Source organism: Parabacteroides distasonis ATCC 8503 (assembly GCF_000012845.1).
GTDB lineage: Bacteria > Bacteroidota > Bacteroidia > Bacteroidales > Tannerellaceae > Parabacteroides > Parabacteroides distasonis.
The window spans coordinates 2,425,858-2,867,500 of record NC_009615.1 but is presented as its reverse complement, the minus strand read 5'-3'; the positions used below and the strand labels follow the sequence as shown (position 1 = coordinate 2,867,500).

The window sequence follows — 441,643 nt, the reverse complement described above, 5'->3', positions numbered from 1 at the left end:
GCAAGGTTTTTACACTAAAAGGCTTTGGGGAAATTTAAATTATATAATGTAGATTTGAAAAATCTCTCTCCGGGAGTACACGAATTCGAGTATCTTTTGGAGAACAAGTTTTTTGTGGACATTGACGGAACCGAGGTCCAGAAGGGCAAAGTGAAGGTTCATCTTACCGTAAAACGGTCGTCAATGATGTTTGAGATGAACTTTCAGATAGAAGGGGTTGTTGTTGTTCCATGCGATAGATGCTTGGACAATATGGAAATTCCTATTGATACCCACAATCGTCTGGTGGTAAAATTCGGCAAGGAATATGCCGAGGAAAGTGATGAGGTTGTCGTGATACCGGAAGAGGAGGGCGCTATTAATTTGGCGTGGTTCCTGTATGAGTTTATCGCTTTGGCGGTTCCCATGAAGCATGTACATGCGCCGGGTAAATGTAATAAGGCAATGTCGTCTAAATTGAAGAAACATACCGCCAGAAGTTCGGATGAGACCGAAGACGATTTTGAGGATGACATGGGAGGTGATGATTTGGCGTTGGAAGATGACGGAAACGCTAGTCCTGCCGATCCTCGTTGGGATGCTCTGAAAGGTTTGCTAGAGAATGATAACAATTAAATAAATAAAACAATGGCACATCCTAAAAGAAGACAAGGTAAGACAAGAACAGCCAAGAGAAGAACTCATGACAAGGCTGTAGCTCCAACAATGGCAATTTGCCCGAACTGTGGCGCATGGCACATCTATCACACAGTATGTGGTGAGTGCGGTTATTACAGAGGTAAATTAGCGATTGAAAAAGAAGCTGCTGTGTAAGTTTGTCAACTTATATGGTTTGATGAACAAAAGAAATAGCCCTAAAAGTTTTTTTAGGGCTTTTTTTTAATTGGGATAAGTAGTCCTTTTATTTTTAAAGTTATGGATAAGATAAATGCGGTTATCACAGGAGTGGGTGGATACGTTCCTGAAGATGTATTGACGAATGAGGATATTTCCAAGATGGTCGATACGACGGATGAGTGGATCATGACTCGTGTGGGTATTAAGGAGCGCAGGATATTGAAAGGGGAGGGCGTAGGACTCTCTTACATGGGTATACGGGCCGTGAAGCAATTGCTCGAGAAAACGAACCTGAATCCGGAAGAAGTAGAGGTTGTCTTGACCGCTACGACTACCCCGGATCATCATTTCCCGACAACTTCTTCTATCATCGCTTATCATACAGGTTGTAAGAATGCGATGACTTTTGATATGCAAGGTGCGTGCGCAGGCTTCTTGTATGCTTTGGAGACGGGCGCTAATTATATTCGCTCGGGGCGTTATAAGAAGGTGGTTGTCGTATCGGGTGATAAGATGACATCTATTACAGATTATCAAGATCGTTCTACTTGTCCTTTGTTCGGGGATGCTTGCGGAGCGGTCTTGCTGGAGCCAACTACCGAGGAGTTCGGTGTCTTGGATACTATTTTACGGACAGACGGCGTAGGCTATCCGCATCTGATCATGAAATCGGGCGGCTCGGCTTATCCTCCTTCTCACGAGACGGTGGATAACCGTGAGCATTTCGTTTATCAAGATGGACGTGTGGTGTTCAAGTACGCGGTTTCTTATATGGCGGACGTGGCCGCTGAGATTGCGGAGAAGAATGGCTTGACGCATGATGATATCGCGTGGATCGTTCCTCATCAAGCGAACTTGCGGATTATCGACGCTACGGCGAAACGCTTGGGCGTAGATATGGATAAGGTGATGATCAATATCCAGAAATACGGCAACACAAGCGCCGGTACGATTCCTATTTGTCTATGGGAATGGGAGAATCAATTGAAAAAAGGAGATAACCTGATCCTCGCCGCTTTTGGAGCGGGCTTTACGTGGGGAGCGGTTTATCTGAAATGGGGGTATGATGGAAAAAAAGCATAAATCGGGTTTTGTCAATATCGTTGGAAACCCAAACGTAGGTAAGTCTACGTTGATGAATCGTTTGGTCGGGGAGCGGATCTCTATTATCACCTCGAAGGCGCAAACGACAAGGCATCGTATTATGGGTATCGTGAATACCGACGATATGCAAATCGTGTATTCTGACACGCCGGGAGTCTTGCGGCCGAATTATAAGTTGCAGGAATCCATGCTTAATTTCTCTCAATCCGCCTTAGGCGACGCCGACGTGCTGTTGTACGTGACGGATGTCGTCGAGACGATTGATAAAAATAATGAGTTCCTAGCACGGGTACAGAGTATAGAGTGTCCGGTTCTCTTGTTGATCAATAAGATCGACCAGACCAATCAGCCGGAGCTGGAGAAGCTCGTGGCCCAGTGGAAGGAATTGCTTCCGAAGGCCGAGATCATCCCGATCTCCGCGCTTTCGAATTTCAATATAGATTACGTGAAGCGTCGGGTGGAGGAGTTGATGCCTGATTCCCCGCCTTATTTCGAGAAAGACGCCTTGACCGATAAACCGGCCCGTTTCTTCGTGACAGAGATCATTCGTGAGAAAATCTTGTTATATTATCAGAAGGAAATACCTTATGCGGTAGAAGTGGTCGTCGAGTTGTTCAAGGAAGATGATGAGCTGATCCATATCAAGGCGCTGATCATCGTGGAGCGTGATACCCAGAAGGGGATCATCATCGGGCATCAAGGGCAAGCATTGAAGAAAGTAGGTGCTATGGCCCGGAAGGATATCGAACGTTTCTTCGGAAAGAAGGTGTTTTTGGAAATGTTTGTCAAAGTGGAAAAAGACTGGCGTAACCGTGACAACATATTGAAGAACTTCGGTTATCAGCTGGACTAATAATAGCATACGAAAGGAGAATTTATGGGAAATATAGTAGCGATAGTGGGGAGACCCAATGTAGGTAAGTCAACCCTTTTCAACCGGTTGACGGGTACCCGTCAGGCGATCGTGAACGAGGAGGCTGGTACTACCCGCGACCGTCAGTACGGCAAGGTGGAGTGGACCGGCAAGGAGTTTTCGCTGATTGACACAGGCGGATGGGTGGTTAACTCGGAGGATGTTTTCGAGGAGGAGATCAACAAGCAGGTAAAAGTGGCTATCGAGGAGGCGGACGTGATCTTGTTCGTCGTCGATGTATTGAATGGCATCACGGATCTGGACATGGAGGTGGCGCAGATCTTGCGTCGTTGCAAGCGGCCGGTGATCGTGGTGGCGAACAAGGCGGATAATTATGATCTGCATCCGGCCTCGGCGGAGTTTTACTCGTTTGGCTTGGGAGAGCCTTTCTGCATCTCGGCCATCAATGGTTCTTATACCGGGGATTTGCTGGATAAGATCGTGGCGACGTTGCCCGAGGAGAAGGTGGAGATACTGGAGGAGGAGTTGCCCCGTATCGCGATTATAGGACGCCCGAACGCGGGAAAATCTTCTCTTATCAATGCTTTTATTGGCGAGGATCGTCATATCGTTACCGATATCGCAGGCACGACCCGTGATTCCATCTACACGAAATATAATAAATTCGGCTTGAACTTCTATTTGGTGGATACGGCGGGTATCCGTAAGAAGGGGAAGGTGAATGAGGACTTGGAGTATTACTCGGTGATCCGTTCGATCCGCACCATCGAGAACTCGGATGTCTGCGTGCTGATGTTGGACGCTACGAGGGGTATCGAGAGCCAGGATATGAATATCTTCTCGCTGGTGCAGAAGAATAAGAAGGGATTGGTGGTTTGTGTGAATAAGTGGGACTTGATCGAAGATAAGAGCCAGAAGGTGATCGACTCGTATACGACCGCTATCCGCGAGCGTCTGGCTCCGTTTACCGACTTCCCGATCTTGTTTATCTCCGCTCTGACGAAACAACGTATCCTGAAGGTGCTGGAGACCGCCAAGGAGGTTTACGAGAATCGCTCCAAGCGTGTCCCTACGGCCAAGCTGAACGAGGTGATGCTTCCGATCATCGAGAATTATCCTCCCCCAGCATGGAAGGGTAAGTATATCAAGATCAAATATATCACCCAGCTCCCGGCGGGCAGCGTGCCTTCTTTCGTGTTCTTCTGTAACTTGCCGCAATGGATCAAGGACCCGTACAAACGTTTCCTTGAGAACAAGATCCGCGAGAACTGGGATTTTACCGGTACGCCGATTAATATATTTATCCGGGAAAAGTAAATACTAGATACAAAAAAGCCGCTTCCTGTAACGGGGAGGCGGCTTTTTCTATTTAGAATAGGTCGGAATGCGTTCCGATATCGGTGAAAAGCAAGATTAGCTCCGTGTCATCTTGGCTCCATATCAGCAGCCAGTCTCCTTGGATATGGCATTCCCACAATCCTGCGTATTTCCCGGATAGCTTATGCGGGTGGTATTGGGAGGGAAGGGAACCGGTATTTTTGAGGATTTCTACAGTCTCTAATAAGAGGTTTATATCCAAGTGCCGCTTCTTGCACCGCTTGATGTCACGTTCGAATTTGGAAGTGGTATGTACGGTATAAGTCATAGCTCTAGCATTTTTTGCTTGAATGCCTCAAAGTTCTCGTATTTGTGTATCCTTCCTGCCTTCACGTCCTCCAAGGCTTCGTCCAATCCGGATTTCTTCTGTGCCTTCACCTTGCCTTCCAGCGAAGTGATGAATTTCTTCAAGATGTCGGCGTATTTCTCGGGGATGGTTACCTCGAATGTCTTTAATGATGTCGTTGTCTCCATATCGCTCTGTTTTAGGAATTTCCTTCGCAAATATACGGAATAAAAAGAGAAGGGGAATTGTTTTCCTTCTCTTTTTATTTCCCGCTTCCGCGTCGGGGGGAGGGACGTGACGGTTAGATCTCGTCCGGGCTCTCGGAGTCTCCGCCGGGCGTAGGCTCGGGTGTAGGCTCGGGAGCGGGCGCCGGTTTCTTGGAGGCGGCCATGCGCTGGTTGTAGGCGGCGGTGGTCTCGGCGATCAGCTGGTTGAGGGCGGCGATGAAGGCGGTCGCTTTCTCGGACGGCTTCGCTACGCCATAGGACTGAGCCAGCAGGGTGAGATCGTCATAATACACGTCGATCCGCTTGCGCAGGTTGGCGCCGCTTTCCTTTTTGGAGATGGTCCGGTTTTGGACGCGTTGCTGCGACAGGCGGTCGTAGGCGTTATTCTCTTTCTCCAGCTCGGCGAGGTAAGCGTCGAGGCCGAGCGTGGTGACGTACGGCTTGTTCTCGTCCTTGCGCAAATCCAGCAAGAGGCCCTTTATCTTGGCGGTCTCCTGCGCCATGGGGAGGCGGGCGATGCCGTTATAGGGTTTGATGATCTTGTATAGATACTTGCCCGCGTCACGCTCGGCTTCCAACGGGAGGGTACCGGCCCGTGAGATGCGGGTGATGATATAGATGGCGAGGTTGTCGCGGTTGGTATCGTGCAAGGTCATTTGCTCGGTCTCCTGCGAGATGCGGCTCTCGTCCACCACGTCGGCCATGGCGAGGAGGTCTGCCTCGTAGGTCTCGAGGAATTCTTTGGTGAGGCCCAGCTCGGGGATGCCGTCGCTGCCGGTCAGCAGGGAGATCTCGTCGGGGGACTCGGAATCGCCGTCACCGCTATTTCCGTTGGCTAGGTCGAGGACGTGGTTCATGAAGGAGAGGTACTCGGCGTTGTTGAAAAGAGAGAGCGGAAGTGTCTTGATTTTTGTGTAAGTACTCATGGTAAATTTGATTTAGAGTTTAAAAACTTCTCTAAGTTAGGGATATTTGCTGAATAAGGGCTTCTTAGGCCTAAAAAATGGGGATTGAATGGCGCGAATAATCATCTTAGGCCTAAGAAATGGCTTTTCAAGGGTGAAAATAGGCTTTTTAGGCCTAAGAAATGGTTTCGCGGCCTTGAAAGTCCCTTCCTAGGCCAAGGAAATCACTTTTCACGGTTGAAAAACTATCTTTTAGCCCTAAGAAGTCATTTTTCACCCTTCGAGGGCATTTCTTAGGGCTAAGAGACATTAAGAATCTGATTGTTTTGCGAATGTTTTAAAAAAACACGATCTTCGCGATGTATTGGAAAAATAACGTAGAAGCGTTTCGATATTATCTTGCATTGAAATCTGGACAATTTCAACCCAACAAGATAATGAGAAAGTAGCTCCTGCGCTTGTGCTTGTTATATACTTATCCTAAAGGTGAATTATATGCAATCATAAAGCGTGGGACTATTGTCTTATTATTGTTGGGTGGGCAGTCCAGAGCCTCAATGCAGTGATAAGCGATGGTTCTCACGCTTCTTTTATTTATGAAAAGACCGAACAGGGGAACAGGTTTGGAATAAGGAGTTAGAAGTTATGAAAAAGGCTTTACTGCTATTGATGGGGTTCTGTTTGTGTTTAACAATACGAGCCCAAGTTGTAACCTATGTGGAAATGAAGGAAAGTGGCTCATTATTAAACTTGCTTACAGATGCCGAAATTGAGCGAACTGAGAAAATCGTTATTAGCGGGAATGGTTTAGAGGAAAAAGATTTCGCTGTATTGAAAGCTATGCTGATACGGCATGCTTTAAGGGAAGTGGATATTGAGAATACAAGTACCCGTGCTATTACGGAAAGAGCTTTTGAGGGATGTTCAAATTTAAGTGCGATAAAACTGCCTAAATATTTGGTGAATACAGGTTGGTATGCTTTTGAGGATTGCTCTGGGCTTATGGATATAGAGCTTCCTGTATCGGTAGAGACAATCGCTAATTCTTTTAGAGGGTGCTCTTCTTTAACCTCGATTACATTGGGTCGTCGTGTTAAGTCTTTAGACTCGCAATCCTTTTATCTATGTAGTAATTTGAGGGAAGTGCATTGTAAGGGATCTATTCCTCCAAGTTGCAAACAAGATTCTTTTAAGGGACTCTATGAGACCTGTACCCTTTATGTCCCGGAGGGATGCAAGAGGGATTATACCTTTGCGGATGGATGGCTTAACTTCGGGAACATCCGCGAGGAATATGTGGAGCCTGCGCTTTCTTTGCGAGTTAACTTGGAAGGGGGAACATTCGCTTGGCAGCTTTACCCTCTTTATGACGGAAATGGAGGAATCATTGTAAATCATTTTTATCCGGGACAAGATTATCTCATCGATGTTGAGAAGGGTGAGACCATCGTATTTCATATCGCTGAAGAAAATACATATTTTTCGAACTGGAAGATAGATACGATCCTTTTGAATGGAGAGGACATAACCTCGCAAGTGACGGAGAATGACCTGCTTTATTTGAATATAGATAGGGATTCTAAGTTGGAGATCGTGATGAAAGACCTGTCCGTAACCTCAAATGATGTGATCGAAAACCCACAGGATATAAAGATCTCGACGTTGGATAATAAGGTTTTGATACAAAATATCACGACCGGAGAGCGAGTGAATGTTTACAATGTCTTAGGTGTCTTGGTGCATTCAGTGGTTGTAGAAGCTATGGATTATGAGGTACAACTACCCAAGGGTGAGATTTATCTTATACAAATCGGAAAGAAAACAGTAAAGTTGAAGCTTTAAATGAATCGTTATAAAATGTAAGAAAGCGTGATTACCGTTATCCGATAAGGACCTCCCTTTCGAGAAGCAGTCAGACTTTTCAAAAGGGAGGTTTATAGCAAATACAGGCTTTGTCTTAAGCCTCCACCCCATTCCTGTACAAGTAATCCGGAGCGAAATCTGCCCCATTGTACCATTCGAGCGCCCAGTGTGTGAGCCCGAACTGGACGAAATTCCGGAGGTCTTTCAATGGCTCGAAAAGTTTCCCTTTCAGTAAAGGGAGGAAGTTCACTAATTTCACCTTACCGTTGCTAAATTCCAATCGCATGGTATAGCCCTTTACATATTCCACGCCAGTGACGCATATTAAATCTATATCTTCAGTCATAACTTTTTCTCTTTTAAATGGGTCTTAGGGAATTTTCATCACGAATATATGGAATAAAAAAGATAAGGGTACGAGTTCGTCTCTCTTTTTTGTCTTTCTTTCATCCACATTTCCTTGAAACCCTTGGAATCCCCATTTATAATCGTACCTTTATGTCTCTTTACCTTAAAAATTAAAAATAATCATGTTTACGCCATCAATGACAAACGAGGAAATAGAGGCAGTGGCCTATAAGGACTTTCTGGAGATCCGGGGAAGAGTGGAAATCGCGAAGGATAAATTCGTACAAAGGGTGAGATGCACGCCCCCGGGATTTTGGGCCTTGCATTCCTTACAGGAGACACATACCCTTCAAACCCGCTCCAAGAATACATGGACTGTATATTTCTATTATTTGTACACGACACCGGCCGGTGCCGTGAAAGTCTCATCTATGATTTACACCTCCCTGCCGGGAGATGAAGGCACGGATTACCTGTTTATGAATAATCTCGACCGCTTCCGGCTGGAGAGGGTGAGCTCGCATTTCTCGCAACAATACGAGGAACGCTATATCGACCCGAACCAGATCCAACTGAACGGCCTTCTGCCCGCTATCTATTTCATGAGGACTGCCGGCGACCGGAAGATCGCTCCCTACACTCCCGATACATGGACCGAGGAAGAGAAAAAGGACAAATATCTCTTCGTGTCGGAGCAAGGGACCATGGAGGCGAAGCTGGAGGGGCGTGTGGAGACCTACCTTACTTTCAGGAAGCCGGAACACTCGGGTGATTAAATAAGTAGAGGGCGAGGTTGATACCCCGCCCTCCCGATAACTAGGTAGATACCTCCGGGCTTATCTTTTCAGAAGATCGATCCTCTTGCCGGGCAACAGTACCGCATGAACCTTCTCCGTTACCCGCCCCTTCACGTTGAAGGAATCCCTTAGGCGGATGTCGGCGGCGGAGGAGCCGATCTGCGCCTCATATTTACCGGATTCTACGACCCAATGACTGGCGCTCTCGTCGAAGGAGGCCAGATCCGTATCTTTCACCTTGAAGATGATCTCACGGCTCTCCCCCGGCTGGAGGAGTTGGGTCTTGGCGAAACCTCTCAACTCTTTAGCCGGTTTATCCATGCTCTTGCCGGGGGCGGAGATATATAGCTGGACCACTTCCTTCCCGGCTACCGGGCCATTGTTCGTGATCGTGCAACTGATGCTGTAGTCCGTATCGCCCATGAACACTTTCAAGCTCGAATAATTGAAAGTCGTATACGACTGTCCGTAGCCAAACGGATAGGAGACGGGCACGCCGAACGTATCGAAGTAACGGTAGCCCACGTAGATACCCTCCTCGTAGTTGGTATAGTCAATATTCTTACGATCCGTATGCTCCGGGCCTCCTCCCATGAAGCCGGCTAACATTTCTTTCAGGTCGATACCCGAAGCGTCCGGGAAATTCTTCGTGGAGGCTACGTCGGCGATGCTCACGGGGAAAGTCATCGGGAGCTTACCGGAAGGATTCACCTTTCCGGACAGGATATCGGCTACCGTGTTACCTCCTTCCTGCCCGGCTTGCCAAGCCAATAGGATGGCGTCCGGTTCCGATTTCCAGCTGGCGGTCTCGATCACGCCCCCGATATTCAAGATTACGACCACCTTCTTCCCTTCCTTATGGAAAGCGTCGGAAACCGATTGGATCAACGCTCGCTCATTCTCCGTCAGGTTGAAATCTCCCTCGATCTTCCGGTCTTGGAACTCTCCCGAGCTACGGCCTATCGTAACGAAGGCGATATCCGCCTCTTTCGCCTTAGCGGCCAGCCCTGCGGCATCCGGTACGAACTCCGGGATACGAGGGTGGTTGAAGAAAGCGGCGGCGGGACTCGTGTCTTTCGGCTGTTTCGCCTTTTCCTCGGTACTGTATTTCTCGTATAAGGCTTTCACTTCGGCGTCCATGGTATAACCGGCGTTTTCCAGACCTTCCACGAGGGATACGGTATAAGCCTCGTTCACGTCGCCGCTGCCGGTGCCTCCGGCGATAAAATCGTACGAGGTGGTACCGTAAGCCGCTATCTTCTTGATACCCGGGGCCAGCGGCAAAGCATTATTCGTATTCTTTAATAAAACCATACCTTCGGAAGCGGACGCACGGGTTACCTCGGCGTGAGCTTTTAGGTCCGGTTTGTCGGAATAGGCGTATTGGGCAAAGCGGGGGGCTTGAAGGATCAGTCGTAATACACGGGTTACGTCCGTATCCACGTCGTCGATAGAGAGAGAACCGTCCTCAAGCGCTTTTAGGAGGGCCTCTTTCTGGTCCGGCCGTCCGGGCATCAGCAGATCGTTTCCGGCGTGGATCTGGGCGGGGGCGTTCTTGCCGCCAAACCAGTCGGTCATGACAAGGCCGCTAAAACCCCATTCGTCACGGAGGATGGTCGTTAATAAATCACGGCTTTCGGAGGCATACTCACCATTTATCTTATTGTAGGAAGACATGACCGTCCACGGGCTTGCCTCTTTTACGACCATCTCGAAACCTCTTAGGTAAATCTCCCGCAAGGCACGAGGGGTGAGGCGGGCATCCGTTCCCGTCCGGTTGGTCTCTTGATTATTGACGGCGAAATGCTTGATGGAGGTTCCCACGCCATTGCTTTGGATACCGTTTACCATCGCTGTCGCTATCCGGCCCGTCAAGTAGGGATCTTCGGAATAATACTCGAAGTTACGTCCGCAGAGAGGGCTTCGGTGGATATTCAGCGCGGGGGCCAAGAGTACGTCGCAACCGTATTCTTTCACCTCGTCGCCCATGGCGTTGCCTACGTTTTTGACCAATGCGGTGTTCCATGTGGAGGCTAGCAAGGTAGCGACCGGGAATGCCGTGCAATAATAGGTCGCCTCGTTCCCCTTGCGAGTCGGGGAGATACGTAATCCGGCGGGACCGTCGGCCACTACGATAGCGGGGATTCCCAGACGTTCGATCGGGAAGGTCGTTCCGGCGGCTCCCGGCACTATATTTTGCGTGCTGCCGACTACGGCTGATTGGCCGCCGAACCCGGGCATTCCGGTTCCGACTAACAGGGATACTTTCTCTTCGGCAGTCATGGCGGCTACGATTTTCTCGATAGGATCTTTACCCAATTGCGGCAAGGTTTGGGAGTGCCCTACTTGCATGGCCATCGTAAGGCATGCGCCCATTAATAGTTTGTTCATATAGAATGGTTTTTGTGTTTTTCAGTGCCCCAAAAGTAGGCGAAGGAATCGAGGCGGACAAAGAAAAAGAAAGGTATCGGAGGTAAGGATTTCGTTTTTTGATGAATATCAAACATTGTAGGGGTTTGATGATATATTTAGGGGACGCCGACTGCGCAGTCGGCGTCCGGTACTATTTATAATGTATTCAGAAGTTTATGAATCTCATTAACCATCTGCGTAGCGGATTCTTGTGTCTCGGATAAACCTTCCGGAGTGATCTTGGCAACCGTCTTGTTCAACTTCTCGAGTTTGCCTTTAGCTCCTTTCGTTGTCAGCTCTTCCCGGAGGATGCGGATCTTCTCGCAATCTTGTATACCCTCGACCAAACGTTCGAAGCGAATGCTACTGCGTGGACCGGGATAAATACTGTATGTATCGCCTGCCGCCCAAGTGCGGAAACGCGAGTCACGCAGAGGATCGGCGGTCCAGCTATTAACTGCCCAACGTAGATAACCGTCGTAACCACCGGCTACGGCGTGCAAGACCGTCCATGCCGCTTCCGCCGGGTCGGAGAAGGTGAAGGTATTCGGGAACGCTTCCGCGCAACAGGTATAAACGGTACTGATCTGTCCCGCTTTATCACGGGCAGCCTTTACGTCTTCTGGGAATTTATGCCCATAGGGAATACTTAAATAGTATAAGTCCGATTGAATTTCCGGATGATAATTTCCGGCCAGCGTGATCTTGAACTCCGGATCGGCTTGCTTGATAACCTTGATCGCCTCACGCATCGCCTCCATCGGACGCTCGTCCATAGAGATGGCGGTTTTCTCGAACCAGCCTTTCTCGCGAAGGTGGCGGGAGAAATCTTTTAGGAAAGTACCCCAATAGTCTGCGTAAGCGGCGTCACCCGGTTTCGTGTTGAGAAATTGTACACGATTTGTCGCCTCGTCGTAATAATCGAAAGATAAAGCCCAAGGGATCATGGTGTAGCAACTGATCATATCATCGATACCGATCTCGTTCATCATGAATTCCACCCATTTGTCGAAGACGGCGTAATCATATGCCCAAGTGCCGTCTATCTTCTTGATCCGGGTGATCATGCTGTCGAAATGATCCTCGGTCTGTCCGGCCCAAGGTTTATGCATGATACTGGTGGTGATAGCGCGCTGTCCGGCGTTCGCCAACATCTTCATGATCGGGCGCATAGCGTCGAAATGCTCTTTACTCCAAAGAGGAACTTGGTAGTAACGGGCCACGGAATACGGGTTCTGCCATAAGTCCAGATGGAAAGCCCAGTCCTTCGGGGCGGGAAGTGTGCGGTTCAATACGTCCACTTCTATTTGTAATTCCATGGGGGAGGCATTTTTTCCCGTGACGGTCAATGTCCCTTTATATTTACCGGCTTTCGCGGATTGAGGTACCCAGATATTCATCCAGATCGGCTGGGTGGTGCGTGCCTTGATATCACGGATCTTTACGATATCCAATACATCGGCTACGACGGAGGAATCCCATTCCGCCTTATTCTCTCGGTGGCCGCAACCGCCTTTACGGTCTTTATTCAACTCATCGGTCATGACGTAACGGACAAAGTTCGTCGTGATAGCGGAGGATGGGATGATGGAAGAACCGCTCTTTAAGTCGCTCACGGTGATAGAGGCATCCTCGAGTCCCACCTTGGTCCATAACACGGCTTGTGCGTTTACCCGTTCCCCTTTCCATGCTTTCGTCTGCCAGCGATTGCTTTTCTTGACATCGGGAATACTGAGTTTCGGATATCGTATATCGGTCGTGCCCCAGCTTAATTGGGTTGGGGCCGATAACTTGTCCCAGATCTCGTCGCTGTCATGCGGTTTCGTGTCGGTCAATTCCGTATAGTCGCCTAGCGGGTATTTCTCGGATTGCTGGGCTACGGTAAAAGAACTTAGTGCCAGAAAGGCACAAAGGATGAAAGTGTTTTTCATACGATTGCTTATTTTAGAATATTAACTAGGGCAAAGATAGGAATTAGTTGACAGTTGTCAACTGTCAACTAGCCTTTTATAGTGGCATACGAGCAGATTCCCCTCATCATCGTATAAGTGCATCCCGTTGCCTTCGCAATAACGGAACATCTTACAATCCGCGCATTCCCCTTTTTTAGCCCACTGGCGGTTACGATACGGTTTAAACTCATTATTCCAGATATCAATGAAATCGTCTTTATAGATGTTCCCTTGGTGGAAGTTCGCCCGTATACTGGGACAACCGGAGATAGCGCCATCAGCGAGGACAGAGGCCGTATTGATACCGGCGTTGCATTGGAAAATCGAGTCTCTCACCTCTGCCTCATAATTCCCGAGGAAGCCCTCACAGCCGTAGCTAACGTGTATCTTACCCTCTTTCCGGCAGAAGCGGATGAAGTTCATGAGCCATGTGAACTGCTCGTTCGTCAGTTGCAAATCGGTCTCAGTCGCGGCACGTCCAACTGGGAAGATCGTAAAGATACGCCACCGTTTTACGCCCATCTCGATCAAAAAATCCTTGAAGAGCATCAAATCTTTGAAGTTGTGTTGGTTTACGCAAGTCACCACATCCCAGATGATCTCCTTTTCCTCGGCCAACATACAGATGGCATTCAGTGCCTTCTCGAAACTTTTAGGATTACGGCGAAGCCAGTTATGCGCTTCCTCGAAACCATCTAGGCTGATAGTCGCCGAGTGCAATCCGGAAGCCAAGAGCGAGTCGAGCCGTTCCCGGGTCATCAGATAACCATTGGAGACGATCCCCCAAGGATATCCCCTGCGATACAGTTCCAACCCGCATTTCTCGATATCCTTACGAACCAGCGCCTCGCCTCCGGTAAAGATGACGAGCACTTTGTTCGGCTCGACGTAAGGCGTGATATCGTCTATGACTTTCAGGAAGTCTTCGACAGGCATATCCGGGACAGAGGCCGAGACATGGCAATCGCTCCCGCAATGACGGCAGGATACATTACAACGAAGCGTACACTCCCAAAAGAGTGTACGCAATTCATGTAATTTAGCCCTGTTCTTCTTGATACTTCGAAAAAGCTCTAGGGCGATACGTTTTTTGATGTTTGGGCGTTTGTCCATATGTGTTATTTTTGTGGGCTGGAATGTACAAGCTGAAAGTTAACCTCTTTCGATCCTCTCCCAATCAGCATCCCTTCCCCGTCTATTAATTCAATTTCGCCGAAATTTACAACAATAGAATCAGTTTTCCAAGGATATTGAGGATCAGAAAAGGATGGTGATAGGCGTGCGTAAAGGGTATGTTCAGTTGCCGGAGCTTGATCATAGGTAAACTGATAGCGCCCGGTCTCATCTGTGACGGCAGGAAAACTGGTGATATCTTCATCTATATTAGGCGTATAGGCCGGAGAGGTATAGATTGTTACGCCCGGAACAGGCCAACCATCTTGATCGGTTACTCTCCCGTAGAAGGTATATAAGGTATAAGGTTCCGTGTGTGTATCGATGTATTCTTTTAGTTGGATTTGGATTTCCTTGGAAGCGCTTCCAAGAGACCAGCCTTCTCCTCCGGAAAAATCATTGCTGTCGAAGGTGACCGTTATCGTATCGGAAGCATATATCGCCTTATTCTTATCCCAATCGATATCCTCTATAATTAATCGATATTCCATGAAAGGGAAATCGGTTTTGCTAAAAATGAAATCTCCGTTTGTATCTGTCTGGAGGGTATCGGTATGTAACCATCCCTGCGGATGAGACTCTCCGCTCGGGTTGATGCGGACTTGTAGGTCGGGGATTGGCTCTCCTTTCATGTCTGTTACTTTCCCTTTTATTTGGAAATTGGCATGGGGACTACCATATTCGCAAGGTATCTCTCCATTCTCACCGCAAGAGAATCCTATGATGGCCAATAATCCGGTTAATAGACAGTTGATCTTTCTTAATAGTTGCAAGTTGATGTTTTCCATGATCTGATCGTTTTTATTTGTTTGCACTATATATAGATGCGAATATACGCAAAATAGTTGCTTACCGTCCGGTATTTGTCTTTTCTCTTTATATAATAGGGGTTGATATAGCTGTACTTTTTGTATCTTTGCCACTTCAATGTAACAGATCAATTTATGAGAGATTTCATACGTATTTTAAAGCGTTTCGTTCCCCCTTACAAAAAGTATATGGTTCTGAACATCGTGTTCAATGTACTTTCCGCTATCTTGAACCTGTTTTCTTTCGCCTTGATTATCCCGATCCTTCAGATCTTGTTTAAGATGGATGAGGGGAATTACACCTTTATGGATTGGAATTTTAACGCGGGAAGCTGGGAGTCGTGGAAAGCCTTGCCGGAGTTGATCAAAAATAACTTTTTTTGGTATGTATCCGATCTGATAGAGGTACACGGCGGTTCGTTCGCCTTGATTATGTTGGGAATCTTCCTGATCGTGGCGACTTTCTTGAAAGTGGCGACCATGTATCTGGCTTTTTATACGATGATCCCGATTCGAACCGGAGTCGTTCGTGATATCCGTAATCAGATTAACAAGAAGATTACGCAGTTGCCGTTGAGCTTTTTCTCCGAGGAGCGAAAAGGGGATATTATCGCCCGTGTATCCGGAGACGTGAACGAGATTGAGACATCCATAATGAGTTCATTGGACATGTTATTCAAGAACCCGATCCTGATCGTGATCTATCTGGTGGGTATGATCGCTATCAGTTGGCAACTTACCGTATTCGTCTTGATCCTGTTGCCGTTGGCGGGTTACGTAATGGGACAAGTCGGTAAGAAGTTGAAACGGAAGTCCTTGGAAGGACAGCAACAATGGGGATTTCTGATGAGCCAGATCGAGGAGACATTAGGCGGACTTCGTATTATCAAGGCTTTTAACGCCGAGAAGAAGATACAAGACCGTTTCGAGCGAAGCAATGATACTTTCCGTCGGTTGACAAACCGTATCTATCGCCGCCAACAAATGGCGCACCCGATGAGCGAGTTTTTGGGAACCGTTACGATCGCTATCGTACTTTGGTATGGAGGTACGCTGATCTTGAGTGCGAATAGCCCGATCGACGCTCCTACGTTTATTTATTATCTGGTTATTTTCTATAGCATTATCAATCCTGCGAAAGATCTAAGTAAGTCGGTTTATGCGATCCAGAAAGGTCTGGCCTCCATGGAACGTGTCGATAAGATATTGAAGGCGGAGACGGATATCCATGATCCGGAACATCCGAAGAAGATCGCCTTGAAAGAGAAAATCAGTTATAAAGATGTCTGGTTTAAATATCAGGAAGCTTGGGTCTTGAAAGGAATCAATCTGGATATCCGGAAAGGAACAACCGTGGCTTTGGTCGGTCAATCCGGTTCGGGCAAAAGTACCTTGGTGGATCTATTGCCTCGCTTTTATGATGTGAATAAAGGGAATATTCGTATTGATGATACGGATATCCGTGAGGCCACCCTTTTCGATCTTAGGGGATTGATGGGAAATGTCAATCAAGAGGCTATCTTGTTTAACGATACCTTCTTCAACAATATCGCTTTTGGAGTGGAAGGAGCTACGATGGAACAGGTGGAGGAAGCCGCCCGCATCGCTAACGCTCACGATTTTATCATAGCGAGTGAGAAAGGTTACGATACCAATATAGGTGACCGAGGTGGAAAACTGTCTGGTGGACAACGCCAGCGAATCAGTATCGCCCGTGCGATCTTGAAGAATCCCCCGATCTTGATCTTGGATGAGGCCACATCCGCCTTGGATACGGAATCCGAACGTTTGGTACAAGAAGCGTTGGAGAACTTGATGAAGAACCGTACGACCGTAGTGATCGCCCACCGTCTCTCTACGATCCGTAACGCAGATGAGATCTGTGTGATGCATGAGGGTGAGATCGTAGAACGGGGCAAACACGAGGAGTTGTTGGCTTTGGATGGCTATTATAAACGACTATGTGATATGCAAAGCTTTTAGGGTGATACTGTAACCCGGGTTGCAGTGGATCGCCTCTTCGGCTTTTGATGGAAAAACAATAACAAGGAATAATCGTATGAATATGAAAGGACTTTATTTGATTTTGTTATCGTTCCTTTTCGGTTGTAATTTGCCGGATATGCAGACCGGGAAGGAGGTCTCATATTATTTTGATCAACCAGCGCAGATATGGGAAGAAACTTTGCCTTTGGGAAACGGCCGTATCGGTATGATGCCGGATGGTGGTATTGAGCGGGAGAATGTTGTCCTGAATGAGATCTCCCTGTGGTCCGGAAGTAAGCAAGATACGGACAATCCTTATGCGTATTATTCTTTGGCGAATATTCGTCGCCTTTTATTTGAGGGACGGAATGACGAGGCACAGGATTTGATGTATAAAACTTTCGTCTGCAAAGGGACCGGAAGTAATCTGGGTGACGGTGCGAACGCTCCGTATGGGAGTTACCAATTATTCGGAAATCTAGTGCTGAAATATACGTATCCGAATGAATCGGATTCTATCGCTGAGTATCGCAGGCGGTTGAACCTAAGCGAGGCTATCGCTTCCGTCTCTTTTAAAAGGGGGAATGTGAATTATCAACGGGAAATGTTTACCTCTTTTTCCGGGGATCTGGGAGTGATTCATTTGGTAGCGGATACGGATCGGGCTTTGAATTTCTCATTGGGTATGAATCGTCCGGAACATGCGACGATCTCTTTGGACGGAAAGGACTTGCTGATGCGGGGACAACTGCCGGACGGGGTGGATACGTTGGAGATGAAAGGGATGCGTTTCGCCTCTCGTGTCCGTATCGTCTTGCCGAAGGGAGGAGATTTGGCTACGACAGATAGCTGTCTGTCGGTGCGAAGTGCCTCGGAAGCGATTATCTTGGTAAGTTTAGGTACGGATTATTTCGATAAAGACGGCGCCGGACAATCCTTGGAAAAATACTTATCGCAAGCGGAATCTAAGGATTTCTCCACCTTGCGCCGGGAACATACACTTGCTTATCGCTCCCTGTTCGATCGGGTTTCTCTGGATTTGGGAAGAGGCGAAAGGGATCATCTTCCGATCAATGAGCGTTTGGCCGCTTTCGCTCAAGATAAGAACGATCCGGGATTGGCGGCTTTATATTTCCAGTTCGGTCGATATTTATTGATTTCCTCGACCCGGCAGGGATTACTGCCCCCGAATTTGCAAGGCTTGTGGTGTAATACGATTCATACGCCTTGGAACGGGGATTATCACCTAAATATTAATTTACAGATGAATCATTGGCCAGCGGAGGTCACGAACCTCTCCGAGTTGCACCTTCCGCTGATCGAATGGACGAAACTGCAAGTCCCTAGCGGCGAACGCACGGCCAAGGCTTTTTATAACGCACGGGGATGGGTTACCCATATTTTAGGTAATGTTTGGGAGTTTACCGCCCCGGGCGAACATCCATCGTGGGGAGCGACGAATACATCCGCCGCATGGCTATGCGAGCATTTGTATACGCATTATCAGTATACATTAGATAAGGCGTATTTGAGGGATGTTTATCCGACGATGAAAGGGGCTGCCCTATTCTTTGTGGATATGTTGGTGCAAGATCCCCGAACTAAATATCTAGTGACGGCACCTACGACCTCTCCGGAAAACGCTTATAAAATGCCAAACGAAAGTGTCGTGAGTATTTGTGCCGGATCGACGATGGATAATCAGATCTTGCGGGAATTGTTTACGAATACCATTGAGGCCGCCGGAATTTTAGGTGTGGATAGCACGTTCGCTGCTGAGTTGGCGGCGAAGCGAGATCGCTTGATGCCTACGACGATCGGTAAAGACGGCCGTATTATGGAATGGCTCGAGCCGTATGAGGAGGTAGAGCCTACCCATCGTCATGTCTCTCATTTATATGGGCTTTATCCCGGGAATGAGATATCGATAGAGCATACGCCAGAGTTGGCTGAGGCGGCTCGTAAATCCTTGGAGGTCCGTGGTGATCAAAGCACGGGCTGGTCGATGGCTTGGAAGATTAATTTCTGGGCTCGTTTACAGGATGGCGATCATGCTTATAAATTGTTGGGTGATTTGTTACGTCCTTGCGTAGATGAGCATACGAAGGAGGTGAAGGGAGGAGGTTCTTATCCTAATTTGTTTTGTGCCCATCCTCCTTTCCAAATCGATGGTAATTTTGGAGGCACGGCGGGTATCGCGGAGATGCTGATACAGAGTCAAACCGGATTGATCGAGTTTTTGCCGGCTTTGCCTTCCGCTTGGAAAAACGGAAGCTTTAGCGGTTTGAAAGTCCGGAATGGCGGAGAGGTGTCGGCTAAATGGACGGAAGGTCTGCTGACGGAAGCTCGATTGAAAGCGATCGTTCCGGGTATTTTCCGGATCAAGCTTCCGGCAAATTCAGCGAACCTAAGTCTCAAGAAAAATCAGAAACCAGTATCTTTACCCGTAATCGATGGAATGCTAACGGTGGATTTGCAACAAGGAGACGAATTGATATTAATAATGTGAATAATATGCCAATATGCCAATGTGCCCTGCGAATATATCCATTTAATTGGCATATTGGCACATTACCCACATTGGCACATTATTCAATATAGTGGTAATCTATAAATGAAACCGATCGAAAGGCGTGCGGTGTCGTCCAGAGAGGCATCGAGCGCCTTCGCTCGTTCGGATAGGTTATATTTTTTACCTATGGCGGTCAAGAAGATATGTAGATTATCATCGGCCATCGGATAGAACTCAAGCCCTCCTTGATACCCCCATGCCGTACGGTATTTACCTTTCTCGTAAGCATCGTAGGCTTTATAGATCGATGCGCTTTCATACATTCCTTTCGCGAATAGTTGCCATTTGGGATGGAAACGATACTGTATTTCCCCCACCAGCGAAAGATAATCGATGTTTTGCATACGAACCGGTGGTTCCGGTTCCTCCTCTCCGGAGACTTCGGGCTGGGTCAATTCGGTCAATAATCCTAATGGGTCTAATTTTCCTCGTGAATACATGACATCGAAATAAGCATAGACCGGTCCGGCCTCTATACTTTGACCGGTAAAGACGCTATACATATATTTCCCTTGGGCTTGTTCCGCAGCGGATACGGAGTACCGTAAATGAATCAACTCATCCAGAAAGTTACCGTTCCAGTTCAATGTGTAAAACAAGGGAACTCTCGGTTTCTTAAATCCTTCCGGCGGACGTCCATACTCATCTTCCATCGATCCCATACGACTGTTCGTCACCTGTAAGCGGATCTCTTGCGACTCATTCGGCTGATACCCCAGCCCGATTCCCGTAAGGTAGCAAAGGGAGTATTCATTCATATCGCTATACTCATAAATAAGCAAAGGATTCTCGTCGTACTCAAAACCACCGTAGAACACATCTTGTTTTCCGGCGGTTAAGGTAAAACGCTCATTCAGTTTATAGCCGATATACGCATATTCGATCGACTCATTCAAATTCTCCAAGGCTTGTCCCTCATAACCGCCATTCAGCGTTTGGCGATACCAATAGAATAACCGATCGTTCACCTCTCCGGTAACATCAATTTTGACACCCCTGAAACGAAAGGCGGCTTCATCCAGCTTCCCCGAGAAAAAGTCTGCGTTGAATCCTGCGTGCATCTCCAAGTCCAGATTGAAAACCTTGTTGCGTTTCGGAATCTTAGTCGCGTATTCAAAAAGAGATACCGAAGAAGAATCCCGCTCCGGGATAGGAGAATTTGTCTGAGCGTAAGACGTTAACGCGGAACCGCTCAATAAGAAGGCCGACAGCCAAGCCACTGTGAGTCGTTTCATTTACTGATGTTGATTGTTAAAGTGGCCGCGAAGATACGAATTATTGCTCGGTTTTGCCCATATGCTTCATGACTTTAGCGTCCAGATAGAAAATGAGCTCTTCCGCTATATTCGTACAATGATCTCCGAAACGTTCCATTTTCCGGATAACACCGGCCATATATAACCCTGCCAACGCACTACCTTTATGCTCCTCTATATATTTGGCGATAATAGCGGTAGAATTATGATTGATCTCATCGATCAAATTATCCTTCAAGAAGATACGGGAAGCGATCTCTGAGCTTTCTTTCTCAAAAGCCTCTTTGGTGAGTGAGATCATGCTTAATAACTCCGACAGCATTTCTTCTACCCGGGTTTCCTTGACCAGTTGCGGGTCAATCGGTTCCCCCTCGGGAAGGTTTCCGGCGAAACGGGCGATGCTTTCGGCGAAATCTCCCAGACGCTCTAGGTTTGTATTAATCTTATACATCGCCAATACGAAACGTAGGTCGATCGCTACCGGCGCATATAAAGCGATGATATCCTCGCAATCACTGTCGATCTTTAGCTCGAAAGCGTTTACCCGGCGTTCCCGGCTGATTACCTTATAAGCGAGTTCCTTATCTCCGGTAAGCATAGCCTCCCCTGCGTTGTATAATTGCTGGTGAACCAATGCCCACATCTCGCTGATACTATTTTTTAAAGAATGAATCTCCTGCTCTATAACCTTCATATTCTTCTAATTTTCAATTTTTAATTTTCAATTACCCAAACCGTCCGGTAATGTAATTCTGTGTAGACTCTTTCTCCGGATTGGTGAAAATCTTCCGGGTATTATCATATTCAATCAATTCCCCTAAATAGAAATATCCGGTCTTGTCGCTAACACGAGCCGCTTGTTGCATATTATGGGTAACGATTACGATCGTATAATCATTTTTCAGCTCATGTATCAAATCCTCGATCTTGCTGGTTGAAATCGGGTCCAATGCGGAAGTCGGCTCATCCATTAATAGGATGGAGGGCGAGATCGCCAAGGCACGGGCGATACATAAACGTTGTTGCTGTCCGCCGGAAAGAGCGAATGCCGATTCTTTCAGTTTATCCTTTACCTCGTCCCAAAGGACGACCTGCTTTAAAGTCTTGACCACCGTCTCCTCAATATAATTCTCATCGTTGACACCGTTTACCCGCAGGCCATAAGCGACATTCTCATAAATCGTCTTAGGAAAAGGATTCGGTTTCTGGAAAACCATCCCCACGTTTTTACGTAAGCGATCCACTCTCTCGCTTTTCGTATAAATATCCCTTCCATCAATCAGGATCTGACCTTCCATGCGAGTGTCCGGAATCAAATCATTCATGCGGTTGAACAGGCGGAGGAAAGTAGACTTTCCGCAACCGGACGGTCCTATGAAAGCGGTGGACGTATTCGGCTCTATCTCCATGGAAATGTTCTTCAATGCATGGAAATCCCCATAATAAAAGTCTACGTTTTTAGCATCAATCTTTATCATAATTGTCTTATTTTTTTAATTCATTTTTACCTTCTTGGCGAAATAACTACGTAAAGCGTTCGCTAAAAGGTTTACTAATAATACGATGACGATCAGCACGAGCGCCGTGCCATAAGCCATCCCCCGGGAAGCCTCGATATCTGTACCGCTTGTAGAGATAACATATAAGTGGTAAGGTAATGCCATACATTGGTCGAAAATACTTTTCGGCAATTGCGGCAAGAAATAAGCGGCCACCGTAAAAAGGATAGGAGCGGTCTCTCCGGACACACGCCCGATCGAAAGAATCAATCCCGTAATAATATTGGGGAACGCCATCGGTAGCACGACCCTGCGGATGGTCTGCAACTTCGTAGCCCCTAACGCTAGGCTACCGTGACGGAAAGAATCATCGATACTTTTCAAAGCCTCTTCCGTCGTGCGGATGATAAGTGGCAAGGACATCAGCGCCAAGGTAAACGAACCCGCTATAATAGAGTCTCCCCATCCCAAGGTACTTACGAATAGAGACATACCAAATAACCCGAAAACAACGGATGGGACACCGCTTAGGTTATTCGTCATGATACGGATGAAACGGATGAGTTTCCCGTTTGTGGCGTACTCGTTCATATAGATACCACTCATGATGCCGATGGGAAAACTAATCAAGCTACTTCCGATCACTAAATAGAGTGTACCTACGATAGCCGGAAAAATCCCCCCGGAGGTCATGCCCTCTTGGGGTGCTTGTGTCAGGAAATCCCAACTGATCACGCTCGCTCCCTTTAAGATAATGAATCCCAGTATTACGAATAAGATCACTACGACCAAATAACTCAGGAAAGAAAAGAAACCGAAAGCAACCTGTTGAGAGGCCCGTTTCCTCTTGTCTATATTCCCTAAATGTTGAATAGGTGCCATATCTTTAATTAAATTTTACGTTTGGATGAAATATATTCTACGGCGATGCTCAACCCCAAGGTGATGAGGAACAACACGGCTCCCAGCATAAACAAGGCTTGGTAATGCGCTCCACCTGCGGGAGCCTCACCTAATTCCGCTGCTATCGTGGCAGGAATTGTCCGTACCGGTTCGAAGAACGAGGTAGGGATAACGGCGGCGTTTCCGGTTACCATCAATACGGCCATCGTCTCACCGATCGCACGTCCTATACCTAATACGACAGCGGACGTGATACCGGATATGGAGTAGGGGATTATTACTTTGTAGATGGTTTGCCATTGCGTGGCTCCCAATGCCAAGCTGGCCTCTTTCATGGCTCGTGGGGTAGTTCGCATGGCATCTTCCGCTACCGTGATGATGGTCGGCAACGCCATGATCGCTAAAACCACGCTTCCGGCGAAAGCGGTCTCGCCTACCGGAAGGTCTAAGGTCTTTTGGATAAGGGGAACGATCACCACCAATCCGAAGAAACCATAAACGACTGAGGGAATACCTGCCAATAACTCGATAATAGGCTTTAGCAAATTACGGGTTTTTGTATTGGCAATCTCTGCCATATAGATCGCTACCGCTACTCCGAAGGGGAGGGATAAGGCGATCGCGCCTATACTTACTAAAAGTGTGCCTAGTAATAGAGGGATCAAGCCAAAGATCGGAGCGGGAGCGGAGGTAGGATACCATTTCGTCCCTCCAAAGAACTCCGAAGGTTTGATCGTGGCTCCCGATATGATTTTTCCCGTAAAGTTCTCCGACTTGTATTGTTCCGGAAAGAATGCGATAATCCCCGGCTCTTTATGGATAAGTTCATTGATTTTCTCGGGAACATATTGAAATTCTTCACCTAGCTCTTCTTCCGTATAATAGTTGGTTAGGTCCGAGAAACGGAAGACAAGTATATCTTGATTTTCTCCGTTTAAATCTTCCCAATTGGTGATATTGGCATCGAAGACATCCATGATTTGCTCGGGAGACAAATGTTCGACTGGATTTTCCTGATTCACAGCCAATATATATCCTTCCTCTACCTCCGGGCTGTTAAAAAGACCTGCGGCCTCTTTAAATAAGAAGACAATGATCAACAAGATCGTAAAGCTACTGACGCTTCCACTGATCAAGAATCCTCCTTCCACTAATTTTTCTATAAACTTTCTCACAATCTTTGCCTATTTATTCTGCTGCAAAGAAAGAGCCTCTATATTAAGGAGAGATTAAACCCGCTTGAAAGAATTGTTTCAAAATTATTACAAATGTATTACGCATTGTCTGCTATGAGAATAGGGCATGAGTTCGGTTGAACCCATGCCCTATGAATTATGCCTGTAATATGTTTGTATTACTTATTATACTTGCTCCAATCCACATTGTGCATATCGCCGCTGGCCGCTAGTTCCTCATGGAAAGCGAAACAGCATTTCAGGTTTTGAGGCGTATGTCCCTTGATACCCATAGCGAGGTATTCTTCCAATAACGGTTTGTAATCCGGATGAACACAATTGTCGATGATGCAACGAGCGCGTTGGATCGGAGATTTACCGCGTAAGTCCGCTACACCATATTCCGTGATAATGATCTTCACGGAGTGCTCGCTATGATCCAAGTGAGATACCATCGGTACGAACGCGCTGATCTTACCCTCCTTCGCTGTAGACGGAGTCGTGAAGATCGATAACATAGCCGAACGGGTAAAGTCGCCGGAACCACCGATACCATTCATCATACGAGTACCGGATACGTGCGTAGAGTTAATATTACCGAAGATATCAGCCTCCAAAGCCGTATTGATAGCAATCAAGCCTAAACGGCGGGCAACCTCCGGATTGTTAGAGATCTCTTGCGGACGAAGCAATATCTTATCCTTGAAGAAATCGAGATTTGCGTAGATCTCACGGATTACCTCATTACTTACGGACAAAGAGCAACCGCTGGCGAATTTAACGCGACCTTGTTTCATCAATTCGATAACCGCATCTTGAATAACCTCAGTATATACATTGAATGCGGGGATAGACTCATTAGCTCCCATGCAGCCCAAGACTGCGTTAGCCACGTTACCTACACCACTCTGCAATGGAACGAATTCTTTCGGAAGACGGCCGGCCTTGATCTCGCTAACCAAGAAGTCCGCAACGTTTTTACCGATCGCCATCGTAACATCATCCAGCGGAGAGAATTTTCCACCTTCATTCGGCTCATCGGTTCTTACCACACCAACGATCTTAGCCGGGTCTACTTTTACACAATCGTTACCGATCCTGTCAGAAGGAGTGTAGATAGGGATCTCACGGCGTAAAGGAGGATCAGCCGGCTCGTAAATATCATGCATACCGCGGATTTCTTTCGGGTGACGGCAGTTCAACTCAACGATGATACGGTCTGCCATACGACAGATAGTAGGTAAGATACCAACACCTGAAGTCGGAACGATCTCACCATCCTCAGTAACATCGGCAGCCTCTACGATTGCGACATCAATCTTACCCAAGAATCCGTAACGCAAGCTTTGTGCCAATTCAGACAAGTGCAAATCGAAATATTGTGCCTGATGAGCGTTTAATGCGGCACGTAAGTCTTTGTTAGATTGGTACGGTGTACGGAATTTGATGGCGTTAGCGCGAGCCAACTCTCCGTCTAGCTTATCACCAGTAGAAGCGCCGGTAAACATACCGATTTGAAAAGGGTTACCTTTAGCGTGTTCTTCCGCTGCCTTCCGGGCGATAGCTCCGGGAACGACTTTCGGGCATCCTGCGGGTGTAAAACCACTGAAACCGACATTGTCATTATGATGCACATAAGATGCGGCTTCTTCAGCTGTAATAAATTTTAATGCCATGATAATTAGTTTTTATGTTTTTAGGTAAATACTTACTGTTCAATATTTCGGGCGCAAACTTACATAAAATTACGCTGAATCGAATATAAGTGTGGCGTAAATTAATACTTCCGGTTTAGAATCTCCGCACAAATGATCGCTTTCTTCAATTCCTCGATGTCTCTGAAGGTATCTTCTGGCATAAGCCCCGGTTCTTCCTCGATAGCACTCATCCTTACGGATGGCTGGGTCGCGATATGATTCGGGATATTCTTCTCGGCGGAAAGGAATGGAGATGAGGCAGGCGATGAGGTTACGACTTGCGGTTTCTCAACCTTTGACTTTACCTGCTTTTGTCGGGGAGCGGGCTTAGGTTTTTGCGTTTCCTTTTGCATATCCTCCAATATCTCCCAGAAGCCTTTTCCTTCTGTAGGCTGGTCATTAGGCACAATTTCCCTGTCGGGTTGCCCCAATATATCGGGGCGACTCTTCTTCTTTTTGTCTTTCGAACTGAATAAGCCACTGACGGCGGCGATAATCAGGAAAACAATATATAACCAATCTCCTACGTTATCCATAAACTTTGATTATTTTTGCACCTCCAAATGTAAGAAGAATAATTGAGAAGTGAAAAGATGGGAGTATATAAAACATCAGATAGGTATAAAAGTAAATAAGGGTAACTTCACAGCCACCCTTATTCGATTTAACCAAAACCTTAACTATGAAAAAATTTACGTTTTTCGAATGCAAATATAACGGTGGGATTCGAACTATGCAAGCGTTTGCGTAATTATTTTTAAGAATCTTGCTTATTTAAATTATATTAACATATAGTATGGTAAATCAAGAAAACGGTGTGGACTTAAAATCCGCTACCCAAAGCGATGAACGAAAGTTGTTTATCGAGACCTACGGCTGTCAGATGAATGTGGCGGACAGCGAAGTTGTAGCTTCTATCATGAAGATGGATGGCTATAGTATGACGGAGAATATCGAGGAGGCGGATGCCATCTTCGTGAATACTTGCTCCGTACGCGACAACGCCGAACAGAAAATCTATGGGCGGCTACAGTATTTCCAGTCTTTAAAACGGAAAAAGAAGTCCTTAATTGTCGGTGTATTGGGATGTATGGCCGAACGAGTGAAGGAAGATCTGATCCATGTGCATCATGCCGACTTGGTGGTAGGACCGGATTCTTATCTGGACTTGCCGAACTTGGTGGGAGCGGTAGAGCACGGAGAGAAAGCGATCAACGTGGAGCTTTCTACCCAAGAGACCTATAAGGATGTTATTCCTTTGAAGTTACCGGGCGTACATATCTCCGGTTTCGTGTCTATTATGCGCGGTTGTAATAATTTTTGTACGTATTGCATCGTACCTTATACAAGAGGACGCGAGCGTAGCCGGGATATCGAGAGTATCTTGAATGAGATACGGGATATGCACGAGAAAGGCTTTAAGGAAGTTACGTTGTTGGGACAAAATGTAAACTCCTATTCTTTCGAGAAAGAAGGTGAGACCATAACCTTCCCGATCTTGTTGGATCGTGTGGCGAAAGAGGTTCCCGATATGCGAATTCGTTTTACGACCTCCCATCCGAAGGACATGAGCGATGATACCTTGCGTGTGATTGCCGCGAACGACAATATCTGTAAGTTTATCCATCTGCCTGCCCAATCCGGCAGCAGTCGCATCTTGAAGGTCATGAATCGTAAATATACCCGTGAATGGTATCTGGACCGTATAGCGGCGATCCGTCGTATCGTACCGGATTGCGCTATCTCGACTGATTTATTCTGCGGTTTCCATTCCGAGACCGAGGAGGATTATCAAGAGACTTTATCCTTGATGCGTGAAGTGGGATATGATAGTGCTTTCTTATTTAAATATTCCGAACGTCCGGGTACATATGCCGCTAGCCATTTGGAGGATAATGTACCGGAAGAAGAGAAGGTACGTCGTTTGCAAGGTATGATCGATTTGCAAAATAAGTTGTCCGAGGAAAGTAACTTGCGGGATATAGGCAAGACTTTCGAGGTTCTGATAGAAGGATTCTCGAAACGTTCCCGTGAGCAATTGTTCGGACGAACCAGCCAAAACAAGGTGGTTATCTTTGACAAGAAGAACTATCATGTAGGTCAATTCATAAAAGTCAAGATCCATAAGGCTTCCTCGGCAACCCTGTTCGGGGAACCTGTGGAGGAATAAGAAAAAGAAAACGCCAATACGTTCCATTTCGAGCGATATTGGCGTTTCTCTTATTATCTTCTATCTTTGGAATATCTCCGGGTATTTGTTGATGAAATAAACCGGCGTGCAACTCCATGCGTGGCAATAACTATTGATCGGGAAAAATCCGTAAGGTGATAATTCGTCATTGTTCGGATCATATACCTCCCAGAATGTATCGGCTCCTTTATTCACCATGCCGCCCCAATAACTGGTTAAGAGCGAACGGGCCTCTTGCCGCATTCCACATTTCAACAAGGCTTCCATTACATAATGATAAGCGTACGGACATCCCGGATAGCATGCGTCGGGCATCGATAGGACGGTGGCCATCGCTTTTGCTCCTTCCTTGGCGGTAAGCGTCTCCGATAGGATCATCCACACTTGTGATAGGTAAGACACCTGACGGTTAGGGCCGCTTACGATCACCCCGTTCTTTTGGTCATAGAATGTTTTCCGGGCGGCTTTCTTTATCTGGCCGGCGATACGAGGCCAGTCTCCAGCCTCCTTCTCTTTTCCCAGCATTTTAGCCAGCTCATAGCTTTTCTCTAATGAGAATGCCGTAAGTCCCTGCATGGATGCTTGGCGATCATAATTATCTTTCCAGTCGAATACCAACCAATAAATCGGCTTCTTTTGCATATCGTAGATCCAATCGTCCGAGTATTGACGCAAGGCCATCTCTATTTGGCGGACCACTACCGGCCATAAGTCCAAGGCGACCTCCTTGTCTCCGGTCTCTTTCAGGTATTCCAGCAACGCTACGTTATACAGCAGGGAATAGTCCAAGCAATGCGTACCGTTTTGCGGATGAGGGGTCGGTGTCTCCAATACGGTGGCGTGCAGCAGTCCTTCATCATTGGCTAGAGCCGCTAATAAATAGAGGCAACGTTTCGTCAAGTCGTGGTTTTTATACGACCATGCGTTCGCTAGCGCCTCCAGATACAAGTCTCCGATCCATAACCGGCGATCCCGTTTCGGGCCATCCTCATAGACGGTCTGCATACATTCTTTTAATGTAAGCAATCCTACCTCATTGATTTTACGGATCAAGGGATCGGTCGTGGAAGCCAGTGGCAATGGAGCCGTCTTAGCCGATGTCTGCGCACGGAACGTTAGCTTGTCGAAGGCGAAATCGAAACTGGAAGCGCCTAGCAACTCTATCTTGAGATACCGAAAAGACACCCTTCTGGGGATGGAGGCCTCGATGGGTACGGTCATTAACGTCATCACCTCATCTTGTAGCCAAGCCCTTGACAGACCGCCCGGATAAGGGTCGAAAGGCGTGTTCAATTCCGAGGGAACTTCGGCGAACGTGAATTTGATACGTACCGGAGCGTCCGAAACCTGTTGGCTAAGGAGCTTGAGCGAGAAATCCAAATACCCCGTCAGATGCTCACCGAAGTCAACTATAACCGATGGATGTTTCTTCAGGGACTCATTGAATAACAGATCCGTGCTTCCTTCGTCCCGCATGCGCCAACCTTGGTAGGCTGACGCATCTTTGATGGAAGTGACCCGTTTGACCGGCTTATGTTCCGTATAGGTTAACACTGGCTTGCAGGCCTCACTCTTTTGAAGCCATGAAGCGCTTTCTTTGAAATAACGACTTTGTGCTGATAGGGTGAATACACCGACACAGCATAGTAAACTTAGCAGGATTTTCATATGTGCTCTTTTCATGATGCGAATATAAGAATAACTTCGTTAATATCCGGGATTTTGTTTAAGCTCGCTGTTCAAGTCGATTTCTCGCAGAGGTATGGGCAACAAGCATTTATCTGGGTTGAACAGATAAGCGTTCGCCACGGGTTGAACACCGTCGGGCCAATAATAAGATTCGGGATTTGCCTTTATCTTTTGTCCATGTCGTGTCATGACTTCCACGGCTCGTCCCGTTCTCAGAAGGTCTGTCCAGCGTTTGTTCTCGAATGCCAGCTCGATCCGTCTCTCTTGGTAGATAGCCTCTCTCAACGCATCTACATTCTGGGATTTGACAGGAGCTAATCCCGCCCTTCCCCGGATACTTGCTTGCCCGAAGGTGTCATTCAGATAATGGATAGCCTCGTCCGGCCTATTCTGCTCGTTGATAGCTTCCGCCAGAAAGAGCAATACCTCTGCGTACCTGTAGACCGGCCAGTTGTCATCCGTGTAATAGGGCTTTATATGCTCATGAAAATATTTTTTGATAAAAGGATAAGCGGTTATTCCCGGAGCTGGCTCATAGTCAACTATACTTTTCACGCCGGTAGCGTCGAGGGCGTAGCTATCGGTGAGCTTACCTTCCACCATACCGATGGATGCGTCCAACCGTTTGTCTCCCTTTTCGTATGCGTTGATTAGATCGATCGTAGGGGTGTTAAACCCACCATGGTCTACGTTGGAAGGACAAGGATTAGGGGTTGTTCCCGTGATGGCAGACGGATTCGTCATATAGGGCAAGAATCTGTATATGAAATCACTTTGTTGTCCTAATGAGGCGTCTTGCATGTATTGGATCTCGAAGATAGATTCCTTATGGTTCTTGTTCGAGATGGAATAGATGGAGCCGTAATCCGCTAATAACTCATACTCGCCTGAGGATACCACCTCTTTCAGCGTTTGTTCTGCTTCCGCCCATCGTTTTAGTACCATGTATACGTTTCCCAATAAGGTCTGTGCGGAGCCTTTGGAAACTCTTCCTACCTCTTGCCTTGATTTTACAGGTAGGAGATCACTGGCTTCTTGTGCGTCTTTCATGATTTGCTCATATACTTCGTCTACGCTCGCACGGGGTTTAAATGCCTCCTCATACACGGTAGAGGGTGTCGTATGCAGAGGTACGCCGCCAAAGTATTGTACTAGGTTGAAATAGCAGAATGCCCGAAGGAACAAAGCTTGTCCTTTGAGGTTGCTTTTTGCTTCTGCGTCAAAATCCGCTTGGTCTATTTCTGAGATAATCCGGTTACATCGTCCGATGATTACGTAGCAGTTATTATACTTCGTACCGACATTACCATTGGTGGATGTCTCAAGGAACTGATCCGGATCTTCTCCGTCTAAGGATGATTTGGCGATATGGATGATATACGTCGTATTATCCGATTTGGCCTCTCCCAGATTCCACTCTTCCGTGTTGTACATGTTCCGTAAAGGTTCGTAAGCTCCATTTACGGCTTGCCTGAAATCCTCCTCGTTCTGGTAGAAGTTCTCGGCGGTGATCTCGCTATACGGCGTAAGATTCAAGAAATCACTACAGGAGGCACAACTACATCCTAAAGCGATGCTTATGGCTATATTGAATATCGTTTTCATATATTTCGTATAATTAGATAGTTAGAAGTTAACATTTAAACCCAACGTAATGGTCCGTGGAACGGGATAGGTGGTATAATCGAATCCTTGTTGCAAGCTATTCGCCGTTGTTCCCGTATTGCTGATATTCACCTCGGGATTAGCGCCGATGTAGCTAGTGAACGTATATACGTTCTGGAAACTGACGTAAGCTCGTAATCCTTTAATGATATCCCGGTTTCTTAACGGAACTTGGTAGCCTAAGGTGATATTCTTGATTGTCAAGTAGTTTCCGTTATAAAGAAAACGGGAACTGAACCAGTCACGTTCTGGTGCCGTGGTACCCATCTTGGTCGTTCCATAACGGCCGTTACCCGGATTCTCCGGTGATTTCCAGCGATTGTCTACCGCTTTATACACGTTGAACACACCATCCAGATTTCCAGCGAACTGATCTACCATATTGGCTAACTCAAAACCAAAACCGCCGGATACGACAATTGACAAATCGAAATTCTTGTAGGTGAACGAGTTTGTCATGCCTACTATCCATAAAGGGACCGGATTGCCGATGATATCGCGGTCATCCCCTTGGGTAACTTTGCCATCCCCGTTCACATCCTTGAAGCGAATGGTTCCGACATCGGCTTGTGCGTGTTTCGGGTATTTGTCGAATTCTTCCTTGTTCTTGTAGACCCCTTCCCATACTAAGCCGTAAAACTGTCCGATCCGTTCCCCGACTTGCGTGATGTTGTTACCGATGATCGGGGCGTCATCTACACCCAGTTGCAAGCATTTATTGTCATTGTAAGATATGTTCAGGTCGGTAGTCCATTGTAATTTGCCTGTCAGGTTCTTGGAGGATACGCTTAATTCATGTCCCCAGAACTTCAGTTTGCCTGCGTTCGACTGGATGTTGTAGAAGCCGGAAGAGATCGGTACCTCTAGCGAGAACAGCAGGGCGTCCGTTCGCTTGCTATAGTAATCGTACATGATGGATAAGCGATTATTGAAGAAACCGACATCCAGACCGACATCGACTTGCTTATTCCTTTCCCAGCCCAGATTCGGGTTTCCCATTCCCGAGATGCTTCTGCCGCTGGCCAAGGCGTTATTGAAGTTGCTGTTCGTGGTGGTGATCGTCGCCAAATGCGTATAGTTACCGATCTGGTCGTTTCCCACGATACCGTAACTGATACGGGCCTTGAGGAAAGAGATCGTTTTCTCCAATGGTTTCATGAACTCCTCGTCCGAGAGTATCCAGCCCGCCGATACGGATGGAAAATTACCCCAACGATTGTTCTTACCGAAACGGGAGGAACCATCCCTACGCATCGCTGCGCTTAAAAGGTACTTTCCTTTGTAATTATAGTTTATACGGCCGATATAGGATAAAAGGGACCATTCGTTTATGTTTCCATCCGCCGTGATGGTAGGGGCGGCATTGAATGTCGATATTTTATCGTCGGGAAAGTTCGTTCCGGTCACCATCGTATATTCGCTATGGTATTTTTGTGCGGATATGCCGAACAGGAGATCAAAGGAATGATCTTTTATCTGCTTGCTGTAGGTGGCGGTATTCTCCCACAGCCAAGTGTAGAATAGATTATTGGATTCCTTCGCCTCGGGGATCTGATAGGGAGCCTTATAGATCTCTCCAGAGGTGGAGGGCTTGAACGAGTTCCATTTATTCTGTGTCAAGTCCGCGTTGATGCTGGTCTTTACTTTTAAATCTTTGACCGGCTCTACCTCCAAGAAGGCGTTTGCGATCAGATGGGTGTTCTGGGTCTTGTTCTTGTTGAGGCGAACCACATTATACCAGTTCGGGTTATCGAACAATCCCGGCCCACTGGCCACAAGCGGAATACTGCCATCCTCATTCTTATAGGGTGCGAGAGGTGTTGTCAACATAGCTCCTTGCAGGATGGAACCTTTATCTTCCGTCCAGTTACCGTCCGATTGCGGGCTATTATTGATGGAGAAGCTAGGCGCTAGGTTCACGCCTACCTTGACGATCTTCGAGAATACGTATTCAGTATTGGCTCGTGCGGAGAACCGTTGGTAATTAGAGTTTGTCAACACTCCGTCTTGGTTGAAATAGCTGGCTACGGTGGATGATTTAAACTTCCCGTCTCCGTTGCTGTACGACAAACTGTAATTCTGGATAGCGGCGGGACGGAATAATACGTCATACCAATCCGTGCCTTTACCCAGCGCTTCGGGATGCTGGTAAGCGGGATCGACCGCCAATCCGTTCTCTTCAGCGATCTCTTTCCTGAACCGTGCGTATTCGGAGGCATCCATCATATCCGGCCTCCCTTTCTCGGGTACGTATTGTATGCCTCCATATACGTCGACGCTTAGTTTTTTCCCTGATTGGGCAGTCTTTGTCTGTATCAATACGACTCCATTGGCAGCCCGGGAACCGTAAAGTGATGTGGCAGAAGCGTCTTTTAGCACACTGATACTTTCTATCTCGTCTGGATTGATCGTGCTGATATCGCCCACGATAGGCATTCCATCCACTACATAAAGGGGCGTGGTTCCTCCGGACAGTGACGCTTGTCCCCTGATTCGCATGGTCATTCCTTGTCCGGGTTTACCGGATACTTGATTGATTTGGACACCGGCGAACTTGCCTTGCATCTTTTGCGAGATCTGGGCTACGGGCATATCCGCCATCTCTTCCGACTTGATGGATTGCACGGAGCCGGTTACCGCCCGCTTGATCTGTGTTCCGTACCCGACTACTACCACTTCATCGAGCTTCTGCGTGTCTTCCCGCAGCTGTACCTTGATATGATTCTCTCCTGCGCCGACCATAACGTCCTTGCTGTTATAGCCGATAAAAGATACTTGCAGGGTTTCACCATCCGATAATTCGATCGAGAATTTACCATCTAGATCCGTGATTGTCCCATTATTGGTACCTTTCACCACTACGTTCGCCCCGATGATAGACTCTCCGTTGGCGTCAAGCACGACACCTGTCACTTTTCTTGTTCTCTGTTGAGTTACGGAATCATCGTTCCGCTCCGTATACGGGTTCTCTTGTGATGGATTTGTAGCGATAGCCAATGCCGGCGATACGCAGAGGAAGAGCAAAGACAATGATCCCATCGCCACATTCCAAGTTCTCATTTTACTTTTCATACTTTTCATTTGTTCATAATTGAATAGATAATGTTAACTACATACGATAAGTCTGATAGATTCAGATTAACTAATACATTATTAGATATACTCCATAGGCTATATGTTATAAAGTTATTAAGTACCGTAGGAACTCAATGGGTAATTTATGTATAGGATATTAGAGGAGAGTGGTTTAGGATTGATTGCGGATCTGTTATGTCATTTATCTAACAAGAAATGTCATTTTTGTAACCATTTGATTCTTATTACTTCCCATCTTTGCCATATCGAAAGAGAGAGATAGTAAGGATTTAGTTCCTACGGAACTGTGGTTTTTTCTTGCGTATTATTTTTATAGTACACGTACGTAAATTATGTTTATAGCTTCCCTTTTCATAATAGCGACAGCTTACCTTGATTTTTATTAGCCGTTCTTTTGGGTTCTTAATGTATTGTACTGATATTTTTCTGGAGTGGTACCTTGAGTATGAAATGAAAAAACTAAATCATCTACCATATCTGCCATTATCTATATAAGTATCTAATTATAAGAAATTTGTTGAATGGTGGTAGATAATAAACATCTACCACTATCAGCTTGCATCTACCACTATTTACTGCTTTTCAACCACTAAATGCAGCCGTTCACTATTCGCTAACCACATTACTCGTTCTGCGAGGGTATGCCAACAGGTTGCCTGCTTGGTTATTTGTATACCTTGTGTACTGATTTAATGTATTGAATAATAGGTATTTATAGTTTTTTAGGCATAAAACAAAAGTTTTCATAGCGGAAAACTTTTGATTTGTGCTTACGAAACTTTAGTTTTCCCTAGAAGAAACTTTAGTTTTCTCTAGGAGAAACTCTTTGTTCCCCTAAGGGAAATGTCTTTCAAAAATAACACGTTTTCTTATCCAATGCAAAGAAAAAGTATCAATGTCAAGTATAAGTGGTAGATGTTGAATGATAATTGTAGATGTCAGGCTATCTACAACCTATATGTAATGCTTTGATTTATAAAGCATACATGGCGTAGTGGTAGATATTGTAGATGTTTTCATAAAATCAATATTGTAGAATTCCTTTTATCTCAATTATGTATAGTTGCAGTCTGATATTTGGTTAGTTATGCTATTCCACATGCTTTAAGAAGAGAATCTTATAGCTTGTGATGATATAAAGTTTTTATGGTAGAAAATTTTGTTTACGTAAAAATATTTGATCTATAAGTATTCTGTAATAGATAAAAACGCCTAATCTAAACGATCGTTTATTCTAGGCGTTAAAGATAGGCTATATTTTTGAATAAAACAAAATCCAGAGAAACTTTTAAAAATTGATTATCAACGCATAAACGTAAATATGGACGCTTATGCGTTGAATTCAATAAAACGCCAGAATAAAATGATCGTTTAGACTAGTCGTTTTATAACCGATGATTTCGCATAACTGCTTGTAAATGATGATTATGAGAAGACTGATGTGCTGGAAGCTACAGAGTTTATGAATATAGGGTAAATGTTTTAAATAATTGAATATTACTAACTTATAAAAATTAATCGTATGAAAAGAAGACTACTTTTTTTGTTCGCCGTCTTTATGGTGGGTGCAAGTGTGGGGTGGGGACAAATGATCCCTACATACTACAAAGTGGCTGTAGGAACAGGTGGTGATGGATCATCTGCTGGTTCACCCATTTACAAGGCAAACTTGGAAGCAGCATTGTCTGATGCGGCATTATCTTCATTAGATAGTGTGATCATATTGTTACCTGAAGGGGAATACTCGGCTAATGCAGCTCCTTATTCTATCACCAAATCATCATTGGCTATCATTGGTGAAGGTGATACCTCAACAGTTACAATTAAGTCTCCGGTAGATATTGAGCTAACAAACGGAGGGAATGTGTCTTTCCAAAAGGTACATCTAACAGCAAAAACATCGACTGGACGAGGAGTTGTCGATATTAAATCCTCTAAAACGACAGTGTCTTTCAGTGAGAGTAAGATAACGATAGAGGGGCGGGGAACGGGTGATAGTGGTTCCGGGGCTTGTTTCGGTATAGTGTCTCAATTAACTGTAGATGAGAACACCGTAAACTTTATCAACTCCCGTATGTATATGTCTGAGGGTTTTGAAAGAGGACTTGCATTTCGTGATGGTGGAGGCCATACACTCAATTTTATAGGAAGTAAGATGGAGGGGCCTTCAGCTAAAGGTTTATATCCTTACGTGATCGGCATTTGCTCATGGGTGGGAGGAACTGATAATACTAATCCGGTAACTTATAATATAAGGAATTCTGTAGTAGATGTGAATTATTATGCAATATTTGCCATCAACCAAGCGGGGTACACAAATGCCGTAAATATAACTATCGACAATTCCAGTGTAACTGCTTGGGCCGCACTTTTTCTAAGAGGTGATTTAGTAAATGAAGCCTACCCGCATAATGTAGCGATCTCTAATACTCATTTGTATGGACGTTCTTACCAAAATGGGCCAAGTGATGGATTTGGAACTGTCGTTTTGGATAATTGTCAAAATTTGACTATGACGATGGACTCTAAAAGTTCTATCGTTTCAGAGAATAAAGCACCGATAGATAGCCCCATCACCTATATGTGTGTGGCTGATGTCCGTAAGAATACTTCCGGTACTTGGACGTTTAAATCCACCGATGGCTCTAAGGCTTTAATCCAATCCAAGAATGACAAATATGCTCCTACATTATTTTTTGATGATGCAGGAACAAATTTGGAGGTTTTAGGGGTTGAAAATGTTGAGTTTAAGACTGAAAACGAGAAGCCTTGCATTGTCTCGATTCATAAGAACGGGACTTTGAACAATGCGGCATCCAGTTTAGACGTATTATTGACGAATATGATTTTAGAAGAGGAGGATAAAGTGATTTTCCCGGAAGGAGAATATACTTTACCAATGACGCTGCCTCTGGATAAATCAATCACGCTTCAAGGAGCTGGGCAAAGTCAGACAATTGTAAATGGGCATATTTCCGTTAATTCACCATCAGGAGGCTCAGTTGCATTGACCGTAAGCGATATGACCTTAAAAGGAACTGATAATTCCTCTGCGCATGGGCTTATTGGTATGATTGGAACGGGCAAGGATATCGTAAAGTTAACCAATTGTAAGTTAGATGGTGGTGCGGTTACCGCTCAAACCGCTGCCGTAGGTGTCCGTATGGAATCAGTGGGAGCGGAGTTAAGCTTGACGAATACGGATATCGATGTCAATTATTATGGAATAGGCTTACGGAATAAAGAGCAAGTCTTAGATATTACGGGAGGAACCTTTACCGCATGGGGGGCGATCATGACATCAGCCGGAAGTATGAGTCCAAGTGATGGTACATTAGCTAATACGAATACCCGGATAACGGCGAAAGATGCGACATTCATCAGTAGGACTCTTCTGAATGGGAAAAGCAATAGTTATGGAGCTGTTATTCTTCAGGAAAAATACAACGGAGTTACAGCTGATTTCACGAATTGCGAGTTGCGAGCGGTAGATGGATTAGATCCTTTGATAAATGCTACCCAAGCTACGGCTACGGATATACGTTCGTATGGAAATACGATCACATTTACAGGTTGTACGTTGTCTTCTTTGGAAGGAACGAATAATCTCCCGGATGGAAGTAACGGATATTTACATGCCGGAGTTATTCGGCTAGGTTGGAGTGGAACGGATGATAAGTCGGAATTTGCGGATAATACGATAACGATCAACAATTCTACATTGAATGGCAAGGAAGGAGAGAACTGGGTCTATTCACATCGCGAAAAGGAGGCGAAAAAATACGACAAGCTGACGATCAATGGAACTGTTTATGATCCGGCCTCGGGTCTTATTTGTTATGGAGAGCCAGATATTCAGAATAAGATTGATAATGCGGTAGCGGGAGAGACGATTTCTGTTCCGGCGGGAGAACATGCGGGTTTCAATGTCACTACCGCTGATGTCCGGATAAAGGGAGTTTATGGAAAAACGATTATTAAAGGAACGAAGAAGTATACGGGTTCTTCCATAGCTTGTATCTCTGCGGATAAGGTGACTTTGATGAATCTTTCTTTCAAGAGTTCAACGGATGGCTCGAATCGTCCAACAGCATTGTTTGTCGGTGGAGGTACGGTGGAGATTGATAGTTGTATTTTTGAGGATAAGCTACTCCAAACAGGTTTATATTCGGAACCGGGTAGTACTCTTAAAGATGCGACCTTGTTGGTTCATAACAGTACTTTTAATGTATATGATAAGAATTTGTTGATCTCAGCGGGACGACTTAACGCTACGGTCAAGAATAATGTTTTTACGGATAGTGATATTTCGGTAGCGAAGAATGACGGCTCGAATGTCGTTGAATCAAATGAGTTTCATAATTGTGTCGTGAAAGTTGAGGATGGTGTAACATTCCAATATAATAAGATGTACCCGGGCGACCAGACATATGTATATTCCATTCGTCCCAATAATTTAGAGGGAACGGTTGTTGCGCCGAATAATTATTGGGGAAGTGATAATCCGGATTTTTCTGCCTTGATTGATAAAAGCAGGGCACCGAACGGATCTGTAGATTATTTCCCCTATTATTCGGATGTCGCTTTGGGTACCTTAATCTATAAGATGGTAACGATTTCGGAAGATACGGTCTGGGCCACTCCGCATCCAAATCAAAAGGTCACCGTCTTGGATGGCGCGACTTTGACGTTGTCTGTTCCAATGTCTTTAGATACCGTTACCATGAGAGAAGGCGCGCAAATAAAGTCAAATCTTGCGGATCAAACAGGAAGCGTGACCACTAAGTCTCTTCGTTTCTCTCCGGATCTCTCCGGTATTGAGTGGAAGGCGTTAGGAATGCCATTAGCCTCTGCCGTGATCAAGAACTCTACGGAGGAGGAGATCTTGGCTCCAAGTGTTCAAAATGTTGATAATGGTATCTGGTTCGCAAGGTTGAAGGATAATAAGACTCCGGAGTTCGTGGTGGATGAGAGTGCTTTTGGCATGGCTGGTCTTTGGGCGGCTAATGGCGATACCTATACGATCTCTTCTGAAGGAGCTTTTGAATTCAAGACTTTGGAAGAACCTGCCGCTCCAACTGAAACAGGTACTTTCTTGATGTGCTCGAATCCGAATACATTTACGATTACCTTGAAACAATCTGCTTATATATTGACAACGGATGGAACCTCTTTCGAGCAAGAGGCAAATCCGGAGATCAAGCCTTTCCAAAGCTTTGTCTTGACAGACGCCAAGACATTGAGTACGCTTCGCTCTTTACGTATCGGCGATGGCGTGGTTACGGGTAACCAGACGATCGAGCCGGTAGATGGTTATTACGTGACTACTGATCGTGGCGCTATCGTGATCCACACGCCGGAGCCTATGGACGTGGTAATCATCGGAATGAATGGCAAGGTCGCTTATCGTGGCGAGGTTACGGACGGACAGCGGATCATGGTTTCTTCGGGCATCTATGCCGTGAACGGTCAATTAGTAAGGGTTAAATAACGATTAAAACAAAGATAAACATGAAAAAGAGTATATTAGCGATATTCCTTGCTGTCATTGCGATGGCACAGGTACATGCGCAAGATTCAGATTTACGTTCCGCCCCGGATCTTCCGACGTTCAAGGTGACATTGAATTATAGCTCGGCGAATACGGATCAAGGAACCATAACCAGTACGGTAGCCACAGGTTCCAAGGTGGCATATAATAGTAAACCCGTTTTCACGATCACGGCGAAGCCCGGATATGTCCTGTCGGATATAACGATGAATACGGCTACTATTGGCACGTTGCCGAGCGGTACTTTTCAAAATGATAATACGACCACTTATTCCTATACTTCCACCGCTTTAACCGGTAGTACGGAAATCAAGGCGGTGTTCAAGGCGAAAGAGCAGGTGACGGTCACGATCTCTCCTGAGTATGCCACCTTGGATGAGATAAGGGCGAAGGTGAATTTGCCCAAGGTTACTTTTGACCCGGTTATTACGGGGTATAAAGTACAATACAGGGAGGATGGCTCTGCTGCTTTGACGGATGAGCTACCCGAAAAGGCTGGACTTTATTATGTTGTCGTAACCAAGTCGGAGACTGATACGCAAGTCGCCATAAACAAGGAGATTCTATTCAAGGTACAACCGTCCCATACGCTTTCCTACTCGTTTGAGGAGGCGCAAGGATCTGTAACCGCTTCTATGGATGGCTCCATTATCGCCAGTGGTGATGAGATCGTTTATAATAAGCCAGCCGTATTGAAGATTACCTCCAAGCCCGGTTATGTGTTGAGCAGACTTACCGTAGATAATAATGAGGTGACTTTGCCGAAAGGAACTTTTAATTCTTCTACGAATGAGACTTCCTATGTGGATTATACGACATCGGCGTTGACCGCTTCTACGGTTATTGACGTGCGATTTGCCGCGAAGAAAACCGTATCTGTAACAGCCAATCCATTATCTGCCACGAAGGATGAGGTTTTGGCTGGTAAGAATCTTCCGGTTATCACATTTACCCCCAATACGATAGCGGGGCAGAAGGTTCAATATAAGAACGCTTCCGGAGCTTTATCCGATAAACTTCCTGCGGCGGATGGTGTTTACACGATCGTCGCGACCAGTCCCGAGACTGCGGAATATGCCGCCTTGAAGGATGAGAACATGAAGTTCACGGTATCTAAAGCGAATGTATTAAATTATAACGTGGAAACGGCCGGACAAGGTACGGTTACCGCCAAGATGGGCTCTACGGACATGGCAAGCGGTAGCGAGATCATTAACGGCCAACCTGCCGTATTTACAATTATCGCTAACCCCGGATTTCTATTGAATAAGATTGTTGTGAATGGAACTGCGGTATCAGCCTTGCCAAAAGGCGCGCTTAATAAGGATAACACCATCTCTTATACCTATACGACCGCCTCGTTAACCGCCTCTACGACCTTATCGGTAGGTTTCGCCGCGAAGAAAACGATTTCCGTGAGTGTAACAGGTTCTTCGGCGACAAAAGACGAGATCGTGGCCGGGAAGAATTTGCCGGTTATTAAGTTTACGCCGGAAATAGCGGGACAAGCGGTTCGATATCGTGCGGCCGATGGTTCGGAGACTTCCACATTACCGCAGATAGTCGGAGCTTATAAGATCGTCTTATTTAGTCCGGAGACCATGGAGTATGCCGCGTTAGAGGATTCCTCTAAAACGTTTACGATCCGTAATGCCAATACCTTGGCTTACGCTGTCGATGGTGGACAGGGTACGGTTACCGCCAAGATGAACAACAAGGACATCATGAGCGGTGGTGAGATCGCTTACGGTAAGTCCGTCATTTTCTCGATCGTATCGAATGCCAACTATAGGCTAGGGGCTATTAAGCAAGCCTCTTCGGACGTGGATATCTCGAAGATCAAGGGAACGTATGCTAATGGAAATACCTCTTACACGTACACGACTCCTAATCTGATGAGTGGCGATAGCTATACCTTTGCGTTCGTCTCCAAGGATACGGTGAGGTTCGTGGCTAACAACCTTGTCCAGACGGTCGGCTCCATCAAGCCGGTCACGGTAACAAGCGCTGTCGGGGACATCAAGATCGAATATCAATTGAGCGGTACGGCTTGGGTTACGACATTGCCTTCCACGCTGGCTGTGGGTTCTTATAAGGCTCGTTTGAGCCGTGCGGAGGACTTGACATACCGTAGCCTCTCTGATACGGTTACGTTAGTGGTGGAGAGCAAGAAAGAGGTGGAGAGTTTGGTGTTACCTACTCCGGGTCGTATTGAGGAAGGACAGGCTTTATCGGCGTGTACCTTGATCGATGGAACTTCTTCCGGATCATTTATCTGGAAAACTCCGAACGAGATCGCTTCTCCGGATAAGAAAAAGTACGACTTGATATTCGAACCGAATGATCCTGTTCTCTATGCGGCTAAAGATACGTTTATAACCTTGAACGTAATTCCTGTTTATTCTATGAATGTTACCGCCGGTAATTTCGGTACTGTCATCTTGGAGGGGCGTACCGCAAATGATAAATACGCGAGAGGCTCGGTTTTGAAAGCGACAGCCGTCGCGGATAAGAATTACCGGTTTGCCGGTTGGAGTGATGGGAATACATCGGCTACACGGGAGTTGCAAGCGAATACGAACTTGGATATCGTAGCCCGTTTCGATTCGATCGTTTATGGCGTGACGTTTACGAATCCGATGAATGGTTCCTTGAAGGTCTTCGCGAATGGCGTGGAGGTAAAGAATGGTGCTGAGTTTTTGCAGGGAACCTTATTGACTATCACGGCGACTCCGGATCCGGGCTATATGGTTCAGTCCGTGAAGGTGAACGGGGCTTTGGTGAATAACGGTTCTTATACTTTGATACAAGCCGCTGATATATCGGCCGATTTCCTTCAAAAAGAACCGGATAAACATTTGGTAAAGGTTGGGGAGTTGAAGAATGGTAGCGTGAATCTGATCGAGGTGGATACGAAGGCACCCGTTACTCCCGGTGAGGCTATCTCTGAAGGTGTGAAAGTGAAGGTGATAGGAAATGCGGATTATGGCTATGAGCTGGCATCCGTGAAAGTGGAAGGCGCGAATTATAATGAGGCTGATGGCTCATTTATGGTTGGGACCGGAGATGTTACGGTGAACGCGAGTTTCCAATTGGTGAAATATCAAATAACCTCGGCGTTGAATATCCCCAATGCGGGTAAAGTCGTATTGAAAGATAAGGCCGGTAAAGAGGTGGCTTCTGGTTCTAAGGTTCCTTATATGACTCAACTGACCGCTTCTGTTGAGACGGAAACGGGATATCGTTTTATGAATATGATGGTGAACTCTTCCGAGATCAAGGATGGAGACGTATTCACCGTTTCTGGCCCTATGGTTGTTACCGCTAATTATGTGGAGAAGAAAGATTTGGCTTCGCTGATTGATAAGACGACGCAAACGGTAGTCTATAATAAGCAATACCGGAATTTCGAGGTTAAGATTACGGGCTATTCCGGTTTGGACTTTAAGGTCGCATATTCCCGGAGTGGGGTAGAAATGACAGAGAATCCTAAATCGGCCGGAACTTATAAAGTTCGGATTACCCGTGGCGAGGATGATTTATTTAAAGCCGTGGATGTAACTGCCGAGCTGATTATCAAGAAGGCTGGTATGGCATTGCTGAAAGAACCGACTATAGAAGGGGAGGATTATTCAAAGATTGACGCTAAACTTACTCAAGACTTCGAGGATGTGGAATGGAATCCTTCTACACAAAAATCGGCGCTTCGTGCGAACGTGACTGGAAGCCCGACAAAGGATCAGGTAAATATTCTGCGCTTTACCCCACTTGACAAGAGTAATTATGAATCGGTAGATTATTCAATGCCGGTTGGTGAAGTAAAAACGTTTTCTTTAAGTGCCTCAAATACGGAGGTTACGAATGGAGGCTTGGTTATTCGCGATTATTCTAAAATTCCGGAGAATACGGTTTTAAAGTTGCGAGCGGTAGCTCCTAGCGAGAATCAGCGTTTTGATTCTTGGAGTGATAATGTCTCAAGCGCCGATAGAAAGAACCCAGAGATAACGGTTACTTTGGCGGCTGATGCGACATACACCCCGAATTTTGTGGATAAACCTAAAATAGCGGCGAACCCTTTTGACTTGGAGTTTGTTTATGATGGTTCCGTAAGGCTTGTGGAATTGAAAGACATTTTGAGCGGTAGTTATCCGACAGATGTAAATATTAAATATTCAAATACGGATGGATCGGTTGCTACCCCATTGAACGCAGGTACTTATCTTGTGACTGTAACACGTACCGGGGACGAGAACTGGCGATCTTTCGAGGCAACCAAGAAATTAGTGATAAAGAAAGCGAAGGTCGTAGAGGTAGTAGCTCCTACCGCATCTACGATCACGGAAGGTCAGTCCTTGTCGGAATTCCTATTATCCGGTGGTGTTGCGAAAGGTGCCGATGGAACTACCATATCCGGTAAATTTGAATGGGCTGATGCGTCAGCTATATTGAAACCCGGCGATAGCCAGAAAAAGGAAGTGATCTTCACGTCGTATGATCCGAATTATGAGGATGCGACTACGAATGCGGAGGTTACGGTGAAAAGTTCGGATGCGTTAGTTGTCACGTTCGCTCAACCGGAAAATGGTTCTTTGAAAGTCTATATGTTGAAAGGTGAGGGCGAGAAGACCGAGATAACGAGTGGAACCGCTGTGGCGAAAGCGACTAAGCTAACCATTGAGACAGAAGCCAATCCGGATTATGAATTGGCCGTTATTCAAATAGGCGAAGAGAAGTATACGACTTCGCCTGTAGAGATTGAAGTCGATAAGTCCTTGGCTATTATAGCAGAGTTCAAGCCGGTTTCTACACCTCCGGGAACAGATGTGGCTGTTACGGGAGTTTCTTTGAATATCACGTCCAAGGCATTGGCCGTAGGTGAATCTTTTGCCTTGCAAGAGAAAGTTACCCCTAATAACGCCACTATGAAAACCGTCTCTTGGAGTAGCAGCGACGAGACGGTGGCTACTGTTGACGCGGATGGTGTCGTTACCGCATTGAAGATCGGTACTTGCAAGATTACCGTGGCTACCGATGATGGAAACAAGACGGCGTCTTGTGTGGTAACTGTCTCCGGTACGGTAGGTATCGAGCAAATCATCGACGATCATCAAATCTATTGCGAGCGAGGTGCGATAACCGTTCATCCGGCCCGTCCAATCTCGATCCGTATCATAGCGGTGACTGGAGTTAGCCTGTATGGCGACTCAATTATCGGACCTACCCGCATCCCGGTATCGACAGGAATCTATCTGATAGAGATCAACGAGAATGGCAAGCATATAACAGTGAAAGTAAACGTTCGCTAACAACCTTATTTTAAGAAACTAACCCTTGAGTCTTTAATGTTGGGGAAGGCCGCTAGGAATACTCAGTTCCGGCGGTCTTCTTTTTTATCATTGTATATGTACGAATAGCCTTTGTTAGAGTTGTAGAGGTTAAATATTCTAAAACCCTTTCGGCTTACTTATTTTATTCGTTCTTTTGCAAGAAAATTGGGAGGTGTGTTCTCTGTACGCATCTCCTTAATTTATTTAACGTTAATAAGTGAGAGTCTGATGGCTGAAAATAAAAAAGTTAGTTCTGTTTCTTTCTTTAACTCCCGGCTTACGTCTGTTATTAGTATCTCCTTGGTACTATTCTTGCTAGGACTCATTCTATTGATAGGGATGTTGGGTAATAAACTCTCCGTTTATGTGAAAGAGAACTTATCTTTCTCCATCGTGCTGAAAGATAACCAAAAAGAAACTGAGATAAAGAAAATGCAGAAGAGCTTGGATGCTCTTCCTTTTATAAAATCAACCGAGTATATATCGAAAGAGCAAGCCGCAAAAGAGTTGGAGGAAGAACTGGGCGAGAATCCGGAAATCTTCTTAGGCTTTAACCCTTTACAGGCCTCGATTGAGGTGAAACTGCATTCGGAGTACGCCAACCCCGATAGCCTCCAAGTGATAGAGAAGAAGATTAGAAACTATACGTCGGTCTCGGAGCTGCTTTACCGAAAGGATATGATGGAGATAGTCCATAATAATATGAAGCGGTTGGGCTTGATCCTGCTTACCTTGGCGGCGGTACTGATGATTATCTCGTTCGTGTTGATCAGTAATACGATTCGCCTGTTGATTTATTCCAAACGATTCTTGATTCATACGATGAAGCTAGTGGGGGCTACTTCCGGCTTTATACGTAGGCCTTTTGTGAAATATAACATAGTAAGTGGCATTTTCGCCTCTATCTTGGCAATATTGATGCTAACCGGAGCGTTATATTATTTGCAAAATGAATTGAAAGGTTTTATCCAGATATTGGATATGCAAACATTATTATTGGTTTATGTGGCAGTGTTTGCTTTAGGTATTGTCTTGTCCGTGATCGCAACCATTTTTGCCGTGAATAAATATTTGCGGATGGGGGTCGATAAGTTGTATTATATTTAATGTACGAATAATAAAGAGTTGAGAAAGATGGCTAAAAGAGATTTTGCTTTCGGAAAAGAGAATTTTATACTGATTGCGGTAGCGGTTGCCTGCATCGTGCTTGGTTTCATATTGATGAGTGGTGGAGGTTCCGGGGATAATACGTTCAATCCCGATATATTCAGCGCCCGCCGTATCGTGGTAGCTCCGGTGGTTACGGTTATCGGTTTCGTGATGATGATTTTTGGAATCTTGAAGAATAGCAAAGATAAAGAAGTAACAGAATGAGTTGGTTTGAGGCCTTGATACTGGGTATCGTACAGGGATTGACCGAATATCTGCCGGTGAGCAGTAGCGGTCATTTAGCGATTGGCTCAGCTTTGTTTGGTATAGAGGGAGAGGAGAATCTTGCGTTTACGATCGTCGTGCATGTGGCGACCGTATTCAGTACGTTAGTGGTTTTATGGAAGGAAATCGATTGGATATTCCGTGGTTTATTTAAATTTCAGATGAACGCAGAGACGAAGTATGTGATCAATATCTTGATTTCCATGATTCCGATCGGGATCGTTGGGGTATTCTTTAAAGATACGGTAGAACAAATCTTTGGATCGGGTTTATTGGTCGTTGGTTGTATGCTGCTATTGACGGCGGCTTTGCTGGCATTTTCGTATTATGCCAAACCACGCCAGAAAGAGTCGATCTCGATGAAAGACGCTTTTATTATCGGTCTGGCTCAGGCTTGCGCCGTGATGCCGGGTTTGTCTCGTTCCGGATCAACGATCGCTACCGGTTTGTTATTGGGAAATAATAAGGCGAAACTGGCCCAGTTCTCTTTCTTGATGGTAATTCCTCCGATCTTAGGAGAGGCGTTGCTGGATGTGATGAAGATGGTGAAAGGTGAAGATGTGGCTGGGGACATTCCTGCGTTATCATTAGCGGTAGGTTTCATGGCCGCTTTTGTTTCCGGTTGCGTGGCCTGTAAATGGATGATCAACATCGTGAAAAAGGGGAAACTGATTTATTTCGCTATCTATTGTGCGATTGCGGGATTGGTGACAATTGCTTGTACATTACTTAAATAAAGAATGGATTTTATAGCTGGAGAGATTTTATATTTTAATAAACCGCTAACGTGGACTTCTTTTGACCTAGTTAACAAATTTCGCTATAAGCTAAGTCGGAAACTGAAGGTAAAGAAGATTAAAGTTGGACATGCGGGGACACTGGATCCCTTGGCTACAGGTGTGATGATCGTTTGTACCGGAAGGGCTACGAAGCGAATCGATGAGTTTCAATACCAGACGAAGGAGTATATCGCTACGTTGAAGTTGGGAGAGACTACCCCGTCTTTCGATTTGGAGAAAGAGATAGACGCCGTGTATCCCACGGAACATATAACCCGTGAGCTCGTGGAGGAGGTTTTAAAGACATTCGTGGGTACGATCCAACAGATTCCCCCGGTGTTCTCCGCTTGCAAGGTGGAAGGTAAGCGTGCTTATGAGCTAGCTCGGAAAGGAGAGGAGGTTGAACTAAAATCCAAGACATTGGTTATAGACGAACTGGAGTTGCTGGAGTGTGATTTGCCTGTTATAAAGATACGGGTGGTATGTAGCAAAGGTACCTATATTCGTGCGTTGGCTCGTGATATCGGGAAGGCCTTGGGTTCCGGCGCTCATTTGATTGGCTTGGAACGGACTCGCATCGGAGAGGTAACCTTGGATATGTGTATGTCTCCGGAGGAGATCGATGATTTCTTAGAGCAGAATGTGGTAAAAATAGAAGAAGAAAAATAAATAGAGTGCATTATGAAGCTTTCGAAATTCAAATTTAACTTACCGTCGGAATTAATCGCTTTACATCCGGCGAAGAACAGAGATGAGTCGAGGTTGATGGTCGTTCATCGTGATACGGGTGAGATCGAGCACCGCGAATTCAAGGATATTCTAGACTATTATGGAAAAGGTGACGTGTTTATCTTTAATAACACGAAAGTTTTCCCCGCTCGCTTGTACGGTAACAAGGAGAAAACAGGGGCGCGTATCGAGGTGTTCTTGTTGCGCGAGCTGAACGAGGACTTACGTTTGTGGGACGTATTGGTGGATCCGGCTCGTAAGATCCGTATCGGTAATAAGTTATACTTTGGCGAGGATGATTCCATGGTCGCGGAGGTAATTGATAATACGACTTCGCGTGGTCGTACGCTCCGTTTCTTATATGACGGGAACCACGACGAGTTTAAGAAGGCTTTGTATGCCTTGGGCGAGACTCCGCTGCCTAAGTATATCGAACGTGAGGTGGAACCGGAAGACGAGGATCGTTATCAGAATATTTTCGCTGCGGAAGAAGGTGCGGTTGTGGCTCCTGCTGCGGGATTGCATTTTAGCCGTGAGTTGATGAAACGTTTGGAGATCAAGGATTGCCAGTTCGCTTTCTTGACATTGCATTCGGGCTTGGGTAATTTCCGTGAGATCGACGTGGAAGATTTGACAAAGCATAAAATGGATTCTGAGCAAATGGTCGTAAATGCCGATGTAGTGGATATCGTGAACAAGGGAAAGGATGAGGGGCACAAGGTTTGTGCGGTCGGAACTTCCGTGATGCGTGCGATCGAGACGGCCGTAAGTACGGATGGTCATCTGAAAGAGTTCGAGGGCTGGACGAATAAGTTTATCTTCCCTCCGTATGATTTCAGCGTGGCTACCAGCATGGTGACAAATTTCCACATGCCGTTGTCTACATTATTGATGATGACAGCTTCTTTCGGTGGTTATGAGTTGATCATGGACGCTTACGATATCGCTTTGAAAGAGAAATATCGTTTCGGTGCTTACGGCGACGCTATGCTAATCCTTTAATCCGGTTTCTATGGCGACAGCTTACCTTGGATTAGGTACGAACGTAGGTAATAAACGAGGAAATTTGGTGACAGCGGCGGCGCTGCTGGCTGAAAGGGTGGGAGATGTTCTTGCCCTTTCTGATATGTATGAGACGGAGCCTTGGGGATTTGAATCGGACAACACTTTCTTGAACGCCGTGATCGTCATGACGACGGAACTTTCCCCTATGGAATTATTAGATGCTACCCGTTTGATCGAGATCGAGATGGGACGTATCGAAAAAAGTGACGGTGCGTATCATGACCGTATCATCGATATCGATCTGTTAATGGTGGATGAGCAAATCCTGCATACGGAGCGGCTGACGCTACCGCACCCTCTGATGCACAAACGGTCGTTTGTAATGGAACCGTTGGCAGAAGTAGCTCCGTCGGTGAAACATCCTGTGTTTGGCAAGACGATGCGTGAACTTTTATCCGAATTATAAGTTTTAATTATGAACTACGAGATTTGAGTTATGAATAAAGAAATTAATAAAGCGATGACGCAAGGGATCGTCTTCAAGAAAGCGAAAGGCGAAGCGGAAGATCCGAATGGTAAGAAAATCAAGTTCTCTGATTTCTTGAAAGGGACACATGGCTCTGATTCAGCGAAATGGAAGGCCGGTTTTAAATATAAAAAAGCCTTACGTAATTCCAAAAAGAAGAAATAATTTTCAATTTTCAACTTTCAATTCTCAATTATTGCGTATCTTTGCGAATGAATTGACGTGGATAGATTTGTATTGCTTGCAACCACGGGAAAAAATGCTAAAAACATATCCTTTTCGTTGCCGTCCGGCAGAAAAATCCTTCCAAGTTCAATTCAGTCATAGATTAATAACTAACGAGCATTGTCAATTGCGACCTGTGGTTTATCCCCTAATTCTCAATTTTCAATTCTCAATTTTCAATTTAAAACGATGAGTTATTTATTCACCTCCGAATCGGTGTCTGAAGGGCACCCCGATAAAGTAGCCGATCAAATATCGGATGCTTTGCTGGATGAGTTCTTGGCGTATGACAAGAATTCGAAAGTTGCTTGCGAAACCCTTGTTACAACCGGACAGGTTGTCTTGGCTGGAGAAGTTAAATCAAGTGCGTATGTGGATGTGCAGGAAGTGGCACGTGGCGTGATCGAGAAGATTGGTTACACGAAAAGCGAGTACCAGTTTGAAGCGAAATCATGTGGTGTGTTCTCTTCTATCCATGAGCAGAGTGGCGACATCAACCGTGGCGTAGAGCGTGCGGATCCCTATGAGCAGGGTGCCGGCGACCAAGGTATGATGTTCGGTTATGCTACTAATGAGACTGAGAATTATATGCCTTTGGCGTTGGACTTATCTCATAGTTTATTATGGGAATTGGCGAAGATCCGTAAGGAAGAACCGGATTTGATGCCTTATTTGCGTCCGGACGCTAAGAGTCAGGTTACGATTGAATATGATGATAACGGTAAGCCATTGCGTATCGATACGATTGTGGTATCCACGCAGCATGATGAGTTTATCGGTCCGAAAGGTATTTCACAGAAGGAAGCGGATGAGGCTATGCAAAAGAGGATCGCCTTAGACGTGAAGAAGATATTGATACCTCGTGTGAAGGCTCAATATCCGGCTCATGTACAGGCTTTGTTTAATGATAATATCATTTATCACGTGAACCCGACCGGTAAGTTCGTGATCGGTGGTCCTCACGGTGATACCGGTTTGACCGGCCGTAAGATCATCGTGGATACATACGGTGGCAAAGGTGCTCATGGCGGTGGTGCTTTCTCTGGAAAGGACCCTTCTAAGGTAGACCGTTCGGCTGCTTATGCCGCTCGTCATATCGCTAAGAATATGGTTGCCGCCGGTGTGGCGGATGAGATGCTGGTACAGGTGTCTTATGCGATCGGTGTGGCTAAACCGATGAATATTTTCGTGAATACTTTTGGCCGTGCGAAGGTGAATATGACGGACGGAGAGATCGCCGCGAAGATCTGGGATATCTTCGATATGCGTCCGAAAGCGATCGAGGAGCGTTTGAAATTGCGTAACCCGATTTATTTCGAGACCGCTTCTTATGGCCATATGGGACGCAAACCCCAGACGGTGACGAAGACATTCTCTTCCCGTTATTTGCAGAAGCCGGTTACTTGTGATGTGGAGTTATTCACATGGGAGAAATTGGATTATGCAGATAAGATCAAGGACGTGTTTGGTCTATAAAAAATAAGTGGAAAAAGTAAGCTGGCTTAAATGGCGAAGTATGTTAAGATACTTTGCCATTTAAGTTAAGATACTTAGCCGATGAAGTTAAGATACTTTGCCAAGTATGTTAACTTACCCTTCCTCTTGGAGCATTTCTACTTCTTTTACTTTCCTGAACAGGTCGGACGCAAAGATGAAATCGTTCAACGCTTGGTTATTAGAGGTGATTACCTGCTCTTTTGTTCCTTGCCATTCCTTCACGCCTTCCTTAATAAAGATGATATTATCACCAATATTCATCACGGAGTTCATGTCGTGGGTATTGATAACGGTCGTCATATTGTACTCCACCGTAATGTCGTGAATCAAATCATCAATCAATAGAGAAGTCTTGGGGTCTAGTCCGGAGTTCGGCTCATCGCAGAACAGGTATTTAGGATTTAGGGAGATCGCTCTTGCGATGGCGGCACGTTTCATCATACCTCCACTGATCTCGGAAGGATATAGATGTCCAGCCTCGGACAGGTTTACACGTTCCAAACAGAATTCCGCACGTTTCCTGCGCTCTTTCGTTGAGTCTTTAGAGAACATATCTAAAGGAAACATTACGTTTTCCATTACCGTCATGCTGTCGAATAAAGCGGAACCTTGGAACAACATACCCATTTCCCGGCGTAGCATATTTAACTCATGCTTGTTCATCGTGATCAAGTCTCTGCCGTCGTATAATATCTGTCCGGTATCAGGTTTCATTAACCCGATGATATTCTTGATCATTACCGTTTTACCCGAACCGCTTCGTCCGATGATCAGATTCGTCTTACCATCCTCGAACGTCGTACTTATATCTTTCAAGACGACACGTCCATCGAAAGACTTCGTTATATTCTTAACTTCGATCATTTTTAAGTAAGCATTAAATGGGTTAATATTACGTCGGCAAGTAAAATCATGATACTGCTCATGACCACGGCATTCGTACTTGCCTTACCTACCTCTAGGGCGCCTCCCTTTACGTTATAGCCAAAATAGGCGGCGATGGATGAGATGATGAACGCATATACTACGGATTTGATAATAGAATACCAAATGTAAAACTCGTTGAAGTAGAATTGCAAACCGTACTCGAACGAGGAAGGAGTCATTCCCGTACTCGTTGAGTAACTGGCGAATATGCCGCCCATGATACCGGTGAACATACTGAAGATAACCAATACCGGAATAAAGATCATCAAACCGAGCATTTTCGGAAGGATCAGGAAGTTGGCTGAATTAACACCCATGATTTCCATGGCGTCTATCTGCTCGGTGACTCGCATGGTTCCGATCTCGGAGGCGATATTACTGCCTACTTTACCCGCTAGGATTAGTGCCATGATAGAGGAAGAGAATTCCAGCAAGATAATCTCACGGGTGGTATAGCCGATCGTAAACTTAGGAATCAAGGGGGAACTGATATTCAAGGAGATCTGGATGGCGATAACCGTACCGATAAAGACCGAGATGATTATGACAATCCAAAGAGAGTCCACGCCTAGCTTGTATATCTCTTTGATCAATTGCTTAAAGAACATACTCCACCGGTCTGGAAGTGTTATACTCTTCATCATCAGTAGGGTATACTCACCCATTCTGTGTAATGCTTTATTCATTTTTATCTTGATAAATTTCTGATTTCAATTTGCAAAGATAGCGTAAAATCCACTAATAACCATATAACATCTTAGAAACAAGATTGGTTTTATTTGTAAATCCTATGGTATTAAAGTTTGCCACATCCCTCTTTTTTAACTATGTTTGTTTTCTTAAATACTAAAAAATACTTTTATGAAGCGAATTCTTTTAGGAGTGATCGGCTTGCTGTGTTTATGTGTGGCTTGCCTGCGGAAGGATCTTTCTTTTAAGCCGGGGGAAGTTTGGCCGGATGATAAAGGGGTACATATAAACGCTCATGGTGGCGGTATTCTACGGGTTGGGGATACTTATTATTGGTTTGGTGAACATAAAACGGAGGGCTCGGCTGGAAATCTGGCTCAAGTAGGCGTTCATTGCTATTCGTCGAAAGATTTATATAATTGGAAAGACGAGGGAATCGCCTTATCGGTCGTGCCGGATGATACGACGAGCCATATTGTTAAGGGATGCGTGTTGGAGCGTCCGAAAGTGATTTATAATAAAAAGAATGATCAATATGTAATGTGGTTTCATTTAGAGCCGAGAGGTGCTGGCTATTCGGGAGCATTGAGTGGAGTGGCTGTCAGTAAAAACGTGGCGGGGCCTTACTCGTTCGTAAACGCTTTCCGTCCGAATGCCGGTTTTTGGCCGGTTAATGTACAGGAACTACATAAGCAACCTTGTACGTTTTCCGCAGATCTACGTTTTAGCGGTGGAGAGTTACCTGCCCATCCGGATAGCTTGAATTTATTGGGGCGTGACCAAATCTCCGGACAAATGGCTAGGGATATGAACCTTTTCGTGGATGACGATGGCATCGCTTATCATATTTATTCCTCGGAAGAGAATAGTACCTTGCATATATCGCAGCTGACCGATGATTATACGAGTTATTCCGGTAAGTACGCCCGTTTCTTCCCGGGGCGTTTCATGGAAGCTCCAGCCTTGTTCAAACAGAAGGGGAAATATTATTTGATTATGTCCGGCTGTACGGGCTGGGCTCCGAATGCGGGACGATCGGCGGTCGCTTCCTCGATTTGGGGACCTTGGAAGGAATTGGAAAATCCGTTTAGGGGAGAGAACTCGGAGGTGTCGTTTTATTCTCAGAGCACGTACGTATTGCCTGTACCCGGCCATGCGGATCGCTTTATTTATATGGGAGATCGTTGGACTCCGGAGAACGCTATAGACGGACGTTATATCTGGCTTCCTATCCGATTCGAGGGGGAGCAACCCGTGATCGAGTGGCGATCTGAGTGGAGTTATTAAATTCTCTTATCGCTTTTTTGCGAATGTATGTGATGTAGATCTGCGGATTATCACGTACATTCGCGTTAAATTTTTAAGTAGCTTATGTCAGACGAACAACGAATGGTGCTCCGTACGGAGGACTTGGTAAAGAAATATAGGACTCGTACGGTCGTGAATCATGTATCGATTAACGTGAAACAGGGGGAGATCGTTGGTTTGCTTGGTCCGAACGGAGCGGGAAAGACGACCACCTTTTATATGACAGTAGGTTTGGTCACTCCTAACGAGGGTAAGATCTTCTTGAATGACATGGAGATTACGAAATTCCCGGTCTATAAGCGGGCTCGCAACGGCATTGGCTATCTGGCGCAAGAGGCTTCGATTTTCCGGAAAATGACGGTGGAAGATAATATCCGCTCGGTCTTGGAGATGACGGGACGTAGCGTTGAGTACCAAAAAGAGAAACTGGAAAGCTTGATTTCAGAGTTCGGTTTGAATAAGGTTCGTAAAAACTTGGGAGACCAACTTTCGGGTGGAGAGCGGCGTCGTGCGGAGATTGCCCGCTGTCTGGCGATCGATCCGAAGTTCATTATGTTGGATGAGCCTTTCGCCGGTGTAGACCCGATCGCCGTACAAGATATCCAGACAATCGTGGCTCGCTTGAAACATAAGAATATCGGAATCTTGATTACCGACCACAATGTGTACGAGACATTGAGTATTTGTGACCGGGCCTATCTCCTGTTCGAGGGAAAAGTCCTTTTCCAAGGAACCGCCGAACAACTAGCCGAGAACGAGATCGTGCGCGAGAAATATTTGGGAAAAGACTTTGTGCTGCGTAAGAAAGACTTATAGCAGTCGTTTCAATCGCCTGTTTACCAGTATGAACAGCAGGAAAGATAAGGCGGCGATAAGACAAAAGTCCAAAAGATGCTCGGCGGGAATATCGCCTGTGATAAACTCGTTATCCTTGAGACGACTGTCCGACATCCCTATTACGGCGAAAGCATTATTGACAAAGTGGGCGAACACCGGTATCCAGATGCTCTTGCTCCAATAGAGTAGATAGCCGAAATAGGCTCCGAGTATCATCCGGGGCAAGAATCCGTAAAATTGTAAATGGAAGGCGCTAAATAGTATGGCGGCGACCCATATGATCGTATGAGGGTTGGAGGTCCATTTCCCGATCACTCGTTGCAAGGCTCCTCTGAACAGGAACTCCTCGGTTATCCCGGCCGTAACGGCGATAACGATAAGGTTGGCCAGGATTACCCAAACGCTATCGCTGGATAACAGGATCGTCGTCAGTTGTTCGGCGAGGGTTTCTTGCGCCCGCATCCATTCCTCGATAGGAGCCATAAACGCGGGTAACTCCATCTGTTTGTTGAGCAATCCTAGCAAATTGATAACCGGAGAAAATAAGAACACGCAAACTAAGGTGAGAATCCAGATCCTGCCGTCTGTGATTTTCTTGACTGATAGATAATGGCAGGGATTGTCACTACATATCCAAGCCATGGCGATAGATGGTAGCAAAAAGGTACAGATCGCCGAGATGAACTGAATGAGCCTCATTAAATTAGCGTCTTGGGTTATATCAGCCTGTAAACCGTGGGTCGCAAGTAATAAGCCCGTGGATATAATAGATGATAAAATGGCTCCAGCCAATAAGAATAGCAAGAGGATCAAAAGTTGGATTATCGCCGGACGGGTAGCATATATTCCTTTTATTCTCATAATGATTCATTCAAAGGGTAAATAATTGCCGCCAAATATAAACAAAAGAATAAAAACAGATCAAAATTTGCACGATTAAAAGAATAAGTCTAATTTTGCGACCTAAAATTCGATACGACTATTAATTAAATAAATCATTCAGAATGAACGTTTCGCTTAAAAACAATGATGCCGTAAGCGGTATCGTGAAATTAGAAATAGTGAAAGCTGACTATGCTGATCAGGTAGACAAGAGCCTGCGTAGCCTTCGTCAGAAAGCCAATGTACCGGGTTTCCGTAAGGGCATGGTTCCTATGGGCATGGTTAAAAAAATGTACGGAAAGCACGTGCTGGTAGAGGAGATAAACAAATTAGTTTCTGAGAATCTGTTCAAGTATATCCGTGAGAACGATTTGCATATCTTAGGCGAGCCGATGCCTAACGAGACTGAGCAAAAGCCGTTGGATTTCGATAAGGAAGAGGATTTCGAATTCTGTTTTGACGTGGCTTTGGCTCCGGAGATCAATATCGAGTTGAGCAAGAACGATAAACTTCCGTTCTATCAAGTCGCTATCGATGAAGAAATGCTAAATAACCAAGTAAACGCTTATCGCTCAAACTTCGGTTCTTACGACAAGGTAGACGAGGTTGAGGAAAAAGATATGGTAAAAGGTACGGTAGCCGAGCTTGAGAATGGTGCCCCGAAAGAAGGTGGTATCGTTGTTGAGGATGCTGTCTTGATGCCTATGTATATCAAGGATGAGGAAGAAAAAGCTAAATTTATCGGTGCTAAAGTAAATGCCGTAGTGGTATTCAACCCGAATAAGGCTTACGAGGGTGCTGAGGCAGAGATCGCTTCTTTCTTGAAGATCGATAAAGAGAAAGTGGCTGAGACTACAGGCGACTTTAGCTTTGAGATCAAGGAGATCACCCGTCATAAAGACGCAGAGATGAACCAAGAGTTGTTCGACAAGGTATTTGGCGAGAACGTGGTTACCAGCGAGGAAGAATTCAAGAACAAGATCAAGGAAGCTTTGGCAGAGCAATTCGCTCCTCAGAGTGACTTCAAGTTCTTGACGGATACTCGTGATATGTTGGTTGAGAGAGCTGGCGAGTTGAATTTCGCTGACGATTTATTGAAACGTTGGTTGCTTGCCGCTAACGAGAAGAATACGAAAGAGAAGATCGACGAGGACTTCCCTCAGATCCTTCAGGATTTGAAATATCAGTTGATCAAGGAGAACTTGGTTAAGAAGAACGGCTTGAAGGTTGAGGACGCTGACATCGAGAACTTCGCTAAACGTGTGGCTAAGGCTCAGTTCGCTCAATACGGCATGTTGTCTGTACCTGAGGACGTACTTGACAACTACGCTAAAGACATGTTGAAAAATAAGCAAACACTTCAGAACATCATCGACCGTGCGGTTGAGGAGAAATTGGCTGCTTGGTTGAAAGAGCAAGTGGAACTTGATGTTAAGGAGGTAACCGCTGACGAGTTCAACAAACTTTTTGAATAAAAAGATCTTTACTCGGCCTCTTAGGAGGTTGTTTTATATCAAAAAAGGGATTTCTCTCTAAAAATATCTTAGCGGATAGCGAAATAAATTGTTTCTTTCAGAAATTTATTTATAACTTTGTTTTTCCGTTAAGTCACAGAGGGAAATCCCTTTTTACGTCTTCTCGGTAAATAAAAGATAGGAGAAAATATGGAAGATTTTAGAAAGTATGCTACAAAGCATTTAGGTATGAGTGGTACGGCTCTGGATAGTTATATGAACATCTCCAGTAGCTATATCTCCCCGACAATTATAGAGGAACGACAGCTGAATGTCGCTCAAATGGATGTCTTCTCTCGGTTGATGATGGACCGTATTATTTTCTTGGGCACGCAAGTGGATGATTATACCGCTAACGTGATTCAAGCGCAGTTGTTGTATCTGGATTCCAGTGATCCCGGAAAGGATATCTCTATTTATATCAATTCGCCGGGTGGCTCTGTATATGCGGGCTACGGCATTTATGACACGATGCAGTTTATCTCCAGCGACGTATCTACGATTTGTACGGGTATGGCCGCCTCTATGGCGTCTGTCTTATTGGTGGCGGGAACCAAGGGAAAACGTTTCGGCTTGAAGCACTCCCGTGTAATGATCCATCAACCGCTTGGCGGCGTACAAGGACAGGCTTCAGACATCGAGATTACCGCTCGCGAGATCTTGAAGGTTAAGAAAGAACTGTACACCATAATCTCGGATCATTCAGGTAGACCCTATGAGGAGATCGAGCGCGATGGCGACCGTGATTTCTGGATGACCGCGGAGGAAGCGAAAAAGTATGGCATGATCGACGATGTTTTAACACGTAAATAACAAAAACAACAATAAGAAACTATGGCCAAAACAACAGGCGATACATGTACGTTTTGCGGCAGGAGTAGCCGTGATGTTAATTTGCTTATCAATGGGATCTCTGGTTGTATTTGCGATGATTGTGCCCGGCAGGCGTATGAGATCGTAAAGGAGCAGACAGGAGGTAAGAAAACTTCTTTTGGTTTGAAGCAGAAAGATCTGCCTAAACCGGAAGATATCAAGACTTTCTTGGATCAGTACGTGATCGGGCAGGATGACGCGAAGCGTTATCTGTCGGTATCGGTGTACAACCATTACAAGCGTTTACTTCAAAAGGTTACCGCCGATGATGTAGAGATTGAGAAATCTAATATTATCATGGTGGGCGCTACCGGTACGGGCAAGACTTTGTTAGCCCGTACGATCGCTAAGTTATTGCATGTCCCGTTCGCTATCGTGGACGCTACGGTACTTACCGAGGCAGGTTACGTGGGGGAGGATATTGAGAGTATCTTGACCCGGCTATTGCAAGCGGCGGATTATGATGTGGAGGCGGCCCAACGGGGTATCGTCTTCATCGATGAGATCGATAAGATCGCACGTAAGAGCGATAATCCGTCTATCACTCGGGATGTCAGCGGTGAGGGTGTACAGCAAGGTTTGCTGAAACTTCTAGAAGGATCGATCGTGAATGTGCCTCCTCAGGGGGGACGTAAGCATCCGGAGCAAAAGATGATTGCGGTGGATACGAAGAATATCCTGTTCGTTTGCGGTGGTGCTTTCGATGGAATCGAGAAGAAGATCGCTCAACGCTTAAATACCCGTGTGGTCGGTTATTCGGCTAGTTTGGATACGGCTACCGTAGACCGGAATAATTTACTGAAATACATCACCCCGACTGATTTGAAGTCGTTTGGCTTGATCCCGGAGATTATCGGTCGTTTACCTATCCTCACGTATCTGAATCCGCTGGATCGTGATACGCTTCGTAACATCTTGACCGAGCCGAAGAACTCCATTATCAAGCAATACGTCAAATTGTTCGAGATGGATGGCATTAAGCTGACGTTCGATGAGAAAGTCTATGAGTTTATCGTGGATAAGGCGCTTGAGTTTAAGCTGGGTGCCCGTGGGTTACGTTCAATCGTAGAAGCCGTGATGATGGACGCTATGTACAGTATGCCATCTCAAAAAGTAAAGGAACTCCATGTAACGTTGGAGTATGCGAAAGAGAAATTTGAAAAATCGGACGTGAACCGTTTACAGGTCGCGTAAACGTAGGCGGTTTACTATAAATAATACGAAGTATGGCAAAGAAGGATCATTTAACAGAAGAGCTAAATCGGCACTTTGGCTTCGGTACCTTTAAGGGGAACCAGAAGGCTATTATTGAGAACGTGCTGGCCGGGAAGGATACTTTTGTATTAATGCCGACGGGGGGAGGTAAATCTCTTTGTTATCAATTACCATCCATACTAATGGAAGGAACCGCGATCGTGATATCTCCGTTGATCGCTTTGATGAAGAATCAGGTGGACGCGATGCGGAATTTCAGTGAGGAAGATGGGGTCGCCCATTTTATCAATTCCTCTTTGAATAAGTCGGCTATCGACCAGGTGAAATCGGATATATTATCAGGACGTACCAAGTTGCTGTATGTAGCACCGGAGTCCTTGACCAAGGAAGAGAACGTGGATTTTCTGCGTCAGGTAAAGATCTCTTTCTATGCGGTGGACGAGGCGCATTGTATCTCGGAATGGGGACATGATTTCCGTCCGGAATATCGAAGAATCCGTCCGATTATCAATGAGATCGGTAAACGTCCGTTAATCGCTCTGACCGCTACCGCTACACCTAAGGTGCAGCACGATATCCAGAAGAATCTGGGTATGATAGACGCTACAGTCTTTAAATCATCCTTCAACCGCTCTAATTTGTATTATGAGGTTCGTCCGAAAGGAACGAATATAGACCGCGAGATCATTAAGTATATTAAAGCCAACGAGGGTAAATCGGGTATCGTATATTGTTTGAGCCGTAAAAAGGTGGAGGAATTTGCCGACATCTTGAAAGCCAACGGGATAAAGGCGTTGCCTTACCATGCGGGAATGGATTCGCAAGTACGTTCCGCCAATCAGGATGCCTTCCTGATGGAACAGGCGGATGTGATCGTGGCTACGATCGCTTTCGGTATGGGTATCGACAAGCCGGATGTCCGTTATGTGATTCATTACGATATCCCGAAGAGCCTAGAAGGTTATTACCAGGAAACCGGTCGTGCCGGTAGGGATGGCGGAGAAGGCCAATGTATCGCTTTCTATGCTTATAAGGACTTGCAAAAATTGGAGAAATTCATGCAAGGAAAGCCCGTGGCCGAACAGGAAATCGGCAAACAGTTGCTTTTAGAGACTGCAGCCTATGCCGAGACTTCCGTCTGCCGGAGAAAAGTGCTATTGCATTATTTCGGTGAGGAATACCTGGAAGATAATTGTGGTAATTGTGATAATTGTTTGAACCCAAAGAAGCAGGTGGAAGCGAAGGAATTGTTAAGCGCGGTACTGGAGGTTATCAGTACGTTGAAAGAAAAGTTTAAGGCAGATTATATCGTAAATATTTTGGTAGGTAACGAAACCTCCGAAATCCAAAATTACAAGCACAATGAATTAGAGGTCTTCGGTTCCGGACAGGACGAGGATGATAAAACTTGGAACGCCGTTATTCGTCAGGCTTTAATCGCTGGCTATTTAGCGAAGGATATTGAGAATTATGGTTTGCTGAAAATCACGGAAAAAGGTAAGGAGTTCATGAAGAAGCCGGTATCGTTCAAGATTACCGAGGACAATGAATTCGAGGAAGAGGAAGAGGAAGTTCCGGTTCGTGGGGGCGCCTCTTGTGCGGTAGACCCGGTTCTTTATTCCATGATGAAGGATTTGCGTAAGAAATTATCCAAGCGGTTGGAAGTTCCGCCTTTCGTGATTTTCCAAGATCCCTCTTTGGAGGCTATGGCTACTACTTATCCGATCACGTTGGACGAGTTGCAGAATATCCCGGGAGTGGGCGCTGGTAAGGCGAAACGTTATGGCAAGGAGTTCATTGAGTTGATCAAGAAACATGTAGAGGAGAACGAGATTGAGCGTCCGGAGGATTTGCGCGTACGTACGGTCGCTAATAAGTCCAAGTTGAAGGTCTCAATCATTCAGCGGATCGACCGTAAGGTGGCGCTGGACGAGATCGCGTTGACTAACGGACTTGAGTTCACCGAGCTTTTGGATGAGATCGAGGCGATCGTATATTCCGGTACACGTATCAATATCGATTATTTCTTGAATGATGTGATGGATGAGGATCATATCGAGGATATTTACGAGTATTTCAAGGATTCGGAGACCGACGGTCTGGAAGACGCCATTGAGGAATTAGGCGGTGACTATACGGAAGAGGAGATTCGCTTGGTCCGTATCAAGTTCTTGTCTGAAATGGCAAACTAATGGGAGGGTGGCCCGGTTCCACTCTAAAGAAAAAACAAATAAAGAAGCTTATTGTTCCTTCCGAAAGAGATTTATTTTTCCTTCGGAAGGAATTTTGTTTTCGTTCGGATGAAAGTTTATTTTCTTCCGAATCGAATTTTTAATTTCTCCCGTATCAATTTATTGCGTGAAAAGTCGTATATTTGCGCGCAATAATTTTTAAAGCATAAGTTCTATGTCATTTATTGCAGACAGGGTAGTTATGGATGGGTTAACGTTTGACGATGTATTGTTAATCCCAGCTTATTCGGAAGTTCTTCCTCGTAATGTCGATCTCACGACAAAGTTTTCACGTAATATCACATTGAATATACCGATGGTGTCGGCCGCTATGGATACGGTTACCGAGGCCAAGTTGGCTATCGCTATCGCCCGTGAGGGAGGTATTGGTGTGATTCATAAAAACATGACGATCGCCGAGCAGGCAAAGCAGGTCCAGACCGTTAAACGTGCGGAGAATGGAATGATCTATGATCCGGTGACTATCACGAAGGGCAAGCGTGTGGCGGATGCCTTGGCAATGATGGCTGAATATAAGATTGGCGGTATTCCCGTGGTGGATGAAGGCGGGTATTTGGTAGGTATCGTGACAAACCGTGACTTGCGTTTCGAGAAGGACATGAACCGTTCTATCGACGAGGTGATGACGAAAGAGAATTTGGTCGTAACCGGACAATCTACGGATATGGAGGCCGCCGCTCAGATCCTTCAGGAACATAAGATCGAGAAGTTACCGGTGGTCGATAGCCATAATAAGTTGATCGGCTTGATTACCTATAAAGATATAACGAAAGCGAAAGATAAACCGAAGGCTTGCAAGGATTCGAAAGGTCGTTTGCGTGTAGCTGCCGGTGTAGGCGTTACGTTCAATACCTTCGAGCGTGTAGCCGCTTTGGTGGATGCCGGGGTGGATGCTTTGGTGATCGACACGGCACATGGTCACTCAAAAGGTGTGGTGGATGTCTTGAAACAGATTAAGGCGCAATATCCGCATATTGATTGTGTGGTCGGTAATATCGCTACGGGCGAGGCTGCTAAATATTTAGTGGAAGCCGGGGCGGACGCCGTGAAGGTAGGTATCGGTCCGGGTTCGATTTGTACAACTCGTGTGATCGCTGGTGTGGGTGTTCCCCAGTTGTCGGCTATTTACGATGTGGCGAAGGCGTTGGAAGGAACTGGTGTGCCTTTGATCGCCGACGGTGGCTTGCGTTACTCCGGTGATATCGTGAAGGCGATCGCCGCTGGTGGATCTTCCGTGATGATGGGATCTCTGTTGGCGGGTGTAGAGGAGTCGCCGGGCGATACGATTATCTTCAATGGCCGAAAGTTTAAGTCTTACCGTGGAATGGGGTCGTTGGAAGCTATGCAAAAGGGGTCCAAGGATCGGTATTTCCAAGATGTGGAGGACGACGTGAAGAAGCTGGTTCCGGAGGGAATCGCTGCCCGTGTTCCGTTTAAGGGTTCTTTGTATGAGGTCATTTACCAAATGGTAGGTGGTTTACGTGCGGGAATGGGTTATTGCGGGGCTCATAATATCGAGGAGTTGCATAAAGCTCGTTTTACTCGAATCACCAACGCAGGTGTGCAAGAGAGCCATCCGCATGACGTAGCGATCACGCAAGAGGCTCCGAATTATAGCCGCGGTGAATAGTAATACAAGTTTTACGTTTTATAAAAAACACTAATTTAATGGGATAGCATACTTTTCTTGTCGGCTCTCCGTTAGATTAGTGTTATTTTTGTAATGTATATTCGTGCTATGGTAAAAGAATTTTTGATGAAAAAGTTACTTATTTCATTAGGGGTATTCGCTTGTGTGACAGTTAACGCTCAAACCGCATCCGATTCGGTCGTTATGACGGTCGCTGGAAAACAAGTGCCTTTATCTGAATTTATTTTTATCGCGGAGAAGAATGGAGAGGTGGATTTATCGAATACAAAGTCCGTCAAAAACTATGTCGAGCTATTTAAAAATTTTAAGCTAAAAGTAGCGGAGGCGGAATCTTTAGGGATCGACCAGACATCCTCATTCAAAAGTGAGCTGGATGGATACCGGGCTCAGTTGATCGATAGCTATATGTCGGATAAGGAGGGTGAGAAAGCGGCTGCCCGTGCGGTATATGACCGTGGGGATCACTCGGTAGAGTTGACCCACATCTTATTCCGTTTGCCGGAGAAGACGGTCTCCAAAGATACGGTAGCTGTATATCAAGAAGCCATGCGAGTATACGAACGTCTCCAGAAAGGAGAGGATATGGAAACAGTCGGAAAAGCTTTGGCCGAGAAGGATAAGGAGCATGTCGCTTGCGAATATGTACGTTGCTTGCTCCCGATGCAATCCCTAAAAGTGTTTGAGGATGCCGCCTATTCCTTGCCGATTGGCGTGGTGTCTGAACCGGTTCGCACGAAATTAGGATTTCATTTGATAAAAGTCCATAGTCGTAAACCCAATCCGGGGCGGATACATGTCGCTCATATCTTGATCGCCTTCCCGAAAGATTCCGCTATTCAGGACTCATCGGCTTTTCTGGCAAAAGCGCAAGCTATCTATAAGCAAGTACAAGAGGGAGCTGATTTTGGCGAGTTAGCGAAAGAATATTCTGGGGATGCTGCTTCCGCTAAGAAAGAGGGAGTATTACCTTGGTTTGGGGTAGGCGAGATGGTCCAGCCTTTTGAGCAAGCCGCTTTTGCGTTGAGCAAGCCGGGTGATTTATCCGAGGTGGTGGAAACTCGTTTTGGTTACCATATCATTAAGTTGATCGATAAGAAGGGACGCCCTTCGTTTGAGGAAGAGGAAAAAGCTTTGTCGAGACGTATGGGGCAGGGTGAACGTAACTTCGAGTTATATAAAGCTTTCGACGATCGTATGAAAAAAGAATACGGATACGTTTTCTATCCGGAAGCCTATGCGGAGCTGCAAGCGTTATGTAATGATTGTTTCCCCACGGACGAGGCGTTTTATGAGAAAGCGAAGGATATGAACAAGACGCTTATGCAATTGGATGGAAAGGATTTCCCGCAAGCGGAGTTCGCTTATTATATCCAACGTTGTCCGTTCTCGACAAAAACGTATGCGGGTGATTTTATGCAAGAGATCTATGATTTGTTTATCCGCGATATCGTAACGACCGCCGAGCGTAAGAATCTGGAGACAAAACATCCGGAGATCCCTCATTTGATGCAGGAGTACCGGGATGGGATTCTGTTGTTTGAGGTCAGCAACCGGGAGATCTGGAGCAAACCCTCCGCCCAGCAGAAGGTGTTGGAAGCGAAGTGGATTGCGGATTTGAATAAAAAATATCCGGTGACTGTCAACTGGAAATTATTGAAGAAACTAAAGAAATAAAATAAAGATAGATATGAGGATAGTCTTCATGTTCCTAACGTTCGTTGTGTTGTTGGGTGCCTGTAAAGGTTCTCAGCCAGCTGATACTACGGATGTCTTGGTTAGCGTGAAAGGACGTACCCTAAATCGTTCGGAGGTGAATAAGCTAATACCCCGGGGGATTTCCTCCGCAGATAGTCTGTTGCTGGCCGAGGGCTTTACCAAGAAATGGGTAAAGGATGTATTGGTGTACGATGTGGCTTTGCGTAACTTAGGGGATGAGAAAGAGGAGGTCGATAAATTGGTAGAGGAGTACAGGCGTTCCTTGGTTCGTTACCGTTATCAGGAACGATTGGTGGAGGAGAAGCTGAAAACTGATATCCGGGAAAGTGATAAATTAAACTATTACGAGGAAAACCAGAAAAAGTTTATCTTGGATAAAGGCTTGATCAAGGGATTATTCTTGAAAATCCCGGTTGATGCCCCGGGACTTACCGACGTCAAAAAGTGGTACAAATCCACAGATGTGGCCTCTTTAGAAAAAATTGAGAAGTATAGTGTGCAAAATGCCACGATTTATGAGTACTTTTACGACAAATGGGTTGATTTCGATGAGGTAATGGATAATATACCGATCCATGTGTCGAATCCGAATGCGTTTCTGAAGGCGAATAAGTATGTTGAGGTGGCGGATAGCAGTTATTGTTATCTGTTGAATATCAAGGAATATTTACCTTTCGGCAGTGTGGAGCCATATGATTATGCCAGTTCGCACGTCACGGAAATGCTGGTCAACCAACGAAAAGTTGAATTCTTGAAAAAATTTGAAGACGAGTTATATAACGATGCGATCCGGAGCGGTGACGTGGAATTCCATTCCGAGCCGTGATCTCTAATTTTATAAATGGGTAGACATGATGAAAAAGATTTTAAGTGTATTCTTTCTTGCCTGTTGTTCTTGCATTGTAATGGCGCAAGACAATGTGATCGATGAAATTGTGTGGGTGGTAGGAGATGACGCTATTTTACGTTCGGATATTGAGACGCAGCGTTTGTATAATCAAAATGAGGGGGTCCGTTTGGATGGCGACCCGTATTGCGTGATCCCGGAGCAGATGGCGATACAGAAACTATATCTGAATCAAGCTAAGATCGATAGTATTACCGTGAACGAGAACCAAGTGATCCAGAGCGTGGATCAATGGATGAACATGGCTGTGAACCAAATCGGGTCTCGCGAGAAATTGGAGGAATATTTCGGTAAGAAATTTTCCCAGATCAAGGATGAGCGTAAGGAGATGGTGCGGGAGCAGCAGGTAGTGCAACAGATGCAGCATCAATTGATCGGCGAGATCAAGCTGACACCTTCCGAGGTGCGTAAATATTTCAGCCAGTTGTCTCAGGATAGCCTGCCGAACATCCCTACGACTGTAGAGGTGCAAATCGTTACCTTGGAACCGAAGATTCCGTTTGAGGAAACAGACGCCATCAAGGCCCGCTTACGTGATTTCACGGAGCAAGTTAATTCCGGTAAGATGGAATTCTCTACGTTGGCTCGTTTGTACTCGGAAGATCCGGGTTCGGCGTCTCGAGGAGGGGAGTTAGGTTTCATGAGCAAGACACAGCTGTTGCCGGAGTTCGCGAACGTTGCGTTCAACTTGAAAGACCCGAAACGTGTCTCCCAGATCGTACAGACGGAGTATGGTTACCATATCATCCAATTGATCGAGAAGCGTGGAGACCGTATCAACTGCCGCCATATCTTATTGAAACCGAAGGTTTCCGATAAGGAGTTGGCGGATGCTACCACTCGTCTGGATTCATTGTACAATGATTTGCAGGCGAATAAGTTCACGTTTGAGGAAGCCGCTACATTCGTCTCTTATGACAAGGATACACGTAATAATAAGGGTTTGATGGTAAACCAAGATTACGAGAGCAGCAATATGGGAACCCCTAAGTTCGAGATGCAAGAACTTCCGCAGGAAATCGGTAAGGTGGTATATGGCATGAAAGTCGGAGAGATCTCCAAGCCTTTTACCATGTTGACGAACAAGCAGAAAGAGGTAGTAGCTATTGTTAAGCTGAAAGCTCGGACGGAAGGACATAAGGCGAATTTGGCCGATGACTTCCAAGCTTTGAAAGCGATCGTAGAGGCTAAGAAACGTGAGGAATTATTGAACGACTGGATCACGAAGAAACAAAAATCAACCTACGTGCGTATTAGTGACGGTTGGAGGAATTGTGATTTCAAATATCCGGGTTGGATTAAGGAATGAGACTAATTAACAGGTTATTTCTAGCGCTCTTATCGTGTGCTTTATCGGTTGGCGTATTTGCGCAAACGCAAGATAGCACGGTGGTAGCCGCCAAAGATAGTGTCGCTCCCAAGAAGACGAAGGTCTTTTTGGAGCATGCGAATACGCTTTCGTTCGATAAGGAGAGGAACGCCGAGGCTCAAGTACTGAATGGTGATGTTTGTTTTCGCCATGATAGTTCGTATATGTATTGCGATAGCGCATATTTCTTTGAGCAGACCAATTCCTTGGAAGCGTTTAGTAATGTCCGGATGGAACAAGGGGATACCTTGTTCGTGTATGGAAATTACCTGTTTTACGATGGAAATACCCAGATCGCTTATTTGCGGGAGAATGTCCGCATGGAGAATGGGCAGGTTACCCTGTTTACGGATAGCTTGAACTATGAGCGAATCCCGGATATCGGATATTATTTCGACGGAGGTCTGATTGTCGATTCCTTGAATCAGCTCTCTTCTTTTTATGGGCAATATTCGCCTAGTACGAAATTGGCTATCTTCAATGATAGCGTCCGTCTGGAGAATGAGCAATTCACGTTGTATTCCGATACCTTGCATTATAATACGGACTCGAAGATCGCCACGATCCTCGGACCATCCATAATCGTCTCGGATAGCGGCACGATCTATTCTTCCAGAGGTTGGTACGATACCGTGAATAATACCTCTTTGCTATTGGATCGTTCTCAGGTGGTTTCCGGCGACCGTATCTTGACGGGCGACTCTATCGCCTACAACCGGGAACTGGGTTTTGGGGAAGCGTTCGGTAATATGAGTCTGCAAGACACGGCGCAGCATGTCATGCTGGAAGGCCAATATGGCTTTTACAATGAGAAGAGCGAGTATGCTTTCGCTACGGATAGCGCCCGTTTCTTGGAATTCAGCCAAGGGGATACATTGTTTCTGCATGGTGATACCTTGAAGATGACTACGGTGGACTCCCTTTACCGGGAAGTAAAAGCTTATTACGGCGTCCGTTTCTATCGGACGGATATGCAAGGTGTTTGCGATTCGATGCAGTTTAATACAAGAGACTCTATATTATATATGTATACGGACCCTATCGTTTGGAATGAACAGTATCAGATCTATGGGGATACGATCTTGATATTTATGAATGATAGCTCGATCGATTTCGCTCACGTGAAGCAATTCGCTTTCGCAATACAGCAAATCGATTCTACCGCATTCAATCAATTAAAGGGAAATGACTTGAAGGCTTATTTCGAGGGACAGGTCGTGAATCAGATCGATGTGTCGGGCAACGCCGAATCTATATTTTTCCCCTTGGAGAAGGACGGTTCGATGGTCGGCATGAACGAGACCAAAAGCGGTTTCCTTACGATCTGGCTAAAAGACAATAAGTTGGATAAACTGAAAATCTGGCCGACTCCAACAGGTACGATGACCCCTATTCCTGATTTGAAGCCCGACCAGAAATACTTGAAAGACTTTTATTGGTTTGATTATATCCGTCCTAAAGACAAGGATGATATTTATCAGGTCGTGAAAAGAAAAGCTCAAGATGCTCCGAAAAGAAGCAATAAATTCGTACATTAGCGTCGTATTCATAATTAATAGGTAAAGCTATGGCACTTTTCTCGTTTTATAACATGCGCAAGCCGCGTCAATTTGATCATAAGCCTATTTATTGGGACCCCCATAAGGAAGCCTTGGAGGAACGTATAAGCAAGGTCAAACGTGAAATGGGTGTAGAGGAGCCGTTGGAGGAATATAAGCCGCATATCAAGGGAACTTTCATTGAAGGTACCTCGCATCTGAAGAAAAGCGTGGGGCGAGGCGAGGATTCCCGGGCTCGTAGGTATAAGAATGTGAAACTGGCGGTGGCCTTGGCGGTCTTGGCTGCTTTCTTTTGGTATTTGTTCTGGTAATGAGCGATATCATTCATTTACTTCCGGACCATATCGCCAATCAAATCGCGGCGGGAGAGGTGATTCAACGTCCGGCCTCTGTCGTTAAAGAGTTGGTCGAGAATGCGGTGGACGCTGGCGCTTCCAATATCCAAGTGAACATTAAGGATGCGGGTAAGACATTGATACAGGTGATCGATGACGGGAAAGGTATGTCCGAGACGGATGCTCGCATGGCTTTTGAGCGGCACGCTACTTCTAAGATTTCTACGGCCGAGGATTTATTCTCTTTGCATACGATGGGTTTCCGAGGTGAGGCATTGGCCTCTATCGCCGCTGTCGCCCATATAGAGTTGCGTACCCGGGCTAGAGGGACCGAGCTTGGCACTTGCCTATCCATCGCGGGTTCCAATCTGGAGAGTATCGAGCCGGAGGCTTGTAACGAGGGAAGTATCTTCTCGGTAAAGAATCTTTTCTTTAATGTTCCCGCCCGCCGGAAATTCTTGAAGTCGAATGAGACGGAATTCCGGAATATCATCAATGAGTTCGAGCGAATCGCCTTGGTGAATCCGCAGGTGGGTATGTCTCTTTATCATAATGATGCGGAGATATTCAATCTGCCCGAGTCGGGGTTACGTCAGCGCATCATTAATATATATGGTAAGAGTTTAAACCAGAAGTTGCTCTCTCTGGATGCCCAAAGTTCCATGGTGACTATTTCCGGTTTCGTGGGGCGTCCGGACTCGGCGAAGAAGCGAGGGGCATTGCAGTTTTTTTTTGTGAATGGTCGTTATATGAAGCATCCTTATTTCCATAAGGCGATCATGCAGGCCTATGAGCAATTGATTCCTGCCGGGGATATGCCGAATTATTTTGTTTATTTCACGTTGGATCCCTCCTCGATCGATGTCAATATCCATCCGACAAAGACGGAGATTAAGTTTGAGAACGAGCAACCGATCTGGCAGATCTTGATGGCCGCTACCCGGGAGGCGTTGGCTAAATCGAGCGCTATCCCTACGATTGATTTCGATGTGGAGGACGCGATCGATATTCCTGTTTACAACCCGGTCAAGAAAAGTGAGCCTAGTACTTATAAGGCCCCGAAAGTGCAAGTGGATTCCAGTTATAATCCGTTTGACACTACTTCCTATAAAAAACCGGAATTCGATTGGTCTAAATTATATCAAGGGTTTGAGAACGACCGAGTGGCTGTCCAACGGGAGTCCGAGACTTTCGAGGATGCCCCGATCGAGGAATTGCCGGCCGAGGCTTCGGATCCGGAAAAACTGTTTACGGAGGTAAGCAATCCTTGCTATCAATATAAAGGGCGATATATCGTGACATCCTTGAAATCGGGTCTGGCGATTATTGACCAGCATCGTGCGCATGTGCGTATCTTGTTTGACCAATACCTGTCGAATATCCGTCAGCAACAAGGTGTATCCCAACAAGTCTTATTCCCGGAGATCGTAGAGTTTACCGCTGCCGAGGCGGCTGTACTGCCTTCCTTATTGGAGGATTTGTGCTTCGTCGGCTTTGATCTGAGCAATCTGGGAAATGACAATTACGCGATCAATGGCCTGCCCGCCGGTATAGAGAACCTTGATCCGGTAAATTTGGTAAAGGATATCGTGGACCGGGCGATCGAGACCGGATGCGCAGTGCATGAGAAAATCTGCGAGGCCATCGCCTTGTCTTTAGCCAAAGCCGCCGCTATCCGTCCCGGCAAATCCTTATCCTTGGAAGAGATGGATCATCTGATCGCCTCCCTGTTCTCTTGTTCGGACTCGAACCTGACCCCGGATGGAAAGACGATTATCTCCATGCTGACAGATGAGGAGCTGGAGAGAAGATTTAAGTGCTAGGGATGATTTCGATGACATAGGTTTCACGGCTGCATTTACATTTAGGTTTCCTGGACATGCGGCCCGGAAGCAGGCGTGGAACACATCTTCCTCGATCGGACGTTTATAGAAAGCCTCATTCGATCGCATGATCGCCTCCTCCTTTGCGGAGGTGAACCAATGGCGCTCTCCTTTTTGTAACTCGTTTTTCAGCTGGGCGTAGATTTGATCATGCTCGATACCTTCGCAATTAATCTTGCTTTGCACCTCCACGCATAGGAAACGGCGGCTTCCCGTGGGGTCGCTTAATAGGTTCTTCTGGTTCGTAGTGCCAATAAATGAGGCTAGGCGGGGTAGGGGGGGAATGCTTGGCGTGTGCCTTGCGTACGTTCATTCCGGCCATCTGCATCCAATTTTTCAGTAAAGCCATTTTACGGTCGGGCAACCGGTCGAACTCATCGAGGTTGATGAGTCCGAACAATCCAAGCTTCTGCTCCATTTGCGTCGAGGCGCTAAGGTCTACGCTATCCGTGTAATAGCGGACTAGCGAAGAAGGCATCAGCGACTTGCAAAAGGTAGACTTCTGACATCCTTGACGCTCGCTGACTAAAATGGGAGCCAAGCTATTTGCGTGCATTCGGTCCGAACCCATCCATTGCGAGGCCAAGGCGAGCATCCAGCGATGAAACCCCTCCACCCATAACGGTTCTGAGGAGACCCGTCGTGCCAGATCGCTTACCCGGTCTTTCCCGTCCCATTCGGGTAACCACTCCATATATTGCCGGAAAGGATGATACTCTTTTACTTCTTTTGAATATACGAAACGATTCACATCCCGATCCCTGCAATCGATCCCCGTCCGTCTTGCCTCCATGCAAATGCTATTTAGGTCACGTTGCGTCACCGGATAGAAGCGATCCGTTTCCAATTGTTTGTATCGATATTCAGTCTCCTCGCTCAACAAGTTGAAGTGGAATTCGATCCGTTCTTGGAGGAAAGTCTCCAGACTCTTTTGAAGGATAGAGTTGCTGTTGCTCGATCGTTTCGCTTTACCTTCGTTTGGGTGTGGTACGGTGATCGACCCGTCCGGTTTTAAGAAGCGAAGCCATAATTGGCCTAAAAAATCCAATACAGTTTTCATGACGCTATGTTTTAGAGGTTGTTTTTACTGTTTCATTTTGCGGATATAAGCTGTTAACTTGCGGTTTTCCAAATGTTTATATTGTCATTTGAAATAAAAGTAATCTGTGCGAAATACTAGGGAAAACTATTGTTTAAGTGGTATGGATGTAGTACCTTTGTTAAGTGCTTATAATCTTTTCACCTATGTGAAAAGAACGTATCACAATCATGAAACGATCGTTTCACATAGGTGAAAAGATCATATCACCCTTGTGAAATGACTAATAGCATACGATGTTTCGATGAATAACCTTTTAATCTCATACTAGATATATGGCAGCAAAATATGACTTTTACAAGACTCCGGTATCGAAGGACAGCACGAAGCGTCCTCGTTTTCACGCACGTATCGTATCATCCGGCACGATCGATACGGATGATCTGGCCAAACGTATCCATGGACGGTGTACCGTCACGCCGGCAGACGTAGCCGCCGTGCTTATCTCTTTAAGCGAGGTGACAGCGGAATATTTGCGTGAAGGAAAACGTGTACATATCGATGGGTTGGGGTATTTGCAAGTCACGTTGCAATGCCCGGCCGTACAATCCACGCACGAGATACGTGCGGAGTCCATCCGTTTCAAGTCCGTGGCTTTCCGTCCCGAGGTAGAGCTGAAAGATAGCTTGAAGACGATGACGCTGGAACGAGCCAAGTACAAATCCCATTCCCGCCAATTGGAGCCTGATCGTATCGACCAATTGCTCGCGAGTTATTTTGCCGAGCATGAATATATGACCCGTGTCGCCTTCCAGCGGCTTTGCGGCCTGACGAGCAGTACGGCCAGCCGCCGCCTGCATCAATTTGTCGAGGCGGGTAAATTGCGTGATATCGGCACCCGCCACCAGTCGCTTTACGTGCCAGTGAGGTAAATAGAGATAGTGAATGTTAAATATTAATAAATACGGCTAGGGCCTACCTTGCCAAACGGGAACAAATATGTACCTTTGCACCGTTTTTAGTGCGGAGTATACGAAAAAAACAGGCACAACTTATTGATTGTCCGAAAATAATGCGTAACTTTGCGGCTCGAAATAGGAAAAGATTAGATAAATAATAATAACACATTCAAAGTTTAAAAAAAGAAAGAAATGCCTACAATTCAGCAATTAGTTAGAAAAGGAAGGGAAACTTTGGTGGAGAAGGGTAAATCACCCGCATTGGACGCTTGTCCTCAAAGACGTGGCGTTTGCGTACGTGTTTACACTACGACTCCGAAGAAACCTAACTCTGCAATGCGTAAAGTAGCGAGAGTACGTTTGACAAATGGTAAGGAAGTTAACTCCTATATTCCGGGAGAAGGACACAACTTGCAAGAGCACTCTATCGTATTGGTACGTGGTGGTCGTGTAAAGGACCTTCCGGGTGTGCGTTATCACATCGTACGTGGTACGTTGGATACAGCGGGTGTTAACGGCCGTACGCAAAGACGTTCCAAATATGGAGCTAAGCGTCCGAAACCGGGTCAAGCAGCAGCTGCCGCAAAAGGTAAGAAGAAGTAATTAATTACATGCCTTCAAACTGAGATTTAAATTTAAGTATTAAAACAGGTTTGAGTTATTTGGATAGGCTATAAGGTTGAGTAAATGGTTCAGCGGAACCGTTGAAGACAAATTAAAGGCAACCAACGACAAGAACAAATTTTTGAAAACAAAATGAGAAAAGCAAAACCAAAGAAAAGACAGATCCTTCCGGATCCTGTTTTCGGTGATGTAAAGGTTACGAGATTCGTTAACCATTTGATGTATGATGGCAAGAAAAATACTGCCTTCGAAATTTTCTATTCCGCTTTGGAAACCGTTAAGGGCAAATTGCCTAACGAGGAAAAGTCCGCTCTCGAAATTTGGAAAGCTGCGCTTGATAACATTACTCCTCAAGTCGAAGTTAAGTCACGCCGTGTAGGTGGTGCTACATTCCAAGTCCCTACTGAAATCCGCCCGGATCGTAAAGAGTCAATTTCTATGAAGAACCTTATTATCTTCGCTCGTAAACGTGGAGGTAAGACTATGGCTGACAAGTTGTCTGCAGAGATTGTAGATGCTTTCAATAACCAAGGTGGCGCATTCAAAAGAAAAGAAGATATGCACCGTATGGCTGAGGCTAACCGTGCGTTCGCTCACTTCAGATTTTAATTTTTAAGGCAATAAAAAGAATATGGCAAACAACGATAAGCAATTGATGTTCACTAGGAACATCGGTATCATGGCTCACATTGACGCTGGTAAGACAACGACTTCTGAACGTATCTTGTTTTACACAGGTTTGACACACAAGATCGGTGAGACTCATGATGGTACTGCTACAATGGACTGGATGGCGCAGGAGCAGGAGCGTGGTATCACGATTACTTCCGCTGCTACGACTACATTCTGGAACTATTTGGGCAACCGTTATAAAATCAACTTGATTGACACTCCGGGACACGTTGACTTCACGGTTGAGGTTGAACGTTCTCTTCGTGTATTGGATGGTGCTGTTGCTACATTCTGTGCCGTAGGTGGTGTTGAGCCCCAGTCTGAGACTGTATGGCGTCAGGCTGATAAATATAATGTACCTCGTATCGGTTACGTTAACAAGATGGACCGCTCGGGTGCTAACTACTATGAGGTAGTACGCCAATTGAAGGACGTATTAGGAGCTAATCCTTGTCCGATCCAGATCCCTATCGGAGCTGAGGAGACTTTCAAGGGTGTTGTCGACTTGATCAAGATGAAGGCTATCTTCTGGCACGATGAGACTATGGGTGCCGAGTATAGCGTAGAGGAGATCCCGGCAGACTTGCAAGCTGAGGCTGAGGAGTGGCGCGACAAGATGCTTGAGGCTTTGGCTGAGTGCGACGACGCTATCATGGAGAAATACTTCGATGATCCTTCTACGATCACGGAAGAGGAGATCATGGTTGCTATCCGCAAGGGTACGTTGGCTATGCAGATCAACCCGATGACTTGTGGTTCTTCTTTCAAGAACAAAGGTGTACAGACTTTATTGGATGCAGTTTGCGCGTTTTTGCCTTCTCCTGAAGATACTCCGGCTATCGAGGGTACGGATCCTTCAGATCCTGATAAAATAATCACTCGTAAACCTTTGTTCGAGGAGCCATTGACGGCGTTGGCATTTAAGATCGCTACCGACCCGTATGTAGGTCGTTTGTGCTTCTTCCGTGTATACGCAGGTTCTATCAACGCTGGTTCTTATGTGTTGAACACTCGTTCCGGAAAGAAAGAGCGTATCTCCCGTTTGTTCCAGATGCACTCTAACAAGCAGAACCCGATGGAGGTGATTGGTTGTGGTGATATCGGAGCAGGTGTTGGTTTCAAGGATATCCGTACAGGTGATACGCTTTGCGACGAAAACCATCCGATCACATTGGAGTCTATGGAATTCCCGGAACCGGTTATCGGTATCGCTGTAGAGCCTAAGACTCAGAAAGACATGGATAAGTTGGGTATGGGCTTGGCTAAGTTGGCCGAGGAGGATCCTACTTTCCGCGTACAGACAAACGAGGAGACAGGTCAGACCGTTATTAGCGGTATGGGTGAGCTTCACTTGGATATCATCATCGACCGTTTGCGTCGTGAGTTCAAGGTTGAATGTAACCAAGGCCGTCCGCAGGTTACTTATAAGGAGGCTATCACGCAGCCGGTTGAGCTTCGCGAGGTTTACAAAAAGCAATCTGGAGGTCGTGGTAAGTTCGCTGATATCATCGTTCGTATGGAGCCGGCTGACGAGAGCTTCGAGGGTACTTTGCAATTCATCGATGAGGTGAAGGGTGGTAACATTCCTAAGGAATTCATCCCGTCCGTACAGAAAGGTTTCGAGAAGGCTATGAAGAACGGTGTGTTGGCAGGTTATCCGCTTGACAAGCTGAAAGTGACTTTGATCGATGGTTCTTTCCACCCGGTAGACTCAGACCAGTTGTCTTTCGAGATCGCCGCTATCCAAGCGTTCAAGAACGCTTCCGCCAAGGCAGGTCCTGTATTGATGGAGCCGATCATGCAGATGGAGGTTGTTACTCCAGAAGAGAGCATGGGTGACGTTATCGGTGACTTGAACAAGCGTCGTGGACAAGTTGAGGGTATGGAGACTAGCCGTACGGGAGCCCGTATCGTGAAGGCTAAGGTTCCATTGGCTGAGACATTCGGTTATGTGACAGCTTTGCGTACGATTACTTCAGGTCGCGCTACATCTTCAATGCAGTTCTCACACTACGCTCAAGTATCCTCTTCTATCGCTAAGCAAGTATTGACAGAGGTGCAAGGTCGCGTTGATTTGATCAAATAATATTTAGAAACATATAATAAATATGAGCCAAAAGATCAGAATTAAATTGAAGTCTTACGATTATTCTCTGGTAGACAAGTCTGCCGAGAAGATCGTAAAGACGGTAAAGGCTACAGGTGCTATCGTTAGCGGTCCTATACCTCTTCCTACGCACAAACGTATCTTTACAGTGAACCGCTCTACTTTCGTTAACAAGAAATCTCGTGAGCAGTTCGAACTCTCTTCTTATAAGAGATTAATCGATATCTATAGCTCAACTGCGAAGACAGTTGACGCTTTGATGAAGCTAGAATTACCTAGCGGTGTAGAAGTAGAAATTAAAGTGTAAGTTTTTAACAATTAGTGAAATGCCAGGATTATTAGGAAAAAAAATCGGAATGACATCCGTTTTCAGTGCCGAGGGAAAAAATCTTCCATGCACTGTTATCGAAGTGGGTCCTTGTGTGGTTACACAGATCAAGACTTTGGAGAAAGATGGCTACGAAGCTGTACAGTTGGGTTTCCAAGAGAAGAAAGAGAAGCACACGACACAGCCTGAGATGGGTCACTTCAAGAAAGCCGGTGTAGCACCTCAAAGACACTTGGCCGAGTTCAAGAATTTCGAAACTGAGTACAAGTTGGGTGACGTGATCACTGTAGATTTCTTGGAAGACGCAGGTTTCGTGGATGTAGTGGGTACATCAAAAGGTAAAGGTTTCCAAGGTGTAGTAAAACGTCATGGTTTTGGTGGTGTAGGTCAGACTACTCACGGTCAGCATAACCGTGCTCGTAAGCCGGGTTCTATCGGTGCTTGTTCTTACCCCGCAAAGGTATTTAAGGGCATGCGAATGGGCGGCCAGATGGGTAACGAACGTGTAACCGTTCAGAATCTTCAAGTGATCAAGGTAATGCCGGAACACAACCTTTTATTGGTAAAGGGATCTGTTCCAGGAGCAAAAGGTTCAATCTTATTAATTGAAAAGTAATGGAACTGAGCGTATTTAATATTAAAGGTGAAGATACCGGAAGAAAGGTAACTTTGAACGATGCGATCTTCGGCATTGAACCCAACGATCATGCTATTTACTTGGACGTAAAGCAGTATTTGGCAAATCAACGTCAGGGAACGCATAAGTCTAAAGAGAGAAGCGAAGTATCTGGTAGTACACGTAAGCTGATCCGTCAGAAAGGTGGTGGTGGCGCACGTCGTGGTGATATCAACTCTCCGGTGTTGGTTGGTGGTGGCCGTGTATTCGGTCCGAAGCCTCGTGATTATGAGTTCAAGCTGAACAAGAAAGTAAAATCTTTGGCTCGTAAGTCAGCATTGAGCTACAAGGCAAAGAACAATGCGATTGTTGTCGTAGAGGATTTCACAATGGAAGCTCCTAAGACTAAAGAATTTATAACAATTGCTAAAAACTTGAAAGTGGCTGATAAAAAGTTACTTATGGTTTTACCGGAGAAGAATAATTTAGTATATTTGTCCGCTCGAAATTTAGAGAAGGCAAGTGTAATAACTGCTTCTGAACTAAATACATACGCTGTGTTAAACGCTGTTAATTTGGTTTTAACGGAAAGTTCAGTCGCTGTTGTTGAACAAAATTTTAAAGCATAAGGAGTAGAATAATGGGAATTATTATTAAGCCTATAGTAACTGAGAAACAAACAGCGATCACAGAGAAATTTCCGAATCGCTATGGTTTTCGTGTTTCTCCTGATGCCAACAAATTGGAGATTAAGAAAGCTGTAGAGGATATGTACAGTGTTACAGTAGTTGATGTTAACACCATCAACTACTCTGGAAAGCGTAAAAGCCGTTATACAAAATCAGGTATCATCAACGGCAAGCAAGCTGCTTTCAAGAAAGCGATCGTAACGTTGAAAGAAGGAGAAACAATTGATTTCTTTAGTAATATCTAAAAAGAGAAATGGGAATACGTAAATTAAAGCCCACGACACCGGGGCAGAGACACAAAGTTATTGGTGCATTTGATAAAATCACTGCAAGTACACCAGAGAAGTCTCTTGTAGTAGGTAAGAAGAGTACAGGTGGACGTAACAACACTGGTAAGATGACAATGCGTTATATCGGTGGCGGTCACAAACAAAAGTACAGAATTATCGATTTCAAGAGAAACAAAGATGGCATTCCTGCGACAGTAAAGTCTATCGAGTATGATCCTAACCGTTCATCTCGTATCGCTTTGTTGTATTATGCGGACGGGGCAAAGAGCTATATCATCGCTCCGAACGGATTGGAAGTTGGCCAAACAGTGGTTTCAGGTAGCGACGCCGCTCCTGAGGTAGGTAATACTTTGCCTATGGCAAATATTCCCGTTGGTACTATTATTCACAATATTGAGCTTCGTCCTGGACAGGGTGCCAAAATGGTACGTTCCGCAGGTGCATTCGCTCAGCTGACTTCAAAGGAAGGCGCTTATGCGATTATTAAGATGCCTTCTGGTGAAACTAGAAAGATTCTTGCGGCTTGTAAGGCTACAATTGGCGCAGTTGGCAATTCAGACCATGCTCTTGAAAAATCAGGTAAGGCCGGTCGCTCTAGATGGTTAGGTCGTCGTCCTCGCAACCGTGGTGTTGTTATGAACCCGGTTGATCACCCAATGGGTGGTGGTGAAGGTCGTTCTTCCGGAGGTCATCCTAGATCCCGTAATGGCTTATATGCTAAGGGCTTGAAGACTAGAGCTCCTAAGAAGCATTCTTCAAAGTATATTATTGAAAGAAGAAAGAAATAATCTGATTAATTAAGTAAACTATGAGTCGTTCGCTAAAAAAAGGCCCGTATATTAATGTAAAGCTTGAGAAGAAAGTTCTGGCAATGAATGAGTCAGGAAAGAAAGCCGTAGTTAAGACATGGGCAAGAGCTTCAATGATTTCGCCTGATTTCGTAGGCCATACTATTGCAGTTCATAATGGAAATAAATTTATTCCTGTTTTCGTAACCGAGAATATGGTAGGCCACAAGTTGGGAGAGTTCTCACCGACACGTACTTTCCGCGGTCACGCCGGTAACAAGAAGAAATAATATCGGTAGTAACAGGAATTCAGGAATCTGAAAATAAAAAGAATCGAATAAAATGGGTGCTAGAAAAAGAATATCAGCTGAAGCAAGAAAAGAAGCCCAAAAGACCATGTATTTCGCGAAGTTGAACAATGTTCCTACCTCTCCTCGTAAGATGCGTTTGGTAGCAGACATGATTCGCGGTATGGAAGTATTCCGTGCGCTTGGTGTTTTGAAGTTTTCTAACAAGGAAGCTGCAGCAAGAGTAGAAAAATTGCTTCGTTCAGCAATCGCAAACTGGGAACAGAAAAATGAACGTAAAGCAGAAGCAGGAGAGTTATGCGTATCTTCAATCAGCGTTGATTGCGCTACTACGTTGAAGAGAATGCGTCCGGCTCCTCAAGGAAGAGGTTACAGAATTCGTAAACGCTCGAACCACGTAACTCTGTTTGTTGATACACTTAGTAAAAACGATAGTCAAAATTAATTTGTAGATGGGACAAAAGGTTAATCCGATTAGTAATCGTTTAGGAATTATCCGTGGTTGGGATTCCAATTGGTATGGCGGTAAGAATTACGGGGATACTTTGCTGGAAGATAGCAAAATCCGTAAATATTTGAATGCCCGTCTTGCAAAAGCTAGTGTATCTCGTATCGTTATTGAACGTACGCTTAAGTTGATCACGATCACTGTTTGTACGTCACGTCCGGGTATCATCATCGGTAAAGGTGGTCAGGAAGTTGATAAGTTGAAGGAAGAGTTGAAGAAGATCACTGATAAAGAAGTGCAGATCAACATCTTCGAGGTGAAGAGACCTGAATTGGACGCTGTTATCGTAGCAAACAACATCGCACGTCAGCTTGAAGGTAAAATCGCATATCGTCGTGCGGTAAAGATGGCTATCGCCTCTACCATGAGAATGGGCGCCGAAGGTATAAAGATTCAAATCTCTGGTCGTTTGAATGGCGCTGAAATGGCTCGTTCGGAAATGTATAAGGAAGGAAGAACTCCGTTGCACACTCTTAGAGCAGATATCGACTATGCTTTGGCTGAGGCCTTGACAAAAGTTGGTTTGCTGGGTGTTAAGGTTTGGATCTGCCGTGGTGAGGTTTATGGCAAGCGCGATCTTGCTCCTTCTTTCACTGCTGCCAAGGAGACAGGCCGTAGAAACGACAATGCCGGTGGCAACAGAGACAAGAACTTCAAGAGAAAAAGAGCTAATCGTTAAACGTTAGAATTTAAGTAGAGATGTTACAACCAAAGAAAACCAAGTTCAGAAGACAGCAGAAAGGTCGCATGAAGGGCGAAGCTCAACGTGGCAACCAGCTGGCCTTCGGTTCTTTTGGAATAAAGTCATTAGAGAATAAATGGATTACCGGTCGTCAGATCGAGGCTGCCCGTATCGCCGTTACACGTTATATGCAACGTCAGGGGCAGGTTTGGGTTCGTATCTTCCCGGATAAGCCAATCACGAAGAAGCCTGCAGAGGTTCGTATGGGTAAAGGTAAAGGTAATCCTGAGGGATTTGTTGCGCCTGTTACTCCGGGTCGTCTGATTTTCGAGATCGAAGGTGTTCCCTTTGATATCGCTAAGGAAGCGTTGCGCCTTGCCGCACAAAAACTTCCGGTTACAACCAAGTTTGTTGTGAGACGTGATTATGACATGCAAAATCAAAATGCGTAATTGTTATGAAGATTGCAGAAATTAGAGAACTAAGCACGAAAGAGTTGCTAGAGAGAGTAGATGCAGAGGTTGCGGCCTATGATCAGAAGAAGATTAACCATAGCATCTCGCCTATGGATAATCCTTCTCAGATTAAACAGCAACGCAGATTGATTGCGCGCATGAAAACAGAATTGCGCCAGAGAGAACTTAACAACAAATAATTGAGCCTGATGGAAACTAGAAATTTAAGAAAAGAAAGAACGGGCGTGGTAACGAGCAACAAGATGGATAAAAGCATCACGGTTGCCATTAAATGGAAGGAAAAACACCCCATTTATGGAAAGTTCGTTAATAAGACGAAGAAATATCATGCTCACGACGAAAATAACGAATGCAACATTGGCGATACCGTAAAGATTATGGAGACTCGTCCTTTGAGCAAGACTAAAAGATGGAGATTAGTTCAAATAATCGAAAGGGCTAAGTAAGATGATACAACAAGAATCAAGACTAGTAGTAGCAGATAACAGTGGAGCTAAGGAAGCTTTGTGTATCCGTGTTTTGGGCGGAACGAGAAAGCGTTATGCCACTGTAGGTGATGTGATCGTAGTAGCAATCAAAAGCGTAATCCCAGCTAGCGACGTTAAGAAGGGTGCTGTTTCTAAGGCTATCATCGTTCGTACTAAGAAAGAGATCCGCCGTCCGGATGGTTCTTATATCCGTTTCGATGATAACGCTTGCGTATTATTGAATGCCGGTGGCGATATCCGTGGTAGCCGTATCTTCGGTCCGGTTGCCAGAGAGCTTCGTGCAACAAACATGAAAATTGTATCACTTGCACCTGAAGTGCTTTAATCTCGTAAAATTTAAAGTAATGAGTAAATTACATATCAAAAAAGGCGATATAGTATTTGTTAATGCCGGCGAGGACAAAGGTAAGACAGGTCGTGTTTTACAGGTACTTGTAAAAGATAATCGTGCGATTGTCGAAGGTATTAATGTGGTATCAAAGCATACCAAGCCTAATGCGAAGAATCCTCAAGGAGGAATCGAAAAGAAGGAAGCTCCTATTCATCTTTCTAACCTTAACGTGGTTGACCCGAAATCTGGTAAAGCTACACGTATCGGCCGTAAGTTGAATGAGAAGGGTGCTTTAGTGCGTTATTCTAAAAAATCAGGGGAGGAAATTAAGTAATGAGCAATACTGCCAGTCTTAAGAAAGAATACCAAGACAGAATTGTTCCTGCCTTAACGAAGGAGTTCGGTTACAAATCCGTGATGCAGGTACCTGTTTTGAAGAAAATCGTGATTAATCAGGGATTAGGTATGGCTACGGCTGACAAGAAGATCATCGATATCGCTATCAGCGAGTTGTCTACGATCACTGGTCAAAAAGCTGTCGCTACCGTATCTAAAAAGGATATCTCTAACTTTAAGTTGCGTAAGAAGATGCCGATCGGTGTGATGGTGACATTACGTCGTGAGCAGATGTACGAGTTCTTGGAGAGACTTGTTCGTGTCGCTCTTCCTCGTATCCGCGACTTCAAGGGAATTGAGAGTAAGTTAGACGGAAGAGGCAATTATACACTCGGTATTCAGGAACAAATCATTTTTCCTGAAATAAATATCGATAATATTACCAAAATATTGGGAATGAATATTACCTTTGTGACCTCTGCGAAAACAGACGAAGAAGGTTATGCTCTTTTGAGAGAATTTGGATTGCCTTTTAAAAACGGAAAAAAAGACTAAGTAGTTATGGCTAAGGAATCAATGAAGGCCCGTGAGGTTAAAAGAGCAAAGCTTGTTGCTAAGTATGCCGCTAAAAGAGCTCAGCTTAAGGCAGAAGGTAACTATGAGGCTTTGCAGGCTTTACCTAAAAATGCTTCTCCTGTACGTTTGCACAACCGTTGCAAGATTACAGGACGTCCGAAAGGGTATGTACGCCAGTTCGGTATTTCTCGTATCCAATTGCGTGAAATGGCATCTAATGGTTTAATCCCGGGTGTAAAGAAAGCAAGTTGGTAAGAGTTTTTTTAGTTTAAATATTGTCCGGGTGGCCGGATCAATTTAATTAATTATTTATATGACAGATCCTATTGCAGATTATTTGACAAGATTGCGTAACGCAATCAAAGCGAAGCACAGAGTTGTTGAGGTGCCGGCGTCAAATTTAAAGAAAGAGATCACTAAGATCCTTTTCGACAAGGGCTACATTCTTAATTTTAAGTTTGTAGAGGATGGTCCTCAAGGTACGATCAAGATCGCCTTGAAGTATGACCTAGTAAACAAAGTTAATGCGATTAAGAAACTTGAGAGAGTTTCTACGCCCGGTTTGCGTAAGTACACTGGTTACAAAGAAATGCCGAGAGTATTGAATGGTTTAGGTATTGCTGTTCTTTCTACTTCTAAAGGTGTGATGACTGACAAAGAGGCCCGCGATCTGAAGATCGGTGGCGAGGTATTATGTTACGTTTATTAATTAGGAGGGAAGAAGAATGTCAAGAATAGGAAAATTACCAATTCATGTACCGGCTGGTGTTACAGTTACAATTAAGGATAATGTAGTAACAGTTAAAGGCCCTAAAGGTGAACTTGTACAGGAAGTGAATCCTGATATTAACGTTACTTTGGAAGACGGAGTTATCCATTTAACAAGACCTACTGATGATAAGAATCATCGTGCGTTACACGGTTTGTATCGTTCTTTGATCAACAACATGGTTGTTGGCTGCTCAGAGGGATATAAGAAGGAGCTTGAGTTAGTAGGTGTTGGTTACCGTGTTTCAAATACAGGTCAGTTATTGGATCTTTCTTTAGGTTATACTCACAATATCTATTTGCAGTTGCCGAAGGAAGTGAAAGTTGAGACGAAGTCTGAGAGAAATAAGAACCCTCTTATTATCCTTGAATCGGCTGACAAACAATTATTAGGTCAGATTTGTGCGAAGATCCGTTCATTCAGAATGCCTGAACCGTATAAAGGTAAGGGTATTAAGTTCGTAGGTGAAGAGATTCGCAGAAAGTCTGGTAAGTCAGCAGGTAAGTAATCTACGTAAACTGAAATTATCATGACAACGAAGCTAGAAAGAAGATTAAAAATAAAAGCAGGCGTACGCGGCAAAATCTCAGGAACTACTGAGCGTCCGCGCCTGACTGTGTTTAGAAGCAACAAGCAAATCTACGCACAGGTGATAGATGATACTACAGGCAAGACTTTAGCCGCTGCTTCATCTTTGAAATTAGATGTTAAGGCTCCGAAAAAGGAGATCGCTGCTAAGGTTGGTGAATTAATCGCTAAAGGCGCTCAGGAAGCTGGCGTTCAGACAGTGGTTTTCGACCGTAATGGTTACCTGTATCACGGGAGAATTAAAGAATTAGCAGATGCTGCACGTAACGGCGGCCTTAAATTTTAATGAAGATGGCAAATAATAGAGTTAAATCGACCAACGACTTAGAGTTGAAGGACAGACTGGTTGCAATCAACCGTGTAACTAAGGTTACAAAAGGTGGACGTACATTCAGTTTTGCTGCTATCGTTGTAGTAGGAAACGAGGATGGTATCGTTGGCTGGGGATTAGGTAAAGCCGGTGAGGTAACGACAGCTATCGCTAAAGGTGTAGAAGCTGCTAAGAAGAACTTGATCAAGGTTCCGGTACACAAAGGTACGATCCCTCACGAACAATTAGCTAAATTCGGTGGTGCTCAAGTGCTGATTAGACCGGCATCTCACGGTACCGGTGTTAAGGCTGGTGGTGCTATGCGTGCCGTATTGGAGAGCGTAGGTATTACAGACGTTTTGGCAAAATCTAAAGGTTCTTCCAACCCTCATAACTTGGTGAAAGCTACTATCGCTGCGCTAGGTGAGTTGAGAAGCCCGTTCGATGTTGCTCAGAACAGAGGTGTTGCTGTTGAAAAAGTATTTAGAGGTTAATTAGGGGGGGATAAGTTTATGGCGACTATTAAAGTAAAGCAAGTTAAAAGTAGAATTAAATGCCCGAAAGACCAAAAGAGAACGCTTGACGCACTAGGGCTGAGAAAGATGAACCAGATTGTAGAGCATGAAGCTAATCCGGCGATCTTAGGTATGGTTGAGAAAGTGAAACATTTGGTTTCTGTAGAAAAGTAATAATTGGTTGAAAAAATAAATTATACGATATGAATTTATCAAATTTAAAACCGGCTGAAGGATCTACCAAGACCAGAAAAAGAATCGGACGTGGTCCGGGTTCAGGATTAGGCGGAACTTCAACAAGAGGTCATAAAGGTGCCAAGTCTAGATCTGGCTACAAGAACAAGATTGGTTTCGAAGGTGGTCAGATGCCTATTCAAAGACGTTTGCCTAAATTCGGTTTCAAGAATATTAACCGTGTAGAATATAAAGCTATTAATATCGATACTTTGCAACAAATGGCAGAGGCTAAGCAATTGACTAAGATTGGTATTAATGAATTGATGGAGGCTGGTTTCATCTCTTCTTCTCAAGTGGTTAAAATTCTTGGTAACGGTAGCTTGACCGCTAAGTTAGAGGTTGAGGCTCACGCTTTCTCTAAGAGCGCAGAGGCAGCTATCCAAGCCGCAGGTGGAACAGTCGTTAAACTCTAAGTCATGAGAGCTGTTGAAACAATCAAGAATATCTGGAAGATTGAGGATCTGAGAAATCGGATCCTCACCACTCTTTTATTGGTGGCTATATACCGTTTTGGTACGTATGTAGTGCTTCCGGGTATCGATCCCAAAGCGTTAACCGCTTTACAGGAGCAGACAAGAGGCGGATTGCTTGCACTGTTGGATATGTTCTCAGGTGGAGCCTTTTCTAACGCATCTATTTTTGCGTTGGGAATCATGCCATATATCTCCGCTTCAATTGTTATGCAGTTGTTAGCCATCGCAGTTCCTTCTTTCCAAAAATTGCAGAGAGAGGGTGAGAGTGGCCGTAGAAAAATCAATCAGTGGACTCGTTACTTGACGATAGCGATCTTGTTATTCCAAGGTCCTACTTACTTGGTGAATTTAAGCGTTCAGCTTAAGGCTGCCGGCGCTGCTTTACCGGGTGGTATTTGGTTCACGATCTCATCTACGATCATCTTGGCTGCGGGAAGTATGTTTATCTTATGGCTAGGTGAAAGAATTACAGATAAAGGTGTTGGAAATGGTATTTCATTTATCATTTTAGTTGGTATTATAGCCCGTCTGCCGCACTCTTTGTTCCAAGAATTCGTTTCTAGAACAAGTGAGAAAACCGGTGGTCTGGTTATGTTCTTATTTGAGATGTTGTTCCTTTTGCTTGTTATCGCTGGTGCGATCTTATTGGTACAAGGTACTCGTAAGGTCCCCGTGCAATATGCGAAAAGAATTATCGGTAATAAACAATATGGTGGCGCGCGTCAGTATATCCCTCTGAAGGTGAATGCCGCTAACGTAATGCCTATCATCTTCGCTCAGGCGATCATGTTTATTCCTATCTCAATTGTAGGTTTCTCTAGTACGGGAGAGCAGAGCGGTTTTTGGGCTGCTTTCATGGATAATACGGGATTTTGGTACAACTTCGTGTTTGCGGTGTTGATTATCCTGTTTACGTATTTCTATACGGCTATTACGATCAATCCGACCCAGATGTCAGATGATTTGAAGAGAAACAATGGTTTTATTCCGGGTGTGAAACCGGGTAAGAATACCAAAGACTATCTGGATACCATTATGGACCGTATTACTTTGCCGGGTGCTTTTTTCCTTGCGTTGGTTGCTATCATGCCCGCTTTCGCTAGAATTGCCGGTGTAAGTATGGAGTTCTCCCAATTCTTTGGTGGTACATCTTTGTTGATTTTGGTTGGTGTGGTGTTGGATACATTGCAGCAAGTTGAAAGTCATTTGCTAATGCGTCATTATGACGGTTTGTTGAAGTCAGGAAGAATTAAAGGCCGTACAGGCTCTGTTGCCGCTTATTAATAGAATGATCTATTTAAAGACAGATGAAGAGATTGAGTTGATGCGTGAGGCTAATCAACTGGTAGGTAAGACACTTGGCGAGGTAGCTAAGCATATTGTCCCCGGAGTCTCCACACTTCAACTTGATAAGATTGCGGAAGAGTTCATTAGAGATAATGGTGCTGTTCCGGCTTTTTTGGGATATGGTGGTTTCCCTAATTCAATATGTGCCTCAGTGAATGATCAGGTGGTGCATGGTATTCCTTCTTCTAAGATGATCTTGAAAGAGGGTGACGTGATCTCTGTGGATTGTGGGACGATATTGAATGGTTTTGTCGGTGACTCCGCTTACACTTTCTGTGTAGGTGAGGTTGCGCCGGAAGTGAAGAAATTGTTGAAAGCGACGAAGGATTCACTTTATTTAGGTATCCAATGTGCTGTTGAAGGTCACCGTTTGGGTGATATCAGTAATGCGATTCAGACTTATTGCGAGTCTCAAGGTTACTCTGTCGTAAGAGAGCTGGTGGGACATGGTATAGGTCGGAAAATGCATGAGGAACCGGAAGTGCCTAATTATGGCAGACGTGGATGCGGACCGTTATTGCGTAACGGAATGTGTATCTGCATCGAGCCGATGATCAACATGGGAAGCAAGAACGTTGCATTTGAGAAAGACGGATGGACGGTTCGCACAAAGGACAGAAAGCCTTCTGCTCATTTCGAGCATTGTATCGCTATACGTCCGGATGGTCCCCAGATCTTATCTTCATTTAAGTTTTTAGAGGAAGTTCTAGGAGAAAACGCAATTTAATTGGATTTATATGGCTAAACAATCAGCAATAGAGAAAGATGGAGTAATTGTAGAAGCATTGTCAAACGCGATGTTTCGTGTAGAATTGGAGAACGGACATGAAATTACCGCTCATATCTCAGGAAAGATGCGTATGCATTACATTAAGATCCTTCCGGGGGATAAGGTAAGAGTAGAAATGTCTCCGTATGATCTATCGAAAGGTAGAATTGCTTTTAGATACAAATAAAATTAAACACGATATGAAAGTAAGAGCATCTTTAAAGAAGCGTACACCTGAGTGCAAGATAGTAAGAAGAAAGGGTCGCTTATACGTAATTAACAAGAAAAATCCTAAGTATAAACAACGTCAAGGATAATTTATTATTTTTGCAAAATAATCTAAGTAAGTAATATGGCTATAAGAATAGTTGGTGTAGACTTGCCACAAAATAAAAGAGGAGAAATCGCTTTGACTTATATCTATGGTATTGGTCGTAGCGCTGCAAAATCCGTATTAGATAAGGCTGGGGTTGATCGTGATATCAAAGTTAAGGATTGGACAGACGATCAAGCCGCAAAAGTTCGTGAAGTCATTGGCGCTGAGTACAAGGTTGAAGGTGACCTTCGTTCAGAAGTTCAGTTGAACATCAAGCGTCTGATGGATATTGGTTGCTACAGAGGTGTTCGTCACCGTGTTGGTCTGCCTTTGAGAGGCCAAAGCACAAAGAACAACGCTCGTACTCGTAAGGGTAAGAAGAAAACTGTTGCAAATAAGAAAAAAGCTACTAAATAATAAGAGTTAATATGGCAAAGAAAACAGTCGCAGCAAAGAAGAGAAACGTAAAAGTTGACGCTTACGGTCAAGCTCATATTCATTCTTCTTTTAACAACATTATTGTGTCTTTAGCGAATAGCGAAGGACAAGTAATCAGCTGGTCTTCCGCTGGTAAGATGGGATTCAGAAGCTCTAAGAAGAATACTCCTTATGCAGCTCAGATGGCAGCACAGGATTGCGCTAAAGTAGCTTATGATCTTGGTTTAAGAAAGGTGAAAGTATTCGTTAAGGGTCCGGGTAACGGTCGTGAGTCCGCTATCAGAACGATCCATGGCGCAGGTATCGAGGTAACAGAAATCGTTGATGTTACACCGCTTCCTCATAACGGGTGTCGTCCTCCGAAAAAGAGAAGAGTATAATTAATTATAGTTTCTTAAACATTGAATCCGGAATTGTGAATAGATTGCATATTGACCTTATCCTCTCTGTAATCGCGGCTGCACGGTTCCAGATTCAAACAGAACATTTAAAAAAATAAAAAAATGGCAAGATATACTGGACCAAGAACAAGAATTGCCCGTAAGTTTGGTGAGGCAATATTCGGTGCGGATAAAGTTCTTTCTAAGAAGAACTATCCTCCTGGACAACATGGTAACTCCAGAAAAAGAAAGACTTCTGAATACGGTATCCAGCTTCGTGAGAAGCAAAAAGCAAAATACACTTATGGCGTATTGGAGAAGCAATTTAGAAACTTATTCGAAAAAGCTTCACGCTCTAAAGGTATTACCGGTGAGGTGCTTCTTCAATTGTTAGAAGGCCGTCTTGACAATGTGGTTTATCGTTTGGGTATAGCCCCGACAAGAGCCGCAGCTCGTCAGTTGGTTTCTCATCGTCACATTACAGTAGACGGAAGTGTTGTAAACATTCCTTCTTACTCTGTAAAACCCGGTCAGGTTATTGGTGTTAGAGAAAAATCTAAATCCATGGAGGTTATTGCCGACGCATTGTCAGGTTTCAATCACAGCAATATCCTTGGATTGAGTGGGATCAGTCCTCAATGAGCGGAAAATTACTGCATCTGCCGGAAAGAGCTGACATTCCTGAAAACATTAAAGAGCAGTTGATCGTAGAATTGTATTCTAAATAATAATTGATTTCCATGGCGATATTAGCATTTCAAAAACCCGATAAAGTATTAATGTTGGAAGCGGACAATTTCTTCGGAAAGTTTGAATTTCGTCCGTTGGAACCCGGCTATGGTATTACAATAGGTAATGCTTTACGTCGTATTCTCCTGTCGTCACTTGAAGGTTTTGCTATTACATCCATTAAGATCGACGGGGTTGACCATGAATTTGGTACAATCCCGGGTGTTATCGAGGATGTGACAAACATTATCTTGAATCTGAAGCAAGTTCGTTTCAAGCATATCGTAGACGACATCGAGAATGAAAAAGTGAGTATTACTGTTTCGGGTTCGGAAGTGTTCAAAGCCGGTGATATTGGTAAGCAACTGACTGGATTCGAGATATTGAATCCTGATTTGGTTATTTGCCGCTTGGATCCGACCGCAAGTTTCCAGATTGAATTGACTATTAATAAAGGTCGCGGTTATGTACCCGCAGATGAGAACAGAGACCCGAACGCAGATATACATGTGATCGCTATCGACTCTATCTTCACTCCGATACGTAACGTAAAATATTCAATCGAGAACTTCCGTGTTGAACAGAAGACGGACTACGAGAAGTTGGTTCTTGAAATAGCCACAGATGGTTCTATTCATCCGAAGGAAGCGTTGAAGGAAGCAGCGAAGATTCTGATTCATCATTTCATGTTGTTCTCAGATGAAAAGATTGCGATCGAGACAGCGGATACTGAAGGCAATGAAGAGTTCGATGAAGAAGTACTTCATATGCGTCAGTTGCTTAAGAGCAAGCTGGCTGATATGGACCTTTCCGTTCGTGCATTGAATTGCTTAAAGGCCGCAGATGTTGAAACACTAGGTGAGTTGGTTAAGTTCAATAAGAATGATTTGTTGAAATTCCGTAACTTCGGTAAAAAGTCGCTCACTGAACTTGATGAACTGCTTGAGAGCTTGAACCTTTCATTCGGTATGGATATCACAAAATATAAATTAGATAAAGAGTAAGTAAACGATGAGACATAATAAGAAATTCAATCATTTAGGTCGTACAAATACTCACCGTGACGCAATGCTTTCGAATATGGCTTGTTCTTTGATCAAGCATAAGAGAATCTTTACTACGACAGCAAAGGCAAAAGCGCTACGTAAGTATGTAGAACCACTTATCACGAAGTCTAAGGAGGATACAACTCACTCTAGACGTGTGGTATTTAGCAATTTGCAAGACAAATTTGCTGTAACAGAGTTGTTCAAGGAAATTGCTCAGAAGATCGGTGATCGTCCGGGTGGTTATACCAGAATTATCAAGACTGGTAACCGTTTAGGTGACAACGCAGCTATGTGCTTTATTGAGTTAGTAGACTATAACGAAAATATGTTGAAGGATACAGCCGCTAAGAAAGCTCCTAAAACAAGACGTTCTCGTAAAAAAGCAACAGCATCGGTTGCAGAAGCTCCTACAGCTGAAGCAGCTAGCGAGGAAAAAGCAGCTGAATAAGCAAGTTTTTTATAATCATATAAGAAAAGCGATTCGTACACACGGATCGCTTTTTTTGTTGAGGTATAGTGCAAATATAGCAGTGTAAAGAAATATGAAGTTTATAATTGTTTTTATTGTATGCTTTGAAGAGCCTCCTGCGCTACCTTATTAGAAGGATCGATCTCTAAGACCTTATTCCAGTATATTTTTGAATTGTCCAGATCTTTTTGAGGTAATAGAAATAGCCCAGATAACGATAGTATTCCGCTAGTTTCACTGCTTTTGAGAGATTCTCTAAAGATGGTTCATATTGCTGAGTCGCATTTAATAAGCGGTCTTGGTATAAATAATCTTGCCAAATGAACTTTCCATTAGGCGTGTTGAAAAATCCAGAGGTTTGTTGTATGCCATTATCATAATCTTTCGTCTCGAAAGCGTTGTACAAATTCAGACGTTGCGGTAAGAAATTATCCGGTTCAGTGGAAAGCCCTTTTGCGATGACTTCTCCATCCTCTTGATCAAAAGAGTATCCGGTATGGTGATTATCATCAATATGATCTTCACAAGAAGAGCACAGGCAAGCTTTATATTCCGGAGGGACAGATGCGGTATCCGCATAAATGAACTCCCCTTTGCCAAACAGCAGGAATAAATCTAGAAGAGTCAATAGTGGTAAGTACCTTTTTCATCTTAGTATGAGTATATTCTTTCATAAACAACAAAAGCTTTTTTTGAAAGGTTTAGGCAAATAGTAAAAATCATCTATTAAAAGATTGAAAAACTCGATAGGCTTCCGCAAACATTCCTTGCTTGGCTATTGTTATATTTGTGAAAAAGAAAAGTAAGACATCATTGAACAACTAATAAAACAAATATAGTAATATGGAAATTGTAAAAGTAGTAGGTAGAGAGATCCTTGATTCACGTGGTAACCCGACAGTAGAAGTAGACGTACATTTGGCTTCCGGCGCATTCGGTCGTGCGGCTGTACCTTCTGGCGCCTCTACCGGTGAGAACGAGGCTATCGAGTTACGCGATGGCGATAAGAATCGCTACGGTGGCAAAGGCGTTCTCCGTGCCGTGGATAATGTAAATAAGGTAATCGCTCCCGCCATTTTAGGAATGAGCGCCTTGAATCAAAGAGAGATAGACCATAAGTTGCTGGATTTGGATGGTACAAAGACAAAATCAAATCTAGGAGCTAACGCTATGTTAGGTGTATCGCTTGCCGTAGCGAAGGCAGCGGCTAATTATCTGGATCTGCCTTTATATCGTTATATCGGTGGAACAAATACCTACGTGTTGCCGGTTCCTATGATGAACATTATCAATGGAGGTTCTCACTCCGACGCTCCGATCGCTTTTCAGGAATTCATGATTCGTCCGGTAGGTGCGAAGAGTTTCCGTGAGGGGCTTCGTATGGGCGCAGAGGTTTTCCATGCGTTGAAGAAAGTATTGCACGATCGTGGCTTGAGCACGGCTGTAGGTGATGAGGGCGGTTTCGCTCCGGCATTGGATGGTACGGAAGATGCCTTGAATTCTATTATGGCCGCTATCAAAGCCGCTGGATATGAGCCGGGCAAGGATGTGACGATAGCCATGGATTGCGCTGCTTCCGAGTTTTATCACGATGGTGTGTATGATTATACGAAATTCGAGGGTGAGAAAGGCGCTAAGCGTAACGCCCAGCAACAAGTCGCTTATCTGAGTGAGTTGGTGAACAAATACCCGATTGATTCTATCGAGGATGGTATGGACGAGAATGACTGGGCCGGTTGGCAAATGCTAACCTCCACGCTAGGCGGAAAATGCCAGTTGGTAGGTGATGACCTATTCGTTACAAACGTAGAGTTCTTGAAGAAAGGTATCGAGAAGGGTTGCGCAAACTCCATCTTGATCAAGGTAAACCAGATCGGTACATTGAGCGAGACATTAGACGCTATCGAGATGGCCCACCGTAATGGCTATACATCCGTGACTTCCCACCGTTCCGGTGAGACAGAGGACGCTACGATCGCCGATATCGCCGTAGCTACCAACAGCGGACAGATCAAGACCGGCTCATTGAGCCGTTCCGATCGTATGGCGAAATACAACCAGTTGCTTCGTATCGAAGAGGAATTGGGTTCCTTAGCTGTTTATGGTTATAAGACTTATAAGAAGTAATTTTCATTATTTGCTTGAGAAATGGGGGAGTTCACCTATCAAGGTGGACTGCCTTTTTCTTTTTAGTGGAAAAAACGAAGCAAGCCTACTAATCAATAGCCAGCCTGCTCCAAACATTTAATGATTATAAATCTATTGCCCTAAATAAGAGAGTGAATGTTGTATCTCATCTCTTGAAACTGAGAAATCCTTGTTCTCAGTCAGTCTATTTAATACGAGTGTGCCTATATTTCTTGCGCTTTCCTCATTCGGGAAAGCGGTTACCGTATCAATAGAGGGAATGGTGGGTTGGTAAATCAACACCTTTCCGTTCATCCTAATCTGGTACCCCCAGCCATCCCCCGATTGAAACGTTTGCAACTCCAGTTGCCGCCCGGGAGAAGACCCCATTTCTTCACCCCGGAAAAAAGATAAATAAAACAGTAATACCGGCAGTACCACTAGGCCCGGTACGAACCAAGCCCGTCCTTTCTTAGTATTCATCATCGTCATATTCATTCGGGTGAAATTCCCAAATATCATCAAATTGAGTGGTACCACTTTTGCCGGATACTACGAATCCTTTCTCGCCAGAGGAGAAAGATGCTGTCGCCGTACGGGCAGTTCCCTTGAATTTAGCCACGTTTTCCCATAGATCGGTGGCCGGATAATATTTCCAAGTGTCGCTACGTAGGCTTCCGCTCTCACCGCAAGTCAGATAAGCGGCTCCATCAATCACGAAAGCAACCCCGTTCGTACGTGTGATCGTATAATCATCGTCATAATCCTCGTCCGAGGAATCCGATATATCCCTAAGTTGGGTCCATGATTCCGTGCTGGGATCGAATTTCCAGAAATCGTCTACATATTCGCCGTTATTTTGTCCGCAACATACATAAGCGATTCCATTTATCACGAAGCTGGTAGCGCCCTGACGCTTTGTCCCGCCGATACTGATCGTTTGCGTCCAGCTATTTGCCACCGGATTAAAGGCATAAAAGTCTTTTAGGTAATTCCCGTCGTATCCGCATCCGATATACGCTTTACCGTTTACCCCGAAGGCCACAGCTCCATATCGGCCCGAGCCGGGGAAATCCGCTTTCTGTGCCCACGTATTGGTGGTCGGGTTAAATTCCCAGAAGTCGTTCAAGTAATTGGTACCGTCGTATCCGGTTCCCAGATATCCCTTTTCATCTACCGCCATAGCTACGGCCGAATTGCGGGCGGTTCCGGGAAAGTCCGCCTTTTGCGTCCAAGTATCTCGTTCCATATCATATTCCCAACAATCCGATAAACGATTTTTTCCGTCGTTTCCGCAAATCAGATATCCTTTGTTACCGATCGTGAAAGAGGAGGCGTAATTTCGCGCCAATCCGTCCATGTCAGAGACACGGTACCACTTACCGATCAAATCATCGTCATCGTCATCACTGCAAGCGCTGATGATGACAGGAAGAAAAGCGATCAAGAATACAAGAATCCTTTTGTGTATCATTCTAACTACGTATTTTGTTTTTACGGAAGCAAAAGAACGAGGGTTTTACGAGACCCACAAATTAAATCGGTAAACATACGGTTTTTATCGGTGAATAAGCCGGATTTATAGGTTAGGGCCTCGAATGGTTTTGAAATCGGTTTCATCTTCAGTATCGGGCCGTTTACAGAGGAAACCGGTGGGTTCATGGGTTTATCTTGCCGGGTTTTGCGCTAAATACGTTCTTTGCCATCGGATTGATAAAAGATTATTTGCTTATTAAATAAGAAGTATGGTTAGAACATTCTTTGCTTTGGGGTGCTTGATGCTCTGTCTGGGACTGTTTTCCTGTTATGACGAGAACGGTACGTATGGCAGCGATCTGGTGGACTCCGCTTTCCGTAACGTTCGTATAGATACCAGCACGGTCGTAGTGACCTCGGTATTGATCGACTCGTTGGAGACATCCGGTAAGAACGTCGCTTTGGTAGGCCGGTACAAACATTCATTATGGGGAGTCGTCTCGTCGCATAGCTTTATCGCTTATGAGAGACCGAGCTATGGGACTGATCCGGACGAGACGGTCGTACTGGACTCGCTAGTCCTGTCTCTCGCTTTCGATGGTCGCTTTGTAGGAGACACGACCCTCCAACAAACCCTCTCGATTTATCAGCTAACGGAGAAGATTGTCTTAAACGATAACGGGTACTTATATAATAATAGCAGTGTCTCTTACGCTCCCGAGGCTTTGGCGGTCTGCTCATTTAAACCGAAGCCGAAGGGCGGGGAGAAACTGGAAGTCCGTCTTCCCGATGCGCTAGGGCAAGACCTCTTGTCCCGTTTTCATGCGCAGGATCAAGCGGTGTCCGAGGATCGCTTTGAGGACTATTTCAAGGGGGTGGCGATCGTGCCGGACTTGGCGGGAAGCGAGTCTCTGCTGACTTTCACGGTAGCCGATTCCTCCGCCGCTTTAGTCCTGCATTATCATTTATCCGATGAGCTTTCCACGGAGAAGGAATTATGGTTCTTCCCAAATACGGATACCCAGTTCAATCATATCGACCATGACCGTAGTGGAACGGATATGGCAGGATATCCGATGAAAGGAGTGGAGATACCTTCGGCTGAGCTTAGTAACCGGGGCGTATTATTCGGAGGCTTGGGTTGGTATACCCGTCTGGAATTCCCGTATTTGAATAATCTGATGCAACAAGGCACGCAAGTGGAGATCGAGAGCGCTTTACTTAAGATTTATCCCGAGCAAGGCACTTATTCGGATTACAATACCTTGCCGGACAGCCTCTACCTTTATATCGCCGATGAGAATAATGTGGTGACGGATGCCGTGACCGATTATCTCGGTTCCGAGGTTCAACGAGGTACGCTATCGGAAGACAATACGTTTAACGAGAACACCTATTATTATTTCGACGTGACTCAATTCATGCAAGAGGAGCTAGGTGCCTTTGGCATGTATAAACATAATCTTCAGTTGGTTTTTAATAGTGATGATTACACCGGCACGTTCAAGAACTTGACGTTTAACGATCAGGGAGGACGTAACCCGGTCACCCTACAACTCATTTATAAGGTCTATGAAAGTTACTAGATACCTTCTTTACCCTTGCCTCTTGATGGCGGCAAGCGCATCCGCGCAGAATGCGATGACTTCCTCACCTTACTCGATGTTTGGACTGGGTGAGATGGCTTCCGGTTTATATGGTCAAAATACCTCGATGGCGGGTGTCACTGTCGGCATGCGGGAAGGGATGCTGATGAATATAGAGAATCCTGCCGGATTGACGGCGTTGGATAGTTGTAAGTTGTTCGCTGAGGCATCTGCCTTCGTGAAGAATGAGCGATACCGCTCAGACGGGAGCTCTAGCAACGCATTCACCGGGAATTTCTCCGCTTTCTCATTGGGAGGGCGTATCATGCGACGGTGGTATATGTCCGCCGGGGTAACTCCTTATAGTTTCGTTGGGTATTATTTTAAGTCCTCGCAAGAGTTGGAAGGATCTCCCGGTACCTTTGTAACCAGTACGTTTTCGGGGACAGGCGGACTTTCCAAGGCTTTCCTCTCCCAAGGTTTTTCATTGACCAAGCATCTATCAGTCGGTATGAATCTTAATTTTATCTTCGGAAATATGACACTGAATGAGATACAAAGTGCGATGACAGTGTCAAGGGAGATGTCCGGCCGCTCTTTTTACGCCGATTTCGGTTTACAATATCATCGTCCGATCGCCCGGGAAACCTTTCTAACGGTCGGCGCCATTTACGGTTATAAGCAACGGATCTCATTGAAAAATACGGTGACGGTGACGGGAAGCAGCACGGAAACCCCCTATAACCAGAAAAGGGTGACACAATATCTACCTCAATATATAGGCATCGGTAGCTCATTGGCGCATAAAAAATGGACGTATGCGTTGGACTATCTATTCCGGCAATACGGGGTATTGAACTCGAGCGATAGCCGGGTAAAGTTCCGGGATTCGCATGAGCTACGCTTGGGCGTATGCTATTTCCCGAATGGATTTAGCTCCAGCAGTTATTGGAAACGGATGTCTTATAAAGCGGGTGTTTCTGTTTCCACGCCTTACCTGCGGTTGAAAGGACAATCCGGCGGGGCGTATCGGGTAAGCGTTGGCTTGGGATTACCCGTCCTGAATGGCCGTATCAATACGGCGTTTTATTACGATCGTCTCCAATTGCAAGGGAATGCGTTGCGAAGAGATATCATGGGCTTTACGGTGACCTATACATTAAGCGAGAAGTTCTACCAAGTGAAGCTTTAGTTTTCTGCCTATGAAACTAAAGTTTCTTCACTAGGAAACAAAAGTTTTGTCACGGAGAAACAAAAGTTTCTTCCGCATGAAACTCTTGGTTACTCTTGGAGAGCCAGATTATTCATCAAGGCGGGCAGGTACGAATCGCTGATAGGGATCAGTTCCTCCCCGATACGTATCCGCTTGCGCTCGATATAATTAATGTGGGAGAGGGATACGATGTAAGAACGATGTACCCGGCAAAAACGATTCCTGTCCAGAAACTCCTCGAACCGCTTCAAGCTGACTTGCGTGAGCAGGGGCTTGCCATTGATACGGTGTACCTTTACATAATCGCCGTATCCCTCGAGGAAAAGGATCTCTTCCCGGCGAAGGCGAATGATCTTGCTGCCCTCCCGGACGAAGATGGGGCGTTCGGTTTGCTCCTTGCTCAGCACTTGGTGGACATCGGCCAAAGCCTTGTCCAGTTTCTCGAAATATCCCATGAGCGTGTTTAGGGTCGAGGCGTCTCCGTCGAAAGTGATACATTTCAGCATAGTGTTTTTACCTTTATTTGTTGTACCGCGAAATAACAGGAAAGTTCGGTAAAGAAAGGTTAAGCGCCGATTAGTGGTATAATCGGGTCGGTGAATCGCCTTACGGGAGGGGGTGAAAAGACATTATTCCTCTTCCCTCAGAATCCATTTCTTGAAGATCGGGGTCTTGGCCTTGCTGATGATGATACGTTCGGGAACCGGCAAGGTGAGGTTGACGGACAGGCGGCTCCCGAACCAAAGATCTATATCCTTGATGGCGTTGCGTGAAATGATGAATTGACGGTTGGCCCGGAAGAAAAGCCTCTCGTCCAGTTGCTCTCCCAACGCGTCGAGGGTACGGTCTACGGGATGTTGCTTCCCGTCGGAGGTATAGGCGGTAACCTTCTCGTTGGCCGTATAGAAATAAAGGATCTCCTCAACCGCCAACGGATAGAATTTATCGGCCAGCATGATCAACAGGCTCTTGATCGTGTGGCGACTCTGGATCGTACGGTTCGTTTGCCGGATATGCGCCAGCCTTTCCTCGGTATCGAACAGCCGTAATTTATTCAAGGCCCTTTCCAGCGAGGCCAGCGTGACAGGCTTCAGTAGATAATCGATACTGCTTACTTGAAAAGCCTGTAACGCATACTCATCGTAGGCGGTCGTGAAGACTACTGGGGCATCTATCTCCACCTGCTCGAATATCTTGAACGCCGATCCGTCCGCTAAATGGATATCCATGAAGATGATATCCGGATGAGGCGATGTCCGGAAGAAATCCACGCTCTCCTCGATACTCTCCAACTCGGCGATCACTTCGATCTGAGTAACCGTATTTTGCGCCAAGATCGCCTTTAGGCTATTAACGGCGGTAGTCTCATCTTCTATAATAACTGCTTTCATGAGTGAATGGGTTTATTAAGTAAAGGAAGCGTGACCTTGAAATATTCCTTGCGGTTGGAGATCTGGATGTCCTTTCCGGTAAGCATCCGGTAGCGCCCCCATAGGTTCTTCAATCCGATACCGCTGCCTTTGCTATCTTCCGACTTAGGATGTATTTTATTGGATATGATTAGTTTGTCCTCATGGGTGGTATAGATATCGATCTGTAGTGGGTATTGCTTGCTGATAACGTTGTGCTTTACGGCGTTCTCGATCAGGGGGAGTACGCTCAATATCGGCAGATACCAAAGCAAGTAAGGGGTATCCGCTTGGATGGAGAAGAATAGCTTTCCCTCGTAGCGCACGCTTAGCAGATAGGTGTACGCCTTTACGAATTGAAGTTCTTCCGCTAGCGTAACCAGCTCTTTCTTGTTGCTTTGCAAGATATACCGGAAGACGTTGGATAGCTCATCCAGATAAGCCAGCGTCTGTTGTTTCTCTCCGCTCTGTATCAAGGCGTTCAATCCATTTAAGGAGTTGAAGAAGAAATGCGGGTTGATTTGTCCCATCAAGGCGTTATAGGAATTCTGTAGCTTCTCGGTCTTCAATTGCTCATATTCCAGTTTCATTTGCTGCTTGCTGCCCAGCAGCCGGATCAGTATGGAGCTTAGCATGACCGTGAGGAAGACGAAAAGATGCTCCGTCATGAAAGAGTTAGGGACCGTGAAAGGATTGGGCGGTACCGGTATGTCCCGATGCTCGGCAGGCCTGATGGTTTGCGTAGCCATCCTGTCCCGGTTGATGCGGATCATGATATCCCGGGTAGCTGGCTGAGGTCCGTCTTCTCCCAGCCATTCTACAACAATGGCCGTGTACAAAACCGGCGACAGATGAAACATGCCGTAGGCGATGCTGATACAAGTTACGCAAACCACCAATACCCTTTTATACTCTTTCCTGCGGAAAAGCTTGTCCCCGAACTTATACATCAAGCTGTTGACAATAAATAAGATGAAGGAGAACACGAAGAACCAGATTAGCAAATAATACATGGTGCGATCCGGAGGCTGGATACCCATGCTCGGGTTTCCGGTCTCGAACTCATATTTACGCATCAGAAGGGCGAAGTTCACGAAAATACTAAGCAAGACGGATATCGTGAAGCCGATCAATAAGTCATTTCTTTTTAATTGTAACATAGATAAACCCTTTGTCTGCTTACAAAGATAGGGCTTCCTTATCCGAGCGGGAAAAGGAATCGACGAAACGGATAAAAATATCGGTGAATCGCCCGGGCTTCCGAAAATAATGTACCTTTGCCGGAAATTAGGATCTCTGTCGCTATGACGAAATGGTTTGCCTACATATTGCTGGCCAGTGTCTGCCTGTTGCTTTCCTGTGGCGGTAAATCCGTACGGGAGAAATTTGCGGAAGCGGACCGGTTGGTAAACGAGAATAACTTAGATAGCGCCGCTTGGCTGCTGGAGGAGCAAATAACGCTTTCCGCTCTTTCGGATAGCGATAAGGCAGAGTATGGACGGAGGCTCGCTTGGCTTCATCTCTTGCAGGGGCGCAGCTTGGTGAACGACTCGCTCATCGACTACTCCGTGGATTATTATAAGGAGCATGCCTCGGAGCCTTTACTTTCCGCTTATTTCGTAAAGGCTATTTACATGGGTGATTCCCGGAAGGGGTTGGAACAAAGGCGTGCCTTGTACCGAGAGGCGATAGATTCCGCTTATTCCCGTTCGGATTCGACCTACCTTGTACGTTTTTATGACCGATTGACTTCCTTGAGTTTTGGTGAGGGGTTGTATCGGGAAACAATCGCAGAGTCGAAGGAATGGGAAGCCTCGCCAAAAGCTGGATTTAAGGAGATGGCCTATTATATGGCCGGGTTGAGTTATAGCCGCTTGCGAATGAGGGACTCGGCGGATTATTATCTTCGTTTGGCTGCGGACTCGGCCTTGGCTAAGAATATCGAATGGTATGCCCATCATTTTGCCCGTAATTATGCGGATTTCTTGTATGACTTTAATCCCAAGGCTTCTATCAGATATCTGCGTTTGCTGAAGGAACGTTATCCGGAACGAGAAATCTTGGGATCCTATGTTATGCCTTGGATCAATCTAGGGGAGCTGGATTCTGCCCGGAAGTATATCGAGAAGAATACGTTAGACTTGGAGCGTAGTCACAGCGATGATATAGCCTCGCATGCGCTTAATTATGCCTATCAATTTATATTGGGCGTAAAGGAAAATAAGCCGGTCGATATTTCCCGATTAGGGCAATATTGCGATTCTTTGTATACCGTGAAATCCCAAACGGAGAAGGCTGAGCGGGAACGATTAGTCGATCAAAATCGTTTACGCCGAGAAAATCTTCGCTTGGAAATGAGCCGGCAGCGTACGTTCTCTATCTTAGTGATCGTTTCCTTGCTTTCCATATTGGTAGCTGGTGGAGTTTCCTTATATATCCGTAACCGAAGGAACCGTTTGATTGATATGGAGGAGCGTTTGGAAGCCTTGCGTCAGCTCTTGAACGAGTCCAAGCAATCCGTAGCGGAGGAGGAGAAACCCGATAGTGCCTTTTTCCGTAAGGTCTTGTTGCAGCAATTGGGTGTTATCCGCTTGATGGCGACTACTCCCACGCAACAAAATAAGGAATTGCTCCAGCAAATGACTCGTATCACGAATGAGGATGTCCCGGTAGATACGCTTTTGGTATGGGATGACCTGTATCCGATTATCGATGCGGTCTATGATAATTTCCATACGCATCTGGTCCGATTGTCTGATGGGCGTTTGCTGGAAAAAGAGATCCAGCTTTGTTGCTTGCTATGCGCCGGCTTCTCTACCAAGGAAATCAGTGTGGTTACCCAGCAAAGCGTCCGTACGATCTATCAGCGCAAGACGGACATCCGCCATAAGCTGGATATGGATGAGAAAGAGGATATCATCGGCAATATAAGTGCTCAAACGGCAAATATAAACTTTTCTCTCTAAGTCGTTCGCTAATACTTTGTAAATCAGTGTATATGCATAATGCCTTGCACTTTAGTTTCTTGCCTGTATAAATCGATTTTAGCTGTTTCCCTCCTTACATTTGTCTCGAATCAAATTTGAATTTTATGAGAAGACAAGTATTATTTGTGGGATTGATTTGCGTTGCCTTTTTGGTAAACGCGCAAGAGGAGAAAACGATCGATTTGGATGAGGTTACCATTCAAGCCTCTTCGATTATAAGGAAGAAAGACCGTCAACTTATATTCCCCTCTAAAGACCAAGTGCAGCGCTCGATGGATGGCTTGGATTTGACAAGGCGGATGTCTTTACCTCGTCTATGGGTAGATCCGAATACGAAAAGTATCTCTATGGCGAATGGAAACGTTCAGTTGCGTATAAATGGCGTGTTGGCTTCTTCCTTAGAAGTCGCGGCCCTCTCGCCGGAGGATATCAAACGGGTGGAATATCACGATAACCCCGGCTTGCGATATGGGGAAGGAATCGATATCGTCTTGGATTATATAACGATCAAGCGGACTTCCGGAGGAAATCTCGGCGTGGATTTAAGCCATCAATTAAACACGTTTTGGATGGCAGATTATATATATGGTAAGTATAACCGAGGACGTTCGGAATTCTCTTTATCCAGCTTTGCGAACGGACACCGGTATAAAGAGGCATGGCAAGACCGGACGGAAATCTTTCATACCCCAGATGGTACCTTCCAGCGAACACAGGAAGGAATCCCCGGGAGGGATTATGAGATGTATTGGACTACGACGGCGAATTATAACTACACGAAGGATGATGATTATTTCTTGAACGCTAAGCTGAATTTTTATTATTATGACTATCCGCATAACTATAGCAGTGCCCTTTTAAGGAATAGCGAGAGCAAGATGACGACCGATCTTATCGATAATAATAAATCCTTGAATACCCGTCCCTCGCTCGACTTGTATTATTTCCGGAAATTACCACGTAAACAATCATTGGCTGTCAATGTCGTGGGAACTTATTCGAATACCGATAGCCGTCATACCTACCGGGAAGAACTGGAAAGTATTCCTTTGACAGATATTTATACGAAAGTAGATGGAAAGCGCTATTCGGTAATCGGAGAGGGTATCTACGAGAAAGAGCTAGAGACCGGTCGTATTTCCGCCGGTTTGAAACATACGCAGGCTTATACGGACAACGTATATTCCGGTTCCGGTGATTATACGACCCATATGACGGAATCTGAATCGTATATGTATGCGCAATACGTAGGAACTTGGAAGAAGTTGGTTTATAACGTAGGTTTGGGCGCCTCCCGTAATTATCTATCGCAAGAAAACTCGGGCTCTTATAATCGGTGGTATTTCCGCCCGCAGGTAACACTTACTTATACTATCAATGAGGTATTATCCGCTCGTTATCGGTATACCCTGCGCAATGTAAACCCATCCTTGTCTGAGTTGAGTAACGTGGAGCAATGGATTGATTCCTTACAGGTTCGTAGAGGTAATCCGGGTCTATCCCCTTTCTTATATCATAACAACGCTGTGGAATTTCATGTGAATACGGCAAAGGTCAAGGCCGGCTTTACTTTCTCTTACCAATACCAGCCCCGCATGGTCATGGAAGAGACCCTGTATGACGTTAGCCGGGGACTTTTTATCCGTACCTACGATAACCAACGGAGTTTCCATCGTTTTACGCCGGAACTGTATTTGAATTATTCACCCTTCAGCGATTATCTGCGCATGAATATCTCCGGAGGCTTGAACCATTTCCAATCGAATGGAAATAGCTATTCGCATACATACACGGATCCCTTCTATGTGATCTCTTTGAATAGCGATGTGAAGAACTTTAATTTTAACCTGTTGATTTATAAGAGAAGCTATAGTTTTTCGGGTGAGACCAGTCGTGAGGCCGATCGTTTTAATAGGTTGGGTATCGGTTATAGAATCGGGAAGGTTCAGTTAAGCGCTTCTTTCTCTACCCAATTTACCTCATCCGCCCGTTACCGGAGTAAGAACCATTCAGCGATCGCTCCCTATGTGACCGATCAGCGTTTTGGTGATATTTATCCGGGCTTCGAGATTGGATTCTCTTACCACTTAGATTTCGGTCGCAAATACAAATCCGTGGATCGTAAGTTATATAATTCAGATAATGAATCGGGTATATTGAATAGTCGGAAGTAAGTTACATCTATATTGTCGATTACGTGTTCGCGGCTTTCAGTATGCAATATATCATAATTGGGTAGGATATAGTTCTCTATCATTCCTACCCGTTTCATGCGTGCGAACACCTCTTGATAAGGCTGCCCCAATTTGCGTGCGGTTCCTTCTATACAAAAGGAAGCGAACGCTAGCTCTATTTCTGTTTGCGATAGTTCGATTTGTTTATCCATTTTTCCATGTCGCTTAGGTGAATTTGCTTCAAATGTACGTAAAAAGCGGCTCATGCGATAAAATCCGTGGATGAAATTATCTATAAATGGGAATTCCGTAGAGGTAGTACTTACTTTACCGATGAAGTATATCTCCTGTGGAACTTGAAGTATATCTCTTATAGGGAAGGGAGTGGTATCTCGTGAAAATGACTTTTGATGAACCCTTGTTTTAGAGCATATCCAAATTATCTGTCAGCGATATTCATTCATGAATCGTGGGCGACTTGGATATATGATTTCTTTCAATGCCCATTCTAAGGTTCTTATAATGCCCATCGTAAGCTCCTTTGAATGGGCATTGTTAGATGCTTACGATAGGCATTGTAAGAAACGATAAACAAAAAGCCATCCGGCATTCCGCTGGATGGCTTTTCGTATGGCAATAGAATCGGAGAGATTAGACTCTCTTTTCTTTGATTCTTGCTTTCTTACCGGTAAGGGCACGCAAGTAGTACAATTTAGCACGACGTACTTTACCGACTTTGTTAACCGTGATGCTTTCGATAAACGGAGATTCGATCGGGAAAATTCTCTCTACACCTACGTTCTCAGACATCTTACGAACTGTGAAACGTTTTTTGTCGCCGTGACCGGAGATACGGATAACAACACCGCGATACTGCTGGATACGCTCTTTGTTACCCTCTTTGATACGGTAAGCTACCGTGATCGTATCACCACTCTTGAATGAAGGAAGTTCCTTCTTCGTAGCGAACGCTTCTTCTGCAATCTTAATTAAATCCATTGTTTATAGCTTTTTAATTGTAATTTATAATGAAACGCAATTTAACGGGCTACATTTCCCGACAGAGATTACGTAAAGCGGGTGCAAAGTAACGAAATAAATATTTGATTCGCAATAGATAGATGCTTTTTTGCTCGCTATTTGATTAAATCTTTTATGTCTACCAAGGATTCAAACCATTGACATCCACCAGCGATTCCCGTTCCTCCTTCCACATTGCTGTAGATTCGGACAGGCTCGGCCAGACCTACATTCGTAAGTCCGCCCATGATACCTTCATTCTTGATGTTTTGTAAAGATAGCAGATATTGGTAATAGGGTTCGGACAGGGAATATAAACGAATATGGCGTTTGGTATAATATTTAGTATCGGACCTAAGTTGTTCTTTTACTTGCAACGTGTATTCCTTCCCGTCGAACAGCTCGTCGGAAAATACCCGTCCCCGCCAATTTACCATCGAGGAGCCGAAAACCTCATCCAAGATACCTTGTTGCTGTGTGAATACGGGATCTACAGAGAAGTCCAACAGGACACCAAGATGGTCGTCATCTCCCCATATCTGTAGAGAATAGTAATTTGATTTACCCGGGGTATCTTGGAAAGTGATTTGATAGATAAGCACATCGTTTTCTTCTATGTAGGAGATATTCCCATCTCCATCGACAAGGGTACCGCCGTTGCCGGTAGCTTCTTTACGGGGAATTATGCGCAGGCCTTTGATTTCGGTCTTGGAAGGAATCTTATCTTCCGCCGAGGCTGTTCCATATTCCGGGGTGGAAGCTACAATCTTTACGGTTTGTCCGGGCTGTGGAACCGTATTCGATATATAAAGCGTATCTGTTACCCATCCACCTCGATCCTCTCCGAGCCAACGAGAAGATTTCCAATAGGAATATTCTTTCCAAGGCATCTCCTCCTTGAAGATCCCGTCTATGTATAATTCCACCTTGGCGTTTCGAATCGTCACGTCCGGCTTGCTCTCTGAGTGAAACCATGTGCGGGATATGCTGGCCATTACGACTGTATCCGGCGAGAAGGCCGAGTTGATCACCATTTTCGGTGTAGTACGATATTCCTCTAGGTCAAACTTCCTGTAGCAGGAGGTTAGGAGCAGGCTGGATAATAAGATTGATAAATAGAATATAGGTTTCATGTTCTTTAGAATTTATAAGTATATGATATAGACGGAATGATCGGTAAGAGCGATAACGTCTCGAAATAATGGCTGTAGTTTATCCAAGACCGCTTATGGATAGTTATCGGGTTCATCTGGCAATAAGCGTTATATACGCTGATATTCCAGATACCGAGATGGCCGTTCTTTTTAGGTCGATAAATATTAATCCCCAGATCTAAGCGGTGGTAAGCGGGGAGACGTACGTTATTACGCTCCGTGAAATAGTCCAAGCCTCCTTCCGGTAAGAGCGGAGGGACAGGAGTGAGGCCCAAATCCTCGTAATTCTCGAATGCCACCGTAACCCGGTTTCCGGTCATGAAAGTCCAGCTTCCTGTTAGTTCCAATTTCTCGTTGATCTTCCAGTTTGCGACGATATTCAGCTTATGGCGGTTATCGTATTTCGCGGGGAAACGTTTGCCATTATTAATCTCGTCGAACTGCCGGTCGCTCCACATTAGTCCGTATCCGATCCATCCTGTTATACGCCCCGTCTCTTTCCGGGCGATAAACTCCGCTCCATAGGCCCACCCCTTACCGGCGGCCAGTTTCTCCTCCCAACCGACGAACGAGGGTAAGAAGTTGTAACCATCTTTATAATCCAGTAAGTGATTCATCCATTTGTAATAACCTTCCACCGAGAAGGAATAGTTCTTGTGCAGATTGTAATAAGCGCCAACGGATACTTGATCACTCACCAATGGTTTTAATTTCTTGCTGACCGGCATCCACATATCGGTAGGGAGACTCATATAACTTTCGCTAATCTGATGTACGTATTGATTCATCCGGGCGTATGAGGCCTTAAGGCTTAGATCCCTCGTGAGCAGGAAGCGTACGGATAAACGAGGGTCTAAGGAGACATATGTCTTCTTTTGTATATTGTACATGTTCAGGCGTAATCCGGCGTTAGCCCGGACAATGGGAGATATCGCCCAGTCATCTTCGGCGAAAACAGCCAACTCATTCGCTGAAAGGCGCTCGTCTCCGGTAGTTCGTTTGGTCGGAGACAAATTCTCGGAGGTCTTTTCCTCGATATATTCCGGGCTGAAACGATGGTAAAGATAGTCGGTACCATAACGGATATGATGTGCCAAGGTAGGAATATAGTCGAAGTTCGCATGGACTCCGAAATCATTGATACCGTTTCGGGTTGAGGTCTCGATAAACCGTGAAGAATAATCTTTGTCACCCTCGGTTCCGTAGTATTGTGAAGTCTCTTGTTTTAGTTTGGATTGATAATGGGAATAAGCCAAGGTGACGGTACCGAACATCTTGTTGTTAAACACATACGACCAGCCGGAAGACAATGCGATGTTACCCCAGCGCATCTTTCCAAAGTCCTTGTTCTCGAAAGGGGTTATATTATCACCTACGGAGAACTCAGAACTTCCTCCTTTTAGGAAATCCTGTCCGAAATAGAAATTAACGTAAGCTTGGCTCCGGTCATTGATATGGTGGTTCACTTTTAGGTTCAGATCGGTAAAAGCATAGCGTGCGCTGAATTTCTCCCCCTTCTTTTTCTGAATTTTATTGTAGATCGCCAAACCCGGTGCGGATAAGGCATCCAGCCAAGAGCGACGGAAGGAGGCGTTGAACGAAGTCCGGTCTTTAATGATCGGCCCTTCGAAATTTAAGTTACCGGAGGTCAATCCTAGCATAGCGCTACCATGGTACTCTTTCATATTGCCATCTTTAGTATGCACATCCACTACGCTGGAAAGCCTTCCCCCATAGCGGGCGGGGAAAGCGGATTTATAAAAATCCACATCTTTCAAAGCCTCGGCGTTGAAAGCGGAGAAAAGTCCTCCGAGATGATTGACCTGATACAGTTGGATTCCGTCTATCATATACAGGTTCTCGTCTCCATTCCCCCCACGGACATACATCCCGGCTAATCCTTCCGTTCCGGCTGATACGCCGGGTTGGGTTTGCAGGGCTTTGATCACATCAGCCTCACCGAATAAGGTCGGGATGGTCTTGATCATCTTCCGGGTTATTTTAATCGTTCCCATCTGAGGGGCTTGTATCGGGTTTTGTGTGTCATTACTACCGGTAACGACAACTTCGGCCAATGCCTCACCGCTTTCCAGCAGAATTTCCATCACGGTATCCCGTTCGAGCGGTTGGAATGTATGTGAGAAACGTCCGTATCCGATGTAGGAAGTCTCCAGACGGACTACCCCGACCGGTAAGGTTAGACTGAAGAAACCGTGGTTATTGGTAGCTGTGCCCCTTTGTGTGCGAGAGTCATAAACGGAGGCCCCGATTAGATATTCTGTAGTCGCTTTATCCCGTACGAATCCGCTGATGGTTACTGAGCGGGGGAGTTTCTTCAAGATGATGTGGGTACCGTTTATCTGATAAGACAGAGGGAGCTTTTGGAATAGCCGGGTAAGGCATTCCGATATGGATTGGTTATCAGATTTGAATGTAATCCGGGAAATACCTTTGAGAATAGAAGGATCGTAGGAGAATGTCATGCCTGTTTGATGCTCTATTTTTTTCATGATTTCTTGGATCGGTTCTTGTTTAGCCTCGATACTGAGAGTCGGCGCCTGTCCCCAAGCGCTTGATTGAAAGCCGAAGATAATCAAGATTATGAGTAGTATTAGCTTCATGAAGTACTTCCTTTTTTATTACGAGACAGGAAAGATAGTAAAAACCCCTATCACAATTCACGTTACTATTGCGATATTTTCTTATTTTTGGAGAGTAATAATGATAATGTTGTGATGAGACAGATTGGTATCTTGCTTTTGTGTTGTATTTCCCTTTTATCGAGTGGGGCGCAAACAGTCCCGAACCTTTATCGTGCGGTGGATCAGGAAAAGATGAATCATTGGGTTGATTCCGTGTTTGACGCTATGAGTTATGATGAACGGATCGGGCAGTTATTTATGGTTATAGCGAATCCTAAATCCGATAACCGGAATATGCAACGGCTTATGCGTTACGTGAACGATATCAAGATCGGGGGCATCTTATTCCATAAAGGGGATCCGGTGACGCAGGCGGAGGTGACCAATCGTTTGCAAAAGGCTTCCCGGATTCCGATGTTGGTCTCTTTGGATGGGGAGTGGGGACTTTCCATGCGATTAAGTGGAACCACCCGTTTCCCGAAAAACATGATGCTAGGCGCTATCGAGGACAATGCCTTGATCGAGGAATATGGAAAAGAGGTGGGACGGCAGTGCCGGGAAATGGGAATTCATATAAATTTCGCTCCGGATATGGACGTGAATAGCAATGTGGATAATCCCGTGATCGGCCTGCGTTCGTTTGGCGAGAATCCGGAGGCTGTGTCGGAGAAAGGTATTGCTTACGCAAGAGGATTGGAAAATACGGGCATCTTGTCTGTCTCCAAACATTTCCCCGGACATGGAGATACTTCCGAGGACTCGCACGAGACATTACCCGTTGTGCGCCATAACCGGGCCCGCTTGGATAGCGTGGAACTTCTTCCTTTTAAACGTTATATATATGATGGGTTCGGCGGGATAATGACGGGACATCTTTACGTTCCAGCTTTGGATAAAAGTCATAAGCCGGCTTCTTTCTCCAAGGCGGTAGTGACGGATCTATTACAGAAAGAACTCGGTTTTCAAGGTCTGTGCTTTACGGATGCTTTAGCGATGAAAGGGGCTTCCACAAAGAAAACGGATAATCCTTCGGTGAAGGCTTTGCTTGCGGGGAATGATATCTTGCTCGCTCCGGCCGCTCCAATCAATGATTTTACGGCCGTGAAAGAGGCTATTGAAGAAGGGGTATTGGATCTGGAAGCGATCGAGGCCAAGTGCTTGAAAATATTAAGGTACAAATATATCGCTGGATTGAATGCCTATAAGCCGGTCGAAACAAAAGGCTTATCGAAACGTTTGAACTCTCCGCATGCGGCATGGATGGCGGCGAAGTTGAATTCGGAGGCTATTACTGTTTTGAAGAATGAGGATACGATCTTACCTCTTAAACAGTTGAATAAGAAAAAGATCGCAGCGCTCTCGATTGGAGACGGGGTTGGTAATGAGTTCCAGAAAATGCTGGGCGAATATGATTCGATCGCTTGCTTTAGTATCGGACGGCGTTCTACGGCTACCCAAGTCCAACAGGTTTATAATAAATTGCAAAAATACGACGTGATCATTTGTGGCGTGCATACGATTCGCATTCCCGAGAGTTTAGCGTTGAGGCAGTTGGCTGCGAAGAAAGAGTTGGTCTATACTTTCTTTACCTTACCATATGCTTGTAAGGAATATAAGAAGTCGATCGAGAAGGCGAAGGCGGTCGTGTTGGCTTACGAGGGCACTCCCTTAGCGCAGGAATATGCGGCCCAAGTGATATTCGGTGGTATTGCGGCGAAAGGGAAACTTCCGGTTTCAATTCCGGGATTGTATTATGCGGGTACTGGTATTTTTACGGAGAAGACTCGTTTGGGGTATCACCAGCCAGAAGAGGTGGGAGCGAATCCGGACCGTTTGGATGTAATTGAGTCGATCGTTAAAGAGGGATTGGATGAGAAGGCTTATCCCGGATGCCAAGTGTTGGTTGCGAAGGACGGCATGATTATCTATAATAAATCGTTTGGTTATTTTGATTACGAAAGTAGGCAGCCGGTCACGGAGGCGTCAGTTTATGACTTGGCTTCGGCATCGAAGGCGGCGGGGACTTTATTGGCAGTCATGAAAGCGTATGATGAGAAGAAATTCACCTTGAACAATAAGATCTCCGATTTTATACCGGAGTTGAAAGAGTCTAATAAAAAGGATTTATCGATAAAAGAGTTACTATATCATCAATCGGGAGTGACTCCAACTATTAATTTCTATCTGGATGCTATTGATAAGGATAGTTATAAAGGCAGTTTATATAGTTCGGCGAAGAACGCCACGCACCCGGTTCGTTTTGACGCTAAAACGTATGTCCGGAATGATTTTAAATATCTTCCGGATATAGTATCAGATACACGGAAACCCGGATTTACGACTGAGGTAGCCCGTAATTTCTATGTGAGTGATTCCTTTAAAGATACGATCCTTCAAGATATCAAGAAATCCCGTTTGGGTACGAGAGGTAGGTACGTATATAGTTGCGTGAATTTCATTATGCTGAAAATGATGGTGGAAAATCTGATGAAATCTCCGATGGACCAGCTTCTTCGGGATGATTTCTACAGCGGGTTAGGGGCTTGGCATACCACTTATAATCCGTTGAAGCGAATGGATACCTTGCAAATTGTACCTACGGAACAAGATGGATTTGTCCGCCGCCAATTGCTTCGCGGATATGTACATGATGAGGCAGCCGCTTTTCAAGGGGGTGTTTCTGGAAACGCCGGATTATTTTCGAATGCGAATGATTTGGCGAAGGTGCTCCAATTGATGCTAAACCAAGGGACTTATGGCGGCGAGCGCTATCTTTCTTTGGAAACCAGCCGTTTGTTTACACAAAGCAAGAGCCCGACTTGCCGTAGAGGGTTAGGCTTTGATAAGCCGGTGATTGGTAATCCGAAAGCCTCGCCTTGTGGGGCTTTGGCTCCCGCCTCGGTCTATGGACATACAGGATTTACGGGTACTTGTTTTTGGGTAGATCCGGATAACCAGCTTATTTATATATTTTTGAGTAACCGGGTGAATCCTAGCCGGGCAAATAATAAACTGGGATCGCTTGATATACGTACTCGCATACAGGATGCGATCTATAAGGCGATTGATAGGAAAAGCCAAAAAGATTCGTAATTTTGTGACAGTTTTAACAGATAGGTATTAATTAAAAAGCAGGTATATGTTATACGGACACGGTGATGATTTTTATAACGCAAAGAACGAGGTAAAGATAAACTTTAGCTCGAATGTGTGGCACGGAGCTAATTTAGATAAACTGAAGGAACATTTGATCGAGCATTTTGATAAGCTGACTCGTTATCCGGAGCCGGACGCCGCTACTTTGAAAAGATTGTTGGCCCGCCGGTATGAGATCAAGGAAGAGAATATTGTAGTGACGAATGGCTCGATCACGGCTTTTTATTTGTTAGCGCAAGCTTGGCGAGGTGCGAAATCCATGATCGCTATTCCTTCTTTCTCTGAATATGAGGACGCTTGCCGTTTGCATGAGCATGAGATCTCTTTCTTCCCGACATCGGACGATTTATCAGAGTTATCCTTGGAGGGACAGGATTTCTGTTGGATTTGTAATCCGAATAATCCGGATGGAAAGCTGATCCACCGTACGGAGCTTCTCCGTTTGATCTCGGCGAATCCGCAGACTACCTTCATTATTGACCAGGCATACGTGGCTTTTACGACGGAAGACATGCTAAAGCCGAGTGACGTGAAAACGCATAAGAACTTAATCCTTGTCCAGTCTATCTCGAAGGCCTATAATATCCCCGGCTTGCGTATCGGTTATCTGGTCGCTTCTCCGGAGATTGCGGAGAAAGTGAACAAGTATATCATACCTTGGTCGGTAAATGCTATCGCTATCGAGGCAAGTAAATATATCTTGATCCATCCGGCGCAATTTACGTTGCCGATCCGTAAATGGCAGCGTGAGACAGCGGATTTTATTTATCAATTAAGTAAATTGGATGGCTTGGAGGTAATCCCGACCTCTACGACTTTCTTCCTTGTCCGTTTGAAGAAGGGTACAGCCGCTGATTTAAAGCAATTCCTTTTAGATAATTACGGGATCTTGATCCGTGACGCTTCGAATTTCCGGGGCTTGGATGAGACTTATCTACGGCTCTCTACCCAGAAGTCTGATGAGAACCAGATCTTACTTGAAGGGGTGAAGGTTTGGTTGGAGCAACAATAAATTGAGGACGAGAAACTTCCGGAGGTATGTGGGTATTTCCGGAAGTTTTTGTTAAAATAGCCAACCAATGAACAGGGGCAAGTAGTCTTTCAACTCTGTCTTTAATATTTCAATCGCCTTATTTTTATATCTTTCTACTGTCCGTATGGATATTTGCATATCCTCCGCGATCTCGCCGTAACTCTTATTCTCAAAGCGATTCTTCTCGAATACATATCGATAGTTTTCAGGTAATTTAGCAAGTGCCTCTCGAAGTAGGGTTTGTAATTCTTCCCAAGTATAAAGCTCCTCGCCACTTTCCGCATAGATAGGGATTTGCTCTTGAGAGAATTGGTCTACATATTCTTCGTGATTGCGTTGCAGATAGTTGAGACTGTGGTTCTTGGTAGCTGTGATGAGATAATTGCGCGCGGAAGTTCTTATTACGATGCGTTTACGATTTTCCCAGATGGAGGAAAAAACTTCCTGTACGATATCTTCTCTCGTTTCCCGGTCAGAGATAAAACGTTTGGTATATATGCAAAGAGCCGGATAATATAACTCAAATAAACGTTGGAAGGAGAGCTTATTATCCTCGGTCGTGATTTGCCGTAAAAGGAAATCGATATCAGTCATTGTTGGATTTCTTTCCATAATGAGACAAATGTATATATTTTTAGAATATATTCCCCTTTGTTTCACAAGCTAAAATCCTTGCTTTTTGTGCAATTGGTGAGGAGGGCCCACACATATATACGTGTTGGGCAATACCTGCTTAGGTGATTTCCTTGCTTTATTGTGGGGTACAAGAGGAAGAAAAATATAAAAAAAGTCGTTTTGCTGTCGTGTTTTTGTTTTGACTGTGTCTATATAGAAAAAGACAATCATATATGCGAGAAAGCGGAGACGAAAAAAGTACATTACGGCAGATTGAGAAGATTAAAGCTCTGTCTGAGGATATGCTAGAATACCAAGCGATAGATGTGCATAAGGCTTGGCAAAGCATGGAACGTCGTGCTAAGCGGAAAGCCTCTATGAGGATGTTTTCGTTGTTTTTTACCCGTGCCGCAGCTATTCTTGTAGTACCGTTGCTCATATCCTCGTTATTTTTTTCTTATTTATATTATACCACAGGTAGGAATGTTAAGACGGGGGCATCTGTGGTTTTTGCGGAGATTAGTTCCATGCCTGGTACAATTACCCGTTTGGTGTTACCTGATCAATCTGTTGTTTGGTTGAATGCCGGCAGCCGCTTGGTTTATCCATCGGTCTTTGATGAGAAAGAACGTAAAGTTCAGCTCTTTGGTGAGGGCTATTTTGAAGTTGAAGCCGATCCGGAACATCCTTTTAGTGTGTCTACCTCTGAGGGATTGCGGGTAATAGCGTATGGAACGAAGTTCAATGTGAATGCCTATGACGATGAACCTTTTATCGAGGCTGTGCTGGAAAAAGGAAAGATCGATGTTATCCGGAACGATGAACGGATCCGCTTGGAACCGAACAAACAGGTCGTGCTTAATAAGGAAAGCGGTGTGTTCCGTGTTTCTGCTGTCAATTTGGATGAGAAGATGGATTGGAGAAAGGGGCGGATGGTATTTCGAAATACTCCTTTAGAGAAGGTACTAAAGCGACTGGAAAAACGATATAATGTGGAGATCGTACTGCATAAGAACTCGAATGCGGAGTATAAATACCGTGCGACTTTCACAAATGAGACCTTGGAGCAAATATTGGATTATCTAAAACAGACTGCCCCTATTGAATGGTCTGCCCGACAACTTTCCTCTCATTCGGATTCCACGTTTGTCCGGCAGAGGATAGATGTTTATCAACGATAAAAAATCATTTCAAAATAAATTTTGTGTAATCACTAAATCTACATGCTTATGAGTGCATTTCATTTACGTAAGAGGAATCTTACTCGGTATTTACCTCAATCGAATCGTATCTTAAATCTTGGTACGGCATTTACATTCTTGACTGCCTTCCAGTTATATGCAGGTACCTCTTATTCACAGACAACAACACTTTCCTTGTCGTTGAAAAACGCTACGTTGGAGCAAGCGATCGATCGGATAGAGGAGGAAACGGGTTATTCATTCTTGTATGCGGATCATGTTTTGGATGTGAGTCGTATTGTCAATTTAGAGGCCAATAATAAGGATATTAATTTGGTTTTATCCCGGGTTTTCGATAATATGAATGTCGATTATAAGATTGTAGATAAGCAGATTATCTTATCTCGTAAATTAGAGTCTATTCCTTTGGCACAGCAACAAGGACGCATGGTACAAGGAGTCGTGTTGGATTCGAACCAAGAACCAGTAATCGGCGCTAATGTATTGGTGAAGGGAACGACTGTCGGTACGATTACAGATATTGAGGGGCGTTTCACGTTGGAAGTTCCGAATAATGCTGTATTGGTTGTTTCTTATATTGGTTATTTATCTACAGAGCTGGTACCCGGTTCAAAGACGGATTTGACCATTTCGTTGAAAGAGGACTCACAAAACTTGGACGAGATTGTGGTCGTAGGTTATGGTGTATCGCGTAAAAAAGATCTTACGGGTGCGGTTTCGGTCTTGAAGATCGATGACTTGAAAGATACACCGGTTTCTAGCGTAGATCAAATGATGCAGGGTAAGCTCTCCGGAGTGAACGTGATGCCGGATAATATGCCGGGTGGAGGAGTTGCGGTGCGTATTCGCGGTTTCAGTACGATCCGTAACAATGATCCGCTTTATATCATTGATGGTATTCCTGTGGATGGTGGTATCAATTTCTTGAATCCAAACGATATCGAATCTATGCAGGTGTTGAAGGATGCTTCCTCTGCCTCTATCTATGGAGCTCGTGCCGCTAATGGTGTCGTTATCATCAATACAAAAAGAGGAAAAGAGGGTGAATTTAATGTCAATTTAGATGCTTACTTTGGTGTACAAAAAGCGGCGAAACAATTGAGGATGTTGAATGCGCAACAGTTTGGCGATATGTTGTGGCAGGCAATGAAAAATGATGGAAAAACTCCTTCGCATGATATCTACGGAAATGGTGATCAGGCAGTTGTTCCTGAATATTTGGATAGTGATCATTTAATCCCTTCCGATGACGTGGATTGGGTCGATGAGATTTTACGTGCGGCCGTAGTACAGTCTTATAATCTCTCTTTTACGAAAGCGGATAAAAAATCTAATCAATTATTCTCGTTGGGATACTATGATCAGCAGGGATTGGTTAAGTTTAGCGATTTTAAGCGTGTGAGTGGTCGTTTTAATTCCGAGTATAAATTGTTTGATGATCATTTCCGTATAGGAGAAAATATCTCTCTTTCTCATTCTTGGGGAACTAGTGTCTCTAACAATGCCGCCTTGGGAGGAACTTTGTATGAGGCTTATAAATTCCAGTCTATCACGCCCGTGAAAAATCTGGAAGATGAGTATGCCGGAAATGTATTCTCGGATATTCCGAATCCTATGGGTAAATTGTATAGGAACAAGGATAATCAAGATAAGAAGAGCCGTTTGGTAGGTAATTTGTATGCCGAGTTGCATTTGTTCGATGGGCTTATGTTTAAGACCTCTTTTGGTGTTGATTACAATAATCTGTATAGACGTTCTTTCAGTCCAAAATATGATGAGTTGAATGCCTCGGAGAAATTAAGTAGTTTATCCAACCGAAATGCTTGGAATTTTAACTGGGTATTCACGAATACCTTGACTTATAATAAGACATTTGGCGACCATACGATCAATGCCTTATTAGGTATGGAGTCTTTGAGAAATAGATATGAGTATTTTACAGCTTCAAGAGACGGTTTTCCGTCAGACGATCCTAACTTCCGTTTTTTAGATGCGGGAGATGTAGGAACCCAGAAGAACTCGGGTGCTGCTACGGAGTATAGTATGGTCTCTTATTTCGGTAAGCTCGATTATAATTATCATGATCGGTATTTGGTGGCGTTTACTTTGCGTCGGGATGGTTCATCTCGTTTAGGTAATAACAAATGGGGTAATTTCCCTGCGGCATCAGTTGGATGGCGCATTAGTAATGAGCCGTTTTTTGATGTTGAGGCAATTAGTAATTTGAAAGTACGCGTTGGTTGGGGACAGAATGGAAACTCGGATGTTCCGTCGTATGCGACGATTGACTCATATAAGAGTAATTCTACGAACTCGAATTACCCGATTGATGGAAATCAAAGTGGTGTAGATCTAGGATTGGTGCAGACTCGAAACGGAAACGTTAATTTGAAATGGGAGACAACCACACAAACGAATGTCGGTGTGGATTTGGGTTTTTTGAATGGTGACTTGAATTTGACTTTGGACTATTTTAATAAAGATACCAAGGACTTATTGTGGCGTAGAGCCTTACCTGCCTCGATCGGGGGAACAAATATGACTGTTTGGGATAATGTAGGTAAGATGAACAACAAAGGTTTTGAGATGGAGATAAATTATCAAAAGCAAATCAATCAGGATTTTGGTTTCTCTGTCGCATATAACTTCTCTGTTATCAAGAATAAAATGACCGAACTGAATGGGGTGGATTATATAGGTCTTTCCAGTAGTGAACTTCACGGACGTAATTTCGATCAAGAGACTTCTCGTTCAGCGGTAGGACAACCGATCGGATCCTTCTTCGTGTATGAGGCTGATGGTCTGTTCCAAAGCGATGCGGAGATCCAAAACTATAAGAATGATAGAGGTGAGTTATTACAACCGAATGCGAAACCGGGTGATATTCGCTTCAAGGATTTGAATGGAGATGGCGTTATCAATAGTGATGACCGCGATTTCAAGGGAAGTCCGTTGCCTGATTGTAGCATGGGGTTGACGTTGGGTTTCAATTATAAAAACTTTGATGTTAGTGCCTTCTTCCAAGGTGTATTTGGTAATGAGGTCTATAATTTGACGAATTATTTGGGTGAGTTTTATAACCAAGCTCAATATAATAAAAATTCTACGATCTTGGATGCTTGGCGTCCGGATAATACGGATACGGATATACCTCGTGTCACATTGGATGATCCGAATAATAATATTCGTCCTTCTACCTATTATATCCATAATGCCTCTTTTGTCCGTTTAAAGAACTTAAAGGTGGGGTATACACTACCGGATAAAGTAGCATCTAAGTTGAAGTTGAAACGTACGTATATTTATTTGCAAGGACAGAACTTGTTTACCATAACGGGATATGAAGGTATTGATCCGGAGGTTGGTTTGCAGAGTTATTCTTCTGAGAACCGTAATTTGGATATGGGGGTGGATCGTGGAGTGTATCCATTACCAAGAACATTTACTTTAGGGGTTAACGTTAGTCTTTAACATAAAAAGAGATATATACAATGAAAAAGATATTTTATTTTGCGGCATCAGCGTTGATGATGTGTTCTTGTGCGGACTCATTCCTTTCTGAGGAGCCTGTGGGTGAGTTCTTGCCCGGACAGGTAGAGAGTGAGGAAAATATAGAGGGTATCGTGACCGGTGCATATGCTGTGTTGGATGGGTATTATGCCTCTGATGCGATTAATTCCGGTTGCTCAAACTGGCAGTTCGGGGATGTTGTCTCTGACGATGCGTATAAAGGTGGCGGCGGTACCGGTGACCAGAACCAAATCCATTTGATGGAGATCTTTAATGCGAATCCCACAGGGATTGACTTTGAAGCTCGATGGGCTGCTCTTTATGAGGGAATAAAACGTTGTAACCAAGCGATTCGTTTATTGAATGGTAGTGAGGTTAAAAACAAGGAACAGCGTTTAGCTGAGATGCGCTTTTTGAGGGGGCATTATTATTTCAACTTAAAAATCATTTATAATCAGATTCCTTGGATCGATGAAACGTTGGTGGATCCAAATGAATACAATAAGAAATCGAATATCGAGTTTTCATCCGATCAATTGTGGGAGAAGATTTTAGAAGAGTTCTCTGCTGCTTATAAAGTATTGCCGGAGAGCCAAGCGGATTATGGCCGGCCTACTAAAATGGCAGCTAGAGCTTATATGGCAAAGGTTTATTTATATCAGTCCAAGTGGAAAGAATGTTTGGAAGCTTGTGATGAGGTGATTCAATCTGGAAAATATGAGCTATTCCCTGATTTCCGGAATGTGTTCTTGCCTGAAAATGATAATTGCTCGGAGATTATCTTTGCGATCCAGCTGTCCATTAATGATGGTTCTCCCAATAATGAGAACGGAAGTTATGGCGATCGCTTGTTGCCTCCGGGAGGTCCTTATCCTGTATATGGCTTTTTGCGGCCGACTCAAAATTTGGTAAATGCTTATAAAACGGATGTTAAAGGCTTGCCTTATAATGATGGTAAAGATGTGTCAGAGAATGACTATGTAGATGTTCGTTTGGATCATACATTAGCTAGACCAAATATACCGTTTATGGATGTACAATTGTATGATTGGACTCCTAGAGAGGCTAGTGTGTATGGCCCGTATAGCCCGAAGAAGCGTTTGGTTTCATTGAATTCTACTTATTATTCGCCGATATGGCCTTATGTGAATGCTTTGAATTTCTATGTGATTCGTTATGCGGATTTGTTATTGTGGAGAGCTGAGGCTGCTATTGAGACAGGTGATTTAGAGACTGGGCGTAAGTATATCAATATGATTAGGGAGCGTGCGAAAAATACTCAGCATGTCAAGACAATGGATCAATCACAAGATGCTGCTAATTATAAGGTAGGGGTTTATGATGAGCCTTTTAAATCAAAAAATGAAGCCGTGCAAGCGTTACGTATGGAGAGACGTTTGGAGATGGCGCATGAGGGAATTCGTTTCTTTGATTTGGTGCGTTGGGGTGTCGCGGATGAAGTTATCAACGCTTATATCGCCAAAGAGAAAGTGTTCCGTTCCCACTTGCAAAATGCTCATTTCGTAAAAGGTAAGCATGAGTATTTCCCGATACCTCAGTCTATGATTGATATTTGTGGTACGGAAGTAATGAAACAGAATCCGGGTTATTGATAAATTAAATGAAAGAAAAGGCGGTGTGTCAAATAGTTTAATATCCATTTGATGCACCGCTTTTTCACGATGTAATAAAAAATATGAAGCAGCTAGGAGTTATTTTATATCTATTGTGTTTGACTACCTGTTATGAGTTATGGGCAACCCCTCATAATGTCGCTTATCAAGCTAAAGTTTCCTGTTCGTCTGCCTTGAGCCAAGAGCAGGAAGGTAAGTATGTGATAGATCAGGTGATTCGTATTTCCGGAAAGGGAGAATGGGTAGCCAAGACAAAATTGGATGCGCGTGGTCGGGTGTATCCGTATCCTTGGATACAATTAGATTGGGATCATGCGATTTATACGAATAAGGTTATTTTATACGATCGGGTGGATGAGCGAAGCCATTGTGCTGCGGGTACCTTGTTCTTTAGTGACGGTAGTTCGGTAACGGTTAATTTGATTCCCAATGATGGAGCGCCAAGGGTGGTTGAATTTGATACTCGGAAGACGGAATGGATTCGTTTTCAAATGACGGATGGAGAAGGACAAGATTTAGGGCTGTCTGAGATAGAGGTGTATCCTGCTCCTGAGTCTTATCCGGATTATATCTCTTGGGTGAATCCTTATGTCGAGACCGCTAAAGGTCGATATTTTTTCTTTGTGACCGGAAGTTTGCCTTTCGGTATGATAAGTTCCGCTCCATTAACCCGCAATATCAATCAAGGAGGAGGAGGTTATAATTATAATTCTACTAAGGTTTTAGGCTTCCCTCAAATTCATAATTGGATGATTTCAGGATTGTCTTTGATGCCGGTGAAAGATGAGGTAGATGTTTGCAGAGGAGATAAGGTTTGGCGTTCTTCTTTTTCTCATGATGATGAGATTGTCCAACCTGGTTATCACCGTTTGTTCTTGGATACTTATAAAATATGGGTAGAACAGACGGTTACGGATAGGGTAGGACTTTATCGTTTTACGTATACGCAAGATGGTTTGGCGAAGGTCTTGGTAAATCTGGGAGGTCATATAGCTACTTCTACTTTGTTGAACGCTCATGTGACAAAGGTGAATGATACAGAGATCTCCGGATATTTTGATACGGCTGGTCGTGTATGGGGAGGTGTCGATGTGGCTAAAGTTTATTTTGTTGTTCAATTTGATAAACCTATGGATGCTTTGAACGGTTGGGTTGGAGATAGAAAGGAAACGGATATCAATAGTTTGATAGGTTCTCCAGAATTAATTACCGTGCCTAAGTCTTCTTTTAAACAATCTCCTTCTTCTGGCGTAGAAGCTTGTTTTGGATCTTTTAAGGCTGGTGATGAGCTATTGTTGAAGACCGCTATCTCTTATGTGAGTGAGGAAAATGCCCGTGAGAATATAGAGCGGGAATGTCAACATTGGGATTTTGATCAAGTTAAGAGTGCGTCCGAGCGTATTTGGAATGAGTGGTTGGGAAAAATTGATGTGCAAGGTGGTTCTTTTCAGCAAAAGACCAAGTTTTATACCGATTTGTGGCACGTATTGTTGGGGCGTCATAAGATAGATGATAGCAATGGCGAGTATCCGGATTATTTGTCCGGAGGAGAACGTATTGGAAAACAAACAAGGATACATACGATTGCTCCTAAATTCCAAGTACGGACTTTGCCTAAAGATAAAACAGGAAAATCAAGGTTTCATATGTATAATTCAGATGCTCTATGGTTGACACAGTGGAATTTAAACACGTTGTGGGGACTGGCGTATCCTTCTGTTTTAGACGAGTTTTCCGCTTCTTTTATCGAATATGACAAGAATGGAGGTCTATTACCTCGTGGGCCGTCCATAGGGTCTTATACTTATATTATGACGGGCTGTCCGGCTACCTCCTTGATTACTTCCGCTTATCAGCGGGGGGTGTTTCATAAATGGTTGCCCAAGGAGGGATATGCGGCTATGAAAAGGAATCATGAGAAAGGTGGTATGCTTGCCTTTGATATGGATAAAGAGTTGGAGTTCTATATTAAACATGGATATTGCCCAGAAGAGGCTGGCTTGACTATTCAATGGGCCTTTGAGGATTGGGCTTTGGGAGAAATGGCGAAAGCTATGGGAAAACTCAAGGATTATAATTATTATAGAAATCGTTCCTTGGGCTGGCCTGCGTCTTGGCATCCGGATTTGAGGTTGATGATGCCTAGAAAAGAAACAGGAGAGTGGGTCCATTTGGATCCTTTGTCCGAGCGTGGGTTTGTACAAGCCAATGCTTGGCAGGCTACTTTTGGATTATCTCATGACATTGAAACATTGGCTCGTTTGATGGGAGGTAATGACAGCTTAGCTACTCAATTGAATTATGTGTTTGAGATGTCGAAAAATGCAAGATTCCTGTCTAGTTATGTTAGTTATGCCAATCAACCCGGTTGCTCGAATGCGCACGTTTTCTCACATGTAGGAAAGCCTTGGCTGACTCAATATTGGGTGCGTCAGGTCGCTAAACAGACCTATGGTGATATTACGCCAGAGCGGGGCTACGGCGAAAATGATGAAGATCAAGGACAGATGGCTGGAATAAGTGCACTGATGGCTATGGGATTATTCAGTTTGGATGGAGGCTCTGCCTATAATCCGATGTATGATATTACAAGCCCTGTTTTCAATGAGATTACGATTCGATTGGATTCTCGGTATTATAAAGGGAACGAGTTTAAGATTAAAGTACATGATAACTCCCCAGAGAATTGTTATATCCAGAAAGCTTCTTTGAACGGAGAGATGTATCATAAATATCAATTGCCGCATACCGTATTTGAGCAAGGTGGCCTTTTGGAATTATGGCTTGGCGATAAACCAAACAAGGAATGGGGAACTCAATAACGATTTGGGCATATCTCTCAATTTGCATGATGATTCAAAAAAAGGATGTGCGTAACAATGAGGCACATCCTTTTTCATTTCCTTTTAAATCTAAGTAGCGTGTATTATTCTACTCGTTTGTTGATTACGATATGACCAAAATAGCCAAGGAGAACCAATCCCAGACCTGTAAGTAGAATACTATTTGTCATACCACCGGTGAAAAACGGTACAGCCAAAACTGCCGCACCAATAATGAGTACGATCACTCCTAGATTTTTAATTAACTCATTCATGGTTATAGATATTTTATAATTATTTTCTTTTCTACCGCAAATAAAGCAATAATAACCCGATCGTGAAAATATTTTCGGAGAAAAATAATGAAACGATTGAAATTAGCTTCTATATTTGTGTTATAATATAGTTACGTATGGGAAGAATACTTTACATAGTTTATTTGTGGCTGTTTTTTGTACCTGTATTTCTGGTACTGACTATACTTACGGCTGTGACGGTTATCATCGGTTGTCTATTGGGGGGAGAGAAAATCTTCGCTTATTATCCGGGTATGATCTGGTCTCGATTGACTTGCTATCTGGCGCTTTGTCCGGTGACGGTAAAAGGGCGTGAGCATATAGACCGGAAACAATCGTATGTTTTCGTAGCAAATCATCAAGGTGCGTTTGATATTTTCTTGATATATGGTTTCTTAGGCGTTCCCATTAAGTGGGTGATGAAGGCGGGTATCGCTAAAATTCCATTTGTCGGGGCCGCTTGCCGTGCCGCCGGTTTTATCTTTGTCGATAATTCTACGCCGAAGGCTGCCGCTCGTAGTGTTTTGGAGGCGGAGCGTTGTCTTCGGAACGGGGCTTCCGTGGTTGTTTTCCCGGAAGGTTCGCGTACGTATACCGGGAAAATGATCCGTTTCAAGAAAGGGGCTTATCAAATGGCGCTAGATCAGCATTTGCCTATTATTCCGATCACCTTAAACGGGCCGTTTGATGTCTTGCCGATCGGGTCGTTGAATGTCCATCGTCATCGGATGGAGATGGTGATCCATCCGGCGGTTTCTACCGAGAATATAGACACTTCCCACAAAGGAATGCAAGCGTTCGCTGATCAGACTCAAGAAATCATAGCATCTGCCTTGTGGGAAGAATATAAATAATTTAGGTTATTATTTCCAGCTTTTCAAGATGCCACGTTTCGCTACTTTCAGGCTGAATCCGAAGTTATCGCCGAACATGGAACCGGCATCAGCTGCCAAAGACCCTGTAAATTCCCATCCCGATAAACGGGGATGTTGATAAGAGATATCTAAAAGTCCGGAAGCTCCTCTTTTCTTGCTAAGGAAAGGGGTGGCATGTCTACCCCAACTATTCATCACGGTGACTAATACCCGATAAGATACTTGTGAGGAGATAGCGCCTTCCGCACCGAAATGCCAGTCACGAACACGGTTGTTCTTGAATCCTAATGAACCGTTCTCGTTATACTCCGGACTTGGGATCAGAGGAGAACCTATCGCCCGGTTAAAATAAGAGGCTCCGGTAGTGTATTCTCCGTTGTTATAATAATCATCACCACCGCCACCTACGCCGGGATGTAGGTCGTGATCAAAATCGATGAAGTGGAACTGTCCGCTTTGGTCTCTTGTAACCAGATACTCCACGACCACCTTACGCAACCACGGGAATTTTGGTAAATCCAATTGTCCTCCCCATAATCCGTCGGTATTGTTTACGAATATCATACCGGATTTATCCTCGAAGAAATGTTGGTAATAGGCGGATACTTGCCAGTTAGGTTGTGTAAAAGCCAATTTGAAATCGTAAGAGCCATAATGATTACCCAGTACGTTGATTTGATCGGAGACTGTTGCGTCGCCACCCCCTTCGCTGCCGCAAATAACCCGGATAAGGTCCTTGATGGATTGAGGCTGCTTTCCGATCTTAGGATTGGTTGAGGTTCCTCCCCATTGTGCCCAATGCTGTACTCCGATTACACCGGATAACGGGAAGTCATTGCGTGTATCCTTAATCTGTACAAATAATGATTTATGATGCCATAAAACGTTATCTACATAAGTCTGCTTATTGTTTGTGAAGTTAGCCAGATAATCCTTGTCGAAAGAACGACCGACGGCAAAGTCTCCTTTGACTTGCATCCAGCCTTTAGTTAAAGGAACGACGGTAAATTCCGGAATGCTGATGTTCACTTCCGGAATCGGGCGGGCATTGGCGGATTGCACGATATCGCCCGAGCTAAGCCAACGATCCCAAAGTGAATTATAGCGTTCCTTGCTTCCTACACTCAATAGCAAGCATTTGTAACCTAACTCGGCATATATTTGTTGGATAAAGAAATTGCGATGACGAGGAACTGCGGCCACTACGTCTAATCCGGCTCCCCAGCGAAAACCTTTGCCAAAAGTTTGATTATGGAATACTCCCGCATTCAAATATCCGTTATTCGCTTCCAAAGGAACAATTCCGTATCGATTGCTAACCATCCAGAAAGGGGCATTGTCGCCACTAGCTACCGATCCGAATATTTCGGCCTTGTAGGTAGTCGCTTCCGGAGTTGTCTCTTCTTCTTGAGCGAAACTAGCCGTTGCCATCCCCAGACAAGTCAGACCTATAAAAATTGATCGCACTGATTTCATGTATATATAAATGTTTTGTCTGGGCGCAAAGGTAAGGATTTATATGTTTGGTGCAACCATTATTGTTTCTTTAACCACTCGAATATAGTTTGATAGGCATCGTTCCGATAGGGCTTTTGAGATAGGATCAGATCGTGGATGCCGTTTGGAATGGTATCTCTCGTGACTTTGTCTCCTAGTTTCTCCCCGTATTTTTGAATGTCTTGAACATCCAAGACGATGTCGGAGGTCATGTATTCCTCATGCCATGTCTCTGTCTCCGGAAAAGATTTGTTGGAAGACATCACTAGTATCGGACAATCCAGTTTTAGCCCTTTTTGTACCGTCTGTTGCGCTTCTTGTATGGCTTTGATCCATCCGGCTTTTTTCGGATGCCCGAATATCATTTTCCAGTTCGTATCAAATTCCCATTCTCCTTTATACTGCTTAAGCAGGCTATAAGCGTAATTCGGATCACCCAAACCTTGTACGGTAAGATTCGGAAATAGCCTCCCGACAAACGCAACGGTTGGCAGTACGACTTTCTCCATAAACCATCCGAAATTCCAATCTAGAAAAGGGCTGTTCAAGATAAGCCCGTCTATCGGTAACTCCCCTTTCTTGCTATTCAAATAATAAGGTGTGATCAACCCGCCCGTAGAATGCGCCATTAATAATATCCGTTCATTACCTTCGGACCGGATGGTGGCTAAAGCGGTATCGATATCAGCGAAATACTCTTTTAGGCTCTTGCAAAAGAACGGGTTTTGATTGGGTAATATCGAACGTCCGTATTTCCGCAAGTCCATCGCATAGAAATTATATCCGTGAGCGTTTACGCTATCCCCTAATTGTTTCTGGAAAAAATAGTCATTATAGCCATGGATATACAGCACGGCCTGTTTTACGCTATCCAGTTGAGGTTTCTTGACCAGTGTGCAAACTACCTTCCCCTCATAATCATCCGGCATCTGGAAGGTACGGCGTAAATAACCATCTCCCAATACATCGGGTACGTATTGGGCATATACCTCGCATAAAATGAAACAGAGGAATATAATAAGATTTATTTTTCGAGACATAAATATATTGTTTCTATTTTATAACTGTATTTGCAAAGATAGGGTTTATCAATCAATGGTAATTAACCAAGATCATAAAATAAAAAATGACAGATAAGCATGAAAAACGATAGGATAAACGTAAATATTGCAACTTATACGTAAAAAGCACTATTTATGGTAAGTCGTTAATTTTTTATCTTAACAATAAATATTTTACTTTGTTGGAAAATGGAAGCGTGTATGGAACCGGAAATAACAGTAATAATCATAGATGATGACCTTGGATCGATTCAAAAATTGCAAAACGATCTATTGGCCTTCTCGGAAATAAGGATATTGGATACAGCGACAACGGCGGAATTGGGCAAGAGGCATATCCTTAAGTATCAACCGGATTTGGTGTTTTTGGATGTGGAACTTCCGGACATGTCTGGCTTTGATTTGCTGGATGATATACGGGATGATATTCTTCCGAACTTGAGAGTCGTTTTCTATACGGTATACGATAAATATATATTGGATGCCCTACGTGCCTCTGCGTTTGATTATTTGTTAAAACCTTATTTAATTGATGAGTTAGCGGCACTCATCGAACGTTTTCATACGACAGAACCTGCGGATGTTGCCTGCATGGAGAGATCTTTGCGGAAAATATTGAATCGGGATAGTCGATTTGCGATCCAAACCGTCTCGGGTCTTTTACTAGTCCGTTGTGAGGAGATATTCCTGTTTCAGTTCTTGGGAGACCAACGTTGCTGGCAGATTGTCTTGACTTCCCGTACTACTCATAAACTAAAAATGAGCACGACAGCGAAAGATTTGTTGTCTATCAATAATACGTTTGTTCAAATAAGCCAAGATTGCATTGTGAACTTGACTTATTTGATGTTCATCGAGAATAAGACCTTACGATGCGAGTTCTATCCCCCCTTCCAAGAGGAGGAGAGGATCGCCTCGCATCGCTATTTTAAACAACTGAGAGAACGGCTGGATATTATTTGATGGTTACTCTTCTTTTCTCCCTAATTTTATCTGTTTTGCAGGGTGTAATAGGCTTCTGAAGTGAATAACTAACGGCTTGTCGAGTGAATAACTAACGGCTATACCTAGCCGCTAGTTAACGGCTTGGGAAGTGAATAACTAATCACTTGAGAAGCCTTTTGCAAGCGATTAAGTATGTTGTCTAAATAATTCATTTTCACCGCATAAGGAATTTACATTTCAAGTCGTAAATTATTTACTTCAGTAACGGATAGTGCCTACTAAGATTTGCTTATTTTCTGACATTTACATACAAGAGAGTCAATATATTCTAGCCATCCAATCCGCGAAAAAGTAGTCATATACCCTATAAAAGCCATCTTCCTGTGTTATCAAATCATTTTTCAACAGAGGTTTGACCGCAGATTGTACAGAACTGGCTGAGGGTAGCTTGTATTTTTTGATAAATGCTGATGACGTGAGACCTTCTGCTCTGCCCTCTTTGGCGATAGCTTGTAAAACAAGTTTTTGTTTGGGAGCAAGATTGGCAAGTAGATCCTTGTAACTACTTTCTTGTGTTAGAATCACATTCTTGCGGGCTATTTCTATCTTATCCATACCACAACGCTCACCTTCTTCGGTCAATGCGAAAAGTTCGTTCATTATCATTTGCACAAACCAAGTATAGCCATCGAACATCCGATAAACTTCTTCTATTACGGATTTGTCGATAAGCTTTCCCCTTTGCTCAAAAAGCCGGTTGGCGAACTCCACATAGATATGAATGGGTATTGGCTCAAGTCCTATACTAATAGCGCTTTGATAAAAAGGCTTGGAAGAGGAATTAAACATATTACTCATCAAATGGCGTTTACTGCCGGAGAAGATAAACATAGTCTGCTTGCATTGTTGAATCTTGGTTCGCAACAACGCTTCTACATTTTTCTCCTCATAGCCGCCAATTTGTTGGAACTCATCGATCGCCACGATACATGGTTTATCTGCGGTCTCTAGATAAGCGAAGATCTCATCAAGTGTTGTTTGTGGTGCTTGAATGTCTCCTAGCCCAATATCAAAACAAGGTTCTCCGGTTACCATATCCAGTTTAAAACCCGCACGCAATGAGGTTATGATTTGAAAGAACCGTTCCGTCCAAACCGTTTTCTTTGGCTTCAATTCGTCATAGATGGCTTTTCCTAATAGATATACGAACTCTGTTAATGAAGTAGTGGCATAAATATCCACAAAGAACGCATGATAATTTTTTTCTATCGATTCTTGATGAAAAAGATGTTGGATCAATCCGGTCTTACCCAAACGGCGTGGAGAAATCAATGCGACATTACGTCCGTTCTCAATCTGTTTAATCAAGAAGCTTGTCTCTCCCTCACGGTCACAAAAATATTTGTCTGATACATATCTACCCACGACAAAAGGATTCATCATTGCGATTGTCTCCATAATATAAATACATTTTATTGCAAATATAATAATTATATCCATAATAAAGAAAGGAAACGGTATGTTTCACTTGCACGTGTGGGAGTCCGTATTAAATAATTTGATATAGAGTGATTTAATTCGATTATTTATATATCTTCGCATTGTAGAAACCGCCGTTTCGGAAACAGCGGTTTCGGAACTGTGTATTATTGCCATGCGTAAAGATTAATCTTTAGTATCGAAAGAATGGAAAAACAATCATTTATCGCTCTAGTAAAGCGTTATTATCCTTGGATCTGCAGTATGGAGAAGGCTGCTTTTCGTATACATGATGATGTGAATCAGAAATATGATCATGTGTTGCCTTATGGATTTCATCTGAAAATGACGGTATCGTATGTCTCTCGCTACGGATATCTGGTAGCTGAGACCGAGGCGGATATACTGATTTTGTATGCCTCTGCTTTTCTGCATGATACGATAGAAGATGCACGGATGACCTATAATGATGTCGTGAAATTCCTGAAAGAGTTCAAGGGGGGAGGCTTTGTCTTGCCAGAAGGCGTGAGACAGCACTTGGAAGACCAAGTTCCGGAAATCGTATACGCCTTAACGAATGAAAAAGGACGAAACCGGGGAGAACGGGCGAATGACCTGTATTATCAAGGAATACGGCAGACTAAATTCGCTTCTTTTATAAAAATGTGTGATCGGCTGGCGAATATCCAATATACGATGATGTTTGTTTTTGCGAACCGGATGTTGGATGTTTACCGTAAAGAGTATCCGGAATTTATCCGATCGATCAGTGAAGGTGCGGTTACACAGGTGCCGGATGCCATGAAGGAGGAAGCGGAACGTCTGTTAAATAGCGAATCGTATATTATATAGTCTCCTCGAATGTCTTTTTTTCAGAAATCCATACGGAGCGATGAAGATCTGCTCACCTCATTGAGGCAGGGGAGCGAGGATGCGTTTACTGTTATTTATGAGCGGTATCATAAATTATTGTATGTGTTGGCCTATAAATATTTGAAAAGTACATATTCTTCGGAAGATGCCGTACAGCAAGTTTTTCTGAAATTGTGGGAGGCACGTTCCCTACTGATGGTGAACGTGAATTTAAGGAACTATCTCTATACAATGCTAAAGAATCACGTATTAAATGAGATCCGGAATAATAATAGCGCCGTAGAGAAAAATTATGAGATCGTACAATCAGCGCCGGAATATGAGGATGAACTGCTTATAAAGATAGAGGAACAAGATATGATGTCTCATTTTTACCAAGCGATCGATCATTTGCCGGAGCAGAAACGCCAAGTCTGTCTGTATAAGCTGAAAGGGAATCTATCTAATCAAGAAATCGCCGATAAGATGAATATCTCGGTCCCCACGGTAAAAACACATTATGCGCAAGCGATAAAAATACTGCGGGCACATTTCGAGAGACTATTTTTATTTCTTTTATATTTGTGGAACTCATCCTATTGATGGCTTTGCGTGTCAATTGATAAAAGAAAATGAATATGAAAATACCCGATCTATCGATCATAGAGAAAACGCTAAATAATGAGGCTACTTCCGAGGAGTCTTGTGAGGTTGTTCGTTGGTTTAAGACCCCGGAAGGACAGGCATGGCTTGCTGAGCGTATCGATCAGGATGAGAAAACGATTCATATGGGGGAGGAAGAGGCATGGATCGACCATCCGATACCCTCAGCCGTAATGTATCAGAATATTATGCGGCAACTCCGCCGACAAAAAATACGCCGTTTTATAGCGTATGCGGCTGCGGTCTTTATACCGATCGCTTTAATTATAGGACTTTTCATACGCATAAACTCACAAGTGGATTTGTTGGCGGATGATGGCTATGACGAGGTGTACGTACCTAATGGGGAACGCATGCAAGTGCTTTTTCAAGATGGGAGTAAGGTCCATTTGAATTCGGGAAGCCGTATTCGTTATCCGAAAAAATTCGGTCTCTCCGAACGTAAGGTTTATTTGGAAGGAGAGGCTTGGTTCGAGGTCGCCAAGAACAAGAATCGGCCTTTTATCGTGGATCTTTCTTATATGGATATAAAAGTGTTGGGTACTACCTTTGATGTGAAAGCCTATCCGGAGGAAGAAGCTATATTCGTCGCTTTAGAGACAGGATCTATCGAGTTGAAATCAAGATCCTTCAAATCTTATCAATTACGCCCGGGAGAAAAAGCGGTTTATAACAAGGCTTCCGGACGTTGTGAGGTACTCCGTTCCCACGATGTCAAGATGTATTCGGCATGGAGACGTAATGTGCTCGTATTTAAGAGCGCCCCTTTATCGGACGTAATGAAAACATTGGCTCGAACTTATGATATATCCTTTGACGTGAAGGATTCTGCCGCTTTGCGATATACGTATACGATAACGACTGATAGCGTCAATTTGACCACGGTATTAAAAGAATTGGAAAAAATCACGCCTGTACTATTCGAGGAAAAAGGGGGCAAGATAGAAGTCCGGATGAAAAAATAAAAAAATTAGCTATAACGACTCATCCTTTTAGATTTGTCGTGTGTCTATTTGATAGGAGAGCAGGAAACAGAGTGTTAACCTTAAAATAGATATGCGTATGGATTCCTCATAAATAGATAACATAAGAACAGCCGAAAAGCTCCTACCCTTTTCGGCTGCCGGTCGTATTAAAAATAAATTTCTAATACCAACTATTAAAATCAATACAAATATATGAAAGAAAAGCAAGAAAGCCCTCGGCGTAGGTGCCTTTTAATATTAATTGAGAAAATACCGAATGCCATGAAGTTAACCTTTCTATTTTTAGTCATATCCTTGCTGAGTTTCACGGCTACCGCCTCGGCTCAGCGGGTTTCTATTGTGCTGGACAATGCGAAAGTGGAGAAAGTTTTAGCTACCATCACCCACCAAACCGGGTTGAGTGTTGCGTATAGCAAACAAATCGTAGATTTGAATCGGAGAGTGAGCGTTAATTTTACGAATGCAGAATTGACAAATGTATTGGATAAAATAACGGAGGGCACGTCATTAAGTTATGAAGTTAAAAATGGAAAGATCTACTTATTTGAAAAACCTCTAGCGAATGCGGTCACCCAGCAAGCCAAAAAAATAACGGGTGTTGTTGTCGATTCAAAAGGGGAACCTATCATTGGAGCGAATGTTGTGGAGAAAGGTACTACAAATGGTACGATAACAGACTTTGATGGTAAATTTATTTTGGAGGTATCGGATAATGCGACACTTCAATTTTCTTATATCGGCTTTATGCCAACAACTGTCGCTATTGCGGGACAGACTTCATTGAATGTACGTTTAAGGGAGGATACACAGGCTTTGGAAGAGGTTGTGGTTGTTGGTTATGGAACCCAGAAGAAGGTGAATTTGACGGGTTCTGTTTCTTCAGTCAAATTTGATGAGGAATTGGCGAACCGTCCGATCACTGATGCTTCTCAAGCACTTTCCGGAAAGGTTTCCGGCGTGTGGATCAGCCAGAATTCGGGTAAGCCGGGAGATGATGGAGCGCAATTGAGAATTCGTGGCTGGGGTACATTGAATAATTCGGACCCGTTGGTGATTATTGACGGAGTAGAAGGGGTATTCAGCCAAGTAAATCCGAGTGACATCGAAAGTATCACAGTCTTGAAGGATGCGGCTAGTGCGGCTATTTACGGATCAAAGGCCGCTAACGGTGTCGTTTTGGTTACGACGAAGATGGGAAAGAATAATGAGAAAACCCAAGTAGAGTTGAACTCTTACGTCGGAATGCAGCAGATCGGACGTCATTTTGATTTAGTGACGAATAGCGCCGAGCATATGACTATGGCGAATCAAGCTTTGGTGAATGGGGGAGAGAACCCTCTTTTCTCGGAAACATTGATCTCTAATTTCGCTAATGGAACAGATACTTATAAATACCCGAATACGGATTGGTATGACTCTCTTTATCGGAATGCTTTAATAACAGGGCATAATTTATCCATTCGCGGTGGATCGGAGAAACTATCTTCCTTCTTGTCTTTGAACTATTTGAGTCAGGAAGGTATTTTGATGAACTCTAAGGCGGAGCGGTTCGGTATCCGGGCAAATGTGGAGTATAAAGTGAATTCATGGTTGAGAGTTGGCGCTCGTTTGAATTATACTCGTAGGAATTCCCAAGAGCCTTTTGATTTGTTCCGTGTATTCGAACAGCAACAAGGTGCGGCTCCTTTCATCGCTCCATATACCCGGGATGGCCGTTTCGGTTCGGTAGAAGCGATTAAGGATGATGGTACTTTATTGTATACGACTTATCAGCCGGTTATAGACGCTTCGAACGGGGCGACTAAAACATCCAAGGATTATATGGCTGTAAATGCTTTCGCTACCGTAGATTTTACGAAAGACTTGAACTTACAAGTAACATGGGCCTCTAATGGCAATTGGAAAATGGTTGATAAATATAATGAGACCCTTTATGGATATACGGATTCTGGCATAGAGACGATACCGAAAAATTACAATCGTGATGGTATTGTGTTGAGTAGAGAGCAAGTATCGACTATGCGTAATAATTTCCAAGCGACATTAAACTATAGCAAGCGATTTGCGGATAAGCATTATGTTGCCGCTATCCTTGGTACCCAATTGGAGAATTACAGTATAAAGAACGTATTTGCCCGAAGAACCAACCCACCCAAAGAAGGATTAACCCAAGTGGATGCGGGAACGGAAGGTATCAAGGGAGAGGGAAATTTTGAAGGTCTACGCATGGCATCTTATTTTGGTCGATTGAATTATGCCTTTGCGGATAAATATTTATTTGAGATGAATCTCCGTGCCGATGCCTCCTCTCGTTTTAAACGGGGAAATCGCTGGGGTGTTTTTCCGGGCTTCTCTGCAGGATGGCGTTTGAGTGAAGAGGCGTTTATTAAGAACCTGAATCTGTTTTCTAATTTGAAACTACGTGCGTCGTGGGGACAATTAGGCAATCAAACCATTGAAGGATATTGGCCTTATTTAACAGTGATCTCCCAAAATTATGACTTGAGTTATAATTATGGAGGCTCATTGGCTCCGGGTGCTGCCGTAACCGCTTTGGTGGATGAGGATATTACTTGGGAAACTACCTCTTCCTTGGATATTGGCGTGGATTTGGGCTTCTTAGGTAATAAGTTGAATATAGAAGCTGATTACTTCAATAAAAAAACAACCGATATTATCGTTCAATTGCCAATACCAAACGTATTAGGGGATAAGACCGCACCGTTTGAGAATGTGGGCGAGATGAAAAATAATGGTTTTGAGTTAGTCGTGAATTATGATAATCTTGAGACGAGCAGAGATCGCCTTGGATTTAACGTAGGACTAAACTTTACGTATATCGATAATAAAGTAACGAAATTTCAAGGTGGAAACTCTCCGGACCAGCTTTATTTGATTCGTGAGGGATATCCGTATAAGGCTTTGTATGGCTATAAAGCGGTTGGCATCTATCAATCGGACGAAGAAGCCGCTCAACATATGCATAGCAATGGGCTTAAGCCGGAAATGGGAAATCTGAAATACGAGGATGTTAATAATGATGGAAAATTAGACTATCAAGATAAACAAGTACTTGGTAATACGATTCCTAAAATTACGTATGGACTTACTGCCGGCTTACGCTATAAAGGGTTTGACTTAAATATCTTATTCCAAGGTTTGGGACAGGCGAATGCGTTTACGAAGAGCGGCATGACCCGTATGCAATACGAATGGCTGACTATTTCTGATAAATGGCGGGATGCGTGGAGCCCAGAGAATCCGGACTCAAATATACCGATGCTTCGGTTTGACTCTTCATGGGACACGTATGACTCCTCATTTTGGGTACATCGTATCGATTTCTTGAAATTGAAGAACTTACAATTAGGTTATGCGTTCCCTGAATGGATTACCTCAAAGCTAAAAATGCAACGGTTGTATGTATATGCGAATGCCCAGAACCTGTTTACGATTATGTGGAAAAAAGGGTATGAAGGATATGATCCGGAAAGAAATACGTTTGATTCGGGTACCAATTATTACCCGACTCCGAGAATATTTACATTTGGTATAAATCTTAATTTCTAAAAGTATGAAACAGTTATTAGCATATTGCTTATCAATTATACTATGTGTCTCTTTCACGGGATGTATGGAGAATTATTTGGATTTGTATCCTGAGGATAAGATTACTTCGGCGAGTTTCCCGGAAAATGAATCGGATATCAAACTCCTTTTAAATGGTGTCTATGCTCAATTGAGGGAAAAAGAGGTTTATAATCAAGGCTTGTTTGGCTTTGGCATAACGGATGGAGCTACCCCTAACGCATTTAACTGGGGAACGGATGAGGTTTTTAATAAGTTGGGTGCCGGGCGATTGAGCTCTAGTGACGGAGGAGTCGTAACGTATCGTTGGAAAAGATGTTACGAGATAATCTCCCGGGCAAACTATTTGTTGGCCTGTATGGATTTAGTGGATTTATCGGAAGAAGCGAAAGCCAAATATTCAGGTGAGACTCATTTTCTACGGGGACTGGCTTATTCCGTGCTAGCGGAAACCTATGGTGGGGTACCTATTATATTGACGGACATTTCCACGGAAGAAGCTCGTAGCTTGAAGCGGGCGAGTTTGGAGGAGACTTGGCAACAAGCGCTGGATGATTATGAGGTTGCGATCACCAATCTGGGAGTGGATGCTCCTGAGCCGGGGCGTGCTACCAAGGGGGCGGCTTTAGGTATGAAAATGCGAGCCTACTTATACCAAGGTAAATACAAGGAGGTTCTGTCTTGTGTCGAGCAAATTGATGCGTTGAAGAAATATGGTCTATTCCATAGTTATGAGGGTTTGTTTGATCCGGCTAATGAGAACAATAAGGAAGTATTGTTTGATATCCAATATATTGAAGGCGAGAATTCGCAAGGTTCCTATATTGACCAGTATTGCGGAACGGGTACCGGAAGTTGGACCCGTGGAAGCCGTTATGTCCCTACGGATGATTTGGTAGCGGCTTATGAGACGATCGACGGCTCTCCTGTAGATCCCGAGAATCCTTATGAGAACCGGGATCCTCGTTTAGGTTTCACGGCTGTACTTCCGGGTTCTTATTTCTTGGGCTATCGTTTCCCTAATTACCTGTATCCGGGAGGTGCGTTTAATCATGCCGGTAATCGGTTGAAACATTTAAGTACCCGTAAATATCGGATTCAGGATGAGTCAAAGCTTCCTCCTTCCGGGCAGTCTTATATCAATGATATCATACTGAGATATGCGGATGTCTTATTGTCAAAAGCGGAGGCGATTATTGAGACGAATGGAAATGTGGCGGATGCGATCGCTATCCTTAACCGGATCCGTACGGAAAGGGATGACGTTAAGATCTCTTTGCTGCCGACATCTATGAGCCGTGAGGAGGCTCGTGAGAAAGTGAGACATGAGAGACGGATTGAGTTAGCATTAGAAGGACGTTATTGGTCAGATGTAAAACGTTGGAAAATCGGTAAGGAACTTTACCCTATGATTATTAAGGATCATGAGGGTAGCGTGATCGAGACGAAGTTCCCAAATGGCTATTTGGAATATTACGATTTATTACCGATTCCTGATAGCGAGCGTTCTTTGAATCCGAATTTGGATCAGAATCCGGGTTGGTAATGTGCAACTAAAAGAAAAATGAAATGAAACTTATATCTAACATAATATCGGTATTAGCCTTTTCAGGAGCGGCCGTGGCTACTCAAGCGGCGGAAAGGCCAAATGTGATCATCGTATTTATCGATGATTTCGGATATGGGGATTTAGGTTGTTACGGGAGTACGAAGCATCGTACTCCCCATATCGACCAGATGGCTAAAGAGGGAATACGACTGACCGATTTTTATGTGGGTTCGAGCGTGAGCACACCTTCCAGATCGGCTTTATTGACAGGGTGTTATCCAAGGCGAGTCTCCATGCATGTAAATGCGGACCCTACACCTTTGATGTCCAAAGGGAGGCAAGTGCTATTTCCAGCTTCGCATAAAGGCTTGAATCCCGGTGAGATAACGATCGCCGAGTTGATGAAGGAGCAGGGATATGCGACGGCTTGTATCGGGAAATGGCATCTAGGGGATCAATTGCCATTTCTTCCTACCCGGCAGGGTTTCGACTACTATTATGGTATTCCTTATAGTAACGATATGGATCGTCCGTATTGTCCGTTACCCTTGATGGAACAGGAGGAGGTAATAGTGGCTCCTGTCGGTCATGATTCCTTGACGATTCGTTATACCAATAAGACTGTGGAGTTTATAAAGTCTCATAAGGAATCTCCGTTCTTTATTTACTTGTGCCATAATATGACTCATAATCCGTTAGCGGCTTCTCCCGCTTTCAAGGGAAAGTCTCAGAACGGACTCTATGGAGATGCGACCGAGGAATTGGATTGGTCGATGGGAGTCTTGCTTGAGACTTTAAAGGAGGAAGGATTGGATCAAAATACCTTGATTATCTTTACTTCCGATAATGGTGCGGATGAACACTTCGGTGGTACGAACCGTCCGTTGAGAGGCCAAAAGGGTACGACGTATGAAGGTGGGTTCAGGGTGCCTTGTATAATGAGATGGCCCGCTAAAATACCGGCGGGACAGGAGACTGATAATCTGGTGACTTCGATGGATTTCTTACCGACATTGGCGCATTATTGCAGTTATGCGGTTCCTTCCGACCGGGTGATAGATGGGCATAATGTGTCTGGAATCTTGGAGGGAGAATCGATGGCATCGCCCACGGAGACTTTCTATTATTACCAGAAACAACAATTACAGGCGGTACGTTGGGGAAACTGGAAGTATCATTTACCTTTGAAGGAACGTATCAAAGGCCCTCACTTCCCGGATACGGAAGTCGGTGAAGCTCGTTTATATAATTTGGCGAATGATTTGTCGGAAACAACCAATGTCATCGATAAACATCCCGAAGTAGTGACGAAGATGAATCAATGGATCGAACAGGTTCGTAGTGATATGGGAGATTGGGGATATGAAGGCCGGAACCAGCGTCCTGCCGGTATTATAGATGAACCTTTTCCCCGTTTACTTAAATAAAAAGATACGCATATGAAAACACTGAAATCATTGTCTGTTTTAACAGCGGCGGTATTATCGAACAGCTTGAGCTTGAACGCTGCCTCGGATGCGGCCAATAAGCCTAATTTTGTAATCATATTCTGTGACGATATGGGATATGGGGATTTGAGTTGCTATGGGAATCCCACGATCCGCACACCGAATATAGACCGTATGGCTTGTGAAGGAATGAAGCTGACCCAGTTTTATGTGGGGGCCGGAGTTTCTACGCCAAGTCGGGCCGCGTTAATGACCGGACGTTTGCCGGTTCGAAATGGATTATATGGAGATCGGGTAGCCGTACTTTTCCCTAACTCAAAGGCTGGGTTAGGACAAGATGAGGTCACGATCGCCAAGGTTTTACAACAAAGTGGGTATGCGACCGGCTGTGTAGGCAAATGGCATTTAGGAGCGTTCTCTCCCTATTTACCGACGGATCATGGTTTTGATACCTATTTCGGCATACCTTATTCCAATGATATGAGCCCCGTTCAGAATAAAGGCGCGCATGCCCGGAATTTTCCACCGACTCCATTGATAGTGGATGGTAAGCAAATCGAATCGGAACCGGATCAGGGAGAATTAACCCGTCGCTATACGGAGAAAGCGGTATCGTTCATCAAGAATCATTCAAAGGAGCCTTTCTTCCTTTATTTCGCTCATACCTTCCCGCATATCCCATTGTACACGAATGCCCGTTTCGAGGGAACGAGCAAACGAGGCCTGTACGGAGATGTGGTTGAGGAAATAGACTGGAGCGTTGGTGAAGTGTTGAAGGCTCTGCGTGAAAATGGCTTGGACGAGAATACGTTTGTTATTTTTACCAGCGATAACGGCCCTTGGCTGACGGAGCATGAGAATGGCGGTTCCGCAGGTCCGTTGAAGGATGGCAAGGGTACTTGGTGGGAAGGTGGCTTCCGGGTTCCGGCCATTTGTTGGATGCCGGGAAAAATCAATCCGGCGATCAACGATGAGATTATGACCTCGATGGATTTATATCCGACTTTCCTCTCGATGGCGGGTATCGAGCAACCGAAAGATCTTGTATTGGATGGCGTGAATCAAACCGGATTATTGTTTGAGGAAAAGCATTCCGCCCGTGATGAGGTTTATTATTGGTGGGGCAGTGAGTTGATGGCGATCCGTAAAGGGGAGTGGAAGTATTATTTTAAGACGATCAAGGACCAATATCTGCGAACCTGTAAGATCGAGACTCCGGCAGAACCCTTGTTGTATAACGTGGAGACAGATATCTCAGAGCGATTCAATCTGGCGGATAAGCATCCGGAGATCGTGAAATTACTGATCGAGGCCGGTGAGAAACATAAGAAAGGAATGAAGATCAAGCCTTCCGTATGTGATATGATGTAATGGGACATTTAAAAACACTAGATTAGATGAATAAATATATACTAACAGCGGCTTGCGGATTGGCTTTTTCCGCAGCTTCCGCACAAACAAAGGCTTTGCCGGATAGCCCGAATATCCTGCTGATTTTGGTGGATGATTTGGGATATGGCGATTTGTCCTGTCAAGGAGCCGCCAAGGACATTCAAACTCCACATATCGATAAATTATTAAATGAAGGAGTTCGTTTCACGAATTTCCATGCGAACTGTCCGGTCTCCTCTCCTAGTAGAGCCTCGTTATTAACCGGTCGTTATCCGGATATGGTAGGTGTACCGGGAGTTATTCGTACGCATAAAGAGGATAGCTGGGGGTATCTGTCGGAGGATGCCGTATTATTACCCCAGATGTTGAAGAAAAGAGGCTATCATAATGCGATGGTTGGAAAATGGAATCTAGGATTGGAGTCTCCGAATACCCCTACGGAAAGGGGTTTCGATTTCTACCGGGGATTTTTAGGGGATATGATGGATGATTATTATACCCATCGTCGTTTTGGAAATAATTATATGCGTGAGAACTTGAAAGAGATCGATCCACAAGGACATGCTACAGAGATTTTCTCTGATTGGGCGATCCGTTACCTGTCGGATATGAAGCAAAAGCAAGAGCCTTTCTTCTTGTATCTAGCTTATAATGCCCCACATACCCCGATACAACCTCCTCAGGAATGGCTGGAAAAGGTGAAAAAGCGTGAACCGTCACTTCCGGAGAAGCGTGCTAAGATTGTCGCCTTGATTGAGCATTTGGATTACAACGTCGGACGTGTGTATGAGGCATTGAAGAAAAATGGCCAGTTGGAGAATACGATCATTATATTTACCTCTGATAATGGAGGACAGGACGATGCGGGTGCGAATAACGGCCCGTTCAGAGGTGCGAAGCAGGATATGTACGAGGGAGGGATCCGGGTAGCCGGAGGTATTTATTGGAAGAACCAGATCCGTCCGGCGGTACGTGATAATTTCGTCATGCTTTCGGATATGTTCCCGACCTTATGCGATCTGACAGCCGTGCCTGTATCGCATGAGATCGACGGTATCAGTATCTTGCCTCTTTTACGGGGTGAGGAACAAGATACCGGAGATCGAATGGTGCATTGGGTGCGAAGGGAAGGTAATTCCCGATATGGTGGTAAAGCCTATTACGCATCTCGCTATAAAGATTATAAGATCTTACAAAACACACCTTGGGAACCTATCCAATTCTTCAATCTGAAAGAAGACCCTAAAGAGCAAAACCCGATCGCAGAGCGTTCTTCCGCTGCCTATAAAAACTTGTTCAATGGCTTGATGGAGCATATCCGCCAGACGGGTATGATCCCTTGGCAAAGTAAGCGATATAAGTAACCTTTTCGTATTATTTCAATGAACACGTGTATAATGTATTTTGCGTTATACACGTGTTTTTCTATAAAATCTCTTCTAGCTAATCTGAAAATCGAATGTTTTTGTGTATGTTTGCGTCAAATCTGCGGGAGTTATTTCTACATGATCTATATGAAAATATCCGATGAGGGGCTTTGGGAACTGTGTCTGAAGGGAGATATGAGAGCTTTCCGTGAGCTGTATTGCCGATTTTACGCCTTATTGCGCAATTATGGTATCAAGCTACTTCCTGACAAGAGCTTGGTGGAAGATTGCGTACAGGATATTTTTATCAAATTGATTCAAAACCACGAGACTTTATCTCCAACTGTAAATGTCAAAGGTTACTTACTCAAGACTTTAAGGCATAAGTTGTATGATACGATCGAGAAAAACAGGAAGATGGAGGACATCTCTCTTTATGAGGATACTTTCCAAACAGATGAATTATTTTCTCGTATCTCACTGGATACGACGGAAGCGGACGAACGGGTTAAACTCTTAATGAAGGCTTTGACAAAACTTTCCCCCCACCAGAGAGAGATTATTTATCTTTATTATGTAAATGGATTGGGACACGATGAGATTGCGGAGATCTTAGGTATAAATTATCAATCGAGTAAAAATTTATTATCCAGAACGCTTAGTAAGTTAAGAAGGTGGTTTTCCCTGGACGCTTTAATAATGGGGGGCATCCATTATGTTTTATTCCCTATGCTTACATAAGCGAAAATATCTACCATATCTACAACTATGTCTTATATGCCCTATAAATAAGTATATTACATGGTGGTTGTAGATATAAAAATATCTACAATTATCACTCTTGACCTACCATGTTTTAAGGTGAATGGCAAGAAAGCAATTTATCACTTAGGCTTGTGAGTAGGGAATGGAGTCTTTAAGAGTTGTTTCCCTTAGGGAAAACAAAAGTTTCGTACTGAAGAAACTTTTGTTTTATTATAGGTAAACTAAGGTTTAGTGTACGGAAAACTTTTGTTTGATACTAAGAAAAACTGTAAATATCATATTATTAGTGATTTATGTATATTGGAAGGATACCGGGTGTCGATATATAGCGAGTGTGGAAGATCGTGCTTTTCAAAACACAAGAATATGAAAAATTGTGTTTTTTTCCGCAAAAGTGAGTACCAAAATCAAATTGATCCGTAATAAGAATAAAAATGTAACCTGTGAATAAGAAACGAGACATATTTGAAAAAGATTTATTCCGGCAAGCTGGAGAGGATTTATGGCGTAAAGTCCGAGAAGTGGAACAATTGGATTCCAAGTTCGCTTTATCCTCATGGCAGAAGGTCGAGGAACGTTTGAAAGCTCCCCGTAAAACCTTTGTTTTACGCATACGCTATCTAGCTTCTTCTGTGGCGGCGGCGGTCGTGTTACTCCTTGCCATAGGATGTTATTTCTGGATGGTGGGGGATGATAAATCCTCCTTGCCATTGGCTTTGTTGGAAGAAAAGAGCATAGACTCTTTGCCGGACGATGAGATTGTGCTGGTGGAAAATGGAAGCTGGGTACAGCTTAAAAATGGGGCTACAATTACGCATGATAATATAGGTAAACCAAGTGTAAAAGACTCTCAGATAAAGAAGAAAGTATTAGCTACTAAGACTGGAAATTTGAATCAAATCATAGTACCGAAGGGCAAGCGGGCAAATATTATATTTTCAGATGGTACCCAGATATATGTAAATGCCGATACCCGTGTGATTTATCCGGCCGTGTTTGCTAAAGATAAACGAGAGATCTTAGTTACGGGAGAAGCCTATTTGGATGTTACCCCAGATTCTTCCCGCCCTTTTATCGTAAAGACAAATGCGTTTAATGTAAAGGTACTCGGTACCCAATTTAATGTTTGCGTCTATGGAGATGAGCCGAAGGCTTCCGTTGTATTAGTCGAAGGCCGGGTGGAGGTAGAGAATGATAAGCATGTTAAAGAGGTGCTAGCTCCTAACCAGATGATAGAGTTGGGAAATAAAGGGGTATCTATTAAGGAAGTGGATGTGTTTGAGTATATCTGTTGGAAAGATAATCTGATGCAAGTGAACGATCGTAAGGTTGGGGATGTCTTAAATAAATTAGCCCGATACTATGGGCGTACGATTGTGTTTGATAAAGAGATCGCGGAAATACCTCTTTCCGGTAAACTTGATTTGCGAGGAAGTTTGGAAGATGTTGTTGAGATTATTTGTCAATCTCTATTCTTGCGACAAGAGACGGATAAAGAGAATAATATAATCATATTAAAATAGATTGCCTATGTAAAAGAACTATTTGGTGAAAAGACTTTGTGTTAAAAAGAAAAATTGACAAAAAGAACCGGAAGATACCGTCATATCCACCGGTTCAAAGACTTCGTTTAATCAATTAATTATGTATTAAAGAAAAAACATTACAAATGTATGAAAAAAAAAGATGATTTCTGTAGAGAATCGAATCATTTTCTCAAAAGTGTTTGTTTAGCCTTATGCTTGATCAGTTCTGGAGGCTCTGCGGTGTACGCCGCTACCTTGCAGACGGAACAAACCACGTTGACAGTCCGTATGAATAATTGTACCATAAAGGATGTATTTGACCACATTGAGAAAAATAGTGAGTTTGTTTTTGTTTATCATGGCGCTAATATCGACTTGCATCGCAGGGTAAATTTTGACGTACGGGATAAGTCCGTTGAGGTTATATTGGAAAGGTTATTTAAAGGAACGGATGTTGAATATATTATCAACAACCGACAAATTATCGTACGAAGGAACGAGAAAAAAGAAAACTCGTCCCTTTCTATTCAGCAAGCTAAAAAAATCACGGTCACTGGTATTGTGAAAGATACTCATGGGGAACCTCTCATTGGTGTAAATGTACTGGTGAAGGGGAGTAGAACGGGTACGATTACGGATATGGACGGACATTTTTTATTAAATGAGGTAAGTCCGAATGCGATGGTCTCTATTTCTTATATAGGGTATAAGACAGAAGAAATAGCCTTGAATAATCGTTCTAGCCTAACGATTACACTGACAGAGGATAGTGAACAACTGGATGAGGTTGTCGTTGTTGGCTATGGTACTCAGAAGAAAGTGAATTTGACAGGATCTGTTTCTTCCGTGAAGTTTGATGAGGAATTGGCAAACCGGCCTATAACGGATGCCTCACAAGCCCTTTCTGGTAAAGTGTCGGGTGTATGGATCAGTCAAAATTCGGGAAAGCCGGGGGATGATGGCGCTCAGTTAAGAATCCGGGGTTGGGGTACGCTGAATAACTCGGATCCGTTGGTAATTATTGATGGAGTAGAAGGCGTTTTTAGTCAGATCAATCCAAGCGATATTGAGAGTATCACCGTGTTGAAGGATGCGGCTAGCGCAGCTATCTATGGATCGAAAGCAGCGAATGGAGTCGTTTTGGTAACGACGAAGATGGGTAAAAATAATGAGAAGACGCATGTGGAATTGAACTCATATGTAGGTGTACAACAGTTGGGGCGGAGATTTGATCTGGTGACAAATAGTGCGGAGTTAATGACCATGGCAAACCAAGCCTTGGCTAATGGTGGCGAGAGTCCTTTATATCCCGAGTCCTTGATCTCTGATTTCAAGAATGGCACGGATCCTTATAAATACCCGAATACGGATTGGTACGAACACGTTTATCGGAATGCTCTAATTACAGGCCATAATTTATCAATTCGAGGTGGTTCGGAAAAATTATCTTCTTTTTTGTCCTTAAATTATTTGAAGCAAGAGGGTATTATTACGAATACAGATGCGGAGAGATTCGGTATGCGGGCTAATCTGGAATATAAGGTTAATTCGTGGTTGAAAGTTGGCGCTCGTTTAAATTATATACGCCGGAATTCTCAAGAACCGTTTGATTTATCGCGTGTATTCTTTATACAATCGGGAGCAGCCCCTTTTATCGCTCCTTATACGAGAGATGGACGTTTTGGTTCGGTTGAGGCGATTGCGCAGGATGGAACTTTATTGTATGATAACAGGAACCCGTTAATTGATGCTTCCAATGGCGCTACCAAGACGACTTTGGATTATATGTCGTTAAATGCGTTCGCTACTGTTGACTTTACGAAGGACTTGAATTTGCAAGTCACTTGGGCCTCTAATGGCAATTGGAAAATGGTCGATAAATATAATGAGACCCTTTATGGATACACGGATTCCGGTATAGAGACAATGACCATAAATTATAACCGGGATGGCTTGGAGATGAGTAGAGAGCAAATATCTACTATGCGTAATAACTTTCATGCGACCTTGAACTATAGCAAGAAGTTTGTGGAAAAACATTCGGTCGCGGGAATCTTGGGTGCTCAATTAGAAAATTATAATATTAAGAACGTATATGCACGTAGGACGGATCCCGCTAAAGACGGATTAACCCAAGTGGATGCGGGAACGAATGGCATTCAGGGCAAGGGTAATATGCAAGGATTACGTATGGCTTCTTACTTCGGTCGTCTAAATTATGCTTTCGCTGATAAATATTTATTCGAGATGAATCTTCGTGCGGATGCCTCCTCCCGTTTCAAACGAGGTAATCGATGGGGTGTTTTTCCCGGTTTCTCAGCTGGTTGGCGGTTGAGTGAGGAAAGCTTCATTAAGAATGTGAATATTTTTTCTAACATGAAATTGCGAGCTTCTTGGGGACAATTGGGTAACCAGACGATCGAGGGGTATTGGCCTTATTTAACTGTTATCAATCAGAATTATAATTTAAGTTATAATTATGGAGGTTCCTTGGCTCCGGGTGCGGCTGTAACAGCCTTGGTTGATGAGGATATTACTTGGGAAACAACTTCTTCTCTAGATATTGGTCTGGATCTGGGCTTCTTAAATAATAAATTAAGCATTGAAGCGGACTATTTCAATAAAAAGACTACCGATATTATTGTTCAATTACCAATCTCCAATATCTTAGGTGATAAGACAGCGCCTTTCGAGAATGTTGGGGAGATGAAAAATAACGGTTTTGAATTGGTTGCGAATTATGATAATTTGGAAGCCAGTAGGGATCGATTGGGATTTAATGTAGGATTTAATTTTACTTACATAAATAATGAAGTAACAAAGTTCCAAGGTGGTAATTCTCCGGATCAACTGTATTTGATCCGTGAGGGATATCCTTACAAAGCGTTGTATGGTTATAAAGCGATTGGCATTTACCAATCGGATGAAGAAGCGGTAGAGCATATGCATAATAATGGCTATAAGCCTGCCATGGGTAATTTGAAGTATGAGGATGTAAATAATGATGGAAAATTGGACTATCAAGATAAGCAAGTATTAGGAAATACGATTCCGAAGATCACTTATGGTATTTCTGCAGGGTTGCGTTATAAGGGATTTGATCTGAGCCTCTTGTTTCAGGGTTTAGGAAAGGCGAATGTCTTTACTCAAAATGAAATGACTCGCTTAGGATATGAGTATATGCGAATCGCGGGCTTTTGGAGAGACGCATGGACACCAGAGAATTCAGGTTCTAGTATCCCTATGCTTCGATATGACTCTACTTGGGATCGATACGACTCCTCATTTTGGGTACATCGGATTGACTTCTTGAAATTGAAGAACTTACAATTGGGTTATGCATTTCCGGAAAGGATTACTTCAAAGTTGAAAATGCAACGGCTTTATGTATACGCTAATGCTCAGAATTTATTTACGGTTATGTGGAAAAAAGGCTATGAGGGATACGATCCGGAAAGAAATACGTTTGATGCGGGAGGTTCTCCGTATCCGACACCGAGAATATTCACATTTGGTTTAAATCTTAATTTCTAAAGCTATGAAACGTTTAATAATATATTGTTTGTCGTTTTTGTTATTGATCTCTTTTGGTGGTTGTATGGAGAATTATCTGGATTTGTATCCGGAGGATAAAATCACGGCCGCTAACTTTCCGGAAAAAGAATCGGATATTAAGTTACTGTTAGATGGAACGTATGCTTGTCTAAGGGAGACCGCTGTCATAGATCAAGGTTTGTTTGGGTTTGGAATGACAGATTGTGCGACTCCCAATGCATATAATTGGGGAACTGTCGAGGTTTTCAATAAATTGGGAGCCGGACGTTTGAGCTCTAGTGATGGCGGTGTCGTTACTTTTCGTTGGAAAAGATGTTATGAAATGATCTCTAGGGCTAATTATTTATTGGCTTGTTTAGAAAAAATAGAATTAGCGGGGGAGGCGAAAAAGTTGTATGTTGGCGAGGCTCATTTCTTGAGGGGATTGGCTTATTCGGTACTTGCGGAAACTTATGGGGGTGTTCCTGTCGTACTTTCAGAAATCTCAACATCGGAGGCTCGTAACCTAAAGCGTTCCAGTCGAGAAGATACATGGCAACAGGCGTTGGATGATTATGATGTCGCCATCGCTAATTTAGGTGCGGATGCTCCGGAGAAAGGACGTGCTACGAAAGGCGCTGCCTTGGGTATGAAAATGCGTGCGTATTTATATCAAGGTAAGTATAAGGCGGTTTTGGAATGTGTAGATCAGATTGATGCTCTGAAGAAATATGGCTTGTTTCATAGTTATGCGACATTGTTCGATCCGGCTAATGAAGGAAATAAGGAGGTTCTATTTGATATCCAATATATAGAGGGTGAAAATTCACAGGGTACTTTTCTGGATCAATACTGCGGAACGGGAACCGGTAGTTGGACACGTGGTAGTCGCTATGTTCCTACAGATGATTTGGTGGCGGCTTATGAGACCGTGGATGGGAGCCCTATTGATCCGGAAAATCCTTATGAGAACCGTGATCCTCGTTTAGCGTTCACGGTTGTGCTTCCGGGCTCTTATATTTTAGGACATCGTTTCCCTAGTTATTTGTATCCGGGGGGAGCTTTTAATCATGCGGGTAATCGATTGAAACATTTGAGTACTCGTAAGTACCGGATTCAGAACGAGGCGGATTTACCTCCCGCCGGCCAGTCTTATATTAACGATATTATCTTGCGATATGCGGATGTGCTATTGTCGAAAGCGGAAGCGATTATTGAATCTGGTGGAAATGTTTCGGAGGCGATCGCTATATTAAACCGGATCCGTACGGAACGAGATGACGTGAAAATTTCCCCATTGCCTTTGTCCTTATCTCGGGATGAGGCCCGTGAGAAACTAAGGCATGAAAGAAGAATAGAATTGGCGTTGGAAGGTCGTTACTGGTCGGATGTGAAGCGTTGGAAAATAGGAAAGGAGCTTTATCCGATGATTATAAAGGATCATGAAGGAAGCGTGATTGAGACAAAATTCCCGAACGGCTATTTGGAATACTATGATTTATTACCTATTCCTGATAGTGAGCGCTCTTTGAATCCAAATTTAGAGCAAAATCCGGGTTGGTGATTTAGAGAATATATTTATTAGAATTTAGATTATATAAAATGAATTATAAAGAGATCTTTGTTGCGGTTAATAGTGCCGCATTGATGTTGTCAACCGTAAGTTGTGACGCAAAAGAGGAAGCTGTTCCTAAGCCGAATATCATAATTTTATTAGCGGATGATTTGGGATATAATGATGTCTCTTGTTATCGAAATGAGAATTTTCCGCAGCAGTCGGATAGCTTTCCTACTTCCCAAACTCCGAATTTGGACTTATTGGCCCGGCAAGGTATTCGCTTTACGAATTTTTATTGTGGTGCGGCTGTTAGCTCTCCATCTCGTGCGGCTCTAATGACCGGTCGGAATTGTACTCGTACAGGGGTTTATAATTATCTGGAGCAAAACTCACCGATGCATTTGAGAGATAGTGAGGTTACTATAGCAGAAGTACTGAAACAAGCAGATTATGCGACGGGGCATTTTGGAAAGTGGCATTTAAGTTCGGGACGTCCGGATCAACCTTATCCCAATGATCAAGGTTTTGATTATAGTTTTTATGCCTTGAATAATTCAGTCCCGTCTCATCATAATCCCACGAACTTTTTCCGGAATGGAGAACCGCAAGGTGAGATCGAAGGTTATTCCTGTGATATTGTGGTAACGGAAGCACTCCAATGGCTAGACAAGAATAAACAGGAACCTTTCTTCTTAAATGTTTGGTTCAATGAGCCTCATTTTCCAATGGAGGCCCCGGAGGAGTTGAAGAAAAGGCATGCTATTAATCCTGAGTATTATGGGTGTATCGAAAATATGGATATAGCGATTGGTAAATTAATGAATTATCTAAAAGAACAGAATCTGGAAGATAATACGATTGTCATATTTGCTTCTGATAATGGTTCTCAGTGGGATTATTCTAATTTGCCATTTCGGGGAGAGAAACATTTTAATTATGAGGGAGGATTGCGAGTTCCATGTATTGTTAGATGGCATAAACATGTACCAACCGGTGTGATTAGTGAGTTTAACGGTTGTTTCACGGATATATTACCAACGTTAGCGTCTTTAGCGGATGCTCCGGTTCCTACAGATCGTGTTATTGATGGTATGGATATTTCTCCGGTGTTTTTGGGGAAAGCTGAAACGTTGGAAAGAGAAAACCCTTTGTTCTTTTTCCGGTATATTCATGATCCTATTTGTATGATACGTGAAGGCGACTGGTGTCTACTGGGATACGATGAGCCTCTACCATGGGCTTTTAGTTTGGATGAATTAGCGCTTGGTAAAGTGAAGCCTTGGTATTTGACAAAAGAACATATGGAGTTCGCCAAGAAGGTGTTTCCAAAATATTTTGAGTTATATAATTTGAGAGATGATCGTGAGGAACGAATAGATGTGGCAGATAAACATCCTGAAATTGTAGCGAGACTGAAATCAAAGATGTTGAAACTTAAGCAGGAAGTTGTAGCTGAAGGTGGAGATTGGTTTGCGGAAGACGTGGATGAAAGATGACAAAGTTGCTTGCGTGTCAAATGATATGAGAAAATAAGTCCTAATAACTTGTTTAAAATTCATAGTTATGATTTTCTTGAGACATAGTTATGTTTTGAGTATTTCATAACTATGTTTTTCCGGGTCATTTCAAAGGAAAAAAGTGCTCTTTTTTTGTTATTTCTATAAAGATATTTACCTTTGTCTCTATGTTAAGGATAATAACACATATTGAACGCTTATTGCTGACGCATGATTGTGTGATCTTGCCGAAGTTTGGTGGTTTCGTGCTGCAAATCTTGCCGGCGACGTATGAGGAAGAGGAACATTCGTTTCGGCCGATGCGTAAAGAGGTTATGTTCAATGTAACGCTACAGCATACAGACGGCTTGCTTTCCGAGTCGTATATGCAGACGTATGGCGTTGATTACCGGAAAGCTCAATTGATGCTGGAAGAGGATATCGAGGCTTTGAATGTTTCTTTGGAACAAGACAAGCGGATAACATTGGGGCGAATCGGGACTTTCTCTATAGGAGAGGAAGGGCAGACCATTTTTACGCCGGGCGATTCTGGGGTATTTAATGCGGATTCGTATGGTTTATCATCGTTTCATTTTCCGGTTTTGCGATCGTTGGAGGAAGAGCGGGAAGAGGTTGCCTTACTTACGGGTAAGAAAAAGAAAGATGTGTTCTATATCCCGGTTAGTCGTAAGTTGATTCGGGTTGTTGCGGCGTCAGCTGCTGCTGTCGCATTATTCTTTGTGGTTTCGACTCCGGTGAAAGAAGTAAACCTGTCCGCTTATACAGCTAGTTTTGTTCCTACGGAGATGATAAATTATAGGTTTGAGGAACCGATTTCTCAGCTGGAGGAAATTCAAGTATCCCAAGAGGACGAGATGGTAGCGGAGGTAACTCCCAAAATAGAAGCGACTAAGGAGACAGAGATTGCCAAAGCGGCTTCTGCTCCTGAGGTAAAGAAAGAGCTTGTTGCTCCCGCTCCGAAAGTGAAATCCGTGGCACCAAAGAAGATGTATCATATCGTGATAGCGAGTTTCCCGACAGAGGAGCAGGCGAATGAGTATATATCCGGTGTAGACCGTGCGCAATGTAAAAATGTAAGCAAGGTGGTTCGTGATGGTAAATATCGTATTTATGCGGATAAGTTTAATAACCGGGCGGATGCCGAGAGCTACATGGCGACACTTCGAAAAATAGAAAAGTATAAAGATGCTTGGCTGTTCATTAGCCGTTAATAAAAAAGCCTGATCTTTCGATCAGGCTTTTTTTATGACTTGTCGTCGTTTTGTGGCCGGGGCAGTCTTTTCTTCTTCAACCGTCCTGCCTTTCGTAAGGCTTGGTCCAGAATGTACTGGATTTGGCCATTGGTGCTGCGAAATTCGTCCGCAGCCCAAGCTTCGATAGCTTCCATCATATCAGCGTCCACCCGCAGGATGAAGCTTTTGACAGTATTATCTTTTTTGGCCATATACTAGTATTAATATTAAATTCTTACATTAATGATGTAGAGTCCCGGTATTTACGACAGGTTGCGCTGCCTCGTCAGCACAAAGGACAACCAACAGATTACTGACCATTGCGGCCTTTCGTTCCTCATCCAGTTCCACAATATTGTCTTTATCCAGTTTGTTCAAGGCGAGTTGAACCATGCTAACCGCTCCTTCCACGATCCGTTCTCTGGCGGCGATAATTGCTTCCGCTTGCTGGCGGCGTAACATGACTCCGGCGATCTCGGAAGCATACGCTAAGTAATTGATACGGGCTTCCAATACCTCAATACCTGCTATCGCCAGACGGCTGTTTAATTCCTCCTCCAGCTTTTGAGCGACCTCCCCGTCATCGGACCGTAAGGTCACGGGATCTTTGCTCTCGTTATAATCATAGGCATACATGCCAGCGATCTTACGGATGGCGGCATCACTTTGTATCTGCACGAAATTCTCATAATTCTGCATTCGTTGGGATAATTCAGAGGATTCTCCCATTGATATGAATGATTTATTCGAAGAGATACTAATGGACGAAGAATCGATGTCGAACATCGCTCTATAAGTATCCTTGACTTTCCATACCATCACGGCCCCGATCATAACAGGATTACCGACCTTATCGTTAACCTTGATAGGAGGGACATCTAAGTTACGGGCACGTAACGTGATTTTCTTTTTGCTGTAAAGTGGATTGACCCAGAAAAATCCGTTATCAGTAATTGTCCCTTTATATTTTCCGAAAAAGAGCATTACTCGGGCATTGTTGGGCTCGATTTCCATGAATCCCAATAAACAAACCACTAACAGGCAGAGTCCGACGATGCCGGTGATTACGCTCCAAGTCCCGTTGGTGCCTGCGATTAAATAGCAGCAGAGACCCGATAGAGCCAATAGGAGAAAAAGAGCAATAAACCCCGAGATTCTCAGTCCGTTGAATGTCTTTTCGGTTGCTTTCATGATGATTTGTTTTTGATATTAATTTGATATCACAAAATAAGTGATTTTTATGGAGACTGCCAAATATTTTGAGGGATATTATTAGAGTGATCTGTAAATATTTTCATAGCTTTGTCTCATCTAAAAATTATATACTTGGACTTTCAGTTAGACACGAACAATAAGGAGTTTCAGGATGCCTTGCAACTGATCACCCACACTCGCCAGTCTGTTTTCCTGACAGGGAAAGCAGGGACCGGCAAGTCTACTTTTTTGAAGTATATTTGCAATCATACGAAGAAAAAGTATGTGGTGCTGGCTCCTACCGGAATAGCGGCCATAAATGCGGGCGGCGTTACCTTGCATTCCTTTTTCAAGCTCCCTTTTCGGCCGATGTTGCCGGATGATCCGGATTTAAGTTTGTCTCATGGTCGTATCTTTGAGTTTTTTAAGTATCCGAAGGAGAAACGGAAAATTATCGCGGAGGTCGATTTGATCATCATTGACGAGATATCGATGGTGAGGGCGGATATTATTGATTGTGTAGATCGTATCTTGAGGGTCTATTCCGGTAATATGCGATTGCCTTTTGGCGGAAAGCAGCTATTGTTCGTGGGAGATGTCTTCCAGTTGGAACCGGTTGTTCCGTCGGATCAAAAAGAGATATTGAGTTTGTTCTATGCGAGCCCTTTCTTTTTCTCGGCTCGTGTGTTCAAGGACATTAATTTAGTGCCGATCGAGTTGCAAAAAGTGTATCGCCAGACCGATTCTGTTTTTATCAATATATTGGATCGGATTCGTAATAATGCCGCTAGAAAACAGGAGTTGGATACGTTGAACGGTCGTTATTTTCCGTCTTTCGAGCCTCAGAATGAGGATATGTATATCACGTTGGCCACTCGCCGGGATCAGGTTGATTTTATCAATGAGAAGAAGTTGGCCGAGCTTCCCGGAGAAGAGTACGTCTCCGTGGGAAAGATCGAGGGGGATTTTCCAGAATCCTCACTACCTACCCAGCTGAATTTATCCATCAAGGAACAGGCGCAGGTTATTTTTATCGATAATGATTATGAGCGTCGTTGGGTGAACGGGACGATCGGTATGGTATCGGGTATCGATGAGAATGGAAATGTTTATGTCTTGCTGGAGAGCGGTGTAGAACATTTGGTCGAACCTACCTCATGGCGAAATTATAAATACAAATATAACGAGAAAGAGAAACGGATCGAGGAAGAGATTGTCGGTACGTTCGAACAATTGCCGATTCGTTTGGCTTGGGCGATCACGGTGCATAAGAGTCAAGGCTTGACTTTTAGCCGGGTGGTAGTTGATTTGACCGGAGGGGTATTTGCCGGGGGACAAACCTATGTGGCGTTGAGTCGTTGTACTTCATTGGAAGGATTGGTGCTAAAAAGCAAGATCTCTTCCCGGGATATCTTTATCCGGAAAGAGATCGTAGAATTCAGCCAAATATTCAATAACCAAGCATTAATAGAGAAAAGTATCAAAGAGAGCGAGGCGGAATTGCAATATGGTCGGGCGGCTCAGGGTTTTCGGCAGGGTAATATGAAAGAGGCGGTCGAGGCTTTTGCCGCCGCCGTATCTAAACGGAATGAATTGGATAATCCGATGGTACAACGGCTGCTTCGTTTGAAATTGCAAGCCTTGAATAGTCAAAAGGCACAGATTAAGGCTCTGAGGGAAGAATTGCATTCGCTTCGTGAGACCCAGAAAGAGTATGCACATGAATATTACTTGATGGGTAACGAGTGCATAACGAAGGCCCATGACGCGAATGCCGCTATTCGTTGTTTTGATAAAGCCTTGAATTTGAATCCGAATTATGTGGAAGCTTGGGTACGCAAAGGGGTTACTTTATTGGATATAGGTGAGGACTACGACGCTCAGGTTTGTTTAAACAAAGCGGTAAAATTAAGTCCGAAATCTTTTAAGGCCCGCTATAACCGTGGAAAATGCCTATTGAAGCTCAAATATTACGATGAAGCTATTCTGGATTTCCAGCAGGCGGTAAGTATCAAACCTAAACATGCGGCTTCCCACGAATATCTGGCGGAGGGTTTCCGGGCGATCGGAGAGGACGAATTAGCCCAGCGGCATCAAGATATAGCGGATGCCTTGCGAGGGGGAGAGGATATATGATGAAATAGAAAAGGCGAGAAAATTTATTTCCCGCCTTTTTTATGGAGTTATATCTCTTGATTAATTAAAGATGTAACGGATACCAACCTGCATTTTCCAGCATTCAGTATAGATACGGTTATAAGAATAAGTCTCAGTCGGATATTCACCATTGATCTTATACATGGAGAAAATTGGAGTCTTGTTATCATCCATGCCTTCATATTTCAAGATACGGCAACCGTTGGAAGAAGATGCGTTCTTCATTACACCCCATTTCGAGTTGATCATATTACCGATATTCATGAAATCAAGGCTCAATTGGAAATGATGTTCGGTTTTACCTGCCTTGAATGAGAAATCTTCCGTGATACGAAGGTCGAAACGATGTACCCAAGGTGCACGTGCGGCATAAGCCTCAGCGTATTCTCCCTTGTGATTCTTTAAATAAGAATCTTGGTCTACGAAGTTCCAGAAAGCGGTTCTATCTGCTTCATTCTTGAATTTGATTTCACTATCATCTTTCGGGATATACATCATATCATTATTGATACCGTCACCATTCATATCATTTGTATAAGCGAAGCTATATCCGGAAGCGGAATAACCGGAATAGAACAGATTTAAGCTTGTTTTTCTGAGCAGACCTTTATGGCGGAAGGGCAGATTATAATTGACCGCTGCGATTACCTTGTCGGGCACTACATACCGTGAACGTTGTACGGTCGCGAAATTCGGTCCGTCTATCGTTAACATTCCCTGCCATGTAGATACAGGGTCGCTACCCGGAAGACCGGAAATTTCTTTGGATTCCGTGTGCGTATAAGCCAACATCATGTTCAAATCCTCTACGGGTTGAGCGTTAATCGTAACATTGGCGGTATAACCATGTCCTTTGGATGTGTTAGTTAATACAACCGCATTCTTACCGGATACATACGTATAATCAGATGGATAAATCAAACGGTTATCCGCTCCGTTAAAATGTTCCCAATTTGACGGGTCCTTGATGTTGATATTCTCAAGGGTTACGGCATTGATGTTCTTGTTATAGATGAACTCGCCGGTTACGGATAATGGGAAGGAAGTAGGGAGCTGATAATCTACAGCCAAGGAGGTTTTCCATATTTGTGGCATCTTGAAGTTGTCCTTTACGCCAGAGATCTTAGAACCGGCAACCGGATTCTCTATCGTGGTAGGAAGGCCGAATTTCTTGATCGCATCATCTACATTCGTAATCATGCCGCCAGCCAATTGATCCAGACGGGAATCATGACTTACCGCAATTCCATTCTCATATTTTGTGCCGAATACTACGGCATTTTGTACCATATTCGAGTTTGTCGGCATATTCGTAAAGAATACCAAGGGTAAACGTCCGGTAAATATACCTGTACCACCACGTACTTTTAAGGAATTATCCTTGAACACATCCCAAACGAAACCTACACGAGGGGATATTTGCATTCTAGACTTAGGCCATTTGCCGGTGTCGATATGTTTGCCTCCGAAATCAAGATCGTAGATTGCGTCGTTTCTTTGAAGATCGCTATTGTCGAAAATTAAATCATCGAAACGTATACCATAAGTTAACTTCACGTTCGGGCGAATGTTCCACTCATCCTGTGCGTAGAATCCGATCTGGTTAAAAGTAACCTGAGCTTTCGGGTCGGAAACACCGTTGTAACCGTATGTCCATGCGAACGTTTCAGGAGCGGCACCGTTCAAGAAATCATCTAAGCTGCTGTAACGATAATATCCCGTGCCGTTGCGCATATAAGCATTGCTAGCAAGTTGGTGCTCGAAACTGATACCAGCTGTGATCTTATGGTCGCCGGCAAAGTAAGTGAAGTTATCGATAACACTTGTGATCTTGTTCTTCACGCCGTTGTTGTAAGTAAATAATTCATATCCGGCACTCATATAAGGCTCCATAATTTGGTTACCTTCCGCATCTTTACCTGCCAAGATATCAATGAAGGGGAAAGGGGAAGAGTTGGTTCCGCGCATATCCTCGATATCCGTATAAGTGAAAAGTAACTGATTGGAAATCTTATCAGAGAAGCGACTGTTCAAATCAGCGGATACGGAAGACACTTTATTGTCTTGGGAATACATGCTGTTAGCAAAAGACATGGATTGGTAACCTACACGGCTTGTATTATACAGACGAGAGCCGGAACCACCATCCATAGAGTTAGCGTTAGGAGCGTTCCATGCGGTATTCTTTGTATAGTTGTACCGTACGCTCAATTTATGGCCATTCGTGATATTCCAGTCGATACGACCTAGCAATTTCAAATTCTTTTCGTCTGCGGGGAAGTTCGTGGCTGATCCTGTATCATAACCATATTTATCTCTTAAGAAATCGGATACCTTTTGCATGTCGGAGAGTGTAGTGCGAGATATGTAGTTATTCTCGTCCGGTTGCTCTCCTTCAGTACGAGCTCTCCATTTGATCACTTGTTGCGGTTGTTTTTCCACTTCTACATTGGCGAAGAAGAATAATTTATTCTTGATGATCGGACCGCCGAACGTAGCTCCGTAAATCGTTTTGGATTCCTTAGCACGTGCGCCCAAGTCTTCTCCATCGATTGAGTTTCCTCGCATATTCTGGTTCTGGAAGTAAGTGTAAGCGGAACCTTTGAATGTGTTTGTACCGGATTTGGTGATAGCGTTGATACCGCCACCAATGAAGTTTGTCTGGCGGACATCGAACGGGGCGATTACCACTTGTACTTCCTCGATAGCGTCCATAGAGATCGGGTTACCGCCTCCGGGAAGATTATCCGAAAGGCCGAAGTTGTTATTAAAGTTCGCTCCATCTACCGTAAAGTTCGTGGAACGGCCATCGCCACCGGCAAAACTCATGTCGGAGGCATAAGGAGAAAGGCGTGCGATATCGGAGATACTACGGTTAATGGTGGGTAAAGAGGTGATCTGTGACGAGGAGATATTGGTTGTCGCACCCGTCTTTTCCGTATTGAACTTCGTTTTCGCCGCTGTGATTACGATCTCGTCCAAGGTCTCGGAAGATTCTTTCAACTTAACATTCAAGTTGTAGTTCTCTCCCAATTGCAGGGTAATGCCGGAATAAACGGCAGATTGATAACCAACGTAAGAGATCGTAACTTTGTATGGACCTCCTGTACGCATACCTTGTAAGGAAAAGCGTCCGTCAACGTTTGTGATCGTACCATAATTTGTCCCAGAAGGTTCGTGAACCGCCAAAACGGTCGCACCAATAACGGGTTCATCTTGAAACATAACTGTTCCACTCATACTGGCTGTTGTTACCTGCGCTTGTGTCGGGATGACAAACAAGAAACTCAGTACAGCTAAAAGGAATAGCGTCTGTAAATGTCTGCTCATAATTTAAAATAGTTAATGTAATAAAAACTTTCGCAAAGTTATGGGTTATTTTTTAATATCATTGTATGTTTCTTATTTAATACTTGTTTCATATTCATGAAGTTGCTGTGACGGGGCGGAATTGAGTAATGTCCTTATTCGGAGATGGATGGCTTGTATTGGCAAAACAAGAGGGTTCTTTATGAAATTTTTAATTTGATGATTCTTAACTAACATTCCCTGTTGGGCGGTGATTTAAAAGAATTATAGACGCTTTTCCTGCATATTGTTGGATTATGGATGTGGTTGGTTGAAAATAATAATCTGGAGATCTGTGTGAGGAATGTTAATGCTATGAATATTATATATAGTTTGTGACAAAAAGAGATATCTAATCCCTATCTTTGCGGCGATATACAAAAATGTTATAATTATTTTAAATATAAATACTTCTTGTATGAGGAAAACTTATCTACTTTTAACGTTACTTTTGTTGTGCGTGGGAATATCCATACATGCTCAGGTGACGACGGCGAGTATGAGTGGTAAAGTCACGGATACATCATCGGAAGCGATGATCGGAGTGAATATCAAGGCTACGCATACGCCAACGGGTACCGAATACTACACGATTACCCAGCCGAATGGTTCTTATTCTTTTAACAACCTTCGTATCGGAGGCCCTTATGTGGTAGAGTTCTCTTATATTGGATACAATACGGAGAGCCGGACAGGAATAAACTTGGTTTTGGGTGAGGATCTGAAACTGAATGTAGTAATGCGGGAAGATACCCAAGCTCTCGACGAGGTAGTCGTGGTTGCGGATAAGAACCCCATTATTTCAGGAAGTCGTACAGGTGCGCAGGAAATCATCACTCGTGAGAAGATGGATAAGCTGCCTACGATTAACCGTTCTTTGGATGATTTCGTGAAATTAACCCCGATGAGTAGCGGTAAGAATTTTGGCGGTGTCTCTTACCGTTTTAATAATGTAACGGTGGACGGTGCCTCCTTTAATAACTCGTTTGGTCTGGCTTCTGCTCTTGGAGCTTCCGGTACGGAACCGATTTCTTTGGAGGCGCTCGAGCAGGTACAGGTGATGATCGCTCCTTTTGATGTTCGAAATGGAGGATTCACGGGTGCGGGTATTAACTCCGTAACGAAATCCGGTTCGAATGAGTTTCATGCTTCTGTATATATGTACACGAAGAGTCCGTCTATGATGGGATATCGTGTGAAGGATGAGACGATTGGTGTTTCAGAGTTCTCTAATCACCAATACGGTATCAGTTTATCCGGTCCGATCATTAAGAATAAGTTATTCTTCTTCATCAATGGTGAGATGGATCGTCAGGAGGAACCGATTTCTTATACGACCGCTAATTCTGCGGCGGATGCGACAGTCTTGCAGGGTTTATCTGATTTCTTAGGTGATGAGCTTGGGTATAATCCGGGTAAATTCGACGTGAATAAGACAAATACTCAAGCGGATCGAATCACGGCTCGTTTAGACTGGAATATCAACTCAAATAATGTGTTGAGCTTAAAATATTATTATTTGAAATCGTTTAATACGAATAACCCTTCTACTTCCGGTGCGCCGAATAACGGACGTGGACCGAATGCGTTCGCTATTCCGTTCTCTTCTTCTTTCTACCGGACGAATAATAACTTCAATATTTGGATGGCTGACTTGAATACGACCATTAATGACCGTATGTCTAATTATTTGAAGATCGGTTATTCCCGTTTGCGTGATTATCGCGATATGGATGGTGGTTACTTCCCGCAAGTGGATATCTTGGATGGTGATAACAATGCTTATACGACTTTCGGAACCGAGGCAAACTCCTATAATAACCAGTTGAACAGTGATATCTGGCAGATACAGGATAACTTCTTGATGAATTTTGGCAAACATCAGATTACGGTTGGAACGCAAAGTGACTATCGCGCCTTTAAGAATGGTTTCGCTCAAAACTATCCGGGTTCTTGGGTATTTAACTCTGTCGATGATTTTAAGTTCAACGTATTGGCTACAAAACAATACATGGCCGCTCATAACGGAAGTGTACAAGGATTTGATATCCGTGAGTTTAATCCGAAAGATTTTGGATTTGGTTCCAATGTGACAGGTATTACGAATTCTTCTTCTACGGGGTACCAGTACTATGCGCAAAGATATTCGATGACGGATGATTTTCCATTCGCCGAGATAAATGTATTCCAGTTAGGTTTGTATGCCCAAGATAAGTGGACGGTAAGTGATAAATTGAACTTGACGTTAGGTTTACGTATTGATGTTCCGTTCTTTATGACTGATTTGCAGTCGAATGATAAAGTCGCCGCCGAGACCTATCGGGATGGCATCAAGATCGATGTTTCTAAATATCCGAACGCCAAACCTCAGTTCTCTCCTCGATTCGGTTTTAACTACAAACCGTTTGACGATGAGAATGGAAGTTTGCAGATCCGTGGTGGTACGGGACTCTTCACGGGTACTCCACCTTATGTATGGATCAGTAATCAAGCCGGCAACAATGGCGTTTTGTTTGGTGACTTGAATGTCCGGGTGGTAAAGGACAAGAATGACAATATCATTAGCGATGGCAGACCTTCGCTAGGTTTTACCGGAAATATGGATACTTATAAACCGGCTGAAGGTAGCGCTACCCGTTCGGATATAGCGATTACGGATCCGGACTTTAAATATCCGAGCTTATGGAAAAGTAATATCGCTGCCGATTATAAGTTTGGTGATGGCTGGGTAGCTACCGTAGAGTTGCTGTATTCAAAAGACATTAACGCTATTTATCATGACAATATCGGATTGTATCGGACCGAGCAATTTGTAAATGACGGTGGAGCGGGTAACGCACGTCCATATTATAATGGCTATTATAGCGATAGGGAAGGAAATCAAAAGGCCGCAAATCATGTCGTGATGCTGCGTAATACCAGCAAAGGACATTCGCTTTATACGACCTTCCAGTTGCAGAAAAACTTTGTTGATGGAATCTTGAAGGGATTGTATTTGAATGGATCTTACTCTTTCGGGCAGTCTAGAGGTGTAACAGACGGAACATCGTCTGTGGCGACTTCCGCTTGGAAGTACCGTGCGGCCTTGGACGGAAATGCGGAAGAAGTAGGTTATACGGCAGGTTCTTTTGATGGTCGTTTGTTATTGTCCGCTTCTTATACGGCTAACTGGAGTAAATATGCGGCAACAAGTTTTGGTTTGATCTATCAGCGTTATCGTCCGTTCCGTTATTCTTATTGTTATAATGGTGACGCAAATGGCGATTCTCAGTTCTCCAATGACTTGATGTATATCCCCGCGAATTTTGACGAGGTAAAAGATCATTTGTTACCGGGCGATTTCGATAGCCAAGAAGATGCATGGAAAGCGATGAATGCCTTTATCGAGCAAGATCCTTATTTGAGCAAACATAGAGGTGAGTATGCCGAACGTAACGGTGCTGTCGCTCCGTTTGCGAATCAGTTGGATTTGAGTGTTTCTCATGATATAAAGATTTACCAGAAGAATGGTCGTTCACATACCTTGCGCTTTAGTTTCAATATCGCCAACTTCTTGAATTTGTTGAATCGTAACTGGGGTGTGGTACAAACAACCGTTTTGGGTAATCAGCAATATCAGTTCTTGACGATCCCGAAAGGACAAGGCCCGAGTGCGGCGAACAACTATACGTTGAAGTATACGATGGCGAAAGATTTGGACGAAACCTTCAAGGATAATTTGAACGATGTGTCTCGTTGGCAAATGCAATTCGGTATCAAGTATATCTTCTAAAAAAAATCTTTCATTAGATAAAATTTAATAATTAGAAGAGGTTCACTATCTTTGTGGACCTCTTTTTTAATTTAATGATATGTGGAATAATCGTATTGAGTTCTTACTCGTTAGTTTCTTTTGTATTTGTTCATTGGCTTTTACCGGTTGCCAAACGAAAAAACAATCGGATCGTTATGTCGTAGTTTTATCAATGGACGGTTTCCGCTCTGATTATCCCTCACGTGCTCATACTCCGACGTTGGATTCTTTGGCGAATGTAGGGGTTCGCTCCACGTTTCGCCCATGTTATCCCAGCGTGACTTTCCCGAATCATTATAGCATGGCTACCGGATTGCATCCGGATCACCATGGTTTGGTAAATAATTTCTTTTATGACGCGGAGCTTGATAGCTCATACCGTATGGGAAACCTGGATCCGCGATTTTATGGTGGAGAACCTATTTGGAATACGGCGGAACGCCAAGGGGTTCGTACCGCTTCCTTCTATTGGGTCGGTAGCGAGGTGCCTTTGGCGAGTGGCCAGCCTTCAATATGGAAGCCGTTTGATAAATCGGTTTCTTTTTCAGATCGTGCTGATTCCGTGATCTCTTGGCTGAAGTTGCCGGAAGATATACGTCCTCATTTGATTATGTGGTATATGGAAGAGCCGGATGCGATAGGTCATTCCGCTACCCCGGATTCCTCGGCAACCTTGGATGTGGTAGAGAACTTGGATAAAGTCTTGAATCATTTCTTCACGGAAGCCCGTAAGCTGGATATTTTCGATAAGATCGATTTTATCGTTCTCTCGGATCATGGAATGGCCACCTATTATCCCGAGAGATATGTGAACTTGAATGATTATCTACCCCGGGATAGTTTCGATTATGTCTTTGATGGCGTTCCTACATTATTATATCCGAAGAAAACCTATGTGGATACTGCCTATGCGATTTTACAGAAAGTGCCGAATATAACCGTATGGAAGAAAAACGAGATCCCAGAGAAATTGGTTTACGGAAAGAATCCTCGAGTTAGTGATCTGGTTGTTTCTCCACATATTGGAACGTATGTGCAATTCCGCGAGAAATCATCTCCCCGTTATGCGGCGACACATGGTTACGATAATTTTACACCGGAGATGGAGGCTATATTCTATGCGGCAGGTCCCTCGTTCAAGAAACACGTAGAGGTTCCGCAAATGGCGAACGTGAACCTCTATTTGATGATCGCACGCTTATTGAATATACAGCCCGCCCCGAATGATGGAGATAGCGCTGTCGTTCAGCGGTTATTTAAATGATAGGACTTCGCGCTACTTTCTAAATGGAGATTTACTGCACGGGCCTTGCAGTACTACTGTAAAGCCGGTTGCAGTAATTGATGCCTTATTGATGTTCGCATGTCATCTTACGCATGAAAGCGAGACTGCCTTTAGCTAGCTCATCTGCGTTGTATTTAGATGGACGCCAAAGAGATACGGCTACCGCCATGCCGGGAACGGAATTGGAGAAATTCTCCAGAACTAAGTTTCCATTGAAATCGATTTCTTGTAGTCCCCGGAACAAATCATCCCAGCGTACGTTTCCTTCACCCAGCATTCCCCGGTCGCTTTCAGTCATGTGAATATGGCGAAGTCGGCTGCCTGCGGCGATAACCGGTTCATAGAAACTAGTCTCTTCTATATTCATATGGAAAGTATCCAGATGCAAAGATAAATTCGGAGCGTCTACGCATTTGATAAAGCGCAAGACTTCCTCCGCGGAGGTACACATATAGCTTTCATAGCGATTGATCGGCTCTATACCGATCGTGATTCCGGATCGGCCGGCGTATTCGGCAACCTCCGCCCATACCTCACAAAGCGTATTCTCTTCTTCCCGTGTTCGCTGTTTGCCGGAGAAGACCCCGATGCCGGAATGTAAGACCCCTCCCAAGTAATCAACCTCCAGTTCGCTCGCTTTATCCAGCGCCGCCTTGATCAGGCGAGTCGCTTCCTTGGGATAAAAAGGAATATGCGCTTCTTGGGGAAGGTTGAGAGAACAAGTCGCCTTCAATCCGTGTTGTTTCAATTGTCGCTTTACGGTTGGAGCGTCGAACTCCATGGAAGGAGGCAATAAGATTTCCAGTAAATCAAAACCGGCGGCAGATGCTTGCTGGATGGCGAAAAGACCGCCTTCTGGTGTCCACATAGGTGGTATCCAAGAAAGGATGGAAGCTCCGAAAGTAGGATTCATAATCGTATTGTTTTTATTCGTTAGGGTTACAAAGTAAGTACTTTTTTGAAGATTTCATTGCGAAGAAAGTGAAATCCTTCGCAATGAAATATCATAAATGTCATTTAAAAATAAAAGTTGGTACCCGGACAGAAGATAGGGTGGCTGCTGGTGTTATCAATTTCAATCTTATTTTCTCTAGCGAGCCAACCGATAGCGGACCATAGATCCGCATCTGTTAGAGCGGATTTTGCTCTCAACGCCTCAAAACTCCAATGTTGGCCATCTGAAAGCAAATTCCAGATAGCTCCTGCATTTAATCCGATCGATCCTTTTGTCATGATAAAATCTGTTTTTATGTTTATGGTATATAGTGCTTATATTGTTATAACAGATAATATCCGGTAAAAGTATGTTGCGTTGAGATAAATAATCTAAAAAACAAAAATCTCTTGATGCGTTGAATTTTATTCCTTGAAGTCAGCGAATATGGATTCATCGTATACATTGTGTTCCTTTTTATCGTGGAATGGATACCATACTTGGGCAAAGAACGGATTTCCTTTAGCGATCTCGTCGTAATTCCAAGGGAGCGGTAAACATTCCGGGCACCAATGGCCTCCTAATAATACTAATGTGGGAGAGGCCTTAAAACGGTGACCGAATTGGCATTCCCAATCGAGCGGAGTCGATAAGTCTCCTTTTGTCATGGCCGGGGACAAGCATTTTCCTCCCCTGAATTCTGCGGCTTTACGCATATCCTCGATATCCCATTCCGACTTCGGCTTACTTTCATCATAACCATGATCCAGAAAGACGGGTGTTTCGGAGGGGCGTTTTGTCCGGATCTTATCCCAACCCGGGATTGCTTGCCAATCCTCATACGAGCCAAAATAGGCGGATATACGATCTTGGTGTCTGTTCTTGATCCAGTTACGGGTTCCCAGTCCCGGCTTTTTAGCGATGGCTCCCATACCCAGTTTTATGAAGATAGGAGGGACGATCTTTGCTAGGTGGAAATACCAAGGGACTTGGCTGGCCATCCATTTAAAATAATCGTCGCAAGTTTGGTTACTGCGGAAATGCAGATATCCTTCTAATAGATCTGAATCGGTATACCATTGTCCGTGGAAATTACGGATAGCGAACCAGTTCGGTTCGAATATTTTCTCCGGGGCGGGACAGCCGATCGCTTTTAACAATTTACTCTCAAACTCATAATTCGTCAGGCGGAAAGATGGGCCGCTACTAATGTTATAGAAACGGTTCCAAAACTCATCCGGCACCTCTTCCTCGCATACATTCGCTAGTAAGCGACCGGAATCCTCGGCGGTAGCCCATTCCAGCACGCCGTCTAGCGGTACGTGGAATGTGATTGGGTCCGAACCCTTGAATAATAATTCGGGGCATAAGATACCGGTTTGGCGAAGGCACGCCCAATGTTTAATACCCGACTCCACGAAAATACGTTCGGCTATTGTCTTTGAGATGGCATAATGATCATAGACACTTATATTGATCGGATCTCCCGTACGTCCCCAATGAACCGGTGCGTTACGGTGGCCGGTTTGCGCCACGGAGCCGATATAGACTACCTTGATCTGATCTGCGTTCGGTTGCGCTTTTACGGCATCCACGATGTGTTGAGCGGCGGTCGTGTTTACTTTCAAGGTCTTTTTAGGGAAATAATCCGCCGCCGGCGAAACCATTCCACCTACGTGTAATACGTAGTCCGCCCCCGTTACTCCATTTAAGACATCTTGATAACTCGTCAAGTCTCCCCAAACGATACGGATCCCTTGCATAGCCTCATAGGTGGCCAACTTCTCTTTATTGATTTTGCTCGGACGAGCCAAGAGTGTTATATTAAAACGATCTAGCCGTTTGGACAACTCGACCAATCCGGCATGGCCCATCGTCCCGGTGGCTCCGGTCAGAAAGACGGTCTTTTTACTTTTCATGATATAATTTAAGTGTATAATAAAAATCTTAGGATACTATCGGGTAGCGAAGGTATATAAAAAAAAGCTCCCAACCAATAGGTTGAGAGCTTTTGTAGTGGATACGAGAATCGAACTCGTATTACATGCGTGAGAGGCATGTGTCCTAACCGTTAGACGAATCCACCATTTAGATGTCATTGTTTTTGTTTGACGATGCAAAGGTAGATATATTTTTTAATTCTGCAATAGTTGGACTGAGTTTTTTTGAAGAAAAAGTGTGTTTTTTATCAAAATGCCAAGAAAACGGGGAGAATACCACTAAAAGGCGTTAAAAGTAGTTGCGATTTCATTGTTTTTTCATTGTCGGTACTGTTTATTTATTCTACCTTTGCCATCTGTAATTGAACAAAATAGTATTGAACATTACTAATACCAGTTTAATAAACAACTAATATTATGGCAGAACTTAAAGAAAAACTTTTCTCAGAATTCGCACCTGTGTCTACTGAAGAGTGGATGGCGAAGATAACGGCCGACCTGAAAGGGGTACCGTTTGAGAAAAAGCTTGTTTGGAAGACAGGCGAAGGATTTAATGTAAATCCTTTCTATCGTGCAGAAGACATCGAGGGTTTAAAGACTACAGAGTCTCTTCCCGGTGAATTCCCTTATGTTCGTGGAACGAAGAAAGACAACGATTGGAAGGTACGCCAGAACATTGAAGTTTGCTGCTTCAAGGGTGCTAACGAGAAAGCACTAGACCTTTTGACGAAAGGTGTTACTTCTCTTGGGTTCATCATCAAAGGTGATGAGGTGAACGAGGAGAACATAGCTACTTTATTAGAGGGTATTTGTCCGGCTTCCGTAGAATTGAACTTCAACACTTGCAACTGCAAAGCGGAGAAGTTGATCGGTATCTTGGCTGACTACTTCAAAGGCAAGGGTGTCGACGCAGAGAAGTGCTACGGTTCTGTAAACTATGACGCTTTCAAGAAACCTTTAGTAAAAGGTAAAGAAAACAGTGAGTGGGTAGAAGGTGCCGCAGCTGTGCTCAAAGCTGGACAGGCTTTGCCTAACTACCGTGTATTGGCTGTAAATGCGTTCCTTTTCAACAATGCTGGCGCTTACATTTCTCAGGAATTAGGTTACGCCTTGGCTTGGGGTAACGAATTGATGGCAAAACTAACCGAGGCTGGTTTCACCGCTGACGAGGTTGCCAAGAAGATCAAATTCAATTTTGGTATCAGCTCTAACTACTTCATGGAAATCGCTAAGTTCCGTGCGGCTCGTTGGTTGTGGGCCGAGATCGTAGCCGCTTATAAGCCGGCCTGCGAATGCGCTTGCAAGATGGTTGCTCACGCACAGACTTCAGAGTGGAACATGACGGTTTACGATGCTCACGTAAACTTGCTTCGTTCTCAAACTGAGGCTATGTCTGCCGCTCTTGCTGGCGTAGACTCTATCACGGTTCGCCCGTTTGATAAGATTTACCAGACTCCGGACGATTTCTCCGAGCGTATCGCACGTAACCAACAATTATTATTGAAGGAAGAGTGCCACTTGGATAAGGTCGTTGACCCGTCTGCCGGTTCTTATTATGTAGAGGTATTGACGAATTCCTTGGCCGATGTCGCTTGGAAGTTGTTCTTGGAGGTTGAGGAAAAAGGAGGATTCTCCGTTGCCGTGAACGCAGGTGAGATCCAAAATGCCGTTAACGCTTCGAATGTAGTTCGTAAGAAAGCGGTTGCTACCCGTCGTGAGATCCTGTTGGGTTCTAACCAGTATCCTAACTTCACGGAAGTAGCTGCCGATAAGATTCAGGAAAAAGGTTCTTGCTGTTGTGGCGGTGGTCATTGCGGCGAGGCAACGATCCCGGCTCTTGATTTCTCTCGCGGCGCTTCCGAATTCGAGGCTTTGCGTATGGCGACAGAGAAGAGTGGCAAGACTCCGAAGGTATTCATGTTGACGATCGGTAACTTGGCGATGCGTTTGGCTCGTTCACAGTTCTCCGCTAACTTCTTCGCTTGTGCCGGATATAAGATAATTGATAACTTAGGCTTCGATACGGTTGAGGCTGGTGTTGAGGCTGCAGTCAAGGCGGGTGCTGAGATAGTGGTTCTTTGCTCTAGTGATGACGAGTATGCTGAATTCGCTCCTGCTGCTTACAAGGCTTTGGCCGGACGTGCCGAATTCGTTGTAGCCGGAGCTCCTGCTTGCGCGGACGACTTGAAGGCTCAAGGTATCGACCAGTTCGTAAATGTAAAGAGCAATGTGCTTGAGACATTGAAAGCATTCAACGCTAAATTAGGAATCGCTTAAGTATAAACAATTATGAGACCAAATTTTAAAAACATAGATATAAAGAATGCCGGATTCGCAGCTACAAACGCTGCCGAATGGGCAAAAGCCAATGGTATCGAGCCCAATTGGAAAACACCCGAGCATATCGAGGTGAAACCTGTATATACAAAAGAAGACTTGGAGGGTATGGAGCACTTGAACTATGCTTCCGGTCTGCCTCCTTATCTACGTGGCCCGTACAGCGGTATGTACGCTATGCGTCCTTGGACAATCCGTCAGTACGCGGGTTTCTCTACCGCTGAGGAGTCTAACGCTTTCTATCGCCGTAACTTGGCTTCCGGTCAGAAAGGTTTGTCCGTTGCGTTCGACCTTCCGACTCACCGTGGTTACGATGCCGACAACGAACGTGTGGTTGGTGATGTAGGTAAAGCGGGTGTATCTATCTGTTCCTTGGAGAACATGAAAGTGTTGTTCGATGGTATTCCTTTGAACAAGATGTCTGTTTCCATGACCATGAATGGTGGTGTGCTTCCGGTATTGGCATTCTATATCAACGCAGGTTTGGAGCAAGGTGCTAAGTTGGAGGAAATGGCCGGTACGATCCAGAACGATATATTGAAAGAGTTCATGGTACGTAATACCTATATTTACCCGCCTGAGTTCTCCATGAAGATTATCGCTGATATCTTCGAGTATACCTCTCAGAAGATGCCGAAGTTCAACTCTATCTCTATCTCCGGTTATCATATGCAGGAGGCTGGTGCTACGGCTGATATCGAGATGGCTTATACGTTGTGCGACGGTATGGAATATCTTCGTGCCGGTATCAACGCCGGTATCGATGTGGATGCGTTCGCTCCCCGTTTGTCATTCTTCTGGGCTATCGGTGTAAATCACTTCATGGAGATCGCCAAGATGCGTGCGGCTCGTATGTTGTGGGCGAAGATCGTGAAGAGCTTCGGCGCTAAGAACCCGAAATCATTGGCATTGCGTACACATAGCCAGACTTCCGGTTGGTCATTGACCGAGCAAGATCCGTTCAATAACGTAGGACGTACTTGTATCGAGGCTATGGCCGCTACATTAGGACATACACAATCTTTGCATACGAACGCATTGGATGAGGCGATCGCTTTGCCGACCGATTTCTCCGCTCGTATCGCTCGTAATACACAGATTTACATTCAGGAAGAGACTAAGATCTGTAAGGAAATCGACCCGTGGGCTGGTTCTTACTATGTAGAGTCTTTGACGAATGAATTGGTACATAAAGGTTGGGCGTTGATCCAAGAGATCGAGAGCATGGGTGGTATGGCGAAAGCCATCGAGACAGGTCTTCCTAAGATGCGTATCGAGGAAGCGGCCGCTCGTACACAGGCTCGTATCGACTCAGGTGTTCAGACCATCGTTGGTGTTAACAAATATCGTTTGCCGAAGGAAGATCCGATCGATATCCTTGAGATTGATAATACAGCCGTACGTAACGAGCAGATCGCCGCTTTGAAGGAGTTGCGTGCTAACCGTGACGAAGCCGCTGTTCAAAAAGCTTTGGCTGATATCACGGAGTGCGTGAAGACGAAGAAGGGCAATTTATTAGAGTTGGCTGTTAAGGCTGCCGGCTTGCGTGCGTCATTGGGAGAGATCTCCGATGCTTGCGAGGTGGTTGTAGGTCGTTATAAAGCAATCATTAGAACTATTTCAGGCGTGTATTCATCAGAAACTAAGAAAGACGCAGACTTCCAGAAAGCTTGCGAGCTTTGCGAGCAATTCGCTAAGAAAGAGGGCCGTCAGCCTCGTATCATGATCGCTAAGATGGGTCAGGACGGACATGACCGTGGCGCTAAGGTTGTTGCTACCGGTTATGCTGACTGTGGGTTCGACGTAGATATGGGACCGTTGTTCCAGACTCCGGCCGAGGCTGCCCGTCAAGCTGTAGAGAACGATGTTCACGTAATGGGCGTTTCTTCTTTGGCCGCTGGTCATAAGACGTTGGTTCCGCAGGTTATCGAGGAGTTGAAGAAATTAGGTCGTGAGGATATCATCGTTATCGCTGGTGGTGTAATCCCGGCTCAAGACTATGACTTCTTGTATAAGGCTGGCGTTGCCGCTATCTTTGGCCCGGGTACTTCCGTATCGAAGGCAGCTTGCCAGATCCTAGAGATCTTGTTAGGCGAATAAATAGCGTTTAAACCTTGCGGTTTTTTAATAAAGAGAGGCTGGACAATTGATTTTGTCCGGCCTTTTTTAGTATTGTATACGGGTTTATGTACTTTTGTAGCGATTATTCAATTAAAAAGGGAAAGAATCATGGGAATCGTTATAGGTATAGACGTGGGAGGTAGCACGACCAAGATCGTCGGTGTGGAGGATAAGAAGATCAAGAACCCGATGTTCGTGAAAGCTACCGATCCGGTAACCTCTTTATTCGGGGCCTTCGGTAAATATATTTATGATAATAACATCTCACTCTCGAATATAGAGAAAGTGATCTTGACGGGTGTAGGTAGCGCCTATATCGATCAACCTTTATATGGCTTACCAACCGCGAAGACGGATGAGTTCCTCGCAAATGGGCTAGGGGCGCAGTATAATACGGGACTGGATAGCCTGTTGGTGGTCAGCATGGGAACGGGTACCTCTTTTGTCAAGGTACAAGGCTCCACGGTCGAGCATATCGGGGGATTGGGTATCGGTGGCGGAACCATCCTCGGCTTGTCTAAGCTATTATTGAAAACGCATGACTTTCACCAAATAGCGTCTTTGGCTGAGCATGGTTCCCTGAATGATATCGACTTGCATATCCGGGATATTACGCCGCATCCGCTACCCGGCCTGCCGCTAGACGTGACAGCCTCTATTTTTGGAAAAGCGGATGCGAACGCTAAGGTTGAGGATATCGCTCTCGGTATCGTTCATATGGTCTTGCAGACTATCGGGCAAGGAGCTGTTTTCGCCTCGTTAAATGGCGATATCAAGAATATCGTGTTGATCGGTAACCTGACTCGCTTGCCGCAATGCCCGGATATTTTCCCCCGTCTGGAGGAGATGTGCGATGTCCATTTCAAGATACCGGAGTATGCCGAGTATCGCACGGCTATCGGGGCGGCTTTATGTTATATCAGGAACCGGGAATATAGGGATATTTTTTGTGGAAAGTGTTAGGCTACATCAAAACTTTATGTATCTTTGCTACATGCTTTGTTCCCTTTCGGCAATCGCCGGATAGGGATTAAAAGGGAATCGGGTGAGAATCCCGGACAGTCCCGCTGCTGTAAGCTTCATAAACGGGTTGAGCAATACTGTTGCCACTGTTCATTCAAGTGAATGGGAAGGCGCTTAAGACCGGAAGTAAGTCAGAAGACCTGCAAGGCGTGTATATTTTCGACGGCTTCGAGGAAAGGCCGGAAGAGAACGCAAGAACCGTATCCGGTTTTTACTATTCTTTATCCAAGGTTTTCTTATCAAGTCGTCTCATGGTTTCGGATAATTATTTTGCCATAATAATTAGGGAAAGAAGCATGAATCTGACCGACGGGATGAGCTCCGTATGTAAGATGCATGCTTTCTTTGAGTTTAAAGGACTGGGGTATTCCGTGAACACTCTATAGAGAATATTTGTTTATTATTAGAAAAGTGCGTTTATTTGCAACGAGTAATTAACAAAAGAAGTATGAATATGAAGAAAATCGTGGGATTTCTTATGGTTGCCTTGTTAGCGTTGATGGCGCTTCCGGCGAACGCTCAGCTTAAATTCGGTATCAAGGGAGGTGTGAATATATCGTCTGTCCATTTCAACTCGGACGTGTTGAAAGCGGATAACGTAACCGGCTTCCAAGTGGGGCCGATGATCGAGACGACTTTGCCGTTGGTGGGTGTCGGGATCGATGCGGCCGTGTTGTATTCGCAAAAAGGTTTGGAGACGACTTCGGTTGGCGGGGTTAAGACTTCGATGAAGACGGATTATATCGATGTTCCGGTCAACTTGAAATGGAAATTCGGCTTACCGATCGTCAAAGCGTATCTGGCAGCCGGTCCGTATATCGGTTTCCGTGTAGGCGGTGATAAATTTTGGGATATCCCGGGTTCCGTAGCGGATCAGGTGAAGGCGAAGAATTTCAGCGCAGGCCTTAACTTCGGTGCCGGCGTGGAGTTGATCAGCCACTTGCAGGTGGGTTTCAATTATGGTCTGGGACTGACTGATAACTATAGCATTGAGAAGGTGAACCTCTCCGACGGTGCCGGAAAGAATCGTGGATGGTCTATCACGGCAGCGATCTTGTTCTAAATAGGTGAAAATAAAATGAGAGAGGCTGGGCTTTAGAAGTCCGGCCTTTTTTGTTATTTTTGGGCTCGTAATGAAACACCTGTTTGAATGAAATATGCGGACGTCATACTTCCCCTTCCTTTGGAGAATAGCTATACCTATCGGATACCCGAAGATATGGAAAGAGCCGTGACTCCCGGTTGCCGGGTGATCGTGCATTTCGGGAAGAAACGATATTATACGGCCATCGTCATGGAGGTACACGACCGGGAACCGGTATCCGATTTTGAGACGAAGGAGATCTACGCTTTGCTGGATGCCACTCCGGTGCTCCGCCGTCCGCAACTCCGTTTCTGGAAATGGATATCTTCTTATTATATATGTAAGCTGGGCGACGTGTATAAGGCGGCCTTGCCTTCCGGCTTAAAGTTGGAAAGCGAGACGGCGGTTACTTATAATGAGGATTTCGAGGCTACCGCCCCCTTGCGCCCGAACGAGCAAGCGGTACTGGATGCCTTTAGCGGGGTTTTGAAATTGACGATCTCGGAGTTGGAGAAGAAGACCGGTCTCCGAAATGTTGTCCCGATCGTCTCTTCCTTGATGGTGAAAGGGGCGGTCGAGGTGAGCGAGGAGCTAAAGCGAGGATTCGTTCCCAAGACACAGGCGTTTATCCGTTTGGCCGAAGCTTACTGGGATGAGACGAAATTGCAGGCGGTGTTCGAAGAATTGAAAAGGGCGAAGAAGCAAGAGCTTCTGTTGGTCAGCTTCTTGGATTTAAGCCATACCTTGAATCCCGCTTTATCGAAGGAGCTTTCCAAGAAAGAGCTATTGGAACGCAGTGGTTATACCTCTGCGGTATTGGAGGGTCTGCTGAAACGGGGTATCTTGGAGAGTTACGAGAAAGAGGTGGGTCGTTTACAAGTATCCGTCTGCCGCTTGCAAGAGCCGAATCCGCTCAGTCCGGCGCAAGAGAAAGCCTACGGAGAGATCCATGAGGCTTTCAAGACGAAGGAGGTTTGCTTGCTTCATGGCGTGACTTCCAGTGGTAAGACCGAGATATACGTCCGTTTGATCCATGAGGTCTTGCGGCTGGGGCGGCAGGTTTTATATATGTTGCCGGAGATCGCTATCACGACCCAGATCACGGAACGGCTGGCGAAATTATTCGGGGATAAGCTATTGGTCTACCACTCTAAGTTCTCGGACAACGAGCGGGTGGAGGTCTGGAACAAGCTGCTGCATAGCGACGAGCCTATGCTGGTATTGGGGGTCCGTTCTTCCCTCTTCCTTCCGTTTAAGGACTTGGGCTTGATTATCGTGGACGAGGAGCATGAGAATACGTATAAGCAGCAAGACCCGGCACCCCGTTACCATGCCCGTAACGCTGCCATCGTCTTGGCGGGTATGCACGGCGGTAAGACCTTATTGGGTTCCGCCACCCCTTCCATCGACTCTTATTTCAACGCTACGGCGGGGAAATACGGTCTGGTCGAGCTATCCACCCGCTACGGTGATTGCTTGATGCCGGAGATTATTACGGTGGACGTGAAGGAGCTAAAGCGCAAGAAGATTATGAAAGATACCCTTTTCTCCCCCCTGTTGGTGGAGAAGGTGCGGGAGGCTTTATCCCGGGGTGAGCAAGCGATCTTGTTCCAGAACCGCCGGGGATTCGCCCCGATGATCGAGTGTCGGGGGTGCGGGTGGGTGCCTCATTGCGTGAATTGCGACGTTAGCCTTACCTACCACAAGGCGCATAATCAGCTGGTTTGCCATTATTGCGGTTATACCTACCGCTTGCCGCAGGTATGTCCAGAGTGTAAGGGGACGGAGTTCAAGATGCAAGGCTTCGGTACGGAGAAGGTAGAGGAGGAGATCGCTGGGCAATTCCCAGCGGCGAAGGTGGAGCGGCTGGATTTCGATACGGCCCGTACCCGCACGGCTTACGAGCGGATCATCTCGGATTTCGAGAAGGGGAAGACACAAATCTTGATTGGTACCCAGATGTTGTCGAAGGGATTGGATTTCGGGAATGTCAGCGTGGTCGGAATCTTGAGCGCCGATAGCCTGATGAATTTCCCAGACTTCCGGGCGCACGAGCGGGCTTATCAATTGATGGTACAGGTTAGCGGACGTGCCGGACGACGGGATAAGCGGGGTACGGTGATCTTGCAGACTACTCAGCCGGAGCATCCTTTGATCCGTATGGTGCAGCATTTTGCTTATAAGGAAATGGTGAGCTTGCAATTGAGCGAGCGTAGTATGTTCCGTTACCCGCCTTACTACCGTTTGATCGTCTTGATCCTTCGGAGTCGGAATGAGGAGGCTTTGCAGGAAATGTCTGCTTTATACGCCGAGAAACTTCGTGCTCGTTTGGGTGAGCGGGTGTTGGGGCCGGTTACGCCGCCTATCACCCGGGTACAGACGCTTCATATCAAGAAGATCGTCTTGAAGATCGAGATATCCGCCGGGATCGCTCCGCTTCGTGAGATATTGGAGGGTATTCATACTGAGATGCAAGGATATGTACCGTTTAAGCAGTTGCTGGTTCATTATGATGTGGACCCGGCTTGAGAATTGAAAATGGAGAATTGAAAATTGAAAATTAATGGAAAGGAGCTTAGTGATGAAGGAGGAGAAGGTACGGTTGTTGTTTGTGTGCTTGGGGAATATATGTCGCTCTCCGTCGGCGGAGGCAGTAATGAAGAGGTTGGTGAAGGATGCGGGATTGGGAGATCGGATTGAGATCGATTCCGCCGGGATCACCGGGTATCATGAAGGAGACCGGGCGGATTCACGGATGCGGGCGCATGCGGCCCGTAGGGGATATGTGTTGGATTCGATCTCCCGTCCGGTACGTCAGTGGGACTTCCATGACTTCGATTTGATTATCGGCATGGACGACCAAAATATAACGGACTTGAAACGGATGGCTCCCGATCTGGAATCCGTCGCTAAGATACATCGGATGACTGAGTTCTCCCGGAATAAGTTGTACGATCACGTCCCGGATCCTTATTATAGCGGTGCCGAGGGTTTCGAGCTGGTCTTGGATCTATTGGAAGACGCTTGCGCCGGGTTGTTGGAATATTGTAAAGACCATTTGTCTTAAGTTCGGGGCGAAGCCGGATCAGTAAAGAGGTTGTTACGGCTATCGTTCAACTTCTTTTACTAACCATTTGATTTCGTTATCGGTAATACTTTCACGCTCTTCCTTATCATAAATATAAATGAGGTTGATAATCCCTTCGGTATCATTAACGGTATAGGTATAGGTGATGACTCGTGCGCCATGACTTTTTCCTTTGTTTTTACTGCCTATAGCCATACGGATCTTACGGATGCCACAGCCTAAATCAATTCCTGCGGAAGGGTTGCTGCTTAGCTCATTTTGTAACGCTTGAAGGTCTTGTTTTAGCGAATGATATTTCTTTGCCAATCGCTTCAGCTCTTTCAGAAAGTGCTTTTGCGGTATGATTCTATAATTCATCTATGACCTCCTGCAATGTTTTTTGATATGTGCCGTTTTTACGAGACTCTTTTACGTCGATTAAGCCTTGCCGGATTCCGGCAAGTACCTCTTCCTTACTAATATATTCAGTCTCTTCAGTCTGTGCTTCCTTTTGCTGCGCAAGACGGCGGATGGCTTCTACGGCTTTACGCATCAAGGTCTCATCTTCGGCGATGATACTGAGTTGGCGGAATAATTCTGCGTTGAGTTCTAATGCTGTCATATCTTTATCCTTCTTTTGTCTCTGGTTTTCAATGGCAAATATACGAAATAGAATCAGTTAGACAATGCTTCGGTAGTTTATTCTTGTGACTGTCTTTATTCTATTCCCGTCCCGGATCCTTATTATAGCGGCGCCGAAGGCTTCGAGCTGGTCTTGGACTTATCTATCGTAAGGTTGCTAGAATGCCCATTGTAAGATGCTTATAACTGCGATTACAAAGAACCTGACAATGGGCATTCTAGCAACCTCTTTTTGTGAGAGCGGCTGTCATCGCCGCTCTCACTCGTGAAACCTTGCCTATCGGATTATCACTTTCTTCGTTATCTCATTGGATAGGCGGACGATATAGATACCGCTAGCCAAGCCATCTACACGATTGTCTCCGGCGGGAAGCCGTACCGTGCGGACTACGTTTCCGGTGAGGGCGATCACCTGCGCTGTCACGGAGACCGGCGTACGGATCAGCAAGGCACCGCTCTCGGCACGGATCAAGGTAGCGTTTTCCACTAGCTCGATACCGGTCGTGGTATTTCTCACGATACCGGTGATCGCCACGGTCAGGTTGGCGGAAATATCGGTGATCGTGTACTTGCCGTTTGCGTCGGGAATGAGGGCGTTACCGTTCACGGTCACTACAGGGACGGACTGGTCGTAGTCTGCGTCCAAGATGAGGGTGAAGGAGAAACCGTCGCCTTCGGTAACCGTATGCGCTCCGGCTGCCGGGGTGATGGAGGCTCCTACCAAGGCGGGGAGGGTTACGGTATAGGTTGTGGGCTGTGGCGTGGGGGGCGTTACGGGAGGAACGTAAGGCGTTACGGCAGCCGGGGCCGTGGCGAACGTCGTGGTCGTGGTCGTGCCGCCGTCTCCGGTTACGGTGGCGGTAACTAGGCAACGATACTGGCCTACGGTTCTCGTCCTGTAGGTATTCGAGGCGTTGCGCAGCTGCGAGTCGTCCGGGGCGGTAGACCATGTGCCGGCCTGTGCGTTGAAAATCTGCCATAGATACGTCAAATCCATGGCGGTGCCTTCGGGGGCGGTTATGCCGGCCTTAAGCTCCGCGTAGCTGTCAGTGGATGGTATCGGGGTACTTGCCGCCGGGTCTATCCGTTCGAGGGTGATGTTGCCGGGGAGTGTCACGGTGGGCACTCGTGCGGTAAGATCCGTGAAATGGCCCTTGTTGGTGACCGCGGTGTTGACAAGGTCGCCGGCATTCTCGCCGGGGGTGAGCGTCAATTCGTTGCCGGGCTCGATCGTGACCGCACCCAGACTGTTCGTGCCGCTCAAGGTGAGGTTGGTCTTCCCGGTCCCGTTGATGAGGGTGGTCGCGGAGGTTACCTCGTTGAGCTTTATTGTCATATCGGTATCGGCGGGAGGGGTGAGGGTGAGTTTGTTTATGATCTTGCCCTCCTCTCCGTTGATCTCTCCGTTGAAGTAGTTGTCGGTACCATCATCTTGTTGGAACTTGTTCTCGTCCGTTATCGTGATCTCGCCGTTGTCTTCCGGTATGATAGGGGAGGCTTCGAGGTAGACCTGCGTGGTGCCGTTCATCACGTACCCATTGCCTTTCACGCCATCAGGCAGCGGTGTGGCTGTCCATTCGAAGGGGTTCTTCTTGCCGGGCGTGAGGTCGAGGGTAGCGCCGTCTTTCAGTTTCCACGAGATCGGGCTATCTATCACGTCGCCTCTGTCGGTGGTGAAGGTGAACTTGGGCCATGTGGCGGCAAGAGCGGCCAGAATCTCTTCGGCGGTCATGATGGTGGTGACGATCCGGGTCTCGTCCGGCCCTCCTACCACCTCTGCCAGCTCGCTCTCTTTCCATTGGGCGGTGAGGGAGAGATCGCCGGTGGAGCCTTTCGCCACGGTCGCTACCGTATTCCCGTCGGTGTCTTTCCAGCCCTCGAAGGAGAGGTAGGTATTGGCGTGTGTCGGCGTGGGGAGGGTGAACTCGTCCGATACTACGGTATATTGGGTGGGGCTGCCTTGCGGGAGGGTGCCGCCATTCGGGTCGTAGGTGATCGTGTAGCGGATAAGCTCGGCCTCGGCGGTAACCGTCGTCGGCTGGGCGGGCATCGTGAAGCTACGCTGTGCGGTGTAGCCCTTGTCGTTTGGTGCCAGGGTCTCTGCGGTCGTAGCGTTGCCGTTGTAGGTGATGGAGCCTACCGTCAGTTGGTAGCCTTCCTGCGGGACGAAGAAGAGGTCTACCTTGGTCCCGTTGTAGACGGTCTGGCCGGAGGATACGGCGGTGTACGTGCCGGCGGCGTTCATGATCATTACGTCCAGCGTCGCTCCCTCGGCGGGTTGCTGGATGGTGAGGAGGTATGGGAAGACTGGGTCGGAAGGTTGCGCCTTCGTGCTCGTCTCCGGGGCTTGCGCCATCGCCGGCTGCGCCAGCAGGGCGAGCGTAGCGGCTAGCAAGGATAGGATATATCTGAATGTTCTCATATTTGTATCTGTTTTAGTGTATATAATATAATGTATGCTCTACAGGACGACCTTGATTGCGGTACCGCCTTGGCGGACGAGATAGATGCCGGAAGGAAGGGCGATCGTCGTCTCGCCGCGCAAGAGCGGCAGGTAGCACTTCAAGGTCCCGCTGACGTGGTATACGGCAACTTTCTCGGCATGGTCGGCGCTGAGGTGCAAACGTCCGTCGGCGGTCCATGCGCGGAAGCTGTTGTCCGCCGGGATCTCGGCCAGCTCCGTACCCGTGACGATACCGTCCAAGCGGAGGCTCTTCAGCAGGGCTTGGGTGGCGGCATTGGCCACGACATAGCTCTCAAAGGGTCGCAGGGTAACCCGGTCCTTCAGCTCGAAGCGGCTGCCGTCGTCGCTGAGGACGTATATGTTTCGCATCTCCACATTGTACGAGGCCCGATTGCCCTTGAAGAGGAACACGCCCGTGTTGAGCGGCTCGGCGGGGCTGGTAGGCTCGATGGGGGAGTCGGGGCTGTCCTTGAAAAGGTAGATATTGCCGTAATTGAGGCGCAGCGTGTTTGTCTCCGGGCCTTCGCCGGCGATCAGCACGGGGTTACCCGCGGCGAGTATATGCAGGTTGTCGGGATCCGCCGGCTGCCAAGTCTGGTCGGTGGCGTCGGGATATCCGGTACGCACGTAGCAGGGGGTTCCCGCGTCGCTAGCCAATTTGTCGGCGGTATTGGATGCTAGCGTGGTAGCCCGCCATTGGTTGCGGTTGGGGAAGAGGTGGGTGAAGCGGGCCGCTACGAGTCCTAGCACACCGTCATCGGCGAACCGGATCTGCCCGCCGTCCTGCAGCTCGAGATCATTCACCAGTGGAAATACTCCATTTTCTCCTATCTTCCCTACCGTAAGGACACCCTTCTCGGTGACGCGCAGCCATTGGCCCGGCATGCTCGCGTCGAAGGCCGTCTCCTTGTCGATCACGATCCAGACGGGCGGGACTTCGCGCAATCCCGTGTAGCTTGTCAGCCCGTCGGGATGGGCGGCGGGGAAGGTGCTGAGGTAGGTTTGCCCCGGGTCGTCGGAGCGGTAGCCTTCCTGTTTCAAGCCCGTCGACTGATTCTCTAGGTAGAAGGAGAGCGGGTAGTTCGTGGCTATGCTCTTCATGCCTGTAAGATTGAAGGTCAGACCATTCGGATTCTCCGCCGGTTCCGCCGGTTTGAGGTAGATGTAGCCAGACGGAGATTCCGGCCATGTGAGTTGGACAAGGCCCTTCACGGTGCCGCCGCCTTCGGGGTGGATGGCCTGCTCGGCGGCTGTCAGCGCCAAGGTGTTATCTGGGTCGGCGGGCGTCGGGATGAGGCAGGTGGCTCCCGTCTCTACCCGGAGCGCGTGGGTTCCGGACAGGAGGGCGTTGTAGGTGTTGTTTTGGAGCGTCACCGTCCCGCTCGCTACCGTGAGGGCCGTGCCCGTCGGGAGCTGGAAATTTACCTTGTCCAGCGTAAGCGTAGCCTCGCCCTCGGCATGGATGGTGGCGGGGATGTTGATGTAGGATGAGCTGCCGTTTGTCGTCACCGTCCCGTCGAACATCTTCTCGTCGCAGTACCATCCGTCCGCGGGGTCGAAGAAGAGGTCGATGCCGGTGCGGGTGCTGCCGTAGCCGTAGTCCTTGGAAAGGTCGAGCGGCTGCGGGGTGGGGCGGGTGGCGGTGGCGCCGGAGTATCGGCAGTATGCCCCGTCTGTCCGGAAGAAGGGGTAGTCTCCGTCTTTATAGGAAGACCCGCTGTAACGCCTGCCGGCATATAGCCGCTCGCCGTCGAGGGAGGCGGTATACCGCGTATCGGCCGCGGCGAGGAAGGCGTAACCCCAGCAGGTCCCGTCGGTCGCGAAGGTGGCCGCCGGCTCGTCGTCGCCTGCCGGGGTGACGGACAGCGTCCGGCCATCGGTCGGGGCGGTATCGAAATCCAGTTCGATAAAGCCGCTTACATAGGTGCAGAGCGCGTTCGCTTGCAGGTGGATCCGTGCGTTATCCCCGAACGTGATCGCGTCCGGCGAGGTATTGTCGTTTTTAAAGGCTGAGCCACCTGTTTTACTGATGACATGTATCTCTCCGTCCAGATGCATCCGGGCATTCTGGAAGTTGGAGATGGCGCCGATGCTGAGCGGCGCTTGGGCATAGACCGTGAGCGTACCCGTGCCCGCGGGAGATCCGTTTAGGATACCTTGGCTTATCTCCTGCGCATCGGCTACGGTCAGGGTGAGCGTGCCTAAGTTATAGATGAGGTCGCTCATGATCTCGATCCGGTTCTCCCCCTCGATCCGGAGGGTCGGTTCCGCGCCGGCCTTGATATAGAAGAGCTGGTTGAAACTTGAGGTTATGACGGCGTCTTTCAGCGTCAGCGCCGGTGGGTTGCCGCTGTCGGGATCGGCGGAGGTGAGTACGCTGTCGGAATCGGTGGAGGGGTGTATGACGAACTGCCGGCCTACCTCGGGCATCGTGCCGGTGATGGTACCGTTGAAGGGGGTGCCGGTGGTCGGGGCCTGCGTGTCGGATGCCCCTACTTTGTACACCCACGTGCCGTTTAGGTACGCGAGGTTGATGTACCAGTTATTGTTCAGGGTGCCCGGCAGGGTGGCAAGGTCGAGTGCCCCGGGAGGTTCCGCTTGCGCGCGGGCCGCTGTCGGGAGGGTGGCGATCAGTGTCGCGACACTGATCAGCAAGGCGAATATTCGCCTTGCCGGTAGGTGGATGTCATGTAATGATGTTCTCATGTTCTATGTGTATAATAGGGTTTATAAATCGGTTGTTTTTTCCGGCAGGTCCGGTAGCCCCTGTCCGGCAGGCTTGGCAGCCGTTGTCCTCGATGCTTGGCAGCCGTTGTCCGGACATGCCGGACAACGTTGTCCTCAGATCTCGTCCGGACTCTCGCTGTCGCCCCCACCGCCTTCTCCTACGATAAGGATGATGGGGAAGGTGTAGGTGCGGGGCTCTTTTACGTTACGGCTTCCGCTGTATTGCGTGGTGAGGCTCACGGTGTACTGCCCGTCGGCCAGCGTCGGCATCTGCACGATCACCTGCGAGGGCGAGTTGGCGATCACCACGGGTGCCTTCATCGGCGCGGCCCCTTCGGTGGTGGGGGTGAGGTAGACACCGATGGAGGGATCATCACCCTGTATCTTCAGGTTCACGCCACCCAGCACGAGGGCTCCGCCGGAGCTGAGCTGCCCGTTGATGGCCTTGGAGGTGGAGTCGGTCACGGTATTGATCACCGGACCTACGGCCGCCACGCCGTTCACCACCACCTTCACCAGCTTGAGGGTCTCGCGCAAGAGCTTGCCCATGGTGTAGGTGATGCCGAGGGCGTGCTTCCCGGGTTCGAACTGCGCCTTCTCGCCCTCGAAGGCCCCCTGCACGTTGACGAGGTATTGGCCCACGCCGTCCACCACGCTCTTGCCCTCGGCGATGGCCTGCACCTTGTGGCTGTCGGCCATATCGAGGATGTTGAGGATCGTGCCGTGTTGGTACTCGGTACGCGCAGCCACGATGCGGGCGGCGATGTCCGTGTTATACAATGTCCCGGTGATGCGCGGCTTGGCGGTGTAGTCGCCCTTGCGCTCGGTGAGCAGGTTATCGTACAAGTCTGTGTTGAGAATGATTTGTTCTGCCATGGTATTCCTTTATTAAGTGATTACTGCCAGCAAAGAACGGGGTTCGGGGTAAGAATGAGAGGACAAATCCGGGAAAAAAGAGGACAGATCTCGGAAAAATGCTCATTGTTGCGCCTGCCGCCGGTATTGGGCGGGGGTGACTCCCAGTATTTTCTGGAAGATACGCGAGAAGGTGCGGGAGCTGGTGAAGCCCGCGCCGACAGCGATCTCTTCCATGCTCCGGCTGTCGCCCGGCATCAACAGCTCGGTACGGGCGTGGTTCACCCGGTAGCGGTCGATGTATTCCTTGAGCGTGATGTTCAGCTTGTCCTTGATGGAGGTGGAGAGATACTTCTCGTTGGTACCGAGGGCACGTACTAGGTCTTGCCGGCTGAAATTCGGGTTGAGGAAGGGTGAGGAGCTGGCCATATAGTTTTGCGCTTGCTGGAACAACTCGTCCTCCTCGATTTCCAGCAACCCGCCGATAAGATCCTCCAGGTCCATCCGGTTGGGATCGGTATCGGCGTCGGCTTGCGGGGCGAGGTTGAGCCGCAGGTATAGTTGGTCGTACGTATAATGGTAGTTGGCGTAGTGGATCGATACCGAGGCGTAGAAGAGGGCGAACACGAAGTTGACCGCCGTGTTATAGTAATTATTCGGGAAGAAACAGAGGCTCACGGCGGCGATGCCGATACCCAGCGCCCATAGGAAGGCACGGGTTACCCAGCGCAATTCCAGTCGCTCGGGTGATTGGGGTATCTGTTTCAGGTTACCTAGATAGATCGCCCGCTCCCGGAAGAAAAAATGTGTATAGCCCCCTAGCTGGACAAGGTACACGAGGCACGTGAGCGTACGTATCAGCAGGGGCGGGTTGCCAAGATTATCCCACCATACGTCGAAACGATACGTATGGACATCCTCCCGGAAGAGACAAGCGATCGTGTACGCTACGGTAAGCGCGATCGTAGGCATGGCGTGGAGGAGGATATTCCTCCGGGTCACGTTCTTTCCCCTGAATAAGAGGGTGAGCAGGAACGTGAACAGCAACGCTTGCGAGGCGCTGATCAGCAGGATGGGGAAGTAGAACAACTCCATGATGGTTCGCTCGTCCGTGCCGGAGGACAAGATGAAGATATGCCCTATGCCTACCAATGCCGAGGCCAAGGCGAGATACTTGCAGGCCGTCCGGTACTTGGGGATCGTGCTTTCCTGCAAGGTCTTCAGCGACAACAGCAGTCCGCTGACCAGAAGGCAGGTAAAGGCTACGATCCCTGTCGAGGCTAAGTAGAGTAGGTGGTCGTTCATGCTGGTTCGCTATTGTTTTTTCAAGTCCGGATAGCTGATTCGGGTATGGAACATGGTTTTCAGTTTGTCTACGAATACGCTCTTTATGGTCTCCACGTCCTTGAAGGTCAGCGGAGCGCTCTTTAGCAAGCCGTCGGCGATCTGCCCGTCGATGATCTTGTTCACCAAGGCGCTGATACTCTCTTCGGTATGTTCCTTCAAGCTGCGGGAGGCGGCTTCCACGGAATCGGCCATCATCAGTACGGCGGTCTCCTTCGAGAAGGGATTCGGGCCGGGGTAGGTGAATAGCTCGTCGTTAATCGGCTTGTCCGGGTATTGGTTCTTGAAAGAGTTGTAAAAATACTTCGCCTTGCCACGCCCGTGGTGCGTACGGATGAAGCTGATAACCGCCTTGGGTAACAGGGCCTTCTCGGCGATCTTCACGCCCTCGGTGACGTGGCTGATGATGATCTGCGCGCTTTGGTCGAACGATAACTGGTTATGCGGGTTCACGCTCGATTGGTTCTCGGTGAAGAAGACGGGGTTGCTCATCTTCCCGATGTCGTGATAAAGGGCGCCGGTACGTACCAGTTGGGCGTTGGCGCCGATCTTGGCGGCCGCCTCGGAAGCGAGGATGGATACCTGCAAGGAGTGCTGGAACGTGCCCGGGCAAGTCTCGCTAAGCTTCTTCAAGATCGGGTTGTTGATGTTGGACAGTTCCACCAAGGTGATGTCCGATACGTAGCCGAACGTCTTCTCCAGCATATATACCAATACGTAGGTGAACATGACGAGGATGAAGTTGATGCCGAAATAGAGCATCATCATCCAGTTGATCTTATTCAGGTTCGCCTCTTGGAACAACGTGAGACTCATGTAGCAGATGGCGTACGAGAGGAAGATGAAGAATGCGCACCGGATCAGTTGCGAACGTTCGCTCAGGTTTCTCAGGCTGAACGTCACGACCATGCCCGCTATGGTTTGTAGCAACAGGAACTCATGCGGGAAAGGTACCATCAACGAGCAGATCAGCACGATGATAAGGTGCGTGAAAAGCGCCGTCCGGGAATCGAAGAAGGTACGTACCACGATCGGTACGATGGCGAACGGCAATATATATACGTTGAATAACGCGTAGGTAACACATAGTTCCGTAAGGATGCAGCTCACGAATATGCAGAGGATCAAGAATAGTACGTTCTTCCGGTTATGGAATATTTTCAAGCGGAAAGACCATAGGTAGAGCCAGAAACAGAACATCAGTCCGAAGACGAGCACGAATTGCCCGGCCAGTATGATGCCTTGTGTCTGCGTGCCCCCCGTCTTGGCCTCGTGTATGGCCTTTAGGGAACGGAGCACGTTGTAGGTATGGTTGTCGATGATCTCGCCCCGGTCTACGATACGCTCTCCGGCTTGTACCATACCGTTAGCGATCGATACGCTCTGTAGCATATCCTCCTTGATCTTGTCGGACATGTCGGCGGCATAGGATATGTTCTCGGTGAGGTAGTTATTGATGTCACACGATTGCAGGATCGATTTGTCCAGCCGCGGCGGGCAGTTGTTGATAATGAACTCGTAGGCGGTGCGCACGGTGAAGAAATCGCTCACGTAGCGGGGCTGCGCGACGGCGTTCTCCAAGAGGTTGACACGGGAGTATTCCTCTTTCCGTAGCTCGTCCAGATCCTGCGACGAGATGATACCGTTCTTGTATAAGTTGATCAGGCTGCTCTCTATATACTGCATGTAAGCGGGGGATACTTTGCTTCGCAAGTTATTGCCGTTATTGTAGTTGGCACGCAGTTTCTCGACCTCTTGCTTCTGGATGTCGGGGTTCATGCGGTAATAAGGCTCGAACTTACGGAGTACGCTGTCTTTCTCCGCTTTTACCTCGTCGTCGGTCTTGTAGATCGGGAAATCGCTCGGGGCGGTGAGTAATCCATATCTCCAAGGCTTGCCCTCATAGAACTGATAACGGAATTTTCCCTCCCGAGGGAAGAAGTAGGCGATAAGTAATGCGGTCACCACGAAGTAGACCACGGTCGGTATATTGTAATTCTTCTGTTTCATATAGATTCCTTTTTGCGTCCGAAATATACGTAAAAAACTTCACTAAGCGGAAAAAAAGGCGTACTTTTGCCGCATTATTATAGAATGTAAGTATTATGACTCAAAGAAAAGTAAGAGTACGCTTCGCACCTAGTCCTACGGGGGCGCTGCATATCGGAGGTGTCCGCACGGCTTTATACAACTATTTATTCGCTAAACAGAATGGCGGTGATATGATTCTCCGTATCGAGGATACGGATTCCCAACGCTTCGTTCCCGGGGCGGAAGACTATATCATCGAGGCCTTGACTTGGCTGGGTATCAAGTTCGACGAGGGCGTGAGCTTCGGCGGCAACTACGGTCCGTATCGCCAGAGCGAGCGTCGTGAGATCTACAAGAAGTATGTCGATCAATTGCTGAACGATGGCCATGCTTATATAGCGTTCGATACGCCTGCCGAGTTGGAGGAGAAACGGAAGGAGATCGCCAATTTCCAATACGACGCCTCTACCCGTTCGCAAATGCGCAACTCGTTGACGCTTTCTCAGGAAGAGGTTCAGAGCCTGATCGAGTCAGGTCATCAGTACGTAGTTCGTGCCAAGATCGAGCCGAATGAGGATATCCACGTGAACGACTTGATCCGTGGCGAGGTCGTTATCAACTCCTCTATCTTGGATGATAAGGTATTATATAAATCGGCCGACCAATTGCCTACTTACCACTTGGCGAATATCGTTGACGACCATTTGATGGAGGTTACCCATGTGATCCGTGGTGAGGAGTGGTTGCCGAGCGCGCCGCTTCACGTATTATTATATCGTTTCTTCGGTTGGGAAGATACGATGCCTAGTTTCGCCCACCTGTCGTTGCTGTTGAAACCGGAAGGTAATGGTAAGTTGAGCAAGCGTGACGGCGATCGTCTGGGCTTCCCTGTATTCCCCTTGGAATGGCACGATCCGAAGACGGGTGATGTCTCATCGGGCTATCGTGAGAGTGGCTACTTCCCCGAGGCTGTCGTAAACTTCCTCGCTTTGTTGGGTTGGAACCCGGGTAACGATCAGGAGGTGATGAGCATGGATGATTTGATCCGTTTGTTCGACCTGTCTCGTTGCAGCAAGAGCGGCGCTAAGTTTGATTATGAGAAAGGCAGATGGTTTAACCACCACTATTTACTGGAGAAGAGTAACGCGGAGATCGCCGACCTGTTCTTGCCGATCGTGGAGAGCCACGGTATCCAGACTACCCATGCTTATGTAGAGAAAGTAGTCGGCATGATGAAAGGCCGTGTCAATTTCGTGAGTGAGTTATGGGATCTTTGCTCTTTCTTCTTTATCGCCCCGACGGAGTACGATGAGAAGACTCGCAAGAAACGCTGGAAGGAAGATTCGGCTGTTCAATTGGGTGAGTTTATCGAGCAACTGCGTGCCCGTGAGCCGTTCGACGTAGAAGGTACCGAGAACGAGTGCAAGGCTTGGATCGAGAGCAAGGGATATCATTTGGGGAATATCATGAACGCCGCCCGTCTGGCCTTGGTTGGCGAGGGCAAGGGCCCCGGCATCTTTGATATTACCGAGGCTTTAGGTAAAGAGGAGTCTATCCGCCGTATCCAACGGGCTATCGAGATATTAAAATAATCATGTACAGTTTAGCAATACATCTCTACGCTTTTGTAGTCGCTTTGATCTCGCCTTTCCATAAAAAGGCGAGACTGATGCGATTCGGGCAATGGAAAACAAATTCCATACTTCGTGAGAAAATCGACCGGAACGCTAAATACATCTGGTTCCATGCCTCCTCGTTGGGTGAATTCGAGCAAGGGCGCCCTATGATCGAGAATATCAAGGCGGAACATCCGGAGTATAAGGTGTTGCTGACTTTCTTTTCTCCCTCCGGTTATGAGGTACGGAAGAATTACAAGGGAGCGGACGTGATCTGCTACCTTCCTTTTGATACGCCTTTCCGGGTGAAGAAGTTCCTGAATCTGGCGAATCCGGCGATCGCCATATTTATCAAGTACGAGTTTTGGGGGAACTATTTGCGTGAGTTGCGGAAGCGGGGAATACCGGTTTATATCATTTCCGCTATATTCCGCCCCGACCAGCTATTTTTCCAATGGTTCGGAAAACCGTACCGGAAGATGCTATCTTATTTTAATCATCTTTTTGTTCAGGACGAGCGTTCGATGAAACTCTTGAACGAGTTCGGTATCACGAATGTGACGGTGACCGGCGATACCCGTTTTGATCGGGTGTTGGATGTCCGTAAGCAAGCTCGTGAGCTTCCGTTTATCGAACGTTTCTTGGAAAGCAAGGAGGGTAAGAGGCCGATCGTGATGGTGGCCGGCAGTTCATGGCCTCAAGACGAGGCGATCTTTATCCCTTATTTCCATGAGCATCCGGAGATGAAGTTGATTATCGCCCCGCATGAGATTCACCGGGAACATCTCCTTTCTATCGAGGCGATGCTAAAACGTCCGTCCGTCCGTCTATCGGAGGCGCATGAGGATGATCTGGCCGATAAGGATTGCTTGATCATCGACAGTTTCGGACTCTTATCTTCCATTTATCGCTATGGACAGATCGCTTATATCGGTGGTGGTTTCGGAGCGGGTATCCACAACACGTTGGAAGCCGCCGTTTATGGGATGCCGGTCTTATTCGGCCCGAGATACCATAAGTTTAAGGAGGCGAAGGATCTGATCGCCGTAGGTGGTGGTTTCTCCATCACAGACGATTCCTCTTTCCGAACGAAGATGGACGAGTTATTGACCGACCCGACAGCCTTGGAAACCTCCGGGCAAGCTGCCGGTGATTTTGTGAAAAACAGTGTAGGAGCGACGGATCAAATCTTGCGGCAAATCCATATCCGTTAATAGATAAAGCCGGGTTTGCTATTCGAGTGATTGTATGCCCAGACTCTTTTGATATAGCAATGGAATACGGATGAGATAGATGTACGGATTGGTAATTGAACGATTCGCGTTGTCTATCTCATCCGTGTTTTATTTTAATCCTCTTCAGCGAACATCGGGTCCCAAGCGGGAAGGCGAGTCGGTGTTTGTTTCAAGATCTCTTTTACTTGATCCGTGATGTACTTTTTGTTGACTACCAGACGGAACATATACTCATTAAACCATTGGTCTGTCATGATGAGGTGGCCGGCGTTCGCTCCGGGACCCCAACTATTCTCAACCATCCATTTCTTCGGCTTTCCATTCGCGTCGAGGTCAACTGCCATCAAGGTCATGGCGTGTGAGGAACCGCTGGCGAATGTTTGGATACGTTGTTTCTTATCCATGCCGAAAGTCGTACCCAGCAATGAACCGTAATCGTAGAAGTTTACATCCAGAATACCTCTGTCACGATCGAAGAACTTGCCCACGTCGCAAGAGAAATACATCATGGTGCTGTCCTTGATGGAAGCGATAGCCATTTGTTTGATATCCTCGATCGGAAGGTTTACGTACGTCCAGTTCTTGCCATCGTAAGCGTGGCGGTCGTAATCGATCTCATACAACTTATAATAATCGCGGCTCGGATCGTTCATCAACATGACATAGTTGTTTTTCAAATCGTCCCCGATATATTCTTGGAAGAAGGACTGAGGCGTATATTCCTTCGTCTCTACCGGATTCCCTTTAGCGTCTTTGCGAGTCCACGTGAATTTCGTAGGCGGCTCTCCCAAGTTCAATACGAGCATACGGTAAATCGTACCTAGCATCTCTGTTTTCTTTTTCTCCAGATCCGCTACGGTCGTGCCTTTGGTCGTAGACAGGTCACGAAGTTGCAAGCCGTATTCTTTCAGCTTTAATCCGATCAGGTTGCTCATGCGTCCGGTACTGTTGCTGCTGTTGGTCTCTACCATGACTTCGGCGGGAACCACGCCATATTTGGTCAAGATATCGGAGACACCCGTGAACTGCCCTCCGTCTCCGATCGGGTTCTTGAATAACCATTCCACCATCTTGTCGTCCATTGGTTTCAGACGAGTATCGATGATGCCCTGTAAGAAAAGGTTCGCTTTCTCCAATTGATCCCAGAAGAAAGAATAATTCTGGGAGAATTGAAAGTCTCCCATGTCATATTTGGCGATGGCCTGCGCACGGAACACGTTCAATCCCGTGAAAAGCCAGCAACGGCCCGAGGAACGTTGGTTGGAGATCCCTTTGCTCTCTACCTTATTGGAGAAGTAAGTATCCAAATTGTTCTTGCTCTCCCCATTAACGGCAAGCTTGTTGATGTCGTTATTGGTGATCGCGTTACGGATCGCCTTATCGGTCGGCGTTCCTTGATAAGACTGTTTGATTTGCTGCAACATCGTGGGTGAGATGCCTCCACCACTTTGTTGTCCGTGAGCCGATAGCGTGATGCCTAAAGCCAAGGCCGCTATCCATAAATTCTTTTGCTTCATGATATTTTAGTTGATTAATAAATTGTGTTATTTCTTTTTAGGCCATACCAGACCGTCTTGCCGGATATTCCATACCGTACCGTCTGGTGCGGGTAGTGATATCTCATACATGGAAGGTGTCGTATGTATTTCCAGTTGATTGGCGATCTCTTGCGGGCATAGCTCGTTTGCCTTCAAGTCGTTGATGTTATCGGCATAATGTCCGAAGGTCGCGGCGAACTCATTCTGACGGTAATATAAATTACGCAAGATCCATTTCGTCTCCTCCGAAGGATGTTTTACGAAAGGAGTCTCACCTTCTCCCGCAATCTTATCCGATATTTGAACATAACCCCAGTATTCGGGCATATGGATATTGATTACCCCGGTAGGCGCCCATACCCAGTTGTACTCGCGAATCTTATCCTCTCCTTGGATAGGGACTTTCACGTATTTACCGTCTTTCACGTCCGTTGTCCATTCCACACGAGAGAAGTTCACACGGATCTGCTCGCCGATTTCCGGCTTTTCTTTTCCTCTGTCCATTTGGAATACGGAAGTCCAAGGAATGAATACCTCTACGCTCCATGATTTATCCGTGTCTTTCGGGTTATTCAGCGTACCGTCCACATAAACAGCGGATTTCATTCCGGTAAACTCCCAGTTATTCAATACTTGCGGATTATCCCGATAGGGGCGGGTTAAGAACAAGTCCCATTCCGTACCCAAGGCGTTCACCTCGTACTCCAGATAATTATGGGTGTCGTTCGTAGGATTCAAGAAGATCTCGAAGTCGTTGTCATGGAAGATCACGGCGTCGTGTTCCGTGATGGTCGCCCATACGTGCGGCTCCTCCATAAGGACGGCGAAGTACATTCCGTTATCATCGTAAGTCATCTTGGCCCGGGTCTGGAAGTGAGGGGCCGGGCGTTTGTCGCCTTCGATATCTACGAAGTCGCTGGTCCAAGGTATCGCGTCCCATTCCCCGGGAGAAAGCTTTCCGTCGATCTTGATAGGAGCGGGGGCCTTGTAGCAAACATACGTCGGCGGATTGAACGGTGGTTGCGGCATATACGTGATGTCCGGCTTTTGCGTACTGGGTTTCTGTGCGCAAGAAAGCAATAGGAGTGCCGCCAATGGCGCTGTCGTTAAAATCGTTTTTCTCATGTGCGTTTATTTTTAGATCGTTTGATAAATAGATTCTTATTGAAGTAAGTCCATCGCCGCGTCCAACCATGTATTTATATCGTCCGGATAATGTTGGTCGGCGGTATAAGTATCGCTGCGTTTGTGCCCGAGTCTTACGATCACGGCGTTCTTTTCCGGGAGCGTGAAGACGTATTGCCCCAAGATTCCTCTCATATAAGGGATCTTCATCCCTTTGTAATCGAGAATCCAGTATTGGAATCCGTAACAATGGTTGGGTTTGCCGAGATCCTTATAGACAAGACGGGTATCGGGGCTTGTCGCTTCCGCCAAATAAGCGGGAGAGATCAATTGCCGGTCATCCCATTGGCCGTTGTTGAGTAATAATTGTCCGAAGCGGGCGAAATCACGGGCGTTACTGTTGAAACAGCAATAGGCTTTTTCCATGCCGTCCTTCCGGTCGAGGCTCCAAAGGGCGCTTTCCTCGGCGTGCATCGGAGTCCATAGTTTGCGGGATACATAATCGCTGAGTTTCTCGCCGGTAGCCTTCTCCACGATAAAGCCCAGCAGTTGTGTCACGCCGCTTTGGTAGATAAAGTTTACGCCGGGCTCGTCGATCTCTTTCATCCCGAAGGCGATTTCCTGTAGGTCATCGCCATAATACAACTGGGTGGTAGGAGAGAAAGGAGAGCTGTAAGCCTCGTCGAAATCCACGCCGGCGCTCATGGTCAGCAAATGGCGAAGCGTTAGGGCTTTTCCGTCGTATCCCTTGAATTCCGGGAAAAAGTCGCTTACCGGTTGATCGACATCCCGGATAAATCCATCGTCGATAGCGCAGCCGATCGCTAACGAGACGATGCTTTTCGCCATCGAGAAGGAGTTGCTATGCGATTCCGGCGAGTAATCTTCCCAATATTGCTCGAATAGCAATCGATTGTCTTGGATGATTACATAGGCAACCGTACCCAGCTCCTCAAACCGGGGAAGATAACGCTCTGGAATACTTTTCGTATTGTAAGCTTCCGATAGTTCCCAAGGGCGGGGCGAACCTGCTTTTACGACCCGGTTCTCGAAAATCGGATATTGATCGATCTTGGGTAACAAATGGATAAGGGCCCTACGTAGATAATAATTGGAGGGTAACGCCAGATATCCGCCTATTCCCAGCATAAAAATAAACACTATCCATCCCACTCTTCGGGACAAATAGTGTTTATTGGCTGGAACCCTATTATTTGAATCATTTTTCATGTAACCCTTTGGTTGTTACTTTACAGATACAAATATATGGTTTATAATTCAAATAATCAAATACATGCTATTATTCTTTATACCAAGAAGAATACATATGATAGTTCTTGGCTATCTTTTGGTTGATCTCTTTCGCTTGCTCGGGATCTACCTTCTTGACGAACTTAGCGGGAACTCCGGCGTAGATACTGCCCGGCTCGACGATCGTCTTGCTTAATACTACGGAACCTGCGGCGATGATCGCTCCCTCGCCTACTACGGCGTGATCCAATACCACGGAGCCCATTCCGATCAAGGCGCCATTGCAAATCTTCGCCCCGTGGATCGTTACGTTATGGCCGATGGATACATCATCGCCGATCTCGATCGTCGATTTCTCATATAAGGTGTGAAGGACGGAACCATCCTGTACGTTTACGCCGTTGCCGATGCGAATCGAGTTCACGTCGCCGCGAAGCACGGTGCCAAACCAGATACTGCAACCTTCACCGATCTCTACGTCACCTATAATCGTGGCGTTGTCTGCTAAAAAAGTGTCTTTACCGATCTTCGGGGTAAAGCCACGAACGGATTTAATTAATGCCATTTTTAGTTGTTTAAATTTCTGTTGTTTTCTCTTTCAGCCAAGCTTTCTCCTCCTCGTTCAAGAACGGGCTGATCTTGTCGTAGACCATTTGGTGGTACTTGTTCAGCCAAGCGTGCTCACGGACAGAGAGCATGGGGATGATAATCAAGCTCGTGTCGATGAAACAAAGCGTCAGCGTATCGAATCCTAGGAATTTCCCGAATTCCGTTTCGCTGTCCTCACGTACCAAGATCATGTTCTCCGTACGGATACCGTATTCGCCGGTACGATACATGGCCGGCTCGTCGCTGATCACCATTCCGGGCTTCAAGGTCACCGGGTTCTCCTCCATGCGGATGCTTTGGGGGCCTTCGTGTACGTTTAGGCAATGGCCGATACCGTGACCGGTTCCGTGCAAGTAATTAATGCCGGAATCCCATAGCGCCTTACGGGCAAGGATATCGATCTGAGAGCCTCGTGTTCCAGCGGGAAACTTGCTTTTCGCCAAGCTGATCGTACCTTTCAATACACGGGTGAAATCCTTTTTCATCTGCTCCGTCGGCTCTCCAAGGGCGATCGTGCGGGTGATATCCGTCGTACCGTCCAGATATTGCGCACCGGAATCGATCAAAAGCAATCCCTCCGGTTTCAAGGTCGCGTCCGTCTCCGGCGTAGCGGAATAATGAACGATCGCTCCATGCTCGGCGTAACCGCAGATCGTGCCGAAGCTATCCATGATGTATTGCGGTTGTTCCGCACGTAAGGCTGTCAGCTTCTCGGCGGCGCTGATCTCTGTAACTTGGGCTCCTTCCGCCATTTTTTTCTCCAGCCAGATATAGAATTTTGTCAAGGCGACGCCATCTTTTACCACGGCGTTTTGGAATCCCTTGATCTCGGTCTCGTTCTTGATGCTCTTCAAGTGATTGGCGGGGGAGATCCCTTCCACGATCGTACAGCTTCCCGGGATCGCATCGTATAAGGAGACGTTCGTCTTGTTCATATCCACGAATACCCGGCTGTTTTCCGGTAGGCGGGACAGATACCTCTGGATCATGGAGTATTCGGCCAGCGTAACCCCTTCTTTCTTCAAATGCTCGGTGATCTCGGCGGTCAGCTTCTCCGGCTTGATGAAAAGCACGCTCTCGTCCTCCGATACGAAGGCGTAGCTGACTACGACCGGGTTATAGGTCACGTCCGTACCCCGGATATTGAATGTCCACGCGATCTCGTCCAAGGCGGCGAGGATCAAGCAATCGGCGCCCTCGCTCCGCAACTGGTTATTGATTAGTTCTAGTTTCTCGTGCACGGAGGCTCCGCTTAATGCTTCCGGCATCTCGAATATCGGGTTTCCGGGAACGGCGGGACGGTCCTTCCAGATACCCTCGATCAGGTCGGCCGAGGTATCCAGCTTGATTTCTTTACGGCTTAGTTTATTTGCCAAGGCACTCGCTTCGGCGGCGCTATAGGTTTGCCCGTCCAGCCCTACGGCCTGTCCGGCGTGTAACTCATGCAAGAGGAATTCCGTGATAGACGGTGTCTCCGGAAGCGCCAACTTATAGAGTTCGATACCGGAACCTTCCAGTTGGCTGGCCGCTTGCAGGAAATACCGGGAATCGGTCCATAAGCCCGCCTTGTCTGCGGTGACCACGATCGTTCCCGCCGAGCCGGTGAAGCCGGATATCCATTCTCTCGATTTCCAGCGATCGGCCGGATACTCGCTTAGGTGCGGGTCGGAACTGGGTATGATGTAAGCGTCAACCTTCTGTTGTCTCATAGCCTCCCGTAGGGCGGCGATACGTTCAGGAATGTTTGTTTTCATCGCATTTTATTTTAGTCAACATTAATACTCGCAAAGTTAATGAATTATTTTGGATTTGTCTCGCCGGAAACCGGCTCTTCTACCTTATAATATAGATGGGAAGTACCTAGTTTTTCCCACCGCAGTTTCCCTTCCTCTACCAGCCGCCGCAAGTCGAGGGAAGCCTTACTTCTGGAGCATCCGCAGAGCGACATATACTTCTTCTGGTGGATAAAAGGGTTCGTCTCCAGATAACGGAATACCTCTTGCTCGCATTCCTTGGCGGAGGGATATGCGGGATCGCTAACCGTGTACTCGTCACGAAACACCGGCATGGTCTTCAGCCGGTCTCTTAGTTCCTTGGACGATCTGAACTTCACGTCCTTAAAATGGATGGATTCCGCCCGGACCTCATTCTTTTCCATGACGGGCCGGCTTTTCAGTGAGACGCTGAAAGTACCGATCCCCTCTAGCTCCACGTTATAACCGAACATGAGAAAGTCCACCATCATGTCTTGGAAGAGCTGCAAGATCCCTTTCATATCCGCGGGCGAGAAAGAAGACCGTGACTTCGCTCTATTGATGAACTCATCCGTATGTATCGTCCCGCAAGAGACCAAACGAGGATGTAGGGGTAATGACTTCCCGGATTCCTCTGGATTCGGGTTGGGATTTCTGACTAGCTTGTAATTTGCTGACATCTGTGCTGTGTTTAAATGGTTATAGATCTTTTGTCTGATTCTTCTGGATCGCTTACCCGTTTCTATAGGCGAGCTTAGCGGTTTCTTCAAGAAGGATTCATCTTCCAACAGCCGTTGCATGATCATGCACCAACTGTTGGACGATCATCTACCATCCGTTAGATGATCGTCTAACAGATGGTGGATAATGAATACTTCAGCTTCAAAGGTACAATATATAAAAGAGAAAAGGGTAAGGATTCCGGATAAAAGAGCTAAAGGTTATGATAAACGTGTATGGGCTCACAGCCTTGTGGTCCACAACCTTGTGAACCGATCCCTTTAAATCAAGTTAAAGATAAGGCACCCAATAGATATCAAGGAATAATTTGCTAGCTTTGTAGAAACAAATAAGAAGTGCCATGAGGAATCTGCTTTATCTTTTTGTCTTTGCGGCTCTGCTTCTCGGCTTGAGCGCATGTTCTTCTTATTATTATTCGATGTTGAACTCGAATGACCCCGTCGGGGAGAAGAATGAGAGAGGTGATTTTGTGCAGGAAAACGATACGGTACGTATCTCTTATCGTTTCTGGGGAGAGAACGCCCCGGTTACTATTACCATTTATAATAAACTGGATGAACCCTTGTACGTGGATTGGGGGCGGTCGGCGCTGATTATCGATGACGTGGCTACCACCTACGACCCGAAAGTGGCCTCGGTGAGAGGCGAGAGCTCTAGCGTGGCATCCGGTAGCTCCTTTCATTGGAGCGATAGGAGCAGCAGCGGGTGGAGCTACTCGGAAGGTTCCTTCTCCGGTGATGTGAGTTTGCCAAAGGGCGTTGAGTTTATCCCGCCGCATTCCAAATTAGTCAATACGCCTTTGCAATTAGCCAACTTCCCGTTTAACGAGATCCCGAAAGAAGAGTATGTAAAGGAACAAATGACAACGAAAGCAAACACAACCGTAAATATCCGAGTGAAGGATTTTACAGAAGAAGATTCTCCGCTGAGATTCCGTAGCTACCTGACGTTGTTCGCCGGAGGGACTAATGGGAAGCCCTTGAAGCATTCCTCTTTTGAGCGGAACTTCTATCTGGCGAAATTGATCAAGGTCGGCGACGTGGCTCCCCAGTATTTCGATGAGGGACAGCAGCAATCCGGCGATTTCTTTTACGTGAAAGAGACTCATGGGGCTACGGCAGGCCTTGTCGTAGGAGCGATAGCGGTTACCGCCGCAGGGGTGGCGATAGAAGCTACGCTGGGTCCCGTGAACTATTAATATATTCATATCGAATGATACAAACTCTATCTGATTTAAAGACCGTGCGTTTCAACGAGCAAGCGGACGGTGTGATCATTTTGGACCAAACTCTGCTGCCGGGTAAGGAAGCGTATCTGACCCTTACCACTGCCGAGGAGATATGGGACGCTATCTATAAATTAAAGGTACGTGGAGCACCTGCTATCGGGGTAGCGGCCGCTTATGGTATCTATGTCTGCGCCCGTCGGATCGATACGGCGGAGAAATCCGTTTTCGTGAATGAGTTTCGGAAGATCAAGGAGTATCTGGCCGGTTCCCGTCCGACAGCGGTGAATCTGGTGGCGGCGCTGAACCGGATGGAGCGGGTATTGGTCGCTCATCCAACCTTGTCTGTCCCGGAATGGAAAGAGCTATTATATAAGGAAGCGATCGCGATCCGGGAGGAAGACGCCGCCGCTTGCCGGCAGATCGGCGAGAACTGTCTGGAGCTACTCCGTCCCGGGATGGGAATCCTTACGCATTGTAACGCCGGACATCTGGCGGTCTCGGAGTATGGCACCGCTTTGGCGCCGATTTATCTGGGGCAGGAGAGAGGTTATGGTTTCAAGGTCTTCGCCGACGAGACCCGTCCTTTGTTGCAAGGCGCCCGGCTCACGGCCTATGAGCTAAGCAGGGCCGGCGTGGACGTGACGCTGATTTGCGATAATATGGCCTCCGTCGTCATGCGGAAAGGCTGGGTGCATGCCGTGGTCGTAGGTTGCGACCGTGTAGCCGCCAATGGCGACGTGGCGAATAAGATCGGCACGTCTGGAGTGGCTATCTTGGCCCGGCATTACAAGATCCCCTTCTATGTATTAGGCCCGACATCCACCATCGATGGCTCGTGCCCGGACGGCGATTCCATTGTAATAGAGGAACGTAACCCCGATGAGGTCACCGAGATGTGGTATTCAAGGCGTATGGCCCCGAAAGACGTGAAAGTCTACAACCCCGCCTTCGACATTACTCCCCACGAGCTAATCACGGCTATAATTACGGAGAAAGGCATCTTTTATAAAAATAATCGCTGAAAGTTTTGCTAATCCCGAAACAATCAGTAATTTTGCCGCTCAATTTGAGGATATAAATAATTAAACAATATAACAATTTAAATTATGATCGTAGTTCCATTAAAAGAAGGCGAAAACATCGAGAAGGCGCTTAAGAAATTCAAGAGAAAGTTCGAGAAAACAGGTGTAGTCAAGGAATTGAGAGGCCGTCAGGCTTTCGAGAAACCGTCTGTTACGAAGAGAAAGCAGACTATGCGTGCTATCTACGTACAGCATTTGCAACAAGTAGAAGAATAATTATAGCTTCCGGGCTTGTTTTATTGAATTCTTATTCCTATTTTCGTTGCATGAATGTTGATGCAACGAGAATATGCTGATCGATGACTTTCTAAACTATCTCCGGTATGAGCGGAACTATTCCAATTATACGATTGGTGCCTATTCGAAAGATTTGGACCAATTCCAGAGGTATGTAAGAGAGCATCGAGAAGGTGTATTCAACCCCGGGGAAATCGACTCGGATTTCGTGAGAAGCTGGATCGTCAGTTTGATGGACGAGAAGCTCTCTCCCGTATCGGTAAACCGGAAATTAAGTTCTTTGAAATCTTTTTTTAAGTTTCTCATGAAACGGGGCATTGTCTCCGCGAATCCGTTGAGATTGGTGAGCGGTCCGAAAACGAAGAAACCCTTGCCTTATTTTATTAAGGATAGCGAGTTGGAGGCGTTGTTGGACGGGGACGGATTTGATGAGGATTTTGAAGGTGTGAGGAATCGGTTGGTCATTGAGATGCTATACGATACCGGGATGCGCCGCTCAGAGTTAATCGGCATACGAAACGTGGATGTGGATTATGAGGCGATGCAGGTCAAGGTAACCGGAAAGCGGAACAAGCAGCGGTTGATTCCTTTTGCGGAGGGTTTAAAAAACTTAATGCTTGCATACACGGAAGTCCGTGATCGTGAGGTTGAGGCAGCCGGTGAATGGTTTTTCGTTCGAAAGAACGGGAACCAGTTGTCGACGGGGATTGTTTATAATATAGTAAAAAAGCAATTGTCGGAGATACCCATGCTGGCGAAACGAAGTCCACACGTGTTACGACATTCATTTGCAACGAGTATGTTAAACAACGGAGCCGAGCTGAACGCTGTGAAAGATTTATTAGGTCATAGCAGTTTAGCGTCTACCAGTGTTTACACGCATACAACCTTTGAGGAATTAAAAAAAGTGTATCATGCTCATCCAAGAGCAAAAAAAGAAGGAGGTTATTATGGACGTTAGAATTCAAGCAATTCATTTCGACGCAACTGCACAGTTGGAGGCGTTTATTCAGAAGAAAGTTTCTAAATTGGAGCAATACTTCGATGGTATTATATTGGCAGAGGTTACATTGAAGGTGGTTAAGCCTGAGACGGTGAAGAACAAGCAGGCCAGTATAATGTTGTCCGTGAAGAACGGGGAATGTTTCGCTGATAAAATAAACGATACTTTCGAAGGGGCGATAGACGATTGTGTTGAGGCTTTGGAGAAGCAACTGGTTAAATTCAAAGAAAAAATCAGAGCCAAATAAAAAAAACGGTAGATAAATTTGGTATGTAAGAAATAATATCTAAATTTGCAGCCGTTTCGCCGTGGTGACGAAACGGCTGCTTTTAGAAGTATCGCCTCTTTAGCTCAGTTGGCCAGAGCACGTGATTTGTAATCTCGGGGTCGTTGGTTCGAATCCGACAAGAGGCTCAAAAGAATGTATTGGAATGGGCAGTTACCAGAGTGGCCAAATGGGGCTGACTGTAACTCAGCTGGCTTTCGCCTTCGGTGGTTCGAATCCATCACTGCCCACACGAATGAAACAAATGAGAGAATCGGTTGGTTCATTCGGTCTTGCGGAAGTAGCTCAGTTGATAGAGCATTAGCCTTCCAAGCTGAGGGTCGCGGGTTTGAGCCCCGTCTTCCGCTCTTATAAGTTGCCTGTGTAGCTCAGCGGTAGAGCACTTCCTTGGTAAGGAAGAGGTCCCGAGTTCAAGTCTCGGCACCGGCTCAATTGAAAATTGAACATGATCATTAATCAAATAAAGAACAATTAAGTTATGGCAAAAGAGAAATTTGACAGATCGAAACCACATGTGAACATTGGTACGATTGGTCACGTTGACCACGGTAAAACAACTTTGACAGCTGCTATCACAACAGTATTGGCAAAGAAAGGTCTTTCAGAGTTGCGTTCATTCGATTCTATCGACAACGCTCCTGAAGAAAAAGAGAGAGGTATCACAATCAACACTTCTCACGTAGAGTATCAGACTGCAAACCGTCACTATGCTCACGTAGACTGTCCGGGTCACGCCGACTACGTAAAGAACATGGTAACTGGTGCTGCTCAGATGGACGGTGCTATCATCGTAGTTGCTGCTACTGATGGTCCTATGCCTCAAACTCGCGAGCACATCCTTTTGGCTCGTCAGGTAAACGTTCCGAGATTGGTTGTATTCATGAACAAGTGTGACATGGTTGACGACGAGGAAATGTTGGAATTGGTTGAGATGGAGATGAGAGAGTTGCTTTCATTCTATCAATTCGACGGTGACAACACTCCGATCATCCGTGGTTCTGCTCTTGGTGCATTGAACGGTGATGCTCAATGGGAAGATAAAGTAATGGAGTTGATGGAAGCTTGTGATACTTGGATTCCTCTGCCTCCGCGCGAAATCGACAAGCCGTTCTTGATGCCGGTTGAGGACGTATTCTCAATCACGGGTCGTGGTACTGTTGCTACAGGTCGTATCGAGACAGGTATTGTTAAGGTTGGTGAGGAAGTTCAGATCATCGGTCTTGGCGCTGCTGGTAAGAAATCTGTTGTTACAGGTGTTGAGATGTTCCGTAAGTTATTGGATCAAGGTGAGGCTGGTGATAACGTTGGTTTGTTGCTTCGCGGTATCGATAAGAATGAGATCAAGCGTGGTATGGTAATCTGCCACCCGGGTCAGGTTAAAGAGCATTCTAAGTTCAAGGCTGAGGTTTATATCTTGAAGAAAGAGGAAGGTGGTCGTCACACTCCGTTCCACAACAAATATCGTCCTCAGTTCTATATCCGTACATTGGATGTAACTGGTGAGATCACTTTGCCGGAAGGAACTGAAATGGTAATGCCGGGTGATAACGTAACGATCGAGGTTGAGTTGATCTATCCGGTAGCATGTAGCGTAGGTCTTCGTTTCGCTATCCGCGAGGGTGGACGTACAGTAGGTGCAGGCCAGATCACAGAATTAGAGAACTAATTCAAGCATTAGATAATGTTATAGCCAGTCTTTTTAAGGGCTGGCTATTTCTACGGAAGTAGCTCAGTTGGTAGAGCACTGGTCTCCAAAACCAGGTGTCGGGAGTTCGAGCCTCTCCTTCCGTGCTAAAATCTATAGATTCGATGAAAAAGATAATTACTTATATTAAGGAATCTTATAACGAACTTGTTTATAAAGTTTCTTGGCCTACGAGAGCAGAGCTTTCCAATAGTGCGGTTGTTGTTATGTTTGCTTCCCTTATCATCGCCGCATTGATCTTTGTTGTTGACGGGGCCTTCGAGGCTGTTATGCGTTTCTTCTACAACCAAATTTTCTAATCAGTTAAGGTATGTCTGATATCCAAAAGAAATTTTATGTTCTGCGTGCCATCAGTGGCAAGGAGAACAAGGTACGGGAATATCTAGAGGCTGAGCTGAAGAATACGGATCTGGGAGAATATGTATCTCAAGTCTTGATTCCGACTGAGAAAACCTTTACGGTACGAAACGGTAAGAAGGTCATGAAAGAAAGGGCTTACTTGCCGGGTTATGTGCTGGTCGAGGCTGCTTTGGTCGGTGAGGTTGCTCATCGATTGCGGAACATTCCGAATGTGATTGGTTTCTTGGGTGGTTCTGATACCCCCGTGCCATTACGTCCTGCGGAAGTGAATCGTATCTTAGGTACGGTTGACGAGTTGCAGGAACAACAAGAGGATCTGGATATCCAGTTCTATGTTGGCGAGAGTGTGAAGATTACTTTTGGACCGTTCAGCGGTTTCACGGGTATAATCGAAGAGGTCAACGCCGAGAAAAAGAAACTTAAGGTGATGGTTAAGGTCTTCGGACGCAAGACTCCCCTTGAGTTGGGTTATATGCAAGTTGAGAAAGAATAGTACTCTGGTTACGAAAAGTGCTACCTTTCTGTTATTGATGTTATATATCTAAAAAATTTTAGAAACAATGGCTAAAGAAGTTGCTGGACAAATCAAATTGCAGATTAAAGGAGGAGCAGCAAACCCTTCTCCCCCAGTAGGACCTGCTTTGGGTTCTAAGGGTATTAACATTATGGAGTTTTGCAAGCAATTTAATGCCAAGACCCAAGACAAGGCTGGTAAGATATTACCTGTTGTAATTACTTACTATGCCGATAAGTCTTTCGACTTTGTCGTTAAAACTCCTCCTGTGGCAATCCAGTTGTTGGAAGCTACTAAGAAGAAGAGCGGTTCCGCTCAACCTAACCGTGCTAAGATCGCTGAGATCACATGGGATCAGGTGAAAGCTATCGCTGAAGACAAATTAGTCGATCTAAACTGCTTTACTGTCGAGTCGGCCATGAGAATGGTTGCGGGAACAGCCAGAAGTATGGGTATCACTGTTAAAGGGACATTCCCGGGTAATAATTAATAAACTTCAATTGAGATGAGTAAACTTACAAAGAATCAAAAGTTGGCTTTGGGCAAGATTGAAGCTGGGAAAGCATATACATTGAAAGAAGCTTCAGCTTTAGTGAAGGAAATTACTACAACTAAGTTTGACGCATCCGTAGATGTTGATGTCCGTTTAGGTGTTGACCCCCGTAAGGCCAATCAAATGGTGAGAGGCGTGGTTTCATTGCCTCACGGAACTGGTAAGCAGGTTAGGGTTCTCGCATTATGTACTCCGGACAAGGAAGCTGAAGCTACTGCCGCTGGAGCTGACTATGTTGGATTGGATGAGTATATTAATAAGATTAAAGGCGGTTGGACTGACATTGATGTTATCATCACTATGCCTTCTATCATGGGTAAGATCGGTGCTCTTGGTCGCGTATTAGGCCCTCGTGGTTTGATGCCTAACCCAAAGAGTGGTACGGTTACCAATGAGATCGGAAATGCGGTGAAGGAGGTTAAGCAAGGTAAGATCGACTTTAAGGTAGATAAGAGCGGTATCGTTCACACATCTGTTGGTAAGGTGTCTTTCACTCCGGAACAGATTCGTGACAATGCTAAGGAGTTTATTTCAACTTTGATCAAGTTGAAACCTACTGCGGCTAAAGGTGCGTATATAAAGAGTATTTATCTTTCTAGTACTATGAGTGCGGGTATTAAAATTGACCCCAAATCAGTTGAAGAAAACTAAAAAACAATTGAACAATGAGAAAGGAAGATAAAGGAACTGTTATAGGTCAATTAACTGAAACATTAAAGGAATATCCTAATTTCTATTTGACGGATATCGAGGCGTTGGACGCTGAGAAAACCAGCAAATTGAGAAGAGAGTGTTTCAAGCGTGAGGTTAAGTTAGTCGTTGTAAAGAATAACTTGCTTAAGAAAGCGTTGGAGAACATTGAAGGTGACTTCTCTGATCTTAACGTAGCTTTGAAAGGCAATACGGCTGTGATGTTCTCACAAGTCGCTAATGCTCCCGCTCGCCTGATTAAGGATTTTACTAAGGACGCTAAAAAAGGTGTAGTCGCTAAACCGGCTTTGAAGGCTGCTTACGTACAAGAAAGCTTCTATGTAGGTGCTGAGAATCTTGAGGCATTAGTAAATATCAAGAGCAAAAACGAACTTATTGCCGATGTTATCGCATTGTTGGAATCTCCGGCGAAGAACGTTATCTCTGCTCTTCAGTCATCAGGACAAACTATCCATGGTCTGTTGAAGACTTTGGAAGAAAGATAATTTTTCATTAAAACATTACACAGATAAATAATCATTTAAATCATACAAAAATGGCAGATTTGAAAGCTTTTGCAGAACAATTAGTAAACTTGACCGTTAAAGAAGTTAGCGAATTAGCTACTATCCTTAAAGAAGAGTACGGTATCGAACCTGCTGCTGCAGCTGTTGCTGTTGCTGGTCCTGCTGCTGGTGGTGCTGCTGCCGCTGCAGAAGAGAAGACTTCTTTCGATGTTGTATTGAAAGCAGCTGGTGCTAATAAATTAGCTATCGTTAAGTTAGTTAAAGAATTAACAGGTCTTGGCTTGAAAGAGGCTAAGGATATGGTAGATAGCGCTCCTAGTGCAATTAAGGAAGGTATCGCTAAAGCTGATGCTGAGGCAATGAAGAAACAGTTGGAAGAGGCTGGAGCTGAAGTTGAGCTTAAATAGTATTTATAACCTGGTTTCCAGGTGATTTGGTTAAGAGTCTCCGACTACGAAGACTCTTAACCTTTTTGTGTCTATAATTTCAATAAGTTCAATAAATTCCTTACTAGATGTCTTCAACAGCTGAAAACCAAAGAGTTAATTTTGCTTCGATAAAGAATCAGTTCCCGTATCCAGACTTTCTCGAAGTTCAATTGAAGTCGTTCCAAGACTTTCTTCAACTTGACACTCCTCCTGAAAAGAGAAAGAAGGAGGGATTGTATAAGGTATTTGCCGAGAATTTCCCGATTGCGGATACCCGTAACAATTTTGTGTTGGAGTTCTTAGATTACTATATAGATCCGCCTCGTTACTGTATCGATGAGTGTATCGCTCGCGGGTTAACCTATAGCGTGCCTTTAAAAGCGAAGTTAAAACTGTACTGTACGGACCCGGATCATGAGGACTTCGATACGGTGATCCAAGATGTATACTTAGGTCCGATCCCGTATATGACGGACAGAGGTACTTTCGTGATCAACGGCGCCGAGCGTGTTGTCGTGTCTCAGCTGCACCGTTCTCCGGGCGTATTCTTCGGACAAAGCACGCACGCAAACGGAACGAAGTTGTACTCCGCACGTATTATCCCGTTCAAGGGGTCATGGATCGAGTTCGCTACGGACATCAACAATGTGATGTACGCTTACATCGACCGTAAAAAGAAATTGCCTGTAACTACTCTTTTGAGAGCTATTGGTTTTGAAAGCGATAGAGATATTCTTGAAATCTTCAACCTTGCGGAAGAGGTGAAGGTGACGAAAGCAAACCTGAAGAAGTTTATCGGACGTAAGCTGGCCGCTCGTGTTTTGAAGACTTGGGTGGAGGATTTCGTAGATGAGGATACCGGTGAGGTGGTTTCTATTGAACGTAACGATGTAATCATCGACCGTGAGTCTGTATTGGATAGTGACAATATCGAGGCTATCTTGGATTCAGGCACGCAAAATATTTTGTTGCATCGTGAGGACCAGAATCTGTCCGACTATGCTATCATATATAATACGCTCCAGAAAGACCCGAGTAACTCCGAGAAGGAAGCTGTGTTGTATATCTACAGACAGTTGAGAAATGCGGAACCGGCTGATGAGGCTAGCGCACGCGAGGTTATCACGAACCTGTTCTTCTCAGAGAAACGTTATGATCTGGGTGAGGTGGGACGTTACAGGATCAACAAGAAGTTAGGCCTTACTACAAGCGCTGATGTTAAGGTCTTGACTAAAGAAGATATTATCGAGATCATCAAGTACCTGATCGAGTTGATCAACTCGAAGGCTATCGTGGATGATATCGACCACTTAAGCAACCGTCGTGTACGTACGGTTGGCGAGCAATTGTATAACCAGTTCGGTATTGGTTTGGCTCGTATGTCACGTACAGTTCGTGAACGTATGAACGTTCGCGATAATGAGGTGTTTACTCCGATTGATTTGATCAACGCGAAGACGATTTCTTCCGTGGTTAACTCTTTTTTCGGAACGAATGCCTTGTCTCAGTTCATGGACCAGACGAACCCGTTGGCGGAGATCACGCACAAGCGTCGTTTATCAGCCCTAGGTCCGGGAGGTTTGTCTAGAGAGCGTGCCGGATTCGAGGTTCGTGACGTTCACTATACGCACTATGGTCGTCTTTGTCCGATTGAGACCCCGGAAGGTCCGAACATTGGTTTGATCTCTTCTTTATGTGTATACGCTAAGATCAACGATCTTGGTTTCATCTCGACTCCGTACCGTAAGGTGGCAGATGGAAAGGTCGACTTCTCTGAGGAAGGCTTGCAATACTACACGGCGGAGGAAGAGGAAGAGTTGACAATCGCTCAAGGTAATGCTCCATTGGATGATAACGGTAAGTTTATCCGCGATAAGGTGAAGGCTCGTTTCGAGGCTGACTTCCCTGTTGTCCCTCCTTCTGAGATTGACTTGATGGACGTGGCTCCGCAGCAGATCGCTTCTATCGCGGCTTCACTGATCCCGTTCTTGGAACATGATGACGCTAACCGTGCGTTGATGGGATCTAACATGATGCGTCAGGCGGTTCCTTTGTTGCGTACGGACGCTCCGATCGTTGGTACCGGTATCGAGGCGCAGGTTGCTCGTGACTCTCGTACTCAGATTATGGCTGAGCGTGAGGGCGAGGTTGTGTTCGTTGATGCTACTTGTATCAAGATTAAATATGACCGCACGGAGGACGAGGAATTCGTTAGCTTCGAGGATGCGGTTAAGACATATAATATCCCGAAATGGCGTAAGACCAACCAAAGTACGACAGTCGATTTGAAACCGACCTGTCATCGCGGACAACGTGTGAAAGCCGGCGATATCCTTACCGAGGGTTACTCAACCCAGAAAGGCGAGCTTGCTTTGGGACGTAACGTGAAGGTGGCTTACATGCCTTGGAAGGGTTATAACTATGAGGATGCTATCGTGTTGAACGAGCGTATGGTTCGTGAGGACTTCTTTACGTCTGTCCACGTTGACGAATACATCCTTGAGGTACGTGAGACGAAGCGTGGTATGGAGGAATTGACTTCCGATATCCCTAACGTCAGCGAAGAGGCTACCAAGGATTTGGATGAGAGAGGTATCGTTCGTGTAGGTGCTCGCATCGAGCCGGGTGATATCTTGATCGGTAAGATCACTCCGAAAGGTGAGTCTGATCCATCTCCGGAGGAAAAGTTGTTGCGTGCTATCTTCGGTGATAAGGCGGGTGATGTGAAGGATGCTTCCTTGAAGGCTACTCCGTCTTTGCGTGGTGTGGTTATCGAGACCGCTTTGTTCTCGAAGGCTGTCAAGAAACGTAAATCCAGATTGACTGATAAGGCGATCTTGCCGAAGTTGGACGAGGAATACGAAGAAAAGATGGCTAGCTTGAAGACTTTGTTAGTTGATAAGTTGTTAGTGCTTACAAACGGCAAGGTTTCTCAAGGTGTTAAAGACTATATGAATACGGAGATTATCGCTAAGGGTGCTAAGTTTACCCGCAAATCTCTGGAAGAATTGGATTATAACTCCATCCAAGTAAGCAAGTGGACGGCAGACGCTCAGAAGAATGAGTTGATCAAGCAGGTTATCTTGAATTATTTGAAGAAGTACAAGGAGCTTGACGCTGAGTTGAGACGTAAGAAGTTCGACTTGACGATCGGTGATGAGCTGCCGACAGGTATCGTACAGATGGCTAAGGTTTATATCGCCAAGAAACGTAAGATTCAGGTAGGTGATAAGATGGCCGGTCGCCACGGTAACAAGGGTATCGTATCAAAGATCGTTCGTCAGGAGGATATGCCGTTCTTGGAAGACGGTACTCCGGTGGATATCTGCTTGAACCCGCTGGGTGTGCCTTCTCGTATGAACTTGGGACAGATTTTCGAGGCCGTGTTGGGTTGGGCCGGACGTGAGTTGGACGTTAAGTTCGCTACTCCGATCTTCGATGGCGCGACTTTGGATGATTTGAATGAATGGACAGACAAGGCTGGTATTCCTCGCTACGGTAAGTCTTACTTGTATGATGGTGGTACTGGTGAGCGTTTCGACCAACCTGCTACGGTGGGTGTGACTTACTTCTTGAAGTTGGGCCACATGGTTGACGATAAGATGCATGCCCGTTCAATCGGTCCGTACTCTTTGATTACGCAACAGCCGTTAGGTGGTAAGGCACAGTTCGGTGGTCAACGTTTCGGAGAGATGGAGGTTTGGGCACTGGAAGCCTTCGGTGCCGCTCATGTTCTTCAGGAAATTCTTACGATTAAGTCTGATGACGTTGTAGGACGTTCCAAGGCTTATGAGGCGATCGTGAAGGGTGATCCGATGCCACAGCCGGGTATCCCTGAATCTCTGAATGTATTATTGCACGAGTTGAGAGGACTTGGTTTGAGTTTCACTCTGGATTAATTCAATAACAATAAAGAAGTAGGTGGGCTACGGCCCGTCTACTTTATCTATTGATAACTCTTTATAAATAAATAATATGGCCTTTAGAAAAGAAAACAAGATAAAGAGTAACTTTTCAAAAATAACCATCGGTCTGGCATCCCCTGAGGAGATCCTAGAGAACTCCAGCGGTGAGGTTTTGAAACCGGAAACAATTAACTATCGTACGTATAAGCCTGAGCGTGACGGTTTGTTCTGTGAGCGTATCTTTGGTCCGATCAAGGACTATGAGTGCCATTGCGGTAAGTACAAGCGTATCCGTTACAAAGGTATTGTCTGCGATCGTTGTGGAGTGGAAGTTACGGAAAAGAAAGTTCGTCGTGAACGTATGGGACACATCCATTTGGTGGTTCCTGTTGCCCATATTTGGTATTTCCGTTCTTTGCCTAATAAAATCGGTTACTTGCTAGGTCTTCCTACCAAGAAACTGGATTCCATCATCTATTACGAACGCTACGTCGTGATCCAGCCGGGTTGCGTAGACACGGTCGGTGAGTTAGACCTATTATCTGAGGAGGAATATCTGGATATTTTGGATAGCCTTCCAAGAGAAAATCAATTGCTAGAGGATACGGATCCGAATAAGTTCATCGCTAAGATCGGCGCTGAGGCTGTTTATGATCTGTTGGCTCGCTTGGACTTGGATTCTCTTTCTTATGAGTTGCGTCACCGTGCGAACACGGACACATCTCAACAGAGAAAGAACGAGGCCTTGAAACGCCTTCAGGTGGTTGAGTCTTTTCGTGCGTCCAGAGGTCGTAACAAACCGGAATGGATGATCATGAAGGTGATCCCGGTGATCCCTCCCGAACTGCGTCCGTTGGTTCCGTTGGACGGTGGCCGTTTCGCTACTTCTGACTTGAATGATTTATATCGTCGTGTTATTATCCGTAATAACCGTTTGAAACGATTGATCGATATTAAGGCTCCGGAAGTGATCTTACGTAATGAGAAACGTATGCTTCAGGAGGCCGTGGACTCTTTGTTTGACAACTCTCGTAAATCGAGCGCTGTTAAGACAGACGCCAATCGTCCGTTGAAGTCCTTGTCCGACAGTTTGAAAGGTAAACAAGGTCGTTTCCGTCAGAACTTGTTGGGTAAGCGTGTTGACTACTCCGCTCGTTCGGTTATTGTCGTAGGTCCGGAATTAAAGATGCACGAGTGCGGTTTGCCGAAGAATATGGCTGCCGAGCTTTATAAGCCTTTCGTTATCCGTAAATTGATCGAATGCGGTATCGTGAAGACGGTGAAATCTGCCAAGAAGATCGTTGACCGTAAGGAACCGGTTGTTTGGGATATTTTGGAGTACGTAATGAAAGGTCACCCGGTATTATTGAACCGTGCCCCGACATTGCACCGTTTGGGTATCCAAGCGTTCCAGCCGAAATTGATCGAGGGTAAGGCTATCCAGTTGCACCCGTTGGCATGTACGGCATTCAACGCCGACTTCGACGGTGACCAGATGGCTGTTCACTTGCCGTTAGGTAATGAGGCTGTTTTGGAAGCTCAAATGTTGATGTTGGCTTCACACAATATCTTGAACCCAGCGAATGGTGCTCCTATTACCGTACCTTCTCAGGATATGGTGCTTGGTTTGTATTATATTACCAAGTTGCGCAAGGGTACACAAGGCGAAGGTTTGACTTTCTATGGTCCGGAAGAGGCTACGATCGCTTACAATGAGAAGAAGTTGGATATCCATGCTCCGATCCATGTTTACGTGGAGGATTTGGATGAGAACGGCAACTTGGTGAAGACGATGGTTGAGACTTCCGTTGGACGTTTGATGGTAAACGAGTTCGTTCCGAAAGAGATTGGTTATGTAAACGAGGTGTTGGGCAAGAAGTCTCTTCGCGACATCATCGGTCGGGTAATCAAGGCTTGTGGTGTGGCTCGTACCGCTCAGTTCTTGGACGATATCAAGAACTTGGGTTACTATATGGCATTCAAGGGTGGTTTGTCCTTCAACTTAGCGGACGTTCTGATCCCGCCTGAAAAGGATGAGTTGGTTCAGAAGGGATACGATGAGGTTGAGCAGATCATGGCTAACTATAATATGGGTTTCATTACCAACAACGAGCGTTATAACCAGATTATCGATACTTGGACACACGTTAATAGTAACTTGTCTAATATCTTGATTAAGCAATTGACGGCGGATAACGATGGATTCAACTCAATCTATATGATGATGGATTCCGGTGCCCGTGGTTCGAAGGAGCAGATTCGTCAGTTGTCCGGTATGCGTGGTTTGATGGCGAAACCGCAGAAGAGTGGTGCAGAAGGTGGTCAGATTATCGAGAACCCGATCCTTTCTAACTTTAAGGAAGGTTTGTCCGTGTTGGAGTACTTTATCTCTACTCACGGTGCTCGTAAAGGTTTGGCCGATACCGCTTTGAAGACTGCCGACGCCGGTTACTTGACTCGTCGTTTGGTTGACGTCTCTCACGACGTGATCGTAAACGAGGAAGACTGTGGTACATTGCGTGGCTTGGTTTGTACGGAATTGAAGAATAACGAGGAGGTGATCGCTTCCTTGTATGAGAGAATCTTAGGTCGTGTATCTGTTCACGATGTGATCCATCCGATTACGGGCGAGGTTATCGTTCGTTCCGGTGAGGAAATCCGTGAGGATGCCGCTAAGGCAATCCAAGACTCTCCGATCGAGAGCGTCGAGATTCGTTCCGTATTGACTTGTGAGTCTAAGAAGGGTGTCTGCGCTAAGTGCTATGGACGTAACTTGGCTACGAACCGCATGGTTCAGAAGGGTGAGGTTGTCGGTGTAATCGCCGCACAGTCTATCGGTGAGCCGGGTACACAGTTGACGTTGCGTACATTCCACGTCGGTGGTATCGCATCCAACATCGCTACAGAGAATAGTATTACATCTAAATATGATGGTATTTTAGAGATCGACGAGCTTCGTGCTGTTGAGGCGGTAGACGAGGTGAGCGGAAAGAAACATTTGGTAGTAGTAAGCCGTTTGGCTGAAATGCGCATTGTTGATCCGAACACGAAGATTGTGTTGTTGACTCATAATATACCTTATGGTTCTAAGTTGTTCTTCAACAACGGTGACTCAATTAAGAAGGGTGACGTGATCATCGAGTGGGACCCGTTCAATGCCGTAATCGTGTCAGAGGTTTCCGGTAAGATCGAGTTCGAGAGTTTGGTAGAGAACGTGACTTACAAGGTTGAGAGTGATGAGACTACCGGTTTGAAGGAGAAGATCATCATCGAGTCTAAGGATAAGACGAAGGCTCCGGCCGCTCATATCGTGGATGAGAATGGTAATTACTTGAAGAACTACTCTTTGCCGTTGGGCGCTCACGTCGTGAAAGACAATGGTGATGTAGTGAAAGCTGGTGAGGTTTTGGTTAAGATCCCTCGTGCCGTAGGTAAGGCCGGTGATATCACCGGTGGTCTTCCTCGTGTAACCGAGTTGTTCGAGGCTCGTAACCCGTCTAACCCTGCTGTCGTATCTGAGATCGACGGAGAGGTAGGATTCGGTAAGATCAAACGTGGTAACCGCGAGATCACCGTAACGTCTAAGTTGGGTGAGGTTAAGAAATATATGGTTCCTCTGTCTAAACAATTATTGGTTCAGGAGAACGACTATATCCGTGCGGGTATGCCGCTATCAGACGGTGCTACCACTCCTTCGGATATCTTGGCGATCAAAGGTCCGACGGCTGTACAGGAATATATCGTGAATGAGGTTCAGGATGTATACCGTCTACAGGGTGTGAAGATCAACGATAAGCACTTCGAGGTTATCGTTCGTCAGATGATGCGTAAGGTAGAGGTGGTTGATCCGGGAGATACTCGCTTCTTGGAGCAGCAGATTGTTGATAAGTTGGAGGTAATGGACGAGAACGATCGTATCTGGGGCAAGAAAGTTGTTACCGATCCGGGAGATTCTCAGACATTGCAGGCCGGACAGATCGTGACTGCACGTAAGTTGAGAGATGAGAATAGTATGTTGAAACGCCGTGATCTTAAGTTGGTCGAGGTACGTGACGCTATTCCGGCTACAGCCAACCAGATCCTTCAAGGTATCACACGTGCCGCTTTGCAGACGAACAGCTTTATGTCCGCCGCATCTTTCCAAGAGACGACGAAAGTATTGAACGAGGCTGCTATCAACGGGAAGGTAGATCGTTTGGAAGGTTTGAAAGAGAACGTTATCTGTGGTCACTTGATTCCTGCCGGTACCGGTCAGCGTGAGTTTGATAAGCTGATCGTAGGCGCAAAGGATGAGTTCGATCGTATCTTCGCTAATCGCAAGAACGTGGTTGATTTCAATGCCATGGACAAAGATGATGAAGAATAGGAACGTTTAATAAACTATAAAGAAAGGCCGGCAGAGCAATCTGTCGGCCTTTTTTGTTCTTCCTTATTTGCTTAATAAATGGATAAACTTTATTTTTGCGAGGTAACAAAGACCATAGATAAATACTGAGACATATAAGAAACATATAATAATCAATATCATGAAGAGAATTTTACTTTGTTTAATGGTGGCTTTATTTGCCACTGGTTGCTTATTCGCTAAAAACAACGATGAGAAAATGAATGTAATGTCTTATAACATCCGTTACGATAATTCGGGTGATAAGGATAATCAATGGAAATTCAGAAGAGATTTCGCTGCTGATTTAGTGAAATTCTATGAGGCGGATGTGTTCGGTGCGCAAGAGGTCTTGAATAATCAGCTGAATGATTTGCTTAATCGTTTACCGGAATACGCTTATGTGGGTGTTGGTCGTGAGGATGGCAAGACGAAAGGGGAGTACGCTCCGATTTTCTATCGTAAGGATCGTTTCTCCGTTGAGAAAAGCGGTAATTTCTGGTTAGCCGAAGATATAAATGCCATTGGTAAGAAAGGTTGGGACGCCGCATGCGAGCGCGTAGCTACTTGGGCGATCTTGAAAGATAAGAATACGGGAAAGAAATTCTTCTTCTTGAATACGCACTTGGATCATATGGGGAAAGTGGCTCGTCATGAAGGAGCTTCATTGGTGCTGGAGCAAGCGAAGAAATTATCCGAGAATTTGCCTATAATCGTGACTGGCGATTTCAATGCCGTGCCTTCTGATGAGCCGATACAAGTATTGACTAATCCGAGTGATCCTCGTCATTTGACTCATTCCCGCACGATCGCAGGGTTTATTTACGGCCCGGAATGGACATTCCATGATTTTGGAAAGATCCCTTACGACAAGCGTGAATGGATTGATTATATCTTCGTGAAAGGGAATATCAAGGTATTGCGTCATGGTGTATTGACTGAAACGTTGAATAACCTGTTCCCATCCGACCATTGCCCGGTAATCAGTACGTTGATACTCGAATAAAAAAGCTTTGTGTGTATGGGGAAAGTAGACGTATTGAAGGAAACTACCCCGCTTTCATCAGAAGATTGCTTCTTGGTCATGCAACGCCCGAAATCGGGGTTTAATTTTCCGTTACATGTACACATGGAGTTTGAGTTGAACTATCTGGAGAATGCCGCTGGCGCTATTCGGATAGTTGGCGATTCGGTCGAGGAAATCGATGATCTGGATTTGGTGTTGATCGCGGGAGGAACGAAGCATGCTTACTCGAACCATAAGTGTCCGTGTAATGGGATCTTTGAGATAACGATACAATTTCATAAATCGTTATTTGATAGCTTAATCAATAGACGGCATTTCAAGACCATGAAGGATATGTTTGATAACGCTTCCAGTGGTCTTGTTTTCAGCCGGGAAATGATACTTGGCATTCAAGATAAATTAAGAATGTTGTCGAACGATAACAAGCCGGATTCTTTCAAGAACCTGTTGCGTTTGGTCGAGATTCTTAAGATTCTATCTTTGGATAAAGCAGCCCGTCGGTTGAATGCCGTGAACACGGTAAAGAACTATAATAATAACGATACCGATCGTTTAGATAGTATCATGTTATATTTACACGAAAATTATCAAAAACGTATCACCTTGTCGGAAGTGGCTAAGTTAACAAATATGAGCGATGCCTCATTGATGCGTTTCTTGAAGAAGTGGACGGGAAAGACATTTATCGATAACTTGAACGAGATCCGGGTAGCTGAGGCGGTATGCCGTTTGACCGATACAAGTGACAGTATTTCTGAAATATGTTACAGGTGCGGTTTTAATAATCTATCGAATTTCAACCGGGTATTCAAACGGCGTAGGGGGAGTACCCCTACAGAGTACAGGGAGAAATATTCCCGTTCGAGGTTTATAATTTAAAACATGATTTAAAGCATGTTTACATTGATTTGTGTCAAGTGTTGATGATATAGTATTATTTATTGCACATATAGTATTTGGTGGTCTTTGCTAAAGCCCTTACTTTTGTAAAGTTCAAGTGAAAGAGATTAGCACTTAGACAAAACAAACCTTAACTAAAACGCCAAAACCAATTATATCAAACACAAAAGGTATTTTTACATTGGTCTAAAGAATTGAGAATTAAAAACACAACTAGAAAACGACTGCCTGAGAAGGTAGTCGTTTTTGCATTTATAGTCTTCAACCCCTTTGTAACCCGGAATAAATATGTATATTTGTCTTCGCAATTTTTAATCACCATAAATTTAAAAGAAGAAAGTATGGAAAACAACAAACCTGCCAATAACGAGATTCAGATCGAGTTATCTGAAGAGATGGCACAAGGAACTTACGCCAATTTGGCTATTATATCTCATTCAAGCTCTGAATTTATCCTAGATTTTATCCGGGTGGTTCCGGGAGCTCCTAAGGCACAAGTCAAAAGTCGCGTAATCTTAACTCCGGATAACGCTCAACGTTTGTTATTCGCTTTGCAAGACAATATCAAGAAATTTGGGGAGCAACTTCAAGCAGGAAATAATAATAACAAAACAGCTAATTTTGAGGACTTCGCAGGTCCGACAGGAGAGGCTTAATAGATTTGTTTTCAGCCATAGAAAGAGTACTTTTCTACAAGAGTAGGGGAGTACTCTTTTATTGTTGGGATGGCTCGTTTACATTGAAAAACCTTGATGCCTATTCTTAGATGCTTACAATGGGCATTCTAAGGTGTTAAGAATGCCTGTTATAAACACCTGAGAATGCCCATCGTAAAGAATACCCTATCTCTCTATCCTAAAGATTAGATAATCCCATCAATATTTTCTTCAATACGGTTTGCGCGGAGATCTCACGGTTCGCGGCCTCGGGGATTACGATACTTTGCGGACTCTCTATCACGTCATCGGTAACGATCATATTGCGACGAACCGGCAAGCAATGCATGAAATAAGCGTTATTCGTAAGTGCCATTTTCTTTGCGTCTACGGTCCAGCTACGATCTGTGCTGATTACTTGTCCGTAATTCGGATCTTTATAAGCGGACCAGTTCTTTGCGTAAATGAAATCCGCTCCTTCAAAAGCCTTCTTCTGATCGTATTCCACTTTAGCGTTGCCTACGAATCTAGGATCAAGCTCATAACCTTCCGGATGAGTGATAACAAACTCATAATCTGTAGCGTTCATCCATTCGGCAAAGCTGTTTGGAACGGCTTGCGGCAATGATTTCGGATGAGGAGCCCAAGTCATGACTACCTTCGGACGAGCTGTTTTCTTATATTCCTCTATCGTGATCAAGTCGGCGAAACTTTGCAACGGATGGCGTGTCGCCGCTTCCATGCTAAATACCGGCCGGTCGGAATGCTCGATGAACTGACTCAATATCTTTTCGTTATAATCATCTTCTTTATTCTCAAAGCGTGCGAAAGAACGGACCCCGATCACATCGCAGTAACAGCCCATTACAGGAACAGCTTCCAGCAAATGCTCCGGTTTATCACCATCCATGATAACACCTCGCTCTGTTTCCAGCTTCCATGCACCTTGGTTAACGTCCAAAACGATCGTGTTCATACCTAAGTTCATGGCAGCCTTTTGGGTGCTTAAGCGGGTACGTAGGCTTGAGTTGAAAAATATCATCAACAACGTCTTGTTTTTTCCCAGTTCACTAAACTGGAAACGATCTTTCTTGATCTCGAAAGCTTCATTAAGCGCTTGTTTCAAGTCACCTAAATCCTGTACGCAAGTGAAATGTCTCATATCTGTTACAATAATATTTTGTTAAAGGCAAAGATAATGACTACTTGTCAATTATCCTTTAGAAAGACCAAGGAATTGTTTAAGAGATCGTATCCGGAGGTGTTATGGGTAGTTTGAAACTGAAGGTAGAACCTTTCCCTTCCTCCGAGTTCACCCAGATGGTACCTCCCATGGCGGTGACCAGACCTTTACAGATCGAAAGCCCTAACCCGGTGCCCGGCTGGAATTCGTTCAATTGCACGAATCGTTCGAAGATATGTCCCAGTTTGTCCTTCGGGATGCCGTTACCTGTATCGGACACGTAAAATTGCACGCTGACCGGATACAACGATTGGTATCCGAAATGAATTTCTCCTTTCTCCGTATATCGGAGGGCGTTAGAAAGTAGTTTTTTCAAGATAAGCATAAGCTTATGTTTATCCGTGTGAAGAGATACGTTTGGAGAATCATCCAAGATTAACCGTACGTTTTTGGATATGCGGGGAGAGGCGTATTCGTATACATCGTGCATGATAGCGAGCGGATTTACATCCTCATATGACCAATTGATCGTATTGGACTCGATTCTGGACATCTCGAGCGTGTCATTGATTAATTCGAGCAAAGCCGTGTTATTTTCTTTAATCATGGAAATATACTGTTCACGCATTTCCGGATCATCTTCCAGTCCTAACATATCGGAGAAGCCGACGATGGCATTTAGCGGAGTCCGGATCTCGTGCGTCATATTTGCCAGAAACGTAGATTTCAATAGGGAAAGATCCTTGGATTTCTGATGATCTGCGATAGCTAGCTCGTCGTTTTCCTTTTCGATAATGCTACCTATAATGACATGTGGGGTGCCGCTTTCATCAATATCCATGCTTTTACCCGATATTTCATACATCTTATAAGTCCCGTCTTGATTCCTCAGGTGGAAGGTGACGTTGTGAGACGATAATTTCTCGTCCCGGATTTTATTGAACAGATAGAAGAAATCCAAACTATCCTCGGGCTTACGTACGGATGATAAAGCCCTGCATATAAACCTGTTTTTATCTAATAGAGTATTGGTCGTGCCGTAGAATTGAAAACAGCGGTTACAATGCCTTTTGTCGCAAGTGGAGAAACGGTCGAAGCTGAATGAGTAAGCGGCTAATTTACCGTCTTCCAACGCTTGCCGCATCAATATCCGGCTCTCGTTCAATTGTCCCATCAATAGTTTATTTTCCCTGTCAGTTTCTTTTTCTCCCTGCTGCGTAAGCCAAAGCGTATACCCGCTAAGCCCCTGTTCATCGGTATAGATGGGTTCTACTTTAAACGTGACGGGCTCTTCGCATATAATTGCGTCACCTTTTCTTAAAGATGACTTCAAGGAATCGGTTAGTACGATGTTATTAAATAGATGTTCTATAATAAAGTCATGCTTATCCGCCAAGGAAAAATGAGCGAACATCGCCTTATTCAAGTCTATCAGATTTCCTTCCGTATCATAGATAGCCCCTCCTAAAGGACAGGAATAGAATGTATTTGAAACTAAAGTGTTGAAAATATTTGAATCTATTACTGTTGACATTATTCGTTTAGATTTAAGTGTTGTTCAAGAAGAAAGAGACAGGCGAGTTCCTATATTCTCGTCTGCCCGTCTCCTTCTATGATGTATTTATAAGTCGTTAATTCAGGAAGCGCCATCGGTCCCCGGGCATGTAGCTTTTGGGTACTGATTCCGATCTCCGCCCCGAATCCGAATTGGGCCCCATCAGTAAAGGCGGTAGATACATTTGCGTATACGCAAGCGGCATCTACCAATTGCTGGAAGCGCCGGATAGTTTCCGGATCTTCGCTGATTATGCTTTCGCTATGTTTTGAACTGTAGCGGGCGATATGTGATAGAACCTCGTCTAAAGAGGATACGGTACGGATACTCATTTTGTAATCGAGGAACTCGGTACCGAAACTGTTTTCGTTAGCCTGTTGTAAAAGCGTCTCCGGATAATGTTCGGATAGAGCGGCATAAGCCGGTTCGTCCGCATAAATGATTACGTTGCTGTCCGGAAGCTTTTCACAGATATACGGAAGATCAGATAGACGTTCTCGGTGGATGATTAAGCAATCCAAGGCATTACATACGCTGACCCTCCGTGTCTTTGCGTTATTTACGATCTCACGTCCCTTGCCTTTATCTCCGGAGCGATCAAAATAGGTATGACAGATACCAGCGCCAGTCTCGATCACCGGAACTTTCGCATGTTCCCGGACAAAGTGAATCAAGGAACTGCTTCCACGAGGAATGATTAAGTCAACCAAGCCGACCGCTCCCAGTAATTCCGCCGTAGCCTCTCGATCCGGAGGTAGTAAAGTGCATACAGCCGGATTTATACCCTGACGCTCCAATACAGAATGGATGATGCGTACCAAGGCTCGGTTAGAGAAGTCCGCATCCGATCCACCCTTTAGTACGCAAGCATTACCGCTTCGGAAACATAAGGAAAAAACATCGAAGGTAACATTCGGACGAGCCTCATAGATCACGCCGATCACCCCGAAAGGCACGGTTACTTTTCGGATAACCATTCCGTTCGGGCGGATAGTCTCACTCAAGACCTTATTTAATGGAGAAGGTAATGTCGATACATTCTCCATATCGGCGGCGATACCTTGTAGCCTTTCCTCTGTTAATTTCAGCCGGTCGTATTTCGGGTTCGCTGGGTCCATACGTTCCAGATCTTGGCGATTCGCGGCGAGTACCTCCTCCGTATGAGTCCGTAGAACCTGCGCTGTCTCCTTTAAGATCCCGATAATCGTTTGATCCGATAGCGTTATCAATTGTTTAGCCGCATCCGATGCCTGTCGCAGCATATCTTTTACATTCATACTTTTTAATCCAGATATAGATAATCATAATGTATAAGCGGTTTTAAATCCCGTTGCCCTATTTGCTTACGTGCTTCCTCGCTGTCATAGGCGGTACAGCCTACGCCGATTTGCACGCCTTCCTCATTCATTATCTTTACGATATCATCTTTTTCGAAATCACCCTCGATGCGGGTTACTCCAACCAATAATACGCTAGTCGCTTTCGGGGCGGTCAATGCCTCCTCGGCTCCTTTATTGATATGTATTTCCCCTTTGGCGAAACCCTCGGAGTGGGCGATCCATTTCTTTACGCTGCTGACGGGTTTCGAGGCCGGAATGAAACGGGTGCAGACCGTGTCGCTATCCACCGCCAATAACATCGGAAGGATATTATCCTTTTTGCCGTTGGCGATGATAACCGCAATACCTTCGTCCGCCACTTTTTGGGCGATATGACATTTCGTCAACATACCTCCCCGTCCAAAGGATGATTTGCTAGTCTGTACATATTCCGACAAATCTGTTTTCCCACATTCGATTTCCCGGATCACGGAACTATCCGGGTCCGACGGATTTCCATTGTAAATCCCGTCTATATTACTGAGAATCACCAAGGCATCCATTCCCATCATCGTAGCGATCAAGCCGGATAACTCATCATTATCCGTGAACATCAGCTCGGTTACGGATATCGTATCATTCTCATTTACGATGGGGATCACCTTGTTTTCAAGCATTACCTCCATGCAATGCTTCTGGTTCAGGTAATGCGTACGACTCCCGAAATTCTCTTTTGTAGTAAGCACTTGCCCGCAAGTCATGCCATGCTCCCGGAATAACTCGTAATACCGGTTGATCAACTTGGCCTGTCCTACCGCCGAATACAGTTGCCGGGCTGATACGGGATCCAGCTTTTTGCCGGCTTTTATCTCGCTTCGTCCAGAAGCCACGGCACCGGAGGAGATCAAGACGATCTCCATACCTTGCCGGTGCAAGTCCGCTACTTGGTCAACCAACGCGGACATGCGGGTGATATCTAGCGTCCCATCCTTGCGGGTCAGGACATTGCTTCCTATTTTTACAGCGATCCTTTTCAAGAAAGTTATGATTTATTATTTATTATCTTTATCCCGGATCTCTACCCGTCGGATCTTTCCGCTGATTGTTTTCGGCAGTTCGTCCACGAATTCGACAACACGGGGATATTTGTAAGGAGCGGTGACACGTTTCACGTGATTTTGCAATTCTTTGACCAAGGCATCACCCGCTTTATCCTTATAATCCTTCGCCAATACGATCGTGGCCTTTACTACCTGTCCGCGGATCTCGTCGGGGACACCGGTGATAGCACATTCCACTACCGCAGGGTGAGTCATCAAGGCACTTTCCACCTCGAACGGCCCGATACGATAGCCGGAACTCTTGATCACGTCGTCCGCGCGGCCAACGAACCATAAGTAACCATCCTCGTCACGCCAAGCCACGTCTCCCGTGTAATACAGGCCATCGTGCCAAGCTTCCCGGGTACGTTCTGCGTCCCGGTAATATTCCTTGAATAACCCGATAGGCTTGCCATTTGTTGTGTGGATCACGATCTGTCCTTGCTCGCCATCCTCCGCACGGCTTCCGTCCGGACGCAATAAATCGACATCGTACTGCGGGTTGGGAACACCCATAGAGCCCGGTTTCGGCTCCATCCACGGGAAAGTGGCGACTGTCAGCGTAGTCTCTGTCTGGCCGAAGCCTTCCATCAATTTAATGCCGGTCAACTTATAGAACGTGTCGAACACGGCGGGGTTCAAGGCCTCGCCGGCGATCGTACAATATTGTAAAGATGATAAATCGTATTTAGTCATATCCTCACGAATTAAGAAACGGAAGATCGTAGGAGGAGCGCAAAGCGAGGTGATCCGGTAATCCTGTATCATCTGCAACATATCAGCAGGCGTGAATTTCTCGTGGTCGTAAACAAATACGGTCGCTCCGGCGATCCATTGCCCATATAGCTTACCCCAAACTGCCTTGCCCCAGCCCGTATCTGCGATCGTCAGGTGAAGGCTGTCCTTATGCAAGTTGTGCCAGAAACTACCGGTCACGATATGCCCCAGCGGATACGTAAAGTCGTGGGCCACCATTTTCGGGTTTCCAGTCGTACCGGAGGTGAAATACATCAAAGAGATATCGTCATTGCTATTTGGGTGAGACGGGCGGACGAAAGGAGCGGCGTTTTGGATACCCTGTTGGAAATCCTCGAAACCTTCCGGTATTTCCGGCCCTACGGATACAACACTTTTTACGGTCGGTGAGTCCGGCAAAGCCTCTATGATATGTTTCGTTATCACTTCCTCTCCGGCGCAAACGATCATCTTGATATCGGCGGCATTCGCACGATAAACGATATCTTTCTTGGTCAGTAAGTGTGTAGCCGGTATCACGACAGCCCCTAATTTATGCAATGCGATGATAGAGAACCAGAACTCATAACGGCGTTTGAGTATCAGCATCACCATATCGCCATGTCCGATCCCCAAGGATTGGAAATAAGAAGCCGTCTGGTCCGTATACCGTTTCAAGTCGGCAAACGTAAAATCAATATGCTCTCCATGATCGTTTGTCCAACATAACGCTTTCTTATCAGGTTCTTCCTCCGCCCAAGCGTCTACCACATCATATCCGAAGTTGAAGTTCTCCGGAACCTTGATCTTGAAGTTTTTAATAAAATCTTCTTGCGACTCAAACGTCGTTTTATCTATAAATCTTTCTAACATGCTGTTGATCGTTTATAAAATGACGGCCAAGAAACTGACCTTTTCCCCATCCAGCGCTTTCATACCGTGAGGAAGCTCTGAGTTAAAATAAATACTATCACCTTCTTCTAAGATAAGATCTTTATTGTTGATCTGTAGTAACAGACGTCCTTTTAATACCATATTGTATTCTTGCCCCGGATGGGAATTGAGATACATCGGCTCATCCTCTGGTTTGGGATGTACGGTTACCAAGAAGGGGTCCGCTTTACGTCCGACGAAACCGGCGGCCAATGATTGGTACTTATAGGCTTTCGTACGCTCTACGGCAACACCTTTTCCGTTACGAGTAATAAAGTACGTACTCATTTTAGGCTCGTCGCCAAACATCAACGTGGTTAATTCTACGCCATAAGCCTGTGAGATCTGGTGCAATACGCTAACGGAAATATCAACCGTGCCGCTTTCCAGCAGCAAATATTGCTCAGTCGTGAGGTTGCAGACCTTTGCCATTTCTTCCGGCGTAATCTCCAGTGCGTCCCGTAATCCGGCCAGACGCTCTGCGATTTGTTGTATCTGTTCGTTCATTTTGCTGAAGTTATTGTATTATGTCGCTCCAAAGATAGGAATAAAAAGCAAAAAGAAGGTGAAAGCCCTTGTTTTCTTTTCTAATTAACAGGTATGGATAGGATGGTTGAGGATTATAATGAATAGGCGCTTCATTTGCTTCCGGATGGAGAATGGTGATTTATATATATGGGCGATTATCATTTTGACATTTTGTAAACTCAAGTGCCGGAGAGTCGCATATTCCGGACGGAGGTACACCTTGTTGCTAAAAACGGGAAAAAATAACAGCAACTACTTGTTCCCTTGATTATTATCGAAAAAAGGGTGTTTATTCTAGCTGAAGGAATTCATCCTAGTTCATATTTATTAGAGCGCAAGCCTTGTTTTTATCCGGATCGGAGCGTATTTACATACGGTTATATCGCTTCATGAGACTAAATGTATCGCTTTACGTCTCCTATTGTATGGGATAACGCCGCTAGTCGCATCACTTTACGCCGGTATCCGTGTGAAAAAGCAAGGCTTTTTGAGTGGAAAATGGCCTTCAAACGTGCTTTTTACCATCTTCTAGTATCTGATTGAGCCCTTTTTAAAAAGAGATGTGTCAGAACTATTCCATTAATTTAAGCAAATAGATAGGATTACCTCATCAATATAATCTCCTTCACCTCATGATCCTTGATAAGGGCATACATGATATGTCCGGCAATTATAAGCTATTCGGCATTTTTCTTTAGCCATTCTAACCGGCGCTGATCCGGGAGGTGTTTTACCTTGAAATGCTCGAATGTCACATTAAATCCTTTCCCGTCGGGACAAGCGGCCATAAACCCGACTTGTACGGGGATATTGTCTTGTAGCCAAGCGTTACGCATAAGGGTGTATTCCTTATCATCGAATGAGTAGAAGATCTCCACGGCGTCCAATCTCCGGACAGCTTTTATCCATACATAAGGGATCGCTTTGTCTAAGGTGATAACGCTCCAGTCGGAGGTCTTATGCGTAACGACCGCGCTTAGGTTGTATTTACCATCCACGAACTCTATACCGGCTTTTATATAATTTTCATGATTGATGCGAAGCATCAGGCCGGCTTGGTCAAAACGCTGCTTGTAATCGCCGGTTATCTTGACTTTCACTTCGAATTCACCCCCATAAGTCGCATAATAAAAAGGAGCGTCATCTACCGTAAACCCGTAATGGGAAATCCTCCAATAGTCACTTTGGGGAGTGACCTGCATGGAAAGTGACTTGTCTTTAATCTCCCATTGCTCCGGCTCGTTGAACCATTGCATCTTATCTAATGATTGCGCCCCGCAAAATTGCAAAGAGGCGACAATAACAAAACTCAGTAATACTAATTTTCTCATTTTACTTCTTATTTCTTATTTTGATTCTTTCTATTCCCGTAAGAAGTTAATGTTATTAACCTTATCTCCGCAAAGGTAACGTGTTATTATAGATCGCGCAATGATTCTGTGATTTTATCTAGGAAGGAAAAGTAAGGGTTAATGTGTTTTCGTCTATTCGTATTTGATAACCTCGACCGGGCAGCTTTCGGCAGCCTCTTTAATACCCGCCTCGAAATCATCGAAATTAACTCCTTCGTTTACACGTGAACGATCTGTAACAGTGAATACTTCCGGGCAAATGCCCTCGCATGTACCGCAAGCGATGCAATCCTCTTCAATCCAAACTCTTTTAATTGCCATAATTTTATTCCTTTAAGATGATTAATATGTTAATGTAACAAACAACTTTCGCGGATTGTTTTCGGGAGAGGTCTTTTAGATCATTGTATAGACCGTGAAATGAGCTTATCTTTGGTTGATATATATTAACGTTTACACGCCACTGTTTTAAAATAAATTTGCTACGTTTACAGCAGAAAGTTTCATTGAATAACCATTTAAAAAATCTGAAGTATTATGGATAATGCTATTTTTAGATTTCCTAAACCCATTAATGAGCCGGTAAAAGCGTATGCTCCCGGATCAAGTGAAAAAGCATCCTTAAAGAAAGCGTTGGCGCAGATAAGTTCCGAGGAATGGGATATACCTCTGGTAATTGGCGGAAAAGAGATCCGTACGGGTAATACCGGTAAGGTCGTTATGCCTCATGATCATCATCATGTATTGGCTACTTATCATAAGGCGGGCGAGAAAGAAGTACAAATGGCTATCGACGCCGCCATGAAAGCGCATAAGGAATGGTCAGAACTTCCATGGGTGGAACGTGCGTCTATTATGCTTCGTGTAGCTGAGTTGTTGGCTACGAAATATCGTTATATCCTGAACGCTTCGGTTATGTTGGGACAGAGCAAGAATCCGTTCCAAGCGGAGATCGACGCTCCCTGCGAATTGATCGATTTCTTGCGTTTCAGTACCTTCTACGCTAGTCAAGTATATGCCGATCAACCCTATTCCGAGACGGGTATATTGAATCGTATGGAATACCGAGCCTTGGAAGGTTTCGTGTTCTCGCTCACGCCGTTTAATTTTACGTCGATCGCTTCCAACCTGAATATGGCTCCGGCTATGATGGGTAACGTGGCGGTATGGAAACCGTCTACTACGGCGATCCATTCGAACTATTTCTTGATGAAGGTTTTCCAAGAGGCCGGCTTGCCCGATGGCGTAGTGAATTTCATCCCGGGACAGGGTAGCGTGATCGGTAAGGTGATTACGGGTAGCCGTGATTTGGCGGGATTCCATTTTACGGGCTCTACCTCTACGTTCAATACCTTGTGGCGTCAGATCGGAGAGAACTTGGGGCATTATAAATCTTATCCGAAGATCGTAGGCGAGACAGGTGGCAAGAACTTTATCTTCGCTCATCCTTCCGCTCCGGCGTTGGATGTGGCTACCGCTATCGTACGCGGCGCGTTCGAGTATCAGGGGCAGAAGTGCTCGGCGGGTTCCCGGGCCTATATCCCGGCTTCTCTCTGGAAAGAGGTGAAAGATTACGTGGGCGATATGCTGAAAGAGATCAAGATGGGTGACGTGCAGGATTTCACGAACTTTGTCAATGCCGTGATCGATGAGGCTTCGTTCGATAACATCATGAGTTATATCGATTATGCGAAACAGTCTCCGGACGCAGAGGTTCTTTTTGGTGGTAACGGGGACAAATCTGTAGGTTATTTCGTGGAGCCAACGGTTATCCAGACCACGGACCCGATGTTCAAGAGCATGGTAGAGGAAATCTTCGGGCCGGTGATTACGATCTACGTATATGACGACGCTAAATATGAGGAGACTTTGGAACTTTGTGATCGTACTTCTCCGTACGGATTGACGGGTTCTATTTTCGCCCGTGATCGCTATGCGATCGATAAGGCATTCAATACCTTGCGCTATTCGGCCGGTAATTTCTATATCAATGATAAACCGACCGGCGCCGTGATCGCCCAGCAACCGTTCGGCGGTTCCCGTGCGTCCGGAACGAATGACAAGGCCGGTGGCCCGCTGAACTTGATTCGTTGGACGAATCCTCGTTGTATCAAGGAATGTTTGGTTCCTCCGACGAGCTACGGGTATCCGTTCTTAGGTGAGAAATAATTGTCATAATTAAGAAATACCAACTGATTGTGGGGGAGACGGGGCGTGCCCCGTCTCTACGCTATGACGTTACCTTTATCTACATACAATATGTTAGACTTTAACAATACCGAGATCGCTTTCTCGTCGAAGTCGCGGGGAGAACTACAAAATGCTTACTGGCTTTTTAATACGATAAAATATCCTTGGTTGGTAAAATGCGCTAAAGTAGCCACGAGTATAGCCTTGAAAATACATTTCCCGCTGGCTTGGGCGGTGAAGCCTACCTTATATAAACAGTTCGTTGGGGGAGAAACTTTACAAGACTGTTCCGCAGCCATCAACCACTTGATGAAATACAACGTGAAATCGACGCTCGATTATTCGGCGGAGAGCGAGCAGACCCCGGAGGGCATACAGGCGACTTTCGAGGAAACCTTGCGCTCGATAGATTTTGCGAAAGGAAATACGAATCTGGCCTATGCCGTATTCAAACCATCCACGATCACGACCGATGAGTTACTGGCCAAAGCTTCCGAGAAACGGGAAGAGCTTACGATAGACGATGTCCGGCATTTCCGCGAGTTCCGCGAGCGTTTTATGGCGCTTTGCCAACGGGCTTACGATAACGACGTACGTATTTTAGTGGATGCGGAGGATTATTGTTTCCAAGATGCCATTGATGCGTTGACCGATGAGGCGATGCGTAAGTTCAACAAGAAACGTGCGATCGTATTCGCTACCTTGCAAATGTATCGTCATGACCGGATGCCTTATCTGCGTCGTATCTACGATGATGCCGTGGCGAAAGGTTATATTGCGGGCGTGAAATTCGTGCGCGGGGCTTATATGGAAGCGGAGCGTGCCCGTGCGGCGGCGTTGGATTATCCCGATCCGATTTGTAAAGATAAGCAGGCCACGGACGAGAATTATGATGCGGCGGTCCGTTTCACCATGGATCATTTAGATCGTTTTGAGATGTTTATGGGAACTCATAATGAGGAGAGTAATTATAAGTTGGCGAAATTGATGGACGAGAAGGGGATCGCCCGCGATGACTCCCGTGTTTTCTTTGCGCAGCTATTGGGAATGAGCGATAATATTTCCTTCAATTTAGCCCATGCGGGATATAACGTAACCAAATACGTACCGTACGCCTCGGTAAGGGATGTACTGCCGTATTTGATCCGGCGTGCGGAAGAGAATACTTCTGTCGCGGGGCAGACCAGCCGGGAACTCCGGATGTTGGAGATGGAAATGACTAGGCGGAAAGAACATAAACCTGCCGAGGGCAGGTAAAGTAGTTTGTCAGCATATTTCGGGGCGTATTGGTGCTGGCAAACTACTTTGTCTGCCTATTTTTATTTACTGGCCTTCAGTCCCCGGATCACGGAAGAGGTAAAACCGGAAAGTTCCATCTCATTTAGACCCTTGATCGTGATTCCGCCCGGAGTTGTTACCTTATCGATTTCCATCTCCGGGTTACTTTTGTTCTCGAGCAATAAATCAACGGCGCCTTTCACGGTATGCACCACGATCTCTTGCGCTTGTTTCGGATAGAAACCCAATTCCACGCCGCCTTCTATCGCCGCGCGGATATAACGCAAGGCGAAAGCGATGCCGCTGGAAGCCAATGCTGTTCCTGCGCCCATCAACCGTTCTTCTACCAACATGGCGTTGCCAAGCTCGTTGAAGATATGGATGATTAGATCCGTTTGCTCCTTGGAGGCGTTGCGGGCGGAAACGAAAGTCATGCTGCTCATCACCTCGATAGCCGTGTTGGGCATGATCCGGAAGATCGTGGGAGTAGCCAGACAATCGAAGTCTGTATTCTTGGTCAAATAAGTATTCAACAGGTCGAAAGTCACGCCAGCCGCTACGGATACGATGATTTGTTTCTCGAAGTCGAGCACCGACTTAATCTCATCTATAATCATTTCTACACGCCAAGGTTTAACGGCGATGATGATGATATCAGCGTTTCGTGCCGCTTCCACGTTATCATGGGTCAAGATAAAGTCCGGATCGATCTTTCTCATCTTCTCCAAGGTCTCGTCCGATTGGGCGGTACAAGTGATATCAGAGGCTTTGAACATGGTTCCTTTCGCTAAACCTCGGGCGATCGCTCCACCGATATTACCCGAACCGATAATAGATATTCTCATTTTGCAGATAATTAGTTATATATTATGTTTTCTGAAGAGGCAAACTTAGATAAAATATCTCAAATACGTACGACTTTGTAGAGTTAGCTACGGATAAAAAACTTACATTTGCGGTCGATACGGACTTAATACTAATATAAATATATAAAATTACATGAAAAAGACAATTCTAGTTTCAAGCATGCTATTCGCTCTGACTATGTCCGCTACGATCCAAGCGCAAGACACGGAGAAGAAGGTGAGTGAGGAGGGATTCGTGTTCACGACCGTGAAAGAGAACCCCATTACATCTGTTAAGAACCAAAATCGTGCGGGTACGTGCTGGTGCTACTCCTCGTACTCTTTCTTGGAGTCGGAGTTGCTTCGTATGGGAAAGGGCGAGTATGACTTATCCGAGATGTTTACGGTATATAACACCTATCTGGATCGTGCCGACGCTGCTGTGCGTACGCATGGGGATGTTTCGTTCTCGCAAGGTGGATCTTTCTATGATGCGCTTTATGGAATGGAAACATTCGGCTTGGTTCCGGAAGAGGAGATGCGCCCGGGCATGATGTATGCCGATACGTTGAGTAACCATACCGAGCTTTCCGCCTTGACGGACGCTATGGTGGCCGCTATCGCCAAGGGAAAGTTACGCAAATTGCAGTCTGATGAGAATAACGCCATGTTATGGAAGAAGGCGGTCGCTGCGGTACATCAGATCTACTTGGGGGTTCCTCCTGAGAAATTCACGTATAAAGGGAAGGAATATACACCGAAATCTTTCTTCGAGTCTACAGGTTTGAAGGCTTCGGATTATGTCTCATTGACTTCTTATACGCATCATCCGTTCTATACCCAGTTCCCGCTAGAGATTCAGGATAACTGGCGTCACGGTATGTCGTATAACTTGCCGCTGGATGAGTTTATGGAGGTCTTTGATAATGCGATTAATACGGGTTATACGATCGCTTGGGGTTCCGATGTGAGCGAATCTGGTTTTACTCGTGACGGAGTGGCCGTTATGCCTGATGATGAGAAGGTACAGGAGTTGAGCGGTTCCGATATGGCTCATTGGTTGAAATTGAAACCGGAGGAAAAGAAGCTGAACACAAAACCGCAACCTCAGAAATGGTGTACCCAAGCAGAGCGTCAGTTGGCTTACGATAATTACGAGACGACAGACGACCATGGTATGCAGATCTACGGTATCGCCAAGGATCAAGAGGGGAACGAGTATTATATGGTAAAGAACTCTTGGGGAACCAACAGCAAGTATAACGGTATTTGGTATGCTTCCAAGGCGTTTGTCCGTTATAAGACCATGAATATCGTGGTTCATAAAGATGCCTTGCCTAAAGCGATCAAAGCCAAGTTAGGTATCAAATAACCGATCTGCCAAGGAGGGTTCAAATAAAAACTAAACCCCGATAGCTTCCGGCGATCCGGTAAGTCTATCGGGGTGATCTATATATACAAAGATGTGCTGCCTATAAATTTATTGGACAAGTCTTAGCGTGTAGTTAAGATCTGCCGCCGCTTTTTGCAACGCGTCGTTCATCAAGGTCAAGTTATCCCCTTCTACTAGGAAATAGATGACGGGTTCGCCATCACTGGGAATCAACTCGTAGATTACTGCGCTAGCGTCATCGGGAGTTCCGTGCTTTACTTTTTGTTTACCGGTTGTAATGGCTTTCTGAGGAGCTTTCTTCGCCGCTCCGGTACTTGAGGCTACTGCTTCCGGTACGGTATAAAGAGCATCCAACTCGAATACGCCTTCCTCGTCTGCGTTATCTTGTTGATAATACAAGGTTAAGTCATAATCTACGTTCACGCTATCCGGAGAAGTCAGGGTTCCCTTATACTTTTTTTGGATAACCGGTCCCTTTTTAGGATCAGCCTTCAAGGAATCCCTCATATTCACGGGCTTTGCCGGTTGGGTCGCCTTAACAGAATGGATCAGTGGCAAAGACGGAGCGTCCGGAGCCGCCGACATTATGGCGAATTCTTCTTCCTCTACTTCTACGGGTACATCCTTTTGGGCTTGCTTCCCGCTACATGCGGCCAAAAATGCCATAGCCGCTACTGCGATAAAATACTTTTTCATTACCATTATTTATTTTATTAGTGACGTTTGGACATATAACATAAAATCCCCCACGATTTGTTTCGTGAGGGATCATTTTTAACTATTTACCGTGAAATATTTATTTCTTGGAAGGCTCTACCCAGTCATCCGGATAGGGAGCGGTCGGGATCGTGGAAGCGCTTCCGTCTCGTCCGGCGAAATAGTGCGGTGACATGATCTCTACGCCAGCCTCATTGAATACGTCCTGTATGTTTTGATGCAGGTCGGAATAGATATCTCCGAGTTTATCGGCGTCCTTTATATAAGCGTTGATTTGATAACAGGGATAGTAATCGCTTAGTTCGGTCTCCAATACGAAAGGCTTCGGCTCTGGCAATACCCCGGTGGTCTGGCGGGCGGCATTAATCAATAATTGATGAACTTGCCGCCAAGGTACGTCGTAGCCGATCGTAACCGTGCTGTGGATGATTAATCCGTATTGCCGTGCGGATACGCTATAATTTGTTGTATGGGAGGACATGATAAAGGAGTTCGGGATGGTCACTACCTCATTCTTAGGGGTACGTAAACGGGTTACAAACGGAGTCTTCTCGATCACGTTGCCAGTCGTCTCGTTTAGTTGGATACGGTCACCCAATTTAAAGGGCCTCATATAAGTAATGACCAGCCCTGCGATGATATTTCCGATCACCGTACTGGAACCCAACGATATGATCAAACCGACAAATACGGATATGCCTTGAAATACCCCCGAGTCCGATCCCGGCAGATAAGGATAGATCATGGCGATCATAAAGGCGTATAGCAGGAAACGGATGATATTAAACGTCGGTTGCGCCCAATCCGGGTAAAAACCTGATATTTTCAGGTTCTCGCTCTCTATCTCGTTGGCTATGTATTGGATTCCTTTTACGATGTATTTGATGCAGTAATAGATCACCAAGATGATAAACAAGTTCGGAATATAGGAGGCTACCGATTTAAAGATCATCTTTACCGGCTCCAACAAATAGGAGAATATCTTCAAGGCTAGATCTTCTGTTTGCGGGAAGATAGCGAAAAGGATCGGTACACTGATGGTTAATTGGATTAGTAACACGATCCATCGTATTACGTTGGTGAAAAACATCAATACACGTCCTTGGCGATGTGTGTTGAGAAATTCATAATCCCGGATGGTAATAGATCTGAGTCGGTTCTGCTTTAACCAGATAATTTTCCTGCGTAGCTTCTTAAACAGATAGTTGGTCAGCTTAAACAGGAAATATTGGATGATAATTACGAGGATGAACAATAATACCCGTTTCGCTATCTGCAAGATACTATGTTGCTCCCTTAACTCTTGTATCTTGTTTTGGATAATCGGTTGATATTGTTCAGCGAGGGCTATACGACTGAGATTTTGCCATAGGGCATCTTGATCGGTGATACTTAGGATAACCTTGTCTCCGTACATGATATCCGTTACGTATTCGCTGTCATAGATATAGATGGAATCCTTCTTCAAGGAATGCGAGGTCCCGATCTTTACCATGATATTGAGGATGTCCTCAGCCCGGTCAACCGGGGTGCGGCCTCCGCGCTTGGCGTAAAGGTGAAATAAGGTATCCCCCTCCACGACTACAGGTACGCCGGGAGTCAGTGCCCGAAGGGAATCGATACGGTTTCGTTGCTCGGACCTTTTTAGGGAGTCGGCGGTAGCGTTGCTGTTTTTCGTGCTTTCCAGCTCGTCTTTCAGTAAGATCTCGTTTAGTTTCATCTCTTGCAACTGGAGGGCTAGCTCCTGCATCTTGATGGAATCCTTCCGGTGCTGCTCATCGAGCGAAAGCGTATCGGTTGGGGTAACTGGTTCCTCCGGATCATTGCCTAATGTCGTAGACAATAGTTCTTCGGCCTTTTCCCTTAATTGGGCGTTGGACACCGTTGGCAGGAAACTGATTCCTGCCAAGATCACTAATCGCAATAAAAATTGTTTCATCGAATCGTGGATTAACTATTTACCACCGGCCGGAAGATGTTCCAGCCAGTATTTAGCCATTGTCTTACGTAGGTGAAGAGTTGTTCCTTCCCTTTCGTTGATGCTATGGCTACGCATCGGGTAACTGATTTGCGTAAACATCTTTCCGTTCTTGATCAACTTGTTCACCAGCATCTCGCAATTTTGGTAATGCACGTTATCATCTCCCGTACCATGAATAAGCAGCAGATTACCTTCCAGTCCCTCGGCATAGGTAATCGGGGAACCTTTGTGGTAGCCTTCCGGATTGTTCTGCGGAGTATTCATGTAACGTTCTTGGTAGATCGTGTCGTATAAACGTTGGTCGGCTACAAAAGCGATCGCTATACCAGTATGGAATATTTTCGGATAACGGAACATGCAGTTTAAGGTCTGGCTACCACCACCGCTCCATCCGGTAATACCGATCCTGTTGGCATCGATAAACGGATATTGACGGGTCATATCCAGAATACCCCTGCTCTGGTCTTCGGAAGCGAAAGTACCCACTTCCCCGTAAATACATTTCCGCCATTCACGTCCACGGGGAGTATTCGCACCCCGGTTCTCGATACTTACCACGATATAACCTTGGTTCGCCATATATTGTTGCCATAAATCTCCGTTACCCCATACATCTTGTACGGTGGCGCTCGCCGGCTCGCCGTATACCTCTATGATAACCGGGTATTTCTTGGATGCGTCGAAATCGACAGGTTTTATCATCCATGCGTCCAAGGTTAGATTGCCGGACTTGACCTTGATAAATTCTTTCGGGTTTAATCCTAAGGCGGCGTATTGGTCCTTGGCTTGGGCATTATCCTCAAGCATGCGTACGGATTGATGTTTCGGGAAAGAAACCATGTCGATAACGGATGGGGTAGAGGCGTTACTATACGTATGTATGGCCCATTTGCCGGTGGGTGACATATTGTAGCGGTGCTGTCCGGATTGTTCCATGGGGCTTACACGCTCCACTTCCCCATTGCCGAATGCTTTAGCCCGGTACAAGTAACGTTGGGTGAAATTGTCCGGGGAGGCGATGAAATAGACCCAGCCCTTTTGTAGATCGGTCCCGACCGGCGAGATATAATCAAAATCACCTTTGGTGATGGGTTGTATCTCTTTTCCGTCCCGGCTTATCCGGTATAAGTGTCGCCAGCCACTACGCTCGCTTTCCCATGTGAAATAGCGGTTGTCCTTTAACCATTGTATGTTATCATTCGTGTCCAGCCATGCGGCATCCGTATCAGTGAAGATATTATTCAGCGAGTTATCGGATATCTTGGCGATCCATACCTTATTTGTATTCTGCGGGCGGTTTAGTTGCTGTATGAACAACTCGTCGCTTTCGGGGATGAATTCCATACGGGGCAGGTAGTTGTTCCGGGGATCTCCGGGTATGGCGATCCAAGTGGTGTTCCCGCCGGTAGAGGAAACGTAGCCTACTTTTACGGCTGAATTGGTGGTTCCTGCCTTGGGGTATGGGAAATGGATTACCTTTGCGTAGATGGAGTCTACATTATTAATAATGTCGAACACTCCCGTTCCTTTCGTATCGCTTTGCCAATAGGCGATATGCTTTCCGTCCGGGCTCCAGCGGAAACCATCCCGGCAACTGAACTCCTCCTCATATACCCAATCGAAAGTTCCGTTGACAATCGTATCGCTTCCGTCTTTTGTTAGCTGCGTGATTTTCCCGGAGTCTATATCTTCTACATATATATTATTGTTGGAAACATAGGCCACACGTGTGCCATCCGGAGAGAATTTAGCGAACATCATGGAGGATTCCGGCATTCCTTTTCCCAATTGACGTAAAGCGCCGTCCTTTAGGTTTAATACCCAATAGTCACCCCGGGTATCATAACGCCATACCCGTTGGGTATTGTTATAAATCAAGACTTTCTCATTATCCGCACTCCAAGAGATACTACGTGCGGGAATAGGCTTTCCTGTAGATTTGTCTGTCAATAGGGATGAGGGGATAATGACTTCACGGGAGTTATCTTTTGCTTGATAGGCGACGATATCCGTGCCTCCGGTTTGCTTATTATTTTCCAAGCGGCTATAACGTTCACCGTCTTTTAGCCAAGTCATGCTTCCGATGCCTTTTGTTTGTATGACGTTACCGGCAACGATATCCTCAAGATTCAACGCTTTTTGTGCCATGCTTATACCTCCCGACAGAAGGCTGATCGTGGCGATCGCTATTAATTTATTTAGTTTCATGTTGTATTAGTTGGTTACTACTATATTTATGCAAAGAACGGAAAGTTAGTTGATATAACAAAATGGATTTGTATATTCGCGCCTCGGAAATCAAGAATAATTATAATTTAATTTTATATAGAAATCGGAATGAAAGCACTTTCAATGTATGTATGGTCACTTTTAGTGATCATGATGATGGGACTTACTTCTTGTGGGGATGATGATGAGCTTCAATTCTCGGAAGAACAATTGGCTTATATCAACAAAAACAAGGAATACATCTGGGAAAAGAAAACAGAGAAAGATGAGATGGGTGAATTAAGATATAAGCAAGTTGTTCTAGGGGGTGATACCGCCTTATACCGGATCATTCGGAAAGAAAATGAGTGGACAACAACACCCACGATGACTTCCGTGGTCTATTTGCTAGGTCTGGAAGGGAAGTTTATAGATGGACAGGTCTTTCAAAAGAAACTGGATAGATCAAGTTTTTCTATGAACGGCATTATCCCGGGCTTAAGCGGTGTCTTATTGAATATCCATCTGGATGAGACCGTGGAGGCGATTATCCCGGCTTCGCTAGGTTATGGATATGGAGATTATAGCGGTATCCCCGGAGGTTCTACTTTAATCTTTACTTTTACCTTGGATAAGGTCGAATGAATATTATCAGACTAAAGGCACATTTGGTTTGATCTGACTTTTATCTTTATAAGATTTGGCACGGTTACTTAATTCCGCCAACGGGTTAATAGTATAAGTAGGTGTGGTGTAATTGCTTTATTTTGAATATGTATACGATTTGTTCGTAAATATTCGATAGTTTCGTTGCTTATCTCCTTTTTTCTTTTTAATTTGGCGGATTATAAACATAATCTTGATATTATGAAGACTGCCATTGTTCCTTTCTTGTTGCTTCTGAATGTTCTTGTCGCTGTAAATGCACAGACTAAGGATTCTGTTATCTTGGTGAAAGATAGTATTACGGTAAAATTGCCGGATGTCTACGTTACTTCCGAGCGTCCTTTGGTTACGGTTACGGACGATGCCTTATCTTTCGACGTGCCTAACTTGATCATGGCCAAACCGGTGAATACTGCATTTGATATTTTAGGAGAGATTCCCGGATTGGTGAAAGAAGGGGACAACGTTAGTATCATCGGCGTCCCTGCTACGAACATTATTATTAACGGACGTAGAAGCTCAATGTCATTGTCCCAGATTGTAGAGCTTCTGAAATCTACCTCGGCCAGCAAAGTAAAGAGTATAGAGCTTTTGTATAGCTCTCCTCCAAAATATGGCGTAAAAGGAGGTAGTATAAATATCATTATGGAGAAGAAAGTGAATGAGGATTTAAGTGCCGATATCTCTTTGACCGGAAAGCAAGCTTTCTACTTCTCGCCAACCGGATTAGTGAATTTATCCTACTCCAAAAAGAAATATAGTCTGGATCTATCTTATTCCGCTAATTATAACCATTCCCGTTCAACCGAGGATATGAACGCCTATCCTATCGTGAAGGATCGCCCTTATGAGATCCTGCAAGAAAATACGGCGGTAGGTCGTTCTATGAACCATACGATTGGGGCGAGTGCCAATTGGTTTATGGATAAGGGGCGTGAGGTGGATATTTCTTATTATGCCAAGATAACGGATTCTAATTCCAAACGATATTCGAACACTCTATTTGTGGGTATTGAGAATGCGGAAAGTAATAATAAGTTATCGGGCCCGAAGAATCTTCAAAATGTACGATTGAATTATGCACATTCCAAGAACTTGAGCGCAGGGGTGGATTATACCTATTATAAGGATCGCAGGGATCAATATATGATCTCGGATTATCCCGATACGAAACAAGAGGTGGAGGCTACCTCCCGGCAAAATATCCATTTGGCGAATGTATTCGTCAACTACGAACGGGTATTTGGAAAAGGATGGAAAATTAACGCGGGCACGAATGTGCAGTTATCCTTTACGGATAATAGCTCCTTTACCTACCAAGATAAACAGGAGGATCTGTCAGCTACGTTTGCCCAAAAAGAAAAAGAGTATACGGCGGGATTGTATGCCGGTTTCTCTAAGCGTTTTGGCAAGAAACTGGTGTTGAGCGCTTCTCTTTCGGCGGAGTATAATAAGGCGGTGATTGATTCGGCGGGCCGGAAGTGGACCTTATGGTCTGGGGTAAATCTCTATCCACAATTGAACTTGAGTTATACGATCGATCCATCGAATATGCTTCAAGTCAATTTTTCCAGCGATAAGAAGTATCCGGCGTATTGGGCCATGAGCTCGAATGTTTCTTATTTGAATGTGTATAGTCAGGTACGGGGAAATCCTTATTTGGAACCGGAACGTATTTATATGGCTAGGGCTAATTATATCTTGAAAAAGAAATATGTTTTTGGACTATTTGCCAATCATCATGTGAATTATATTCGCCAATTGTATTATCAAGATACGAAAGCGTTGAGAGCCTATTACCAATCGGTTAATTTCGATAAGCATAATACTTTCGGGGCGATGGCAGTTATCCCGTTTCGGATCGGTGGGGTGGTTAGCTCACGGTTCGTGGCATCGGGCTTCTTAATTCAAGATGAGGGAGTGTTTATCGATATTTCGTTTGATCGGAAAAAGTTATTCGGGCAGTTGATGTTGTTCAATACGTTTACTTTATCAAAGAAGAAGAACTTATCGCTGGAAGTGAATGCTCGCTATAGTGCGCCTTCGATACAAGGTATCTATGATGTGGATGGTAATTATAATGTATCGGCAGGGCTTGTCTGGAATCCGATACCGAAAAAGTTAAGTGTAATGCTGCGAGGTGAGGATTTGTTAAAGGGCTTACGTGCGAAAACGCATATTGATTATCCCAGCCAGAAGAGTGATATGACGATCTATTCGGATACTCGTTCAGTATCGCTCACTTTAAAGTAAACGCAGCAAGAAAAAGCAAGGTTGATGATAATACAGCAAAAATGCAGTCTATTAAGCAGTTAGGTGTTTAACTCATAATACTGCATAAGCTGAAAAAGGAGGTCCGATAAAAACTGCGAAAGACTTCAGTTCCCATATCGTTACTGATATAACGGGAATAAGAAACGGCACAACGGGTTCTATTTCAGCAATTTGCACAGTTTTTCATACCTGAGGACAACTCGCTTGATATTAACTTTGTAACGATCAAAAAAGTATGAAAACGAGTATGAGCAGATCGACTTTCAAAATCCTCTTCTACGTGAAGAAGGGCAGCGAGAGAGCCAACGGCTATCTCCCCCTGATGTGCCGTCTTACGGTGGACGGTGAAATCAAGCAGTTCAGTTGTAAACTGGACGTACCTCCGAAACTTTGGGACGTGAAAACGGCACGTGCCACGGGCAAGAGCGCCGAGGCGCAGAAAATCAATGCGGCGGTTGACCGGATACGCGTGGACGTGAACCGCCGTTACCAGGAACTGATGCAGTCCGACGGCTATGTCACCGCCGCCAGGCTGAGGGACGCCTGCCTCGGGTTGGGCGTGAAACGCGAGACGCTGTTGAAACTCTTCGAGCAGCACAACGGGGAGTTCATCAAGAAAGTGGGACACAGCCGCGTGCAGGGAACATACAACCGCTACCGTACCATATACAGGCACCTTTGCGAGTTCGTCCCGAAAGTATACCGCCGTGACGACATTCCCCTAAAGGAACTCAACCTGACGTTCATCAACAACTTCGAGTATTTCCTGCGTACGGAGAAGAAATGCCGCACCAATACCGTATGGGGTTACATGATCGGGCTCAAGCACGTCATCTCCATCGCCCGCAACAGCGGTGCGCTTCCCTTCAACCCCTTCGCCGGGTACATCAACTCCCCCGAGAGCGTTGACCGGGGCTACCTGACAGAGCGTGAGATACAGACGCTGATGGAGGCCCCGGTGAAAAGCGGGACCTGCGAACTGGTACGCGACCTCTTCATCTTCTCTGTGTTCACCGGACTGGCATACGCGGACGTGAAGGCGCTGACGACCGACCGGCTCCAGACCTTCTTCGACGGCAACCTCTGGATCATCACCCGCCGGCGCAAGACAAACACCGAGTCCAACATCCGCCTGCTGGACGTTCCCAAGCGCATCATAGAGAAGTACAAGGGGCTGTCCAAGGACGATCATGTATTTCCGGTACCGAGCAACGGCAGATGCAACACCATATTGAAGGAACTTGGCAGGCAGTGCGGTTTCAAGATAAGGTTGACCTATCATGTTGCCCGACATACGAACGCCACCACCGTGCTGCTCTCGCACGGTGTGCCCATCGAGACCGTAAGCCGTCTTTTGGGGCATACGGATTTGAAAACCACCCAGATATATGCCCGGATAACCAACCAGAAGATCAGCAGCGACATGGAAATCCTGTCCCATAAGCTGGAAAAGATGGAGAAGGAAATATGCGATGCCATATGAGGAAATGGTATTTATGAAACGGACGATTTTCCCCTTCCTCATCAAAGTTCGTCCGTCCCTGCGGAACTCCGCGTTTTCCCTTCGGTTTCCGGCAGAAAATTTCCGCATGGTGAAATTTTCTACCGGAAAAACGCTCCGAAAGCGCAGGGACGGACGTAAAAGGGATTCAGAAGGCGAAAACTGCGACCGACGTAGTGCATGTGCGACAAGGAAAAGAACTGTCCGGGAGCCCCTTTTCATGCCGTACCCCGGCATGAGACCGCTTTCCTCTCCGGCTGTGGTGAAGGCTCTCCTGCTCCCTCTGCATTGCATATGCGGGTTGTTCCGCCTGTATCCACGTCAGCCGGTATTGCCTGCCCTTTCCTTGGTAGAAACGGCTTGTCGCAACAGGCGGCGTGACACAAACTTTTCCGGATATGGAGGAACATTCCGAAAAATACACCGTACATTTGTACATCGAACCAATAATAACCGAATAACCGTTAAAAGAACATGGCTAAAATTAAAGTCCAGAATACAGAAGTGACAGTCATCACGTACAATGACAAGGATTATATCTCCCTGACCGACATGGTCCGCAATATGGAAAACGGTCCCGCCCTTATTGAAAAGTGGTTGCGTAACAAGAATACCGTCGAGTTTCTGGGCATATGGGAGGAGATGTACAATCCGGATTTTAATTCCCCCGAATTCGAGGGAATTAAAAACGAGGCCGGATTGAACCGTTTCATCCTTTCCGTCAAACAATGGGTGGAAAAGACCAACTCCAAAGGTATCATCGCCAAGGCCGGACGCTATGGAGGGACTTACGCACACAAGGATATCGCGTTCGAGTTCGCCACGTGGGTATCCCCTCAATTCAAGCTGTACCTGCTGAAAGAGTTCCAGCGGTTGAAAGAGGAGGAGCAGGCCCAGCTCGGCTGGAGTGCGAAACGGGAACTGTCAAAGATCAACTACCGCATACATACCGATGCCATCAGGCAGAACCTGATACCGGTGGAAGTCACCCCCGCACAGGCCGGCATCATCTATGCGGAAGAGGCGGACGTGCTCAACGTAGCCATGTTCGGGATGACCGCCAGGATGTGGCGTGAGCAAAATCCCGGTCTGAAGGGCAATATCCGTGACTATGCCTCCATCAATGAACTGATCTGCCTCTCCAATATGGAAAACCTGAACGCCGTATTCATAGACCAGGGCATACCGCAGGGCGAACGGCTCGTGAGACTGAACCGGATAGCCATCCAGCAAATGCGTGTGCTGGAAGATGATGGCGGACGAAAACTGCTTGAATGAGAATTCCGGCAGGCAACGCATCGGCATGTCCGTAAACGGGGCAAGGAGGTGAAATGCCGCCTGATCCACATTCATGCATGGGATATGGGATACTGAAGCTACGGAACGGCTTACGGCCTGATATCAAGTGTCATAACCGTTCCGTGGCGGGGTATTGTCCGGAACACATTCCCGAATGAGGTCTTCCATGATTTTAAAGGACTCCGTATTTCGAAAGGAACAACGTACACATACAATTTCTCCGGAACGGTCAACCTTCCTGTCACTTCCCTGTAATCCTCCCCAAAATCAACACTGCCGTATAAACTGCATGAAAGCCCGGACACGCTTCCTGTTTCCAATCCCATTTCCGCTCCTTCTGCAATATCACGTATTGCCGTTCTCATTCCATATCCTTGAATATTTCTCCAAGCATGCCGAAGACAGAAAAGCTGCATGGTATTTTAGATTCTCACCGGACAGGCAATAGACAGAAGGAATCCGTCATCCTCATTTCTTGCGGCAAAAATAGTTGTTTTTCAGGCCGGTCCCGCAAGGCGGCCCTGCGGGCTGGTTGCTCGTGAAAAAATCTTCCTCACGCTTCGCGTGAGCGTATTTTTTCACGGCAAGCCTTGCCGGAGACCGCCGAAAAACAAACTGGAGGAAGCACAAGAAATAAGAATGCCTACCCGTGTAGGCCATGTATAACTCCAAAAAATATAAGGCTATGGCAGACAAGAGCGCAGAAAAGGAAAGACTGTTCAACGAGTGGTTCACAAAATCCTATGACAGGTTGAGAGGAACGTTACGCCGGTACGGAATGCTGGACGAGGACAATTTCCATGACACCTACCTTTTCGTAAGAAGGCAGGTGCTGGTTCCCGGAAAGGACATAACGGACTATGACGCGTATTTCATCGGATGCTACAAAAAGGCGGCCCTGGTAAAGATTAAAAGGGAGAACCGGTATGCACACCCTGAAGATGATTTCTTCCTCCGATGTGGCGAGGAGGCAAAATTCCTTTCCGAGGACGACCTGAACGGGTGCGAGCGGCTGGTGAGAGACATACTGCGTTTCGTAAGGCAGAAGTTCTCCTACGAGGAATACCGGATGTTCATGCTCAGGTTCTATGAAGCGCAGTTCTCGTTCAAGGCGCTGGCGGAATGCATGGGTATCTCGGCATCGGCCATATCGCAGAAAGTATGCAGGATAGTGGACGCAGTACGTACCCACAGCGGTTTCGCATGGAGAAGTCAGATGCTGGCGGTGGAAAGCTTCATGTATTGAAAAACGAAAACAGTTTAACCGATAAAAGAAGGATAATTATGGCACTGATAGTATACAACAGGGAAAATTCCCGTCCGCAGGAAGTCACATACAAGGGTAAGCGGACCATCAACCTTGACAGCAGGGGGACTGTCTATCTGTCAAAGACGATGTCAATCGAATTGGGAATCCTCGGCGGCGGACGGGTGAACTTCGCCCACGACGACGAGACGGGTGACTGGTATATCTGCCGGGCCGACGACAGCGAGGGGTTCATCGTCTGGAAGGACAAAAGATGCGCAAGGTTCTCGGCGGGGTTTATCGTGCAGAGGCTCATGCGGCAGGCGAAGGTGGAGAGGAAGAGCGTGCAGTTCATGATGGCGAGGATGCCGGTAGAGATTGGCGGAGTGGCCTATTACAAGATACTGCTCTCGAATCCGATACTCAGATAGAGACATGGACCGGAGGAGTCCGGCTGTATATGACATGACGGAGACAGGCGCATCCGACGGGACAAAAGCCCGGAGGATGTGCCTGTTTTTATGTGCCGTCATGTTTACACACGGACATGCGGTTGTCACCGGCCGGCATAAGGTCACTCCGAAAAGACCGGGAAACGGCATTGCCGGAGGATAATGATACCGGTACGGAATGTGCCGCCATTACGGGAATGGATCGTCCCACCGGTACACGAACGACCCGCCCCAATTTCAGAATAACATAATGACATAATAAAATAAGGGTCTTTTTTTATAATGGAATCCCCGTATCTTATTGCCATACCGGAAAAATGTTTCCATGTCCCGCCATGTTATGCCAATGTTGTCATCGGATCATAATTCATAAAGAGAAATACTCTGTGTATAAATACTTTATGAGCAAATTAAAGTCGTTCATCCGATGGAAAGAAAACGAAGGGGCGACCGGTATGACAACCGACCGCCCCTTCATTCACGATCCCGTACGGAACATTTCTAAAGTTCCTCCGGCCTGGTTCTCGCCTCCCTGTAGCAACTGTCAAGCAACTTTTCGATGTCGGACGAACGGTACAGTATCTTGCCGCCCAGCCGGGTGAAGGCAAGCAGGCCGCTGTCACGGTACTGTTGCAGGCTGCGGCGGCTCACTTTCAGCTTTTCAGCCAGTTCGCGGTCCGTATAGAAGTTCTCGCCCGCCATCGCCGGTGACCTGCCGGCAAAGAGACGCTCCATGGAAACGGAGAGACGTTCGACGGTGGAGAAGAACTCTCTTATATGCTCGCTGCTCTCACGGGTGAGCAGACGGTTATCGGTATTCATCATAAATCTCATCTGTTTGTTGGTTTGACATTTACTTTTTCAGTTTCTCATATATCGGCCCCACCCCATGACATGGAGGGTATGGGGGCATCCCTCCGACATGAACCGGCACTCTTTCGTACCGATACGGATATGGCATCCCTCCCCGTCTATCCTGTAGAGCGAGAAGCTTCCCCGCCCGTACTCCGCGTCACGGCTGTAGGCCAGCAGGCGGTAGTCCCCGCTGGAATCCCTGAAGATGTAGAAATCGGGACTGCCGTCCAGACTTTCCCAGCCGCCTGCCAGACTGCCGGGAGAAAGTATCATCCTTTCGTTTCCCATGGCTTTTCAAATTGATTTTCCCATGCTTTCAGCCCGCTTGCGGCGCTCCTCCACTATCCGGATGATGCTTTCCACGTCCCCGGGCTTGTAATAAGTCTTATGGCAGATCTGTGTATATGCCAGCGTGCCGTTGTCACGCAGGGTCTGCAGGGTTCTCGGGCTGACCTTCAGCAGCAGGCACACCTCCTGGTTGTCCAGCCATTTCTTCTCTTCCATGTCACCGTACAGCCGGCAAAGGGTGTCCAGCCGGTCCGCAAACGTCCGGAAGGCCGAGAGCATCGCCTCGAAGGTCCTTGCTTCAATGTTCACTATTTCCATAATTAATGTAATTTCAGGTTTGACATCTGTTTCATTCTCTTTTCGGATCCGGATTCCGTGCCGCAATTTAGTGAATTCCGGCGGAACATCCTGAATTTCAAGACAGGATGACTACCTTTGACACCATATGCGTACTTGTTTCATCCGCAAAGTAAATGATTGTTCCCGGATATGGTTCCGGCCCTTCATCAGATGTCATTATATGTCATCAGATGTCATGGAAGTCTGATTTTAACATTCATTTGCTTTTAGTAAACAGACGTTCAGATCCGTTCCCGAAGAGTGGAAAATTTCCGGTGCGTATATTTGTGAAGTCATCACCGTCAGACTGATCCAACAATATGAATAACGCGGCAAACCCCGCCAATCGGACCCGTCCGTTTCACACCGTCTGTTATTATCGTTTTATTTGCTTCCGACAACCGGGCAAACGGGTAGACCGTGCCCACAGTATCAACCATCTAAAATCCATGTACAATGAAAAGTGAACCGACTGAAAAACCGAGAAGAAAGAAAACGGCGGTATCCGAAACCGCAGACAGAAAGAACGGCCGTAGTCCCGAGCCCGGCCACGACGAGTGGTGGGAAAGACTCATGATGGAACCCGGTCTGGGGGAATCCACCGGTATGGATGCGGAACCGGTGATTCCATCCGGGACTGATGCGGAGGAGGTGTCCGGGGAGGCGGGAAGAAAGGACACCCCGCCGGAACCGGAAGACCCCGTGAGAAGAAGGACGAGCGGCAGGCAGCGCAGGGCCTCGCTGGAGGAGTACCGGGAAACGTACCTCACCGTCCCGAAGATCAGGAACCGCAAGACGGTGTTCGTCAGTGAGGATGTGAGGGACGAACTGGACGCTGTCGTCCGCAGGCTCGGCGGGCGTGGCATGAGCGTTTCCGGACTGCTGGAGAACCTTGCCAGGGAGCATCTTGCCGCCTACCGTGGGGACATCGAGCAGTGGAGAAAAATCTGACAGCCTGTTACCGGGCGTGGAGTATACCCGATGTATGCACCGTTCCCTGTATACCCGCTTCAATGTGGAAAATGCGGGGGGATTTTTCTGTGGGGGGAGCATCCTAAGTTCATGTGCAAGAAAAAACGAAGAAAAAATGCAAACAGGTGCAAAAAATAGGCATAAAACAGTCCGGACTCCCCTAAAAAGGGAGTTTACAGGTCCATTTGGAACATCACGGAATGGAATTTTTCCGCTCGTCGGGACGGGTGGTCCCGCCCCTTGCCGCTCAGGCGTTCCCCGACCGATGATCTTTTATGGGAGAGAATTAAACGTCCATATATCTTTTAATGTCAACAAACGGCGTGCCTCGTTTGACAACGGCAAAAGCACGGGATACAAGCTTGTTTCTGATTATGTTGATAACAGACATTTTAGGCTTTCCTTCAGCCAGTCTGCGGTGATAGTACTCCTTCAACTCCGTATCGGTATGGATCGCACAGATAGCGGACAGGTGCAGCATGGTCTTAAGCCGCTTGTTGGCTATAGGACTGACCTTGGTCTTCCCCTTCACGCTCGTTCCGGACTCATGGTCGAAAGGCGCAATGCCGGAGAAGCACGCAAACTTACGCCAGGTATCAAAGCGAGTAAAATTATGGGTGTACACTATCATGTAGGACGCAACAATAAGACCGATCCCCTTTATGCCGGTCACGAGCTTATAAGTGGTCCATAGCCTGGTATCGCTCTTTAGGATGGCCTTTAATGATCTCTCCACATTCCCGATTTCCTCTTTAAGCTTGGCAATCGTATTCCTGTAGCCGCAGAAGAGTTCCGGGAAATCATCGGGTTGCATGACCCTCAGGGATTCATTGTAGGTAATGATGTATCCACGCATGTTCTTGGCAAGTTTGTCCCTGAGAGTCAGCAGGGAATGCAAATTGCGTATTTTCCGGGCTGGCAGTCTGCTAATATGGAGTTTGTCTTCATAACGGAGTGAGAAATCCGCAATGCGCATGGAGTCGACCATGTCGTTCTTGCCTCTGGTCAGGCCTAACGAGTTCTTGATTTCCAATGGCGGGATCATGGAATAAAACAGGCCGTTCTCCTCAAGGAAAAGGGCCAGCAGCAAGGAATACAGACCGGTATGTTCAAAACAGAACAGGATGGTGTCAGGGGCGGTACGAGACTGTTTTTTCACCCACTGGAAGAGCGAGGTGAAACCTTTGGAATTGTTCTTGAACTTCCTGTGAAGCTTGCGTTCCAGGATAAAGGCATCCAGTGTCAGTTTGGATACATCAATTCCGACATGAATCTTGGTTGATAAATCTTTGACCAGCATAAAATTAATGATTTAATAAGATTAATAATGGTTGCTCATGACTAAAGCTATTAACAGACCCGAAGTCTCAAATCCTAACTGTGTTCTGGGCAACGGATGTAAGCCGGCTACAGGGACAAATGCTCCCATGGGTCTTTCACCTCGAAGGTTATTTTGTTCACCCTGTAGCTGCTTACAATATATAATTTTTAAGAATCAACTTATGGCTTTGACACGGCTATGTGTCGTGATCGGTTGACATGTAATGGAAACCGGTCATTATTACTGCAAAGTAATAGCAAGGTTATGTTTCCGGATTCCCGAAAACCCTTGCTCCCCCGCGCCCGGCGGTTGCAGGGAGGGCAAATCCACTCCCGCCGGTCGCAGATTTTGGAATGAAAGAAGTACGGACGAAAAAGAAAAAACATATGACAAAGGATATGAATGGGATGAAGAAAAAACGCGGCCGTCCGGCACTGGGCAGGACGCGGAAGCTGACCAAGGGAGTGACAGTGAAGTTCTCCCCCGTCAGCTACGAGGCTCTCAGGTTCAGGGCAGGGAAGTCCGGCCGGAGTCTGGCGGTCTATATCAGGGAGGCGGCACTGGCGGCCACCGTTACGGCAAGGCATACGCCTGAAGAGAACGCGCTGCTGCGCAGCCTGGCGGGAATGGCGAACAACCTGAACCAGCTGACAAAGCTCTCGCACCAGACAGGCTTTTACAGGACAAGGCTGCTGATAGACGGGCTGCTGGGAAAGCTGAAGCGGATCATGGACGATTACAGGCCTAAAGGTGGATAGCCTCATGATAGGAAAGATCAAAAAAGGCCGCTCGTTCGGCGGCTGCATACGCTACGTGACGCAGAAGGACGACGCGAAAATCATCGCCTCGGAAGGCGTGCTGCTGGGAACGGCAGAAGAGATGGCGCGAAGTTTCCGGTGGCAATGCCTGCTGAATCCGGACGTGACGAAGCCGGTGGGGCACATCGCGCTCAGCTTCAAGCCGGAGGACGCACCGAAGCTGACCGATGCCTTTATGGCAAGGGTGGCGGAGGAATACCTGGAGCTGATGGGGATACGGAACACGCAGTTCATCGTGGTGAGGCATCACGGGACGGACAACCCGCACTGCCACATCGTCTTCAACCGGGTGGACTTCGACGGGAAGGTGATTTCCGACAGCAACGATTTCAGGCGCAACGAGAGGGTGACGAAAATGCTCAAGGAGAAGTATTCGCTCACCTATTCCGAAGGCAAACAGGCCGTTAAAACGGAAAAACTGCACGCTTCCGAAAGGGTGAAATACGAGATATATCGTGCGGTTAAGGAAGCTTTGAGAAGTGCAAATACATGGAAGGAATTTCAAAATAAGCTCTTAAAAATGGGCGTGGAAATGGAATTCAAGTACAAGGGAAATACCAGTGAGGTGCAGGGCATCCGCTTTATAAAGGACGGTCTGTCATTCAAGGGAAGTGAGATTGACCGCAGTTTCTGCTGGTCAAGGCTGGATGCGGCATTGGAGCATAACCATGTCACGTCCCTGGAAAATGACGTTTCCCAAAAGCAACCGTACCATGAACAAAGTCATGGTTCTATTATTGATAACCTGGTCGAAGTCACCGGTACGGGTGGCGTGTTCATGCCGTCGGTGGCACCGACGGAGGACGAGAAAGAGGCGGAACGCCTGCGGAAAAAGAAGAAGCGCAGGAAAGGAAGGAGTTTGTAAACTAGTATGTATAACGAAAAAACTTTGAAAGATGAAACAGGAAAACTATCTGGAAGGCATCTACGGATGCCTTGAAAGGATCGAGAAGAAAGTGGAGGCGCTGCCCGTGGAAGGCACAAGCCCCACAGTTGAAAACCGGACCATTTCCCCGGAAGGGATTGCGGAACTGAAAATCCGTCTGGAACGCCTGCAATCCGCAGTGGAGAAAAACAGTTCGGAAATAGCAGCGGTACGTAGCCATACCGCCCGGTTGTCGGAAGGCAGGCCGTTGTCTGCCGAAACGTTTGCCGGGGAAATGGAAAAGACAAGGGACTGCCTGCGGCAGGACAGCCAGGCGGTAAAGGAAACGGTAAGACGGCTGGATGAGAGAATGGTCCTGTTAAAAAAGGAACCGGAGCACAAACTGGTGACCTACCGTCTGGAAAGCGCATCCAAGGCGGTGGTAACGACAGCTTCAGCACTGATCCTGGCACTGGTCGTTTCCGTCTGGGCCAACTGCAACCAGTACCGCACGAACCGGCTTTTGAAGGATGCCGATTTGAAATACCGAGCCATCAGGATCTGCCTGCCGGGAGATGATCCCGACATCGCCTTCCTTGAGAAGCATTTCACCATCGAGCGAGACGAGGAAAAGATCCGGCGTGTGGAAAGGCTGGTGACCGCTTTTGAGGACTCGGTCAGGAACCGCATCCGTAACCATGAAATGGCGGCCTACAAGGACAGTCTGGCGCACCGGCTGTTCAGGGAGGCACAGGAAATCAGGAAGCAACTGGACAATCCTAATTCAAAATGACTGCACTATGGCAACAATCAAAACCAAATTCAGGTCCTCGTCCGTGGAAGGCAGGGAGGGGACGCTCTATTTCCAGGTCATCCACGGAAGGGTGGCGCGCCAGATAAACACCGGTTACAGGCTGTTCCCTTCGGAATGGGACGGACGCACGTCGGAAATCATACTGCCGGTATCCGGTGATGCCAGAAGAAGCCTCCTGCTCGCGTTAAAGGAGCGGATGGAAAAAGACATCCGCCGTCTGGAAAGTATCATCGCCGGACTGGAACGTTCCGGCGGTACCTATCCCGCCGGCAGGGTTGTCGAACTTTTTCACAACCCGCCCCCTGAGGACAGCCATAATTTCATGGCCTTCGGAAAGAGGCTCGTGGAGGAACTGGAGCGTGTCGGCAAGAAGCGCACCGCCGAGAGGTACACCACCGTACTGAACAGCTTCACGCACTTCCGGGGCAGGGACGGCGACATCCCGCTGGAGGATATCGGCTCCACCCTCATGCTGGAATACGAGGCATGGCTGAAGGACAAGGGGATATGTCCGAACAGCACCTCCTATTACATGCGGAACCTGCGTGCCGTCTACAACCGTGCGGTGGACAGGGAACTGACGGTACAGCGCAGCCCTTTCAAGCATGTCTACACCGGAATAGACAAGACCGTAAAACGTGCTGTTCCATTGAAAGCGGTCCGCATGATACGTGACCTGGACCTGCGCCTTTCCCCGGGCATGGAATACGCCAGGGACATGTTCATGCTGAGCTTTTATACTCGGGGCATGTCGTTCGTCGACATCGCCTACCTGAAAAAGGCAGATCTGAAGAGCGGCGTGCTGACCTACCGCAGGCGGAAGACCGGCCGGCGTCTGTCCATTAAATGGGAGAAGCCCATGCAGGAGATCCTGGACAGGTATGGCCACAATGACAGCCCCTACCTTTTTCCGGTCATCAGGGATACGGCCAAGGATGCCGTGCGGCAGTACAGGAGCGCAGCGCATTTCATCAACGGAAAACTCAAGGAACTCGGGAAACGGCTCGGGCTCGGCATGCCGCTCACCATGTATGTAGCGCGCCATGCATGGGCGAGTATTGCCAGAAGCAAGAATGTGCCGCTGGCAACCATCAGCGAGGCGATGGGACATGATTCGGAAAACACGACCAGAATCTACCTCGCCTCGCTGGACACCTCACAAGTGGACAAGGCAAACGACATCATACTCAAATCCTTATAACGGGGACGGATGCGGCACGTAGAATAACGGACAAAGGCTGTGCCGTTCCTGCTTCTCTTTTTAAGAGAAATATTACACATTGCAAAGATAATCAAAATATGGGAAAGTACCCGTCCGTATGATAAAAAACTGTTTTCTCCAAAGGAAAATGTTTCAAATGCCGGCATGATTGTTGAACAGATCACTTTCAGGATTTATATATAATTCTGATTGTCAGATGCTATCCCTTCCCGATATTTCTCTTAAAAAGAAAAGTACCGGAAAAGATCCATGAACTGTCAATACAGCGGCAGGATACCGTTGGAGATATTCTTATTGACAATTTAAAACCGGATGTTTTTAAAAATGGATTTTGAAGGCGTTTTGTAATACAATAAAAATTGTTGAGCATACGGCTCGTTTTCTTGGCAAGAGAAATATTACAATGCGCAAAGTTACGTAAAATATTGAAAAAACAATAGAAAACGGGTAATAAAATTAACCAAAACATTCATACAGAGTGTATTTGCTTAACATATGTCGGATAAGTATCATAATGCCGTTCCGTATTTCTATCTGTCCGTCAGTCATTTACGTAAAATATGATCCCCGTATATTTCTCTTGCCAAGAGAAGTAGCGGCAGAAGCCCCGGAAATGAGGTCTGTACACTTTGTCAAAAGTATGGGACTGACAGTGGATATTATGAATAAAGGAAATGTAATCCGTTGTAATACATACCAATATACGAATTGGCATGAACTAGGGGTATATCCTCACCTATAAAATAGTCCCGGCAATATGGGTATGAGTTTTTCTACGGCGGAAGAAAAAAAGCAGGTCCGCTGGTTCGTCATGCGCGCCTACAAGAATGAGAAAATGGCGGAGGACAGGCTGAAGGACAAGGAATACGGTCTAGAATATTTCATTCCGAAACATTACGCCGTAAGGACTTACCACGGGGTGAAGTCGACAAGGCTAGTGCCGGTCATACCGAGTCTGGTTTTCGTCCACGCCAGCCACTCGCAGATCACCGAATTCAAGAAACGGTACAACTTCCTGCAATTCGCCATGTGGGAAAAAAGCACGGGTATGGAATATATCACCGTGCCGGACGACCAGATGGACAGTTTCATCCAAATAGCTTCCCTGCATGAGAAGGATACGGCCTATTATAAGCCGGATGAAATCGACGTACGGAAAGGTACCCGTGTATGTATTCACGGCGGCAAGCTTGATGGAGTTAAGGGTGTGTTTATGCGGGTAAAAGGGAAACGCAACCGCCGAGTGGTCGTAATGCTTGAGGGGATTATGGGGATATCGGCTGAGGTTCATCCCGATTTGATTGAAGTCATTTCCTGATATGGAAAAGTCTGGAATCCTCATTCACGGTTTTACGCAAATAAAAAACAATATCTGAATATATGTATTTTTGGATTGTAAATTGTTCACTGGCATTTTTGCTTTGTGTTCTCTGTGCGGGTATCGTCATTCCCCAGATTCTGCTAATCGCTTTTCGCAAACAGCTGTTCGACCTTCCCGATGAACGGAAGATACATCATTGTGCGGTGCCCCGATTGGGTGGTATCGCGTTCAAGCCGGTAGTCTTTTTCACAATAGCCTTATTACTGGGAATCAATATGGTACTGGGACATTCGGAAATGTTGTCTGAAATCGGAAACGATGTACGGCCTTTGGCTTTTGCTTTCTGCTCCATCATGGTACTATATCTGGTTGGCATGGCCGATGACCTGATCGGCATCCGTTATCGTGCCAAGTTTGTCATCCAGATTCTGTGCGGCGTGATGCTTATCGCCGGTGGGGTATATATCAACAACCTATACGGTATCCTAGGCATTCATGTGGTGCCGTTATGGTTAGGGTATCCCTTGACCATTTTAATCGTGGTCTTCATCATCAATGCCATCAATCTGATTGACGGCATTGACGGATTGGCTTCCGGGCTATGCGGTGTCGCCTGCCTGTTTTACGGTCTGACTTTTTTCATGCTCCACCAGTATGTCTATGCCATACTGGCGTTCGCCACATTGGGAGTGTTGGTATCGTTCTTCTATTACAATGTTTTCGGAAATCCCGAACATGGCCGGAAGATCTTCATGGGCGACACGGGTAGCCTGACCGTCGGCATGATGCTCTGTTTTCTCAGTCTCAAACTAATTATGTGCGGAACGGATGATAATACAGGATATATAAACCCGATGGTGCTGGCTTTCTCACCCCTGCTGGCTCCTTGCTGCGACGTGGTCCGAGTCTACCTGCATCGGGTACGCAACGGGAAGAACCCGTTCCTGCCGGACAAGAATCATATCCACCATAAGCTGCTTGCTCTCGGAATAAAGCAGCGCAATGCCATGATTATCATTGTTTCCGTGTCAACTATATTCATACTGTTCAATATTCTTCTGTCCCTTTATCTCAATGTGAACTGGATCGTGCTGGGCGATATCCTGATATGGACTCTTGCCAACATCAGGCTGACGAAATCTATCGGACAACTTCAATCGGAACAGAAAACCAACAAATAAAAATCAATAAAATATGAAAATCAGATACATTTTATTCTTATTGACCGTGGCTTTCCTGCTGGGATCATGTGCCACACCGGAAGTCGCTTATTTCACGGACCTGAAACCGGGTACCGCAGAGCAAGTCTTGAACCCGCTGGAAATCCGGGTGCGTCCCGAAGACAAGATCTCAATACTGGTCAACAGCAAGGACCCCTTGTTGATGAACCTTTTCAATCTTCCGATCATATCCAGGCAGATCGGTACGGCATCGGGAACATCCAATAGCCAGGGGATATCAGGATATACGATCAACAAGGATGGAGATATCGATTTTCCAGTGTTGGGGCATATCCATGTGGCGGGAATGACACGCGAGGAAATCGCCTCGTATATAAAAGAGGAACTGGTTTCGAAGAATCTCGTGAAAGACCCCGTTGTTACAGTTGAGTTCATGAACCTGACCGTTTCCGTGTTGGGTGAGGTTGCCAACCCCGGACGTTTCAATATCGACAAGGACAAGCTGACGCTTTTGGACGCTTTAAGCATGGCCGGAGACCTTACCGTCTACGGGAAACGGGAGAATGTCTTGGTACAACGGGAGGAAAACGGCAAACAGACCTTGTATCAGGTCAACCTGAATTCGGGATATGACCTTTATGCCTCTCCCGTGTATTATCTGCAGCAGAACGATATCGTTTATGTGGAACCCAACTCGATGAAAGCACGGCAGGCGACTGTCAACGGCAATAACGTCCGTTCTGCCTCCTTCTGGATGTCGTTGGCCTCATTGCTGACCACCATTACCGTGTTGATCGTAAAATAACATAGAATCAGATATGATGACTATAAACCCAAAAAATACAAAACCGGGACAGCAAGATGATTTCCTGCGGATACAGGATCTGTTGTTCCTGTGCCTTGCGAAGTGGCAGTGGTTCGTCTTGTCTTTAGTGGTAACGGTCGGTGCCGCTACCGTCCATCTGTTACGTACCCCTGCCGTATATACACGTACCGCTTCGGTATTGATCAAGGAAGATTCCAAAGGCAAGTCGGTTTCCTCGGATCTGGAATCCTTCTCGGAGTTTGGGCTGTTCCAATCCGGAACAAATGTGAATAACGAACTCATCACCTTTCAGTCGCCGGCTTTAATGACCGAGGTGGTTAAACGGTTGCGTTTGGATATGAATTACTTCGTTCCGGGAAAATTCCACCGTAAGGTGGCCTATGGACTGACATTACCAGTGGATGTAACGATAAGTGACTTGCCTGAAAATGAATCAGCCGGTTTTACGCTGGAAGTACAGCCGGACGGCACGTTATTCCTATCCGACTTCACACGTAACGGGACGGAGCTTGACGGAAAGGATATAAAGGGAAGCTTGCTTGACTCCATTCCTACACCATTGGGAAAAATCATTATCCATACAACACCCAATTACGTGAAAGGCGAGGCATATATATTGTATATAAGCAAATCCAGTTTGTATAATGCTGTAAACTCCTACTCGTCCAATCTGTCCATTTCATTGAATAATGAGAAAGCGTCGGTTATAGACTTGTCCCTAAAGGATAACTCCACTCAGCGGGCGGAAGATGTATTGAGCATGTTGATTTCCGTTTATAACGAGAACTGGGTGAAGGACAAGAACCAGATCGCTGTCAGTACCTCAATGTTCATCAATGAGCGTCTGGGCGTAATCGAACAGGAGCTGGGGAACGTGGACGAGGATATTTCCTCCTACAAGTCAGAACACCTGTTACCCGACGTGCAGGCGGCATCGAGCATGTACATGGCGCAGAGTAGTCAGACCAACGCACAGATCCTGGCCTTGAACAACCAGCTCTACATGACCCGCTATATCCGGAACTATTTAGCCAACGATGCCAACCGCACTCAATTGCTTCCGGCCAACTCCGGCATAGAAAGTGCCAATATTGAATCGCAGATCGCCGAATACAACAAACAACTGTTGCAGCGTAACAGCCTGGTTGCGAACAGCAGCGCAGAAAATCCGCTGGTCGTGGATATGGATCAGGCTCTGGCATCCATGCGTGGGGCGATAATCAGGTCTATCGACAATCAGATAGTAACCTTGAATTCGCAGATAAAAAGTTTGCGGCAGACGGAGCAACAGACAACATCACGTATAGCGGCCAACCCTACACAGGCCAAATACCTGCTTTCGGTGGAACGCCAGCAGAAGGTAAAGGAGGCTCTTTACCTGTTCCTGCTGCAAAAACGCGAGGAGAACGAACTCTCGCAAGCATTTACGGCCTATAATACCCGCATTGTCACTCCACCGCACGGCAGTATGTTGCCGACATCTCCTGTACGCAAAAACATCTTTATGGTCGCATTTGCTCTGGGGCTGCTCATTCCGGTAGTCATCATCTTCATGCGCGAGAACATGAATACCCGTGTACGGGGAAGAAAAGACCTGGAAAACGTGACCGTGCCGTTCATCGGTGAGATTCCGCTGTTCACAAGAAAGAAGAAAGGGATATTCGGAAAGAAGCCACAGGAAGTCAAGGCCGTTGTCGTCAAGGAGGGTAGCCGTGACATCATCAACGAGGCATTCCGCGTATTGCGTACCAACCTGGAGTTTATGACCGGCAAGGACAAGACATCGAATGTCATTATCGTGACCTCGTTCAATCCGGGCAGCGGCAAATCGTTCCTGACCATGAACATCGCCGTGAGCTTTGCCATCAAAGGGAAGAAAGTGCTGGTAATCGACGGTGACCTGCGTCACGGATCTGCGTCATCCTATATCGACTCTCCTGCCAGGGGATTGAGCGACTATTTGGGAGGCAGTATCGATAACCTGAACGAAATCATCGTATCCGATCCGAAGCAAAAATCTATGGATATACTACCCGTGGGGACGATTCCTCCCAACCCAACGGAACTATTGTTCGACGAACGCCTGAAGCAGGTGATAGATACCGTAAGGGGGCAATACGACTATGTGCTGATCGACTGTCCGCCCATCGAACTGGTGGCCGACACGCAGATTATCGAGAAGCTGGCAGACCGTACCATTTTCGTGGTTCGTGCAGGATTACTTGAACGGAGTATGCTTGCTGAACTGGAGAAAATCTACGAGGAGAAGAAATACAAGAACATGTCCCTGATCCTGAATGGAACCGAGGGAAGCGGTGGTCGCTACGGATACCGTTACGGCTACCGCTATGGTTATCACTACGGTTACGGTTCGGGATACCATTATGGCTCGGATAAAAAACGGGGGGGGTAAATGGTTGGTTGTCAAATAATTAAAAAAAATAGATATCCTATACAAAAAACAGACATTGTCGTGTGGTGTTTTAGGAAACGTATCCCACTGAAAGATAGCGGTATATTCGAGGGGTTTACCGACTGGCATTCGCACATCCTGCCGGGTGTGGACGACGGGGTGCAGACGATGCAGGAATCCTTGCAAGTTCTCTCCCATTATGAGGAGTTGGGTATCAGCGAGGTTTGGCTGACACCCCACATCATGGAGGACATTTCGAACCGTACGGAGGATTTGAAACAACGGTTTATGGAACTGAATGCCGCCTATCAAGGCAAAATCACTCTTCACCTTGCTGCGGAAAACATGCTCGACAACCTGTTTGAAGAGCGGCTCGCGAAGAATGACCTGCTTCCTTTGGGGAAGGAAGGGAAACACCTGTTGGTGGAAACCTCTTATTTTAACCCACCGATGGGGTTGAACAACATCCTGCTCCGCATCAAGTCGAAAGGCTATGTCCCCGTCCTGGCACATCCCGAACGGTATGTGTATATGGATGAAAGTGATTACCGGCAACTGAAAGGGATGAACGTACTCTTCCAGCTCAATTTGTCCAGCATCGTTGGTGGCTACGGGTCGGAAGTCAAAAAGAAAGCCGAATGGCTGTTGAAGAACGGCTTCTATTACTTGACTGGCAGTGACACTCATTGTCTTGCAGCTTGGGAAACAACCATAGCGAGGAAGTCAACTAAAATCGAAGACTTGCCACTGAAAAACAGGGGCATGCTTTTGTAGGTTCCAAATCGTGATGACCCACAATCAATGCTTTAGGGAATCTGCGGTGCAAGTCCGCAAGCAACCGTTCCAAAGCCTTCTTTTGGGCAGGTGTTCGGGTGTCCATAGGAGTTTTGCCATCGGCAGCCAAACCACCGATATAGCATACCCCGATGGAATGACGGTTATGGTTCTTGCAATGTGCTCCAATCATTTCTTCGGGTCTGCCCGCTTCGATGGTGCCGTCTGTAGGAATCACATAATGGTAGCCGCAGCCCAGCCAACCGAGGGAGCGATGGTAGCGGTCGATGTCTGCCATGCGGAGTGCGCCTAATTGATGTATTTTAAACTATTCTTATGTTTGGTGATTTTTTGAGGAATCATGAAATGATTAATAAATCTTCATTGCAGCATATTGCTTTTGGAACTCCTATTGTTGCAAAATATTCATCCAACAGGTATCAATTTGCTATATATGCTGAGGGAGAAGTAATATTTCAACGATGTTTCAAAATGGCTTCTTTGATATTCTTTAGTATAGAGAAGGTTTCAGTTAAAAGATTTGCAATCAATGCAGAGATATATGAATACACGCCACAGTTTAATTATGAATAGGTCTATTGCTTATAATAATGCCTCTTATTTCTATAGTAAAGGAAAAGGTAAAGCAATGCCAGCACTAGTTGAATTACGAAGTGTTTTTGGTGACGATTTTGCTTTGATTTGCATGGTTGGCAACGAAACTTTTTTTAAAATGTTTCATCAATCTAAAATAGGACAACAATACCAGCATCGGTTTATGATAGGTGGTCTCTTTCCTGCTATGCATCATTTGATAGTTATCGAAGAAGAACATGTTATTCATTTCTCTAGAGGTGATACTCTATCTGTTCCACATATAATAAAGGAAGACTTACATGAAGTAAGCAATCGGGCATTTCAGAAGTGGAATAGTAAGCTTAAAAGAGTAGATTCTAAGCATGAAGATTTAAATAGCAGGATTATTGCTCGGAATAGGGCTTTGTTAGTGTTTGCAGGCTTTATAGATTTTGGCGAATACAATCTTGTAAGCAATAATTGTGAACATTTTGTTAGCTGGTGTAAAACTGGGAAATCCCATAGTAAGCAAGTCCAAGATTTTTTTGTAGATGTAGCGCTAATGGGTTTGAGTTTTATAGCTCATCGCCCTCAGTTAGCAGCTGTGGTCCTGACAAAAAGATTCAGGTGAGCTGATTCTTTTATGGGTGGTTGAAAATAAAAATGATGGTTCTTGCATCAATTTGTATAGGTATGAGCTAAGAATTAGAGATAATAATTAAACCAATTTATTAAAGATGGACAACATAAAAATCGCCGTAATAGGCTTGGGTTACGTAGGACTTCCTCTTGCCCGACTGTTTTCAACTAAGTTTGCCACTGTTGGCTTCGATATGAACCAGGCACGTGTAGATGCTTTGATGACCGGTCATGATGCAACTCTCGAAGTTGATGATTGTTTGCTTCAGGATGCTATTGCAAATGGCTTCAAGTGTACAACTGATTTGGAAGAAATTCGCGATTGTAATTTCTACGTGGTAGCAGTTCCCACTCCGGTTGACGATAACAATCGTCCCGATTTAAAGCCGCTTTGGGGTGCCAGTGAAACTGTAGGAAAGGTCATTTCGAAAGGCGACATTGTAGTTTACGAATCAACAGTTTATCCCGGTGTAACCGAAGAAGAGTGTCTTCCCGTTGTAGAGCGCATATCGGGTCTGAAATTTAATGAAGATTTTTTTGCCGGTTATTCGCCCGAACGTATCAATCCGGGAGACAAGGAGCACACGGTGGAGAAAATCAAAAAAGTGACTTCCGGTTCTACTCCGGAAATAGCTGATATTGTAGATAGTGTGTACAATGCTGTATTGGTAAATGGAACGCATAAAGCCCCTTCAATCAAAGTGGCCGAAGCTTCGAAAATTATCGAAAATTCACAGCGCGATGTGAACATTGCCTTTATGAACGAGCTTGCCAAGATTTTCAATGCTATGGGTATTGATACGCATGATGTGATTGAAGCAGCAGCAAGCAAGTGGAACTTTATTAAGCTCAACCCTGGACTCGTAGGTGGTCATTGTATCAGTGTTGACCCTTATTATCTCATTCAAAAAGCACAGGTATATGGTGTACTTCCACGCATTATGTTTTCTGCTCGCCGCTTGAATGATGGTATGGGTGCATACGTGGCTAACCAAACCATCAAGTGCATGAACAAAAAGGGTGTGATGGTGAAAAATGCCAAGATATTGCTGATGGGTGTTACCTTCAAAGAAAACTGCCCCGATGTGCGCAACACCAAAATTGTAGATATTTATACTACTTTGCAGGAGTATACCAACAATGTTACGGTGTACGATCCTTGGGCCAATGCCGATGTGGTAAAACATGAATATGGCATAGATATAACCACCGAACTTCCCATCGAAAAATTCGATGCTGTTATTCTGGGTGTAGCCCACAAGCAGTTCCTTGAACTAGACGTGAAATCGCTTGTCAAAGAAGGTGGTGTAATCTACGATGTTAAAGGCTTATTGCCCCGTGATATTGTGGACGGACGATTGTAATAGATAAAGGCTTGCCGTCATACAAGTGATAAAATTGCATTTTATGTGACTCAATCCACTGACAGCAACTAAAACGTCAATACATGGCAAATGTTTCTGAATTAAAAGCAAAAGGGCTGAAAGCGACAAGTTGGAATTTCCTTAATATAATGGTGAATCAATTAAGGAATTTCATTGTTTCGTTAGTACTTGCCAGATTACTTACCCCCGCCGATTTCGGTTTGGTAAGTATGGCTATGGTACTCAATTCAATCCTTGATTTTTTGGTGGATTTCGGCTTTAGCAGTGCTGTAATTCGTAAAAAAAGCATTTCCATTATAGAAACTTCTACTATCTTTTGGATAAATATCTCTGTAGGAGCCCTTTGTTCTCTCCTCGTTTTTGGCTGTGCTCCTGTATTTGCTTGGTTTTATGATATGCCGGCTCTGAAAAGTATTGTTTATGTGACCTCATTATCATTTTTTGTCAGCTCTTTCGGAACCCTGCAAACCGCATTGTTTCAACGGGAATTGAATTTTCGTAAGCCTTTTGTCGCTAAACTTATTTCTGGAATCTTTTCCGGTATTTTGGGAATAACACTCGCATTGTGTGATTTTGGGGTATGGGCACTTGTATTCTCAAATCTTTCCGGTTGGTTGCTCTATTCCATCTCAATATGGTTTATGTCCTTTTGGAGACCCAAACTCGTCTTCCAACTCAAGGCTGTATCAGATATGGTAACATTTGGATGGAAGATGACATTGGCAACATTCATGAGTAGGGTCATTCGCCAACTTGACACATTTATTATCGGAAAAAGCTTTACAGCATCATCTTTGGGACTCTTTAATAGAGCTCAGTCATTAAATCATTTAGTAGTTGACTATTCTTTTTCATCCATTCGAGGAGTTATGCTTCCTTCGTTAAGTAAGCTGCAAGACGATTTCCCAGCTATGCGATACTCTGTTTTGAAATTAATAAATGTAATTTGTTTCCTAACATTTCTAATGTCTGGAGTAATGTATATTTGTGCCTCTGATATCATTCTATTACTCTACGGAGACAAATGGGTAGATGCGATTGAAATATTCAAGATAATAGGTCTATTTTCAATTTCATTATGTTTACCAGTAGTATTCGACACTGTAATGACGGCAACAAATAGAATGACTTTATACCTTTGGATAAATATAGTATCAAATATTATTACTTTTATTGCAGTTTCAATTGGACTTCATTATGGTTTAATGGGCTATATTTGGGCTGTATCAATAGCGAGTGTTGTCAAAATAATTCCTACATTATTTTCTACAACTGCCTGTATTAAACTATCAGTGATTAAACAGTTAGAAGCGATACTTAGATATGCTGTACCATTTGTTCTAATTTTGCTTTCATGGAAATTTATTGATTTTAATACAGGGTATTATGTGTTTAATATCGTTCTGAAAGGAGGTCTATTTTTTATTATTTATATTTTGGTAAACTTATTGTTAAAAAACGATGGTTTACATATATGTTGGTCTTTGATTCGAAAATTCTGGAATAGCTATTTTGCCCAATGAAACAATTAATCCATTCTTTAATACGTAGTACAATTTATCGATATATCAGTCATATAAAGCATAGTGTAACAATTTTCAATTTTCATCAAGTCAGTGCTGCTTTTGATCCAAAAAGACATTTAACTACAACATGGACTTCTTTAGATAAGTTTATAAAAGCCATGAGATACTTATCAAATCGCTATGAGTTCATATCACTTTCAGAAGCACAAGCCTGTCTTAAGAATACATTGGACAAGAATTATGCAGTACTTACTTTTGATGATGGGGATTCTTCGTTACTTGAAGTGATGCCTATATTGAAAAAGATGCAAATTCCCGCAACATTTTTTATAAACACAGATTACTTGGATGATGCCCAATATAGCTGGGTCGATGCCCTGACATATTATAAACAAAACAAGATTGACGCCCCTCAGGAAGTTATAAAAGGTTTGAACTTGTTACGTAACACAGTAAATGTAAACGAATATAACAAATATAGAACTATCGTTGAGGAATATTACAATTCATTTGGATTAAATCTATCAAAATATTTGACAACTGCGCAACTTTTCGGAATAAACGATACGCTATTCAGTATAGGCCTACATGGAGCTGAACACGAAAGGTTCGGTATGATGAGTCGTGAGTGGAATGAGCAGAATATTAAACGTAATTACACAATTCTTAAAGAACATCCCAATTATGTCCCTGTTATAGCTTTTCCATTTGGAAAACCAAATGATTGGAACAATGATGCAGTTTCAATCGCTTTAAACCTGAATTTAAGCATAGTACTCCATAATGGCGGTACAAACTTCCATAACAGTATCATGCTTAATCGTATACCATCTGATGGTGGCTCTTTTTCCGAAGCAAAATTAGGTCTTAATTTACTAACATAGATTCATTCATGAAGTCATTGCTTTTTTTTACAGATACATTTCCCTTAAGTGGTTTAACAGAGCCCTCCTTTATATTGCCGGAAATACAAGTGATGGATAAATCGTTTGATAGAATCACAATACTTCCGGAAAACAAAGCCTCCAATGGAGAAAAAGTCAATTTACCGGAGAAGTTCTGTATAGACCAAACTTTCTGCAATCAAGACTTGTCATGCAATAATTTAATCCTTTTACGACATTTGTTCAAGCCATTTGTCCTGCAATTGTTATTCAAAGAAAAAAAACGAATAAAAAACAGGTATCAATTCTTTTCTTTTCTTAGATATATCAACAAGGCGCTTTTTTATAAAGCATATATTAATAGATTATTGATAAATGGAGAAATTGACTCCCAAAATACTGTTTTCTATTCATTTTGGTTTTCAGAAATTACCTTTGCGTTAGCAATGCTATGCGATAAATATCATTTGACTTTTTCTTGCAGAGCGCATGGATACGATTTATATGATGAAAGAGTCGTATTCCGTTCCCATGCAATCAGAGCATATACACTAAGTAAGATACTACATGTATACCCATGTTCAGAACAAGGCTGGAATTATATGAAAAAGCAATATCCTACCTACAACGAAAAAATATCTGTTTCATATTTGGGATGCGAAAAGATATATAATACATTCAATCCCACATCAGAAGATCATAAAACTATTACATTTTTCACATGTGCCAGACTTCATTCAGTAAAGCGGCTGCCTATGACCTACAACATATTGGCAGATGTTGCAAAATATTTTAAAGACATACATGTCTGTTGGCAGATTATAGGTGAAGGAGATGAACGCAGTAAATTAGAAACACTCATTGTCCAAAATCACGTACCAAATTTTACGGTAAGTCTTTGTGGAGCAAAGTCTAATGAAGAGGTACATAAAATCTATTCAAAAAAACATATAGATTGGGGGATATTACTTAGTGAGTCGGAGGGGTTAAGTATTTCTGTTTGTGAACAACTTGCATATAAAATACCTGTAATAGTGACCAACGTTGGTGGTTTGCCTGAAGTTGTTGATGAATCAAATGGAATTCTATTATCGCCTGAACCAACATCAAACGAACTTATTTCTAAATTGACAAAATACATTAATAATGCAGAGCTTTATGATACAATCTGCAATAATGCATATAATAAGTGGTCAAATAATTACAATTCCAATAAAAACAGGGTAGAATTTATGAAAATGCTAAGCGTTAAACGATAGGTAACTTGCCAATAGAACTATATATATTTAGCAAAATGTCAATCATATAGATATAATTAATTGTTATGAAAAAGTATAAAATAGCTGTAGCTGGAACAGGTTACGTCGGTCTCAGTATTGCTACTTTGTTGGCGCAGCACAATCAGGTATTTGCAGTAGATGTAATCCAATCTAAAGTAGATGCTATCAACCAAAGGAAATCACCCATACAAGACGAATATATCGAAAAATATTTGACCGAGAAACCATTGGATTTAACTGCTACGTTAGATGGATCAGAAGCCTACAAAAATGCCGATTTTGTCGTTATTGCCACCCCTACCAATTACGACTCAGCAAAAAACTACTTCGATACATCTCATGTAGAAGAGGTAATCAAACTAGTAAAACAAGTGAATCCTACGGCAATCATGATTATTAAAAGTACTATTCCTGTAGGTTTTACTGAAAAAATCAGAAAGAACTTGAATACCGAGAATGTCTTGTTCTCACCCGAGTTTCTGCGAGAAAGTAAAGCGCTATATGACAACCTATATCCGAGCCGTATTATTGTCGGTCGTCCCGAGAATGATACACGCCTTGATGATGCAGCCCATACATTTGCAACATTGCTACAAGAAGGGGCTATAAAAGAAAATATAGACACATTGTTTATGGGGTTAACCGAGGCTGAAGCGGTTAAATTGTTTGCAAATACCTACTTGGCTCTACGAGTCTCCTACTTCAATGAATTAGATACGTATGCTGAGATGAAAGGACTGGATACAAAAGCTATTATCGATGGTATCAGCCTTGACCCACGCATAGGCACACACTACAACAATCCAAGTTTTGGTTATGGTGGTTATTGTCTACCGAAAGATACAAAACAGCTTCTGGCCAACTATGTGGATGTCCCAGAAAATCTCATTGGTGCAATTGTGGAAAGTAATCGAACTCGTAAAGATTTCATTGCCGACCAAGTGCTTCGGAAAGCCGGTTATTACGATTACTACAACCGTGGCGATTTCAATCCAATGAACGAAAGACATTGCACCATTGGAGTATATCGCCTGACAATGAAATCCAACAGCGACAACTTCCGTCAGAGTAGCATACAGGGTGTGATGAAACGAATTAAGGCAAAAGGAGCTGAGGTAATAATATATGAACCTACACTTGAAGACGGCAGCACTTTCTTTGGTAGCAAAGTAGTAAATGATCTCACAGCTTTTAAAGCACAATCCCAGGCCATTATTGCCAACCGTTATGATAATTGTTTAGACGATATCAAGGAACTTGTTTATACCCGAGACATTTTCAAAAGAGATTAATTTTGATATAGATGAAAACTTCACCATTGATTTCTGTAATAGTTCCTCTATATAACACAGAGAAATATATCGCTGAGTGCATAAAAAGTATAATAAGCCAGACATACACCAATCTTGATATTCTGGTAATCAATGATGCCTCAACCGATAATGGACGGACAATTGTTTATCAATTTCAAGAACAAGATTCTCGTATACGGATTATTGACCTAAAAGAAAATGGTGGAATTGCCAATGCACGCAACACCGGTCTTGACAATGCAAACGGAGAGTTTATTGCATGGTGCGATTCTGACGATATATACCATCATAGTTTTATAAATACCATGTATGACATTCTATGTAAAACGGAGGCTGATTTTGTAGAGTGCCAATGTGTATCAGGCCAAGATTTTAATTCCCAATTGTTTGACAACATCAAAATTGACAATATAGAATATGCTATTGGAGGGAAAGATGAATTTTTAAAAAGATTTGCCTCACATCAACTGCAAACATCGTTATGGTCCAAACTTTTCAGAAAAGAAGTTTTTGCTGATTTCCGTTTTCCATCAAATAGATTGTACGAAGAAAATCTATTCTATTTCCATTATTATCCTGTTTTGAAAAAAGCAGCATACATTACTTCCCCGTTATATTTTTACAGGTCGCGTGCCGGAAGTATTATGAAAACATTAAGAGAAAGGGAACTACAACAGGAATTGCAACTTTCCTGTGATTTTTTAAGATTTGCCAACTCTTTGCCTAATGGATATAAAAACGCTTTTCGGGCAAAAACTCTCAAATTGCTGTTAAATATTTGGCAACGTTCAGTTACAGCCGATATTCCGATCGTCAAAAAGTGTAGATGGCGCAAAGAGATATCCAATATAATAAACACTATAGTGTTACAACATCTGAATTTAAGTAATAAAGAACGGACTTTGCTCAAGATTCATAATAGTACAATTGTTTATTTGGCATATATGCTATACAATAAATTGAAATAATATACGAAAATTACTATAATCTAGCAATATAGATAAACAATTGCATTAAAAAAGCATATGAAATCCCCATTAGTTTCAATACTTATTCCACTATATAATGCCGAAGATTTTATCATCGAGACCCTCGAATGTTGTGTTAATCAAACATACAAAAACATTGAGGTTATTGTAGTTGATGATGAAAGTAAAGATAATTCCTATGCAATAGCAATGGAGTATAGCAAAAGCCATCCTCAGGTTAAAATATATAAGCAAGTTAATTCAGGAGCTTGTCGTGCAAGAAATTTTGCTTTTGAGAAAAGTGTGGGTGATTATGTTATTTATTTAGATGCAGATGACCTCATCAGTACGCAATTCGTTGAGCAACATATTTCTGTTTTAAGAAAAACCGACGGTAATTGCATGAGTTTTTGTTCATGGGGAAAATTCGCTAATAGTACGGATAAATGTAACTTTTTTGACATAGGAATATACAGAGATTATCCTCATGGCTTTGACTTGCTACTTGATATGTGGGATAGAGGTGTAATGCTTCAAACCTCATGTTACATGACTCCTCGTAAGTTGGTAATACAATCAGGTGGCTGGGACGAATCTGTAATCAAAAATCAAGATGGTGATTTTTTTTCTCGTGTTTTAGTTTTATCAAAAGATGTTAAATATGTACCAGACGTTAAAGTATATTACCGTACTGGGAATTATGCGAGTGTGAGCAGAAATATGAGTGAAGCAGCTGCATCTTCTATACTTTATACATTATGCAGCTATCGAAATACTATCTTCACGTATGAAAACAGTAAAAGAACTCGCTCTATACTCAGCATGAAATATACAAATTTCATTTATATTTATGGAAACTTATATCCCCATCTTTATAATTTAGCAAAACAAGAAATCAAGTCTTTAAATACGGGATATGTTCTTAAACACGTGCCACATCGAGTGAAACAAATATCTCAAATAATAGGTTTTGACAACTTCATGACTTTACGCAAATTGCTATTCAAAAAGTAAATAATAACACTATTTTACATGAAACGTATATTATACATAGGAATCTATAACGACGGCTCTACATCTAAGATGAGGGCAGACATAATCAATGAAATACTATCCGATTGGGAAATGGATGTGATAAACACGGATATACCCAAACGAAATATGGGGCGATTGTGGCAATCTATTGGAGCTCGATATAAAAAAGGGCCCTTAGTTAGTAAAATTAATAAATATGTATTGGAGAACCTTTGTAAAAAATACTATGATTTGATATGGATAGACAAAGCTATATATTTGACCCCAAAAACGACTCAAGTTCTCCGCAAATATACCGGCAAATTAGTACATTATACTCCCGATACAGCTTTTAGCTACAACCGCTCTATAAATTTCTACAATAGTATGCCATTATATGATTATATGGTAACAACAAAAAGTTTTGAGATGGAGGATTATATTCATGCAATGGGCAATAACAATAAAGTTTTGTACGTTACTCAAGGATTTAATAAAAATCTACATCGACCCATAGTGGAATGGAAGCATAAAAAAGGAATTGCATTTATTGGACGTTATGAAGATAACCGTCGAGAATCCATTGATGTTTTGTTGCAAAATGGTATTAACATAACATTAGCCGGCCCAGGTTGGGAGAAATTTGCAAAATTACATCCATCTGAACATCTGAATTATCTGGGTTCTGGAATATTCGGAGATGACTATGTACATGCCATTAGTAGCAGTCTCTACGCTTGGGGATCCATATCAAAATGGTTCCCTGAGAAGCATACTACACGCACATTCGAGATACCTGCCTGCAAAACCGCTTTGCTCACTGAGCGCAACGATGAGATTGAAGGATTCTTTGCCGAAGACGAAGTTATCTATTATGACGGAATTGAAAATTTGATATCGAAAGTAAAATACTATAACGAACATCCGCTGGAACTTAAAACTCTTATTGAGAAAGGCTATCAAAAAGTACAGACCGGTGGATTTGATTACGAATCAATTATAAGAAATTTGCTAACAAAAATAATATGAATACAGAATTATTGACATCTATTATAATTCCATGTTATAATGCGGAAAAGTATATCCATAAATGCCTTGAAAGTTGTTTGAATCAAAGACTTGATTATAATACTTTTGAAATCATAGCAATTGATGACGGAAGTGAAGACAACACTCTGAATATCTTACATGAATTTGCACACAATAATCCACAACTACATATGCAAATTCTTACACAAAAAAATGCCGGACAATCCAGAGCACGCAATCATGGGTTGGAATATGCACATGGGAAATATATTTTATATTTAGATAGTGATGACTTTTTTGTAGATAACACCATATCTGAAATTTTATATACAGCCATTGACAACCAACTGGATATGCTTTGGTTTGACCATCAACACGTAGATGAAAATTACAACTTATTGCCATTGCCACAGGCCGACTGCAAAAAACATGTTCCTACTGATATAATGTCTGGGATAGACTTTATTAAAAAGGCATTTAACCATTCAGGCATGGTGTGGCAGTTTATATTTCGTAAAGATTTTCTTATTAAGAACAATATCCTTTTTTTTGATGGTATAATAATGCAAGATATTGTATACACGCTTCAATGTCTGTACAAATGTAAGAGAGTACAATATTATCCTATATGTGCATATAACTATTTGATACGATCAAATTCTGTGACGAGAGATATGCTAAAAAAAAGAAAACGCTCATTGGATGGTATGAAAGTAGCGGCACTACTCAACGATACATTTGCAACCTCAAAAGATAACGATTTACGGCTTTGGATAAATGATTTTATGAATGGTATCGTGCAATTTAATTTAAGGAGATTAGTGAAAAATAATGATAATACAGGGTATGAACTTTGCATTTCAGAACTAAAGCGATATAATCTTCTTCCATTACCAATGTCATTTATTTGCAGACAGATTTTTTTGACTAAAATATTAAATTTCAGCCCAATACTATATAAACAGGTAGTAAAGTTATTACATTAATTATAGTACAATCTACATTTGTTCGCTTTATGGATAAACTGTCTATTATGCATTATTTCCCGATAGATTATTTCCCTCCGGTGATGAATCTAATTGATGCACTGGAAGACAAAGTAGATATAAGTGTATCGACTTTGCAAAAGTCAAACACATTGACTGAATACAGCAGTAAAAGAGCAAAGATTTATCGCCGCTTCAAGGAAAACAAAAAGAGAGGTTCTCTCTTTGTCTTGGCTCAGTATATCCTCTTTAGCTTATTTACGCTGTTTCAACTTATACGGTAGAAGCCTGATGTGGTGCTTTATTACGAATCAATTTCGGCTTTTCCGGCTTATTTTTACAAACGCTTCATTTGTCGTAAGGTAAAACTCTGCATTCACTACCACGAATACATAACACCTTCCGAGTATGATAGACCTGGGATGAGATTGGCTAAGACTAATCATAAATTCGAAATTTCCTATTTATACCGTACGGCAACATGGATTTCCCAAACCAATGAATATCGTAGAGAGTTCTTTATGCAAGATTATCCCGATGTATCCAAAGTTTCATGCAGCCTTTTGCCTAACTATCCTCCCCAAAAATGGTTTAGAAAGGAAAAGCAGCACACCAACGAGGTTGTGAAGTGTGTATATGTTGGTTCGTTATCTTTGAAGAACACTTACGTATTGGAGTTCTGCCAATGGATAGCAGAACAACATGGCAAGGTACAGTTTGATATTTATTCATTCAATTTCCATAAGAATACGCTTGATGCCATAGAGAAACTTCAATGTCCGTATATTGAATTTCACAAAGAGGGTATAAAATACTCAGAGATACCTGATTTGTTTGACCTATATGATGTGGGGGTATTGCTATACAAAGCAAGCTCTATGAACTTTAAATATAACGAAACCAATAAATTCTACGAGTATCTCATTTGTGGCTTGGATGTGTGGTATCCCAAAGAAATGACTCTTCTTCATGAAATGGATAAACGTATGTTTGCTCCGCAAATAATAGAGATGGATATTGCTCAGGGAATATTTCCTAAATTAGAGTTATCGCCAAGAGAGGTTGATAACTCTTCATATGATAAGTTTAGTGAAAAGGTGTATGAGTCTTTTATGAAATTTTTGGATAAGCAACAAGACTAATATTAGCATGAATAAATTTTAAAATTGAATAGAATGACTATAGATAAGGGACTTGGTTATCTTATTATAATTATATGTGTATATTGGGCTTATACTCAAGGAGGTATCTTCGGAAGTTTGGGCGTTGGTGCTGTCGGATTTGTTGTATATGACTTTATTACCCAAAAAAAAGTTTGGTTGCCCATAGGAGAATTGGCTTTGTTATTAGGTGGACTACAGTGGGTAATTTCTCCATTTTTCTCATATATGACAGAAAATAATGTGTATAGTATGTCACAGCCTTGTAACGAATATATGATGTACACCGTTCCTATGTATATTGCATTTTTGATAGGTTATTATGTATTCAGACCTTCGTTGCTACTAAGCAGGATAGATTTGATAAAATATTGTAGTACTGCTGAAAAACTGAGTACTATACTTGTATGTATTGGTCTGTTATTTATATTTTTACCTGCATCGATTTCCGCATTATTGTTTATTAAAACATTGGCTTCTTATCTTTTCTTTATTGGCTTTATTATACGAATGTATGTGAATCCCGAAAAATCTACAATGTATTTGTTGCTTGGATTAGGCATACAATTGTTAAATAGTATTCGGGCAGGAATGTTTCACGAACTGCTAATTTGGGGCATTTTTATGATTATGACATGGTTTAATGTTAATGAAGTTCCACTTAAAAAAAGGATATTTATTTTTATCATGTCATTTGTGGGTATTTTTTTATTGCAAACAGTAAAAGCTTCTTATCGCCAAGCTATATGGTACAATGGTTACACAGGAAGTAAAGTGGAATTATTCTTCTCTTTACTGGTTAATAATGCCATAAATATAAATGAAGTCCGGTCGGAAAAAGAAGAAACAACTATTGCTCGTTACAATCAAGGATGGATAATCAGTCGTATATATAACAATATTCCGCAAAATCATGATTTTTTAGGAGGACGAACTTATGTGGAGGCTCTTAATTCTGCTATTTTACCTCGATTTTTATTTCCAAACAAAAAAGGTGCAGGTGCACAGTCAAGGGAAGATTTTATAGAAATGACAGGTTATCATTTATCAAGAGGGACATCAATGGGATTAAGCATTTTAGGTGAATCTTACGGAAATTTCGGTCTTTTAGGAGGGGCTGTTTTCATGTTCATTTGGGGGGTATTTATAGCCAAGTTTATATCTTTCATAGATAGATTGTCCATGAAGGATTTTTTGTGGATTATGTTCCTTCCCATTATTTGTTTCAATTTGATTAAAGCTGAAATAAGCATGATGTCAGTTCTGAATTGGACAGTAAAATCAGTACTATTTGTAGGGGTTGTAATTTATTTACTGCGCCATTTGGTTATGCAGTTGCAACCAATAGTTGAAAAAGAAGACGATGATATATATTTTGGAGAATAATGATAACATGTTTTTTTCGAAAGAAACGCGAAGGGGTCAACAGTATTGAAATGGTATTTTCAACGATTGAGAGCCTATTGCCGTTGCATACTTCTATTCAATTGCCCTACGAAGGGGCATCTCCTAAAGTTTTATTTGGGAATATTCTTTTTGCCCATCGGAACAAAGCGAAGATTAACCATATAACAGGGGATGCTCATTATATAGCTTTAGGGCTGGGAAGAAACACTGTCTTAACCGTTCACGATGTGCAATCGGCATTGCAAATCAATAATCCTCTGAAACGTTTATATGTTAAATTGTTTTGGTTTTGGCTACCGGCATTGATGGTAAGGCGTATCACTGTAATTTCAGAATTTACAAAAAACGAGCTCTCAAAAATCATTCCCTTTGCAAAGAATAAGATACTTGTTGTTCATAATGCATTTAATCCGACAATAAAGTATGTAAAAAAAATAAAGGATAACCGCCCTGTTATTCTTCACATGGGTACAAAGCCCAACAAAAATCTTGAACGTGTGGTAGAAGCGTTGAAGGGAATGGATTGCTTGTTAATCATTGTGGGTAAAATGAGCGAGAAGCAATTGTTGTTATTGGAAAGTTCTACTATCGATTATGAAAACCATTATGATGTTGGCTATGAAGAGATAGTCCGATGTTATCAAAGATGTGATATAGTGAGTTTCCCTTCCGTTTATGAAGGATTTGGAGTGCCGATATTGGAGGCAAATGCAGCTGGCAGACCGATTATTGCCGGAGATATTCCTGTATTGCATGAAGTGGCTAATGATGCAGCTTGTTTTGTAAATCCATATAGTGTTGATAGTATCAGAAGTGGCTTTGTCAAAGTGATAGAACATGACGAATACAGGAAGGAATTGATAGCAAAGGGATTGAAGAATATAGAACGTTTTTCTCCGAAAGCAATTGCTGAAAAATACAACGAAGTTTATAAAGAATTGAGTGATGAGTAAAGTATTGATTTTTATTGATTGGTTTGCTCCGGGATATAAGGCGGGAGGTCCGATTACATCCAATGTAAATATCGTGGAGCACCTGTCGGATAAATTAGATTTTTATGTAATAACAAGCAGTTTCGACTATCATGCAACGGCACCCTATAAAAATATTCAGGAAAATAAGTGGGTTGATTGGCAAGGAGCAAAAGTCATGTATATCAATCCGTCTTGTTTATCGTGGAAAATATTGAAAAAGGCTGTTGAGGAAGCTGCTTGCGATGTTTGGTACATCAATGGTATGTATTCACGGTATTATAGCCTATATCCGTTGTTGCTTGCGAAGATTCTAAAACCAAAGAAAGTGATCGTTTGTGCCAGAGGTATGTTGTCTCCTCATGCTTTGGCTGTAAAATCAGTAAGTAAAAAGATCTTTTTGACTTTAGCTAAGACTATAAATCTTTACATGAATGTCATTTTTCACGCCACGAATGAAGAAGAGAAGGGATATATACAATCTGCTATATCTAAGAAAAACATTGTGGATGTAGCCGAAAATCTTCCCCGAAAGATGGACTTGCAGGCAAATGGATGTGTCAAGGTAAAGGGTGAGGTTCGATTAGTGAGTTTTGCACGTATATCGTCGGAGAAAAACACATTGTTTGCATTAAAAGCATTGAGAAAATGTAAAGAGAAAGTTGTGTATCATATCTATGGGCAGATAAATTCAGAAATCTATTGGCAGGAATGCCAAAAGGCAATAGCTGAATTGCCAACGAATGTTACTGTCGAATATAAAGGTTGTGTTTCTCCTCACGACATGCAGAAAATATACACCCATTATCATGCCCTGTATCTTCCTTCTACTGGTGAAAACTATGGCCATGCTATTTTAGAAAGTTTTATGAATGGATGTCCGGTTGTGATTAGTAACAAAACACCATGGCTGGATTTGGAGAAAAAAAATATTGGTTGGGACTTGCCTTTAGATGAAAATCTATATGCATCGGTTATAGACCACCTTTCATGTATGGACAATAATGAGTATTTGCAGATGAGAAGTTGTGTTATAGCTTTTATCAGTGCATATCTTAGCAATGACGAAACCCAAAAACGCTATCTGAATATGTTTCAATTATAATAAGAATGGTACAAACAGATCTTTCCAAGTATGATAATTCATGGTTCCATATTGGTGCCAGACGATTGAAAGCTGTCACTTGGTATTTTATCAATGCTTTATTTTTAAATTGTAGTTGGAACCCATCATCGGGGCTAAAGGTAAGACTACTACGGATTTTTGGAGCAGATATAGGTAAGGGAGTTGTAATAAAGCCCGGGGTCAATATTAAATATCCATGGAATTTATCAATCGGTGATTACTCTTGGATTGGAGAAAATGTATGGATAGACAATTTAGTTCGAGTAACCATCGGTTCCAATGTCTGCATAAGCCAAGGGGCTATGTTGTTGTGTGGTAACCATAATTATAAAAGACAAACTTTCGATCTTATAGTAAAATCTATTGTTATTGAAGATGGTGCATGGGTCGGTGCCCAGTCCACTGTTTGTCCCGGAGTAACAATGCATTCACATAGTGTTCTTGCTGTCGGTTCCATAGCCTCTAAAGACTTAATGTCATATTCGATATATCGCGGGAATCCTGCGGTCAAAGTCGCAGAACGGGTAATGATTGAATCGTAAACAAACTCTTCACCTTCACCAAAAATTAATTCAATTTAATCTGATGAAAATATCAATAATCACTGCTACATGGAATAGCGGTGCGACTTTGCGTTACACAATGCGAAGTGTATTATCACAATCTTATCCGAATATAGAGCATATCATCGTGGATGGCGGTTCAACTGATGGCACAATGGAAATTGTACATGAATTAGAATCTGAATATCAAGGCAAATTACGTTACATTAGCGGGAAAGACAAAGGAATATACGATGCCATGAATAAAGGTATCGCAATGGCGACAGGCGATATCATAGGAATACTTAATAGCGATGATTTTTATACCAGCGATATTGTGCTTTCAACAGTGGCATCCGCATTTGAAGACGGTAACATAGATGCTGTTTATGGCGATATACATTATGTACAAGACAATGACTTGCAAAAATGTACCCGTTATTACTCCTCGAAACTTTTTCATCGCCGTTGGATGCGTCTCGGCTTTATGCCCGCCCATCCGAGTTTTTATTGCCGCAAAGAAATATATGAGAGATACGGAGGCTTCAATTTGTCATATAAAATTGCTGCTGATTTTGAATGTCTGTTGCGATTCATATTCGTCCATAAAATACGGCTCCGATACATCCCAATGGATTTTGTAACAATGCGTACAGGGGGAGCATCGACCAGCGGATTATCCAGTCATAAACAAATTTTACGAGATCACCAACGGGCATTCAAGGATAGTGGAGTTTACAGTAATGTTTTGCTGGAATCGTTGAGATACATTTACAAAATATATGAGATCTTCGAAACTAAAGTTTCACGAAATAATACATCGCAAATTTGATATTTATATGAAGACAGCTTTAATTACCGGTATCACCGGACAGGACGGCTCATATCTTGCTGAATTGCTTTTAGAAAAAGGATATGACGTGCATGGTACTATACGTCGTTCATCGGTAGACTTCCGTGAGCGTATCGCACATTTGGAAGGGCATCCTAACTTCCATCTCCACTATGCCGACCTGGGCGACTCGATGAGCATCTTACAGGTGGTGAAAAAAGTAAAGCCAAACGAAATATACAACCTCGCCGCACAGAGTCATGTACAGGTGTCGTTTGACTCTCCGGAGTTTACCGCTGATGTCGATGCCACTGGCGTACTACGCATTTTGGAAGCTGTACGACAGTGCGATCTGACTGAAACCTGCCGTATCTATCAGGCTTCCACGTCAGAACTATACGGCAAGGTGGAAGAAGTACCCCAGAATGAGAATACTCCTTTTCATCCCTACTCTCCCTATGCCGTAGCAAAACAGTATGGGTTCTGGATTACCAAAGAATACCGCGAAGCGTACAACATGTTCTGCTGTTCAGGTATTCTGTTCAACCACGAGTCGGAACGCCGCGGAGAAACGTTCGTTACCCGTAAGATAACCCTCGCCGCTGCACGTATTGCCCAAGGCAAACAGGATAAATTATATTTAGGTAATTTGTCATCGCTCCGTGACTGGGGCTATGCCAAGGATTACGTGGAATGCATGTGGCTGATCCTCCAAAACGACAAGCCGGAAGATTTTGTCATTGCCACCGGCGAGCAGCATTCGGTACGTGAGTTCTGCCAATTGGCTTTCCGTTATGCCGGAATCGAACTGTGTTTTGAGGGTGAAGGTGAAAACGAAAAAGGCATCGACTGCAAGAGCGGTAAAGTACTTGTCGAGGTTTCTCCCGACTTCTACCGCCCAACCGATGTGGTAAATCTTTTGGGAGACCCGTCGAAAGCGAAACGTGAACTGGGTTGGAATCCGCAGAAGACATCGTTTGAGCAACTTGTAAAAATCATGGTGGATGCCGATCTGGCAAAAGTGGCCGTGGAGCGTGCATCGCAACAGGTAAGAACCAACCTTGCCGAATATCTCGAAAAAGGAATCGTAAAATAATCGAGAAAACAATGGAGAAGAACGCAAAAATCTATGTAGCAGGACACCGTGGAATGGTAGGCTCTGCCATTGTACGGGAACTGCAACGCCAGGGATATACGAATATCATCACACGCACGCACAAAGAATTGGACTTGACTCGCCAGGAAGCCGTGGAACGCTTCTTCGCCGAAGAAAAGCCCGAATATGTATTCCTCGCCGCAGCAAAGGTGGGCGGTATCATCGCCAACCAATCGGCATTGGCGGACTTCATGTACGAGAACATGATACTGGAGATGAATGTCATCCACTCGGCATGGCGCAATGGTTGCAGGAAGCTGGAGTTTCTCGGTTCATCGTGCATATACCCGCGTATGGCACCCCAGCCGATGCCTGAAAGCTGCCTGCTAACCTCCGAACTGGAAAAGACCAACGAGGCATACGCATTGGCAAAAATCTCTGGATTGAAATACTGCGAGTTTCTCAACCGCCAGTACGGCACGGACTATATCAGCGTGATGCCCACCAATCTCTATGGGCCGAATGACAACTACCACCCCGAGCACAGCCACGTGTTACCGGCGCTTATCCGCCGCTTTCATGAGGCGAAGGAAGCGGGCTTGAAAGAGGTGACCTGCTGGGGTGACGGTAGCCCGTTGCGAGAGTTTCTCTATGTGGATGATTTGGCCAATCTCTGCGTATTCTTGATGAACAACTATTCGGGGTACGAGACAGTAAACGCCGGAACAGGAAAGGAACTGACCATAAAGGCACTGACAGAATTAGTGGCAAAGATAATCGGCTACACCGGCGAGATACGCTGGGACACCTCACGGCCGAACGGTACCCCCCGCAAGCTGCTTGACGTTTCGAAAGCGACTTCGCTCGGATGGACATACAAGACGGAACTGGAGGAAGGCATCCGTCTTTCCTACGAGGATTTCTTAAACAACCCGATGAGGGCGGAAAGATAACTTTCACAACATAATCATGCAAATCATACTCTTATCCGGCGGTTCAGGTAAAAGGCTGTGGCCGCTTTCAAACGAATCCCGCTCCAAACAATTTCTCAGACTGCTTCCTTCCCCGGACGGAGGCAGGGAATCTATGGTACAGCGTGTCATACGACAGATCAAGGAATCGGGACTTTCCTGCCCGGTTACAATCGCTACAAGTGTATTCCAAAAGGATGCCATCACCAATCAGCTCGGTGAGGATGTGACTGTCGTCACCGAACCTAGCCGTAGGGATACCTTCCCCGCAATCTGTCTCGCTTCCGCCTATTTGGAGAAAACAGCGAAATGCGACAAGAATGAAACAGTCATTGTTATGCCATGCGACCCGTATACGGAAGAGCGTTATTTTCAAACTATAGCGGAAATGGCGGAAGCAGTGCAGAATAATGTGGCTGATCTTGTACTGATGGGCATAAAGCCCACCTATCCGTCCGCCAAATACGGTTATGTGATACCTCAAAAGCATCGCAAAACAGACGGAATATATGAAGTGGAGCGTTTTATGGAAAAGCCGGATGTCGCCACTGCTGAAAGATTTATCGCAGATGGCGCATTTTGGAACGGCGGCGTGTTCGCTTTCTGTCTCGGATATATGATTGACATCGTAAAGAGCTATCTCGCATACGATACTTTTGAGGAGGTACGCCTCCGATATGAGGAACTGCCAAAGATCAGCTTTGACTACGAGGTGGTGGAGAAAGCGAAGTCTCTGGCTGTCGTTCCATACGACGGGGAATGGAAAGATCTCGGCACATGGAACGTGCTTACCGATGAACTGAAAGAGCGTTGCATCGGTAACGTGGTGATGGACGAGAAATCTGAAAACACCCATGTGATCAACGAATTGGAAATACCTGTCATGTGCATCGGTGCCAAAGACATGGTAATAGCCGCTTCATGCGATGGCATCCTGGTTTCAGAGAAAGGCAGGAGCGAGCACATCAAGACATATGCGGACCGCTTGCAATGCCGCCCGATGTACGAGGAGCGTCGCTGGGGAGAATATAAGGTTATCGATACGGTGAGTTTTCCTGACGGATATGAGACCCTTACCAGGCAGTTAAAGATAAAAGCCGGTAAGAGCATAAGCTATCAGGCTCACCGCTATCGCGATGAAGTCTGGACATTCATTGATGGCGAGGGTATGCTGGCTCTTGATGGGAAAATGACTAGAATCGGCCGTGGAGACACCGTCTGTATCAGGAAGGGCATGAGACATGCCGTCAAGGCCATGACCGATCTGCTCTTTATTGAGGTACAGTCAGGAGATCTGCTCGTGGAGGAGGATGTCGAAAGGTTCGATTGGAACTGGAAATCATAAAAAAAGGAATCAATAGGTCATGATGAAAAAATGGTATGCCCTGAAGGTTTTCTATAACCGTTTTTCGGAAATCAAGGCCACATTGTCACGTGACGGGATTGAGAGTTATATCCCGATGAAAACCAGAAGCTATCCGCAACCGGATGGGGAAGTCGTGATCAGGCGGGTTCCGCTTGTCGCCATGTTGATGTTCCTGCGTTGCGATGATGACTATATCTCTTCCTTGAATTCGATTCTCGATGAGAAAGCCATGGTGTATCATCGTCCCGGTACCCAGATTCCAGCTTCCATTCCGGATGAAGAGATGGACATGTTCATCATGCTCACTTCTTCCATGGAGGACGGTTTCGAACAGATACCGTATGATGACAATCTCGTGAAGAACGCCGAAAAATACCGGGTGACAGGTGGGGAATATGCCGGAGTAGTGGGATATTACAGACGTATCAAAAAGAACAAGCGGCTGGTTATTCCTTTTGAAGGCTTGCTGATATTGGTCGCCACCAATTATATTCCCAAATGTTATTTACAGGAAATAGTATAGTGATAACCTGTGCAAGCAGATATAGAGTCTAATTTTATGAGTAAACACGCATAAAATCAGAATTCGGATATGTACATAACTGCCAGCAATTCCAGACACCTTTAAAAGATGTTGTTACCAAGTTTCGCAGACATGGAAATGAAATCGTCACTGCATATTCCTTTAAAGGAAGGCAGCTTGAATATATGAAGTATGGCTACAATTCAAATAACCTTTATACCCCAACCGAGAAACATAAAATACTTCTTGATTGGGGTCATTTTTTATATAATTTCCGGTCGTGTAATCGCCGGTAGAAGCAATATACAGGGATTTCGAATACGCCTTTTTCGGTAACTACAAATCGATTATGCGATTTCCCTCACTTAATCCCTCAACCTCCCTCTCTTGAATTTTTCCAATCCTTTCTCCCAAATATTTTTTATTTTTCCCTTCGGGATTTTTCTTTAATCCAAAAAATATTCTTACCTTTGTTCAAAGAAGAGTTATACTCATGAGTATGAGGCTGTAAAATATTGAAATTAGCACAATCTCCAAATCGTTACCCGAAACTTTTTAAAACTTCTATAAGCGTTTGTCTTTCAAATCAATCTGTCAATAAGATAAGAATTTAAAGTATACATTGGGCAAGATGAACCGGAAGAATAAGAAAGAGATCGATTCTTCACGGTTTGGTCAATAATGTTCTTATGGAATCCATTCGATAACGCCTGTGACTGGATGTTGTTTTTTCCAGTCCTCTAATTCTGCATACGTACGCACGCCGTCTTGAATGACTGCTAGGTAATATTCCACGCCCATGATTTTCGCTGTATCCGGTGTCTCATATTTCAGTTTTAAGATGGCCTGTCGAGTCTCGTCAGTCAGTACGGCGGTTATACGTTCGGCCATTTTCTCGAAATAACCGTCATAACGGGAACCTTTTACGATATGGATCATATCAATTTGCCAGAGTTCGTTATTCGGATCTTGGAACCATGCGTGCCATTCTACACATCGTTCTTCCGTATCGAGCGAGTTTCCGTATTCGATTCGTTTAATGAGCGGGTTCTCCGCTAGCCGGGCCATCGCTTGGAAGCTGTCGGATATACGGAAGGGAGAGGTGTAAATATGGAAGTCGATATCCTTATGTTTCATGAGTAGTCCCATATTTAAGGAGCCTACTAAGTTTATTTCCGCCCCGACAGATTTCCAGATATTTATAATGTCGGTTTGCCGGATCACTTCCCAAGCTCTTTCTTGGTTTCTTTTCGCTAATTCTAATAGATGTTCCATGATTTAAATAATTTGGGATGCGAAGTTAAAAAAAGAAATGGAATAAGGAAATAGCTATTTATAGCTAGGTTGATATATTATATAGGTGTACTATTTTCAGTTGTAGAGACGGAGCGTGTCCCGTCTCTACAAGTTGTACAATATATATTTATCTTTTGGATAACCTGAATAACTCACCGATCCATAAAACTAGAGAGGAAGATCCGATAATAATCGCCCAATCTCTCAAGGACAAAGGTATTACGCTAAACATCTCGCCTCCAAAAGTGACGATCAGGTATTGACCGATCAAAATCAGTAATGCAACTAGCAAGAAACTTTTACTATCCTTTAAATTGGCGAAAGCGGAACGTCCTTCCATAAAAGCCTTCGCGTTAAACATATTCCAGAACTGTAGCATCACGAAGAAGCTGAAGAACCATGATAAGTCGTGTGGCGTTAAGCCGTCTTGCGCATGGAAATAGAACAACAAGCCCATCAAGATTACGACAAATGCGAATCCGACACCGAAAATATTGTAAGCCATCGGGCGAGTGATAATGAAATCTCCATCCTTACCGCTCCGGCGAGGTTTATCTTTCATCACTCGTTCATTCGGTGGGAGAGAGGCCAATGCTCCGGCTGCGAATGTATCCATGATCAAGTTTACCCATAACATCTGCGTGATGGTCAAAGGTGATTCCGTACCTAATAAGGAACCTAATAATACGATCAGACAAGCGGCAACATTGATGGTCAATTGGAATAACAGGAATTTCTGGATATTCCGGTACAAGGAACGTCCCCACATCACCGCACGGGTAATGCTACTGAACGAGTTATCGATAATCGTGATGTCGCTGGCTTCCTTGGCGACGGAAGTACCGTCTCCCATGGAGAGGCCGACTTGAGCAGCTTTCAAGGCTGGGGCATCGTTTGTCCCGTCGCCGGTAACCGCTACCACAGCGCCTTTTTGCTGTAATAATTGTACCAAACGCTGTTTGTCCGTAGGACGGGCACGACACATGATCTTCAAGTCTAAGACACGCTCCAAGGCCTCTTGGTCGCTAAGCGCCTCGAATGCGGGACCTGTTATAATGTTCCTGTCGCTATCATCCGTTTTCCACGTACCGATCTGCCGTCCGATTTCTTTGGCCGTACCCGGTGTATCTCCCGTAACGATCTTCACGTTGATACCTGCGTTCAAGCAACTTTGAACAGCGGGCGGCACGTCCGCACGTACCGGATCGGAGATCGCTACAATACCTAAATACGTTAAATCTGTATCATGCAAACGACCCTCTACGAAGAAAGTCTCATCCTTTCCATCCTCGATAATTTGGTAAGCGAAGCCAAGCGTACGCATCGCTTGGTTCTGGTAATCCAATAATTGTTTTTCGATGCCGGCTTTACATTCCGCCACCGGTTTGCAAGTTCCGTCTATCGCCACCCGGTTACTTTTGGCCAGTACGATTTCGGGAGCACCTTTCACGTAAAGTACCTTCTTGCCGAGTAACGGTGATTGTACGATTGTAGCCATATATTTCCGTTCCGTAGAGAAGGTCAATTGATCTAGAATCGTAGCGTTCTCTCTTAATTCCAGATAATTTTGGTGTTGTCCGTTCAACCAGAGTAAAAGGGCGGCCTCCGTCGGGTTTCCAAGGGTTTTTACCTTTTCTTCCGAGAAATCGAGGAATGCCGTGGAGTTCGTGGAGATACCTTCTTTGATCAGGTTACTTAACTCATCCTCCCCAAGCTTTTGTTCTTTCAGGTTGTAGAAATTCGTTTGGTAGACTTGCATTTGATTCTGTGTCAACGTTCCGGTTTTGTCCGTACAAATTACGGTAGTTGCTCCCATGGTCTCGCAGGCATGCATTTTGCGGACAAGATTATTCGTCTTCAACATACGGTTCATGCTTAGGGCCAAACTTAGCGTGACACTCATCGGTAATCCTTCCGGAACGGATACCACGATCAACGTAACCGCTACCATAAAGTAGTTGAGGATATGGGCGATGATGTCCATCGCCGGCATCCCGGGGAAGCTATCCGATAAAAGGAATTTTACGGTCAAGGCGATGAACGTCACTCCGGCGATCGTATATCCGGCTTTGCTGATCACTCCGGCCAAACCTTTCAATTGGATCTGTAAGGGAGTCTCTACATCGCTCTCGATTTGCGAGCCTTCGTAGACCTTACCGTATCCGGTAGCATCACCCACTTTTTCCACTTGCATGACGCCATGTCCGTCCACGACCGTCGTTCCTCGCATGACTACATTGGACGGATAAGTCGCTTCCGTATCGAAATCCGCCTCGTTTGTTGTCTTGCTAATAATCGGTTCACCGGTTAGTGTGGATTCGTTGATCTGTAGGGAAATGGCTTCAAGCAAATGTCCATCTGCGGGAATTTCCTCACCTGTCTCCAAAACAACGATATCGCCTACGACGACCTCTTTTTTCGGTATTTGGCAGATATTCCCGTCACGGATTACCTTCACTAAAATATCATCATTGACTGTATTCAAGATATCGAATGCCTTGTTCGCTTTCACCTCGAAGAAAAAGCCCACGCAACTGGCAAGCATGATAGCGAAGAAAATGCCGATCGGCTCCAAGAAGGCCGTAAAACCTTTCGCCTCAGGTCCCCAGCAATGTACGCCAGCGATTATCATGGACAAGAGCCATGCCACTAATAATATACGAATAATAGGATCTTCGAATTTCTCCAAGAATTGGCTCCATAACGAAGCTTTCTGGGGCGGGGTAAGTACATTCTCGCCGTGAAGGCGCCTGCTCTCTTCTACTTCTTGTTTGGTTAATCCTCGGTACTGATGTTTTTTCTCCATAAATTTATTAATCTGATTAAGAAAATAGGATAGCAAATTACGTAAAGTTATACGACATATACAAGGGTTTAACCTTTTTGCATATATTTGTGTTGTATAACAAATTAATTTTTAATTAAAAGATGAAGAAAGTACTATTCATGTTATTGGTTATGTTCGCTTTGAGCGCCTGCCAATCAAAGGATTCATATGTGAAGGAGTTTAGTGATTTTGTAGATAAGGTGGAAATGGAGGCCGCTGATTATACCGATAAGGACTGGAAGAAGGCGGATCTGAAATTCTCGGATCTATCCACGAATCTTTACGCCAAGTTCGAGGAAGAGTTAAACGCTGATGAGAAAGCGGAGATCATTAAATTGCAAGCGACATACGCCGGATTGAAAATGAAAGCGGGCGTGAAAGACGCTGCCAAGAAAGTGGATAAGTTCTTGGATGGTTTGAAGGAAGGAACAAAATAACCTCTAATACGAAAATAAGATGAACAGAAATTGGGTGTATTCGCTATTTGCTTTATGGATCGTCTGCTCGTTCGCTTGTACGCAGCCTAAACCTGTGGCGAATGTGGAAGTTCAGAAAGAGAATTTCGTATTCTCTATAAAAGGGACAGACACATTGTCCTTGGACAAGTATGAGTTGCCTTCTATATCGCCCGCCTCAAAAAAGCCTGTGATGATTTTTGCTTTTGGCGGTGGGTTTAAAGGGGGAGATAAGGCGGATAAAGGATATATTCCCTATTTCGAGTTCCTCGCCCGAAACGGATTTGTGGTCGTTTCTACGGATTATCGTACCACCTTGAAGAATCTGGATCCTTCTAAAGTCTCTTCTCCGATGGACTTTATCGCGGCCTTGCAGCATGCGATCGATACGGCGGTAGAGGATTTTTATGATGCTACCGGTTTTGTGATCAACCAAAGCTCGGATTGGAACATCGATGTGGAGCAGATCGTAGCGAGCGGTTCGAGTGCCGGGGCGATTACGGTATTGCAGGCAGAGTATGATTTATGTAACGGACATGAGTTGGCGAAAAGGCTACCGGCAGGTTTCAACTATGCCGGTGTGATCTCATATGCCGGTGCGGTCTCTGGTGTGCTTCCTCCACATTGGGAAAAGATGCCTTGTCCGATTATGCTATTCCATGGCGATGCGGATAAAACCGTTCCTTTTGAACAAGCCGCTATGGAGAACCTCGGCGGTTTATGGGGATCATCCGCTGTAGCGAAAAGTCTGGAAAATCTTCAAGCTTCCTATTATTTTTATAAGGTAGAGAATGCGGGGCATGAGATCTCTGGGCTCCCTATGTCCCGGAACCAATACGATATCATGAGCTTCTTGAGCCGTCAAGTCTTAGGCGATGAGAATTTAGCGATCACGACAGACGAACGTGTTCCCGGTGATACGATCGTACGGAAAGATTTTACCGTACAGGATTATATCTTGGATAATTTGCGTTAATATGATAATGAAATATAAACAGCCTTAATTTGACCTTTTTAGATTAAACTATTCACCCGAAGGATTGTCTTTACTATATAGAGTGATTAATAGTGTGTTTAGTTTATTAAGGTTATGAGATTAACAAGGTTAGTTGGATTTTTAGGGATTGTCCTTTTTTGTGCAGGGCAATCCCTTTTTGCTCAAAGTAAGCAAGAGCGGAAGGAGCAAAAAGAGAGAGTAGTGAGGGAGATCGTGGATAGCGGTCGTATTAAGATCGATGTGGATCGTGCCGTACCGATGGCCGGGAGATCCGTCAATCTTACTTCCCCCTACTCATTGGAAATACATGGTGACTCGATCCTGTCTTATCTTCCTTACTTTGGACGTGCTTACTCTGCTCCTTATGGTGGTGGAGAGGGCTTGACGTTTAAAGAAGTGGCGACAGAGAAGGAGCAAACCTCTGAAAAGAAAGGTAGTTCCGAAATCAAGTTCCGTGTAAAGACCAAAGAGGATGTATACATGTTTCGGGTGGAAGTCTATCCGAATGGCTCGGTGACAATCAATGTGACACCCGTGAATAAACAGGCTATTACCTTTTATGGTGATGTCGCCTTAGACTTGAAATAGTCGTCCTTGCCGTGTATCTCTTTCCTCGATCCGCTTATTTACCTTAGCGGTAAATTCGAAATTCTTTAAACCCCAATCCGGTGCGATCAGTAGCTCTTTGGGGGATTGTGATACGAACCTCTCTACTACGATAGAGGGGTTCAGTCGTTCTATGAAGTCAATCACTAATTCGATATATTCATCAGCCGTATATAAATGGAAATCAGAAGGATCTTCCTTGAACTCTTTCGCCATGCGGGTATTCTTGATTAGCTGCAATTGGTGCAGTTTAAGTGTCGTGATCGGGAGGCGTGATAAGACATCCGCATGGTGTAATGTTTCATCCCTACTTTCTCCCGGTAGTCCGAGTATCAGGTGTGCCCCGGTGTAAATACCTTTTGCCGCCGTACGACGGATAGCGGATTCCGATTCTTCATGGGTATGCCCTCTGTTTATGCGGACTAAGGTCTTATCAAGCGTACTTTCCAATCCATATTCAATCATGACGAATTTTCGCTGGGAAAGCTCCGCAAAATAATCCAATAAACCTTCCGGCATACAGTCCGGACGAGTGCCGACAATCAATCCTTCTACTCCGGGATAGGCAAGCGCTTCCTCATATTTGAGAATAAGAGAGTCTAATCGGTCGTATGTATTCGTGTAGGCTTGGAAGTAGGCCAGATACCGCATATCCGGATATTTGCGGGAAAAAAAACGTACGCCTTCCTCTAATTGCTCGGTAACGCTTTTCTCCGTATGACAGTATTCTGGACTGAATGTTTGGTTATTACAATAGGTGCAACCGCCCCATCCTTTAGACCCGTCTCGGTTCGGGCAGGTGAAGCCTGCGTTTATGGAAATCTTCTGAACCTTGAATTTGAATAGATCCCGTAGAAAATCCCCAAATTCATAATATCGTTTAGTTTTTTTCATAAGACAAAGATACGATTTCTCGCAATTTGAATCACTTTTTTATGCTAACTTCGCGTTTCAATCTGAAATAAAGAGTATAAATGAAACGATTAGGTTTTAGTTTATTGCTTTCGTTGGCCGTATTCGGAAGTGTGGCCGCACAAACCGGAAGCAAGCATGTTGACTTAAAAGAAATAACCGATGGGAAATTTCGTCAAGTGACGGCTATCGGAGAGATGCGATCCCTGCCGGATGGAGAACACTACACAGCCATGAACGCCGATAAGAGTATGATCATTAAATATTCCTATCGTACGGGAAATCCTGTGGATACATTGTTTAATGCCCGTAAAGCTCGTGAATGTACCTTTACGGATTTTGATGGATATACAATCAGCAGCACCGGGCATCATATCTTGGTTTGGAGGGATACGGAGTCTATTTATCGTCGCTCTACCAAGGCTGTGGTTTATGATTATGACGTACGTCGTAATTATGTGAAGCCTATTTCCGATGCCAAGGGTAAGCAAATGATCCCGACATTCTCGCCGGATGGTCGTATGTGCGCTTATGTACGGGATAATAATATTTGGATACGTAAGTTTGATTTTGATACCGAGGTACAAGTTACCAAGGACGGTGAGTTGAATAAGATATTGAATGGTATCACGGATTGGGTGTATGAGGAAGAATTCGCGGTGACAAATCTAATGGCGTGGTCTCCCGATAGCGAGTATCTGGCCTTTGTCCGTTTTGACGAGTCCGAGGTGCCCGAATATTCTATGCAGATGTATGGTGAGGGACTTTATCCGGGGTATTACGAATATAAATATCCGAAGGCCGGGCAGAAGAATTCAAAGGTCTCCGTACATTCTTATAGCGTAGTCACCAAAGACACGAAAGAGATGAAGGTCCCGGTAGAAGGCGACTTCTATATTCCCCGCATTACTTTCACGCAGAATCCGGATCAGTTGGCTATCATGACATTGAACCGCCAGCAGAATGTATTCAATATGTATTATGCAAATCCGAAGAGCGGTGTGTTCCGTTTGATCTTGCGTGAGGAAAATAAATGCTACGTGGATTCTGATTGGTTGACTTCCATCCAGTTCTTGAACAATGGGTTTACCTATGTGAGCGAACAAGATGGCTATTCCCATATTTATTTGTATTCCCCGACAGGTGTTATGCAACGTCAGGTAACTCAAGGGAACTGGGATGTCACGAAGTTCTTGGGCGTGGATGAGAATACGAAGACTTTCTATTACGAGTCTGCCGAGGAAAGCCCGATCCGCCGCTCTATCTATAAGATCGACGCGAAAGGCGTGAAGACAAAACTCTCCACGGAAGAGGGTATGAACAAGGCGGTCTTTAGTGACAATTTCGCTTATTTCGTGAATACCTATTCCAACGCGAATACCCCGGCGAAGATTACAGTGAATGAGACGAAGACCAAAAAGGAACTACGTGTCCTGCAAGATAACGCTGCGTTGAAGAGTAAACTGAAGGAATATGCTTTTGCCAAGAAGGAGTTCATGAAGGTACATACGGCCTCGGACTATGAGTTCAACGCTTGGATCGTAAAACCCGCTGATTTTGACCCGTCGAAGAAATATCCGGTGATGATGACGCAATATAGTGGCCCTAACTCCCAGCAAGTATTGGATCAATACGGTTTCGATTGGGAGCAATATCTGGCCTCAAATGGTATTATCGTGGTATGTGTGGATGGTCGTGGAACCGGTGCCCGTGGTGAGGCATTCCGTAAATGTACTTATTTGAGAATGGGCGAGCTGGAATCCAGAGACCAAGTGGAGGCTGCGCAAGCGTTAGGCAAGTTACCTTATATCGATAAGGATCGTATCGCGATCTGGGGTTGGAGTTTCGGAGGTTATAACACGTTGATGGCCTTGAGTACCGGAAACGGAACGTTTAAGGTGGGTATCGCTGTAGCTCCTCCGACGGACTGGAAATATTATGACTCCGTTTATACGGAGCGTTTCATGCGTACCCCGCAAGAGAATTTCGAGGGCTATGCGGCTACCTCTCCGTTACGCCGGGTGAAAGACTTACAAGGCAAGTTATTGCTGGTTCATGGAACCGCCGATGATAATGTTCATTTTATGCAAACAATGGAATATGCCGAGGCTTTGGTTCAAGCCAATAAGCAGTTCGATATGCATGTTTATAAAGATCGGAATCATAGCATATATGGTGGTAATACCCGTTACCATTTGTATACGAAGATGGCTAATTATTTATTCAATAATTTGTAAGACATGGCGCAGCATTTAAGAAAGCCGGATTGGTTGAAGATCCGGCTTGGCGGAAATGAGCAATTCACGAAGACAAAAAGTATTGTTGAATCTCATTGCCTTCACACAATATGCACAAGTGGTAAATGCCCGAATATGGGTGAATGTTGGAGCCGGGGAACAGCTACATTCATGATCGGTGGTGAGATCTGTACTCGCTCTTGTCGTTTTTGTAATACGCTAACGGGTAAACCTCTTCCGTTGGACCCGAAAGAGCCTGCGAATGTAGCGGAGAGCATCCGTTTAATGAATCTCAAGCATGCGGTGATCACGTCCGTTGATCGTGATGACTTACCAGACTTAGGCGCTTCTCATTGGGTAAATACGATCCGTACGATCAAAGAGGTGAATCCTCAAACGACCGTGGAAGTCTTAATCCCGGATTTTCAAGGACGATTGGATCTGGTTGATCAGGTCGTGGATGCGGCGCCTGAGATTATCTCCCATAATATGGAGACTGTACGCCGTATCAGTCCGCAAGTGCGTAGCGCCGCTAAGTATGACGTGAGCTTATCCGTTTTGCGACGAATCGCTGAGCGGGGTGTGGTAGCCAAGACTGGTATCATGGTCGGACTGGGGGAGACTGAGGATGAGGTGCTTGAATTAATGGATGATGTTTTGCAGGCGGGTGTTTCTGTTTTGACAATCGGGCAGTATTTACAGCCCTCTCGCAAGAATATTCCCGTCTCTGAATATGTGACTCCTGAACGCTTTGAATATTATAGACAACAGGCCGTTAACAAAGGTTTTAAGAAAGTAGAGAGCGCTCCGCTGGTGCGCTCGTCGTACCATGCGGAAAAGCATATATGATTCATGAACTTTTGACAATCTTTGTTGTTATTAATATAAAAGTGGACTAAAGGGGGGGAAGGAATGAACAGAGTAAAGAAAGGTCTAGATAATCAGGCGATAGGTTTATTGCCGTTGTTGTTGTTCATGTTTTTGGACAATTATTTTTCTTATTTATTATCCTTTATAATTGGGGTTACTTTCTGTTTTGTTTGTATTTTTTTGTTTCAAGTGTTGAGTAAGGATAAGGTGTACCAATTTATGCTTCTGCCATCGGCGGGCACATTGGTCTTATATTCCGTATTTCTTTGTCTCAAGCTTGAACCTGTGTTGTTTATATACTCTCCTCTTATCACGGAAGTATTACTGGTCGTGGCGTTAGCGATCGTGGGGTTCACGAGGAGAACGGTCATACAACGTATACGCGATTCGAAACGTCCCTCTTTTAAACGTACTTTGCTTCGTACTACCTTGAACGAATTTTATTTCCTCGCTCAGTTGGTACAGAACCTGTACACGTTGCATCTTTTCATCATCTTGTTATATAGCATCTTGCCGGAAACGATGCAGAATATGCGTACCGAACGTTTCTTATACCGGGAGTTGGGATTGGTAATCGGTGTTTTGGTCATTGTTTATGAGCAAATACGTTTGTCCTTGATGCAAGGTAGCTTGAAAAAGGAAATGTGGGTTCCCGTATTGAATGACAATGGGAAGGTGATCGGTTGTATCGCACGTTCGGTCAGCCGCTCTTTACCGAAGAAATACTATCATCCGATCGTGCGTATCGCCGTTGTTTATAATGGTATGTTATATCTGGTGAGACGAAGTAAGGATGAGTTTGTCTCTCCGGATACGATGGATTATCCGTTCCATAATTACGTGCTCTTCCGACATAGTATAGATAGCACGGTCAAAGAGACTCTCGGAAGTTTGGCGCAAGATAAATCAATTGCTCCACGCTTCCTGATCCGTTATACATTTGAGAACGAGAAGGTGAAACATTTGGTATCTCTCTATGTTATTTGTTTACGTACGGAAGAGCAATTAAATCAATGTAAGCGCCGTAGCGGAAAGCTTTGGACAGCGAAACAAATCGAGGAGAACTTGAGTTCCGGGGTATTTAGCGAATATTTTGAGAAAGAGTTCGCTTATTTGCAAAATACGATTCTTTTCGCCGAGAGTTTCTGTTGCGGTAACTAATCATCTTATAATGCCCGATTCCCTAGCTCTATAACTTCCAAATCTTTGATATCCTTTCCCTCAATAACGAAACGTAATAAGGTACGTACTTGATGAAAGCCACTTTTTCCAGCCGCTCCCGGATTCATATGCAGACACTTCAAGCTTCGATCGAATACTACTTTCAGGATATGCGAATGTCCGGAGATGAATAGATTTGGCCGTGTATCGTATAATTCTTTGCGGATCTCGGGATTGTAGCGGCCCGGATAACCTCCGATATGAGTCATCATAACGTTCACGTCTTCTACCTTGAAATGAGCTACTTTAGGATATTGCAGGCGAATGGCTTGTCCGTCTATATTTCCGTATACGGCTTTGAAAGGTTTCAAAGCCTCGAATTTCGCGGCCAAAAGATCGGAGCCTATATCGCCCGCATGCCAGATTTCATCGCAATCTTTAAAATATTCGGCGTACTTATCATCCCAGTACGCATGGGTGTCTGAAAGCAATCCAACTTTAATCATAACAATTTCTTTTATTGCTCGAAAGTATCTATATTTACACGCCTAAGATAAGAATATTATGGAGAATTCATATCAATATTTTAAACGGGACTTAAGCTGGTTGTCGTTTAACTACCGTGTCTTGCTGGAAGCGGAAGATGATACGCTGCCTATTTATGAGCGTATTAAGTTCCTTTCTATCTATTCCTCGAATCTGGAAGAATTTTATGAGATCCGGGTTGCGGAACATCGGGGGGTAATCATGAAAAAGAATTATTCGGAGGAGAGCGCAGCTGAGGCGGAAGAGACCTTGGCGGCTATCACCCGGGAGGTTAACCGCCAGCAACGGGACTATTACCGTATTTTCTCGGAAAAGATATTGCCGGAATTGAATCGCCAGAATGTTTACTTATACCAGAATGAGAAGCCGGAACCTTTCCATGAAGAGTTTGTCCATAATTTCTTTAATGAGGAGGTTTTCCCATTCCTGTCGCCGGTCATGATTCAAGCCGGTGATATACGTACGTTCATCCGGGATCGTCGGCTTTACCTTGTGATCCGTATGATTAAGCGGAGCAAGCGGATGAATGAGCCGGGCTTCGTACCCGAGTATCATTATGCGTTGATGAAGATTCCTTATGCGAAAGTTCCCCGTTTTATCGAGTTGCCTCCGCATGACGGGAAATATTATATCATGTTTATCGACGACATTATCCGTGCGAATTTACAGAATGTTTTTCCCGGTTATATTATTGATGGCTGTTACAGCATCAAGATTTCCCGGGATGCGGATATTTATTTGGATGATGAGAGCCGGGCGAATATCGTGGAGAATATCCGTAAGAAGGTGAAGAAGCGCAAGATCGGAGCCTTGAGCCGTTTTATGTATGATCAAGCGATGCCGGATGATTTTCTGGCTTTTGTTTGCGATGCCTTTGGTATTACGTCGGAGGACTTGGTGTTAGGTGGACGATATAATAATTTGCAGGACTTGATGAAATTGCCGAATCCGGCAGGAAAGCATTTGGAGCAGCAGCCACCGGTGCCTATGCGTGTGCCTTTCCTCGATGAGATGGGGTCGGTATTCAAGGCCGTGAAGAAGCGGGATATCTTATTGCATTTCCCTTATGAGTCATTCGATTATTTGATCCGCTTTTTGATGGAGGCGGCCTTTGATCCGAAGGTGGATGAGATCAAGATTACCCAGTATCGAGTGGCAGAGAATTCGGCCGTGATTAATACGCTGGTCAGCGCTGCCCAGAATGGTAAGAAAGTGACGGTATTCGTGGAATTGAAAGCCCGTTTCGACGAGGAGAATAATATGAGTACGGCAGAGCGTATGGAGCAGGCCGGTATTCGTATCATTTATAGTATTCCGGGCTTGAAAGTACATGCGAAGGTCGCGGTCATTCTTCGGAAGGATACGTCCGAGGGACTTAAACGGCGTGATTTTGCCTATTTGAGTACCGGTAATTTCAATGAGAAGACGGCCAAGATCTATTCGGATATGGCGTTATTGACTTCGAATACGGAGATTATTACGGATATCAATAAAGTATTCGCTGTTTTGGAAGGGCGTATGAAAGAACCTACTTTCCGCCATTTGTTGGTGGCCCGTTTCAATATGGTCTCGGAATTGACAGGTAGGATTCGGCGGGAGATCGAGCATGTGCGGGAAGGCCGAAAAGGACGGATCATATTAAAGATGAACGGACTGCATGACCAACATATGATCGAGGAACTCTATCATGCGAGTGAGGCGGGGGTAGAGATCGATCTGATTGTTCGGGGGATTTGTTGCCTGGTACCGAACCAACCTTATAGCGCTAACATCCGGGTTACTCGTATCGTGGATATGTTTTTGGAGCATTCACGGGTTTGGTATTTTCTGAATGATGGTCAGGAGGATCTTTTCCTTACCTCGGCTGATTGGATGCGTCGGAATTTGAACCGACGGATCGAGACGGCTTTCCCGATCCTCGATCCGGATCTGAAGAGGGAGATAATCGATATCTTGAATATCCAGCTAAGTGACAACGTGAAAGCTTGTTATTTGGATGGCGAGTTACGTAATAATTTTAAGTGTGATGATAATCCGGTAAAAGTGCGTTCGCAATTGGCTATCTATGATTATTTGAGAAATAAATCCATACGGTAACCGGGATGGGGGAGTTTTGGGGATTTGTTGATTGGGGGGCTGGTTGCTTAGCCTTGAGCGTGGCGGTGGTATTTAGCTTTTTGTTGGGAGTACGTACGGGACGTATCCGGGAGAGAAATGAATCTGTCCGTTCTCGCATTCGGCAGAATAAAGCGAATATGTATCGCTATAAACAACAATTAGCCTCCTATCAAGAGCAAGTCGTACGCTTGGAGCGGGAACGGGATTCTCTGGTCATCCGCTCGGAGGCTTATGACCGGATCGAGACGGAGCTGACGGCCTATCGCCAGAAGATGGAGCAGTTGGAGAGAGAGATCCTTGTTCTTTCCGGCGATAATAACTTATTGGACAATGCTACCGGAAAAGTAGATGTGGATGTACCTAAGCTTTTATGTGCCCTTAAAGATGATCCTCTCCATGTGAATCCAAGTAAAGAGGAATGGGCTGAGATTATTGGTATGACCGATCTTCTGTTTAATAACTTCTTAACCGATCTGAGAAATAAATACAGTATTACCCGCCATGAGCAGGAAATATGTTGCTTGATCAAATGGAATTTCTCCCGAAAGGAGCAACTAGCCGTGTTTAATAATACTCCGGATGCGTTAACCAAATCGAAAGGCCGTTTAAAAAAACGTCTAGGCTTGGATGAAAAGACGGATTTGGATGCCTATGTCCGTTTATTATAAAGCTTAAAGTTATTTTGTTTGTCGTGATTGTCCGGCAATATTATCCGTTTATCTCCCATTGCGTGGTTTATATGTGTGATTATTAGTTGTTTGATGTTCGCTTGTTTTGTCCGGTACCATTTCTTTCCTCTTTACGATCCTTCCTGTACTTTTGCGGTGTGTGATTTAATTTTTAAGAACGAATAATCAGGAATGCTATGAGAACACAAACTGTACTACTATGGATCAGCCTTAGCCTAATGGTGGGGCTTTCCGCTTGTGATTGGACTTCGTCCTCTCCGGTGGCCTCGCTACGGCGGGCTACCGGATGGCCTTTCGAGGTGGTGGTTGTAATGGATCGAGACGCATGGAATGGTGAGGTGGGGGAGTTGCTGCAAGAACAATTGCGAGCGCCGATACCTGCTTTGCCTCAAGCGGAAGCATCTATGCGTGTCACCTATTCGGAGCCATCGGGCTTTTCCGGTTTATTACGATACGTACGAAATATCTTGATCGTATCCGTAGATCCTAACCGGTATACGAAAGCTGGAACAAGAGAGAGTCCCGATGAATGGGCCAGCGGTCAGAATGTTGTGACTCTGTATGCTCCGACTACCGCTGCTTTAACCGAGTTCCTTTTATTAAATGAAGGACGGTTGGTCAACCATTTCAATCGAGTGGAAAGGGAACGTTGGATAGTTGGACTTTCTAAGAGCCATAGCAGTTGGATCAATGAGAAGTTGAAGTCCCGTTTCGGTATCTCGCTGTTCGTGCCGGAAGATATGTCGGCCTATAAGGAAGAGACCGATTTCTTTTGGGGCTCGAATAACGCAAATCGGGGACGGACTGATATCTTGGTATATAGTTTTCCCTATACGGCTCAAGAGGCATTTACCGAAGATTATCTGGTCGCTATGCGTGATTCTGTAGTGAGGCGGAACGTACCGGGCTCTTTCCCGAATTCTTATATGAAGACAGAGAAGCGCTTCGAGCTTTCTTACGAGCCGATCACCTACCGTGGCGAATACCGCGGCGTATTGCGTGGTCTTTGGCGTATGGAAGGAGATAAGATGGGCGGCCCGTTTGTCAGCCATGCCCTGCTCGACAAGAAAAAAGGGCGGGTTATTGTAGCGGAAAGCTTTGTCTATGCCCCGGAATCAAAAAAGGCGAACTTGATCCGCCGGATGGAGGCCGCCTTGTTTACGTTGCGATTCGTGGATTAGGATTGATTCTCTCACGTATATAGGCGTAACCTCATGCGTATATACGCATCGGCCTACACGTACGTAAGTGTGGTCTTATACGTATATACGTGTGGCTTTATGCCTATATAGTGGTCTTATCGTCCTAAAAATAGTTTGATTTCCTCCGGAATATATCCCGTCCGTATACGCCACTCTTGCGGATACAGGTTATTGGCCCGGTTGCCAAGGTTCTTTACAAAACCTAGCGGAAGTCTTTGGTAGCGTACCAACACATATCCTTTATCTATGCCGGAGGGTAAGACGAGCGCCTCTTTCTTTAAGAATTTAATAGCGTCTTCCCATTCCAGTTCCACGGATGGAAATGCGTTGGGAGTTAAGGCAGTACTTAAAGCCAGCTCTTGAGACGGGATAAAGTCTTTCCCTTTCGCTTCTCCTAGGCAAATACCGGCGGAAAGTACCCGTAAAGGCTTGGCATTGATGAGTGAAAATAGATCCGAATGGGCTTTGGGATACGCTCGAAGGAAACTGCCGTTCCATTCGAGAGAAAACGAAGTTTCATCCGAAAGGAACAGACGGGCCTCCTGTGGGATGGACGGAGCGGCTTTTCCCCGCTCTTTTTTCCCTTTGGACTTGACACGAATCTCCTCGATCTCGCCTTCCGCTTTCCGGAGGGCGGCGAGGAAAAAGCCTTCGCCCCGTGTCTTATGCGGGAAGAAGCGGTAAACCGGATGTTCAAACCGGAGGGCGCCGGTGATCTGCCATTCCTCTTGGGTAGGGATAGGCAATGCCTCGGCTCCCAGCTCCTCTATTATATAATGTATGTTCTCCTCATCCTCTTCCGTATTATAGGTACATGTACTGTAGATCAAGATACCTCCGGGTTTCAAGGCGTTCCAGATATCATGGATGATGCGCCGCCCACGGGAGGCGCAAAGCCGTACGTTATCTACGCTCCATTCGCCTGTGCTATCCGTATCTTTCCGGAACATGCCCTCACCGGAACAAGGTACGTCGGTGACGATCACGTCGAACAGATGAGGCAATGCCTCTCCGATCTCCTCCGGGTCATTATTGATAACGATCGTGTCCGGGTGGCCCCATTTAGCGATATTCTCGGCCAATACATAACTCCGGCTGCGGATCACCTCATTGCTCACTAACAGGCTTCCATCCGGCAATAAGCTCGCCAGATGCGTGGACTTGCCACCCGGGGCGGCGCATAAATCCAGGCAACGTACCGGCTCTTTCACGTATGCCTTGATCGCTTGTTCCAGAAACATGGAAGACGCTTCCTGCACGTAATAGGCCCCCGCATGGAATAGAGGATCGAAGGTGAAAGACAACCGTTCCGGCAAATAAAAACCGCTCTCGCACCAAGCGACTGGAGCACCTGCTTTGGGAGCGGGAGTCCCTTTCATCGGGTTGATACGGATACTTACGGGAACATCAGCGCTTAACGCTGCCTCTAAACGATCGAACTCCTCGCCAAGTAAAGCCCGTGTACGGGTAATAAAATCAATAGGAAGTGCCATGATTATTCTGTTAGTTTGCGGCAAAAATACTACTTTCGCGGAAAACAAACAGTATGCGAGCATCTCTTTTCCTTATACCAGTTACCTTGGGCGATACGGAACATCGCCGTGTTTTACCAGAGTACAACCGTGACGTGATCTTATCCATCCGGCATTTTATCGTGGAAAACGTGCGTACGGCACGCCGTTTCTTGAAAAAGGTGGAGCCGGGGATCGTGATCGATGACTTGACATTTTATGAGCTGAATAAACATACCTCCCCGGAACAAGTAGCTGGTTATCTGGCTCCTTTGGCGAAAGGCGAGAGCGTAGGCGTGATCTCGGAGGCGGGTTGTCCGGCGATCGCTGATCCGGGTGCTGACGTAGTAGCTATCGCCCAACGGAAGGATTATCCGGTGGTACCGTTGGTGGGGCCTTCGTCTATCTTGATGTCGGTGATGGGATCGGGCTTTAACGGACAGAGTTTCGCTTTTCACGGTTATCTGCCGATTGATGCTTCCGAGCGAACGAACACGATCAAGAAATTGGAGGGAAGGATCTATTCCGAGCATCAGACGCAATTGTTTATCGAGACTCCTTACCGGAATAATAAACTGGCCGAGGAGTTGATCCGTACGTGCCGTCCGTCTACGAAACTGTGTATCGCCTCGAATATAACCTGTGAGGATGAGTATATCCATACTCGCCCGGTCAAGGAATGGGCGGGTAAAGTTCCCGATCTGAGCAAGAAGCCTACTATTTTCCTAATCTATAAATAAGAGGATTGATATGAGTTATCAAGCGCACGAGACAGCGGTAATCGATGCCGGTTGTGAGATCGGGGAAGGAACCCATATCTGGCATTTTTCCCATATCATGACGGGATGCGTGATTGGCAGGGCGTGTAATATCGGCCAGAATGTAGTCGTATCGCCGGGCGTGGTCTTAGGGAATAACGTGAAGGTACAGAACAATGTGTCTATTTATACGGGGGTGATTTGCGAGGATGATGTGTTCTTGGGGCCTAGTTGCGTGTTTACAAATGTAACCAATCCGCGTAGCGCTATCTCTCGGAAAGACCAGTATAAGGAGACGGTGATTGGCAAGGGGGCCTCGATCGGAGCTAACGCTACGATTATTTGTGGACATACGGTCGGGCGGTATGCCATGATCGGTGCCGGGGCGGTGGTAACGAAGGATGTTCCGGCTTATGCGCTGGTCGTAGGAAATCCATCCCGCCAGATCGGTTGGGTAAGCGAGTACGGCCATCGCCTTGTATTTGACTCCGAAGGATTCGCTACTTGTCCGGAAAGCGGCCAACGTTACCGCCTACACAATCACCAAGTTGTAGAGACGGGGCGTGCCCCGTCTCCCACAGACTGATAATATCTTAAATTACTATTTTGCAGGGATGAGACGGGGCACGCCCCGTCTCTACAATACAGACAATATTAATATTCTATACAAACATGAAAACATCTTTTTTCAAGCAAGGGTTCTTAGCGATAGGGATAGCCTGCTGCATGCAGCTTTCCGCCGTGGAGAATCCTGTAGACTACGTGAATACGTTAGTCGGTACCCAATCCAAGTACGAATTATCTACCGGAAATACCTATCCGGCCACGGCCATGCCTTGGGGTATGAACTTCTGGACTCCCCAGACCGGCGAGATGGGCAACGGCTGGACCTATCGTTACGACGCGGATAAGATCCGGGGATTCAAGCAAACCCATCAACCGAGCCCGTGGATGAACGATTACGGGCAGTTCTCCATTATGCCTACTACCGAAGGCTTGGTCTTCGACGAGGAGAAACGGGCTAGCTGGTTCTCTCACAAAGGGGAAGTAGCTACACCTTATTATTATAAGGTCTATCTGGCCGATCATGACGTGACTACCGAGTTGGTTCCGACGGAACGTGCGGCTAAGTTCCGCTTTACATTCCCGGAAACCAAGAAAGCGTATATCGTCATCGACGCTTTCGATAAAGGCTCTTATATAAAGGTATTGCCTGCGGAACGTAAGATCATCGGTTATTCCACGAAGAACACGGGCGGTGTTCCCCGTAACTTCAAGAATTATTTCGTGATCCAATTCGATAAGCCATTCACGTTCTCCTCTACGGTTAAGAACGGGGCGATCCAGTTGGATGAGTCGGAGGTGAAGACAAACCATGCCGGCGCTATCATCGGTTTTGAGACAAAGGCCGGCGAGGTGGTGCATGCCAATGTGGCTTCTTCTTTCATCAGCACCGAGCAGGCCGAGTTAAACTTGCGTGAGGTGGGAGATACTGGTTTCGATCAGCTAGTGACCAAAGGGAAGGAAATCTGGAACCGGGAATTAGGTAAGATCGAGGTAGAGGATACGAACATCGATAACTTGCGTACTTTCTATTCTTGCTTGTATCGTTCCTTGCTTTTCCCCCGTAGCTTCTATGAGATCGATGCCAAAGGGCAAGTCATGCATTATAGCCCTTATAACGGTGAGGTCTTGCCGGGCTATATGTTTACCGATACCGGTTTCTGGGATACATTCCGCTGTCTTTTCCCCTTCTTGAACCTGATGTATCCGGAGATGAACCAAAAGATGCAGGAAGGTTTGGTGAACGCTTATAAAGAGAGCGGTTTCTTGCCGGAATGGGCAAGTCCGGGCCACCGGGATTGCATGGTCGGCAATAACTCCGCTTCCGTGGTAGCTGACGCTTATATCAAAGGCTTGAGAGGATACGATATCGAGACGCTTTGGGAAGCCTTGAAGCATGACGCGAATAGCCAACTGCCGAGAACGGCTTCCGGTCGTGTCGCTTACGAGGAGTATAATAAACTGGGTTATGTACCGAATAATATCGGTATCGGACAAAACGTGGCTCGTACCTTGGAATATGCTTATAATGACTGGACGATTTATACCTTGGGCAAAAAACTTGGCAAGCCGGCAAGCGAGATCGATATCTTCAAGCAACGGGCTAACAACTATAAGAATGTGTACGACCCAAAATATAAGTTGATGGTCGGACGCTCTGATAAGGGCGAGTTCAATCCGACTTTTAAAGGTACGGACTGGAGCCGTGATTTCTGCGAGGGAAACAGCTGGCATTGGAGTTTCTGTGTTTTCCACGACCCGCAAGGCCTGATCGACTTAATGGGAGGAAAGAAGGAATTCAATCATATGATGGATTCCGTCTTCAAGATGCCTAGTCGTTTGGGTATGGATAGCCGCGGTATGATCCATGAGATGCGTGAGATGCAAGTAATGAACATGGGACAATACGCCCATGGCAACCAACCCATCCAGCATATGGTGTATCTATACAACTATTCCGGCGAGCCTTGGAAAGCCCAATACTGGGTGCGCGAGATCATGCATAAGCTCTATACCGCTGAGGCGGATGGTTATTGCGGCGATGAGGATAACGGACAGACTTCCGCATGGTATGTATTCTCTGCCTTAGGCTTCTATACCGTATGTCCGGGTACCGACCAATATGTATTAGGTACCCCTTTGTTCAAATCCGTAAAACTCCATCTGGATAACGGAAAGCAGGTGTTGATCCAAGCGGACAAGGCTGATCGGGAGAACCGTTACATCAAGGGTATGAAAGTAAACGGCAAGACATATACCCGCAATTTCTTGACACACGAGCAGTTGCTAGGTGGTGCGAAAATTCAATACCAAATGAGCGATACCCCTAATAAACAGCGAGGTACTCAGGATAGTGATCGCCCCTATTCTTTCTCGTTGGAATAAGAAAACCATGATGCCCATTGTAAGCCTGTTACAATAGGCATTCTAAGCACCTTACGATGCCCATTGTAAAGACCTTACGATGGGCATTGTTGTTTCTTGTAGACTACCGCTTAAAATAATAGCGGGCGGGAATTGTTTTTTATTAGTGATTGATTACCTTTGTAGCGACTTATCCGTCTTTCTTAAATCCTTTTATTTGTTAGATGTATGGCAAACTCAAAAGAGATGACGGGGGGAGCTGTATTCCCTCTTCTATTCAGTTTCACGATGCCGTTATTGCTAGGGAACTTACTTCAGCAGACTTATTCTCTGATCGATGCCGCTATCGTTGGTAAATTTCTAGGTATTAATTCGCTGGCTGCCGTAGGAGCCAGTACCTCGGTGATTTTCTTGATTCTGGGATTCTGTAACGGATGTTGCGCCGGTTTTGGCATCCCGGTAGCTCAGAAGTTCGGGGCGAGGGATTATGCGACGATGCGCCGTTACGTGGCGGTGGGGTTGCAATTGGCTACGGTGATGTCCGTGGTGATCGCCGCTGTCTCCGGTTTCTATTGCCGGGATATCTTGCGGGGGATGCAGACACCCGGGAATATCTTCGATGGGGCCTATGATTATTTGTTTGTTACTTTTATCGGTATTCCTTGTACATTCTTCTATAATTTGTTGGCAAGTATCATGCGGGCTTTGGGAGATAGCAAGACTCCGTTCTGGTTCTTGCTGTTCTCTACGGTCTTGAATGTTTTCTTGGATTTATTCTGCATCTTGGGGTTAGGATGGGGCGTGATGGGAGCGGCTATCGCTACGGTTTTCTCGCAAGGGCTTTCCGCCATTCTATGTTATTTATATATGCTTCGGAAATTCCCGATCTTACGGGCTACTTCCTCTGAGGACCGAAGGTTCCATGCCGGGCTGGCCCGTACCTTGTTGGCGATGGGGGTTCCGATGGGATTGCAATTCTCTATTACCGCCATTGGCAGTATCATGTTGCAGAGCGCCAATAACGCCTTGGGCACGGCCTGTGTCGCTGCCTTTACTTCCGCCGCCCGTATCAAGATGTTCTTCATTTGCGCTTTTGAGAGTTTGGGTATCGCCATGGCTACGTATTGCGGACAGAATTATGGGGCGGGAAAGCCAGAGCGTATTTTGCAGGGAATTAAGGTAAGTGCGTTGATGATGCTTACGTATGCCGCCGCTACATGGATGATCTTGATGCTGGGGTCTCGTTGGCTGGCCTTGTTGTTTGTGGCTCCATCTGAGGTCGAGATACTGGACTATACGGAGCAGTTTTTGCATATTTCTTGCTGGTTCTTCCCGGCTGTCGGGCTACTGTGTATCTTGCGTTATGCGATACAAGGGGTAGGTTTCAGCAACCTTGCGATGCTCTCGGGTGTTTCAGAGATGATCGCACGTATCTTGGTGAGCTTGTATGCGGTTCCCGCTTTTGGGTTCTTAGGCGTTTGCTTCGGTGATCCGTTGGCTTGGGTCGCCGCTGACTTATTCTTGATACCTGCGTTTTTGTATGTTTATAAAAAGATAAAGAAAAGATTAGATGATGAGAAAGTATCGGTGTCCGCAGTGTGATATCCCTTCTATGTATGTAAAGAATGCAGACGGGGAACGTCTTTTAGTGTATGTTTACGAGAATGGGGAGGTCGTTCCCAAAGATCCTGCCGCAGATCTGTCCGGATTTGACTTGACAGAGGTATTTTGCCTAGGATGCTCATGGCATGGGGCACCTAGGAAATGCCGGTGATTTTTGTATCTCTATCCTCTCGGAAGTGATAGGATGCGTGAATGCTAGATATTCAGCGTGCAGATAGAGCCGTTCCGCCTTTCGTCCGTAAAGCTCGTCGCCAAGGATGGGGCAATGAAGACCTAGGGGATGGGCGGCGTGTACCCGTAGCTGGTGGGTACGTCCGGTCTGGGGATAAAAGGCGATAAGGGTTTTTCCTGAAGTCCGTTCCAATACCCGGTAGTGCGTGAGGGCAGGTTTCCCGAATTCTTCGCTTACGATTTGTCGGGGTCTGTCCAATGGATCGGGGCATAGCGGGAGACGGATCTCACCCTCATCTTGGGGAACTTCGCCCTCTAATAAGGCGATATACCTTTTCTGGATGGTTCGGTTCTTGAATTGGGCTTGCAGGTTCTGATGCGCTTCTTTGGTCTTGGCGGCGAGTAGTAAGCCAGATGTCGCCATATCCAAGCGATGTACGATAATTGGGCCGGTGGCTTCCGGGTAAAGGATCGATAGCCTTTGATAGACGGAGTCCGCGTCTCCCTTGCCGGGAACGGAGAGCATACCTTCCGGTTTATTGATGACCAACAAATAGTCGTCCTCATAAAGGATATCCAGTTTCGTCTCCCGGTGAGAGTCCGCCAATAACGGATTCTCATCTACCCGCAATCCCTGTAGCATATGATGGAGGATCGGCTCGCATTTTCCTTTGCAAGCCGGATAATAATACCCATGGTGCCGAATCTCCGTCTTGGGAGAATCGCCCCACCAGAACTCTGCCATGGCGATCGGTTCCAACTGATGCTGGTAGGCGTATTGTAAGAGTTTAGGGGCGGCGCACTCACCCGCTCCGGCAGGCGGCGTACCTTGTGAGGTAGGAGCGAACAGTTCGCATAAGTCCTTCACCTCGCCCCGGGCGTTCAGGATTCGGAATTGTTCGAACAACTTGCGTTGCAAGGTCGCCGACCGTCGCTTGCGTTCTTGCTTCAGTTGCTCGATCTCCTGCTCAAGCCGATCCACCTTAGCTTGATCCTCCTCCAGTATAGACCGCAATGATTTCTTGGTTAGCTTGTGAGCGGCTTTCATGTGTTGGCTCTCTTTAATAAGAAGTGCGGTCTCTTCTTCCGTGAGAGGGAATTGCCGAAGTCGGTCGCGCTCCTCTTTCCTCTTTTTCATCAAGTCTTTTGCGGCCTGTAATACGAAATCGCAGTATTCGATCGTGCTTTGTAACCTCGACCGTGCGTCTTCGAGAGCTGGAGAGGCTTGCTGGGTTCGGATACGGGCATTGATCTCATTGATCTGCTCCTCCTCTTGCCGGAAGAAACCATCCGGTTGTAATAGGTCATAGATCGGGGGGACGAAGAAAGGATGTACATTCTTCCCCGCTAGGTTACCGGAGAACGCAGCCAGATAGCCGACCTCTCCGGCGGGAGTACGAACCACCAATACGCCGAACATTTTTCCGGTTTGTAACTCTTCCCGCCATTCGGTTCGTTCTTTCAGGTATGCCTGCGTCTCCTCAGCCGCTATTACGCATAGAGGATGCGGTGTATAGTGAAAAGGATACGTGAATCGTTCCGGTAAGGGGATCGATTGTATCGGTTGGGCAAACGTGTGAAACTTAGATTCCATCATTCATTTTTTAATAGACAATAAGCGTAAACGGCCGGTGCCGTAGGATCTCCCTCTTGATACAATCCCGGACGGGAGATACGATCCCATTGGATCAACGACCGGGTCTCTTTCGCGGAGAGAGCTTCGCCGACGATCTCGTTCCATGCTTGTCCGTCCTTACTCCAGTAGAACGTGCTATGCGTACCGTCGGTCACTTTCATCTGTAGATATAAAGGCGAGGCGGGAAGAGGAAGATCGGCCAATTGATGTTCTTTCCCCTCTAAGATATATTTCAATATCAAACGGTCTCCTGCGCATCCGCAGGTGATTAGGTTATTTGCGTCTCCGTACATCGTGATTCCTTTCCAACTGTCATTCCGGTTTACGATCGCTGTTTCCAACGTGTAATTCGGGGAGGTTGGGCGTAAACAAAGTGCCGCTCCGGTCTTTACGCCGGGTTTCGGTGTTCCGGATAGAGATAGTTTACCGTTCTTGATCTCGGTCTTGACATCCGTGTAAGGATAGTTCCAACTCCATTCGGGACGCAAGGTCGCACCGGTGAAATCATCCGAGAAATCGAATACCGGCACTTGTGCGGACTCGGCAAATGGCATGGGTTGCGTGCGGCTCGCGTATTCCCCGGTTACGAAGTGAGGCCAATGATCCTCACCCATTCTCACCTCTTGCAGGTAAGGTTGGCGACCTTGGTAGAAGCCGCTTCCCGGCTGGTAAGCGTGGCATAGGTAATACATGCGTCCGTCCGGTGTAGTCGTAATCGTTCCGTGACCGATGGAGAGAACCTCCTTGCTTCCGTGCAAGATCGGGTTTCCTAGGTATTTCTCGTAAGGACCTTCCAGCTTCTTCGAGCGAGCCACGGATACGGCGTAATCGCTCTGCGGGCCGCAACAGCCTCTCACGGAGTAGATGATATAGTAATATCCGTCTTTCTTGAACCAATGCTGACCTTCCATACCTTGACGCTCATCGTCACGCAGCAGGCTGAAAGGCTTTCCGTCTAGGCGAAGCCCATCGTCCGTCAACTTACAGGCCAATAACTCTATGGGTTGGTTATCCAATCCATAAGCCTTCCAACTGATGTAAAGTTTGCCTTTATCCTCCAAGATAAATGCGTCTATCGCTTCCTTCCCGAACTCTACCACCGGGCCGTGATCCTTGAACTTGCCCGTAGGTGAATCCGCCACGGCAACACCGATGCACGAGATGTTATCCGATTGCTTCCGGGCCGTATAATAGACATATACCTTCCCTTTATGCTGATACCATTCCGGAGCCCAGAAAGAGGACTTAGTCCATTCCGGCTTCTCGTCGAATACATGTCCGGTTTGCTGCCAGTTCACCAGATCGGTAGAGGTGAAAACCGGATAATAGGGGGCCCATTCCGAGGAGGTGCCGGTGATATAGTAAGTCTGATCGATCCGAATAATGGAAGGATCGGCTACGTCACCGTGGATCACGGGATTGGTAAAATAGGATTCTTGTTGCGCTAGTCCTGTGGCCAAGGAGGCGGCACAGAAGAATAGTGTGAAAATCTTTCTCATGTTTTATCGTATTTTTTTTAAGATGTTCTTACGTACGGTTCGCAAAGAGATTTGTAGTAAATCGGGTTCCGCCAGATCGAGTAGTGTCTTATACTCCTGTAATAGCTCTGGAATGGGACGGCATAACTCATATCCCAGTTTCATGCAAAGCGTTTGCACACCGGGTAATTCCTTCGCTGAAAGCATCCGGTCTAGGCAGAAGTTCAGGAAATCCACCCGTGGGGGATTCGCTTGAGGCTGTCGTAAAAGCAAATTCAATAGAAGACGTCGTTTACCGGGATGCTTGCAGACCAGAATCTCGTTTATCAATTCATCTTGTTTATCGTATAGCCATTTATTCTCATCTGCGGAAAAATGGCTACAGGCCCATAACGCTTGATAACCGATGGTCTCGTCCGGATCGAAGATCAAACCGTATAGTTCCGATTTCCGTTTCTGGCTTCCTTGCACATATCGCAATATCTCATGGATATCCTCTATGTGGATGCGGTCAGATAATCTCTCTCTTAAATCCATTTACAACATTGAATCTTATATCTTTCGATCTTTTATGCCGTAAAGTTATAGTCTTTTTAGCAAACTTTCTCTAATTCTCTTACTTTTGTTCCCATTCGTTTCATCGGCGTATACTTCATCCCATGCGTCACCTGCTCCTCACAGACAGGCTCGAATCCGAGCTTTCTGTAGATGGGGATTGCGTAAGAAGAGGAGTTAACCGTCATTTCTGATACGGGCTGATTTAAGATCGCGGTCTTGAACAATTGTTTACCGATTCCTCTTCTATGATAAGACGGTTTGATAAAGAATAAGGAGATATGTTTTCCCTCGTTTTTTGTCGCGATTACGCCAATTAAAGACTCTCCATCGAAGGCTCCGTAGAAGGTTAATTCATTTACTAGTTGCTTATTATAAATGAAATTCTTGAAAGTTTCCAGCCCCTCTTCATCGAAATCCTTTCTTCCGCATTCGATGAAAACGTCCAGAGATAAGTCTAATGCCTTATCGTATTCATTTGCCGGTAATTGTCGAATTTCCATAGATATGTTATTCTTTTTGATTCTCTTCTAGTTTCTTATCTGCTACCAATTCAAAATGATGCGCATCAATGAATTGTCCGTTTTTGTAACAAGCCTTTCTGAAAATGCCGGTCTTCCTGAATCCAGCTTTTTCTAATACTCGCATGGAGGCCGGATTATATTCGTAGACCGTGGCGAATATACGAATAACCTCCGTATGCGCGAAATAATACTGGATGGCCTCGGTTAACGCATCCGAAACAATTCCTTGATTCCAGTATTTCTCACTAATCCAATAACCCACTTCCGCATTGAAACGCTCTACGTCCGTACCTCTCACAAAACCAATGTTACCAATAGCCTCGCCACCAACCGTAATACAAAAATCCGATATATCTGTTTTCTCCTGCGCTTGTTTGATGAAGAAGCGGGCATTCCCTTTTGTATAAGGATAAGGTAATCCATCCCGGCAGTTATCCCAGATTTTCTTATTGTTCAAATGGAAGGCTAGGGATTCGGTGTCTTGATCTTCCCAGCTCTTGAGCGTATATAAATCCTTTATTACTACAATCATAAGATGTTGTTTTTACGGGATAAGGACGGATTCTCAAGATAATAGCACAGGTGGTCATATATTTGCCCATTATACATTAACTCCGCTTGGTGAAGCAGCCCTTCGTATATAAATCCATTTTTCTGTAATACACGTTGTGAACGTTGATTATGAGGATAGCAATTGGCCGTGATCAAATGTAAACCCATTTGGGTGAATCCGTAATTCAATACGCTCTTCACTGCCTCGCTCATGAAGCCTTGTCCCCAGTATTTCTCATCCAGCCAATATCCCAGCATGCGGGCATGCGGATTCTCCCGCTTTGGATCGGGAATGATGCCAATGGAGCCAATGACTTGTTTTGTCTCTTTTGATACGATAGCCCAAACCCCTTCTTTCCCGATAAAAATGGCATTTAGAACATCGATTGTCTCCTCGATCGTTTCGAGAGGTTTCCATCCTGCGTTATTGCCTAGGTTTGGATTCTTACAGCTCTCAAAAACATCAGGAGCATCGCTTTCGCTGAAAGGACGGAGCACAAGACGGTTGGTTTCTATATTCGATGTTTGTGTCATATACGGATGTTTATTTAGTCGAGATAGATCATTTTCTTGGTCATCCCACCGTCAATCGTAATATTCTCGCCATTAATGAAATCGTTTTCCTCTTGACAGAGAAATAAGCACATACGGGCGATATCCTCCGGCTTGCCCACCCGTCCGGATGGATGTTGAGCATGATCCTCCGGACGAAGCTGGTCGTAATTGTTATTCTGTATCCAACCGGGAGCGATAGAGTTTACCGTGATATGCCATTCCGAGAGCGATAAGGCCAACGCATGCGTCAAAGAATAGATACCTCCTTTAGAGGCGGCGTAACCCTCGCTACCGGGTTCACTCATCAAGTAACGGGTAGAGCAGATGTTGATAATCCTGCCGTATGGATTGGGGGTCTCGAGAGATTGCCGATGGAGCGCTAATCGCCGGGAAGTGATGAACGCGGGACGTAGGTTTATGGATAATATCTTATCAAAATCCTCTACACTCGTTTCCGTGATGGATGAGAACTGGCTGATACCCGCGTTATTGATGATGATATCGATATCGCCCCATTCCTCGATGATCTTTTGCAGGCAATCCTCCAATGCGGTCTTATCGCTAACGTCCACGGGAAAGAATTGAGTTCCGGTTTGTAATGCGGTCTCTTTTCCTGATGCTTCGTTTTTATCACAGAACGCTACTCGATGGCCGGCTCCCCTGAACGTTCTCACGATGGCTTTTCCGATCCCCTCGGCCCCACCGGTAATGAAGACTCTTCTTGTTTTATGGAGTGTCTTCGTATTGTGACTGGTTCTTGTCCCGGAGGTTTTCCGGACTTGATATTGCTCGTATTTTTTTTCCAAATAGTTGTCTGCCATGATCCATTATTAGTTGAAAGAACAAATATAGTGTTTAACTAAATAGGTTGTGCGCTTGTTTATAAGGTAAAGATCATTTAGAATCATGAAAATAGCGATTAGCGGTGCGAGTGGATACATAGGACAGCATCTTACTCTTTTTTTCACGGAAAAGGGTGATGAGGTGGTTCCTTTAGGAAGGAACCTGTTCAAGGAGGAGAATTTCGATGAGCTATGCCATCGTGTGGAATCGTGTGATGTGGTCATTAATCTGGCGGGTGCTTCCATTAATAAGCGCTGGACAAAAGCGTATAAGCAAGAATTATATGATAGTAGAATCCGGACAACCCATCAGTTGGTAAATGCCATAAATACCCGGGATATTCTCCCAAAGTTGTTTATATCAACTTCTGCCGTAGGCTATTATCCCACATCCGGAGAATATGACGAATATAACAATCGGCAAGGTGAGGATTTCTTGGCCCGGTTATGTGGCGCATGGGAAAAGGAAGCGCGGGCGTGTTTGCCGGATGTGCGGCTTGTGATTGCCCGGTTCGGGGTCGTACTCTCGGAGGATGGCGGGGCATTGAGACAGATGCTTCATTTGCAACGTCTCTCCCGGATAGGTGTGGTGATAGGCGATGGCCAACAGAGTTTTCCGTGGATCAGCGTGCATGATTTGTGCCGCTCTTTTGATTTTATGATACAAAATAGTACGTTGAGAGGAGTGGTCAATCTTGTCTCTCCGCAATGCATCACCCAAAAGCAACTGGCATATGCGCTGGCGAGAGCGGATGGAACCCGTTGGGTTATGCCTTTGCCTACATTCATTTTCCGACTGATGTTCGGTGAAGGAGCCTCGTTTGTAACGGAGGGGCAAACGGTTCATCCTACGAAATTATTGGAGTCTGGTTTTACATATGATTATCCGACAATAGAAAAGCTTATGAATATAACAGATCATCGTACCGTGCAGGCACTGGATGTCCGCCGGTATATGGGACGGTGGTATGAGATCGCCCGTTACGAGAATCATTTCGAGAAAGGTATGACGGATGTTACGGCTACTTATACATTGCGATCGGATGGAAGAATCCGTGTGGAAAACGAGGGGTTTAAAGATGGAATCCATAAAAAAGCAGTAGGCCGGGCGAAACAGCCAGAACCAGAAAATAGCCCGGGTAAATTGAAAGTCGCTTTCTTTTTATGGTTCTATTCAGATTATTATATCTTCGAACTCGACGAACATTATCAGTATGTTGTGGTAGGCAGCAGTTCTGACAAGTATCTCTGGATTTTGAGTCGTGATAAATCCTTGCCGGAAGCGGTTATGGAAGATTTGCTTGGCAAGATAATGAAACGAGGATATGATATCTCTAAATTGGTTTATAACAGAATTTGATTACATAGTTTCCAAAATTAGTATTGATAGTAATCTAGGCTACTATCAATACTAATTGCTATTACCCTGTCATTTATTTCAATTGTTTTCCATCGGAAAAGGCATTTCCTACCTTTTCGCCCACTCTCAAATAGTCGTTGTTGAATGGATCAAAGATGATGGGAGCGGCTTTAGCTACATTCACCTTGCCGTTCTCATCAAGTACACGCTCGTCAACACTGACATTTACGATCTCGCCACGGAGTATGCAAGTATCCGGATCGTAATCTTTCAATTTACATTCGATAGCCACGGCCAATTCGTCGATCAACGGAGCATCTACGAAGTCTGATTTTGTAGCGTGAAATCCTGCTTTGGCAAACTTGTCGGTAACTTTATTGCCCGACACGATGCCTACATAATCACAAGCCACGACATGATCGGCATCTGCCATGCTTACCGTGAAAGCTCTACGCTTCAGGATATTCTTAACTGTCTTGTGACCGGCGCTAAGACACATGCTGATCTCATTCATCTCACTGATACCGCCCCAAGCGGCGTTCATCGCATCGGGAGTTCCATCTTCTCCATACGTGGCGATAATAAATACGGGTTGCGGATAGCTCAAAGGCTTCGCACCAAAATTCTTTCTCATAATCATTTATTTTTTAGTCCAATTCTTGATATCTTCTTCTGTCGCTCCGTTCATCAACTTCCCTTTTTGCCAGTTCACATCCGGATAGGCTTTCCGCAATTCACTCTCTGCGTTCGAGATATTGCTGCTGCCTGATGTGGCGAATGGGATAACGGTTTTGCCCGAGAGATCGTATTTCTCCAAAAAGGTGTTGATGAGTCTTGGAGCTTGATTCCACCAGATGGGAAATCCTAGGTAAACGGTGTCATACTCCGCTAGGTTCTTCAAATCATCGATAAAGGCCGGTCGTGATGTCGGATCGTCCATCTCTACGCTGCTGCGTGAGGATTTATCCCGCCAGTTCAGATCGGCGGAGGTATAGCTTTTCTCAGGTTGGATCTTGTGAAGATCACCGCTGACAATAGACGCGACTTGTTGGGCCGCTTTTTCAGTATTTCCCGTTGCCGAGAAGTAAGCCACTAAAACTTTTGTCCCTTCGGCAGCCTTTTGCGCATAAGAGGCGATACATACCATTGAGACCATGACCATGAATAATACGATTCGTTTCATACTTCTTGAATTTTTGTTGTTTTTATATTCATTACGAGAATGCTATGTATTTATGGCGATAAAGATAGGAGAGAAAAATGAAACAGTTTGTACCCAAATTACTGATATATCTGATATTTTTGGCGATACGATCCTTATCTTTGTAAGGCGATTAACAAAAAGAAGGAAGTATCATGCTTGCGTACACTTATATTGAACAAGGGAAATTTGAATTGCGGGAGAAACCGATACCGGAAATAAAGGATTCACGGGACGCTATCGTACGAGTGACTTTGGGTAGCATTTGTTCTAGCGATCTTCATATTAAACACGGTAGCGTACCACGTGCGGTACCCGGAATAACCGTTGGGCATGAGATGGTTGGTGTGGTGGAAAAGGTGGGTGCCGATGTTACTGCAGTCAAGCCGGGTGACAGGGTGACCGTGAATGTCGAGACCTTTTGCGGAGAGTGTTTCTTCTGCCGGCGTGGATATGTCAATAATTGTACCGATCCCAATGGCGGTTGGGCGTTGGGCTGTCGTATCGATGGGGGGCAGGCGGAGTATGTCCGGGTTCCTTATGCGGATCGAGGCTTGAATCGTATCCCAGATACGGTCAGTGATGAGCAGGCTTTGCTGGTCGGTGATGTGTTAGCGACAGGTTTTTGGGCTGCCCGCATCTCGGAGGTCTCAGAGGAGGATACGGTTCTCATTATTGGCGCTGGTCCTACGGGGATCTGTACTTTGTTGTGCGTGTTGTTGAAGAAGCCACGACGTATTATTGTTTGCGAGAAGTCTCCGGAAAGGGCCCGGTTCGTTCGTCAGCGTTATCCAGAAGTCTTGGTGACAGATCCCAAAAACTGTAAGGAATTTGTTCTTCGTAACAGCGATCATGGCGGTGCGGATGTCGTATTGGAGGTCGCGGGGAGTGAGGATACCTTCCGCTTGGCATGGGATTGTGCCCGTCCGAACGCCATTGTCACCATCGTAGCCCTCTATGATAAACCTCAGCTTCTTCCTTTGCCAGACATGTATGGCAAGAACTTGACGTTCAAGACTGGTGGGGTGGATGGCTGCGATTGCGCCGAGATTCTTAACCTAATAGAAGAAGGTAAGATAGACACGACGCCTCTTATTACCCATAAGTTTCCATTGAACGAGATTGAGGAGGCTTACCGTATCTTCGAAAACAGGTTGGATGGGGTTATAAAGGTGGCGATTGAGGGGAATCTCATCAAACCTGTCTTTGTTTTGCCGCATACACTTTGATTCTCTCCTCGCAACATTGTCGTGTGATATCCCGGAGCAGTTCTACTTTGGGGATAAGCGCCTCGATATCTTCTTTAGTGACGCGGAAGTGTAAATTATAACGAGCCTGAACGTATGCGTCCTGCAGCAAATCGAAAAGTCGTTTTTCTTCTTCCGTATCCCGGGGAAAGGCTTCGGATGACTCTAGGGAATGCGTTTTGGCTCTGCCGGATAACGTTATTAGGCTATGCTCTTTGGGACTATACAATGTAAAAGTCAAGATTATGCTGTTGTAATAATTCTCACAAGCTTGATGCAAATGAAAAGAACATATTTTATATCTCTCGTCGTTTTTGTCATACATTGCATTTCGTAAAAAATCATTCGCACGTTCAAACCTGTCGTTGTAATACTCCTCCGCCAACTCTTTTATCTCCCGATAGTTCAGTTTACGACGGCGGGCCAACTTATAACGGCCGCTGTTGTAAAGCATGATACCTTCTCGCTTGATATCGGTATAGAAATATCGGTTTTTATCGATGGCTTTATTCAAGTCGTCGATGCTTTCGTCTATAAATTGTACGGTGGTGGATGCGTATCTGTTCTTCCCTTTGTAGTAATTATCGGTGGCCTTGCTCAAGATGTGATTGATAATATATCTTTGGAAACGGGTATTGGTAACTACCAAAATATCATAATCGCTCATAAAACAGGTGCGGATACCGTATTCGATGCGTTGGTCGTAGTCAACGTATGTATTCCGGGCATAACTTCCGTAGAGAATGATCATCTCGCAATCGGGAAGTACTTCCAGTACGCACTCTACAATTCTTCTGAGGTCATCCCGTTTTTGTTCGGGAAGGTAATTGATGGATGTTTTCATTCTTTGTTTATCTATGCAAATTGTTTGTAATCACTTTTTACTTTCAATGAACATTGTTCTGTCCCGATAGCCTTTACGATAGCTAAAAGCGGTGCGCTGAACTGTTCGGTTAGCTTGTTCGGTACTTGTTCGGTCGACTTGTTCGGTTGGCTGTTGTGGGGTCATGATTTTCTCCCATCATTAAGTTTCTGAAAAATGCGATCAAGAAACTCATATCCGGTTCAACGTCTTTTCGCACATTTCTATAATTCGCACGAACCAGCGCATTGCGAAAGTACCAAGAGTTGTCGGCAAACAGATCATTGTTCACGTCAAAACCGATGCTACGCAAATGCTTTATAGCTGTATCTTTTAAATAATCGGATGTTTGCAAGCCATCTACAGCTTGTAAACCAATGGCTGTTTTCCAAGCTGAAGCCTTTTCTTTTTTGTCGGGCTCACTACCACGGATGTATGATTCGAAATCTATGTCCATATGTATCCAATCATGATTATAAACAGGCAATAAAGATATAAAATATCCTGCTATGTGATAGTGAAAAGATGAAGAAGTTGTATTGGCTCGGTCTTTTACGTATTATGAGTTTCCTGTAACATTGAATTTATAAAAATATCTACAATATCTACCACTCTATTATATACTTTTTGTAAATGAGAGTATTATCTGTTGGTTGTAGATCTCCAAACATCTACAATTATTATTCAATATCTACCATTTATTATTGATTTTCATGCAATTTTCTTTTCGCATGAAGGAAAAAAGTGTTATATTTGAGGAATACTGAAAATCTAAAAGATATGATAGAAAAACTCGATTACGCTATGGTGCCGACAGGCTTTGTACATTGTTTTAATGGAAATTGTAAGAACGCCAACCGCTGCTTGCGGCATCAAATCATCCGTTTTATCCCCGATACGCTTTGGGCGGTGAGTGTCGTGAATCCCGCACGTACCAGTCCTACCGGAAAGTGTGCGGCTTTCATGGCGGATACTCCCGTGCAATACGCTGTCGGCATGGATCACCTATTAGACCAGATACCTTATCTGGAGGCGAAACGCATCAAGCAACGTCTGTTGATGACATACGGTAAGAATAAGTTTTATCAGTTTAAGCGCAAGGAAAGAACCTTCTCGCCTGAAGACCAACAGTATATCCGTCAGGTCTTTCGGATGTACGGAGTAAAGGATGAGCCAGTCTTTGATGCTTGGCTGAGTGGCTACCGATGGACGAAAGGATAAGAGCTGATAAGAGTTTCCCTTAGGAGAACAAAGAGTTTCTCTTAGGGAAAACAAAAGTTTCTCCTAGAGGAAACAAAAGTTTCTTTAGTAAGAAACTAAAGTTTTCCCCTAATAAAACTTTTGTTTTTCTATAGGAAAAACTGTAAGCATAAGTTATTCAACTTCTTAAATGATATATTAGACATGAAAATAACCAAGCAAACAGCCTATCGACATACCGTCGCGCAGCGGGCGATGCGTATGGAGGAGATCGTGGCATGGGTAAAGGATGAGCGGACGAGGGATAAGCTTGCGCTCTTTCGAGAGAAATTAAGGCGGGCTTATCCCGACAAACGGTATCCGTTTACCCGGAAATTACCTCAGTTGCTCTTTGCCGGAACTTTTCGAAAAGGCGAGTTGAAGGAGTATAATGGCTGGATTTTGCTGGAGATCAATCGATTGAAGAGCATAGAAGAGGCTTTGTCCTTGAAACAAAAAATAGTGGAATATCCGCAGACACTGTTCGCTATGATCGGCTCTAGCGGACGGAGCGTGAAGTTCGTGGTGGCTTATACCTATCCCGACGGGTCGCTTCCCCGTTCGCGTACGGATGCCGAGGTTTTTCATGCGCACGCTTACCGACATGCGCTCAAGACGTATGAGCCTCGCCTTTCTTATCCCATCGAGCTGAAACGTCCGGTGCTGGAGATGGGTTGTCGCCTCAGTTATGATGCCGATGTGTATTACAATCCGGACGCTCTTTCCATTCATCTGGAGCAGCCTGTGGCTATGCCCGACGAAAGCGCCTACCAGGAACGGTTCGAAAAACGGGTGCCGGTACCGGTAGAGAGTGCCGGGCAGACGCTTTATGACCAATACCGTTACGTTGCCATCCAATATGAATTCGCTTTGCAGCGGGCTTTGGAGGAACATGGAAGTTTGAGCATAAAGGTGGATTTCAAACCTTTGTTGGTCACTCTTGGAAGACTTTGTTTCGCGGCTGGGGTAGAAGAGGAGGATTGTGTGAAGTGGACGATGCTCTATCTGGGGAATCTGATCTCGGAAGTGGAGATCCGGGAGACCTTGAGGCAGTCGTATCGGTTAGCCTCCGATTCGGACTTTGGTTGTACGTCCCTTTACAAGCCGGAGCAACTACAGAGCTTGAAAATGGAGGAGTTTATGAACCGTCGTTACGATTTCCGGTACAATCTGATGTCCGGCGGACCGGAATATCGGGAGAAAAACACGTTCTGTTTTGACTATCGCCCCGTGACGGATCGTGTACTGAACAGTATCGCCTTGAATGCCCAGAAAGAAGGATTGCAGCTATGGGACAGGGATGTACGGCGTTTTGTCTTTTCAGATCGCATCCCGGACTATGCGCCTATCGAGGACTATTTGACCCGCTTGCCCGTGTGGGATGGCAAGGATCGCATCCGTCCGCTGGCCGCACGCATCCCTTGCGACAACGTACGGTGGGAACAGTTGTTTTACACTTGGTTCCTGTCGATGGTAGCGCACTGGCAGGGACGTGACAAACAGCATGGCAACAGCCTTTCCCCGCTCTTGGTGGGCGGGCAGGGGTGCGGAAAGTCCACGTTCTGCTTCAACCTGTTGCCACCGGACTTGAATAAGTATTACACGGACAGCATCGATTTCAGCAAGAAGCGGGATGCCGAGCTGTATCTTACCCGTTTCGGATTGATCAATATTGATGAGTTCGACCAAGTGAGCGCGAGGCATCAAGGCTTCTTGAAGCATCTGTTGCAGAAGCCGGTCGTAAATGTGCGCAAGCCTCATGCCACGCAGGTGGAATCGGTGAAACGTTATGCTTCCTTTATCGCTACGAGCAACCATACGGATTTGCTGGGCGATCCTTCCGGCAGCCGCCGTTTCATTTGTATCGAGGTGAAAGGGATGATAGACAATGCCCAGCCTATTGATTATCTCCAGCTCTATGCGCAAGCGGTTGCCGCCTTGAATAATAACGAGCGTTATTGGCTGACGCATGAGGAAGAGGCTTCGCAGATGCAAGCGAACGAGGCGTTTCAACAACGTCCTTTGTTCGAGGATCTGTTTTTTCAATATTATCGTCCCGCTTCGCATAAGGAGGAAGGTTTGAAGATCTCTGCCGGAGAGATCTACCTATCGCTGCAAAAAAAGAGCGGCGTAAAACTTCCGATGAGCAATGTCTCCGTCTTTGGTCGTTTCTTGAAAAAGATAGGGCTTAAGACGCAGTTAGCGAGTAGGGGACGGTTGTATTTAGTGGTCGAAAAGTAGTAAATGATGGTAGATGTAAGTTGTTGGTGGTAGATGTTTTTATTATCTACCACCATTAGATAAGTGATTTATCCCACTTCTGGATCTTCCCAAACACCTGTTTTGTTCATTCGATAGCTTCTCTCTATCTTTGGGGAAGAGTCTGCCTCCAGCGCATAGAGTATTTCACGACAGAACTCCAGAGTGGCAAATCCGTTGGCGGTAATAATGTTTCCGGCTCTGACGGCCGGTTCATTTATATAAAGACTTTCACCTGTATAATTTGGCCCAGCGAATTGTTTGAGGTAATCCAATCCGTTACTGGTATGATTTACATGGTTCAAGAAACCGTGCCTGCCAAGAAAGACGGAGGCGTTACAAATTCCGGCTACCAGCCTCTTCTTCTCGATGGCCTCTTTTACCAGAGGAACAATGGCTTCGGCTTCCGGGGTGAACCAGCTCATGCCACCTATTAATACGATCCCTGCATAATCGGCCGGAATGTCATGGATCCCATAGTCGGGGAGCACCTTGAATCCTCCGATCGATATAACCGGCTCTTTTGTGACTGATACGGTTTTAACTATATATTTGCTTTGACTTCCGGGTTCAACACCTGCATTGAGGTTTGGAGCGATATAAGCCCCTTCCCAGTCGGCAAAGTCTTTTAACAAGACGAATAGAATTTCTTTTTTCATTATTTATTGTATTTATCGAAGTTATACTTCTTTCTAATCTCGTTTTGCTCGTCAGGCGAAAGAGATTTGAAATATCCTTTCCAACCTGGGCAGAAGTTTATGTGCCAACGCCAAAAGCGTCCCATTAATGACTGAGGACTTTTATCGTATTTTTTCCTTAGGGGGCAGTTGTTGCAGTTACTTTTTTGCATGGATGTTACAGAATGCTTGTTGTTTACAAAGGTAGTGCTTTTATTGGAATTGCTTTATTTCAATCTTTGTTTATTATGATAATATACCCCATCTGATATAATTGCCAATATTTATCGTAATTTTGCATTATTCGTGAAGATGGTAGTTGTTATGAGCATCCTCATTGGTTTGAATTGGCAAAGGATAAATGGGCGCAGGTTTATAAAACTACGGGAACTCCATGTAGTTGTTGGATGTGTAGAGGGGAGGAGTACGACCGCAAAGGATATAAGCAAGAGATTTTGCGTATTACCAAAGAATCAGAATATTAGATGTTTAATGAAAAGAAAGAAAAGATGTTGAAAGGTAAAACAGTTCTTGATGGTTTGTAAGTGTTTAATAGAGCCGTACACTGTTATAGGCTCAAAAATCTTACAAACAATGAGTAGAAGTAGAAAGAAAACTCCTGCCAGTACCATTGCGTGCTGTAAATCACAAAAGAAAGACAAACAAATGTGCAATCGTCTTTTCCGTAGTAAGTCCAAGCAATATATTCGTGTAGGTAAGGAACCCCCTTGCAGGCTTCGTGAAGTGATGAATGTTTGGAACTTTGCCGGTGACGGTAAAGTTTACTGGGGATATGATTGGCAAGGAGTTGAGAAATTGATGAGAAAGTAATTAAACATCTTCCCCTTTGCGCTTTCGTACAGAGGGGAAGATTTGCTTAGAAAAGATAATATCTGGTTTACGGAAAAGAATACAGATGGATCAAGTGTACTTTATCCTCTGACAGATTTCAAAGGATTGAATAGAATCAGTTCTCTCCAAAAAGCATACAAGTTCGGTAAATTTGGTGCAGTTCCTAACCTATAATCAGTAACCTTATGAGAAAAGTTCGAAAGAATACAGCAACTAGACAGGTCATTCAAAAAGTTAGCGAATAGTTAATTGGTTCTCAAGAAAATTCAGTATTTTTGCACTCACAATTGAATAAAAACAATTAGCAATTTACAATGCTGCAGAATAGAGTGAACATATTAGTAAACACATTATGTCGAAGCACAGTATGCTTTGAGCGTATGCCGTATGTTCATACTTTAGGCATTGAGTCATTCGGTAAATTCAAAAACACTTTCCAGCGAACGTTTTATAGACAGGTAGGAGTACATTAGATGCAGGTATTCCTATTAAAAAGATAAATTGAAGCCGTTGAAAAGTCCTTACTAAATTTTTCAACGGCTTTGTTTTTGCCCATTGGTGACGTTCGCATTATGTGCTCTACTCCGTCATTTCCGTCCATGGGCATTGAAAACTTCAGTTTTATTAACCAGCGCAGTGATGTGCATAAAAAAAGAAGATTATGGATTACAAATTCAACGGAAGCGGGGTGTTCTTTACATCCGATACCCACTTCAATCATACCAATATCATCAGGTTCTGTAGCAGACCATTCAAGGATGTAGAACACATGAATGAAACACTTATTGCCAACTGGAACCGTGTGGTCGGTCCGGATAATATCGTATTTCATCTTGGCGACTTCTGTCTTGGTGGCTCTGCTGAATGGACAAAGATACTCAAAAGGTTGAATGGGAAAATCTATCTCATAGCCGGTAATCATGACATGAAGAACTTGAGGCAGAATTATACAAAATATTTCGAACTGATCACGATGCAGATGTACATCGAGGTGGATAAACAGAAGATTTATCTGAATCATTGCCCGTTCCTTTGCTATAGCGGCTCATACGATGATACCTGGCAGCTTTTCGGCCATGTGCATACAAGCAGGAATAACACCGGAAAAGATAAGCCTCGCCTTCAAATGCTTTTCTCTACACAATATGATGTGGGAGTTGACAATAACGACTTCACTCCGGTTTCATTCGCACAGGTAAAGGCAATCATAGAGAAACAGGTTGAACTATCAAAGAAATGAGAATACAATACATGAGTGATCTGTACCTATGCCCACTTTTCAGGTAGTTGCACCTTGCCACAAAGATTTGGTGCTGAACAGTGCCTTTGCGAGTGACTATGGGGACTTGATAAGCAACAACCGGATTGATGCCTGGATATACGGTCATTCACATACGAATATTGATGCAGAGATTGGTGGAACCAAAGTATTATCCAATCAGATGGGATATGTTTTCCAGAACGAGCATCTTATGAATGGGTTTGATTCGGGAAAGTATGAAAATAAAGAAGATTTTTTTCGGGATTGGCATTCATTCAACCCGATGGAAACACGCTGGTTTCATGTCGCTTCTTCCATATACATGGAGGGAAGGGCAATCCGGTTTACAGACCGGAAATATACCCGTTTCGTTGTTTCAAATTATTCTTCGTATGTTTCGGATAATAATGAATACTATAACGATGAATGGCGCAGGGAAACTATTACCCGTATTTTTGCCTATCTGCGCAGACTGGTGGATGCCGTTATTGCCGATGCTGATGGCTTCAATGAATATGTAGCCGGCAATCTTCCATATCAGCAACGGACAGGAAAGATAGCACGGAAGGATTTTAACAGGATAGAGCCGCGATTCAGGATTGAGTCGAAAGACAGGGAAACTTCCATAAAAGCTTTGGAAGATTCCGTGAACGGACGTTCTGTGCCTCCATTAGAGACTATGACAATACGACAATATTGCAAATATTTCCGTATAGCGCACGAAGTGTATGAGTCGTTCTACAGAAATTTGCCTGTCAGTAAATACAACCAGACTGAACAGACTTATGGCCCTAATGAATTGCATGGCGTAGCTTATTATAATCGGATGAAGTTTGCAAAAATTGATGAGCAGTACGATATTGATAGTCCGGATGATTTCATCTGGTTTGCCAAGGATCATTATGGAGAACTGGGGCTTTCCCGCCTGAATATCTTTGCATCAGATACAGAACGGTTAGGATGGGTGATTGTCGTTTCCAACAGTTATTCTGCGAATGCCGGTCTCGCCATTGAAGTTGCCACAGCTCTGTATAAGTCCGGTGTTCCATTAATAATCCACGATGCCGACAAGCTTCTGAAGATTCTTGAGGAAGAAGATTATGTCAGGTTGGTTCCTTATTCATACCATAACTATATGGGCTATCAGGAGGAAGGCTCCGTTTATGAGCTACCGGGAATACGAATGTAGTGAAGATGGCGGATCATCTCTGACTGCTGAGCAATACAAAGAGATTGTCTCGTTTGCTGAATGGCAGGAAGAGGAGAGGGTGAAGGTAGACTAATGTCATATTTCATGTGTTAACGCACATCTGGCAATCCGTTTGGTTAGTCAGTAACATGCAAATTATCGGCACTGATTCGAAATAGTGCCGATAATTTGCATAATTCTGATATTTCAAATATGACTTAATCAAATTCTAACTAACAGGCATTGTTCGATGCAATAGAATTCCCTACGATAGATGAAAGAATAAGAAATCTTTCTAATATGATGGATTGGATGAGATATCTTCCATCAGTTTCATTAGGTGGAGATCAAGAATAGTATTCAACAACGAAATAATAAGTTATAGAGTAATGGTGTAAGATTCTATTAGCATATCGAGGATAATTTCAATAAACTTGGTGTTCGTTGATAACAACTTCTAGAGTTGCTGAAATAATTAACGAGAATATTTTTCTAACATTCTAAACGGAATATCATTTGTAGTAACTTTATCTATAGATATTTTGTTTGTATTTAGCTGTATATCATTATTATAACATTTGTATGTATTCACAAATAAGAGATCCAAACAGCTTTATGAAATGATAATTGTCTATGATTTTGCCTAATTTGATAGGAATAAGTCTTCAAATTACATTGAGGGACATAAATTTGTCTCCCGTGTGCGACTTGAGGGGCAAATGGGGGACAAAAAACTGAAAAAATAATTATAACAAGAGAAAATACGAGTGAAAAAAGAAAATGGAGTAATGCTTTGAAGTGACTGATTTAACTCATTTTACGACTTTATATTTTCTCTTTTTATGATTTTGTTTTCATTTGGTTATTTGCCGATGCAGTATGTGTACATCGTTGATTATCAATAGTATAACGCTCTAAAAGGTACAACCAGCAGGTTGGCAAGTATCTGAGAATGTGTAAGTTAGTGATTTTTAGCACCATTCTCGGCTTGTACCTCCATTTTGGAAAGTAAAAGTAAGTGTAATTTCTTGAATATCAAAATGTGCGGTACAAAAACTTGTGAAAAATGGCGTTTTTTGATGAGAAAAGGTACAAAAATGGCTCTGAAAAGGAGGGGACATTATGATTATTTTGCGAAGTACTCAGTCTTTAACCAATAGGTATAAATCGGGTCTTGGAATGAGATTGCATCTGCCTTATTATTCAATGTAACATTCTTGATAAGGGCAGCCTTTGAACAGGATATTGAGGTCGTTGAAGCGATTTGATAGCGATGCATCACTTCGGTCGAACTGATGGTCTTTTCTACGGCTATAAGGGCTTTGAGATAGTTCAATTACTGTGTGGTCAGTGTTTCGGTGATTGTTACAAACAACAGCCTTATGTGGCAGCGGTCGCTATTTCTTAAGATTGTTTAAGTAGTAATAATTTGAACAGAAAAGGAAGTTTCATTTCTTTTATTGTTCAAATTATTGCTATATTTGCAGTATGGATAGACAATTAACTGAAATAGGAACTATTCCTGTAACGACTTCAATCATCGAATCGTTATACCCGGAACTTAAGTCTGCGAATAAAAAAGTGACCTGGCTTGAGAAGCAAGGATTTATCATCAGACTGAAGCGGGGACTTTATGTGGCTAACCCCAAACATTCAGGAAAGACCCTATCGAGTGAGTTGATAGCCAATCATCTCTATGCACCTTCGTATATTTCAATGTCTACTGCACTACGATATTATGGACTTATCCCCGAGGCTGTATATGTTCATCAATCAATGACGGTAAAGCACTCGCGTAGCTTTCAAACTCCGGTCGGCTGTTATGACTACAAACATATCTCAAAAATGGCATTTCCAATAGGAGTAAGGAGTATGTATAAGGATAATTATGCTTTTCTTATTGCATCACCGGAAAAGGCTTTGTGTGATTTGATTGCCAATTCCTCGCAGGTCAATCTTCGCTATATGAAAGATGTGGAAACATATCTTGAACAGGATATTCGTATGGATATGGATGAGTTCAATAAGATGGATAAAACCATATTCGAAGACTACATAAAAGTTGGCAAAAAGGCCGATTCAATTTCGACACTTTTAAAATTCTTGAGACGATGAAAAATGAAATATTCGACAATATGCTCTCCCGTTATGATTTAACAACAGAGCAACAGAAGAGAAACGCTATATTTGAAGTGAACCAACAAGTGATACTTGCTGGCTTGTATGCCGGAGGCTTTTTTGAGTCGGCGGCTTTCTATGGTGGAACTTGCTTGAGAATCTTTCATGGCTTACAGCGTTTCAGTGAGGATATGGATTTTTCATTGCTTACGCAAGATGATAAGTTCGATTTTACGAAATACTTTCCTGCTATCGTTGATGCTTTTACAATGGTAGGCCGTGAGGTTGAAATAAAGAAAAAAGACAAGAGGAATTTCGGAAAGGTCGAATCGGCATTTCTTAAAGATAATACCGATGTGTATGATGTGACTTTCCAAACAGAGAAATCTATAAAGATAAAGATAGAAGTAGATACTTGCCCACCGTTGAACTTCAAGACGGAACAGAAGCTATTGCTTCAGCCATATTCATTTATGACCCGTTGTTTTACACTTCCCGACTTGTTTGCAGGCAAGATGCACGCCTTAGTATATCGTGCGTGGAAGAACAGAGTAAAAGGTCGTGATTGGTACGACTTTGAATGGTATGTACGCCATAATATCCCACTTGATTTTGCTCATTTGGCAGAACGGTGCAAGCAGTTCAACAATGAGAATATCACTCCAGAGTTATTCAAGGAGAAACTCATTGAGCGTCTCTCTTCAGCTGATATAAAACAAGTGAAAGAAGATGTATTGCCTTTCGTGCGCAATCCAAAAGAACTTGATATTTGGTCAAATGATTATTTCGTGCAGTTGGCCGGGATGGTAAGAATAGAATAATACAACATTAAGCTTTCTCCAAGAAATAACTACTAAAGTATTTATAGCTTTAGTAAGCCTGCACCTTTTCTTATTGGCGAAGGCAATCCAAGTAAGGTTATACTTATTCATAGTCTTATTATTTTGCAAAGAACTCAGTCTTCAACCAATAGGCATAAATCGGGTCTTGGAACGAGATTTCACCGGCCTTATTATCCAATATATCATTCTTGATAAGGGCAGCCTTTGAGCGGGATATTGAGGTCGTTGAAGAGATTTGATAGCGATGCATCACTTCAGTCGAGCTAATAGCCTTTTCTCCAGCTATAAGAGCCTTGAGGTAGTTCAGTTGTGAGTGGTCAGTGTTTCGGTGATTGTTACAAACAACAGACTTATGTGACATCGGTCGCTATTTTTTTAAGATTGCCTTAACAGTAATAATTTGAACAGAAAAGGAAGTGTTATTTCTTTTTCTGTTCAAATTATTGCTATCTTTCTATAAACAATATATTGTTTGTTATCTGTAAAATATCAGCCTTATGAATAATATGGTAGCATTTAATATCTCCAACGCCCAATAATGTGACTAAAGCAGATTTCAACAGGAATAAATTCAAAAATTTATCTCTGTAACACATCATAAAATAAAGCAAAACTGCTATATTTGCATATTATATGATATGTTGAACTATGACGAAAAGTACGATGGGTACCAAGTTGCCAAGAAAATTGGAGCAGAAGATGCTGATAGTAGGTGAGCAGATCAGGCTGGCCAGACTACGCAGGAATCTTAGTATTGCCCAAGTCGCCGAACGTGCCACCTGTTCACCTCTGACGGTTTCACGCATAGAGAAAGGTGTACCAACGGTGGCAATAGGCATTTATCTTAGGGTGCTTTATGCGCTTCAATTAGATGATGATATTCTTCTGCTTGCAAAAGAAGATGCAATGGGAAAAGCATTACAGGATTTAAGTCTTAAACAAAGGGAAAGGGCATCAAAAAAAGAATAAGGTATGAAAAGACTCTATGTGTTTGCTGATTTTGATTGGTTGAAAGAACCAAGACTAATTGGAGAGTTAAGTTACGAATCACTTCGTGGCTCTGACAGCTATGGATTTTGTTATAGTAATGAGTGGTTAAAGGATTATGGTAGTTTGTTTCTTAGTGATGATTTGAATAACTATCCAGGGCAGCAATATACAGCTCCAGGTAAGGATATTTTCGGATATTTTTCTGATGCCCTTCCAGACAGGTGGGGGCGTACATTGATAAATCGTCGGGAACAGATTCTAGCAAAGGAAGAGAAACGTCCGGTGCGTCGGCTTTCTTCATTCGACTATCTTATCGGGATTGAGGACTTTTCTCGCATAGGGGCTTTTCGATTCAAGGAGTCTATAAATGGAGATTATATTAATGCAAGCGAAATCTTGCGCATACCACCACTGACAGATATTCGTGAGTTGATTGCAGCTAGTTCCGAAATAGAGAAAAGTGAAGATGAGAACAGGTTACCTGAAATGCGTTGGATTGCTCAACTGGTACAGCCTGGTTCATCTCTTGGCGGAGCACGTCCAAAGGCAAGTGTAATTGACGAGAACAAGATTTTGTATATAGCAAAGTTTCCGTCCCACAAAGATGATTATGATGTTGGATTTTGGGAACATTTTTCACATCTGTTGGCAAAGAAGGCTGGTGTCAATGCTGCGGATACAAGAGTAATCTCTACTAGCGACAAATACCATACTTTGCTTTCTCGACGATTTGACAGAAGGGAAAATGGTAAGCGTATACATTTTGCTTCAGCCATGACTCTATTGGGCTTGAATGATGGTGACAATGCTAATACCGGCCATGGCTATCTGGATATTGTCGATTTCATACTTCAGAATTGTACTAACGTGGAGGATAATCTGCAAGAACTGTATCGCAGAGTTGCATTCAATATCTGCATCGGCAATAGTGATGACCATTTCCGCAATCATGGCTTTCTTTTGACTGCGAAAGGCTGGACACTTTCTCCGGCATACGATATGAATCCTACTCTGAATGAGTTTCAGAGTCTGCTTGTCTCATCAACTTCCAATAAAGCAGAACTGGGTATTTTACTTGATACTTGCGAAGATTATATGCTTAATCGTAAAATAGCGGAAAAGATTATTTCTGAAGTAATTGAAGTCGTAAAAGGATGGCGAGAAATGGCAACACGATTGGGTATTTCCAAAAGAGAGATGGAACTGTTTTCTGAAGTATTGGATGCAAGGAGGAAAGATTACGTTTAATTTACAAAATAGAATATTGTTAGTAATTTATTGCTGTCCACTCTTTTATAGGGCAGTGATGGATAAATTTTATTTATATGAAAAAATCAGATATATTTTGGCAGACATATTTGAGTCTCGAAAAAGAGTTCATTAATGTTTCTAATTTTATATTTATAACGGATGAAATTACTACTCATGAGCATGGTAAAGAAATTACTCAACCATGTAATTCTCAATTGGAGACTTTTTCACCCTATATCGCAGATTTACTTATACGATGTTGCGTCCAGATAGAAGCAATTTCCAAGGAATTGTATTATGACAATGGCGGGACAAAACAACGTGGAGATAAAAACTTGTTTTTTGATGAGGATTGCTTAAAACTTATTGATATAAAATGGGCGATACATGATAAACGAGTTTTGGTTGTTGCTCCATTCTTCAATTTAACCAAAGAAGAGAATCGAATTCTAAGACCATTAAAGAATGCCCATAAAAGAGCTGGTACATTTTGGGAAAAAGCATATCAAGCTGTAAAACATGATAGATTTGCTTCTCTCAAAGATGGTAATATAAAAGCTCTTTTACATTCGATGGCTGCGCTTTATCTATTGAACTTATACTATAGAAACGATTCTTGGATTATTAAATATCAAGAATTATCCAAGACCGATTTTAGTATGGGGTCTTCAATCTTTGCAGTGAAACAACCAGAGGTTGGTCAATTATGGTATGGTAATACTCCAATCGTAGGTGAAAGCCCTTATGTTGTAAGATACCAAACAGAAGATTACAAACGAATTGAGGCAATGCAAAAAGCCGATAATGAAGCATTAAATAATTATTGGCAGCAACAGCCAGAGATCAAGGAGCCAGAATTTTTGGCAATACTTGAAAAAGAAAGGAAAAAACAAGAATTAGATCCTAGTCATAGAATCTTGTATTTTTGGGAGTTGGGTATTTATCGATTAAAAAAAATGTTACCTACACATTTGCCGTTTGAAGAAAGAAAAGAAAAACTTGTCAAAAGTGAGGCTTGGAATTGTTGGATAAATCAACATAATACTCATTTAAAACCTGAAGAAATAACGGAAAATAATATTGATAAGGAGATTGAGAATGTCGGTAGGCGATGGGGCATGGACATAGAAAAGCAGTATAACACCATGAGTTGGATTCATTTAGCGATGAACGGTGCTATATGTAAAGTATATATACCATGATTCATTTTAAATTTAAAGCTACATGTGAAACTTCTTAAATAAGTTGAGCTCTGCAAAGGAACAATATCTGGCGATCGTCTCACTTGTAGAATGGCAGCCAGAGGAAAGGATAATCCTACATTAAAAGAATATGACTACACGCAAATTATCGGCACTATATTATTGAATTAGTGCCAATAATTTGTTTAAAATCGACTTCTATTATGACACATTTGACTAAAAAGATTATTCTTGATGCGATAAAATATAGTGCATCACTAGACAATTCCTTCATCAGTGGATGGTGGATTTGTAATGACGATAATACAGTATTTCTTCCCCTCCTTCAGGTTGCAAGGAGAGTATATAATGATGAGTTTGATTATGCTTATGAACTTGATTATGCCGAGACATTCAAAAAACTTGGGATCAATGTCAGACTAAAAAAGATAGCACGTATTTGTTGGAACACAAATGGTTGGACATGTCCTTCCGGACGAATTGGTAAAAGCAAGAATAAGGACTCATATGAATATAAATACGGATTCGGTCACGAGGAATGGTTATTTGACATTGCCAAGACGATAAATGGTTATCATTATGGACATATTCAAGCAGTTGCTTCTTATAAGGAAAATTTATCTTTTGATCTCTCTCTCTTTACGATAAACGATAAAACAAAACAGCGTTACTGGGTAGGGGAGATTCTTGATGTAGAACCAGTTTTCAATAAAGAGGCAAAGACTATTCTTAGTGAATACAAGAAAAAGGGTTGGTATGCAGAAATGCAGGAACAACTCAAAGACTACATAGAAAAAATACCTAGTGGATTTGCCTTTAATCTCCGATATAGACCTGAAAATCTCCGAAAATTTGATGTTTTGAAGCCTGTTGATAGAAAAGAACCCAATGTTAAAACAAGCTATTATACATCACTTTATAACCTTAAGACAATTTTCAAACTTGAAGATCATTTCGTCTTTCAACCCGGTTTCCGAACAGAAGAAACTGATATAGATGCCAAAAATGGTTCTTCTCGTCGTTCTCATATTTCAAAACGTCATCCAATTATCCAAAAAGCTCTTTACGATTATCTTGTAAAAGAATACGGGAAAGAAAATGTTGGTACAGAAAATCTTACTCCTATTGGAACAGAAATCGATATCGTGGCGAAGCATGGTAATGAATATGATCTTTATGAAATCAAGACAATATCAGATATTCGTCTATGTATTCGTGAATCACTCTCACAACTGCTTGAATACGGTCTATACCATACCGATATCAAGGTCCGTAATTACTATATCGTAGGCAGTATTGTGCTTACTGACGATGCACAGAAGTATTTGAATGCTCTTCGTAAAAAGTATCATATTCCGGTTAATTATATTCAGGTTGATACTGAAAACGAAATACATGAATATAAATTGATATGAAGAGAATCCCATTGATACTAATCTATATATCATAAAATAAAATGAATGAAAATCTTTGTATAGCAATAATAACAACAGCATCTATCTTTGCTGGATTTCTCGTTGCATTCCTTAGTAGTTATCTAACTGCTCGAAATAAGGAATATGACGAGAATAAACTAAAATTTGATACTTTAGGCAGAAAGCTTACACTCTTTAGACAGTTATGTGGATTTATCTGGAATAGCAACTGTTTAAACGAACAAAGAGGTAAACTAAAAGCGAATGAACCTGCATTAGATGAGGATGGAAACGTCAAATCTTTTATGCACGCTATTGATGCCTTACATAGGGACCTGAAGCTAAAACAATATAAACAGAATCCCTACATAGATTATAGCGAGGAGGATTTGGATAGGATTAAAATTTTTGTGAATAGCATTTGGTATAACCTTATTCACAAGAACTATCAAGAGGTGCATTTCAGTCAGTTGCTGGATTGTCCAATGGGCATATCTCCAGGTTATTTCACAACTATTCGAAAAGAACTATCATTTGGTAATAGATTCTCAGATGAAGGAATGGATGATAAGGAATTTGGAAATATCGCCGGAAACGTAGAGTGCGAAGTGATTGAGGATATGGAAGTGTTACAATATGAGATACACAAACCCATTGATTGTGATGTGATTGCAATTATCAGATATACAATTATAGTGTCCGTTTCTGGAATCGGTGTGCCCTTACTGCTGTTGTGGGCAAGGGATTATTTTTTAAATATTGGATGCTGGAATAATTTAATACTACTTATTGTTTTGGCTGTTTTTTTATACAGCATAGTAATGGCAGCAAAACATACCTATAAACATTTTCAGAAAAAAGAGTCAATTAAAGGCAAAACATATAATTTCAAGCAAATGGTAAACAATTCAAAGCACGAGCAAAAGCTCGATAAAATTAAGAAGCATGAAGATGCTTTCAGGGAGTTTTATAATAGTGCTAAGGATATCTTTAGTAAACTACAGAAGTCAGATCCCTTATCACAGCCTTTTGAAGATAGATGCATTCTTCAAGTATGTCCAGGAAGTAGGGCTGGTGGTAATAACCCAGATGTGATAGAAGTCTTCTGGGGTGGGCAGGCAGTAAAAAGAATAGACAAGAAAAACGGCTCCAAGCTACTTACTGAATCTGGAGTAACACTGTTTTTCTACCTTTTGCCAGATGGCCATGTGACAATAACTTTATATCCGGCACAAACAGAGGCTATACGACCATTAGAGGATTGTATTCTTTTACATAGGTTCATCAAAGCTACTTGGCTACTAAAAGAAAAGAATCAGAAATCATTATGGCGAGACTTTATGGCATATACTGAATGTACGTCTCTGATTGGCACTCCTTCAATTTGGCAAAGGTTAAGAATATTCTGGCTAAAGTACTCATGTCCATTATGTATTGATGGCGTGCAGCAGTCTATCAGAGCACATATGCACTTTCAAAAAATTGTTACTTTTGTCTTGACTGTAGGTTTGAGTGGTTTTTTATTACTTGCAGTTCAGCAATGCCATAAAGAAAAAGAGAAAGATTATTCTCCATTGATAGAGCAAACTAATAAGGGCATTGAAGACGTTCAAAAGGGGCAAGATGAAATTTTGAAAGAAATACATTCGATAAGTGCAAACATTGATTCTTTAATGAAGTTTGTTCCTATCTCACAAAAGAAACCTGTTGTAACTAATAAAAATGATTAGATATAGATCTGAAAAACAATTAATTAAGATAGAATAGAGACTGTAAGCTAAAGTGTGTTGGTTGTGTAAAATAAACTGTGTCATGCATTATTTCTCTCCAGAAAACTCATCGGTCGGGGAACGGTCAGCACCAAGGGGCGGGACTACCCGTCCCGAGTGTGTTAAGTAAATGAAAAAAGATATTATAACTTTACAGACACACTTTAGTATTCAGTCTCCCCATCTATTGCCTCTTGTAAATCTCTATACTCGATTTCACAGAGTTCTACAGCGGGATCTTGTCCCATCACTAATTCGGTCCTATCCATTCGAATTGTTAATTTAATGGATGCTGATATTTCCACTTCACTAGTCGTGTACTCTTTGAATAAATAATTATTTTCTTCAGAGTCCCAATAGCTCATTGATTCATCGACGTGTTCGACATCCGCTATAGCATCAACATCAACAAAACAAATAGCCTCAAGGTATTCCTTATTAATTTCAGTCAGTTGTATATCTTTATCACTGAATGAGAGTGCTACTTCTTCTTTAATTGTTACGTCTTCAATTTCTTGCCATTGGACTCGATTATCGTATACACTATAATCAAGAAGGTAATCTGTCAATTGCTCTTTTAGGTCTGCAGCAAATGAAATCTTCCCTTTATGAAAATAGGCATATAGTCTTTCGATATCTCTTTTTTCTGCTTCGGATGTAGCTATCTCTTTCAGGATTCCATTCAAATATTCACCAATTTCTTTTTGGATTAAAACATCGCTTTTGTAGTCAAACATATCACCGTCATGGCTCAAGAGAATAATGTTCTCAATACGATTCTTCTTAGCATATTGTTCAAGAGCACTTAGAACGAATGCATCAGGGAATTCTTTTTGTTTTCCCTTTTTCCCAAAAGGTTTCTCGCTATTAAAGTACTTCTTGAATATCCCTTCGACGTCATTGCAATAGTCGTATCCTATAATCTGAATCCTGGCTTTTGCAATACTTGAGTCAAGAACTGCTGTTGATATTGATTCACTGTCAATTGCAGAAATGATTTCTAGAGCTTTAGATAATTCATCTGGACTACCCATAACCATCATTCTTCGTTTGAATTCATCAACTGGTAAAAGAGTCGCCTCACAAAAATGTTTGCGCCATTCTTCTTTTGTAATCTCAGGTAATAAGATAGTCAGGTGGCCTTTTGCAGCAAGACCAAATAACTTTGACACTCGGCTCGATTCCTTGAGAAATCCTTCTGCTTGAAACACAGAGGTATCTATAAATATATGAGTTCTTTTTTTTAAATCACACATAATAAAAGAAAGAATTAAATAATATGTCTATAAACTATAATAATACTTCTTTATCTTCTTCGCCATCAGCTTACGTCTCTCTGCAAGAAATTCTTCATAATTTGTATGTTCCATTTGTAATATAGTTTCAGGGATACAGTTCTGCTGGAGATTCTTGAGCAGTAATGCTTTATCTGTTATGTTTCCATAAACAGCAATACCGGTTTCGCACTGTTCGAAGACTTTAGAGAAATATATATTAGGAGAATCATCTCGCACAGCCTTATTAACCTGGGTGTCTAAATATGTGTAATTGGCTATCTGATTATATTTTGATTTCTCATTTACTCCATTCTTAATCAAGTATTTTTTAGGGAAAATATGATGTACATCACCAATTACAGTTATAAGGTCATTGACTTTGTATCCACATGTAAACAAGGCATCATCTGCATCATGTATTTGAGATGCCAAATAAAGATTGAAGTATGGACTATTTATCACAGATGTTTCAAGATATTGCACCAAAGCTATATCCCAGAAAGTATCGGAAAGATTCGCAGCTTCCACTTCACTAAAGTAGTTTAGGAACCCTCTTTCTTTGATACGTTTTATATCCATATCCATTACAGTTTCTGGCGATGTTATATATCTACTTGTCAAAGTAGTCATTACATACCATTTAACCACATAATGCTTGATTTGCGTCTTGTCTATATTTGGATCTGCATTCAATAGTAAGTATAGAGTGTAGGCAAAGTCAAGGGTCATTTGAGAATTGATTAACTTGCTGGCAATGAATCCTGCTGACTTGATAGCTAGAACAAAATTAGAGAAAGTGTATTCATTCATAAAATCAATGACACCACTCGTAAGTTGTCCGAATGAATTCTCCGCTATCTCTTCTTTATATTCGCGTGTTTCAAAATCACGTCCACCAAGTAAACTTACAAGATCTTTCATCTTAGCTCTACCAAACTTATACATGAATGCTATACGCAAAATATCATTATAATCTGGATCAAAGATTTCCTCACGATCATCCTTCAACCATTTCAGTTTTGATGCAAAAATAGAATTCATAAATTCTTCATCTTTAATCATATCAGAATACCATTCTGGTTGAACTGATAAGTGAGAGAAGTAATCAATAGCTTTTCGAAGCATATTGCCTCCATAAGTAACATTGGCAGCTATTTTAGACATAGCGAAGTCTGCTTGATTTAGTTTTGCTCCTTGACTATTAATACGAATGAATATTTCTGTAACTTCATCAATAGTCAATTCTTTATCAAGCATGATAACTCCGATTTGTCTGTTCTTTATATCTAATAGTTGCATCAGAATCTTATTTAAAGCGCTGCCTTTTATCTCTTGATTCTCTTCGCAATAATCATTGACAAATTGCCACATATCAAATGTCGGTTTAAATACCTCTGCGATATCGGCAATCCATCTTTTATCTTTCAAAATAGCGTTGTCTTGCACCTTAAAGCGTTCTTCATCGTTTTCCGGATTCGCCAATGGATTAAAGGCAATTTTAACACGCTTTTTCTGAAAGTCAGCATTAATAATGTCCATCCCCATAATGGCAGTCATAAGTGCAGTAACACGTTGCTGACCGTCAATCATAATTTTCTTTCCTTCAGCAAGTGTACCATCTTTGAGCCTGATGTTTGGACTTTGAGAGATGATAAGATACCCTGTAGGATAACCAGTATATAAAGAATCTATCAGATCTCTTACTTGTTTTGGCTTCCATACAAAAGGACGTTGAATTTCAGGAATCGCAATTTCACCTGATTTGATAAAGTTCAGTATTTGCTCTAAGGCAATATTTGATGCATTATATTTTTCAGCCATGTTCTATTCATTATTTAGCTAAATTCTGTTTCGCTTTCTCCATCATTGTGATGATATCGAAATGCAATTTCATAATCTCATTATAATTTTCTTTGTTCTGCGGTATATGAATATATTTAAGATTTTCTGTTATAGGATACATTAAATCTACATAATCATTTGTTTTTAAGAAAAAAGAGGTCGCATCATACAACTGTTGGTATCTAGTTAGTAATATATTACCAGGTGTAGCTTGCAGATCATCACAAACGATGGAACTAACACGTGCGGCAAAGCCTAGTAAAGACTTTTTTTCTACCACAGATAAAATACCGAATGCATTTGAAATACCAGTTCTAGATAAATGTATTTCATTTGAAATGGTCGCTTTATATAATTCTAAATCTTTACGTTGCTTTTCAACTTGATCAATTTGTTGTTTCAAATTACGTAGTTCAAAAAAACTTGTAATCTGAAAACCAACAACTATTGTAGCACAGATACCAATTAATGAAGCTATAATCCCTATGTATGAATCAGTCGTTATAGTCCCATTATTCTTTATTTGCCCCCAGAATGTCAAAGCGACACAAGTTATACTACTTATTATACAAGTTGAATTGAGTATTATATTATTTTTGCAAGCCATACTTATTATATCAAATGTGTCACATTAATTTTCTTATACTTATTTCCCATGCCAAGAGCAAAAGCCATCTGGTCTTTAATAATCAATTCACCTTTCTGAAGTCCGGCTATAGCAGTTCTGATTTCTTGAAGTTCCTGGCCACTCACGCCAAACAAGTCTTTAATGACCTTATCATCAATAGTCTGCTGTTTCATAATCAAAGGATACTGAGCATTGGCATAAAAATCAAAACCTTTTGATTTGAAGCTACTCATGTTCTGAGTGGCAAGGATAATACTCAGACCTTTATTTCGTCCTACAGCAATTAAATTACGCAGGGGGCGATTGTCAAAGTCAAGCATATAGTGAGCTTCATCAATAATAGAGAAATGACGTATTTGTACTACTTCATCATTTACTGCTTGCTTATCCAGTAGCTCATAAATGTTATTAAGTTTAGACATCAGGAAATATACAATAGCTTTGGCAATAGGTCCATCTTTTGGATATCCATCCATCTTAATGATGTAGCTGTCATCAATCAAGGATACTTTATCTTCTGATTCAAAGATATGCGCATTAACCAATTGCTTCAGAACAGAAGAAATACTATCATCATTATTTGCATCTTTCATTCGTGATTGATAGCATTTCAGCATTAATTCAAATGAAATAGGGGTGCCATTTGTCGATTTATAGGCTTCTACAATAGCTTCACTAAGACGGTTGTTCATGTTGGCACTCGCACTTACTCGGTCTATAGAACATAAAGCAGAAGACATTTCTGTAGAATACAGATTGATTTCATTGATAGAGCGTCCTGTGAAATCCTTAAATGGAGTAAAAGGCAATGGTTGTGTCAATGGATCCAGAATACAAGAACGGTCCACATCGAAGAGTGCCAACCAATGGCTATTCTGTATATCGCTGAACTCTCCTTTGTAATCAAACAGAAGGAAGTTCACGGGATATTGTGATTCTGTGGATAACATTCTGAATTGCTGAATCAAAACTGCCAGCAAATTGGTCTTTCCGGAACCTGTGGCTCCCGCAATAATAATCTGTGAGTTAGTAATGGAACGACTATTTATATCCAAAGTTGCTTCCATTTCTTCATCACCATAGTTTCCAATCAGAAGATTTAGAACTGGAATATCTTTTGCCATGGCTACTTTGTTGTTCATTGCGTATAAGAAGGAATCCAGATTGTTGTCAGACATCAGATAGTCACGTCCACGAAGCATTTCTGCTGCGATAATTCGAGAAAGAGTAGCGTTTTGAGTCCAATCAATGTTCAAGTCTGCATATCTTAGTTTTAACAATGCCGAATATAAGGTGCTTAAATCGTGCATTGTGAAAAAACTGGGAGTAATTCTTATGGATGACACTGACAATTGTATGTCCTTGTAATCATCTATGGAACGCTTTGTAGGCAAGCTTAGTCCCACGATAAAGCAGATACGCATTACTTTATTCTGATTCAAGTTTATACGTTTCTCCCGATCAGCCGTTCTGGAAAGATTGATTTTTGATTCAATCAGTTCCTTGATTGGATTGATTGCATCAAACAATCCTTCCATCTGGCGCGTATTTGAAAAATTTATGATGCTCATTTCTTTTACTGATTAAGAGTTAAACCAAAATAACCGTCTTCAACCGTAGTATTCTGTGCTTCTACATTGCGATGAAGTGTATAGGTTTTGGAAATAAACGGTTCCAGTTTGATGTAGTCGCTGTCTGTTCTGATTTCAGAGGTCGTACAAAGCAAAATCGTTTGTTCTGCCAATTGTGGAAAATATTCTTCCATCAAGGCATCACGACTTTCATTATCAAGAACACCCATTACTGTATCAATCATTACAGGTGGATTATAATCTCCCAGGTTTCGCAATACTTTTAATAAAACTTGGATAAAGATTTGTTTGGATGCAGCATTAAGCTGATTCAATGAAATCTCATTTCCGGCAGTATGATAGAGTTTTATATTGAATTGTTCAATGCTGTCGGACAACTCAACTTTGGCTACATGACCTTTATATGAAACCAGTAACTTGTTGAGTTGCTGCTGCATTTCACTTTCAATCTGGGCTTTTTTCTTCTTCAGCAAACTGTCTGCAATCTTTTCAAACAGAGGCTTAAGCTTGACCAAAGTGTCGAATTTAATATCAGGTTCTTGCTGGATTTGTACATCAAACTGATGAATCCGTTTCTCAAGACGTTGAATGTCTGCTTTCAGAGTCGCTTCCTGACCTTTCAGTTTCTCTATCTGTTTTTGAGCGGCTTCATAATTTTGAATTAGATATTCGTTACCACCGGCTTGCGTTTGTTCCAAGGTCTGTTTTTGAGAACGTAAGTTATCCAACGTCGAAAGTTGAATCTCCAGTTCCTGGCGCTGGCGGTCAAGTGCAATGAACTGATTGGAACCAGTTCGTTTTACCAAATTAGATAAAGCGGTTACTTCTGCTTCGTCAAGATAACCAAAAGGATCTTCTTTATTAGTGCTATTTTGGATAGCTACAATATGAGATACGACCTGTTCTTCATCCACAGATTCACTGCATAGTGACAAATCTTTTAAGTAAGTTATAATTTTGTTTGTCACATCTTTCAATGTCTCCAACGGATAGGCACCTGTATTCTCCTTCTGAAGTTGTTCCTTTATGTGCAGGATATTTTTGTAATTTTGGAATAGCTTTCTTAGTTCTTTATAATAAGGACTTTGGGAGAATTACCCGATTTTGAGGTAATGATTTGGCAACTGTGCTATTTGCAGTGTTCTGCTATGAATTGCGTTCAAATAACTCTTCTTGAGTACAAAAATACTAAATCTGTATGTAAACACCAAAAGAATGGAAAAGTATTCTTTTGGTGTTTCATCACTTCGTTTTTATAATTCAGAAGCAGAGATATAATTTTTTGAAATCATATCGTTATCAATAGCTATCAATAAATTATTGACAGCATCGTATGCTTTCTTTGCAAATGTTGAATTTAATAAAATTCTATGATGTTCGTCTAATTGAATAGTTGGATATTTTTCTAAGAATGCACTATTAGGTTTGCCATCTGAATGAACAAAAATGTGTCTAATTTCAAGAAAAGGTAAAGCATCATCTACGAGTTGTTGTTCTATTGTTAGTCCCAATTTGTTCTTGATTTTAGAGATAAGGGTAATAGTACTTCGCTCATTTTCTAATTGCTGGAAAATTTGATCCATAATAGATTGGATTATCTCTCTCTTGGTGCTCATTGACAAAATCTCGTTGGCTTTCATGTTTACATTATGCTCACCGACAAGTCTGCGAGGGTCAACGCCATTCATTGCCCCTTCTTGTAATATGTATCTAATGTACTCAGTAACCTCCTCATACATATCTTTTATAAAAGATACATATATGGTTTTTCTTAGATGGTTTACAACTAACTTTCTACTATTGGCATTATTAGTCCTATTGTATAGCAGTGGATGTTTCTCCATTGTCACTTTATTGAAAATGACATCAGAACCTTTCAGTAATTCCTTGTTCTGAACTATAATCTCAGCGACTTCATTATCCGTTCGGAAATACTCTAAACGGCTTTTAAAACGTCTGTATCCTTTGCTTGACATACCCGTATTAATTTGAGTACAAAAGTAATATAAAATAATGAGACTAAAAAAGGACGAACTATTTTTATATTAGCTCGTCCTTTAGAAATTCAGTTCTTATCTACTCGAATAGTGGGAACTATGAGAACGATGAGAACTGTGTGAGCTATGCGAGCTATGACTGCTGTGAGAACTGTGACTTGCGAGTAATTTAAACTCGGCAGAGGACTGCTCCAGCACCAATGTCTGCTCCTGCTGTTGTTCGATTTGAGTGTCGCTGTTTGTTACCTTAGCAACAATCTTTTCGCTAACAGAGGAACAGTAGCTTGCACCTGCAAGAATTGCAGAAACCGCAAAAAACAAGAGTTTCTTCATTGATACCTCCATTTTTAAGTTAAACATTCAGTTATCTAACACGATATATCGGATGATATATGTTCTATTTTCTTAATGTGCGAACTATGAGCCTGCCTGTTGGATTCAAAAAATCCTGCACATTGCCCTTTTAGCACACATCCGTCACATTCTTCTATGTATATGTCTTTCCAATCTGAAATAGACCGTTGAGCATAGCAACGTATATCTTCGGGAAGTACACATAATTGCGCATTGTAGATATAAGGTTTCATTCCCCTATCCGCAAGTAATAGTACCGCCTCTCGTAACTCATTATTATAGTCATATGGGTCTATCCATAAATTCTCAAAATTCTCTTTTGCCAATCCAGTTGTTTCCATTTGCATAAAAGCTACTTGGGCGACAAAAGGAAAATTATGGTAGATAAAATCTGCAAATTGAGGAAGCCGCTTATAAGTTTGCTTATGGACTACTATACGCAATCCGATGCGCTGACGGAATAATGCCAAATTATATAGTCCTTGAACAGTCTTATAAAATGTTTTTGCGCCTACAATACGATTGTGTTCTTCGGCTATATCTGAGAATAAAGGAATGTCTATTTGCAAATCTTGATGTCTGCACTTGGCTAATTTCATTGCAAATTCTTTGTCTGCAAATTTTACTCCATTCGACAGAATGCTGATAGCTGTTTGAGGTAATTCCTTTTTGATATGGCGTATCAATGTAAAAAGATTATCTCCAATAAGAGTTGGCTCTCCCCCTGTTATACCAATCTCTTGTGTGTTTTTGTCAAACAGTGATATGAGTTGTAAGTTGAAAGGAGTTTTATCTTTCTCTTGTAAGATAGGTGGTTGTGGGCACATGATACAACGATGGTTACAGCGTTCTGTTGCCATCAGCGCATTGTGATTAGAATTTATCTCGTACACAAAAATGATTTCACCTTTTTTATTGATAACAGCCACATCTCCCTCGTTGAAATTTTCAACACTATTAACAACGCAATAAGGCTTGTCTTTGGCAGAGAAAGTTGTTTTCTCCGTGATTGTAGCCAAATAACCGAAAGCAGGCTTGTCGCTATCTTTACAAACCAGTATATCATTGGAACGACCAAACAAATTCCTTTTTCCAAAGGTTATGCGTCCAACTATATCATCTTCAATATTGTATGAAGTACCTTGAATCTGTTTCATAATACAATCAATTTAACCAAGACCAAAAAATTCTATTTATTTCAGGGTCATGCTTTTGCAATAACTCAAATAAGTAGTGTATAATAGCTTTTGTTTTCTTACACATTTCATTTGTGGGTCTAAAACCTATCATATCTCCTTGTTCTGACATATTACGAACAGGGTCAGCTCCGCAATAAGGTTGAAAAACACATTCAGCACAGACAGGCAAACATTCATTACAAGCAGAAGCAATGATATGATGTAGCAACTCTCCGTTAAACATTTCCTGATAAGTATTTTCGTTCACATTACCCAATCTGAAATAGTAGTTTTTAAAGCGAGCCATCATTCGTGCTTCATCCGAAACATACACATTGCCGTCATAATCATATATCACCCCTGCGATACCCACTCCTGCCGGAGATTGCAAATCAACAAATCCTGTTGCAAATGGGGTTAGCATTCTTTTTAGCAACAATGCAGCGAAACCCTCTACAAAGAAAATTCCTTGTTTATTCAATTCTATAATATAATTCAGTCCTTCTTTGTAATTCGCAATAAATTCTTCCACAGGATAGGCTATCTTATCCTTATATTGCTTTGCGAATCCATAAGGATTGAGAGAGCGTAGAAATATATTATTGAATCCCAATCTGATGTATTCGTCTATAATCTCCTTGAAACGTCCCAAACTATATTTGGAAGTAGTCATCAATGCAGAAACACACTCATTATTTCCCCATATATTTCTTATCATGGCAAGATTCTTCTCAAAAATGGCATGGTGGTCTAAATCCTTGTTTTGCAAAGGACGGTTCATGTCGTGCAAATCTTTAGGACCATCAAGAGAAGTGGAAATCATACATTTATGTTTCTTCAAATACTGCACCATATCTTCATTAAGTAGAGTAAGGTTAGTACAGATAACAAAATCCAATTCTCTTTTCTTGAACAAGTTTTGCCATTCAGCTTCTTCGATGATATACTTTACCATATTGAAGTCTGTCGACGGGTCTCCACCTTGAAATTCTATTTTGATACAAGGCGATGGAGATTGAAATATGGTTTTCACTACATTCTTTGCTGTCTTTTTAGTCATATCAGCAGAATGGTCATCCATATTCTTACGGGCAACCTGACAATAAATACAGCTTGAATTACAACGTAGCGTTGGTACAATCATGTGTAACGAAGTGAAATCACGCAAGATGCTTTTCTTCGTTCTAAACTTGGTGGCAAGCATCTGTACCACATCTTCGACCTTGTCAGTTGTTGCTATTTGTTTGGAAGCAAGGTCATAGAATAAATCACTATGTTCATCCAACTCGCCATTAACAAAGGCGTGAAAATCGTCATTTGCCAAGAAGATGTATTCTCCAACTTCATTTGTCAGAAGATATTGATTATCATTGAATCGTTCAAAACGAAACGGTAGTAATTGATAAGCCATAATTCATCATTTTGTTACAGGTTTGAACGCTTCTTGAACTATCATATTACGAATATGCCCAAACTGTGCATTTGTATTATATCGAATCTGTTGGTCTATCAGCTCATTGCAAAATTGCTTAGGAACGTCTTCCGCAACCTTGCTGTTGTCTTTCGACTCAAAAATAACATTCACAAGAGTTTGGTTACAAGTATCCGTTTGCTGGTGGATATAAAACAGGTGGGAAAATTTATAGATAGCTGCTGTTATAACTTCTTTGGCATACAGGCTCGTATCTACAGAAACTTGGAACTTATCTGCTGCAAGCTCCACAATAGGAAATTTAATCTCTGCCATAATCGTACATATGTCTTTGGCAGCCCTCAAAGACCCTTTATTGATGCACGAAGCGTGAACTGCAATGCAACCACATCTAAGTTGGAGGTCGTAGGAAACCTTTAGTACGGATGTAGTAATAGCAGCCCACGCTATAGCGTGAGAACCACTATGCCTTCTCTCGTACTAAGTCCGAAATTTCCTACGTTTCCAACTTACAAGATAAGCATAACGCTTCTTCTTTTTCTCGTATGTCTTGGAAAGGGTTTCCCCAATCCGAATACAAAAGTACAAAAAATCCGTGATAGTTGAATGTTATAACACGGACTTTATTTTGATTTACAATCTAATATCTCGATTTTGTTTCCTTGTCGGCACTCCCAATGCTTCCATAAACTCGTCTTTCTTTCGTCTGAACCAGCTTACGTGTGAAACACCGTCTATCTTGAAATCATAACTTCCGCTTTCATTCTGCTTGATGGAGCAAACGGAATGTTTGGCTTCAAAGTTTTGGTTGAACTCCGAAGAATAGAAGCTGCCACTTACAGTTACATTCTTGAATTCACAAAGTTTTCTGATGGTGCTATCCTTGAATCTCAAACGGTCACGCAAGAATTTAATGGTCGGCATCAGTTTTTCCACATAAGGGAAGTAGCGTTTGACAAAATCCACAAACTCAGACAGTTTACTGTTCTGCTGTTCATAAGCTGTTTTTATCTCTTGTATCTGCTTGGCTTGTTGATGCTCCCTCTGTCGGGCTTCCTCTTCAAGTTCAAGTATGCGGTCTTGTAAATCCTCGTTCCTGCATTCCAATGCTTTCACCTTGTTACTCCCGAAAAGAGAAACCACACTTTCGGCTATGTTGGTTGCTGCTGTTGTAGCTGCGCCTTTCAGCTTCTCGGTCTGCACCTCTTTCTTGGCTCGTTTGAGTTCCTCCTGCGCCTCGGCTTTCTTTTCCTGCAACAGTCTGGTTTCGGTTTCAAGGGTTTCATTTTTCTTTTTCAAGTCCCGATAATACTGCATGGTGGTGGTGTGCCGTGCTTCCGAACCCCGTACCCCACGTTGCAATCCGTATTTCGTCATCACCCTTGCGTAATTGTCGTGGTAGGCAATCAAGGTCTGGCGGTTGAACAGGTCATCGGCACACAAACGGACGGAATTTGTTTTCTTGCGGTACTTGCGCTTACCGTCCGTATGTTCTTTCTTGGCTTTGCGCCTTTCACCCGTCACGATGGGAACAACGGCTGCGTGGATGTGCGGAGTCTTCTCGTCCATGTGCAGATGGGCGGCAACCACATTGTCTTTGCCGAATGTGGCTTGCAGCCATTGGATGCTGTCGCTGCACCATTCATCGAGTTCGCCTTTTTCCTGTATGTTCATCATGTCCTCGTGCGTACCCGACAAAACCACCCGGACAACACGGACTTGGTCGTGTGTGATTTTCCGTTTGATGCCTGCCGTGTTCAACCTGTGGGCAATCGCTTCATCCCTGCCGTGAACGCCATCGGGGTATTCGACAAGCACCCTGTTCAGATGTGTTCTTGTCGGGTCTGCATTTTTAGGTATTATCTTTCTCTCTATATGGTCGGACTGCGTGGTGTCCGATGTACCCTTTGCTTTCTTAATGTCCAATGAAAAATATCCCATATCATTACTGTTTTTGCGGTTATCGTTATGTTTCTTCTCTCTGCCTGTGGCATCGGCTCACAGGGTTTATTATGCAAATGAACCATTGCAGCACTCGGCATAATCCAAACGAGTTTGGCTTCTGCTCTCGTTTGCACAGGGTTTCCAAAGGGATTTCCCTTTGGCTCGATAGGGTGTTTTTAGCGTTACGGAGTAATGCGTGAAGAAAACGCCCTATTGAGCTATGGTATTTCTGTCTAAATACCTTGGGAGAGCGGACGTGCATATTACAGATGAAATCCCCCTTTCTTTTTCGGTGGCTGCATCATCCGCCTTGCGGATTGGACTTGCTTCTTCTCCTTTATCGGCTCTGCCGATTGGGACAAGGGCTTACCGCACAGGTAGTCGTTCAAGTCCTTATAATCACGATAGTACATTGACTTGTCAAGCAGCCGTTCCCCAAACTTCTCTTTCAGCTTCTTGCAGGTGTTCCGTCCTGCCGTGTCGTTGTCAAGGAAACAGCCGACTTGGGTGTAGGTTTCCAATAAGCTTTCCGCTTTCGCAAGATTGGAAACGGAGTTCAGTATGACATAGTCCTGTGTGTCCAATCGCGGGTGTTGCGGATTGTTTCTTACTCGGATGGTAAGGAATGAGAGGTAATCCATGAACCCCTCGAACAGGTAACACATACATCGTTGTCCGTCCTGCTGTCGGATATGGGTGATGTCTTTCGGGGCGACACATCCCTTGAAGTATCTGTTGCGCACTTCATATCCTCCTGCCATGTTCGGAAAGCCGATGGCAAAATAGGGTTTGTCGGCATTCATAAACCGAAGCTCCCTGCATTCTCTTTTGGCAAGTCCGATGTTTATTCCCCTTTCTTGCAGATAGGCTATAAGAGCAGGAGAGGACAACTCACCAACCCTTAATCCCTGATAAGGCTGATTGTCGGAATGCTGTCTGCCAAAAGAGAACGATGCAGGGCGGATGTATGCTGTCCGCTCCTCTATGCGTTTCAGCAGATAGGCTACATCTTCCGAATAGTAAAGTTCCGCTGCCAATGCGAGGATGTTTCCGCCTTTGCCGATGCCGAAGTCATACCATTTTTCAAGCTCAGTGTTTACCTTGAACGATGCGTCCGTTTCTTCCCGTAGCGGTGATTTATACCACAGGTTCTTGCCTTGTTGCTTTACAGGCGTATAGCCCAGACTTTGCAGATAGTCTGCCAGTTTGATTTGCTTTACATCTTGGATTGTCATATTACATACGGTTTTGAAGTTGATGAAAATTTGTTGATTTGATGAACTGTTGATGTAATATGTTTATATACAGACCTGTAAACTTTCAACATCTTCTCAACAAACCGCTCGCCAAAAGAGAAATCCACAAACGGGTGTCGGTGGTCTCTCAACTTCTCTTTTGGCTTGTTGAGATTTTGTTGAGAATGTATATCGTTTATTGTCATTGTATTTATACCCATATTCAACAATTCAACAGAAAAATGATAGTATTACAGGGATTCGAGTTGCTCCCTTGTGACGGTGTAGAAGCGTCCCACCCTCTTTATCGGCTCATAGTGACAACTTCTGTTGTAATTGCCCTGATAGGTGGTGTAGGTAAGCCCGTTTGGTGCAGGTGTTAGTTTCCAGCACTCCTGCACCACCTTACGCACTTGGTGCTTTTCCGCCTTTACCTGCGAGTGCACCAGCAGTACGACAAGGTCGTTAAGGCAGAATGAAACGCTATCCACATCCATTGCAACCATAATGTCAAGCAGCAGTTCCGACATCTCTATCTCCAGCCGATTGCGGTTGCCACGGATAATCTTCTGCAAGGCTTCTGTATGCAGCAATGTGGGGTTGAACCACATCCGGCTTTCCTTTTCGGTGGACAGTTTTCTGTGTTGCAGGAAATGGAGAAAGGCGGGTATCTCCGCTTTCAGCTTTTGCAGGAAGTCGGTATCATCGGACCGCAAGCGGTCTATCTTGCGTACCCAATAGCGTGTTTCCCCTGCGTCTATGATTACGGGCAGATGCTCGTTGTTGGAGCACAGCACGAATTTGGCGAAGAACGCAATCTCGTCACGGTCTTTGCCTTTGGCTTCTACCTTGTAGGAAAGTGTGGTGCTGAGGTTCTTCAACCGTTCGCTGTCCTCCCTGCGGTTGAGCAACACCTCATCCACCACGATAAGGAGCTTACCGGCCCAATCGGAATTGAACTGGCTGCGGAAATCCTCGTTGGTGTTGAAAGTCACGTTGTTCTGGAAAAGGGCTTTCAGAAAGTTCAGGAAGGTGCTTTTGCCCGTGTTGCGTTCTTCCGACACCAACAGCAAGATAGGCAACTTCTGAATCGGTTGCAGGTAGAGCAGTTGCAGATAGTCCATCCCCAACTCGTATTGTTCCCCGAAGATGTGCCGTACCAAAGATTGGATATGCGATAAATCGCCCTCCTGCGGTCGGTGGTCTATCGGTTCGTAGAGGTTAAGGAACTTGCCGACCACGGAACGGTAGCCGATGTGTTCGGGTACGGTGCAGAAGCCGTCATACTTGGGAACGCTGCCGATGTAATCCTTGCCGTAATCCTGTCGCAGGGTCTCGTTGTTCCATGCGATGCGTTTCTTCACATACCCTCCGTTCAGTCTCGGTTGCTCCACAATCTTGTAGAGCGTTGTCCCGACACGGATAAATTCTTCCTTTGCCATGCCGCCATCCGATGGCGGTCTGTGGCTGTCCTGTTGTTCGATAGCTGACATAATCAAATGGTTTTAAGTTTGAAAATTACCAGCTGCAAAAATATAATCAATTATCGGATAGGTTGTTATGCAAAACACGGCAGAATGGTGACAAATAGCCCCCGAAACAAAAACTTTCAATGGCTTGGGGCAGGAAACGGGTTGTGCAAACGGAAAAACTCCCGAAAAGCAAATGTCGGATTACGCTTTTCGGGAGAAAAAATCAGAGCGTCTGTCGTTCTGTCGTACTGACTTAATGAATTACTGACTTACCGAGTGAATAATGTCAGGCATTCAGCTACGAGAAGTATTCGGATTTGGATATACCGTTGGTATTCAGCGAGAAAAAGATGCTTGTTTTCTCTTTTCGCAGGTACAGTCTTTCAAGAACAGCATTGCGTACCCGTTCCGCTCCGAATGTGCCGATATGGAAAGCGAGGGTAACTATCGCTTCAAGGTTGTAAACCTCCATACAGCAATTATCGGATACCCGTATGCTTCGCCTTATCCCGTATTCCCTTAAAATTCCGCTCTTGCAAAGAGCCTTCAGCCCTGCACGGAATGTCGGGGCGGTTACTCCGAACAGGTCGCAAAGTTCCCATTCGCTCATGGCGGTTGCGCTAATGTCGGTCGGCAAGGTGATGTTGCCGTTGCCGTCCGTTGTGATGATGCTTCGTTTCATGGCTATGCTTGGTTATGGGGTTACACTTCCGAACGATGCGTTCAGCTTGTTGCCGAACATCGTCAGGTCATTGTCAAGTTTCTGTGTGGTTATCTTCGCATAGATTTGAGTCGTGACAATGTTCGTGTGTCCCAGAACACGGCTCACGCTTTCAATGGGCATCCCCTTGCTAAGAGCCAGTGTTCCAAACGTATGACGTGCGCAATGGTAGGAGATTTGCTTCTCTATTCCGCATTCCGCCATTACCTTTTTCAGTTGTTTGCACATCGTCCAATAGTTGATTTTCCCGAAAACCAGCTTGTCTTCCGACAGATACTTGTACCGTTCGATTATCTGCAAGGGAATATCAAGCAGCTTCACTTGGAACGGGACATTTGTCTTGTGCCGTTTCGACAATATCCATTTCTCGCCGTTCACCTCCACTATTTCGTCCGTTGTGAGTTCTTTCATATCCACGAAAGACAAGGCGGTGAAGCAGGCGAAAATGAACAGGTCTCGCACCAATGCGAGGGTGGGGTTGTCAAACTCGTGCGCCATGATTCTTTTGATTTCGTCCTCTGTCAGATATTCCCGTTCCTTAACATTCGGGCTGATATGGAACTGCGCAAACGGATTTCTCGGTATCAGTCCGTTATAGTGCGCACGCATGACCACGCCTTTCAGCCACATGCAGTTCAGCCAGATGGTGGCGTTTTTCAGTCCCCGTTCAGCCGTAAGATAAGCCGCAAACTCCTTGATGAAGTCGGGCGTAAGTTCCAGCATGGACATGTCCGTCCGTCTGTAGAATGACTTGATAAAGGCTGCGACATAGTTCCTTGCCCTTACCATTACCTTGTATGTGCCGATGCTGCGGTCTTTGCCGACACGTTTCAGGAAGTTGGCGCAATCCTTGTCAAAAGCCTTTATCAGTGTCTCATACTCGCTTCCTACCCCTTGGTAGGCATTGCGCACCATTTCAGCCGTTACGTATGCCTCTCGGTCGGATATGCGCTGATAGTGCTTGATGATTTGCGCCTTGATGTTGTCCAATGCCAGATTGATGTTCCGTGCTTCGGCACTCTTGCCTTTGGCTCGGTTGCCTTTCGCATCCCAAAGGGTTTTCGGGATGGTCTGCTTGCAACTGAACTGCGCCACAGTACCGTTGATTGTCACTCGTCCCATGATGGGGACAATACCGTCTTTCTCCTTGCTGCCGTTCACGTAGAACAGCACTTTGAATGTACTTCTTGCCATACTCGTTTTTTTGTTTGCAAAGTTAAATATCAACGAGTTAGACCTTGATACGCAAATCGGTGACAAACGGTGCAATAGCATCTCTCATATGTTAAATCTTACTCTTTCACGGGTAATGATTTGCAAACCATTCTTCTTCTTAAATCCGCTTTTCTTTGCGTTTTCCGATTCTTCGGCTTGTCATTATTTGACACCGTAACAACTCTGATATTAAGTCGTTTAGCGCCATTTCTCCCGTTTTTCGAGGTTATTCCAGAGATTTATTGATTTCTTGTGCCAGGTTTGCAGCTAATTTAGGTAAGAATAAATCAATTTCTATATTGTCAACAAATGCTTTCAAGTCCTCAGCATAAGTTGCTGCACGCTTTACAATATCGTCAATTTTACTGGCAAGCTCCTGTATCTTCTTATTGAGGGCAGAAGCTTCCTGGGCACCGTCTTTTGCTCGTTTATATTCCACTTCTACCGACGCAAGATACTTATATTTTGCATCTTGTTCCGCTATACACGTATTTAAGTCTGCGGTCAGCTTGTCTTTTTGTGCGCATAGTTCATTATATTCCTGGGCTTCTTTTTCTGCTTCAAGACGTTGTTGAGCCCATTCCTGTTGTAGCTTTTCAGCAGCACGCTTTAACTGAAGGTATTTTTTGAAGCCCAATACATTCTCAAAATTATCACGAATGGTTTGGGCAAATACATTTTTCTTCAGCAGTTCACTCGATTGCATTGCATCAAACAGGAAATACTGGCTCAGTTCCTGAGGCAGATTGGCTTTGATGATTTTATTGATTTCCTGTTCTGCTTTTACCCGGTCTTTGGGAGTAGTCATTGTACCGTAAACATACATGTTACCGTTCATGTTCAGCGATACGCTTTCCAATGGCTTTCCTTGCGGATTTAACTGATAAACACGCTTTAATATGTACTTCTGTTGCTGACCGAGTACTTTCCCTACAAATGTTATCTGTAAGGAAATCTCAGGTTTGGCTGTGTTTAAGGCTCCCTGATTGAGCAATTCCATGAAATGCTCTTTGTTTTCAATTTTCAGACCATAAAGAGCTCCGCTTATGGCCTCGAATAAAGTAGTCTTACCGCCACCATTTGCACCGCCAATCAGAATAATAGGGCGATCGTCATCGACTGTCAAATCCAGATCAAGTGACAAGTAAGTCTTATAATTGCTTATTTTAATTCTCTGTATCAGCATAATCGTATTTATTGACGTATTTTTTGGATTGCATTACGGATGATGTCTTCCGTTTCATTATCACTCATTTCTATCACGTCAACCTTCTTGGCATGATAGGCCTTCAGAATATCTTCACTTAACCAGTCAAAATCTACACCTTCCGCTTCACAGATTGCTTCTATCATAGCTAAATCATCTTTGCGGATGCCGTAGTGAACAAATTTCGGATCTATACCTTTAGCCATAATCTTTATGCGTTTTCAGGATAAAAAGCATCCCAGTTTAACAAATCAGTAGTATTCTCAATAGGTAGTTTGGAATATAGCCAGTTACTTCCATCTTGAATGATAACTCCTCCATAAAGAGGTGTATCTTTAGTTGAATATTCCTGGATATATTGCAACAAGGCATTATGTTTCTCCGGAGCAGTTACATCACTTCCGGCACTTTTCGTATCGAAAAGATATACATGTCCATTCTTCATACGGATAACGAAATCAATATAAAATAAAGATTTTCCGTATGCAATGGCATAATGTTGTTTTCCTTTGTCCCCATTCTTATACCACCAGTCAATCCATTGTGAATGTTCTTCCAAATATTTCACAAATTCCTTCTCCGGATTAGAAGCTTCGTTAAGTTGTACGAATGGCAGCAAAGCATGATTATTTGCTGTTTCGATATGGTTAGTCTCGCTGTCATATACTCTTTCTTCCGGAATTTCCCAGTTGTATTGTTTTAATTCTCTGGCTGCCGCAGATCTTTTCTTTGCTCGCTCTCTTTTACGGGCATATGTTTCTAAGGCAGTGTCCAGTAAACGGTCAAATTTGGGTCTGTTATCATAATAAAGAACGACCTTCTTGGCATCTGTATCGAAAATTCCAAAATAGTCGGCGAGCATTTCAAGCAGATAGTTGGCTATTTTATCGGCTCTACCTTTACTCTCAAATTGATGTCCCTTACCGCTTATATATGCCATAAATACACGGTCTATTTCAGATGCTTTACGGGCAAAGCGCACTTGATCTACTTTCAATATCTGTTCTTCATTCTGGAAGTGTACATCTTTCGGAATCTCCACATTGATTGTCTTGACATCCAAACGAATTGAATTCTTTACCCGTCTTCTGTTTTCATTTACTAAATCGTCATCACTTTCTGGCAACGGAGTAAATTCATCATTATCATTTCTTAAAGCGGCCAATTCAGCGATAGAAAACAATCCGGCACCTCTTTCCAGTTTCCAGAATTCATCAGCCACTTCATACAATGTTTTTTTGAAGTCGGGTCCTAAATAATTTCTTTCCACATTAGGGCGTTCTGAATAGTAAGCCGGTAGAGATACATTCTCAAGATTTTCACGTCTGCATGCCCTAATCGTATTTTTCAAGATATAGTCGGAATCGGCTGTGACAATCTGAATTTTATCTTTTGCAATGTCGGTATAAACATAACCGATATTAAGCTGTTCTTTCGGATAATGTTTCTGTTCCGGCATTCTCAGAATACGTCCTACAGTTTGTATCGTAAACTGGTCGCTTTGCAATTTTCTGAAGATTAGCAGTACAGCTGCACGAGGGCAGTCCCAACCCAAAGCAATTGCTTCTTTGAATAGCAATACTTGCGTCATATTATCGGGACGTTCCAGTCCGGCGAGATTCTCTTTTTCGTTGGCGAGCCATACGGCCAATAATCCATTTTCGGCGGTTATCCCGCATATAGCTTCCAAATAGGTTTTCACCTGTTCTGCGATAGCTTGATCTTCCGAAGTCATGGTTTCCTTCACATCGTTGGGCAGCTGGATAAGTAATAGGGGATTGATTTTGACGCCCAATTCCTGATAAAGCTCAGCCAACTGATTACGTTTTGCCAATGCCGCCTTAATCAGATTTTCGTTCAGTGTGCGTTCTTCACTGAAATCCAGTTCTATATCAGGATTCAGCACGACTTCTTTCTTAATCATTTCAGCCGCAATAACATCCTGTCGGTAAACTTTTACTTTTTCATCAGGATGAAGTGTCTTGGGAGTGGCCGAAATACGCAGTTCTACAGCCGGATTGATACGTTCCAGCACTGCTGCCGATTTATCGGCAGTTTTTGACCAAAACATGTGTTCCTCGTCTATGATGGCAACAATGGGCAAATCGTATTCTTCTTGTGTCCGTCGTGCAATTTCATACAAAGAAGCAAAGCTTTCGTTTTCGCGTACCATGACATTACTTTCTTTGTTCACACTTTCCCAGTTGACAAACAATATTTCTCCAGGTTGTATGCCTTCACTCTGGTCAATCTCGTCAAACATTACAGGCCGAAGTTTCCGTGTTTCGCCAAAGGCATTCTTTAAGCTGGCATAACTTTGCAGGTGAAGTTTACGAGGTGCAAACCAAATATAGGCAACTTCCTGATAACGGCTGTCACCACGTTCTTTCAATTCGTCGGTTATATTTGCCAAAGCCTGACAGGTCATGACCGTTTTTCCCGCACCTGTTGGCGCTTCAAACACAATTTTGTGTCGTTTTCCACCGAGGTTTAACAGACGGATCGTTTTATCTGTCAGTTCATTGATAGCGTTCTGCTGGTATGGTATATTTTTCATTATTCCTTTTTTATTTTAAGTGTTTATTATGGAATTACCTTTTTCCAGAAGCAATTATTCGAAAATTTCGAATAACTTAAACCACATATCATGTTTCTATCTGATATATGTTTATGCTTCCTCATCGTATTCAAAGTTCAACATTCCATCAAACAGGTCTTTATCTTCTTGAGTGCTTGCCAGCGCATCTTCTTCCGGCATGACTACTGCATCCTTTTTCTTTGGCAAGATTCTTCGGTAAGTATTGTAGATGGCTTGTGGCAGAGCACATAGTTCCACCTTGTCACTGACATCATCAAACGAACCTTCCCAAGGGTCTTCACTGGGTGAGAACACATAAACTTTTATTGGTTGAGGTATGTTCATATCATAGATTATATCAACCAACTCATCGATGGCTTCTTCACGATAAATAATAAGCATTTGCTTTTTCCCGTCATCGAAATAGCGGAAAACATTTTTATAAGTCTTCTGACCTCCAAAGGTATTTTGCTCCGTATAGAGGTTTTCCTTGATACAAAGCATATCTGTAGCAAGATTAACAAGTTTCCTCATATTTTGCATCGAGCGACTGCGACCAACAAATCCGGTACGGTAGTAGCGGAGATTGTTTTTCGTTAATCCCGGAACTTCTTCGTTGTTGAGATCTGTATATCCATTAATTACTAACTGATTTCTTTTATAAGTGATATTTTCACAAATATTGTTTTCATTATTTGTTATGAGGATGCATTGACGATTTCCTCCATCTTCTGCATTAAGTTGCATAGTCGCATGAAGTGTAGTACCACTTCCAGAAAAGAAATCAAGAATATAATTTGCGCTATTATGTGATATAAGTTCTTTTATTAAACTTAATGGTTTTGGGTTTTGAAAAACATCCTTTTCTCTAAAAATATTGGTCAATAAATTACTGCCATCTCCAGTTTCTCCAACATTATATAAGATACTTCTACTTTTTTGAGTCTTTGTTTTGACTTCGGTTTCACTATAATAGTCTTTTTCATACGGTATCCCATTTTTCCATTCTATTAAATTGTCTTTTATTAAAGTTTGCATTTTCTTTACCCCGACTCTCCATCTTCCAGCTTTTCCATCAGGAGCCACTGGATAAAAATCTTCACCGTCGGGATTCTTAATAGGAAAATACATGGAAGGTCTATCTTCTTTATGAGCTGAACTACCCCATTTTTCTAATTTAATGAGATTATAAGATCCTTTTTCATCTTGGTATTTGTAATTTTTTCTGGATTTCTCAATTTGAATATCTTTCCAACAAAATTTATTGGTTGCTTGATAAACTAATATGTATTCATGTTCTGTTACAAAGTATCTGTCCGTTTGTCCACCTCCACTTTTCTTTCTCCATATAAATTGTCCACAAAAATTTGATGGCATAAATATACTATCACATAATATTTTTAAATCTGCTTGTTCATTATCATCAATCGAAATGAATATTACTCCATAATCAGATAGTAATTTTTTTGCTATTCTCAGACGACGACTCATAAATGACAACCATTTAGAATGGCGATAAGAATCTTCTTTGTCTACATAGCTATCATTATATATAAAATCATTATTACCTGTATTATATGGGGGATCTATATAGATTATATCAATTTTACCCTCATGCGTATAAGCTAAGGTAGCAAGGGCTTCCAGATTATCTCCTTCAATCAGAATATGGTTTGGTGCATCTTTATCTTCACTGATAATGGTACGTTCCGGCACCTCTGTCAAGATAGGCAGTTCATCACGAAGACGTTCTTCTACGACTTCGGGCTTATCTTCCCATACCAAACCATAAGTTTTATTCTCTCGCAGCAAACCTAACAGGGCACTACGTTCCTTATCGGTCAGTCCTTCTAAAGTGTTGACACGTTTTATAAGATTGGCTCTATCATTACTGTTCATAACATTACTTGGCTTTACTGTTTTTGAATTCTGACTAACTGAACATCGTCACGTGTAGAGTTCAGCAGTTCTTTAATATCTACATCCAGAACACGTGCTATCTCCAACAGTGTTTCTAGTCCGGGTTGTGATGTGTTTGTACACCACTTTGATACCGTGGCAGGGTCCTTGCCCAATTGTTCGGCCAACCATTTGTTGGTCCGCTTCTTCTCCACAAGCACAACCTTGATGCGGTTTATGTCTTTTTCTTTTTCCATAAGGATTTTCTTTCATTCCATGCAAAGATAAGAAAGCCTATCTATTTTTCATCATTTCAATAGGACTATTTGCAATAAGATTTGCGAATTAGTTCAATTATATAGACTAAAAAGATGCAAAGTCGCAAACTATGCTTATTTTTGTAGAAACATTAAACAGAGTTATAATATGACAACTATTTATTTTGACCAATTTGCTATTAGTGGAATGTCTGAACCCACCAATAATTTATGGTATCAAATTCGTAATATTCTATTTGATCTAAAAAGTCAGAATAAAATATGCTGTTGCACTTCTCCAGAAACAATTTTCGAAACATCGCAAAGGCATTGTATGGGTGTGATTGATAACTATGCTATCATTTCAAAGTTATTAGATAATTGTTATCTGAATGATATTAGAACCATTATTTGTCAGCAAATAGCAAAAGATATTAAAGATATTGAATCCAACCCATTCTTATATGTTAATCATAATTTTACTTCGAATGAATTTAATTCTAGCTTGAAAAAAGTTATTCAATATGAATTCGATTCTAAAGATATTCCTTCTTTTCCCATTGAAATGTCTGATAAGCAAATTACATGTTTTGTAAAAATATTGTATGATAATAGGAAAAGAATGTTTTTTAACTCGATTGAATCGTATATTACTGGTAATCAATCAAATGATATCTACGCTGAAATTTGCCGAATTTTGGTGGAGCAGTTTGATTTTACTAAATTTGATTTTCAAACCTTATTAAATAATATTCAATACGGTGACTTTCGTTGCTGTCCTACATTGAGAATTCAAAATCTGTTAGAACCATATATCTTCGTTTCAGAGAAAGAAGTAAAAAACAATATAACTTTTAAGAATGACCTTTTTGATATAAGGAGGATATCATCGGCTATACCATATTGTGATATACTACTTTGCGATAGTAAATGGAAAAACTGTCTTAGAAAATTAAATATAGATGACGAGTATAATATCAAAGTTTTTTCTGCAAAGTCGGTTGATTTGAAAGAATTTGAGAGCTATTTATCCAGTCTGTAAATAGAAAATAAGAAGTAACAATATTATTTTATACGATTGAATTTCCTTAGTCATTACAACATATTCCTATTTTAAGGGGTCTCTAGGAATTTCGCATCAATAATTAAAATATAGATTTAGTCATATTTATCCTTGGGTTTTAAAGAATATCAGTGGTGTATCTGTCTTATATTGCTAATTATATAGGACTTCTGCTGAGCACATTATACAGTTACACGCTGGAGCTTCGACCAACGCCAGAATTCGCTTTATAAAATATTCTGTATTTCTAGCACAATCTGCTTTTTATCCATATCTTTCCTTGGAAGTTTAGTAATATATTATATTGTTTGCGACCTTTTAAAGGTATAAGCATAGAAAAGAAAAAGGAGAGGAAAATCCGAGGGCACTGAAAAAGTTCCCCACTTGTAATAAGTCTCTCCCTAATACACAAAAAATAGATTGTGAATCCTTTTTCTTTGGGTTCCCAATCTATTTTTATTTTTCAGCTTTTGTGCCACCTATGCAGCCATCTATCTTCTTTTTTGATGGTTGTTTGGCTAAAAATGGATTTTCTGCCTGTTTCTGTAGATACTAATTGAAAAGTGCACCAATATTCCAATTGAAAAGTGCGCCGCCATAGGATAAGTATAATGACCTTTGTATCATCCAAATACAAAGGTAAAATGAAGACTATGGTAGAAAGACAATCAATAATACACATGTATAGAGTATGCGGTTATAGCAAACGGCGTATCTCTCGTGAACTTCATGTCAGCCGTCATACCGTTGACAATATTCTTTCAGAATACGAATCAGCCATCCGTACTGATAATCCGGAAGAGGCTTTGAGTGATTTGCTTACCGTCCAGCCCAAGTATGACAGTTCCAAACGCCGCCCTCGCCGCCTTACACAAGAGATTAAGGACGAGATCGGGTTTTGCCTGAAGAAGAATGCCGTTAAGGTAGCTACGGGGCTTCGCAAGCAGCGCATGCTGAAGAAGGATATCCACCAGTTTCTGTTATCCAAAGGATATACCATCAGTTATGCCACAGTGTGCAGTTATATAAAAAATATAGAGTCATACAAAGAGAAGAAAAAGAGCGAAGCCTTTATCCGGTTGTTCTATGAGCCGGGATGCATTGTTGAGTTTGACTGGGGTGAAGTCCTTCTTTTTATTGACGGTGTCAAGACCAAGTTTTATCTGGCCGTATTCACTTTCGGGCATAGCAATGGCAGATACGCCTACCTTTTCAGGCATCAGAATACGCTTGCCTTCATGGAATCCCACCGCAACTTCTTCAGGGATATACATGGTGTCCCCGCCATGATGGTCTATGACAATATGCGTGTAGCCGTCAAGAGCTTTGTCGGTGGTGACAAGAAGCCTACGGAAGCCCTGATGAAGATGTCCGGTTTCTATTGTTTTGAGTACCGTTTCTGTAATGTACGGGCCGGATGGGAGAAAGGGCATGTGGAACGCAGCGTGGAATATGTCAGGAGGAAAGCTTTCTGCCTGACTGACCATTTCAATGACATACGTTCCGCCCAGGAGCATTTGAACCGAATGTGTACGCAGGTCAACAACGAGCAGGGCAGTCTTTCAACAGCGGAGAAATCATCGCGTCTGGAGGCTGATTTGTCATCGCTGAAGCCTTTTCCCGGCAACCTTGGCTGTTTTGAGGTCAATGAGTACATCGTGGACAAGTGGTCGACTGTCAGCATGAAAAATGTTCATTATTCCGTACCTGATTCCCTTGTAGGAGAAAAAGTACATGTCAAGGTCTACAGTGAAAAAATCGTCATCCTGTACGGGAAGGAGAAAGTGGCCTCGCACCAACGCAGTTATTGTGGTGGCGACTGGTGCATCAAGCTGGAGCACTACTTGCGTACACTTTCCCGTAAACCGGGTGCATTACCTCATTCTGTGGTCTGGCAAAGAGCACCGGAAGAACTGAAAAGACTGTATGACAGCTATTTCAAGAATGACAACAGGGCATTCGTCCTGCTGCTGGACTATGCATGGGAAAATGGTTTTTCCGGGACAGACATCATCAGGGCATGCAGGGAACTGACCGGACGTGGTGTCAGAAAGATATCTCCGGAACAGGTAAAGGCCATGTTGCATGGCAACGCACAGGAAGAGATGGAAGAATCCATGGAGTCGCCTGTTCTTCCGGCACAACAAGAGAATATAGAAAGAGAAGCCGTGGATATGCTTGAAGGCATTACGGCACTCATGACAGGATACAATGAAGCGCATGATATAATACCAACCATTTAAGTTTATAATATATGAAATCAGAAAAAGAAACCATTTATGACTATGCGACAGAACTGAAGCTGCTGGCCTTCAAAGAGGAACTGGAATACACCCTTTCATTGGCAGCCGGAGAAAACTGGAGCCATTTGCATTTCTTGACCGAATTGCTTGGAAAGGAAAGTGTCAGAAGAAGGGAATGTAGAAGAAAATCAAGGATAAAATCTGCGGGATTCCCACAAATGAAGTATCTGCATGAACTTGTCATGGAAGACATGCCCAAAGAGGCACAGATAATATTGCCTGAATTGGAAACACTGGACTTCATCAGGGAGGGAAGAAACATAGTCCTGTATGGAAATCCGGGGACGGGAAAGACTCATATTGCTACGGCTTTAGGAATAAAGGCCTGCCAGCAGGATTTTACCGTATTGTTTACTTCAGTCCCTGTCTTGCTTACCCAGATAAGGGAAGCCAAATCCGCAAAGACACTGCGGGCGTTGCAATTACGGTTTGAAAAATACGATCTGGTTATCTGTGATGAATTCGGATATGTCAGTTGTGACAAGGAAGGAGGAGAACTGCTTTTTAACCACTTGTCCTTAAGGGCCGGGAAAAAAGCTACAATCATTACTACTAATTTGGCTTTTAACAGATGGAATGAAATCATAAAGGACAAGGTGCTTGTAGCGGCAATGGTCGACAGGCTTACACATAAAGCCTATCTGGTAAATATGACCGGACTCTCTTATAGGCTCAAAGAAACACAAAAAATGAGACAAGATAAATGAAGATTTTAAACTTATATGTAATTTTGTAACAAGTATGGATGGAGCTCTTTTCAATTAAAATACGGTGCACTTTTCAATTAGTATCTACAGCGTTTTCAAGGTCGGATTTAACGTGATAAGACGATTGAAAATAGCCTCCTTTGTCTCTTCTCTCAGCAGAAAATCGGCGATGTCATAACCTGCATCCCGTTCTTCTTTTGTCGCATTTCTTTCCATAAAATCGAAGAGAGAAACTTCTATTCCCAGGCTCCGGATCATCTCCATTTTACTATTCCAATAGTCGGTTGCCCCTAGGTCGGGGAATAGTAGAACACGTCGGTTTCTCAATACGCTCATGGCATCCCGATTGAATGCTCCGTTCTTTCCGCCCGAAGCAATCCAGAGGTATTGCGGCAGATAGAAGCTGGATATCAAAGCGCTTTTCTCACTCTCCACAAGGGCAACCGGACGCTGCTGGTCGGAGGACAAAAGGTGTTCACCAAACAGGCATTGCCGGAGATTGAAATTCTCTTTCTTCAAAAGGGAATGTACCCACGTGATGTAGTTGTATGGCTCTTTAATCCGTCTTCCGTTTTCAGGATTGTAGAGCATCACTTTTCCGGTGCGTACCCGTCCGGAAATATCCACCTGCCAGAAGACCGTAGCTCCAGGCCAATGCTTCGAGGTTCCCACATGGTAGCGTAACATCAGCTCTTCGGTAGCCTCCTGCCCGAAATGGAAACTCAGGAACTGAAACAGCTTGTTCGTGTGATACAGCTTTAGGGACTTCCTCATGATTTCCGGCTCAATGAATGAAGGCACAGGAGGCAGACTGATGCGTGGCTTTGACATCGGCACAAACTCTTCTCTCAATCGTTCCTTGGCCATCGGGTTCTCGTCAAAATACATTTTGGGCGTATAGTTGTAGCCGCATTTCTGTTCATGGTTGCATCGCCCTACATAATCGGGAAAACAGATTTGTTTTTCCGTATCGATGTATTTGGCGAAACAACTTTTACGGTGGCAGTTTGGGCATGTGTGCCGGGTGCTGACACCTTTGTATGGTTCTAATGTGAATCTGTAGTTCATTTTTCTTTCTGTTTGGATGTTACTATGCACATTTTCGCAACTTCACAAACCCCTCGGTTGCGAAAATGTGCATAGTAACAGGTTTATTTACTGTATTCTCCATGATTCTCTTTTCTGAATAATGTTCCGATATGGCGTTTTAGAAACATCTTGAAAGCATGCTCTTTCATCCCGTAACTTTCAGCAATGCTGATACCTTCTGCCGTTGTAAATCTGTGAGGCAGATTCAGGTATATGTTGCGGTGCAATTCGCTCAACTGTTCCTGACTGACGGCAGTCTGCACTTTTACGGCTGTTGTCCGAAAATACTCGGCCAGCAGGATGGCACGGTTCACGCTTTCAAGGTCAATCGTAGTCTTATCGCACTCTCCGCAAGTCCATCGGGCAAGCTGTATAATCAGACAAAACCGGATAATGTAGATTTCCAGTTTGCAGTAAATACCGACCAAAGCATCGTTGGTTTCCATATCACATTGGCGGGCATTTTCATGCTGCCAACCGTAAAGCCGTTGCTTGGCGTCTTCATCAAATGGCAGGCATTGAGACTGCAACTCATTATTCTCGTCATGCGGACAATCTTGTGCGATCAGCTTATCGATAATCTGTTGCCACTGGATTTCCAATTCTTCAGGAGTTTCCCGGTCGTTCCATCTGCTTTTCAAGACAGATTCAGGCATCACGAAAAGAATACGATCAATAAAACCGTTACTCGAACGCTCGCCCTTGACCAGTTCGCCTAGAATTTTCTTTTGGATGGTACCGATAACGGAGATATAGGGACGTCTGATAAAAATGGAACTTTGCGTACTCTTGCGATCGGAAATCGTAGGCTTGGCATTGAACACTGAAAGCCAGAACTGTTCTTCCGAACCGTTGTTGTAACGGTTGAAATTCTTGAACCAGGCAGATAGCTCGTCCGACCAAAGGCAGAGTCCTCTAGGATTCTGAGCATGTATCAGGCTCAATCCTTCGGGAGTGATGTCCGAAACAAGAAAGCGTCTGCGCACGGGAGCCTGCGGAAACTCATCCAAACCAGCTTCCATGCGTTCCTTTTTGCTCATGGACATAGTGCGTTCATACTCGGCAGACAATTTCTGATACTCCTGATTCTGACAATAGTCATGTTCAATGAACGGCTGGAAAGCGAAACTCAGCGGATGACTTTTATTGGCTCCAGGACGTCCAATCAGTGCCATGTACAGAATAGGACTTTCCAGCCAGTTGCGCTTCACCTGCACCAGATGGGAGTTGCCAATCCCCACGGCAATGGCTGCAAGGATAGCCGCAGCAACATAATCCACGGGATAGCCCTGACAATCGTGCAAACTGCTGATGATACGCTGAATCCTGATAGGAAAGACTTCTATCGGGAACTTACCGCCGGACATCTTGGCTCCGATGCGCACAGCCTCGCCGATAATACCTTCTGCTGTTAATTTGGAGGTTTCCATAGCCGTGCAGATCAAAAGTTATAACCTCCCTTTGGTTTGCGTTTCGCTCCATGTACTATCTCCGCAGCCTGTTCCTGAAGTGAGATGGCCTGCATCTGCTTGCGTCCTGACTCAATCCATTGCAGCAGCTCATCTTCATAGAAGTAGAGTTTCTTACCTTTTTTATAGGCTGGAATCAGTCCTTTACGCGCAAGCGTGTAAATGGTAGGCTTTGCCTTTCGTGTGATTTTACAGGCTTCGTCAATTTCAATAAGACGGTGTTTGTCGGAAGAAGCCTGCGGTTGCAGTGCCGCCACCATTTGCCGGATTTGTTCCATCTGTTCTGTGAGATAACCTACCGCCTGCGGCAGCTTATCAAATGTGATTTGTTCGTTTGCCATACGTACTCGTTTTTAATTGTTCGCTGGCAAAGGAAATTGGTGTTTTGATGGTGGGAAACATCACCGGAATATAACTGTGAGATAACTTTTGGTGGTGATAGATTGTTTATACTATTTATTTTCATAACTTTGTAACTGACATGCCATTAAATTTATAGAGCTATGAATAGTAAAGAACAAAAATTAGCAGTACTTATTGATGCAGACAATGTTCCATACGCCAATATTAAAGGAATGTTAGAAGAAATTGCAAAGTATGGGATATTAACAATTAAGCGAATATATGGAGATTGGACAAAACCTACAGTTGCAGGTTGGAAATCTATATTATTGGATTATGCAATTACTCCGATTCAACAATACAGTTATACCACTGGTAAAAATGCTACAGATTCTGCCATGATTATTGATGCAATGGATATTTTACATACAGATAAAGTCGATGGTTTTTGTATCGTTTCTAGTGATAGCGACTTCACACGTTTGGCTGTCAGATTACGAGAATCTGGAAAGTTCGTTCTTGGTATGGGGGAGAAGAAAACACCTAATCCTTTTATAGTTTCATGTGATAAATTCGTTTATATTGAAATCCTTGGTGGGGATATAAAAGATACTACGGATAATGAGTCTACAATTGCGCCTAAGGAAGATATTGTTGAATTATTGAAGCAATCAATTAATGATTTAGCCGATGATAATGGGTGGGCATTCTTAGCTAATGTTGGTAGTTTAATGTTGAAGAAAAAACCTGATTTTGATTCAAGAAATTATGGTTTCCTTAAGTTGACAGCATTGATAGAGAAATACAGTGACAAATTCGAAATTGAAAAAAGGGACACTAACATTCCAAGTATTAAGCATGTATATGTAAAGAATAAAATATAATTATTCTATTTTCTTATTCAATATAATTTTACATTTAGATTCTGTATGTGACATTTTACGCTCAATAGTCGAAATTTCCAAGTCACGAAGGGCATCGGCAAAGACCTTTTTGATAAAGATAGCAGTATGAATACGCTTTCTGCCAAAAGCCTTACCAATATTCCAACCAAAGTGCATAATATCAATACTTTTAAGTTGAGAGTCCACCTTTACAGGCGATATCTTTTGCAAGGTATCGCCTGTACTATATTCAGTAATGTATGCGCATAGGCGGTTGAGATCTTCTTCACTCATATAGGCAACCATTGTTTGCTTCGTATAGCTAATGACCTTTTCCAATTTGGTTTGAATAGCACGATTCTTTTTTGCGATAGAATTGGTTCGCAAAACTTCATATTCTGAAGGTTTAGAGATTGTTTCTTCAGCGGTAGGAGCAGACTCAATGATATCAGACGTAGTTTGGTTTGAATCTTTGCTTGTAGGGACTTCCGGAACAGAAACGGTATCATTGTGATTTTTCATCGTTTGAAAAGCAGAGAAACGCAATAGAAAAGTTTCTATGCGTGACAGTAGAAACTGATTAAAAGTTGTCTGTAAACTGGCATAAATCGCCATCAAGACAATTACTGTTGCAAAAAATGCAACACTACTACTGAAATCGTCAACGCCTTTGGATAAAACAAACTGCCGAGCTAAAACGCCAACGACAAGAGTGCCTACCAAGACAAGGGAATAGAGTGCTATATGTTCTATACTTTTCTGATTCATAGTGATATTTGCTAATTGTTTGTGCGCAAATATATGTCATTTCATAAATACCATGTTATAAATCCAAGAAAGTGGCAGCATTTGTCCTCGATATGGTACTTATTTCTATACCATCTATGCCACAATAGAATAAAAAAGAAGAGTCCAACTAGGTTTTAACCACATGTCGGACTCGTCTTACGTTACAGAGCTTTATACTATTTCAGTGAAATCTTATTCGCCGTCTCTCTCTTCTTGGAATTAACCAAATCAGCATAGATTTGAGTAGTGGTGACATTCTTATGCGTTAGCATCTTCGACACTGTGTAAATGTCTGTACCTAAAGAGATTTGGATGACGGCGTATGAATGACGAAAGCAGTGGAAGGTTATGTGTTTTCTGATTCCGGCTTCGGTAATCCATTGTTTCAAGGGATGATGGGTCATGGAGCGGGTTAAGCCTTTGAAGACTTTTCCGGTACTCCATTCGCCGCACAACTCCAGTGCCTCCTGACTGATGGGGAGTGTGGCCTCGGTTTCTGTTTTCTCGGTACAGATACGGATGTAATAGCCTTGGTCCGGGCCAACCTCAAAATCGCGCCAGTCCAGTTTCAGAATATCACTGATACGGAGGCCAGTCATGCAGGCAAACAGGGATGCCTGTTTCAAGACTGGAATCTTGCATGGTGTTGCTGCCAGTTTTTTGACTTCATCAAGTGTCAGATACTCTTTCTTGACTTCTTTCCATTCGATTTTTTCCAGAAAGTCGTTCAAGTTCTCGCGCAACATCTTTTCTTTATAGGCTATCTTCAACAGGGCTCGGAAGGTAGAATAATAACCGGCTGCCGAATTGCGTGAGATGTAAGCATTGGGATGATTGATCTGTTTGCATTTGAGCAGGTAATCCCTGAACTTCTCGCACAGTTCCACGGTGACATCGCCAAAGGTGCATTTGCCGCCGACAAATTTCTCGAAGTGGTTGTAAACACAATCCCATTTCTCATACTTTTCCCGTGCCTTAGTCCGGAAGTAGGCAAGGAAATCGACTTTTTGCTTGTTCTTGTCCAGGAACCCGAATTCTTCATTGATAAGCGACTGGACACGGATACAGCGGATAGCCTCTGCTTTGTTCAACATGTCTTGATTGAACATTCTTTGCTGCTCATTCTTAGGCTTGGCATAGATGTAGATGCCGAGGAATTCCCGGCGACTCATCTTCATCGTATAAGGATTGCGTATGGCAGGATAATAATCCAGATAAAGAGATATGCGGTCGTTACGCAATGGCTTTTGTCTCAAAGTTACGTTGGTGCATGTAAGTGTCATAGCTATATTGTTTTTTGATTAATACTTGTTTTTGTTGCAAATAAAATAGGTGTTCTAATGGTGGTATTTATCACCGGAAAATAACTTTCGGCTCATTCTATCTTTGGAGGCTCAAAGAACTTGTCCAGCTCTACCCGCAGGATCTTGGTATATTTACCGACTTTGATACGGGGAATATTATGGTATTTCACATAATGGTAGAGTTGGTCTCGTGTCAGATTGAATCGCTCCATCGCTTCGGCAATGGTGTAGTATTTGGGCTCTTCTGGAGCTATGAGACCTTTGGCAATGTCCACATGCTTCTTGGAGTAGTACACCATGATGCCAACCTTCTTCTTGGGAATAGCATTCTTTGATACAAAAGAATAAATGGCCGTTAGCGTCATGTCGAACTTCTCTTGCATGTCTTGCGTGCTGTACCATTCCTTGATTTCAGGATCAGGAGCTTTTTTTGCAAAATAGTCATCAATATGCTTTTTGCTCCAATAGGTTTTCCCACGGTTAAATGTCCGGGGTATATTATGCTCTTTAGCTATATGAAATATCCAGGAATCTTTGACACCGAATTTCTCTTTAATCTCATTGGTAGTATAGAAGTCTGTGATAGGAAGAGTGTCTTTAGGTTGTCGTTTCTTGTATGGGTTTCTTTTAAGCATCTCTTCTATATCGCTCTGCCGAACAAATGAAAGCCTACTGCTCAACTTATAAGCAGCAAGATGTCCTGTATAAATCATTTTATAAACAGCTTGCAGTGAAAGCCCCAACAAAGTAGCAGCCTGAGCGATTGACAAATATTCTTTGTCTTTAATATCCATCAAAGGCTTTTCACTCTTAACGATTTGAATCCTTTGCTCTTCCTGCTGAATCCGTTTTGCTCGTATGGCCTGTTTATAAGCCAAATTCGCGCATCTGTGTGAGCAGTATTTCGTAGTTACTTTTTGGGCTACGAATTCTTGACCACACCACTCACAAATCTTTTTAATTCTAATGTTGCTCTTTGCCATTTTACTTGAATTTTTAGGGTTTATTTCTCCTTGATTTCTCCAGTTTTATTCCACCATCTTAAACTATATTCAACCATATTCAACTTTCTCCACGACCTTGCCAACGATAATCCTCGGATTTTCGTGGTGAGGTACACAGGAGGTACAAAAAATGGCGTAAAAAGGCTTAGCAACGATTATCAACGATACTTGAGCAACAAAAAAGGCGCCCGTAAAGAGCGCCATATTAATCGATTATAATCAATCTAACTATTTAATAATCAGGTATTTACTTGCCGATGCAAAAATGCCGAAATATATTCCCCAGCACCTGATCTGTCGTAACCTCTCCTACGATATCCGATAAATGGAATATACACTCTCGTAAATCTTGCGAGATGAAATCCCCGGAAAGGCTGGAGTTCAAACCTTCTTGTACCCTATGTATAGCTTCCAGCGCATGCGTAAGTGCCTCGAAGTGGCGGACATTCGTTACGATGATGTCGCTTTGGTGGAGGGTGGGAATGGAAGAGACTTCCGTGAGGAGTTGTTGTAGCTCTGCGATATGCAGCTTGCTCTTGGCGGAAATAGCGATTTGATGCCAGCCTTCGGTGGGGAAAGAGAAGGTTGGGAGAGAGGATGTGGGTAATACATCGCATTTGTTCATCGCTAAGATAACAGACTTATTTGTTAATCTCGGAGCTATTTCTTGATAGAAAGCCTCGAAATCCTTGAGGTCACGGGTTAAGTCGTACATGAGGATGACGATTTGCGCTTGGTCTAGAGCCTTGAAACTACGTTCAATACCGAGAGCTTCGATCGCATCGCTTGTTTCACGGATACCGGCGGTGTCGATGAAACGGAAGAGTTGGCCGTTGATATTGATCGTATCCTCGATAACGTCACGGGTCGTTCCGTGGATGTCGCTGACGATCGCTTTATCCTCGTTCAACAAGGCGTTTAGTAAAGTAGATTTGCCGGCGTTCGTCTCACCGATGATGGCGACAGGAATACCGTTTTTGATAGCGTTACCTACGCTGAAAGATTGGGCGAGTTTGGAGATGACCTGTTCGATATGATCCGCAAGCGTGCGAAGCTCGCTACGATCAGCGAACTCTAATTCCTCATGGTCACTGAAATCCAGTTCCAATTCCATGAGAGAGGTGAAATGGAGCAGTTGGTTTCGAAGTTCGGCGAGTTCCCTGCTGAAACCACCTCGCATCTGGCTTAGAGCCAAACGATGTTGGCCGGCCGAAGTGGAGGCGATTAAATCCGCAACGGCCTCCGCTTGGCTAAGGTCCATCTTGCCATTCATGAAAGCACGTTGCGTATATTCACCCGGTTGCGCTATACGGCATCCGCTGGAGATAAGGGATTGCAGGATTTGTTGTTGGATATACGTCGAGCCGTGGCAGGTGATTTCCACCGTATCTTCCCCCGTGAAAGAATGGGGGGCACGGAAAACAGCGGCGATCACCTCATCTATGGTTTCGTCATTGTTACCGACGATGGAACCATACGTTAAGGTATAAGCCTTTTGGGTAGATAAACTTTTACCTGCCTTCTTCGGCCGGAATATCCGATCACAAATCTTGAAAGTATCCGGTCCGGAGACACGAATCACTGCGATTCCTCCTACTCCCGGAGCTGTAGATATAGCGCAAATTGTACTCATTCCGTCTATTAAACCGTTATTAATTCATACGCTTGAGAACCCAGTCCGATTTCTTCCGCATAACGTAGGCCGGCTTGCCAGTTCGTATCCGGATGAATCAAATGGAATTTATCCTCTCCCTCAAGGTGTTCGTGAGGATGAGTCTCGGCTAATTTATTACCTCCGATGATAGGAGCGTTGATAACCATATCGGCGCAAGCCTTATCCAAGGCCACCGGATCGAAAGACGCGGCGATCCCCAAATCAGGGATGATGGCGGCATCGTTATGATTCCAGCAATCGCATTCCGGAGATACGTTCATGATAAAACTAATATGGAAATGGGGCTTGTCTGCTAATACGGCTTTCGTGTACTCGTCGATCTTGTAATTCAATCGCTCGGAAGTATCACCTTCGCCCATTACGGCACCGTCGTACTGGCAAAGAGCCACACATTGCCCGCAACCTACACAACGCTCGTAATCAATTTCGGCCTTTCGGTTGTTATTCAAATGGATGGCATCGTGAGCGCAGTGCTTTACACAGATGTTACAGCCTTTACAAGCCTCCGTATCGATACGGGGTTGTGAGGCGCAATGTAATTCCAGTTTACCGCCTACGCTGGCGCATCCCATCCCGAGGTTTTTCAGCGCACCGCCGAAACCGGCTTGCTCGTGACCTTTGAAATGGTTCATGGAAATGATGATATCGGCATCGGCGATAGCGGCACCTATTTTCGGGGCCTTGCAATATTGCCCGTCAATCTCGATTTCCCGGTAGTCCGTACCTTTCACGCCATCGGCGATGATAACGTTGCAACCGGCGGACATGGGATTGAACCCATTTTCCATGGCGCTTTGAAGATGATCGACAGCGTTGGAGCGACGGCCCGAGTATAAGGTGTTACAATCGGTAAGGAACGGTTTTGCGCCTAATTCACGTAACAGGCTTACCAAGCGAGCGGCGTAATTAGGACGAATGTATGCCAAATTCCCCGGTTCGCCAAAGTGGATCTTAATGGCTACAAATTGATTTTTGAAGTCGATATTGGCGATACCGGCACGTTTTACCAGACGTTCCATCTTATCCAGCAGGTTGCTGCTGGGGGTCGTGCGTAAATTAGTAAAGTAGACTTTGGATGTATTCATCTTTTTATTGGTTTAGTGTTGACAAAGGTACGAAAAACACGGAACATTTTTTATATTCGCGTAAAACAGATTTGTATATGGACTTGCTTCAGCGGAATCATCAGCTATTGTTGAAAGGAATAAATTGTACATTCCTGCGTTATTTGCATGCACGGATAGAGTGGGAGGATCGGTTAATCGGCATCTTCGGCTCTCGAGGGGTTGGTAAGACTACCTTGTTGTTACAGCATATTAAGTTGAAATTTGAAGATTCACGGGAAGCCCTGTATGTGAATCTGGATGATTTCTGGTTTGAGACACATTCATTGACCGATGCGGTTAAAGAGTTCCTGCAAGCCGGTGGGCATTATTTGTTTTTGGATGAGATCCATTTCTATTCGGGCTGGATGGAAGAGGTCTCAACTTTATTGGATGCCAACTCCGCCTTAAAGATTGTTTTCGCTACCACTTCTTTGTACTCGCAGACAGAGGTGCGGAACGGGTTAAGGCATGAGGCTGCTTTTTATACCATGCATCCGATGTCGTTCCGTGAATTCCTTTCTTACGAAAGCATTCTGGATAAAGATCCCATTCCGTTGGAAGATATCTTAGCGAACCATCATGATTTGGTAAAGGAGATCAATGCGGAGATGAATATTGTGCCGATTTACCGGAACTATCTGGAACATGGATGTTATCCTTTTTATTGGCAAGACCCGGATATGTATTATTTCCGTCTGCAAGAATTAGTGAGAAAAGAGATTTGCCGGGATTTGCCTTCGGTGGTTTCTATTTCGATGAGTAATCTGGAACGAGCTCAAAAATATTTTATGATGGTGGCTGAGTCGGCTCCTTTACGTCCGAAATCGATTGATGTAACCCGTAAGATAAATATGCTTCGTCAGCAAAGCGATAGCCTGTTGCGTTTCTTCCATGATATGAGGCTTATTTATTACTCGGCAGACCAACTGGGAACCACTCCGGCCAAGCAGAAAGTCTTTATGGGGGATACCAACTTGCTGATCTCTTTTTTCGGAGATAAGGAGAATCGGCAATTGATGTGTGAAACCTATTTCTTAAGCCAGATGCGTTCCGTGGCGAACGTGGAATTCATGGTGAACGGGGATTTCTTGATTGGCGGTAAATATATCTTCGCCGTAGGTGATCCCTTAAGGGGGTATGATCGCCTCCGCTTCGTACCCGACGCTTATGCGGCTATCTACGGATTACCGAAAAGCGTGTTTAACCGTATGCCGGCATGGATATTAGGATTTAGTTATTGAGAATTTAAAAATAGGATTGCTATGTTAGAATGCATGAAGAATAGAAGAAGTATCCGTAAATATACGGATCAGGATATCCCGGAGTCTTTGCTGAATGAATTATTGGAAGTGGCTACTCGTGCCTCGAATACAGGAAATATGCAATTGTATAGTGTCGTGGTTACCCGCGACCCTGCGAACAAGGAGAAACTGGCTCCGGCTCATTTTAACCAGCCGATGATTACGGGGGCGCCTGTCGTACTTACTTTTTGTGCGGACGCGAACCGTTTTGTTAAATGGGCGGAGTGCAGGAAAGCGGAGGCCGGATTCGACAATTTGCAAACGTTTATCGCTTCGACGATAGATGCGATGTTGTTCGCCCAGAGTTTCTGTAATGCCGCTGAGGAAAAAGGCTTAGGCATTTGCTATCTGGGTACGACGGCTTATAATGCGGACCAGATCATTGAGGCGCTTTCTCTTCCCCGTCTGGTTGTCCCGATCGTTACGGTTACGGTGGGTTATCCGGCAGAGCCTATACCCGCTCAAGTAGAACGTTTACCATTGGCAGCTGTGGTACAAAACGAGACTTATACGGACTTTACTCCAGCTTCCATCGATGCCTTGTATGGCGAGAAAGAGGCATTAGAGGTGAATAAACAGTTTGTGAGGGAGAATAATAAGGAAACACTGGCGCAGGTCTTTACGGACGTACGCTATACGAAGAAGAATAGTGAATATTTCTCCGAGGTGCTTTTGAAGGTATTGAAACAACAAGGATTCATGAAGTAAGTCCCAGTACTTCTACCTTATAGTTGATAAAGAGTCCACTCTCGAGTACGCCTGTAATCGACTTGAGGGTGGATTCTGTATTTTCAGGGATGTAGTCCATCCATACGTCAAGGATCATATTGCCATTCTCGGTAATGATCGGTCCATCCTTACCTTGCCCCATACGAAGTTTTATCTCACGGGGGTTCAAGCGATGGAGCCTGTCTTCTACATGGGTGAGGGCTTCCGGAAAAATCTCTACTGGGATCGGGAATTTAGCTCCCAACCTCTCCACTTTCTTGGAAGGATCGACGAGTATATAGGTCTGCGGACTGGAACTGATCAATAGTTTTTCCTTGAACATGGCGCCTCCACGCCCTTTGATCAAGTTAAAATGGGAATCTACCTCATCCGCCCCATCGAAGGTCCAGTCCGGCTTGTGGGAAAACAGGCTGGTAACCGGAATGCCTAGCTGGGCGCAAGTCATCCGGATTTCTAATGAAGTGGGGATCGCCAAGATGGAAAGATGTTCCATTCGGATACGTTCCGCTATGCGAGTCAACGCTAGATAGGAGGTCGAACCGGAGCCAACGCCTATGACTTGTCCGTTTTCGACTTTAGATGCGATAAGATCCGCTATCTTTATTTTATCTTCCTTATGGGAGATCTGATTTCCCCATTCCAACGTATCGATTAATGAATGATCCCACTTCATGGTCTTGATATTATTATATACGGTCTAATACAGTTTCAATCAGTTTCTCCAAAGAACCTTTATAATCCGTATTCATATGATTATCCACACGTCCGGCGATAATACAGCATACGGTCATTGCCCGGTGTCCCATAAGGGCGGCCAGACCTGCTAAAGAGGAGCTCTCCATCTCGAAGTTCGTAATCTTTCGCCCGTTGTAATCGAAAGCCTCTATTTTCCGGTTCAATTCCGGATCGGTCAAGGGCAATCGGAGCTCACGTCCTTGCGGCCCGTAGAAGCCATTGGCCGCAATAGTCGTTCCCCGGATAATATCATTACGGGTGATTTGCTCGATCAACGATGGATCTGCCGATACGACATAAGGCCATATGCCGCTAAGCCGCCAATCAAGCTGCTTTATTAATTCAGACTCCAAGTCTGCGTCACGAACGGTATTACTATTTGCGTAGAAATAAATGACCCCGTCGAATCCGATCGATTTCTCCGCTGCCACATAAGTCCCGATCGGGACAAATGGCTGTAACCCTCCGGAAGTCCCGATACGAACCAGGGAAAGTTGCTTGAATTCCGGCTTGATCGTACGGGTTGAGAAGTCTATATTAGCGAGAGCGTCTAGCTCATTTAATACGATATCGATATTATCTGTGCCGATGCCATGGGATACAACCGTGATACGTTTTCCCTTGTACTGGCCCGTGATGGTATGAAACTCCCGGCTGGAAACCTCACATTCCTGAGAATCAAAATAGGAAGCGACGGTTGTAACCCGTGCGGGATCACCAACAAGTACCACACGATCCGCAAGTTGCTCCGGTTTTAAATGCAGATGGAAAACACTGCCATCTGAATGGATCACTAATTCTGAAGCGGGGATTGTTCTCATATTCAATCAGATAATTAAGTTTATATTATAATCATGAAAGGGCAAGGTATGAACCCTGCCCTTGGAGATAGTTCTATTTATATAACTATTTTAGTCCTTTAATGGTTTTGATGGAGCACCGGTCGGTTTAGCTATCGCTTCACGCATAGAAGTGTCCGCCTCGATGTTCTTCATCTTGTAATAGTCCATTACGCCTAGGTTTCCTGTGCGGAAAGCGTCTGCCATTGCCTTGGGAACTTCCGCTTCTGCCTCGATCACCTTGGCACGGGCTTCTTGAGCTTTCGCCTTCATCTCTTGCTCGAGGGCGACAGCCATCGCACGACGTTCCTCGGCTTTCGCCTGAGCGATATTCTTATCCGCTTGAGCTTGGTCCATTTGCAAGAAAGCGCCGATGTTCTTACCTATATCGATATCGGCGATATCGATGGAAAGGATTTCGAAAGCTGTTCCGGCGTCAAGCCCTTTGCGAAGCACTAATTTCGAGATGGAATCCGGATTTTCCAATACAGTCTTATGGCTTTCGGATGAACCAATGGAAGATACGATACCTTCACCTACACGGGCTAAGATCGTCTCTTCTCCTGCACCACCCACTAATTGCTTGATATTCGCACGAACGGTGACACGTGCCTTGGCGATTAACTGGATTCCGTCTTTCGCAACCGCTGTTACCGGAGGGGTATCGATCACTTTCGGATTTACCGACATTTGTACAGCCTCGAATACGTCACGTCCGGCCAAGTCGATAGCGGTAGCCATCTGGAAAGGAAGGTCGATATTCGCTTTTGAAGCGGAAACCAGCGCATGCACTACTTTCTCGACATGTCCACCCGCTAAATAGTGCGCTTCCAGCTCGTCGCGTGTAAGCGTCTTTATTCCTGCCTTATGCGCTTCGATCATCGCACGAGTGATGATGTAGGGAGGAACCTTTCGGATACGCATCAAGAATAACTGGATCAAGGAGATATTGACTCCCGATACTTTGGCCGAGATCCATAACAGGAACGGCACATAATAGAAAAAGATTGCCAGCAGAAGTACTGCGGCCCCCAATAGGATAAGTGGCAAAAAGGTTATTTCCATATATATAAAATTAAGCGTGAATATTTGTTTCTTCTTTAGGACGGACAATTACGTTGTAACTGTCTACCCTGATCACTACGATCGGCGTGTTCTCATCGATTAATTCGTCTTGAGATTTCGCTTCCACGTTAATACCTTTAATCCGGGCCTTGCCGATAGGGGCTAAGCGTGAGAGCGTGATCCCCTCGTCTCCGGGTTCTATTCCGAGATCCCTGCTGGATGTCAGCTTGGAATCAATATCTGTCTTTAAAGCGATCTTGTTAAAAGACCGGGAACGCAATAACCAAGCGAAGATTACTCCGAATGCAATGATTGATAAGGATAAAGTCAGATGCCCTACCCACATACCTACCGTATAAGCGAAAACGACTCCGCCGATAGCGAAAATAGCCCCGCCTATACCCGCGAGTGTTATTCCCGGAAGAAGGAATATCTCCGCCAGTATCAGTAGGATGGCCGCTACCATGAGGAAGACGATGATGGCTATGTCCAGTAGCATAGTTCTTCTTATTTATGGTTGTTTCTTAGGTATACGATCTCTGCGTTACGTGCCTTTTTCTCCCATTCGTCCGGTTGGCCGAGCAGGTTGTTTAACTTTTCTTCCGTATCAAGAATCGTAGGCTTCAGTTGTTCTCGCTTCGCCTTGTTCCCTTTGATGTAGCTGGCTCGTAAGCTCTCTAGTTTCTCATTTAACTCCTTGATCTGTTTATGGATGGAAACTACTTTCTCATAGTAGTTCTTCGCTTCCGGACTTTGGATATCGTCCAAGGTGTAATAAACGATATCATTATGGATCGGGAACGTGAAATCTTTCTTTATCTCTATACGTCCATAAGGAATCTCGGTATGAGCTAAATGAATAAGCTCTTCGTAATTCGATCCGGGTTTCCATGAATCCTTGATCGAGGCAATAGAGGCCCGGGCACGTTTTAGTTCGATATCCTCGCTATCTACTCGCTCGCGGTTGTCATTCGGAATGAATAGGTATACACAAACTTTTCCTTCCGGTTGATAGCGGTCGGAAACGAACCATCCCAATTGCTTGGCTTCGTCGATCACCATCATGTAATCGTTAAACGGGGAGTTATAGGGCATGCCCAATTGCTCCGGTGTAAGATAAGTATCGGAATTGATGTTGTAACGAGTGACGAATAAATCATATCCGCCCAGAGAGCTGTTCCCTTTGGATGCGTAATAAATCGTTACGCCATCGGATAGCACGAATGGATACCCATCGTCGGCGTCACTATTGATATTCATCGGTAACTGTTTCTCGTCTCCCCATTGATCTATGAGCTTGGATTGGGTAAAAAGACAATTGTGGTTACCGTCTGTCGAGTGGGCGTAATAAATCTTATCCTCCTTCTGGTTCATGTATACCGATGAGTTGCCCGGATCGTTAGTCTGGAAGAAATCTTGGTAAGTGGTCAACGTACCGCTTTCCTCGCTTAAGGTATAGGCTGATAAGAAATTATCTTTATCAACGACCAAGCTATCGATAATCTGGACATTCTCTACCTTATCAAGCATACGGCTTGCTTTGTTCGCCAAGTCCATACGGATCTGGTAAGGCTCCACATCTTGTTTCTTTTTTGTTAGGAGGGTGATGTATTCGTCGAACATCTCCTCGGCTTCGTTAAAACGATAGGTCTGGTAGTATACTTCTCCAAGGTATCGATAAGCGTCTTGTACCCTACGCTTTACGGCGACCTTAAGATGTTTCTCCGCTCCTGCTAAATCTCCGGTCTCGAAACAGCAAACACCATACCATTGATTATAAGAGGCATTGCTTGGCGCTTGTTTCACTAGTTTCTCGAACACAGGTTTGGCTTCTGCGTATTTCCCATCGTTATATAATTTTTTTGCCTGATCAAGACTTTGCGCATGTAGTTGCATTCCTCCGCATATGAGTGTAACTCCTAGCGTATAAAGCAGCTTTTTGGATAACCGTTTCATTTTGTCTATTCTAGATTATATATAGTTATGCAGTTTCAAAGATAAGAATATTTTTGTAGAGGCATACAAATCGAAAAGATAAATATATAATTTTGCGCCCGTAAAGGAAGTATATGGCAAAATTGACAGAGGACGAACGTTTGTTTCGCAAGATAGAGGATAAGATAAAGAGAGCGATTTTCGACTATGGCTTGATCAATGATGGCGACCGGATCTTGGTCGGGTTGTCCGGAGGAAAAGATTCCTTGGCCTTGGTGGATTTACTGGGGCGCAGGTCGAAAATCTATTGTCCTCGGTTTGAGGTCGTGGTAGCGCATATCGTGATGACGAATATCCCTTATTGTTCGGATCGGGAATATCTTAGAAGTTGCGCGGAGGAGCATGATTTGCCTTTCATTGTCCATGAGACAAGTTTCGATCCTTCTACGGACACTCGCAAATCCCCCTGCTTTTTATGCTCTTGGACTCGCCGGAAAGCTTTGTTTGAGATCGCTAAGGCGCATAAATGCAATAAGATCGCTTTAGGCCATCATCAAGATGATATCCTTGAGACGCTGTTGATGAACCTGACCCACCAAGGGGCTTTCGGGACAATGCCTCCCCGGTTGAGAATGGATAAGTTTGATATGGAGATCATCCGTCCGATGTGTCTGGTGGAAGAGAGGGAGTTGATTCAGGTCGCCGCATGGAAAGGGTACCGGAAACAATTGAAGAACTGTCCTTATGAGTCGGGTTCCAGTCGTTCGGATATGAAAGAGCTGCTGAGAAGTCTGGAAGCGATCAATCCGGAGGCTCGTTACAGTCTTTGGGGGAGCATGACGAATATACAAGAAGATTATTTACCTCGAAAAATAAGATAATATGCAAAGTGTTTATACGATTTTATTGTTGATCGTGTCTAATATTTTTATGACATGCGCTTGGTATGGTCATTTGAAGATGAAGCAACAGTTTAGCTGGTTCGAGCATCTTCCTTTGTTTGGCGTAATCCTGTTTAGTTGGTTTCTCGCTTTTTTTGAGTATTGTTTCCAAGTACCGGCGAATCGCATCGGTTTCCGGGATAACGGGGGGCCGTTCAACTTGATTCAATTGAAAGTGATCCAAGAGGTGATTACGTTGGTGGTATTCGTGGCCTTCAGTACCATCGCTTTTAAGGGGGAGTCGTTTAAATGGAACCATGCGCTTGCTTTCGTATTCTTGGTCGCGGCGGTTTATCTGGTTTTCAAGAAATAAAGTCGTTGCGTTTGACTTTTATAATCAGCGGAAAACCTTGATGCCTATTGTAAGATGCTTACAATGCCTATTCAAGCATGTTTATAATGCCCATTGTAAGCACCTTATAATGGGCATTGTTAAAACGCTATATGATCTGTTGGCTCAGATGTGTAAATATAGCTTCGGTCTCATCCGGATGGAACCATGTTATTTCTGGGTCCCGTTTAAACCAAGTCATTTGCTTCCGGGCGTAGACCCGGGAGTTTCGTTTGATTTTCTCCACGGCGAGGTCTAATGTCCATTCTCCGCTGAAGTAATTGAATAATTCTTTATAACCTACCGTGTTCAAGGAATTCAAATGACGGAAGGGATAAGCCCGGCGAGCCTCTTCCAATAATCCTTCGCTCATCATTTGATCTACACGTTGGTTGATGCGGTCGCATAATTCGTCACGATCTCTATTAAGCCCTACTTTGATGATCCGGAATGGACGCTCTTTCTTAATGTTCGTGCGGAAGGAGGAGTAAGGCTTGCCTGTCATCCGGCAAATCTCTACGGCATGGATCACTCGTTTGTAATTATTCCGGTCCACTTCCTCGTAATGAACGGGGTCTGCTTCTTTTAATTCAGCGAGGATAGGGGCTAGTCCCTCGGTTTCAAATTGCATGTATAGGGCATCCCGGATCTCCGGTGTAACCGTCGGGATATCGTCAATACCTTTACATACGGCGTCGATGTACATCATAGAGCCTCCGGTCATTACGACGGTCGGGATCGTTTTATGTAATTCGGATAGGAGGGAGACCACATCTTCCTCGAAGTTGCTGGCGCTGTAATAATCGGTAAGCGAGAGAGTGCCTACCATATAATGCTTGACACGTGCCATTTGTTCCGGTGTAGGGGCAGCCGTGCCGATCGGAAGGTCTTTATAGAGCTGACGGGAGTCGGAAGAGATAATCGGAGAGCCGAAACGTTCCGCCACTTGGAGGCTTAACTCGGTCTTTCCGACTCCTGTCGGCCCAAGTAATATAACGAGGGAATTCATCAAAAGCGCTCGTCGTCGTAAGGATTATCCATCGGGCCTTCGCCTAAACCGTCGAAGCCGCTTTTGTCTAATTCGTCCATATCGTATTCGGAATCCCCGTAAAAATCTTCTCCTACGTCCGTACTGCCGTTCTTAGCCTCGAACTCATCGAAAGAAACTATTTGGGCGGGAGGCGTACCTACCGATTTGCTGCAAATAGGAGCATCCAAGTCTTTTCCCGGAACGATCTCACGAAGTTCCATGAAGAAGGCACGTTCGGTCATATAATCGAAAACGAAAAGTAGTTTTTGGTGCTCGTCTTCCAACAATTCTTCCAGTTGAGTATCGGCCATGACATAGCTGTCTTCCTCGGAAGAGGTATCCATCTCCACTAATGTGATCTCTGTCTTTTTACTCCAGTCATCGTCACATATGAAGAAAGAGGTCATTTGATCCTTTGTATAACCTACAGAGTCGAGAATGGCGTTTTGCAAATCCAAGAAAGTAGACTCGGAATCAATCTTGATCTCGCGCTTGAAGTCATCTGCTTCATCTGATAGGATTAGAAATCTAAATAGCATAGTCGTTTAGTTTTATTATTGCCTCAAAAGTAGTAAAAATATGGATATACCCAATATACGTCGCTATAAATAATGAAAGAGGGTGCGCGTCTGATCCCTGTATGGGATTTCTTCTGAACCTGAGGCGACCGTCGTAGCTTCGTCTTCAACCTTCGTCAAAGAGACGGAACCTGCGGCTGAGATATTAGTGGCAGTTGTCACCTTGAATAGGTAATTGTAATATGGGTAAATAATAAAAATCACAGTATCAGATATCAATCTTTTGCATTTCGCCCGAAAAGACATATCTTTACGACACCGCCCGCTATTGGGCCGTAACTTAAAACCTATCAACTATGGATAAAAAAGAGGAGGATCAACGCATGAAAGAATTAAAAGACCGATACATACGTTTCGATTGGGCGATCAAGAGACTGCTCCGGCAAAAAGCCAACTTCGGTGTGCTGGAGGGTTTTCTCACGGTTTTTCTTGGAGAGAAGATTACCATCGTGGAGCTACTGGAGAGCGAGGGTAATCAACTGTCTGAGGATGACAAGTTCAACAGGGTGTACGCCAAGGCACTTAACGACAAGGGCGAGATCATCATCGTGAAAATATAAAATATTCGCAAGCTATATTATCTCGAACAGGTACTCTATGGCGTAGCGAAAACCATAACCGAGTACATATCACTGGGCGAGGACTACCACAAGGTTAAGAAAATATACTCAATCAACATATTCTACTTCGACATCGGACGGGGAGAGGACTACCTTTATCACGGGCAGAATCATTTCATCGGCGTACATACCAAGGATCAATTGGTAGTCAACACGAAAGAGAGGAGCGTAATTGTCTCCAAGCTATCCCCCGAGATTTTCCCCGAATATATACTCATACGGACCAATAAGTTCGATAAGATAGCCGTCACTCCCCTAGAAGAATGGATGGACTACCTTAAAAGAGGAACAATTCGTCCTGACACCATGACTCCGGGATTAGGCGAGGCTCGAGAAAAATTGAGATACTACTCCATGCCCCCCGAGGATAGATACGCTTACGACGAACACCTGAATGCGGTCATGATACAAAATGACGTATTGGATTCGGCGAAGCTTGAAGGATACCTGGAAGGACTAGCGGAAAGTAGAGCGGAAAATAAGGAGAAAGGTAAGGCGAAAGGACTGGCAAAAGGCGAGACAGAAGCGAACCTCGAAAACGCCAAGAAGATGAAAGCCATGGGGATCGATCTTGAAATGATCCGGCAGATCACGGGAATTACCCTATAAATAACCTTTTGGTGACATAAATAGCGAATCGGCGCAAACCCCTCATTGTAAGATGTGGATTTGCGCCGATTTGTTTTTGGTTGTCCGGATGTTTGTGTCGCTTATTCGTCGATCGAACCTCTTACGATACCCCGGCTGGAAGACTTGATGAAATTGAGGATCAAATCCCGTTCCTCGCTAGGCTCGTACTCGGTCTCGATCGCTTTCAGCGCCTCCGTATTATTCAAGCCTCGGGTATACAGCGTGCGATAGATGTCTTGAATCAAGAATACCTGCTGATTCGTGAATCCCCGGCGACGTAAACCTACGATATTGATACCGCAATAAACGATCGGATCACGGCCGATCAAGGTATAAGGAGGGATATCTTTTCCGATACGAGAACCGCCTTGTACCATCACGTGCTTGGATATACGCGTGAACTGATGCACCAAGGAACCTCCGCTTACGATAGCGAAATCATCAATCTCTACCTCCCCGGCGATTTGCGAAGCGTTACCGATGATAATATGGTCTTTTAAGACGCAATCATGGGCCACGTGCGAATAAGCCATGATTAAGCAATTGCGACCTACCACGGTCTTACCTTTGGAAGCGGTACCCCGGTTGATCGTCACGCATTCGCGAAGCGTCGTGTTATCTCCGATTTCCGCCGTCGTGGTTTCCCCCGCGAATTTCATGTCTTGAGGGATACCGGCAACGACCGCTCCCGGGAAAATATTGCAATTTTTACCAATCCGTGCGCCATCCAAGATAACGGCGTGAGAATATATATGGCAATTATCACCGATTACGACATCTTTCTCAATCACGGCAAACGGATCGATAGTTACATTCTGGCCGATCTGGGCCTCTGGATGAACGACTGCTAGAGGAGATATATTCATTATCGTACTTTATCTTATTATTTGTTTTTTACAATCTGAGCCATGAACTCGGCTTCACTAACCAATTTATCACCAACGAATACATACCCTTTCATGGTAGAGATCCCGCGACGGATCGGTGCCAATAATTCCAGACGTAAGATCAACGTATCGCCCGGAACGACTTTTTGGCGGAATTTCACGCCATCTATTTTCATGAAGTAGGTAGAATAGCGCTCTGGCTCATCTACGGAATTCAAGACTAGCAAACCACCTGTTTGTGCCATAGCCTCAACCTGTAGAACTCCCGGCATGACCGGCTCCTGAGGGAAATGCCCTTGGAAGAACGGTTCGTTGGTCGTGATGTTCTTCACACCTACGATATAGTTCCCGCCAACCTCGATGATCTTGTCAACCAATAAGAATGGATAGCGGTGCGGCAATAATTCACGGATACGGTTGATATCCATCACCGGCTCACGGTTCGGATCGTATACCGGGGCTTGCACCTCGTTCATCTTGATATCCTTGCGGATCATACGAGCTAACTGGTTATTGATCTTATGTCCCGGACGGGTAGCGATCACACGTCCGCGGATCGGCTTACCGATCAAGGCGATATCTCCGATCACGTCGATCAATTTATGACGTGCCGGTTCGTTATCGAATACAAGCGGCTTGTTATTGATATAGCCTAATTCCTGCACGTTCTTGTGAGGGATGTTCAGCATATCTGCCAATTTGTCCAAAGATTCTTGCGGTATCTTCTGGTCGTAGATAACGATCGCGTTGTCTAAATCGCCACCCTTGATCAAGTTGTGGTTGAGCAACATCTCCACTTCGCGTACGAATACGAACGTACGTGAAGCCGCCAATTCTGTCGGGAATTCGCTGAGATCGTTCAACGTGGCGAATTGGTTGGAAAGCACGGGCGAATCGAATGAGATCAATACGTTCACGCTAAACTTATCATCCGGAAGGATGATCAACGAAGAACCGGTTTCTTCATCTTTTACCTCGATCTTGTGCTTTACGATATAATAATCCTTCGGAGCATTTTGCTCAACGACCCCTGTCTTTTGGATTTCCTCAGAGAAGAAGCGAGAACTCCCGTCTAGGATCGGAAATTCGGGTGCGTTTACCTCGATCAAGCAGTTATCAATCTCGTAAGCGTATAAAGCAGCCATCGCATGCTCGATCGTACTTACTTGAACGCCATTCTTGCTAAGCACCGTACCTCGCTGTGTATTAACCACGTTCTCAGCCAAGGCGTCAATCGTCGGTTGGCCTTCCATATCGACACGTTTGATCTTGTATCCATGGTTCTCGGGTGCGGGATTAAACGTAATCTCTATATCTAATCCGGTATGCAACCCTTTTCCTTTCAAGGAGAAACTTGCCGCAAGCGTTTTCTGTTTTTGCATAGGTCTTTATTGTTTATTAATTTCTTTCTTGAGTTGTTCGATCTCCCGTTGCATTTGCCCCAGCGAGCGGTATATATCCGGAAGACGGTTGAAGATCGCGCTGGAACGCATGAAGTTCTTAGCGTTGATCGCCGGCGCCCCGAGCAATGTCGTCGCTTCCTTCACGTCGCTGATAACGCCAGCCTGAGCTCCGAATACGACGTGGTCCGCCACATGGATATGTCCGGCCAAACCAACTTGTCCGCCAAACATACAATGCTTTCCTACTTTTACGGAACCGGCGATGCCGACTTGCGCCGCCATCACGGTATTCTCGCCTACCTCCACGTTATGAGCGATTTGTACGAGATTGTCCAGCTTAACGCCTCGGTGAATGATCGTAGAATCCATCACCGCACGGTCAATTGTCGTATTGGCTCCGATCTCTACATCATCCTCGATAATAACGTTGCCTAATTGCGGGATTTTCTTGTAAGTCTCACCTTCGGGAGCGAATCCGAAACCGTCAGCCCCGACTACGCTACCGGCATGAAGGATACAATTATTGCCGATTATACAATTCTCGTAAACGGTGGCATGCGGATAGAATACGCAGTTATCTCCTACCGTCACGTGATCACCGATATAAGCGTGCGGGTATACCATACAGTTCTTACCCATTTTTACGCCTTCTCCGATGTAGGCGAAGTTACCGACATAACAATCGTCGCTCACGGTCGCGGAAGCGGCGATAAAAGCGGTAGAATCAACCCCCTTCTTTTTGCTCTTCGATTGCTCTACCAAATTTAATAACATCGCGAGCGCCGCATAAGCGTTCTCTACTTTTACAAGTGTGGCTCTTATCGGTTGTTCCGGTTTGAAATCATTATTCACCAAAACAATGCTTGCCTCGGTATTATAAATATGATGCGCATATTTAAGATTCGCCAAAAAGGTCAATGTACCTGGCTTTCCTTCTTCTATTTTAGAGAAGTTGCTGACTTTAACGTTCGGATCTCCTTCAATCGTTCCGTTCAGGAAGCCGGCAATTTGTTGGGCTGAAAACTCCATTACTTATTCAATTATATATGTATCTTCGTTGACTGTCCGCTGTTTATAGACAGTTAGTTTGCAAAAATGGTGAAAATTCTTTATATAGCCTATGCTTTGCAGGGAATAATTCCCTTATCATGTAGATAACCGGCCATTTCTTTCTGTACGGCATGTGCCGCCTCACGGGCTACGTTGGCGAAAGCCTCCGTCTTATCTGCGTAAATAATCGCACGGGAAGAATTTACCAAAAGACCGCATTGGTCGTTCATCCCGTATTGAGCTACTTCCGCCAAGCTTCCACCTTGAGCGCCTACGCCCGGAACTAACAAGAAATGATTCGGGGCCTGTTTACGGATATCAAGGAACATCTTGCCTTGGGTAGCGCCCACTACATACATCATTTGCTCATCGTTAGCCCATTCTTGCGATTTCTTTAGTACTTTCTCGAAAAGACGTTCACCATTTGCGTCTTCCGTCATTTGAAAATCATGTGAGCCTTTATTGGAGGTCAAGGCCAATAAGATTACCCAAGCCTCCGGGTAGATCAAGAATGGTTTTACGCTATCCTCGCCCATATAGGGAGCGACCGTTACGGCATCTACCTTGATATGATCGAAGAAAGAACGGGCATACATCTCGGAGGTATTTCCGATATCACCACGTTTCGCGTCGGCGATGATAAATTGATCGGGATAATTCTCCCGTAAGTAAGCCACAGTCTTCTCAAAAGCCATCATACCCTTTGTGCCGAGGCTCTCGTAAAAAGCCAGATTCGGCTTGTAAGCGACACAATAATCGGCGGTAGCGTCGATGATCGCTTTATTGAATGCGAAAATAGGATCTTCTTCCGACAATAGATGTTGCGGGATCTTTTTTATATCTGTATCTAATCCGACACAAAGGAAGGATTGTTTCTTTTTAATATTCTCGAATAGCTGTTGTTTGTTCATTTTCTTATTCAGTATGAAATGATTGGATGTGTTTACAATTCAGACTCTTTCAGTCGCTCAGCGTTCTCCGCTACGATCAGGTGATCCAAGCAATCTTGAATTTCACCGTCCATAAAGGCTGAAAGATTATAGATCGTGTAATTGATACGGTGATCCGTGATACGCCCTTGCGGGTAATTGTACGTACGGATCTTCGCGGAGCGGTCACCGGTAGATACCATGGTCTTACGCTTGCTGGCGATATCGTCCAAGTATTTCTGGTGTTCCTTGTCATAAATAAACGAACGAAGACGGGTAAGCGCCCTTTCTTTGTTCTTCGGTTGGTCTCGTGTCTCCGTACATTCGATCAAGATTTCCTCACTCACACCTGTAATGGGGTTCTTCCAGACATAACGCAGACGGACACCTGATTCCACCTTGTTTACGTTCTGACCACCGGCCCCACCGGAGCGGAAGGTATCCCATTTAATCTCCCCTTCATTAATCTCAACATCAAATTCATCCGCCTCAGGCAATACGGCAACTGTAGCGGCGGAGGTATGTACACGTCCTTGCGTCTCCGTAGCCGGTACACGCTGTACACGGTGTACACCGGACTCATACTTCAACGTTCCGTATACTTTCTCGCCCGATACCGTGAAGATGATTTCCTTAAAACCGCCGGACGAGCCTTCGCTAAAGCTAGACACGCTTATTTTCCATCCCTTCAGTTCGCAATACTTCACGTACATACGATATAGATCACCGGCGAAAAGGGCGGCTTCGTCACCTCCCGTTCCTCCTCGTATCTCAACGATCGCGTTCTTGTCGTCTTGCGGATCAGCGGGAACGAGCAATAATTTTATCTCTTCTTCCAAAGCGGGAATACGTTCGTTGCAGGTATCCAGCTCCTCACGGGCCATTTCCCGCATTTCCGGATCTTGCTCGGACTCAAGCAAGGCTTTCGCTTCCTCGATCCCGTTCAATACTTTCACGTATTCCGAACGAGCTCCCACAATTTTCTCCAAATCACGGTACTCTTTGTTCAGTTTTACGAACCGTTTCATGTCGGCGATCACCGCCGGGTCGGTAATAAGGGTACCGACTTCCTCGAAACGGCTCACTAATCCGTCTAATTTACCAAGTAAACTATTTTCGGCCATTTATCTTTATTAATAGGTGAAGCGACCTTTCTCGCTTTCGATAATCAATTCATTTTTATCAGCTTCCTCTACGAAGCCCACGATTTGCGCATCAATACCAAAGCTTTTTGAGATGCCGATTACTTCTTCCGCATGCTCGGGAGCGATGTATATCTCCATCCGGTGTCCCATATTGAATACCTTGTACATCTCGCTCCAGTCCGTACCGCTCTGCTCCTGAATCGTGCGGAATAACGGTGGGATAGGGAAGAGATTGTCCTTAGTTACACGCTTGTTCTCTACGAAATGCATGACTTTTGTCTGGGCCCCTCCCGAACAATGTACCATACCATGGATTTGAGAGCGTAGTTTATCAAGCAATACCTTAATTACCGGCGCATAGGTACGTGTAGGCGAAAGCACCATCTTTCCGGCATCGATCCCTAATTCCTCGATCTTATCCGTAAGTTTCAATCCTCCGGAGTAAACCAATTCTTTGGGAACGGCGGCATCGTAGCTTTCCGGATATTTTTTCGCTAAATACTTAGAGAAAACATCATGGCGGGCAGAGGTCAAGCCGTTGCTACCCATACCTCCATTGTATTCTTTCTCGTAAGTGGCTTGTCCGGAAGATGCCAGACCTACGATCACGTCTCCTCCTTGGATATTCTTATTATCGATTACGTCCGAACGTTTCATGCGGCAAGTGACCGTACTATCTACGATGATGGTACGAACTAAGTCGCCAACGTCTGCGGTCTCGCCACCTGTCGCGTAGCAACCAACGCCCATCTCACGTAACTCTGCCAGCAACTCATCTGTTCCATTGATGATCGCCGAGATCACCTCGCCCGGAACCAACAGCTTGTTACGTCCAATTGTAGAAGAGACCAAGATATTGTCTACGGCACCTACGCAGAGCAGGTCGTCGATATTCATGATAAGAGCGTCTTGGGCGATACCTTTCCACACCGAAAGATCTCCGGTCTCTTTCCAGTACATATACGCCAAGGACGATTTGGTACCGGCGCCATCCGCGTGCATAATATTACAATATTCAGGATCACCGCCTAAGATATCGGGGATGATCTTACAGAACGCTTTCGGAAAAATTCCCTTATCGATGTTCTTTATCGCATTGTGAACATCTTCTTTTGAAGCGGAAACGCCTCGCAGGTTATAACGTTGATCACTCATTGTACTATATTATTTGAACCGCAAAGGTAATACTTTTTTATGTTACTTATCTAAGTTTTAAGACATCTCCTTCCTCCGGGATGTAATCTTTGTCTTTTTTATTCATTTTATACAGACTCTTGATCTGGATTCCGTACATCTGCGCAATACTGTGCATAGACTCTCCGACTTGTACCACATGGTCGTAATTCGGCTTGTCCGCTTTCTTCTTTTTCTTTTCCAGATATACGATATCGCCTGCCTGCAACGGGAAGTCCTCAGGCACCTCGTTGAATTTCATCAACTGCTTGGCCTTGAATCCCATGCTTCGGGCGATCTGGTCGAAACTGTCGTTATCCTTAGCGTATACATAGATCAAACCGTGGGTACGATAGACTTGATAATTGAACACCGGAAGATTTTGCTTCTTGGTAGAGGTCTTCTTTTTTCTCTTACCGGAGTCAAAGCGGTATAACTCATAATCTTCGATAACCTTGATTAATTTATTCGCGTAAGCACGATCGGTGGCGTAACCGCATTTTTGTAGTCCTTTGGCCCAGCCTTTGTAATCCTTGATGTTTAATTTGAACAGGCGTTCGTAGCGGGAGCGTTCGGCGAGGAAGCGGGAATGGTCATCATAAGAATCCTCTACTCGTTTGTATTTCCGGAAGCACTCTCCCCGCAGGTCGTCGTCGTGATAGACCCTGCCGCCTCGCCAGTCCGAATGGCATTTGATACCGAAGTGATTGTTGGAGCGTCTGGCCAAGTCGCTTTGCCCAGCTCCGGATTCCAGTAATCCTTGCGCTAAGGTGATACTTGCCGGAATGCGATATTTCTTTTGGTGTTGAATCGCCAAATCACTGTATTTACTGATGTATTTTTGATAGGAAGTCAGCTTCCGCTGGCTTTCCGCCCCTGCGCTTAAACAGACGAGGGACAATAATAATATACCTAAAAAATGAAGGGATAAACGCATAACTGTTCTTTTCGATCCGATTTTACCGGACAAATATATAAAAGAAAATACATATCTACCGGGAATTGATGGGTTAAAAATAGGAGATACGGGCTAGATAATCGTAATGCTCCCCATTTTCTATTTTTTCCGCTTTAAAGCCGGCTTGCCTTGCGTATAGATTCAGCGTGTTGAAATCTATATATAACCAATCAAATGAATCCCCTTTGATACTTTTATATTGCATGCGGAAATCGATCTCTCCGAAATAATCATCCTCGGGGGCGATATCCAGATTCCCGTCTTCATCTTCAAATAAATAACTTAAGTCGCTAGAGTCAAGTAAAAGCTGTCCGTCCCGGGCTAGAACCTCTTTTAAGCGGTGAAAGAAAGCCGGGAGATTTTCCAGTTTACCGATAATCCCGGAACCGTTCATTAAGAGAAGAATGGTATCGAATGGTCCGGTTAAGCTCCTGTCAAAAAAATTCTGTAAGCGGGCGTCTTTTACGCCCCGTTTGTTCATGGCCTCTACGGAAAGAGGGGATATGTCGATAGCGGTAACCTCTTTACCCATTTCCTGTAAAGCCAAGGTGTGGCATCCACTTCCGGCACCAACATCCAATATTTTGCCTGTACTGAGTTGAAGGGCTTTCTGTTCCAAGGAGGGCATTTCTTGGAAAGTCCGGAATAATTGATTCACGGGAATCTCATCTTCATCGAACATGGAGGAGAATACACGGAGTTTACTCGCTTTTCCATGTGCGAGATAATCGATGATAGCGGCGCCCATCGGGTCTTTATCGGATGTAAGAAGCATTGAATGCATATGTCTTTATTCTATATATAAGGTATATTCTATGATGTGGGTGCGAAATTAATATATTCTTTTTATATTTATAGCCTATAAGAATTATAGTTATGTTTCTTTCAAAACATTAAAACAATCAAGAAAATGAAAGAATTGAAATTAGAGACCCGGGTAGAGGTCTATGCGGTAGGAGAATTGGACAATATATATAGGCAATTGTACGAGGCCGCTTTTGAAGCCTCGAAAAAAGCTTATGCTCCTTATTCCAAGTTTCATGTGGGAGCGGCGGTTCTATTGGAGAATGGGGAGATACTTTCCGGAAATAATCAGGAAAACGCAGCCTATCCGTCTGGGCTTTGTGCGGAGCGGACCACCTTATTTTATGCGGGAGCACGTTATCCGGATGCGGCAGTTCAGATTTTGGCGATCGCGGCTATGAAGGATGGGGAACGTGTGGATCTTATCACGCCTTGTGGTGCCTGCCGGCAAGTGATGTTGGAAACCGAGCAACGTTATAACAAACCTATGAAAGTCCTTCTTTGTGGAAAAGAGGAAGCGTATCTCGTTCCGAGCGCAACGGCCTTGTTGCCGTTTTGTTTCAGTAAGTCTGATTTGATCTGATAGAATAAAAAGAGGCAAGAACGATTCTCGCCCTTGCCTCTATATGTAATAATTAAGTTCGATTAGATCCCTAAAGAAGCCTTGATCTGATTGATCTTTTCTTCTGCCGCTTTCTCTGCCTCCGGCAATTCATCGATACTCTTTACCTTGGAGTGAACCTCGCAATAGAATTTGATCTTCGGTTCTGTTCCGGAAGGACGGATAGATACTTTTGTATTATCTTCCGTGAAGTATTGAAGCACATTAGAGGTAGTAGGCATATCTAATGTAACGGTTTCGTTCTCTGCATAGTCCTTACCTTTCAATGTAGAGTAATCGTAGAAATAAGTTACCTTAGAGCCTGCGATCTCTGTCAACGGGTTCTCACGGAACTTTTTCATCATAGCCTCGATCTCCTCCGCTCCACTCTTGCCTTTCTTCACGACAGAGATACCTTTCTCCTTAGAGAAGCCGTATTCCACGTAAATCTTCTGAAGCAATTGATACAAACTCAAACCTTGATCTTTTGCCCAAGCTGCGATCTCGGCTAAGATAACGCAAGCGGAAACAGCGTCTTTATCGCGAACGAAGTCCTCGCAAAGGAATCCGTAGCTTTCCTCGCCACCACCGATATAGTTTTTCTTGCTTTCGTTCTCACGCATAACGTTAGCGATCCATTTGAAGCCTGTATAAACATCGTACATTTCTACGCCATTACGCTCGGCGATCGTCTTGATCGTCTCTGTCGTAACGATTGTCTTTACGATATATTCTTTACCATTGATCTTACCTAACTCTTTCCAGCGAGTGATTAAATAGTAAACGAACATCAAAGCGGTTTGGTTACCATTCAAAAGTACCCATTCGCCTTCGTTATTCTTAACGGCGGCACCTACACGGTCTGCGTCCGGATCGGAAGCCATTACCAATTCAGCGTCAGTCTCTTTTGCTTTCTCTACAGCCATAGCTAAAGCAGCCGGCTCTTCCGGGTTCGGAGAGATAACCGTCGGGAAATCACCGCTAACAACATCTTGTTCCGGTACATGGATAATGTTCGTGAATCCGTAAGCTTTCAAAGCGGCAGGAACCAATTTAACACCTGTTCCGTGAATTGGAGTATACACGATCTTCATATCCTTATGGCGGGAAATAGCCTCCGGAGACAAAGAAATCGTTGTTAATTCCTTGATATATTCATCATCGATCGCTTGTCCGATGATCTCGATCAATTCTTTATTTCCTTTGAATTTAATCTCGCTAGCGTTACGGATCTTGTTAACCTCGGCGATCGTATTCTTATCGTGCGGGGCGATCATTTGTGCGCCATCATCCCAATAAGCCTTGTATCCGTTGTATTCTTTCGGATTGTGAGAAGCCGTCAAGATGATACCGCTCTGGCATCCCAGTTTACGGATAGCGAATGACATTTCCGGAGTCGGACGCAGGTCTTCGAATAAATAAACCTTGATGCCGTTAGCGGAGAAGATATCGGCTGATATTTCCGCGAACTTACGGCTGTTGTTACGGCAATCGTGGCCGATGACAACCTTTATCTGTTCTAAATCCGCAAATTCCTTTTTCAGATAGTTGGATAAACCTTGGGTAGCTGCGCCAACTGTATATATATTCATACGATTTGAACCTACCCCCATGATTCCGCGCAATCCACCTGTTCCGAATTCTAGGTCTTTATAAAAACACTCGATTAACTCAGTAGGATCTTCGTTGTCAAGTAACGCTTGAACTTGAGCACGAGTTTCCGCATCATAACTTTTCGTAAGCCATCCTTGTGCCTTACTTCTTACCATTTCTAATAAGTCGTTGTTTTCCATGTTTATAATATTATTGTGTTTATTGTTGAGCAATCTACTCAATACGATAAATATACAAGAAACAAATATACGAATTTCTTAAAGTAAAGCAATCAAAGGACTTATATTTTGCCTAAAAAATACGATAAATCGTCCTACCAAGTAAACGGATGTGTATAAATCGACTCATTTCCGCAAGCATCCGTTACGATTAATTTAAGTTCATGCTTGCCTCTTTGCAACCTCTCTTTATCGAAGCGATAGGTAATAACCGATTTATTATTCATCTCGAATAAGACAAACTGCCCGTCTATTTCTCCCCGGTAGGTTTGTACCCCGCTTAAGTTATCGGACAAACGGAATATGAAGTTCTGTTTGCTGACCCACGTCTGTTGGTTGATCGGCGTGATAACCGGAGCCTTTGTATCTTGTTGTATCTTATAACTGCCCAATTCCTTGATATTTGCGTCGATCCAGCCATTACGGTATGTACCGCCCATCCAAGAGGCACGTCCGTTTTGTAAGCGAACCACACCATATTGTTGTTTATTCTCAAGCGTATCGCTTTGCAAGAATAGTGATAACTGGGCCGTTCCATGCAAAGGGATTGGCTTATCGTGCAATATGTGGGTGGCTGATAATGAGGTACTATCTTCTTTCACCGAATAGCGGAAGTAGAGGTCATTATATAGATTACCTTTAGGCATGACGAGACGGATGCCTTTAGCGCCGAACCTATTCTCGCTACCCCAATGGAATAATTCTGTATGAGTCGTATCGATCTGGGGGATCTCTTGTTTCTTTCCCTCGATCCAGATGGATAAACGGGTGGCATTGCCGAAAGCGTCAGCAAGTGTATACGTCAAATGATAGGTACGAGGTTCATCTATACGCAAGATTCCCCGGTTTACGCTTTCAAGGAAGCGTAGACGGTTTCCCGGCTCGATGAAACTACGCATATAGAAAGAGCGATGATCTTTCCATTCTTCGTAATCTGTGAATGTGTTCAGATAACGGGTCTCGTCAAATGCGAACTTATCAAGATTACTATGGAAAATCACTTGGCTGTCTGCCGTGAGCGTGATTTCTCGTACGCCATAAATGTTAGTCGTATTATCCATATAATCATAGGCTTTTACAGCGAGCCCTATTTCTCCCCATGCCTCGATTTTTCCAGTGATTGTCTGTTTCCCGTTTTTCGCCGTGACGGGTTTTATCTCAAGCTTCTTGCTTTTGCCGTTTACTACGCCTTTTCCTTCGATGGGGACGATCTGTATTCCTTGGATTTTAGGAGGACGGGTATCGGTTATCCGATCCGAGAAATAATCCAAGGGGTCCATGACTTCCTCGGTCTCGGTGTCTCGTATCTCAAAATGGAGATGAGGTCCACCAGAGCTTCCGGTATTGCCGCTTAACGCTACGACTTCATTTTTCTCGACAGGAAGCAAATCCGGCGTAAGGAAGAGATTTACATTGAAACTTTCTTGTGCGTATTGTTGCTCTTTTACATAATTCGCTATTTTCTTCGAGAATTTTTGTAGATGGCCGTATACGGTGGTCGTTCCATCCGGGTGTGTGATGTAAAGCCCGTTACCGTAGCCCCATGGACTTACGGATATACGTGATACGTATCCTTCTTGTACCGTATGTACGGGTTTACCTTCTACCCCTTGTGTCTTGAAGTCTATTCCGGAATGGAAATGATTACTTCTTAACTCACCGAAGTTTCCGCTCAGTAAGATCGGGAAATCGAAAGGATTCCTAAGTTGCTGGGCGTTTGTGTTGATTATGTGGGAGCCGATGATTGCGAATAGACCGGCTAGATATATGGATCTAATATTCATAGGTATTACGTATTTTGACAGACAAAGATAATCGTTTTCGATGAATTATCTATCTCTTATCCTTTGGTATCGGACTTGTACCTGATTTCATGGGGCGAGCCTTTCTTTTTTCCAATGGCCGTCCGGTTGAAGGGTATATACTATGCGATCATGAAGTCGGTTGGGCCTACCTTGCCAGAACTCGATACGTTCGGGAATGACGGCATACCCGCCCCAGTGAGCCGGACGCTCCACTTCTTTTCCAATCCAACGAGCTGCCTCTCTAATGAAAGCTCGTATAAGTTGCACACGGTTGCCGATGGGTTGACTTTGTGGGGATATACGAGCTCCGATCCGGCTTTTATACGGGCGTTTTTTGAAATATTGATCCGATTCATCCGGGGGGACTTTTTCAGCCGTACCTTCGATATGTACCTGCCTTTCTAATTGATGCCATACAAACGAAAGAGAGATTGCCGGGTTTTGTGCCAGTTGCCTGCCTTTTCGGCTTTCGTAGTTGGAGTAGAAAATAAACTTATCATCATGCAGGTCCTTTAATAAGACGGTACGGGTGGAAGGTTTGCCTTCTGGAGATACGGTCCCTACTAGCATGGCCGTGGGTTCATCTACTTTGCTGTCTATAGCCTCTTGTAACCATTGACTGAAAAGCAAGAATGGGTTATCCGGAAGTTCACTTTCCCTTAATCCTCCTTTTGTGTATTCTTGCCGGATTGAGGCGAGATTTATTTCCATATGTGTTCTGTTTGCTTGTTGACTACATAGCTTTTCTTCTTTAATAGGATAACAAGAGATCGAAAAAAAGGTTTCAAGGTTTTCTTTTCAGCGTTTGATTTGAGAACGTATTAGAAAATCGACTGTTAATGGTAAATGGTCACTAAAACCGCCCTCATATTTAAAGCCGTAATAGGTTCGAAAAGGACGTACCCCCCGCCATGTTTTATCTTTAGTCAATAAAAAATCAGGAGCGAATATGTGGATGCTTTCCGGAATGATATGCATGGAAGACTCTTGCGTGATGAGATCCCGGTTTACGATTATTTGATCGAGTTGGCTCCATTCGCCTTGGTATTTATGACTACCCGGGAATTGAGTTATATGGGGGCTTGCGAACAAATTATAATAGGTACAAGATGTGGAATCTGTGATCTGCGTATTTTCAGGAAAGGCTTGGGCAGCGAATATCTCGGAAATACTTCTGTCTTGAGGGGTATCATTGAAGTCTCCCATAATGAGTATCTGCGGCTTTTCTCGTATCAGTAACAGGGAATCGCTAGATCCCCGTAAAGTGCGGGCCGCGTCAAAACGATCCTTTTCACTTTCTTTTTCTCCTCCGTAGCGGGAGGGGAAATGACACACGAAAACATCTAAGGTATCGCCTGTTATGATCTTTCCATATACGTGTAGGATATCTCGGGTTAATTTGTGTTTGTTCCCGGAAAAACGAATTGGAATGGATTCATGTCGTAAATAAAAGAATTGATCTCGTTGATAAAGAAGAGCGACATTAATACCTCTGGGATCGGGGCTTTGAGTGATAATATATCGGTAATCCTGCCAGCGGAGCGGTGTGCGACGGGTAAGATGAGACAGGACGGAGTCGTTCTCGACTTCGCAAAGAGCTATTAAGGCCGGTGTGCTCCATTCCCCGGCAGCGCTTATTACTTTCGCTATTTGTTGTAGCTTATGATAGTAGCGGCTTTGTGTCCAGTACCGGTTGCCGGAAGGTAGAAATTCATCGTCATTCTTGGTTGGATTATCCCTTGTGTCGAAAAAGTTCTCCACATTATAGGTCATGACCTTGAACGTAGCTTGGGCAAATAACGGAGGGGAGGCAAAGAATAAAAGAAAAAACATAAAAATCTTCATAGTTAAAGCTTTGATTAATTGTTAATATGTAATGTATTCTTATTGGTTTGAATCTTCGGTCTCTTCCTGAACAAACTCGTAGGCTCCTATGGTCGGGCCGTTCGAACTGGTTAGCCGGTTGACACCGTAACGATCGATCGGATAATTCTTCGTTATCTCGGGATCTGCTTTTCCGACTCCGGTAGTCGATACGGAATCTGGCCGGAAATCATAGGTGTATTTATTTTGCTTACCTCCTACTTTCCGATAGGAAGGAGTCTTTTTGATAAACAAGACCTCCTTGAAGTGATCGCTGGAGGATTCTTTGGCTTTAAGCGCACAGTGATTGAACCGATAATCGAAATCTGTACTGCCATCTGCTTTTAATTCGACATCGTAACTTCCATCGATAGTGCAATTGTCAAAATAAGCTTGCGTGATAGGATACGGGCCATTTCCGTCTACTGTTACGTTATTGAGCAAGTATAGGCATTTACTATCCAAAGGAACAGTCTCGCTGGCCATTTCCCTTTTGGTTAAACTCATGTAATTAGCCATCGTACAGTGAGCGAAGTAATATTTACCACCGACTAAAGTGAGTACACTTCCTCCGGCATTGCTGAATTCCGTATTTGTAGCGATAACATCACAATTGATGGCGAAGAATAGATCGCTCCCCATATTCGTGATCTGTGAGTTGTTTATCTTGATCTTTGGGCGGTCCGGGGTGGAAAGCTCGCAATATACACCGGAGGTACCATTACGTACGATTACATTATCCCAGACATTCCCGTAGCTATCCGCCTTAAAGGTAATGCCTCCCCATTGCCCGGGAGTCCGGTCATACGGTAATATATCATTTAGTATATAATCCAAACGATCGCCTCGGAAAGTGATAGGCTCATCCAAGGTGCCTAAAGCGTTCATGGAGCCGTGAACGATCAGGCTCGCTTTATCATGCATATAGAAAGTAGCCCCCTTCTCGATATTCAATGAAACCCCTTTAGCGATAACCAAACTATCGTAGATCAAGTAAGGACGATTGGCCGTGAGGATAGAATCTTTTGTAATCGTAACACCGCCTTTGTAAAGATTAACATCCTGCCCGTAGGCTTCCAATAATACGGATTGACGGATGCCATTCACGGTGAAAAGTACGGAATCCTGTATCAACAGAGGTTGATTGCCACCATTCGGATCGACCGTTACTTCCACGAATACATACATGCTGTCGTTGGCGAGTATCCCTACATTATTAAATGAGCTACCTTTGCGTCCATCCACATTCATGCGGAAGCCGGTAGCCTCTCCACTGGCCAGCATGATGGACTCAATGCTCAGAGGTTCACTATTTTTATTGTAGATCATAAATTGACGGGTGGTAGAACCGATCGTACTGAAGATCGTATCAAAAGCGAGCGTGTCTGTCGAGAAGCTTAGCCGGTAAGTCGGGTTGGTGGAATAATGATCATCCAAACCGTCGCATGCCGGAAGCATGTTCAACAGAAGCGTTGCGAGTATAAATAGCGTTATCGTTAATCTTTTCATTTTCGTAAATGTTAACTGTAAATATCTTGTGTTCTTGTTTTAATAGATAAACAAAATTATCATAAAAAAGTTGCAAGACATTAACATAAAAAAAGAGGATAGACACGGTTATCGTGTCTTTCCTCTTCTTATAACGCAAAAAACGTTGGTTTATTTTGCGGGGATGCTCTTTAATAATTCAAGAAGGTGGCTCCACCATAAACCGACCGTAGCGATCTCGATACGCTCGTTGGGTGAATGTACGTCACGCAAAGTAGGCCCGAAAGAGATCATATCCAGTTTCGGATATTTTTCCAAGAACAAACCGCACTCTAATCCGGCGTGGATGGCCATGATCTTGGCGTCTTTGTTGAATAGGCGTTTGTAAGTCTCCTGTGCGATCTTCAAGATCTTAGAGTCGGGGTTCGGGGCCCATCCCGGATAGCCATCGCCATGTTTTACATCTGCTCCAGCCAATAGGAACGTGGAGGCTACCGTATTGGCGATAGCGATCTTGCATGATTCGATAGAGCTACGCTGGCTGGTACCGATCAAGATCGTATTGCCTTCTTTCATCTTTATGGAAGCAAGGTTGGTAGAAGTCTCTACCAAGCCTTCTATATCGTGGCTCATACCGATTACGCCGTGCGGACAAGCGTGCAAGGCGTAGATTAATTTCTCGGCGGTGGCATTGTCGATATGATACTCCGGACGATCCGTGGACTCCATCGCTAACTGAACGCTCGGGTCTACATGTTTCAACTCATTTTCAACGTCGGCGGCGAAATGGTTCAGCAAGATACGTACATCCTCCTTATTTTCCGGATGCAAGCCGATCACGGCGTGTGCCTCGCGAGCGATTGCGTTACGTAAGTTTCCTCCATCGATAGAGCAAAGAACGAAATCATATTTCTTTTTCAATAAGAATAAGAAACGAACCAATATCTTGTTGGCATTGCCTAATCCTTTGTGGATCTCGCCACCGGAGTGACCGCCATTCAACCCTTTCACATCGATACGGAAATACTGCATCTTATCGGACGTAGGAACTGGCTCATAATGGAAAGTCGCTTGTGTGTCTTTACCTCCGGCGCAACCCATAAAGATCTCTCCCTCGTCCTCGCTATCGAGATTTAACAAGATATCTCCGGTCATGAAACCTTCTTTCAAGGCTTTCGCTCCGGTCAAACCTGTTTCTTCGTCTACTGTGAACAAACATTCGATCGGACCGTGTTGGATATCATCGGAGGCAAGCAAAGCCAACTCGGCCGCTACACCGATACCATTATCGGCTCCCAAAGTAGTGCCGTTGGCACGCAGCCATTCGCCGTCGACGATCGTCTCGATCGGATCATTGTCGAAATCGTGTTTCGTACCGTTATTTTTCTCGCAAACCATATCCATGTGAGACTGCAATACGACTACCGGACGATCCTCCATTCCCGGAGTGGCAGGCTTTGACATTAAAAGGTTGCCGGCTTCATCTTTCTTGATAGCTATTTTATACTCTTTCGCGAATGATTCTAGGAATTCAATCATTTTGCCTTCCTTTTTTGAGGGGCGAGGCACTTGGGTTACTTGATGGAAGAACTTCCATACGATAGTAGGCTTTAAATCAGTAATCTTCATAATGTTACAATGTATTATAGATGTTACTCTAAAGTTAATAAAACCGCAACTGAAAGAGCTTAGTTCGAAAAAAAGTAGAATAAAATGCCAAAAAGACACTTAGTAATCACTTAAACTCTTATATTTGCGTCCACAAATATAGAGAAAATGCTTACAACGTTATTATTTACGGTCATAATTCTTGTTATCAGTGTCGTGTTGCTATCGATAAAAGTGCTGTTGAAAAAGGGAGGAAGGTTCCCGAATACGCATATCGAAGGAAACAGGGCGTTGGGTAAGAAAGGTATATTTTGTGCGAAGACCATGGATCGTATGGCGGTGAAGCAAAAGGGACTCTATGACATCATGAACGAAATAAAAGAATAAAAAAATAAGATTTAAATTGCACTTTATGAAGAACATTAACTACGTTATTAACGGTGTGCTAGCGGTGGCTGTCGTAATCTTGTATATTATGCAATTTTCCGGCAAGAAAGAATCAAGCGTAACAAGAACATTCGCGTCAGCGGGAGACACAACGGCCTTACTTCCGATCGCTTATGTAAATGTGGATTCCCTGTTACTTAATTACAATTATTCCAAGGATCTGAACGAGATCATCTTGAAGAAACAAGAGAATTCCCGTGCTAACATCACCCAGAAAGCCCGTAGTTTACAAGGCGAGATGCAAGATTTCCAGCGTAAGGTAGAAAATAACGCTTTCCTTACCCGTGAGAGGGCGGAGCAAGAGCAACAACGTTTATTGAATAAGCAACAAGAGTTGCAGAACTTAGATAACCAATTGGCTCAAGAGTTGATGCAAGAGCAGCAGAAGTTGAACGAGCAATTACGCGATACGGTTGTTTCTCAATTGAAGGCTTTCAATCTGGGTAGAGGCTATCAAGTGGTATTCAGCAATACGGTAGGAGATAATATCCTTTTGGCTGGCGATTCCTATGATATCACAGGCGAATTGCTGGAATACTTGAATAAGAATTATTCCTCTCCGGCCAAGTAAGCTATTAATAGAATTTATAAAAGAAAGGGTGTATCAAAGGAACGTTTGATACACCCTTTTTTTAACGGTGCTTACCGGGGACTTTATAGAAGATATACTGTATCTGCAAAGTAATATATACTGCGTTGGCCTGGTCAGTATATATTCATCGGTCGGGTCAGTAGCACTGCGTTTTGCGGCCAATTACTCTTTAGGAGTAACGAAAGCGGTATATACCTGTAAGATAGCGGCTACGCTCAAGCAAAGGATCCACTCGGTACGGTTGTTGAACATAAAGCCGGAAGATACGATCATTAGAAGTCCGGCGAATACGTTGAAACGGTGGAGCCGGCGGCGACGAAAGTCCAAGTCCTTAACCGGAAGGGTCAGATAGCAAACGGCTATACCCGCCGCACCGACAGCGAATAAATAAGGGGCGACAGCCCAATGAGTAAGAAACAATATGGCACCGGCTAATACGAGTAATCCCGCTACGCCGAAAATAATCGATCTGATTTGTTGATTCATTTATTTGTCCTTGATAATAAAAACATCCTCGTTCGACCTTTTCATGAAATACTCTTCACGGGCGAAACGTTCCAGTCCCTCCTTGTCCGTATGAAGGTCGTTTAATTTCTTGCTGTTGATCTCGATCTCCTTTTGGTAATGTTTGATCTCTTTCTCCAAACCGCGTATTTTCTCGTCGTACGTATAGCGTTTATACAGGCTGCTATCGCCCACCGTAAAGGTGACGATAAGGAACACGATGGTAACCAACCAATAAGCGTTGATCCACGATAGATACTTTATGTAAAACTCTTTTATGCGTGACATCAGAACATCGTTTTCGCGAAGATAATGAATTATTTTGTTTATCTTTGTCTTATCAATAAAAAGCAGAGAATGGATAATTATATTGTATCGGCAAGAAAATATCGCCCGTCCACTTTCCGGAGTGTAGTAGGGCAGAAGTCTCTTACCACTACGCTGAAAAACGCGATACAAAGTAACAAATTAGCGCATGCTTACCTGTTTTGCGGTCCTCGTGGAGTAGGAAAGACCTCGTGTGCCCGTATCTTTGCGAAGACGATCAATTGCTTGAATCCGACGGCGGATGGCGAGGCTTGCAATGCGTGCGAGTCGTGCCGGGCTTTCAATGAGCAGCGTTCTTACAATATCCATGAACTGGATGCCGCCTCGAATAACTCGGTGGACGATATCCGTACCTTGATCGACCAAGTGCGTATCCCGCCTCCAATCGGTAAATACAAAGTCTTCATTATTGACGAGGTCCATATGTTGACAACCGCCGCTTTCAACGCATTCTTGAAGACATTGGAGGAACCTCCGCATCATGCTCTCTTTATCTTGGCTACGACCGAGAAGCACAAGGTGCTTCCCACGATCCTTTCCCGTTGTCAGATCTATGATTTCTCCCGTATATCCATCGCCGACATGGTGGAGCATTTGCAATATGTCTCTTCGCAAGAGGGGGTAACTGCGGAACCGGAAGCCTTGAACGTGATCGCTCAGAAGGCGGATGGAGGTATGCGCGACGCTTTGTCTATCTTTGACCAAGTGGTAAGTTTCACGAATGGCAATATCACGTATCAAGCGGTTATCGATAACTTGAACGTGCTGGATTATGAGTATTATTTTCGTCTGACAGATGCGATCTTATCCGGCAATGTGCGGGCTTCTTTATTGATCTTGAATGAGATATTAGGCAAAGGATTCGACGGGCAGAATATCATAACCGGTTTGGCTGGGCATTTCCGGGACTTATTGGTATGCCGGGATGAGTCCACCTTGGTGCTATTCGAGGTGGGAGCTTCTATACGGGAACGATATAAGGAGATGGCGAAACATTGTCCGGATCAACTTCTGTTCAAGGCGATAGAGCTAGCGAATACGTGCGATTTGAATTACCGTGCCAGCCGCAATAAGCGTCTTTTATTGGAATTGACGTTGATTCAGCTCTGTCAATTAACACAGGTGGCCGTCGACGATAAAAAAAAAGCGTTAATTGAGCCGATTGCTGGGACGAATCCGTCTTCTCAAGCGGTGAATAGCGGGCAGCCCCAACAGCCGCCTCAAGCTCCTTCAGTTACGGCAGCGGCCGGTGCTCCACAAGTTATGAGTACGCACATGCCGAGCTCGGTTCCTGCGCCACCTCCGTCTACAGCGCCTAATCCGGCTCGTAAAACGGCTCGTCCGATGGGGATCTCCATGAAGGAGATCGGAGTGGAGAAGCCTAAGCAACAAACCGTTCAACAAGCGACAACGAACGTAAAGGAGGTAGTAACTCCCTTTGACAATGATTCCTTGGTTCGTGAATGGGATAATTACGCCGCAACGATTGACAAGAAAGTGTATCTTAAGAATACGATGATCAATTGCAAGCCTACCTTGCAAGAGAATTATTATTTCGAGGTAGCTGTACATAACCCGGGGCAGCAAGAGGAATTGATCAATAATGCGATCCATATCCTGCCATTTCTCCGCCAGCATCTTAATAACAGCCGCATCCAGATGCGTGTCCGGATCGTAGAGGGAAATGAGAAGCACTTGGCTTATACATCCACGGAGAAGCTAGAGCTGCTGATGAAGATAAATCCTACCTTGGGTCGTTTGAGGGATGAGTTTAATTTGACGTTAGATTAAGTAGATGTGCTAAAGATCCCAAGAAGGGATCTTTAGTCTTATTTTTTATTCCTTTGTCTCAAGATAAACCACTTGAGTTTGCAAATACTCCTCAAGTCCATGTTTTCCGTCCGCACCACCGATTCCGGATTTGCGCCATCCCGCATGGAAGCCTTGCATAGCCTCAAAATTCTCACGGTTAATATAAGTCTCCCCGAATTTTAAGGAACGCATTACCTTGAATGCGTTATCCAAGTTTTGTGTATATACGGAAGATGTCAATCCATATTCGCAATCATTCGCCCATGCGATAGCGTCGTTGATGTCCGAATATTCGACAACCGGTAGCACGGGGCCAAAAGTCTCTTCTTGTATGATATCCATTTTCTGCGTAACACAATCCAAAACGGTCGGTTCGAAGAAATATCCTTTTGTACCGATCCTATGACCACCACACAGTAGCCTAGCACCTTGCTGGATCGCTCTTTCTACTTTTTTCTCCATAGACTTCAACGCACTGGCTTCGATAAGAGGTCCCATATCCAGATCCGCGATCTCATTGGGGTTTCCTACTTTTACCTGCTTCATGCCGGCGACTAGTTTTTCCATGAAGGTCTCTTTTATCGCTTTGTCTACATAAACCCGTTCGGCACAATTACATACCTGTCCGGTATTGATCACACGAGAGGCAATAATGGATTTAACGGCGAGATCGACATCTGCGTCCTTCATCACGATAGCCGGGGCTTTACCTCCTAACTCCAGAGAAACTTTCGTGATATTAGGAGCGGCGGCTGCCATGGTCTGTTGTCCGGCTCCCACGCTTCCTGTCAGACTTACCATGCCTACTTTCGGATTCGCCGAGAGTTCATGACCAATCACGCTACCCCGTCCATTTACTAGATTGAAAACGCCGGCAGGCAAACCTGCCTCCTCCACGATCTGCGCGAATACATATGCGTTCTCTGGCGTAAGCTGGCTAGGTTTTATTACGATCGTATTTCCGGTGATCAAGGCCGGCGCGGCTTTACGAGCGACTAGAAAGAATGGGAAATTCCAAGGTAGGATACCTGTCGTTACTCCAATCGGTCTCTTAAATAAGAAAATGTTTTCATGAGGGCGGTCACTGGGAATGATTTCCCCTTCGTACCGGCGGGCCCAGCCTGCCATGTAATCCATATAGTCCGCGGTAAAAAGGACTTCAACATTGGCGAGTCCTTGGGTTTTGCCTCCTTCACGGACGATGATGTCGGTCAGTTCCTTCTCTCTCTTACGGATGCCAGCCGCTATCTTTGTCAGATAAGCAGCCCTTTCTATGGAGGGCGTTCTTTCCCATTGATTCTGCGCTTTCTCTGCGGCATCGATCGCTTTTCTGGCATCTTCAACCGTCCCGTCGGGCATCAGTGAAATAACCTCTTCGGTAGAAGGATTCAATACCTTGATCCATTTCCCAGACTCATTATCAATGAATCTGCCATCTATAAACATTTTCAATTCTTTCATGATACTATTTTTAGGTTGAATAATTTGTTCTTAAAAGTACGGAAAGGAAGGAATGGCAATGTTTTAAAAATGATAATAGTTCTATCAGAAATGATAGTGAATCAAGATAATAGGGTAGATATAGGAAAAACAGCCTCAAGAAGTTGATCTTCTCAAGGCTGTTTTTTTATAGAATGATCGTTTTTCGTTTTAGCAGGCTTTGAAGCTCATGTCCAAGCTCTTCACGGAGTGAGTCAATGCCCCTACGGAGATGAAGTCTACGCCACATTCCGCGTAATCACGTAATGTGTCGAACGTGATACCGCCGGAAGACTCTACTTCGAAACGTCCGTTGATGCGGCGAACCGCTTCTTTTGTATTCTCGATATTGAAATTATCCAACATAATACGATCGATACCGCCTACTTTCATGGCTTGTTCCAACTCGTCGAAGTTACGAACCTCGATCTCGATCTTTAGGTTCTTACCTTTTTCTTTCAGATAGTTTTGCGCACGTGTAATCGCTTGCTCGATGCCTCCAGCAAAATCCACATGATTATCTTTCAATAAGATCATATCGAACAAACCGATGCGATGGTTCATGCCGCCACCGATACGTACGGCCTCTTTCTCGATCATACGCATACCGGGAGTTGTCTTGCGAGTATCCAAAACGTGTGTCTTGGTACCTTCCAACGCCTTGGCGTATTTACGGGTCGTAGTAGCGATACCGCTCATGCGTTGCATAACGTTCAGCATCAACCGTTCGGTCTGCAATAAGGATTGGATCTTACCTTCCACCACGAACGCTATATCCCCTTTTTTCACTTCGGCTCCGTCTTGTATAAAGACCGTCATTTTCAGTTCCGGATCGAAGTCGTGGAAGATACGTTTAGCCATTTCCACGCCGGCCAATACGCCATCTTCCTTGATGATCAGCTGGCTTTTCCCCATCGCTGTCTCGGGGATGCAACATAAGGTGGTATGATCGCCATCGCCAATATCCTCGGCAAACGCTAATTTGATTAAGTCGTCAATAAGTTTGTCCATCTTTTATTCTATTCTGATTGATTGTATAATCGCTGTATTCCCTTCGGCACGGTACGTGATGTTTACACGATACTCACCGGAAGACGTCGGAAGCTTTCCGACAAGGAAACCGCTTTCCTTTTTATCCGCATGATGTACGACCGAGAATCCGGAAGGCTTATTCGAACTGAAAAATGAGGACAACATAGAGACGGCCTCACTTCCGTTACATTTCTTAGAGGAACTGGGCAAGGCTACATCCACCACCTTATCCATAGCACCGGATAGAGAGGAGGCATTTCCTGCCTTGAAAGCATTTGATATACTGGTAATATCCGCCGCCTGCGCACATACGAACGCGAATATCAAGGCGAATGTAAGTAAGAGTCGTTTCATAAGCTTTCTTTATTTTATTGAGTAATTAGTGGCAAAGGTATGTATTTTTCTTGTAACTTAGCCTTTCTAAACATGTAAATGTAAGTAGATGAAGATTGGACTGATTGTGATTGGTAAGACGGATGCCGGTTATTTTGTGGAGGCTATCAATGAGTATAAAAATCGCTTGACACATTATATACCCTTTGAAATGGAAGTCATACCGGATATAAAGAACGTGAAGAATCTCTCTGAGGCGCAGCAAAAGGAGAAGGAGGGAGAATTGATTTTAAAGGCCTTGCAGCCCGGCGATTATTTGGTGTTGCTGGATGAGAAAGGGAAGGAGTTTACCTCCATGCAATTTTCTACTTATCTGGAAAAGAAAATGCATACGGTCCCGAAACGCTTGGTATTTGTGGTAGGCGGTCCTTACGGTTTTAGTGAAGCTGTGTATAAGGCGGCATCGGAAAAGATCTCGTTGAGCAAGATGACTTTTTCCCACCAGATGATCCGACTGATCTTTATCGAGCAGATTTACCGGGCAATGACGATCTTGAATAACGAGCCTTATCATCACGAGTAGTTGCGTCGGTTAACGGCAGTATAGGCGTAGCCCTATACCTATACTGCCGTAAGCTCACGCCTATACTGGCGTAGCCTTACGGCAATACTGGTGTTTTTTTACCCGGATTAATGGACTAATTTCAACCCGACGATCCCTATCAATATCAAAGATAAGAACAATAACCTGAATATATTTGCGGAATCATGGAAAAACAAGATTCCAAGAAGAACAGTCCCTATAGCCCCGATCCCGGTCCAGATTACATAAGCCGTACCGATTGGGATGCTTTTCTGGGCGAGATATAAGAAATAGCCGCTTAAGCCCATGGATAAGATCGATAAACCTATAAACCAAATAAAATATTTGGAATGCATACTTGCTAATTTAAAGCCCAGCGGCCAGCCGATCTCGAATAATCCGGCTATAATTAACAGAATCCAAGCCATATAGAATTAGTCTTAAAAGTTTTCCCGTGTCTTTTGGATCAATAAATAATCCAATAAAGTCATGGCGGTCATAGACTCGACGATAGGTACCGCACGAGGCAATACGCATGGATCATGACGTCCGCGTGCCTTTAATATCGTATCCTCTCCCTCCATATTAACCGTTTCTTGTTCCATCAAGATCGTAGCGACCGATTTAAAGGCTACCCGGAAATAAATATCTTGTCCGTTGGATATCCCTCCTTGGATACCGCCGGAATTATTGGTACGAGTATTGATATGCCCGTTATCATTGAAAAAGCGATCGTTCCTTTCCGATCCGCGGAAGAAGGCGGCGTTGAATCCGTCTCCATACTCGAAGCCTTTCACGGCGTTGATCGTAAGCATCGCATGTCCCAACGCGGCATGTAACTTGCCGAACACAGGCTCTCCCAATCCGACGGGAACCCCTTTCGCCACACAGGTAATAACACCGCCGATCGTATCTCCTTTTGATTTGACCTCAGCGATCAAGGTTTCCATCTCTGAGGCGGTCTTCGGGTCCGGGCAACGTACATCGCTCTTTTCCGTCAAGCTTAAATCATAATCTTGGTAACTACCCGCTAATTTGATCGGGCCGACCTGCGAGGTATAAGCTTGAATCTGTATGCCGTATTGCTTAAGGGCGAGTTTAGCGATAGCCCCAGCCACGCAACGAGCGATCGTTTCCCGGGCGGACGAACGTCCACCTCCACGGGGATCACGGATTCCATATTTCGTTTGATAGGTATAATCAGCATGGGAAGGACGGTAAACCGTTTTCATATTGTCATAGTCCGAGGAATGTTGGTTTTTGTTCCAGATGATGAAACCTATCGGCGTACCGGTTGTCTTTCCCTCGTAGATACCGGAAAGAAACTGTACCTCATCATCCTCTTTACGGGGGGTCGTGATACGGGATTGTCCCGGTTTACGACGGTTCAGCTCTTGCTGGATGAATGCCGTATCTAATTCGATCCCGGCTGGGCATCCGTCGATCACGCCGCCGATACCGGGACCGTGCGATTCGCCGAACGATGTTAATCTATAAATATTACCAAAAGTATTCACCGTTTTGTCTAATTGAAAATTGAAAACTGAAAATTGAGAATCAAAAGCCGATGATTAGGCACTTCTCCTAATTTTCAATTTTCAATTCTCAATTTCCCTTTATTTAGTGGCATCCACCACAACCGCAGCCACCCTCGTGGTTATCGCCACAATCGCTACCGCAATCGTCGCAACCGCAACTGCATCCACCTGCGGGAGCGGAGAAGGCAGCGATCTCTTCCGCTGTCGGTTCGTGTACGTCGATTACCTCGCCGCTGAAATGCAAAGTCTCGCCAGCCAACGGATGGTTGAAGTCCATTACCACGATATCATCCTTCACTTCCAATACGGAGCCGTTCATACGGTTGCCATTAGAATCCATCATCGGTACGGTATTACCTTCCTTGATCATCTCGGCGTCGAATTTACCGTCTACCTCGAAGATATTCTTCGGAAGATCCAATACGTGCTCCTCGTTATATTCGCCATAAGCCTCGGCTGGCTCGATGGAGAAGTTGAACGTGCCACCTACTTCCAGCCCGTTCAAGGCTTTCTCGAATGCCGGAAGCATCATGCCTGTTCCGTAGATGAATTTCAAAGGAGCCTCGACCGTCGCTTTTTCCATTAACTCACGTTCTTCACCTTCGCCAACGTTCAGGTCGTATGTAACCGCAACGTATTTGTTTGCTGTAATTTTCATTTGTCTTGTATTTTAAATATGTATAGAAATGCTCGCAAAGATACGATTTTATTTCTTATCCACCGCCTTTTTAAGAGCGTTCATCGCTTTATCTAAAACAGAGCGGGGGCAGCCAATGTTCAAACGCATATGGCCTTCTCCCCCGGGGCCGAAGATACTTCCGTCGTTCAGCGCTAGTCCGGCTTTGTCTTTGAACAGGTGTACGAGTTCATCTTGACTTAATTCCAGTTCCCTGCAATCCAACCAAACGAGGAAGGAGGCTTGGGGCTGGTAAACTTTTATCTTGGGGAGATGTAGTTTCATGAACTCTTCCACGAAACGTACATTCTCCATGATATACATTCGCATTTGTTGCAACCATTCGGCGCCATAGGTGTAAGCGGCGGTTGTCGCCGTATAAGCGAAGATCGTGCCATCGCCAAACTCTCCGGCCTCAAGGAAAGAGTAAAATTCTTCCCGGATGCGATCATTGGGTACGATTGCGTAGGAAGTCACGATACCGGCGATATTGAACGTCTTGCTCGGTGCCATGAAAGTCACGCTGCAGGAAGCGGCGGTATCCGATACGGAGGCGAACGGGTAATGCGTGTACTGAGGATAGGCCATTTCCGCATGAATCTCATCGGAGATAACCAAAATATTGTGCTTGGCGCAAATCTCGGCCAATCGGACCAAGGTTTCCTTTTTCCAGACGATCCCACCCGGATTGTGAGGGTTGCAGAGGATCAATACCTTGCATTTATCATCTATAATAGATTCAAGATGATCAAAATCCATCTCATAGATGCCGTCTACCATCTTTAGCGGATTATAAACGACCTCGCGCTTCATTTTCTCCGGAACGATGCGGAACGGGTGATAAACAGGGGGCTGGATGATGACCTTATCTCCTTTTTGCGTAAAGCATTGGATAGCGAAAGCGATTCCCTTTACGATTCCCGGGATATAGCTGATCCATTCCCGTTGTATTTTCCAGTTATGTTTGTAGTGTACCCAATTGATGATACTCTCGTAATACTCGTCGGAGCCGAATGTATAGCCGAATATCTCGTGCTCACAACGTTTCTTCAGGGCCTCTACAATAAAGTCCGGTGTGCGGAAATCCATATCCGCCACCCATAGTGGTATCAGATTCTCGTCACCGAACATCTCTTTCAAACGGTCGAATTTCACGCAACTCGTCCCATGCCGTTCGATAACTTCGTCGAAGTTGTAGTGTTTCATATTTTTATTAACGATCAGTTTCTTAATTGTTTTAGGGGTCAAACTTACATAAAAAACTGCGATTTTAAAGCAAAATATGTATAAAGATGATGTTTTTGTATAGTAGGAAACTTTATAAAAGACTTTTCTCTCTAAAAATAAAATCAGTGAATTTGCTTCTTGAAAAATAAGAGAAACAAATTCACCGAATAGTATAAGACATATAGTTTACTTTTGGTCGAAGATACTCTTAGCAATCTTTAATGAAGCTTTATGTGCATTGGCCAACATGGTTAATTCCTGTACAATATCCGGATGTTCTTCTGCTATATTGTATAATTCTCCAGGGTCAGTACCTAAATCATATAAAACAGGTTTATCATATATGATTTTATCCGTTGTTCCATAAGCTGGTCTATAAGAGAAATGGGCTTTATATTTACCTTTTCGAATCGCATATAATTCACTGCCTCTATAAAAGTAAAACACATCGCGTTTACAAGTAGACTTATCTTTTAATACATTTAGCAAGCTGATTCCATCATAATGCCGATCTGAAGGCAATGGAATTCCTGCTATCTCACAAAATGTAGGTAGTAAGTCTAATGTACTAGCCATATCCGTTATATATCCCGGTTTAACCATTGCTCCCCACATAATACATGGAACGCGGAACCCTCCTTCGAACATGGAAGCTTTGCCATCCTTTAACGGACCCGGTGATCCTCCTTCTTGTTTACATAAAAGCCATGGCCCATTATCAGATGTGAAAATAACCAATGTGTTTTTATCTAATCCTTCAGATTTTAATGTTTGCAAGATTTGTCCTACACTCCAATCCAGTTCCTCTACGGTGTCACCATATTTGCCTCTGGCTGATTTACCTTGAAAGTCAGTAGAGGCATATACAGGCATATGAGGCATAGGGTGTGCTAAATACAAGAAAAAAGGAGAATTCTCATTTGATTTAATGTAGCGGATAGCAGCTTCCGTCACTTGTTGCGTTAAATTATATTGTTGGGGCTCTCTTTCCAGTTCTTTTTCTTGTTCATAAATAATATATTCATAAGGATATTTTGTGTTGCCTAATTTAATTTGTTCCTTCCGACTCATATCATTGGAATAAGGATAACCGTAAAAATAGTCAAAGCCGTGACGTAATGGCATGTATTCTGGTAAATGTCCTAAATGCCATTTACCTATGCAAGCCGTATGATATCCGGCTTGTTTCAGCAGTTCAGCGATCGTTAGTTCCTCAGAAGGCAATCCCCCTTTGGAATCAGGAAACAGGACTCTGCGTTGATCTCCATACATTCCGGTACGGACTCCTAGGCGGCCTGTTAATAATCCGGCACGGCTAGGAGAAGAGACTGATGCTGAAACGTAAAAACTACTCCATTTTTGTCCTTCTATAGCCATTCGGTCGATATTCGGGGTTTTTATCGTAGGACTTCCGAAACAAGATAAGTCTCCATATCCCATATCATCACAATTGATAACTATGATATTGGGTTTTGTCGGTTGACTATGCCCGTCATACGAGGCTAAAACTCCTGTAATGTACAGTATATATTTAATTTTATTCATGGATTAATTGTTTATTAAACGACATGGCATTCGTGTCTTGATATTGTTTTTGTAAACGTATAAGCTCCTTTTCCAGTTGATGAGTGATATTCTCATATCCTGTTTTTCCATACAAGTTGTTCATCTCCATAGGATCTTCTTGTAGATCAAATAATTCCCATTTATCGATATCGTTATAAAAATGAATTAATTTATAACGTTCTGTGCGTACGCCATAATGACGTTTAACAGAATGCTCCGCAGGGTACTCATAAAAGTGGTAATAGAGTGATTTACGCCAGTTCTCAACTTTTTCTCCACGTAACAAAGGCAAAAAGGAAATACCATGCATATCGGATGGGATTTGGATTCCTGCTAAATCTAGGATGGTCGGTCCGTAATCAATGTTTTGGACAAACTCATCGATATCTCCTTTCTTTCCTCCCGGCAAACGAATTAATAAAGGAGTCCGGAAAGATTCCTCATACATGAAACGTTTATCGAACCATCCGTGTTCTCCCATATAGAATCCTTGGTCGGAAGTGTAGACAATCATTGTGTTCTCTAATAATCCTGTCTTTTCTAAATAATTCAATAATACTCCAATATTTCTGTCTATGGAATGGATGACACGTAAATAGTCTCGCATATATTGTTGATATTTCCATTCAGATAGTTGCTTACCAGAAAGTTTGTCTTTCTTGAATTTCTGAATGATTGGATCATAATGAGCATCCCAAGCTGCTTTCTCTTCGGGTGTCATACTGTTATACATGCTGCGTCCGGCATTCTCTAACCCTGTAGTTGTATGGATTTCATTTTCTTTATCAGCCATTTTTAAATCATAGACTAAATCCATATCTTTTATGATACTCATCTTTTGCTCATGAGCGGCTTGACGACCGTTGTAGTCGTCATAAAAATTGGCTGGTAACTCGAACGTCGTATCGCTGAAAAGTTGTAAATCACAAGTATCGGGCATCCATGTACGATGAGGAGCTTTGTGATGGAGTAACAAGCAGAAAGGCTTATTTTTATCATGTATATTCTCCATCCAGTCGATTGCTTTTTCTGTGATGACGTTGGTAACATAGCCTTTTGATGGGACCTGTTTCCCGTTTTTGATAAATGGAGCGTTGTAATAAATGCCTTGACCTATTAAAATTTCCGAATAATCAAATCCGGTAGGAGCGGAAGTTAGATGCCACTTTCCGATTATTGCTGTTTCATATCCGGCTTTTTGTAAAAGTTTGGGGTATGTTTGCTGGGAACCATCAAATGTGGAACTGTTATCAGTGAAACCATTAGCATGACTATGTTTACCGGTTAATATACAGGCTCGACTAGGTCCACTGATGGAATTGGCAACAAAGCTATTGGTAAAACGTACTCCCTCGTTTGCCAGTCGGTCTATATTGGGAGTTTGTATGAAGCGTTTATCATAAGCACTGATTGTCTGGTAAGAATGATCGTCAGACATGATATAGATGATATTCATCGGCTTTTTTCCTGCTATCTGCTCTGAATCTGTTTTTTTGATGTTGCAGGAAGTCGTAGCTATTAAAGCAGAGAATGTGAATAATAATTCTTTTTTCATTATTTAGACTTTTATTGTGTTCGTGATTAAGGTATTTGTTTGTTACAGGGTTTTAGCCTAAAATTTGTGAGGAAAGACTTTCTCTTTTATTAGGCTAAATCCTGTAATCAAGTAAATTACCAACCGGGGTTTTGGACCCATTGGTTACCTGTAAGCGATAGCATACGAGGTTGTATGGGCAATAAATAATCTCGTTCCGGATTGAATTGCCATCCGTTAGGATAATGCTTATTATTGAACGGTATGATATAGCGTTTGGAGTCGGAGGGCGTACCTGTTAAGAAAAGATTTTCACCTTCTTGCAGGCTTTCTCCATAAGCGGTTTCCAAAGAGCTCCCTTTGAATAATGCACCTGTTGGAGTTTTTCCAATAATGAGGATGTCTGCGGCGGCCCAGCGCAAGATATCTTGAAGCCGGCTTCCCTCTAAAGCTTTTTCTATGCGTCGTTCTCTTCGTACTGCTTGTATATATTTATCCAATTTATTAAACGGATAATCGGGATCGGTATTGAACTCTCTGTCGAAATCCATCTCGGGCATGCCCACACGCTCTCGAAGTGGCCTTAAGGCTTCTTTTATTTTGCTAGCGTTAGCCGCGCCATCTAATTCTGCCAGAGCCTCAGCGTAGTTTAATAAAATATCGGCGTAACGGAATTGTATAGCTGGCGCTTGGCTTTTGCCTTCCCCATCTATAGTAGGAATATAAGTCGTATTATATTCTACGTATTTTAGGATAGAATAACCTGTCGTATTTTGATTCCGGCTTTCCTCATTCAAAGGAGGAAGTTTGAATACGAATTCTCCATTTGGACGTAAATCTTGTCCTGGCATGCAAATGGTCTGGGATAATCGTGGGTCTCGTAAGTCCGGACTTAATTCGTCCCCGTACATTACCTTCGCTTTGTCTCGTTCGGAACCGACAAAAGGCTTTCCTTCTTTCGTTAAATAATCATCAACAAGAGAAGCGGATGCCCCACAAGTGCCACCTCCTTTATTTAAATAACGTGTTACGGAATGGCCGATGTTATTGGCGGCATCATATTTCTTCCACCATAAAACTTCTGGATTATGTGAGAGATCCAAAGTGATGAACAAGTCTCGATAAGCTGTATTGGGATTGCCTTTTGAGATGTTCCATACCCCTTCGTCTATTACATCTTTAGCGGCATCTGCGGCTTGCCGTAGATAAGAGTTGATTTTCTCATCAGTTACTTTTTTATCATAGAATGGCGTGTTTTTCGCACGATGGTATTTCTCCCAAGTACCTTCAAATAAAGCGACCTCACTCTTAAGCGCTCTTGCTACATCTTTGTGTACACGCATTGTCGAGCTATTGGTTTGAGTGTTTAGATGCTCGATCGCTATATCTAAATCCGCCAATATACTATCAGCGACCTCAAGCCTACTGTTTCGGGGACGTTCCATCTGTTCTTGAATCGGATCTAATACTTTCGTTAACCAAGTGACTTCTCCATAATTAACGAATAACCTATAATAATAGCAGGCTCTGAAGAAATAAGCTTCTCCGATGCATTGCTCCATTTCCGGACCGATCTCCTCGCAATTATCGAGGTTGTTGATTAAGAAGTTTAGACTTCTGATATGTTTATACTCTGTTAATTCGACAGCGGAACTTAATGTGGTTTCTCCCGCAAGACGTGTGTCTATTACATTACTCTGCATATTATCGCTATTCAAGTCTCCAAAGGCGATACCCGTTGGATTTCCAATGCTGTTAGATTGTTCCTTTATGGCAGAGTTTGCCACATCTTTGTCATTAATTTTAAGAGTTGATTCATAAAACTGATTCAGATACTTGGTGATTTCTGTTGTACTGGTGAAAGAATTGACAGAAGACAATTCTCCTTCCGGATATTTATCCATGTCGAAACAGCTACATAGCCCTAATAGACATAGGGAAACCATTGATAGATATATTCTTTTCATAAATAAATTACGCTTTATAGATTAACAATAACTCCGATAGATAACACTTTATTCATTGGATAATTCTTTCCGGCCTCACTGGTATAGTCATTACCTGTAAAAATAGCTTCCGGGTCAAACATGGAAGGAAGCTTGGTAAATGTTAGAAGATTCTCTCCAGAGAAAAACACTTGTGCTTTGCTCAACCCAATTTTCTGGCTCCATGAATTAGGCAGATCATAACTAATTGTCAGATTTTTCAAACGGCAATAAGCGGCACTTTGCATGTATCTGTCACTTTTTTGTGAGGTCTTATTTCGAAACTGATTGATACTTCCTGCTGCTCCTGTATAAGGATTGGGATAATAGGCGTCTGGATTCTCTGGAGTCCAATAATCTAGATGATCGTTGAATACCGTGACTTGTGCATAAGCTCCCGATCCCCAAAAGTAAACGGTTCCTAGATCTGGAGACCAATTTCGTTTTCCTATGCCTTGGAACATCATGCTAAGGGAAATTCCTTTCCATGAAATGGAACCATTAAGCGTATATTGATATCGAGGAGTCGTATTCCCGATAACACACATATCACCCATATCTTCCAATGTGTTATTTCCATTGTTGATCTTTTTGTCGTTATTTAAATCCATATATTTAACATCTCCCGGCATCCATTTTTGACCGGATAAGAAAGATAAATCGTATGTGTTATTATATGTGTCAGCTTCTTCTTGGGTCTGGAGTAGCCCAGAGGCTTTGTATCCCCAAATCTCACCGACTTTCTTCCCTACATACCAATTATCTTGAGGATTGGTCCCTGTCGGATTTTCATAAGCTGTAACTTCGGATGTCGCATCAGCTAAAGAGCCTCCTATTGAATAATGAATATCCTTCCCGATTTTTCCTCGGTATTGCAGGCTAAGTTCCCATCCCCGGTTTCTCATCCTTGCGTTATTCGTATTGGGAGCCTCTGCTCCAAAGAAATCTGCAAGGTCGGCACTTGGTCCTAACATATCTTTTGTATCCCGCTGGAATACATCGAAGGTGCCGGTCAGAGCGTTGTTAAAGAACCCGAAGTCAAGGCCAAGATTCTTACTTTCCACTTTTTCCCAAGTTGTAAAAGGATCAATAACTCCAGGGGCGTTTATGTACATATCTCTTCCATCTTGAAAATACCAATTACCTAACGGCTGGATTCCCATGATTGAGGTAAAAGTATAAAGTCCGGCTCCGCTTTGATTCCCTAATAGTCCCCAAGAGGCTCGTAACTTTAGATTAGATAATACCTCTAAAGATTTTTCCATGAAAGACTCACGTGTAATATTCCATCCTAAAGAGACCGAAGGGAAAAATCCCCATCTATGATCTGAGGCAAAACGAGAAGAACCATCGTAGCGTCCATTCACTTCTAATAAATAGCGTCCGTCATAATCATAGTTAATACGTCCGAAAAATCCTCGGGTAGCCCATCCGTTTCGAGTATCTGTCGTGGATTTTTCTCCTGTGCCAAGATTGAGGCCTGGATTATTGGTGGAGATCATGTCGGTTACAGACTCATATAAATAGCTATATGCGTAATTTTCTTCTTGGTAACCAGCCATAACGGTGAAATTATGTTTATCGGCCAAAGAGAACATATAGTTTGAGTATAGATTAATTGATTGATATTGGCTTAAGGCGGATGAACGGGTGAATTGCCCATTCTCCATCACGCCTAATTCTTGCCTTGTCCCTTTGTATAAGGTCTCGTTATCCGCTCCCGGGATCATCGGGGCTACGTTGAGCGCCTCATAATTCTCATTATTTTGCCGGTACGTATAGTCGAAGAATATTCTCCAGTTCTTGATTGGTTGTGCTTCGAGACCACCAGTCAGTGTCAGATTATTTTTCTGTGTATTTGTATACGTGCCACTTTGTAAATAGGGAATCATTGTAAGCTCCGTAAAATGACCATTAGGATCGATTGGGCTTATGGTAGGACGGAAGCGAGCTAATGAATGATAAAAGCCTTCAGATAAGGCCCCTTTACCAAAAGGTGTGTCATTATCCGAGTTCATGAATTTAGTATTAACTTTCAAATTTAGCCAGTCCGTAATTTGAGAGGCGATATTTGCATTGAAATTTAAGCGTTTATATTTTATGTCCGCATATCTTAAAATACCATCTTCCGTATACATTCCGGTAGAGATATAATATTGCGCTTTTTTGCCACCTCCACTGAGACTCAAATTATGGTTTTGTTTGAATGCGGAGTTCTTATAATGTAAATCAAAGTAATCCACATTGCCCAAACCCTTTGGTGTGTTTTCGAATGCTCCTACTAGATTATTTTCTCCATTAAGCTCTGCCCAAGGATTTACGCTAGCAGGATCTTTCATGTACTGCTGAAGTTGCTGTAATTTTTCCGGGTTATATTGCTTGATTACGTTAGCATTGGTACAAGCTTGATTGAAAAAAGTCGCATAGTCATAAGCATTAGCCATTTCCGGCATTACAGTAGGGGAACTCCATCCTACGGTACCTTGATAACTGATGCGCATCTTACCTTCTTCACCTTTTTTCGTCGTAACTAAAATTACGCCATAAGCGGCACGGGCTCCATAAATAGCTGCGGAAGCGGCATCTTTTAAGACGGAAATCGATTCAATATCATTGGGGTTTACATCTGCCAAATCCATCTCTACACCGTCAACTAATACATAAGGATTCGCTGTGTTCGCTAAATTTCCTTGTCCTCGTAAACTCAAGGCTCCACTAGCTCCCGGGCGACCTGAGTTGGAGTTGGATACGGTTAATCCGGGTACTAATCCTTGTAAACTTTGAGTTGCGTTAGCTACTGGGCGTTGGCTGAGTTCTTCGCCTTTTACGGCAGAAACAGATCCAGTAAGGTTTACCTTTTTCTGTACACCGTATCCAACAACTACTATCTCATCTAACTTCTGGGTGTCTTCCGTCATTGTAACCTGTAAGGAGGTTTCTTCCTTGACTGTTATTTGTTTGTCGGAAAAACCGATATAAGAGATATTTAAGATGGCATTTTCGGTAATTATTAATTCAAATTTTCCATCCAAATCCGTAATGGAACCGTTTGTTGTACCCTGCTCGATTACATTTGCTCCGATGATTGGTAAACCGTCAGGGTCTACAACTGTTCCTGTTATTTTTCTTGTCTTTCTCGGAGCTTGCGGTGAAGAAGATGATTTAACTGTTAATACAATCATATTATTGGCCTCTTTTTTATAGGATATTTCCGTATTGGCTAATAATAGGCTCATGACTTCATCAATGTTTTTATCCTGTACGGATATTGACGTTTTGTGATCTAGGTTACTTAGATCACTGTTATAGAAGAATTTGTATTCCCCCGCCTTTTCTATCTCTTTTAATATGTGACGGATGGATTGGTCTTGTACATCCAGTGAAATTTGGGCATAAAGTGAAGGAGCCAAGATTAAACTACTGAATAGTGCCAGACCGACTGTTTTGATTGACCGTATTTTTATGTATTGTGATACACGGACAAGTTTTTTTTTCATACTTTTGTATTCTATGGATATTAGTACTTGCGCTTGCTATTTGCGAGATACCTAAGCGCGGTTAACTGATTTCTTTTTCGGGGGGAAATGCCTAGCATTTCTACCCCGATTTTTTACGGGCTTTTCATGAAATTGCTATTTACTGTTTTAATACTCTGTTATATAACTCTTTTTTGTCGTTGTTCTCATACAAAATAACCACACTGTCTTTTATCTCGTAGGCTAATGGTGAGGTAAGAGACAATAAATGTAAGATGCTCGCTAGACTGGTATTCCCGGGCTTACCTGTAAAACGATAACTCTTTAAGGCCTCAGATTTAAATACGATCTGGGTATTGTAATAACGTTCCAGCGTATGAGCAATCTCGCTGAATGGTGTTGACTCAAAATTCAATGTATTGTACATCCAACTGGAGTAATCTAGACTATTGTCAACCTTGTTTTTCCCCAGTATGCTAGAGTGTTTATTGAAAATAGCTTGTTCATTAGGCAACAGGTCTACATGGTTATCGTTTGCGGTTACTTCTACTTTCCCGGTCATTAATACAACGGATATGTGCTCTTCCGTGTTATAGTTCTTTACGTTAAAACTGGTTCCTAAAGCTTTTACGGATACCTTTCCCGATTGAACGATAAAAGGACGTTTAGCATCGGGCTTGACTTCAAAATAAGCTTCGCCTTCTAGATTCAGAACCCGTTCATCTGCATTAAAACGGCTTCCATAAGATAACTTTGAATCTGAATTTATCCACCCTTTTGAACCATCAGGCAATGTTATATTCGCTTTTTGTCCTTTCTCGACAGCGACAATCATGTCCATCGGTTCTCGCTGTTTATCCATTGCATAATGATAGGTGACAATACTTGTTGTTATGAGCAATAGGATAATTGCTGTGATACGTAGCGCATAATGGAAAAGTGAAGGGAGAGAAAGACTCATGAATGTCCTTTTCCCTGTTTCTTTAAAAAAGATTTGTTTACGGAGTTCGTCCAGTAAATGTTGTTTTACTGAAGGATCCATTTCCATCGGGGATTGCATCCATATATCATCAGCCCATGTGTCAAAAGCTTTTCGTTCTTTTAGCCATTCTATCAATAGCTTTATTTCCGATGGAGTTGCCTTATTCTCTAGGAACTTGTTAAATATATGTATGTAATCGTTTCTTTCCATTTTCCTCTGTCTTTATTCAGTATACAAATGACAGGGAAGTTTCCGTTATCGCATCCTGCGGATTTAGTATTCGTTAACTATTGAGGAGGCAACTTAAAGCTAAAAGTCCTAGGTCGTATTGGTCTTTTAACCTTTTGCGTAGAAAGGAGATGGCTTTGGTCAGTTGGGATTCCACGGTATTCTCTGATATCTGCAATTGGTCTGCTATCTCCCGGTTGGATAGGTGGGATTGTCTGCTTAGTTTATAAATTCTTTGCCTTCCTTCGGGCATTTGTTGTATTAAAGAATCAACGAATTCTTCTAGGAGATGATATTCTACGACCTCGTCCGTACCTCTGGCATAAGGAGTTCCGGGGTGGTCTATTTGTTGTTCTATATAGAGAATCTCCATCATTTTATGTTGGTAATGGTTAGTTAATAAGTTTTTTGCTATCGTACATAAATAGGCTCCAAAAGACAGTTTTGGGTCTAATTGTTCTCGATTTTTCCATACTTTAAGAAATACAGTTTGTACCATTTCCTCTGCCAAGTAGGAATCCCCATGAGAAATTTTCATGACAAAATTATATAATTTGCCACTCCAAACCGTGTAAAGATATTCAAAAGATGAACGATTACCCTTTCTAAGGTTCTCAATATGCTTGTTCCTCTCTCCCATGGATTAATCCATCAACAACTTTATGAATAGTCGCAATATTAGCTAATTTTCTTGAGGAGGGCAAATTTTATTTAAGAACTAGCTTGGAACTATATAAATTTCCTGTTTCGCTATTGGGGCTTTTTTATGAAATTTGGTGGGGATAGACTTTTCTATGTGAACCTTGTTGACGAAATGTCAAAGTGCTATTATTGCTCTCTGTGGGTGATGAATTATGGGGCCGGGGGCTTGGTCGCACGGGAAAAACGCAAGCATTTGATGGTTGTGTAAATCAGAATGATGTTTGAATGCAGGTGCTGTTGGTCTTTTTTTATGATTGATGTTTGAAGAGCTGTCTATCGGTTGAGTATTTAAGGCTTTCTCTGTCTGAAAGTCATTTTGAAAATGTCTTTGCTTGAGCTGCTTCCAGCGTGGGTTATGCCGGATTTAGTCTTGATTTCAGGTGATTTTCATTCGAATGTTAACAAAATTTAGTCCGATACTAGATGAAATTTCTTCCTTATGTTCTTCGGAGAACTTCCTTATGTTTTTTCTAAAACATTATTATGAATTTTTTCAAGGCTATTTATAGTCTACAAGTGTTAATAAATATGTGATTTGGAGTTTATATGTATCTTTTTTGTCGCTAGAATGGGATTTTCTTATGAGATACGTGTTATCGTAAGTCGTATTATCTGATAAAAATGTTATCTGAAATTTATTCTAGATGACATTTTTCTTTTCGCTGTCCTTAGTAGGAAATCGAAGTTTTTTCTCTTCTATACCTTCCGATTCCTAAGTAATACACTCTTGCTCCTGTTAAAATGCAATACTAAAATGATATTTGCTTGAGAATTGAAAGAAAAATAAAGAATTTTCTTTTAAATCCTTTGCGCATATCAATTATTGTTCTACATTTGCAGCGTCAAACAAACAAAGACAATAAGAAAAGATGATGAACAACGTATTGCATATTATTCTCGTGGTGGTCCTTCTAGTCATTAGTAGGTAAGGAGAAAGGTGTGTAAGAAGTTGTGAAGTCGTAGAGATATTTCTTAAGCCTTTCTCCATATAGGGAAAGGCTTTTTTTATTATAAATAATTCAAGGTAGAGGCGTGGATAAAGCGCTCTACGAACAAAAAATAGGAAAGAGATGAAGAATCCGTTAAGAAGCTCATTTAGCACCGAAGGTCGTAGGATGGCCGGAGCCCGTGCGCTATGGCGTGCCAACGGGATGAAAGAGGAACAGTTCGGCAAGCCTATTATCGCTATCGTAAATTCATTTACCCAGTTCGTGCCGGGGCATACGCATTTGCATGAGATCGGGCAACTGGTCAAGGCCGAGATCGAGAAACAAGGTTGTTTCGCCGCTGAATTTAATACGATCGCTATCGATGACGGTATCGCTATGGGGCACGATGGGATGCTTTACTCGCTTCCTTCACGCGACATTATCGCGGACAGCGTGGAATATATGGTAAATGCCCATAAGGCGGACGCTATGGTTTGCATCAGCAATTGCGATAAGATCACGCCGGGTATGCTTATGGCTTCCATGCGATTAAATATCCCGACGGTGTTCGTGTCCGGTGGCCCGATGGAGGCAGGTGAGCTGGATGGCCGCCATCTGGATTTGATCGACGCGATGATTGAGTCCGCCGATACATCGGTAAGCGATGAGCGTATCGAGCAGGTGGAACGCCATGCGTGTCCGGGTTGCGGTTGTTGTTCCGGTATGTTTACCGCTAACTCTATGAACTGCTTGAACGAGGCGATCGGTCTGGCGCTTCCGGGGAACGGGACGATCGTGGCTACCCATAAGAACCGTATCCAACTTTTCCGTGATGCGGCTAAGCAAATCGTTGAGAACGCTTACAAATACTATCGTGACGGGGATGATTCCGTGTTACCTCGCAACATCGCTACCCGTCAGGCTTTCTTGAACGCCATGTCGCTGGATATCGCCATGGGGGGGTCTACCAATACGGTGCTTCACTTATTGGCCGTGGCACAAGAAGCCGGCGCCGATTTTCATATGGAGGATATCGATATGTTATCCCGCAAGACACCTTGCCTGTGTAAGGTAGCCCCGAATACGCACACTTATCATGTACAAGACGTAAACCGTGCCGGTGGAATCCTCGGTATCATGAACGAGTTGATGAAAGCCGGGCTTGTGGATGGCAGCACGAGACGTGCGGACGGCCTGACCTTGGCCGAGGCTGTTGATAAATACGCCGTCACTTCCCCGAACGTAACGGAGGAGGCGATCCGTAAATACAAGAGCGCTCCCGCTCATCGGTTCAGTATCCAGATGGGTTCCCAAGAATCTTATTATAAGGAATTAGATACGGATCGTGCCGAAGGTTGTATCCGTGACGTGGAGCACGCTTATTCCAAGGATGGCGGCTTGGCTGTTTTGAGAGGGAATATCGCCTTGGACGGATGTGTCGTAAAAACCGCCGGCGTGGATGAGAGTATTTGGAAATTCTCCGGCCCGGCGAAAGTCTTCGATTCACAGGATGCCGCTTGCGAGGGCATTTTAGGAGGCAAGGTCGTTTCAGGCGATGTGGTCGTCATCACGTATGAGGGTCCGAAAGGAGGGCCGGGAATGCAAGAGATGTTATATCCTACCTCTTATATAAAGAGCCGTCACTTAGGTAAGGAGTGCGCCTTGATCACGGATGGTCGTTTCAGTGGCGGTACGTCCGGTCTTTCTATCGGGCATATCTCTCCTGAGGCCGCTTCCGGTGGCGCTATCGGACTGGTGAGAGACGGGGATATCATCGAGATCAATATCCCGGAACGTTCCATCAACGTGCGGCTGAGCGACGAGGAGTTGGCCGAGCGCCGTAAAGCGGAAGAGGCGCGTGGAAAGAAAGCCTTTACGCCGCCGACGCGTCAGCGTGAGGTCTCGAAAGCGTTGAGAGCGTACGGGAAGATGGTTAGCTCCGCCGATAAGGGAGGTGTAAGGATTGTTGAAGATTAAAGCCAATAATATACATTAAACACGTTATTTCTTATGGAGAAACAAAAGATAACCGGTTCGGAAGCTTTGCTGAAAGCGTTGATTGCTGAAGGAGTAGATACTATCTTCGGTTATCCCGGCGGACAGGCGATACCTATTTACGACAGTTTATATGATTATAGGGACCAGTTGAGGCATGTATTGGTGCGCCACGAGCAAGGCGCTACCCATGCGGCTCAAGGCTATGCTCGTGTATCCGGCAAGGTAGGAGTGACGTTGGTTACTTCCGGCCCGGGCGCTACGAATACCATCACGGGTATCGCTGACGCGCTGATGGATAGTACGCCAATGGTCGTAATCGCCGGTCAAGTACCCTCGCCGTTGTTGGGAACCGATGCTTTTCAGGAAGTCGACGTGATTGGCATCACGCAACCGATCACGAAATGGGCTTATCAAATCCGCAAGCCGGAGGAGATCGCATGGGCTGTTTCTCGTGCTTTTTATATCGCTTCTACAGGCCGTCCGGGTCCAGTTGTGCTGGATTTAGCGAAGGACGCGCAAGTAGGGCTGGTGGACTATGAATATAAGAAGGTAGATTACGTACGTAGTTATCAGCCGGAGCCGGATATCAAAAAGGATCGTATCAAGGCCGCCGCCGATTTAATCAATGAGGCGAAGAAACCCTTCTGTCTGGTCGGGCAGGGAGTATTGTTAGGCGGTGCGGAAGAGGAATTGAAAGCGTTTCTCCAAAAGAATGATATACCTGCCGGATCTACGGTATTGGGCTTATCTGCGTTGCCAACCGATTTCCCATTGAACAAGGGAATGCTCGGTATGCATGGAAACGTAGGGCCGAACCGGAAAACGAATGAGTGTGATGTATTGATCGCTATCGGTATGCGTTTCGACGACCGTGTGACTGGCGATTTAAAGACATACGCTAAGCAAGCCAAGATTATCCATCTGGATATCGACAACTCGGAAATCGGTAAGAACGTCCCCGTAGATGTAAAGGTGCTGGGTAATGCCAAGCACACGATACCGATGATCACGGCGTTGTTGGAAGAACGTAAACGTCCGGAATGGAATGCCGAGTTCGATCGGGACGAGAAAGAGGAATACGATAAGGTAATCGAGAAGGAATTGTATCCGACCGAGGGCCAACTGAAAATGGGCGAGGTAGTCCGTAAGGTTTCCGAGGCGACCGGTAACGACGCTGTATTGGTGACCGACGTTGGGCAGAACCAGATGATGGGTGTCCGCTATTTCAAATATAAACAAACCCGTAGCGTGGTGACTTCCGGTGGTTTAGGTACGATGGGATTTGGTCTGCCGGCCGCTATGGGCGCTAAGTTCGGGGCTCCAGACCGTACGGTCTGCTTCTTTACCGGTGATGGGGGTATGCAGATGACGATTCAGGAATTGGGTACCATCATGCAGGAGAAACTGAACGTGAAGATTATTATTCTTAATAATAACTTCTTAGGTATGGTACGTCAGTGGCAAGAATTGTTCTTCCACGAGCGTTATTCAAACACCATCATGGAGAATCCGGATTTCGTGGCGATCGCTAAAGCCTATGGTATCGCCAGCCGTGCCGTTGAAAAGCGGGAGGAATTGGACGACGCTATCGCCGAGATGCTAAACCACGACGGCGCTTACGTGTTGGTCGCTAACGTGGAGACTTGCGGAATGGTGTATCCGATGGTTCCTGCCGGGGGAAGTGTGACAAACATGATTATGGGAGACGAGAAATAAGGAGGAGATGAAGCTATGACAACAAAGAAATTATATACCGTTATTATCTTTTCAGAGAATATCGTAGGTCTTTTGAACCAGATAACGATTATCTTTACACGCCGACAGCTGAACATCGAGACTCTGTCCGTCTCTCCGTCCGCTATCAAGGGCATCCATAAGTTTACGATCACGACATTCGCCGATGAGGATATGATCGATAAGGTGGTGAAACAGATCGATAAACGTGTGGATATCTTGAAGGCTTATTATAATACGGATGAGGATCTGGTTTATCAAGAGATCGCTCTTTATAAGCTAAGTACCGAGCTTTTCATCAAGATGGGAACCGTGGAGGGATTGATCCGTAAATACAACGCCCGTATCTTGGAGATGAACGAGACCTGCGTGGTATTGGAGAAGAGTGGCCACTATGACGAGACACAGGCCTTGTTCAATGAGTTGAGCGAGACGATCGGTGTCCTGCAATTCATCCGCTCCGGACGTGTGGCTATCACGAAGAGCAAGGTGGAGCGCTTGAGCGATATGTTGGCCGATATGGAGCGAAAGTTACAGGAAAAGCAACAATAATAAGATATGGAGAAAGTAGGATTATTTCATTTCGTGGCGGAGCCATATTTGATGGATTTTAGGGGACGTGTAACGCTCCCTATGATTGGTAACTATTTGATTCACGCCGCTTCCAGCCATGCCGGAGAGCGTGGGTTCGGTTTCAATGATATGTCGGAGCGTCATACGGCTTGGGTGTTGTCCCGTCTGGCTATCGAGATGAAGGAATATCCTACCGCCTTCGATAAGATTAATTTATACACTTGGATCGATGAGGTCGGACGCCTTTTCACCAGCCGTTGTTTTGAGCTGGCGGATGAGAATGGGAAAACCTTTGGATTCGCCCGTTCTATTTGGGCGGCTATCGACGTGGAGACCCGCCGTCCTACCTTATTGGATATAGAGGCATTGGGCAAATATATCGACGAGCGTCCGTGCCCGATCGAGAAGCCGGGCAAGATCATGCCGGCGGAGAATAAGGCGGAGGGAATCCCGTATTCGATCAAATACAGCGACTTGGATATCAACGGTCACTTCAATAGCGTGAAGTATATCGAGCACCTGCTGGATTTGTTCGATATCGACCAGTTCAAGACCCGTGAGATCGGCCGTCTGGAGATCGCCTACCAATCCGAGGGCAAACAAGGTATGCCGCTTACGCTTCATAAGGCGGAGTCCGATCCCGATAAGCAAGACATGGCTATTTGCCATGAGGGAAAGGCGATCTGTCGTGCGGCGGTTACTTGGAGATAATAAAAGAGATACATAAATAGGTTTTTAAACATTAATAGTTAAAAAGAAAATGGCACAAATGAATTTTGGCGGTGTTGTAGAGAATGTAATGACCCGCGAGGAATTTCCGTTGGAAAAGGCAAGAGAGATATTAAAAGATGAGACAATCGCTGTTATCGGCTATGGCGTACAGGGACCGGGACAGTCATTGAACCTTCGTGACAATGGCTTCAACGTAATCGTTGGTCAGCGCCAAGGTAAGACTTACGAGAAAGCGGTTGAGGACGGATGGGTTCCGGGTGAGACTCTGTTCGGTATCGAGGAGGCTTGCGACAAGGCCACGATCATCATGTGCTTGTTGTCCGACGCTGCCGTAATGTCTGTATGGCCTACGATGAAGCCTTATTTGACAGCTGGCAAGGCCCTGTATTTCTCTCATGGTTTCGCGATCACTTGGAACGATCGTACGGGCGTTGTTCCTCCCGCGGATATTGACGTGATCATGGTCGCTCCGAAGGGGTCTGGTACGTCTTTGCGTTCCATGTTCCTTGAGGGTCGTGGCTTGAACTCTTCTTTCGCTATCTATCAAGACGCTACTGGCAAGGCGATGGATCGTACGTTGGCGTTGGGTATCGGTATCGGTTCCGGCTACTTGTTCGAGACGACTTTCATCCGTGAGGCTACTTCCGATTTGACTGGTGAGCGTGGTTCTTTGATGGGCGCTATCCAAGGTTTGTTGTTGGCCCAGTATGAGGTATTGCGCGAGAATGGACATACTCCTTCCGAGGCTTTCAACGAGACGGTCGAGGAGTTGACTCAATCCTTGATGCCCTTATTCGCCAAGAATGGTATGGACTGGATGTACGCTAACTGCTCTACGACTGCCCAGCGTGGCGCTTTGGACTGGATGGGTCCGTTCCACGACGCTATCAAGCCGGTTGTCGAGAAATTGTACGCGAACGTAAAATGCGGTAACGAGGCTCAGATCTCTATCGACTCAAACTCTAAGCCGGATTATCGTGAGAAATTGGAGGCTGAATTGAAGGCATTGCGCGAGAGCGAGATGTGGCAGACAGCTGTTACCGTACGCAAGCTTCGTCCGGAGAACAACTAATCCAATCTTAATCCTTATATATCAGCAAAAAGAGGCGGGTCACTTACGGGTGGCTCGCCTTTTTCTGTTTCTCTGCATCATTCGATGTGGATATTCCTAGCCTGTTTGATCTTTCGCATGCTGGATGCGGAATGGACGATGTCTAGCACTTCGATACGCTCCTCGGTGATGCGGTAGATGATAAGGTGTGAATCCAGGATGATGTTCCGGTACATGCGGCTTTTCGTAGCTAGGTGTCGGCATTCGGGATAATAAGGATAGTCGTTTTCCAGTTTCTCGACTGTATTCAATATGTGCTCAAGATATTTCCGGGCTTGGAATATGCCGAATCGTTCTATACCTTCCACGAAAATCCTCTCAAGGCTTTCCTCGTAAATGGGAGAACCGATTACTTTTTTCCTTGATAGTTGTCCATCCATGATCTTATTCTTTGATGTACTTCTTCAATAGGATAGAACGGCCCCTTCTCGATCTCATGGATATGTTCCCAGATCTCCTCTTGTGTGAATTGTACCGGCTTGGTGGGATCCCACTTGGACTTTGCGGGTTCGGTCTTGGCCTTACGTGTTCTTGCGGTCTTGGCCGTGGTTTCCTTGGCGGGGATGTTGCTTAATTTTGTCATAGTCGTAACTGTTATTTATTAGTACAGTGGCAAATGTATGGAATAATTTCCATGTAATAAGATATTTGATAAGGAAAAAAGTAGGTCTATAGGATTAACTCATTACCCAGTTGTAGAGACGGGGCGTGCCCCGTCTCCATCCCCTCAAAATGGTATTCGAATTTATTTATGTCACATAACCGCTATTTTTAATCGCTTATCCGCTATATACGCACAATAAGCATGAATTTGGGAGGGTGGGGTGTGTAGGTCTTTATTACATATTTTTTTATTTCTTATATTTACTACGTCTTATACATTAAAGAGTATATGAAAATCATATGATGATGTGTGATAGATATATGATGTTAACCTTTTTTATCAGTATGCGCTTGGTGAATCGGAATAATTGTCTAGCAAGCAAGCAAGCAAGCAAGCAAGCAAGCAAGCAAGCAAGCAAGCAAGCAAGCAAGCAAGCAAGCAAGCAAGCAAGCAAGCAAGCAAGCAAGCAAGCTAACCCAGATCTATTATATGTATACGCCGGGCCGGTATGCGGAGGATTTCCTCCGCATACCGGCCCGGCGTGTTTGCGCTCGGCGCATGGGAAAAAGGCCATCCTACGAATACGACACGCTAAGTCGGGAATGGTGAGAGATACCGATACGTATTATGAATACAAAACACCTATTTATAAATTTATTGCTTATGAAAACAATTTTACGAGGAATTAGTATGAGGTTGTCGCTCATTGCGATGGTCTTATGTTTATGCGCCGCATGGCCGGGGCATGGACTGGCTTGGGGTATGGTCGGGTCGGCGAGCCTGGCGGGGATGACACCCGGGGCTCCGCAGAGCCAGGCGGAAGGGGAGGTACGGTTTACCAGTACTCTGGATCCTGTAGCTTATTGCTTTATCTACGAGTGGAATCCGGTGGCTACTTGGAGCTTAAATTTCAATATCGAGAACTTCACGAAAGGCATGGCTATACGTGTACAGCTGGTGAACACCGCTAATCCGGACGGGGTAGAGTTCCGCTTTGAGGATTCTGAGCCGGCGCAAACGTTAGACAATGGCGGCTTTTGGATACCGGACGAGAAGTTGACGGACTATGGATATAGCGTTGGGCTTCGTCTGCAAATGAATAGCTCGAAGGGGTGCGAGGCTGGCTATACCGTGAAAGTGTACAGCTCGCAAGACATAAGCACGGCTGCTTTGGCCTCTACCGGGCAGACGATACGGTTTATGCTGAGTGATAAGGCTCCTGCTATGGGGGAGTTGTCGCGTACATCCGGCGATCTGAACGAGGATATCCCTTTTGCGATCAACGTGACGAAGGCTGGTTTCCTGCAGGGGCAACACGCTAAGATGAAGATTTATCTGAATGGCCCTTCTGAAGGCTTGACCCTTTCCGGGCAGAACCTAAGTAAAGAGACTGGTCTATATAATGAGCCTATATACGTATTAGATATTCCTTCGTTCTCCGCTACGCAATTCACGTTGATGGCTCATGCCACGGAGGAATGGAGCGGAACGGTTCAAGTGGATATTTGTGATGCGGACGGCAATGAGGTTGCATATGGCGGCCGAGCATCGTTCGCTTTCCCGGCCAATAACTCGCAGGACGATATCGCCGCCTTGAAAGCGATCGCCGAGGCCAACCCGCTGAACTCGGACTTGCAGAACTTCATCTCCAGCAAGGATTACTTGAAAGACCGGACGCAGAGCGATGGCTACAACGTGGGCGTGACGTGGAACGCCGAGTCCCCGAGCCGGGTGAAAAGCTTCTTTATAAAGGATTATAGAACACATACGGTATCTGACATGAAGGATATAGGCTCGTTGAGTGGATTGGAAGACTTACGGTTGACTGGCACTCGGTTGAAATCTCTTGATCTGTCTGCTTTGACAAAGCTAAGGCAACTGAATATGGATGATAACGATTCGCTTACATGGTTCACGGTGAAGCTCCCGAGTCCATTACCTGAGTATTTCAATCTTTATGGTTCTACTAGGGTCATAGCCGGTACGCCAGTAGACGATTATAACGCTTATGCCGCGAAGGGCGAGGAGATCGATCTATCCGCTTACGCTACGGTGGGTGGCGTGAAATCGATCTACACTTGGTTCCTTAACGATCGAACTACTGGTAAACGGACGGAAGCGACCATGCCGATGGTCTCTGGCAAGGAGGGGGCTTTCGTGTTTAGCGGAAAGCCGGGCGAATATTATATATGTGAGATTACGAACTCGAATTACGACAATTGGCGTATGTATACGCCCCAGATCAAGGTAGCCCGTAACTCGGACAGCTACTCCCCCGCGGACATCGCCGGATTGAAGAAGCTGGCTACCGATAACCCGAATATCACCCAATTGCAGGAGTTCGTGGAAAGCAAGGGCTGGGAGCGCGAGAATTGGAACTCATATCAAGACGTGATCCGTACGGACTGGAACACCGACGAGGTCGGTCGCTTAACGCATCTGGCGATTGAGTTAGATTGGAACTCTAAGGATACGATCTCTCAATTAGACTTGAGCGCCTTCACTGAGTTGAAGTATTTCGAGTGCGAGGAATTTATGAATATAGAGAAGCTGGACGTATCGAAAAATACGAAACTGGAGCACTTGCATATATATAGCAGGAACTTAGCTTCACTTGACCTGTCCAAATGCCCGGAACTGCAATATTTTAGATTTGGAACATTATACATAGGCGAGGGAAGTTACCAGAACACGAAGCTAGCGACACTGAATCTTACCGGTTGTTCGAAGCTGACGGAGCTTTACCTTGAGCATTCGCCCTTGGCTTCGCTGGATATCTCATCCTTCAAGCAATTGAGCCGTCTGGAGATCGAGTACTGCCCGAACTTGAAGTTGCAAGGTTTCGATAAGGCTACGAGCTTGACCTATTTGGCCTTGCCGCATACAGAACAGTTCGCGGATCTGGTAAAGAACCTGCCGGCGTTTATCCGTCATCTATATCTGCAAAATACGGAGTATGAGCTTCCTTCCGCGCAAGTGGGAAAGAATCTGGAGTCGTTGGGATTGCCGGGATACGTGGAGAGTCTCGATCTGGCTCAGTACCCGAACTTGAGTAACTTGAATGCGGATGGATCTCTTTTGAGATATTCTACGGTGAAGAACTACCGGCAGATAAATTATAATGGTTTGGGGCACATAACGCTTACTTCCCCCTCTCATCCGGGAGATCCATACTGGTTCGAGAACGGCGATACGATCGATCTCTCCTCGGAGGCCGTGATCGATGGCATAGAGACCGTATTCCTATGGGTAAACGCCAAATATAGGACAGAGGAGAAAGAGGCATTGAAGCCGGTGCCAAACCGTCCGGGCGTATTCGTGCTGGACAGCAAGGAGGAAAAGTATGGAGACTATTATTGTAAGCTGATGAACCCGAAGTTCTGTAAGATCTCGGAGATTAATGTACGTGACGGCTGGCAGATCGAGACTTCATACTTCCACGTGGAGACCACCGTCCCCCAAGTATTCGCCGAGAGCGACGTGGCTACCTTGGCACGTATCGTAGACGCTTCCAACAACAAGGCATTGAGCGAGTGGTGGAGCAGCGACGCATGGAAGACAAACGAGGGCTCACTGTATGCGCAAGCCGTTTGGAACGACGAGAACCCGCGCCGCTTGATACATTTATATATGTATGAGATGGGCGAAAGCTTTACGAAGAAGGTAGATCTCGCTGCCTTGGATAAGCTGGAGATCTTGTCGTTGACAGGCAATAGGGTGGAGGAACTGACCTTGCCGAAGAACAATACGGTATTGCGTTCTTTGATGCTGGGTGGAAACTATTCTTTGAAATCTTTGATCGTATCCGAGTATCCATCGCTGGAGTATCTGGATGTGTCTAGTACGGACTTGACGGCTCTCGACTTGTCTAAGAACAAAAACTTGAAGGAGTTGTTCTTGAATTGGACGATGCTTGACGGGGTAGAGAACAGCGCTTCGGCTTCGGGCCTTGCCGCTCAATTAACCGCATATGGCTTGCCTATACCCACTACCCGGATCGATTTGGCGGACTTCCCGGCCTTGATGTCTTTCAATGCCGATGGTTCGTGCTTGGAGTTCGCTAACGTGGAGAACCCGCGGCAATTGGAGGCTGCCTTCGGTGTTGTTAGGTTGCCGGTAGGTGAGGTTCGTCCGGGAGGTTTCGTGGCTTATGGGGAGACAATCGATCTTTCCTCACAAAAGATGGTAGGTACATCCGCCTCTCGCTTTACTTGGGTATTCGACGGCGATACGATCGACCATACGGACAGCCGCTATACGATTACCGAAGACTTGACCCCGAATTATCAAATTGCCGGTCTTGTAACCAATCCATTATTCCCCGGCTGGACGGTTCAGTACGATGCGTGGGTTTACACCTGCGATGGCGATGCGAACTTCGACATGCTGGTAAACGTACAAGACGTGACCGCTACCGTAAGCTACATCTTGCGGGACAAGGATAACATGATCCCCAACTTCGGTTTTGCCGAGGCGGATGTGAACTATAATAATAATGTAGAGATCGCTGATGTAATCGGTATCGTCAACCTCATCCACGGCAAGCCGGTTACCAAGGCCAGTGCATTGCGTTCTGAGGCCGAGGTTCCCGTACAAATGGAGCTCGACGCTGATAACTTCTTGACGATGAATAGCCAAGTACCGGTAGCCGGTATCTATCTGGAGTTGGTGGGAGCCATCGACGAGATCCCGTTGCTGGGCGATGCCGCCAAGTTCCTCCAGGCTTCCAGCTTGAACGGAGATACCTTGCGTGTGATAGCTTATAGCTTGGATGGCCGCACGATTCCTTCGGGCAAGAGCCGTATCCTGCGTATGCCGGCGGGCGTTACCTTGGTAGGAGCCTCCTTCTCCGATGCGAAGGCCAACAGCTTGAGGTCTGGTGGCGATGCGATCGTGACTTCCAACGCCCCGATCGAGGCGATCAGCCAATTGGCAGCCGTGTCCAATTATCCGAACCCGTTCCGTGGCAGCACGACCTTCCGTTATCAGTTGACGGAGGCGGCCAAATCCGTGACGATCCACGTATTCTCTGCGAATGGCGCTTTGGCCGTGGTATTGAACGGTCTGCCCGGCGAAGTGGGCGATAACCAATATTCGGCGGCTCTTACCTTACCGGCGGGCGTTTACTATTACCGCTTGACGGCAAAGACAGGCCATGGTGTGAAGGCAAGTAATACTAACATCTTTATCTGTAAGTAAATTATGAAAGTGAATCATATAAAACAATTATTCGTAGCCCTCTCCCTGCTGTTATCGGCGGGAACGGCTACTGCCGCCCAGTGGAAATTGGCGAAGACGAACCTGAACGCCGCTGGCAGTAAGGATACGCTCACGCTGGAGGTATCCGGCAATTCCTTTAGTTTTTCCTCCTTCCAGGTGGATTTCACCTTGTCCGAGGGTATCTTGCTAGATGGAACCCCGATCCTCGGCGAGTTGGCAAATGATCATGCTCTTACGTGGAGTAAGCAAAGTGACGGCAGCTTCCGTTGCGTGGTATACAGTGCAGGAAACAAGGATATGAAAGCCCCGGAAGGCCCTGTGCTCCGTATCCCGGTAGTGCTGGCGGCCTCTTTTGAGGGAGGAAAGTTCACGGCGAAAAACGGACTCTTGTCTAACAAGGCCTCCAATGGGCAGTCGGTGAAGGACTTGAGTGGAGCGACCCTTACAGCGTATAAGGAAAGAGCCCATCTGGTGGTGAACGTATCGGGCCAAGAGCAAGTGGTCAACCCGGCTATAGCCGCAGGATTGAGCTATACGACCATCCCGGAGGATAAGACGCTTACGGTCGCTTATTTTAAGGATGATTCTTGTAAAATAGCGGCTACCGACAATGACCGCAAGGAAGAGGGTATCCTGTATGTCAAGCTATCCTATGCGGGTGACACTGACTACGCTGAGTTCGAGGAGGTCTATGTCATGAGTCTGACGAGCAAGATCGCTATTGACGCAAGTAAAATCACGAAGCCGCAAACGACAGGTATCAAGGAGGGGCAATTGCTTTCAACTTCTTTACTGTCCGGTGGTAGCGTAAAGGATGAAGATGGATATACGATTGCCGGTACCTTCGTTTGGACGAACGGGAATGCGGTGATGCCGGCCGGGAAGCAAAGCTGTTCCGTCACTTTCTATCCGGATAACTCCTCTTATTACAATACAGCGGAGGTGTCTGTGGAGGTTGAGGTAACCCCTACGTATCTAGTCACCGCTACAGGGACAACAGGAGGTACCGTAAACGTATTGGGCAAGACCGAGGATGACGTGTACGTGAAGGGTCAAGAGATCTCCTTGGTAGCCCTGTCTCTGCCCAATTATAAGTTCGAGAGTTGGTCGGTAACGGGCGCGAGCGAGACCTTGCCGGCGAATGATTCCATCTTTGTTAAGGCGGATAATAATAAGACCTATACGGCGAACTTCTCCCCGATCATGCGTGCGGTAACGATCAATCATGTAGGCAACGGCAGTCTCTCGGTTACGGCCGAAGGTGCGAAGGTTGCGTCTGGAGCTTTCTTGCGACAAGGTACGATCTTGCAAATCGTGGCTACACCGGACGTGAACTCCCAGTTGGAATCATTGACTATAAACAAGAAGCCTCTAGAGGGTAACAAGGTGACGCTTACAGCGGATTTGGAGGTCAATGCCGCATTCAAGCCAAAAGAGGGGGCACTTGTCTCCATCGATAAAGATGTGGCGAACGGCTCTATCTTATTATATAAGGAAGACGGCAGTTTGATCGCTTACGGTTCTTCCGTTCCTGTTGGTACGAAGCTACGTGCGGTTGCGCTTCCGGATGCCGGGTATAGCTTGGATGGCAGTGTCACCTTATCGGGCGTGACCGGCCCTACGAACGACCTGTGGACCGTGACAGGCGATGTTACGGCAAAAGCTGCTTTCGGTGCGAAGAAATACATGGTGAAGGCCTCTGCCGTAAGCAGCAACCCGACTCAGACCGCTTCCGGTACGATCACGTTGGAGCCATCCGGAGAACAACCTTATGGTACGGAGGTTCGTATAGCGAGTGCCGAGGGACAGAACGGAGCGAGACTGCTTACCATCTTGGCGAACGGTAAGGAAATATCTCAAAATGATGTCTTGACCGTAACCGGCGACCTGACGGTGACAGCTGTATTCGATCCTCGGGTAAATATCGAGAAGACATACATCCTTTGGCCGTATCAAGAATACTACTACAGTGGCGTATCCCGCAACTTCGTGCCTTTCGCTTCGCAGACTTACGCTGGTTTCTCTTTTGAGGTCTTATATAAGAACACTAAGGGTGAGAAGACTGCTAAGGCAATCGATGCGGACAATTATACGGTCTTGTTGCATCGCGAAGAGGATGGTTTGTATAATGAGTTCAAAGGGGAGTATAAGGATGGCTTAGTGATCCATAAGTCCAAGGTCTCGGTAACGGAAGCGCCTACGAACGGAGGTAATCCGAAGACTCGCCCGGCAGAGGTGGACATCACAAGCACAACTACCAATGGCGTGACAAAATACGTGATTGAGCCTAACAGCGATGCGGCTAAAAAGAATTACGAAGGCACGGTTTACTATCATTCTACGAAAGATCCGGTAAACTTATCCTTTGGTGAGTCTATCCTACGTGCGGGAGGGGAACCGGTATCACCGATGGGCTACGTACGTGTCACTAATGGCGGTATGCCATACGACGCAACGGATGGTAAGGTTTCTATCCCCGCCGGTATAACGGTGACGCTGGAAGCTGTGCCTGCGGAAGGCGCTAAGTTCTCTCATTGGTCTGATATTGAGTCTAACCCTGTTGACGCAAAGAAGAACCCTCGGGAATATGTGGTAGCGGAAGGCTCTACGGGGGTTACTCCTGAATTTGTCGGCAAGGATAAACTAGAGTTCAAGTTAGCTCAAACCTCCTCCGTATATAACGGTGCGGCTCAACTCGTATCCGTGACAGGTACGGGCAACGAGGCTTGCCAGATCACGTTCTTCTTTGACGAGGCCTGTACGCAACCGGCTGTCTTGAAGAATGTCGATAAGTATTATGTACGTGTTTATCGTTCAGCTGATGCGAAGTATAAAGAATATACTGAAGTATTCCCCTATGCGATAGAACAAGCCGAACCTGCGATTACGAAGTGGCCGGATGCTTCCGATATCTTGCTCGGTCATACACTGGCCGAATCAATTCTACAAGGTGGAAATCCCGGTATCGTAGCCGGAACATTCGCTTGGAGCAAGCCGGAAACAGCGCCTACGGCCACCGGTCAGCAAGAGGTTACCTTTACGCCGACCGATCCGAATTACAAGCCGGTTAGTAGCAAGATAGAGGTGAAGGTTGTTTCCGCTACTTTCTTGGATCCGGTTACTCCTCCTGTAGACCCCGTAGATCCGGAGAATCCAGACAAGCCGGACCAACCGGATACGCCAACCGGCATCGAGTCCATCGAGGAAGGCATGAGCCTGTATACAGCCAATCAATCTATCTTCGTGAATATGCCTCAGCAGGTAGCCTTGAAGGTAGTCGATGTGTCCGGCATCGTTCTTTACGAAGGTTCGATTCTTGGCAAGGCTGAGATCCCGGTAGGGCATGCCGGAGTCTACTTCGTCCGCTGCGAGGCCTTCGGCGATTCGTTTGTACGGAAAGTCGTGGTTCGCTGATTCTGCCACTGCCCATCGTAAGGTGCTTATGATGGGCATTGTAAACACCTTATACTGCCCATCGTAACAACCTTACGATGGGTAGTGTTATTTCGTAAGGTATACGATCGTTTGGCTTACGGTTTATAATAAATAATAAGTAAAAAACTTCGGATTATATTTGCTGGTCTCGAAAAAGGCCGTATCTTTGCAACGTTGAAACAAAAACAATAAAGACAAGAACAATGACACGCAACTTGCAAAATAGTCTCATTATTTCTCTAAACATTATTCTACTCTGGGAACGGGATAGGAAGTGAGACTGTATGCTTTGCGAGCATTACGATATATGAAAGAGCCTTTCTCACTTCCTTGTGAGAGAGGCTTTTTTAGTTAGTATAGGATATTAGTAAATTAAGAATATAAGATTATGTCAGACAGATTATTTATTTTCGACACCACCTTACGTGATGGTGAACAGGTTCCGGGATGCCAGTTGAATACAGTGGAAAAGATTCAAGTAGCTAAGGCGTTGGAACAGCTAGGTGTTGATGTGATCGAGGCTGGTTTCCCTGTCTCCAGTCCCGGGGATTTTAAGAGTGTGGTTGAGATCTCAAAGGCCGTGACTTGGCCGACCATCTGTGCCTTGACCCGTGCGGTGGAGAAAGATATCGACGTGGCAGCCGAGGCGTTGAGATTCGCTAAGCGAGGACGTATTCATACGGGTATCGGTACTTCTGATTCTCATATCAAATACAAGTTTAACTCCACGAGAGAGGAGATTATAGAGCGTGCGATCGCCGCCACGAAATACGCTAAAAAGTATGTGGAGGACGTAGAATTCTACTGTGAGGATGCCGGGCGTACGGATAATGAATATCTGGCCCGTGTCGTGGAGGCCGTGATCAAGGCCGGGGCTACCGTAGTGAATATCCCGGATACGACAGGATATTGTTTGCCGGATGAGTACGGGGCGAAGATTAAGTATCTGATGGAACATGTGGATGGCGTACATAATGCGATCTTGTCCACTCATTGCCATAATGACTTGGGTATGGCTACCGCAAATACCGTACAAGGCGTGTTGAACGGAGCCCGTCAGGTGGAGGTAACCATAAACGGCATCGGTGAGCGTGCGGGTAACACGTCATTGGAAGAAGTCGCCATGGTTTTCAAGAGCCATAAAGAACGTGATATCATCACCAATATCACGACGAATAAGATCTATAGTACGAGCCGTATGGTTTCTAGCTTGATGAATATGCCGGTACAACCGAATAAGGCTATTGTCGGACGTAATGCGTTCGCTCACTCCTCCGGTATCCATCAAGATGGCGTTTTGAAGAATGCGCAAACCTACGAGATCATCGATCCGAAGGATGTGGGTATTGATGATAATGCGATCGTATTGACTGCTCGTAGCGGTCGTGCGGCGTTGAAGCATCGCCTGCATGTTTTAGGTGTGGATCTGGAGCAGGAGAAATTGGACAAGGTGTACGATGAGTTCTTGAAACTGGCCGATCGTAAGAAAGATATTAATGATGATGATGTTTTGATGTTGGTCGGAAAGGATCGTACGGCCACCCACCGTATTAAATTGGAATATTTACAGGTAACTAGTGGTGTTGGAGTACAATCAGTCGCAAGTATTTGTTTAAATTTGTCGGGAGTAAGAAGATATGAGGCCGCGGCTGGTAACGGTCCGGTTGACGCGGGTATCAAGGCGGTGAAAAAAGCCATTAGTAATAGTGACATGACGATTCAGGAATTCTTGATCCAAGCCATTAATAAAGGTAGCGATGATACGGGCAAGGTGCATATGCAGGTAGAGTATAACGGGGCTACCTATTATGGGTTTTCTGCGAATACCGATATTATCGCTGCTTCCGTGGAGGCTTTCGTGGACGCCATCAATAAGTTTATAGTAGACTAAAAATAGACAAGACAATGAGCAAGACATTATTTGAGAAAATCTGGGACAAACACGTGGTGGACACGTTGCCCGACGGAACCATACAATTGTATATCGACCGTCTGTATTGTCATGAGGTGACTAGCCCGCAGGCTTTCGCCGGATTACGTGCACGTGGATTGAAGCCCTTCCGTCCCGCGCAAATCACTTGTATGCCGGACCACAATATCCCGACATTGAACCAAGATAAGCCTATCGAGGACCCTATATCCAAGAATCAAGTGGATACCTTGGAAGAGAACGCGAAGTATTTCGGCTTGACGTATTACGGTCTTCAACATCCGAAGAATGGTATCATCCATGTGGTAGGTCCGGAGACAGGCTTGACGCAGCCGGGTATGACGATCGTTTGTGGCGACTCCCATACTTCTACGCACGGTGCCATGGGTGCTATCGCCTTCGGTATCGGTACGAGCGAGGTGGAGATGACCTTGGCTACCCAATGTATCATGCAGCGTAAGCCGAAAACGATGCGTATCACGATCGATGGTGTACGCAAACCGGGCGTTACGGCGAAGGACTTTGCCTTATACATTATTAGTAAGATGAGTACCAGCGGTGCTACGGGCTATTTCGTGGAGTACGCCGGCGAGGCGATCCGTAATACGACCATGGAGGAACGTCTGACGATCTGCAATCTTTCGATCGAGATGGGTGCCCGTGGTGGTATGATCGCTCCGGACGATGTTACTTTCGATTATTTGAAAGACCGTGAGTTCGCCCCAAGAGGCGAGGAATGGGAGCGGAAGGTGAGCGAGTGGCGTCAGTTATATAGTGATCCGGACGCTAAGTTCGATAAGGAGATCGTTTTCCACGCCGAGGATATCGACCCGATGGTTACGTACGGTACGAACCCGGGCATGGGTATGAGTATCAGCAAAGATATCCCCTCCTTAGAAAGCGTGCCCGAGGCAGGCCGTATCTCTTATAAGAAGTCTTTGGATTATATGGGCTTCAAGGCAGGCGAGTCTATGTTGGGTAAGAAAGTGGATTATGTCTTTTTAGGTAGCTGTACGAATGGCCGTATCGAGGATTTCCGTGCTTTCGCCTCTTTGGTGAAAGGAAAGAAGAAAGCGGATGATGTAACGGTTTGGCTGGTTCCCGGCAGTTGGCAGGTAGAGCGGGAGATTCGTGCCGAGGGGATCGACAAGGTTTTGGCCGAGGCCGGCTTCGTCCTTCGTCAACCGGGATGTTCCGCTTGTCTGGCGATGAATGAGGATAAGGTTCCGGCGGGTAAATATGCGGTCTCCACTTCCAACCGTAATTTCGAGGGCCGCCAAGGACCGGGTGCGCGCACCATCTTAGCGGGGCCGCTTGTGGCCGCCGCCGCCGCTGTGACAGGTAAGATCACGGACCCGAGAGAACTGATGTAAAGACTAATCTAATAAAGTAGCATAAGATGAAAACAAAATTCAATATAATCACAAGCACTTGCGTACCTCTTCCTTTAGAGAACGTGGATACCGACCAGATTATCCCAGCCCGCTTTCTGAAAGCGACTACCAAAGAAGGGTTCGGCGAGAACTTATTCCGGGATTGGCGATATGATAAGGAAGGTAATAAGATCGAATCATTCGTCTTGAACGATCCTACGTATAGCGGAAAGATATTGGTAGCGGGAAAGAACTTCGGTTCCGGTTCCAGCCGTGAGCATGCGGCTTGGGCGATCGCCGATTACGGTTTCCGTGTCGTGGTCTCCAGTTTCTTCGCCGATATCCATAAAAACAACGAGTTGAACAACTTCGTGCTGCCGGTTGTTGTGACTGAAGAGTTCCTCGCTGAATTGTTCGATTCGATTTACAAGGACCCGAAAACTGAGGTCGAGGTAAATCTACCGGAGCAAACGATCACGAACAAGGCTACGGGCAAAAGCGAGCATTTCGAGATCAACGCCTATAAAAAGGATTGCCTGATCAACGGATTGGACGATATCGACTATTTACTGGCAAATAAATCAAAGATAGAAGCCTTCGAGGCAGCACGCTGATTATGATAGAAATAATGGATACAACCCTCAGAGATGGGGAGCAAACTTCGGGCGTCTCCTTCGCCGCTCACGAGAAGCTTAGCATAGCGCAAGTGCTGCTGAACGACTTAGGCGTGAACCGGGTGGAGATCGCCTCCGCCCGTGTGTCGGACGGAGAGTTTGAGGCCGTGAAGCGTGTAGCCGCTTGGGCCGCCCGTTCCGGAAACCTAGACAAATTGGAGGTCTTGGGTTTCGTGGATGGTACGGTCTCTCTCGACTGGATTGAATCCGCAGGTTGCCGTGTCGTGAACTTGCTTTGCAAGGGCTCTTATAAGCATGTCACCGAACAGCTTCGAAAGACTCCCGAGCAACACGTTGACGATATTCGTACGGTCGTATTGGAAGCGGCGAAACGGAAGATCGACGTGAATATCTATTTGGAGGACTGGTCGAACGGTATCAAGCATTCCCCGGATTACGTATTCTTGGTAATCGATGCGTTGAAAGGACTTCCGATCTGCCGTTTCATGCTCCCGGATACCTTGGGAGTCTTGAATCCCGGAAATACCTACGAGTATTGCAAGATGATGGTGGACCGTTACCCTGATTTACGGTTTGACTTCCATGCGCATAACGACTATGATCTTGCCGTAGCGAATGTATATTCCGCCATCCGTGCGGGTATCAAGGGAATCCATACGACCGTGAACGGTTTGGGAGAGCGTGCGGGTAATGCTCCATTGAGCAGCGTCCTTGCCGTCATCAAGGATCAGTTGGGAGAGGAGACGAACTTGAGGGAGGAAAAGATAAACAAGGCCAGTCGTTTGGTCGAGACCTATTCGGGGGTGCATATCCCGCCCAATAAGCCGATTATCGGAGAGCATGTGTTTACGCAATGCGCCGGTGTCCATGCGGACGGTGATAGCAAGAACAACCTGTATTGCAACGACCTGCTTCCTGAGCGTTTCGGACGGGTTCGCGAGTACGCCTTGGGCAAGACCTCCGGAAAAGCGAATATCCGCAAGAATCTGGAAGCGCTCGGTATCGACATGGATGAGGGCTCGATGCGTAAGGTTACGGAACGGATCATTGAGTTAGGGGATAAGAAAGAAATGGTTACCCCGGAGGATCTTCCTTATATTATCAGCGATGTGCTTCATCATGATAATGCGCTGGAGGATCAGAAAATACGGATCTTGAACTATTCCTTATCCTTGGCCCAAGGGCTGAAACCGGTGGCTACCTTGAAGATCGAGATCAATGGCGAGGCTTACGAGGAATCGGCTTCCGGTGATGGCCAATACGACGCTTTCGTTCGTGCCCTACGCCGGATTTATTCCCGTTTGAACCGCCCGTTCCCGATGTTGACGAACTATTCGGTATCCATCCCGCCGGGAGGACGTACGGATGCGTTCGTGCAGACGGTCATCAGCTGGAATTATGCCGGGGTCGATTTCAAGACTCGTGGTCTGGACGCTGATCAGACTGAGGCGGCGATCAAGGCGACATTGAAGATGCTGAACAAGATAGAGGATTAATAATTAAAAAGGTAAAGGGTATGAAAAAGTTGACTATCGCGCTTGTAGCGCACGACAATCGTAAGGCGGAAATGGTAGAATGGGCGGTACATAACGCTGAGTTCTTGTCTCACCACCATATTGTTTGTACGGGTACGACCGGAAATTTGGTTCGTAAAGCTCTCGAGGAAAAAGGGGTGAACGCGGATATTGCTTGCATGCATTCCGGTCCGATGGGAGGCGATGCTGAGATTGCCGCTATGGTTGTCCGTAAGGAGATCGATTTGGCGGTCTTTTTGATAGACGACTTGAATCCGCAACCGCACGAGGCCGACATCCAGATGTTGCTTCGCCAGTGCCGTGTTCATAACGTACCTATCGCTTGTAACCGTTATAGCGCCGACTTGATGATTACAAGTACCCTGTGGGATGATGACACGTATTTCCCCACGGAGCCTAAGTATGTACATTTTAACAGAGAATAATAACAAACATTTACGATGAAACTGAATATAGCAGTACTTCCCGGAGACGGGATCGGACCAGAGATTTCCGTGCAAGGCGTGGAAGTAATGAGTGCCGTTTGTGAGAAATTCGGACATGAGGTTCACTATGAGTATGCCCTTTGTGGCGCTGACGCGATCGATAAGGTAGGCGATCCTTTCCCGGAGGAGACCTATCGGATTTGTAAGGATGCCGACGCTGTTCTTTTCTCGGCCGTGGGCGATCCTAAGTTTGATAATGATCCGACAGCGAAAGTACGTCCGGAGCAAGGTCTTTTGGCGATGCGTAAGAAGTTGGGCCTGTTCGCTAATATCCGTCCGGTGCAGACCTTCAAATGCCTATTGCATAAATCGCCGTTGCGTGCCGAATTGGTGGATGGCGCGGATTTCTTATGTATCCGTGAGTTGACCGGTGGTATGTATTTCGGTGAGAAATATCAAGACAACGATAAGGCATACGATACGAATATGTATACCCGCCCGGAAATCGAGCGTATCTTGAAAGTGGGCTTCGAGTATGCGATGAAACGGAATAAGCACCTGACGGTTGTTGACAAGGCGAACGTACTTGCCTCTTCCCGTCTATGGCGCCAGATCGCTCAAGAGATGGCTCCTAGCTATCCGGAAGTAACGACAGACTATATGTATGTGGACAACGCCGCTATGCGTATGATCCAAGAGCCGAAATTCTTCGACGTGATGGTAACCGAGAATACGTTTGGTGATATCTTGACGGATGAGGGTTCTTGCATCAGCGGCTCTATGGGCTTGCTGCCTTCCGCTTCTACCGGAGAGAGCACGCCGGTTTTCGAGCCGATTCATGGCTCTTGGCCGCAGGCGAAAGGGCTGAATATTGCGAACCCCTTGGCGCAAATTCTTTCAGTAGCGATGTTATTCGAGTATTTCGACCTCAAAGAAGAGGGAGCCTTGATCCGTGAAGCCGTAGACGCTTCCCTCGATGCGAATGTCCGTACGCCGGAAATCCAAGTGGAAGGTGGAGCGAAATATGGAACGAAAGAAGTGGGTAGTTGGGTTGTCAATTATATCACGGAAAAGTAGTATAAATGGGCCGATTTCGCACCAGTAGTGGCGCAGGCTCACACGTATAGTGGCATCGGCTCACGCGAGTAGTGGCGTAGGCCAATACCACTACTCGCGTGAGCCGATGCTACTATACGTATAAAAACAACCTTAACGAGCCATCTTCATCAACTCGTCGATAGTCGTTTTATCATATCCCATATCCTCAGCTTTCTTGAAGTCTAAGGCGGCCGATGCCTTCTCATATTGGGCGAGTTTTACTTTGCCTCGCAATACATATAAAGCGGCTGTCGGGGTACTTTCCACGAAAACACGATTGATATCGGCCATAGCCCGGGCGTTCTTGCCCATCATGAAGTATAGATCGGCACGGCCCTCGTATAATATCCATTCACGGGGCATCTCGCTGATCAAGTAATTAAAGATGCGTTCGCTCTCATCGTAATTCCCCCGTAGCTTTTCGAGAATTGCGTGTCCCAGACGTCCTTTCACGGATTTCTCGTTTACTTCCAGTATCTTATCGAAATCCTGCTCGGCCAAAAGATAGTTCTTATGTTGCAAATGAAGCATTGCCCTGCAATATAACGCCTCTTGATGATGGGGGTTCAAGATTAACAGGGCATTGTAATCGTTCGTCGCTTTTTCGATCTCACCCATTTCCGTATATAAGCCGGCACGATTTTCTAGTATGGCCTCATTATTCGGATGGCGGCTTAGGGCGGCGGTATAGGAGAGAAGGGCATCTTCCAGTTTCCCTTGTCTGCGCTGTATCGTCCCGAGATTCATAAGCAAGGCGTAGTTGTTGGGGTTTCCCGGTTCGAGGTGCATGGCGGCTCGTAGGCTCTCTTCGGCGGAGACTAAGTCGTTCTTGTCCAAGAAGTCAAAACTTTTCTCGACAAACTTCTCGTATGTCTGAGCGTGGCCATAGCCTATTGAAAGGAAAAGGGCGGCGAGTATCGCAAGGATTTTCATGCTGTCGTATTTAACGTGTTATTTGATTGATGCAAAGCTACGTAATTATTTCATGGTTTTACCAGATTAAAAAAACTTTATACCTTTGCTACATTTCATAATATTTTTGGAAGATCAGATTGTTATATAATTAATAGATTAACTAAAATAGAAGAGATATGGTATTATTAGCAGCTGTAGAAGCTAGTTCTAAATTAGAGGAAGCTATCAGATCCTTGGTTGAGCATGGCTCCCAATTGGGTTTTACGATTATTAAAGCCCTTATTGTCTTTTTGGTGGGACGATTGGTTATAAACTTACTAAATAAACTGGTTCGGAAGATATTGAGCAAACGGGATATCGATCCTTCTGTCAAGACTTTTGTGGGTAGTTTGGTGAATGTCAGTTTAACCATTTTATTGATTATTTCAGTCGTAGGGGCGTTAGGCGTTCAAACTACGTCGTTTGCCGCCTTGTTGGCTTCCGCCGGTGTCGCTGTCGGTATGGCATTGAGCGGTAACCTGTCAAACTTTGCCGGTGGATTGATCATCCTTCTTTTCAAGCCTTATAAGGTGGGTGATTATATTGAGGCGCAGGGTGTTGGCGGTACCGTGAAAGAGGTCCAGATGTTCCATACCGTATTAGGTACGGTTGATAATAAGGTCATTTATATACCGAACGGCTCTTTGAGCAGTGGCGTTGTGACTAATTTCAGTAACCAGACGACTCGCCGTGTAGACTGGACCTTTGGCGTGGAATACGGCAGCGATTATGAGAAAGTAAAGCAAGTGATAGAGTCTGTATTAGCGAAGGATTCCCGCATCTTGTCCGAGCCGGCCGCTCCGTTTATCGCCTTGACAGCCTTGGCGGACAGCAGCGTAAACGTGGTGGTACGTGTTTGGGTAAATAGTTCAGACTATTGGGGCGTGTATTTCGATATTAACAAGAATATCTACGCGACCTTCAATGAGGTAGGTATCGGTTTCCCATTCCCGCAACTAACCGTACACCAAGCGAAGGATTGAAGTTCGTGATAATCTATGACTTGTCCTTAAAAGGAATCTTTTTGTTCAAAAATCTTTGAGTTTCGTTAGATGTGCGGTTATTTTATAGATGGTTGAACAAAAAGATTTATCTTTGTGAATCGCAAATTAGAGATTAGACACAGAGTGTATACGATATTACGGAACTTTATTTTATTACTTTAGTATTTTTATTTGATTATATTTAAGTAGAATGATTTAAGGCTCATCCTTATATAGATTAAGGGTGGGCCTCGTTTTTTATAGTAGTGTGTAGAGATTCCACACTCTCGTGGGGAAATTTTCCACATTCCACGGTTTGTTCCACACTTTGGCAACCGAATGATTGATTCTTCGCTTTTGGTTAATTGTCGGATTTACAACTTGTTATTCTCTTGTCGTTTTTTAGGGTGAGTTTTGGCACGGAGATTGCACCCTATACTGCGAATTTATGATGTAAGAGAAAAAAGGTTTAGGTATTTAGGTTTTTAAGGTATGAAAAAGATTGTTTACGGGGCTATTGTCGCTTTATGTGGCTTATTTATTGCCCCTGATGTAGAAGCGCAAGCCGGGATGGCCGGTAGCGCTAAGGAAACAGTGGCACAGGATAAATTTTATCCGATCGAGGTAACTGATATGCCCCAAGTATTGCGTGATGCGGTAAATACTTCCTATGAGGGATGTATGGTGAAATCAGTTGAGGTGTCAAACAATAGCACGTTTGTGAAGTATAAGGTAGTATTACTTTCCAGAAATGGTAAGATATATAAGGTTTATTTCGATGACAGAGGTCATGTCGTAAAAGAACATGCTTATTTCGAGTAAGCCTGTGAAGATATTTATTGAGTAGATTAGATTTCCAGCCGTTTTGCCTGTGAAGGTGGAGCGGTTTTTCTCCAAAATATATAGTTTCATGATATTACTATATAAATACACTGTTTACATTTTTAGTAGTATAGTCGTCCTGTTCGTGAGAATAGGACGATTTTTGTTATAAGACGCTAAATCGATTGTTAATCTCATACGCCCTCAAAACCTTTTCTAAACAACCCCTGTTTAGACTGTGATTAATAAATAAAATCTATTTGATTATGGACAAAAAATGTACTCTTATTGCTGCGGCCCTGATGGTTGCGGGCGTATTCTCGGCTAATGCTCAGTCGAGTACGACCGTTCCGGAGGCTCAGTGGAAAGCCGGTAACTATTATTATTTAAAGACAGGTTCTTCCGTTTTGTCTTTAAGTGGTGAGAAAGCCGACTCAGTAATTGTTAAAACTTTGGCGTCAGACGCTACCAAAGCCGCTATTGATTCTGCCTTGTGGCAAATCACGAATGCGGGTACGACTCCTGCTGGTCCTGTGTATCAATTCAAGAACAAGAAGACACAGGCCGTTTTGTCGTTTGCGGCTTCATCTACGGCAAAGCCTGTTATCACATCGGGCGTGAATCAGTGGACATTCTCTGACGCTGCCGGTGGTAGCGCTATTCAGGCTTATTACGGAAACAATCAAATCTTGGCGTTGGATGTAGCTGGGACAGACTTGAGCTTAGGTTCTTCTGCTTCTTCTACGAAATTTACCGTAGAGGCTCCTAGCGACGCTATGTATTTGAGCGCAAGTGAGCTAGGGGATGGTTTCCAAGTCTTTCAATTGACGTTTGGAGGAAATTATCAAGGAAATATCTTCGAGGGTAAGAACTTGATAGCGAAGAATACGGCGGCTCCCGCTACAGGCGCTATTGCGAACGCTAAATATGTGACCTTGCAAATCCAAGGTGACCAAGTATTTAGTGATGGTAAAGCAAAATACTTAGGTGTCGATACATTGAAGAATGTGATCGCCGGTGCTACCGGTGTATATGGGGCTAAGTTTACGGCTGACTCCACCTATG

Annotated in this window: 380 protein-coding genes, 6 tRNA genes, 6 pseudogenes and 1 riboswitch (1 of these 393 cut by a window edge); of the genes and pseudogenes, 232 read left to right on the top strand and 160 right to left on the bottom strand. The window is 44.6% G+C overall.

What is annotated here, in order from left to right; genetic code table 11:
* Positions 1-24: 24 nt before the first annotated feature.
* From BDI_RS12195 to der, 5 genes are all read left to right on the top strand, one after another.
* Positions 25-615 carry a YceD family protein gene (locus BDI_RS12195; protein WP_011966851.1) on the top strand — a complete coding sequence of 197 codons (591 nt, stop codon included), beginning with the start codon at positions 25-27 and terminating at the stop codon, positions 613-615.
* 12 nt (positions 616-627) lie between these two features.
* Entirely contained in the window at positions 628-813 is a 186-nt protein-coding gene (rpmF, locus tag BDI_RS12190) for a 50S ribosomal protein L32 (RefSeq protein ID WP_005634607.1), read from the top strand.
* 102 nt (positions 814-915) lie between these two features.
* On the top strand, positions 916-1,920 hold the full coding sequence (locus tag BDI_RS12185; RefSeq protein ID WP_008779906.1) for a beta-ketoacyl-ACP synthase III: 1,005 nt from the start codon (positions 916-918) through the stop codon (positions 1,918-1,920).
* Positions 1,904-2,794: a GTPase Era gene (gene era / locus BDI_RS12180; RefSeq protein ID WP_008773803.1), complete on the top strand. Its 891-nt coding sequence runs from the start codon at positions 1,904-1,906 to the stop codon at positions 2,792-2,794. The genes BDI_RS12185 and era overlap by 17 nt, the downstream gene beginning before the upstream one ends.
* Before the next feature lie 24 nt (positions 2,795-2,818).
* Positions 2,819-4,132 (top strand): ribosome biogenesis GTPase Der, encoded by a 1,314-nt coding sequence (gene der / locus BDI_RS12175; protein WP_011966850.1) that lies wholly within the window; start codon positions 2,819-2,821, stop codon positions 4,130-4,132.
* Between the two features lie 52 nt (positions 4,133-4,184).
* Here the strand turns inward: der and BDI_RS12170 are convergent, their stop codons facing one another.
* The 3 genes from BDI_RS12170 to BDI_RS12160 all read right to left on the bottom strand — a co-directional run bounded on the left by BDI_RS12170 (position 4,185) and on the right by BDI_RS12160 (position 5,631).
* Entirely contained in the window at positions 4,185-4,460 is a 276-nt protein-coding gene (locus tag BDI_RS12170) for a type II toxin-antitoxin system RelE/ParE family toxin (protein ID WP_009275544.1), read from the bottom strand.
* Positions 4,457-4,666, bottom strand: coding sequence for a hypothetical protein (locus BDI_RS12165; RefSeq protein ID WP_008773800.1), 210 nt, complete (start codon positions 4,664-4,666; stop codon positions 4,457-4,459). The genes BDI_RS12170 and BDI_RS12165 overlap by 4 nt, the downstream gene beginning before the upstream one ends.
* Before the next feature lie 113 nt (positions 4,667-4,779).
* Positions 4,780-5,631, bottom strand: coding sequence for a DUF6261 family protein (locus BDI_RS12160; RefSeq protein ID WP_011966849.1), 852 nt, complete (start codon positions 5,629-5,631; stop codon positions 4,780-4,782).
* 624 nt (positions 5,632-6,255) lie between these two features.
* On the opposite strand from BDI_RS12160, the gene BDI_RS12155 reads away from it, so the two are divergent.
* Positions 6,256-7,452 (top strand): leucine-rich repeat domain-containing protein, encoded by a 1,197-nt coding sequence (locus tag BDI_RS12155; RefSeq protein WP_011966848.1) that lies wholly within the window; start codon positions 6,256-6,258, stop codon positions 7,450-7,452.
* Positions 7,453-7,567: 115 nt separating this feature from the next.
* Here the strand turns inward: BDI_RS12155 and BDI_RS12150 are convergent, their stop codons facing one another.
* Positions 7,568-7,819, bottom strand: coding sequence for a DUF2442 domain-containing protein (locus tag BDI_RS12150; protein WP_008779912.1), 252 nt, complete (start codon positions 7,817-7,819; stop codon positions 7,568-7,570).
* 184 nt (positions 7,820-8,003) lie between these two features.
* On the opposite strand from BDI_RS12150, the gene BDI_RS12145 reads away from it, so the two are divergent.
* Complete coding sequence (locus BDI_RS12145; RefSeq protein ID WP_011966847.1) at positions 8,004-8,597, top strand: hypothetical protein; 594 nt, start codon at positions 8,004-8,006, stop codon at positions 8,595-8,597.
* A 60-nt stretch (positions 8,598-8,657) separates the two neighbouring features.
* Here BDI_RS12145 and BDI_RS12140 read toward each other — a convergent pair whose 3' ends face one another.
* The 4 genes from BDI_RS12140 to BDI_RS12125 form a co-directional block, all read right to left on the bottom strand.
* Positions 8,658-11,009, bottom strand: a complete 2,352-nt coding sequence (locus BDI_RS12140) for a glycoside hydrolase family 3 C-terminal domain-containing protein (protein WP_011966846.1) — start codon at positions 11,007-11,009, stop codon at positions 8,658-8,660.
* A 176-nt stretch (positions 11,010-11,185) separates the two neighbouring features.
* Positions 11,186-12,961: a DUF4091 domain-containing protein gene (locus BDI_RS12135; protein ID WP_011966845.1), complete on the bottom strand. Its 1,776-nt coding sequence runs from the start codon at positions 12,959-12,961 to the stop codon at positions 11,186-11,188.
* A gap of 57 nt (positions 12,962-13,018) precedes the next feature.
* Positions 13,019-14,095, bottom strand: coding sequence for a TIGR04133 family radical SAM/SPASM protein (locus tag BDI_RS12130; protein ID WP_011966844.1), 1,077 nt, complete (start codon positions 14,093-14,095; stop codon positions 13,019-13,021).
* A 5-nt stretch (positions 14,096-14,100) separates the two neighbouring features.
* Positions 14,101-14,943 (bottom strand): radical SAM-associated putative lipoprotein, encoded by an 843-nt coding sequence (locus tag BDI_RS12125; RefSeq protein ID WP_005853865.1) that lies wholly within the window; start codon positions 14,941-14,943, stop codon positions 14,101-14,103.
* 156 nt (positions 14,944-15,099) lie between these two features.
* On the opposite strand from BDI_RS12125, the gene BDI_RS12120 reads away from it, so the two are divergent.
* Both BDI_RS12120 and BDI_RS12115 read left to right on the top strand, forming a co-directional pair.
* Complete coding sequence (locus tag BDI_RS12120) at positions 15,100-16,947, top strand: ABC transporter ATP-binding protein (protein ID WP_005853867.1); 1,848 nt, start codon at positions 15,100-15,102, stop codon at positions 16,945-16,947.
* Between the two features lie 82 nt (positions 16,948-17,029).
* A complete protein-coding gene (locus BDI_RS12115) occupies positions 17,030-19,459 on the top strand; it encodes a glycoside hydrolase family 95 protein (RefSeq protein ID WP_011966843.1) in 2,430 nt (809 codons plus the stop codon).
* A gap of 83 nt (positions 19,460-19,542) precedes the next feature.
* On the opposite strand, the gene BDI_RS12110 is transcribed toward BDI_RS12115, so the two are convergent.
* The 7 genes from BDI_RS12110 to BDI_RS12080 form a co-directional block, all read right to left on the bottom strand.
* Positions 19,543-20,757, bottom strand: coding sequence for an OprO/OprP family phosphate-selective porin (locus BDI_RS12110; protein WP_011966842.1), 1,215 nt, complete (start codon positions 20,755-20,757; stop codon positions 19,543-19,545).
* A gap of 40 nt (positions 20,758-20,797) precedes the next feature.
* On the bottom strand, positions 20,798-21,472 hold the full coding sequence (gene phoU, locus BDI_RS12105) for a phosphate signaling complex protein PhoU (RefSeq protein WP_005853873.1): 675 nt from the start codon (positions 21,470-21,472) through the stop codon (positions 20,798-20,800).
* A 31-nt stretch (positions 21,473-21,503) separates the two neighbouring features.
* The gene (gene pstB / locus BDI_RS12100) at positions 21,504-22,256 is read right to left on the bottom strand and encodes a phosphate ABC transporter ATP-binding protein PstB (RefSeq protein WP_005853875.1); all 753 of its coding nucleotides are present in this window, start codon (positions 22,254-22,256) and stop codon (positions 21,504-21,506) included.
* 15 nt (positions 22,257-22,271) lie between these two features.
* Positions 22,272-23,159 (bottom strand): phosphate ABC transporter permease PstA, encoded by an 888-nt coding sequence (gene pstA / locus BDI_RS12095; protein ID WP_005867077.1) that lies wholly within the window; start codon positions 23,157-23,159, stop codon positions 22,272-22,274.
* Between the two features lie 8 nt (positions 23,160-23,167).
* The gene (gene pstC / locus BDI_RS12090; protein ID WP_005853879.1) at positions 23,168-24,355 is read right to left on the bottom strand and encodes a phosphate ABC transporter permease subunit PstC; all 1,188 of its coding nucleotides are present in this window, start codon (positions 24,353-24,355) and stop codon (positions 23,168-23,170) included.
* 179 nt (positions 24,356-24,534) lie between these two features.
* The gene (locus tag BDI_RS12085) at positions 24,535-26,031 is read right to left on the bottom strand and encodes an acetyl-CoA hydrolase/transferase family protein (protein ID WP_005853881.1); all 1,497 of its coding nucleotides are present in this window, start codon (positions 26,029-26,031) and stop codon (positions 24,535-24,537) included.
* Between the two features lie 101 nt (positions 26,032-26,132).
* A complete protein-coding gene (locus BDI_RS12080; RefSeq protein WP_005853883.1) occupies positions 26,133-26,588 on the bottom strand; it encodes a hypothetical protein in 456 nt (151 codons plus the stop codon).
* A 260-nt stretch (positions 26,589-26,848) separates the two neighbouring features.
* Between BDI_RS12080 and miaB the strand changes: the two genes are divergently transcribed.
* Positions 26,849-28,222, top strand: a complete 1,374-nt coding sequence (miaB, locus tag BDI_RS12075) for a tRNA (N6-isopentenyl adenosine(37)-C2)-methylthiotransferase MiaB (protein WP_005853885.1) — start codon at positions 26,849-26,851, stop codon at positions 28,220-28,222.
* A 60-nt stretch (positions 28,223-28,282) separates the two neighbouring features.
* Here miaB and BDI_RS12070 read toward each other — a convergent pair whose 3' ends face one another.
* Genes BDI_RS12070 through BDI_RS12060 form a run of 3 tightly spaced genes read right to left on the bottom strand, consistent with a single transcriptional unit; the run spans position 28,283 to position 34,669 of the window.
* Complete coding sequence (locus tag BDI_RS12070; protein WP_008779921.1) at positions 28,283-29,926, bottom strand: family 78 glycoside hydrolase catalytic domain; 1,644 nt, start codon at positions 29,924-29,926, stop codon at positions 28,283-28,285.
* Positions 29,927-29,950: 24 nt separating this feature from the next.
* Positions 29,951-31,537 carry a RagB/SusD family nutrient uptake outer membrane protein gene (locus tag BDI_RS12065; protein WP_008779922.1) on the bottom strand — a complete coding sequence of 529 codons (1,587 nt, stop codon included), beginning with the start codon at positions 31,535-31,537 and terminating at the stop codon, positions 29,951-29,953.
* A 21-nt stretch (positions 31,538-31,558) separates the two neighbouring features.
* A complete protein-coding gene (locus tag BDI_RS12060) occupies positions 31,559-34,669 on the bottom strand; it encodes a SusC/RagA family TonB-linked outer membrane protein (protein WP_011966841.1) in 3,111 nt (1,036 codons plus the stop codon).
* Between the two features lie 1,546 nt (positions 34,670-36,215).
* Between BDI_RS12060 and BDI_RS12055 the strand changes: the two genes are divergently transcribed.
* The 10 genes from BDI_RS12055 (at position 36,216) to metK (ending at position 51,745) form a co-directional block, all read left to right on the top strand.
* Positions 36,216-40,184: a hypothetical protein gene (locus tag BDI_RS12055; protein ID WP_011966840.1), complete on the top strand. Its 3,969-nt coding sequence runs from the start codon at positions 36,216-36,218 to the stop codon at positions 40,182-40,184.
* 20 nt (positions 40,185-40,204) lie between these two features.
* Positions 40,205-45,550, top strand: a complete 5,346-nt coding sequence (locus BDI_RS12050) for an Ig-like domain-containing protein (RefSeq protein WP_011966839.1) — start codon at positions 40,205-40,207, stop codon at positions 45,548-45,550.
* A gap of 249 nt (positions 45,551-45,799) precedes the next feature.
* On the top strand, positions 45,800-46,678 hold the full coding sequence (locus tag BDI_RS12045; protein WP_008779926.1) for a cell division protein FtsX: 879 nt from the start codon (positions 45,800-45,802) through the stop codon (positions 46,676-46,678).
* 27 nt (positions 46,679-46,705) lie between these two features.
* Complete coding sequence (locus tag BDI_RS12040) at positions 46,706-46,945, top strand: DUF3098 domain-containing protein (protein ID WP_005853907.1); 240 nt, start codon at positions 46,706-46,708, stop codon at positions 46,943-46,945.
* On the top strand, positions 46,942-47,742 hold the full coding sequence (locus BDI_RS12035) for an undecaprenyl-diphosphate phosphatase (RefSeq protein WP_008779927.1): 801 nt from the start codon (positions 46,942-46,944) through the stop codon (positions 47,740-47,742). The genes BDI_RS12040 and BDI_RS12035 overlap by 4 nt, the downstream gene beginning before the upstream one ends.
* Before the next feature lie 3 nt (positions 47,743-47,745).
* A complete protein-coding gene (truB, locus tag BDI_RS12030) occupies positions 47,746-48,453 on the top strand; it encodes a tRNA pseudouridine(55) synthase TruB (protein WP_011966838.1) in 708 nt (235 codons plus the stop codon).
* A gap of 12 nt (positions 48,454-48,465) precedes the next feature.
* Positions 48,466-49,515 carry a tRNA preQ1(34) S-adenosylmethionine ribosyltransferase-isomerase QueA gene (gene queA / locus BDI_RS12025; protein ID WP_005853911.1) on the top strand — a complete coding sequence of 350 codons (1,050 nt, stop codon included), beginning with the start codon at positions 48,466-48,468 and terminating at the stop codon, positions 49,513-49,515.
* A 10-nt stretch (positions 49,516-49,525) separates the two neighbouring features.
* The gene (gene folK / locus BDI_RS12020; protein ID WP_005867096.1) at positions 49,526-49,984 is read left to right on the top strand and encodes a 2-amino-4-hydroxy-6-hydroxymethyldihydropteridine diphosphokinase; all 459 of its coding nucleotides are present in this window, start codon (positions 49,526-49,528) and stop codon (positions 49,982-49,984) included.
* A 30-nt stretch (positions 49,985-50,014) separates the two neighbouring features.
* The gene (locus tag BDI_RS12015; RefSeq protein WP_041525585.1) at positions 50,015-50,209 is read left to right on the top strand and encodes a hypothetical protein; all 195 of its coding nucleotides are present in this window, start codon (positions 50,015-50,017) and stop codon (positions 50,207-50,209) included.
* Between the two features lie 249 nt (positions 50,210-50,458).
* The gene (gene metK / locus BDI_RS12010; RefSeq protein ID WP_005867099.1) at positions 50,459-51,745 is read left to right on the top strand and encodes a methionine adenosyltransferase; all 1,287 of its coding nucleotides are present in this window, start codon (positions 50,459-50,461) and stop codon (positions 51,743-51,745) included.
* Between the two features lie 114 nt (positions 51,746-51,859).
* On the opposite strand, the gene BDI_RS12005 is transcribed toward metK, so the two are convergent.
* Complete coding sequence (locus tag BDI_RS12005; protein WP_005853918.1) at positions 51,860-52,630, bottom strand: ABC transporter ATP-binding protein; 771 nt, start codon at positions 52,628-52,630, stop codon at positions 51,860-51,862.
* A 2-nt stretch (positions 52,631-52,632) separates the two neighbouring features.
* Positions 52,633-53,379: an MlaE family ABC transporter permease gene (locus BDI_RS12000; RefSeq protein WP_008773770.1), complete on the bottom strand. Its 747-nt coding sequence runs from the start codon at positions 53,377-53,379 to the stop codon at positions 52,633-52,635.
* Positions 53,380-53,554: 175 nt separating this feature from the next.
* Between BDI_RS12000 and BDI_RS11995 the strand changes: the two genes are divergently transcribed.
* Positions 53,555-54,670 (top strand): glycoside hydrolase family 43 protein, encoded by a 1,116-nt coding sequence (locus BDI_RS11995; RefSeq protein WP_011966837.1) that lies wholly within the window; start codon positions 53,555-53,557, stop codon positions 54,668-54,670.
* Between the two features lie 84 nt (positions 54,671-54,754).
* Positions 54,755-55,507, top strand: a complete 753-nt coding sequence (gene lptB, locus BDI_RS11990; protein ID WP_005853924.1) for an LPS export ABC transporter ATP-binding protein — start codon at positions 54,755-54,757, stop codon at positions 55,505-55,507.
* Here lptB and BDI_RS11985 read toward each other — a convergent pair.
* Entirely contained in the window at positions 55,502-56,389 is an 888-nt protein-coding gene (locus tag BDI_RS11985; protein WP_008779932.1) for a CPBP family intramembrane glutamic endopeptidase, read from the bottom strand. The genes lptB and BDI_RS11985 overlap by 6 nt on opposite strands.
* A gap of 143 nt (positions 56,390-56,532) precedes the next feature.
* Here BDI_RS11985 and tig point away from each other — a divergent pair, with 143 nt between their 5' ends.
* From tig to mutL, 11 genes are all read left to right on the top strand, one after another.
* On the top strand, positions 56,533-57,885 hold the full coding sequence (tig, locus tag BDI_RS11980) for a trigger factor (protein WP_005853929.1): 1,353 nt from the start codon (positions 56,533-56,535) through the stop codon (positions 57,883-57,885).
* Between the two features lie 189 nt (positions 57,886-58,074).
* A complete protein-coding gene (gene clpP / locus BDI_RS11975; protein WP_005853931.1) occupies positions 58,075-58,737 on the top strand; it encodes an ATP-dependent Clp endopeptidase proteolytic subunit ClpP in 663 nt (220 codons plus the stop codon).
* A gap of 21 nt (positions 58,738-58,758) precedes the next feature.
* Positions 58,759-59,991 (top strand): ATP-dependent Clp protease ATP-binding subunit ClpX, encoded by a 1,233-nt coding sequence (gene clpX, locus BDI_RS11970; protein WP_005853934.1) that lies wholly within the window; start codon positions 58,759-58,761, stop codon positions 59,989-59,991.
* Positions 59,992-60,023: 32 nt separating this feature from the next.
* Positions 60,024-62,204, top strand: coding sequence for a DNA helicase RecQ (gene recQ / locus BDI_RS11965; RefSeq protein WP_005853936.1), 2,181 nt, complete (start codon positions 60,024-60,026; stop codon positions 62,202-62,204).
* Between the two features lie 214 nt (positions 62,205-62,418).
* Entirely contained in the window at positions 62,419-63,894 is a 1,476-nt protein-coding gene (gene guaB, locus BDI_RS11960) for an IMP dehydrogenase (RefSeq protein WP_005853938.1), read from the top strand.
* A gap of 108 nt (positions 63,895-64,002) precedes the next feature.
* Positions 64,003-65,589, top strand: a complete 1,587-nt coding sequence (locus tag BDI_RS11955) for a peptidylprolyl isomerase (protein ID WP_022192248.1) — start codon at positions 64,003-64,005, stop codon at positions 65,587-65,589.
* Positions 65,590-65,602: 13 nt separating this feature from the next.
* A complete protein-coding gene (locus tag BDI_RS11950) occupies positions 65,603-66,457 on the top strand; it encodes a hypothetical protein (RefSeq protein ID WP_011966835.1) in 855 nt (284 codons plus the stop codon).
* Positions 66,458-66,482: 25 nt separating this feature from the next.
* On the top strand, positions 66,483-67,847 hold the full coding sequence (locus tag BDI_RS11945) for a peptidylprolyl isomerase (RefSeq protein WP_008778716.1): 1,365 nt from the start codon (positions 66,483-66,485) through the stop codon (positions 67,845-67,847).
* Positions 67,844-69,445 (top strand): OstA-like protein, encoded by a 1,602-nt coding sequence (locus tag BDI_RS11940; protein WP_005853946.1) that lies wholly within the window; start codon positions 67,844-67,846, stop codon positions 69,443-69,445. Before BDI_RS11945 ends, BDI_RS11940 begins: the two co-directional genes overlap by 4 nt.
* A gap of 29 nt (positions 69,446-69,474) precedes the next feature.
* Complete coding sequence (locus tag BDI_RS11935; protein WP_005853948.1) at positions 69,475-69,777, top strand: hypothetical protein; 303 nt, start codon at positions 69,475-69,477, stop codon at positions 69,775-69,777.
* A complete protein-coding gene (gene mutL, locus BDI_RS11930) occupies positions 69,777-71,624 on the top strand; it encodes a DNA mismatch repair endonuclease MutL (protein WP_005853950.1) in 1,848 nt (615 codons plus the stop codon). Before BDI_RS11935 ends, mutL begins: the two co-directional genes overlap by 1 nt.
* A 168-nt stretch (positions 71,625-71,792) precedes the next feature.
* Here mutL and BDI_RS21355 read toward each other — a convergent pair.
* Both BDI_RS21355 and BDI_RS21350 read right to left on the bottom strand, forming a co-directional pair.
* A pseudogene (locus tag BDI_RS21355) lies at positions 71,793-71,900 on the bottom strand (hypothetical protein); the annotation flags it as partial.
* Positions 71,854-72,744, bottom strand: coding sequence for a VapE domain-containing protein (locus BDI_RS21350; RefSeq protein ID WP_011966834.1), 891 nt, complete (start codon positions 72,742-72,744; stop codon positions 71,854-71,856). The gene BDI_RS21350 and the pseudogene BDI_RS21355, both read right to left, overlap by 47 nt.
* A 314-nt stretch (positions 72,745-73,058) precedes the next feature.
* On the opposite strand from BDI_RS21350, the gene BDI_RS11920 reads away from it, so the two are divergent.
* The 34 genes and pseudogenes from BDI_RS11920 to rplQ all read left to right on the top strand — a co-directional run bounded on the left by BDI_RS11920 (position 73,059) and on the right by rplQ (position 91,869).
* Positions 73,059-73,655 carry an HU family DNA-binding protein gene (locus BDI_RS11920; protein WP_008779936.1) on the top strand — a complete coding sequence of 199 codons (597 nt, stop codon included), beginning with the start codon at positions 73,059-73,061 and terminating at the stop codon, positions 73,653-73,655.
* Between the two features lie 219 nt (positions 73,656-73,874).
* The gene (gene rpsL / locus BDI_RS11915) at positions 73,875-74,285 is read left to right on the top strand and encodes a 30S ribosomal protein S12 (protein ID WP_005853956.1); all 411 of its coding nucleotides are present in this window, start codon (positions 73,875-73,877) and stop codon (positions 74,283-74,285) included.
* Positions 74,286-74,438: 153 nt separating this feature from the next.
* On the top strand, positions 74,439-74,915 hold the full coding sequence (gene rpsG / locus BDI_RS11910) for a 30S ribosomal protein S7 (protein WP_005853957.1): 477 nt from the start codon (positions 74,439-74,441) through the stop codon (positions 74,913-74,915).
* Between the two features lie 22 nt (positions 74,916-74,937).
* Positions 74,938-77,064, top strand: a complete 2,127-nt coding sequence (gene fusA, locus BDI_RS11905) for an elongation factor G (RefSeq protein WP_005853959.1) — start codon at positions 74,938-74,940, stop codon at positions 77,062-77,064.
* A gap of 22 nt (positions 77,065-77,086) precedes the next feature.
* Complete coding sequence (rpsJ, locus tag BDI_RS11900; RefSeq protein ID WP_005853961.1) at positions 77,087-77,392, top strand: 30S ribosomal protein S10; 306 nt, start codon at positions 77,087-77,089, stop codon at positions 77,390-77,392.
* A gap of 19 nt (positions 77,393-77,411) precedes the next feature.
* Positions 77,412-78,029, top strand: coding sequence for a 50S ribosomal protein L3 (gene rplC, locus BDI_RS11895; RefSeq protein ID WP_005853963.1), 618 nt, complete (start codon positions 77,412-77,414; stop codon positions 78,027-78,029).
* Entirely contained in the window at positions 78,029-78,658 is a 630-nt protein-coding gene (rplD, locus tag BDI_RS11890) for a 50S ribosomal protein L4 (RefSeq protein ID WP_005853966.1), read from the top strand. Before rplC ends, rplD begins: the two co-directional genes overlap by 1 nt.
* Before the next feature lie 11 nt (positions 78,659-78,669).
* The gene (gene rplW, locus BDI_RS11885) at positions 78,670-78,963 is read left to right on the top strand and encodes a 50S ribosomal protein L23 (RefSeq protein WP_005853968.1); all 294 of its coding nucleotides are present in this window, start codon (positions 78,670-78,672) and stop codon (positions 78,961-78,963) included.
* An 8-nt stretch (positions 78,964-78,971) separates the two neighbouring features.
* Positions 78,972-79,796 carry a 50S ribosomal protein L2 gene (gene rplB / locus BDI_RS11880; RefSeq protein WP_005853970.1) on the top strand — a complete coding sequence of 275 codons (825 nt, stop codon included), beginning with the start codon at positions 78,972-78,974 and terminating at the stop codon, positions 79,794-79,796.
* Positions 79,797-79,816: 20 nt separating this feature from the next.
* A complete protein-coding gene (gene rpsS, locus BDI_RS11875; RefSeq protein ID WP_005634738.1) occupies positions 79,817-80,086 on the top strand; it encodes a 30S ribosomal protein S19 in 270 nt (89 codons plus the stop codon).
* 52 nt (positions 80,087-80,138) lie between these two features.
* A complete protein-coding gene (rplV, locus tag BDI_RS11870) occupies positions 80,139-80,549 on the top strand; it encodes a 50S ribosomal protein L22 (protein ID WP_005853972.1) in 411 nt (136 codons plus the stop codon).
* Between the two features lie 7 nt (positions 80,550-80,556).
* Positions 80,557-81,291 (top strand): 30S ribosomal protein S3, encoded by a 735-nt coding sequence (gene rpsC, locus BDI_RS11865; RefSeq protein WP_005853974.1) that lies wholly within the window; start codon positions 80,557-80,559, stop codon positions 81,289-81,291.
* Positions 81,292-81,311: 20 nt separating this feature from the next.
* Complete coding sequence (gene rplP / locus BDI_RS11860; protein WP_005853976.1) at positions 81,312-81,746, top strand: 50S ribosomal protein L16; 435 nt, start codon at positions 81,312-81,314, stop codon at positions 81,744-81,746.
* Between the two features lie 5 nt (positions 81,747-81,751).
* Positions 81,752-81,949, top strand: coding sequence for a 50S ribosomal protein L29 (gene rpmC / locus BDI_RS11855; RefSeq protein ID WP_005853979.1), 198 nt, complete (start codon positions 81,752-81,754; stop codon positions 81,947-81,949).
* A 9-nt stretch (positions 81,950-81,958) separates the two neighbouring features.
* Positions 81,959-82,216, top strand: a complete 258-nt coding sequence (gene rpsQ / locus BDI_RS11850; RefSeq protein ID WP_005853980.1) for a 30S ribosomal protein S17 — start codon at positions 81,959-81,961, stop codon at positions 82,214-82,216.
* Position 82,217: 1 nt separating this feature from the next.
* A complete protein-coding gene (rplN, locus tag BDI_RS11845; protein WP_005853982.1) occupies positions 82,218-82,583 on the top strand; it encodes a 50S ribosomal protein L14 in 366 nt (121 codons plus the stop codon).
* A 19-nt stretch (positions 82,584-82,602) separates the two neighbouring features.
* Entirely contained in the window at positions 82,603-82,923 is a 321-nt protein-coding gene (rplX, locus tag BDI_RS11840) for a 50S ribosomal protein L24 (protein ID WP_005853984.1), read from the top strand.
* Complete coding sequence (rplE, locus tag BDI_RS11835) at positions 82,923-83,480, top strand: 50S ribosomal protein L5 (RefSeq protein WP_005853986.1); 558 nt, start codon at positions 82,923-82,925, stop codon at positions 83,478-83,480. Before rplX ends, rplE begins: the two co-directional genes overlap by 1 nt.
* 6 nt (positions 83,481-83,486) lie before the next feature.
* On the top strand, positions 83,487-83,756 hold the full coding sequence (gene rpsN, locus BDI_RS11830; RefSeq protein WP_005853988.1) for a 30S ribosomal protein S14: 270 nt from the start codon (positions 83,487-83,489) through the stop codon (positions 83,754-83,756).
* 58 nt (positions 83,757-83,814) lie between these two features.
* A complete protein-coding gene (gene rpsH, locus BDI_RS11825) occupies positions 83,815-84,210 on the top strand; it encodes a 30S ribosomal protein S8 (protein WP_005634758.1) in 396 nt (131 codons plus the stop codon).
* Between the two features lie 16 nt (positions 84,211-84,226).
* Positions 84,227-84,778 (top strand): 50S ribosomal protein L6, encoded by a 552-nt coding sequence (gene rplF, locus BDI_RS11820; RefSeq protein ID WP_005853990.1) that lies wholly within the window; start codon positions 84,227-84,229, stop codon positions 84,776-84,778.
* A gap of 21 nt (positions 84,779-84,799) precedes the next feature.
* Positions 84,800-85,144 (top strand): 50S ribosomal protein L18, encoded by a 345-nt coding sequence (rplR, locus tag BDI_RS11815; protein WP_005853992.1) that lies wholly within the window; start codon positions 84,800-84,802, stop codon positions 85,142-85,144.
* The gene (rpsE, locus tag BDI_RS11810; protein ID WP_008773758.1) at positions 85,144-85,662 is read left to right on the top strand and encodes a 30S ribosomal protein S5; all 519 of its coding nucleotides are present in this window, start codon (positions 85,144-85,146) and stop codon (positions 85,660-85,662) included. Before rplR ends, rpsE begins: the two co-directional genes overlap by 1 nt.
* A gap of 18 nt (positions 85,663-85,680) precedes the next feature.
* Complete coding sequence (gene rpmD, locus BDI_RS11805; protein ID WP_005853996.1) at positions 85,681-85,857, top strand: 50S ribosomal protein L30; 177 nt, start codon at positions 85,681-85,683, stop codon at positions 85,855-85,857.
* Between the two features lie 29 nt (positions 85,858-85,886).
* Positions 85,887-86,333: a 50S ribosomal protein L15 gene (rplO, locus tag BDI_RS11800; protein WP_005853999.1), complete on the top strand. Its 447-nt coding sequence runs from the start codon at positions 85,887-85,889 to the stop codon at positions 86,331-86,333.
* A gap of 3 nt (positions 86,334-86,336) precedes the next feature.
* Entirely contained in the window at positions 86,337-87,677 is a 1,341-nt protein-coding gene (gene secY, locus BDI_RS11795) for a preprotein translocase subunit SecY (protein ID WP_005854004.1), read from the top strand.
* A gap of 4 nt (positions 87,678-87,681) precedes the next feature.
* Entirely contained in the window at positions 87,682-88,467 is a 786-nt protein-coding gene (gene map / locus BDI_RS11790; protein ID WP_005867121.1) for a type I methionyl aminopeptidase, read from the top strand.
* 10 nt (positions 88,468-88,477) lie between these two features.
* On the top strand, positions 88,478-88,696 hold the full coding sequence (infA, locus tag BDI_RS11785; RefSeq protein WP_005854007.1) for a translation initiation factor IF-1: 219 nt from the start codon (positions 88,478-88,480) through the stop codon (positions 88,694-88,696).
* Between the two features lie 13 nt (positions 88,697-88,709).
* Entirely contained in the window at positions 88,710-88,826 is a 117-nt protein-coding gene (gene ykgO / locus BDI_RS20350) for a type B 50S ribosomal protein L36 (RefSeq protein WP_005645768.1), read from the top strand.
* 35 nt (positions 88,827-88,861) lie between these two features.
* Positions 88,862-89,242: a 30S ribosomal protein S13 gene (rpsM, locus tag BDI_RS11780; RefSeq protein ID WP_008779937.1), complete on the top strand. Its 381-nt coding sequence runs from the start codon at positions 88,862-88,864 to the stop codon at positions 89,240-89,242.
* An 11-nt stretch (positions 89,243-89,253) separates the two neighbouring features.
* Positions 89,254-89,643: a 30S ribosomal protein S11 gene (gene rpsK, locus BDI_RS11775; protein ID WP_005634781.1), complete on the top strand. Its 390-nt coding sequence runs from the start codon at positions 89,254-89,256 to the stop codon at positions 89,641-89,643.
* 123 nt (positions 89,644-89,766) lie between these two features.
* Positions 89,767-90,371, top strand: a pseudogene (rpsD, locus tag BDI_RS11770) (30S ribosomal protein S4).
* A 12-nt stretch (positions 90,372-90,383) separates the two neighbouring features.
* Positions 90,384-91,376 (top strand): DNA-directed RNA polymerase subunit alpha, encoded by a 993-nt coding sequence (locus BDI_RS11765; protein ID WP_005854014.1) that lies wholly within the window; start codon positions 90,384-90,386, stop codon positions 91,374-91,376.
* A gap of 7 nt (positions 91,377-91,383) precedes the next feature.
* Positions 91,384-91,869 (top strand): 50S ribosomal protein L17, encoded by a 486-nt coding sequence (rplQ, locus tag BDI_RS11760; protein ID WP_005854016.1) that lies wholly within the window; start codon positions 91,384-91,386, stop codon positions 91,867-91,869.
* Positions 91,870-92,035: 166 nt separating this feature from the next.
* On the opposite strand, the gene BDI_RS11755 is transcribed toward rplQ, so the two are convergent.
* A complete protein-coding gene (locus BDI_RS11755; RefSeq protein ID WP_005854018.1) occupies positions 92,036-92,518 on the bottom strand; it encodes a hypothetical protein in 483 nt (160 codons plus the stop codon).
* A gap of 215 nt (positions 92,519-92,733) precedes the next feature.
* Between BDI_RS11755 and eno the strand changes: the two genes are divergently transcribed.
* Entirely contained in the window at positions 92,734-94,017 is a 1,284-nt protein-coding gene (gene eno, locus BDI_RS11750; protein ID WP_005854019.1) for a phosphopyruvate hydratase, read from the top strand.
* A gap of 132 nt (positions 94,018-94,149) precedes the next feature.
* On the opposite strand, the gene BDI_RS11745 is transcribed toward eno, so the two are convergent.
* Positions 94,150-94,503 (bottom strand): DUF4907 domain-containing protein, encoded by a 354-nt coding sequence (locus BDI_RS11745; RefSeq protein WP_011966832.1) that lies wholly within the window; start codon positions 94,501-94,503, stop codon positions 94,150-94,152.
* The gene (locus BDI_RS11740) at positions 94,490-95,491 is read right to left on the bottom strand and encodes a Kelch repeat-containing protein (protein WP_005854023.1); all 1,002 of its coding nucleotides are present in this window, start codon (positions 95,489-95,491) and stop codon (positions 94,490-94,492) included. The genes BDI_RS11745 and BDI_RS11740 overlap by 14 nt, the downstream gene beginning before the upstream one ends.
* A 271-nt stretch (positions 95,492-95,762) precedes the next feature.
* On the opposite strand from BDI_RS11740, the gene BDI_RS11735 reads away from it, so the two are divergent.
* The gene (locus BDI_RS11735) at positions 95,763-97,079 is read left to right on the top strand and encodes a DUF4270 family protein (protein WP_005867135.1); all 1,317 of its coding nucleotides are present in this window, start codon (positions 95,763-95,765) and stop codon (positions 97,077-97,079) included.
* Positions 97,066-98,271 (top strand): hypothetical protein, encoded by a 1,206-nt coding sequence (locus BDI_RS11730; protein ID WP_011966831.1) that lies wholly within the window; start codon positions 97,066-97,068, stop codon positions 98,269-98,271. The genes BDI_RS11735 and BDI_RS11730 overlap by 14 nt, the downstream gene beginning before the upstream one ends.
* An 89-nt stretch (positions 98,272-98,360) precedes the next feature.
* Here the strand turns inward: BDI_RS11730 and BDI_RS11725 are convergent, their stop codons facing one another.
* The 3 genes from BDI_RS11725 to BDI_RS11715 all read right to left on the bottom strand — a co-directional run bounded on the left by BDI_RS11725 (position 98,361) and on the right by BDI_RS11715 (position 100,861).
* On the bottom strand, positions 98,361-98,798 hold the full coding sequence (locus BDI_RS11725) for a LytR/AlgR family response regulator transcription factor (RefSeq protein ID WP_011966830.1): 438 nt from the start codon (positions 98,796-98,798) through the stop codon (positions 98,361-98,363).
* A gap of 123 nt (positions 98,799-98,921) precedes the next feature.
* The gene (locus tag BDI_RS11720) at positions 98,922-99,683 is read right to left on the bottom strand and encodes a LytR/AlgR family response regulator transcription factor (RefSeq protein ID WP_011966829.1); all 762 of its coding nucleotides are present in this window, start codon (positions 99,681-99,683) and stop codon (positions 98,922-98,924) included.
* Positions 99,680-100,861: a sensor histidine kinase gene (locus BDI_RS11715; protein ID WP_005854033.1), complete on the bottom strand. Its 1,182-nt coding sequence runs from the start codon at positions 100,859-100,861 to the stop codon at positions 99,680-99,682. The genes BDI_RS11720 and BDI_RS11715 overlap by 4 nt, the downstream gene beginning before the upstream one ends.
* Positions 100,862-100,978: 117 nt before the next feature.
* Here BDI_RS11715 and BDI_RS11710 point away from each other — a divergent pair, with 117 nt between their 5' ends.
* Positions 100,979-102,667: a helix-turn-helix transcriptional regulator gene (locus tag BDI_RS11710; RefSeq protein WP_227742495.1), complete on the top strand. Its 1,689-nt coding sequence runs from the start codon at positions 100,979-100,981 to the stop codon at positions 102,665-102,667.
* 125 nt (positions 102,668-102,792) lie between these two features.
* Positions 102,793-104,862: an outer membrane beta-barrel protein gene (locus BDI_RS11705; RefSeq protein WP_011966827.1), complete on the top strand. Its 2,070-nt coding sequence runs from the start codon at positions 102,793-102,795 to the stop codon at positions 104,860-104,862.
* Here the strand turns inward: BDI_RS11705 and BDI_RS20345 are convergent.
* From BDI_RS20345 to BDI_RS11690, 4 genes are all read right to left on the bottom strand, one after another.
* Entirely contained in the window at positions 104,769-105,074 is a 306-nt protein-coding gene (locus tag BDI_RS20345; protein ID WP_005867147.1) for a DUF3791 domain-containing protein, read from the bottom strand. The genes BDI_RS11705 and BDI_RS20345 overlap by 94 nt on opposite strands.
* 439 nt (positions 105,075-105,513) lie before the next feature.
* Complete coding sequence (rplS, locus tag BDI_RS11700; protein WP_005854040.1) at positions 105,514-105,861, bottom strand: 50S ribosomal protein L19; 348 nt, start codon at positions 105,859-105,861, stop codon at positions 105,514-105,516.
* A gap of 137 nt (positions 105,862-105,998) precedes the next feature.
* On the bottom strand, positions 105,999-107,015 hold the full coding sequence (locus BDI_RS11695) for a DUF4249 domain-containing protein (RefSeq protein WP_011966826.1): 1,017 nt from the start codon (positions 107,013-107,015) through the stop codon (positions 105,999-106,001).
* Positions 107,016-107,020: 5 nt separating this feature from the next.
* Positions 107,021-109,657, bottom strand: coding sequence for a TonB-dependent receptor domain-containing protein (locus BDI_RS11690; RefSeq protein WP_005854042.1), 2,637 nt, complete (start codon positions 109,655-109,657; stop codon positions 107,021-107,023).
* Between the two features lie 114 nt (positions 109,658-109,771).
* Here BDI_RS11690 and BDI_RS11685 point away from each other — a divergent pair, with 114 nt between their 5' ends.
* On the top strand, positions 109,772-112,771 hold the full coding sequence (locus tag BDI_RS11685) for a glycoside hydrolase family 3 N-terminal domain-containing protein (protein WP_011966825.1): 3,000 nt from the start codon (positions 109,772-109,774) through the stop codon (positions 112,769-112,771).
* 46 nt (positions 112,772-112,817) lie between these two features.
* Positions 112,818-113,846 (top strand): pyridoxal phosphate-dependent aminotransferase, encoded by a 1,029-nt coding sequence (locus tag BDI_RS11680; RefSeq protein ID WP_008779949.1) that lies wholly within the window; start codon positions 112,818-112,820, stop codon positions 113,844-113,846.
* Positions 113,847-113,897: 51 nt separating this feature from the next.
* Here the strand turns inward: BDI_RS11680 and BDI_RS11675 are convergent, their stop codons facing one another.
* Positions 113,898-114,479, bottom strand: a complete 582-nt coding sequence (locus BDI_RS11675) for an RNA polymerase sigma-70 factor (protein ID WP_008779950.1) — start codon at positions 114,477-114,479, stop codon at positions 113,898-113,900.
* 236 nt (positions 114,480-114,715) lie between these two features.
* Here BDI_RS11675 and BDI_RS11670 point away from each other — a divergent pair, with 236 nt between their 5' ends.
* From BDI_RS11670 to BDI_RS11655, 4 genes are all read left to right on the top strand, one after another.
* Positions 114,716-115,663: a FecR family protein gene (locus tag BDI_RS11670; protein ID WP_005854048.1), complete on the top strand. Its 948-nt coding sequence runs from the start codon at positions 114,716-114,718 to the stop codon at positions 115,661-115,663.
* A gap of 42 nt (positions 115,664-115,705) precedes the next feature.
* The gene (locus tag BDI_RS11665) at positions 115,706-119,155 is read left to right on the top strand and encodes a TonB-dependent receptor (RefSeq protein ID WP_041525583.1); all 3,450 of its coding nucleotides are present in this window, start codon (positions 115,706-115,708) and stop codon (positions 119,153-119,155) included.
* 20 nt (positions 119,156-119,175) lie between these two features.
* A complete protein-coding gene (locus BDI_RS11660) occupies positions 119,176-120,807 on the top strand; it encodes a RagB/SusD family nutrient uptake outer membrane protein (protein WP_008779952.1) in 1,632 nt (543 codons plus the stop codon).
* An 83-nt stretch (positions 120,808-120,890) separates the two neighbouring features.
* Positions 120,891-123,650, top strand: coding sequence for a GH92 family glycosyl hydrolase (locus BDI_RS11655; RefSeq protein WP_011966823.1), 2,760 nt, complete (start codon positions 120,891-120,893; stop codon positions 123,648-123,650).
* A 104-nt stretch (positions 123,651-123,754) separates the two neighbouring features.
* On the opposite strand, the gene BDI_RS21060 is transcribed toward BDI_RS11655, so the two are convergent.
* Entirely contained in the window at positions 123,755-123,925 is a 171-nt protein-coding gene (locus BDI_RS21060) for a hypothetical protein (RefSeq protein WP_005854067.1), read from the bottom strand.
* Between the two features lie 137 nt (positions 123,926-124,062).
* Here BDI_RS21060 and BDI_RS11650 point away from each other — a divergent pair, with 137 nt between their 5' ends.
* Positions 124,063-124,800 (top strand): lysophospholipid acyltransferase family protein, encoded by a 738-nt coding sequence (locus BDI_RS11650; RefSeq protein ID WP_008779954.1) that lies wholly within the window; start codon positions 124,063-124,065, stop codon positions 124,798-124,800.
* A gap of 9 nt (positions 124,801-124,809) precedes the next feature.
* Here BDI_RS11650 and BDI_RS11645 read toward each other — a convergent pair whose 3' ends face one another.
* Both BDI_RS11645 and BDI_RS11640 read right to left on the bottom strand, forming a co-directional pair.
* Entirely contained in the window at positions 124,810-126,297 is a 1,488-nt protein-coding gene (locus tag BDI_RS11645; protein WP_008779955.1) for a capsule assembly Wzi family protein, read from the bottom strand.
* 59 nt (positions 126,298-126,356) lie between these two features.
* A complete protein-coding gene (locus BDI_RS11640) occupies positions 126,357-127,358 on the bottom strand; it encodes an alpha/beta hydrolase (RefSeq protein WP_011966822.1) in 1,002 nt (333 codons plus the stop codon).
* A 222-nt stretch (positions 127,359-127,580) separates the two neighbouring features.
* On the opposite strand from BDI_RS11640, the gene BDI_RS11635 reads away from it, so the two are divergent.
* Positions 127,581-128,342: a LytR/AlgR family response regulator transcription factor gene (locus BDI_RS11635; RefSeq protein WP_022191757.1), complete on the top strand. Its 762-nt coding sequence runs from the start codon at positions 127,581-127,583 to the stop codon at positions 128,340-128,342.
* A 300-nt stretch (positions 128,343-128,642) separates the two neighbouring features.
* On the opposite strand, the gene BDI_RS11630 is transcribed toward BDI_RS11635, so the two are convergent.
* Positions 128,643-129,782, bottom strand: coding sequence for an AAA family ATPase (locus tag BDI_RS11630; RefSeq protein ID WP_011966820.1), 1,140 nt, complete (start codon positions 129,780-129,782; stop codon positions 128,643-128,645).
* A gap of 228 nt (positions 129,783-130,010) precedes the next feature.
* Here BDI_RS11630 and BDI_RS11625 point away from each other — a divergent pair, with 228 nt between their 5' ends.
* From BDI_RS11625 to BDI_RS11560, 14 genes are all read left to right on the top strand, one after another.
* Positions 130,011-130,655 carry an HD domain-containing protein gene (locus BDI_RS11625; protein ID WP_005854080.1) on the top strand — a complete coding sequence of 215 codons (645 nt, stop codon included), beginning with the start codon at positions 130,011-130,013 and terminating at the stop codon, positions 130,653-130,655.
* Positions 130,656-130,664: 9 nt separating this feature from the next.
* Positions 130,665-131,258 carry an RNA polymerase sigma factor gene (locus BDI_RS11620; RefSeq protein ID WP_005854082.1) on the top strand — a complete coding sequence of 198 codons (594 nt, stop codon included), beginning with the start codon at positions 130,665-130,667 and terminating at the stop codon, positions 131,256-131,258.
* Between the two features lie 35 nt (positions 131,259-131,293).
* Positions 131,294-132,283, top strand: coding sequence for a FecR family protein (locus BDI_RS11615; RefSeq protein ID WP_005854084.1), 990 nt, complete (start codon positions 131,294-131,296; stop codon positions 132,281-132,283).
* A gap of 213 nt (positions 132,284-132,496) precedes the next feature.
* Entirely contained in the window at positions 132,497-135,874 is a 3,378-nt protein-coding gene (locus tag BDI_RS11610) for a TonB-dependent receptor (RefSeq protein ID WP_011966819.1), read from the top strand.
* Positions 135,875-135,878: 4 nt separating this feature from the next.
* Positions 135,879-137,438 carry a RagB/SusD family nutrient uptake outer membrane protein gene (locus tag BDI_RS11605; RefSeq protein WP_008779962.1) on the top strand — a complete coding sequence of 520 codons (1,560 nt, stop codon included), beginning with the start codon at positions 135,879-135,881 and terminating at the stop codon, positions 137,436-137,438.
* A 23-nt stretch (positions 137,439-137,461) separates the two neighbouring features.
* Positions 137,462-138,868 (top strand): sulfatase family protein, encoded by a 1,407-nt coding sequence (locus BDI_RS11600; RefSeq protein WP_011966818.1) that lies wholly within the window; start codon positions 137,462-137,464, stop codon positions 138,866-138,868.
* Positions 138,869-138,880: 12 nt separating this feature from the next.
* Positions 138,881-140,260 carry a sulfatase family protein gene (locus tag BDI_RS11595; protein WP_011966817.1) on the top strand — a complete coding sequence of 460 codons (1,380 nt, stop codon included), beginning with the start codon at positions 138,881-138,883 and terminating at the stop codon, positions 140,258-140,260.
* Positions 140,261-140,286: 26 nt separating this feature from the next.
* Positions 140,287-141,645, top strand: coding sequence for a sulfatase family protein (locus BDI_RS11590; RefSeq protein WP_011966816.1), 1,359 nt, complete (start codon positions 140,287-140,289; stop codon positions 141,643-141,645).
* Between the two features lie 150 nt (positions 141,646-141,795).
* Positions 141,796-142,389: an RNA polymerase sigma factor gene (locus tag BDI_RS11585; protein WP_049762389.1), complete on the top strand. Its 594-nt coding sequence runs from the start codon at positions 141,796-141,798 to the stop codon at positions 142,387-142,389.
* Between the two features lie 467 nt (positions 142,390-142,856).
* Positions 142,857-143,936: a FecR family protein gene (locus BDI_RS11580; RefSeq protein ID WP_005854096.1), complete on the top strand. Its 1,080-nt coding sequence runs from the start codon at positions 142,857-142,859 to the stop codon at positions 143,934-143,936.
* Between the two features lie 150 nt (positions 143,937-144,086).
* Positions 144,087-147,473, top strand: a complete 3,387-nt coding sequence (locus BDI_RS11575) for a TonB-dependent receptor (protein ID WP_011966815.1) — start codon at positions 144,087-144,089, stop codon at positions 147,471-147,473.
* 4 nt (positions 147,474-147,477) lie between these two features.
* Entirely contained in the window at positions 147,478-149,037 is a 1,560-nt protein-coding gene (locus BDI_RS11570; RefSeq protein WP_005854100.1) for a RagB/SusD family nutrient uptake outer membrane protein, read from the top strand.
* A 38-nt stretch (positions 149,038-149,075) separates the two neighbouring features.
* The gene (locus BDI_RS11565) at positions 149,076-150,527 is read left to right on the top strand and encodes a sulfatase-like hydrolase/transferase (protein ID WP_011966814.1); all 1,452 of its coding nucleotides are present in this window, start codon (positions 149,076-149,078) and stop codon (positions 150,525-150,527) included.
* Between the two features lie 188 nt (positions 150,528-150,715).
* Positions 150,716-151,759, top strand: coding sequence for an SPOR domain-containing protein (locus BDI_RS11560; RefSeq protein WP_011966813.1), 1,044 nt, complete (start codon positions 150,716-150,718; stop codon positions 151,757-151,759).
* A gap of 32 nt (positions 151,760-151,791) precedes the next feature.
* On the opposite strand, the gene BDI_RS11555 is transcribed toward BDI_RS11560, so the two are convergent.
* Together BDI_RS11555 and BDI_RS11550 are read right to left on the bottom strand one after the other, a co-directional pair.
* Positions 151,792-151,992 carry an Arc family DNA-binding protein gene (locus BDI_RS11555; protein WP_005854106.1) on the bottom strand — a complete coding sequence of 67 codons (201 nt, stop codon included), beginning with the start codon at positions 151,990-151,992 and terminating at the stop codon, positions 151,792-151,794.
* 28 nt (positions 151,993-152,020) lie between these two features.
* Positions 152,021-152,971, bottom strand: a complete 951-nt coding sequence (locus BDI_RS11550) for an SPFH domain-containing protein (RefSeq protein WP_011966812.1) — start codon at positions 152,969-152,971, stop codon at positions 152,021-152,023.
* 135 nt (positions 152,972-153,106) lie between these two features.
* Here BDI_RS11550 and BDI_RS11545 point away from each other — a divergent pair, with 135 nt between their 5' ends.
* Positions 153,107-155,110: a tetratricopeptide repeat protein gene (locus BDI_RS11545; protein ID WP_005867205.1), complete on the top strand. Its 2,004-nt coding sequence runs from the start codon at positions 153,107-153,109 to the stop codon at positions 155,108-155,110.
* 60 nt (positions 155,111-155,170) lie between these two features.
* Here BDI_RS11545 and BDI_RS11540 read toward each other — a convergent pair whose 3' ends face one another.
* Positions 155,171-158,461 (bottom strand): TonB-dependent receptor, encoded by a 3,291-nt coding sequence (locus tag BDI_RS11540; protein WP_008779970.1) that lies wholly within the window; start codon positions 158,459-158,461, stop codon positions 155,171-155,173.
* A gap of 436 nt (positions 158,462-158,897) precedes the next feature.
* Here BDI_RS11540 and BDI_RS11535 point away from each other — a divergent pair, with 436 nt between their 5' ends.
* Positions 158,898-162,251, top strand: a complete 3,354-nt coding sequence (locus tag BDI_RS11535; protein ID WP_011966811.1) for a TonB-dependent receptor — start codon at positions 158,898-158,900, stop codon at positions 162,249-162,251.
* Between the two features lie 79 nt (positions 162,252-162,330).
* Positions 162,331-163,536, top strand: coding sequence for an ectonucleotide pyrophosphatase/phosphodiesterase (locus BDI_RS11530; protein WP_008779972.1), 1,206 nt, complete (start codon positions 162,331-162,333; stop codon positions 163,534-163,536).
* Positions 163,537-163,621: 85 nt separating this feature from the next.
* On the opposite strand, the gene BDI_RS11525 is transcribed toward BDI_RS11530, so the two are convergent.
* The 4 genes from BDI_RS11525 to BDI_RS11510 all read right to left on the bottom strand — a co-directional run bounded on the left by BDI_RS11525 (position 163,622) and on the right by BDI_RS11510 (position 166,577).
* Positions 163,622-164,470, bottom strand: a complete 849-nt coding sequence (locus BDI_RS11525) for a sugar phosphate isomerase/epimerase family protein (protein ID WP_011966810.1) — start codon at positions 164,468-164,470, stop codon at positions 163,622-163,624.
* 104 nt (positions 164,471-164,574) lie between these two features.
* Positions 164,575-164,790, bottom strand: a complete 216-nt coding sequence (locus BDI_RS11520) for a winged helix-turn-helix domain-containing protein (RefSeq protein ID WP_005854120.1) — start codon at positions 164,788-164,790, stop codon at positions 164,575-164,577.
* Between the two features lie 126 nt (positions 164,791-164,916).
* Positions 164,917-166,410 carry an NAD-dependent epimerase/dehydratase family protein gene (locus BDI_RS11515; protein ID WP_011966809.1) on the bottom strand — a complete coding sequence of 498 codons (1,494 nt, stop codon included), beginning with the start codon at positions 166,408-166,410 and terminating at the stop codon, positions 164,917-164,919.
* A gap of 95 nt (positions 166,411-166,505) precedes the next feature.
* A tRNA-Glu gene (locus BDI_RS11510) sits at positions 166,506-166,577 on the bottom strand.
* 271 nt (positions 166,578-166,848) lie between these two features.
* Between BDI_RS11510 and mutA the strand changes: the two genes are divergently transcribed.
* The 6 genes from mutA to BDI_RS11475 all read left to right on the top strand — a co-directional run bounded on the left by mutA (position 166,849) and on the right by BDI_RS11475 (position 176,063).
* A complete protein-coding gene (gene mutA / locus BDI_RS11505) occupies positions 166,849-168,708 on the top strand; it encodes a methylmalonyl-CoA mutase small subunit (protein ID WP_011966808.1) in 1,860 nt (619 codons plus the stop codon).
* Between the two features lie 12 nt (positions 168,709-168,720).
* Positions 168,721-170,868 (top strand): methylmalonyl-CoA mutase, encoded by a 2,148-nt coding sequence (scpA, locus tag BDI_RS11500; RefSeq protein WP_005854126.1) that lies wholly within the window; start codon positions 168,721-168,723, stop codon positions 170,866-170,868.
* 129 nt (positions 170,869-170,997) lie between these two features.
* On the top strand, positions 170,998-171,852 hold the full coding sequence (coaW, locus tag BDI_RS11495; RefSeq protein ID WP_005854128.1) for a type II pantothenate kinase: 855 nt from the start codon (positions 170,998-171,000) through the stop codon (positions 171,850-171,852).
* Positions 171,853-171,871: 19 nt separating this feature from the next.
* A riboswitch (cobalamin riboswitch) is annotated at positions 171,872-172,074 on the top strand.
* Between the two features lie 292 nt (positions 172,075-172,366).
* The gene (locus BDI_RS11485) at positions 172,367-172,975 is read left to right on the top strand and encodes a porin family protein (protein ID WP_005854130.1); all 609 of its coding nucleotides are present in this window, start codon (positions 172,367-172,369) and stop codon (positions 172,973-172,975) included.
* An 87-nt stretch (positions 172,976-173,062) separates the two neighbouring features.
* The gene (gene priA, locus BDI_RS11480) at positions 173,063-175,525 is read left to right on the top strand and encodes a replication restart helicase PriA (protein WP_011966807.1); all 2,463 of its coding nucleotides are present in this window, start codon (positions 173,063-173,065) and stop codon (positions 175,523-175,525) included.
* A 34-nt stretch (positions 175,526-175,559) separates the two neighbouring features.
* On the top strand, positions 175,560-176,063 hold the full coding sequence (locus tag BDI_RS11475) for a low molecular weight protein-tyrosine-phosphatase (protein ID WP_009018008.1): 504 nt from the start codon (positions 175,560-175,562) through the stop codon (positions 176,061-176,063).
* A 39-nt stretch (positions 176,064-176,102) separates the two neighbouring features.
* On the opposite strand, the gene BDI_RS11470 is transcribed toward BDI_RS11475, so the two are convergent.
* The 3 genes from BDI_RS11470 to BDI_RS11460 all read right to left on the bottom strand — a co-directional run bounded on the left by BDI_RS11470 (position 176,103) and on the right by BDI_RS11460 (position 178,545).
* Positions 176,103-176,441 (bottom strand): type II toxin-antitoxin system RelE/ParE family toxin, encoded by a 339-nt coding sequence (locus tag BDI_RS11470; RefSeq protein ID WP_009018009.1) that lies wholly within the window; start codon positions 176,439-176,441, stop codon positions 176,103-176,105.
* Complete coding sequence (locus BDI_RS11465) at positions 176,431-176,685, bottom strand: hypothetical protein (protein ID WP_009275598.1); 255 nt, start codon at positions 176,683-176,685, stop codon at positions 176,431-176,433. Before BDI_RS11465 ends, BDI_RS11470 begins: the two co-directional genes overlap by 11 nt.
* A 297-nt stretch (positions 176,686-176,982) precedes the next feature.
* A complete protein-coding gene (locus tag BDI_RS11460; RefSeq protein ID WP_338417106.1) occupies positions 176,983-178,545 on the bottom strand; it encodes a T9SS type A sorting domain-containing protein in 1,563 nt (520 codons plus the stop codon).
* A 60-nt stretch (positions 178,546-178,605) separates the two neighbouring features.
* Between BDI_RS11460 and BDI_RS21220 the strand changes: the two genes are divergently transcribed.
* A complete protein-coding gene (locus tag BDI_RS21220; RefSeq protein WP_237702616.1) occupies positions 178,606-179,097 on the top strand; it encodes a hypothetical protein in 492 nt (163 codons plus the stop codon).
* Between the two features lie 69 nt (positions 179,098-179,166).
* Here the strand turns inward: BDI_RS21220 and BDI_RS11455 are convergent, their stop codons facing one another.
* From BDI_RS11455 to BDI_RS11440, 4 genes are all read right to left on the bottom strand, one after another.
* A complete protein-coding gene (locus BDI_RS11455) occupies positions 179,167-181,875 on the bottom strand; it encodes a hypothetical protein (protein WP_011966805.1) in 2,709 nt (902 codons plus the stop codon).
* A 135-nt stretch (positions 181,876-182,010) separates the two neighbouring features.
* Positions 182,011-182,772: a DUF4469 domain-containing protein gene (locus BDI_RS11450; RefSeq protein WP_008773685.1), complete on the bottom strand. Its 762-nt coding sequence runs from the start codon at positions 182,770-182,772 to the stop codon at positions 182,011-182,013.
* Positions 182,773-182,874: 102 nt separating this feature from the next.
* Positions 182,875-184,056, bottom strand: a complete 1,182-nt coding sequence (locus tag BDI_RS11445) for an AraC family transcriptional regulator (RefSeq protein WP_011966804.1) — start codon at positions 184,054-184,056, stop codon at positions 182,875-182,877.
* A 9-nt stretch (positions 184,057-184,065) separates the two neighbouring features.
* Positions 184,066-186,105: an HD family phosphohydrolase gene (locus tag BDI_RS11440; RefSeq protein ID WP_011966803.1), complete on the bottom strand. Its 2,040-nt coding sequence runs from the start codon at positions 186,103-186,105 to the stop codon at positions 184,066-184,068.
* 95 nt (positions 186,106-186,200) lie between these two features.
* Here BDI_RS11440 and gltX point away from each other — a divergent pair, with 95 nt between their 5' ends.
* On the top strand, positions 186,201-187,718 hold the full coding sequence (gltX, locus tag BDI_RS11435) for a glutamate--tRNA ligase (protein WP_008779982.1): 1,518 nt from the start codon (positions 186,201-186,203) through the stop codon (positions 187,716-187,718).
* Positions 187,719-187,720: 2 nt separating this feature from the next.
* Positions 187,721-188,956, top strand: coding sequence for a 3-deoxy-D-manno-octulosonic acid transferase (locus tag BDI_RS11430; RefSeq protein WP_011966802.1), 1,236 nt, complete (start codon positions 187,721-187,723; stop codon positions 188,954-188,956).
* A gap of 134 nt (positions 188,957-189,090) precedes the next feature.
* Here the strand turns inward: BDI_RS11430 and BDI_RS11425 are convergent, their stop codons facing one another.
* From BDI_RS11425 to BDI_RS11400, 6 genes are all read right to left on the bottom strand, one after another.
* Positions 189,091-190,494 carry a C1 family peptidase gene (locus BDI_RS11425; protein ID WP_011966801.1) on the bottom strand — a complete coding sequence of 468 codons (1,404 nt, stop codon included), beginning with the start codon at positions 190,492-190,494 and terminating at the stop codon, positions 189,091-189,093.
* 27 nt (positions 190,495-190,521) lie between these two features.
* Positions 190,522-191,640 (bottom strand): carbohydrate-binding family 9-like protein, encoded by a 1,119-nt coding sequence (locus BDI_RS11420; RefSeq protein WP_011966800.1) that lies wholly within the window; start codon positions 191,638-191,640, stop codon positions 190,522-190,524.
* A 36-nt stretch (positions 191,641-191,676) separates the two neighbouring features.
* Entirely contained in the window at positions 191,677-192,789 is a 1,113-nt protein-coding gene (locus BDI_RS11415) for a serine hydrolase domain-containing protein (RefSeq protein ID WP_370510633.1), read from the bottom strand.
* A gap of 151 nt (positions 192,790-192,940) precedes the next feature.
* On the bottom strand, positions 192,941-193,456 hold the full coding sequence (locus tag BDI_RS11410) for a gamma carbonic anhydrase family protein (RefSeq protein WP_005854163.1): 516 nt from the start codon (positions 193,454-193,456) through the stop codon (positions 192,941-192,943).
* A gap of 10 nt (positions 193,457-193,466) precedes the next feature.
* Complete coding sequence (locus BDI_RS11405; protein WP_011966798.1) at positions 193,467-195,254, bottom strand: aminopeptidase P family protein; 1,788 nt, start codon at positions 195,252-195,254, stop codon at positions 193,467-193,469.
* 44 nt (positions 195,255-195,298) lie between these two features.
* Complete coding sequence (locus BDI_RS11400; RefSeq protein ID WP_011966797.1) at positions 195,299-195,934, bottom strand: HU family DNA-binding protein; 636 nt, start codon at positions 195,932-195,934, stop codon at positions 195,299-195,301.
* 401 nt (positions 195,935-196,335) lie between these two features.
* Between BDI_RS11400 and BDI_RS11395 the strand changes: the two genes are divergently transcribed.
* The 22 genes from BDI_RS11395 to BDI_RS11290 all read left to right on the top strand — a co-directional run bounded on the left by BDI_RS11395 (position 196,336) and on the right by BDI_RS11290 (position 215,480).
* Positions 196,336-197,193, top strand: coding sequence for a hypothetical protein (locus BDI_RS11395; RefSeq protein WP_008773678.1), 858 nt, complete (start codon positions 196,336-196,338; stop codon positions 197,191-197,193).
* Between the two features lie 14 nt (positions 197,194-197,207).
* Positions 197,208-198,245 (top strand): S-methyl-5-thioribose-1-phosphate isomerase, encoded by a 1,038-nt coding sequence (gene mtnA, locus BDI_RS11390; protein ID WP_005854172.1) that lies wholly within the window; start codon positions 197,208-197,210, stop codon positions 198,243-198,245.
* An 84-nt stretch (positions 198,246-198,329) separates the two neighbouring features.
* On the top strand, positions 198,330-198,521 hold the full coding sequence (gene rpsU, locus BDI_RS11385) for a 30S ribosomal protein S21 (protein ID WP_005854174.1): 192 nt from the start codon (positions 198,330-198,332) through the stop codon (positions 198,519-198,521).
* A 73-nt stretch (positions 198,522-198,594) separates the two neighbouring features.
* Positions 198,595-199,503 carry a tyrosine-type recombinase/integrase gene (locus BDI_RS11380; RefSeq protein ID WP_005854176.1) on the top strand — a complete coding sequence of 303 codons (909 nt, stop codon included), beginning with the start codon at positions 198,595-198,597 and terminating at the stop codon, positions 199,501-199,503.
* A complete protein-coding gene (gene hpf / locus BDI_RS11375) occupies positions 199,493-199,792 on the top strand; it encodes a ribosome hibernation-promoting factor, HPF/YfiA family (RefSeq protein ID WP_008778704.1) in 300 nt (99 codons plus the stop codon). Before BDI_RS11380 ends, hpf begins: the two co-directional genes overlap by 11 nt.
* Positions 199,793-199,885: 93 nt before the next feature.
* Positions 199,886-199,959, top strand: a tRNA-Thr gene (locus BDI_RS11370).
* Between the two features lie 19 nt (positions 199,960-199,978).
* Positions 199,979-200,061, top strand: a tRNA-Tyr gene (locus BDI_RS11365).
* A gap of 44 nt (positions 200,062-200,105) precedes the next feature.
* Positions 200,106-200,178, top strand: a tRNA-Gly gene (locus BDI_RS11360).
* 10 nt (positions 200,179-200,188) lie between these two features.
* Positions 200,189-200,260 (top strand) — tRNA-Thr (locus tag BDI_RS11355).
* A gap of 49 nt (positions 200,261-200,309) precedes the next feature.
* A complete protein-coding gene (gene tuf / locus BDI_RS11350) occupies positions 200,310-201,497 on the top strand; it encodes an elongation factor Tu (protein WP_005854209.1) in 1,188 nt (395 codons plus the stop codon).
* Between the two features lie 52 nt (positions 201,498-201,549).
* Positions 201,550-201,622 (top strand) — tRNA-Trp (locus BDI_RS11345).
* Between the two features lie 18 nt (positions 201,623-201,640).
* A complete protein-coding gene (gene secE / locus BDI_RS11340) occupies positions 201,641-201,835 on the top strand; it encodes a preprotein translocase subunit SecE (protein ID WP_005854211.1) in 195 nt (64 codons plus the stop codon).
* Between the two features lie 11 nt (positions 201,836-201,846).
* The gene (nusG, locus tag BDI_RS11335; RefSeq protein WP_005854213.1) at positions 201,847-202,389 is read left to right on the top strand and encodes a transcription termination/antitermination protein NusG; all 543 of its coding nucleotides are present in this window, start codon (positions 201,847-201,849) and stop codon (positions 202,387-202,389) included.
* A 67-nt stretch (positions 202,390-202,456) separates the two neighbouring features.
* Positions 202,457-202,900, top strand: coding sequence for a 50S ribosomal protein L11 (gene rplK, locus BDI_RS11330; RefSeq protein ID WP_005854215.1), 444 nt, complete (start codon positions 202,457-202,459; stop codon positions 202,898-202,900).
* 15 nt (positions 202,901-202,915) lie between these two features.
* Positions 202,916-203,614: a 50S ribosomal protein L1 gene (rplA, locus tag BDI_RS11325; protein ID WP_005854218.1), complete on the top strand. Its 699-nt coding sequence runs from the start codon at positions 202,916-202,918 to the stop codon at positions 203,612-203,614.
* A gap of 14 nt (positions 203,615-203,628) precedes the next feature.
* Positions 203,629-204,159 (top strand): 50S ribosomal protein L10, encoded by a 531-nt coding sequence (rplJ, locus tag BDI_RS11320; RefSeq protein WP_005854219.1) that lies wholly within the window; start codon positions 203,629-203,631, stop codon positions 204,157-204,159.
* A gap of 50 nt (positions 204,160-204,209) precedes the next feature.
* The gene (rplL, locus tag BDI_RS11315) at positions 204,210-204,587 is read left to right on the top strand and encodes a 50S ribosomal protein L7/L12 (RefSeq protein ID WP_011966796.1); all 378 of its coding nucleotides are present in this window, start codon (positions 204,210-204,212) and stop codon (positions 204,585-204,587) included.
* 107 nt (positions 204,588-204,694) lie between these two features.
* Positions 204,695-208,507, top strand: coding sequence for a DNA-directed RNA polymerase subunit beta (gene rpoB / locus BDI_RS11310; RefSeq protein ID WP_005854221.1), 3,813 nt, complete (start codon positions 204,695-204,697; stop codon positions 208,505-208,507).
* 76 nt (positions 208,508-208,583) lie between these two features.
* Positions 208,584-212,879: a DNA-directed RNA polymerase subunit beta' gene (gene rpoC, locus BDI_RS11305; RefSeq protein WP_011966795.1), complete on the top strand. Its 4,296-nt coding sequence runs from the start codon at positions 208,584-208,586 to the stop codon at positions 212,877-212,879.
* 160 nt (positions 212,880-213,039) lie between these two features.
* On the top strand, positions 213,040-213,903 hold the full coding sequence (locus BDI_RS11300; RefSeq protein WP_005854223.1) for an endonuclease/exonuclease/phosphatase family protein: 864 nt from the start codon (positions 213,040-213,042) through the stop codon (positions 213,901-213,903).
* Between the two features lie 15 nt (positions 213,904-213,918).
* Positions 213,919-214,803: an AraC family transcriptional regulator gene (locus BDI_RS11295; RefSeq protein WP_005854224.1), complete on the top strand. Its 885-nt coding sequence runs from the start codon at positions 213,919-213,921 to the stop codon at positions 214,801-214,803.
* Positions 214,804-215,165: 362 nt separating this feature from the next.
* Complete coding sequence (locus BDI_RS11290) at positions 215,166-215,480, top strand: DUF3467 domain-containing protein (protein ID WP_005854225.1); 315 nt, start codon at positions 215,166-215,168, stop codon at positions 215,478-215,480.
* A 199-nt stretch (positions 215,481-215,679) separates the two neighbouring features.
* Here BDI_RS11290 and BDI_RS11285 read toward each other — a convergent pair whose 3' ends face one another.
* From BDI_RS11285 to BDI_RS11250, 8 genes are all read right to left on the bottom strand, one after another.
* Entirely contained in the window at positions 215,680-216,642 is a 963-nt protein-coding gene (locus BDI_RS11285; protein ID WP_011966794.1) for an N-acetylornithine carbamoyltransferase, read from the bottom strand.
* 79 nt (positions 216,643-216,721) lie between these two features.
* Positions 216,722-218,197 carry a sensor histidine kinase gene (locus tag BDI_RS11280; protein WP_011966793.1) on the bottom strand — a complete coding sequence of 492 codons (1,476 nt, stop codon included), beginning with the start codon at positions 218,195-218,197 and terminating at the stop codon, positions 216,722-216,724.
* A gap of 50 nt (positions 218,198-218,247) precedes the next feature.
* Positions 218,248-219,495 carry a glutamate-5-semialdehyde dehydrogenase gene (locus tag BDI_RS11275; RefSeq protein ID WP_011966792.1) on the bottom strand — a complete coding sequence of 416 codons (1,248 nt, stop codon included), beginning with the start codon at positions 219,493-219,495 and terminating at the stop codon, positions 218,248-218,250.
* Positions 219,496-219,500: 5 nt separating this feature from the next.
* Positions 219,501-220,574, bottom strand: a complete 1,074-nt coding sequence (proB, locus tag BDI_RS11270) for a glutamate 5-kinase (RefSeq protein ID WP_005854230.1) — start codon at positions 220,572-220,574, stop codon at positions 219,501-219,503.
* A 15-nt stretch (positions 220,575-220,589) separates the two neighbouring features.
* Complete coding sequence (locus BDI_RS11265; protein WP_005854232.1) at positions 220,590-222,245, bottom strand: AMP-binding protein; 1,656 nt, start codon at positions 222,243-222,245, stop codon at positions 220,590-220,592.
* A gap of 12 nt (positions 222,246-222,257) precedes the next feature.
* A complete protein-coding gene (locus tag BDI_RS11260) occupies positions 222,258-222,812 on the bottom strand; it encodes a helix-turn-helix domain-containing protein (protein ID WP_005854235.1) in 555 nt (184 codons plus the stop codon).
* Positions 222,813-223,510: 698 nt separating this feature from the next.
* The gene (locus tag BDI_RS11255; RefSeq protein ID WP_005854236.1) at positions 223,511-224,164 is read right to left on the bottom strand and encodes a DUF1349 domain-containing protein; all 654 of its coding nucleotides are present in this window, start codon (positions 224,162-224,164) and stop codon (positions 223,511-223,513) included.
* 153 nt (positions 224,165-224,317) lie between these two features.
* Positions 224,318-224,506 (bottom strand): ferredoxin, encoded by a 189-nt coding sequence (locus BDI_RS11250; RefSeq protein ID WP_005854237.1) that lies wholly within the window; start codon positions 224,504-224,506, stop codon positions 224,318-224,320.
* Positions 224,507-224,722: 216 nt separating this feature from the next.
* On the opposite strand from BDI_RS11250, the gene pruA reads away from it, so the two are divergent.
* The gene (gene pruA / locus BDI_RS11245) at positions 224,723-226,354 is read left to right on the top strand and encodes an L-glutamate gamma-semialdehyde dehydrogenase (protein ID WP_005854238.1); all 1,632 of its coding nucleotides are present in this window, start codon (positions 224,723-224,725) and stop codon (positions 226,352-226,354) included.
* Between the two features lie 90 nt (positions 226,355-226,444).
* Entirely contained in the window at positions 226,445-227,632 is a 1,188-nt protein-coding gene (locus BDI_RS11240; protein ID WP_008779995.1) for a proline dehydrogenase family protein, read from the top strand.
* Between the two features lie 62 nt (positions 227,633-227,694).
* Here BDI_RS11240 and proC read toward each other — a convergent pair whose 3' ends face one another.
* Complete coding sequence (gene proC, locus BDI_RS11235; protein ID WP_005854240.1) at positions 227,695-228,498, bottom strand: pyrroline-5-carboxylate reductase; 804 nt, start codon at positions 228,496-228,498, stop codon at positions 227,695-227,697.
* Positions 228,499-228,652: 154 nt separating this feature from the next.
* Here proC and BDI_RS11230 point away from each other — a divergent pair, with 154 nt between their 5' ends.
* Positions 228,653-229,870: an aminopeptidase C gene (locus tag BDI_RS11230; RefSeq protein WP_005854242.1), complete on the top strand. Its 1,218-nt coding sequence runs from the start codon at positions 228,653-228,655 to the stop codon at positions 229,868-229,870.
* Positions 229,871-229,978: 108 nt separating this feature from the next.
* Here BDI_RS11230 and BDI_RS11225 read toward each other — a convergent pair whose 3' ends face one another.
* The 3 genes from BDI_RS11225 to BDI_RS11215 form a co-directional block, all read right to left on the bottom strand.
* Positions 229,979-230,587, bottom strand: coding sequence for a hypothetical protein (locus BDI_RS11225; protein ID WP_005854244.1), 609 nt, complete (start codon positions 230,585-230,587; stop codon positions 229,979-229,981).
* A gap of 100 nt (positions 230,588-230,687) precedes the next feature.
* Entirely contained in the window at positions 230,688-232,547 is a 1,860-nt protein-coding gene (locus BDI_RS11220) for a mechanosensitive ion channel family protein (protein WP_005854246.1), read from the bottom strand.
* A 15-nt stretch (positions 232,548-232,562) separates the two neighbouring features.
* On the bottom strand, positions 232,563-234,797 hold the full coding sequence (locus tag BDI_RS11215; protein WP_009018026.1) for a S9 family peptidase: 2,235 nt from the start codon (positions 234,795-234,797) through the stop codon (positions 232,563-232,565).
* Positions 234,798-234,926: 129 nt separating this feature from the next.
* Between BDI_RS11215 and BDI_RS11210 the strand changes: the two genes are divergently transcribed.
* The 5 genes from BDI_RS11210 to BDI_RS11195 all read left to right on the top strand — a co-directional run bounded on the left by BDI_RS11210 (position 234,927) and on the right by BDI_RS11195 (position 240,516).
* Entirely contained in the window at positions 234,927-235,442 is a 516-nt protein-coding gene (locus BDI_RS11210) for an FKBP-type peptidyl-prolyl cis-trans isomerase (RefSeq protein WP_011966791.1), read from the top strand.
* Positions 235,443-235,664: 222 nt separating this feature from the next.
* On the top strand, positions 235,665-237,716 hold the full coding sequence (locus tag BDI_RS11205) for an outer membrane beta-barrel family protein (protein ID WP_011966790.1): 2,052 nt from the start codon (positions 235,665-235,667) through the stop codon (positions 237,714-237,716).
* 256 nt (positions 237,717-237,972) lie between these two features.
* Positions 237,973-239,220, top strand: coding sequence for a site-specific integrase (locus BDI_RS11200; RefSeq protein WP_011966789.1), 1,248 nt, complete (start codon positions 237,973-237,975; stop codon positions 239,218-239,220).
* Positions 239,210-239,746, top strand: a complete 537-nt coding sequence (locus tag BDI_RS21215; protein ID WP_080504973.1) for a hypothetical protein — start codon at positions 239,210-239,212, stop codon at positions 239,744-239,746. The genes BDI_RS11200 and BDI_RS21215 overlap by 11 nt, the downstream gene beginning before the upstream one ends.
* Positions 239,713-240,516 carry a KilA-N domain-containing protein gene (locus tag BDI_RS11195; protein WP_011966787.1) on the top strand — a complete coding sequence of 268 codons (804 nt, stop codon included), beginning with the start codon at positions 239,713-239,715 and terminating at the stop codon, positions 240,514-240,516. Before BDI_RS21215 ends, BDI_RS11195 begins: the two co-directional genes overlap by 34 nt.
* A gap of 110 nt (positions 240,517-240,626) precedes the next feature.
* Here the strand turns inward: BDI_RS11195 and BDI_RS20925 are convergent, their stop codons facing one another.
* Positions 240,627-240,902, bottom strand: a complete 276-nt coding sequence (locus BDI_RS20925; RefSeq protein ID WP_227742492.1) for a hypothetical protein — start codon at positions 240,900-240,902, stop codon at positions 240,627-240,629.
* 320 nt (positions 240,903-241,222) lie between these two features.
* Between BDI_RS20925 and BDI_RS11185 the strand changes: the two genes are divergently transcribed.
* Genes BDI_RS11185 through BDI_RS20915 form a run of 3 tightly spaced genes read left to right on the top strand, consistent with a single transcriptional unit; the run spans position 241,223 to position 242,398 of the window.
* The gene (locus BDI_RS11185; RefSeq protein ID WP_009275869.1) at positions 241,223-241,783 is read left to right on the top strand and encodes a sigma-70 family RNA polymerase sigma factor; all 561 of its coding nucleotides are present in this window, start codon (positions 241,223-241,225) and stop codon (positions 241,781-241,783) included.
* Positions 241,784-241,821: 38 nt separating this feature from the next.
* Positions 241,822-242,214, top strand: coding sequence for a hypothetical protein (locus tag BDI_RS20920; protein WP_004320820.1), 393 nt, complete (start codon positions 241,822-241,824; stop codon positions 242,212-242,214).
* A gap of 4 nt (positions 242,215-242,218) precedes the next feature.
* Positions 242,219-242,398 (top strand): hypothetical protein, encoded by a 180-nt coding sequence (locus BDI_RS20915; protein WP_080504972.1) that lies wholly within the window; start codon positions 242,219-242,221, stop codon positions 242,396-242,398.
* A 338-nt stretch (positions 242,399-242,736) separates the two neighbouring features.
* On the opposite strand, the gene BDI_RS11170 is transcribed toward BDI_RS20915, so the two are convergent.
* Complete coding sequence (locus BDI_RS11170; RefSeq protein WP_007853013.1) at positions 242,737-243,060, bottom strand: helix-turn-helix domain-containing protein; 324 nt, start codon at positions 243,058-243,060, stop codon at positions 242,737-242,739.
* Positions 243,061-243,138: 78 nt separating this feature from the next.
* Between BDI_RS11170 and BDI_RS20320 the strand changes: the two genes are divergently transcribed.
* Positions 243,139-243,393, top strand: a complete 255-nt coding sequence (locus BDI_RS20320) for a hypothetical protein (RefSeq protein WP_172580095.1) — start codon at positions 243,139-243,141, stop codon at positions 243,391-243,393.
* Here the strand turns inward: BDI_RS20320 and BDI_RS11160 are convergent.
* Complete coding sequence (locus tag BDI_RS11160) at positions 243,385-243,696, bottom strand: helix-turn-helix domain-containing protein (protein ID WP_008666975.1); 312 nt, start codon at positions 243,694-243,696, stop codon at positions 243,385-243,387. The two genes, BDI_RS20320 and BDI_RS11160, sit on opposite strands and share 9 nt — an antisense overlap.
* A gap of 477 nt (positions 243,697-244,173) precedes the next feature.
* Between BDI_RS11160 and BDI_RS11155 the strand changes: the two genes are divergently transcribed.
* On the top strand, positions 244,174-244,668 hold the full coding sequence (locus BDI_RS11155) for a DUF3408 domain-containing protein (RefSeq protein ID WP_011966783.1): 495 nt from the start codon (positions 244,174-244,176) through the stop codon (positions 244,666-244,668).
* A gap of 307 nt (positions 244,669-244,975) precedes the next feature.
* On the opposite strand, the gene BDI_RS11150 is transcribed toward BDI_RS11155, so the two are convergent.
* Positions 244,976-245,989, bottom strand: a complete 1,014-nt coding sequence (locus tag BDI_RS11150) for an IS110 family transposase (RefSeq protein ID WP_011966782.1) — start codon at positions 245,987-245,989, stop codon at positions 244,976-244,978.
* Between the two features lie 407 nt (positions 245,990-246,396).
* On the opposite strand from BDI_RS11150, the gene BDI_RS11145 reads away from it, so the two are divergent.
* The 9 genes from BDI_RS11145 (at position 246,397) to BDI_RS11105 (ending at position 256,244) form a co-directional block, all read left to right on the top strand.
* Positions 246,397-246,768, top strand: a complete 372-nt coding sequence (locus BDI_RS11145; RefSeq protein ID WP_011966781.1) for a plasmid mobilization protein — start codon at positions 246,397-246,399, stop codon at positions 246,766-246,768.
* A 4-nt stretch (positions 246,769-246,772) separates the two neighbouring features.
* Positions 246,773-247,693 carry a relaxase/mobilization nuclease domain-containing protein gene (locus BDI_RS11140; RefSeq protein ID WP_011966780.1) on the top strand — a complete coding sequence of 307 codons (921 nt, stop codon included), beginning with the start codon at positions 246,773-246,775 and terminating at the stop codon, positions 247,691-247,693.
* 31 nt (positions 247,694-247,724) lie between these two features.
* A complete protein-coding gene (locus tag BDI_RS11135) occupies positions 247,725-248,486 on the top strand; it encodes a hypothetical protein (protein WP_011966779.1) in 762 nt (253 codons plus the stop codon).
* A gap of 7 nt (positions 248,487-248,493) precedes the next feature.
* The gene (locus BDI_RS11130) at positions 248,494-249,708 is read left to right on the top strand and encodes a tyrosine-type recombinase/integrase (RefSeq protein WP_011966778.1); all 1,215 of its coding nucleotides are present in this window, start codon (positions 248,494-248,496) and stop codon (positions 249,706-249,708) included.
* Positions 249,709-250,486: 778 nt separating this feature from the next.
* On the top strand, positions 250,487-251,047 hold the full coding sequence (locus BDI_RS11125) for a UpxY family transcription antiterminator (RefSeq protein ID WP_011966775.1): 561 nt from the start codon (positions 250,487-250,489) through the stop codon (positions 251,045-251,047).
* 62 nt (positions 251,048-251,109) lie between these two features.
* Positions 251,110-252,231: an MraY family glycosyltransferase gene (locus BDI_RS11120; RefSeq protein ID WP_011966774.1), complete on the top strand. Its 1,122-nt coding sequence runs from the start codon at positions 251,110-251,112 to the stop codon at positions 252,229-252,231.
* Positions 252,232-252,244: 13 nt separating this feature from the next.
* A complete protein-coding gene (locus BDI_RS11115; protein ID WP_011966773.1) occupies positions 252,245-253,036 on the top strand; it encodes a polysaccharide biosynthesis/export family protein in 792 nt (263 codons plus the stop codon).
* Between the two features lie 16 nt (positions 253,037-253,052).
* On the top strand, positions 253,053-255,470 hold the full coding sequence (locus BDI_RS11110) for a GumC family protein (protein ID WP_041525675.1): 2,418 nt from the start codon (positions 253,053-253,055) through the stop codon (positions 255,468-255,470).
* Positions 255,471-255,530: 60 nt separating this feature from the next.
* Positions 255,531-256,244 carry a tyrosine-protein phosphatase gene (locus tag BDI_RS11105; RefSeq protein ID WP_041525674.1) on the top strand — a complete coding sequence of 238 codons (714 nt, stop codon included), beginning with the start codon at positions 255,531-255,533 and terminating at the stop codon, positions 256,242-256,244.
* Here the strand turns inward: BDI_RS11105 and BDI_RS20305 are convergent.
* On the bottom strand, positions 256,198-256,566 hold the full coding sequence (locus BDI_RS20305; protein WP_041525580.1) for an N-acetylmuramoyl-L-alanine amidase: 369 nt from the start codon (positions 256,564-256,566) through the stop codon (positions 256,198-256,200). The genes BDI_RS11105 and BDI_RS20305 overlap by 47 nt on opposite strands.
* Before the next feature lie 228 nt (positions 256,567-256,794).
* Here BDI_RS20305 and BDI_RS11090 point away from each other — a divergent pair, with 228 nt between their 5' ends.
* The 20 genes from BDI_RS11090 to BDI_RS10995 all read left to right on the top strand — a co-directional run bounded on the left by BDI_RS11090 (position 256,795) and on the right by BDI_RS10995 (position 277,838).
* On the top strand, positions 256,795-257,451 hold the full coding sequence (locus BDI_RS11090; protein WP_011966769.1) for a lecithin retinol acyltransferase family protein: 657 nt from the start codon (positions 256,795-256,797) through the stop codon (positions 257,449-257,451).
* 106 nt (positions 257,452-257,557) lie between these two features.
* On the top strand, positions 257,558-258,823 hold the full coding sequence (locus BDI_RS11085; protein WP_011966768.1) for a nucleotide sugar dehydrogenase: 1,266 nt from the start codon (positions 257,558-257,560) through the stop codon (positions 258,821-258,823).
* An 83-nt stretch (positions 258,824-258,906) separates the two neighbouring features.
* Positions 258,907-260,367 carry a lipopolysaccharide biosynthesis protein gene (locus BDI_RS11080; protein ID WP_011966767.1) on the top strand — a complete coding sequence of 487 codons (1,461 nt, stop codon included), beginning with the start codon at positions 258,907-258,909 and terminating at the stop codon, positions 260,365-260,367.
* A complete protein-coding gene (locus BDI_RS11075; RefSeq protein WP_011966766.1) occupies positions 260,364-261,254 on the top strand; it encodes a polysaccharide deacetylase family protein in 891 nt (296 codons plus the stop codon). The genes BDI_RS11080 and BDI_RS11075 overlap by 4 nt, the downstream gene beginning before the upstream one ends.
* Positions 261,255-261,262: 8 nt before the next feature.
* Positions 261,263-262,513: a glycosyltransferase gene (locus BDI_RS11070; protein ID WP_011966765.1), complete on the top strand. Its 1,251-nt coding sequence runs from the start codon at positions 261,263-261,265 to the stop codon at positions 262,511-262,513.
* Between the two features lie 65 nt (positions 262,514-262,578).
* Positions 262,579-263,826: a nucleotide sugar dehydrogenase gene (locus BDI_RS11065; RefSeq protein ID WP_011966764.1), complete on the top strand. Its 1,248-nt coding sequence runs from the start codon at positions 262,579-262,581 to the stop codon at positions 263,824-263,826.
* An 11-nt stretch (positions 263,827-263,837) separates the two neighbouring features.
* Positions 263,838-264,815 carry a glycosyltransferase family 2 protein gene (locus tag BDI_RS11060; protein ID WP_011966763.1) on the top strand — a complete coding sequence of 326 codons (978 nt, stop codon included), beginning with the start codon at positions 263,838-263,840 and terminating at the stop codon, positions 264,813-264,815.
* A gap of 57 nt (positions 264,816-264,872) precedes the next feature.
* Positions 264,873-265,829, top strand: coding sequence for a glycosyltransferase family 2 protein (locus BDI_RS11055; protein WP_011966762.1), 957 nt, complete (start codon positions 264,873-264,875; stop codon positions 265,827-265,829).
* Positions 265,830-265,847: 18 nt separating this feature from the next.
* Positions 265,848-266,858: a CgeB family protein gene (locus BDI_RS11050; RefSeq protein ID WP_011966761.1), complete on the top strand. Its 1,011-nt coding sequence runs from the start codon at positions 265,848-265,850 to the stop codon at positions 266,856-266,858.
* Positions 266,855-267,844 (top strand): glycosyltransferase, encoded by a 990-nt coding sequence (locus tag BDI_RS11045; protein ID WP_011966760.1) that lies wholly within the window; start codon positions 266,855-266,857, stop codon positions 267,842-267,844. The genes BDI_RS11050 and BDI_RS11045 overlap by 4 nt, the downstream gene beginning before the upstream one ends.
* A 422-nt stretch (positions 267,845-268,266) precedes the next feature.
* Complete coding sequence (locus tag BDI_RS21210; RefSeq protein ID WP_011966758.1) at positions 268,267-268,986, top strand: hypothetical protein; 720 nt, start codon at positions 268,267-268,269, stop codon at positions 268,984-268,986.
* Positions 268,987-269,019: 33 nt separating this feature from the next.
* Positions 269,020-270,390: a hypothetical protein gene (locus BDI_RS11035; protein WP_227742491.1), complete on the top strand. Its 1,371-nt coding sequence runs from the start codon at positions 269,020-269,022 to the stop codon at positions 270,388-270,390.
* A complete protein-coding gene (locus BDI_RS11030) occupies positions 270,390-271,364 on the top strand; it encodes a glycosyltransferase family 4 protein (protein ID WP_011966756.1) in 975 nt (324 codons plus the stop codon). The genes BDI_RS11035 and BDI_RS11030 overlap by 1 nt, the downstream gene beginning before the upstream one ends.
* On the top strand, positions 271,357-272,487 hold the full coding sequence (locus tag BDI_RS11025) for a glycosyltransferase (protein WP_011966755.1): 1,131 nt from the start codon (positions 271,357-271,359) through the stop codon (positions 272,485-272,487). Before BDI_RS11030 ends, BDI_RS11025 begins: the two co-directional genes overlap by 8 nt.
* A gap of 5 nt (positions 272,488-272,492) precedes the next feature.
* Complete coding sequence (locus BDI_RS11020) at positions 272,493-273,050, top strand: putative colanic acid biosynthesis acetyltransferase (protein ID WP_011966754.1); 558 nt, start codon at positions 272,493-272,495, stop codon at positions 273,048-273,050.
* 43 nt (positions 273,051-273,093) lie between these two features.
* On the top strand, positions 273,094-273,882 hold the full coding sequence (locus tag BDI_RS11015; protein WP_011966753.1) for a glycosyltransferase family 2 protein: 789 nt from the start codon (positions 273,094-273,096) through the stop codon (positions 273,880-273,882).
* Positions 273,883-273,889: 7 nt separating this feature from the next.
* Positions 273,890-274,978, top strand: a complete 1,089-nt coding sequence (gmd, locus tag BDI_RS11010; protein ID WP_011966752.1) for a GDP-mannose 4,6-dehydratase — start codon at positions 273,890-273,892, stop codon at positions 274,976-274,978.
* Positions 274,979-274,989: 11 nt separating this feature from the next.
* Complete coding sequence (locus BDI_RS11005; RefSeq protein ID WP_011966751.1) at positions 274,990-275,931, top strand: GDP-L-fucose synthase family protein; 942 nt, start codon at positions 274,990-274,992, stop codon at positions 275,929-275,931.
* Positions 275,932-275,947: 16 nt separating this feature from the next.
* Positions 275,948-277,294, top strand: a complete 1,347-nt coding sequence (locus BDI_RS11000; RefSeq protein ID WP_011966750.1) for a sugar phosphate nucleotidyltransferase — start codon at positions 275,948-275,950, stop codon at positions 277,292-277,294.
* Between the two features lie 19 nt (positions 277,295-277,313).
* Positions 277,314-277,838, top strand: coding sequence for a UpxY family transcription antiterminator (locus BDI_RS10995; protein ID WP_004320758.1), 525 nt, complete (start codon positions 277,314-277,316; stop codon positions 277,836-277,838).
* A gap of 687 nt (positions 277,839-278,525) precedes the next feature.
* On the opposite strand, the gene BDI_RS10990 is transcribed toward BDI_RS10995, so the two are convergent.
* Complete coding sequence (locus BDI_RS10990) at positions 278,526-279,113, bottom strand: hypothetical protein (RefSeq protein WP_009018029.1); 588 nt, start codon at positions 279,111-279,113, stop codon at positions 278,526-278,528.
* 148 nt (positions 279,114-279,261) lie between these two features.
* Positions 279,262-281,940, bottom strand: a complete 2,679-nt coding sequence (locus BDI_RS10985; protein WP_005854258.1) for a calcium-translocating P-type ATPase, PMCA-type — start codon at positions 281,938-281,940, stop codon at positions 279,262-279,264.
* Between the two features lie 122 nt (positions 281,941-282,062).
* Between BDI_RS10985 and BDI_RS10980 the strand changes: the two genes are divergently transcribed.
* From BDI_RS10980 to BDI_RS10970, 3 genes are all read left to right on the top strand, one after another.
* Positions 282,063-282,398, top strand: coding sequence for a DUF6565 domain-containing protein (locus BDI_RS10980; RefSeq protein ID WP_005854260.1), 336 nt, complete (start codon positions 282,063-282,065; stop codon positions 282,396-282,398).
* Positions 282,399-282,417: 19 nt separating this feature from the next.
* Positions 282,418-283,392: an alpha/beta hydrolase family protein gene (locus BDI_RS10975; RefSeq protein ID WP_011966749.1), complete on the top strand. Its 975-nt coding sequence runs from the start codon at positions 282,418-282,420 to the stop codon at positions 283,390-283,392.
* A gap of 114 nt (positions 283,393-283,506) precedes the next feature.
* On the top strand, positions 283,507-284,001 hold the full coding sequence (locus BDI_RS10970) for a DUF4251 domain-containing protein (RefSeq protein WP_005854264.1): 495 nt from the start codon (positions 283,507-283,509) through the stop codon (positions 283,999-284,001).
* On the opposite strand, the gene BDI_RS10965 is transcribed toward BDI_RS10970, so the two are convergent.
* Positions 283,987-284,913, bottom strand: coding sequence for a TIGR01212 family radical SAM protein (locus BDI_RS10965; protein WP_005854266.1), 927 nt, complete (start codon positions 284,911-284,913; stop codon positions 283,987-283,989). The genes BDI_RS10970 and BDI_RS10965 overlap by 15 nt on opposite strands.
* An 80-nt stretch (positions 284,914-284,993) precedes the next feature.
* Here BDI_RS10965 and BDI_RS10960 point away from each other — a divergent pair, with 80 nt between their 5' ends.
* The 3 genes from BDI_RS10960 (at position 284,994) to BDI_RS10950 (ending at position 289,199) form a co-directional block, all read left to right on the top strand.
* Positions 284,994-287,168 carry a S9 family peptidase gene (locus BDI_RS10960; RefSeq protein ID WP_005854268.1) on the top strand — a complete coding sequence of 725 codons (2,175 nt, stop codon included), beginning with the start codon at positions 284,994-284,996 and terminating at the stop codon, positions 287,166-287,168.
* A 3-nt stretch (positions 287,169-287,171) separates the two neighbouring features.
* Positions 287,172-288,017 carry a lipoyl synthase gene (gene lipA, locus BDI_RS10955; protein ID WP_005854269.1) on the top strand — a complete coding sequence of 282 codons (846 nt, stop codon included), beginning with the start codon at positions 287,172-287,174 and terminating at the stop codon, positions 288,015-288,017.
* Positions 288,018-288,080: 63 nt separating this feature from the next.
* Complete coding sequence (locus BDI_RS10950) at positions 288,081-289,199, top strand: hypothetical protein (RefSeq protein ID WP_005854270.1); 1,119 nt, start codon at positions 288,081-288,083, stop codon at positions 289,197-289,199.
* A 5-nt stretch (positions 289,200-289,204) separates the two neighbouring features.
* Here the strand turns inward: BDI_RS10950 and BDI_RS10945 are convergent, their stop codons facing one another.
* On the bottom strand, positions 289,205-289,705 hold the full coding sequence (locus BDI_RS10945; protein WP_005854271.1) for a metallophosphoesterase family protein: 501 nt from the start codon (positions 289,703-289,705) through the stop codon (positions 289,205-289,207).
* A gap of 58 nt (positions 289,706-289,763) precedes the next feature.
* Between BDI_RS10945 and BDI_RS10940 the strand changes: the two genes are divergently transcribed.
* The 3 genes from BDI_RS10940 (at position 289,764) to BDI_RS10930 (ending at position 293,733) form a co-directional block, all read left to right on the top strand.
* Positions 289,764-291,842: an RNA degradosome polyphosphate kinase gene (locus BDI_RS10940; RefSeq protein ID WP_005854272.1), complete on the top strand. Its 2,079-nt coding sequence runs from the start codon at positions 289,764-289,766 to the stop codon at positions 291,840-291,842.
* A 5-nt stretch (positions 291,843-291,847) separates the two neighbouring features.
* On the top strand, positions 291,848-292,531 hold the full coding sequence (locus tag BDI_RS10935) for a hypothetical protein (protein ID WP_005854273.1): 684 nt from the start codon (positions 291,848-291,850) through the stop codon (positions 292,529-292,531).
* A 197-nt stretch (positions 292,532-292,728) separates the two neighbouring features.
* Positions 292,729-293,733 (top strand): DUF4837 family protein, encoded by a 1,005-nt coding sequence (locus BDI_RS10930; protein ID WP_005854274.1) that lies wholly within the window; start codon positions 292,729-292,731, stop codon positions 293,731-293,733.
* 116 nt (positions 293,734-293,849) lie between these two features.
* Here BDI_RS10930 and BDI_RS10925 read toward each other — a convergent pair whose 3' ends face one another.
* Positions 293,850-295,247 carry a methyltransferase RsmF C-terminal domain-like protein gene (locus tag BDI_RS10925; protein WP_011966748.1) on the bottom strand — a complete coding sequence of 466 codons (1,398 nt, stop codon included), beginning with the start codon at positions 295,245-295,247 and terminating at the stop codon, positions 293,850-293,852.
* 53 nt (positions 295,248-295,300) lie between these two features.
* On the opposite strand from BDI_RS10925, the gene BDI_RS10920 reads away from it, so the two are divergent.
* From BDI_RS10920 to BDI_RS20300, 5 genes are all read left to right on the top strand, one after another.
* On the top strand, positions 295,301-296,005 hold the full coding sequence (locus tag BDI_RS10920; protein ID WP_005854278.1) for an SAM-dependent methyltransferase: 705 nt from the start codon (positions 295,301-295,303) through the stop codon (positions 296,003-296,005).
* A 10-nt stretch (positions 296,006-296,015) separates the two neighbouring features.
* Positions 296,016-296,609: an acyltransferase gene (locus BDI_RS10915; protein ID WP_005854280.1), complete on the top strand. Its 594-nt coding sequence runs from the start codon at positions 296,016-296,018 to the stop codon at positions 296,607-296,609.
* Between the two features lie 86 nt (positions 296,610-296,695).
* Positions 296,696-298,972: a GH92 family glycosyl hydrolase gene (locus BDI_RS10910; RefSeq protein WP_011966747.1), complete on the top strand. Its 2,277-nt coding sequence runs from the start codon at positions 296,696-296,698 to the stop codon at positions 298,970-298,972.
* 207 nt (positions 298,973-299,179) lie between these two features.
* The gene (locus BDI_RS10905) at positions 299,180-300,553 is read left to right on the top strand and encodes an MATE family efflux transporter (protein WP_011966746.1); all 1,374 of its coding nucleotides are present in this window, start codon (positions 299,180-299,182) and stop codon (positions 300,551-300,553) included.
* The gene (locus BDI_RS20300; RefSeq protein ID WP_008773647.1) at positions 300,522-300,725 is read left to right on the top strand and encodes a hypothetical protein; all 204 of its coding nucleotides are present in this window, start codon (positions 300,522-300,524) and stop codon (positions 300,723-300,725) included. The genes BDI_RS10905 and BDI_RS20300 overlap by 32 nt, the downstream gene beginning before the upstream one ends.
* On the opposite strand, the gene BDI_RS10900 is transcribed toward BDI_RS20300, so the two are convergent.
* From BDI_RS10900 to BDI_RS10870, 7 genes are read right to left on the bottom strand one after another with little or no spacing between them, the layout of a single operon-like run.
* Positions 300,693-302,339, bottom strand: coding sequence for an RluA family pseudouridine synthase (locus BDI_RS10900; protein ID WP_041525671.1), 1,647 nt, complete (start codon positions 302,337-302,339; stop codon positions 300,693-300,695). The genes BDI_RS20300 and BDI_RS10900 overlap by 33 nt on opposite strands.
* Positions 302,339-303,880, bottom strand: coding sequence for a family 43 glycosylhydrolase (locus BDI_RS10895; protein WP_011966744.1), 1,542 nt, complete (start codon positions 303,878-303,880; stop codon positions 302,339-302,341). Before BDI_RS10895 ends, BDI_RS10900 begins: the two co-directional genes overlap by 1 nt.
* A gap of 3 nt (positions 303,881-303,883) precedes the next feature.
* Entirely contained in the window at positions 303,884-304,396 is a 513-nt protein-coding gene (locus BDI_RS10890; protein WP_005854295.1) for a hypothetical protein, read from the bottom strand.
* 56 nt (positions 304,397-304,452) lie between these two features.
* On the bottom strand, positions 304,453-304,917 hold the full coding sequence (locus tag BDI_RS10885; protein WP_005854297.1) for a GNAT family N-acetyltransferase: 465 nt from the start codon (positions 304,915-304,917) through the stop codon (positions 304,453-304,455).
* A gap of 7 nt (positions 304,918-304,924) precedes the next feature.
* The gene (locus tag BDI_RS10880) at positions 304,925-305,470 is read right to left on the bottom strand and encodes a GNAT family N-acetyltransferase (protein ID WP_005854299.1); all 546 of its coding nucleotides are present in this window, start codon (positions 305,468-305,470) and stop codon (positions 304,925-304,927) included.
* Entirely contained in the window at positions 305,467-306,024 is a 558-nt protein-coding gene (locus BDI_RS10875) for a GNAT family N-acetyltransferase (RefSeq protein WP_005854301.1), read from the bottom strand. Before BDI_RS10875 ends, BDI_RS10880 begins: the two co-directional genes overlap by 4 nt.
* 14 nt (positions 306,025-306,038) lie before the next feature.
* Entirely contained in the window at positions 306,039-306,866 is an 828-nt protein-coding gene (locus BDI_RS10870) for an SDR family NAD(P)-dependent oxidoreductase (protein ID WP_005854308.1), read from the bottom strand.
* Between the two features lie 85 nt (positions 306,867-306,951).
* On the opposite strand from BDI_RS10870, the gene BDI_RS10865 reads away from it, so the two are divergent.
* Positions 306,952-308,247: a TIGR01777 family oxidoreductase gene (locus BDI_RS10865; RefSeq protein WP_005854310.1), complete on the top strand. Its 1,296-nt coding sequence runs from the start codon at positions 306,952-306,954 to the stop codon at positions 308,245-308,247.
* A gap of 73 nt (positions 308,248-308,320) precedes the next feature.
* Here the strand turns inward: BDI_RS10865 and BDI_RS10860 are convergent, their stop codons facing one another.
* Both BDI_RS10860 and BDI_RS10855 read right to left on the bottom strand, forming a co-directional pair.
* Positions 308,321-308,881, bottom strand: coding sequence for a flavin reductase family protein (locus tag BDI_RS10860; RefSeq protein WP_005854312.1), 561 nt, complete (start codon positions 308,879-308,881; stop codon positions 308,321-308,323).
* A 6-nt stretch (positions 308,882-308,887) separates the two neighbouring features.
* On the bottom strand, positions 308,888-309,430 hold the full coding sequence (locus BDI_RS10855) for a flavodoxin (protein WP_011966743.1): 543 nt from the start codon (positions 309,428-309,430) through the stop codon (positions 308,888-308,890).
* Between the two features lie 173 nt (positions 309,431-309,603).
* On the opposite strand from BDI_RS10855, the gene BDI_RS10850 reads away from it, so the two are divergent.
* Positions 309,604-310,677 carry an alcohol dehydrogenase gene (locus tag BDI_RS10850; protein WP_011966742.1) on the top strand — a complete coding sequence of 358 codons (1,074 nt, stop codon included), beginning with the start codon at positions 309,604-309,606 and terminating at the stop codon, positions 310,675-310,677.
* On the opposite strand, the gene BDI_RS10845 is transcribed toward BDI_RS10850, so the two are convergent.
* Together BDI_RS10845 and BDI_RS10840 are read right to left on the bottom strand one after the other, a co-directional pair.
* On the bottom strand, positions 310,643-311,539 hold the full coding sequence (locus tag BDI_RS10845; RefSeq protein ID WP_011966741.1) for a HEPN domain-containing protein: 897 nt from the start codon (positions 311,537-311,539) through the stop codon (positions 310,643-310,645). The two genes, BDI_RS10850 and BDI_RS10845, sit on opposite strands and share 35 nt — an antisense overlap.
* 109 nt (positions 311,540-311,648) lie before the next feature.
* Positions 311,649-312,014 carry a hypothetical protein gene (locus tag BDI_RS10840; RefSeq protein WP_005854318.1) on the bottom strand — a complete coding sequence of 122 codons (366 nt, stop codon included), beginning with the start codon at positions 312,012-312,014 and terminating at the stop codon, positions 311,649-311,651.
* A gap of 323 nt (positions 312,015-312,337) precedes the next feature.
* On the opposite strand from BDI_RS10840, the gene BDI_RS10835 reads away from it, so the two are divergent.
* Positions 312,338-312,778, top strand: a complete 441-nt coding sequence (locus BDI_RS10835) for a DUF6078 family protein (RefSeq protein ID WP_011966740.1) — start codon at positions 312,338-312,340, stop codon at positions 312,776-312,778.
* A 183-nt stretch (positions 312,779-312,961) separates the two neighbouring features.
* On the top strand, positions 312,962-315,037 hold the full coding sequence (locus tag BDI_RS10830; protein WP_011966739.1) for a BT4734/BF3469 family protein: 2,076 nt from the start codon (positions 312,962-312,964) through the stop codon (positions 315,035-315,037).
* A gap of 68 nt (positions 315,038-315,105) precedes the next feature.
* Here BDI_RS10830 and BDI_RS10825 read toward each other — a convergent pair whose 3' ends face one another.
* Complete coding sequence (locus BDI_RS10825; protein ID WP_011966738.1) at positions 315,106-315,714, bottom strand: type 1 glutamine amidotransferase family protein; 609 nt, start codon at positions 315,712-315,714, stop codon at positions 315,106-315,108.
* Positions 315,715-316,031: 317 nt separating this feature from the next.
* Here BDI_RS10825 and BDI_RS21410 point away from each other — a divergent pair, with 317 nt between their 5' ends.
* From BDI_RS21410 to BDI_RS10795, 7 genes and pseudogenes are all read left to right on the top strand, one after another.
* Positions 316,032-316,217, top strand: coding sequence for a hypothetical protein (locus BDI_RS21410; RefSeq protein WP_305953584.1), 186 nt, complete (start codon positions 316,032-316,034; stop codon positions 316,215-316,217).
* Positions 316,218-316,326: 109 nt separating this feature from the next.
* Complete coding sequence (locus BDI_RS10815; protein WP_034532173.1) at positions 316,327-316,563, top strand: hypothetical protein; 237 nt, start codon at positions 316,327-316,329, stop codon at positions 316,561-316,563.
* A 36-nt stretch (positions 316,564-316,599) separates the two neighbouring features.
* Positions 316,600-316,758: pseudogene (locus BDI_RS20755) on the top strand (AAA family ATPase); the annotation flags it as partial.
* Positions 316,759-317,245: 487 nt separating this feature from the next.
* Positions 317,246-317,824, top strand: a complete 579-nt coding sequence (locus BDI_RS10810) for a metallophosphoesterase (protein WP_011966736.1) — start codon at positions 317,246-317,248, stop codon at positions 317,822-317,824.
* A 28-nt stretch (positions 317,825-317,852) separates the two neighbouring features.
* A pseudogene (locus BDI_RS21205) lies at positions 317,853-318,083 on the top strand (hypothetical protein); the annotation flags it as partial.
* 2,439 nt (positions 318,084-320,522) lie between these two features.
* On the top strand, positions 320,523-321,149 hold the full coding sequence (locus tag BDI_RS10800; RefSeq protein WP_011966734.1) for a type IV toxin-antitoxin system AbiEi family antitoxin domain-containing protein: 627 nt from the start codon (positions 320,523-320,525) through the stop codon (positions 321,147-321,149).
* Positions 321,146-321,973 carry a nucleotidyl transferase AbiEii/AbiGii toxin family protein gene (locus BDI_RS10795; protein ID WP_011966733.1) on the top strand — a complete coding sequence of 276 codons (828 nt, stop codon included), beginning with the start codon at positions 321,146-321,148 and terminating at the stop codon, positions 321,971-321,973. The genes BDI_RS10800 and BDI_RS10795 overlap by 4 nt, the downstream gene beginning before the upstream one ends.
* 118 nt (positions 321,974-322,091) lie before the next feature.
* On the opposite strand, the gene BDI_RS10790 is transcribed toward BDI_RS10795, so the two are convergent.
* Positions 322,092-322,355, bottom strand: a complete 264-nt coding sequence (locus BDI_RS10790) for a hypothetical protein (RefSeq protein ID WP_011966732.1) — start codon at positions 322,353-322,355, stop codon at positions 322,092-322,094.
* Positions 322,356-322,642: 287 nt separating this feature from the next.
* Between BDI_RS10790 and BDI_RS10785 the strand changes: the two genes are divergently transcribed.
* The 5 genes from BDI_RS10785 (at position 322,643) to BDI_RS10765 (ending at position 328,582) form a co-directional block, all read left to right on the top strand.
* A complete protein-coding gene (locus BDI_RS10785; protein WP_008674706.1) occupies positions 322,643-322,963 on the top strand; it encodes a helix-turn-helix domain-containing protein in 321 nt (106 codons plus the stop codon).
* A gap of 3 nt (positions 322,964-322,966) precedes the next feature.
* On the top strand, positions 322,967-324,232 hold the full coding sequence (locus BDI_RS10780) for a type II toxin-antitoxin system HipA family toxin (protein WP_011966731.1): 1,266 nt from the start codon (positions 322,967-322,969) through the stop codon (positions 324,230-324,232).
* A 77-nt stretch (positions 324,233-324,309) separates the two neighbouring features.
* A complete protein-coding gene (locus BDI_RS10775) occupies positions 324,310-325,437 on the top strand; it encodes a hypothetical protein (RefSeq protein ID WP_011966730.1) in 1,128 nt (375 codons plus the stop codon).
* A gap of 203 nt (positions 325,438-325,640) precedes the next feature.
* The gene (locus BDI_RS10770) at positions 325,641-326,852 is read left to right on the top strand and encodes a hypothetical protein (RefSeq protein ID WP_011966729.1); all 1,212 of its coding nucleotides are present in this window, start codon (positions 325,641-325,643) and stop codon (positions 326,850-326,852) included.
* 41 nt (positions 326,853-326,893) lie between these two features.
* Entirely contained in the window at positions 326,894-328,582 is a 1,689-nt protein-coding gene (locus BDI_RS10765; RefSeq protein ID WP_011966728.1) for a hypothetical protein, read from the top strand.
* A gap of 203 nt (positions 328,583-328,785) precedes the next feature.
* On the opposite strand, the gene BDI_RS10760 is transcribed toward BDI_RS10765, so the two are convergent.
* The 20 genes and pseudogenes from BDI_RS10760 to BDI_RS10670 all read right to left on the bottom strand — a co-directional run bounded on the left by BDI_RS10760 (position 328,786) and on the right by BDI_RS10670 (position 351,449).
* Positions 328,786-329,877, bottom strand: a complete 1,092-nt coding sequence (locus BDI_RS10760; protein WP_011966727.1) for a PIN domain-containing protein — start codon at positions 329,875-329,877, stop codon at positions 328,786-328,788.
* A gap of 27 nt (positions 329,878-329,904) precedes the next feature.
* Positions 329,905-331,719: a GmrSD restriction endonuclease domain-containing protein gene (locus BDI_RS10755; RefSeq protein WP_011966726.1), complete on the bottom strand. Its 1,815-nt coding sequence runs from the start codon at positions 331,717-331,719 to the stop codon at positions 329,905-329,907.
* A 10-nt stretch (positions 331,720-331,729) separates the two neighbouring features.
* The gene (locus BDI_RS10750; RefSeq protein WP_011966725.1) at positions 331,730-332,347 is read right to left on the bottom strand and encodes a hypothetical protein; all 618 of its coding nucleotides are present in this window, start codon (positions 332,345-332,347) and stop codon (positions 331,730-331,732) included.
* Between the two features lie 5 nt (positions 332,348-332,352).
* On the bottom strand, positions 332,353-333,939 hold the full coding sequence (locus BDI_RS10745; RefSeq protein WP_011966724.1) for an ATP-binding protein: 1,587 nt from the start codon (positions 333,937-333,939) through the stop codon (positions 332,353-332,355).
* Positions 333,940-333,944: 5 nt separating this feature from the next.
* Positions 333,945-335,018 (bottom strand): annotated as a pseudogene (locus tag BDI_RS10740) (DNA sulfur modification protein DndD); the annotation flags it as partial.
* A gap of 195 nt (positions 335,019-335,213) precedes the next feature.
* The gene (locus BDI_RS10735; protein WP_011966722.1) at positions 335,214-335,936 is read right to left on the bottom strand and encodes a hypothetical protein; all 723 of its coding nucleotides are present in this window, start codon (positions 335,934-335,936) and stop codon (positions 335,214-335,216) included.
* A 96-nt stretch (positions 335,937-336,032) separates the two neighbouring features.
* Positions 336,033-336,290, bottom strand: coding sequence for a His-Xaa-Ser repeat protein HxsA2 (gene hxsA2, locus BDI_RS21200; RefSeq protein ID WP_011966721.1), 258 nt, complete (start codon positions 336,288-336,290; stop codon positions 336,033-336,035).
* A gap of 35 nt (positions 336,291-336,325) precedes the next feature.
* Positions 336,326-337,468, bottom strand: coding sequence for a His-Xaa-Ser system radical SAM maturase HxsC (hxsC, locus tag BDI_RS10730; protein ID WP_011966720.1), 1,143 nt, complete (start codon positions 337,466-337,468; stop codon positions 336,326-336,328).
* Between the two features lie 7 nt (positions 337,469-337,475).
* Positions 337,476-338,900 carry a His-Xaa-Ser system radical SAM maturase HxsB gene (gene hxsB, locus BDI_RS10725; protein ID WP_011966719.1) on the bottom strand — a complete coding sequence of 475 codons (1,425 nt, stop codon included), beginning with the start codon at positions 338,898-338,900 and terminating at the stop codon, positions 337,476-337,478.
* Positions 338,901-338,906: 6 nt separating this feature from the next.
* A complete protein-coding gene (gene hxsD / locus BDI_RS10720) occupies positions 338,907-339,236 on the bottom strand; it encodes a His-Xaa-Ser system protein HxsD (protein WP_041525579.1) in 330 nt (109 codons plus the stop codon).
* A 318-nt stretch (positions 339,237-339,554) separates the two neighbouring features.
* Positions 339,555-340,862 carry a MobV family relaxase gene (gene mobV / locus BDI_RS10715; RefSeq protein ID WP_011966717.1) on the bottom strand — a complete coding sequence of 436 codons (1,308 nt, stop codon included), beginning with the start codon at positions 340,860-340,862 and terminating at the stop codon, positions 339,555-339,557.
* 266 nt (positions 340,863-341,128) lie between these two features.
* Positions 341,129-342,100, bottom strand: a complete 972-nt coding sequence (locus tag BDI_RS10710) for a toprim domain-containing protein (protein ID WP_011966716.1) — start codon at positions 342,098-342,100, stop codon at positions 341,129-341,131.
* Between the two features lie 251 nt (positions 342,101-342,351).
* A complete protein-coding gene (locus tag BDI_RS10705) occupies positions 342,352-343,593 on the bottom strand; it encodes a primase-helicase family protein (RefSeq protein ID WP_011966715.1) in 1,242 nt (413 codons plus the stop codon).
* A gap of 277 nt (positions 343,594-343,870) precedes the next feature.
* Positions 343,871-344,254 (bottom strand): hypothetical protein, encoded by a 384-nt coding sequence (locus tag BDI_RS10700; RefSeq protein ID WP_011966714.1) that lies wholly within the window; start codon positions 344,252-344,254, stop codon positions 343,871-343,873.
* Positions 344,255-344,266: 12 nt separating this feature from the next.
* Positions 344,267-345,487, bottom strand: a complete 1,221-nt coding sequence (locus BDI_RS10695; protein ID WP_011966713.1) for a site-specific integrase — start codon at positions 345,485-345,487, stop codon at positions 344,267-344,269.
* 253 nt (positions 345,488-345,740) lie between these two features.
* Positions 345,741-346,694, bottom strand: a pseudogene (locus BDI_RS10690) (AAA family ATPase); the annotation flags it as partial.
* Between the two features lie 8 nt (positions 346,695-346,702).
* Positions 346,703-346,921: a DNA modification system-associated small protein gene (locus BDI_RS10685; RefSeq protein ID WP_005646242.1), complete on the bottom strand. Its 219-nt coding sequence runs from the start codon at positions 346,919-346,921 to the stop codon at positions 346,703-346,705.
* A gap of 5 nt (positions 346,922-346,926) precedes the next feature.
* Entirely contained in the window at positions 346,927-349,272 is a 2,346-nt protein-coding gene (locus tag BDI_RS10680) for a DEAD/DEAH box helicase (RefSeq protein WP_011966711.1), read from the bottom strand.
* A 111-nt stretch (positions 349,273-349,383) separates the two neighbouring features.
* Positions 349,384-351,192 carry a site-specific DNA-methyltransferase gene (locus tag BDI_RS10675; RefSeq protein WP_011966710.1) on the bottom strand — a complete coding sequence of 603 codons (1,809 nt, stop codon included), beginning with the start codon at positions 351,190-351,192 and terminating at the stop codon, positions 349,384-349,386.
* Between the two features lie 14 nt (positions 351,193-351,206).
* Positions 351,207-351,449, bottom strand: a complete 243-nt coding sequence (locus BDI_RS10670) for a helix-turn-helix transcriptional regulator (protein ID WP_005646253.1) — start codon at positions 351,447-351,449, stop codon at positions 351,207-351,209.
* Positions 351,450-351,618: 169 nt separating this feature from the next.
* Here BDI_RS10670 and BDI_RS10665 point away from each other — a divergent pair, with 169 nt between their 5' ends.
* The 3 genes from BDI_RS10665 (at position 351,619) to istB (ending at position 355,522) form a co-directional block, all read left to right on the top strand.
* Positions 351,619-352,491: a hypothetical protein gene (locus BDI_RS10665; RefSeq protein WP_011966709.1), complete on the top strand. Its 873-nt coding sequence runs from the start codon at positions 351,619-351,621 to the stop codon at positions 352,489-352,491.
* A gap of 665 nt (positions 352,492-353,156) precedes the next feature.
* Complete coding sequence (istA, locus tag BDI_RS10660; RefSeq protein ID WP_011965960.1) at positions 353,157-354,755, top strand: IS21 family transposase; 1,599 nt, start codon at positions 353,157-353,159, stop codon at positions 354,753-354,755.
* A gap of 11 nt (positions 354,756-354,766) precedes the next feature.
* Complete coding sequence (gene istB / locus BDI_RS10655) at positions 354,767-355,522, top strand: IS21-like element helper ATPase IstB (protein ID WP_011965959.1); 756 nt, start codon at positions 354,767-354,769, stop codon at positions 355,520-355,522.
* A gap of 84 nt (positions 355,523-355,606) precedes the next feature.
* On the opposite strand, the gene BDI_RS10650 is transcribed toward istB, so the two are convergent.
* The 3 genes from BDI_RS10650 to BDI_RS10640 all read right to left on the bottom strand — a co-directional run bounded on the left by BDI_RS10650 (position 355,607) and on the right by BDI_RS10640 (position 358,421).
* Positions 355,607-356,590 carry a DUF6371 domain-containing protein gene (locus BDI_RS10650; RefSeq protein WP_011966708.1) on the bottom strand — a complete coding sequence of 328 codons (984 nt, stop codon included), beginning with the start codon at positions 356,588-356,590 and terminating at the stop codon, positions 355,607-355,609.
* Positions 356,591-356,673: 83 nt separating this feature from the next.
* Positions 356,674-358,041, bottom strand: coding sequence for a DUF3987 domain-containing protein (locus tag BDI_RS10645; protein WP_011966707.1), 1,368 nt, complete (start codon positions 358,039-358,041; stop codon positions 356,674-356,676).
* A gap of 11 nt (positions 358,042-358,052) precedes the next feature.
* A complete protein-coding gene (locus tag BDI_RS10640; protein ID WP_011966706.1) occupies positions 358,053-358,421 on the bottom strand; it encodes a helix-turn-helix domain-containing protein in 369 nt (122 codons plus the stop codon).
* 162 nt (positions 358,422-358,583) lie between these two features.
* Between BDI_RS10640 and BDI_RS10635 the strand changes: the two genes are divergently transcribed.
* Positions 358,584-359,306: an NYN domain-containing protein gene (locus BDI_RS10635; protein ID WP_011966705.1), complete on the top strand. Its 723-nt coding sequence runs from the start codon at positions 358,584-358,586 to the stop codon at positions 359,304-359,306.
* On the opposite strand, the gene BDI_RS10630 is transcribed toward BDI_RS10635, so the two are convergent.
* The 5 genes from BDI_RS10630 to BDI_RS10610 form a co-directional block, all read right to left on the bottom strand.
* Complete coding sequence (locus BDI_RS10630) at positions 359,307-360,074, bottom strand: hypothetical protein (RefSeq protein ID WP_011966704.1); 768 nt, start codon at positions 360,072-360,074, stop codon at positions 359,307-359,309.
* Positions 360,075-360,271: 197 nt separating this feature from the next.
* Complete coding sequence (locus tag BDI_RS10625) at positions 360,272-361,378, bottom strand: site-specific integrase (RefSeq protein WP_011966703.1); 1,107 nt, start codon at positions 361,376-361,378, stop codon at positions 360,272-360,274.
* Between the two features lie 92 nt (positions 361,379-361,470).
* Entirely contained in the window at positions 361,471-362,382 is a 912-nt protein-coding gene (locus tag BDI_RS10620) for a helix-turn-helix domain-containing protein (protein ID WP_011966702.1), read from the bottom strand.
* Between the two features lie 268 nt (positions 362,383-362,650).
* A complete protein-coding gene (gene mnmE / locus BDI_RS10615) occupies positions 362,651-364,036 on the bottom strand; it encodes a tRNA uridine-5-carboxymethylaminomethyl(34) synthesis GTPase MnmE (protein WP_011966701.1) in 1,386 nt (461 codons plus the stop codon).
* Between the two features lie 8 nt (positions 364,037-364,044).
* A complete protein-coding gene (locus BDI_RS10610; protein ID WP_008780034.1) occupies positions 364,045-365,163 on the bottom strand; it encodes a DUF362 domain-containing protein in 1,119 nt (372 codons plus the stop codon).
* Positions 365,164-365,240: 77 nt separating this feature from the next.
* Between BDI_RS10610 and BDI_RS10605 the strand changes: the two genes are divergently transcribed.
* The gene (locus BDI_RS10605; RefSeq protein ID WP_041525667.1) at positions 365,241-366,425 is read left to right on the top strand and encodes an ATP-binding protein; all 1,185 of its coding nucleotides are present in this window, start codon (positions 365,241-365,243) and stop codon (positions 366,423-366,425) included.
* 21 nt (positions 366,426-366,446) lie between these two features.
* A complete protein-coding gene (locus BDI_RS10600) occupies positions 366,447-367,193 on the top strand; it encodes a nitroreductase family protein (protein WP_011966699.1) in 747 nt (248 codons plus the stop codon).
* Here the strand turns inward: BDI_RS10600 and rpiA are convergent.
* The 5 genes from rpiA to BDI_RS10575 all read right to left on the bottom strand — a co-directional run bounded on the left by rpiA (position 367,183) and on the right by BDI_RS10575 (position 371,809).
* Complete coding sequence (gene rpiA / locus BDI_RS10595; protein ID WP_011966698.1) at positions 367,183-367,887, bottom strand: ribose 5-phosphate isomerase A; 705 nt, start codon at positions 367,885-367,887, stop codon at positions 367,183-367,185. The two genes, BDI_RS10600 and rpiA, sit on opposite strands and share 11 nt — an antisense overlap.
* 13 nt (positions 367,888-367,900) lie before the next feature.
* The gene (locus BDI_RS10590) at positions 367,901-368,770 is read right to left on the bottom strand and encodes a nucleoside phosphorylase (RefSeq protein WP_011966697.1); all 870 of its coding nucleotides are present in this window, start codon (positions 368,768-368,770) and stop codon (positions 367,901-367,903) included.
* A 90-nt stretch (positions 368,771-368,860) separates the two neighbouring features.
* On the bottom strand, positions 368,861-369,853 hold the full coding sequence (floA, locus tag BDI_RS10585; protein WP_008780036.1) for a flotillin-like protein FloA: 993 nt from the start codon (positions 369,851-369,853) through the stop codon (positions 368,861-368,863).
* Between the two features lie 10 nt (positions 369,854-369,863).
* Complete coding sequence (locus BDI_RS10580) at positions 369,864-370,352, bottom strand: NfeD family protein (protein WP_005854362.1); 489 nt, start codon at positions 370,350-370,352, stop codon at positions 369,864-369,866.
* An 8-nt stretch (positions 370,353-370,360) separates the two neighbouring features.
* Positions 370,361-371,809 (bottom strand): tetratricopeptide repeat protein, encoded by a 1,449-nt coding sequence (locus BDI_RS10575; protein ID WP_011966696.1) that lies wholly within the window; start codon positions 371,807-371,809, stop codon positions 370,361-370,363.
* 113 nt (positions 371,810-371,922) lie between these two features.
* Here BDI_RS10575 and BDI_RS10570 point away from each other — a divergent pair, with 113 nt between their 5' ends.
* Both BDI_RS10570 and BDI_RS10565 read left to right on the top strand, forming a co-directional pair.
* On the top strand, positions 371,923-372,669 hold the full coding sequence (locus tag BDI_RS10570) for a tRNA 2-thiocytidine biosynthesis TtcA family protein (RefSeq protein WP_005854364.1): 747 nt from the start codon (positions 371,923-371,925) through the stop codon (positions 372,667-372,669).
* A 1-nt stretch (position 372,670) separates the two neighbouring features.
* Complete coding sequence (locus tag BDI_RS10565; protein ID WP_005854365.1) at positions 372,671-373,042, top strand: DMT family protein; 372 nt, start codon at positions 372,671-372,673, stop codon at positions 373,040-373,042.
* A gap of 127 nt (positions 373,043-373,169) precedes the next feature.
* On the opposite strand, the gene miaA is transcribed toward BDI_RS10565, so the two are convergent.
* Positions 373,170-374,069, bottom strand: coding sequence for a tRNA (adenosine(37)-N6)-dimethylallyltransferase MiaA (gene miaA, locus BDI_RS10560; RefSeq protein ID WP_011966695.1), 900 nt, complete (start codon positions 374,067-374,069; stop codon positions 373,170-373,172).
* Positions 374,069-374,629, bottom strand: coding sequence for an IS1096 element passenger TnpR family protein (locus BDI_RS10555; RefSeq protein WP_005854369.1), 561 nt, complete (start codon positions 374,627-374,629; stop codon positions 374,069-374,071). Before BDI_RS10555 ends, miaA begins: the two co-directional genes overlap by 1 nt.
* Before the next feature lie 335 nt (positions 374,630-374,964).
* On the opposite strand from BDI_RS10555, the gene BDI_RS21195 reads away from it, so the two are divergent.
* Positions 374,965-375,228, top strand: a complete 264-nt coding sequence (locus BDI_RS21195; RefSeq protein WP_011966693.1) for a hypothetical protein — start codon at positions 374,965-374,967, stop codon at positions 375,226-375,228.
* A gap of 3 nt (positions 375,229-375,231) precedes the next feature.
* Positions 375,232-375,897 (top strand): PD-(D/E)XK nuclease family transposase, encoded by a 666-nt coding sequence (locus BDI_RS10545; protein ID WP_049762314.1) that lies wholly within the window; start codon positions 375,232-375,234, stop codon positions 375,895-375,897.
* A gap of 101 nt (positions 375,898-375,998) precedes the next feature.
* Here BDI_RS10545 and lpxA read toward each other — a convergent pair whose 3' ends face one another.
* The 8 genes from lpxA to BDI_RS10505 form a co-directional block, all read right to left on the bottom strand.
* The gene (lpxA, locus tag BDI_RS10540) at positions 375,999-376,784 is read right to left on the bottom strand and encodes an acyl-ACP--UDP-N-acetylglucosamine O-acyltransferase (protein ID WP_009018102.1); all 786 of its coding nucleotides are present in this window, start codon (positions 376,782-376,784) and stop codon (positions 375,999-376,001) included.
* Between the two features lie 17 nt (positions 376,785-376,801).
* Positions 376,802-378,187 carry a bifunctional UDP-3-O-[3-hydroxymyristoyl] N-acetylglucosamine deacetylase/3-hydroxyacyl-ACP dehydratase gene (locus BDI_RS10535; RefSeq protein WP_005864349.1) on the bottom strand — a complete coding sequence of 462 codons (1,386 nt, stop codon included), beginning with the start codon at positions 378,185-378,187 and terminating at the stop codon, positions 376,802-376,804.
* Positions 378,188-378,193: 6 nt separating this feature from the next.
* A complete protein-coding gene (lpxD, locus tag BDI_RS10530; RefSeq protein ID WP_009275735.1) occupies positions 378,194-379,237 on the bottom strand; it encodes a UDP-3-O-(3-hydroxymyristoyl)glucosamine N-acyltransferase in 1,044 nt (347 codons plus the stop codon).
* Positions 379,238-379,326: 89 nt separating this feature from the next.
* Positions 379,327-380,169: an orotidine-5'-phosphate decarboxylase gene (gene pyrF, locus BDI_RS10525; protein ID WP_005854382.1), complete on the bottom strand. Its 843-nt coding sequence runs from the start codon at positions 380,167-380,169 to the stop codon at positions 379,327-379,329.
* A 32-nt stretch (positions 380,170-380,201) separates the two neighbouring features.
* A complete protein-coding gene (gene prfA / locus BDI_RS10520) occupies positions 380,202-381,311 on the bottom strand; it encodes a peptide chain release factor 1 (protein ID WP_005854384.1) in 1,110 nt (369 codons plus the stop codon).
* 9 nt (positions 381,312-381,320) lie between these two features.
* Positions 381,321-382,487 carry an AIR synthase related protein gene (locus tag BDI_RS10515; RefSeq protein WP_011966691.1) on the bottom strand — a complete coding sequence of 389 codons (1,167 nt, stop codon included), beginning with the start codon at positions 382,485-382,487 and terminating at the stop codon, positions 381,321-381,323.
* Between the two features lie 46 nt (positions 382,488-382,533).
* Positions 382,534-383,442: a glucosaminidase domain-containing protein gene (locus tag BDI_RS10510; RefSeq protein WP_009275736.1), complete on the bottom strand. Its 909-nt coding sequence runs from the start codon at positions 383,440-383,442 to the stop codon at positions 382,534-382,536.
* A gap of 73 nt (positions 383,443-383,515) precedes the next feature.
* Positions 383,516-384,247: a class I SAM-dependent methyltransferase gene (locus BDI_RS10505; protein ID WP_009275737.1), complete on the bottom strand. Its 732-nt coding sequence runs from the start codon at positions 384,245-384,247 to the stop codon at positions 383,516-383,518.
* Positions 384,248-384,373: 126 nt separating this feature from the next.
* Between BDI_RS10505 and cdd the strand changes: the two genes are divergently transcribed.
* A complete protein-coding gene (gene cdd / locus BDI_RS10500) occupies positions 384,374-384,850 on the top strand; it encodes a cytidine deaminase (RefSeq protein WP_005864357.1) in 477 nt (158 codons plus the stop codon).
* A 62-nt stretch (positions 384,851-384,912) separates the two neighbouring features.
* On the opposite strand, the gene BDI_RS10495 is transcribed toward cdd, so the two are convergent.
* From BDI_RS10495 to BDI_RS10470, 6 genes are all read right to left on the bottom strand, one after another.
* Positions 384,913-386,661 (bottom strand): phospho-sugar mutase, encoded by a 1,749-nt coding sequence (locus BDI_RS10495; RefSeq protein ID WP_011966690.1) that lies wholly within the window; start codon positions 386,659-386,661, stop codon positions 384,913-384,915.
* 134 nt (positions 386,662-386,795) lie between these two features.
* Positions 386,796-388,484 carry a M23 family metallopeptidase gene (locus tag BDI_RS10490; RefSeq protein ID WP_008773545.1) on the bottom strand — a complete coding sequence of 563 codons (1,689 nt, stop codon included), beginning with the start codon at positions 388,482-388,484 and terminating at the stop codon, positions 386,796-386,798.
* Positions 388,485-388,571: 87 nt separating this feature from the next.
* Positions 388,572-389,216, bottom strand: a complete 645-nt coding sequence (gene pdxH / locus BDI_RS10485) for a pyridoxamine 5'-phosphate oxidase (RefSeq protein WP_011966689.1) — start codon at positions 389,214-389,216, stop codon at positions 388,572-388,574.
* A gap of 87 nt (positions 389,217-389,303) precedes the next feature.
* Positions 389,304-390,350, bottom strand: coding sequence for an endonuclease/exonuclease/phosphatase family protein (locus BDI_RS10480; RefSeq protein WP_005854406.1), 1,047 nt, complete (start codon positions 390,348-390,350; stop codon positions 389,304-389,306).
* Between the two features lie 39 nt (positions 390,351-390,389).
* Positions 390,390-391,877: a hypothetical protein gene (locus tag BDI_RS10475; protein WP_011966688.1), complete on the bottom strand. Its 1,488-nt coding sequence runs from the start codon at positions 391,875-391,877 to the stop codon at positions 390,390-390,392.
* A gap of 150 nt (positions 391,878-392,027) precedes the next feature.
* Entirely contained in the window at positions 392,028-393,485 is a 1,458-nt protein-coding gene (locus BDI_RS10470) for an aminoacyl-histidine dipeptidase (RefSeq protein WP_005854410.1), read from the bottom strand.
* Between the two features lie 147 nt (positions 393,486-393,632).
* On the opposite strand from BDI_RS10470, the gene BDI_RS10465 reads away from it, so the two are divergent.
* Positions 393,633-393,851, top strand: coding sequence for a hypothetical protein (locus BDI_RS10465; protein WP_005854411.1), 219 nt, complete (start codon positions 393,633-393,635; stop codon positions 393,849-393,851).
* Between the two features lie 25 nt (positions 393,852-393,876).
* On the top strand, positions 393,877-394,482 hold the full coding sequence (locus tag BDI_RS10460) for an OmpH family outer membrane protein (RefSeq protein WP_005854413.1): 606 nt from the start codon (positions 393,877-393,879) through the stop codon (positions 394,480-394,482).
* A gap of 183 nt (positions 394,483-394,665) precedes the next feature.
* Here the strand turns inward: BDI_RS10460 and BDI_RS10455 are convergent, their stop codons facing one another.
* Both BDI_RS10455 and BDI_RS10450 read right to left on the bottom strand, forming a co-directional pair.
* Complete coding sequence (locus tag BDI_RS10455; RefSeq protein WP_011966687.1) at positions 394,666-394,989, bottom strand: hypothetical protein; 324 nt, start codon at positions 394,987-394,989, stop codon at positions 394,666-394,668.
* The gene (locus BDI_RS10450) at positions 394,990-395,295 is read right to left on the bottom strand and encodes an FtsB family cell division protein (RefSeq protein WP_005854418.1); all 306 of its coding nucleotides are present in this window, start codon (positions 395,293-395,295) and stop codon (positions 394,990-394,992) included.
* A gap of 69 nt (positions 395,296-395,364) precedes the next feature.
* On the opposite strand from BDI_RS10450, the gene BDI_RS10445 reads away from it, so the two are divergent.
* Entirely contained in the window at positions 395,365-397,125 is a 1,761-nt protein-coding gene (locus tag BDI_RS10445) for a DNA polymerase III subunit gamma/tau (RefSeq protein WP_011966686.1), read from the top strand.
* Positions 397,126-397,170: 45 nt separating this feature from the next.
* On the opposite strand, the gene aldA is transcribed toward BDI_RS10445, so the two are convergent.
* From aldA to BDI_RS10430, 3 genes are all read right to left on the bottom strand, one after another.
* Positions 397,171-398,607 (bottom strand): aldehyde dehydrogenase, encoded by a 1,437-nt coding sequence (gene aldA / locus BDI_RS10440; RefSeq protein WP_009018110.1) that lies wholly within the window; start codon positions 398,605-398,607, stop codon positions 397,171-397,173.
* A 189-nt stretch (positions 398,608-398,796) separates the two neighbouring features.
* Positions 398,797-399,636 (bottom strand): carboxylating nicotinate-nucleotide diphosphorylase, encoded by an 840-nt coding sequence (nadC, locus tag BDI_RS10435; RefSeq protein ID WP_009018111.1) that lies wholly within the window; start codon positions 399,634-399,636, stop codon positions 398,797-398,799.
* Between the two features lie 3 nt (positions 399,637-399,639).
* Positions 399,640-400,011 carry a DUF4783 domain-containing protein gene (locus tag BDI_RS10430; RefSeq protein WP_005854427.1) on the bottom strand — a complete coding sequence of 124 codons (372 nt, stop codon included), beginning with the start codon at positions 400,009-400,011 and terminating at the stop codon, positions 399,640-399,642.
* Positions 400,012-400,099: 88 nt separating this feature from the next.
* Between BDI_RS10430 and rlmH the strand changes: the two genes are divergently transcribed.
* A complete protein-coding gene (rlmH, locus tag BDI_RS10425) occupies positions 400,100-400,573 on the top strand; it encodes a 23S rRNA (pseudouridine(1915)-N(3))-methyltransferase RlmH (protein ID WP_005854430.1) in 474 nt (157 codons plus the stop codon).
* Positions 400,574-400,680: 107 nt separating this feature from the next.
* On the opposite strand, the gene BDI_RS10420 is transcribed toward rlmH, so the two are convergent.
* From BDI_RS10420 to BDI_RS10375, 10 genes are all read right to left on the bottom strand, one after another.
* Entirely contained in the window at positions 400,681-401,001 is a 321-nt protein-coding gene (locus BDI_RS10420) for a DMT family transporter (protein ID WP_005854432.1), read from the bottom strand.
* 12 nt (positions 401,002-401,013) lie between these two features.
* Complete coding sequence (aroC, locus tag BDI_RS10415) at positions 401,014-402,090, bottom strand: chorismate synthase (RefSeq protein WP_005854434.1); 1,077 nt, start codon at positions 402,088-402,090, stop codon at positions 401,014-401,016.
* A gap of 103 nt (positions 402,091-402,193) precedes the next feature.
* Positions 402,194-402,769, bottom strand: coding sequence for an FKBP-type peptidyl-prolyl cis-trans isomerase (locus BDI_RS10410; protein WP_005854436.1), 576 nt, complete (start codon positions 402,767-402,769; stop codon positions 402,194-402,196).
* A gap of 48 nt (positions 402,770-402,817) precedes the next feature.
* Positions 402,818-403,993 (bottom strand): MalY/PatB family protein, encoded by a 1,176-nt coding sequence (locus BDI_RS10405; RefSeq protein ID WP_011966685.1) that lies wholly within the window; start codon positions 403,991-403,993, stop codon positions 402,818-402,820.
* Between the two features lie 207 nt (positions 403,994-404,200).
* Positions 404,201-405,559 carry a sulfatase family protein gene (locus BDI_RS10400; RefSeq protein WP_011966684.1) on the bottom strand — a complete coding sequence of 453 codons (1,359 nt, stop codon included), beginning with the start codon at positions 405,557-405,559 and terminating at the stop codon, positions 404,201-404,203.
* Entirely contained in the window at positions 405,552-407,135 is a 1,584-nt protein-coding gene (locus tag BDI_RS10395) for a sulfatase family protein (protein ID WP_011966683.1), read from the bottom strand. Before BDI_RS10395 ends, BDI_RS10400 begins: the two co-directional genes overlap by 8 nt.
* A gap of 116 nt (positions 407,136-407,251) precedes the next feature.
* The gene (locus BDI_RS10390; RefSeq protein ID WP_011966682.1) at positions 407,252-409,081 is read right to left on the bottom strand and encodes a RagB/SusD family nutrient uptake outer membrane protein; all 1,830 of its coding nucleotides are present in this window, start codon (positions 409,079-409,081) and stop codon (positions 407,252-407,254) included.
* Between the two features lie 14 nt (positions 409,082-409,095).
* Entirely contained in the window at positions 409,096-412,596 is a 3,501-nt protein-coding gene (locus BDI_RS10385; protein WP_005854446.1) for a TonB-dependent receptor, read from the bottom strand.
* A gap of 139 nt (positions 412,597-412,735) precedes the next feature.
* Entirely contained in the window at positions 412,736-413,767 is a 1,032-nt protein-coding gene (locus BDI_RS10380; protein WP_005854448.1) for a FecR family protein, read from the bottom strand.
* Between the two features lie 73 nt (positions 413,768-413,840).
* Positions 413,841-414,425 (bottom strand): RNA polymerase sigma-70 factor, encoded by a 585-nt coding sequence (locus BDI_RS10375; protein WP_005854451.1) that lies wholly within the window; start codon positions 414,423-414,425, stop codon positions 413,841-413,843.
* 1,132 nt (positions 414,426-415,557) lie between these two features.
* Between BDI_RS10375 and ilvD the strand changes: the two genes are divergently transcribed.
* From ilvD to ilvC, 5 genes are read left to right on the top strand one after another with little or no spacing between them, the layout of a single operon-like run.
* Positions 415,558-417,393, top strand: coding sequence for a dihydroxy-acid dehydratase (gene ilvD, locus BDI_RS10370; protein WP_005864376.1), 1,836 nt, complete (start codon positions 415,558-415,560; stop codon positions 417,391-417,393).
* A gap of 33 nt (positions 417,394-417,426) precedes the next feature.
* Entirely contained in the window at positions 417,427-419,130 is a 1,704-nt protein-coding gene (gene ilvB / locus BDI_RS10365) for a biosynthetic-type acetolactate synthase large subunit (protein ID WP_005854459.1), read from the top strand.
* 15 nt (positions 419,131-419,145) lie between these two features.
* Positions 419,146-419,700, top strand: a complete 555-nt coding sequence (gene ilvN, locus BDI_RS10360; RefSeq protein WP_005854462.1) for an acetolactate synthase small subunit — start codon at positions 419,146-419,148, stop codon at positions 419,698-419,700.
* Positions 419,701-419,706: 6 nt separating this feature from the next.
* Positions 419,707-420,432: an acyl-[acyl-carrier-protein] thioesterase gene (locus BDI_RS10355; protein ID WP_011966680.1), complete on the top strand. Its 726-nt coding sequence runs from the start codon at positions 419,707-419,709 to the stop codon at positions 420,430-420,432.
* A 49-nt stretch (positions 420,433-420,481) separates the two neighbouring features.
* Positions 420,482-421,525: a ketol-acid reductoisomerase gene (ilvC, locus tag BDI_RS10350; RefSeq protein WP_005854467.1), complete on the top strand. Its 1,044-nt coding sequence runs from the start codon at positions 420,482-420,484 to the stop codon at positions 421,523-421,525.
* Between the two features lie 77 nt (positions 421,526-421,602).
* On the opposite strand, the gene BDI_RS10345 is transcribed toward ilvC, so the two are convergent.
* The gene (locus tag BDI_RS10345) at positions 421,603-421,944 is read right to left on the bottom strand and encodes a type II toxin-antitoxin system RelE/ParE family toxin (RefSeq protein WP_009275741.1); all 342 of its coding nucleotides are present in this window, start codon (positions 421,942-421,944) and stop codon (positions 421,603-421,605) included.
* Positions 421,914-422,147 carry a hypothetical protein gene (locus tag BDI_RS10340; RefSeq protein ID WP_009275742.1) on the bottom strand — a complete coding sequence of 78 codons (234 nt, stop codon included), beginning with the start codon at positions 422,145-422,147 and terminating at the stop codon, positions 421,914-421,916. The genes BDI_RS10345 and BDI_RS10340 overlap by 31 nt, the downstream gene beginning before the upstream one ends.
* Positions 422,148-422,488: 341 nt before the next feature.
* On the opposite strand from BDI_RS10340, the gene BDI_RS10335 reads away from it, so the two are divergent.
* The 9 genes from BDI_RS10335 to leuB all read left to right on the top strand — a co-directional run bounded on the left by BDI_RS10335 (position 422,489) and on the right by leuB (position 437,798).
* Positions 422,489-422,857, top strand: a complete 369-nt coding sequence (locus tag BDI_RS10335) for a hypothetical protein (RefSeq protein ID WP_143707256.1) — start codon at positions 422,489-422,491, stop codon at positions 422,855-422,857.
* The gene (locus BDI_RS10330) at positions 422,832-427,367 is read left to right on the top strand and encodes a T9SS type A sorting domain-containing protein (protein ID WP_011966678.1); all 4,536 of its coding nucleotides are present in this window, start codon (positions 422,832-422,834) and stop codon (positions 427,365-427,367) included. The genes BDI_RS10335 and BDI_RS10330 overlap by 26 nt, the downstream gene beginning before the upstream one ends.
* Before the next feature lie 3 nt (positions 427,368-427,370).
* Positions 427,371-430,802, top strand: a complete 3,432-nt coding sequence (locus BDI_RS10325; protein WP_009275745.1) for an InlB B-repeat-containing protein — start codon at positions 427,371-427,373, stop codon at positions 430,800-430,802.
* Between the two features lie 409 nt (positions 430,803-431,211).
* Positions 431,212-432,714 carry a 2-isopropylmalate synthase gene (locus BDI_RS10320; RefSeq protein WP_011966677.1) on the top strand — a complete coding sequence of 501 codons (1,503 nt, stop codon included), beginning with the start codon at positions 431,212-431,214 and terminating at the stop codon, positions 432,712-432,714.
* A gap of 14 nt (positions 432,715-432,728) precedes the next feature.
* Positions 432,729-434,126, top strand: coding sequence for a 3-isopropylmalate dehydratase large subunit (gene leuC / locus BDI_RS10315; RefSeq protein ID WP_005864399.1), 1,398 nt, complete (start codon positions 432,729-432,731; stop codon positions 434,124-434,126).
* A 26-nt stretch (positions 434,127-434,152) separates the two neighbouring features.
* The gene (leuD, locus tag BDI_RS10310; RefSeq protein WP_005854475.1) at positions 434,153-434,740 is read left to right on the top strand and encodes a 3-isopropylmalate dehydratase small subunit; all 588 of its coding nucleotides are present in this window, start codon (positions 434,153-434,155) and stop codon (positions 434,738-434,740) included.
* A 2-nt stretch (positions 434,741-434,742) separates the two neighbouring features.
* Positions 434,743-436,257: an alpha-isopropylmalate synthase regulatory domain-containing protein gene (locus tag BDI_RS10305; protein WP_009018114.1), complete on the top strand. Its 1,515-nt coding sequence runs from the start codon at positions 434,743-434,745 to the stop codon at positions 436,255-436,257.
* A 20-nt stretch (positions 436,258-436,277) separates the two neighbouring features.
* Positions 436,278-436,721: a methylglyoxal synthase gene (locus BDI_RS10300; protein WP_005854477.1), complete on the top strand. Its 444-nt coding sequence runs from the start codon at positions 436,278-436,280 to the stop codon at positions 436,719-436,721.
* Positions 436,722-436,736: 15 nt separating this feature from the next.
* Positions 436,737-437,798, top strand: coding sequence for a 3-isopropylmalate dehydrogenase (leuB, locus tag BDI_RS10295; RefSeq protein ID WP_005854478.1), 1,062 nt, complete (start codon positions 436,737-436,739; stop codon positions 437,796-437,798).
* A gap of 132 nt (positions 437,799-437,930) precedes the next feature.
* Here the strand turns inward: leuB and BDI_RS10290 are convergent, their stop codons facing one another.
* Positions 437,931-438,752 carry a tetratricopeptide repeat protein gene (locus tag BDI_RS10290; protein WP_011966676.1) on the bottom strand — a complete coding sequence of 274 codons (822 nt, stop codon included), beginning with the start codon at positions 438,750-438,752 and terminating at the stop codon, positions 437,931-437,933.
* Positions 438,753-438,910: 158 nt separating this feature from the next.
* Here BDI_RS10290 and BDI_RS10285 point away from each other — a divergent pair, with 158 nt between their 5' ends.
* The 3 genes from BDI_RS10285 to BDI_RS10275 form a co-directional block, all read left to right on the top strand.
* On the top strand, positions 438,911-439,756 hold the full coding sequence (locus BDI_RS10285; RefSeq protein WP_005854480.1) for a mechanosensitive ion channel family protein: 846 nt from the start codon (positions 438,911-438,913) through the stop codon (positions 439,754-439,756).
* A 492-nt stretch (positions 439,757-440,248) separates the two neighbouring features.
* The gene (locus BDI_RS10280) at positions 440,249-440,578 is read left to right on the top strand and encodes a hypothetical protein (protein ID WP_009018116.1); all 330 of its coding nucleotides are present in this window, start codon (positions 440,249-440,251) and stop codon (positions 440,576-440,578) included.
* Between the two features lie 266 nt (positions 440,579-440,844).
* A protein-coding gene (locus tag BDI_RS10275) for a DUF6383 domain-containing protein (protein WP_011966675.1) crosses the window boundary here: on the top strand, positions 440,845-441,643 show its 5' portion. The gene runs 1,856 nt beyond the window's last position; only the first 799 of its 2,655 coding nucleotides appear in the window; its start codon is at positions 440,845-440,847; the stop codon falls past the right edge of the window.

Excerpts from the sequence above, each read along its gene's own strand:
- BDI_RS10885 (WP_005854297.1), bottom strand. The coding sequence starts at position 304,917 with ATGGAAATTCGACAATTACCGGCAAATGAATACGATAAGGCATTAGAC.
- leuB (WP_005854478.1), top strand. The coding sequence starts at position 436,737 with ATGAAACTGAATATAGCAGTACTTCCCGGAGACGGGATCGGACCAGAG.
- rpsL (WP_005853956.1), top strand. The coding sequence starts at position 73,875 with ATGCCTACAATTCAGCAATTAGTTAGAAAAGGAAGGGAAACTTTGGTG.
- BDI_RS11425 (WP_011966801.1), bottom strand. The coding sequence starts at position 190,494 with ATGAAGCAAAAGAATTTATGGATAGCGGCCTTGGCTTTAGGCATCACG.
- rplV (WP_005853972.1), top strand. The coding sequence starts at position 80,139 with ATGGGTGCTAGAAAAAGAATATCAGCTGAAGCAAGAAAAGAAGCCCAA.
- BDI_RS10665 (WP_011966709.1), top strand. The coding sequence starts at position 351,619 with ATGACAACTATTTATTTTGACCAATTTGCTATTAGTGGAATGTCTGAA.
- hxsA2 (WP_011966721.1), bottom strand. The coding sequence starts at position 336,290 with ATGAAGAAACTCTTGTTTTTTGCGGTTTCTGCAATTCTTGCAGGTGCA.
- BDI_RS10450 (WP_005854418.1), bottom strand. The coding sequence starts at position 395,295 with ATGTCACGCATAAAAGAGTTTTACATAAAGTATCTATCGTGGATCAAC.
- BDI_RS11720 (WP_011966829.1), bottom strand. The coding sequence starts at position 99,683 with ATGAAAGCAGTTATTATAGAAGATGAGACTACCGCCGTTAATAGCCTA.
- cdd (WP_005864357.1), top strand. The coding sequence starts at position 384,374 with ATGAAAGAATTGAAATTAGAGACCCGGGTAGAGGTCTATGCGGTAGGA.
- secY (WP_005854004.1), top strand. The coding sequence starts at position 86,337 with ATGAGAGCTGTTGAAACAATCAAGAATATCTGGAAGATTGAGGATCTG.
- mutA (WP_011966808.1), top strand. The coding sequence starts at position 166,849 with ATGGCAGAACTTAAAGAAAAACTTTTCTCAGAATTCGCACCTGTGTCT.
- BDI_RS11940 (WP_005853946.1), top strand. The coding sequence starts at position 67,844 with ATGAGACTAATTAACAGGTTATTTCTAGCGCTCTTATCGTGTGCTTTA.
- BDI_RS10945 (WP_005854271.1), bottom strand. The coding sequence starts at position 289,705 with ATGATTAAAGTTGGATTGCTTTCAGACACCCATGCGTACTGGGATGAT.
- BDI_RS10610 (WP_008780034.1), bottom strand. The coding sequence starts at position 365,163 with ATGAATACATCCAAAGTCTACTTTACTAATTTACGCACGACCCCCAGC.
- BDI_RS11020 (WP_011966754.1), top strand. The coding sequence starts at position 272,493 with ATGGTACAAACAGATCTTTCCAAGTATGATAATTCATGGTTCCATATT.
- BDI_RS11155 (WP_011966783.1), top strand. The coding sequence starts at position 244,174 with ATGAAAAGTGAACCGACTGAAAAACCGAGAAGAAAGAAAACGGCGGTA.
- BDI_RS11515 (WP_011966809.1), bottom strand. The coding sequence starts at position 166,410 with ATGAAAAGTAAAAAGACCGTCTTTCTGACCGGAGCCACCGGGACGATG.
- BDI_RS10770 (WP_011966729.1), top strand. The coding sequence starts at position 325,641 with ATGACACATTTGACTAAAAAGATTATTCTTGATGCGATAAAATATAGT.
- BDI_RS11640 (WP_011966822.1), bottom strand. The coding sequence starts at position 127,358 with ATGTCTCGAAAAATAAATCTTATTATATTCCTCTGTTTCATTTTATGC.
- BDI_RS11395 (WP_008773678.1), top strand. The coding sequence starts at position 196,336 with ATGAGGAATCTGCTTTATCTTTTTGTCTTTGCGGCTCTGCTTCTCGGC.
- BDI_RS10320 (WP_011966677.1), top strand. The coding sequence starts at position 431,212 with ATGTCAGACAGATTATTTATTTTCGACACCACCTTACGTGATGGTGAA.
- BDI_RS11205 (WP_011966790.1), top strand. The coding sequence starts at position 235,665 with ATGAAGACTGCCATTGTTCCTTTCTTGTTGCTTCTGAATGTTCTTGTC.
- BDI_RS10480 (WP_005854406.1), bottom strand. The coding sequence starts at position 390,350 with ATGAAGATTTTTATGTTTTTTCTTTTATTCTTTGCCTCCCCTCCGTTA.
- BDI_RS11935 (WP_005853948.1), top strand. The coding sequence starts at position 69,475 with ATGGCACTTTTCTCGTTTTATAACATGCGCAAGCCGCGTCAATTTGAT.
- BDI_RS10790 (WP_011966732.1), bottom strand. The coding sequence starts at position 322,355 with ATGTCACATAAGTCTGTTGTTTGTAACAATCACCGAAACACTGACCAC.
- BDI_RS12150 (WP_008779912.1), bottom strand. The coding sequence starts at position 7,819 with ATGACTGAAGATATAGATTTAATATGCGTCACTGGCGTGGAATATGTA.
- pruA (WP_005854238.1), top strand. The coding sequence starts at position 224,723 with ATGGATAATGCTATTTTTAGATTTCCTAAACCCATTAATGAGCCGGTA.
- BDI_RS12165 (WP_008773800.1), bottom strand. The coding sequence starts at position 4,666 with ATGGAGACAACGACATCATTAAAGACATTCGAGGTAACCATCCCCGAG.
- BDI_RS10555 (WP_005854369.1), bottom strand. The coding sequence starts at position 374,629 with ATGCTATTTAGATTTCTAATCCTATCAGATGAAGCAGATGACTTCAAG.
- hpf (WP_008778704.1), top strand. The coding sequence starts at position 199,493 with ATGGACGTTAGAATTCAAGCAATTCATTTCGACGCAACTGCACAGTTG.
- map (WP_005867121.1), top strand. The coding sequence starts at position 87,682 with ATGATCTATTTAAAGACAGATGAAGAGATTGAGTTGATGCGTGAGGCT.
- rplS (WP_005854040.1), bottom strand. The coding sequence starts at position 105,861 with ATGGATTTAATTAAGATTGCAGAAGAAGCGTTCGCTACGAAGAAGGAA.
- der (WP_011966850.1), top strand. The coding sequence starts at position 2,819 with ATGGGAAATATAGTAGCGATAGTGGGGAGACCCAATGTAGGTAAGTCA.
- BDI_RS12160 (WP_011966849.1), bottom strand. The coding sequence starts at position 5,631 with ATGAGTACTTACACAAAAATCAAGACACTTCCGCTCTCTCTTTTCAAC.
- BDI_RS10975 (WP_011966749.1), top strand. The coding sequence starts at position 282,418 with ATGAACAGAAATTGGGTGTATTCGCTATTTGCTTTATGGATCGTCTGC.
- BDI_RS11185 (WP_009275869.1), top strand. The coding sequence starts at position 241,223 with ATGGCAGACAAGAGCGCAGAAAAGGAAAGACTGTTCAACGAGTGGTTC.
- rpsJ (WP_005853961.1), top strand. The coding sequence starts at position 77,087 with ATGAGCCAAAAGATCAGAATTAAATTGAAGTCTTACGATTATTCTCTG.
- BDI_RS11670 (WP_005854048.1), top strand. The coding sequence starts at position 114,716 with ATGCGAGAAAGCGGAGACGAAAAAAGTACATTACGGCAGATTGAGAAG.
- BDI_RS10985 (WP_005854258.1), bottom strand. The coding sequence starts at position 281,940 with ATGGAGAAAAAACATCAGTACCGAGGATTAACCAAACAAGAAGTAGAA.
- rplC (WP_005853963.1), top strand. The coding sequence starts at position 77,412 with ATGCCAGGATTATTAGGAAAAAAAATCGGAATGACATCCGTTTTCAGT.
- BDI_RS10620 (WP_011966702.1), bottom strand. The coding sequence starts at position 362,382 with ATGGCAAAGAGCAACATTAGAATTAAAAAGATTTGTGAGTGGTGTGGT.
- BDI_RS10930 (WP_005854274.1), top strand. The coding sequence starts at position 292,729 with ATGAGAACACAAACTGTACTACTATGGATCAGCCTTAGCCTAATGGTG.
- BDI_RS11705 (WP_011966827.1), top strand. The coding sequence starts at position 102,793 with ATGAGAAGACAAGTATTATTTGTGGGATTGATTTGCGTTGCCTTTTTG.
- mtnA (WP_005854172.1), top strand. The coding sequence starts at position 197,208 with ATGATACAAACTCTATCTGATTTAAAGACCGTGCGTTTCAACGAGCAA.
- BDI_RS10405 (WP_011966685.1), bottom strand. The coding sequence starts at position 403,993 with ATGAAACACTACAACTTCGACGAAGTTATCGAACGGCATGGGACGAGT.
- BDI_RS11620 (WP_005854082.1), top strand. The coding sequence starts at position 130,665 with ATGTCTTTTTTTCAGAAATCCATACGGAGCGATGAAGATCTGCTCACC.
- BDI_RS11035 (WP_227742491.1), top strand. The coding sequence starts at position 269,020 with ATGACTATAGATAAGGGACTTGGTTATCTTATTATAATTATATGTGTA.
- BDI_RS10600 (WP_011966699.1), top strand. The coding sequence starts at position 366,447 with ATGTTAGAATGCATGAAGAATAGAAGAAGTATCCGTAAATATACGGAT.
- rplR (WP_005853992.1), top strand. The coding sequence starts at position 84,800 with ATGACAACGAAGCTAGAAAGAAGATTAAAAATAAAAGCAGGCGTACGC.
- BDI_RS10400 (WP_011966684.1), bottom strand. The coding sequence starts at position 405,559 with ATGAATAAAATTAAATATATACTGTACATTACAGGAGTTTTAGCCTCG.
- rpsS (WP_005634738.1), top strand. The coding sequence starts at position 79,817 with ATGAGTCGTTCGCTAAAAAAAGGCCCGTATATTAATGTAAAGCTTGAG.
- BDI_RS11590 (WP_011966816.1), top strand. The coding sequence starts at position 140,287 with ATGAATAAATATATACTAACAGCGGCTTGCGGATTGGCTTTTTCCGCA.
- BDI_RS11115 (WP_011966773.1), top strand. The coding sequence starts at position 252,245 with ATGAAAATCAGATACATTTTATTCTTATTGACCGTGGCTTTCCTGCTG.
- BDI_RS10505 (WP_009275737.1), bottom strand. The coding sequence starts at position 384,247 with ATGCATTCAATGCTTCTTACATCCGATAAAGACCCGATGGGCGCCGCT.
- BDI_RS12085 (WP_005853881.1), bottom strand. The coding sequence starts at position 26,031 with ATGGCATTAAAATTTATTACAGCTGAAGAAGCCGCATCTTATGTGCAT.
- BDI_RS10675 (WP_011966710.1), bottom strand. The coding sequence starts at position 351,192 with ATGAACAGTAATGATAGAGCCAATCTTATAAAACGTGTCAACACTTTA.
- BDI_RS11610 (WP_011966819.1), top strand. The coding sequence starts at position 132,497 with ATGAAAGAAAAGCAAGAAAGCCCTCGGCGTAGGTGCCTTTTAATATTA.
- BDI_RS10640 (WP_011966706.1), bottom strand. The coding sequence starts at position 358,421 with ATGGCAAACGAACAAATCACATTTGATAAGCTGCCGCAGGCGGTAGGT.
- BDI_RS11145 (WP_011966781.1), top strand. The coding sequence starts at position 246,397 with ATGACAAAGGATATGAATGGGATGAAGAAAAAACGCGGCCGTCCGGCA.
- BDI_RS10460 (WP_005854413.1), top strand. The coding sequence starts at position 393,877 with ATGAAGAACATTAACTACGTTATTAACGGTGTGCTAGCGGTGGCTGTC.
- BDI_RS11575 (WP_011966815.1), top strand. The coding sequence starts at position 144,087 with ATGAAAAAAAAAGATGATTTCTGTAGAGAATCGAATCATTTTCTCAAA.
- BDI_RS11650 (WP_008779954.1), top strand. The coding sequence starts at position 124,063 with ATGGGAAGAATACTTTACATAGTTTATTTGTGGCTGTTTTTTGTACCT.
- BDI_RS10475 (WP_011966688.1), bottom strand. The coding sequence starts at position 391,877 with ATGAAAAGATTAACGATAACGCTATTTATACTCGCAACGCTTCTGTTG.
- pyrF (WP_005854382.1), bottom strand. The coding sequence starts at position 380,169 with ATGAACAAACAACAGCTATTCGAGAATATTAAAAAGAAACAATCCTTC.
- eno (WP_005854019.1), top strand. The coding sequence starts at position 92,734 with ATGGAAATTGTAAAAGTAGTAGGTAGAGAGATCCTTGATTCACGTGGT.
- BDI_RS10850 (WP_011966742.1), top strand. The coding sequence starts at position 309,604 with ATGCTTGCGTACACTTATATTGAACAAGGGAAATTTGAATTGCGGGAG.
- BDI_RS11455 (WP_011966805.1), bottom strand. The coding sequence starts at position 181,875 with ATGAGAACATCATTACATGACATCCACCTACCGGCAAGGCGAATATTC.
- BDI_RS12140 (WP_011966846.1), bottom strand. The coding sequence starts at position 11,009 with ATGAACAAACTATTAATGGGCGCATGCCTTACGATGGCCATGCAAGTA.
- BDI_RS10565 (WP_005854365.1), top strand. The coding sequence starts at position 372,671 with ATGCAAAGTGTTTATACGATTTTATTGTTGATCGTGTCTAATATTTTT.
- pdxH (WP_011966689.1), bottom strand. The coding sequence starts at position 389,216 with ATGGAAATAAATCTCGCCTCAATCCGGCAAGAATACACAAAAGGAGGA.
- BDI_RS10910 (WP_011966747.1), top strand. The coding sequence starts at position 296,696 with ATGAAAACATCTTTTTTCAAGCAAGGGTTCTTAGCGATAGGGATAGCC.
- BDI_RS12000 (WP_008773770.1), bottom strand. The coding sequence starts at position 53,379 with ATGAATAAAGCATTACACAGAATGGGTGAGTATACCCTACTGATGATG.
- BDI_RS11555 (WP_005854106.1), bottom strand. The coding sequence starts at position 151,992 with ATGGCCAAAAAAGATAATACTGTCAAAAGCTTCATCCTGCGGGTGGAC.
- BDI_RS11240 (WP_008779995.1), top strand. The coding sequence starts at position 226,445 with ATGTTAGACTTTAACAATACCGAGATCGCTTTCTCGTCGAAGTCGCGG.
- BDI_RS10495 (WP_011966690.1), bottom strand. The coding sequence starts at position 386,661 with ATGGAAAACAACGACTTATTAGAAATGGTAAGAAGTAAGGCACAAGGA.
- BDI_RS11540 (WP_008779970.1), bottom strand. The coding sequence starts at position 158,461 with ATGAGCAGACATTTACAGACGCTATTCCTTTTAGCTGTACTGAGTTTC.
- BDI_RS10605 (WP_041525667.1), top strand. The coding sequence starts at position 365,241 with ATGGACTTGCTTCAGCGGAATCATCAGCTATTGTTGAAAGGAATAAAT.
- hxsD (WP_041525579.1), bottom strand. The coding sequence starts at position 339,236 with ATGGCAGAGATTAAATTTCCTATTGTGGAGCTTGCAGCAGATAAGTTC.
- BDI_RS20300 (WP_008773647.1), top strand. The coding sequence starts at position 300,522 with ATGATGAGAAAGTATCGGTGTCCGCAGTGTGATATCCCTTCTATGTAT.
- BDI_RS10780 (WP_011966731.1), top strand. The coding sequence starts at position 322,967 with ATGAAAAGACTCTATGTGTTTGCTGATTTTGATTGGTTGAAAGAACCA.
- BDI_RS10950 (WP_005854270.1), top strand. The coding sequence starts at position 288,081 with ATGAACAGAGTAAAGAAAGGTCTAGATAATCAGGCGATAGGTTTATTG.
- BDI_RS11090 (WP_011966769.1), top strand. The coding sequence starts at position 256,795 with ATGCAGAGATATATGAATACACGCCACAGTTTAATTATGAATAGGTCT.
- rpsC (WP_005853974.1), top strand. The coding sequence starts at position 80,557 with ATGGGACAAAAGGTTAATCCGATTAGTAATCGTTTAGGAATTATCCGT.
- rplE (WP_005853986.1), top strand. The coding sequence starts at position 82,923 with ATGAGCAATACTGCCAGTCTTAAGAAAGAATACCAAGACAGAATTGTT.
- BDI_RS10700 (WP_011966714.1), bottom strand. The coding sequence starts at position 344,254 with ATGAAACGAAGCATCATCACAACGGACGGCAACGGCAACATCACCTTG.
- BDI_RS11255 (WP_005854236.1), bottom strand. The coding sequence starts at position 224,164 with ATGAGAAAATTAGTATTACTGAGTTTTGTTATTGTCGCCTCTTTGCAA.
- hxsB (WP_011966719.1), bottom strand. The coding sequence starts at position 338,900 with ATGGCTTATCAATTACTACCGTTTCGTTTTGAACGATTCAATGATAAT.
- BDI_RS10455 (WP_011966687.1), bottom strand. The coding sequence starts at position 394,989 with ATGAATCAACAAATCAGATCGATTATTTTCGGCGTAGCGGGATTACTC.
- BDI_RS11655 (WP_011966823.1), top strand. The coding sequence starts at position 120,891 with ATGAAGCAGCTAGGAGTTATTTTATATCTATTGTGTTTGACTACCTGT.
- BDI_RS11210 (WP_011966791.1), top strand. The coding sequence starts at position 234,927 with ATGAAAGCACTTTCAATGTATGTATGGTCACTTTTAGTGATCATGATG.
- BDI_RS11030 (WP_011966756.1), top strand. The coding sequence starts at position 270,390 with ATGATAACATGTTTTTTTCGAAAGAAACGCGAAGGGGTCAACAGTATT.
- BDI_RS10330 (WP_011966678.1), top strand. The coding sequence starts at position 422,832 with ATGAAAACAATTTTACGAGGAATTAGTATGAGGTTGTCGCTCATTGCG.
- BDI_RS10875 (WP_005854301.1), bottom strand. The coding sequence starts at position 306,024 with ATGACACAAACATCGAATATAGAAACCAACCGTCTTGTGCTCCGTCCT.
- BDI_RS10775 (WP_011966730.1), top strand. The coding sequence starts at position 324,310 with ATGAAAAAATCAGATATATTTTGGCAGACATATTTGAGTCTCGAAAAA.
- BDI_RS10960 (WP_005854268.1), top strand. The coding sequence starts at position 284,994 with ATGAAACGATTAGGTTTTAGTTTATTGCTTTCGTTGGCCGTATTCGGA.
- prfA (WP_005854384.1), bottom strand. The coding sequence starts at position 381,311 with ATGGCCGAAAATAGTTTACTTGGTAAATTAGACGGATTAGTGAGCCGT.
- BDI_RS11675 (WP_008779950.1), bottom strand. The coding sequence starts at position 114,479 with ATGGAAAGAAATCCAACAATGACTGATATCGATTTCCTTTTACGGCAA.
- BDI_RS11005 (WP_011966751.1), top strand. The coding sequence starts at position 274,990 with ATGGAGAAGAACGCAAAAATCTATGTAGCAGGACACCGTGGAATGGTA.
- BDI_RS10935 (WP_005854273.1), top strand. The coding sequence starts at position 291,848 with ATGGGGGAGTTTTGGGGATTTGTTGATTGGGGGGCTGGTTGCTTAGCC.
- BDI_RS10815 (WP_034532173.1), top strand. The coding sequence starts at position 316,327 with ATGAGTAGAAGTAGAAAGAAAACTCCTGCCAGTACCATTGCGTGCTGT.
- BDI_RS21195 (WP_011966693.1), top strand. The coding sequence starts at position 374,965 with ATGGATAAAAAAGAGGAGGATCAACGCATGAAAGAATTAAAAGACCGA.
- rpsE (WP_008773758.1), top strand. The coding sequence starts at position 85,144 with ATGAAGATGGCAAATAATAGAGTTAAATCGACCAACGACTTAGAGTTG.
- BDI_RS11000 (WP_011966750.1), top strand. The coding sequence starts at position 275,948 with ATGCAAATCATACTCTTATCCGGCGGTTCAGGTAAAAGGCTGTGGCCG.
- BDI_RS10795 (WP_011966733.1), top strand. The coding sequence starts at position 321,146 with ATGAAAAATGAAATATTCGACAATATGCTCTCCCGTTATGATTTAACA.
- BDI_RS12045 (WP_008779926.1), top strand. The coding sequence starts at position 45,800 with ATGGCTGAAAATAAAAAAGTTAGTTCTGTTTCTTTCTTTAACTCCCGG.
- BDI_RS11560 (WP_011966813.1), top strand. The coding sequence starts at position 150,716 with ATGTTAAGGATAATAACACATATTGAACGCTTATTGCTGACGCATGAT.
- mutL (WP_005853950.1), top strand. The coding sequence starts at position 69,777 with ATGAGCGATATCATTCATTTACTTCCGGACCATATCGCCAATCAAATC.
- lpxA (WP_009018102.1), bottom strand. The coding sequence starts at position 376,784 with ATGAATATATCTCCTCTAGCAGTCGTTCATCCAGAGGCCCAGATCGGC.
- rpsH (WP_005634758.1), top strand. The coding sequence starts at position 83,815 with ATGACAGATCCTATTGCAGATTATTTGACAAGATTGCGTAACGCAATC.
- BDI_RS12135 (WP_011966845.1), bottom strand. The coding sequence starts at position 12,961 with ATGAAAAACACTTTCATCCTTTGTGCCTTTCTGGCACTAAGTTCTTTT.
- BDI_RS11140 (WP_011966780.1), top strand. The coding sequence starts at position 246,773 with ATGATAGGAAAGATCAAAAAAGGCCGCTCGTTCGGCGGCTGCATACGC.
- fusA (WP_005853959.1), top strand. The coding sequence starts at position 74,938 with ATGGCAAACAACGATAAGCAATTGATGTTCACTAGGAACATCGGTATC.
- BDI_RS10845 (WP_011966741.1), bottom strand. The coding sequence starts at position 311,539 with ATGAAAACATCCATCAATTACCTTCCCGAACAAAAACGGGATGACCTC.
- BDI_RS11740 (WP_005854023.1), bottom strand. The coding sequence starts at position 95,491 with ATGATACACAAAAGGATTCTTGTATTCTTGATCGCTTTTCTTCCTGTC.
- leuD (WP_005854475.1), top strand. The coding sequence starts at position 434,153 with ATGAAAACAAAATTCAATATAATCACAAGCACTTGCGTACCTCTTCCT.
- BDI_RS12080 (WP_005853883.1), bottom strand. The coding sequence starts at position 26,588 with ATGGATAACGTAGGAGATTGGTTATATATTGTTTTCCTGATTATCGCC.
- BDI_RS10895 (WP_011966744.1), bottom strand. The coding sequence starts at position 303,880 with ATGAGAAAGATTTTCACACTATTCTTCTGTGCCGCCTCCTTGGCCACA.
- rpmF (WP_005634607.1), top strand. The coding sequence starts at position 628 with ATGGCACATCCTAAAAGAAGACAAGGTAAGACAAGAACAGCCAAGAGA.
- BDI_RS10570 (WP_005854364.1), top strand. The coding sequence starts at position 371,923 with ATGGCAAAATTGACAGAGGACGAACGTTTGTTTCGCAAGATAGAGGAT.
- BDI_RS20920 (WP_004320820.1), top strand. The coding sequence starts at position 241,822 with ATGGCACTGATAGTATACAACAGGGAAAATTCCCGTCCGCAGGAAGTC.
- BDI_RS10840 (WP_005854318.1), bottom strand. The coding sequence starts at position 312,014 with ATGGACATAGATTTCGAATCATACATCCGTGGTAGTGAGCCCGACAAA.
- BDI_RS11060 (WP_011966763.1), top strand. The coding sequence starts at position 263,838 with ATGAAAACTTCACCATTGATTTCTGTAATAGTTCCTCTATATAACACA.
- BDI_RS12120 (WP_005853867.1), top strand. The coding sequence starts at position 15,100 with ATGAGAGATTTCATACGTATTTTAAAGCGTTTCGTTCCCCCTTACAAA.
- BDI_RS11130 (WP_011966778.1), top strand. The coding sequence starts at position 248,494 with ATGGCAACAATCAAAACCAAATTCAGGTCCTCGTCCGTGGAAGGCAGG.
- recQ (WP_005853936.1), top strand. The coding sequence starts at position 60,024 with ATGGCAAAGAAGGATCATTTAACAGAAGAGCTAAATCGGCACTTTGGC.
- BDI_RS10325 (WP_009275745.1), top strand. The coding sequence starts at position 427,371 with ATGAAAGTGAATCATATAAAACAATTATTCGTAGCCCTCTCCCTGCTG.
- BDI_RS11470 (WP_009018009.1), bottom strand. The coding sequence starts at position 176,441 with ATGAATTATAGAATCATACCGCAAAAGCACTTTCTGAAAGAGCTGAAG.
- BDI_RS10535 (WP_005864349.1), bottom strand. The coding sequence starts at position 378,187 with ATGCAAAAACAGAAAACGCTTGCGGCAAGTTTCTCCTTGAAAGGAAAA.
- BDI_RS11765 (WP_005854014.1), top strand. The coding sequence starts at position 90,384 with ATGGCGATATTAGCATTTCAAAAACCCGATAAAGTATTAATGTTGGAA.
- BDI_RS11635 (WP_022191757.1), top strand. The coding sequence starts at position 127,581 with ATGGAACCGGAAATAACAGTAATAATCATAGATGATGACCTTGGATCG.
- BDI_RS11735 (WP_005867135.1), top strand. The coding sequence starts at position 95,763 with ATGGTTAGAACATTCTTTGCTTTGGGGTGCTTGATGCTCTGTCTGGGA.
- ilvC (WP_005854467.1), top strand. The coding sequence starts at position 420,482 with ATGGCACAAATGAATTTTGGCGGTGTTGTAGAGAATGTAATGACCCGC.
- BDI_RS11530 (WP_008779972.1), top strand. The coding sequence starts at position 162,331 with ATGTGGAATAATCGTATTGAGTTCTTACTCGTTAGTTTCTTTTGTATT.
- BDI_RS11485 (WP_005854130.1), top strand. The coding sequence starts at position 172,367 with ATGAAGAAAATCGTGGGATTTCTTATGGTTGCCTTGTTAGCGTTGATG.
- BDI_RS11125 (WP_011966775.1), top strand. The coding sequence starts at position 250,487 with ATGGGTATGAGTTTTTCTACGGCGGAAGAAAAAAAGCAGGTCCGCTGG.
- BDI_RS11025 (WP_011966755.1), top strand. The coding sequence starts at position 271,357 with ATGAGTAAAGTATTGATTTTTATTGATTGGTTTGCTCCGGGATATAAG.
- BDI_RS11260 (WP_005854235.1), bottom strand. The coding sequence starts at position 222,812 with ATGAACGAACAGATACAACAAATCGCAGAGCGTCTGGCCGGATTACGG.
- BDI_RS10375 (WP_005854451.1), bottom strand. The coding sequence starts at position 414,425 with ATGGGAGAGAGGAACAAGCATATTGAGAACCTTAGAAAGGGTAATCGT.
- ilvB (WP_005854459.1), top strand. The coding sequence starts at position 417,427 with ATGGAGAAACAAAAGATAACCGGTTCGGAAGCTTTGCTGAAAGCGTTG.
- BDI_RS11920 (WP_008779936.1), top strand. The coding sequence starts at position 73,059 with ATGGCAGCAAAATATGACTTTTACAAGACTCCGGTATCGAAGGACAGC.
- rpoC (WP_011966795.1), top strand. The coding sequence starts at position 208,584 with ATGGCCTTTAGAAAAGAAAACAAGATAAAGAGTAACTTTTCAAAAATA.
- BDI_RS10670 (WP_005646253.1), bottom strand. The coding sequence starts at position 351,449 with ATGGAAAAAGAAAAAGACATAAACCGCATCAAGGTTGTGCTTGTGGAG.
- BDI_RS10865 (WP_005854310.1), top strand. The coding sequence starts at position 306,952 with ATGAAAATAGCGATTAGCGGTGCGAGTGGATACATAGGACAGCATCTT.
- BDI_RS20915 (WP_080504972.1), top strand. The coding sequence starts at position 242,219 with ATGGACCGGAGGAGTCCGGCTGTATATGACATGACGGAGACAGGCGCA.
- BDI_RS10970 (WP_005854264.1), top strand. The coding sequence starts at position 283,507 with ATGAGATTAACAAGGTTAGTTGGATTTTTAGGGATTGTCCTTTTTTGT.
- BDI_RS12015 (WP_041525585.1), top strand. The coding sequence starts at position 50,015 with ATGAATAAAGAAATTAATAAAGCGATGACGCAAGGGATCGTCTTCAAG.
- BDI_RS11525 (WP_011966810.1), bottom strand. The coding sequence starts at position 164,470 with ATGAATCCTACTTTCGGAGCTTCCATCCTTTCTTGGATACCACCTATG.
- BDI_RS10925 (WP_011966748.1), bottom strand. The coding sequence starts at position 295,247 with ATGGCACTTCCTATTGATTTTATTACCCGTACACGGGCTTTACTTGGC.
- clpP (WP_005853931.1), top strand. The coding sequence starts at position 58,075 with ATGGAAGATTTTAGAAAGTATGCTACAAAGCATTTAGGTATGAGTGGT.
- BDI_RS10995 (WP_004320758.1), top strand. The coding sequence starts at position 277,314 with ATGATGAAAAAATGGTATGCCCTGAAGGTTTTCTATAACCGTTTTTCG.
- BDI_RS11300 (WP_005854223.1), top strand. The coding sequence starts at position 213,040 with ATGAAGAGAATTTTACTTTGTTTAATGGTGGCTTTATTTGCCACTGGT.
- BDI_RS10420 (WP_005854432.1), bottom strand. The coding sequence starts at position 401,001 with ATGGCTTGGATTCTGTTAATTATAGCCGGATTATTCGAGATCGGCTGG.
- BDI_RS11110 (WP_041525675.1), top strand. The coding sequence starts at position 253,053 with ATGACTATAAACCCAAAAAATACAAAACCGGGACAGCAAGATGATTTC.
- BDI_RS11630 (WP_011966820.1), bottom strand. The coding sequence starts at position 129,782 with ATGGAGACAATCGCAATGATGAATCCTTTTGTCGTGGGTAGATATGTA.
- BDI_RS11160 (WP_008666975.1), bottom strand. The coding sequence starts at position 243,696 with ATGGAAATAGTGAACATTGAAGCAAGGACCTTCGAGGCGATGCTCTCG.
- BDI_RS11955 (WP_022192248.1), top strand. The coding sequence starts at position 64,003 with ATGGTAAAAGAATTTTTGATGAAAAAGTTACTTATTTCATTAGGGGTA.
- BDI_RS10290 (WP_011966676.1), bottom strand. The coding sequence starts at position 438,752 with ATGAAAATCCTTGCGATACTCGCCGCCCTTTTCCTTTCAATAGGCTAT.
- rpsM (WP_008779937.1), top strand. The coding sequence starts at position 88,862 with ATGGCTATAAGAATAGTTGGTGTAGACTTGCCACAAAATAAAAGAGGA.
- BDI_RS11995 (WP_011966837.1), top strand. The coding sequence starts at position 53,555 with ATGAAGCGAATTCTTTTAGGAGTGATCGGCTTGCTGTGTTTATGTGTG.
- BDI_RS21350 (WP_011966834.1), bottom strand. The coding sequence starts at position 72,744 with ATGAAAACTGTATTGGATTTTTTAGGCCAATTATGGCTTCGCTTCTTA.
- rpsK (WP_005634781.1), top strand. The coding sequence starts at position 89,254 with ATGGCAAAGAAAACAGTCGCAGCAAAGAAGAGAAACGTAAAAGTTGAC.
- pstA (WP_005867077.1), bottom strand. The coding sequence starts at position 23,159 with ATGGCACCTATTCAACATTTAGGGAATATAGACAAGAGGAAACGGGCC.
- BDI_RS11405 (WP_011966798.1), bottom strand. The coding sequence starts at position 195,254 with ATGAAAACAAACATTCCTGAACGTATCGCCGCCCTACGGGAGGCTATG.
- BDI_RS12040 (WP_005853907.1), top strand. The coding sequence starts at position 46,706 with ATGGCTAAAAGAGATTTTGCTTTCGGAAAAGAGAATTTTATACTGATT.
- rplB (WP_005853970.1), top strand. The coding sequence starts at position 78,972 with ATGGGAATACGTAAATTAAAGCCCACGACACCGGGGCAGAGACACAAA.
- BDI_RS10710 (WP_011966716.1), bottom strand. The coding sequence starts at position 342,100 with ATGACAATCCAAGATGTAAAGCAAATCAAACTGGCAGACTATCTGCAA.
- BDI_RS12110 (WP_011966842.1), bottom strand. The coding sequence starts at position 20,757 with ATGAAACGACTCACAGTGGCTTGGCTGTCGGCCTTCTTATTGAGCGGT.
- BDI_RS10355 (WP_011966680.1), top strand. The coding sequence starts at position 419,707 with ATGGAGAAAGTAGGATTATTTCATTTCGTGGCGGAGCCATATTTGATG.
- BDI_RS10410 (WP_005854436.1), bottom strand. The coding sequence starts at position 402,769 with ATGAAAATTACAGCAAACAAATACGTTGCGGTTACATACGACCTGAAC.
- BDI_RS11535 (WP_011966811.1), top strand. The coding sequence starts at position 158,898 with ATGAGGAAAACTTATCTACTTTTAACGTTACTTTTGTTGTGCGTGGGA.
- BDI_RS12035 (WP_008779927.1), top strand. The coding sequence starts at position 46,942 with ATGAGTTGGTTTGAGGCCTTGATACTGGGTATCGTACAGGGATTGACC.
- BDI_RS11595 (WP_011966817.1), top strand. The coding sequence starts at position 138,881 with ATGAAAACACTGAAATCATTGTCTGTTTTAACAGCGGCGGTATTATCG.
- tuf (WP_005854209.1), top strand. The coding sequence starts at position 200,310 with ATGGCAAAAGAGAAATTTGACAGATCGAAACCACATGTGAACATTGGT.
- BDI_RS10990 (WP_009018029.1), bottom strand. The coding sequence starts at position 279,113 with ATGGAACATCTATTAGAATTAGCGAAAAGAAACCAAGAAAGAGCTTGG.
- BDI_RS11250 (WP_005854237.1), bottom strand. The coding sequence starts at position 224,506 with ATGGCAATTAAAAGAGTTTGGATTGAAGAGGATTGCATCGCTTGCGGT.
- BDI_RS12170 (WP_009275544.1), bottom strand. The coding sequence starts at position 4,460 with ATGACTTATACCGTACATACCACTTCCAAATTCGAACGTGACATCAAG.
- secE (WP_005854211.1), top strand. The coding sequence starts at position 201,641 with ATGAAAAAGATAATTACTTATATTAAGGAATCTTATAACGAACTTGTT.
- BDI_RS11665 (WP_041525583.1), top strand. The coding sequence starts at position 115,706 with ATGCTTATGAGTGCATTTCATTTACGTAAGAGGAATCTTACTCGGTAT.
- BDI_RS12060 (WP_011966841.1), bottom strand. The coding sequence starts at position 34,669 with ATGAAAAGTAAAATGAGAACTTGGAATGTGGCGATGGGATCATTGTCT.
- BDI_RS11135 (WP_011966779.1), top strand. The coding sequence starts at position 247,725 with ATGAAACAGGAAAACTATCTGGAAGGCATCTACGGATGCCTTGAAAGG.
- BDI_RS10800 (WP_011966734.1), top strand. The coding sequence starts at position 320,523 with ATGGATAGACAATTAACTGAAATAGGAACTATTCCTGTAACGACTTCA.
- nusG (WP_005854213.1), top strand. The coding sequence starts at position 201,847 with ATGTCTGATATCCAAAAGAAATTTTATGTTCTGCGTGCCATCAGTGGC.
- rplL (WP_011966796.1), top strand. The coding sequence starts at position 204,210 with ATGGCAGATTTGAAAGCTTTTGCAGAACAATTAGTAAACTTGACCGTT.
- coaW (WP_005854128.1), top strand. The coding sequence starts at position 170,998 with ATGGGAATCGTTATAGGTATAGACGTGGGAGGTAGCACGACCAAGATC.
- rplO (WP_005853999.1), top strand. The coding sequence starts at position 85,887 with ATGAATTTATCAAATTTAAAACCGGCTGAAGGATCTACCAAGACCAGA.
- BDI_RS11570 (WP_005854100.1), top strand. The coding sequence starts at position 147,478 with ATGAAACGTTTAATAATATATTGTTTGTCGTTTTTGTTATTGATCTCT.
- ykgO (WP_005645768.1), top strand. The coding sequence starts at position 88,710 with ATGAAAGTAAGAGCATCTTTAAAGAAGCGTACACCTGAGTGCAAGATA.
- BDI_RS10470 (WP_005854410.1), bottom strand. The coding sequence starts at position 393,485 with ATGAAGATTACTGATTTAAAGCCTACTATCGTATGGAAGTTCTTCCAT.
- BDI_RS11615 (WP_005854084.1), top strand. The coding sequence starts at position 131,294 with ATGAAAATACCCGATCTATCGATCATAGAGAAAACGCTAAATAATGAG.
- BDI_RS10860 (WP_005854312.1), bottom strand. The coding sequence starts at position 308,881 with ATGAGAAAGAATTTTGGTGCGAAGCCTTTGAGCTATCCGCAACCCGTA.
- BDI_RS10825 (WP_011966738.1), bottom strand. The coding sequence starts at position 315,714 with ATGAAAAAAGAAATTCTATTCGTCTTGTTAAAAGACTTTGCCGACTGG.
- BDI_RS10705 (WP_011966715.1), bottom strand. The coding sequence starts at position 343,593 with ATGTCAGCTATCGAACAACAGGACAGCCACAGACCGCCATCGGATGGC.
- istB (WP_011965959.1), top strand. The coding sequence starts at position 354,767 with ATGAAATCAGAAAAAGAAACCATTTATGACTATGCGACAGAACTGAAG.
- rpsG (WP_005853957.1), top strand. The coding sequence starts at position 74,439 with ATGAGAAAAGCAAAACCAAAGAAAAGACAGATCCTTCCGGATCCTGTT.
- BDI_RS10965 (WP_005854266.1), bottom strand. The coding sequence starts at position 284,913 with ATGAAAAAAACTAAACGATATTATGAATTTGGGGATTTTCTACGGGAT.
- BDI_RS11195 (WP_011966787.1), top strand. The coding sequence starts at position 239,713 with ATGGCTAAAATTAAAGTCCAGAATACAGAAGTGACAGTCATCACGTAC.
- BDI_RS10590 (WP_011966697.1), bottom strand. The coding sequence starts at position 368,770 with ATGAGAACAATCCCCGCTTCAGAATTAGTGATCCATTCAGATGGCAGT.
- BDI_RS11550 (WP_011966812.1), bottom strand. The coding sequence starts at position 152,971 with ATGAAAGCAACCGAAAAGACATTCAACGGACTGAGAATCTCGGGGTTT.
- BDI_RS11445 (WP_011966804.1), bottom strand. The coding sequence starts at position 184,056 with ATGAACGACCACCTACTCTACTTAGCCTCGACAGGGATCGTAGCCTTT.
- BDI_RS11415 (WP_370510633.1), bottom strand. The coding sequence starts at position 192,789 with ATGCTGGGAATAGGCGGATATCTGGCGTTACCCTCCAATTATTATCTA.
- BDI_RS11605 (WP_008779962.1), top strand. The coding sequence starts at position 135,879 with ATGAAACAGTTATTAGCATATTGCTTATCAATTATACTATGTGTCTCT.
- BDI_RS11150 (WP_011966782.1), bottom strand. The coding sequence starts at position 245,989 with ATGCTGGTCAAAGATTTATCAACCAAGATTCATGTCGGAATTGATGTA.
- BDI_RS11070 (WP_011966765.1), top strand. The coding sequence starts at position 261,263 with ATGAAGTCATTGCTTTTTTTTACAGATACATTTCCCTTAAGTGGTTTA.
- BDI_RS10810 (WP_011966736.1), top strand. The coding sequence starts at position 317,246 with ATGGATTACAAATTCAACGGAAGCGGGGTGTTCTTTACATCCGATACC.
- BDI_RS11075 (WP_011966766.1), top strand. The coding sequence starts at position 260,364 with ATGAAACAATTAATCCATTCTTTAATACGTAGTACAATTTATCGATAT.
- BDI_RS11950 (WP_011966835.1), top strand. The coding sequence starts at position 65,603 with ATGAGGATAGTCTTCATGTTCCTAACGTTCGTTGTGTTGTTGGGTGCC.
- rplJ (WP_005854219.1), top strand. The coding sequence starts at position 203,629 with ATGAGAAAGGAAGATAAAGGAACTGTTATAGGTCAATTAACTGAAACA.
- BDI_RS11690 (WP_005854042.1), bottom strand. The coding sequence starts at position 109,657 with ATGAAGCTAATACTACTCATAATCTTGATTATCTTCGGCTTTCAATCA.
- BDI_RS12050 (WP_011966839.1), top strand. The coding sequence starts at position 40,205 with ATGAAAAAGAGTATATTAGCGATATTCCTTGCTGTCATTGCGATGGCA.
- BDI_RS11475 (WP_009018008.1), top strand. The coding sequence starts at position 175,560 with ATGGAAAGGAGCTTAGTGATGAAGGAGGAGAAGGTACGGTTGTTGTTT.
- BDI_RS11200 (WP_011966789.1), top strand. The coding sequence starts at position 237,973 with ATGAAAACGAGTATGAGCAGATCGACTTTCAAAATCCTCTTCTACGTG.
- rlmH (WP_005854430.1), top strand. The coding sequence starts at position 400,100 with ATGAAGATTGGACTGATTGTGATTGGTAAGACGGATGCCGGTTATTTT.
- rplQ (WP_005854016.1), top strand. The coding sequence starts at position 91,384 with ATGAGACATAATAAGAAATTCAATCATTTAGGTCGTACAAATACTCAC.
- rplW (WP_005853968.1), top strand. The coding sequence starts at position 78,670 with ATGGGAATTATTATTAAGCCTATAGTAACTGAGAAACAAACAGCGATC.
- BDI_RS11945 (WP_008778716.1), top strand. The coding sequence starts at position 66,483 with ATGATGAAAAAGATTTTAAGTGTATTCTTTCTTGCCTGTTGTTCTTGC.
- BDI_RS10680 (WP_011966711.1), bottom strand. The coding sequence starts at position 349,272 with ATGAAAAATATACCATACCAGCAGAACGCTATCAATGAACTGACAGAT.
- rpsU (WP_005854174.1), top strand. The coding sequence starts at position 198,330 with ATGATCGTAGTTCCATTAAAAGAAGGCGAAAACATCGAGAAGGCGCTT.
- lipA (WP_005854269.1), top strand. The coding sequence starts at position 287,172 with ATGGCGCAGCATTTAAGAAAGCCGGATTGGTTGAAGATCCGGCTTGGC.
- rplD (WP_005853966.1), top strand. The coding sequence starts at position 78,029 with ATGGAACTGAGCGTATTTAATATTAAAGGTGAAGATACCGGAAGAAAG.
- BDI_RS11410 (WP_005854163.1), bottom strand. The coding sequence starts at position 193,456 with ATGGCATTAATTAAATCCGTTCGTGGCTTTACCCCGAAGATCGGTAAA.
- BDI_RS10785 (WP_008674706.1), top strand. The coding sequence starts at position 322,643 with ATGACGAAAAGTACGATGGGTACCAAGTTGCCAAGAAAATTGGAGCAG.
- BDI_RS10300 (WP_005854477.1), top strand. The coding sequence starts at position 436,278 with ATGAAAAAGTTGACTATCGCGCTTGTAGCGCACGACAATCGTAAGGCG.
- BDI_RS11645 (WP_008779955.1), bottom strand. The coding sequence starts at position 126,297 with ATGAAATCAGTGCGATCAATTTTTATAGGTCTGACTTGTCTGGGGATG.
- BDI_RS11230 (WP_005854242.1), top strand. The coding sequence starts at position 228,653 with ATGAAAAAGACAATTCTAGTTTCAAGCATGCTATTCGCTCTGACTATG.
- BDI_RS11080 (WP_011966767.1), top strand. The coding sequence starts at position 258,907 with ATGGCAAATGTTTCTGAATTAAAAGCAAAAGGGCTGAAAGCGACAAGT.
- truB (WP_011966838.1), top strand. The coding sequence starts at position 47,746 with ATGGATTTTATAGCTGGAGAGATTTTATATTTTAATAAACCGCTAACG.
- BDI_RS10285 (WP_005854480.1), top strand. The coding sequence starts at position 438,911 with ATGGTATTATTAGCAGCTGTAGAAGCTAGTTCTAAATTAGAGGAAGCT.
- pstB (WP_005853875.1), bottom strand. The coding sequence starts at position 22,256 with ATGATAAAGATTGATGCTAAAAACGTAGACTTTTATTATGGGGATTTC.
- BDI_RS10685 (WP_005646242.1), bottom strand. The coding sequence starts at position 346,921 with ATGGCTAAAGGTATAGATCCGAAATTTGTTCACTACGGCATCCGCAAA.
- BDI_RS11295 (WP_005854224.1), top strand. The coding sequence starts at position 213,919 with ATGGGGAAAGTAGACGTATTGAAGGAAACTACCCCGCTTTCATCAGAA.
- BDI_RS21215 (WP_080504973.1), top strand. The coding sequence starts at position 239,210 with ATGCCATATGAGGAAATGGTATTTATGAAACGGACGATTTTCCCCTTC.
- gltX (WP_008779982.1), top strand. The coding sequence starts at position 186,201 with ATGACTCAAAGAAAAGTAAGAGTACGCTTCGCACCTAGTCCTACGGGG.
- rplF (WP_005853990.1), top strand. The coding sequence starts at position 84,227 with ATGTCAAGAATAGGAAAATTACCAATTCATGTACCGGCTGGTGTTACA.
- BDI_RS20345 (WP_005867147.1), bottom strand. The coding sequence starts at position 105,074 with ATGGATAAACAAATCGAACTATCGCAAACAGAAATAGAGCTAGCGTTC.
- BDI_RS11275 (WP_011966792.1), bottom strand. The coding sequence starts at position 219,495 with ATGAATGTAAAAGATATGCTGCGACAGGCATCGGATGCGGCTAAACAA.
- BDI_RS10380 (WP_005854448.1), bottom strand. The coding sequence starts at position 413,767 with ATGGAAAGAAACGATTACATACATATATTTAACAAGTTCCTAGAGAAT.
- BDI_RS10515 (WP_011966691.1), bottom strand. The coding sequence starts at position 382,487 with ATGAGTGATCAACGTTATAACCTGCGAGGCGTTTCCGCTTCAAAAGAA.
- BDI_RS10920 (WP_005854278.1), top strand. The coding sequence starts at position 295,301 with ATGCGAGCATCTCTTTTCCTTATACCAGTTACCTTGGGCGATACGGAA.
- BDI_RS11045 (WP_011966760.1), top strand. The coding sequence starts at position 266,855 with ATGAATACAGAATTATTGACATCTATTATAATTCCATGTTATAATGCG.
- BDI_RS11440 (WP_011966803.1), bottom strand. The coding sequence starts at position 186,105 with ATGAAACAGAAGAATTACAATATACCGACCGTGGTCTACTTCGTGGTG.
- BDI_RS11170 (WP_007853013.1), bottom strand. The coding sequence starts at position 243,060 with ATGATGAATACCGATAACCGTCTGCTCACCCGTGAGAGCAGCGAGCAT.
- rpsQ (WP_005853980.1), top strand. The coding sequence starts at position 81,959 with ATGGAAACTAGAAATTTAAGAAAAGAAAGAACGGGCGTGGTAACGAGC.
- BDI_RS10855 (WP_011966743.1), bottom strand. The coding sequence starts at position 309,430 with ATGAAACGAATCGTATTATTCATGGTCATGGTCTCAATGGTATGTATC.
- BDI_RS10940 (WP_005854272.1), top strand. The coding sequence starts at position 289,764 with ATGGAGAATTCATATCAATATTTTAAACGGGACTTAAGCTGGTTGTCG.
- BDI_RS10445 (WP_011966686.1), top strand. The coding sequence starts at position 395,365 with ATGGATAATTATATTGTATCGGCAAGAAAATATCGCCCGTCCACTTTC.
- BDI_RS11715 (WP_005854033.1), bottom strand. The coding sequence starts at position 100,861 with ATGTTACAATTAAAAAGAAATGACTTATTGATCGGCTTCACGATATCC.
- BDI_RS11660 (WP_008779952.1), top strand. The coding sequence starts at position 119,176 with ATGAAAAAGATATTTTATTTTGCGGCATCAGCGTTGATGATGTGTTCT.
- infA (WP_005854007.1), top strand. The coding sequence starts at position 88,478 with ATGGCTAAACAATCAGCAATAGAGAAAGATGGAGTAATTGTAGAAGCA.
- BDI_RS11680 (WP_008779949.1), top strand. The coding sequence starts at position 112,818 with ATGTTATACGGACACGGTGATGATTTTTATAACGCAAAGAACGAGGTA.
- BDI_RS10755 (WP_011966726.1), bottom strand. The coding sequence starts at position 331,719 with ATGGCTGAAAAATATAATGCATCAAATATTGCCTTAGAGCAAATACTG.
- leuC (WP_005864399.1), top strand. The coding sequence starts at position 432,729 with ATGAGCAAGACATTATTTGAGAAAATCTGGGACAAACACGTGGTGGAC.
- BDI_RS11290 (WP_005854225.1), top strand. The coding sequence starts at position 215,166 with ATGGAAAACAACAAACCTGCCAATAACGAGATTCAGATCGAGTTATCT.
- BDI_RS11380 (WP_005854176.1), top strand. The coding sequence starts at position 198,595 with ATGCTGATCGATGACTTTCTAAACTATCTCCGGTATGAGCGGAACTAT.
- BDI_RS11520 (WP_005854120.1), bottom strand. The coding sequence starts at position 164,790 with ATGACAAAAGGATCGATCGGATTAAATGCAGGAGCTATCTGGAATTTG.
- miaB (WP_005853885.1), top strand. The coding sequence starts at position 26,849 with ATGGTAAATCAAGAAAACGGTGTGGACTTAAAATCCGCTACCCAAAGC.
- BDI_RS21060 (WP_005854067.1), bottom strand. The coding sequence starts at position 123,925 with ATGAATGAGTTAATTAAAAATCTAGGAGTGATCGTACTCATTATTGGT.
- BDI_RS11215 (WP_009018026.1), bottom strand. The coding sequence starts at position 234,797 with ATGAAACTAAATAAATTAATAGCGATCGCCACGATCAGCCTTCTGTCG.
- BDI_RS11600 (WP_011966818.1), top strand. The coding sequence starts at position 137,462 with ATGAAACTTATATCTAACATAATATCGGTATTAGCCTTTTCAGGAGCG.
- BDI_RS10395 (WP_011966683.1), bottom strand. The coding sequence starts at position 407,135 with ATGAAAAAAGAATTATTATTCACATTCTCTGCTTTAATAGCTACGACT.
- BDI_RS10835 (WP_011966740.1), top strand. The coding sequence starts at position 312,338 with ATGATAGAAAAACTCGATTACGCTATGGTGCCGACAGGCTTTGTACAT.
- BDI_RS10900 (WP_041525671.1), bottom strand. The coding sequence starts at position 302,339 with ATGGAATCTAAGTTTCACACGTTTGCCCAACCGATACAATCGATCCCC.
- BDI_RS11565 (WP_011966814.1), top strand. The coding sequence starts at position 149,076 with ATGAATTATAAAGAGATCTTTGTTGCGGTTAATAGTGCCGCATTGATG.
- BDI_RS11280 (WP_011966793.1), bottom strand. The coding sequence starts at position 218,197 with ATGTCAACAGTAATAGATTCAAATATTTTCAACACTTTAGTTTCAAAT.
- hxsC (WP_011966720.1), bottom strand. The coding sequence starts at position 337,468 with ATGAAACAGATTCAAGGTACTTCATACAATATTGAAGATGATATAGTT.
- BDI_RS11050 (WP_011966761.1), top strand. The coding sequence starts at position 265,848 with ATGAAACGTATATTATACATAGGAATCTATAACGACGGCTCTACATCT.
- BDI_RS10345 (WP_009275741.1), bottom strand. The coding sequence starts at position 421,944 with ATGGATGGACAACTATCAAGGAAAAAAGTAATCGGTTCTCCCATTTAC.
- mobV (WP_011966717.1), bottom strand. The coding sequence starts at position 340,862 with ATGGGATATTTTTCATTGGACATTAAGAAAGCAAAGGGTACATCGGAC.
- rpoB (WP_005854221.1), top strand. The coding sequence starts at position 204,695 with ATGTCTTCAACAGCTGAAAACCAAAGAGTTAATTTTGCTTCGATAAAG.
- BDI_RS10390 (WP_011966682.1), bottom strand. The coding sequence starts at position 409,081 with ATGAAAAGAATATATCTATCAATGGTTTCCCTATGTCTATTAGGGCTA.
- BDI_RS12185 (WP_008779906.1), top strand. The coding sequence starts at position 916 with ATGGATAAGATAAATGCGGTTATCACAGGAGTGGGTGGATACGTTCCT.
- BDI_RS10465 (WP_005854411.1), top strand. The coding sequence starts at position 393,633 with ATGCTTACAACGTTATTATTTACGGTCATAATTCTTGTTATCAGTGTC.
- BDI_RS10915 (WP_005854280.1), top strand. The coding sequence starts at position 296,016 with ATGAGTTATCAAGCGCACGAGACAGCGGTAATCGATGCCGGTTGTGAG.
- BDI_RS12155 (WP_011966848.1), top strand. The coding sequence starts at position 6,256 with ATGAAAAAGGCTTTACTGCTATTGATGGGGTTCTGTTTGTGTTTAACA.
- BDI_RS11730 (WP_011966831.1), top strand. The coding sequence starts at position 97,066 with ATGAAAGTTACTAGATACCTTCTTTACCCTTGCCTCTTGATGGCGGCA.
- BDI_RS10765 (WP_011966728.1), top strand. The coding sequence starts at position 326,894 with ATGAATGAAAATCTTTGTATAGCAATAATAACAACAGCATCTATCTTT.
- guaB (WP_005853938.1), top strand. The coding sequence starts at position 62,419 with ATGTCATTTATTGCAGACAGGGTAGTTATGGATGGGTTAACGTTTGAC.
- lpxD (WP_009275735.1), bottom strand. The coding sequence starts at position 379,237 with ATGGAGTTTTCAGCCCAACAAATTGCCGGCTTCCTGAACGGAACGATT.
- BDI_RS12065 (WP_008779922.1), bottom strand. The coding sequence starts at position 31,537 with ATGAAAACGATATTCAATATAGCCATAAGCATCGCTTTAGGATGTAGT.
- rplK (WP_005854215.1), top strand. The coding sequence starts at position 202,457 with ATGGCTAAAGAAGTTGCTGGACAAATCAAATTGCAGATTAAAGGAGGA.
- BDI_RS10870 (WP_005854308.1), bottom strand. The coding sequence starts at position 306,866 with ATGGCAGACAACTATTTGGAAAAAAAATACGAGCAATATCAAGTCCGG.
- BDI_RS11225 (WP_005854244.1), bottom strand. The coding sequence starts at position 230,587 with ATGAAAAAGTATTTTATCGCAGTAGCGGCTATGGCATTTTTGGCCGCA.
- BDI_RS20925 (WP_227742492.1), bottom strand. The coding sequence starts at position 240,902 with ATGAGAACGGCAATACGTGATATTGCAGAAGGAGCGGAAATGGGATTG.
- BDI_RS11220 (WP_005854246.1), bottom strand. The coding sequence starts at position 232,547 with ATGAAACAATTTTTATTGCGATTAGTGATCTTGGCAGGAATCAGTTTC.
- BDI_RS11585 (WP_049762389.1), top strand. The coding sequence starts at position 141,796 with ATGAAAATATCCGATGAGGGGCTTTGGGAACTGTGTCTGAAGGGAGAT.
- folK (WP_005867096.1), top strand. The coding sequence starts at position 49,526 with ATGGCGACAGCTTACCTTGGATTAGGTACGAACGTAGGTAATAAACGA.
- clpX (WP_005853934.1), top strand. The coding sequence starts at position 58,759 with ATGGCCAAAACAACAGGCGATACATGTACGTTTTGCGGCAGGAGTAGC.
- BDI_RS21210 (WP_011966758.1), top strand. The coding sequence starts at position 268,267 with ATGAGATTGGCTAAGACTAATCATAAATTCGAAATTTCCTATTTATAC.
- rpsN (WP_005853988.1), top strand. The coding sequence starts at position 83,487 with ATGGCTAAGGAATCAATGAAGGCCCGTGAGGTTAAAAGAGCAAAGCTT.
- ilvN (WP_005854462.1), top strand. The coding sequence starts at position 419,146 with ATGACAACAAAGAAATTATATACCGTTATTATCTTTTCAGAGAATATC.
- BDI_RS10635 (WP_011966705.1), top strand. The coding sequence starts at position 358,584 with ATGAATAGTAAAGAACAAAAATTAGCAGTACTTATTGATGCAGACAAT.
- metK (WP_005867099.1), top strand. The coding sequence starts at position 50,459 with ATGAGTTATTTATTCACCTCCGAATCGGTGTCTGAAGGGCACCCCGAT.
- aldA (WP_009018110.1), bottom strand. The coding sequence starts at position 398,607 with ATGAAAGAATTGAAAATGTTTATAGATGGCAGATTCATTGATAATGAG.
- scpA (WP_005854126.1), top strand. The coding sequence starts at position 168,721 with ATGAGACCAAATTTTAAAAACATAGATATAAAGAATGCCGGATTCGCA.
- lptB (WP_005853924.1), top strand. The coding sequence starts at position 54,755 with ATGTCAGACGAACAACGAATGGTGCTCCGTACGGAGGACTTGGTAAAG.
- rplP (WP_005853976.1), top strand. The coding sequence starts at position 81,312 with ATGTTACAACCAAAGAAAACCAAGTTCAGAAGACAGCAGAAAGGTCGC.
- BDI_RS10385 (WP_005854446.1), bottom strand. The coding sequence starts at position 412,596 with ATGAAAAAAAAACTTGTCCGTGTATCACAATACATAAAAATACGGTCA.
- priA (WP_011966807.1), top strand. The coding sequence starts at position 173,063 with ATGAAATATGCGGACGTCATACTTCCCCTTCCTTTGGAGAATAGCTAT.
- BDI_RS10510 (WP_009275736.1), bottom strand. The coding sequence starts at position 383,442 with ATGCGTTTATCCCTTCATTTTTTAGGTATATTATTATTGTCCCTCGTC.
- miaA (WP_011966695.1), bottom strand. The coding sequence starts at position 374,069 with ATGAATTCCCTCGTTATATTACTTGGGCCGACAGGAGTCGGAAAGACC.
- BDI_RS11465 (WP_009275598.1), bottom strand. The coding sequence starts at position 176,685 with ATGACAGCATTAGAACTCAACGCAGAATTATTCCGCCAACTCAGTATC.
- BDI_RS20320 (WP_172580095.1), top strand. The coding sequence starts at position 243,139 with ATGGGGGCATCCCTCCGACATGAACCGGCACTCTTTCGTACCGATACG.
- BDI_RS10980 (WP_005854260.1), top strand. The coding sequence starts at position 282,063 with ATGAAGAAAGTACTATTCATGTTATTGGTTATGTTCGCTTTGAGCGCC.
- BDI_RS11065 (WP_011966764.1), top strand. The coding sequence starts at position 262,579 with ATGAAAAAGTATAAAATAGCTGTAGCTGGAACAGGTTACGTCGGTCTC.
- BDI_RS10490 (WP_008773545.1), bottom strand. The coding sequence starts at position 388,484 with ATGAATATTAGATCCATATATCTAGCCGGTCTATTCGCAATCATCGGC.
- BDI_RS10880 (WP_005854299.1), bottom strand. The coding sequence starts at position 305,470 with ATGATTGTAGTAATAAAGGATTTATATACGCTCAAGAGCTGGGAAGAT.
- BDI_RS10695 (WP_011966713.1), bottom strand. The coding sequence starts at position 345,487 with ATGGCAAGAAGTACATTCAAAGTGCTGTTCTACGTGAACGGCAGCAAG.
- BDI_RS11725 (WP_011966830.1), bottom strand. The coding sequence starts at position 98,798 with ATGCTGAAATGTATCACTTTCGACGGAGACGCCTCGACCCTAAACACG.
- BDI_RS10760 (WP_011966727.1), bottom strand. The coding sequence starts at position 329,877 with ATGTGTGATTTAAAAAAAAGAACTCATATATTTATAGATACCTCTGTG.
- queA (WP_005853911.1), top strand. The coding sequence starts at position 48,466 with ATGAAGCTTTCGAAATTCAAATTTAACTTACCGTCGGAATTAATCGCT.
- BDI_RS11015 (WP_011966753.1), top strand. The coding sequence starts at position 273,094 with ATGAAAATATCAATAATCACTGCTACATGGAATAGCGGTGCGACTTTG.
- proC (WP_005854240.1), bottom strand. The coding sequence starts at position 228,498 with ATGAGAATATCTATTATCGGTTCGGGTAATATCGGTGGAGCGATCGCC.
- BDI_RS11400 (WP_011966797.1), bottom strand. The coding sequence starts at position 195,934 with ATGTCAGCAAATTACAAGCTAGTCAGAAATCCCAACCCGAATCCAGAG.
- rpiA (WP_011966698.1), bottom strand. The coding sequence starts at position 367,887 with ATGAAGTGGGATCATTCATTAATCGATACGTTGGAATGGGGAAATCAG.
- BDI_RS11285 (WP_011966794.1), bottom strand. The coding sequence starts at position 216,642 with ATGAGACATTTCACTTGCGTACAGGATTTAGGTGACTTGAAACAAGCG.
- BDI_RS12115 (WP_011966843.1), top strand. The coding sequence starts at position 17,030 with ATGAAAGGACTTTATTTGATTTTGTTATCGTTCCTTTTCGGTTGTAAT.
- istA (WP_011965960.1), top strand. The coding sequence starts at position 353,157 with ATGAAGACTATGGTAGAAAGACAATCAATAATACACATGTATAGAGTA.
- BDI_RS10745 (WP_011966724.1), bottom strand. The coding sequence starts at position 333,939 with ATGAGCATCATAAATTTTTCAAATACGCGCCAGATGGAAGGATTGTTT.
- BDI_RS10625 (WP_011966703.1), bottom strand. The coding sequence starts at position 361,378 with ATGACACTTACATGCACCAACGTAACTTTGAGACAAAAGCCATTGCGT.
- BDI_RS10575 (WP_011966696.1), bottom strand. The coding sequence starts at position 371,809 with ATGAAACGGTTATCCAAAAAGCTGCTTTATACGCTAGGAGTTACACTC.
- BDI_RS10890 (WP_005854295.1), bottom strand. The coding sequence starts at position 304,396 with ATGGATTTAAGAGAGAGATTATCTGACCGCATCCACATAGAGGATATC.
- BDI_RS11985 (WP_008779932.1), bottom strand. The coding sequence starts at position 56,389 with ATGAGAATAAAAGGAATATATGCTACCCGTCCGGCGATAATCCAACTT.
- BDI_RS11085 (WP_011966768.1), top strand. The coding sequence starts at position 257,558 with ATGGACAACATAAAAATCGCCGTAATAGGCTTGGGTTACGTAGGACTT.
- BDI_RS12125 (WP_005853865.1), bottom strand. The coding sequence starts at position 14,943 with ATGGAAAACATCAACTTGCAACTATTAAGAAAGATCAACTGTCTATTA.
- BDI_RS10280 (WP_009018116.1), top strand. The coding sequence starts at position 440,249 with ATGAAAAAGATTGTTTACGGGGCTATTGTCGCTTTATGTGGCTTATTT.
- BDI_RS11625 (WP_005854080.1), top strand. The coding sequence starts at position 130,011 with ATGGAAAAACAATCATTTATCGCTCTAGTAAAGCGTTATTATCCTTGG.
- BDI_RS11695 (WP_011966826.1), bottom strand. The coding sequence starts at position 107,015 with ATGAAACCTATATTCTATTTATCAATCTTATTATCCAGCCTGCTCCTA.
- BDI_RS11685 (WP_011966825.1), top strand. The coding sequence starts at position 109,772 with ATGAGACAGATTGGTATCTTGCTTTTGTGTTGTATTTCCCTTTTATCG.
- BDI_RS10650 (WP_011966708.1), bottom strand. The coding sequence starts at position 356,590 with ATGAACTACAGATTCACATTAGAACCATACAAAGGTGTCAGCACCCGG.
- BDI_RS12130 (WP_011966844.1), bottom strand. The coding sequence starts at position 14,095 with ATGGACAAACGCCCAAACATCAAAAAACGTATCGCCCTAGAGCTTTTT.
- BDI_RS10430 (WP_005854427.1), bottom strand. The coding sequence starts at position 400,011 with ATGAAACGACTCTTACTTACATTCGCCTTGATATTCGCGTTCGTATGT.
- rpmD (WP_005853996.1), top strand. The coding sequence starts at position 85,681 with ATGGCGACTATTAAAGTAAAGCAAGTTAAAAGTAGAATTAAATGCCCG.
- BDI_RS10830 (WP_011966739.1), top strand. The coding sequence starts at position 312,962 with ATGAAAATAACCAAGCAAACAGCCTATCGACATACCGTCGCGCAGCGG.
- BDI_RS10335 (WP_143707256.1), top strand. The coding sequence starts at position 422,489 with ATGATGTTAACCTTTTTTATCAGTATGCGCTTGGTGAATCGGAATAAT.
- BDI_RS10735 (WP_011966722.1), bottom strand. The coding sequence starts at position 335,936 with ATGTCAAGCAAAGGATACAGACGTTTTAAAAGCCGTTTAGAGTATTTC.
- BDI_RS11120 (WP_011966774.1), top strand. The coding sequence starts at position 251,110 with ATGTATTTTTGGATTGTAAATTGTTCACTGGCATTTTTGCTTTGTGTT.
- BDI_RS12145 (WP_011966847.1), top strand. The coding sequence starts at position 8,004 with ATGTTTACGCCATCAATGACAAACGAGGAAATAGAGGCAGTGGCCTAT.
- BDI_RS11265 (WP_005854232.1), bottom strand. The coding sequence starts at position 222,245 with ATGTTAGAAAGATTTATAGATAAAACGACGTTTGAGTCGCAAGAAGAT.
- BDI_RS10580 (WP_005854362.1), bottom strand. The coding sequence starts at position 370,352 with ATGCTACTGGACATAGCCATCATCGTCTTCCTCATGGTAGCGGCCATC.
- BDI_RS10750 (WP_011966725.1), bottom strand. The coding sequence starts at position 332,347 with ATGGCTTGCAAAAATAATATAATACTCAATTCAACTTGTATAATAAGT.
- floA (WP_008780036.1), bottom strand. The coding sequence starts at position 369,853 with ATGGAAATAACCTTTTTGCCACTTATCCTATTGGGGGCCGCAGTACTT.
- BDI_RS10645 (WP_011966707.1), bottom strand. The coding sequence starts at position 358,041 with ATGGAAACCTCCAAATTAACAGCAGAAGGTATTATCGGCGAGGCTGTG.
- BDI_RS10630 (WP_011966704.1), bottom strand. The coding sequence starts at position 360,074 with ATGAATCAGAAAAGTATAGAACATATAGCACTCTATTCCCTTGTCTTG.
- rplX (WP_005853984.1), top strand. The coding sequence starts at position 82,603 with ATGAGTAAATTACATATCAAAAAAGGCGATATAGTATTTGTTAATGCC.
- BDI_RS12055 (WP_011966840.1), top strand. The coding sequence starts at position 36,216 with ATGAAAAGAAGACTACTTTTTTTGTTCGCCGTCTTTATGGTGGGTGCA.
- ilvD (WP_005864376.1), top strand. The coding sequence starts at position 415,558 with ATGAAGAATCCGTTAAGAAGCTCATTTAGCACCGAAGGTCGTAGGATG.
- BDI_RS11420 (WP_011966800.1), bottom strand. The coding sequence starts at position 191,640 with ATGAGAAAAACGATTTTAACGACAGCGCCATTGGCGGCACTCCTATTG.
- BDI_RS12070 (WP_008779921.1), bottom strand. The coding sequence starts at position 29,926 with ATGAAAAGAGCACATATGAAAATCCTGCTAAGTTTACTATGCTGTGTC.
- tig (WP_005853929.1), top strand. The coding sequence starts at position 56,533 with ATGAACGTTTCGCTTAAAAACAATGATGCCGTAAGCGGTATCGTGAAA.
- rplA (WP_005854218.1), top strand. The coding sequence starts at position 202,916 with ATGAGTAAACTTACAAAGAATCAAAAGTTGGCTTTGGGCAAGATTGAA.
- BDI_RS12005 (WP_005853918.1), bottom strand. The coding sequence starts at position 52,630 with ATGATCGAAGTTAAGAATATAACGAAGTCTTTCGATGGACGTGTCGTC.
- era (WP_008773803.1), top strand. The coding sequence starts at position 1,904 with ATGGAAAAAAAGCATAAATCGGGTTTTGTCAATATCGTTGGAAACCCA.
- BDI_RS11450 (WP_008773685.1), bottom strand. The coding sequence starts at position 182,772 with ATGGCAGAACAAATCATTCTCAACACAGACTTGTACGATAACCTGCTC.
- BDI_RS10340 (WP_009275742.1), bottom strand. The coding sequence starts at position 422,147 with ATGACAAAATTAAGCAACATCCCCGCCAAGGAAACCACGGCCAAGACC.
- BDI_RS11745 (WP_011966832.1), bottom strand. The coding sequence starts at position 94,503 with ATGATGAATACTAAGAAAGGACGGGCTTGGTTCGTACCGGGCCTAGTG.
- rpmC (WP_005853979.1), top strand. The coding sequence starts at position 81,752 with ATGAAGATTGCAGAAATTAGAGAACTAAGCACGAAAGAGTTGCTAGAG.
- phoU (WP_005853873.1), bottom strand. The coding sequence starts at position 21,472 with ATGAAGGTTATAGAGCAGGAGATTCATTCTTTAAAAAATAGTATCAGC.
- rplN (WP_005853982.1), top strand. The coding sequence starts at position 82,218 with ATGATACAACAAGAATCAAGACTAGTAGTAGCAGATAACAGTGGAGCT.
- BDI_RS11430 (WP_011966802.1), top strand. The coding sequence starts at position 187,721 with ATGTACAGTTTAGCAATACATCTCTACGCTTTTGTAGTCGCTTTGATC.
- mnmE (WP_011966701.1), bottom strand. The coding sequence starts at position 364,036 with ATGAGTACAATTTGCGCTATATCTACAGCTCCGGGAGTAGGAGGAATC.
- gmd (WP_011966752.1), top strand. The coding sequence starts at position 273,890 with ATGAAGACAGCTTTAATTACCGGTATCACCGGACAGGACGGCTCATAT.
- BDI_RS10305 (WP_009018114.1), top strand. The coding sequence starts at position 434,743 with ATGATAGAAATAATGGATACAACCCTCAGAGATGGGGAGCAAACTTCG.
- BDI_RS10905 (WP_011966746.1), top strand. The coding sequence starts at position 299,180 with ATGGCAAACTCAAAAGAGATGACGGGGGGAGCTGTATTCCCTCTTCTA.
- nadC (WP_009018111.1), bottom strand. The coding sequence starts at position 399,636 with ATGGACAAACTTATTGACGACTTAATCAAATTAGCGTTTGCCGAGGAT.
- BDI_RS11055 (WP_011966762.1), top strand. The coding sequence starts at position 264,873 with ATGAAATCCCCATTAGTTTCAATACTTATTCCACTATATAATGCCGAA.